A 455,348-nucleotide genomic window follows, 5' to 3' on the forward strand; every position below is an offset into this window, starting at 1 on the left:
TCGCGCTGATCCTCCTGCTCCTGATGACGTACGACCGCCAGGACGACGCCGGCCGGCAGCGGGCCGCCGGCGCCCCTGGGGCGAGCGGCGACCCCGAGGCGCTGCCCGGACCGGTCGCGCCGCCGCAGGGGGCCGATGAGCGCAAGACCCTGTCCGCGCCGGCCGCAACTCCGGAAGAAGGCGGGCCGCACGGCCGTACGGGTGAGCGGGGCGAGGGGGCCGAGGGGGACGTGGAGCGCGGCGGGCCGCACGACACCGTCCCCGCGCAGGTCACTCTGCCGGTGCCCACAACTCGGTGATGCCGACACCCAGTTCGGCCAGCAGCCGGCGGACCAGGGGCAGGCTGATGCCGATCACGTTGCCGTGGTCGCCGTCGATGCCCTCGATGAACGGCGCCGAGCGGCCGTCCAGGGTGAAGGCCCCGGCCACGTAGAGGGGTTCGCCCGAGGCGACGTAGGCCGCGATCTCCTCGTCCGAGGGGTGCCCGAAACGCACCAGCGTGGAGGCGGTCGCGGACACGTACCGCTTGGCCGTCGTGTCCCAGACGCAGTGCCCCGTCTGCAGGATGCCGGCCCGCCCGCGCATCGCCTTCCAGCGGGCGGTGGCCTCCTCGGCGTCGGCGGGCTTGCCCAGCGCCTGCCCGTCCAGCTCCAGGACCGAGTCGCAGCCGATCACCAGGGCGCCCTGCACCTCCGGCCGCGCCGCCACCACCGAGGCCTTGGCCTCGGCCAGGGCGAGGGCCAGCTCGGCCGGGGTGGGCGCGGTGACGGCGTCCTCGTCGACCCCGCTCACGATCACCTCGGGCGCGAGACCCGCCTGCCGCAGCAGGCCGAGCCGGGCGGGGGACTGGGAGGCGAGGACGAGGCGACGGCGGGGCTGGTCAGTCATGCGGCCAGCGTATCGCCGACGGCGGGCTCACCTCAGACCGATCGCGATCAGGATCACGATCATGGCCAGAGCCAGGAAGAGGCCGAGCCGCCGCAGCTTCGCCTCCATGTCGCGGAGTTCTTTCGACGGCTCGTCCTCGGGGTCTGACCACAGCATGCTCCCAGCGTGGGGCCTGGACCGCGGAGGGCGCCTGAGTAGAGGTACTCAGATCGGCGCCCGGTGCCGCCGTACCGCTGTGCTCGGCTCCCCACGCTCCTGGAACGTGCTGTCAGCTCGGCCAGTAGGTGCGCGTCCACGAGGCCGGGCCCGGGGCCGGGACGCGGTGGGCCGCGATCCGGGACGGGTCCGACCAGGCGTCCCTCGGGGCTCCCGCGCCGGACGGCGTCGCCGACGCCGCCGCGGCGCGGAAGCGGACCACCGCCAGAGCGGCGGCCAGCTCCTCGGGGGTGGGATTGCCTCGTACGACCTTGATGTTCATGACCGCTCCCGGGGTCCGCGTGGCGACAGGGCCTAGAGGGGGATGTTGCCGTGCTTCTTCGGAGGCAGGGATTCCCGCTTGGTGCGCAGTTGACGCAGACCCCGGACGATGTGGGCGCGGGTGTCGGACGGCATGACCACCGCGTCGACGTAACCGCGCTCGGCCGCGATGTACGGGTTGAGCAGGGCGTCCTCGTACTCCCGGATCAGCCGCGCCCGGACGGCCTCGGCGTTCTCGGGGCTCTCGCCGTTCGCCTCCGCCTCCGCGATGGTGCGGCGGTGCAGGATGTTGACCGCGCCCTGGGCGCCCATGACGGCGATCTGCGCGGTCGGCCAGGCGAGGTTGAGGTCGGCACCCAGGTGCTTGGAGCCCATGACGTCGTAGGCGCCGCCGAAGGCCTTCCGCGTGATCACCGTGATCAGCGGGACGGTGGCCTCCGCGTACGCGAAGATGAGCTTGGCGCCGCGCCGGATGATGCCCTCGTGCTCCTGGCCGACGCCGGGCAGGAAGCCGGGGACGTCGACGAAGGTCAGCACGGGCACGTTGAAGGCGTCGCAGGTGCGCACGAAGCGTGCCGCCTTCTCGCTGGCGGCGATGTCCAGGCAGCCGGCGAACTGCATCGGCTGGTTGGCGACGATGCCGACCGGGTGGCCCTCGACGCGCCCGAAGCCGGTGAGGATGTTCGGCGCGAACAGGGCCTGGGTCTCGAAGAACTCCGCGTCGTCCAGGATGTGTTCGATCACCGTGTGCATGTCGTACGGCTGGTTCGCGCTGTCCGGGACGAGCGTGTCCAGCTCGCGGTCCTCGTCGGAGACCGCGAGATCGGCCTCCTCGGGGAAGACCGGGGCCTCGGCGAGGTTGTTGGACGGCAGGTACGACAGCAGCTGCTTGACGTACTCGATCGCGTCCTTCTCGTCCCCGGCCATGTGATGCGCCACGCCCGAGGCGGTGTTGTGGGTGCGGGCGCCGCCCAGCTCCTCCATGCCGACGTCCTCGCCGGTGACCGTCTTGATGACGTCGGGGCCGGTGATGAACATGTGCGAGGTCTGGTCGACCATGACCGTGAAGTCGGTGATGGCGGGGGAGTAGACCGCGCCGCCCGCGCACGGGCCGACCACCAGGGAGATCTGCGGAATCACGCCGGAGGCATGGGTGTTGCGGCGGAAGATCTCGCCGTACGCGCCGAGGGAGGCCACACCCTCCTGGATGCGGGCGCCGCCGGAGTCGTTGATGCCGATGACCGGGCAGCCGGTCTTCAGGGCGAAGTCCATGACCTTGACGATCTTCTGCCCGTAGACCTCGCCGAGGGCGCCGCCGAAGACGGTGAAGTCCTGCGAGAAGACGGCGACGGGGCGGCCGTCGACGGTTCCGTAGCCCGTGACGACACCGTCGCCGTACGGACGGTTCGACTCCAGACCGAAGTTGGTGGAACGGTGCCGGGCGAACTCGTCCAACTCGACGAAGGAGTCCTCGTCGAGCAGCAGCTCGATCCGTTCACGGGCCGTCAACTTGCCCTTGGCGTGCTGCTTCTCGACGGCGCGCTCCGAGCCGGCGTGCGTCGCCTCGTGGATGCGCCGCTGGAGATCCGCGAGCTTCCCCGCGGTTGTGTGCATGTCGGACTCGTGACGCTCTTCCGGCTCGGACATCGGGATGCGGCTCCCTGCCTGCTCAAAAGGGGGGACGATTACTCACCCGTAGCGTAGTGGCGGGCCTACCGGTCAGCAGTGCGGCGTTTCCCACACCTAGGGTGGCTTGCATGACGCCGCAGAATCCCTCAGACGACAGCCGTTGGTCCGACCTGGAGCGCCCTCCGCTGAACGCGGCCGCCCTGCGCCGGGCGCTGACCCGTGACGACAGCCTGTGGTGCGACGTCGAGGTGGTGCAGCGCACCGGGTCCACCAACTCCGACCTCGTCGCCCTGGCCGCCGCGGGCGACGCGGACGAAGGTGCCGTCCTCGTCGCCGAGGAGCAGGACGCCGGGCGGGGCCGCCTGGACCGCACCTGGACGGCTCCCGCCCGCTCCGGTCTCTTCTTCTCCGTCCTGCTGAAGCCCGCCGGTGTCCCCGTCGAGCGCTGGGGCTGGCTGCCGCTGCTGACCGGCGTCGCCGTCGCGACGGCGATCGCGCGCGCCGCCGGCGTCGACACCGCCCTCAAGTGGCCCAACGACCTGCTGGTCACGGTCGACGGGAAGGAGCGCAAGGCCGGCGGCATCCTCGCCGAGCGCGCGGGCACGGACGCGGTCGTGGTCGGCATCGGCATCAACGTCACCCTGCGCGAGGACGAACTCCCCGTCCCCCAGGCGGGATCGCTCGCGCTGGCCGGAGCGATCAGCACGGACCGCGATCCGCTGCTGCGGGCGGTCCTGCGCTCCCTGGAGGAGTGGTACGGGCGTTGGCGGGACGCCGGGGGCGATCCGGCCGCGAGCGGCCTGCAGGAGGCGTACGCGGCGGCCTGCTCGACGCTGGGGCGCACGGTGCGGGCGGAGCTGCCCGGCGACCGGGCGCTGGTGGGGGAGGCGGTGGCCCTCGACGGGGACGGGCGGCTGGTCATCGCGACGGAGGAGGGCGTGCAGGAGCCGGTGGGGGCGGGCGACATCGTCCACTTGCGGCCCGCGTGAGTACGAGTGGTGTCGCGCGGGGTGCTTGCCGGGCGCCCTGCGCCGCGGCCGGCCGGGGGTGGGGGATCCGGGATCCCGTCGCCCCTGGCGGTACGACTGTCCGTGACCGGCGGGCAGCTATCAACGGCCGGATTCACTGCGGCCCGCGGATGCGCACCGGCGCCCAAGCGGCGAAAATCAGGCCGTCCGGCATTTCGGAAACCAGGCCGTCCGGACCGGGGCGAGGGTCCGGGGGACGGCGAACCCCAGGGCGGCCGACCGCAGTACAGGGTGCCCCACCAGCGAAGCTGCACTGCTCGGTCGGCCCAGCCCGACGGAGTGAGCTGGCGCACACCTGCCGTAGAGTTGAGGCCGGTCGATACCTGACCGTGGCAGATCGGAAGGGCAGCAGGCGTGACCGTCGACGACACCGGCTCCGGCGCGGGCGCGGACGGCAGGGTTGACCCCGACGCCGCCGAACCCGGCGAGGACCCCCTCGCCCTGCGCCTGGAACAGCTCATCCTGGGCGCCGAGCGTCGCTACACCCCTTTCCAGGCCGCCCGCAGCGCCGGTGTCTCCATGGAGCTGGCGTCACGGTTCTGGCGCGCCATGGGCTTCGCGGACATAGGGCAGGCCAAGGCCCTCACCGAGGCCGACGTACTGGCCCTGCGCCGCCTCGCCGGCCTGGTCGAGGCGGGACTGCTCAGCGAGGCCATGGCGGTACAGGTGGCCCGGTCCACCGGGCAGACCACCGCCCGGCTGGCCGAGTGGCAGATCGACTCCTTCCTGGAGGGCCTGACCGAGCCCCCCGAGCCGGGTATGACCCGCACCGAGGTGACGTACCCGATCATCGAGCTGCTCCTGCCCGAACTGGAGGAGTTCCTCGTCTACGTCTGGCGCCGCCAGCTCGCGGCCTCGGCCGGCCGGGTCATCCAGGCCGCCGACGACGAGGAGATGGTCGACCGGCGGCTCGCGGTCGGATTCGCCGACCTCGTCGGGTTCACGCGGCTGACCCGCCGTATGGAGGAGGAGGAGCTCGGCGAGCTGGTCGAGGCGTTCGAGACGACCGCCGCCGACCTGGTGGCCGCCCGTGGCGGCCGGCTCATCAAGACCCTCGGCGACGAGGTGCTCTACGTCGCCGACGACGCGGGTACGGCCGCGGACATCGCCCTGCGGCTGGTCGAGACGATGGCGAACGACGAGACGATGCCCGAGCTGCGCGTCGGCATGGCCTTCGGCACGGTGACGACCCGGATGGGCGACGTCTTCGGCACGACCGTGAACCTCGCCTCCCGGCTGACCTCGATAGCGCCCCGCGACGCCGTGCTGGTGGACAGCGCCTTCGCCGAGGAGCTGATCCGCACCGGTGAGGCGCCCGCCTCGGAGGCGGCGGCGGCCGAGGCCGTCGCCACGGCGGAGAAGGAGGGCGAGGAGCCGCCGACGTACCCCTTCGCGCTCCAGCCGATGTGGCAGCGCCCGGTCCGCGGCCTCGGCGTGGTCGAACCCTGGCTGCTCGCCCACCGCCCGTCCCGGCCCTGACCCGGTCTTGACCGTGCCCGGGACCTTGTCCGGGACGTTGACCAGAACCTAGTCCTTCGGCCCGTCCAGCAGATCCACGCACAGCCCGATCACCGGCACGCACACCCCGCCCGGCGGGGGTGCGGGCGCGGTCGTGCCGTGGCTGGGGGCGGGAGTGGGTGCCGGGGCGGTCGCCGAGGCCGGTGGTGGCTGTGGCCGCGTCGTCGTCGGCGGGTGCGGTGCGGTGGTCGCCGGCGGGGGCGCCGGCTTCGGGGCGCTCGTCGAAATGGTGGTCGGAATGGTGGTCGGGACATCCGTACCGTCCGCGGCCGTCCCGGGCGTGGCCCGGGTGTCCGGTCCGGCCGCGGCTGTGCCGGTCGGCGCGGGACTCACCCCGCCCATGGCAGAGGCGGCCGACGGCAGCGCGGCGGGGGACGCCGCGATCGTGGCCGACACGCCTGTGGACCGCTCGGTGGCGTCCCCACCCGTACCGGCCCGCGGCTCGGCCTCGGCGCTGCCGGGCGTGCCGATCCCGGACTCCGGCGCCACACGCACCAGGCTGAGCACTCCCGCGGCCAGCACGAGACTCCCGGCGGCGAGCAGCCCCTTACGGTGGCGCGGCTTGCGATGCCGCCCCCGCCGACCGCCTCCGGCGCCGACCCGCGCGGACACGCCTTCCGCACCGGCTCTCGGCGCGGACACGCCTTCCGTACCGCGCCCCCGCGCCGACACGCCACCTTCGACGCCCGCATCAGCCTCGTCCGGCCCGGGAGCGGGTACGGGCTCCGCGCGTTCGGGGTCTGCGACAGGGCTGGGCGGTGTGGTCGACGTGGGCGGCGTGGCGGCCTCGGCCGGCGCTGTCGAGCCGGCCGGTTCGCAGGGGTCTGCCGACGCGGAAGGTGTGGCGGGACGGGGCGGTGTGGCCGAGGGGGCCGGCCCGGTGATCGCGACCGGCTGACGGAACGCGGCGGGCCTGCGGGGTGTCCGCGACCGGGACGGCCCTGCCGGCTTCGATGCCTCCCTGCGCGCGGTCGGCTCGGCGGTGCCGGGTGGGCCGGGCGGATCGACCAGGGTGGACGGGGTCGACGGGCCGTACGGAGCGGGCGGTGCGGGGGGCTCTGACGTGGCTGCTGCGGGAGCCCCCGCAGGTATCGGTGTCTTCGGTGTCATGAGATCCCTCCCCGCCGCACGCCGAGGACGCGCTGTGGCGGTGCAGCACGCTATGCGCTCCCGTGGGTGATGTGGGGCGAGTCGGTCGGGATGTCACTCGAACGGGCGTAGGACAGCGGGCCGGGGCGGCTCTTTCCCGGGGTGGGGTACGGCTGCGATGATCGGGCCGACAGTGAGTTAACCCGCGTTAACCGGAGGGTGTCATGGCTGAGGAGCGGTTCGGGGAGTTCGTGCTGGTGCGGCGGCACGGGCATGTGGCGGAGCTGGTGCTGGACCGGCCCAAGGCCATGAACGCCGTCTCGACGGAGATGGCCCGCTCCCTCGCGGCGGCGTGCGCGGCGCTCGCCGCCGACCAGGATGCGCGGGTGGTCGTCCTGACGTCGTCGCACGAGCGGGCGTTCTGTGTCGGGGCGGACCTGAAGGAGCGGAACTCCTTCAGTGACGCGGACCTGGTGCGGCAGCGGCCGGTGGCGCGGGGGGCGTACACCGGGGTGCTGGAACTGCCGATGCCGACGATCGCGGCGGTGCACGGGTTCGCGCTGGGCGGCGGGTTCGAGCTGGCGCTGTCCTGCGACCTGATCGTCGCCGACCGTACGGCGGTGGTGGGGCTGCCCGAGGTGTCCGTGGGGGTGATTCCCGGCGGCGGCGGCACGCAGTTGCTGCCGCGGCGGGTCGGGGCGGCGCGCGCCGCCGAGCTGATCTTCTCCGCGCGGCGGGTGGAGGCGGCGGAGGCCGCCGAGCTGGGCCTGGTCGACCAGCTGGTGGAGGAGGGGCGGGACCGCGAGGAGGCGCTGGCGCTGGCGGCGCGGATCGCCGGGAACTCGCCGGTGGGCCTGCGGTCGGCCAAACGGGCGCTGCGGCTGGGGCACGGGCTGGATCTCCGGGCCGGCCTGGAGGTCGAGGACGCGGCCTGGCGCGCCACGGCGTTCTCGGGGGACCGGGCGGAGGGCGTCGCGGCCTTCAACGAGAAGCGCAGGCCGGAGTGGCCGGGAGAGTGATCCCCGCCCCCGCGGGCACCCTCCGTCACCGCCCGGCCGCCCGCCACGCACCGGCTCGCGGCGACCCGGATTCGTCCACCTGATCGCACGACAAATGCACCAATCATTCCCATTCCTCCCTAACCTGGGGTGATGGGTGAGGACAACCGGCTGGCCGCCGTGGTGGCGCTGGCGCAGGGGATGGCAGCGGCGCACACCCCGCGGGAGTCGTGGCTGGCCGCCGCGCTCGGCGCGTGCCGGGCGCTGGACGGGAACTTCGCGGCGCTGTCGGTGTGGGAACGGGAGCTGGGGCGGCTGCGGGTCCTGGTGAACGCGGGGGAGCGCGCCCCGGACGAGGAGGAGTTCCCGGAGGCCGAGGCCTACCCGGTGCATCAGTTCCCGGAGATCGCCGAGTTCCTGCACGAGAAGTGGGCCGGGGGAGGCGGCGTCAACGCGTGGGTCGAGACCGCGCAGGGCCCCGCCGCCGGCACCCCCGGCTACTTCCACCAGCGGGTCGCCGCCCTGCGCCGCAGACGCCGCGGCTGCTGTGTCGTGGCCCCCGTCGTGCTGCACGGCAGGGCCTGGGGCGAGCTGTATGTCGCCCGCGCGGTCGGCGCCCCGGTCTTCGGGCGCCCCGACGCCGACTTCGCCACCGTGCTGGCCGCGGTCGTCGCCGCCGGCATCGCGCAGACCGAGCGGCTGGAGGAGGCCGAGCGGCTCGCGTTCACGGACGCGCTCACCGGCCTCGCCAACCGCCGCGCCGTGGACGTACGCCTGGAGGAGGCCATCGAGCGGCACCGCGCGGACGGGGTGGTCGTCAGCCTCGTCGTCTGCGACCTCAACGGCCTCAAGCGGGTGAACGACACCCACGGGCACGCGGTCGGCGACCGGCTCCTGGAGCGGTTCGGCTCGGTGCTGTCGCTGTGCGGGGCGATGGTGCCGGGCGCGCTCGCGGCGCGGCTCGGCGGGGACGAGTTCTGTCTGCTCGCGGTGGGGCCGCCCGCGGGCGACGTCGTCAAGGCGGCGGAGGAGCTGTGCCGCAGGGCGGCCGAGCTGGAACTGGGGGAGGGGGTGGCGTGCGGGGTCGCCTCGACCGAGGAGCCGATCGGGCCGGTGCGCGACGCCCGGCGGCTGTTCCGGCTGGCCGACGCCGCGCAGTACCGCGCCAAGGCCCTGCGCGCCGACCGCCCCGTGGTGGCCGGCCGCGAGGGCCCCGACGACCCGGTCGTACGACTGGCCGACGAGTCTTCGCGCCCGCCCGCCCGCGCCGAACGCCGCCGCTTCCGCGGGCGCAGGCCGTGAGCCCCGGCCGCGGTGGCCGTACGCTGCCCGGGGCAGGAGAGGTAAGGGTCACTCCCGCCGCCCACTAGTGACACCACTGCATTCAATGCGTACGCTCCTGAATATGGATATGCACACTGTGGTGGTGGGGACGTCCGGGGTCACCGCGTCCGACGTTCTGGCCGTGGCGCGCGGCGGCGCGCGCGTCGAGCTGTCGGCCGAGGCGGTGGCGGCCCTCGCGGCGGCACGGGAGATCGTGGACGCGCTCGCGGCCAAGCCGGACCCGGTCTACGGCGTCTCCACGGGCTTCGGAGCCCTGGCGACCCGGCACATCAGCCAGGAGCTGCGCGGCCGCCTGCAGCGCAACATCGTCCGCTCGCACGCCGCCGGCATGGGCCCGCGGGTCGAGCGGGAGGTCGTACGGGCCCTGATGTTCCTGCGGCTGAAGACCGTCTGCTCCGGACACACCGGCGTGCGGCCCGAGGTCGCGCAGACCATGGCCGACGTGCTGAACGCCGGCATCACCCCGGTCGTGCACGAGTACGGCTCCCTCGGCTGCTCCGGCGACCTCGCCCCGCTCTCCCACTGCGCCCTCGCGCTCATGGGCGAGGGGGACGCGGAGGGCCCCGACGGCGTCGTACGGCCCGCCGGCGAGCTGCTCGCCGAGCACGGCATCCGGCCGGTCGAGCTGCGCGAGAAGGAGGGCCTCGCCCTGCTCAACGGCACCGACGGCATGCTCGGCATGCTGGTCATGGCCCTCGCCGACCTCGACACCCTCTACAAGTCCGCCGACGTCACCGCCGCCCTCAGCCTGGAGGCGCTCCTCGGCACGGACAAGGTGCTCGCCCCCGAGCTGCACGCCATCCGCCCGCACCCGGGCCAGGGCGCGGCCGCCGCCAACATGCTCGCCGTGCTCAAGGGCTCCCAGCTCACCGGGCACCACCAGGACGACGCGCCCCGCGTCCAGGACGCCTACTCGGTGCGCTGCGCCCCGCAGGTCGCCGGCGCGGGCCGCGACACCATGGCGCACGCCCGCCTGGTCGCCGAGCGCGAGCTGGCCGCCGCCGTCGACAACCCCGTGGTCCTGCCCGACGGACGCGTGGAGTCCAACGGCAACTTCCACGGCGCCCCGGTCGCCTACGTCCTGGACTTCCTGGCCATCGCCGCCGCCGACCTCGGCTCCATCGCCGAGCGCCGCACCGACCGGCTGCTGGACAAGAACCGCAGCCACGGCCTGCCGCCGTTCCTCGCGGACGACGCCGGCGTCGACTCGGGCCTGATGATCGCCCAGTACACGCAGGCCGCCCTGGTCAGCGAGATGAAGCGGCTCGCCGTGCCGGCCTCCGCCGACTCCATCCCGTCCTCCGCCATGCAGGAGGACCACGTCTCCATGGGCTGGTCGGCCGCGCGCAAGCTGCGCACCGCCGTCGACAACCTCACCCGGATCATCGCCATCGAGCTGTACGCGGCCACCCGCGCCATCGAGCTGCGCGAGGGTCTGGCGCCGGCGCCCGCCTCCCGGGCCGTGATCGACGCCGTGCGCGCCGCGGGTGTCGAGGGGCCCGGTCCGGACCGGTTCCTGGCCCCCGACCTGGCCGCCGCCGACGCCTTCGTGCGCGCGGGCCACCTCGTCACCGCGACGGAGACGGTCACCGGGCCGCTGCGATAGGCACACACGACGAGAACGGGGGCCCTGTCGCCGGACAGGGCCCCCGTTCCCGTCGGGTCACTTGAGCTTGGCCGCCTGTGCCTTGACCACCGGGGCCGGAACCCCGTACGCCTTGCCGGCCATCATCGCGCCGATGTTGCGCGTGGTGTACGAGGCCAGGGTGTTCCCGTGCCGCTCCACCACGACGTGCTCCGCGCCGGTGTCCCCGTCGCCCAGGTCGCTGGTCACGGCGAAGGCCACCGACGCGTCACCCGCGTCCGGGCCCTTCTCCTCGGCGACCTTGGTGATCGACGCCTTGTCCCCCGCCTGGTCGCCCTTGAAGCCGCCCGCGCAGGCCTTGACCGCGTCGGAGACCGTCCGCAGGGTCTTCTCCGCGCCGTCGCCGTCGTACGAGGACAGGGTGACCACGGTGACGTCGAGGTTCATCGACTCCTTGATCGCGGCCTCGAACTTCCCGCTGGCCATGTCGCCCATGGACGTCGCGTCGTCCGTGGGGTCCTTCTTGTCCTGCTGGACCATGATGTTGGTCTCCGCCGGAGCGTCGCCCGGCGCGATGCCCGTCATGATCTGGAGCAGCGGGCCGCACTGGGCGTCGGCCGCCTTGACCGCGCTCTTCGGGGGAGTGCCGCCCGTGACGGGCTTGATCTTGTAACCGCTCACGTCGCCCTTGGCGACGATCAGCTTCTTCAGCTCGGCCGCGCTCAGCGCCTTCACGGCCGGCTTGTCGGCGTTGTTGACCTTGTCGGCCCCGAGGCCGCCGGAGCCCTCTGAGGCCCCCTCGGAACAGCCGGTGACGAGGACGAGTGACAGCGCGCTCACGGCGACGGTGGCGCACAGCCGCACGCCCGATGATCTCTTCATGGACGGACTATGCGTTCCCGGTCAAAGAAGCGTCAAGCGGGATTAAAAACCGAGGCGTTCGCGACGCACCGAGTACGCCACGAATCCGGCACCGAGGACGAGGAACAGGGTGCCGCCGACGACGTACGGCGTGGTGTCGATGCTGCCGGTGTCGGCGAGTCCGGTCGCGTCCGCGGCTTCCCCCGCGGTCTCGGCCGTCGACGCGGACACCGCTCTGGCCTGCTGGGTCACCTGCGCGGTGGCGGGCGTGGAGGCGGTCTGCGCCCCTGTCGCCACCGGGATGTTCTGCGACGCGTTGGCGGACGGGACGAACCACAGGGCGCAGAGCAGAGTGCCCGCGGCGGTGGCGGTCAGCAGCGGACGGCGAGCGGATGACACGGAATATCGATCCCCCTTGTGGCGCTGGCGAATTGGCCGTGTGGAGCGATGTTAGTGAAAATCGCGGGTCACGGGAAAGTCACGGGAGGTTTCGGCTCTACGCTCGCGTTATGAGCGTTGAAGAGACATCACGTTTTGTACGGCTTCGGGTGGAGCTGGTGCTCGAAGTGCACGACGAGGACGAGCTGACGAAGGCCGCGCTGCGCCGGCTGACCGCCGATCCGGAGGTTCCGGAGGCCGAGAGGGGCCATGCCGAGGCCGCTGTGACGGAAGACACCGCGGAGGCGGTGGCCTATCTCGTGGATCCGTTCGACCTGGTCAGCGAGGTGCCGGGGGTGGAGCTCCAGCAGGCCTCCTGGTCCAGCGAACGTGTCGACTACGACCCGGATTCGCCCGACTGGGACCCGGACGAGGATGATGGGGACGACGACGGAGAAGAGGACGGCATCGGCTGAGCGTTCCGGGGTAGCAGTGCCCCGGGCGGCAACCGCCGTCCGGGGTTTCGTCGTCTCGACGAACGCACGGAGCACCGGCGCGCCCTCCGCCCTCGGCGGACGTGGTGTGTCCCACACATGCGCGGCATGGGGAACGGGACGGTGTGTCCGTAGCGTTGAAGGTTCTCAGCGGGGACTTCTCGGGGTTTTCACGGATACGGCAACGATGGAGAAGCGTGTGATGACGGACAGTAAGCGGCGCAAGGGCCTGACGGTCGCGTCCGCACTGCTCGGCGGTGTGCTCGTGCTCACCGGCTGTTCCAGCGGCGGTGACGCCAGTGCGGCCGACAACGGTGAGAGCTCACAGGCGAAGGCCGACGCCGCGGCGGCGAAGAAGTCGTCCGAGGCGCAGATCACGATCACGCCCAAGGACGGCTCCAACAACGCCTCCATCAACAACTCGGCGGCGGTCACCGTCGCCAAGGGCTCGCTCACCGGCGTGACGATGGCCACCGAGGACGGCAAGACCGTCGCGGGTGCGCTGTCCGCCGACAAGACGAGCTGGAAGCCCACCGGGCAGCTGGAGCGCTCGACCACCTACAAGGTCTCCGCGGAGGCCAAGGACTCGCAGGGCCGTGTCGCCCACGAGAACGCCTCCTTCACCACGGTCTCCCCGGCCAACAGCTTCATAGGCAGCTTCACGCCGGAGCAGGGTTCCACCGTCGGTGTGGGCATGCCCGTGTCGATCACCTTCGACAAGGCGATCACCAACAAGGTCGCCGTGCAGAAGGGCATCACGGTCTCCTCCAGCAGCGGCCAGGAGGTCGTCGGGCACTGGTTCAACGCCAACCGCATCGACTTCCGCCCGGAGCAGTACTGGCAGGAGAACTCCACCGTCACGCTGAAGCTGGCGCTGGACGGCGTGGAGGGCGCGAGCGGCGTCTACGGCGTGCAGCAGAAGACGGTCACCTTCCACATCGGCCGCAACCAGGTCTCGTACGTCGACGCGCAGACCAAGCAGATGAAGATCACGCACGACGGCCAGGTCATCAAGACCATCCCGATCTCGGCCGGTTCGCCGGAGCACAAGACGTACGCGGGCATCATGGTGATGTCCCAGAAGTTCCAGCAGACCCGCATGAACGGCGCGACCGTGGGCTTCACGGATGACGACGGCAAGGGCGAGTACGACATCAAGGACGTGCCGCACGCCATCCGCCTGACCAACTCCGGCACCTTCCTGCACGGCAACTACTGGGGCGCGACGTCCGTCTTCGGCAGCGTCAACACCAGCCACGGCTGCGTGGGTCTGCACGACGTCAAGGGCGCCAAGGACCCGAACACGCCGGCCGCCTGGGTGTACAACCACTCCCTCATCGGTGATGTCGTGGTCCTCCAGCACACCGGTGACAAGACCGTCGCCCCGGACAACGGCCTCAACGGCTGGAACCTGGGCTGGGCGCAGTGGAAGGCGGGTTCGGCGATCTGACCGGCTCCCCACCGCCCCGCGCTCTCCCCGAGTGATCCGATGCCGCCCCCACCGGGCGGCATCGGTGTTTTCCGGGCCTTCTCATCCCCCTCTCAGCGCCGCCTCAGGGTGCCATCAGGGTCCGCGCCTACGTTGCGGCCCATGTTCTTCACCTACCTGAGGCGCGAACTGCGCCGCCGCAGAAAGGCGGCACTCGTCGTCGCCTCCGGTCTCGCCCTGGGCATCGCCCTCGTCATCGTGGTCAACTCCGTGTCCAACGGCATGGGGAAGGCCCAGGACGAGGTCCTGCAGTCGCTGTACGGCCTGGGCACGGACATGACCGTCACCAAGGCGTCGGCGCCGGACGCGAGCGGCGCCCAGCGGCCCCGCTTCAAGTTCGGCGCCCGCGCCGACGGTGACAGCGCCTCGCAGAGCAGCGACCGGGTCATGGTCCAGGGCTTCACCACCCTCGCCTCCTCGACGGTCACCAAGGTCGCGGACCAGCAGGGTGTCGCGTCCGCCGTCGGCGGTCTGAACCTCACCGTGTTCAAGGTCGACGGCCAGTTCACGCGCGGGCAGTTCCAGCAGTCCGGCGGCGCGGGCGGCTACCGGCGCGGCGGCGGCAGCGGTGCCCCGCAGGGCGAGGTCCGGGGCGGCGGCGCCGACTTCGGCATCAACCAGTACACGGTCGTCGGCACCGACGTGACGAAGACGGCGCTCGGTCCGCTGTCCTCCTCCAAGATCAGCAGTGGCCGTACCTTCAAGGCCACCGAGACCGACGCCAAGGTCGCCGTCGTCGACTCGGCCTACGCCAAGCAGAAGAAGTACAAAACCGGCTCCACCGTCACCGTCAAGGGCACCAAGTACACGGTGATCGGCATCGCCACTGCCGACAGCGGCGACGCGGCGGCCAACCTCTACATCCCCCTGAAGCAGGCCCAGACCCTGGCCGGCGAGAAGGACAAGGTCACCACGGTCTACGTCAAGGCGACCGACTCCCAGCGCATCGACTCCGTCAAGAGCGCCATCCGGAAGAACGTCTCCGGTACGACGGTGACCACCTCCTCCGACCTGGCCAAGACCGTCTCCGGCTCGCTGTCCACCGCCTCCTCCCTCGCCACCAAGGTCGGCACGTGGCTGTCCATAGCCGTGCTGGTGGCCGCCTTCCTCGTCGCCGGGCTGCTCACCTCCTCCGCGGTCTCCCGCCGGGTGCGTGAGTTCGGCACCCTGAAGGCCCTCGGCTGGAAGTCGTCCCGGGTGACCCGCCAGGTGGTCGGCGAGGCCATGGTCAACGGCCTGGTGGGCGGTGCCCTCGGCATCGCGCTGGGCCTCGCGGGCGCCTACGCGGTCACGGCCGTCAGCCCGACGCTCCAGGCCCAACTGGGCGGCGGCGCAGGCGGCTTCGGCGGCGGGGGCTTCGGTGGGGGCGCAGGCGGCTTCGGCGGGGGCGGCCTCGGCGGTCCCGGGCGTCGTACGGCGAAGACCCTCGAAGTGGCCCTCACGGCCCCGGTGAACGTGACGACGATCGTCCTGGCGGTCGCCCTCGCGGTGGCCGGCGGCCTGATCGCGGGCGCCTTCGGCGGCTGGCGGGCGTCGCGGCTGCGCCCGGCGGACGCGCTGCGGCGCGTGGAGTAGCGGCCGCCCGACCCGCAGCCGAACCCGATCCGCACCTCCAGGAGTCCCCATGTACGAACTGAGAAACCTCACCAAGACCTACACCCGGGGCAAGGACACCATCCGCGCCCTCGACGCAGTGGACCTCACCATCCCCCAGGGGGACCGCCTGCTCATCCAGGGCCCCACGGGCGGCGGCAAGTCCACCCTCCTGCAGATGCTGGGCGCCCTGGACCGCCCCACCTCCGGCGAACTCCTCCTCGACGGCACCGATCTGGCCAAGCTCTCCGAGGCCCGTCTGACAAGGCTCCGCAGCGAGAACATCGGCTTCGTCTTCCAGTCCTTCAACCTCATCCCGACCCTCACCGCCCAGGAGAACGTGGAGACCGCCCTCGTCCCCCTCGGCGTCAAGACGAAGGAGCGGCGCGAACTGGCCGCCGAGGCGCTGGAGTCCGTTGGTCTCGGCGAACGCCGGGCCCATCTGCCCGCCGAGATGTCCGGCGGCCAGCAGCAACGCGTCGCCATCGCCCGCGCGTTGGTCAAGCGGCCCAAGGTGCTGCTCGCCGACGAGCCGACCGGCAACCTCGACGAGAGCATGCGCGACGAGATCATGGACGTACTCGAACGCCAGTGGAAGGAGCACGGGTTGACCTTCATCATGGTCACCCACGACTCCGCGATCGCGAAGAAGGCCCCGCGCGTGGCCACCATCCGCAAGGGCAGGCTCACCGTGCGGGAGAACGCGGGCGCGTGAGGGCCCATAACACCGTTGCCACGCGGGGCACTCGGCGATTGGGTAACAGTGTCCCGCCCGAGGCGTAACGGTGTTCCTCCCGAGGCGTAACAGTTCTCGTGAGGCTCTTTCATCCTCCTCTCATCTCTTGAGCCGTCTGATCGTGCCCCGGCATACTCCCTGATCCGGGGGTTGACGTTCAGATGTACGACTCTTCCCCCGACCGGGTGAACGGGGATTCGCCCGGTACTTCATCTCCAGGGGGAGAGTCTTGCGCAGACACACGCACAGAGCGGCGGTGGCCACGGTGGCCACCGCCGCCGCAGTCGCTCTCGCAGCGGGCATGACCAGCCCCGCGTCGGCGAAGCCCGGGCAGCGGCCCTCGGCCACCGCCTCGTCGCTCACCGCGAAGCACCACGTCACCCTCATCACCGGCGACCGCGTGGACCTCGACGCCAAGGGCCGCGTCGTGGGCCTCGAACGGGCCGAGGGACGGGAGCACATACCGTTCCAGGTCCGCAGGGTCGCGGGGCACACGCTGGTCGTTCCCGCCGACGCGGCCCGCCTGGTCGCCTCCGGCACGCTGGACCAGCGCCTGTTCGACGTCACCGAGCTGAACAAGGCCGCCACCCGCAGTTCCCAGAAGAACGGCCTGAAGGTCATCGTCGGCTACCGCGGCACGGCCACCGGCGCCAAGGCCGGCGTCCGGGCGGCGGGCACGCTGCGCCGCAGCCTCAAGGCCCTCGACGCGGACGCCGTGCAGACCCCGGTCGAGGACACCGCCGCCCTGTGGCACGCGGTCACCGGCGCGAACGGGTCCGCCTCCGGCATCGCGCACGTCTGGCTCGACGGCGTCCGCAAGGCGAGCCTCGACAAGTCCGTGCCGCAGATCGGCGCCCCGACCGCGTGGGCCGCCGGCTACACCGGCAAGGGCGTCAAGGTCGCCGTCCTGGACACCGGCGTGGACACCACCCACCCGGACCTCAAGGACCAGGTGACCGAGTCCAGGAACTTCACCTCCGCCGCCGACGCCACCGACCACTTCGGCCACGGCACGCACGTCGCCTCCATCGTGGCGGGCACCGGCGCCAAGTCCGGCGGCACGTACAAGGGCGTCGCTCCCGACGCGAAGATCCTCAACGGCAAGGTCCTCGACGACACCGGCTCCGGTGACGACTCCGGCATCCTCGCCGGCATGGAGTGGGCGGCCGCGCAGGGCGCCGACGTCGTCAACCTCAGCCTCGGCGGCTACGACAGCCCGGGGATCGACCCGCTCGAAGCGGAGGTGAACAAGCTCTCCGCCGAGAAGGGCGTGCTGTTCGCGATCGCCGCGGGCAACGAGGGCCCCCAGTCGATCGGTTCGCCGGGCAGCGCGGACGCCGCGCTCACCGTCGGCGCCGTCGACGGCAAGGACAAGCTCGCGGACTTCTCCTCCACCGGACCGCGCAACGGCGACGGCGCCATCAAGCCGGACCTCACCGCGCCCGGCGTGGACATCACCGCCGCCGCGGCCAAGGGCAGCGTCATCGACCAGGAGGTCGGCGAGAAGCCCGAGGGCTACCTGACCATCTCCGGCACCTCGATGGCCACCCCGCACGTCGCGGGCGCCGCCGCGATCCTCAAGCAGGAGCACCCCGACTGGGGTTACGCGGAGCTGAAGGGCGCGCTGACCGGCTCGGCCAAGGGCGGCGCCTACACGCCGTTCCAGCAGGGCTCGGGCCGCGTGCAGGTGGACAAGGCGATCGGCCAGTCCGTGGTCGCGGACCCCGTCTCGGTCAGCTTCCCCACCCAGGTGTGGCCGCACACCGACGACAAGCCGGTCGGCAAGGAGGTGACGTACCGCAACCTCGGTGACACGGACGTCACGCTCTCCCTGAGCACCACCGCCACCGACCCCAAGGGCAAGGCCGCCCCGGCGGACTTCTTCCGGCTCGGCGCGGACCGGGTGACCGTACCGGCGCACGGCAACGCGTCCGTCGCCCTCACCGTCGACACCCGCCTCGGCGGCACCGTGGACGGCGTCTACTCCGCGTACGTGACCGCGACCGGCGACGGCCAGACGGTCCGCACCGCCGCCGCGGTGGAGCGCGAGGTGGAGTCGTACGACGTCACGCTCAAGTTCATCGGCCGCGACGGCAAGCCGACGCCGAACTACGACGCGAACCTCACCGGGGTCGCCGGAGGCGCTAGCGGCAAGGACCTGTACCCGTACGACAAGTCCGGCACGGTGAAGGTGCACGTGCCCAAGGGCACGTACATCCTCAACACCTCCGTCTTCGTCGATCCGCAGAACAGCGCCAAGGGCATCGACTGGCTCGTCCAGCCGAAGCTGGCCGTCACCAAGAACCAGACGGTCACCGTCGACGCGCGAAAGGCCAAGCCGGTGGACATCACCGTGCCCGCCTCGGGCGCCAAGTCCCAGTTCGCCGCACCGGCGTTCGACGTCCAGATCGGTAACGACGACTACGGATACGGCTGGTTCCTCGAGACCTACCGCGGCTTCCGCAGCGCCCACCTGGGCCCGGATCTCCCCGCCGGCACGCTGAACCAGTACTGGGACGGCCACTGGACCAAGGGCGACACCGAGCAGTACGACACCACCACCGGCGGCCCGGTCAGCCGGCTCGCCACGGGCTACACCAAGCACTACAAGGCGTCCGACCTGGCCACGCTCAAGGTGGGCATGGGCGCGTCCGCCGACCGCAAGACCGGCACCCTGGACGCCGTCGGCTGGCTGCCCAACGCCACCGGGGCCACCTCCGTCAGCTTCCCGCAGAAGCTGCCCGGCACCCGCACGCTCCACCTGTCCGCCAAGGGCGGCGTGAAGTGGGAGCTGGAGTTCCAGCAGAACGGCGGCACCGACGAGGACGGCTTCCCGATCACCGAAGCCGCCTACGAGCTCGGCGCCAAGGGATACGAGGGGGGCAGGACCTACACGAAGACCTTCAACACCGCGGTCTTCGCCCCGCACCTGAACGCCGACTACGGTCTGCGCCGGAACGGCAACCAGATCTACGGCGTACTGCCACTGTTCGCCGATGGCGCGAGGCACGTCGGTGCGTCGGCGTTCGGCTCGGTGACCACGAGCCTGTACCGCAACGGCACCAAGGTCGGCACCAACGACGACCCGCTGTTCGGCGAGAAGGTCTTCAAGGTCCCGTCCGGTGACGCCGCCTACAAGCTGACCACCTCGGTCAAGCGCTCGGCCAAGGTCGCGCAGGCGTCCTCGCGGATCGACGCGACCTGGACCTTCCGCTCCAAGAAGCCGTCGGGCGGCCTCGCCGTGCTCCCCGCCTCGGACCTGCACTTCGGTGCCGCGACCGGCCTGGACAGCCGCGTCAAGGCCGGGAAGACGGTCACCTTCCCGGTCACCGTCGAGGGCTCGGCCGCGGGCGGCAACCTGAAGTCCCTGTCGGTGTACGTCTCGTACGACGGCAAGACCTTCAAGAAGACCACCGTGCACGGCGGCAGGATCACCGTGAAGAACCCGGCGAAGAACAAGTCCGTCTCGTTCCGCGCCAAGATCACCGACAAGAAGGGCAACACCTCGGAGATCACGGTCCACGACGCGTACTACGGCAAGTAGACCGCGGCGAGAGCCACTTCGGCCGAGGGGCACCCGGAGAACGTCTCCGGGTGCCCCTCGGCCGTTCGCCCCGTCCGGCGTAGAGTCCCCGCGTGACCGCTGCCATCACCGCGATGATCAACGCCGTAGTCGGAGTCCTGGGTACCCTCCTCGCCCCCGCGCTCGGCCAGCGCCACGCCGACCGGCGGCGCGCCGAGGAGGAGCGGCAGGCCGGGCGGAGACGGCTGCTGGAGGAGCGGCGGGCGTCGTACGTCGCGATGAACCGCGCCTCGCGGCAGTTCCACACCCTCCTGAAGGACGCCCTGCACCGGATACGCGACGGCGTCTACGCCGAGCAGGACCGGGAGCAGCTGGAGGAGAGCCGGCGCGAGTACCGCGACCGGTACGCCGAGGCGCAGATGGTCGTACCCGAACGGATCCTGGACGCCTCGCGCACCCTCAACCGCGTGCTGGCCGGCACCGACGCCGTCGCCAAGCGCCTCGACCGCGGACTGGCGGGAGACGGCGAGAGCGCCGAGCGGGCCCTGCTCGACCTCAAGGAGGCCGAGCCGCTCCTGACCGCCATGCGCCGGCTGATGCGGGCCGACCTGGGCGTCGAGGACTAGCCGAACTTGGCGTCGAGGGCCGGGGGACGAGGCGGGCCCCGCTAGGGGGTGTCGTTTGGATCAGCTCGGGTCCGCGGCGCCCGGCGCGGCACCTCGCCGCGTTGTCGGATCAGCCGAGTACGTCCGGTACGCGGCAGATCCTCCGCCTTGCGAGGCACCGCACCGGACGCCGCGGCCTGATCCGACCTGATCCAAACGACACCCCCTAGGCGGACGGCACCGTGCGGGTCGCGTCCGTGCCCCAGCTCGCCAGGAGGCGCAGGGACTGCGCGGAGGGGGAGCCCGGTTCGGCGTGATAGGTGACCAGGGACAGATCCGCGTCACCGGCGAGACGGAACCCCTCGTAGTTCAGGGAGAGTTCGCCGACCAGCGGATGCCGCAGACGCTTGACGCCGTGGCTCTTCTCCTTGACGTCGTGCGTGGCCCACAGCAGACGGAACTCCTCGCTCTTGACGGAGAGTTCACCGACCAGGGCGGACAGCCGCGCGTCGTCCGGGTAACAGCCGGCGTCCATGCGCAGGGCGCACACGATGTCGATCGCCTTCTGCTCCCAGTCCACGAACAGCTCGCGGTACGCGGGGTGCAGGAACACCAGCCGGGCCCAGTTGCGCTCCGCCGCGGGCAGCTCCGACCAGTCACCGAAGAGCGCGGCCGCCGGCCGGTTCCAGGCGAGGATGTCCGAGCGCCGCCCGACGACGTACGCCGGCACCGCCTCCATCGCGTCCAGCAGGTGCAGCAGCGCCAGACGGGTCTGCGGCTGCCGTGCCGTGGGCTTCTTCTTGTGCGCCTTCGGCTTCGCCAGATGGGTCAGGTGCGCGTGCTCGGCGTCCGTCAGGCGCAGCGCGCGGGCGATGGAGTCCAGGACCTCCGCCGAGACGTTGCGGCCGTTGCCCTGTTCCAGGCGCGTGTAGTACGCCACCGACACCCCGGCCAGCTGCGCCAGCTCCTCGCGGCGCAGCCCCGGCACCCTGCGGTGCCGCCCGAAGTCGGGCAGACCCACGTCCTGCGGCTTCAGCCGGGCCCGCCTGCTGCGCAGGAACTCGCTCAGCTCGGCCCGGCGGTCCAGCGGCCGCCCCGCGGCTGCTCGCGCCTGTTCGTCCATACCACCAGTATCCGTCGCCTCCCGTGGTCGTACGCAGGGCAGCCTGACCCCGCCAGTGGTAGGCACGGCAGACGTACGAAAAGGCGTGGACAGGCTGGCGGACCCGACTTGCGGCAGGCTGGAAGGCGTACCCGGCGCAAAGGTATCCGGGTACGCGGACCCCGCTAGGAGAATCCCGGCATGACCACTGTTGCTGCTTACGCCGCGCCCGCCGCCAAGGCCCCGCTGGAGCGGACCACCATCGAGCGGCGCGCGGTCGGCGACCACGACGTCCTGCTCGACATCAAGTTCTCCGGTATCTGCCACTCCGACATCCACCAGGCCCAGGACGGCTGGAACCCCGGCATCTTCCCGATGGTGCCCGGCCACGAGATCGCGGGCGTCGTCACCGAGGTCGGCCCCGGCGTGACGAAGTTCGCCGTCGGCGACCACGTGGGCGTCGGCTGCATGGTCGACTCCTGCCGCGAGTGCGACAACTGCAAGGCCGGCCTGGAGCAGTACTGCACCGGGGGCGGTCCCGTGTGGACGTACAACTCCGTCGGCAAGGACGGCGAGCCCACCTACGGCGGCTACTCGGAGAACATCGTCGTCGACCAGGACTTCGTTGTCCGTATCCCCAAGGGCCTCCCCCTCGACGCCGCCGCGCCCCTGCTCTGCGCCGGCATCACCACGTACTCCCCGCTCAAGCACTGGAACGCCGGCCCCGGCAAGAAGGTCGCCGTCGTCGGCCTCGGCGGCCTCGGCCACATGGGCGTCAAGATCGCGCACGCGCTCGGCGCCGAGGTCACCGTCCTGTCGCAGTCCCTGCGCAAGAAGGACGACGGCCTGCGGCTCGGTGCCGATCACTACTACGCCACCAGCGACCCGAAGACCTTCGAGGAGCTGGCGGGCACGTTCGACATCATCCTCAACACCGTCTCCGCCCCGCTCGACTTCGCCGCGCTGCTCTCCCTGCTCCGCACGGACGGCACGCTGGTCAACGTCGGCATCCCGGAGGAGGAGGTCAACATCTCCCTGCAGTCCCTGTTCGGCAACCGCCGCAGCGTGAGCAGCTCCGGCATCGGCGGCATCGCCGAGACCCAGGAGATGCTCGACTTCTGTGCGGAGCACGGCCTCGGCGCCGAGATCGAACTGATCTCCGCCGAGGAGATCAACGAGGCGTACGACCGCGTCCAGGCCAGCGACGTCCGCTACCGCTTCGTGATCGACGCGGCGACGATCTGAACGACACGGATCCGATCCACACGGCGATGATCCGAGCGACACGGATCTGATCCACACGGCGATGATCCGATCCACAGCGGTGGCCGGCGCCTCGGGGTGCGGGCCACCGCCCGGGTGATATCGCCGTGTCGCTGCGGTCGCCCGCTCGCCCCTTGCGACAGCTTGGTCGGGACATGTTCACGACTGAGAAAGGGGCTGCCGTGAGAAGGTTCGGCATCTACGCGACCCTGTCCTGCGCAGCTGTCATCGCAATGTCCGGTGCCACAGCCGGCCAGGCCCTCGCGGTGACCCGCACCGCACCCGAGCCTCCCCTCATCAACATCCAGTTCGACAACACCAAGGGCGGCACGCAGATCGGCGGCAAGAACAACACCCAGGGCGGCACGCAGGGCGCCGGCGCGGGCAACGTCCAGGGCGGCACGCAGGGCGCGGGCTCGGGCAACACCCAGGGCGGAACCCAGGGCGGCACGAACAACGTCCAGGGCGGCACCCAGGGCGCCACGAACCCCCTCGGCACCCGCGCGGCCGTAGAACCCCTGACGGGGGTCCTGAGCCTCCTCCACCTCCCCGGCCTGCTCTCCGGAGGGCTCCTTCAGCAGGGCACTTGAGGGATGAGCGGGGGCTCGGCGGGCATCCCGCCGGGCCCCCCCTCCAAGCTCACCTGCCGAGCCCCTCCAAGCTCAGCGGGGACGATCCGTACAAGCGGCGCATCGGGCATGGCGGTTTCCTCACTCGTCACGGGTCGCATCAGACACCGACCGCCCACGCCTGTCCAGGCTCGCCGACGGGCACGGAATCGCCGGGAACCCTCGTGCGTTGAGGTCAGTGGGCATGGCATGCCGGCGGTATGAGAGCCGGACAGCCCGAATGATCTGGACCGACTGACATTGGAGGGGCCGAAATGGCTGCGCAGACTCAGAGGGCCGTGCTGGCCGGCGGATGCTTCTGGGGGATGGAGGAGCTGATCCGTCGGCTTCCTGGCGTGACCGCGACCCGGGTCGGATACACCGGGGGTGACGTGCCGAACGCGACGTACCGCAACCACGGCACGCACGCGGAGGCCATCGAGATCCTCTTCGACCCCGAGAAGACCGACTACCGCGCGCTCCTGGAGTTCTTCTTCCAGATCCACGACCCGAGCACCAAGGACCGTCAGGGCAACGACCTCGGCCTCAGCTACCGCTCGGCGATCTACTACGTCGACGACGAGCAGAAGCGGATCGCCGAGGACACGATCGCGGACGTGGACGCCTCCGGACTGTGGCCCGGCAAGGTCGTCACCGAGGTGGAGCCGGTCGGCCCCTTCTGGGAGGCCGAGCCCGAGCACCAGGACTACCTGCAGCGTTACCCGGAGGGCTACACCTGCCACTTCCCGCGTCCGGGATGGCGGCTGCCCGCCCGCGCGGAGGGCTGACCGCGCGGAGGGCTGACCGCGCGGTGGGCTGACCGCGGGGAGGCGCGGGGTGAGGGGAAGGCCGGCCGGCCGAGGCCTTGCCGGCAGTCCGCTCAGACCTGCTCCGTCACCGCCTGTGCCACCGCCTGTGCCACCGTGTTGCGGACCTGGCAGTAGTAGGCCGCCACGTTGCCGCGGTAGCGCCAGGGGAGCGCGTTCACGTGGCCGTCGACCAGCTTGAACTGCTCCAGCGCGGCCTCGGGCCGGTTCTGCAGGTGGAGATAGAACGCCAGCAGGTGGCGCAGTTCCGGCAGTCGCGGGTGGGCGGGGTCGGCGGCGGCCGCGTCGGCCAGGGCCGCCTCGACCCGGGCCAGCATCGCGGGCGTGTTGTCGGCCTCCGTGTCCTCCGACTCGTCGTGCTCGAAGTGCGCGATGAGCGGGAGCGCCGTCAGCAGGCTGCCCCGCGGCGCCTCGGCGGCGGCCCGCTCGGCGAACTCGAACGCGAGCCGCTCCGACCCCCGCCACTTCGCGCACCAGTACTGCAGCGCCGAGAAGTGCGCCTCGTAGTGGTGCGGGGCGCGGGTGGTGATCTCCGCCCACAGCTTGTCCATCTCGGCGTTGGGGTACCCGAGGCCGAGCGCCACCCAGATCTCCGCGACGTACGGCGTCGGGTCGTCGGGGTTCAGGGCGGCGGCCCGCCGGACCTCCTCGCGGGCGCTGCGCAGCGTCCGGTGGAAGCCCTCGAACTGCTCCTGCGTCGTGTACTCGGCCCGCTTCCCGCCCCGTATGTCCCAGGCGAGGTGCACCGTGCTGCGTGCCCGGACCACGGCCGCGTCCGGGTCCTCGGGGCGTGCGGCCTCCCACTCCAGCAGCCACGCGTCGTCCTCGGCGGCGGGCTCGGCGAGCAGGTACGCCACCGCCGACCGGCGCTCCCAGTCCCGGCCGAGCGAGCGCAGCAGCTCGGCGGCGGGCTGCCAGTCGCCGGCGCGCACCGCGGCCAGCGCGGCCGCCCAGTCCGCGGGCAGCTCGGCGGCGTACTCGGTGTCCTGCCGCTCGACGGGCAGCAGCCCGAGCTTCTCGGCGGCTTCGGCGGCGGCGGTCGCCTCGGCGGCGTCGGCGTCGGCGTCCGGGCTCGGGGAGAAGAACTCCTTCAGGAACACCCCGGCCAGCCACACCACGAAGATCAGCGTGGGGACGGCCAGGGCGGCAAGTATCCAGAGAAGGACGGTCATGGGAGCTGCGGTCCCTTCGTCGAGGGGGCGGGGTGGTCGAGGGGGTGGGGCGGGAGGGCGGAGGCCCGCTGTCCGGGAGGGCGCCGGCCGGTGACGGGTACCGGCCGGTCACGAGTACCGGCCGGTCACGCCTGCTGTGTCGTCCGTGCCGTCGCCGGAGACAGCAGCGCGCGGAGCGGGGCGGAGTCGGGGTGGTCGGCCAGCGCCGCGGCCAGCGCGGTGCGCAGCTCGGCCTCGGGGTCGCTGTCCGGCGCGGCCTCCGCGGCCTGGCCGGGCAGGCGGACGGCGGCCGGGCGGGACCAGGAGAACTCCCAGTGCAGCAGCGAACGGGCGCTGAGATCGGCCAGCACCATGGTCCGCAGCCAGCCGGTCAGCTTCGGCCGTACGAACTCGCGGAAGGCGCGCCCCTTCGCGGCGGACGCCTCCTCGGACAGGGACAGCCGCTCGGTCATCCGCCACAGCCGGCCGTCGTCGATCAGGTCCAGCAGCGCGGCGAGCGTCGCCGGCTGCCCGGTGTACTCGGCCAGGGCCTGGTGCAGGGGGGTGTTCGCGGACGACAGGTTCTCGGACATCGTCGTGTTCAGCAGCTCCGGCCACTCGGCGGCGCGGCGGCAGTTCAGGATCTCCGGCCGCAGGACCGCGTCCTCCAGCGCGGCCTGGGTGCGCCGCGGGTCGGCGAGCAGGGCCAGGGACGTACCCCCGCCCTCCGCGTCGCGCCCGTCGGCGGGCAGCGCCTCGATACGGCGTACGCGTTCGGCGATCGGCGGGTGGGAGTCGTACGGCGAGACGGGCTCGGACGGCAGGTCCTGGCGCATCTGCAGCAGTTCCTGTTCGCGAGCGGTCAGCAGCCGGCCGAAGCCGCCGAAGAACTCGCCGCGCGGCGGCAGCGCACGCGCCGACAGGCCCAGCGTGGCGTAGGAGTCGAGGTAGAAGTCGTGGGAGGCGGCGACGACCGGGATCTCGCGCAGCGCCGACGCGATCGCGTCGCGCCCGGCTATGCGGGCCGCCGTCAGGTCGGCCGCGAACTCCTGCGCGCGGGCGGTGGACAGCGAGGCGCGCATGTAGAGGTTGCCGTACAGGGTGTAGATCGCCGCCATCATGCGGTACGTCCACCCGGACCCGGTGGTGTCGACCTTCCGGGCCTTCTTGCCCTTCGCGAGCCGCTTGGCGGCGGCCTTCTCCTGACGGGCGCGCTCGGACTCCTCCTTGCTGTCCGCGCTGGCGTGGAAGTTCTCGACGACCCGGCCGATCTGCGTGCGGCCGCGCACCACGAGCGCGGAGAGCCGGGTGTCACCGCCGGTGAAGTGGCCGTATTCGTGGGCGAGTACGGCCCGCAGCTGCGCTTCGCTCAGACCGGTGAGCAGCGGTACGCCGAGGCAGAGGGTGCGGGTGCCGGGGAGCAGACCGAGCAGGCGGGAGTGCTCGGCCACGGCCGCGTTGACGTCGGCGGTGAGCACGATCCGGTCGGGGGCGCGGGTGCCGGCCGCCGACGCGAGGTCGCGTACCAGCGCCCACAGCCGGGGTTCGTCGGCCTCGGTGACCGCGATGCCGGCCGGGTCCTCGGCCTTGGGCGTGCGCAGCATGAACATGCCGCGTACGACGGGGACGGCGAGCAGCACCGTGACGACGAGCAGCTTGCCGCCGGTCACGCCGTGCACCTTGGTGAGCAGGACGGCGTCGATGCCGATCAGTGCCGCGAGCAGCACGATGCTCAGCAGGTAGAAGCCGGAGAGCAGGACAAGGGCGCGCAGCGCGCGCAGAGTTGCGCCCATTGGGCAGATCCCCCCACAGGATCCAGAGAGACAAGGGACATACGGTCATGGCCGACGCCGCGGGACGGTGCCGCCGATGAGTGTGGGGGGAGTTCGGAGCGAGCCGCCGAGCAAAGCGAGAGCAAAGTCCGGATCAAGCGGAGTATGCCCTACCGCAGGTCAGCGCGGCAATCCTTCAGCGGTTCGGCCGGCAGTTCAGCCGGGCAGGGGCGCGGGGCTGCCTCCGGCGGCCTCGTAGCCGGCCACCGCCACCGCGCGGTAGAGGGCGAACTCGGCGGCCGGGTCGGCCGTCAGGGTCCACGGCAGCGCGCCGACGTGGCCGTCGACGTGGGTCAGCTGGTCCATGGCCTCGGCCCAGCGCTCGGCCCGTACCAGGAAGAAGACCAGCAGGTGGCGGACGTGGGCCGCCATCGGGTCGTCGGGGCGGGCGTGGTGCACCGCGTGCAGCGCGCCGTGCATCGCCTTGGTGACGACCTCGCTCCGGTAGAAGCTCGCGACCAGGTTCACCTCGGGCAGGTGCTCGAAGACCGCGAACAGCGGCAGCGCGGCCGTCAGCGAACCCTCGGGGGCGCGGGCCGCCGCGGCCTCGGCGAAGGCGTACGCCCGCTCGCGCGAGCCGTGCCACTTCTCGCACCAGTAGTGCAGCGCGGCCAGATGCGCGCCCATGTGGTGGGGCGCGAGGTCGACGATCTTCAGCCACAGCCGCTCGAACTCCGGCGCCGGATACGCCAGGCCCCGGGCGACGGACAGCTCCACGATGTACGGGACCGGATCGCCGGGGGCCGCCTGCGCCGCCTCCCGGCAGGCTTCCCGGGCCTCCTTCATGATGATCGGGAAGTCCTCGGTGCCCGGCCTCGACGTCCGCCACGCCTGCTGCACCAGGAACTCCGCGTACACCGCCGTGGCGCCCGCGTCCTCGGCCCGCTCGGCCCGCCACACCCTGAGCCACTGTCCGCCGGGCGTCTCGTGGACCCCTCCGGGCCGCTGCTGCAGCTCCAGCGACGCCGCACCGGCGAAGGCCTGCACCCGCTGCCACCGCGCCTCGGCCGCCGTCCCGGTGCCCGCCAGCAACTGCTCGGCCGCCCGGTAGTCCTGGGTGCGCCGCACCACGTCCAGCACGTCCAGCAGGTCCTGGTCCGCCCCGGGCATCCGTACGTCCAGCTCCTCCTGGCGCGCGAAGCCGTACTTCGCCGGGTCGGCCGGGCCCGCGTGCCCCGGGGAGACCCGACCGGTCCCGCCGCGCCGCCGCCGCAGGAACGGCACCAGCACGAAGCCCAGCGTGAGCAGCGCCATGAGCAGCCAGAGAATCGCCATGTCCCAAGCGAACCAGACGCCCACGACAATTGGCCAACCCCTCCGCCGCGCCTGTGGAAAACCCGGGTCCGGGCCGGAGCCCGACGGGGAAACCGGCGCCTCGCCGCGCGCGCGGCGGTCTGTGTGTCCGGCAGCACTCCCGCGAGCGCATTACGCTCGGTGCACATGAGCGACAGCCACATCAGCCAGCACTTCGAGACCCTCGCGATCCACGCGGGCAACACCGCGGACCCCCTCACGGGCGCGGTCGTCCCGCCCATCTACCAGGTCTCGACCTACAAGCAGGACGGCGTCGGCGGCCTGCGCGGCGGCTACGAGTACAGCCGTAGCGCCAACCCGACCAGGACCGCCCTGGAGGAGAACCTCGCCGCGCTGGACGGCGGACGCCGCGCCTTCGCGTTCGCCTCCGGCCTCGCCGCCGAGGACACCCTGCTGCGCACGCTGCTCAGCCCGGGTGACCACGTGGTGATCCCGAACGACGCCTACGGCGGCACGTTCCGCCTGTTCGCGAAGGTCGCCACGCGCTGGGGCGTGGAGTGGTCCGTCGCCGACACCAGCGACCCGGCCGCCGTGCGCGCCGCGATGACGCCGAAGACCAAGGCCGTCTGGGTGGAGACCCCCTCCAACCCGCTGCTCGGCATCACCGACATCGCCGCCGTCGCCCAGGTCGCCCACCACGCGGGCGCGCGGCTCGTCGTCGACAACACCTTCGCCACGCCCTACCTCCAGCAGCCGCTGTCGCTCGGCGCGGACGTCGTCGTGTACTCCCTGACGAAGTACATGGGCGGCCACTCCGACGTCGTCGGCGGTGCGCTGGTCGTCTCCGACCAGGAGCTGGCCGACGAGCTGGGCTACCACCAGAACGCGATGGGCGCCGTCGCCGGCCCCTTCGACTCCTGGCTGGTGCTGCGCGGCACCAAGACCCTCGCCGTGCGCATGGACCGCCACAGCGAGAACGCCACGAAGATCGCCGACATGCTGACCCGGCACCCGCGCGTGACCAGCGTGCTCTACCCGGGCCTGCCCGACCACCCGAACCACGAGGTGGCCGCCAAGCAGATGAAGGCCTTCGGCGGCATGGTGTCCTTCCGGGTCGAGGGCGGCGAGGAGGCGGCCGTCGAGGTGTGCAACCGCGCCAAGGTGTTCACCCTCGGCGAGTCCCTCGGCGGTGTCGAGTCGCTCATCGAGCACCCGGGCCGCATGACCCACGCCTCCGCCGCCGGCTCCGCCCTGGAGGTCCCGGCCGACCTGGTGCGTCTGTCCGTGGGCATCGAGAACGTCGATGACCTGCTGGCCGACCTGGAGCAGGCCCTGGGCAAGTAGTCCCGGTCACCAGCCGGTGAGGGGTGGGGTCGTCCGCGAGGGCGGCTCCACCCACGGCTGTGTCCTGGCCGCCCAGACGGTGAACGCCACCACCGCGGCGCACAGCACCAGCCACAGCAGCCACCGCGCCAGCCGTCTGCGCCGCAGCACCCGCGTGCCGCGACGGACGACCTCGTCGTACAGCTCCGGCGGCACGGGCTTCGCGGCCTGCTCCATGAGCCGCCGCACGGCGGCCTCCCGCTCACGCCGGTTCACCGGCATCCCTCCTCGCGCCGAGCACCGCGCCCGCGCCTCATGGCGGTGCCGACGTCGCGCCCGCGCCTCATGACGGTGCCGGCGTCGTGCCCGCGCCTCGTGACGGCGGCGACGTCGTGCCCGCGCCTCATCGCGGCGCCGTCCGCACGCCCGCCGGGCGCGGAGCGGTGCGCACCGGGTGCAGTACGGCGGCCGTCGCGCGGTCGCACAGGGTGTGCACGCGTTCGGCGGGCACCCCGAGCAGGGCCGCGGTCTGCTGTTCGGCGACCCCTTCGTACAGCCGCAGCACCAGGATCAGCCGTTCCTGCGGGGTGAGGGCGGCGAGCGGGTTGCGCGGGTGGGGCCGGGCGCCGCGGAAGGCGCCGTAGTGGTGCCATGTCCCGCGCGCGAAGCGGGTGGCGAGGTACTGGCGGGCGCAGTCGTAGGGGTCCTCGCCGCGCAGTCCGTCCCAGCGGGCGTAGGTGTGGGCGAGCGACAGGGTCAGCAGGCGACGCGCGCGCGGGTTGGCGTCCGGGGCCTCCGCGGTGAGCAGGGTGGCGGCGTGCAGCAGCCGTCCGCCCGCGCCCGCGACGAACGCCTCGAACTCCCGGGCCCGTCGGGCATCGCGCGGAGCCTGCCGATCACGCACCGTGCCTCCCCCCTGAGGGGGCCCTGTCCGGTACGGAACCGGTCGACCGTGCGCGCACGGGACCGGTCCGACCGTGTACGACGCAGGACCCGGTCTCATATGAGGCCAGCGGCGGCCCGGGGTCAAGAGTCCGGACGACGTCACTGGCGCGGCATCGCCGGCCCGGGGCTCAGGAGGCGGCCGGCGGCTGCGTCGCCGGTACTCCCGGGACCGTCATGCGGGTGGACAGGGCGGTGTTGAAGCGGGTGAGCAGCGCACAGAACTGCTCACGCTCCTCCGGCGCCCAGTCCTGGGTCAGCTCGGCCATCAACTGGCGCCGGGACACGCGCACTTCCTCCAGCCGGGCGGCGCCGCGCGGGGACAGCTGCAGGACGACGGCCCGCCCGTCCTCCGGGTGCGAGGTGCGCTTGACCAGCCCCGTGTCGACCAGGGGGGCCACCTGCCGGGTCACCGTCGAGGAGTCGATCCCCATGCTCGAGGCGAGCGCCTTGACGCCCATGGGGCCTTCCTTGTCCAGGCGGTTGAGCAGCAGGTACGCAGCGCGGTCCATGGAGTTGCGCACCTGTCCGACGCCACCGAGCCGGGTCTGTTCGGCGCGGCGGGCGAAGAGGGCCACCTCGTGCTGGAGGATGTCGAGAAGACCGGGGTCACCGACAGTCGTCATGTCCATCGACATTTCAGGTGTTGTGGGCATGGCCGAAGGCTCGCTTCATGAGTGGGCGCTGGGTTGGGGGACAGGGTACGCGGCCCGGGGGCGGGCCGTACCGGCGCTGCGCAAACCCGTTCCGGAGCTGGTCCTTCCCGTCGTGCACGACCATGAGCTGCGAGACTTGAGCCATGAGCTACGGCATGACCGGCCCCTCGCGTTCCGTGATCCTGGACGATGTGCGCGGGGCGCAGAAGATGCTCTCGGGCGTGGCACGGGTGACCGCGATGGAGAGCAGCCGGCACCTGTCCCAGCTGGTCGGCGCGCCGGTGCACCTGAAGTGCGAGAACCTGCAGCGGACCGGCTCGTTCAAGCTGCGCGGCGCCTACGTGCGCATCGCCGGGCTGCTCCCCGAGGAGCGCGCCGCGGGGGTGGTGGCCGCGAGCGCCGGGAACCACGCGCAGGGCGTGGCGCTGGCCTCCTCGCTGCTGGGCGTGCACGCCACCGTCTTCATGCCGCTGGGCGCCCCGCTGCCGAAGATCAGCGCCACCCGGGAGTACGGCGCCGAGGTGCGCATGTACGGCCAGGTCGTCGACGAGACGCTGGCCGCCGCCCAGGAGTACGCGGCCGAGACGGGCGCGGTGTTCATCCACCCCTTCGACCACCCGGACATCATCGCCGGGCAGGGCACGATCGGCCTGGAGATCCTGGAGCAGTGCCCGGAGGTGGGCACGATCGTAGTCGGCATCGGGGGCGGCGGCCTCGCGGCCGGTATCGCGGTCGCCGTGAAGTCGCTGCGGCCGGACGTCAGGATCGTGGGGGTGCAGGCGGAGGGCGCCGCGGCCTACCCGCCCTCGCTGGCCGCGGGGCGCCCGGTGTCGGTGCGCAACCCGGCGACGATGGCCGACGGCATCAAGGTGGGCCGGCCCGGAGACGTGCCCTTCGAGATCATCAGGGACCTGGTCGACGAGGTGCGCACGGTCGGCGAGGACCAGCTGTCGGCGGCGCTGCTGCTGTGTCTGGAGCGGGCCAAGCTGGTCGTGGAACCGGCCGGGGCGAGCCCGGTGGCCGCTCTGCTCGCGGAGCCCGGCGCCTTCCCCGGCCCGGTGGTGGCCGTGCTGTCCGGCGGCAACGTCGATCCGGTGCTGATGCAGCGGGTACTGCGGCACGGCATGGCCGCGCAGGGCCGCTATCTGGCGGTCCGGCTGCGGCTGACGGACCGCCCGGGCGCCCTCGCCACGCTCCTCGGAGTGCTGTCGGCGGCCGACGCCAACGTGCTCGACGTGAGCCACATCCGCACCGACCCGCGGATCGGGCTCACCGAGGCCGAGGTGGAGCTGCACCTGGAGACGATGGGGCCGGAGCACTGCGCCGAGGTCGGGCACGCCCTGCGCGAGGCGGGCTACACGATCCTCGACTGACGCCCGGCACGACGCGGTGACACGCACGCACGACGAAGCCCCGGCGTCCGAGGGGACGCCGGGGCTCCGGCCGGGTACGGGGAACCGGGATCAGCCCGAGTACGGCTCGGCCTTCAGGATCCGCACCGAGGACTTCTTGCCGTTGGGCAGCTCGTACTGCGCGTCCTCGCCGACCTTGTGGCCGATCACGCCGGAGCCCAGCGGGGACTGCGGGGAGTACGTCTCGATGTCGGAGCTCGCGTACTCGCGGGAGGCGAGCAGGAACGTCATCGTGTCGTCCTCGTCGCCGTCGAAGGCGATCGTGACGACCATGCCCGGCGCGACGGCGCCGTCGGCGGAGACCGGGGCCTCGCCGACCTGGGCGCTCTCCAGCAGCTGGGTCAGCTGGCGCACACGCAGCTCCTGCTTGCCCTGCTCCTCCTTGGCCGCGTGGTACCCGCCGTTCTCGCGCAGGTCGCCCTCCTCGCGCGCCGCCGCGATCTTGCCGGCGATCTCGGTGCGCGCAGGACCAGTAAGGTACTCAAGCTCGTCCTTGAGCTTGTTGTACGCCTCCTGGGTCAGCCAGGTGACGTTCTCGCTGGTCTGGGTCACAGGGTGCTCCTCGTCGGTACTGGGAATACAAAAGCTCGCCCTACCCAGAAGCATGTTCCTTCTTGGATGGGCGAAACCACGAGCCTAACAATTCAAGGGCGAAAGGGGGAGGACATAAGCCATCAGAATTGCATCAACGCAGGTCAGGGCGTACGCATTCCGAGTGGTGGCTCAGCCGGCGTGGCACCCCAGCAGCTCGGCCGTCGTACCCCTGGCCGTCGTACGGAGCGTGACGACCTTGTCGATGCGCGTGTCCCGGCCGGTGAAGCGGAAGTCCGCCCGGCCCACCTCCGCGCCGTCGGCCGACTGGGAACGCAGGGTGCAGTAACCGGCGACGCCCGCGTCCTTGTGGACCTCCAGGTGCACCTGGACCGCGTCGGCGGCGGTCTGGAAGGTGATCACCTGGGCGTTGATCTCGTTGCGCGCGACGTAGTGGTAGGCGAAGTATCCGACCAGCGCGAGCAGGGCCGCGCCCAGCACGGCCCCGGCGATCCTGAGCCTGTGGTCGGTGCGCTCGTCGGAGGAACGGCCGTAGCGACCCTCGGGCAGCCGCGCACTCGCCGTACCCATGATCGTCCTCTCCGCGGAATTATTCGCCCCCCGATTCGGTCACTATAGAAGCTGCGACACGCACCCCAAGACACGGGGCGCCGACCTACCGAGGATTGAGTCTTGACTGACCAGCTGCGACTGATGGCCGTTCACGCGCATCCCGACGACGAGTCGAGCAAGGGTGCGGCCACGATGGCGAAGTACGTGTCCGAAGGGGTGGACGTGCTGGTGGTGACCTGCACGGGCGGAGAGCGCGGCTCCATCCTCAACCCCAAGCTCCAGGGCGACGCGTACATCGAGGAGCACATCCACGAGGTGCGCAAGAAGGAGATGGACGAGGCCCGGGAGATCCTCGGCGTCAAGCAGGAGTGGCTCGGCTTCGTCGACTCCGGCCTGCCCGAGGGCGACCCGCTGCCGCCGCTGCCCGAGGGCTGCTTCGCCCTGGAGGACGTCGACAAGGCGGCCGGCGAGCTGGTCCGCAAGATCCGCGCCTTCCGTCCGCAGGTGATCACCACCTACGACGAGAACGGCGGCTACCCGCACCCCGACCACATCATGACCCACAAGATCTCCATGGTGGCGTTCGAGGGCGCGGCGGACACCGAGAAGTACCCCGAGAGCGAGTTCGGCCCCGCCTTCCAGCCGCGGAAGCTCTACTACAACCAGGGCTTCAACCGCCCCCGCACCGAGGCGCTGCACCACGCGATGCTCGACCGCGGCCTGGAGTCGCCGTACGGGGAGTGGCTCAAGCGCTGGGACGAGTTCCAGCGCGCCGAGCGCACGCTGACCACGCACGTCCCGTGCGCCGACTTCTTCGAGATCCGCGACAAGGCGCTCATCGCGCACGCCACGCAGATCGACCCCGACGGCGGCTGGTTCAAGGTGCCCATGGAGATCCAGAAGGACGTCTGGCCGACGGAGGAGTACGAGCTCGCGAAGTCGCTCGTGGACACCTCCCTCCCCGAGTCCGACCTCTTCGCGGGCATCCGGGACAATGCCTGACATGAGCGCAAGCGTGAGCCTGGCAGTGACGCACCTCGTCCCCCTCGCCAAGGAGATCGACGAGAACAAGGTCACCCCCGGCGTCCTCGGCTTCATCGTGTTCGCGGTGATGGCCCTGGCCGTGTGGGGCCTGATGAAGTCGATGAGCAAGCACATGCGGAAGGTCGACTTCAAGGAGGCCCCGGAGACCGGGACCGAGAAGAAGACCGGCTCCGCGGCGCAGCGGGGCTGACCCGCGGGTCAACTCCGCGCCGGTACCGTCACCCCCATCACCTCACGGGCGTGACGGTCCGGCGTCATGCGCAGACGCCAGGCCTGCCAGCCCGCGTCGAGATCCACGCCGTGCTCCAGCAGCACGGCGTACGCCGGCAGCCACTCGCCCAGCTTCTCGTCCCGCAGCGGATGCGCGGCACGGGCCAGCCGGTCCAGCTCCTCCCGGGCCACCGCCGTGCCCACCTCCACCCCGCCCGGCGCCGCGTACGGCAGCAGGGTGCAGCGCAGGAAGCGCGCCCAGTCCTCACCGCGCCGGTCGCCGTAGGACGTGAACAGCACCAGCGCCTGGTCGCACAGGTCCAGCGCCGCCTGCGTACGCGCGTTGCCCGCGTCCACCACCGCCAGCTCCAGGCAGGTCCAGGCCTCGCCGTGGGGGACCCCGATGCGGTGGAAGTCGCTGCGGGCGTCCATGAGCAGCTGGCGGGCGAAGCCCGAGTTGCGCAGCGAGCCGGTCTGCGCCGCCCGCTGGTCCCGGGTGACCCGGGCCGAGTGATGCCGGGCGCAGGCCAGGCCGTAGACGTCCCGCATCCGGGAGAACATCGAGCGCGAGCGCTCCAGGTCGCGGACCGCGTGATCCAGGTCGCCGGTCTCCTCCAGCGCCTGACCGAGGTGGTACAGCGTCCAGGCCTCCCCGCGGGCGTCCTCGTTCTCCCGGTGCCGGGCGGCGGCCCGGCGCAGGCCCTCGACGGCGGGGGCGGCGTCCCCGGCGACCAGCCGTGCCCGGGCCAGCTGGGTCAGCGCCCACGCCTGCCCGCGCGCGTCGTGCGTTCGGCCGTACTGCTCCAGGGCGACGCGCAGCTCCCGCTCCGCGCCCGGTACGTCGCCCCTGCGCAGGGTCAGCTGGCCGAGCTGGTAGTGCGCCCAGGCCTCGCCGTGCAGGGAGCTGCCCGCACGGTGCAGGGCCAGGGAGCGGGTGAGCAGGTCCTGGGACTGCGACAGCCGGGCGCGGTCCCGCTCGACCGCCGCCAGCGCGTGCATCGTCCAGGCGCGGTCCGTCGCCAGACCCGCGGCCTCCTGCAGGTCCAGGGCCTCCTGGAGCTTGACGGCCGCCTCGGCGAGGTTGCCCTGGTGGTGCAGGGTGATCCCGAGGGAGCACAGCGCACGGGCCGCGCCCGCGTCGTGATGGGCCTCCCGGTACAGGTCCACCACCGAGGCCAGCGTGGTGCGCGCCTTGTCCAGCTCGCCCAGCTGCCGGGCCGCGATACCGGTACGCCACTGCACCGAGCGCATCAGCAGGCCCTCGTCCACCGTCTGCGCCAGCTCGCCGATCTCGCCGAGCCGGTAGAGGTCCCCGCGCAGCAGGCAGTAGTCGCACAGCGCGCCGAGCAGGTTCAGCACCGCCGCCCGGTCGACTCCCTCCGCGTGCCGCAGCGCCGCCGTGATGAAGCTGGACTCGTCGTCCAGCCAGCGCAGCGCCTCGTCCATGGAGGTGAAGCCGTGCGAACCGAACCGGTCCGAACGCGTCGACATGTTGCCGTCGACCAGACGCAGCACCGACTCGGCCAGCTCCGCGTAGTCCACGATCAGCCGCTCCTGCGCCGCCGCCCGCTCGGCGGGTTCCTCCTCGTCCACCAGACGGGCCTGCGCGAAGGCGCGCACCAGGTCGTGCAGCCGGTAGCGGCTGCCGCGCACCTGGTCGAGCAGACCGGCCCGCGCGAGTTCGAGCAGATGCCGCTCGGCCTCCCGCTCGTCCGCACCCAGCAGCGCGGCGGCCGCCGCGACACCGAGCGAGGCCCGGCCGGCCAGCGCGAGCCTGCGCAGCAGCCGGCGCCCGGCCTCCGGCTGATCGGTGTAGCGCAGCCACAGCGCACGCTCCACCGGGCCCACCGTGCCGTACGCCCCCAGGTCGGCGGCGAGCTGCCGGGGTGAGCGCGGGCCCAGCGCGGAACCCGCGACGCGCAGCGCCAGCGGCAGCCCTCCGCACCACTGCCGGATCCGGTCCGAGGCCTCGGCGTCGTACGGCCCCGATGCCTCCTGCGCGGCCGCGCCGAGCAGCTCCTCGGCGCCCGCCGCGTCCAGCGCCTCCACCGGCAGCCGGTGCACCCGGGCCGGAAGGTCGGCGGGCAGCTTCAGCGGTGTGCGGGCGGTGACCAGGACCAGGCTGTCGGAACGCTCGGGCACCAGCGCCCGCACCTGCTCCGGGTCGGAGACGTCGTCCAGCACGATGGTCACCGGTAGCCCGGTCAGATGCCGGTGGTACAGCTCGGCGAGGCGCTTGACCTGCTGGTCCGGGGTGGAGCGTTCGCGGAACAGCAGCTGCTCGCGGGGCGCGCCGAGCCGGTTGAGCAGATGCAGCAGGGCGTCCCGCGTGGACAGCGGCGGCTCGTCCCGGCTGCCGCCGCGCAGGTCCACGACGACCGCGCCGCGGAAGTGGTCGCGCAGGTCGTGCGCCGCGCGTACCGCGAGTGTCGTACGGCCCGAGCCGGGTTCGCCGTGCAGGACCACCACGGTCGGCCGGGTCTCCGTGGCCGCCCGCGACGCCTGCGCCCACTGCCTGATCCGCGCCAGCTCCTCCCGTCGACCGGCGAACGGTCCCTCCGGTGAACGGAGTTGGGAGAAGGACTGCTCCAGCACCGTACGCCTGCGGGCCGCCGCGCTCTTGTCCGTCCCGCGCAGTGCCGGACCCCCCGGCTTCTGCGGGCCGGTGGGAGCGCTGAGCACTCGCTGCTGCTCGAGGAACGGACGGATGCCGCGCACCTCCAGAGCGGTCAGCCACTGCAGCCGAAGCTGCTCCGGGCCGCCGGGCTGACCTGCCGCGCCCGCGCGATGGTGCGCGGCGGGCAGATGGGTCCCGGCCACCTTCACCACCGTGGCGGCCGCGCCCACCACCCCCACGGCGACGCCCGCGCCGACGGCCGTGCCGGTACCGGTGCCGAGCGAGAGGTCGGCGACCGTGGCGGCGACCGCGGCGACACCCGCCACCAGCAAGGCCGTTGCGGCGCCGTCGCGCGCGTACCGCTCGCCGAACGTGAGCCGGCCGGCCTCGCCCGCGTCCAGCGCCCGCGTGTAGGCCTCGTACTCCTCGTCCGCCGACCGCGCCATCGCGTCGAGTGCCCCACGCGCCCGCGACAGCAGCACCTGTCCGTCGGTCTTCCCGCCCGAGCGGCGCACCTCCTCCTGAACGGCCCGCTCCAGCGTCCGCTCGGCCTCCGCCCGATGACCGTCCCTCATGTCCCGTCCCCCTCCGGCGGCAACTCCGTTGCCTACGAGTGTCCTTCGGGGAGGACGGGTGCGCGAGGGGGCGTCGATCACGGGGCGCTCGGCGTCGCCCGTCACGCCGCAGCGATCGCCGGCCCGGCGTCCAGGGCCAGGCGTCCGGGCCGCGGTGCCCGGAGTTCGGAGTTCGAGGTCAGGCGCCCGGCGTCGTACCCGAGGGACTGTCAGTCCGACGTCGCCCCCGAGTGACTGCCGGTCCGGTGTCACCGCCGGAGTCGGCCGCGTATCCGCCCCTTTCCCTCGGACAGCGCCAGCACCAGGCAGGCCCCCGCCAGCGTCCCCTCCGCTACCGCGCAGGCCAGGGCCTCGGCGAGCGGTGCGCCCGCCGGTGACGTCGTTATGTCGAACCAGGCGTCCAGGACGGCGACGGCCGCTGTCGCCGAGGCGGTGAGGCGGAAGCGGGAGTCGGCCCGGAGGCCGAGCAGGGCGGTGGCGGCGCAGCCCGCCGCCATGAGGGCGTCCAGGCCGGCCCAGGCCAGAGACCAGTGCCGTACCTCCGTGCTGGCCGGGAGGGTCAGGGCGAGCACCACCGTCCAGGGAACGAGCAGGACGGCACCCGCCCCGAGCAGGGCCAGCGTCCACCACTTCCCGCTCCCCGGCCTCCCGCTCCCCGGCCTCCCGCTCCCCGGCCTCCCGCCCCTCGACTTTCCACGCCCCTGCGCCCCACTCTCCGGCCCCCCACTTTCAGGCGCCCCACCCTCCGACCCCCCGCTCTCCGGCCCCCCACTCCCCGGCCTCTCGCTCCTCGACTCCACCCTCATCCCCGGCCCCCTGTCGGCATCGCCCGGTACCCGATTCCGCGTGCTCCGCCCGCGTACCCGTGTCCCCGCGCCCTCGTCGCTCGTCCCGTTCGGCCTCCACGTTAGACCGCAGAGAAAGTTCTGCAAAGAAAATTCGGCAGACATCGGGGACACCTCAGGGACGTCTCAGGGTTCTCAGGGTTACCGTGACGCCATGACCGACGGCATGCCCGAGATGACCAGCCTGGAGCGCACCGCTCTCTACAAGTCCCTCGGCAACCCCCTGCGCCGCCGGATCCTCGACCACCTCGGGCGCCACGGCGAGGCGAACTCCACCGGCCTCGCCCGGGAACTCGGCGAGAGCTCCGGCACCACCAGCTACCACTTGCGCAAACTCGCCGAGCAGGGACTCGTCGAGGAGATCCCCGAGAAGTCCGGCGGGCGTGAGCGCTGGTGGCGGTTGCTGCCGTTCAGGCACACCACCCCCGACCCGGCCGCGATGTCCCCCGAGGAGTACGCGGCCGCGGCCCGACTCGCCCAGCTCAAGATCGAGGTGGACACCGCCCTCTTCCGCCGCGCCCACCAGGAGTACCGCGGCCCGGAGGGCTGGGCCCAGGTCCAGCGCCACGGCACCTGGCTGACCAGGGAGGAGCTGCTCGCGTTCATGGGCGAGTACCACGCCCTGCTGGAGCGCTACGGACACTCCCGCGAGGAGGCTCCCGAAGGGGCGCGCCCGGTGTCGATGCGTTTCTACGCCCTGGCGGAGCCCGTGGGAGAGTGGAACGGTGAACCGACTGGCCCATGAGACGTCCCCGTACCTGCTCCAGCACGCCGACAACCCCGTCGACTGGTGGCCGTGGTCGGCCGATGCCTTCGACGAGGCCCGCAGGTCGAACAAGCCCGTCCTGCTGAGCGTCGGGTACGCGAGCTGCCACTGGTGCCATGTCCTTGCGGAGGAGAGCTTCGAGGACGACGTCACCGCGGCCTACATGAACGAGAACTTCGTCAACATCAAGGTCGACCGCGAGGAACGCCCCGACATCGACGCCGTCTACATGGAGGCCGTCCAGGCCGCGACCGGGCAGGGCGGCTGGCCCATGACCGTGTTCCTCACCCCGGACGCCGAGCCCTTCTACTTCGGCACCTACTTCCCGCCCGAGCCCCGGCACGGCATGCCCTCCTTCCGGCAGGTACTGGAAGGCGTCCGGCAGGCCTGGGACGACCGGCGCGAGGAGGTCACCGAGGTCGCCGGGAAGATCGTGCGGGACCTCGCCGAGCGGGACATCTCCCACCAGGGCGACCAGCCGCCCGGCGAGCAGGAACTGGCACAGGCGCTGCTCGGCCTCACCCGCGAGTACGACGCGCAGCGCGGCGGGTTCGGCGGCGCCCCGAAGTTCCCGCCGTCCATGGTCCTGGAGTTCCTGCTGCGCCATCACGCCCGCACCGGTTCCGAGGGTGCCCTGCAGATGGCCCGGGACACCTGCGAGCGGATGGCCCGCGGCGGAATCTACGACCAGCTCGGCGGCGGGTTCTCCCGCTACTCGGTCGACCGTGACTGGGTCGTCCCGCACTTCGAGAAGATGCTGTACGACAACGCCCTGCTGTGCCGGGTGTACGCCCACCTGTGGCGGGCCACCGGATCGGACCTCGCCCGCCGGATCGCGCTGGAGACCGCCGACTTCCTGATCCGCGAACTGCGCACCGGCGAGGGCGGGTTCGCCTCGGCGCTGGACGCCGACAGCGACGACGGCAACGGCCGGCACGTCGAGGGCGCGTACTACGTGTGGACCCCCGAACAGCTGCGTGAGGTGCTGGGGGACGAGGACGCCGAACTCGCCTCCCAGTACTTCAAGGTGACCCGGGAGGGCACCTTCGAGGACGGTCAGTCCGTCCTGCAACTCCCGCAGACCGAGGGCGTTTTCGACGCGGAGCGGATCGCGTCCGTCAAGGAACGGCTGCTGGCGGCACGGGCGCGGCGTCCGGAGCCCGGCCGGGACGACAAGGTCGTCGCCGCCTGGAACGGCCTGGCGGTCGCCGCACTCGCCGAGACCGGCGCCTACTTCGGCCGCCCCGACCTGGTCGAGGCCGCTCTCGCAGCCGCCGACCTCCTCGTCCGCGTGCACCTGGACGAGCACGGCCATCTCGCCCGGACCAGCAAGGACGGCCGGGCCGGTGTCAACGCCGGTGTGCTGGAGGACTACGCCGACGTCGCCGAGGGCTTCCTGGCGCTCGCCTCCGTGACGGGCGAAGGGGTCTGGCTGGACTTCGCCGGACTGCTCCTGGACCATGTGGTCGCGCGCTTCACCGACCCGGACAGCGGCGCCCTGTACGACACCGCGTCCGACGCGGAGAAGCTCATCCGCCGCCCGCAGGACCCCACCGACAACGCCACCCCCTCAGGCTGGACGGCCGCCGCGGGCGCCCTGCTGGGCTATGCCGCGCACACCGGTTCCGAGGTCCACCGGGCCGCCGCTGAACGGGCGTTGGGTGTCGTCAAGACGCTCGGGCCGCGCGTGCCCCGGTTCATCGGATGGGGCCTCGCCGTCGCCGAGGCGCTGCTCGACGGCCCCCGGGAGGTCGCGGTGGTCGGACCCTCGCTGCGCGAGGCGGGGACCGCCGCACTGCACCGCGCGGCGCTTCTCGGTACGGCCCCGGGCGTGGTCGTCGCCGCCGGGACCGTGGACAGTGACGAGTTTCCGCTGCTCGCCGGTCGCCCCCTGGTGGACGGCGAGGCCGCGGCGTACGTCTGCCGTCACTTCACCTGCGACGCGCCGACGACGGATCCGGCACGGCTGCGCGCGGTGCTGGGCGGCAGCTGAGCGACACGGGCACACGGCGGGGCGGCAGCGGCGAACTGTCCGTATGCGAGCAGGCGTTCGGACGGTTCCCGCTCCCCGCGGCCGCGCGGCGCGTCCGTCCGAACAGGGGCGTCAGGCGTAGCTGAGGATCAGGGCGCACAGCGTCAGCTGCGCGCCCCACTGCGCCAGTACGGCCCCGAGCCTGACGCCGGCCCGCGAGGCCGGGGGCCACAGCAGCGCCAGCAGACCGCCCAGGACCGCGATCCAGAAGCTTGCGTAGAGGAGTCCGTCGGGCACCGAGGCGCACTCCTCGCCGTACATGAGGCACCTGGTGGCGCGTGGCGAGGAGATGGCCACGAAGATGCTGAACCCGGTCATCGGCAGAAGCAGTCCCAGCCCCCACCCGGCCCAGAGCCGGAGAGCGTGGGCGCTGTCGCTGTCGCCGGTCTGTCGCGGGGCGCCGGCCGCCTGTGTGATGTCCATGGCTCCAGCCAACCGCGCGGGGGGTGCCCCGGGGACCGGCGCGCGTACTCAACCTTCCTGGGTACACATGCTCAACGCCTGCTCCACGACCGCCTCCAGCTGGTCGTGGTGGGCGCCCTTCCAGTAGGCGCGGCCGCAGGCCGTGCACTGGGCGAAGACGTCGTACGACCGCTGGGTGCCGCTCTTGAGCTGGTCGGCGACCTGTTCCTTGGTGGCCTCCCGCAGCAGGCCGTTGCAGGCGGTGCAGCGGGTCCAGGGGCGCAGTTCGGGGGCGAAGCGGGCGAGGACGTCCTGGAGCTGGTCCTCGGGGCGGGTGCTGTAGACGTACGCGCCCGCCCACAGCTCGCGGCGGCGCAGCAGGCCGCGGTCGCGGCTGAGCATGACCCGCTTCTCGGCCGCCGAGCGGGCGGCGAGCGCGGGGTCGCCGATGTCGGTCGACTCGTAGGCCGTGTCGACGCCGAGCAGGCGCAGCCGGCGGGCGAGGGTGCCGAGGTGGACGTCGAGGAGGAAGCGCAGGGGTGCGCCGGGGACCCGCTGCGGGTGCGGGACGGGGCGGACGCTGACCGACTCGCCGGCCGCCGGGATGTGGGAGCGAGACACCTCGCGGCCGTCCACGACCAGCGCGCCGACCTCGGTCAGCGGGACGCCGAGGGACTCGATGACGTGCCCGAGGGTCGAGACCCCGTCGGTGCCGAGCGCGGTGGCGGCGGCACGCCGGGCGTGCGGCACGAACACATGGAGCTCGGAGGCGACTTCGACGTGGATCTCGGGTCCGTTCACCCTGTCAGCATGGCACGGGGAGCGGTCCGTGCCTCAGTGCTTTTTTCCGGGCAGGCCGCGTTCCAGGGCGGTGACGGCGCGCTCCAGGAGGGCGCGGAGGTCGTCCTCGTGGCCGTGCTCGGCCCAGTACACGGTGACCTCCGTCAGCACTCCCACCAGGGACGTGGCGTGGACCCGCGCCTCCAGGCCGTCCGGGGGCAGGCCGGTGCGTTCCGCGATGGCCCGGCGGAGCAGCCGGCCGGTGTCGGACATGTTCCGCGTCATCCGGGCGCGGACCGCGGGCACGTCGAGGGCCAGCCGCGCCCGCAGCCGGGCCGCCCGTGGGTCCTCGGCCTCGCCCACGGCCACGACCGCGCCGATCGCGTGGCGCAGGGAGTCCGCCCACGACTCGTCCGACGGCCGGGCGCGCAGCTCCGTCAGGAGGATCTCGTCGTACCCGTCGGTGAGCACGATGTCCTCCTTCGTGGGGAAGTAGCGGAAGATCGTGGACGGCGACACCTCGGCCCGCTCGGCGATCCGGTCGACCGTCGTCGCGTCGTATCCCCACTCCTCGACCAGGGCGTACGTCGCCGAGCGGATCGCCTCCCGCGTCTTGGTCTTCTTGCGCTCGCGCAGGCCGGGGCGGGGCCGGTCGGTGGGGGAGTCGGTGCGTGCGGGCGTCATGGGGCTCATGGTAGCCCCGAAGTGAAAGTGACTCCTGAAAGATGGAGACGGTCAATAGGGAGTGACTCTTGGGTGTGGAGAAGGGCATGAAAAGACGGTCACGGCTCGTGAGCCGTGACCGTCGGACGGTGAGGGGGAGGGGTGGTCACCCGTGCTGGTAGGCCACCAGTGAGATGCCGACGTAGTGGACGACGAAGGCGGCCAGCGTGAAGGAGTGGAAGACCTCGTGGAAGCCGAACCAGCGGGGTGAGGGGTTCGGGCGCTTTATGCCGTAGATGACGCCGCCCGCGCTGTAGAGCAGCCCTCCGACGATCACCAGGACCAGGACGGCGATGCCGCCGGCGTGCATGAAGTCGGGCAGGAAGAAGACGGCCGCCCAGCCCATGGCGATGTAGCAGGGGGTGTAGAGCCAGCGGGGGGCGCCGACCCAGAAGACACGGAACGCGATGCCCGCGGCGGCCGCGCCCCAGATGCCCCACAGCAGCCACTGCCCCTTCGCGCCGGGCAGGAGCAGCATGGTGAGCGGGGTGTAGGTGCCCGCGATGATCAGGAAGATGTTGGCGTGGTCGAGGCGGCGCAGGAGGCCGCCCATGCGCGGCCCCCACTCGCCCCGGTGGTACAGCGCGCTCACGCCGAAGAGCAGGCAGGCCGTCAGGGCGTAGATCCCGCAGGCGACGCGTCCTCTGGTGGAGTCGGCCAGCGCGGTGAGCGCCAGCCCCGCGACGAGGACGGCCGGGAACATGCCGAGATGCAGCCAGCCGCGGAGCCTTGGCTTGGCCGGGTGTGGCAGGGAGGGCGCGGCGGGACCGGGGCCTGCGGCCGGCGTGTCCGTGGGCGCGTCGGGGACGGGCGCAGTCATGGTCCGCATCGTACCTACGGGGCCGTAAATTGCGGATCAGTGAGGGTGCTTGACGGCCCGCGTCCGGACATCGTCTCACGGTGGGGTTCCGGGCGCGCGCGCAAAGAATCCTTCAGGTGAACTCAACGTGCGCGTAAAGGGACATGGGGGTACCCAGGGAAGACGCGAAAACCGTGGCCTTCCTCACGCCGCTCACCTGTGAAGCCCTCTGGACATATGCGCAGTAGAGTCGGATGATCAAATGAGTGCGGTCGACACCGGATGAGCAGCAGCCCCGTCGGGGTGGCTCTGCGGCATCCGGGTCGCAGCCCCCACGGGGCCAAGGAACACATCCCTGACAAGGGCATACACCCTCACCTAGGAGCGATCGTGGCGCGCGACATCGCGGCTCCCACCGTCCCCACCCAGCACCAGGAACTGATCTCGTGGGTCAACGAGATCGCCGAACTGACGCAGCCGGACCGCGTGGTCTGGTGTGACGGATCCGAGTCCGAGTACGAGCGCCTGTGCGAGGAGCTCGTCGGCAAGGGCACCTTCAAGAAGCTCGACCCGATCAAGCGCCCGCACTCCTACTACGCGGCCTCGGACCCGACCGACGTGGCCCGCGTCGAGGACCGAACCTTCATCTGCTCCGAGAAGGAGGAGGACGCCGGCCCGACGAACCACTGGAAGGCCCCCGGCGAGATGCGGGAGATCTTCCAGGGCGCCGGCGGCGAAGGCGGCCTGTTCCGCGGCTCGATGCGCGGCCGCACGATGTACGTCGTGCCGTTCTGCATGGGCCCGCTCGGCTCCCCGCTGTCCGCACCGGGTGTGGAGATCACGGACTCCGCGTACGTCGCCGTCTCCATGCGCACGATGACGCGCATGGGCCAGGCCGTCCTCGACGAGCTGGGCGACGACGGCTTCTTCGTCAAGGCCGTGCACACCCTCGGCGCCCCGCTGGAGGAGGGCCAGGAGGACGTCGCGTGGCCCTGCAACTCCACCAAGTACATCTCGCACTTCCCCGAGGACCGCGAGATCTGGTCCTACGGCTCCGGCTACGGCGGCAACGCGCTGCTCGGCAAGAAGTGCTACGCCCTGCGCATCGCCTCCGTCATGGCCCGCGACGAGGGCTGGCTGGCCGAGCACATGCTGATCCTCAAGCTCACGCCCCCGCAGGGTGAGTCCAAGTACGTGGCCGCCGCCTTCCCTTCGGCCTGCGGCAAGACCAACCTCGCCATGCTGGAGCCCACGATCTCCGGCTGGACCGTGGAGACCATCGGCGACGACATCGCCTGGATGCGCTTCGGCGAGGACGGCCGCCTGTACGCGATCAACCCCGAGGCCGGCTTCTTCGGCGTCGCGCCCGGCACCGGTGAGCACACCAACGCCAACGCGATGAAGGCGCTGTGGGGCAACGCGGTCTTCACCAACGTCGCGCTCACCGACGACGGTGACATCTGGTGGGAGGGCATGACGGAGGAGACTCCGGCCCACCTGACGGACTGGAAGGGCAACGACTGGACGCCCGCGTCCGAGACCCCGGCCGCGCACCCCAACGCCCGCTTCACCGTGCCCGCTTCGCAGTGCCCGATCATCGCGCCGGAGTGGGAGGACCCCAAGGGCGTGCCGATCTCGGCGATCCTCTTCGGCGGCCGCCGCGCCACCGCCGTGCCGCTGGTGACGGAGTCCTTCGACTGGGACCACGGCGTGTTCCTCGGCGCCAACGTGGCCTCCGAGAAGACCGCCGCCGCCGAGGGCAAGGTCGGCGAACTGCGCCGCGACCCCTTCGCGATGCTGCCCTTCTGCGGCTACAACATGGGCGACTACATGGCCCACTGGATCGACGTGGCCAAGGACAAGGACCAGTCCAAGCTGCCGAAGATCTACTACGTCAACTGGTTCCGCAAGAACGACGAGGGCAAGTTCGTCTGGCCCGGCTTCGGTGAGAACAGCCGCGTCCTGAAGTGGATCGTGGAGCGCCTGGACGGCAAGGCCGAGGGCGTCGAGACCCCGATCGGCGTGCTGCCCACGCGCGATGCGCTGGACACCGACGGCCTCGAACTGTCCGACTCCGACCTGGACTTCCTCCTCAAGGTCGACCCGGAGGTCTGGCGCGAGGAGGCGGCCCTCGTCCCCGAGCACCTCAACACCTTCGGCGACCACACCCCGAAGGAGCTGTGGGACCAGTACCGCGCGCTGGTGGAGCGCCTGGGCTGAGCCCGCTCCGCAAGACTCCACGGCCGGTCACGGATGCCCTGACCAGCGATCGTCACGGCCGGCCGTGGTGACACCACCGAGAGCCCCGCACAACGGCGTGCGGGGCTCTCGTCCATGTCGAGCGGTCCTCCGGAACCGGGTGCGTACGAAGGTGTCGACGGCCTCGAAGAGGTTCCGGCACGCAACCGGAGAGGGTGCCTCCGGCGGCTCGGCGGCTCGGTGGTTCGGCACCGGGGCCGCGGCCCGCCCGGGGTGCGGTGTGGTGCGTGGCGCCCGGTCCGCGCGTCGCTGCGGGTGCGCGCGGACCGGGGCCGTTCGGGGGACCCCGGGGGTGGGGTCAGACGGCCGTGCTGAGTTCCCTCGGCTCGGCCGCCGCGGCGGCGTGCGCGTCCATCCGCTCGGCCGCGAGGATGGCCGCCGCGGTGTCCGCCCGGGAAGCGGCGACGACGAGGGCGCGGCCCGCGAGGGCGTGCGCCCGGCGGTGGAGGGGCACCGGTGCGGTGGACGCCGCCGGGGTGGCGCGTACCGGTGCGTGCCCGCCCCGGAGCCGGGCCACCTGTCCGGCGAGCCGCTCGGCGGCCGCGTCCAGGTCGGTGCACGGGGTCAGCGCGCGCAGTTCGTCGGTGACGGCGAGCAGCGCGGCGAGGTGTCCGGCGAGCTGGATGTCCAGCTCCTCCTCGCGCGAGCGGTGGGGAAAGTCCGAGGTGGTGCCGGCCATCGTGCTGTGGACCGACTTGCTGCGGATCGGTTCGTACATGGGGATGGCCTCCTGTGCTGACAGGAAACCATCCTAGCTTGGATTTCGTCTAAAGTTGAGTCGAGTCACGGACTGCGGTCCGGTGGCTACGGCGGGCGGCAGCGGCGGCCCGCCGTGGTCGGCCCGCCATGGCCGGCCGTGTCCGCTCGGCGGCGGCCCGCTACGGCTGGCTGTATCCGTCGAGGAAGGTCCCGATCCGGGTCACCGCGTCCTTGAGGTCGCCGACGTTCGGCAGGGTCACCACGCGGAAGTGGTCGGGTTCGGGCCAGTTGAAGCCGGTGCCCTGGACCACCATGATCTTCTCCTGGCGCAGCAGGTCCAGGACCATCCGCCGGTCGTCCTCGATCTTGAAGACCTGCGGGTCGAGGCGCGGGAAGAGGTACAGCGCGCCCTTGGGCCGTACGCAGCTCACGCCCGGGATCTGGGTCAGCAGCTCGTAGGCGGTGTCCATCTGTTCCTTCAGGCGGCCGCCCGGCAGGACGAGGTCGTTGATCGTCTGGCGTCCGCCGAGCGCGGCGACGACGCCGTGCTGCCCCGGCATGTTGGCGCACAGGCGCATGTTCGCCAGGATCGTCAGACCCTCGATGTAGGAGTCGGCGTGGGCGCGCGGGCCGGAGACGGCCATCCAGCCGACGCGGTATCCGGCCACCCGGTACGCCTTCGACATGCCGTTGAAGGTGAGCGTGAGCAGGTCGGGGGCGACCTTGGCGGTCGGGGTGTGCGTGGCGCCGTCGTAGAGGATCTTGTCGTAGATCTCGTCGGAGCAGACCAGCAGGTTGTGCCGGCGGGCGATGTCGGTCAGGCCCTTGAGCATCGCCTCGTCGTAGACCGCGCCCGTGGGGTTGTTCGGGTTGATGACGACGATGGCCTTGGTGCGGTCGGTGACCTTGCGCTCGATGTCGGCGAGGTCGGGCATCCAGTCGGCCTGCTCGTCGCACCGGTAGTGCACGGCGGTGCCCCCGGAGAGGGAGACGGCGGCGGTCCACAGCGGGTAGTCGGGCGCCGGGACGAGGACCTCGTCGCCGTCGTCGAGCAGCGCCTGCATGGCCATCACGATCAGCTCGGAGACGCCGTTGCCGATGAAGACGTGCTCGACGTCGGTCTCGATGCCGATGGTCTGGTTGTGCATGACGACCGCGCGGCGGGCGGCCAGCAGGCCCTTGGCGTCGCCGTAGCCGTGCGCCGAGGAGACGTTGCGGAGGATGTCCTCGAGGATCTCCGGGGGGCACTCGAAGCCGAAGGCCGCGGGGTTGCCGGTGTTGAGCTTCAGGATGCGGTGACCAGCCGCCTCCAGCCGCATCGCCTCCTCGAGCACCGGGCCCCGGATCTCGTAACAGACGTTGGCGAGCTTGGTCGACTGGATCACCTGCATGCCGGTGAGCTTACGGCCAGGTAGTGCCGTTCGGGCCGTGTTTTCCACCACGTGGGACACGGAGGATTTGCATCGTTATCGCCCGCCGCTGTCTCAGGAGTCATATGCATCCCTAGAATTCGCTGACATGTCCACCGAACACGAGTACGGGGCGGGGGCGTACGACGCGCACGGCACGGGTGGCGAGTCGCAGATCCGGCCCCACGTGTACCTCCCCCAGGCATCCCCGGCCCCCTCCTATGACGAGTACGCCGATCCCGCCGCGGCCCATGGCTGGCAGAACGCCTACGACGAGACCCGCGAGCTGCCCGTCTACCCCACGGACCCGGAACCGACCGGACCGGCCGGACCGAGCGAGCCGACCGGGCTGAATGGGCCGGCCGAGTCGGCCGAGTCGGCCGAGCCGGCCGGGTCGATCGGGCGGACCGCTCCGGCCGAGTCCGGCGGGTCCGCCGGGCCGGGCGAGGCCGACGAGGCGGGCGGTCGTGCCGGGCGCCGGCGCAAGCGCGAGCGCGAGCAGGGTGGTCGCCGCAGGGTGGCGATCGTCGCCGGGGTCGCCGGTGCGGTCGGGGCGGTCGCCCTGGCCGCAGGTCTCCTGGAGTCGGGTTCCCCCGCTGGGCACACGGGTCCGGCGAGCGGCGGCCGTGTCGCTCCCAGTGCCGCGACCGGCGGCCCGGGCAGCGGCGCTCCGGCCGCGACGGTCACGGCCGACACCCTGTCCGGCGACGCGTCGTCGTCCCTCGCCCCCACGCATGTCGCCGTCCCGCCCGCGGCGGCCACGTCCTCGGCCGCGAGCGCGTCGGCCGGGGCGTCCGCGAGCGAGGCCGCCTCGCCGACCGCCCCGACGGCCACCGCCCCCGCGTCGACGGCCGCGAGTTCGCCGACGCCGACCGCGACCTCCTCACACCACTACGGCGGGAGGCACGGCCGGCGCGGCGGCGGGGGATTCGGCTGACGGACCGGCGCCCGCCCCGGCTCGCGCGCTGAACCGGTTGTTCACGCGCCTTGTTCACGCCCCTTGGACTCACGTGCCGAACCGGCCACTTGAGCCCCTTCGGCGGAACCGCTCGCAGACGCCTCCTTGCCCACCCGCGTCCCCCTCGTGAGAATGCCCATGACAAGACAGGCGGCCGGAAGATCTCCGGTCGCCCACGTCTGCAGAGGGGACCCCCACATGAACAAGCCTCTCCTGGCCGCACTGTCCGCCCTCCTCCTCGCCGGAGTCGGTGCGGCCCCCGCGGCCGCCGCGCCGCACTCCGAGCCGGCCGGCACGGCCAGGGCGGCCGACGCGGGCAAGGCGGCCGACGTGAGCGCGACGGCCAAGTCGGCCGCCGCGGCCAAGGCGGTGACCGTCAACTACGCCGGTACCGTGTCGCTCAGCAACTGCTCCGGCTCGGTCATCCGCTTCCCGAACTCCGCCGACAGCGACCCCGCGCTCGTGCTGTCCAACGGCCACTGCCTGGAGACCGGCTTCCCGAACCCGGGCCAGGTCATCACCGGCCAGTCCTCCAGCCGTACCTTCGGACTGCTGAACTCCGCGGGCACCAAGGTCGCCACGCTCCGTGCCAACCAGGTCGTCTACTCGACCATGACGGACACGGACGTCACGATCTACCGGCTGACCACCACCTACGCGGCGATCAGGAGCAGCTACGGCATCAGCGCGCTGACCGTGAACGACACCCACCCCGTCGCCGGTACCGCCATCAAGGTCGTCTCCGGCTACTGGAAGCGGATCTACAGCTGCAACGCCGACGGGTTCGTGTACCGGCTGAAGGAGGGCGACTGGACCTGGAAGGACTCGCTGCGCTACACCTCCGCCTGCAACACCATCGGCGGCACCTCCGGATCCCCGGTGATCGACACGGCCACCGGCAAGGTCGTCGCGGTCAACAACACGGGCAACGAGGACGGTGAGACCTGCACCGTGAACAACCCGTGCGAGGTCGACGAGAACGGCAACGTCACCGTCCACCAGGGCATCAACTACGCCGAGGAGACCTACCAGATACCGGCCTGCTTCACGACCGGCAACCAGCTGAACCTGAACGCGGCCGGCTGCGTCCTGCCCAAGCCGTAGGCACTCTCCCCGGACCCGGTCACACGGGCGTGCGGCGGACCGACCGGCCCGCCAGCACGTCCGTGCGCCGGCCGTCCTCGACGGCGAACCGGCCGTCGACCAGGACGTACGGGATCCCCTCCGGCAGCCGCCGGGGCTCGGCGAACGTGGCGCCGGCGGCGACCGTGGCCGGGTCGAACAGGACCAGGTCGGCCCGGTGGCCCTCGCGCACCAGGCCGCGGTCCGGCAGCCGCAGCCGGGCCGCGGGCCGCGCGGTGAGCCGGGCGACGCACTCCTCCAGGCTCAGCACGCCCAACTCCCTTACGTAGTGGCCGAGATAGCGCGGGAAGGTGCCATACGCCCGCGGGTGCGGCTTGGTGCCCTGGAGGATGCCGTCGGAGCCGCCGGTGTGCGCGCGGTGGCGCATGATGGCGCGGACGTTCTCCTCGTGGCCGACGTGCTGGAGGATCGTCGTGCCGAGGCGGTCCTCCAGCAGCAGTCTGCGGGCCGTGACCCAGGGGTCCTCGCCGCGTGCCCGCGCCGACTCCCGGACGGTACGGCCCACGAACGCGCCGAGCGCGGGGTCGCTCACGCCCGAGATCTCGATCGTCTCCCAGTCCACCGGCACGCCGTGGCAGCCGTCCGCGCCGGTCACCTCCAGGTCGAACCGGATGCGCTCGGCCGTCGCCGGGTCGGTGAGCCGGGCCAGGATCCGCTCCGGGCCGCCCGCGCTCGCCCAGCTCGGCAGCAGCGCGGCCAGGGTGGTGGAGCCGGGGGTGTAGGGGTAGGTGTCCAGCGTGATGTCCGCGCCCGCGCCCAGCGCCTCGTCGAGCAGCGCGAGCAGTTCGGGTGCCCGCCCCTCGTTCACGCCGAAGTTCATGGTGGCGTGCGCCAGGTGCAGCGGGCAGCCCGCCTCCCGGGTCAGGGCCACCATCTCGGCGTAGGCCTCCAGGGCTCCGGCGCCGTAGGAGCGGTGGTGCGGACAGTAGTAACCGCCGTACGACGCCACCACCCGGCACAGCTCGGTCAGTTCGGCGTCCTCGGCGTACATGCCGGGCGTGTAGGTGAGCCCGGAGGACAGGCCGACCGCGCCCTGTTCCAGCCCCTCCGCGACCAGCCGCCGCATCCGGTCCAGCTCGGCCGGGGCCGCCGGGCGGTCCTCCCAGCCGACGGCGAGCGCGCGGACCGTGCCCTGCGGGACGAGGTAGGCGGCGTTCACGGCGATCCCCTGGCCGTCGAAGCCGTGGTCCAGCCGGTCCAGGTACTCCCCGACCGACCGCCAGTCGAGGTCCAGGTCGTCGCCGTACCCGTTCCAGCCGGTGATCGCCCGCCGGACCTCCTCCAGCGTGCGGTCGTCCACGGGCGCGTACGACAGCCCGTCCTGCCCGAGGACCTCCAGCGTGACCCCCTGTGCCACCTTCGCGCTGTGGTCCGGGTCGCGCAGCAGGGCCAGGTCGGAGTGGGCGTGCATGTCGATGAAGCCGGGGGAGAGGACCAGCCCCTCGGCGTCCAGCTCCCTTGTGGCGCGCGGGCGTTGGCAGCCCGCGGCGGCGGCCTCCCGCACGATGGAGACGATCCGGCCGCCGTCGACGACCACATCGGCGCGGTACGACGGCTCCCCGCTGCCGTCGACCACGTCCGCGTCCCGGATGACGAGCTGCTCCACGACCACCACCGACCTCTCTGGCGACCGCCGCCGCCGGTGCGTCTAGAAGAACGTGCGGATGTAGTCGACGACCGTGCCGTCCGCCTCGGCCACCGGGATCAGCTGCCACTTGTCGAAGGCCGTGCACGGGTGGGAGAGCCCGAAGGCGACCCAGTCGCCGACCTCGACGTCCGCCTCCGGTGCGGTGCTCAGCCACAGGTGCTGGTCGGACAGGGCGGTCACCTCGACGCCGTCCGCCGGCCGCTCGGCGCCGTCCCGGCGTACCGCGTGGGCCACGGGGTGGTCGAGGTCGTAGGCCGCGTCCCGCTTGCCCGCGTTGACGAAGGCCTGTTCGGGGGAGGGCCGGGAGACGACCTGCGCCCACAGCCGGAACGCGGGTTCCAGGGCGCCCTCTTCGGGGACCCGGTTGAACGGCGTGAGCTCGTTGTAGTGCACGTCGTCGTGCGAGACGTAGGCGCCGGAACGCAGCAACTTCAGTACGGGCAGCGAGAGTTCGGGGATGCCGGTGAAGACGTCCGCGACCGCGTCGAACCACTCGCTGCCGCCCGCGCTCACCACGATCCCGTCCGCCCCCGCGAACCGCCCCGCCTTGTCGAACTCCACGGCCAGCGCGACCAGTCGGTTCAGCCACTCCCGCACCGACTCCGGCGAGGCGCCCGGCACCTGGGCCTCGTACCCCGCAACGCCGACCAGGCGCAGCGACGGCGCGTCCGCCACCGCGTCGGCGATCGCCGCGGCGTCCGCCTCCGTGCGGGCACCGGTCCGGGCGCCCTCGCCGGCGCCCAGTTCCACCACCACGTCCACCGGGCGCGCCGCCCCGCTCAGCGCCGCCTCCATCAGCTCGACCCCGCGCACGGAGTCGACGTAGCAGACGAAGCGGAACTCCGGGTCGGCGGCCAGTTCGGCGGCGATCCAGCGCAGGGCCGGGGCGTCCACCAGCTCGTTGGCGAGGAAGATCCGCGCGACGCCGAACGCCCTTGCCACCCGCACCTGGTGCGGCACCGCGAGGGTGATCCCCCACGCCCCGTGCTCGATCTGGCGGTGGAACAGCTGCGGCGCCATGGAGGTCTTGCCGTGCGGGGCGAAGGTCAGCCCGTGCCGGACCGTGTACGACTCCATGAGCGCGAGGTTGTGCTCCAGCCGCTCGGCGGACAGGGCGAGGACGGGAGTGGTGAAGCCGTCGGTGAACAGGTTGCGGCGCTGGCCGGCCAGCTCGGCGACGGTCAGGCCCGTGGCGCTCGGCGGAAGCCCCTTGAAGCGGTGGTCCACACGCTCCTCGGCGAGGTGGGCGAGCGCTTCGATGCTGCCGGTGTCATGGGCCATGCGAGCCTCCTGATCTGCCACGTTGCACTATGTGCAACGGCCATTGCGTATGTCGCGCACTGCTGTCTAACATCTCGGCCGACACGGGGTCAACGGATCGGCCGCCCCGGGACACGGACGAGGAGCCCGCACCATCGTGACCTCCCACGGATGCCGCGACACCACCCCGGAGCCGGTGGATCCCGCCCCGGGACCGGTCGGCACCGCCCTGGGATCGGTGGGCACTGCCCCGGGACCGGTCGGCACCGTACATGCGGGGCACCCCGCGAACACGGTGGACGTCGCCGCGCTCGGCGAGTCCATGGTCACCTTCCTCCCCACCCGTCCCGGCCGCCTCGCCGACGCCCCCGCCTTCGAACGGACCATCGGCGGAGCCGAGTCCAACGTGGCGTGCGCGCTGGCGGCCGCCGGACACTCCGTGCGCTGGGTGAGCAGGGTGGGAGCTGACGGGTTCGGGGACCATCTGGTCGAGGCGATCGGGTCGTACGGCGTCGACGTCACGCGCGTGGCGCGGGACCCGGAGCGCCCGACGGGCGTCTACTTCCGCACGGCGGCCGACCGGGCCACGGCGGCGCACGAGGTGGCGTACTACCGGGCCGGTTCGGCTGCCTCCGCGATGAACGCGGACAACGTGGACCTGACGGCGGTACGCGCCGCCCGGGTGCTGCACCTGTCGGGCATCACGGCGGCCCTGTCCGAGGACTGCCTGGAGCTGATGCGCGAACTGACCGCGCCGCGCCCGGGCCGCCCGCTGGTCTCCTTCGACGTCAACTACCGGCCCGCGCTGTGGCGGGACGCCGAGGGCCCGCGGGTGCTGCTGGAACTGGCGCGGCGCGCCGACATCGTCTTCGTCGGCGACGACGAGGCACGCGAGGCATGGGGGCTGCGCGGCGGCCGCGCCGTCCGGGAGGCGCTGCCCGAACCGGAACTCGTGGTCGTCAAGCAGGGCCCGGGCGGAGCGGTCGTGTTCGACCGGAGCGCGGGCGGCGCCGACCGGAACACCGAAGGCTGCGACCGGAACACTGGCGCCTTCGGCCGGAGCGCCTGCGGCACGGAGGACTTCGGCGGCACCGAGGGCGCCGACGGCACCGTGACCCACGCCCCGGCCCCTCGCGTGGACGTCGTCGCCCACGTCGGCGCCGGTGACGCCTTCGCCGCGGGCTTCCTCTCCGCCACCCTGCGCGGCCTGCCCGTCCGGGACCGGCTGCGGCACGGCCACCTGATGGCGGCGGCCACCCTCACCGCCCCCGGCGATCTCGCCGCCCCGCCCGCCCGGAGCCACGCCGACCGCCTGACGGCCCTGGACGACACCGCATGGGAGAAACTTCGACTCGGCCCCGGCTGGACGCAAGCCGATCAGGCCCCGGAGGAGGCAAGCACCCCATGAGCCAGACCGTCGACCGAGCCCTCGGCATCCTGCCGCTGCTCGCCGAGGGCCCCGCCGACCTCGGCCAGGTCGCCGACCGCCTCGGCGTGCACAAGTCCACGGCGCTGCGGCTCCTGCGCACCCTGCGCGAGCACGGCCTGGTCTACCGCCAGTCCGACCAGCGCTACCGGCTCGGCGCCCGGCTCTTCGCCCTCGCCCAGGAGGCGATGGAGAACCTCGACATCCGCGAGATCGCCCACCCCCACCTCGTACGCCTCAACGAGGCCTGCGGGCACACCGTGCACCTCGCCGTCCACGAGGAGGACGAGGTGCTCTACATCGACAAGGTGGACAGCCGCTACCCGGTACGCATGTACTCGCGCGTCGGCAAGCCCGTCGCCATCACCGTCGCGGCCGTGGCGAAACTGCTCCTCGCCGACCTGCCCGAACCCGAGCGTCGCGCCCTCGCGGAGACGCTCGACTACCCCCTCTACACGTCCCGTTCCACCCCCAACGCCGCAGCCTTCCTGCGGGAGTTGGAGAAGGTGCGCGAACAGGGCTGGGCCTCCGACCTGGGTGGCCACGAGGAATCCATCAACTGCGTCGCGGCCCCCATCCGCGGCGCCGACGGCCGGGTGGTCGCCGCGATGTCGGTGTCCGCGCCGAACGTCGTCGTCACCGCCGACGAACTCCTCTCCCTGCTGCCGCAGGTGCGCCGCAGCGCGGACGCGATCAGCGGCGAGTACTCCGGAAGAACCCCACAGAAGGACCCCACAGCATGACCGAGAAGACCGCCCTCACCCCCAAGACCCACACCACCCCGCCCGCGAAGTTCTCGCACGGCGTGAAGAAGGGCAACATCCTCCAGGTGGCCGGCCAGGTCGGCTTCCTCCCGGCCGAGGAGGGCAAGCCCCCGACGCCGGCCGGCCCCACCCTGCGCGAGCAGACCCTCCAGACCCTCGCCAACGTCAAGGCGATCCTGGAGGAGGGCGGCGCTAGCTGGGACGACGCGATGATGATCCGCGTCTACCTCACCGACGTGGACCACTTCGCCGAGATGAACGACATCTACAACACCTACTTCGAGGAGCAGGGCCTCACCCAGCCGCCCGCCGCCCGCACGACGGTCTACGTCGGCCTGCCGGCCGGACTCCTCGTCGAGATCGACGCGCTGGCCGTACTCGGCTGAGCCCGTCCGCCGGGTCCGACGATCACCCGACTTCCGCACCACGTACACGGCACGGCACCTTCCGCGGGTGCCGTGCCGCGCTCCACCCTGCACGAAAGCACCATGCACGCACCGTACTCACGGCACTCCCGCCGCACCCGGCACTCCAGCCGAACCCGGCGCCACCGGCACCCACGAAGAGGACCCCCGTATGTCCTTCCCGCTCGCCGCACCAGCCCCCGCTCCCGCCGCACCACCCCACACCGGAGGCCTGCTCCTCCTCCTCGACGGCACCGCAGGACTCCTCACCGTCGCAGCCATCGGCATAGCCCTGCTGCTGTTCCTCATCATCAAGGTGCGCGTCCAGCCGTTCGTGGCCCTGCTCACCGTCTCCATAACCGTCGGCCTGCTCGCCGGCCTCTCGGTCACCGAACTCTTCGGCACCGTCCAGCGCTCCGACGCCGTCTCCACCATCGAGTCCGGCATGGGCGGCATCCTCGGCCACGTCGCCGTCATCATCGGCCTCGGCACCATGCTCGGCGCGATCCTGGAGGTCAGCGGCGGAGCGGAGGTGCTGGCCGCCCGCCTGCTCGGGCTGTTCGGCGAGCGCCGGGCCCCGCTCGCCATGGGCCTGACCGGCCTGATCTTCGGTATCCCGGTCTTCTTCGACGTCGGTATCTTCGTCCTCGCGCCGATCGTCTACGCGGCCGCCAAGCGGGGTGGCAAGTCGATCCTGCTCTACTGCCTCCCGCTCCTCGCGGGCCTGTCGATGACCCACGCCTTCCTGCCCCCGCACCCCGGCCCGGTGGCCGCCGCCGGCCTGCTGCACGTCCAGCTCGGCTGGGTCGTCCTCATGGGCGTCGTCTGCGGCCTCCCGGCCGTGCTGGCCGCCTGGGCGTTCTCGGCGTGGGTCGGGCGGCGCATCTTCGTCGCCGTACCGCAGGACATGGTGGAGGCGGCGCAGGAGGCCAAGCGGGCCGTCCTCGACGAGCAGCGCGCCTCGGGTGTGGAGCCGCAGGAGAAGCCCGTGCCCCTGGCCACGGTCCTCGGCATCATCGGCACGCCGCTGGTGCTGATCCTCGCCGCCACCTTCTCCTCCGTCGCGCTCGACCCCTCCACGGGCCGCTCGGTCATCGAGTTCTTCGGACACCCCTTCGTCGCCCTCACCCTCGCCCTGTTCCTCGCCTACTACCTGCTGGGCATCCGGCGCGGCTGGTCCCGCAAGTCCCTGGAGACGGTGTCCACTTCGTCCCTCAAGCCGATCGGCAACATCCTGCTGGTGGTCGGCGCGGGCGGTGTCTTCGGCGCGGTCCTCAAGGCCAGCGGCGTCGCCCAGGCCCTCTCCGACACCTTCCACGACGTGGGCCTGCCGGTGATCGTCCTGTCGTACCTGATCTCGCTCGTGCTGCGGGTCGCCCAGGGCTCGGCCACGGTCGCGATCGTGACGACGGCGGGCATCGTGGCCCCGCTCCTGACCGAGGGCCACCATTCCCAGGCCTTCGCCGCGCTGGTCATCATGGCCATCTCCGCGGGCTCCATCTTCGCCTCGCACGTCAACGACGGCGGCTTCTGGATGGTCGCCAAGTACTTCGGCATCACCGAACGCGACACCCTGAAGACCTGGACGGTCCTGGAGTCGGTGCTGTCGGTGGCGGGGTTCGCGGTGGCCGGCGCGGTGAGCGTGTTCGTGTCGTAGTCGGTGCCCAAGTGACCGGTGTGTACCGGGGGATCGGTGGGCTGACTGGTTCCGGCACAGGGAAGTCGTCCATACTGCGGCCGTGGACCAGCGCATAGGATCGAGCAGCCAGCCCGTGAAGGGCGAGCCCGTCAAGGGCGCCGGATTCGACCCGGCCTTCATCCCCGGGATCACCCCGCCGGCGAGGCCGGCGGCGCCCGAACCGGAGGACGCGAAGCCGACCGAGTCCGCGGAACCCGCCGACTCGGACTCGGTGGAGCCGACGTCCGCCGAGGAGCCGCAGGCCGAGGCGGCGGACGCGGCGGACGCGGCGGACGTGACCGAAGAGGCCGAAGAGGCGGAGGCCCCCGAAGGCCCGGTCTTCGAGGCCTCCGACCGTCGGGCCAGGATCGTCGCCGACCACCGCGGCGTCCGCCTGAGCCTCGACGAGGAGGCCTGCGAGTTCCGCTGGAACGAGATAGCGGCCGTCGAGACCGAGTCGCCCCGCTTCGGCAAGCGCTTCACCATCACCGTGCACACCCCCGGCAGCCGCTGGTACCCGATCGAGATCGAGGCCACGGCGAGGTCCCGCTTCAAGGAGTGGGAGTCGGAACTGGACGCGGTGCTGGACGCGTACTTCGAAGAGGCCTGACCGGCCGACAAGGGCCCGACGGTGCCTCGTGCCCGGGCCGCGGCACGCGAAAGCTCCTGGTGGGCACCGGCATCTCGGTGAAGATGCCGTGTCCGCCAGGAGCGTTCGCGCTCTGCGCGACCCGCGTGCGCCGGCCCGGCCTCACCGGCCCACGACGGCCGTGATGACGGAGCCCCGCTCCAACAGCGCGACGGCCTCGCCCGTCACGCGAACCTTCGCGCTGTGAGGCGGATCCACGAAGTCGACCGGCCGTATCCTGACGATCCCCTCAAGGGTCACCAGCGGCGCGTCGTCCCTCGTCCCCCCGTCCGGCCCCACGCCGAACCGCTGACCGACCCGTACGACGCCGCTCACGCATCGCACGACGCATGTCGCGCTCGACGTGCCCCTCTCCGCCACGGAGTGGATCTGCAACCGCGCGTCCGCCCGCGTCAGGAAGAGCCGCTCCTCGTGGTCCAGGACGATGACCCGCTCGTCGCCGTCGATGATCACCAGGTCGTCCCGGCCCGGGTACCAGAGGTCGTCGAGCCGCTCGAACACGGCGCGACAGGCGACCCGCGCCGCCCTGCGCTCGGCCGGCCACGCCACCCACACATCCTGTCCCGCGTCGTCGACCAGGGCGCGCAAGGCGTCTCTCAGTGCGTGCGCGTCGAAGCCGGACACGTCCACAACGACCTCGGCCCGCCGGACCGAAGCGGCGAGCCTGGCCAGTGATCCGCCCAATGCGCCGACGAACGCGTCGAACGCGCCCGGAGCTTCGTGCGCCGTCGGGGCGCGCAACGGATCTGCGAGCGACAGGGCGTCCCCGGCCTGGCCGACCGCGCCTACCAGGGCCGTCGGACCCCGGGTCACCACCGGCCTCGAACGACCACACGGCGGCGAACTCACCCCGACCCAGCGCACCGTCAACCACGCACTGCCCCACGCCCTGAAGTCCTGGCAGATCTTCCGCAGAGCGCGCATCAGCCCCGACCGCATGACCGTCATCGTCAAGGCCGTCCTCACCCTGGAGAGTCAACACTGAAAAGGCTCCGCGAACGTATCAGTCACTCGATGATGGAGACCTGCTGAATCTTCTGGATGATGAGCTCCAGGTCCGACAGTGAATTCCGACAGAAGTCCGGATCGCTGACATTGATGGAGTGAACGACATTCGAAAAAGAAGGGTCGGCGAGCCCATGGGCCTCGCGAAGAAGCCTGGTGGGCACCAGGAGCCAATTCCTCCTTGTCCGGTCAAGCGTCCATTCGACTTGTGTGGGTAGCTTCCTGAGGATGTCGTCGATGAGTTGTGCGACTTCTTCTCGAGGGGACGTGTACCGCCACCCCATGTATGACACTTGAGGGTAGTCGTAGAAGGGGTTGTATTCCGCAGGCAGTTTGAACCAGGAAACGTTCCCGAACCTGCTGAGCGCTTGGATTGCCTGCGTGCTTTGAATCGACATGGTGATCCTGTCGTGTGTCACCAAAGAGGTCCGGAGTGTCCCCTGCTCATGGTCTCCGAGTGGCATCGAAGTTGAGCTCATTGCCGGGTCATGTGCATATCGACCGTCGGTGTAGACATCGTGATGGCGGTGCCGTTCCAGTGGTTGGCCGGATTTCTCCGGAATGAAGATTTCGATATCGCCTGTCCGGCTTCAGAGTTCGGCGGTCCAGACTCCGGCCGGGTGCTCGTCCGGTGGTAGCCACAGCTGGGGCTGAGACTCGTGGTGTTCCTGTGTCGCGTGCTTTTCCCAGTGGAAGTGGCCCTCCGTGTCGGGCCATGCGACCTGTAGGACGGGCAGGGGAGGGCGTCGGTAGAACCCGATGGCCCGCCCGAAGTAGGTCCGGTACCAGCGCCGGTCGACGTCTCTGAGGGTGACCGGGTGACCGTCCACGACGCCTTGACGTACTTGGCCGTCCTTCAGCACGGCACCGGAGGCGGCCATGTCGCCGAGCGTGTTGAGCATGCGGTGCATGGCGCGGACGTCGAGCCCGAACATGGCGAGTTCAGGCGTGCCATGGGTGTGCGCCAGGCCGATGGTGTAGGCGAATCCCGGGCCGATCTCGTCCTCGGGAACCATGACCACGTGCCAGCCGTGCTGCCACACGTTCGCGGTGATCGTCAGATCCATCCGGTCGCTCTCTTCACGATCACCGTAGTCGTGACAGAGAACGCAGCGGCATTCGAACGGATCACCAGTCATACGTGGAGGCTACGAGGAAGGCCTCGGGCCGAGCGACCGAGGGCCGTGGGCGCGTGGATGCGTGGGCGCGTGTGGTGTTCGTGCGGTGTCGGGGGCACGCGAAAGCCCGTCCGGGCACGGGGCGTCCTGTTGCGGGACGCGGTGTCCGGACGGGCTTGTGCGGTCTGCCGTCAGAGGGCGGTGGTGGCCGCCTGCTGGACGCCGGCCACCGTGCCCAGCACGTCCGACTGGACGGAGCCGACCTGGGACAGCAGGTCGTCGGCGTCGACGGCCACACCGGCGGCGGTGCCGGCCTGGACGGCCAGGCCGCCGGCCACGGCGTCGAGGTCGGCGTCGGAGATCTCGGCGGTCTGGATCTGGGGAGCGGAGTTCATCACGAACTTCCCTTCGCTTCGATGTACTGCTGGGGGGAGCGGCCCACCGGGGACAGGTAACGGGCCACGGCCGCAGGCCCGCGGCGTCCCCCTTCGGGGACACACATGCGACCGGCGACGCAAGGATCACATCACGCCGAACCCCCGCTTTCCGTCGACCACCCGTTATCCCCACGGGAGTTGAACAGGTCGTCCTCGTCACCCCAGGGGATGGTCACGAACCGCCGCCCGCATCTTTACAACCGTGCTCGCTCCTACAGCTCGGCGTTCTCCAGGGCGTCGAGGAAGGGAGCGAACGACCGGGCCGGGACGGCGAGGCTCGCGCAGTCCGTCAGTTCACAGCTTGCCGAAGACCACTCCGCGCCAGGTCCAGCCCGACTCCAGGACCGCGCTCCGCAGGGTCCTGCGCAGCTCCGAGCCGTCGTAGCGGAAGGACTCCGTCGCCTGCAGGCGGCCGTTCTCTCCGCGCTGGAGGGAGTAGTCACGGGTGACGGTCCGGTCCGGGCCGCGCGTGTACGTCGTCGAGAGCTTGATGCGCGGCGGGTTCCCGACCCAGGAAACCTCGCGCTGTTCCTCGAGGGCGCGCACCTCGTGGCCCTCCAGGTCCAGCCGCATCCGGATCCGCACCGCGCGGGTCAGCTGGGACTTGAGGAAGAAGGTCTGCCAGACGGGTTCCGCCACCCGCAGCTCGGCCACCAGGTCGGCACCCACCGCGGCACCGTTGTGGACGACCCAGGCGGCATCGTCCCGATTGAGCCCGAGCAGCGCCGCCCGCACCTCCTCGGCCGGGACCGGAGCGACATCGTCCGCGGGGTGCCGGGTTCCGGTGAGTTTGTCGAAGAGTCCCATGGAGTCAACCTATGGGGGCCCGGAGCGGCGGTACAAAATCCGGCACAGAACGCGTACGGAGCCCCGTATGGAGCCCCGCATGGGGCCCCGAACAGAACCCCGTACGGAACCGTCCTCGTCCTAGGACGCCGTGTCGTCGGTGCTCGGGCGAACCGTGCGTACGAAGTCCCTGAAGTCGTCCAGCACGTCCCGGTACTGGGACGCGGTGGCGGTGAGGACCAGGCGGATCACCGCCCGCTTGTGCGGATCGGTGACGTCCAGGACGGCCATGTACACCTGGGACTGGACGAGGTCACGGCTCTCCCCGCCGACCACGGCCGGGAACGTCAGTGTCTGGGTGAGACCCGGCGCGTCCGCCGAGCCGACCTCGCGGCGCTCGGCGACCGTGACCTGTGCGACGGCCCCGCGCAGGTGCTCCACCGACTCCTCGGCGATCTCGGGCAGCGTCGCCGCGTCCGGGCGGAATTCGCCGTCGATCGTGATGTTCGCGGTGAATCCGGCGTCCGCCGGCAGATGCACGGCGACGAACGCGGCGCCGGGCGCGCCGACTTCGTCCGGGGGCGCGGCGCGCCAGCCTTCCGGCAGGTCGAATTCGATCGGGATCGGCAGGCTCGTGGTCATCGCGAGCTCTCCTTTCTACGGCAGGGGGCCGAGGAGGTGTGGATCAGAAAAGGTCACCGATGGCATGGCCGATGCCGCTCACCCCGTCCCCGACGGCGTCAGCCAGATCGCCGGCGGTATGAGCGACCTTCTCCGGATCGACGGTGAATTCGAAGCCCACCTCACCCCCGAGAATGGGGGAGACACCCACCGTCGGTTTGAAGCGCCACACGCCGTTCTCGTCCTTTCCGAGGTCCAGGCTCGCCTCCGCGCCGGGGCCGGCCCAGCCTTCCGCCGAGGCACCTACCCCGATTCCGCCGATGTCCGCGCCACCGGTGATGCCGGCCTTTCCGCCCGCGAACGCGGAGCCGCCCACGCCGATGCCCTCGGTGTTGGCCTGCGCGTGCGCGTTCGCCTCGCCGCCGGCCATGGTCTCGGCCCGCGCGTAGACGCCGACCGGGCCGTAGTCGATGCGGCCCTTGGCGGACGCCTCGCCGCCCGCCATGCCGCCGCCCTCGCTCTCGAGCCCCTCCTTGGAGGCGCTGGCGCCCGCGGAGACCTTCCCGCCCGCGTAGGCCTCTGCCTCACCGGAGAGCTTCCAGTGCCCCTTCTTGAGCGAGCCCTCGGCCTTCGCGCGGCCGAGGTCGGCGTGCGCCTCGGCCTCGCCCAGCTTGCCGGATCCGGTGTCGGGGCCGCTCGAGTCGGTCCCGACGCCGGGACCGGAGGTCTCGGTCTCGCCGTCGGAGACCCAGCCGTCCGTCTTCGTCCGGGTCTCCTTGGCCTGGTACGCCTTGACGTCGCCCTTGGCCTGGCCGTTGAAGCCCGCGATGGTGCCGTCGCCGGCGTCACCGTCGACCACCACCGTCTTGAGGGCGGTCTCGACGTCGGTGTCGGCGTCGCCGGTGTCCTTGACGACCTTGTTGATGTGCGCCTGCCAGGAGGCGACAGCCGTGCGCACGGACTGCTGGTAGTCCGGGTCGTGGTGCAGGGCGTTCCGCTCGCCGGCTTCGAGCCGCGCGGTGTCGTACGAGACCAGGCCCCCCTCGGAGACCGCCATGCCGGCCTTCACGGCGTCGGCCCGGGCCGACGCCAGCTTCTTGCGCAGCTCCACGAACCGCGTGTGCGCTTCGCGCAGCAGGGAGGCCACCGCCTTGGCCTCGACCTGGGCGTCCTGGAACTCCCTGAGGGTGACGTCGAAGCGTCCGCTCGCGGCCGAGGCGCTGATCCCCGTCCAGGCCGGCCCCATGGCTGTGCCGTGCACATCCCGCTTGTAGGCGACCTCCTGCTTGTGGAGCTCCTTCGCCATCCCGTCCCAGCGGTCCGCCGCCGTGCTGAGCTTGGACAGGTCGGTCGTCATGATGTCGTGATACGTCGGCATGGGGTCCCGTTGTCTTTGCCAGGTCAGCGCGGGGCTGGGCAGGAGGAAGGGGGAGGGGGAGAGGGGGGAACGAAAGGGGGAGAGGAGCGCGCCAGGGTTGTGCGGGGACGGATGCCTCGCGGCCCGCCGCTCAGTACTCGTTGAGCACGGACACCGAGCGCGCGTTCGCCCCGGTCTGCAGATCCGTGTTCTGCAGGAGGGTGTTGGTGCCCTGGAGAGCGGCCTTCTCCGACGAGAGCCGGTGCATCAGGCTCCGGACCTGATCGGCCCATGCCTCGTGCGCCTTCTTCAGCGCCCCCGAGGTGTGCCACCCGTCGCGGAACTCCGTGACGGCGGAGTTCGTCTCCGTGTCCGCCCAGTCGCCGGCCTTGCGGGTGTCGGGCTCGATGTGCTCCGCGATGGCCTTCGCCGCGGCCTTCTTCTCAGCCGGTGAGGACCTCAGATCAGGCTGCCCCCCGGCCGGCCCCGGGTAGGCGGGGGGCCCGTACCCGCCGGCGTCCGCGGGCACGTGGTTCAGCCGCGTCCCGACGGACCCCGCCGGTACGCCGTTCCCCGCCCGCGTCGGTTCCGTTCCTGCCATGACCCTGTTCTCTCCCCCGTGTGCCGCGATGCCGTGCGGGCATGCGCGGCGAGATCGTCTCCGTCGCCCCTCGCGGGCCGGCCCGGTCAGTTCTTGGGCGGGGTCGCGTGGTCGTCGGCCTCGATGGCGAAGTTGATCCGCTCGCCGTCGACGGAGGTCACCTTGACCGAGATGCCCAGGGTGCTGCCGTCCTTGGCGGTGAGCTTGCACCGGGTGGTGGTGCCGACCTTGCCCTTGAGGTCCTCGGGGCAGGTGATGTCCGGCTCCGGCAGACCCTTTGCTGCCGCGAGCTTCTTGGAGACCGTGCCGGCCAGCTTGTCCGCGGACAGCTTGGGCGTGGGCTTGCCGACCGAGACCGAGGCCGAGCAACCGACGAGCACGGCGCCGGCGGCCGCGGTCGAGAGGATCGAAAGCGCTGCGGACGGTCGGGTTCTGGGCACGGTGGACTCCGGTCTGGGCGATCAGATCATAGGAATGCGGGAAGCATACGGGGCGGCTGTTTTCCGGGAATATGAGGGGGAGCCGTGATGCGGACCGGAGCGGGGTGTACGGCGCAGGCGAGGAACCGCATGTCCGTGCAGCCGTGCCGGGTGAAGGAGTTGTGCGCGGCGGGTCTTTTCCGTGCGTCGATGTGAATCCGGCGGCCGGTGATTTTCCATTCGATCTCCGCTCGATCTGCGGACAATCTCCACGGGGCGACGGACCCGCGCTCGGACGTGCCCCTTCCTTTCGGTCGCAGGGCGGCCCAATGGCAACGACGTGGCGTCGGCGTGGCGGACGCGTGGGCGCGACGACGCCAGGACGCCCGGACCTCGGCAAGGTCCGGGCGTCCTGGCGCGGGGAAGCGCGCGCTACGGCAGCGCGTGCACGTGCGCCCCCACCGAGTTGGACCAGGCGTTGCCCGCCGACGCGTCCCAGTTGGTGGACCAGGTCATCGCGCCCCGCAGGCCGGGGTAGGTCGCTGACGGCTTGAAGGTGCCGCAGTTCGTGCCCTTGGTGAGGCAGTCGAGGGCGTTGTTCACGACGGTCGGGGAGACGTAGCCGCTGCCCGCCGCGCTGGTCGAGGCCGGGAGGCCGAGGCCCACCTGGGACGGGGAGAGGCCGCCCTGGAGCTGGATGCAGGCGAGGGCAGTGAGGAAGTCGACCGAGCCCTGGCTGTAGACCTTGCCGTCGCAGCCGAGCATGGAACCGCTGTTGTAGTACTGCATGTTGACGACCGTGAGGATGTCCTTGATGTTCAGGGCCGTCTGGAAGTAGGAGCCCGAGGTCGACTGCATGTCGATCGTCTGGGGAGCCATGGTGATGACGAGGGAGGCGCCCGCCCTGGCGGACAGGGAGCGCAGCGCCTGCGTCATGTAGGTGGCGTTGAGCCCGTTCTCCAGGTCGATGTCGACGCCGTCGAAGCCGTACGTCTGCATCAGCGAGTAGACGGAGTTCGCGAAGTTCGCCGCCGACGTCGAGTCGCTGATCGACACCGTGCCGTTCTGGCCGCCGACCGAGATGATCACCTTCTTGCCGGCCGCGTGCTTGGCGGCGATGTCCGCCTTGAACTGGTCGACGGTGTAGCCGCCCAGGCCGGCCGAGTCGAGGGTGAAGCTCACCGCGCCCGGTGTCGTCGTCGCGTCGGCGAAGGCCACCGCGATGATGTCGTAGGAGGACGGGACGGCGGACAGTTTCTGGACCGTCGCGCCGTTGTTGAAGTTCTGCCAGTAGCCGGTCACGGCGTGCTTGGGCAGCGTGCCCCCGCCTCCGCCGCCGGTCCCGGAGGACGTCGTCCCCGTCACCGCGCCCGACTTCGCCGACTCACCGGCCGAGTTCGTCGCCGTGACCTGGAAGGAGTACGACGTCGACGCCGACAGCCCGGTCACGGTCGCGGAGGTGCCCGTCACCGCCGTCACCTTCGTGCCGCCGCGGTAGACGTTGTAGCCCATGGCGCCCGACACCGTGTTCCATGTCAGGGAGACCGAGGACGACGTCGTGCCGGCGACCGCCAGGCCCGCCGGGGTGGCGGGGACCGTGGGGGCCGGGTCGCCGCCACCGCCGCCGTCGGGACCGAAGACCGAGATGTCGTCGGCGTAGTAGGCGGCCTGGCCGTACCAGCCGTGGGTGTAGACCGTGACGGAGGTGGTCGAGGCGCCCGTGGTGAACGTCGTCGACAGCTGCGACCAGCCCGCGGTGTCGGGGGTCCAGGTCGAGGTGTCCGTCGTTCCCGTGCCCGTGACGCCGAGGAAGGAGTAGCCGCCCTGGACCCACGCGCTGAGCGTGTACGTCGAGTTGGGCTTCACCGCGACCGGCTGGGTGCACTGGGCGTTGTCCTGGCCGGCCGGGGTCGCCTTCAGTGCGGAGGCGCCGCCGTGCACCGGGGAGGAGACGGTCGTGCCGCTGGCGGCCGTGCAGGTCCAGTTGGCGAGGCCCGACTCGAAGCCGGCGTTCTTGGCGTTGTTGACGTCCGCCGCGGAGGCGGGGGCCGCGGCGAGGCCCGCGAGCCCGAGCGCGAGGGCGAGCGTGGCGGTGGCCGCCCCTGCGCGCAGGCGGATACGGCGTCTGCGTCTGGGCATGCCTGGTACGCGGTCCACTGGGGCCTCCGGTGGGGGAGAGAGGGGTGAGGGACGGTGGCCACCGCTCGCTCCAAGTTGGTCCAGACCAATGCGGCTGTCAAGGGGTGCGGAGTGGGGTCACCTTCGGTTGAGTGCTCAACCTGTCCTGTTTTGCCGGGAGTTGTGCCAAGAGAGTTCCACGCGAGCTACACAAACGCTGTTCTCCGGCCATTGGGGCGTGGATACAGTGCCTAGGTAGTCACGCAATGAAGTCGTCCTGGCGCATTGGAGTCACACCGGTGGGCCGGAGGGTGTGAAGAGCGGGGAGCTGCGCGTGCCAACTGCCGTTGCCGTGACGAGTGCCGACCTGGCGTTGCCGGCGCAGGATGAGCGGACCATGCCCGCCGTCGTCCTGCGCGACCTCGACCAGCGCCCACTGGAGCACGTCCTCACCGAAGTCGGCGCGCTGGTCGACCAGTTCGGGTATCTGGTCGTCGTGTGCTCGCGCGCGACCCCGGAACCCGTCGTGCGACGGCTGCACACCCTGCGGTCGCTGCTGGAGAGCGACCGCATCGCGCTCTTCCGGCCGGAACTGCCCCCGCTCGGGACCGCCGTCCTCGCCCGGCAGCTGCGCCAGCTCGCCTCCTGCGAACTGAGCCCGGGGGTCCTCGCCTCCGCCGGACGGCTGCTCACCCACTACATCCACGCCGGCGCCGTCCTCGGCTCGGTCGCCCGGCTGGACCGGGTGCCGGTCGGACTCAAGGCGCACGCCAAGTCCTGGGTGCCCGGCAGCCAGTTCGCCGTTCTCGCCCACCCCGAGCCGCAGCTCGTGAAGATCACCCCGGACGCCACGCTCAAGGGCCCCGAGTTCGGCACCTGGATGCTCGTCGCCAGGGGGCAGTTGCAGACCGACTGGGTCGCCGGACTCGCGAAGGCGTGGAAGGTGCAGGGGCTGCACGAGGCGCCGCTGCCCGCCGAGTCGCCCGTGTGGTGGGGGACCGGCCGCGTGGTCGAGTTCTGCAGCTATCTCGCCGACCTCTCCGTCCTCTACCAACTGGTCACCTCCGTACGGCAGTCCAGCTGCCACTGGTGCGGCTTCGACGTCATCGGCGACCGCTGCGTCTTCTGCTCCGCCACCCCGCCCGCCTACGAGCACCCGGCCCCGCGCGCCCTGGGGCGCAGGAACGCCGGACGGCAGGCGGGTACGGGGCGGGGGAGCGGCGGGACGCGCGGGAGCGCCGGGCCGGAGGGGAGCGCAGGGGTGCAGGGAGGTCCAGGGCCCCAGGCGATCGCGGGGCCGCAGGGAGGTCCGGGGCCGCAGGGAGGCGCAGGGGAACGACGGAACGCCCTGGAGCCGGCGCGGCGACTCGGAGCCCTCGACTCGCGAAGCGCCCCCGACCCGCGAAGAGCCCTCGAACCACGGACGCCCGCCTGACCGGCCGCAGTTGACACCGGCCGTCGCTCACATCCCGCTCGACCGATTCCCCCAATGAGGTTGCACGGTTCATGAACTCCCGTCAGCGCCGCGGCGTGATACTCCTGATCCTGTCGGTCCTGTGCGCTCTCGGCGCGTTCGCCGGCGTGCTCTCCGTCATCCACGACGTGCAGTCCAAGGTCGGCCCCGAGGTCACCGCCTACCGGGTCAGATCCGAGGTGAAGCCGTACACCGAGCTGGACACCGGACAGTTCGAGAAGATCCGGATGCCCCGCCGCTGGCTGTCCGGGAACGCCGTCACCGACCTCCGGCAGATCCACGACAAGATCGCCGTGACCACCCTGCACCCCGGCTCCCTGCTCCAGACCGACATGGTCGTCGACCGGCCCGCCCTGCAGCCCGGCCAGCAGGAGGTCGCCATCATGATCGACGCGGCGACGGGCGTCGCCGGCAAGATCACGCCCGGCTCGCGCGTCAACGTCTACGCCACCTTCGAGGGCCGCAAGGACAGCGACCCCGACCAGTCGAAGATCATCGTCACCAACGCCCGGGTCCTCGACGTCGGCCACATCACCGCCCTGGACCCCGACCACAACAAGGACCAGCAGCCCACCGAGGCCGTCCCCATCACCTTCGCGCTGTCCGCCCTCGACGCCCAGCGCGTCACCTACGCCGAGTCGTTCGCCCAGCGGGTCCGCCTCGCGCTGGTCGCCCCGGGCGGCGAGACCAGCGTCCCCGACCAGGACCGCACCTACGAACTCGCTACGGACAAGTGAGAGGCGGCCCATGCCCACCAGGATCCTCCCGGCCGGCGCGGACCCGGACGCCGTCCGCTCCCTCGTCACCCTGCTCAGCCAGCTCCCCGACGCCGAACCGGTCCCCCCGGTGACCGACTCCACCCAGCTCGTCGACACCCTCGGCCGCCTCGCCGCCGAGTCGGTCGACGAACTGCCCGAGGTCGTCGTCGTCCACGAACGCATCGGACCCGTGCCCGCCCTGGAGCTGATCCGCGAGGTCGCCCTGCGCTTCCCGGCCGTCGGCGTCATCCTCGTCACCACCGACGCCGGCCCCGCTCTGCTCGCCGCAGCCATGGACTCCGGCGCCCGCGGCCTGGTCGCGCTGCCGCTGTCGTACGAGGAACTCGCCCACCGCGTGCAGGCCGTCGCCCAGTGGTCCACCGGCGTCCGCCGCCACCTCGGGCACGGCTCCCCCGACGTCCTCACCGGAGCCGGCGGCAGGGTCGTGACGGTCAGTGGCGCCAAGGGCGGCGTCGGCGCCACCACGGTCGCCATCCAGCTCGCCCTCGCCGCCCAGGCCTCCGGCCGCGCCACCGCCCTGGTCGACCTCGACCTCCAGACCGGCGACATCGCCTCCTTCCTGGACGTCCAGTTCCGCCGCTCGGTGGTCGACCTGGCCGCCATCAGCGACATCTCCCCGCGCGTCCTCGCCGACGCCGTCTTCCGTCACGACACCGGTGTCGCCCTGCTCCTCGCACCCGGCGAGGGCGAACGCGGCGAGGAGGTCACCGACCGCGCCGCCCGCCAGATCGTCAGCGCCCTGCGCTCACGCTACGAGGTCGTCGTCCTCGACTGCGGCGCCCAGCTCAGCGGCGCCGGCGCGGCGGCCGTCGAGATGGCCGACACCGCGCTGCTGGTGACGACCCCGGACGTGGTCGCCGTACGCGCCGCCAAGCGGACCGTACGCATGTGGGACCGGCTCCAGATCCGCAAGGCGGAGGAGACGACCGGCGTCGTCAACCGCCTCACGCGCGCCACGGAGATCCAGCCCGCGCTCGTGCAGCGCATCACCGGCACCGCGCTCGCCCGTACCGCCGTCCCCGCCAACTTCAAGGAGCTGCAGGGGGTCGTGGACGCCGGACGCGTCCACGAACTCGACAGCCGCAGCACCGTGAAGCAGGCGCTGTGGGCCCTCGCCGGGGAACTGGGGCTGGCGAAGGCGCCCGAGGTGTCCCATCGCGGAGGTGGCCGGCCGCGCGGCGACCGTGGGTCGGTGAGCCTGCGGCGGCGGAAGGAGTGAGGGGCCGATGAGACGCCTGTCAGGGGAAGACCGGGGGCAGCGGCGACGCATCCGCTTCTTCGGGGCGGGAGGACGGGGGCCGTGGGGCACCTCGTTCTCCGGAGCGGGCGGGCATGGGCCGTGGGGCAGCCCGTTGTCCGGAGTGGGTGGGCATGGGCCGTGGGGCAGCCCGTTGTCCGGAGTGGGTGGACCGGAGCCGCGGCGCACCCCGTCCTTCAGGGGCGGCGACCGGGGGCAGGTCAGCATCGAGTTCCTCGGGATGACCCCGCTGATCGTGCTGACCCTGGTGCTCGTGTGGCAGGCCGTACTCGTGGGGTACACCTTCACGCTCGCCGGGAACGCCGCGGACGAGGCGGTGCGCGCGGGCACCGCCGCGGCTCCGGGCGGCGCACGCCAGGCCGCGTGCGAGGCGGCTGCACTGAAGGACCTCTCGGATGCGTGGCGCGACGGCGCGTCGGTGACCTGCAGCGCGTCCGGCTACGTCACGGCCGACGTCTCCCTCAGGGTCCCCGTCCTCTTCCCGGGCGTGGTCCCCTTCCCCGTCACGGTGACGGGCCACGCGGGCACCGTCGAGGAGGTGAAGCACTGAGATGCCGTACGAGCGTGACAGGCGCCGCGAGCGGGGCCAAGTGGCCATCGAATACCTGGGGTTCATTCCGATCCTGCTGATCGTCGCCCTGGCCGGCATCCAGATCGGGGCCGTCGCCTACGCGGCGGAACAGGCCGGTACGGCGGCCCGGGCGGGGGCGCGGGCCGCCTCGCTGCGGCAGTCCTACGCACAGGCGTGCGCGGACGCTGTCAGCGGCGGGATCACGGTGACCTGCTCGGCCGAAGAGGGGGACGACACCGTCACCGTCACCGCCGAGGTGCACATCCCCAAGGTCGTCTGGGACCTCGGCGACACCCGGAAGACCGCCACCATGCCCCTCGACCACTGACCGAGGAGAAGGGGAACCCATGAGCCTGCGGGCCCGCATCAGCACCCCCGAGGAGCACGGCAGCCGGGGTGAGGACGGCCACATGGTCGCCTCCTACCGCGCCAAACTGCTGGAGGAGATCGACCTCGCGGAGATGAGCGCGCTGGCCGCCGCCGAACGCAGGGCGCGGCTGGAGCGGGTGCTCGGGCACATCATCAGCCGCGAGGGACCGGTCCTGTCGACCGCCGAACGCGCCCAGCTGATCCGCCGGGTGGTGGACGAGGCGCTGGGCCTCGGCATCCTGGAACCGCTGCTCGAAGACGCCTCCGTCACCGAGATCATGGTCAACGGCCCCGACGCGATCTTCGTCGAACGCGGCGGCCGCGTCGAGCAGTTGCCGCTCCGCTTCGCCTCCGCCGACCAGCTGATGCAGACCATCGAGCGGATCGTGTCGACGGTCAACCGCCGCGTCGACGAGTCGAATCCGATGGTCGACGCCCGCCTCCCCTCCGGCGAGCGCGTCAACGTCATCATCCCGCCGCTGTCCCTGACCGGACCCATCCTCACCATCCGCCGCTTCCCGCGCTCCTACACCCTCCAGGAGCTGATCGGCTTCGGCTCGCTCGACGAACAGATGGTGTTCCTGCTGGCCGGCCTGGTGCAGGCGAAGTTCAACGTCATCGTCTCCGGCGCGACCGGCACCGGGAAGACCACCCTGCTCAACGCCCTGTCCGGACTGATCCCGGCCCACGAGCGGATCATCACCATCGAGGACTCCGCCGAACTCCAGCTCCAGCAGACCCACGTGGTCCGCCTGGAGTCCCGGCCGCCGAACGTCGAGGGCAAGGGCCAGATCACCATCCGCGACCTGGTGCGCAACTCGCTGCGCATGCGTCCCGACCGGATCGTGGTCGGCGAGGTCCGCGGCGGCGAGTCCCTCGACATGCTCCAGGCCATGTCCACCGGCCACGACGGCTCCCTGGCCACCGTGCACGCCAACAGCGCCGAGGACGCCCTCACCCGCCTGCAGACCCTCGCCTCGATGTCCGACGTCGAGGTGCCCTTCGCCGCCCTGCGCGACCAGATCAACAGCGCCGTCGACGTCCTCGTCCAGCTCACCCGGTTCGCCGACGGGGCCCGCCGCATCACCGAGATCGCCCTGCTCGACAGCCACGGCGGCGAGCCGTACCGGCTGGCGACCGCCGCCCGCTTCCACGCCCAGCCCATGACCGCCGACGGCCGGGTGTACGGCACCTTCGAGTACTTCCCGCTGCCCCGCCGCACCGCCGACCGCCTCTACATGGCGAGCCAGCCCGTCCCGCAGGCCTTCGGAGTCGCCCACTCCACGGCCCAGCTCGCCACCCGAGAAGCCAGGTAGGACCATGAGACTCCACACCCTCGCCCAGCTCACCACCGGCGTCGCCCTGCTGACCTGCGTCCTGGCCGTCGTCGGCACGCACACCTACGCCTCGGGCCGGGCCCAGCGCGCCGCGCTCATCGACCGCCTCGCGCACAGCGGGCAGCCCCTGCCACCCGGACGCAGACGCCGCTTCCGCACCCTGGACCGCCGGCTGCGCCGTACGGCACCGGGCCGGAGACTGGAGCTGAGACTCGCGGCCACCGGCCTGGACGTCACCCCGGGCGAGTTCTTCGCGTACATGCTCGCCACGGTCGCCGCCCTCTGGCTCGTCGGGCAGGCCGCCCTGGCCCCCTTCTTCGGGCCGCTCGCCGGCCTCCTCGGCATCGGGGCCGCCGTCCAGTTCCTCAACTGGCAGCGCCAGAAACGCATCGAGCGGTTCATCGGCCAACTCCCCGAACTGGCCCGCATCCTGGCCAACGCCACCCAGGCCGGACTCGCCCTGCGCACCGCCATCGGCATGGCGGCGGAGGAGTTGGAGGCCCCGGCCGGGGAGGAACTCGCCAAGGTCGCCGACCAGTTGGCCATCGGCCAGTCGATGGACGAGGCGCTCGGCGAACTCGCCGAACGGCTCCCCTCCCGCGAACTCGTCGTCCTCGTCACCACCCTGGTCCTCTCCAGCCGCGCCGGCGGCCAGGTGGTGTCCGCGCTGCGCAACCTGACCGACACCCTGGAGGAGCGCAAGGAGACCCGCCGCGAGATCCGCACCCAGCTCTCCCAGGTGACCATGACGTCGTACGCCGTCCCGGTCCTCGGCGTCGGCGCCCTCTTCCTCATGAACGGCGTCAAGGACGGCGCCCTGGAGCGCATGACCGGCTCACCCGTCGGCCAGGGCTGCGTGATCGTCGCGTTCGCGATGTACGCCGTGGGCTTCGTCCTCATCCGCCGCATGAGCCGGATCGACGTGTGAGGGGGATGTCCTGATGACCGCTGTGCTGCTCGCCCTGCTGATGGGCCTCGGCGTCTGGGGCGCCTTCGCCGGTATCCGCATGTACCGCGCGGACGCGAAACTCCCCGGCGACCTGGCCATCGCCCTGGAGGTCGGAGCCACCCGCACCGGCGCCGTCGGCTCCGTGATCGACCGCATGGGCATGCGCTACGCCCCCGCGGTCCTGCGCCTCATGGGACCCCGCCTCGTCACCAAGTACCGCCGCAGGATCGACCTGGCGGGCAACCCCGGCGGCCTCACCATCGACCGCTACGCCGCCCGCCGCGCGGTCTACGGCGCCCTGGGCGGCGTCGGCTTCCTGGTCTTCCTGCTCCGCGGCCAGTGGTTCGTGGCCCTGCTCCTGCTGCTGTTCGGGGCGTTCTGGACGGAGGTCGGCATCTGGTCGGCCATCCGGCTCCGCAAGGACGTGATCGAACGGACCCTGCCGGACTTCCTCGACGTCCTCGCGGTCGTGGTCAGCGCCGGCCTCGGCTTCCGCCAGGCCCTCGACCGGGTGGCCTCCAGGTACGAGGGCCCCTGGGCCGACGAACTCCGCATCACCCTGCGCCAGATGGACCTCGGCATGAGCCGCCGCGAGGCCTTCGCCGAGCTGCGCCGCCGCAACGACTCCGAGCAGGTCGCCATGTTCGTCACGGCCCTGCAGCAGGGAGAGGAGCTGGGCGCGCCCATCGTGGACACCCTGGTCGCCCTCGCCAAGGACATGCGCCGCACGGACGCCCAGAACGCCCGCCGCAAGGCCGCCCGCGCGGTCCCCAAGGCCACGCTGATGATCACCACGTTCATGGTCCCGGCGACCATGCTGCTGCTCGGCGCCGGCCTGCTGCTGGGGTCCGGGGTGGACTTCGGGTCGCTCACGGGGGAGTGAGCGGGGGCATGACGGTGTGGGTGACAGAGCGAGGCAGACGCCTGGGGCGCCGGGCGGTCGGGCGCCGGCCGGCCGGGAGCCGGTCCGTCATGCGCTGGTCCGTCGTGCGCCGGTCCGTCGGACGACTGCTCTTCGGGAGACTGCCCCTGCGGGGTCGAGCGGGGGGTCGAGCGGGGGGCCGAGCTGGGGGCCGGGCGGAGGGCAGGGCGAGCCGGGAGGTGCCCGGGGAACCGGTGCCGCTTCCCGAACCGACCGAGAAGATCCAGATCCGGGCCCTGCAGGCGATGTGCCGGCAGGTGTTCGGCTTCCGGCTGGCGATGATCGTCCTGGCAGCCCCGGCCGCCCTGCTCAACGCCGCCCCCGGCCTGGGCGCGCGCCTGGTCGGCGCGGCCGTCGTCGTCACCTTCATGGTGTCCTACGTCCTCTTCCGCGACTGGGAACGCTTCGGCCCGCTCCTCCTGCGCCACCCCAGCCTCCTCGCCGCCGACACCCTCTTCGGCTCCCTCCTCCTCGTCTCGGCCGGTCCGGACACCACACTTGCCTACGTCAGCGTCTGCACGCCGCTGCTGGCCGGACTGGTCTACGGCTGGCGGGGAGCGGCCTGTTTCGCCTCCCTGCAGTCGCTCATCCTGCTCCTCGTCCACGCCACCCTGGAGGCCGACCGCCACGCGGCCGTGGCCGAGTCCCTCCTCCTGCCCGGCCTGTGCGTCATCGCCGGGGCCATGGGCTCCACCCTGCGCAACCTGATGCTCCGCTTCGGCGCCGCCACCCAGGCCCTGACGACGGTCCAGGCCCGCCTGGCGGCGACGGAGGCGGTCCACGCGGAACGGGCCCGCTTGGCCCGGGAGATGCACGACTCGGTGGCCAAGACGCTGCACGGCGTGGCCCTCGCGGCCGACGCCCTCGCGACGACGACCGCGGCTCCCGATCCCGACCCGGCCCGCATCCGGCAACAGGCGGAACTGGTGTCCCGCTCGGCACGGAGGGCGGCGGCGGAGTCCCGCGAACTCCTGACGGACCTGCGCGGGGAGCAAGGGGAACGGGAGGGAGCGTCTGCGGGGGACCTCTGGCCGGCACTGCGCGCGCGGACGGCGGACGCGGCGAGCCGGTCGGGCCTCCCCACCGTCTGCAGGCGCACCGGAGAGGCCGCTCTTCCGCCCGTCCCCCCACCCCTGGCCCGCCACCTGCTGGCCATCACCGCAGAGGCCCTGGAGAACGTGCACCGGCACGCGGACGCGGCACGCGTGGAAGTGACGGCGGGCGTCGAGGGCAACCAGCTCCGCCTCACGGTCTACGACGACGGCAGGGGCCTGCCCGCCGGCACGACCCTCGAACACCTCCGCGACCACGGCCACTTCGGCCTCCTCGGCATGGTCGAACGGGCCGCCGAGGCGGGGGCCCGGATCCGTATCGGCCGGGGTGAGCACGAACGCGGCACCGAGGTCAGGGTGGAACTGCCGTTGCGCGCCCTCGCCCCGGACGCCCCGGCGCAGGACACCTGACGGCCCGATGTTCCCCATCTCCGGGAGGAGGCACCCGATGCGGCACCAGAACCCCCGGCAGGGCTTCCCGTCCAGCCCCGCCACGCCCCAGCTCCGCCTCGTGATCGCCGACGACAACCCCGTCGTCCGCGCGGGCCTCACCGCCCTCCTCGCCGACCGCGAGGACACCACGGTGGTGGCGGCGGTGGCGGACGGCCGGGAGGCCTACGAGGCGACGCTGCGGCACCGCCCCGACGTCGTCCTCCTCGACGTCCGCATGCCCGGCGTCGACGGAATCTCCGCATTGCCGCACCTGGTCCGGCTGGCCCCCGTCATGATGCTGACCTACAGCCACGAGGCGGAGACCGTGCGGGAGGCGCTGCGACTGGGTGCGGGGGGCTATCTGGTGCACGGCGAGTTCACCGCCGAGCAGTTGGTACGGGCGGTACGGGACGTCCGGGAGGGCCGGCCCCATGTGACACCGGGGGCGGCGAAGGCGTTGCTGGGCGCCCTGATGTCGAGTGCGACTGCACACTCCGGGGCGGAAAACCCCGTTCCCGTAGGTAAATCTTCGACTCAATCGCTTTCACAGTTGCAATCCCCTGTGGGACAGTCGTTCCGGTCGCAGTTCCAACTGAGCATCAGGGAGGCGGAGATCATGGACCTCATCGCGTCCGGCCTGACCAACCAGCAGATCGCCGCCGCCTGTTTCATCAGCGAGAAGACCGTCAAGAACCACATCAACCGCATCTTCGCCAAGCTCCACACCACGAACAGGTCCCAGGCGGCGGCGAAGTGGCTGGGGGTGGCCTGAGATGCGCGGGGAGAAATGGGTCCAGGGGTGGGCCCTGGGGCCCTGTGGGGGCCGGGATGTTCCGCCGTACGTTGTGCGGATCGAAGGCGAAGCTGGAGGGGAACACCGTGAGCGATCGAATGCTGAAACTGGTGGTCGCCGTGCAGCGACGCGGCAACGACAAGGGGCAGACCGCCGTCGAGTATTTGGGGATCATCGCGGTGGTGGTGGCGATCGTGCTGGCGATCACGGGTACGGATATCGGTCATGCCGTCCTCGACAAGATCAAGGCCAAGATCGCCGAGATCACCTGATTCATCCGAGCGCTTTCGGCGACCGAGGGCAGGCCTTCCCCATCTACATCACGGTGGTGGCAGGCCTGCTCTTCCTTGCGTTGGCCTACTTGGCGGTGGGGCAGGCCTCCGTGAATCGCAGCGGCGCCCAGAGCGCAGCGGATGCGGCGGCGCTGGCGGCGGCCCAGAACCGCCGAAACCAGATCACGGGGAAGTGGCTGGAGAGCCTGACGGACCCGACCAAGTGGCAGGACATCTTGGACGGCAAGGCGGACTTCGCTCCCTCGTGCTGGCGGGCCGAGCAACTCGCGGCGGAGAACGACGCGGAAGTGCTTGCCTGTGACAATCCCGAGCCGTTGAAGTTCGTGGTCCAGGTCAGGACGAACAAGCCGTTGGGAGACTCCGTCGTCCCTGGGGTGAGTGACATCAAGTCGACCGAGTCCGCCACGGCTGTGATCCAACAGCTCTGCGACTTCGACCCTCCCGCCGAGGCCGCCGACACCTCACCGTTGCCCAGTCTCACGTGCGACGACGGCAGGGTCTGGAAACTGGATCCGAAGGATGAAGCCGGCCTTCCGTCGCCCGAGGACCTGTTCGATGTCCATCTGGCTGACTGACAAGCGAACGACAAGTGTGAAGGGAAGCAGGGGCGATGAGTAATCGGTCCGTTGCGAGGGCTCGCAGGGGAATGGTCGCGGTCTGCATCGCGATCGGCCTGACGTGTGGTGTGGCCGGTTGCGGTGGAGGGGGCGGTGACGACAAGAAGCCGGAGGCCTCCGCGACGACTTCCAAGAGCGGCGGATCCGGACCGAGCCCGCAGGAGGGTCAGTCCGCAGATCCGCTGGCCGAACTGCACGGACCGAATGGCCTGCTCCTTCAGATCATGTCCGCCGATCGCGACGCGGGCGGCTTCGTCACCGTGAATGGCAATCTGAAGAACGACAGCGGGAAGACAGCGGTGATCCCCTCCGACCTCAGTGGCAATGAGACCGAGATCAGCAAAAACGGTAGCTCGCTCGGTGGTGCCACGCTCGTCGACTCCAAGAGCAAGAAGCGCTACTACGTCCTGCGCGACACGGATGGTCGGCCGCTCACCACGACGGGTATGCCGACTTTGGCGGCCGGCCAGTCATTGTCGGTGTTCATGCAGTTCCCCTCTCCTCCGACCACCACTTCAGAGGTCGATTTCCAGCTGCCCACCTTCCCCACCGCCCCCATCAAAATCTCCGGTTGAGGCCGAAGTGACCACCACACCCCGCCTCACCCTCACCCTCACCCTCCCCCTCACCGCCGCAGCCCTCCTCGCGGCAGCCAACCTCACGCTGGCCCACGCTGACGACACCGACCCCAGCGAGCCCCCGGGCACGGCGCCCACCGCGGCCGCGCCGGTGAAAGTGGACCCCACCGACCCCGACCTCAAGCTCCCGGAAGGCGCCACCCTCGCGGAGCCGAAGGTGCTGGACATCAAGTCGGTCGTGGAGGACCAGAGCGGGGACGAGCGCAGGGAGGACACGAACGCGGACGTCACCTTCGCCCTTCAGGCCGAGGTCCTCTTCGGCAAGGACAGCGCGAAGCTCGGCGGAGAGGCCAAGGCCCGCATCGCGACGATCGTCGAGGAGATCAAGAAGCAGCACGCGACCCAGGTCCGCGTCTTCGGCTTCACGGACGACCTGGGCTCCTCGGCCCACGGCGACGTCCTGTCCAAGCAGCGCGCCAACGCCGTACAGGCCGTCCTGGACCAGGACCTCAACGACCCCGGCATCACCTTCGAGGTACGCGGCTACGGCGAGCAGTACCCGATCGCGGACAACTCCTCGGAGGCGGGCCGGAAGAAGAACCGCAGGGTGGAGGTCTCCTTCCCGCGTTCGGGAGGCTGAGGGGGACGCATACGGTGTGAGGCATGCGATTCACCGACGGGCTCGACGTCGTCACTCCGAGCGGGATCCGGGAAGTCCTGGACGAGGCCTCCCGGCGCGGGTTCGCGCTGTACGTCCTCGACACGGACGGCAGGGCGGACCGCGAGTCCTTCTTCCACGCGGTCCGGGAGACGCTGCCGCTCGATCCGCCGCTGACGAGTTCCCGCAGCTGGGACGCGCTGGCCGACTCCCTGTGGGAGGGGCTGCGTACGGAGACCTCGGGCTCTTCGCGGGTGGTCGTCGTGTGGCGGGACGTCGTGACACCGGACGGCGCGGCGGAGGAGGACTTCCGGACCGCTCTGGAAGTCCTCGGCGACGTCGCCGGATCACTGGCCGACCCCGGCATCACCGGCGGCGCGCCGAAGCACGTGCCCGTCCGTGTCGCCGTCGGCCCGCGACACGGATCCACGGCCACGGCCACGGCCACGGCCGAGGACACCGGCGACCGCGTCTACCCCCGGCCCGCCTGAAGGGACTCGACGGCCAGCCGCACCCCCGCTGTCACTCCCCACCGCTCCATGGCCCCCGCCTCCGCCTCCAGCACGTGCCGGGAGCGCGGCCGGGGCAGGCCCAGGCGACCCGGCACCATCGTGCGCACCGCAATGACGGTGAGGCGGCGGTCGAGGTACGCCACGTCGATGGGGAAGCGCATCCGGAACGTGTGCACGCTGCCGGCCGGGGAGAGCAGCATCGCCCCCTCGATCGCGTCACGCCCCAGCAGCCCTCTGGTACGGGCGCGGTAGGAGGCCGCGATCTCCAGCGCAACGGTGACCACAGCCCCGTCACCGCCCCGCGGGATCACCAAGTTCCCCCGCCCGTCCCGCCATTGTCCGGTCACGGCCCCACCTCCGCACCGACCGTACCCACCCGCGCGGCGGAGTCGGCCGCATCGTCGTCGCCGGGGCGTTGTCAGTGGCGGGTGCCACACTGCGAAGCATGACCGACCGACGTGTGACGGACGAGCCGGACGGATACGGCGAGCGAGGCGGATACGACGCGCACGGCCATGTGCGCCTGCGGGAGGTGGCCGACGACGACCTTCTTCTCTTCCTCGCCTACGAGCACGACCCCGAAGCCCTGCGGCGTTCCGGATTCACGCCCCGGCCGCGCGAGGCCTTCCTCACGCACTGGCGGCAGCGGGTGCTCGGCGATCCCGACAGCCTGGTGCGGACGGTCACCGTCGGCGGGGAGACGGCCGGGAACGTCGTGTCCTGGACACAGGACGGGCGCCGCTTCGTCGGGTACTGGCTCGGGCGGCCGTACTGGGGCCGGGGCATCGGCACCCGGGCCCTCGCCCTCTTCCTGGACCTGGAGTCCGTACGGCCCCTGTACGCCGACCCCCGCTCCGCGAACACCGCCTCCGTCCGCCTGCTGGAGAGACACGGCTTCGCACGGGTCGGCACCGATGGGCACGGGGAGGACGAACACGTCCTCCTCGCGCTCGGACGGCCCCCCGAGAGCTGACCGTCCGCCTCCCGACCGACGTGGTGTCCGGGTGGCTCAGTCGGTGGACGCGGACGTGGACGTAGGCGCGGGGTGGACGCCGGTCTCGCCGTCGAGGAGTTCGCGCACGATGTCCATGTGACCGGCGTGCCGGGCCGTTTCCGTGAGCATGTGGACCACGGTCCAGCGCAGGGAGACGGAGTGGTCCCGCCACGCCGGGCGGCCCACCGCGTCCAGGGGCAGTTCGGTGATGGTGCGGTCGGCGGCGGCGCGGGCGCGGCCGTAGAAGGCGAGGATCTGTTCCGTCGTCTCGTCGGGGGCGACGGTCATGTCCTCGCTCTTGTACGGGTCGAACCAGAGCGGTTCCGCCTCCCGGCCGAACGTCTCCACCAGCCAGCCGTACTCCACCGAGGCCAGGTGCTTCACGAGGCCGAGCAGGCTGGTCCCGGTCGGGGTCATCGGGCGCCGCAGTTGTTCGTCGTCCAGTCCGTCCAGCTTCCACAGCACGGCGTCTCGGTGGCGGTTCATGCTCGCGAGGAGGGTTTTCTTCTCGTCGGCGCCGTAGCGGGCGTCAGGAGTCGTCATGGGCACGGAAATTAGCAGGACGGTCTGACAACGCCCTGGGACCATGACGCGTATGGCGGATGATCGTTCTTTCGAGGATCTCGTGGCCGAGGGTGCGGCGGTACCCACCGAGGGATGGGACTTCTCCTGGTTCGAGGGGCGGGCCAGCGAGGCGCGGCCCTCGTGGGGGTACGCGCGGTCGGCGGGGGAGCGGCTGGCCCGGGCCGAGGGCGCGCTCGACATCCAGACCGGTGGCGGGGAGGTGTTCGACGTCTCCCTGGCCGCGGCCGCCCCGGAGCGCCCGAGGCTCATCGCCGCCACGGAGGGCTGGCCGCCGAACGCGGCGAAGGCCACCCGGCTGCTGCGCCCGCGCGGTGTGGTGGTCGTCGAGGCACGGGACGACGCCCCGCTGCCCTTCGCCGACGAGGCGTTCGACCTGGTGCTCAGCCGGCACCCGGTGAGCCCGCGGTGGGCGGAGATCGCCCGGGTGCTGCGGCCGGGCGGCACGTACTTCGCCCAGCACGTCGGGCCGAGCAGCGTGTTCGAACTGGTCGAGTACTTCCTCGGCCCCCTGCCGGAGGACGTGCGGGCCGGCCGGCACCCCGACCGCGAGCGGGCCGGGGCGGAGGCGGCCGGCCTGGAGGTCGTGGACCTGCGGGCGGAGCGGCTGCGGATGGAGTTCCACGACATCGCCGCCGTCGTCCACTTCCTGCGCAAGGTGGTCTGGATGGTCCCCGGCTTCACCGTCGAGGCGTACGAGTCCCGGCTCCGTGCGCTGCACGGGCGGATCGAGAAGGAGGGCCCGTTCGTGGCGCACAGCGCCCGGCAACTCTTCGACGTCCGGAAGCCGACCCCCTGACGAATGGGGCGGACGGGGCCGAATCGAAGCCGGGTTCACCCGCGGTTTCCCTTTCGGTTCTCGCTTTGTCGTCCACCGCGGCTCACTTCTGCCCCACGCGCCGCACAAGTTCGGACCGGCGTAATTCGCGTGGGCAAAGAAACAGGGGTGGTGTCGCGCGGTGCGGGGGGCCGCGCGCTGCCGTGACGTCCGGGAATCCGGGAGCGGAACCGTCAAGTCACCGTTCGCCGGCGGGGTCGCCCGTCGGAGGGACGCCGGACGACTCGCCGATGGGTCACCAGGACGGCTCAAATCCTCTTGATCGCCTCGCATCTGGCCGAATCTCCTGGGATTCCGCTGTGAACCGGCCATGAAGCACCCCGGAATCCTGCGCTCCAGCCCACCGGGGCGTCGTCGGGCGACTCCGCAGAGTAGTTGTGGCGCGCCGATGCACGCACCATCCCTCACGAAGGGTTATGGTGGAAACCCCCCCTCGGGCCGGTCCGTCTCCCCCCCACGGACCGGCCCGTTTTTTTCTCCGGGAGGTCCCCGCACGTTTCCGCGGCATCGCCGGGAACCGGAAGGGGACCGGCGGGCGTCCCCACTCAGGGGCCCGAGGCCGTGCCGCCGTACGGCCGAGGCCCCCGGGCGCGACCGGGTCCGCGCCGGACCCGCACGGGTGCCGCGCCGGTCCGTGCCGGTCCCGCGCCGGACGTCCGCGCCCCCTGTCCGTACTGATCAAGCACCCAAACCCCCCGCCACGAGCGAGCCGGCTCCACCGGTAGGCTCGGCCACCGCGGGGACCGCAACCGCGGCCACATGGAGGGGCTCTCACGTGAACCTGCGCGACAAGCTGCGCGGCCTGCTCGTCAGGCTCTACGCGCGCCGGGTGGAAGGTCACCTGGACCACGCTCAGGTGCCCAAGCACATCGGCGTCATCATGGACGGCAACCGCCGCTGGGCGAAGGCCGCCGGCTCCAGCACGGTCCACGGCCACCGGGTCGGCGCCGAGAAGATCGAGGAGTTCCTCGGCTGGTGCACCGAGACCGACGTCGAGGTCGTCACCCTGTGGCTGCTGTCCACGGACAACTTCGACCGCCCGCAGGACGAGCTGGGCCCGCTCCTCGGCATCATCGAGGACGTCGTCCGCAGCCTCGCCGCCGACGGCCGCTGGCGCGTGCACCACGTCGGCACCCGCGACCTGCTGCCGTCCGGGATGCAGCACACCCTCAAGGAGGCCGAGGAGGCCACCGCCGACGTCGGCGGGATAGTGGTCAACGTGGCCATCGGCTACGGCGGCCGCCAGGAGATCGCCGACGCCGTGCGCTCCATGCTGTACGACGCCCGGGACAGGGGCGTGCCGATGGCGGACCTCGCCGAGGCCGTCGACATCGACATGATCGGCCGCCACCTCTACACCGGCGCCCAGCCCGACCCCGACCTGGTGATCCGCACCAGCGGCGAGCAGCGGCTGTCCGGCTTCATGCTCTGGCAGACGGCCCACTCCGAGTACTACTTCTGCGACGTCTTCTGGCCCGCCTTCCGCAAGGTCGACTTCCTGCGCGCCCTGCGCGACTACGCCGCCCGGCACCGCCGCTTCGGCGGCTGAAGACCGCCGCACCCGCACGACGCACACCGAGCGCCCCGCCGGCCACCACCGCGGCGGGGCGCTCCGTATACCCAGTCCGGGACGGAAGTAACAAGGAGTTCACCAGTGCGTCCGTGGCCGCTTTTGCATGGCCGCGCGTGTTCGAGGGCATAAGCCAAGCAGGTCGACACCCGAACCACGGGTGTCGGATCTCAGCGGGCGGCAGGGGCCGTCCGCCCGGGAGGCCCTTTGCACCAGCCCGACCGTGCGGTCACTGCACGGAAGCAGCCGCGGAGGGCCGGTTCCAGGCCCGCCGCATGCGGGGGCCAGGACCGGTCCAGTTCCACTTCGTCGCTCCCCGACCTCATCCGAGGGGGTACGTCCTTCCGTGGTGACCAGCACAAAGCGCCACAAGCCCGACCGGCGCACCTATGTTCTCGACACCAGCGTCCTGCTGTCCGACCCGAACGCCCTGACCCGCTTCGACGAGCACGAGGTCGTGCTCCCCATCGTGGTGGTCACGGAGCTGGAGGCCAAGCGGCACCATCCCGAACTCGGCTACTTCGCCCGCCAGGCCCTGCGCCTGCTGGACGACTACCGGGTGAAGCACGGTCGCCTCGACGCCCCCATCCCCATCGGTGAACTGGGCGGGACCGTCCGCGTCGAGCTCAACCACTCGGACCCCAGCGTGTTGCCCACCGGCTACCGCCTGGGGGACAACGACTCGCGCATCCTCGCGGTGGCCCGCAACCTGCAGGCCGAGGGGTTCGACGTCACCGTCGTCTCGAAGGATCTGCCGCTCCGCATCAAGGCGTCCTCCGTCGGCCTGCTGGCCGAGGAGTACCGTGCCGAACTGGCCATCACGGACTCGTCCGGCTGGACCGGAATGTCCGAACTCACCTTGTCGGGTGAGCAGGTGGACATCCTCTTCGAGGACGGGCACACCTTTGTCCCGGAGGCCTCCGACCTCCCCGTGCACACGGGGCTGACCATCCAGTCCGAGCGCGGCAAGGCGCTCGGCCGGGTCACCGCCGACGGCAACGTCCGTCTGGTGCGCGGAGACCGGGAGGCGTTCGGCATCAAGGGCCGCAGCGCCGAGCAGCGCATCGCCCTCGATCTGCTGCTCGACCCGGACGTCGGCATCGTCTCGATGGGCGGCCGGGCCGGCACCGGCAAGTCGGCGCTCGCGCTGTGCGCGGGCCTGGAGGCGGTCCTCGAGCGCCGCCAGCACCAGAAGGTGATGGTCTTCCGGCCGCTGTACGCGGTGGGCGGGCAGGAACTGGGCTATCTGCCGGGCAGTGAGGCGGAGAAGATGAGCCCCTGGGCGCAGGCCGTCTTCGACACCCTCTCCGCGGTCACCAGCCGCGACGTCATCGAGGAGGTCACCGCGCGCGGGATGCTGGAGGTCCTGCCGCTCACCCACATCCGCGGCCGCTCGCTGCACGACGCGTTCGTGATCGTGGACGAGGCGCAGTCACTCGAACGGAACGTCCTGCTGACCGTTCTCTCCCGTATCGGCGCGAACTCACGGGTCGTTCTCACCCACGACGTGGCACAGCGGGACAATCTGCGCGTGGGTCGCTACGACGGCGTGGTCGCCGTGGTGGAGAAGCTCAAGGGGCACCCCCTCTTCGCCCACGTCACACTGACGCGGTCCGAGAGGTCCCAGATTGCCGCCCTTGTGACCGAAATGCTGGAGGACGGTCACATCTGACGCGGAATCGGCATTCATAGGCGCCGTCCGGCAAAGCCGAAGAGCTTAGCCGGGCGGCGCTTTGACGTGTGCAGGTTTCCTGAAATCCCAAGGGCCAAACGAGATGTGACGTTTCACACCCAACACAGAATTGCCTCCCGGCGTCCGGTTGCGGCAGAGTCTCACTCCTGTCAGGCCCCGCATACGACACATCTGTACCCCTAGGGGTACCTCCCACGTCCTTGAGGCGATGGGGGACGTACGGCACCACGTAGACAGCACCAACTCCATACTGCTTGTCGTATGCCGCCCGAGCTTCACGCGGCGCTCCCCGTGCGGGAGTTGCCCACCGGGCCCGTGCCTCCCGTGACCCCGCAGTTGGGAGGCCTGTGTTCAGGGGCACGATTGCGTCCGCCAGGGTCACCGAAGCGGGCGATGCTGGAAGGAAACCGTGTGAGCCGGATTTCGGTCCGGGGATTCGCAGTGGCCTCCGCCACCGCGGTCACCGCCGTCGGAAGCGTCGTCGGAGTTGCCTCGGGCAGCGTCGCGCAGCCCCACAACGACGCCGAGGCGACGGCTGCCGACACCACGCTCCTCGCGGACATACCCGTGGGTGAGCAGGCCCAGGTACAGACCGCGTCCCTGACGCAGCAGGCCGACGCACAGGCCATCGCCGCGGACACGAGCGCCAAGAAGGACGCCGAAGCGGCGGCCCGCAAGGCAGCAGCCGAGACCGCGATCGCGAAGAAGGAGGCCGCCGAGAAGGCGGCCAAGCTGGAGAAGGAGCGCATCGAGGCGAAGGCCGCGGCCAGCCGCGACGACGTCCGTGACGCCTCCAGCTTCCCCACCCAGAGCAGCTACACCGTCGCCCAGATCCAGGCGATGGCGAGGCAGATCGTCGGCGGCGGTCAGTTCCAGTGCTTCAGCAACATCGTGAACCACGAGTCCAGCTGGAACTACCACGCGGTCAACGCCTCCACCGGCGCGTACGGTCTCGGTCAGGCGCTGCCCGGCACCAAGATGGCCTCCGCCGGCGCCGACTGGCAGACCAACCCGGCCACCCAGATCAAGTGGACCCTGAGCTACATGAACGGCCGGTACGGCAGCCCCTGTCAGGCCTGGACGTACTGGCAGGCCAACAGCTGGTACTGAGCCTCTCCCCAGCTCTCGCTCAACCCCGCGCAGCCCCTCCCCGTCCTAAGGGGAGGGGCTTTCGCCCTGTACGGTCGTACGCGAACGTCTCCAGGGGAGCGTTGGCGAGCGCCCGAGACGCGGGAGAAGGGGACCGGACATGTCGCGAGTGCCAGGGTGGCTCCGCCGCCTCGGAGCAGGCCTGACCGAGATGAGCGAGCGTCTGGACGAGCGGCGAGTCGAGGTCGAGAACGAGACCTCCCTGCCCGATCCGCCCACCCCCGATCCACCCCTGCGCGAACCGGCCGCTGTCCCTGAGCCCGCCGCCGTCCGCGGACCGTCCGTCCCTGAGTCGTCCGTCACCGAACCGGCGGTCCCCGAACCGGCAGTTCGCGATTCGTCCGTCCGTGAACGGTCCGCTCCCGTCCACGACGCCGACACCACCAACGCGGCCGCCGCCACCGACACCGCCGACGCCCCCGCCGATGCCGTCGTCCCCGTCGTGCCGGCCCCCGCGTCCGGCGAGGCGCCGCCCGTATCCGCCTCGCCCCCCAAGTCCCCCGCCCCGGTGGCCCCCGCGCACGCCGCGTCCCGCCCCGACCCCGCGCAGGCCGTCCCCTGGAGTGTGCGGGTCGCGGCCGAGGCGGGCTGGCGGCTGCTGGTCCTCGCCGGCACCGTGTGGGTGCTGATGCGGATCATCAGCGCCGTCCAACTGGTGGTGTTCGCCTTCGTCATCGCCCTGCTCATCACGGCGCTGCTCCAGCCGACGGTCGCCCGGCTGCGGAACTACGGCGTGCCGCGCGGCCTGGCCACCTCGCTCACCGCCATCTCCGGCTTCGCCGTCATCGGCCTGATGTGCTGGTTCGTGACCTGGCAGGTCATGGAGAACATCGACATCCTCTCCAACCAGATCCAGAGCGGCATCGACGACCTGCGCAACTGGCTGCTGAAGAGCCCCTTCCACGTCACCGACAAGCAGATCAACCAGATCGCCAAGAACCTCCGCGAGGCCATCGGAGCCAACACCGACCAGATAACGTCGGCGGGCCTGGAGGGAGTTCAGGTCGTCGTCGAGGCCCTGACCGGCATCCTGCTGGTGTTCTTCTCGACGCTGTTCCTGCTCTACGACGGCAAGCGCATCTGGCAGTGGTCCCTGAAGCTGGTGCCCGCCGCCGCCCGTCCGGGCGTGGCCGGGGCCGGCCCGCGCGCCTGGCGCACCCTGACGGCCTACGTCCGGGGCACGGTCCTGGTCGCCCTGATCGACGCCATCTTCATCGGACTCGGGATCTACTTCCTGAACGTTCCGATGGCCGTCCCGCTGGCCGTCTTCATCTTCCTGTTCTCCTTCATCCCCCTCGTCGGCGCGGTCGCCTCCGGCGCGCTCGCGGTGGTGGTCGCCCTGGTGACCCAGGGCGTCTTCGCCGCGGTCATGACCCTGGCGGTCGTCCTCGCCGTCCAGCAGATCGAGGGACACGTCCTGCAGCCGTTCATCCTGGGCCGCGCGGTCCGTGTCCACCCGCTGGCCGTGGTCCTCACGGTGGCCACCGGCGGCATGGTGGCCGGCATCGGTGGCGCCGTGGTCGCCGTGCCGCTGGTGGCGGTCACGAACACGGTGGTGGGGTACCTGCGGCAGTACTCGATGGGACAGGTCGTGCCGCAGCAGCAGAACACCGAGGGCCCCGTCCACAAGGAGTGAACGAGGCCCTCGGGTCGGGACCGGGCCGGTTACTCGGCCAGAACGGCCTCGGCGTCCAGCGTGACGCCGACGGCCTGAACCACGGAGGCGATCTTGAACGCCTCCTGGATCACGTCGCGTTCGACGCCGGCCTTGCGCAGCACCTGCTCGTGCGAGTCCAGGCACATGCCGCAGCCGTTGATCGCGGAGACCGCGAACGACCACAGCTCGAAGTCGACCTTGTCCACGCCCGGGTTGCCGATGACGTTCATCCGCAGGCCCGCGCGCAGGGTGCCGTACTCGTGGTCGGACAGCAGGTGGCGGGTCCGGTAGAAGACGTTGTTCATCGCCATGATGGCGGCCGCGGACTTGGCCGCGGTGTACGCCTCCGGCGTGAGGTTCGCCTTCGCCTCCGGCTCCAGCTCACGCAGCACGATCGGGGAGCGCGAGGCGATGGCGGTCGCCAGCACGGTGCCCCACAGCTGCTGCGCCGGGAGGTCGGAGTTGCCGATGACCGAGCCCAGGTTGAGCTTCAGGTCCTTGGCGTAGTCCGGAACACGGGACTTCAGCGAGTCGAGCGACATGGGTCACTCACCAGCCAGCAGCGCGACCGGGTCCAGGGTGTCGTCGCCCTTGCTCCAGTTGCAGGGGCACAGCTCGTCGGTCTGCAGGGCGTCCAGGACCCGCAGGACCTCCTTGGGGTTACGGCCGACGGAGCCGGCGGTCACCATGGAGAACTGGATCTCGTTGTTCTGGTCGACGATGAAGACGGCGCGCTTGGCGTAGCCGTCCTCGCCCTCGATGCCGAGGTCACGCATGAGCTCGTGCTTGGGGTCGGCCATCATCGGGAACGGCAGGTCCGTCAGGTCCGGGTGGTCCTTGCGCCAGGCGTGGTGCACGAACTCGGAGTCACCGGAGAAGCCGAGGACCTGGGCGTCACGGTCGGCGAACTCCTCGTTCAGCTTGCCGAACGCGGCGATCTCGGTGGGGCACACGAAGGTGAAGTCCTTGGGCCACGCGAAGACCACCTTCCAACCCTCGTAGGTCTTGTGGGTGATCGTCTCGAACTCCTTGCCCTTCTCCAGCGAGACGCAGGCAGCGAGTTCGAACTCGGGGAACTTGTCACCGACAGTGAGCACGTGCTCTCCTTGCAGCGAGGAAGCTTCCCTCGTGGGGAGGCTTCCCTTGGGTTGGACGCCGTCGATGCTTGCACAGGGTGCATTGATTAGGGAAATAGCTACACTAGGTCATGTTGATCGGAGGTGGCTATCAGTGACCGTCAGTAGCGGCAAGCGCCGCCAGCCCAGCCTCGCGCAGCTGCGGGCCTTCGCCGCCGTCGCCGAGCACCTGCACTTCCGGGACGCCGCGGCGGCCATCGGGATGAGCCAGCCCGCCCTGTCCGGCGCGGTCTCGGCGCTGGAGGAGATCCTGGGGGTGACCCTCCTCGAGCGTACGACCCGCAAGGTGCTGCTCTCGCCCGCCGGTGAGCGTCTCGCCGTGCGGGCCAAGGCGGTGCTGGACGAGGTCTCGGCGCTGCTGGAGGAGGCCGAGGCGGTCCGGGCGCCGTTCACCGGGGCCCTGCGGCTCGGGGTCATCCCGACCGTCGCGCCGTATCTGCTGCCCACCGTGCTGCGGCTGGTGCACGAGCGGTATCCGCACCTCGACCTCCAGGTGCACGAGGAGCAGACCGCCAGCCTCGTCGACGGCCTGCACTCCGGCCGGCTCGACCTGCTGCTGCTCGCGGTGCCCCTCGGCGTGCCCGGGGTCACCGAACTCCCGCTCTTCGACGAGGACTTCGTGCTCGTCACCCCGCTGGACCATGAGCTCGGCGGCCGCGAGGGCATCCCCCGCGAGGCGCTCAGGGAGCTGAACCTGCTGCTCCTGGACGAGGGCCACTGCCTGCGCGACCAGGCGCTGGAGATCTGCCGGGAGGCCGGGCGGCAGTTCAAGGGGGCGGGGCGAGGCCCCTCGGCCGAGGGTGGTGGCGGGCGACGGGTGGGCGCCCCGGTCACCACCACGGCCGCCGGCCTGTCCACACTGGTCCAGCTCGTGGCCGGCGGCCTCGGCTGCACGCTGCTGCCGCGCACCGCGGTGAAGGTCGAGACGACCCGCAGCAGCGAACTGCGCACCGGCTCCTTCGCCGATCCCGCACCGAGCCGCCGCATCGCCCTGGCCATGCGGGCGGGCGCCGCCCGCGGCGCCGAGTACCGGGAACTGGCCGCCGCCCTGCGCGAGTCCATGCGCCCGCTGCCCGTGCGGGTACTCGACGACGCGTCGTGACGGGAACGCGAGAGGGCCCCTCCCCGATGCCGGGGAGGGGCCCTGACGCCCGCCTGCTCCGCTACTCCGTCCGCAGCCCCTCCGGCCGCATCAGCCGCAGCAGCGGCGGAAGGCTGAGCAGGGTCACCGCGAGGACCACCGCCGCGCCGACGCCCGTCATGGACAGCACGCTCGGCCAGTCCACGGTCACCGGGGTCGCCGTCATCCTCAGCAGGACCGCGCCGAGCACGAGGCCCACCACCGAGGCCAGCAGCAGTCCGAGTGCGATGGGCAGCGCCGTCTGCCACAGCACCGACAGGCCCAGCGTGCGGCGCCGGGTGCCGAAGGCGACCAGCGCCGACAGCAGCCTGCGCCGCTCGCGCAGCTGCTCCAGCTGGGAGACCAGCAGGCTCGCGCCGATCAGCGCCAGCACGCAGGCCGCGCCGACGAACAGGCCGGTGCGCAGGGACGTGTACCGCCCGGACTGCTCGGTCGCCGTCCAGTGCCAGGCGCTGGAGAGGGGGTCCACCCGCGCGGCCGTGTTGCGCACGTACTCCTCCGCGTCCGGCACCGACAGGTCGAGGCGGACGTAGACCTGGCCGTACCCCCCGGCCACGGCCCGTGCGGGGAGCACGGACGGGGTGACGAGCAGGCCGTCGACGCCCTGCTGGAGCGAGTCCGCGCGGACGGTCGCCGTGCGCACGCCGGCCGGCACCGTCCAGGGGATTTCGCGGCCGGGGAGGGGCTTTGTGAAGGTGGGGTCGAGGAAGTCGTGGCTGCCCGGCCGCAGGAAGGACCGCCGGGCCTGGTCGGTGCCGGGGCGGTCCACGACGAACGCGTCGCCGTCCCGGCAGGAGGGCAGCCGGGCCAGCTCGCGCAGCGCGGCACAGTCGCCGACGGTGACGCTCGCAAAGTGGCCGGGGTCGCGGCGCCTGTCGCCGATGCTCACCGTGGACAGCGCCGCCGAGGCCCGCACCCCCTTGGTCCGCGCGAACGCGGGGCCCAAGGCCGCCGAGGGGGTCCGGTCGGACAGGTCGATCTCCATCTGCGCCCGCTCCGGATCCCGGCCGGTGTCCTTGGTGTACTGGCTCTCCACGCCCGCGAACAGCATCTGCAGGGCGATCGCCCCGGCCACCGCGACGGCGATGCCGTTGACCATGCGGGCCGCCGTACCGCTGCTCAACTGAAGCCGCCGCACAGCCAGTTGCCAGGAGAGCGCGCCCGCCCCGAGCCGGGCCACGACCGCCTCCACGATCCACGGCAGCAGCGCGGTGACGCCGACCAGGAGCAGCAGGACGCCGGCCACCACCAGGTACTGGTTGAAGTCGCCGTGGGAGCGCCCCTTGCCGATCATCGGGTAGAGCAGGGCGAGGCCCGCGACCGGCACCAGCAGCCGCCACCACAGGCGCCGGCGGGCCGGCCTGGCCGTACGCACCACGCCGAGCGGTTCGACGACCACCCGGCGCATGGCGAACAGCGTGACCAGCACGGCGCACACCGGGACCGCCACCGCGACCACCGCCACGAGCACCGGGGAGGGGTCCAGATAACTGGGGAAGAGGCTCTCGCCCATCACCTCGACGGACCCCGCCGCCTGCCGTCCGGCCATGAAGAACACGGCCCCGACGACGAGTCCGAGCAGGGCGCCGACCAGCGCCTCGCCCGCGGCGATCCGCCGGGTCATCCGGCTGTCGGAGCCCACCAGACGCAGCGCGGCCAGCCTGCGGTCACGCCGCTCGCCGCCGAACCGTACGGCCGTGGCGACGAACACGGCGACCGGCATCAGCAGCGTCACGAACATGACGAGCGTCAGCAGGATCAGCACCGGGTCGGTCCGCTCGGGCCGCTGATCCGGGTCCCCGAACGCGTGCAGCCGCTGCACGCGCATGTTGGCCGGCTTCGGCACCAGGTCGTCCGCGCCCGCGTAGTAGGCCAGTTCGTGCGATCCGATCAGCCCGCTCTCCCCGATGGTCCCGGCGATCCGGTACGGGATCCGCTGCCGCAGCAGCTTCGCCCCGTCCGAGGCGAGCAGGTCCCGCAGCGAGGGGGAGACCACCATCTCGCCCTTGCCCGGGAAGCGGCCGACGCCGGGCGGCAACGGCGCCCGCGGGCCCTCGGGTTCCAGCAGGCGGCCGCGGACGTCCTTGGCGTGCCACCGGGTGTCGGTCGACGTGATCAGCACGGTGTCGTCGGCCTTCGGCGGCAGGACCATGGAGAACATGTGGCCCTCCTGCCGGTCCTGCTCACGCTGGTGCCGCTGGGTCAGCACGCTCGGCAGCGCGGTCGTCAGCAGCAGCAGTGCCACCCCCAGCCCGACGCCGACCGCCGTCAGCGTCAGCCGTACCCACCCCTCGCGTCCGCCGGTGAAGGCGAACCGTGCCCCCATGGCCAGGTCCCTGGACCTGTGCCAGGCCCTCGGCTCCGTCCGGGCCGGGAGCCGCCCCCCTCGCAGGTTCATGCAGTGCGCTCCATGTCCCGGGACCTGCCGTCCCGTACGACGATCTCCCGGTCGGACCAGGCGGCCACCCGCGCCTCGTGGGTGACCAGCACCACGGCCGCGTCGGTGGAGCGGGCGGCGTCGGTCAGCAGCTCCATCACGCGCTCGCCGTTGAGGGAGTCCAGCGCGCCGGTCGGCTCGTCGGCGAACAGCACCCGGGGGCCGGTGACCAGCGCCCGCGCCACCGCGACCCGCTGGCCCTGGCCGCCCGAGACCTCGCCGGGCCGCTTGCGTCCGAGGTCGTCGACCTCGAGGCGTTCCATCCAGCCGAGCGCCGCCTTCTCGGCCTCCTTGCGGGAGGTGCCGCTCAGCCGCAGCGGCAGCGCCACGTTCTCCACGCACGTCAGTTCCGGGACGAGCTGTCCGAACTGGAAGACGAAGCCGAACTCGCCGCGCCGCAGCGCGCTGCGCTGGGCGTCGGTCATGGTGGACAGCTCGCGGCCGTCGTAGCGGATCGAACCCGAGTCGGGCGGCACGATGCCCGCGAGGCAGTGCAGCAGCGTCGACTTGCCGGAACCGGAGGGCCCCATCACGGCGACGACCTCGCCGGGGTGGATGGAGAAGTCGGCGCCGTCGAGGGCGAGCGTCGGACCGTAGGCCTTGCGCAGGTTCTCGGCGGTGAGCAGGGAGCCGGGAGGAGGAGTCACTTCGCCACCTCCGTGCGGAGCCGCTCCAGCCGCGCGGCCGTCAGCTCCAGCCAGCGCAGGTCCGCCTCCAGGTGGAACAGGGCGTGGTCGCAGACCAGCTGGTCCGCGAGGTCGCCCTTGCGCTTGCGGTCGGTCAGGATCCGCATGCTGCGCAGGTGCTCGGAGCGCTGGGTGTCGAGGACGTCGGTGGCGTCGCGGTGGGTGAGCAGCGCGAGGACGACCTTGGTGTACAGGGTCGACTGGAGGTACTCCTCCGGCTTCTCCGGGGTGGCGAGCCAGCGCTCGACGTCGGTGACGCCGGCGTCCGTGATGGCGTACCGCTTGCGCTCGGGGCCGCCGCCCGCCTCGATGCCGTCGACTTCCACGAGCCCGTGCTTCAGCAGCCGGGACATCGTCGAGTAGACCTGGCCGTAGTGCAGCGGCCGGTCGTGGCCGAACTTCTCGTCGAAGGCCCGCTTCAGGTCGTAGCCGTGCCGGGGGCCGGACTCCAGGAGTCCTAGAAGGGTGTGACCGATGGACATGCGGAGCACTCTACACACGGTGTATACGCGCGGTGTATACGCACCGGTGATGCCCCATGACCAGCGGTGAGGGTGTGCAGGTGACGGGTGAATGTCACAGTTCCGAACGGCGCGCCCGCTGCCCCGGCGTCGTCCGGCAGGCGGAGAACCGGTATCGGATCGCGCCGGGAGGCAACCTGGGGGCGCTGTTGTTCGTCGGTTCCCATGGGGCAGGTGCTCATTCTCACGTCCGTAAAAGGGCGGATCAGACGCCCTTTGTCATATAGGGGGGTGTTAGCTTTCGGAGCTGACCCCGAGACGGAAGCGGAGCGAAGGGACCCATGGGACGAGCGGAAGAGAGACGAGCGCGTCAGCGTGGTGGCCGCCGCGCGGCGCCCAGCCACCACTCGCAGTCCCCGGCGACCGCGTCACCCGCCGCCGGCAGCGGCCGGGCGGCCGGCGGCAGGGCGGGCAAGCCCGCCAAGGGCCGAATACGCCGGCTCTTCACCTGGAAGACGATGCTCGGCACGTTCTTCGGACTGTGCCTGCTCGCCATCGGCGGTTTCACCGCGTTGTACATGTCGGTCGACGTCCCCGAGGGCAACGAACTGGCCAAGCTCCAGAGCAACGTCTACAAGTACAACGACGGTACGGTCCTGGCCCGCGCCGGCAAGGTGAACCGGGAGAACGTCGACCTGTCGAAGGTCCCCCGGAAGGTCCAGCTGGCCTTCGTCGCGGCCGAGAACAAGTCCTTCTACACCGACCCCGGCGTCGACATCAAGGGCACCACCCGAGCCCTGCTCAACACGCTGGCCGGCAAGGGCAAGCAGGGTGGTTCGACGATCACCCAGCAGTACGTCAAGAACTACTACCTCGACCAGCAGCAGACCGCCTCGCGCAAGCTGAAGGAACTGGTCATCTCGCTCAAGGTGGAGCGCGAGAAGTCCAAGGACGACATCCTCGCCGGCTACATCAACAGCAACTTCTACGCCCGTAACGCCTACGGCATCCAGGCCGCGGCGCAGGCCTACTACCGCGTGGACGCCGAGGACCTCACGGTCGAGCAGGGCGCCTACCTGGCCGCGCTGCTCCAGGCGCCCAGCCAGTACGACTGGTCGACCGCGACCCCCACCAGCAGGCGGCTGGTCAAGAACCGCTGGAACTACGTCCTGGACAACATGGTCGAGGAGCACTGGCTCGACAAGTCCAAGCGTGAGGCCATGAAGTTCCCCGTGCCCAAGGAGCCGAAGGGCGCCCCGGGCATGGAGGGGCAGACGGGCTACCTGGTCTCCCTCGCCAACGCCGAGGTGGCGGACCAGCTGATGAAGGAAGAGGGGCTGTCCAGGGCCGAGGCCTCCGCCAAGGTCGAGGGACAGGGCTGGACCATCACCCTGAACGTCAACCGCAAGAAGCAGGCCGCGCTGGAGAAGGCGGTCAAGACGCAGCTGAACGACCACCTCGACCCCAAGAAGCGCAAGGTCGACGCCGACGTCCAGGCCGGCGCGGTCTCGGTCGACCCCAAGACCGGCAAGATCGTCGCCCTGTACGGCGGCCAGGACTACTTCTCGCACTGGACCGACAACGCCACGCGCCGGGACTACCAGCCCGCCTCGACGTTCAAGCCGATCATCCTCGCCGCCGCGCTGGAGCAGAACGCCACCACGCAGGACGGCAAGCCCATCGACGCCAACACGGTCTACGACGGCACCAGCGGCCGCCAGGCCGTCAGCCACGGCGTCAACGTCGGCTTCGGCCCGCCCAACGAGGACGACGCCGACTACGGCAACATCCCCGTCCAGGAGGCCATGGACAAGTCCGTCAACTCCGTCTTCGCGCAGATGGGCGTGGACGTGGGCATGGACCAGGTCATGGCCACCGCCAAGCAGCTCGGCATGGACACCGAGGGCATGCAGGCCGTGCCCGCGCAGACGCTGGGCTCGATGGGCGCCAGCCCGCTGGAGATGGCCGGCATCTACGCCACCCTCGACAACCACGGCGAGAAGGTCACCCCCAGCATCGTCAAGACGGCCGAGCAGACGGATCGTTCGGTCAAGATGCCGAACCCGATCGGCGGCTCGGTGATCAGCCGGACGGCCGCCGACACGGTGACCTCCGTGCTCACCGGCGTGGTCGACGACGGTACGGCCCGCCAGTCGGTGGCGAACAACCCGCTGCGCAACGGCCAGCAGGTGGCCGGCAAGACCGGTACGTCCGACTGCAACCGCTCCGCCTGGTTCACCGGCTACACGCCGGACCTGGTCACCTCCGTCGGACTGTTCGGCGAGGCGGCCAAGGCCGGCGGCACGGGCTGCGACGACGAGCCGATCAAGCAGTACGCGCACGTCTCCCTGAAGGGCGCGATGGGCGGCGGCCGCGTCAACGGCGGCGGTCCGCCCGCGCAGATCTGGGCCGCGTACACCTTCGGTGTCACGGACAAGGCCACGTTCGACCTGAACACCACCCAGGGCGCCGCGGTCGCGACCCAGACGCCGACCGTCAGCGAGACTCCGTCCGAGACCCCCTCCGAGACGGCGACCAGCGAACCGCCGACGTCCGCGCCGCCGACCGAGACGACGAGCGCGCCGCCCACGAGCGCGCCGCCGACCCAGACGCCGACCACGCCGACCACGCCGCCGGCCACGACGACCGGGCCGCCGACCGGGGGCCCCACGATCAGGAACCCGTTCGACCCGAAGGCCCAGAAGGCACAGTAACCGCGCACACGAAGGGCGCCCGGCAGCACGCCGGGCGCCCTTCGCGTGTCCGCCACCGGAGAACCGGGGCTCAGCTCCGGTTCAGCTCGAACCAGACCACCTTGCCGGTGCTCAGCCGGGTCGCGCCCCAGCGCCGGGCCATCTTGTTGACCAGGTACAGGCCCCGCCCGCCCTCGTCCGTGGCCCGCGCCTGCCGCAGCCGCGGCAGCTGCGGCACGTCGTCGCCGACCTCGCAGCGCAGCACGTCCGTGCGCAGCAGACGCAGGGTCACCGGGCGCGAGGCATAACGCACCGCGTTCGTGACCACCTCGCTGACCAGCAGCTCCACCGAGTCCGTCAGGTCCTCCATGCCCCACCGCGACAGCGCGCGCCGGGCCAGCCGGCGGGCCCGGCCGGGGGCCGCGTCCTCCGGATCCAGCGACCAGTACGCCACATCGCTCGGCGCGATCCCGTCGAAGCGGGCCGCGAGCAGCGCGATGTCGTCGTCCCGGTCGCCCGGGCCGAGCATGTCCAGCACCTCGTCGCAGAGGGCCTCCAGCGGCGGCGGATGGTCCGGGCCGGTCAGCTGCGCGGTCGCGGCGAGCTTCTCGCGCAGCTGCTCTATCCCGGTCCACACGTCCCGCAGCCGGGACTCCACCAGACCGTCCGTGTACAGCAGCAGCGTGGCCCCGGCCGGCGCGTCCAGCTCGACCGCCTCGAAGTCGACGCCGCCCACGCCGATGGGCGCGCCCGGCGGCACCCGCAGCACCTCGGCCCGCCCGCCCAGGTGCAGCAGCACCGGCGGCGGATGGCCCGCGTTGGCGATGGTGATGCGGTGCGTGACCGGGTCGTAGACGGCGTACAGACAGGTCGCCATGCGGTCCGTGCCGAGGCGCTGCGCCTGCTCGTCGAGGTGGTGCAGCACCTCCTGCGGGGGCAGGTCGAGCCCGGCCAGGGTCTGGGCCGTCGTCCGCAGCTGGCCCATGATCGCCGCCGAGGTCATGGAGTGCCCCATGACGTCACCGACCACCAGCGCCACCCTGCTGCCCGGCAGCGGGATCGCGTCGTACCAGTCGCCGCCCACCCGCGCCGTCTCCGCGGCCGGCAGATAGCGCGAGGCCAGCCGCACCCCCGTCGGATGCGGCAGCGTCTCCGGCAGCATGGTGCGCTGCAGCTCGTCGGCGATGTACGCCTCACGGCCGTACAGCACCGCCTTGTCGATGCCGAGGGCGCTGTGCGTGGCGAGCTGCGCCGCCACCAGCAGATCGTCCACCTCGAACGGCGCGCGCTCCGGCCGGCGCAGGAACACCGCCGCGCCGATCACCCGCCGCCGGCCGCGCAGCGGCGCGAGGATCGCGTGCTGGCCCTCCGGTACGACCGCCTCGCCGCCCTCGCCGAGCAGCTCGGGCAGCGCGGCACGGGCGGCGGGGGTGTCCGCGAACACCGGCCGCACCCCGCGCAGCACCTCGTTCAGCGCGCCTCCGGGCCGCACCTCGCACAGCTCGGCGGTCAGCGCCGCGGGACCCGACAATCCCGAGAACACGGCCAGACCCGACGGGTCCGGTTCCGGCTCCGGGAAGGGCGGGGGCAGCAGGCCCTCGGTGCCGCGCTCGTCGGGTATCCGGTCGGAGCGGCGCAGCCGCAGCACGACCGGCCCGGTGGGCCGCTCGTCGCCGACCGGCAGCGGGTCGCGCAGATAGACCAGGATCGCGTCCGAGAACGTCGGCACGGTGGCCCGGCACAGGCCCATCACGATCTCGTCCAGGTCGAGACCGCGGGCGATCCGCCGCGTCGCGGCGCCCACGAACCTCAGCCGGTCGCCGTCACGCCGCATCGGCATCGGCCGCCCGGGCGGCAGGCCCCGCCCGGTACGGCGTTCCTGGCCGCTCGGCGTGCGCTCCTGCTCGGCGCCGGGCTGCGGCGGAATGCCCTCCGGCGCGGGACGCGGACGGTGGTCTCCCACGCTCGACTGCGCACGCGCGGGAGATGACCCCGCCGGCTCGTCGGTGGCCGGCTGGGAGTGCTCGGGGCCGTTGACTGGGGGCTCCTTCTCCTTGTTGCCCTTGCCGTGGGGCACGGTCGTGCCCGGGCCGGACGGTGTTCCGTCGGCCCGTGCCTGTGCGGGTAAGCCCGAGGCGCCGAGCGGGTTCGGGGTACGCAGGAGCGCCCCGCGGCTCTCCGCGGGGTCGGCGCCCGGCTGCGGGCGTCCGTAGGACGTGGGCTGCTCCGTCACGCGTGTCGAATCCATCCGTCCGGGGCTGCGCGCCGGGCGCGCAGATGGTCCCGCCGAAATCCCGATACCCGGAATACGTGCCCCAGGAACGGAATTCCCGCGTGGTCACAGGTTGTTCCCGCGCCGCCGGCGAACCCGGCAGGGCCCGCGGTGGTGTTGCCCTCGTACCCCTCGATCACGTCCTGCCGCCCCTCGGTGACATAAGGTCAAGCCCGGCACATGCTCCGGGAGTTACAACTCGGCGCCTTGCGGAGGACGATCCTACGGTTGTGGTCCGGGGGCGCATCAAGGGTCTCATGAGGACATGCGCGCGGGTGTGCGGTCCCAGTCCCCCGGTAGCGACGGTACCGCCCAGGACGGGTCCGGGCGCCAGTGCTGCCAGCCGTCCGCGAACGGCCGCCCCCAGGCACGGATCGTCTCCACCGCGGCCAGCCCGGCCGCCCGCACCCGCCCGGCGGTCTCCTCGTCCATCAACCCGTCCCGCTGCGCCTGCGCGAACTCGTCCTCGTCCCGCCAGTCCCAACTGCGGTCCGGGTTCACGGTGATGTCCAGGAAGTGGTCCTCGGAGTCCACACCGCCCGCCCAACGGGCCAGCGGCTGCTCAAGGTTGACGTACCAGTTCTTGAACTGCCAGCCCTGGTCCCAGAACAGCCACACCGACCAGGGCTCGCCGGGCCGCGCCAGCTTCAGCACACCCGTGCCGAACCAGCGGTCCCGCTGCACCGTGCGCGGCTTGGTGTAACGGGACTCCAGCGGCTCCAGGTGCAGGGGTTTGCCGTCGGCCAGCACGGGCTTCACGCACTCGGTGCCGGGCGCCATCCAGACCGCGAGCACGTCCGCGTCGTCCCGTACGACGGTGACCGGCCGCACGATGTGAAAGCGCTCACCGGCGTTCTCCCGGTACCGCCACAGGATCGGCGTCCCGGGCGCCCAGTACGTGGCAGGGACCGCTTCCACTCGTCTCACCGCTCCGTCGTCCGTCATGGACAGATATTAGGTGCCTCCGGCACACGACGCTGCGGTACCCCTCGTGGTTCCCGGCGGCGGGCCGGAAAGGTTCGCCCGGTGTCACGGGCGCGTCATCCGCAGGACATCCAGCGCCTCGTCGAGCTGCTCCAGGGTGAGGTCACCACGCTCCACGTAGCCGCTCTCCAGGACGACCTCCCGGATGGTCCTGCGTTCCGCGAGGGACTTCTTGACGACCTTCGCGGCCTCCTCGTACCCGATGTACTTGTTCAGCGGGGTCACCACGGAGGGCGAGGACTCGGCGTACTCGCGGGCCCGTTCGCGGTCGGCGGTGATGCCGTCGACCGTCCGGTCGGCCAGCAGCCGGGAGACGTTGGCCAGCAGCCGGACCGACTCCAGCACGTTCCTGGCGATGACGGGCAGCATCACGTTCAGCTCGAAGTTCCCCGAGGCGCCGGCGGTGGCGATCGTCGCGTCGTTGCCGATCACCTGGGCCGCGACCATCAGCACGGCCTCCGGGACGACCGGGTTGACCTTGCCCGGCATGATCGAGGAGCCGGGCTGGAGGTCGGGCAGCCGGATCTCGGCGAGTCCGGTGCGCGGCCCCGACGCCATCCAGCGCAGATCGTTGGCGATCTTCGTCAGCCCGACCGCGATCGTCCGCAGCTGCCCACTGGTCTCCACGATCCCGTCCCGGGCGCCCTGCGCCTCGAAGTGGTCGCGGGCCTCGGTCAGCGGCAGCCCGGTGGCCCGCGCGACCTCCTCGATCACCGCCGCGGAGAACCCCGGCGGTGTGTTGATCCCGGTCCCCACCGCGGTCCCGCCCAGCGGCAGCTCGGCCAGCCTCGGCAGCGAGGAGCGCAGCCGCTCGACGCCGTAGCGCACCTGGGCGGCATAGCCGCCGAACTCCTGCCCCAGCGTCACCGGCGTCGCGTCCATCAGGTGCGTGCGCCCCGACTTCACCACGTCCGCGAACTCCACGGACTTGCGGGTGAGCGCGGCGGCGAGGTGCTCCAGCGCCGGGATCAGGTCCCGGGTGACCGCGGCGGTGGCGGCGATGTGGACCGACGAGGGGAACACGTCGTTGGACGACTGCGAGGCGTTGACGTGGTCGTTGGGGTGCACCTGGCGGCCGAGCCGCTCGCTCGCCAGCGTGGCGACGACCTCGTTGGCGTTCATGTTGGACGACGTCCCGGACCCGGTCTGGAACACGTCCACCGGGAAGTGCTCGTCCCACTTCCCCTCGGCGACCTCCCCGGCCGCCTCCTCGATCGCCGCCGCGACGTCCTCGTCCAGGACCCCCAGACGGGCGTTCACCTTCGCCGCGGCCCCCTTGATCCGGGCCAGCGCCTCGATGTGCGCGCGCTCCAGCCGCTGCCCGGACACGGGGAAGTTCTCGACGGCACGCTGCGTCTGCGCCCGCCACTTGGCGTGGGCGGGCACCCGGACCTCGCCCATGGAGTCGTGCTCGGTGCGGTAGTCCTGTCCGCCGTCCGCTGCACCCGTCGTCGTCATCGTCGTCGTACCTCCTGGAACGGGAGCACGGGGGAAACGGGCACTATTCCCGTGCTCCCGTTCCAGGATCGGACGCGCGGCCGCCGCTGTCGCGGCGACCCGGCCCCGGTTCCCGGCGGGCCCCGCTCAGCAGCTGCTGACGAGGGACATGCGCGCGATGTCGTCGTACCAGCCGGGGTCGAAGGTGCCCTTGGCCGTCCACACGTACCGCTGGGTGTGAAGGACTTCCAGGCCGGCGCTGTGGAAGGACGGACACCTGGACCGGGTGGAGGTACGGCCGCTGTCCCCACCCCAGACCGCCGCCGTACTCGAAGCGGTCCTTGGCGGCCCCGTGGACCGCACCGCCGTCGCCCGGCTGTGGAGACTGACCCGCGGCAACGCCCTGATCCTGCGGCACGTGGTCGAGACCGAGCTGGGAGTGCGCCACCTGCGCCGCGTGCGCGGGATCTGGCGGGGGTCCGGGCCGCCGGCCGTCTCGCCGGTGCTCGCGGACCTCGTCGCGGCGCGCATGGGCGAACTCTCCGGCCCCGTACGGGACGTGGTGGATCTGCTCGCGCTCGGCGAGCCGTTCGACGTGGCGTTCCTCGCCCGGCTCGCGGACCCGGCCGCGATCGAGGAGGCCGAGGCGCGCGGGCTGGTGACGGTGGAACAGGCGGGCGACACCCTGTGGGCCGCGCTCGCCCACCCCCTGTACGGCGAGGCGCGCCGCGCGGCCCTCAGCACCCTGCGCGCCCGCCGCCCACGCCGCCGCGCCGAGTGCCCGGGACGGCGAGGGGCTGCGCGCCGCCTCGGCCCAATGGGAGGCGACGGGTGACCTGTTGGCGGCCGCGGACGCCGCCGCCCAGTGCGCGAGCGCCTGTCTGCGCCACGGGGAGCGGGCCCTGGCCCATGCCGCGGCCGCCCGCGCCCACCGGCTCGCCCAGGCCTGCCAGGGGGCTCGCACCCCCGCACTGCTGGAGGCGGCCCGTCCCGTGCCGCTGACGAGGCGGGAACGCGAGATAGCGGTCCTCGCGGCCCGCGGGCTGACCAACCAGCAGATCGCCGACCGGCTGACCGTCTCCGTACGCACGGTGGAGGGCCACCTCTACCGCATAGGCGGCAAACTCGGCATCACCAACAGAAGGGAACTGGCCGCACTCCTTCTGGACGAGTGAACGCCCGGCCTCCGCTCACACCGGCCCGTACCGGACCGGCACCGGCCGGCCGAGGCCCGTTTCGCTGCCGTCCCGGGCTGAGCGGTGGAAGTGGTTCCGCGAAAGGAACGGGCGCCAATCGCCTCTTTTGAGGAGAATTCCAATACCGCCACTCAGGTGGGGCGAGTGGGCACAATTATCACCGTTGACCTTGATCAGGGTGGCCGGTAGTGTGCGCTTTCGCAAGCGGAGAATATGCGCAGACAACGGAGATATTCGTGAAGTCAAAGCGGTTTGTTGTCGCCGGTGCCGCAATTCTGGCGACTCTCATGGGAATGGCGCAGGGGACTGCGTCCGCCGACACCCGCAACATCACGGACCACACGGGGAGCACCGGCCGGTGCGCCTCCAGCCACGTGTGCCTGTACTACAACTCGGGTGAGAGCGGCGCCAAGTTCAGCGTCTACTACGACAACAACAACGTCAACGTGACGGCGGCCATACCGGACCTCGCCGGTTACCACTTCGACTCCTCCGGCAGCGGTTCGGGACAGTCGGTGAAGAACAACGCCGCCTCGGCCGAGGTCCCCGACATCTGCTCCATGTGGATCTACTACAACAGCAACTACGGCGGCAACGTCGACTACCTGGGCGGCGGTTATGGCCAGCTCTGGTACACGTACAACGAGAACGCCTCGCTGAAGGCGGGCTGCCCGTAATTCACGCCCCGGCCCCGACCGATTTCCGCGGTCGGGGCCGCAAGGCTTTACGCGCTTTGTGTGCAGCCCACGGATCGCCATAAACCGTCGGGCGACCGAAGAATCGATGGAGCATGCGACACGTCAGGAACACCCTCACCGCGATATGCGCCGCAGGCGCTCTGCTGGCTCTCTCCGCCTGCGCCGGCTCCGCGGACCGTACCGGCCGTTCCTCCGGGGGAGCGCCGTCCGCGGGGCAGGCGCAGCGGCCGTCATCCGACGGGCACGCGCGGCCGCCCGTCGAGGGCGATGCCAATCCGCTCCCGCTGCCGGTGCAGAAATACCTCGTCGCACCGAACAAGACGCGGGGGGTCAGGACCGCGACCTTCATCCTGGTCGACGAATGCCTGCGGCAGCGGAACATCCCGGCCATCGCGGTTCCCGCGGACGGGACGGACCGGCAGGGCTACCCCGACCCCTATCAGGTCGGGCGGCGCTACGGGCCGATCGTCAAGGCCGACATGACGACCTACGGCTATCACCTCTCGCCCGCCGAGTTCGGCGGCGGCGCGAGTGCGGCGGCTCCGAGGATCTCGGACCGGCAGCAAGCCGCCATGAGCGGACCGTCGGGATGCCTCGCGGCGGCCCAGCGCAAGCTCATGGGCAAAGAAGCGCTGGACTCCCCGGTCGCCCGGGAGATCAGCAGCCGGAGCTTCGTGGAGTCCATGAAGGACTCCGGGGTCAAGGCGGTCGTCGCGAAGTGGTCGGCCTGCATGGCCAAGAAGGGCTATTCCTTCGCCGGCCCCCTGCAGGCGCTCACCGCGGCCGACCTGAAGCCGCCGAAGCCGAGCGCCGCGGAACTGCGCACCGCGGCCGCCGACTACGCCTGCAAGGAATCCACCGGGCTGGTCTCCACGTGGCAGAAGGCCGAGAGCGAGATCCAGGACAGGGAAATAGCGAAGCACCGGCCGGCCCTGGAGAAGGCGAACGCGCGCCTGGCCGGGATCGTGGCGAAAGCGGCCGGGATCATCGACCGCAACGGCTGAGTCCGTCGCCCGACCGGTTCGCGCGACGGCACCGTTCAGCCCGTCCGGCGTCTGAGGGCGAGGCCCGTTCAGGGCCGACGGGGGTCAAGGGGCGGAGCCCCTGGGGGCGGGACGGGCAGGGGCGGCGGGGGCGAGAGCACCCCACGCCGCCCCGACGGCACTACGCGAGCCCAGGCCCCCGCACCGGAATCGACGTGAACGTCGGCGCCGGCGCCGGATCCTGGAAGAAGTCGTTCCCCTTGTCGTCCACGACGATGAACGCCGGGAAGTCCTCGACCTCGATCTTCCAGACCGCCTCCATGCCCAGCTCCTCGTACTCGAGAACCTCGACCTTCTTGATGCAGTCCTGCGCGAGCCGCGCGGCCGGCCCGCCGATGGACCCGAGGTAGAAGCCGCCGTGCGCGTCGCACGCGTCGGTGACCTGCTTGCTGCGGTTGCCCTTGGCGAGCATCACCTTGGAGCCGCCCGCCGCCTGGAACTGCTCCACGTAGGAGTCCATGCGGCCGGCCGTCGTCGGACCGAAGGAACCGGAGGCGTACCCCTCGGGGGTCTTGGCCGGACCGGCGTAGTACACCGGGTGGTCCTTCAGGTACTGCGGCATCTCCTCGCCCGCGTCCAGCCGCTCCTTGATCTTGGCGTGCGCGATGTCGCGGGCCACGACCAGGGGACCGGTCAGCGACAGCCGCGTCTTCACCGGGTACCTGGTCAGCTCGGCGAGGATCGTGTCCATCGGCTGGTTGAGGTCGATCTCGACGACGTCGCCGCCGGAGGAGTCCAGGTGCTCGTCCGTCGTCTCCGGCAGGAACCGCGCCGGGTCCGTCTCCAGCTGCTCCAGGAAGACACCCTCGGCGGTGATCTTCGCGACGGCCTGGCGGTCGGCCGAGCAGGACACGGCGATGGCGACCGGGAGGGACGCCCCGTGCCGGGGCAGCCGCACCACACGCACGTCGTGGCAGAAGTACTTGCCGCCGAACTGCGCGCCGATGCCGATCTTCTGCGTCAGCTCGAAGACCTTCTCCTCCAGCTCCTTGTCCCGGAAGCCGTGACCGAGCGCGGAGCCCTCGGCCGGCAGCTCGTCCAGGTAGTGCGCGGAGGCGTACTTGGCGGTCTTCAGCGCGAACTCGGCGCTGGTTCCGCCGACGACGATCGCCAGGTGGTACGGCGGGCAGGCGGCCGTGCCCAGCGAACGGATCTTCTCCTCCAGGAACTTCATCATGGAGGCCTCGTTCAGGACGGCCTTCGTCTCCTGGTAGAGGAAGGACTTGTTGGCGGAGCCGCCGCCCTTCGCCATGAACAGGAACTTGTAGGCGCCGCCGTCGGTGGCGTACAGCTCGATCTGCGCCGGCAGGTTGGAGCCGGTGTTCTTCTCCTCCCACATGGTGAGCGGAGCCATCTGCGAGTAGCGCAGGTTGAGCCTGGTGTAGGCGTCGTAGATGCCGTGCGAGAGGTGCTTCTCGTCCGTGCCCTCGGTCAGCACGTTCTGGCCACGCTTGCCCATGACGATCGCCGTGCCGGTGTCCTGGCACATGGGCAGCACGCCCGCCGCCGCGATGTTCGCGTTCTTCAGCAGGTCCAGCGCGACGAACTTGTCGTTGGCCGACGCCTCGGGGTCGTCGATGATGCGGCGCAGCTGGGCGAGGTGGGCCGGGCGCAGGTAGTGCTGGATGTCGTGGACGGCCTCCTCGGCCAGTGTGCGCAGCGCCTCCGGCTCCACCTTGAGGAACGTGCGCCCGTCCGGACCCTCGACGGTGGACACACCCTCCGAGGTCACCAGCCGGTACGGGGTGGTGTCCTCGCCCTGGGGGAGCAGATCGGTGTACGCGAACTCAGGCATCTCAGCCCATTCCTCACTCTACGGACGGCGGCCCGCCGACGCTGGCGAGCCTCACCAGCGTAGAACCTGCCACCGGGACGGATCCTGTGAGGTAAGGCTCAGTAGTCGACACGCGGTCGCCGTCGCCCCCTAGTCGCGATCTATCGCGTTTCGGTACGCTGCTGCCGTGGACCTTCAGAAGCACGCTCAGCCCGCTCAGCCCGAGGACAGCGCGCCGCGCGTGTCCGACCTGCGCGACCTGCGCGCCTCGGACGCCGACCGTGACCGCGTCGCCGACATCCTCCGCGAGGCCCTGGCCGAGGGCCGGCTGACCGCCGAGGAGCACGCCGAGCGCGTGGAGGGGGTGCTGCACACCAAGACGGTCGGCGAACTGGACACCTACATCCGCGACCTGCCGGGCGCCCACCAGCAGCGGACCACCCCGGCCTACGGGGCCGCGCCCGCCCGCCCCGAGCCCGGAGCGGTCCCGGCGGAGGCCGACGCCAGCGTGGTGGCCGTCTTCAGCAGCGCCATGCGCCGGGGCCGCTGGCGCGCCGGGCGCCGCCTGCACGCGTACGCGGTCTTCGGCAGCGTCGAGATCGACCTCAGCGAGGCGATCTTCGAGTACCAGCAGGTCGTGATCAAGGCGGTCTCGGTCTTCGGCGACGTCCAGATCCGCGTCCCGGAGAACGTGTCACTGCGCGGCACCGGCGGTGGTGTCCTCGGCAACTTCGAGGTCGACACCCTGGACTCGGTCGAGACCGGCGCGCCTGTGGTCTACGTCGACGGGTGGGCCGTACTCGGCAACGTCGAGGCCCGCCCCAAGCGCGGCAAACTCGTGTCGGACATCCTGGAACGGGTCCACGAGCGCGTCCAGGAACGCGTCCAGGCCAAGCTCGACCGGAAGCTGCGCAAACACCTGGACCGTTGACGGTCGCGAATCCGGTGACGGCCGCGGAACGATCCGGTCCGCCCCGGGGAAGGCTTCGAAGGGGCGTGAACAAGCCGTCGCGCGCCTGCGGTCGGGAACGCTGTGCATAGGCGCGCGCACAGCGGGTAGGGCTGCTGCATCGTCTCTCGCTCGCGAAGCCGTCGTCAGGAGTAGACCGTGCCGCAACCGCCGCATTCGTCTCTACAGGTAGCTGCCGTTCCGGCCCAGCGGGTGCCGACGCGAGACAGGGACAAGGGCAGGGACAGGGACCAGGACGCGCCCTGGCACACCGAGGCGGTGTGCCGGCGCGACGAGGCCGGCCTGTTCTTCGCCCCGTCGAAGGAGCCGACCGCCGCCCGGCTGTCCCGGGAGGAGGCGGCCAAGCGCGTGTGCGCCCGCTGTCCGGTCATGGTCGAGTGCCGCGAACACGCCCTCCTCCAGCCCGAGCCCTACGGCGTCTGGGGCGGCCTGACCGCTGCGGAGCGCCGTGTGGTCCTGGCGAGGCGCCGCAGGCGCGAGATGGAGCTGAAGACGGCGACGAGGGCGACGGCGAACCGCATAGCCGGCTGAGCACGGACGGGCGGCGCCCCCTCCGCACAGGGGGTGCCGCCCGTCCATTCGTCCGCCTGCCGTGGCGCGAGGCCGTGTTCGCCGCGCGCCGCCTGGCTCGCGTGGGGCGCGCCGGGTCGCGAGGGCCCGTACGCGCCGCGAGCGTCTCGACGTACGCGCTGTGAGTACGACATGCGCGCCGCGAGTACGACGTACGCGCCGTGAGCGACCCGTACGCGGCGGCGATCCGCACTCGCCGCCGCGGAGGTGCTACTTCGCCCGGTCGAAGTCGATCGCGCTGTAGGCCCGCAGCTTGCTCAGCCGGTGCTCGGAGTCGATCCGCCGCACAGTGCCGGACTTCGACCGCATCACGATGGAGTCGGTGGTCGCGGTCTCCGACCGGTACCGCACGCCGCGCATCAGCTCGCCGTCGGTGATACCGGTGGCGACGAAGAACACGTTCTCGCCCCGCACCAGGTCCTCGGTGGTCAGCACCCGGTCGAGGTCGTGACCGGCGTCGATGGCCCGGGCCCGCTCCTCGTCGTCCTTCGGCCACAGCTTGCCCTGGATGGTGCCGCCCAGGCACTTCACGGCGCAGGCCGAGATGATGCCCTCGGGGGTGCCGCCGATGCCGAGCAGCAGGTCGATGCCGGTGCCCTCGCGCAGCGCCAGGATCGAGCCGGCGACGTCGCCGTCGGAGATCAGCTTGATGCGCGCGCCGGCCTCCCGGACCTCCTTGATGATGCCTTCGTGCCGGGGCCGGTCCAGGATGACGACGGTGACGTCCTCCGGCGCGGACCGCTTGGCCTTGGCGATCCGCCGGATGTTCACGGCCACGGGCGCGTCGATGTCGACGAAGTCCGCGGCTTCGGGGCCGGTGACCAGCTTGTCCATGTAGAACACGGCGGAGGGGTCGAACATGGCGCCGCGTTCGGCGGCGGCCAGGACGGCGATCGCGTTCGGCATGCCCTTGGCCGTCAGCGTGGTGCCGTCGATGGGGTCGACGGCGATGTCGACCTCCGGGCCGGTTCCGTCGCCGACGCGCTCCCCGTTGAACAGCATCGGGGCTTCGTCCTTCTCGCCCTCGCCGATGACGACGACGCCGTTCATCGACACGGTGGAGACGAGGGTTCGCATGGCGCGCACGGCGGCGCCGTCGGCGCCGTTCTTGTCACCGCGGCCGACCCAGCGGCCCGCGGCCATGGCGGCGGCCTCCGTCACCCGGACGAGCTCCAGGGCGAGGTTGCGGTCTGGCGCCTCGGAGGGGACATCGAGTTCGGACGGCAGGTGATGATGTTCGGTCATCGGAGCGCACCTTTCTGATACGACGACGGCCGGATGAGGGTGTTCCCCGACTCTATCGTTAGGCTGACAAAATGAGCAGGGGGCCCCACGGATGAGCGCACTGGACACCTGCGACGATAGAGGGCGTGGCAGGTTCGAACGGTAAGCAGAAGACGGCCCGGGACATGATCCTCTCCCTGGCCCTGATCGGTATCGCGGCGGCGGTGGTCTACCTCTTCGTCCCGCACGACGACCACGCTCCCGACATCAAGCGGGTCGACTACCGCGTCGAGCTGCTCACGGCACGCCGTGCGGCGAGCTATCCGGTGGAGGCCCCCGCGGGACTGCCGGATGCCTGGAAGGCGACCTCCGTGCGCTTCCAGGGCGAGAACTCCGACCGCTGGCACCTCGGCTTCCAGGCGCCGGGCGGCCAGTACGTGCAGGTCGAGCAGTCCGCCGGCAAGCGCTCCGACGTCATCGACCAGGCCAGCCAGGGTGCCTCGGCGACCAAGCGGACGCAGGAGATCGACGGCCGCACCTGGACCCGCTACAGCGGCGGTCGCTACGACGCCCTCGTCCTGGAGGACACCCCCGGCTCCACCACGGTGGTGGCCGGCACCGCGTCCTTCGACCAGCTGACGACGGTGGCCGCGGCGCTGAAGTCGAAGTGAGCGCGGCGCACCGAAGGTGAAGCGCGCACGAGACAGGCCCCCGGTTCGCGACCGGGGGCCTGTCTCGTGTCTCACGTGTGCGAAGCGGCTCAGACGGTCGTGACGACGTCGTCGTAGGCCAGGCGCGGCGAGCGCGGGTACCAGGCGTCGGCGCCGGGCTTGCCGATGTTGACGACCATCAGCGGGGTGTGGTCGCCGTCCAGGAACTCCTTGCGCAGGCCCTCGAAGTCGACGCCGGTCATCGGGCCGGCGGCCAGGCCGGCGGCGCGGACGCCGATGATGAAGTAGGCGGCCTGCAGGGCGGCGTTCATCGCGGCGGAGCCCTCGCGGGCCGGGCGCTCGGCGAAGAAGACGTCCTTGGCCTGCGGGAAGGCCGGGAACAGGGCCGGCAGCTCCTCGTGGAACTCGTTGTCCGCGGAGAGGATCGCGACCAGCGGGGCGACGGCCGTCTTGGCCCGGTTGCCCTCGGCCATGTGCTTCAGCAGACGCTCGCGGCCCTCGGCGGAGCGGACCAGGGTGATGCGCAGCGGGGTCTGGTTGAAGGCCGTCGGGCCGTACTTGACCAGGTCGTAGATCGCCTGGACCTGCTCGTCGGTCACCGGCTCGTCGGTGAAGGTGTTCGCGGTGCGGGCCTCGCGGAACAGCAGGTCCTGGGCGGCGGGGTCGAGTACGAGAGACATCCGTGACTTCCTCGAGTGCGCGTCCGGCCCGGGGCTGCCGGACCGGCTGACGGGCAGGATCTTACGCACGGTATGTTCAACTTTCAACAAAAGTCGGGGTGCGGTGACCCGTTTCACACCCCTAGCGCCACTCCGGGACGCGCTACTCGCCCGCCGCCCCGGCCCCTCCGGCCTCCTCCGCGGCCTCCTCGGCCAGCGCCGCGTCCAGCCGGGCCCGAGCGCCTTCCAGCCAGCGCCGGCAGACCTTGGCCAGCTCCTCACCGCGCTCCCACAGCGCCAGGGACTCCTCCAGCGTCGTACCGCCCGTCTCCAGGCGCCGTACGACCTCGATCAACTCGTCCCGCGCCTGCTCGTACGAGAGCGCCTCATCCGTCTTGCCGGTCATTCATCCACCCTAGACATCGCTTGAACTGACATCGCTTGAACTGACATCGCCCGAACTGGCATCGCACGAACCGGCGTCGCCCGAGCCGACACCGTTCGAACCCGTACCGGCCGAACCGGCACCGGCCGAACCGGCACCGGCCGAACCGACACCGGCCGAATCCACACCGCCCGAACCGGCCCCGCCCGTACCGACACCGCTTGAGGCGGCATCGCCCTATTCCTGACCCTCGACCTCAACCTCGACCCGCACCATGAACTCGCCCTCGGCGACCCGCGCCCGCAGCGCGTCGTCCGGGGCGACCTCGTCCGGATCGCGCACCACGTGCCCGTCCGCCCGCTGCAGCACCGCGTACCCGCGCTTGAGCGTGGCCGCGGGGGAGAGGGCGACCACGCGCGCGTGCGTGTGCGTCAGCTCCGAGTCGGCGCGGTCCAGGAGGTGGCCGAGCGTGCGCCGGCCACGGCCCAGCAGGGCGTCGACCTGGTCGGCGCGCTCGTCGACCATCCGGTGCGGACGCTCCATCGCCGGCCGCGCCAGAGCGTGCGCCAGCCCCCGCCCCTCCCGCTCCACGAGCGCGGTCACGCACCGCCGGGCCCGGTCCCGCAGCATCCGCACCCGCTCGGCCTCCTCGCCCACGTCCGGTACGACCTTCTTGGCCGCGTCGGTCGGAGTGGAGGCGCGCAGGTCGGCGACGAGGTCCAGCAGCGGGTTGTCCGGCTCGTGCCCGATGGCCGAGACGACGGGCGTACGGCACTGCGACACCGCCCGCACCAGCTGCTCGTCGGAGAACGGCAGCAGGTCCTCCACGCTGCCGCCGCCCCGGGCCACGACGATGACGTCCACCTCGTCCATCGCGTCCAGCTCCTTGACGGCCTGCACCACCTGCGGCACCGCGTGGACACCCTGCACGGGCACGTTGCGCACCTCGAAGCGGACGGCGGGCCAGCGGTGCCGGGCGTTCTCCAGGACGTCCCGCTCCGCCGCGGAGGCGCGGCCGCAGACCAGCCCGATCAGCTGCGGCAGGAACGGCAGCGGCTTCTTGCGCTCCGGCGCGAACAGCCCCTCGGCCGCGAGTGTCTTCTTCAGCTGCTCCAGCCGGGCCAGCAGCTCGCCCACGCCCACGGGCCGTATCTCCGCGGCCCGCAGCGAGAGCTGTCCGCGTGGGGCGTACCACTCCGGCTTGGCGAGCACCACGACCCGGGCGCCCTCGCCGACCACGTCGGCCACCGCGTCGAACACCTGCCGGTAGCAGGTGACGCCGACCGAGATGTCGTGCGACGGGTCACGCAGCGTCAGGAAGACGACCCCGGCACCCGGCCGCCGCGACAGCTGCGTGATCTGCCCCTCGACCCACACCGCGCCGAGCCGGTCGATCCAGCTCCCGATGAGCCGGGAGACCTCACCGACCGGGAGCGGGGCTTCGGGAGACGTGTTCACAGCCATGCCGCGAGAGTAACGGCCGGTACCGACAAAGGCGGTGTCCCCAGACACTCCTGAGGGGGATCTCCCGGCCGCCGTACCCGGCCTTACGATGGGTCCCATGACCGCTTCGCCTGGCCGCCGTGTCCTGCTCGCCGCCCCCCGGGGCTACTGCGCCGGTGTGGACCGCGCCGTGATCGCCGTCGAGAAGGCCCTCGAACAGTACGGTGCCCCGATCTACGTCCGGCACGAGATCGTCCACAACAAGTACGTCGTCCAGACCCTGGAGAAGAAGGGCGCAGTCTTCGTCGAGCAGACGGAGGAGGTGCCGCCGGGCAACATCGTGATGTTCTCCGCCCACGGCGTCGCCCCGACCGTGCACGAGGAGGCGAAGCGCGGACAGCTGGCCACCATCGACGCGACCTGCCCGCTGGTGACCAAGGTCCACAAGGAAGCCGTCCGCTTCGCCGACGAGGACTACGACATCCTCCTGATCGGGCACGAGGGCCACGAGGAGGTCATCGGCACCTCCGGCGAGGCCCCCGACCACATCCAGCTCGTCGACGGCCCCGAGGACGTCGCCAAGGTCGAGGTCCGCGACCCGTCGAAGATCGTCTGGCTGTCCCAGACCACCCTCTCCGTGGACGAGACCATGGAGACCGTCGACGCCCTGAAGGCGAAGTTCCCCGGACTCGTCTCCCCGCCCAGCGACGACATCTGCTACGCCACCCAGAACCGCCAGCTCGCCGTGAAGCAGATGGGCGCCGAGGCCGAGCTGGTCATCGTGGTCGGCTCGCGCAACTCCTCCAACTCCGTGCGGCTCGTCGAGGTCGCCAAGCTCGCCGGCTCCCGCGAGGCCTACCTGGTGGACTTCGCCTCCGAGATCGACGAGGCCTGGCTGGAGGGCGTCACCACGGTCGGCGTCACCTCCGGCGCCTCCGTCCCGGAGGTCCTGGTCGAGCAGGTCCTGGACTTCCTCGCCGAGCGCGGCTACGGCGACGTCGAACTGGTCAAGGCGGCCGAGGAGTCCATCACCTTCTCGCTGCCCAAGGAGCTCCGCCGCGACCTGCGCGACGAGGCGGCGGCCCTGGTCGCCGAGCGCGGCGGGTCCGGTACGTCGGACGCGTGACCGATCCTGCGCCCCGTGGCGTGACCGTCAGTGGCCCGTCGTAACGTGGAGCCATGCAGATCTTCGGCGTGGACATCGGCGGATCCGGGATCAAGGGCGCTCCCGTGGACCTGGACAAGGGCGACCTGGCCCAGGAGCGCTGCAAGGTGCTCACCCCGCACCCGGCGACGCCCGACGGGGTGGCCGACGGTGTGAAGCAGGTGATCGACCACTTCGGCTGGACCGGCCCCGTGGGCCTGACCTTCCCCGGAGTGGTCACCGGCGGCGCCGTCGTGCGTACGGCGGCGAACGTCGACCCCAGCTGGATCGACATGGACGCGCGCGCCCTGTTCAGCGAGCGGCTGGGCGGCCTTCCGGTGACGGTGGTCAACGACGCGGACGCGGCGGGCGTCGCCGAGATGCAGTTCGGCGCCGGCCGGGGCCACGGGGGCACGGTCATCCTGCTCACCTTCGGCACCGGCATCGGCAGCGCCGTCTTCACCGACGGCGTCCTCGCCCCCAACACCGAGCTGGGCCACCTGGAGCTGAACGGCCACGAGGCCGAGAAGCGCGCGTCCAGCAAGGCCAAGGAGGACGAGGACCTCAGCTGGGAGCACTGGGCGCGCCGGGTGCAGAAGTACCTGGCCCACGTCGAGATGCTCTTCTCGCCCGACCTGTTCATCATCGGCGGCGGGGTCAGCCGCAAGGCCGACAAGTTCCTGCCCCACATCAAGGGCATCAAGGCCGAGATCGTGCCGGCCCAGCTCCAGAACAACGCGGGGATCGTGGGGGCGGCCATGCGCGCGGCCCAGACGGAGACGGCCGCGCAGGGCACCCCGGGGGAGCGGCTGACCCAGGAGGGGTAGCGACTCGACCGCGCGGCACCGGGCGGGGAGACTCGCGGCGGTCGGTAGGTAGCCGGGCCGTAGCCAGCAGCCCGCCCGGCGGTGCGCCGGTCAGTCCCGGCGCCGCCTGCTCCGTACCCACCGCACCCGGCGGACGAGCACGATCACCGCGGCGATCAGGGTCCCCCCGTACAGCCAGCCCGCCTGCGTGGCGAGCCCGGTGACCAGGCCCATCAGCCGGCCGAGCAGCCCGGCTCGGCCGTCGGCCACCGGGAAGAGGCCCACGGCGAAGGCGATGGGCAGGGACACGGGGGCGGTCAGCAGGTCGTTGCCGCGCACCCACAGGGCGGTCAGTACGCAGACCGGCAGGAACAGCACGCCGTACACGGTCAGGGACGCGCCGAACAGCAGGTCGTCCAGGAAGCCGGACAGGGCCATGGCCGCCGCGCAGAACAGGCCCGCTCCGAGCCCGGTGAGCCGGGGGCCCGGCAGTCGGGGGCCGGGCGGCACGGGCGGTGCCGGCGGCCGGCCGTCCCGGACCCGCCGGGCGGCCTGTTCCGCCTCCGGCACGGGCCTGTGTACGTCGGCCGGGCCGCGCCGCGCCTGGGGCGGCAGGTGCGCGGACCGCGGCCCGCCGCGTCGCGGTCCGTCGTTCGGGGGTCGCGTCCTGGGTTGCTCCACTGGACCAACTTAGGTCGGTTTATGTGTCGAATCATCGACCAGACACGCCGATGAGCAGAGCTTGGCCGGGCGTGCGGGGGCGCTCGGCGCTCCCGCGAGCCCGTCGTCGCGGACGCCGTAGACTGGTGGATCGGCCAGTGTCTGCAGTGTCTCCTGGCCCCTGAGCCCCTGGCCCTCTCATCTACGGGAAGTCGCAACGTGTCGCTCACGATCGGAATCGTCGGCCTGCCGAATGTCGGCAAGTCGACCCTGTTCAACGCCCTGACCAAGAACGACGTGCTGGCGGCCAACTACCCGTTCGCCACGATCGAGCCGAACGTCGGCGTCGTCGGTGTTCCCGACGGCCGCCTGGCCAAGCTGGCCTCGATCTTCAGCTCCGAGCGCATCCTTCCGGCCACGGTCGACTTCGTCGACATCGCCGGCATCGTGCGCGGCGCCTCGGAGGGCGAGGGCCTGGGCAACAAGTTCCTCGCGAACATCCGCGAGTCCGACGCGATCTGCCAGGTCATCCGCGCCTTCAAGGACGAGAACGTCGTTCACGTCGACGGCAAGGTCTCGCCGAAGGATGACATCGAGACGATCAACACCGAGCTGATCCTCGCGGACCTCCAGACCATCGAGAAGGTCCTTCCCCGCCTCCAGAAGGAGTCGCGGATCAAGAAGGACGTCGCGCCGAAGGTGAAGGCCGTCGAGGAGGCGAAGGAGATCCTGGAGCGGGGCGACACCCTCTTCTCCCAGGGCATCCTCCAGGGCACCGAGCGCGCGGAGCTGCTGCACGACCTGCACCTGCTCACCACCAAGCCGTTCCTCTACGTCTTCAACGTCGACGAGGACGAGCTGACGGACGAGGGCTTCAAGAACGAGCAGCGCGCCCTGGTCGCCCCGGCCGAGGCGATCTTCCTCAACGCCAAGCTGGAGCAGGACCTCGCCGAGCTGGACGAGGAGGACGCCATGGAGCTGCTGGAGTCCGTCGGCGCCCAGGAGCCCGGCCTCGCCACCCTCGCCCGCGTCGGCTTCAACACCCTCGGCCTGCAGACCTACCTGACGGCCGGCCCCAAGGAATCCCGCGCCTGGACCATCAAGAAGGGCGCCACCGCCCCCGAGGCCGCCGGTGTCATCCACACCGACTTCCAGAAGGGCTTCATCAAGGCCGAGGTCATCTCCTTCGAGGACCTGGTCGAGACGGGCTCCGTCGCCGACGCCCGCGCCAAGGGCAAGGCGCGCATGGAGGGCAAGGAGTATGTGATGCAGGACGGGGACGTGGTGGAGTTCCGCTTCAACGTTTAATTGAAAGCTAAACCACTTTCTGAGGTTTTTGGAAAGTGCAGGTCAGAAGGGGTCCACCTTTTAGGGTGGGCCCTTTTCTGATGGTCTGGGTTAACTGGAGATGGGCTCGAGCCGCCAGTGCTGAGTTGAGGGTGTGACCGTGGCCATCTGTGGGCACCTGTCGGCATCCCTGAGATTCCGTACCGTGCTGACTTTCGGGCTGTATTGCGAGCCGCGGTCATGTCGTTCTGGGGTATGGGACTTCGGGGCAGTGCAGAGCTGCTCCAACTTGCTGACGAAGATGAACTGGAACCCGGCTAGGTTCGCCGAACGACTACCGGTCACCGCGCGTCCACGACGGTCGGCTCCGAACGGAATCGCTGGGCTAGTTCACCCCTTTACCTGAGCGAGGTCAGTGCCTACGGCGTTCCGTTTACGAGGTCACACGCTGGCTCGGCCATCACTCGGTCAAGATCCCGATCGACATTTACAGATTCTCGGGAATTATGGCTGTTGCCACAGTGGGCTGCGCCCGCTGCCGGGAGGTCTTGACGCTGCCTGTCCACCTTTACGCGATCAGGTGGCCGTGCCTATCTCCACACCTGCGACAGCTGGGACCGCAGGGGCTCGTCATTGGAGGTCATCGATGGTCAGACGGTGCGGATGACAGGGGCGGGTTTGATGTCCTGGGCGTCGATGAGGGTGCGGATGTCGTTCGGGTCCGAGGTCCAGATGATGGCGCCGAGGCTGGCTGCGATGGTCACGACGGTGGCGTCGACGATGTCGGAGGTGCCGGCCTTGCCGCAGAGGATGCCTGCGGCTTTGGCGGTTTCGAGGCCGACGGGTACGACGTGGCACCCGGCGAGGAACTTGCCGAGTCTGACCTGGCGGCGGGAGTCCCGCCATGCCTGGCTGACGACGACGGATGGGACGTGGATGTCCCGGCCGTCTTCGAGGGCCAGGCTGTGGCGGGCCCACATGCGTCGGTCGTCGTTGTTGATGGCGATGAGTACCCCGGCGTCGTACAGATAGGGGATGTTCACGCGGCCGAGGCTCCCGAGCTGCTGAGGTACTCGGCGTCGGCGGCGGCCAGGTCCGCTCGGGCGGCGGCGAGCTCTTCGGGAGTGAAGGCGCCGTGTTCTGCCTGCCACTCCTGGATGACGGCCCGGCCGGCACGCAGGCGCAGCTCGCGTTCGGCTGCTCCGGCGACGAGGCGGGAGAGTGGGATGCCTTCTTCTTCGGCGGCTCCGGCCAGGGCTTCGACCAGGGATTCGTCGAGAGTGATAGTCACCTTCTTGGTAGCCATACATCAACCATAGCGTGGTATGGCCTTCGGGTGTTGATGCAGGGATCGCGTGGCGGTGAGCGCGGAGGGCGTGAGTGCATCCAGCGAGGAGGGCCTCGCCGATTCGATAGACCGCGAGGCCGCGGGGCTGCGGGGGAGGCTGGGACCACATTCGCCGGAAAGAGTTGATTGGTGATGAATGTCTTGCTCGGCTGCGAGGCGGCGGTGCACGGTTTCGAGCACGGGCCAGGCGAAGGATCGGGGCTTGGGTGGCGAGCGTTTTTCAGAGGTGCAAGAGGGATGTCCGGGACCGGAACTTTCCCTGTGATCGTCCGCGGTGTCGGCATGGGTGGACGGTCCGGTACCGGGAACCGGGCGGTAGGCGCGGGCGCCAGCGAGAGAGGTCGTTTCCTCGTCGGGTGGGCTCGGATGGTGCGGACGCTTTCGCCGACAAGGTCGAGAACGACCTGAAGGCCGGCATTCGCTTCGATCCTGCGCGAGGGCTTGTGCCGTTGCGGGCCTGGGCTCAGGAGTGGCTGGAGCGACGGGTCATCGGTGAGTCGACGCGCCGCAACTACGAAGGGTTCATCCGTAACCATCTCGTGCCGCGCCTGGGCCGGAAGATGCTGGCCGGGCTGGCGCGGCGCGACTTCGAGGAGTTCGCCAAGAACGTGCACGCCTCTGGTGCAGGGCTGGCGGTCTCCACAGTCAATGACCGGATGGTGATGGTGGCCGCCATGCTGGGGGCAGCCGTCGTTGACAAACGCATCCCGGACAATCCCGCGCGCGGCGTCCGGATATCCCGGGCGGACCCCTGCGTAGTGGACGAGGACGAGATTCCCACGCTGGGCGAGGTCGATCTGATCGCGGAGCACATCGCCCCGCAGTACCGGCTCGCGGTCTACCTTCAGTCGGGTACCGGCCAGCGCCCCAGCGAGGCCCTGGCCTTCTCCACCGAGTGCCGACGCTCTGGTTTCGTCAGGATCCGTAAGCCCGTAAGGCTCTCTTTCCGCTGATCAAGAAGGTCAACGACGATCACGAGGCCATCGAGATCGTCTCCAAGCACGGCAACGCCGTTCTCGTCTCGGCCGAGGACTACGCGGCCCTGCGCGAGGGCTCCTACCTGCTGCGCTCGCCCGTGAACGCACGACGACTCCTCAAGGCGTACGAGAACGCCCTCAGCAACATCAACGTGTCGGAGCGCGAGCTGATCGATCCGGATGCGGCGGACGCTGGTGCGGGTGCCGAGTGAGGCTTGTCTTCGAGGGTCAGGGCTGGGAGGACTACACGTCCTGGCTCAAGAACGACCGTAAGACGCTCGCTCGGATCAACAGGCTCATCGAGGACGTCAAGCGTGACCCCTTCACGGGGATCGGCAAGCCTGAACCGCTCAATTACCACTTGCCCGGGGCGTGGTCGAGGCGGATCGACGATGAGCACCGCCTTGTCTACCTGGTCATGGACAAGGAGATCGTCGTCCTCGCGGCGCGCTATCGCTACTGACCGCCGGGCTGTCCGTGCCGGGGTGCCATGAGCCGGGTGTCTCGTCCAGGGCGCGCTCGGGGACCCTACGGCGCAACCCGCCTGAACATCGGGTCGAATTCGGAGTCCTCCTCGTCGACGAGGTGCGGGAGGAAGCCGTCGGGGGTGGTGCGCGGGGCGGTGGTGAGGAGGCGGGTCAGGACGTCCTGGTCGGTGGCCGGGGGGAGGCGGAGGGCGGCGAGCAGGCGGTCGCGGACGGCGGGGTGGTCCGGGTGGTCCTGGAGGTAGTCGGAGTTCAGGGCCGGCGGGCGGAAGCCGGCCAGGGCGTCGTGCCAGGACGGAAGGACGATCGCGAGGGTCAGCGCTTCGGCGAGGGACTCGGCGATCAGGGAGGCCCGGCCCTCGGAGTCGGTATAGAGGACGGGGCGGGGGACGCCGGGGACGGCCGGACCGCAGAGGTAGTGCGTGCCGCCCGCGTTGCAGCCGGCGACCGGCTCCACCGGAAGGCCGTTGGGCAGGGCGATCGGCTCGATCGGGTCGGTGCGGGCGATGTCGAACTCACCGTCGCCGGCCAGGTAGGCGGCGACCTCGGGATGCGCGGCGATCCTGTGGAGCAGGACGCTCTCCGAGAGGATGTTCGGGTTGAGGGCCGTGACGACCGCGGGGGTGAGGGCGTGCCCGGCCAGGACGTGACGCACGGCGTCGAGGGGGACCGGGCGCTCGTAGTCCTCCTCGAAGTGGTCCTGCACCGCCTCCGCGGAACGGTCGGTGAGGAGGCCGAAGAGGAAGTCGGAGCCGTCCGGGTCCGCATTGTCCGAGGGGAAGTCGATGGCCGAGCCGGTGCGCCAGGCGGTGTCGCCGGTCTCCCGCCACAGGCACGCGGTGACGCGGGTGAGGCCGAGGCCCTCGTCACGGAAGGCGGGCTGCTCCAGGAGCGGGCGCAGCACGGCGGGCACTTCGTCGACGACGCCCGGCCAGGTCTGTCCGTCGTCCGTACCGTAGGGGCTCATCCGTGACTCGTGGTCGAAACCGCGTATGAGCACGCCGGCCGGGGAGAAGAGGACCGAGAACTCGTCCCCCGAGCCGTTCTCCATCAGGGCCGCCTCCACGCCGGGACCCCAGGCGGGGTCGAACGTGTAGGAGGCGGAGCGCGGATCGCCGCAGATCGTGCCCTCCAGGACGGCCAGCGCGCGCAGATGGGCGCGGAGTTCGGCGGGTTCGGGGAGGAGGGCGGCGATCTCGTGCACAGTGGTCATGGCTGTATGGAAGCAGTCCGCACTGACAGTCCCCCCCGGGAGGTCCACGTGGTCCGGACCGGACGGCGGGACGCTGCCGGCAACGGATTGCGGCGGCTTGCGACAGACCGCGCGTTTCCGCCGGGCCTGCTCAGCCGCCGCGTGTCCCCGATTCCCCGCTCACCGCAGGGACTTCAGCGCGCTCTCCGCGGCTGCCGTGACCGTGCGTCTCTGGTGTTCCACCTGATCGCGCACGGGTACCCAGCGCACCCGCAGAGCCTTCTCGAAATCCGTGCACCCCGCGGTGAAGAGTTCGTCCAGCTCGCGGTGGAGCGCGGGGGCGGCGGGGTCGTCCGCCGACTTCAGCAGGCGGAGCAGGAGGCCCGCCGCGCGGAGCGGCTGCCGGCGGGCCACGATGTCCAGGGCCGCTACCTGGGCGGTCGTCAACCGGCGCGGATCACCGGCGTGTGACGCGGCGGCCGCCTGCCGGGCGAGTGGTTCCCAGGAAGCGGCGACGATGTCGTAGAGGCCGTCGGCCATCCACTCCACCACGCGTCTGAGCGGGTCGTCCTGGGCCGGCGGCAGGAATCCGCGCGCCTTGTCGAGGACGGCGGTCACCTGCCGTCCGCCGTCCAGCACCAGCCCGGCCAGGTCGCGCAGCGCGTGGTCGGCCCGCGGGTGCGGGGACAGGTCCTCGGCCATGTCGGTGGCCCACATGGGCACTTCGACGATCGCCGTGACGCCGCCGTACCGCAGAGGCGCGCACCAGGTGGACAGCCCTATGTTCTCCGACCCGGCCGCCAGGCGGTCGGTGCTGTCCGGCGGAGGCAGGACGTGGACCGCGGGGCTGGGGTTCTCCCAGCCCAGGGCGTCGTACGTGCCGTGCTGGAGAGGAATTCCGAGCTCGGCCGCCGACGCGCGGAAGGGGGCGCCCAGTTCGGGGAGGTCGCGGGTCAACTGCACCCAGCTGCCGCCCACATCGGTGCTGTGCAGGGAGCACTGGAGGACCGGCCGCGATTCGTCGATCACCTCGAACAGCGTCCGCGTCTCCGGGAGCGGCCGCGCGGCGATCGGCGCCCACTCCGGCTGTTCCGCGGCGATCGGGCGGTAGGCGGTGCGGTAGTAGTGGCTCAGGGTGGGGGCGGCCGTCGGTTCGTCGGCCGTGGGGGGCGTTCCTTCGGCGGTGGCCAAGCTGGGTGCGTCGCCCAGGCTGGGTGCCGTGCCCTCGCTCGGCGCCGTGCCCTCACTGAGTGCGCCGCACTCGCTCAGCGCCGCGCCGTCCGGGTCGAGGCACAGGATGATGTCCCAGGTGACAGCGGCGGGGTCGGTCGCCGGGGACCGCCGGTCGCCGCGTGCCACCCGCTCCGCCAGCGCCAGCGCGGTCGCGCCGCCGACCGGCTCGTCGGGGTGCGGTCCGGCGACCACCAGGATGTGGCGCGGCCCGTGCCCCACGGACAGCATCAGGATCGGACGTCCCGCGCGGGACGTCCCGACCCGGCGCAGCCGGCCGGTTCCGGGGAACCGGGAGACCAGCCGCCGCGCCGACTCGGTGACCTCCGCGACCGTGGGGTAGCGGTCCATCGGGCGGGTCAGGTCAGGAACCGCCGTTGCCACCGCTGTCGCCGGTGGTCTCCTTCTTGTCCAGCGGACGGATCTCGATCTTGTTCGGCATGTCGTGTCCCTTCCGGTGGTGGCCGTGCCGTGCCGTGCAGGAGATTGATGTGCTCTTGCCAGGCTTCGCGTCGGGGGTGACTGTTGTCAACGACCGGTGCCGCCGGAGGAGCCGGTGCTGACGAGATTGGCGTGAAGATGACGCTGCGAGCGATGCGACGGCCTCGGATCAAGCCCGAGCACCGGGCCTACCGGACGGTGGACGGCCACGTAAGGATCGGGAGCGTCGTCCACGGCATCGGGTCCGAGGTCAAGGACCCCGACGGCTGGGTGTGGACGCTGGTCGAGGTCATGGACGGCACGCGGGACGCCGAGGACATCGTCGCCGAGGTGTCCCGTCGCCATCCGGGACTGCGGTTACCGGCCCCGGACATCGTCCGGGCGATGACGGACCTGACCACGGCCGGGTTCGTGGAGGACGCCGGTGCCGCGCCGCCGGCGGAGCTGTCCGAGCGGGAACGGGAGCGGTACGGCCGGGGCATGACGCTGCTGCGCTGGATGGATCTGCGGCCGCGGGAGAGTGCCTGGGAGCCGCAGGTGCGGCTGCGCCGGGCCCGGGTCCTGCTGGTCGGTGTCGGCGGTACCGGCGGAGCGGCCGCCCGGGACCTGGTGGCCTCCGGGGTGGGGCGGCTGCACTGCGTCGACCCGGACGTCGTCGAGCTGTCCAACCTCAACCGGCAGACGCTCTTCCGTGAGGACGACCTCGGTACGGCCAAGGTCGACGCGGCGCTGACGGCGTTGCGCGCGCTGAACTCGGACACGGAGGTCACGGGTGAGCGCCGGGAGGTACGCGGACCGGCGGACCTCGAAGCCCTGCTGACCGGTGCCCCCGGCGGTTCCGGCGACCCCCGCGGCTCCCGTGCCCTCGGCGGCAGACCGGCGTGCAGCAGACCGGCGTACGACGTGCTGCTGCTGGCCGCCGACCGCCCCGCCGTCATCCGCAGATGGGCCAACCAGGTCTGTCTGGCATCCGGCACCCCGTGGGCCGAAGCCGGTTACCGCGGCCCGCTGGTGAGTGTCGGGGTCTTCACGCCCGGCCGGGGCGCGTGCTGGGAGTGCCTGCGCATCGCCGAGGCCGAGCGGCGCGATCTGCGGCTCGCGCCCGGACAGGACGAGGACGTCGCCTCGCCCCGGATGCCGTGGAACCCGGCCAACGCCGTGACCGCGGGTCTGTCCGGCGGTCTGCTGGCCCATGCCGCCATCGCGCTGCTGTGCGGCATCCCGCGGATCGACCCCGGATACCGCTCCGGCCTCAACCTCATGCTGCCCGGCGACGCGATCATGCAGCGCTCGGACCGCCGCCCCGACTGCCCCGCCTGCGGAACGGAACCGTCCGGGGACGGGGAGGCCCCGGGAGACCACCCGTGACCGGCACCGCGGCGGAGGACCGTCCCCGCATCGAGCCGTCGACCCGCGTCCTGCTGCACGATCTGGCGGTGCGGCGCGACCGGGACGAGTGGATCGTTGGCCGCATGGCCACCCGCACCTTCGTCGCCATGCCGGCGGCCGGGGCACGGGCGGTGGAACTCCTGGGCCAGGAACTGAGCGTGTCCCGTACGGCGCGGATGCTGCGTGACGAGACCGGTGAGGAGTTCGAGATCACGGACTTCGTCAGGGATCTGACCGCTCTGGGGTTCGTGGCGCGGATCGGGGACACGCCGGTCCCGGACGGCGAAGCGCCACGCGCGTCACTGCCGTGGCTGCGTCCCCGCCATGTGCGGTTCGCCCTGCATCCGGTGCTCCCCGTGTTCGCCGGTGCGCTGCTGGCGGCCGCCGTCGCCGTCCTGATCCGCCGTCCCGCACTGCTGCCGGGCTATCGCGACCTGCTGTGGAGTCGGCACGGCAGCCTGGTCCTGCTCTCCGGGGCGGCGGCCGGGTGGGCGCTGGTGCTGGCCCACGAGCTGGCGCACCTGGTCACCGCCCGCGCCGCGGGCGTGCCGGGGAGGATACGGCTGGGCACCCGGCTGCAGTTCCTCGTCATGCAGACCGACATCAGCGGCATCGAGCTCGCGCCCCGCCGCCACCGGCTGACGGCCTACCTGGCCGGCATCGCCCTCAACGTGTCCGTCGCGTCGTCCATGATCCTGGTCCTCGCCCTGACGGGCACCGGGACGACGGCCCACCGGCTGCTGTCCGCCGCCCTGCTGCTGGCCCTGCTGCCGCTGCCCTTCCAGCTCATGGTGTTCACCCGTACGGACCTGTACTTCGTCCTCCAGGACCTCACCGGCTGCCGGAACCTGTACGGCGACGGTCTCGCCTACGCCCACTACGTCTTCCGGCGGGCGCTGCGGTCACCGCGCTCACCACGCTCCGGCGGGACCGGCGAACCCACCCGGGCCGGTGACCCGAGCACCCGGCTGCCCGCGCACGAGCGCCGGGCCGTCCGCCTCTACAGCGTCGTCCTCGTCGTCGGCACGGTGGTCTGCCTGACGTTCATGGCCGCTGTCACCCTGCCCGCCGACATCACCTTGCTGGTCCGCGCGGCGCGGGCACTCGGGCCGGAGCACGGCCTCGCGGCCAACGCCGACGGGGCGGCGGTGCTGGTCACACTGGGCGGGGTCAACGTCCTCTGGGCGGTCACCCGGTGGCGCGAGCGCCGCTCACGCGCGTCCGCGAAAGCGGCCTGAACGCGCCCGAACGCGGCCCTTCCGGGACGCCCGCGGACACCCACGGACGCCCGCGGACGCCCGCGGACACCCACGGACGCCCGCGGACGCCCGCGGACACCCACGGACGCCCACGGACGCCCACGGACGCGCACCGGACCGGTCCGGGCCGCCGGGCCCGGCCGCCGAAGCGTCCGGGCGGGGTACGAGGAGACCGGGGACCAGAACGAAAAGGCGTCCCGACCTGCGAAGACGCGGATCGTGCGGTGTACTGGCCGCGACGGTCCGCCGGCCGGCCGCGGTACTCCCGGGCCGGCGCGGAAGGGCCGTCCCGGGACGGCGGGACTCAGGTCCGGGACAGGGTGCCACCGCGGTGTATGCGCCTGTCACGGGCAGGTCTAATGTCGGATCTGACAGGGCCAGAACGATGGGAGGCAGTCGGCGATGGCACAGGACGAGGCCGTGATCGGCTGTACGGGGGAGCTGCTCATCGCCACACGTGGATCCGCCGGTCCCGGCGAGATCCTGGTGCGGGTCAGAGGCGGCTCCGAGACCTTCCTCGCCTGGTCGCAGGAGCCCCTGCCGCTCGGAGCGACCGTGCTCGTGGTCGATTCCCGAGGGTGCCGTGAGGTCGACGTCATCAAATGGGGCGATCCGTTGGACACGTTGGGCGGCCTGGCCGCCGACGTCGACTGAGGAGACGAAGCAGTATGTTCGGTTACCGCGTTCCCGCTCCCGACGAGGCGATGCTGATCTCGGGTGGGCGGCGGGGACTGGGGGGCGCGCCGTTCCGGGTGGTGACGGGGCACGGCAAGTTCGTGCTTCCGGTCTTCCGCAAGGTCCGCTTCCTCACGCTGTCGATGTGCGAGGCCGAGGTCACCGAGACCTGTGTCACCAAGCAGGGCATCGCGTTGCACGTCCGTGCCGTCATCGCCTTCAAGGTCGGCAACGACAGCGAGAGCATCATCAACGCAGGACAGCGGTTCCTCTCCGACCAGGAGCAGATGTCGGTCCTGACCGGCCGGATCTTCGCCGGCCACCTGCGCGCCATCATCGGCTCCATGACGGTCGAGGAGATCGTCACGGAGCGGCAGAAGCTCGCCGCGGAGGTGCTGGACACCTCCAAGACGGAGATGGCGAAGATCGGCCTGATCGTGGACTCGCTGCAGATCCAGTCGATCGACGACGGCGACACCGGCTACATCGACGCGATGTCCGCGCCGCACAAGGCGGCCATCCAGCGGCAGGCCCAGATCGCTCAGGCCCAGGCCAACCAGGCCGCCGCCGAGGCGGAGCAGGACGCGGCCCGCAAGCAGGCCGAGTACGCCCGGCAGACCGCGGTGGTCCGGGCGGAGTACTCGGCCCAGGTGGACCGCGCTCAGGCGGAGGCCGCCCAGGCCGGACCGCTGGCGCAGGCGCACGCACAGCAGGAGGTGCTGGCCGCTCAGACCGAACTGGCCCAGCGCCAGGCCAAGTTGCGCCAGCAGCAGCTGGTCGCGGAGGTCGTGAAGCCCGCGGAGGCCGAGGCGGAGCGGGTCAGGATTCTTGCCGCGGCCGAGGCGCAGCGGATGAGGATCCAGGCCGAGGCGGCGGCCTCGCACGACCGCGTCGCCCTCGACCGGATGCTGATCGACCAGCTCCCGCTGATCGTGAAGGAGGCCGCGGGAGGTCTGGCCGGCGCCAACGTCAACGTCCTGAACGGCGCGGACGGACTCGGCGAGATCGCGGCCGGCCTGGTCGCCCAGGGCCTGACGATCCTGGACTCGGTCCGGCAGAACCTCAACGGCCAGAACAGCCAGGGCGGTCAGAAGACGGCCGACCGCCCCGAGCAGGTCAACGGCAGGCTGGAGCTGCAGGGCCCGCGCGCGGACGAGCGGGAGACCGGCGGGGAGAAGTAGCGGACGTCAGGCGCCGCACCGTACCGCGCGGCGCCATCCCGTACCGCGCGGCGCCGTGCCGCAACGGTCCCGCCCCGCACCGCTCCTTGCCGCGCCGCAAGGCGATTCGCGCCGCGTCACCGTGCGCCGCCCCGCTGGAGACTTCTGATCCAGAACGGCACCGCCCCCAGGGGTGGTGCCGTTCGCCGCTCCGGCCGCGTTGTCAGTGCCGCCTGCCATCATCCCGGCCATGTTCTACGACGCTCAGGTGCACGCATCCCGCAGACATGAACCGTTCGTCCAGGCGGAGTTCGCCGGTGCGGGGCACCGGTGAATCCGGCCCAGCGGCTCCAGCGCGCGATGACCGACCCGTCCGCCCGGACCGAGGACATCGGCGCCGACCTGGCGCGGATCTCCGACGAGGAACTCGGCACCCTGCTCCCGGATGCCCACACCCCCGATCCCGCTGACACGCGTGCGATGTCGACGACCCGTGCCGCGGTACGCCGGACCGGCGGTGAGCGGCAGCCGCGCTACACCCCCGAGGCGTGCCGCCGGTTGTTCGAGGCGCTCCTCGCATACGCGCGTCTGCGCGGTGGCTCGGCCGACCTCGCCATGGCCGCCGGATCGGTGCTGCGGTGCACGGGCCCGTGGCCGGACCTCTCCGAACCGGCCCGTGAGCTGGTCGAGTTCGCCCTGGCCAAGCGCGATGTGCCAGAGCCGTACGCGCTGCTCGCCGTGGCGGGACTCGCGGGCGCCGCAACGCTGCGCGGGGCCGCGGAACGCCTGGCCGCCGAAGCGGGCCCCATCGGGGCGGACGAGATCGCGACCTTCGTCGAACTCGCCCCGGCCGATTGGGTATTGCTGGCCGAGGTCGGCCGGGTCCTGCACTACGGCTCTCTGCCGCTCCTCCCGGACGCGTGGCGGAGCCTGGCCGGTCTCCCGGCCTACGTCGCCTACGCCCGCCGGGCGTTGGAGGCGGCGGCCGACCGTGCGGACGCGATCCACGCGGGGGAGATCCCCTACCGGTCGGACAAGGCGTTCGCGCCCCGCGAGGTCTCCGCGCTCGGGCGTGCCGCCCGGGTGGCGCTGCTGCGCGACGAACCGTGGCTGCCCGGACTGGCCGACCGGCTGCTGCCCGGGATCGCGCTGGCCCCGACCGCCGCCAGGACCGTGCCGTCCCAGGCGCTGCTGTACGAACTGGCCCGCGCGGTACAGGACTTCCCGACACCCGAGCTGGTGTCGGGGCTGCGCGCCCTGCGCGGGACCGTCCGGCACGCCGGGGTGCCCAAGCAACTCGGCAAGATGCTCAGGGTGACGGACGCGGCACTCGCCGCGCGGACCGACGTCGCGCTGCGGCTGCCGAGGCTCGGTTTCGACGAGGACGGCGTGCTGCGCAGGGAGACCGGCGACGGGTACGCGGCCGTCGTGACGGTCACCGGGACCACCGCGGGGAACGCTGCCGGAGCTGCCGCGGGGGACTCTGCCAGGACCGCCGCGGGGAACGCTGCCGGAATTGCCGCGGGGACCGCTGCCGGGACTGCCGCCGGCGTCGTCACCGTGAGCTGGGAGAAGGACGGCCGTCCCCAACGTTCCGTCCCCGCGCCGGTCCGCCGCGACCACCCCGGCCTGGTCAGGGAGGTCCGTGACCTGGCGAAGCGGGTCGACGTCCATCTGGCCACGCTGGCCCGGGCGTTGGAGGGCGGCTACGCCTCCGACGCCGTGCACCCCTACGGCTGGTGGCGTGCCGAGCTGGCCGGGCATCCGCTCGCCCGGGCCCTCGTACACCGCCTCGTCTGGGAGGTCGAGACAGGTCCCGGCGAGTGGCGGGCCGTCCTGCCCGGGACCGGCGCGGACCTCCCCGACGCGCCCGACGACGCCCCCGTACGCCTCTGGCATCCCCTGCGCTCCACGCCCGCCGCCGTGCGGGCCTGGCGGGACCTGCTCACCGAGCGGCGGATCCGGCAGCCGTTCAAGCAGGCGTTCCGCGAGATCTACCTGCTCACCCCCGCCGAGCAGGAGAGCCGCACCCACTCGAACCGGTTCGCCGCGCACCTCGTCCACTACCGCAGGATGTTCGCGCTGTTCCGCGCCCGGGGGTGGACGAGCCGGCTGCTCGGCGGCTGGGACGACGGCGACGGGGACGAGGCCGTGCGGACCCTGGGGGAGTGGCGGATCCACTTCCTGCACACCTGGGCGAGCCTGGCCGGCGACCACGAGCTGGCCGCGACCGACCGGGTCCGTTTCACCCGCCGGGTGGAGGGCGGGTGGCGGGACGCGCCGCTCGCCGACGTGCCCCCGCTGCTGTTCAGCGAGGCGATGCGGGACGTGGACCTCTTCGTGGGTGTGACCTCCATAGCCGCCGACCCCGACTGGACCGACGAGGGCCCCGCGCGCGTGTACTGGGAGCAGGCCGGGTTCGGAGAGCTGACCGCGGGTGCCGAGTCCCGTCGCGACGCGCTGGCACACATCCTGCCCAGGCTCAGGATCGCCGGCCGATGTGCGCTCGACGGCCGCTTCCTGGTGGTGCGGGGCGACCTGAACACGTACCGGATCCACCTGGGTTCGGGGAACATCCTGATGGAACCCGGCAACGCCTACCTGTGCGTCGTTCCCGCACGGGGCAGGACCGACGGCCGGCTGTTCCTGCCCTTCGAGGACGAACGGCTCTCCCTCATCCTCAGCAAGGCGTTCCTGCTCGCCGCGGACGACGACATCAAGGACCCGTCGATCCGTACCCAGGTCGAGCGAGGTGTCCGATGGCCGGCGTGACCTTCCGGGACGAGACCGCGACCGGCAGGGCTGTCGCCGCGTGGGAGGTCGGCGGTCTCCCGGACCGGATGACCGTGCGCGAGCTGATCAGGCTGCGCGTCCGTGAGGAGGTCACCCGGTACAACTCCCGCCCGGCGAACCGGTTCGCAGGCCTGGTCCGCCCCGAGGGCGCCACGACCGAGCCGGGCGGCTACCGCCTGGCCGTGCCCCGCCCGCTCGACTGGGAGCGCCAGGCCGTCGCCGCGGAGCGGGCCTTCCGCTCCAACGGTTTCTTCGTACTGGCAGGTGACCGCCAGGTCGAGGACCTCGACGAGGAGGTGGACCTCACCGCCTGCCCGGGGCTGGTCTTCATCAAGCTCATTCCCCTAGTGGGCGGCTGAGGGGGGAGCGTGCCACCGCACGCCCGGTTCCGCCCCCGGCGCGCGCCCCGCTTAGCATGCGCGCAGTCGTACGTCAGTCCGCCGCCGGTCCCGCCGTCGGTCTCGCGCTGTCGCCGCCCGAACCAGGAGCACGGTAACCGGTGTCCATACCTCCGCCCTTCGGTCCCCAGCCGCCGCAGGGGCCGTACCAGCCGCCCCAGCCTGCGCAGCCGCATCAGCAGGGGGCGTACGGGCCGCCGTCGTACCCGCAGTACCCGCAGTACCCGCAGAACCCGCAGAACCCCTACGGGACGCCGGGGGTACCGGGGGTACCCGGCGCGCCCGGGTACCAGCCGTGGGGGCAGGGGTACAGCCCCTACAACCGGCCGGCCCCCGTAAGCGGCCTCGCCATCGCCTCGCTCGTGACGGGTGTGCTGTGCTGCCTGCCCGGTGTCGGTCTGGTGCTCGGGCTGATCGCGCTGCGGCGGCTCCGCGAGCGGGGCGAGCGCGGCAGGGGGATGGCGATCGGAGGCTCGGTGCTGTCCGGGATCGGACTGGTGCTGGGGATGGTGCTGGTCGTGACGGGCAGCGACACCTACATCTGGAACGGCTTCCAGGAGGGCGCGCGCGCCGGCGCGGGGTACGCGCCGGCCAGGGGCGAATGCTTCGACGAGCCGGGCGGCAGGCTCACCGGCGACACGGACGGCGTCGACAAGGTGCCCTGCTCCGGCGCGCACGACGGTGAGGTGTTCGCCACCTTCGACCTGAAGGACGGTTCCTACCCCGGCGACGACTCACTGGCCGCCGCCGCGGACAAGCGCTGCTACGGCCTCCAGTACACCTACGCGATGGACAGCTGGGCCGTCCCGGACGACGTCGACGTCTACTACCTCACCCCCACCGGCGACAGCTGGTCGGCAGGCGACCGCGAGGTCACCTGCGTGTTCGGCAACACCACCGAGGGCAAGGACCTCACCGGATCGCTGCGCAACGACGCGTCCGCCCTCGACCCCGACCAGGTCGCCTATCTGAAGGCCGCTCACGTCTTCAACGCGGCCATGGACACCGCGCCGGACGCCGAGTATGTCGAGGACGACCTGCCGGGGCACAAGGCGTGGGCCGGGCGCGTGTCGGCGGCTCTGGCGGAGCAGGCCCGGATGCTGCGCGGCCACCCCTGGCCCGCCGACGCCCGGGCTCCGGTCGCCGCGCTGGCCGCGGGCCTCGACGACGCGCGCGCGGAGTGGGCGAAGGCGGCGGAGGCGGACGACGCCGACGGCTTCTACCGGCACTACGACGCCGGTATGCGGCTCCTCGACGCGCGGCGGTCCGTCCCCCCGCGCAAGGCCCTGGGCCTGGAGACCACTCCGCCCGCGGTCGACGAGGGCGGCAACGGGGACGACGGCGACGGCGGCGGCGGGGACAACCGTGGCGACAACGGCGGTGACGGCTCGGGAAGCACCGGCATGCAGGTGTGATCGTCGCGGAAGCGGGGAGCTATACGGGGGTCCATGCCGGGGTCCACGCCGGGGTCCGCACGCGGGCCCACTCGGTGATCTATAGCGGGGCGAAAGCGCCTGGGTAAAGCCCTCCCCGGGCATAAGTCATCACATCGAGTGATTCTCTGGCCTTTGCTTGCATGGCACAACCCACGGTTGCCAGGCTGTTGCTGTCTGTACAACCTGATGGGAGCGGCCAGTGACTTTCGGTGAACAGCCGGCGTATCTGCGTGTCGCGGGTGATCTCCGCAAGAAGATCGTCGACGGTTCGCTGCCGCCTCATACCCGGCTCCCGTCGCAGGCCCGCATCCGCGAGGAGTACGGCGTCTCGGACACCGTCGCGCTGGAGGCCCGCAAGGTGCTGATGGCCGAGGGGCTGGTCGAGGGCCGCTCCGGATCGGGAACGTACGTGCGCGAGCGCCCCGTGCCGAGAAGCGTGGCCCGCTCCGGGTACCGGCCCTCCGGCGGGGCCACCCCGTTCCGGCAGGAACAGGCCGACGCCGCCGCGCGCGGCACCTGGGAGTCCCGCAGCGAGCAGGCCGAGGCCGGGGCCGCGATCGCCGAGCGGCTCGCCGTCCAGACCGGCGACCGGGTCATGCGCACCGCCTATCTGTTCCGCGAGGCGGGGGAGCCGATGATGCTCTCCACCTCCTGGGAGCCCCTCGCCGTCACCGGCCGCACCCCGGTGATGCTTCCCGAGGAGGGCCCCCTCGGAGGCATGGGCGTCGTCGAGCGTATGCGTGCCATCGACGTGATCGTGGACAACGTCACCGAGGAGGTCGGCGCCCGCCCCGGCCTGGCCGAGGAGCTCCACCTCCTCGGCGGTGTCCCCGGACACGTGGTCCTCGTCATCCAGCGCACCTACTACGCCTCCGGCCGCCCGGTGGAGACCGCCGACGTCGTCATCCCGGCCGACCGCTACCGGGTCGCCTACCACCTGCCCGTCAAATAGCGCCCACGCACGACCGTTCGCCGCCCGTACCCTGTCCGCCGCACCCCTCGTCACGGTCGCGAGCCGCCCTGCCGCACCCCCTGCACGGCCGTGCCTCCCCGACACGGCCGGCCGTGCCCCTCGGTCGCGGCGGCGCCCCCGGCGCCCCGCCTCGCCCCGCCTCGCCCCGCCCCGCCCCGCCTCGCGCGCGCCGAGGCCGTCCGGCCGCCGGCGCACACCGTCGCCCTTCGCCATTCACTCCCGGTCCCAGTGAAGTAGCCCACACCGCGCGCCCCGTAGCGCGCGCCACGGCACGCCCCCGGGCCCGCGCCCGCGTCGTCCGGTGCTCGCCCGGACTCTCCACGGCCGCTGTGATCCGGTCGTTCTCCCAGGTGATCCCGGGTGGCCCCGGGGGTGCCCGATATGCCCCCCGGCTCCGCGGAACCGAGCCGCGAGGCGGCGCATTCGCTGTCGTGCGCCCCCTGTGTTCTGGCTGGTTGCGTACCTCTTTGTGAAAAGCCGTATTCGGTGCGTGAAGGTTGGGCGTACGCTCGGGCATATGCGGATTGCGGTTTCCTTAGGCGGGGCGCGGCGGGAGCCCGGGACGGGGACGGAGTCCCTCCGCGCGAGGGCGGTCCAACGTGGGGGAGGGCTGGGCGGTGCGAGGAAGAGCGGTGGGGGCGATGAGTGAGGGAGCGGTCTCTCTGCCCTGGATCGTGATACGGCAGGACGACAACGGCAATCGCTACCGCGTGGGCCGGTACGCGACCCGGGCGGAGGCCCAGAAGATCGCGGACAGTCTCGACGACCGCGGCCACCAGCAGCTGTACTGGGTCGAGCGGATCAGTCAGACCGGGGACGGCGCTCGCAACTGACCCCGAGCGCGCTGCCGTAGGCTCCGCCCCATGACCGAACGGATCGTGGTGGTCGGTGCCGCCCTGCTCGACGCGGGCCGGCTGCTCGCCGCGCGCCGCAGTGCGCCCCCCGAGCTGGCCGGGCGCTGGGAGCTGCCCGGCGGCAAGGTCGAGCCCGGCGAGCGGCCCGAGGACGCCCTGGTGCGCGAACTGCGCGAGGAGCTGGGCGTCGACGCCGAGGCCGTCGAGCGGGTGCCGGGGGAGTGGCCGCTGAAATCCCCGTACGCCCTGTGGGTGTGGACCGCCCGCCTGCGGCCGGGCTCGGCCGCGCCCCAGCCCCTCCAGGACCACGACGAGCTGCGCTGGCTCACCCCCGACCGGCTCTGGGAGGTGCCCTGGCTGGACCAGGACGTGCCCGCGGTCCGCGAGATCGCCGCCCGGCTCGGCGCCGGAACGCACTGACCTATTCCCCGTGCGGCGAGGCCGGGGCACTCCGCCGTACGGCCGGTACGTAGCCGGTACGTAGCCGGGATGTGCCATGCGCCTCGTACGCCGTTCGTGCCACTGTGCACCCGGCCGCACGGTACTGCCCCCCGGAACCGGGTATGTGCCTATTAACCCCACGAAACCGGACATGGGTGGGCTCGCTGGCCTGGGAAGTGATCGGGCGTGATCGACACTGAAGGCGATTGTGCCGAGTGGACCTTTCCCGCGGAACCTGGCGCCGTGCGTACCGCTCGTGCCGCCGTCCGTGGCCAGTTGCTCGGCTGGCATCTAGGCAGCCTCGCCGACCTCACGGCGCTGCTGGTCAGTGAGCTGGTGACCAACTCGCTGCGGCATGCCACCGGTCCCATCGGCGTACGGCTGGTGCGGCCGGCCGACGTCGACGGCGCGTTGCTGGTGGAGGTCTCCGACCCGCTGCCGGATCCGCCGCGGGAACGGGTCGCCCGCCCCGAGGACGAGGGCGGAAGAGGCCTGCAGTTGGTCGCCGGCTCCTCGCGCCGCTGGGGCACCCGGCCCGGCGACGTCGGCAAGACCGTGTGGTTCGAGCTGGCGGTGCCCGGCTGAGTCGGGGGTGTGACGGGGGCTCAGGTTTCGGGCGATCGTCGCGCTCCGTCCCGTTCGCGGCCTGAAGGGGTCTGGCGGCCTGACGGGGTCTGGCGGTGCGTCAGCCGCTTGCGGTTCCTGGCCGATCCGACCGATCCGGCCCGGCAAGGGTCGGATCGGTCAGGCGTGGCCATGTTGGTGCGCCCCATGGGGGGTTGCCGGTCAGACGCTGCGGGCGGTGATGTCGCCGTAGGAGGTGGTCGCGCGGATGTCCAGACCGGCGGCACCCTCGGTGTTCTGGAGCGAGTTGAGGATGCGGCCGTAGGTGGTGCCGGCGTCCAGGGAGGCGGAGACCCCGCGGGCGGCGCCGATCGCGATGTCGCCGTGCTCGGTGCGCAGGGTGACGGTGCCGCGTACGGCCTCGGTGACGCGGAGGTCGCCCTTCTGGGTGCTGATCTCGCCGTCCCCGCCCAGGCGGCCGATCGAAACGTCGCCGGCCTGGAGGGTCACGCGGGCGCCTTCGGTCTCGTCGAGCTGGACCGTGGCCTGCGCGCCCTCGAAGGTGACGTCGCCGAGCCGTCCCACGCCCCGGAGTTCGGCGCTGGCCGCCTTGGCCTCGATCCGGGAGCCGGCGGGCAGTTGGACCGTCACCTCGACGGATCCGGAGGAGCCGAGGACCCGGTTCTTCGCCGGCGCGGCCTCGACCCGCAGGACGCCGTCGCCGTACGCGACGGTGATCCGCTCGGCCGCCTTCACGTCGCGGCTCTCGGAAGCGTCGGCCGGCCGGACCTCGACCGTGGTGTCGGACCGGTCGGCGGCGATGAACTGGATGCGTCCCGCCGGAATGTCGAGGACGGTCGAGACCGGGGCGGGGGTGTCGAACTTCTGCATGATGCTCTCCTCTTGACTCTTGCGCTTGCCGTTTCTGATGTCGTGAACGCTACGTAGCGTTCAGTTTTTGCGCAATGAGTTTGTTGCATGTGATTGGCATTAGCGCAGCTCAGAGTGCCAATTTCGTTGCGATGGTTCTGCATGTAATGCAACGAAGAGCTTCGTGCGTTGCATTGAATTGAGAGTGAACGCTATGCCGGTCCCGTCGCCCGGCCCGTAACCCGGCCCGCCGCGCCACCAGTCGCGTCATCTGCCGCGCCACCTGCCGCGTCACCGGACGCCGCGCTCGGTCTCGGCGCCGGTCACGCCTTCGTTCATCCTCCGGGCCGGTGTACACGCGCCCGTGTGCCGTCCATCGCCGCCGGCCTGTGGGCGGACCGTTGCCGAGTACGTGATTCGAGGGCGTGTTCCCTGGTTAGAAGACTGGAAGTGTTGTCGCGGCCCGGTCCGGAAAATGCCTGGACCGAGCTGTGATCGTGAACACCGTGCCGTGCGGCGCCGTAGTGCTGGATACTGCGGGCAGCCGTACCCGGTGACCGGTGCCGGACGCGGTGAGCTGGAGGGGACGGTTCGCGTGAGCGAGATACCAGCGAAGGCCACGGAGTCCGAGGACCCGTCGGACGGCGCGAGGGGCCAGACCGCGGAAGCCGCCGCGGCGTCCCCCGATGCCATGTGGCAGAGCAGTCCGCCCGGCTCGATGTACGACTACATAAAGGTCGCCTCCTTCTCCATCGGCCCCGGCGGACTGGTCGACCAGTGGAGCCTGCGCGCCGAGCAGCTCTTCGGCATCCCCGCCGAACGCGTCGTCGGCATGGACCCCATCGAGGCCTTCATCGACCCCGACCTGCGCGAGCGCGGCCAGCGCAAGATGGCCGAGATCCTCGACGGGCGGGAGTGGACCGGAGTGGTCCCCTTCCGGGTGCCCGACCCGGAGGACGGCGCGCGCGCCGAGCGGGGGCTGGCCGAGGTCTACGTGATGCCCACCCGGACCGCCGAGGGCGACAAGGCCGCCGTCTGCATCGTCGTGGACGTCCGCACCCTGCGCAGCATCGAGACCGACCTCGCCGCCTCGCAGGCGATTTTCGGGCAATCCCCGTTCGGGTTCCTGTTCATCGACCCCGATCTGCGGGTGCGCCGGGCCAACACGCGGTTCGCCTCCATCTTCGGCGGCACCCCGGACGACCACTGCGGCAAGGGAGTTCACGACTACCTGCCACGCGGCGAGGCCGAGCGGGTCTCGGCCACCCTGCGCCGGGTGCTGGAGACCGGCGACTCCATCACCGACATGCATGTGACGGGCTTCGTCCCGGGCTCCGAGGAGCGCCGGCACTGGTCCGTCAACCTCTACCGGGTGCACAGCGGCAGCGGCCTGAGCATCGGCATCGCCTGGCTCGGCACCGACATCACCGCCCGGCGCGAGGCCGCCCGCGAGGCGGCGGCGGCCCGGCGCAACCTCGCCCTGCTCAACGAGGCCGGCGCCCGCATCGGCAACTCCCTCGACCTGGAGACCACCGCACGCGAACTCCTCGACGTCGTCGTCCCCGGCTTCTGCGACGTCGCCACCGTCGACCTCTACCAGGGCCTGCTCGCCGGCGACGACGCCCCGCCCGGCCTCGCCGACGGCAGCGCGGAACTGCGCCGCGTCGCCTTCGCCAGCGCCGTGTCCGACGAACCCTTCGACGGCTCAGGTGAGTCCGTCGCGGTCGGCGCGGTGCACCGCTTCCCCTTCAACTCGCCATGCGCCGACGCCCTGCGCACCGCCCGCCCGCAGCGGGTGCCCGCCGAGGACGGCAGCCTCGTGCAGTCCACGCTGGCCGTGCCGATGGTCGCCCACGACACCGTCGTCGGCCTCGCCCAGTTCGCACGCACGAAGGGCAGCGAGCCGTTCGGCGAACGCGACCGGGACCTCGCCGTCGAACTCGCCGCGCGCGCCGCCGTCTGCATCGACAACGCCCGCCTGTACCGCCGCGAGCACGAACGGGCCCTGATACTGCAACGGTCCCTGCTCCCGCCGGGCGACCCCGAGGCCTCCGGCCTGGACATCGCCTGCCGCTACCTGCCCGGCAACGCGGCCACCGAGGTGGGCGGCGACTGGTTCGACGTCATCGAACTGCCCGGCCACCGCACCGCGTTGGTGGTCGGCGACGTCATGGGTCGCGGCCTGCGCGCGGCCGTCGCCATGGGCGAACTGCGTACGGCGGTGCGCACCTTGGCCCTGCTGGATCTCGAACCGGCGGAAGTCCTCTCGGCGCTGGACGAGATCGCCCGTGGACTCGGCACGCCCGGAGGCGTCCAGCAGGCCACCCGCACCGCCCGGCAGCCCCGCGACGCCGACCTTTCCGAGGTGTACCTCGCCACCTGCGTGTACGCCGTCTACGACTCCGTCACCAGGCGATGCACCTTCGCCAACGCCGGACACCTGCCACCGGTGCTGGTCGAGCCCGGCGAGGCGGCGCTGATGCTCGACGTGCCTCCGGGGATGCCGCTGGGAGTGGGCGGCGAGCCGTTCGAGGAGGTGGAGGTCGAGCTGCCCGAGGGCGCGCTGCTCGCCCTCTACACGGACGGCCTGGTCGAATCCCGCGACCACCCGCTGGACGAGGGACTACGGGCCTTCGTCGGAGCGCTGACGGACCCCTCCCGCCCCCTGGAGGACGTCTGCGACCACGTCCTCAACACCCTCGACACCCACCACGGCGAGGACGACATCGCGCTGCTGATGGCCCGCGTCCAGGGACTGCCCGCCGAGTCCGTCGGCGACTGGACGCTGCCGCGCGAGCCGCGCAGCGTCGGCCGGGCCCGCGAGTACGCCCGCACCCAGCTGGCCGCCTGGGACCTGGAGCCGCTGATCGACACCACGGAACTCCTGGTCAGCGAACTCGTCACGAACGCCCTGCGCTACGGCGAGGGCGAGATACGGCTACGGCTGCTGCTGGATCGCACCCTGGTCTGCGAGGTCTGGGACTCCGGACTGGTCCAGCCCCGCCGCCGGCGCGCCCGCGACACCGACGAGGGCGGCCGCGGCCTGCAACTGGTCGGACTGCTCAGCGCGGCCTGGGGCTCCCGACGCACCCCACGCGGCAAGACGGTCTGGTTCGAACTCCCACTCCCCGGCGGAGAGAACGTCCTCACGGACCCGGCGGAGGCCCTGCTGAGCCTGTTCTGACCGACCCGAGTTTTGCTCGCGCTTGACGCCGATCAACTGGTAACTGGCAACTGCAACGTGTGATCCTGTTTGAGTTTGATCACTGGATGGGGTTGCCGGACTACCCCGTGACGGGGACTTGATGACGGACGAGCCAACAGAAGGCGCCGAACTGGCCATACCCCGGTCGAAGCTGACGGACATCGCCGACGGGACGGTCGTGCGGTCGGCGCGCGCCGAGCCGGGTGCCGTGCCCTGCTCCAGCGCACCGGAGCTGTCGAGTCCAAGTCGCAGTGCAGACACCCCAAGTGATGGCGAACGGTCCGACAGCCCTGCGAACGTCATCAAGGGTGGCCCTTCGGGCGCCGGCGCGGAGCGCGTCACGGGCGACACCGCGAGTGCCGCTCCATCGCTGGACGCACAGGCGCAAGCCCGCCGTCTCCGGTTCCTGGCCGAGCTGGGCGAGTTCCGGCGGTCGCGGGTGCTGGTGCCGGTGGGTGCACTGCCGGCCGGTGGCGGTACCGAGGCGCCTTTGACGGTGGACGAGGGCGGCGTGCGCTGGATCCTCGCCTTTACCGGCGAGGAGGCGCTGGCCCGGTTCGCGCTGCTGCGCGGGCAGGGCGCGCGGCCGTGGCCGTACCTCGCCGTGTGGGGCGCCGCCCTACTGGATGCCGCCGTACCCGAGGTGGCCCGGACCGGGGTGCCGTGCGGCGTGGTTGTGGACGCGGCGGACGGTGAGCGGGCTCTGGTGCTGCCGCCCGTGGTGGGCGTGGTGCCGGAAGAGGCGGCGGTGGACGGATCGGAGTTCCCCGGCGTGCGGTCGGGCGACGCCGACGGGCCGGACCGCGAGGGTGATGCGGGCGCGGTGGCGCACGGCATTGCCGTACCCGGCCGCTCGGGGTACGGCTATGAGGAGGGTCGGTAATGCAGGTCGCTGACGGTGCGGGTGGCGGGCAGGGCGGGGACGGCGACCTCCAGGTCGTCGGACTGGCCATGATCTCCCAGGGGATCAACCAGGCCCTCACCGAGATGGGGAAGCTGGGACTCGTCGCCGACGCGGGCTGGACGGGCGCGGGGCGGGGCTTCGACAAGCTGGAGATGGACGCCCTGACGATCGGCAGTGACAGCGTCGGGGCCGTTTTCCACTCCTTCTGCGAGCGCTGGCAGTGGGGGGTGAGGGCTCTGATCGAGGAGGGGAACGGCTTCGCGGTTGCGGTCGGGCTCTCCGCCGGCACGCTCTACCAGACGGACCAGACCGTGAAGGATTCGTTCAAGGTGGGCCTGAACTCCCTGACCGGCAACCCGTATGCCACCGAGCAGCAGGTGACGAGCCAGAGCTGGGATCAACTGGCCCACCCCGCGGCGCTAGACGCGGACTACAGCCTGAAGTCCTTCAAGGACGCCGAGAACGTCTCGCGCGACACGTTCAAAGGCATGATCCGTGATGGAGTCACCTCCGAGACGATCCCCGGTGTCGAGACGATGCCGGTCGCGCTCGGCATGGACCAGGACAAGTACGACGACCTGGTGAACCTCTCGCTTGGCCTGCAGCAGCCGCAGCAGCCGCAGCAGCCGCAGGAGGGCGGGCGCTGATGACGGACTGGGGCAAGTACGGCGGCGAACTGCTGAGCGGCGGCAAGAAGCTTCTCGACGGCGCCAAGCGCGAGACGGGTGAGCTGGTCGAGGGAGGCGCGGACCTCACCGGCGACCTCCTGGACAAGGCCGGCGCGCACGGCGTGGCCCGCCGGGTGCGCGACGGGGGAGCACAGGTTGCCTCGTACCTTGGCGCGTACGTTCCCGAGGATCAGCTGGGGCCGGACGCCGAGCCGAGCAGCCTGGTCCATGGCAAGCCGGCGAAGATCCGCGAGAACGCCGGCCATCTCCTCGCGCTGGCCGTCGCCTTCGAGGAAGTCGGCATGGGGATGAAGGCCGTCGACTCGGCCGGGTGGAAGGGCGTCGCGGCGGACACCTTCCGCGAGAAGTTCGCGCTGCATCCCACCAAGTGGATACAGGCGGCCGCCGCGTGCCAGGACGCGGCTGCGGCGCTGAGCGGTTTCGCCGACACCGTTGAATGGGCGCAGGGACAGGCGAAGGAGGCCATCCGGCAGTACGAGGAGGGCAAGTCCGCCTCCGACGCGCACGAGAAGCGGGTCGTCGCGTACAACGACAAGGTCGAGGCGGGCAGCGACGACCCCGGCCCGCGGCCCGACGAGAACGACCCAGGCGAGCCCGCGATGTGCGAGGCACAGCAGGTCCTCGACGCGGCGCGGCGGCAGCGAAACAAGATCGCTGCCGAGACGGAGACCAAGCTGAGAGCTGCGCTCCAGCACGCGCCCAGGGAGCCGTCGGTCACCCAGCAGTTGAAGCTGGACGGCATGGACACGGTGATGGCGAACTCCGTCAACTCGGCCCATGTGCTGGGCGGTTTCGTCAAGGGCACCGCCGGCATCGTGAACTTCGTCCGCAGCATCAACGTGATGGACCCGTACAACCTCACGCATCCCGCCGCCTTCCTGCAGAACAAGGTCCAACTTCTCGGCGGAGTGGTCTCGATGGCCACGCATCCGGACCGCGCGCTGCAGTCGGCATGGCAGTCGTTCAAGTCGGACCCCGCCAACTTCGAGGGCGAATTGCTTCCCCAGGCCTTGCTGGCCGTGGCGACGGACGGCGCGGGAGCCGCCGCTGAAGCGGGCGAAGGGGGGATGCTCGCCGCCAACAGCGCGAAGGCCGCCTCCGAAGCGGCCGAGACGGCCCCGGGGGCCGTCGAGGGGCAGCTCGAGAAAAACCTGGAGTCCGCGGGTACGGACCCGATCAATCTGGCCACCGGCAGGATGTACCTGTCCCAGACGGACGTGACGCTGCCCGGCGCGCTGCCGTTCGCGTTCAAGCGCCGGGTCGAGTCCGGCTACACACACGGGCGTTGGTTCGGACCCTCGTGGGCGAGCTCGATCGATCAGCGGCTGGACGTCACCTCCGCCGGCGTCACCTTCTTCCACGAGGAGGGGATGCGCCTGTTCTACCCCCATCCCGCACCCGGTCTGCCCGTCCTGCCCACACACGGCCCGCGCTGGCCCCTGAGTCGGGAGGCGGACGGGTATACCGTCACCGACCCACAGACGCAGCGGACCTGGCGTTTCGCGGACTGTGACGGCGATCGGGCCGATCTGGTCCAGATCGACGACCGCAACGGCAACTGGACCGGCTTCGAATACGACGCGGCGGGAGTTCCCTCGGCGATCGCCCTCAGCAGCGGGCAGCGTCTGCGGCTGGAGAGCGCCGACGGCCGGATCACCGGACTCCACCTGGTTGGGGGAGGTGAGGACGGAGCCGATCTCCGGCTGATCCGCTACGAATACGCGCGGGGCGACCTCGCCGAGGTCGTCAACTCTTCTGGCCGGGCACTGGGCTTCACCTACGACGACGCCCGCAGGATCACGTCCTGGACAGACACCAACGGTCACACCTTCCGCTACGAGTACGACGACCGGAACCGGTGTGTCCAACAGGGCGGCGCCGAAGGCCATATGAGCCTGCTGCTGTCCTACACCGAACCGGACCCGGAGACCGGGCTGCGCACCACAACGGTCGTCAATGGCGACGGCGCGGTGCGCCGGTACCTTGTCAACGACCGCTACCAGGTGGTCGCCATCGTCGACCCCGCCGGGAACACGAGGCACTTCACCCGCGACCGCTTCGACCGGCTGCTGTCGGAGACCGACGCCGTCGGACGCACGACGTCCTATAGCTACGACGACGTGGGCAATCTGACGGAGATCACCCGTCCGGACGGCCGGCGGGCGACGTTCTCCTACGATGGACGCGGCCTGCTTACCCGGCACGTACGCCCGGACGGGAGCACGGTCCGCCAAGAGTGGGACGATCGCGGCAACCGTACGTCGGTGGCCGACTCGGCGGGCAGCACGACCCGCTACACCTACGACGGCTCCGGGAACATCTCCGGGGTGCGCGACCAGCAGGGCCGGCTGACCGAGATCGTCTGCGACGCGACCGGACTGCCAGTGGAGGTGCGCGATCACACCGGCGGCGTCATGCGCTACGAGCGCGACGTCCTCGGCCGTGTCATATCCATCACCGACCCCCTCGGCGCCACCGGCCGGATGGAGTGGTCCGTCGAGGGGAAGATCACCCGTCGGATCGATCCGGACGGCACCGAGGAATCGTGGACGTACGACGGTGAGGGGAACTGTCTCACCCACACGGACACGATCGGCGGCCGGACCTCATTCGAGTACTCCGAGTTCGACCTGATGACGGCCCGCGTCGAGCCCGATGGTTCGCGCTACGGGTTCCGGTACGACAAGGAACTCCGCCTCACCGAGGTGACCAATCCCCTAGGAGAGACCTGGACCTACGAGTACGACCTCGTCGGCCGGCTGGTCCGGGAGACCGACTTCGGCGGCCGGGTCACCCGCTACTCCTACAGCGCGGCGGGTGATCTGGTCTCCCGCACGAACGCACTCGGGCAGGTCGTCACCTTCGAGCACAACGCGCTCGGTCAGGTCGTCCGCAAGACCGCCGACGGGGAGGTGATGACGTACACCTACGACTTCACCGATCAGATCGCCCGCGCGGTCAACGCCGACACGGACCTGACCCTCCTGCGCGACCGGCATGGGCGCCTGGTCACCGAGCGCATCGACGACCAGGAAGTGTCATACCGCTACGACGAGTTCGGCCGACTCGCGGGACGTACCACACCGGCGGGCGCCGAGAGCGTCTGGGAGTTCGACAAGACGGGCCAGTCCTGCCGGCTCACGGCGGACGGTCGCGCCATCACGATGGAGTACGACCTGGCCGGTCGCGAGACCACGCGCCGTTTCGGTGACTCCCTGAGTATGTCGCGGTCGTTCGACGCGATGAACCGGCTGATCTCCCATTCGGTCGACCACGCGCGCGGACGCATCCAGGCCAGGGCCTATGCGTACCGCGCGGACGGCAGTCTCACCAGGGTCGAGGACCAGCTCGATGGCGTCCGGCAGTACGAACTCGACCTGGCGGGTCGCACCACCCGGGTCAGCGGGGAGGCGTGGGCCGAGGCCTACTCCTACGACGTGGTCGGCAACCAGACGGCGGCTAACTGGCCCGGACCGCACTTCGGAGACGACGGCTGCGGCGAACGCGCCTACCAGGGCGCCGACCTTGTCCGCGCCGGCCGGGTCCGCTACGAGCACGACGCGGCCGGACGCGTAGTGCTCCGCCAGCGGACCCGGCTCTCCCGCAAGCCGGACACCTGGCGTTACAGCTGGGACGCGGAGGACCGGCTCACCCAGGTCGTCACACCCGATGGCACGGTGTGGCAGTACCGGTACGACGCCCTCGGCCGACGCGTCGCCAAGCAGCGTATGGCGGAGAACGGCGTCGACGTGCTTGAGCGGGTGAAGTTCGCCTGGGATGGCGTCACGTTGTGCGAGCAGACCACGAGTTGGGGCGAGTCGAGCGACTCGGTGACCCTGACCTGGCACCGCAACGGCGCTGAGCTGGTCGCCCAGAGCGAGCGCCGGAGTATGGCCGCCGCCCCGCAGGAGGAGGTCGACGCACGTTTCTTCGCGATCGTGTCCGATCTCTCGGGCGCCCCCTGCGAACTGGTTGACGAGGCAGGCGAGATCGCCTGGCGATCTCGGGCCACCAACTGGGGCAAGACGACATGGTCGGTGCGCAGCGACGCCTACACGCCGCTGCGTTTCCCGGGGCAATACTTCGACGCCGAGACAGGGCTGAACTACAACTACCTCAGGTACTACGACCCCGAAGTGGGACGGTACGTCAGCCTGGACCCCCTCGGCCTCGCTCCGGCGGCCAACCCCGTCGCGTACGTGGACCGGCCCTCGGTCACCTGTGATCCCCTGGGCCTCGCTCCGGCGAAGTCCCCCTATCCGGCCAAGCCGTACGAGACCCCCAACAACGTGGAACTGGCGAAACAGTTCAATCCCGAGGGCGGCAACACCAACTGCACCTATGTCGGAGAGGCCTTCGAACGCTATATGCGCGGCGAGGGGATAAAGCCCGTGCCCGGATACATGGGCGGCGTGCAGAGCCTCGACCGGCTGGAGAGCGTGTTCGGGAGCAGTTTCCAGGACAAGGGATTCTGGGAGATGGTCGACGACGTACGCAATGCCGGTGACGGAGCGCGCGGTATAGTCGCGGGCGATTCGCCCGTTCTCGGTCAGCCCGGTCACGTGTTCAACATCGTGAACCATCAGGGTCGCGTGCTCTTCGTCGATGTCCAGACGGGATTCGTCGACCCCACGTATTTCAAGTCGTTCAAGCTGATGAGGGTGAACTGATGTACACGATGGAACAGGCGGAACAGCTCGCCAAGGAGTTCCTTCAGCAGGAGTCCGCCTGCTGGGACAACGAGGTCGCCCTGTTCGACGAGGACGAGGTGAAGGCGAGGAAAGGCGAGTTCTACTACTTCGCCTTCCAGTCCGCGAAGTACGTCGACACCAGGGACAGCCGGTACTTCCTCTACGGGCCGTGCCAGATCTCGGTGGACGCCGAGAGCGGGGAGTGCCGGCTGCTCAGCGTGCAGGAATCGTTCGAGGTGGACCCCTTCGGTCACCACGCGCGCTGAGCCCGCGCTCAAGGCTCAGCGCGCGTGGGGCCGTGAGGACCGGTCCGGCCGTCGCGCAGATGGGCTTACGGAGGTCAGAAGTCTGGTCCGGCGTGACGCGTCCGGGTTGCGGGGCCGCCGAAGCTCGGTGGGGTGCCGGGGTGGAGGGGGCCGGGGAGCAGGATTCCGCCCAGGACGGCTCCGGTCGTTCCGGGGGTGCGGGTGTCCGCTTCCAGGTAGGGGTTTCCATGGGTTCTGACGTCGCGCTCGGCGAGGTCTCGGGCCTGGCGGGCGAGGGCGTCCGCCTCGGCGTCGCGGCCGTCCGACGGGTGCAGGGACAGTTCCGTCGAGGCCGGGAGAGCGGTGGTCCCGTCCAGTACGCGGGTCGCCTCCGCCAGTAGCGCCCTCGCCTCGGCGCCCACCGCGCCCCGGTGCACCGAGACGAAGTCCTCCGCCTCGCCGACGGAGCTGCGGGCCACGAGCAGCGCGGCGGCCTCCAGTACGCCGGACCGGTCCACCTCCAGCCGCTCGACCGCCCGCGCGATGCGGCGCAGGGCGTCCAGCGGGTCGTACGGCCCTGTGGTCAACTCCTCGCGTACGGCGGCCAGGACGCCGTCGACGTGCGCGAGGCGGGCGTTCAGTTCGCCCGCCGTCATGGAGGGCGGGGCGTTCCCCTTCCGTGCCGTCGCGATCTCCGCCTCCGCGCCGGTCAGCGCTGCCGGCACCAGGTCGGCCGCCTCCCGCAGCTGCGCCGCGAGCCGCTCCACGCCGCGCACGAGGACGCCGGCCTGGGCTATGGCGCCCTCGGCGGAGCGCAGTTGGCGGAACGCTGCCCTTTGGGCGCCTGAATCCATGTCCCTACGTGCTCCGTTGAGCTGCCAGGTGGCGAACATGAGGCGGTCCCTGGCCTGTTCGGCGTACCCGGTGACGGGGTCCGCGGCCGAGGGGCCGTACCGGTCGTGCAGCGAGACCGCGGTGCCCTGGGCTGCCGCCGTCCGACGGGTCAGGTCACGGAAGCGGCGCTCGGCGACCGCCAGCGCCGCGACCACTCCCTCCCTGTCCTCCCCGTCCTCTCCGAGCCCCCGCAGCCGGTCGAGCCGCTCGGCCTCGGCGTCCAGCCGCCGTCCCGCCTCCGCGCACCGCCCGACCACCGTGGCCAGTGTCTGCCGCCGGGCGCCCTCGTTCCGTGGGAGGCCCTCCTCGTACCGCCGCCATATCGCGAACGCGGCCGACAGCTCGGTCTTCGCGGCCCGTACGGCGTGCCGGAACGGTTCGATCTCCGTCTCTCCGAACAGGTCGGCCACGTAAGGCAGTTCCTCCTCGCTGCCCCGCACGCAGTCGTCGGCCAGCACCAGCGCGGCGCGCGCCTGCCGTTCGGACTCGGCAGGCGTGGGCACGGGCGGCGCCCCCGACACCAGTCCCGGAGTCGTCCGGCTCCTGGCCCGCCGGGTGCGGCGCAGGTACCCGTAGCCGGCCAGCGCGCCGGCCGCGCCGACCACGACCAGGGGCAGCACGAGATCGATGGCGGACGTCCCGCCCTTCTGCGCCGTGCCCGCGGTCGTGACCGGGTCACCCGAGATGGCCGGGTCGTCCGAGATGGCCGGGGCGTCCGAGACGGCCGCGGCACCCGAGACGGCTGCGGCACCCGAGACGGCCGGGGCTGCGGGAACCGTGTCCCCCGCGCCCGTCGTCATCATCGGCAAGATCAGCCATCCAGCCCCGACCGTCACACCTATCGCGGCATGGGCCACCCGCACCCGTATGCGCGCCTTGGAGTGCCGGGGCCGGCCCCGGATCAGGGAGGACGTCACCTTTCGGAGCGTATGGGCAGCCGGACGCCTCCGCGAGTGGGGCGGATACGGCTGGGGGACGAGACGAGTAGGGGGACGAGATGGACACGCCGGATCGCCGGCACGACCAGCCCGGCCGGAACACGCTGCCGCCCGCCGATCCGGCAACCCCCGACCCCTCGGACGAGCGACCCCCCACCGAAGCCCCAGCCCCCACCGAAGCCCCAGCCCCCACCGAAGCCCCCACCGAAGCCCCAGCCCCTGATCCCGCCCCCGCCGACGGCGAGCACCCCCCACCAGAGCCCCCCGCCCCCGCCTCCAAGGCCCACCCTCACCCCCACTCCCACCCCCACCCCCGCCGCCGCACCGTCCGCCGCGCCCTCCTCGCAGTCCTCCTGGCCGTACTCCTCCCCCTCCTCGCCGCCGAGGCCGCCCTGCGCGTGAACTACACCGGCGACCCGGCCCCCGGCACCCGTACCCGCGACCGGGACGCCCTGTGGCTGGGGCACGCGTGGGTGGACGGACGTAAGACGGACAAGGACGTCACCTCCCTCGCCCACCGCCTCAAGAGCACCGGCATCCGCGACCTGTACGTCCACGCGGGCCCCCTGGAGCACGACGGCACACTGCCGAAGTCGGACTACCCGAAGGCCCGTTGGCTGATCTCGGCGATCCATCGCGAGGCGCCCGGCGTCCGCGTCCAGGCCTGGCTGGGCGACAAGCTGGCCAGTGAGAGCCCCGACGGCCTGCGCCTGGAGCGTGCCGCCACCCGTGCCGCGGTCGTCGCCTCGGCCGGCGAGATCCTGGCCGCCGGCTTCGAGGGCACCCACTTCGACCTGGAGCCGCTGCACTCGGGCGACCGCGACTACCTCGCCCTGCTCGACGACCTCCGCGCCCTCACCCGCGCCCACCACGCGCTGCTCTCGGTCGCCGCCCACCAGATCGACCCGCTGCCGGCCTTCCACTCCTTCTGGGGCACGACCACCGGCCACCCCAAGTGGTGGTCGCAGGCCTACTTCGGGCAGGTGGCCCGCCGCGTGGACCAGATCGCCGTGATGTCGTACGACACCATGCAGCCGCTGGGCAGCCTGTACGGCGGGTACGTCGCCCAGCAGACGAGCCTCGCCCTGGAGGTCACCCCCGACTCCACCGACCTCCTCATGGGCCTGCCCTTCTACCACGAGAACCGCTTCGGCCACTGGGCGCACGCCGAGACCGTCCCGGCCGCCGTGCGCGGCGTCCGGCTGGGGCTGTCCCGCACCGACGCCCGCCGGGACCGCTTCGGCGTCGCCCTGTACGTCGACTTCGCCGCGACGGAAGCGGACTGGGCGGCCTACCGGGAAGACTGGGCCGGGTGAACCCGACACGCCCCCGGCGCACCGTGGCCGACCTCGCCCCCCTCGCCCGTGCCGCTCTCGGCCCCCACCGTGCCCTCACGGCCGTCACCCGGCTGCGCGGCGGCTCCAAGAAGGGCGTCTACCGCCTTGCCCTGGACGACTCCACGACGGCGGTCGCCTACCTCTGGTCCCCGGACGAGGACTACTGGGGCGAGCCGGAGGACGACCCCCGCGACCCGTTCTCGCACGCCTCCGGCCTCGACCTGTTCACGGCGTCCCACGACCGCCTCGCGGCCGCTGGGGTCCGCACGCCCCGACTGCTGCACGTGGACCGTGCCGCCGGGGCCGCCGTCGTGGAGGACCTGCGCGACGGCAGCCTGGAGGAGGCCCTGCGCCGCGACCCGGCCGCGGCCCGCACGGCGCTGGAGGGGCTCGGTGAGGCCCTGAGGGAACTGCGCGGCTGCCGGGCGGACGGATACGGCAAGGTGTCCCTGATCGACAACGGCGGTTCCTCGTACGGCACTTCGTGCGCGCGGACCGTCGCCGACCGGGCCCTCGCGGACATCGCCGAGACGGCCGGCCGCGACCCGCGCGTCGCCGCCGCCCGCGAGCGGCTGGAGGCGGCCGTACGGTCACTGACCGCCGCGGTGAAGCCGCGCGCCTCGCACTCCCTCGTCCATGGCGAACTGGGCCCGGACCACGTCCTGCTGGACGCCGACGGCAGGGCGGCCCTGATCGACATCGAGGGGCTGATGTACTTCGACGCCGAGTGGGAGCACGTCTTCCTGCGGCTGCGCTTCGGCGCCCACTACGACGCCCTGCGCGCCCCCGGCCTCGACGAGGACCGGCTGCGGCTGTACCGCCTGGCCATGCACCTCGACCTGGTCGCCGGTCCGCTCCGACTGCTCGACGGCGACTTCCCGTTGACGGAATCCATACGCGGTATCGCCGAGCACAACCTGGCGGAGGCGCTGTCCCTGGTGGAATCATGATCGACATGCACATATTGCTGGTGGTGGGCGCCGCGCTGATCCTGGCGGTGTACGTGGCGGTCGGTGTCGCCGCCGTCGTGTCGGAGTGGGTGCCGCCCTTGGCCCGGCGCCGGGTCCTGTGGTCGCGGATGTGGGGGTACGGCGCGCTGTTGAGCGCGCTCGGGCTGGGCCTGTTCCTGTTCCTGGGCCCGCTCGGCCGGAAGGGCTTCAGTCTCCCTCCCCTGCTCGGGTGGGCCGTGTGGATGGTCGGGATGCTGGTCCAGTACCTCGCCCGGCGCCCGCACCGGATGCCTGAGAAGACCACCTCCTGATCTTCGATCCCAGCCACACCAGCGGGTCGTACTTGCGGTCGACCGCGCGCTCCTTCAAGGGGATCAGCGCGTTGTCCGTGATCTTGATGCCCTCGGGGCACACCTCCGTGCAGCACTTGGTGATGTTGCAGTAGCCGAGGCCGTGGTCGTCCTGGGCCGTGCGACCCCGGTCCAGGCCCGTCCCGGCGGCCGCATCCAGCGGGTGCATGTCCAGCTCGGCCACCCGCATCAGGAAGCGCGGTCCGGCGAACGCCGCCTTGTTCTCCTCGTGGTCGCGCACCACATGGCAGGTGTCCTGGCACAGGAAGCACTCGATGCACTTGCGGAACTCCTGCGAGCGTTCCACGTCCTCCTGCGCCATCCGGTACTCACCGGGGCCCAGGCCGGGCGGCGGGACGAACGCCGGGATCTCCCTGGCCTTCAGGTAGTTGAAGCCGACGTCCGTCACCAGGTCCCGGACCACCGGGAAGGCGCGCAGCGGCGTCACCGTGATCGTCTCGTCCCGGCCGAACACCGACATGCGCGTCATGCACAGCAGGCGTGGGCGGCCGTTGACCTCCGCGGAGCACGAACCGCACTTGCCTGCCTTGCAGTTCCAGCGGACGGCCAGGTCGGGAGCCTGGGTGGCCTGGAGCCGGTGGATGATGTCCAGCACCACCTCGCCGTCGTTGACCTCGACCTTGAAGTCCTCCAGGTCACCGCCGCCCTCGTCACCCCGCCACACCTTGAAGTGGGCCTCGTAGCCGCTCATTCGTACAGCTCCTCTTCGGCGAGGTACTTGACCAGCTCCTCCTTGTCGAAGAGGGCGAGCAGGTCGGGGCGGATGGGGTCGGTGCTCTCGCGGGTGAGGCGGATCTGGCCGCGGGCCGGATCGGTGGCCGCCAGGCCCCCGGTGGGGTCGGCGAGCGCGCACAGCAGGTTCACGTTGCGCCAGGCGCGGTCCATCGTGGGGTGGTCCTCGCGGGTGTGCCCGCCACGCGACTCGGTGCGCTCCAGCGCGGCCCGCGCCACGCACTCGCTGACGAGCAGCATGTTGCGGAGGTCGAGGGCGAGGTGCCAGCCCGGGTTGAACTGCCGGTGCCCCTCGACCCCGGCCCGGCGCGCCCGCACGCGCAGCTCGGCCAGCTTCTGCAGCGCCTGCTCCATCTCGCCCTCGCGGCGGATGATGCCGACCAGGTCGTTCATGGTCTGCTGGAGTTCCTGGTGCAGGGTGTACGGGTTCTCCGGCGGGCCGGCCTCACCCGTCGTCTCGGCCGAGAAGGGGCGCAGGGCCTCCGCCGCCGCGCTGTCGACCTGGACGTCGGTGACGTGCGGGCGCCCGGTCGCGTCCGCCGCGTACCCGGCCGCGTGCCGGCCCGCCCGGCGCCCGAACACCAGCAGGTCGGAGAGCGAGTTGCCGCCGAGCCGGTTGGAGCCGTGCATGCCGCCCGCGACCTCGCCGGCCGCGAACAGACCCGGCACCCCGCGGGCCGCCGCCGTGTCGGAGTCGACCGCGACACCGCCCATCACGTAGTGGCAGGTCGGGCCCACCTCCATCGCCTCCGCCGTGATGTCGACGTCCGCCAGCTCCTTGAACTGGTGGTACATCGAGGGCAGCCGGCGCCGGATGACCTCGGCGGGCATCCGGGTGGAGACGTCGAGGAAGACGCCGCCGTGCGGGGAGCCGCGGCCCGCCTTCACCTCGGAGTTGATGGCGCGGGCGACCTCGTCGCGGGGGAGCAGTTCCGGGGGGCGCCGGTTGTTGTCCGGGTCGTCGTACCAGCGGTCGGCCTCTTCCTCCGACTCGGCGTACTTCTCCTTGAAGACGTCCGGGATGTAGTCGAACATGAACCGCTTGCCCTCGGAGTTCCTGAGGACCCCGCCGTCACCGCGCACCGACTCCGTGACCAGGATGCCCTTGACCGACGGCGGCCAGACCATGCCCGTCGGGTGGAACTGCACGAACTCCATGTTCAGCAGCGGGGCCCCGGCCAGCAGCGCGAGGGCGTGGCCGTCGCCGGTGTACTCCCACGAGTTCGAGGTGACCTTGAAGGACTTGCCGATCCCGCCGGTGGCGAGCACCACCGCGGGGGCCTCCAGGACGAAGAAGCGGCCGGACTCGCGGTCGTAGGCGAAGACCCCGGAGACGCGATCCCCCGCGGCGGAGCCGCTGTCGGACCCAGTCTTCAGGATCCGGGTGACCGTGCACTCCTGGAAGACCTTCAGCCGTGACTCGTAGTCGCCGGTCTCCTTGAAGTCCTCCTGCTGGAGCGCCACGATCTTCTGCTGGAGCGTGCGGATCAGCTCCAGGCCCGTACGGTCGCCGACGTGCGCGAGGCGTGGGTACTCGTGGCCGCCGAAGTTGCGCTGGGAGATCCGGCCGTCCTTCGTACGGTCGAACAGCGCGCCCCAGGTCTCCAGCTCCCACACCCGGTCCGGGGCCTCCTGGGCGTGCAGCTCGGCCATCCGCCACTGGTTGAGGAACTTCCCGCCGCGCAGGGTGTCGCGGAAGTGGACCTGCCAGTTGTCGTGCTCGTTGGCGTTGGCCATGGCCGCCGCGATGCCGCCCTCGGCCATCACGGTGTGCGCCTTGCCGAACAGGGACTTGCAGATCACCGCCGTACGGGCGCCCCGCTCACGCGCCTCGATCGCCGCCCGCAGCCCGGCGCCGCCGGCACCGACCACGACGACGTCCCACTCCTGCCGGTCGACCACGGACATCAGTCAGTTCCTCACTGGAGCACTAGAAGGCTGGGGGTACTGGAAGGCTGGAGCACTGGAAGGCTGGGGCACTGCAAGGCGGGCGCTAGAAGAAGCGCGGGTCGGCGAAGACGCCGGACGCGACGAGGTAGACGTAGAAGTCGGCGAGCGCCACGCTCAGCAGCGACGCCCACGCCAGCTGCATGTGGCGGGCGTTGAGCCTGCCGACGAACTGCCACGCCCGGTAGCGCACGGGATGCCTGGAGAAGTGTCTGAGCTTGCCGCCGACGATGTGCCGGCAGGAGTGGCAGGACAGGGTGTACGCCCAGATCAGCACGATGTTGACCAGGAACACCAGGGTGCCCAGGCCCATGTGGCCCCATCGGTAGTGGGTGTCCCGGAAGGACAGCACGGTGTCGTAGGTCAGCACGCCCGCGACCAGGAGCGCGGCGTAGAAGAAGTACCGGTGGACGTTCTGCAGGATCAGCGGGAAGCGGCTCTCCCCGGTGTACGTCCGGTGCGGCTCGGCGACCGCGCACGCGGGCGGGGACAGCCAGAAGCTGCGGTAGTACGCCTTGCGGTAGTAGTAGCAGGTCAGCCGGAAGCCGAGCGGGAAGATCAGGATGATGATCGCCGGGGAGATCGCCCACCAGGTGCCGAACAGATCCGCGTTCGGGCCGGCGCGCATGGTCCGGCAGTTCTCCGCCAGGCACGGCGAGTAGAACGGCGACACGTACGGCGCCGCGTAGTAGTCCGCGTTGGCGAAGGCCCGCCAGGTCGAGTACACGACGAACGCGAACAGACCGGCCGCGGTGACGGCGGGCGCCAGCCACCAGCGGTCGGTCCGCAGATGCGGTGCGGTGATCGCGGCGCGCGTACCGCCGCGTACGCCGCCGCCGTTCGGCTTGGGTTCCGTACCAGTGGCCAAAGCGGGACTCCGGTCGGTTCGGGGGGTCAGGGCGCGTGCCGGTCGCGGGCTCCCAGCCCCTCGTCGTCCGCGTCCGTCCACAGGCTGATGTCGTACGGCGTGTCGGAGATGGTGACGAGTTCGGGCACGCTGACGGTGGCCGGCTGGGTCACCGCCTGCCGCAGCAGCGCCACGCTCTCGCGCAGATGGTCGGCGTCCGTCCGGACGCGGCGCATCTCCAGGCCGCCGCTGCCGAGCTGCTTCTCCAGGCGCCCCATCGACCGCTGGAGGTCGTCGAGACTGCGCTGGACCGATGTCAGGTCGTCGTGCACGGACATGGCTTGCCCTCACTTCCCGGGCCCTGCGGCCCTGGGCGGCAACGTTCATGCGCCTTGGAGTGTCGCGCGTCACACACGTCCCTGTGAAGAGACGTGCATCGATTGGCGGAGGCGCGTCGGTGCATCCGCGCGGGCGTGCGGTCAGGCGCGCGACTGCCGGTGTGTTGCGCCGCACGGGTGGGCTTGCCGGGCGTCGCCGCCGTGTCGCCCGCGGTGGGCGGATCCCTTCCTCTTCAGTGGATGCATAGATCTGATCAGCTCCATATACCGCCAAAAGTGATCATAACGCCCGCGGCTTCCCGGAGGTAGCAGAGATGTCCCACGACGTCGTCGGCCCCAGGCCCTCTCGTCCGTCTCCGGCCTGCCGCGCGGTGACGCGCTCGGTCGCCTTCCTCGCTGCCGGTGCCCTCGTGGTGCCGTTCCTCGCCGGGTGCGGCTCCGACGAGAAGGCGGGCCGGCCCCTGGCCGGGCAGGACATCGCCCTCGTCGCCCGTGACAAGGTCACCGAGGGCGGCACCCTGAGGTGGGCCGTGGACGCCGTGCCGGAGACCCTGAACGCCTACCAGGCCGACGCCGACGCGGGCACCACCCGTATCGCGCAGGCCGTGCTGCCGTCGATGTTCCGGCTCGACGTGAACGGCCGCCCGGTGGCCGACCCCGCGTACCTGGAGAAGGCCGAGGTCATCGAGACCGAGCCGCGCCAGGTGGTGCAGTACAAGCTGAACCAGCAGGCCGTCTGGAGCGACGGCCGCGAGATCGGCGCCGCCGACTTCGTCGCCCAGTGGCGGGCCCTGTCCGGCAAGGACACCGCCTTCTGGACCGCCCGCAACGCCGGCTACGACCGCATCGAGAAGATCGAGCGCGGCGCCAGCGACCTCCAGGTCCGCGTCACCTTCAGCCGGCCCTACGCCGACTGGAAGTCGCTGTTCTCCCCGCTGTACCCGAAGGACGTCATGGGCACCCCGGACGCCTTCAACGACGGCGCCCGCCGCAAGCTGGACGTGACGGCCGGACCCTTCCGGCTGGACCGGGTCGACACGGCCGTGAAGGACATCGTCCTCACCCGCAACCCGCGCTGGTGGGGCCGGCCCGCCAAGCTGGACGAGATCGTGCTGCACGCCGTACCCCGTGACCAGCGGGCCACCGCGCTGGCCGACGGGACGGTGGACCTCGCCGACATCGACCCCTCCGAGGCCGAGCGGATCGGCGTCGCCACCAGCGCCGACGGCGCCGGCAGCCCGCTGGTGGGCGCCGGGAAGACCTCCGCCAAGAAGCTCCGCTCCTGGGCGCTCGCGCACGGCTTCGACTCCGACGAGGTGCGGACCGGCCAGAAGAAGCTGCGCAAGGCCATCACCCGGTACCTGGAGCAGCAGGACGCGCTGCGCTCCTTCGACGTCCGCAAGTCGCTGGAGCCCGCCTACACCCAGCTCGCCCTCAACGGCTCCGGCGGCCCCCTCGCCGACGAGCGGGTCCGCCGGGCCGTGGCGCACGCCCTGGACCGCGAGGAGCTGGCCAAGGTCGTGCTGACCCCGCTCGGCCTTCCCGCCGTCCCGGTCGGCAGCCACCTCGCGCTGTCCGGGCAGGCGGCCTACGCCGACAGCAGCAACGCCCTGGGCGGCCAGGACACCGAGCAGGCCGAGGCCCTGCTCGCGGACGCCGGCTGGGTGGCCGGGGGACCCGTCAAGAAGCCGAAGAAGGGCGAGAAGGCGGCCGGCCCCGAGGCCGGGAAGGGCGACGAGCCCGACGGCGGCAAGGAAGGCGAGTACATCGTCGACTCGGACGGCAAGAACGACGGCAAGAACGACGACGAGGACAAGGACGGCCGCGGGCCGGGGGACGAGAAGGGCCGGCACGGCGAGGGCGGCGGCAAGCACCTCGCGCAGGACGGCAAGCAGTACTCCGGCCAGGGCGGCGCCCCGGGCGCGTACGCGCCGAAGGGCACGGCGGCCCCCGCGGGCGCGGTGAACGGGCCGCTCGCCAAGGACGGCCAGGCGCTCAACCTGCGCTTCGTCCTCCCCTCCGGCCCCGGCTCGGAGACCTTGAACACAGTCGCCGGACGGATCTCGCGGATGCTGGAGAAGGTGGGCATCCTCACGACGATCACCAAGGTCTCGGACGAGAGCTACTTCAAGGACCACATCGCCTCCGGCGACTACGACCTCGCCCTGTACTCCTGGCCGGCCTCCGCCTTCCCCGCCACCGACGCCCGGCCCGTCTACGCCAAGCCGGTACCGGCCGCCGACGGCTCGGTGAACGTCGAGCAGAACTACACGCGGGTCGGCACCGACCAGGTCGACCAGCTGTTCGACGAGGCCGCGGGGACACTGGACGACGAGGAGGCGCGGGACCTGATCCGCAAGGCCGACTCCCGGATCTGGGCCGCCGCCGGGTCCATCCCGCTCTACCAGCGCCCCCAGCTGGTGGGCGCCCGCAAGAACCTGGTCAACGCCGGGGCGTTCGGCTTCCAGACACCCGTCTACGAGGACATGGGCTTCCTGAAGAAGGGCGTGAAGATCTCGCCCAGCCCGTCCGGGCACTGACCCGGAACCGACCCGGCACAGAGGCCCCCGTGGCCCTGCGGAGGCCGCCTCCGTCAGGGCCACGTACCATGGGGTAAGGCCGTGGCGTGTTCCGCCCGGCAGGCCCCGCGCCGCGGAGGTCGTCACCACACTCCAGGAGAAGCGCCTCTTATGGCCACGCGCCACGACATCCGCAACGTCGCCATCGTCGCCCACGTCGACCACGGCAAGACGACCATCGTCGACGCCATGCTCAAGCAGGCCGGTGCCTTCGCCGCGCACGCCGCCGAGTCGCTCGACGACCGCATGATGGACTCGAACGACCTGGAGCGTGAGAAGGGCATCACGATCCTGGCGAAGAACACCGCGGTGAAGTACCACCCGAAGGATGGCGGCGACGCCATCACGATCAACATCATCGACACCCCGGGCCACGCCGACTTCGGTGGCGAGGTCGAGCGCGGTCTGTCGATGGTCGACGCGGTCGTGCTGCTCGTCGACGCCTCCGAGGGCCCGCTCCCGCAGACCCGCTTCGTGCTGCGCAAGGCCCTCCAGCAGCGACTGCCCGTCATCCTGTGCATCAACAAGACGGACCGTCCGGACTCGCGCATCGACGAGGTCGTCAACGAGACCTACGACCTCTTCCTCGACCTGGACGCGGACGAGGACCAGATCGAGTTCCCGATCGTCTACGCGTGCGGCCGTGACGGCGTCGCCTCGCTGACCAAGCCGGAGGACGGGACCGTTCCCGCCGACTCCACCAACCTGGAGCCGTTCTTCTCCACGATCCTGGAGCACGTCCCGGCCCCGGTCTACGACGAGGCCGCCCCGCTCCAGGCCCACGTCACCAACCTGGACGCCGACAACTTCCTCGGCCGCATCGCGCTGCTCCGCGTCGAGCAGGGCGAGCTGCGCAAGGGCCAGACGGTCGCGTGGATCAAGCGCGACGGCACGGTGCAGAACGTCCGCATCACCGAGCTGATGATGACCGAGGCGCTCACCCGCAAGCCCGCCGAGGTCGCCGGCCCCGGTGACATCTGCGCCGTCGCCGGTATCCCGGAGATCATGATCGGTGAGACCCTCGCCGACCCCGAGAACCCGATCGCGCTGCCGCTGATCACGGTCGACGAGCCGGCGATCTCCATGACCATCGGCACGAACACCTCGCCGCTGGTCGGCCGCGGTGGCACGGGCAAGGGTGCGGACGCCAAGTCCGCGGTCAAGGACCGCAAGGTCACCGCCCGCCAGGTCAAGGACCGCCTCGACCGCGAGCTGATCGGTAACGTCTCCCTCCGCGTGCTCGACACCGAGCGCCCGGACGCCTGGGAGGTCCAGGGCCGTGGTGAGCTCGCGCTCGCCATCCTGGTCGAGCAGATGCGCCGCGAGGGCTTCGAGCTGACCATCGGCAAGCCGCAGGTCGTCACCCAGCAGATCGACGGCAAGACCTACGAGCCCGTCGAGCGCATGACGATCGACGTGCCCGAGGAGCACATGGGCGCGGTCACGCAGCTCATGGGCGTCCGCAAGGGCCGGATGGACAACATGTCCAACCACGGCTCCGGCTGGGTCCGCCTGGAGTTCGTCGTCCCGTCCCGCGGCCTCATCGGCTTCCGTACGGAGTTCCTGACCGGTACGCGCGGCACGGGCATCGCCCACTCCATCCACGAGGGCCACGAGCCGTGGTTCGGCACCCTGACGACCCGTAACAACGGCTCGCTCGTCGCCGACCGCGCCGGCTCCGTCACCGCGTTCGCGATGACGAACCTCCAGGAGCGCGGCGTGCTGTTCACCGACCCCGGCACCGAGGTGTACGAGGGCATGATCGTCGGCGAGAACTCTCGCTCCGACGACATGGACGTGAACATCACCAAGGAGAAGAAGCTCACGAACATGCGGTCCGCGTCGGCCGACTCGTTCGAGGCGATCGTCCCGCCGCGCAAGCTGTCGCTGGAGCAGTCGCTGGAGTTCTGCCGCGACGACGAGTGCGTCGAGGTGACCCCGGAGGCCGTTCGCATCCGCAAGGTCGTCCTCGACCAGAAGGAGCGCGGTCGCACCGCGAGCCGCGCCAAGAACGGCTGATAGCACACCGAAGAAGGTCTGCTCACCAGGCAGTTGAGCCCGGGTGTCCCCAGCATGGGGGCACCCGGGCTTTTTGCAACCCGTTTTCGGGCCTCCGACGTCCGAAATGCGGAGATCGTCTTCCGATACCCATGTAACACGTCCGTTTCGCGCCCTTCAGTGGGGGAACGGTTTGTCCGGTTTTTATGAGTTCCGCAGGCGAGCTGTGACTGAATTGAGATTTAAAGACGGTGGTCGCCACCTGGCTCATGGCAGATAGTTAGCCGCGTAGCGCTCGGGTCAATGGGTCTCGCGCCGTGGGGACGGCGCCGACTCGCGAGCACCAGGGGGTGTCTGACCCTCCGTCAGGGGTGTCGGAGGGAAGACGGAAACCCTCTCCTGTTGGTGAACACGTGATGTCATGAGGAGGAACCCCCATGCGCGGTCCCACATGCACCAGGCGGGTCAGGTCGTCGCTTTCAGTGGTGTGATCCGGCCGTAGAACTACGCGCGTCCGACTGCGGTTTCGCGCACTTTCCAGCTACCCGGGCACCTCCCACACCCATACCTGCGAAACGGACGAACCGTGACAAGTCCTATCGACATCGAGGGCGGCGGGACTTCGGTGGTCGTCGACGGCGAACCAGGGCCGAAGGCGAAGACCGAGACCGCCGGGCTCGAAGGCCGGTCTCCCGGCCGGCTGATGTGGATGCGCTTCAAGCGCGACCGAACCGGAGTCATATCGGCCTACGTCGTGGCCTTCTTCTTCCTCGTCGGGCTGCTCGCGCCCCTGATCTCCAAGCTGTACGGCAAGGATCCGTACACGATCTACGCCGACGAGCGCCCCGAACTCTTCGACAGCGCGGGCGTGCCGGTGCAGCCCAACGGCGGTATCAGCGGCGAGTTCTGGTTCGGACTCGAACCCGGCAACGGGTACGACGTCTTCACCAAGCTCGTCTACGGCATCCGCACCTCGCTGATGATCTCGCTCGCCGTCACCGTCACGGTCGTCCTCACCGGAATCCTGCTCGGCGTCGCGGCCGGCTACCTCGGTGGCAAGGCCGACTTCATCATCGGCCGGATCATCGACTTCCTGCTGGCCTTCCCCGCCCAGCTGTTCTTCATCGCGAGCATGCCGGTCGTCGTCTCCCTGTTCGTCAGCCCGCGTGACGAGACACCGACCTATGTGCGCGTCCTCGCCCTCATCCTCGTCCAGTGGTTCCTGGGCTGGATGAGCCTGGCGCGCATCCTGCGCGGCACCTCCCTGGCCCTGCGAGAACGGGAGTTCATCGAGGCGGCCCGGGTCAGCGGCGCGTCCTCGTGGCGGATCATCCGCAAGGAGGTCCTGCCGAACGTCGTCACCCCGCTGCTCGTGCAGTCGACGTATCTGCTGCCGTCCTTCGTGACCGCCGAGGCGGGCCTGTCCTTCCTGGGTGTGGGCATCGTGGAACCGACCCCGGACTGGGGGCAGATGTTCTCCAAGGCGTCCACCGAACTGGTGATGCAGAACGACATCACCTACATGTTCTTCCCGGGCATCTCGATGATCATCTTCATCGTCGCGTTCAACCTGCTCGGGGACTCGGTCAGGGACGCCTTCGATCCCAAGACAGCTCGCTGACCCAGTACTCAACGGCACGTCAGCACCCGGGGCGCGTCGGCACGTCGGCACATCGGTATGTCAGCACATCAGCACGTCAGCACGTCAGGCACCTCAAGCACATCAGCACTTCACGCACTTCTTCGCACTGGTGATACAAGAACGCACTGGTGACACACAGATGGGTGGGAACCTCGTGATGAGTAGGGGCGGACGCCACGTATACGGCGCACTCTCCGTGCTCGCGGCCGGAGCTCTTGTGCTCACCGGTTGCAGCAAGGGCGGCAGCGACGGCGGCGGCAACGACAAGAAGGACCAGGAGAACGCCAAGCGCCAGCAGGCCTCCATCAAGTTCGGCGACGCGTCGGAATCCACCGGCCCCGCGGCCGACGTGCCCGGCGCCAAGCCCGGCGGGACCATGGAGGTCCTCCAGCGCGACAGCTACGCGCACCTCGACCCGGCGCAGATCTACGTCTCCGACGAGGGCTCCCTCGCCACTCTGCTCCACCGAGGCCTCACCGGCTACAAGGCCACGAGTGACGACGGCAGCCAGCACGAGGTGGTCGGCGACCTCGCCACCGACTCCGGCACCACCACCGACGGCGGCAAGACCTGGAAGTACACGCTCAAGGACGGCATCAAGTTCCAGGACGGTTCCCCGATCACGGCCAAGGACGTCCGGCACTCCGTCGAGCGGCTCTTCGCGCCGTTCATCAACCAGGGCCCCACCTACCTCCAGCAGTGGCTGGCCGACACCCCGGGCGCCAAGTACCGCGACCTCCTCAAGGGCGGCCCGTACAAGGGCAAGCACCTGCCGGCCTCCGTCCTGGAGACCCCGGACGACAAGACGATCGTCTTCCACTTCAAGACGGCGCACCCCGACCTGCCCTACGCGCTGGCCATGGCGGGCTACGGGATCGTCTCCCAGAAGGGTGACACCAAGGAGCGGTACGACAAGGCGCCGCTGGCGGCCGGCCCGTACAAGGTCCAGTCGTTCAAGTCCGGCAAGTCGATGGTGCTCGTGAAGAACACCAACTGGGACGCGAAGACGGACCCGATCCGTCACCAGTACATCGACCAGTTCAACTTCACGTTCAACCAGCAGTACGAGACGTCCACCAAGGCCCTGCTCGCCGACAGCGGCGCGGACCAGACCGGCATCAGCTTCAACAACCAGGTCGACGCGGGCAACCTGTCCAAGGTGCTCAAGGACCCGAAGATGAAGCCCCGCACGGTCTCCGGCTACCAGCCGTACGTGGGCCAGATGAACATCAACATGCACCACCCGGCCATGCAGGACAAGACGATCCGCCAGGCCATCGCCTACGCCCTGCCCGTCACGCCGTTCGTCCGCGCCTACGGCGGCAACGACGCGATGGAGGTCGCCGGCGGCCTGATCTCCCCGACCGTCTCCGGCTACGACGCCACCTTCGACCCGTGGGGCAAGAAGAAGGCCAACGGCGCCGGTGACGCGGCCAAGGCCAAGGCGCTGCTGAAGAAGGCCGGCAAGCTCAACATGAAGCTGACCTTCGGCTACATCAACACCCCCGAGGGCCAGCAGTACTCCACCGCCATGGCGGCGGGCCTGCAGAAGGCCGGCTTCGACGTCCAGCGCCAGGAGATCCCGGCCGAGACCTACTACGACCAGGTCTCCAAGCTGGACAACAACTACGACATCTTCCACACCGCGTGGGGTGCCGACTGGCCGTCCGCCTCGACCGTGATCCCGCCGCTGTACGACGGCCGCGTGATCGCCGACGGCGCGCAGAACTACTCGCAGATCAACGACCCGAAGGTCAACAGCGAGATCGACCGGATCAACCAGATCACCGACCCGGTCAAGTCCGCGGCCGAGTGGGAGAAGCTCGACCAGTACATCGTCAAGGACCTCGTCAACGTGGTCCCGACGGGTGACTACAAGCAGACGCAGATCGCCGGTTCCAAGGTCGGCGGCCTGGTCTACGACGACGTGATCGGTGGCGTCGACCCGCGCCGCCTCTTCATCAAGTAACCCCGTCCCCGCCCGGTACCCGGCGCGCCGCCCAGATCACCGCGCGCGCCGGGTGCCCCGGACCGCCGACGTCAGAGAGCTGCCCCTGTCATGCTGCGCTTCCTCGTCCGCCGGAGTCTCGGTGCCGTCGTCATTCTCTTCCTGCTGAGCATCGTCACGTTCGTGCTGTTCTTCGGAGTGCCCCGGGACCCGGCGCTGCTGATGTGCAGCAAGACCTGCAACCCGGACGCGATCGCCAACATCCACCATGTGCTCGGTCTCGACAAGCCCATCACCGAGCAGTACTGGATCTTCCTGCACAACATCGTCATGGGCAGCAACGACTTCGTCCAAGGTCCCTGCCCCGCACCGTGCTTCGGGTACTCGTACCACTCCAACGACCAGGTCTGGGCCACCCTGGTCGACCGCCTGCCCACCACCGTCTCGCTGACCATCGGCAGCGCCGTCTGCTTCCTGCTCCTCGGTCTCGGTACGGGCCTGCTCGCGGCCTGGCGGCGCGGCACGATGATCGACAAGACGGCGACCGCCGTGTCCATGGTCATCGGCTCGATGCAGATCTACTTCCTGGGCCCGCTGGCCCTGGCGCTCCTCGTCTACCAGACCCACTGGCTCGGCAAGCCGACCTACAACGACTTCACCGCCGATCCCTTCGCCTGGTTCACCGGCCTGATCCTCCCGTGGGTGATCCTCTCCACGATCTTCGCCGCGCAGTACACCCGTATGGCCCGCTCGGCGATGATCGAACAGCTCCAGGAGGAGCACGTCCGCACCGCCCGCGCCAAGGGCATGTCCCGGCGCTACGTCTTCTTCCGCTACGCCTGGCGCGGCTCGCTGATCCCCATCGTCACCATCTTCGGCATCGACCTCGGGTCCCTGCTCGGCGGCGCCATCATCACCGAGGTCACCTTCGGCCTGCCGGGCCTCGGTCAACTGGCCGTCCAGTCCGTCTTCTTCAGCGACCTGCCGCTGCTGCTCGGCGTGATGCTCTTCGCCGCCACCATGATCCTGATGTTCAACATCATCGTCGACGCCGCGTACGCCTTCATCGACCCGCGCGTGCGGCTGTCCTAGGAGCACTGTCGTGACCACTTTGACCAAGGAAGCCGGTGCTCCGGTCCCGGCGGGTTCGGGCCCGCTGCTCTCGGTCCGGGACCTGCACGTCAGCTTCAAGACCGAGGACGGCGTCGTCAAGGCCGTCGACGGTCTCTCCTTCGACCTCGCGCGCGGCAAGACGCTGGGCATCGTGGGCGAGTCGGGCTCCGGAAAGTCGGTCACCAACCTGACCGTCCTCGGACTGCACAACCCCATGTTCACCACCGTCGAGGGCGAGATCCTGCTGGACGGGCAGGAGTTGATCTCGGCCCGCGAGTCCGAACTGGAGAAGCTGCGCGGCAACAAGGTCGCCATGATCTTCCAGGACCCGCTGACCGCGCTCTCCCCGTACTACACCGTCGGCCGGCAGATCGCCGAGCCGTACATGAAGCACACCGGCGCCTCCAAGCGGGAGGCCTGGGACCGCGCGGTGGAGATGCTCACCAAGGTCGGCATCCCCAACCCCAAGGAGCGGGCGAAGGACTACCCGCACCAGTTCTCCGGCGGTATGCGCCAGCGCGCGATGATCGCCATGGCCCTGGTGTGCGACCCCGACCTGCTGATCGCCGACGAGCCGACGACCGCGCTGGACGTGACGGTGCAGGCGCAGATCCTCGACCTGCTCAAGGACCTCCAGCAGGAGGTCGGATCCGGCATCGTCTTCATCACCCACGACCTCGGGGTGATCGCCGACATGGCCGACGACATCATGGTGATGTACGCGGGCAACGCGGTGGAGCGGGGCACGGTCGACCAGGTGCTGCGCGAGCCGGAACACCCCTACACCTGGGGTCTGCTGAACTCGATGCCGCGCCTCGACTCCGACCCGAACGCGCCGCTGGCCCCCATCCCGGGAGCCCCGCCGTCGCTGCTCAACCCGCCGTCGGGCTGTCGCTTCCATCCCCGCTGCACCTTCCAGGACCGGGTCGAGTACGCCGGGGCCTGTGTCACCGAGCGTCCGCGGCTCGGCCCCGACCGGGCCTCCGCCTGCCACCTCGGCGCGGAACAGAAGCGGACCATCTTCATCGAAGAGATCAAGCCCCGGCTCGGCTAGGGCAGAGGAGGACACGTCATGACAGAGGATCTGGTCCTCCCGGCCCCACGGGAGAAGAGCGGCGGCGCGGACGGCGAACCGCTGCTGGAGGTCTCGGGGCTGACCAAGCACTTCCCGGTGAAGGGCGGTTTCCCGATCCGGCGGACCGTCGGCGCGGTGCAGGCGGTCGACGGCATCGACCTGACCGTGCACGTGGGCGAGAGCTTCGGCCTGGTCGGCGAGTCCGGCTGCGGCAAGTCGACCACCGGCCGGCTGATCACGCGGCTCATGGAGCCGACGTCCGGCAGCATCAAGTACCGCGGCCAGGACATCAGCCGCGCGAGCCGCAAGCAGCTGGCGCCCATCCGGTCCGAGATCCAGATGATCTTCCAGGACCCGTATTCGTCACTGAATCCGCGGCAGACCGTCGGCAAGATCATCTCGGGTCCGATGGAGATCAACGACATCAGCCCGGAGGGCGGCCGCGAGAAGCGGGTCCGTGAACTCCTGGACATCGTCGGCCTGAACCCGGAGCACTACAACCGGTTCCCGCACGAGTTCTCCGGCGGTCAGCGCCAGCGCATCGGTGTCGCACGGGCCCTGGCCCTGGAACCGAAGCTGATCGTGGCCGACGAGCCGGTCTCCGCGCTGGACGTCTCCATCCAGGCCCAGGTCGTCAACCTGCTCCAGAAGGTGCAGAACGAGCTCGGCATCGCGTTCCTGTTCATCGCCCACGACCTGGCCGTCGTGCGGCACTTCTCGCAGCGCGTGGCCGTGATGTACCTCGGAAAGATCATCGAGGTGGGCGACCGCCAGTCGATCTACACCCGCCCGCGTCACCCCTACACCCACGCCCTGCTCTCCGCGGTCCCCGAGGTGAGCCTCTCGGGCGACGGCGCTCCGGCGCGTGAGCGCATCCGCCTCGCAGGCGACGTGCCGTCCCCGATCAACCCCCCGTCCGGCTGCCGCTTCCGCACCCGCTGCTGGAAGGCCCAGGACAAGTGCGCGACCGAGGAACCGCCGCTGGTCCAGATCTCCGGCAACACCGGCGGCCACCTGACGGCCTGCCACTTCCCGGAGGACCCGACGATCGAGGCCCGCGACGAGGACATCGTGCTGGACCCGGCGCTGGCGGCGCTGGAGGAGTCCGCGGGCGACTGACGCCGACCGCTGTGCCGTGGACGGAAGAAGGCCCGCGTCTTGGGGAGACGCGGGCCTTCGGTTCCCCTGGAACCGGACATTCGTGGGCTCGGGTCAATGGGCCGTGAAAGTCCGTTCCACAAGGGGCGGCTGACGGGAAAGGGGTGTTGTCAGCCCGCCGCCTCGGGGTCCTTGGACAGGAGGCCGGCCGAAACCGTCTCCGCCGTCTCAGGGTAGTGGCACGCGGTGAGGTGGCCGGGCTTGTTGCCCTCCGCCTGGACCAGCGGCGGAGCCTCCGTCGCGCACTTCTCCGTCGCCTTCCAGCAGCGGGTGCGGAAGCGGCAGCCGGAGGGCGGGTTGATGGGCGAGGGCACGTCGCCGGCGAGGCGGATGCGCTCGCGCGCGGTGCCGTCCACCGTGGCCTCGGGGACCGCGGAGAGCAGCGCCCGGGTGTAGGGGTGGCGCGGGTTGCCGTACAGGTCCTCGCGGTCGGCGATCTCGACGATCTTGCCGAGGTACATGACCGCGACGCGCTGCGAGAAGTGCCGCACGATCGCGAGGTCGTGGGCGATGAAGACGAACGCGATGCCGAGTTCCCGCTGCACCTTCTGGAGCAGGTTGACGACCTGGGCCTGGATGGAGACGTCCAGCGCGGAGACCGGCTCGTCCGCCACGATCAGCTTCGGGTTCAGGGCGAGCGCGCGGGCGACGCCGATGCGCTGGCGCTGGCCGCCGGAGAACTCGTGCGGGAACCGGTTGTAGTGCTCGGGGTTCAGGCCGACGATGTCCAGGAGCTCGCGGACGCGCTTCTCGCGGCCGCCCTCCGGGTTGATGTCGTTGATCTCCATCGGGCCGGAGATGATCTTGCCGACCGTGTGCCGCGGGTTCAGCGAGGCGTACGGGTCCTGGAAGATCATCTGGATCTCGGACCGGATCGGCGCGAGATCCTTGCGGCCGGCGTGCGTGATGTCCTGGCCGCGGTACTTGACGGAACCGGCGGTGGGCTCCAGCAGGCGGGTGATGAGCCGGCCGGTGGTCGACTTGCCGCAGCCGGACTCGCCGACCAGGCCCAGGCTCTCGCCCTCGGCCACCTGGAAGTCGAGGCCGTCCACGGCCTGGACCGCGCCGACGGTCCGCCGGATCGGGAAGCCGCCCTTGATGGGGAAGTGCTTGGTCAGCCCGGAGACGTCCAGGAGGGGGGTGGTGTTGCTCATGGTGGTGAAATCCCGTCTCGTGTACGTCTCAGAGGGCCTTGCCGGCGACCGCGTCCGTCAGGAACTCGCGGCGCTGCTCTTCGGTCAGGTGGCAGGCACTGCCGCGGCCGTCCGCGATCTCCAGCACCGGGCGCTCCTTGGAGCACTTTCCGTCGTCGACCTTGTCGGCGAAGGCGCAGCGAGGGTGGAAGCGGCAGCCGGACGGCGGGTTCAGCAGCGAGGGCGGCGAACCCGGGATCGGCGTGAGCGGCACGTCGACCGGGCCGTCCAGGGACGGCATGGAGCCCATCAGGCCGTAGGTGTACGGGTGCTGCGGGGTGCGCAGCACCTCCTCCTTCGGACCGCGCTCCACACACCGGCCGCCGTACATCACCAGGACGTCGTCGGCGATGTCGGCGATCACGCCCAGGTCGTGTGTGATGAAGATGATCGAGGTGCCGAACTCGCGCTGGAGGTCCTTGAGCAGGTCCATGATCTGGGCCTGCACGGTCACGTCGAGCGCGGTGGTCGGCTCGTCGGCGATCAGCAGCTTCGGGTCGCACACCAGCGCCATGGCGATCATCGCGCGCTGGCGCATACCGCCGGAGAACTCGTGCGGGTAGTTGTCCACCCGGCTGTCCGGCTGCGGGATGCCGACCCGCCGCAGCATCTCGATCGCCCGCTCCCGGGCCTCCTTCTTGGAGGCGCCGGTGTGCTTGCGGTACACCTCGCCGATCTGGGTGCCGATGGTGTGGTACGGCGACAGCGAGGCCAGGGCGTCCTGGAAGATCATCGCCATCTTGTTGCCGCGGAGCTTCTCCAGCGTCCGCTCGGAGGCGCCGTTCAGCTCCTCGCCGTCCAGCTCGATGGAGCCCTCGATCGTGGTGTGGTCGGGGTTGTGCAGGCCGAGGATGGTCAGGTTGGTGACCGACTTGCCGGACCCCGACTCACCCACGATGCCGAGCGTCTTGCCGCGCGCGAGGTCGAAGGAGAGACCGTCGACGGCCTTGACGACGCCGTCCTCGGTCGAGAAGTGCACCTTCAGGTCCTTGACGGACAGGAAGGGCTGCGGATCGATGCTCGTCACGGGGACGCTCCAGAGGGGGGTGATGCGGGGTAGCTGGTGGGGGCGGGCGGGGTCAGGCGAGCCGGATCCGCGGGTCGATCATGGCGTAGACCGCGTCGACGATGATGTTGGCGAACACCACGAAGGCGGCGGTGATGATCATGACGCCGAGCAGCATGGGCAGGTCGTTCGTGATCACGGACTTCACCGCGAGCATGCCGAGACCCTGGAGGCTGAAGGTCTTCTCGGTGATCATCGCGCCGCCGAGCAGAACGCCCATGTCGATGCCGAAGATGGTGACGATCGGACCCATCGCGCCGCGCCAGGCGAAGCGGAAGAAGACGTTGCGCCGGGACATGCCCTTGGCGCGGGCCGTGCGGACGTAGTCCTCGCTCAGCGTCTCGACCAGCTGGGAGCGGGTCATACGCGTGTAGTTGGCGGTCCAGATCAGGGCCAGGACCAGCCAGGGCACGATCAGACCGTTGGCCCAGGCCGCGGGGTTGTCCGTGAACGGCGTGTACGTCGGCTGGTCGAGCACGTGCGTGGTGTACACGAGCAGGTACAGGGCGACCGGGCCGACGAAGTAGATCTGCATCGACGAGGCGACCAGCGAGGCGGAGCTGGCGATCTTGTCGGCGGCCTTGCCCTGCCGCACGGCGGCGAACATGCCGGCGCCGATGCCGAAGACGAGGAAGACGACGGAGGAGCCGACAGCCAGGGACACCGTGGTCGGGAAGCGGTCCAGGATCGTGCCGAGGACGGACTCGCGGTTGACGAACGAGTAGCCGAGGCACGGCGCGTTGCAGTGGCCGAAGCCCGAGTAGTCGCGGCCCATGAAGATGGCGGAGAGCCAGTGCCAGTACTGGACCGGCATCGGGTCCGAGATTCCCATGTTGTGCCGGATCAGGTTGAGCGTCTCCGGCGTGCAGACCTTGCCGCAGGCGATCCGGGCGGGGTCGCGCGGCACCGCGTAGAAGAGCATGAACGTGATCGCGCTGATGATCAGCAGCGTGATCGCGGCGCCGATGACTCGGCGGACGAGGAAGCGAAGCATGGGGGTTGGCTTTCCTGGGAGGGCCGTCGTACGGATCGGGCCGGGCCGGGTCGACCGGGGGCCCGGTGGACGAGCCGAGGGTGGGGCGGTCGGCAGCCGCCCCACCTCTCAGGTGTGGATCAGGCCTTGACGTACATCTTGTAGAGCATGCAACCGTCGAAGTTCGGGTCCATCTTCACGTTGGCGAGCTTGGAACCGTGCAGGTACAGGCGCTTCATGTAGACGTCGGGGATGAAGGCGCCCAGCTCGGTCACCTGCTTGTCCAGCGCGGCCCACATCTCGTTGGCCTTGTTCTGGTCCGTCTCCAGCGTGGCGGCCTTGATGGCGGCGTCCACGTCGGCGTTCTTCAGGTGGCAGTAGTTGGTGCCCTCGTCGCGGACCTGGTCACCCTGGAACAGCGGCTGGAAGACCGAGAAACCGGTCGGCCAGTCGGCGGACCAGCCACCCCAGTAGATGTCGAACTGGTTGTCGATCTTGCCGATCTGGTCGTACCAGGTGGTGGAGTCGATGGCCTTGGAGACGACATCGAAGCCCGCCGCCTTCAGGGCGTTCTCGACGACGACCTTGACCTTGGCGTTGATCGGGTCGTTCTGGTAGGCGTAGACGACCTTGGTGCCGAGCTTGCCGGCCTTCTTCAGGACGGCCTTGGCGGCGGCCGGGTCACCGGCCGGCTTGGCCAGCTTGCCCCACACGTCCTGCGACTTGTAGCCGGCGACGAGCGGGCTCATGACGCCGGTCGCGTAGTCACCGCGGTGCTCGCCACCCTGGAGCTGGCGGATGCCGGCGGTCGGCCACGCCTTGATGATGGCCTCGCGGACCTTGATGTCGGTGACGCGGGTCTGGTTGATCCAGTAGAGGCTGGTGCCGCTGCTCAGGTCCTCGAAGAGGCGGTCCTTCGCCTTGGCGGTGGCCTGCTGCTGACGCGACTGCGGAACCGTGCGCCACGAGACGGCGTACTGGTCGGCGCCGGCGTCCGCGATGAGGCGGTCGGCGGCGGTCTCCGCCTCGATGCCGAAGGTGAAGTCGAACTCGTCCGGGTAGGCGTTGCGGATCGGGTCCGTGTTCGGGTCCCAGTGCTCGTTGCGGACCAGCACCATCGACTTGTCCGTGACGTGCGACTTGATGCGGTACGGGCCGTTGGAGAACGGCTTCTTGTCGTAGTTCTGCTTCGTGTCGTGCTTCGCCTGGGTCGGGGCGTAGGAGTGCATCGCCAGGACGTAGTTGAAGTCGGGGCGGGCCTCGGCGAGGTGGAAGGTGATGGTCTTCCCGCTCGTCTCGATCGACTTCAGGTGCTTGCCCTTGAAGGGGCCGGAGTAGGACTTGCGGAAGTCCTGCGAGCCCGTGAGCCAGCCCTGGACGTAGGTGGCGCCCTCGGTGATGAAGGTGGCGAAGGCGCGCTCGAAGCCGTGGCGGACGTCATCGACGTTGACGTCGGAGCCGTCCTCCCACTTGACGCCGTCCTTCAGCGTGAAGGACCAGGTCTTGCCGCCGTCCTTCATGGTGCCCGTGTCGGTGGCGAGGTCGCCGACCAGGGTCTGCGTGCCGTCGTCGCCGACCTTGTAGCCGGTCAGGGTGCGGGAGAGGACGATCGCGGCCAGCGAGTTCCAGGCGTAGTAGACGCGCTGCGGGTCGAGGTGCGAGAAGTCGTCGTCGTTCAGCAGGGAGACCTTGCCGCCCTTCTTGGCGCCGGTCACCTCCGGCGCCGGGCCCTTGGAGTCCTCCGCCGTGCCGATCTTGACCGAGGACGTGTGGGCCTTGGCCGCTTCCTGCTTGCCCGTCTTGCCGGCGCTGCTGCTGTTGCCGCTGCTGCACGCGGTCAGCACCGAGCTGGAGGCTGCGGCAACACCAGTGGCTATCAGGAAGTTTCTACGCGAGAAGGACATCGCATCCTGCCTTGAAGTGGGTTGATGAGAGAAAACCGGCACTGCGGCGGGAGTGCCGTGGTCCTGCGAACGCCGAGTCAGCGCTTGGTCTTCGGGTCGAGCGCGTCGCGCACCGAGTCACCGAGGAGGTTGAACGCCAGTACGAAGACCACCATCGTGATTCCGGGGAAGCACAGGAAGGTGATGTCGTCCTGGTAGAAGTTGGCGGCGTACCCGATCATGACGCCCCAGTCGGGGGTGGGGTCCTGGATGCCGACACCGAGGTAGGCGAGACCTGCCTCCGTGGTGACCATCGCAGGCAGCAGGAGGGTCCCCTGGATCAGGATCGGCGTCCACAGGTTGGGCAGCAGTTCCTTGAAGATGATGCGGGCCGGCGAGGCGCCCGTGACCTTGGCGGCCTCGACGAACTCCCTCTCGCGCAGGGCCAGTACCTGGCCTCGCAGCAGTCGGGCGATGGAGGCCCAGCCGAAGACGACGAGCAGTGAGATCAGGCAGACCACGGTCAGCCAGACCGGCGTGTCCTCGTTGGGTGCCACGAAGATCGAGATGACGACCGGCACGAAGGCGACGAAGAACAGCTGCTGCGGGAAGGCCAGCAGGATGTCGATGACCCGGCCGAGGAACCAGTCCGTCTTGCCGCCGAGGTAGCCGGCGCTCACGCCGATCGCGACGCCGACGACCATGGTGAGGATGGTGATGCCGGTGGAGATCAGCAGCGAGTTGCGGATCGCGTACAGCAGGAACGTGAAGACGTCCCGGCCCAGCTGCGGGTCGATGCCGAACCAGTAGTCGGCGTCGATGCCGCCGTTCGGTCCGGCCGGCAGGCCGTTGTCGCCCAGCAGGCCCGGCGTGTTGATGCCGTACGTCGTGTACGGGTCCTTGCCGTACAGCTTGGCTATGAGCGGTGCGGCCAGGCTGATCACGAAGAAGAGGATCACGATGATCGCCGAGATGACGCCCGTGCGATCCCGCTTGAAGCGAAGCCAAGCCAGCTGCCCGGGGGACCTGCTCTCGCTGCCCTTCGAGCTGTCGGAAACGCTCGGCTTCTCGACGGTCTCGTCGGTCACCTCAAGCGAGGCAGCCGCGGATGGAGTTGGGGGGGTCATGGTGCTCCTGGCCCAAGCGAGGGTCTGAGTGACTCCGCAGGGCACTCCCCTACGGGCTACGCCGGACTTTTTCAACGCAATTCATTCAAGGTCAATAAATTCTCGGTCGGCTTGGCGCTGTCTTTACATTCTTTACCTCACCTTGACTCTCCTGTAGCTACGCGGGTAGCACAGCCGTAACCAATCCGTGCTTCCAATCGGACCAATTGCGCAATTCGGTCAATGGGTTCGATATGCGGACGGTGCTGTACCGAAATGCGGTCGCGGAGGTGCACAAACCAACGTTTCGGCAACGTTACGCGGAGATCTGTTGCGCGAGGTTCACAAGATCATCAAAGTGCACCCCTGCACGAAGCACCCTGAAGGATGAGTGCATTCGGATCAAAGGCGTACCCCCGAATATGCCTGCATTCGGATGACGTGTCGCCCAAAAAGCCGTTCAATCAGACGTTGAGCGCGCGGGATGTGTCATACAAGCCGATATTGGCCGGTTATCGCCGGGGTGATCACGGAGGAGGCACGCCATGCGGGGAATCACGCACGCCCGATGGGCGGCTGGCGCGGTGGCGGTCGCGCTCGCCGCCACCGGCTGCGGGGGCGGGGCCGCCGGCAGCGACGGCGGGATCGGCACCGCGGTGCTCAGCTCCTCCTGGGGTGACCCGCAGAACCCGCTGGAGCCGGCCAACACGAACGAGGTGCAGGGCGGCAAGGTGCTCGACATGGTCTTCCGGGGCCTGAAGATGTACGACCCGAGGACCGGCAAGGCCGACGACATGCTCGCCGAGAGCATCACCACCACGGACTCGCGGAACTTCACCGTCAAGGTCAAGGGCGGCTGGACCTTCTCCAACGGCGAGAAGGTCACCGCCCGGTCCTTCGTGGACGCCTGGAACTACGGGGCGAGCCTCAGGAACAACCAGAAGAACGCCTACTTCTTCGGGTACATCGAGGGCTACGACAAGGTCCACCCCACCCGCGGCAGCCAGAGCGCCGACCGGCTGTCCGGCCTGAAGGTCGTCGACGACCACACCTTCACGGTCAAGCTCGACCAGAAGTTCTCCAGCTTCCCCGACACCCTCGGCTACGCCGCCTTCGCCCCGCTGCCCCGGGCGTTCTTCACCGACCACGCCGGCTGGCTGAAGAAGCCGGTCGGCAACGGGCCGTACCGCATCGAGTCCTACCAGCGCGGCGCGCAGATGAACCTCAGGACCTGGGACCGCTACCCCGGGCCCGACAAGGCGGTCAACGGCGGGGTGACCCTCAAGGTCTACACGGACAGCAACACCGCCTACACCGACCTGATGGCCGGCAACCTCGACCTCGTCGACGACATCCCCGCCGCGCAGCTCAGGAACGTCAGGAGCGACCTCGGCGACCGGTACATCAACACCCCGGCCGGCATCATCCAGACGCTCGAGTTCCCCTTCTACGACAAGCGGTGGAACCGGCCGGGCTCGGAGAAGGTGCGCACCGGGCTGTCCATGGCGATCAACCGCAAGCAGATCACCGACACCCTCTTCCGGCAGACCCGCACCCCCGCCAGTGACTGGACCTCCCCGGTGCTCGGCGTGCAGGGCGGCTTCAAGGAAGGGCTGTGCGGCAAGGCCTGCGCATACGACCCCGCCGGGGCCAAGAAGCTCGTCAAGGAGGGCGGCGGCATCCCCGGCGGCCAGGTCAAGATCACGTACAACGCGGACGCGGGCTCGCACCGGCAGTGGATCGACGCCGTGTGCAACTCCATCAACAACGCCCTCGGCGACAACAAGGCCTGCGTCGGCAACCCGGTCGGCACCTTCGCCGACTTCCGCAACCAGATCGGGCAGCACCGGATGAGCGGCCCGTTCCGCGCCGGCTGGCAGATGGACTACCCGCTCATCCAGAACTTCCTCCAGCCGATGTACTACACCGACGCCTCCTCCAACGACGGCAAGTGGTCCAACGGGGAGTTCGACAAGCTCGTCGACCAGGCCAACGCCGAGAGCGACCCCATCAGATCGGTCGCCACCTTCCAGAAGGCCGAGGAGGTCGTGCGCGACCACATGGCCGCCATCCCGCTCTGGTACCAGAACGGCAGCGCCGGCTACTCCGACCGCCTGTCCGACGTGGCGCTCAACCCCTTCAGCGTCCCCGTCTACAACGAGATCAAGGTCAGCTGACCCGGCATGGGGCGCTACGTCGTCCGGCGACTGCTCCAGATGATCCCGGTGTTCGTCGGGTCCACCCTGCTGATCTTCCTCATGGTCAACGTGATGGGCGACCCCGTCGCCGGACTGTGCGGCGAGCGCAGCTGCGACCCGGCGACGGCCGCCCAGCTCAAGCGCGAGTTCGGCTTGGACAAGCCTCTGTGGCAGCAGTACCTCACCTACATGGGGAACGTCTTCACCGGAGACTTCGGCACGGCGTTCAACGGCCAGAAGGTCACCGAGCTGATGGCGACGTCGTTCCCCGTCACCATCCGGCTGACCGTCGTGGCGATCGTCTTCGAGGTCGTCGTCGGCATCACCCTCGGCGTCGTCACGGGCCTCAGGCGCGGCCGGCCCGTCGACACCGCCGTGCTGCTGCTCACCCTGGTCGTCATCTCCGTGCCGACCTTCGTGACCGGTCTGCTGCTCCAGCTCCTGCTCGGCGTGGAGTGGGGCTGGATCAGACCGTCCGTCCCGCCCGAGGCGGCGTTCGACGAGCTGATCGTGCCCGGCCTGGTCCTCGCCTCCGTCTCGCTCGCCTACGTCACCCGGCTCACCCGTACCTCCATCGCGGAGAACAAGCGGTCCGACTACGTCCGCACGGCCATCGCCAAGGGGCTGCCCCGCCGCCGGGTCGTCGTGCGGCACCTGCTGCGCAACTCGCTGATCCCGGTGGTCACCTTCATCGGCACCGACATCGGCGCACTGATGGGCGGCGCGATCGTCACCGAGCGGATCTTCAACATCCACGGCGTCGGCTACCAGCTCTACCAGGGCATCCTGCGGCAGAACACCCAGACGGTCGTCGGCTTCGTGACCGTCCTCGTGCTGGTCTTCCTCGCCGCCAACCTGCTCGTGGACCTGCTGTACGCCGTACTCGACCCGAGGATCCGCTATGCCTGAGCAGCAGTCGTACGAGGCCGACGGCGCGATCGCCGGCACCGGCGCGGGCGGCGCGATGGACCTGGCGGCCAGTGAGGCGGCCGGCCTGGAGCGGGGGCCGGGCGGCCCCGCCGGCACCGGACCGCGGGGCAGGCCGCGCTCACTGTGGTCCGACGCCTGGCGCGACCTCAGACGCAACCCGGTCTTCCTGGTCTCCGCCGCCGTGATCCTCTTCCTGGTCTTCATCTCCCTGTGGCCCTCGGCCATCACCTCCGGCAGCCCCCTCACCTGCGACCTGGCCAAGTCGCAGGAAGGCCCCGCGCCCGGCCACCCCTTCGGGTACGACGGCCAGGGCTGCGACGTCTACACGCGGACCGTGTACGGGGCCCGTACGTCCGTCACGGTCGGTGTCCTCGCCACCCTGGGGGTCGCCGTCCTGGGCTCGGTGCTCGGCGGACTCGCGGGCTACTTCGGCGGGCTCGGGGACTCGGTCCTGTCCCGGATCACCGACATCTTCTTCGCCATCCCGGTCGTCCTCGGCGGCCTAGTCCTGCTGTCCGTGGTCACCAGCAACACGGTCTGGCCGGTCATCGGCTTCATGGTGCTGCTCGGCTGGCCGCAGATCTCCCGCATCGCCCGCGGCTCCGTCATCACCGCCAAGCAGAACGACTACGTGCAGGCAGCCCGCGCCCTCGGCGCCTCCGACTCCCGCATCCTGCTGCGCCACATCGCGCCCAACGCCGTGGCGCCGGTGATCGTCGTGGCGACCATCGCGCTCGGCACCTACATCGCGCTGGAGGCCACCCTGTCCTACCTCGGTGTCGGCCTGAAGCCGCCCAGCGTCTCCTGGGGCATCGACATCTCCGCCGCCTCCCCCTACATCCGCAACGCCCCGCACGCCCTGCTCTGGCCCTCCGGAGCGCTGGCGGTCACCGTCCTGGCCTTCATCATGCTCGGCGACGCGGTGCGCGACGCCCTCGACCCGAAGCTGAGGTGACGGCGCGCCATGCTGCTCGAAGTACGCGATCTGCACGTGGAGTTCAGTACCCGGGACGGGATCGCCAAGGCCGTCAACGGGGTGTCGTACGGCGTCGACGCGGGAGAGACGCTGGCCGTGCTCGGGGAGTCCGGGTCCGGCAAGTCGGTCACCGCGCAGGCCGTGATGGGCATCCTCGACATGCCGCCCGGGCGGATCACCGCGGGGGAGATCCTCTTCCAGGGCCGGGACCTGCTCACCATGAAGGAGGAGGAGCGGCGCGGGATCAGGGGCGCCAAGATGGCGATGATCTTCCAGGACGCGCTGTCGTCCCTCAACCCCGTGATGACCGTCGGCGACCAGCTCGGCGAGATGTTCACCGTGCACCGGGGGATGTCGCGCAAGGACGCGCGGGCCAAGGCGATCGAGCTGATGGAGCAGGTGCGCATCCCCGGTGCCGCCCAGCGGGTGCGCGACTACCCGCACCAGTTCTCCGGAGGCATGCGCCAGCGCATCATGATCGCCATGGCGATTGCGCTGGAGCCGGCGCTCATCATCGCGGACGAGCCCACCACGGCCCTGGACGTCACGGTCCAGGCCCAGGTCATGGACCTGCTCGCGGAGTTGCGGCGCGAGTACCGCATGGGGCTCATCCTCATCACCCACGACCTCGGCGTCGTCGCGGACGTCGCCGACCGGATCGTGGTGATGTACGCGGGCCGGATCGTGGAGTCGGCGCCCGTGCGCGACATCTACAAGTCGCCCGCCCACCCCTACACGCGCGGCCTGCTGGACTCCATCCCGCGCCTGGACCAGAAGGGGCAGGAGCTGTACGCCATCAGGGGCCTGCCGCCGAACCTGACCCACATCCCGCCCGGCTGCGCCTTCCACCCGCGCTGCCCGATGGCCAGGGACGTCTGCCACACGGACGTGCCCCCGCTGTACGAGGTCTCCGAACAGCGCGCCAGCGCCTGCCACTTCTGGAGGGAGTGCCTGAATGGCTGAGCCGATCCTGGAGGTCAGCGGCCTCGTCAAGCACTACCCGCTCACCCGGGGCGTCCTGTTCAAGAAGCAGATCGGCGCGGTCCGGGCGGTCGACGGCGTCGACTTCACGCTGGGCAGGGGCGAGACCCTCGGCATCGTCGGCGAGTCCGGGTGCGGCAAGTCCACGGTGGCCAGGCTGCTGTGCAACCTCGAACGCCCGACGGCGGGTTCCATCAGGTTCAAGGGCGAGGACATCACCAGGCTGTCGGGCCGCGCGCTGAAGGCCGTGCGCCGCAACATCCAGATGGTCTTCCAGGACCCGTACACCTCGCTCAACCCCCGGATGACCGTGGGCGACATCATCGGGGAGCCGTACGACATCCACCCCGAGGTGGCGCCGAAGGGCGACCGGCGGCGCAGGGTCCAGGAGTTGCTGGACGTGGTCGGGCTCGACCCGGAGTACGTCAACCGCTACCCCCACCAGTTCTCCGGCGGCCAGCGCCAGCGCATCGGCATCGCACGGGGGCTGGCGCTGCGGCCCGAGGTGATCGTCGCCGACGAACCGGTGTCCGCGCTGGACGTCTCGGTCCAGGCCCAGGTGATCAACCTCCTCGACCGGCTCCAGGCGGAGTTCGACCTCTCCTACGTCTTCATCGCGCACGACCTGTCGATCGTCCGGCACATCTCGGACCGGGTCGCGGTCATGTACCTGGGGCGGATCGTGGAGACCGGCACGGACGCGGAGATCTACGAGCACGCCACGCACCCCTACACCCAGGCGCTGTTGTCGGCGGTCCCGGTCCCCGACCCCGGCGCCCGCGACCGGCGCCGGCGGATCATCCTCACGGGCGACGTCCCCTCGCCGACCGCCATCCCCTCCGGCTGCCGCTTCCGCACCAGGTGCTGGAAGGCGCGAGAGCGCTGTGCCGCGGAGGTTCCGGCGCTGGCGGTGCCGGAGGAGTTCCGGCACACCTCGGGCCCGGTGGCCCACGCCTCGGCGTGCCTCTTCGCGGCGACACTGCCGGCCGCGCAGGAGATCCCGGACGCGCAGGAGGCCCCGGCCGCGGAGGAGATGCAGGCCGCGGAGGAGACCCCGGCCGAGGAGGAGACCCCGGCCGAGGCGGAGGCCATGGAGAAGAACGGCAACGGGCCGGGGTGACATGGTGCACCCCGGCCCGCTCACGGCACCCGCACGGCCGTACGCGGTTCAGCCTCGCGGGTCCTTATATCCGCACCGCTTCCGTGAAGTTGCCCTCGTGTTAAGGCGGTTCCCGGTGGTTCGGGCGATCAGGCGAGCGCTCGCCTGAGGAAGTCCCGCTGGAGCAGCAGCAGGTTCTCGGCGACCTCCTCCTGCGGGGTCATGTGGGTCACGCCGGACAGCGGCAGCACCTCGTGCGGGCGGCCGGCGGCCAGCAGGGCCGAGGACAGGCGCAGGGAGTGGGCGACCACCACGTTGTCGTCCGCGAGCCCATGGATGATCATCATCGGGCGGTGCGGCTCGGCGGCGTTCACAAGGCCCGCGTCGTCGATGACCGAGTTGCGCCGGTAGACATCGGGCTGCCGGTTCGGGTCGCCGAGGTAGCGCTCCTGGTAGTGGGTGTCGTACAGCCGCAGATCGGTGACCGGGGCGCCGACCACCGCCGCGTGGAAGACGTCCGGGCGGCGCAGCACCGCGAGCGCCGCCAGGTAGCCGCCGAAGGACCAGCCGCGGATGCCGACCCGGCCGAGGTCCAGCGGGAAGTCGGCGGCGAGCGCCTGCAGCGCGTCCACCTGGTCCTGGAGGACCACCTCCGCCAGGTCGTCCTTGACCGCCTTCTCCCAGGCGGGGGAGTGGCCCGGGGTGCCCCGCCCGTCGGCGACCACCACGGCGAAGCCCTGGTCGGCGAACCACTGCGAGGTGAGGTGCGGGTTGTGCGCGGCGGTCACCCGCTGGCCGTGCGGGCCTCCGTAGGGATCCATGAGGACCGGAAGGGGAGTGTCACCGTCGTAGTCACGTGGCAAAAGCACGGCGCACGGAATTCGGCGTGCGCCCCCCTGTGTGAGCGTGATGCGCGGGGACATACCGGGATCCTCGGCGTACGACCGGACAGTCGCCGCCAGTTTCCCGTCACGCAGCACCTGGGCGCGCGCCCCCGGGTTGTCGGGCGTCGCCGACACCAGGACCGTCACGCCCCCGGCGCGCACGGCCGAGTGCACGCCGGGCTCCTGCGACACGCGCTCCACGCCGAGCTCGTTGACCCGGTAGACATGGACCTCGCCGGTTTCCGGCACCTCGGCCGCCTCGCCCGCGGAGGCCGAGACCAGTACGTCGTCGTCGCTCACGTCCAGCACCGAGCGGATGTGCAACTGCGGCCCGGTGAGCGGACGTTCGCCCACGGCAAGCACCCGGGCGCCGCCCTCGTCGGCGATCCGGACGAGCTGTCCGGACGGGCTCCAGGACGGCACTCCGGCGAACAGTTCCAGCCAACTTGGATCTTCGTCTGCGTGCACCATCCGGGTCGCCCCGGTGTCCGGGTCCACCGCCAGGAACAGCTGGCCGCGCTGGTCCCGCGCCTGCACGAGCAGCAGCGGCGCACCCGCCGCTGACCAGTGCACACGGGCCAGATACGGATAGCGCGCACGGTCCCAGACGACCTCCGTGCGCTCCCCGTCGAGGCCGATCACGAACAGCCGCACGTCCGCGTTGTCGGTCCCCGCCGCCGGGTAGGCGACGTGGTGTGGCTCACGATCCGGGTGGGCCGGGTCGGAGATCCACCAGCGCTGTACCGGCGTGTCGTCCACCCGCGCCACGAGCAGCCGGTCGGACTCCGGGGACCACCAGAAGCCCCGCGAGCGCCCCATCTCCTCGGCCGCGATGAACTCCGCGAGCCCGTAGGTGACCTGCTCCGACTCCGGCTCCGCCAGTGCCCTGTCCCCCTCGCCCTCGGTCCCCACGACGCGCAGCGCGCCTTCGGCGACGTACGCGATGTGCCGTCCGTCGGGGGACGGACGCGGGTCGATCACCGGTCCGGGGGTGGGGAGTTCACGGGCCGTCCCGGCCCGCAGCTCGGCCGCGAAAAGCCGCCCTGACAAGGCGAAAGACGCCAACTCCACAGTGGCGTCGGTCGCGTAGCCGACGATGCCCGCACCCCCCTCCCGGCTGCGCTCCCGGCGCGCCCGCTCCTCGGGCGACAGCTCCTCGGAAGCGCCTTGGAGGAGGACGCGCGGGTCGGCTGCCACGCGCTCCGTGCCGTCCCGCGGGTCCAGTACCCACAGGGAGTTGGCCCGGTCCGTACCGGAGGCCGAACGCAGGAAAACGACCCGCGAACCGTCGGGGGCCACGCTGAAAGCGCGCGGCGCGCCGAGCGTGAACCGCTGGGTCCGAGCGTGCCGGCGGGGGAAGGAGTCAACCTCGGATGTCATACCCCGACCATATTGGCCATGCGCCCCCTTGTGCGGCCGTGCGCCGAGCGATGCGCGAGTACGGATAGTTATGATCACTACCGCTGAGTGGGTATGAACCCGCTGGCATGCGCAAGGAATTGCTCCACCGACGTACCGCTACCCCCCGCGTCCCTGGGATCTTTGGAGGTGAGCCGCCGTGGCACTCTCGATTTCGGCGGTGGTGCTGCTGGCGATCATCGTCTTCTTGTTGATCAAGAAGTCAGGACTGAAGGGCGGTCATGCGGCGATCTGCATGCTGCTCGGCTTCTATCTCGCCTCCTCGACGGTGGCGCCCACGATCAGCGAGCTGACGACCAACGTCGCCAGCATGATCGGCAGCATCAAGTTCTGAGGACACCGGCCACGAAGCCCGCCCAGGCCTCCGGCGCGAGCGCCAGCCGGGGGCCCTCGGCGTGCTTGGAGTCGCGCACGTGGACCGTGCTGGGGGTGGGGGCGATCTCCACGCAGGAGTTGCCGTCAGTGCCACTGCTGTAGCTGCTCTTGAACCACGCCAGTTCGGGGGCGGGTTCGGCAGAAGCCTCGCGGATCATGTCTCTCCCAGCAGTTGCTCGATGAAGGACAGCGACTCCCTCGGCGCGAGAGCCTGAGCCCGGATGGTGCCATACCGCAGCTCAAGAACGCGGAGTTGCCTCGGGTCGGAGACCGGTCGGCCGTTGAACGCCCCGTCGGATCGCCCCGTCGCGGTGCCGTCGGCGAACTTGAGCAGTTCGATCCTGCCGTCCAGGCCGGGATGAGCCTCGCTGTTCGTCGGCATCACCTGAAGCGTGACATTGCGCAGACGTCCCACCTCCAGCAGGCGTTCGAGCTGCCGCCGCCACACCATTGTGCCCCCGACCCCTCGCCTCAGCGGTGCCTCTTCCAGCACGAAACTGATCGATGGGGCCGGGGCCCGTTCGAAGACGGACTGCCGGGCCATACGAGCGGCCACCATGCGTTCCACGTCGTCCGGTGAGTAGGGCGGCTGGGCGGCCTCGAACAGGGAACGCGCGTGCTGGGGTGTCTGCAACAGCCCGCTGACGCTGTTGCACTCGTACACCCCGACCTCGACGGCCGTCGCCTCCAGGCGTGCCAGATCCCGCACCTTCTTCGGGTACCTGACCCGCCGCACGTCCTCCTTCATCGCCGAGAGCAGCCCCCCGGCCCCCAGCACCTCGTCCGCCCTGTCCAGATACTCGGGGCGGGGGATCCGCTTGCCCGCCTCGATCTTGTAGACCAGGTCCTCCCCGTACCCGACCGCCGTCCCGAACTCCCCGGCGCGCAGGCCCGCCGCCTCCCGCCGCAGCTTCAACTGGCGTCCCACCGTGGCCACCACGGCCACGCCCCAGTCGTCGTCCGGGTCCACCTCCCAACCCGGCTCGTCCGCCTCGCTCCTGAGCCGTACCGCCTCGCCGTCCACCGACATCCGCGCCCCTCCGTCGTACCGTCCCGCACGCCCGGGCCCTACCCGTACGGGTGCCGCCGACAGCCCGGACAGCACCGGACAAGCTCTGGACAGTCACCGTACGCAGCGGCCCGATCACTCCTCACGGTAGATCCGGACGGCCACGCTGAGTGACGTGAATCAGGAAATCGCCGCGACCGCGGCTTCCGCCGGCAACGGTGTCCACGACTTCAGCGTGCTGCTGTCCTCCACCCCGCGCGGCGCCCGGTTGGCCCGGCTGCTCGCGACCGACCAGCTCCGCGCCTGGGGACTCCCCTGCGAGGCGGCGGCGCAGGTCGTCGCGGAGCTGGCGGCCAACGCCGCCGCCCACGGCCGGCTGCCCGGGCGCAGCTTCCGCCTGACGCTCTACGTGATCGGCCGCACCCTGCGCATCGAGGTCGCGGACACGCGCGGTGACCGTCGTCCCGAGCTCCGCGAGCCCGACCCGTACGCCGAGTCCGGCCGCGGACTGGTCCTCGTGGACGCGCTCGCCGACCGCTGGGGAGTCGCCGACGGCCGCTTCCCGCGCAAGACCGTCTGGGCCGAGCTGGGGTTCGCGGCGCCGGTCCCCGCGCCCACGGGGTCGGGCGGCGAGGGCCCGGATCCGGGCTCGTGTCCCGGGAGGGTGGTCCGGGACTCGTAGGGTGGTCCCATGACGGATTTGCCAGCCCGGCGTCTGCTGCTGGTGCACGCGCACCCGGACGACGAGTCGATCAACAACGGCGCGACCATGGCCAAGTACGTGGCCGAGGGTGCCCACGTGACCCTGGTGACCTGCACGCTCGGTGAGCGGGGCGAGGTCATCCCGCCGGAACTGCGGCATCTGACCGGTGCCGCGCTGGGCGCGTACCGGCGCGGAGAGCTGAGCGCCGCGCTCGGCGAGCTGGGCGTGAGCGACGTACGGCTGCTCGGCGGCGCGGGGCGCTACGGGGACTCCGGAATGATGGGGCTGTCCGACAACGACGACCCCACCTCCTTCTGGCAGGCCGGCCTCGACAACGCCGCCGGAGCGCTCGTCGAGGTGATCCTGGAGGTCAGGCCCCAGGTGCTCGTCACCTACGACGACAACGGCGGGTACGGCCACCCGGACCACATCCAGGCCCACCGCGTCGCCATGCGCGCCGTCGAGCTGGCGGCCGAGCGGGGTCACCGGATCGACAAGGTCTACTGGAACCGCGTCCCGCGCCCGGTCGCCGAGGACGCCTTCGCCCGCCTCCAGGACGAGCTTCCCTCGTTGCCGTTCGAGAAGAGTGCCGTGATCGGCGATCTGCCGGGCGTGGTCGACGCCGAGCGGATCACCACGGCGATCGACGGCGGCGCCCACGCGTCCGCCAAGGCCGCCGCGATGCGCGCCCACGCCACGCAGATCACGGTGGCCGAGCCGTACTTCGCGCTCTCCAACGACCTGGCCCAGCCGCTGTTCACCACCGAGTACTACGAGCTGGTGCGCGGCGAGGCGGAGCCCGGCGAGACCGACCTGTTTGCTGGTGTTCACGCGGAGGTGGCGTCGTGAACGCGGACGGACCCGGCTCCCTGCTCGCCCAGCCGCTGCGCCGGCCCTCCGCCGGACGGTCCGCCGCCTACCTCGGGCTGTTCCTGCTCGGCGCGGTCGTCGGGCTCGCCGGAACCCTCGTACAGGCCGCATGGTTCCCAGGCGGGCTGCTGCTCGCCCTGGCCGGCGCGGCCGGGCTGTTCCTCGGCGGCGCGTACGCGCTCGGCGGTCGCGGCGGCGCGGTCGCCCCCGTGATCGGCTGGATCGTCACCGTCCTCGTGCTGATCTCCACCCGGCCGGAAGGCGACTACCTGTTCGGTTCCGGAGGAAGTTCCTACCTCTTCCTCCTCGGCGGCATCTTCCTCGCTGTGATCTGCGCCACTCTCGGTTTCGGTGGACGTCCCCACGGGCACGCGGGCGGCCGTCCCGGCGGCCACCCGGCGGGTGGGTCCGCCCGACTTGGCAAGTGACGTACCAGTTCGCCATGCCGGGCACGTGGGAGTCCGGTGTGGGTTTCCTCGGCGGTCATGGGATACGCGCCAGATGCGGCCAGTATGGTGGTGCGCGCCGCCGAGGTGCCCGCTGAGGTCGTAACGGGCGGCGGAGCCAACCGGGAGAACCTGCCTTGAGCCGTGAAACTGACACTCCGTCCTCCGGGCCCAACGGGCGCGGCGGAGCCGCATACCCCTCCGGCACGCCGCCGTACGGGACCCCCATGGCTTCCGACGACCGTACGGAAGCGGGTCGTTCGGCCACGCAGCCTGAGGACCGCAAGACCGAGACCACGCTGACCACCCGGATCCGGGTCAACATCCCCGGATCGCGGCCCGCCCCGCCGATCGTCGTGCGCAAGCCCGTCGCCGACGCCGAGAGCGGCTCCGGCAACGGCTCCCGCGGCGACTCCGGCGCCGATGCGCGGCCGTCCGCCGCCGCGGCACCCGCCGAGGTCGCCGAGGCCCCCGCCGAGCCCGCGCCGCAGGCCGACGAGAAGGCGAGCGACTGGTTCGCGCCCCGCAAGTCCGGTGCCCCCAAGGGCGCTACGGGCGGCGGCGGGACGAACGGGGCCGGGATTCCCGGCGGTTCGGCCGCCGCGCCGGGCAACCCCGCCCTGCCGAAGCGGGCGGGCGGCGCGTCGGGCACTCCGGGTGCTTCCGGTACTCCGGGTGCCTCCGGAGCGGCCGGTACCACCGGCGCGCGCTCCGGGGGCCGCCCCGGGGGTGTCGTCGGCTCCATGACCGCGCCGGGCGGCTCCTCCCGTCCCGGCGGCACGAACGGCTCCGGCATGTCCGGCGCCACCGGCGGCCCGGTGGCCCCCGGCCACGGCGGCGGCACCGGCTCCTTCGACGTCACCGAGGCGCTGGCCTCGGGCCCGCTGGGCGGTTCCCGTCCCGGCGGCAACGGCGCCGGTGAGCCCAGCCGTGACGACCTGCCGTACTTCGCGGAGAACGGCGACCGCCAGGGCTTCGCCGGCGGCAACGGCGGCCCGGGCGGCTCGACCGGACGCGGCGGCCCCGGTGGTCCCAGCGGTCCCAGCGGTCCCAGCGGCTTCAACGGTCCCAGCGGCCCGGGTGCCCCCGGCCCGAAGGGCCCCGCGGGCCCCACGAGCGGCCCGGCCACCGGCAACGGCCCGTTCGTCCCGTCGGCCGGCCCCGGCGGCGGCCCCGGCGAGCCCTTCACCGGACCGGCGGTCGCCTTCCCCGGCCCCGGCGCCCGCAACGGCCAGGGCGGCCAGCTCGCCCCCGGCGGCGGACTCAGCGACGACACCGCGATCCTCACCCCGCAGAAGCCGGCTCCCGAACCGGGCACGCCCGGCTACCGCGCCCCGGACAACGTCTCCGGGCACACCGTCACCAGCGGCATCCCGGTGGTCCCGGGCGCCGGTAACGTGCCGTTCGGCTCCGGCGTCCCGGCCGCGCCCGCCCCGGCCCCGCAGCCCAAGGCCGCGGCCAAGCCGAAGAAGAAGGGCCGCAGCAAGCTCGTGCTGCTCGCCGTCGGCGTGGTCGTCGTCGCGGGCGGCGTCTACGGCGCCGGGCTGCTGATGAACCACACCGACGTGCCCAAGGGCACCACCGTGCTCGGCCTGGACATCGGCGGCGGCACCCGCGACGACGCCGTCCGCAAGCTCGACGACACCTTCGGCACCCGTGTCGACAAGCCGCTCAAGCTGGCCGTGGACGGCAAGACGGTCTCCATCACCCCGGACAACGCAGGCCTGCAGTTCGACTTCCAGGCCACGGTGAGCGACGCCGCGAAGAGCGACTACAACCCGGTCTCCGTCGTCGGCTCCCTCTTCGGGCAGAAGCGGGAGATCGCGCCGGTCATGCCGATCGACGAGGAGAAGCTCCAGGCCGCGCTCCAGCAGGCCGGCGGCGGTGCCGGTTCGGTCACCGAGGGCGGCATCACCTTCGGGCCCGGCAAGGCGACCCCGGTCTACGGCAAGGCGGGCAAGGGCATCAACGCCGCGCAGGCGTCCCAGGCGGTCGAGCAGGCGTACCGCACGGCGGTGGAGACCGGAACCGCGACCCCGGTGCCCGTCCCGACGGCCACCAGTCAGCCGACGGTCTCGAACGCCGAGGTCGACCGCGAGATGAAGGAGTTCGCGGGGCCGGCGATGTCGGGCAAGGTCGTGGTCCAGACGGACGCCGCGCACTCCGTCCCGCTGAGCCCGCAGAACTCGCTGTGGAAGTTCCTCAGGGTGACGGCCGTCGACGGCAAGCTGGTCGACAAGCCCGACCTGAAGGCCCTGCAGGAGCTCTACGGCCACCAGTTCGACGGCGTGCTGATCACCCGGGGCACCGGCAAGAAGACGGCCGTGACCCCGCAGGACGTCTACGTCGCCCTGCGCCAGGCGCTGCTGAGCAAGACCAACCGGGTCGGGGTCATCCCCACGAACCCGAGCTAGTACGGCCTGGTACGGCCTGGTACGGCCATGACGGCGGGGGCGTCCACCGGGCGCCCCCGTCGTCGTGTCACCGCACCGGCCGCCGCCCGTGTCACCCGATCCGTATGACATCTGTCATCCGGCACTCAGGACCACCGGCACTGCCGGGCCCCGGGGCCGTCCGGCCACCATGGACGCCATGACAACGACAGCGGCACCTCCCACCACCGCCCCGGTGGTCGGATTCGACCAGGTGACCAAGACGTACGGCAGCGTGCGGGCCGTCGACGGACTCTCGCTCGAACTGCACCCCGGCGAGACCGTCGCCCTCCTCGGTCCGAACGGCGCCGGCAAGTCCACCACCCTCGACCTGCTCCTCGGCCTCAAGCAGCCCGACAACGGCACGGTGAAGGTGTTCGGCACCAGCCCGCGCGAGGCGATCGTCGCCGGGCGGGTCGGGGCCATGCTGCAGAGCGGCGGGCTGATGGACGAGGTCACGGTCGCCGAACTGGTGAAGCTGGCGTGCTCGCTGCACCCCAGGCCGTACAAGGCCGCCGACGTCCTCGCCCGCGCGGGCGTCACGCAGATCGCCGACCGCAAGGTCAACAAGCTCTCCGGCGGGCAGGCCCAGCGCGTCCGCTTCGCCCTGGCCACCGCCGGCGACAGCGACCTGATCGTCCTGGACGAGCCGACCACCGGCATGGACGTCTCCGCCCGCCAGGCCTTCTGGGCCACCATGCGCGAACAGGCCGACCAGGGCCGTGCCGTCCTCTTCGCCACCCACTACCTCGAAGAGGCCGACGCCATCGCCGACCGGGTGCTCGTGCTGCACCGCGGCCGGCTCCTCGCCGACGGCACCGCCGCCGAGATCAAGGCCAAGGCGGGCGCCCGCAGGGTCTCCTTCGACCTGGAGGGCGACATCGACGAGAGCGCCCTCGGCGCGCTGCCCTTCCTCACCTCCGTCACCGTGTCCAACAGCGGCTCCGCCGCGGGGTCCGTGCAGACCGTCCGCATCCAGTCGTCCGACGCCGACGCGACCGTCCACGCCCTGTACGGCCTCGGCGTCTACCCCCGCAACCTCGAAGTCGCCGGGCTCGGACTGGAGCAGGCCTTCGTCGCCATCACGGAGGCCGAGGAGGCCAAGCAGTCATGAACTCCCTGATCAAACTGGAACTGACCCGCGCCCTGCGCAACCGCAAGTTCCTGTTCTTCTCGGTGATCTACCCCTCGGCCCTGTTCCTGCTCATCGCGGGCAACGCCGACTCCAAGACGAAGATCGACGGCAGCGGTCTCACCCTGCCGACGTACATGATGGTCTCCATGGCCTCCTTCGGCGCCCTGACCGCCGTGCTCATGGGCAACAGCGAGCGCATCGCCAAGGAACGCGAGAGCGGCTGGGTACGGCAGCTGCGGCTGACCACCCTGCCGGGGCGCGGCTACGTGCTCGCCAAGACCGCGAGCGCCGCGGTGGTGAGCCTGCCGTCCATCGTCATCGTCTTCGTCGTCGCCGCCGTCGTGAAGGACGTCCGCCTGGACGCCTGGCAGTGGCTCGCCCTCACCGGCGCCATCTGGGCCGGCAGCCTGGTCTTCGCCGCGCTCGGCGTCGCCATCGGCTACCTCGCGAGCGGGGACGCGGTCCGCCCGATCACGATGATCACCTACTTCGGCCTGTCCATGCTCGGCGGCCTGTGGATGCCCACCACGACCTTCCCGGACTGGCTCCAGGACATCGCCAAGTGGCTGCCGACGCACGCGTACGCTGCCATGGGGCGGGCGATCGAGCAGAGCCAGGCCCCGCAGGCCCAGGACATCGCCATCCTCGCCGTCTTCTTCGTCCTCTTCGCGGGCGGCGCGGCCTGGCTGTACCGGAAGGACACGCTGAAGGCGTGAGCACCATGACGGAAGACCCGCGGACCGGCGAGCCGGGGCCGACGCACCAGGTGCGAATGGGCCAGCCGCCCCGCACCCGGCGCGAGCTGCTGGTCAAGGTGCTGTGGATCGGCGTCTGGCTGGTGTTCCTCAGCTCGCCGATCGACGACCTGACCAGCGGCCGCCACACCACGGGCGGCACCGTCGCCGGGGCGCTCGGGCTGACCGCCTTCGTGGTGGTCTACCTGTCCCTGGTCTTCCGGAACATGGGCCGGGCGTTCTCGGGCCGGCTCGTCATCGTCCCGCTGGTGCTGCTCGGCGTCCTCGCCCCGGTGCTGGCCTACACCCTCGGCAGCCCCTGGCTCGGCCTCTTCGTCTACCTCTCGGTGGCCTGCGGGGCGACCCTGCCCGCGCGCGCCGCCGGGTGGGCGATCCCGGCCACGGGCGCCGTGATGTATTTCGTCGGCCTCCACTCCAGCGAGCAGGAGGCCCGCGGTCTGCTGGCCCTGGTGGTGCTCATCGGGTTCGCCATGGTCGGCGTCGGCCAGCTCATCCGCACCACCATCGAGCTGCGCAAGGCCCGGGCCACCGTCGCCCAGCTCGCCGCCAACGAGGAACGCCTGCGGCTCGCCCGCGACCTGCACGACCTGCTCGGCCACTCGCTCTCCCTGATCACGCTCAAGAGCGAGCTCGCCGGCCGGATGCTGCCGGACCACCCCGAGAAGGCGGCCCAGCAGGTCGCCGACATCGAACAGGTCAGCCGTCAGGCCCTGGTCGACGTCCGCGAGGCCGTCACCGGCTACCGCCGCCCCCGCCTCGCCGACGAACTCGCCGGCACCCAGGTCGCGCTCACCGCGGCCGGGGTCGCGGCCGAGGTACCCGCCGAACCGGACCTCACCGGCACCCCCGAGGAGGCCGAGGCCGCGCTCGCCTGGGCGCTGCGCGAGGCGGTCACCAACGTGGTCCGGCACAGCGGCGCCGACCGGTGCACGGTGGAGCTGCTGCGCCGCCAGACGCTCGACGGCCCGGTCCTCGAACTCGCCGTCGAGGACAACGGTTCCGGCGGCTCCGGGACCGGCCCGGGCAACGGCCTGACCGGTCTGACCGAGCGCCTGGAGAAGGCCGGCGGCAGCCTGGAGGCGGGCCGGGCGAAGCATGGGTTCCGGCTGGTCGCCCGGGTCCCCGTCACCCCGTCGGCGGACATAGGATCCGGGGCATGACGAGCCCGATCAAGGTCCTCCTCGCCGAGGACCAGTCCATGGTCCGCGAGGCACTGGCCGCCCTGCTCGGCCTGGAGGACGACATCGAGGTCGTCGCCCAGGTCGCGCGCGGCGACGAGGTGGTGGCGGCCGTCGGCGAGCACGGTGTGGACGTGGCGCTGCTCGACATCGAGATGCCCGGCTGCACCGGCATCGAGGCGGCGGCCCGGGTGCACCGCGAGCACCCCGGCGTGAAGCTCGTCATCCTCACCACCTTCGGCCGCCCCGGCTATCTGCGCAGTGCCATGGAGGCGGGCGCCGACGCCTTCCTCGTCAAGGACGCCCCGGCCGCCCAGCTCGCCGCCGCGGTCCGCAAGGTGCTCTCCGGCGAGCGCGTCATCGATCCCACCCTGGCCGCGGCGGCCCTGGCCGAGGGCGCCAACCCGCTCACCGACCGCGAACGCGAGGTGCTCCGCGCGGCGGCCGACGGCTCTACCAACGCGGAGCTGGCCCGCGCCCTGCACCTCTCCCAGGGCACGGTCCGCAACTACCTCTCCACCGCCATCCAGAAACTGGCCGTACGCAACCGCGCGGAGGCCGTGCGCATCGCCCGGGAAAAGGGCTGGCTGTGACCTAGGGGGTGTCGTTTGGATCAGCTCGGGTCCGCGAGGCCCGGCACGGCACCTCGCCGCACGGCCGAATCGCCCACGTACGCCCAGTACGAGGACGATCCGGCCGCACGCCGAGGCACCGCACCGGACGCCGCGGCCTGATCCACGAAGATCGAAGAGACACCCCCTGGACGCCGGGGGATATGATCACCGGCAAGGCGGGGTCGTAGCACAGAGGTAGCGCGCCGTGAGGCCATCCCGGAGGACGCCGGTTCGAATCCGGCCGCCCCGCCCCTCACACGGCTCAGTTGAGCAGGGAGCGCGCGGCCCGCGCCTCCGCCCGGGCGCGCTCCTCGGTCTCGGGGTCGACCACCCCCACCAGCTCGGCGTAGGCCTCCAACTCCGCCGCGCCTTCCGTGTACGCGCCCCGCCGCACCAGGAGCTGCGCCCGCTCGTAACGCAGCCGCGCCGGATGCGAGGGCAGCAGCAGGGCCAGCTCCACCGCCCACAGCGCGACGTCCGACCGCTCGGGCCGGGCGGCGGCCCACGCCCGCACGTTGTTCAGGATCCGCTGCACCACCTGCAGCGGCGTCGTGGGCACCAGCATGGAGGGGTGCAGCGGCGCTCCCGTGGACCCCACCACGAGCAGCTCGGCGTCCGTGCCGGTCAGCACCCGGCCCCCGTCGAACGGATCGGCCAGGACCCGCTCCTCGGCCGGCCCGAACCCGACCACGAAGTGCCCCGGAAGCGCGACCCCGTACACCGGGGCCCCCGCCCGCCGGGCCACCTCCAGCCACACCACCGACAGCAGGATCGGCAGCCCGCGCCGCCGCCGCAGCACCTCGTGCAGCAGCGAGGACTCCAGCCGGTCGTAGTCGCCCGCCGACCCGGAGAACCCGTACCGCTCACCCAGCAGCCGGCACAGCGCCTCCGCCCACGCGCGCGGCCCGCCCGGCCGGTACGGCACCTGCCCGGCGAGGCGGTCCAGCTCCATCTCCGCCGCGTCGATCCCGGCCTCGTCCAGCGAGCCGTCCGCCTCCGCCCCGAGCAGCAGGCACAGCGCCGACAGGTCCGGCCGCTCGGAGCGCGCCTCCTCGGCGAACCGGCGCCGCACCTCGGCGGACCGGCCGGGCGACGGCGGATACGGCGGCGGAAGGTACGGAGGACGCCTCGGGGGCTCATACGCGTTCACGGCGGTACCTACGACCGTCCCGCGGGCGGGCCGGCCGGAGCTTCCGGCGCCCGGTAATGGTGGTACGCGTGGTGCGGGGTGAAACCCAGCCCGGTGTACAGCGCGCGGGCGGCCTCGTTCTCCTCCTCCACCTGGAGCCACGCCGCCGAAGCACCTTCCTCCAGAGCGCGGTGGGCCAGCGCCGACATCACCCGGGTGGCCAGGCCCTCGCGGCGCCTGCCGGGGTCCACCTCGACGGCGGCGAAGCCGGCCCAGCGGCCGTCCACGACGCAGCGTCCGATCGCCGCCGGAGGCTCACCGGCCGCGCCGGGCACCGTCGCGAACCACACCGACGGGCCGTCCCCGCTCCCGGTCTCGTCCGATCGGGCGGACCCCGACCCGAGCACCCGCAGGGCCACCTCGCTCACTCCCTTGCGCTGGTACCGCGCGAGCCACGCCTCGTCCGCCTCCCGGGAGAGCACCACCCCGGTGCCCTCGGCCCGGTCCGCGACCGGCGCCAGGGCCCCGGTCCACACTCCGGCGGTGACCTCACGGGTCCAGCCGCGCCGCTCCAGCTCCGCGCACAGCAGCTCCTGCGTGCCCTCGGCGCCGGTGGCGGTCTGGATGTAGGCGGGCAGTCCGCGCTCGTCGTACCAGCGTCGTACGGCGGCCAGGGCCGCGTCGAGCGGAAGACCCGGATCGCCCAGCGGCAGCACGCTGTTGGCTCGCCGGGTGAAACCCTCCCGCCGCCCGGCCGGCGCCCCGGCCGCAGGCGCTTGGCGCGGCCCCGCCTCGACCGCCGCGCGCAGCTCCCACTCGCCGAGCCGCTCGCTCTCCACCGGCCGCCACGCGCGCGCGGCGATCCGCGCCAGCTCCGCGAAGCCCGCCGAGGGACCCCGCCGGCGGGCCGGGGCGGCGGGCACGACTTTGCCCGCGACCAACGCCGACTCGGCGATTCGTACGCTTCGTCCGTCGCGTCGTGTGATCATGAGCACGCCGTCGTCCCATGATGTGAGAACACCAACCGTGTCGGTGAACTTCTCACGCGCCGTCCCCGTGTCCGTCAACTGCCGTACGGATACCCGTTTGCCCACGTCATCGGGGGTGATTCGGACCTCGAGCCGTCCTGCTGCCGAGATTTCCACTGGTCAGTTCACCCCTCATGTTCGGATCATGCTCCGGAACGGAGATACTAGGGGCGGGCATCGACGACGCCGCGCTCCCGCGCGCCAGGCGGCGGAAGCCTGAGGAGGCCCGCCAGCGCCCTATCGAGGAGGAACGACAGCGTGACCTACGTCATCGCAGAGCCTTGTGTCGACGTCAAGGACAAGGCGTGCATCGAGGAGTGCCCGGTCGACTGCATCTACGAGGGCCAGCGGTCCTTGTACATCCACCCGGACGAATGCGTCGACTGTGGTGCCTGTGAGCCGGTCTGCCCGGTGGAGGCGATCTTCTACGAGGACGACACTCCGGCGGAGTGGAAGGACTACTACAAGGCGAACGTCGAGTTCTTCGACGAGCTGGGTTCTCCCGGCGGCGCCAGCAAGCTGGGGCTGATCGAGCGCGACCACCCCGTCATCGCCGCGCTGCCGCCGCAGGGCGAGTGACCGTTTGAGCGGCCCAAGCGGCCCGCAGTAGCGCCGCCTCGGTCCCGTACGGCCCCGATCGCCCTGATCGCGGCTGTACGGGACCGAGGCGTTTGCCGTACCGACGAAAGCGAGCAAGTCCCGTGTCCGCAGTCTCCGAACGTCTCCCCGCCTTCCCCTGGGACAAGCTGGAGCCGTACAAGAAGACGGCCGCCGCGCACCCCGGCGGAATCGTCGACCTCTCCGTCGGCACTCCGGTCGACCCGGTTCCCGAGCTGATCCAGAAGGCCCTGGTCGACGCGGCCGACTCGCCGGGCTACCCGACGGTCTGGGGCACCCCGGCGCTGCGCGACGCGATCACCGGCTGGCTGGAGCGCCGTCTGGGCGCCCGCGACGTCACCCACCGCCACGTCCTGCCCATCGTCGGCTCCAAGGAGCTCGTCGCCTGGCTGCCGACCCAGCTCGGTCTCGGCCCCGGCGACCGGGTGGCCTTCCCGCGCCTGGCCTACCCGACCTACGAGGTCGGCGCCCGCCTCGCCCGCGCCGAGTACGAGGTCTACGACGATCCGCGCGACCTGGACCCGGCGAACCTGAAGCTGCTGTGGCTGAACTCGCCGTCCAACCCCACCGGCAAGGTCCTCTCCAAGGAGGAGCTGACCGGCATCGTCGCCTGGGCCCGCGAGCACGGCGTGCTGCTGGTCTCCGACGAGTGCTACCTCGAACTGGGCTGGGAGGCCGACCCCGTCTCGGTCCTGCACCCGGACGTCAACGGGGGCTCCTACGACGGCATCCTGGCCGTCCACTCCCTCTCCAAGCGGTCCAACCTGGCCGGCTACCGCGCCGCCTTCGTGGCCGGCGACCCGGCCGTCCTCGGCCCGCTGCTGGAGATCCGCAAGCACGGCGGCATGATGACCTCGGCGCCGACGCAGGCGGCGGTCGTGGCGGCGCTCGGCGACGACGAGCACGTCCACGTCCAGCGCGAGCGCTACGCCGCCCGCCGCGCCGCCCTGCGCGAGGCGCTGCTGCGGCACGGCTTCCGCATCGAACACAGCGAGGCCAGCCTCTACCTGTGGGCCACCCGGGACGAGTCCTGCTGGGCCACCGTCGCCCACCTCGCCGAGCTGGGCATCCTGGTCGCCCCCGGCGACTTCTACGGCGAGGCGGGCGAGAAGTTCGTCCGCGTGGCCCTGACGGCGACGGACGAGCGGATCCAGGCGGCGGTGGAGCGGCTGACCGCGTAGCGGCCTGCGTAGCGGCCTGCGGCGCGGCCGCGGACGGCGCGACGGGGCCCGGGGAACTCCCCGGGCCCCGTCGCCGTGCACGGGTCTCAGCCGCCGAGCGGCAGGCCCCCCAGCGGCAGTCCGCCCTTGGTCAGGGCGTCCGTCGGCAGGCCGCCCTTCGTCGCGCCGGCGGCGGTGTCCCCGAGGACGCCTCCCGCGGCCCCGGCGGCGGTCCCCGCGGCCTTCTGCGCCGCGGGCGCCGTCTTCTTCACGGCGCCGCCCCCGGTCCTGCCCGCGGCGGGCACCGTCTTCTTGACCGCCTTGCTGCCCGCGTTGCCCGCGAGGTCGCTGACGTGACGCGTCGTGTCGTCGACGGTGTTGCCGACGTGTGCCCCGTCCAGGGCGGTCAGGCCGCCCAGGTTCGGGGTGGCCGCCGGCAGGCCGGTGGTGGCCGCGCCGGCCGAGCCGGCCGCACCGACCCCGGCGGCCGCTCCCGCCGCGACGAGCAGCGCGGCACGGGCGATACGGCGGGTCAGAGGGAGGGACATGGTGCTCCATTCGACGGGGGAGAACGGCGAGGCGTCCTGACTCGGACGCCGTGACTACCGCTCGAAGCCGACGAAGGTTGCGGACGCCAAAGGTAAAGAATGGATAACGCGTCGCATTATCAGGTGTGGATAAAAACGGGCAAACATCGTTCGCGCGGATGCCTGAAGAATCCTTACGCCTCTTGACCCGCAAGGCCCGTCGGCGACGCCGCGCGGGCCGCCCGCACGGTGGCCCCGGCCCCGGCCGCACAACCCCGCGGGGTGAACCGCCGCACTACTGTCCGGTGACGATCCGGACCGCCCCCACGGACAGCTCCGCGCCCGCGGCCCCCTCGGTGTGAACCGCGTGCCACCGGCTGTCCGTGGCCCCGCCGGTCCCGCCGTTCCCGCCGGTCCACTCCTGGCCCGCGTACGACACCCGCTGGATGCGCAGCGCCGAGGAGTTGGCCACCGCCCAGTGCGCCAGCTGCCAGCCCCGCTCCTGCTCGGTGCGCCCGGTCGTGTCGATCCGCTTCCCCTGCGGCACCGGGACGGTCACCGTGCGGCCGTGCGCGGTCGCGGTCACGCTCGGGGACGGCGTCAGCGACGGAACGGGCACCCCGCCCACCTCCGCGCCCGTCTCCCGCAGCGCGTCCCGCCCGAAGTCCCGTACCAGCGCGGACCGTACGGCGTCCGGACCCCTCACGGCCGCCGACGCCGACGCCGTGGCCGGCGCCGTCGTGACCGCGGCCGGGTCCGCGCTCTGCGTGCGCCCGTCGCAGGTCAGCGTCGCCGGCGAGTACCCGGTGAGCGCCGACGCCAGCAGCGTGGCGTCCGGCTCGTGCTTGGCGTACGCCTCCGGGTAGCCGCTGCGCTGCACCTTCTGGGCCGCCACCGTCAGCGGCAGGTCGGCGTAGTCCGGCACCCGCGCCAGATGCGCGTAGAAGATCCCCGCCGAGTACGCCGGGTCCATGATCTGCCGCTCGGTGCCCCAGCCCTGCGAGGGCCGCTGCTGGAACAGGCCCAGCGAATCCCGGTCGCCGTGCCGGATGTTGCGCAGCCCCGACTCCTGCAGAGCGGTGGCGAGCGCGATGGTCACCGCCCGCTCGGGCATGCCGCGGCCGGTGCCCACGGCGGCGATCGTCGCCGCGTTCCCCGCCTGCTCGGGCGTGAACTCGTACGACGCCCCGTCGTGCGCGGCCGAGATCACCGTGCAGCCGCGCGCGCCTCCGCCTCCGGTGACGTACTGCATGACCAGGTAGGCGGCGACGGCGGACAGGACCAGCAGCGCCGCGCCGAAGCGGAAGATACGGCCGCGGCGCTTGGGGCGAGGGGGGGACGGCTCTGACACGCGTACAAGGTACTGGAGTCCGAAATCGCGCTCGATCCGGGTCCGTCGACCGCAGTTGAACCGGTCGGCGCGGACGGCGCGTTAGGGTCGCAAGCATGGCCGACACCTCACTTGACCTCACGCTGGACGCCGCGGAGCTCACCGCGCGGCTCGTGGACTTCCCCTCCGAGAGCGGCACGGAGAAGCCCCTCGCGGACGCGATCGAGGCCGCCCTGCGCGCCCTGCCGCACCTGACGGTGGAGCGCTACGGCAACAACGTGATCGCTCGGACCGGCCTCGGCCGCGCCGAGCGCGTGATCCTGGCCGGCCACATCGACACCGTCCCGATCGCCGGCAACGTCCCCTCCCGTCTCGACGAGGACGGCGTGCTGTGGGGCTGCGGCACCTGCGACATGAAGTCCGGCGTGGCCGTGCAGCTGCGTATCGCGGCGACGGTCCCGGCCCCCAACCGGGACCTGACCTTCGTCTTCTACGACCAGGAGGAGGTGGCCGCCGACCTCAACGGCCTCAAGCACGTGGCCGAGGCCCACCCGGACTGGCTGGCAGGCGACTTCGCGGTCCTGCTGGAGCCCTCCGACGGCGAGGTCGAGGGCGGCTGCCAGGGCACCCTGCGGGTGCTGCTGAAGACCAAGGGCGAGCGCGCCCACTCGGCACGCGGCTGGATGGGCTCCAACGCCGTCCACGCCGCCGCCCCCATCCTGGCCCGCCTGGCCGCCTACAAGCCCCGGTGGCCTGTCATCGACGGCCTGGAGTACCGCGAGGGCCTGAACGCGGTGGGCATCAGCGGGGGAGTGGCCGGCAACGTCATCCCCGACGAGTGCGTGGTCACGGTCAACTTCCGCTACGCCCCCGACCGCACCGAGGAGGAGGCCGTCGCGCACGTCCGCGAGGTCTTCGCCGACTGCGGGGTGGAGGAGTTCGTGATCGACGACCACAGCGCCGGCGCGCTGCCCGGCCTGTCCCACCCGGCCGCGGCGGCCTTCATCGAGGCGGTCGGCGGCACCCCGAAGCCCAAGTACGGCTGGACCGACGTCTCGCGCTTCTCCGCGCTCGGCATCCCCGCCGTCAACTACGGCCCCGGCAACCCGCACCTGGCCCACAAGCGGGACGAGCGCGTGGAGACCGCGAAGATCCTGGCCGGCGAGGAGCGGCTGCGGAACTGGCTCACGGCGTAGTCCGGTGCGTGGCGCCGCGCCCCGGACATGCGTACTTCCCCCCTCTGTAACCCTCGCGGATCTAGTCTGAGATCGAACTACCGGCAAGCGGAGGGAGCGCACATGGCTACCGGAAACCCCGAGGGGAAGAAGCAGCCGCCGGACGAGCAGCGGCTCGGACCGGTCCTCCGGCGGCGCGGCCAGGTCACGTCCAGTACGACCGACCAGCGGCTGCTGGACGAGCGCGCCCCCTCGGACTGGGTGCACACCGACCCCTGGCGGGTCCTGCGCATCCAGTCGGAGTTCATCGAGGGCTTCGGCACGCTCGCCGAACTGCCACCCGCGATCAGTGTGTTCGGCTCGGCGCGTACGCCGGTGGGCTCACCGGAGTACGACGTGGGGGTGCGGCTGGGCCGGGCGCTGGTCGAGGCCGGCTGGGCGGTGATCACCGGCGGCGGTCCGGGCGCCATGGAGGCGGCCAACAAGGGCGCGCTGGAGGCGGGCGGCATCTCGGTCGGCCTCGGCATCGAGCTGCCCTTCGAGCAGGGGCTCAACCCGTACGTCGACATCGGGCTGAACTTCCGCTACTTCTTCGTCCGCAAGATGATGTTCGTGAAGTACGCGCAGGGGTTCGTCGTGCTGCCCGGCGGGCTCGGCACCCTGGACGAGCTCTTCGAGGCCCTCACCCTGGTCCAGACCCAGAAGGTCACCCGCTTCCCGATCGTCCTCTTCGGCAGCGAGTACTGGGGCGGCCTGGTGGACTGGCTCAGGAACACCCTGATCGCCCAGGGCAAGGCCTCCGAGAAGGACCTGCTGCTGTTCCACCTCACGGACGACGTGGACGAGGCGGTGGCCCTGGTCTCCAAGGAGACGGCCCGCTGAAGCCGGGACTCCCGCTTCTCGGCCGACCGAGACGGCCGGGTCCGGGTGGGCGAACGGGGGGCCAGGGGGCGGAGCCCCCTGGCGGGCCCACTCAGGCCAGGCCGCGCCTGGCGACCGCGGGGGCCCGGTGCCCGGCGATGGCGGCCACCATGTCGAGAACCTGCCGCGTCTCGGCCACCTCGTGGACCCGGTACACCTGAGCCCCCAGCCACGCGGACACGGCCGTCGTCGCCAACGTCCCGACCAGCCGCTCCTTGACCGGCCGGTCCAACGTCTCGCCCACGAAGTCCTTGTTGGACAGGGACACCAGCACCGGCCACCCCGTGGCGACCATCTCGTCCAGCCGACGCGTCGCCTCGAGACTGTGCCGCGTGTTCTTCCCGAAGTCGTGACCGGGATCGATCAGCACCGACTCGCGCGGCACCCCGAGCGACACCGCGCGCTCGGCCAGCCCCACGGTCACCTCCAGGATGTCGGTCATGACGTCGCCGTACACCGTCCGGTGCGGCCGGGTCCGCGGCTCGACACCGCCCGCGTGGGTGCACACCAGCCCCACCCCGTACCGCGCGGCGACTTCCGCGAGGCCCGGGTCGACCCCGCCCCAGGCGTCGTTCAGCAGATCGGCGCCCGCCTCGCACACGGCCTCGCCGACCTCGGCCCGCCAGGTGTCCACGCTGATGATCACATCGGGGAACCGCCGCCGTACCTCCGCGACGAACCCGACCGTCCGCCGCGCCTCCTCCTCGGCGGTGACCTCTTCGCCGGGACCGGCCTTGACTCCGCCGATGTCGATGATCGCGGCACCCTCGGCCACCGCCTGCTCCACGCGCGCGAGGGCGGGCTCGTCACGGAACGTCGCCCCCTGGTCGTAGAAGGAGTCCGGGGTCCGGTTCACGATCGCCATGATCACCGGCTCGTGCGGCCCGAATTCCCGCTTGCCCAGCCTGAGCATCCGCTGTGACCTCTCCTCGTTCGTCCGGCAGTACGGCCGCCTGTGACCCTAACCGTCAGACTCGCATGGCACGATCGGACCCAGACACATTGGGCGCCCGGCGCAAGGTCCGGGCACATCGAGCGTGGGGACCTCTCGCGATGGTGATGTTCTTGTTCCTTGTCGTCGCACTGGCCGTCGTGGTCGCCGCGGTGACGCTCGCCGTGGTGGGCGGCGGGGAGAGCGCCCCGCTCCCGGAGGCCGCACCGCAGCGGCTTCGAGACCCGCTGCCCGCGGACCGCCCGGTGCACAGCGCCGACGTGGAGACACTGCGCTTCCCGCTCGCCCCGCGCGGCTACCGCATGTCCGACGTCGACGACGCGCTCGGCCGCCTCGCCGCCGAACTGGCCGAGCGCGACGCCCGTATCGCCGATCTCGAGTCCGCGCTGGCCGGCGCCCGGGACACCACGCGCACCCGCCTGGACAAGCCCGAGCGGGAGGACCGGCCGTGACCTCCGCGATCGCCCTCGCCGGGCCCGACGGCCTGCCGCGCTGCCCGTGGGCCCTGTCCACCGAGGACTACGTGGCCTACCACGACGAGGAGTGGGGCCGTCCCGTCCACGGCGACGACGCCCTCTTCGAGCGCCTGAGCCTCGAGGCCTTCCAGTCCGGCCTGTCCTGGATCACCATCCTGCGCCGTCGGCCGGGCTTCCGCGACGCCTTCGCCGGCTTCCGGATCGAGAAGGTCGCCGCGTTCACCGAGGAGGACCGCGAGCGCCTCCTGGAGGACGCGGGCATCATCCGCAACCGCGCCAAGATCGACGCGACCCTCGCCAACGCGCGCGTGCTCGCCGACTGGTCCGAGGGCGACCTGGACGCGCTGATCTGGTCCCACGCCCCCGATTCCGCCGCCCGTCCCGCCCCCAGGACGCTCGCCGACGTTCCCGCCGTCACGCCCGAGTCCACGGCCCTGTCGAAGGCCCTGAAGAAGAGCGGTCTGCGATTCGTCGGCCCGACGACGGCGTACGCCCTGATGCAGGCCTGCGGACTGGTCAACGACCACCTGGAGACCTGCGTGAGCCGGAACGGCCACACGGGGGCCTGAGGCGGCCGTGGCGGGGCCCTGCAAGGGGGCGCCGGCAACGGGGGGCCGGTGAGGTCCGTCGCCGCCCCCTGCCGACCCGCGTCCTGCCCCGCCCTGGGCCCTCCTCGGGCCCGCCCGCGCCCTCCCGCACCTCTTCTGGCCTAGCGGCCCAGATACTTCGGCTTCTCCTTGTTCACGAACGCCTGCACCGCGATCGCGTGGTCCTCGGACTGCCCCGCGCGAGCCTGGAGTTCGTCCTCCTTCTCCAGGGTCTCGGTGAAGGAGTGCGTCAGGCCGTAGGCCACCGACTCCTTGATCGCCGCGTACGACACCGTCGGGCCCTCGGCCAGCTTCCGCGCCAGCTTCTCCGCCTCGGCGCGCAGCTCGGCGGCCGGCACCACCCGGTTGGCGATGCCCAGCTCCAGCGCCTCCTGGGCGCTGATGCTGCGCGGGAAGAGGAGCAGGTCGGTGGCGCGGCTCGGGCCGACCACGCGCGGCAGCGTCCAGGAGATGCCCGAGTCGGCGGTCAGCGCGACCCCCGCGAAGGAGGTGTTGAAGGACGCCGTGTCGGCCACGATCCGGTAGTCGGCGGTGAGAGCGAAACCGAAGCCCGCCCCGGCCGCGACCCCGTTCACCGCCGCGACCACCGGCTTCGGCGCCCCCGCCAGCGCCGTGGCGATGGGGTTGTAGTGCTCCTTGACCGTGCTCATCGTGTTCCCGGAGCCGGTCTCCCGGTCGGCGGCGAGCAGCCCGATGTGCTCCTTGAGGTCCTGCCCCACGCAGAACGCGCGGTCTCCGGCGGCGGTCAGCAGGATCGCCCGTACGGCCTCGTCCGAGGCCGCGGACAGAACCGCCTCCCGGAGGGCGACCTTCGTCTCGACGTTCAGGGCGTTCATCGCCTCGGGGCGGTTCAGCGTGATCGTCGCGAGCCCGTCGCTCACCTCGTAGAGCACGGTGTCGGCCATGGAAACCCCTCCGGTGTCGTCACACTGGCGACGTACCGTCCGGTACGCCGCTGTCCGGGGAACAGCATGGCGGAGATCCCCGCGCGAGGGCCCGACGTGTGACCTGCGTCAAAGAAATCAGGAGCGAAGTCGGTCGGCAGGCCTCCGTGTGGCGGTGCAGTATCGCAGTCACATCCCCGAATTGGGTGGTTTTGCTCGCGCGCGTTGCCCAAGCGATGCCGACTGATGTTGGTCATCGGGTGCCGGGATGCGGGATAATGGCTTGGAAGCAATGTGTTCGATGCCGGTGTCGCGTGCCTTTTCCATGGACCGCGGGTGCCCTCCAAGGGGCAGTCGGCTGACGATGAGCCTGGTTTCAGGAAGGGGTACGAGCATGGCGGCCATGAAGCCGCGGACGGGCGATGGCCCGCTCGAGGTGACCAAGGAGGGGCGGGGCATCGTCATGCGCGTTCCGCTCGAAGGCGGCGGTCGACTCGTCGTCGAGCTGACCCCCGATGAGGCCGAGGCGCTCGGCGACGCCCTCAAGAAGGTTGTCGGCTGACGCGCCAGCAATCCTTTCCTTCCGGCTGCCCCGGCATCGTCAACGGTGCCGGGGCAGCCGCGTTCCCGGGCCCCGGACCGTGCCCCGGGTTCCCGTGCGGTCCCGGCCGGGGCGAACGCGTCAGCGCTTGACGGCGCACAGCAGGCCGTCGCCCACCGGCAGCAGCGACGTCAGCAGTTCCTCGCTCTCGCGCACCGTGCGCAGCAGCTCCCGCAGCCGCACCACCTCGGTGGGCTGCGGTCCCGAGTCGACCGTGCGGCCGTTCGCGAAGACGCCCTCGAAGGCCACCAGGCCACCCGGACGCAGCAGGCGCAACGATTCGGCGAGATAGTCCGAGTACTCCAGCCGGTCCCCGTCGCAGAAGACGAGGTCGTAGCCGGCGTCCGCGAGCCGGGGCAGCACGTCCAGGGCGCGGCCCGGGATGAAACGGGCCCGGTTGCTGGCGAAGCCGCTGGCGCGCAGGGCCTGCCGGGCGAACTGCTGGTGCTCCGGCTCCGGGTCGACCGTGGTCAGCACCCCGTCCGGGCGCATGCCGTGCAGCAGGTGGATCCCGGACACCCCGCACCCGGTGCCGATCTCCGCGACCGCCTTCGCGTCCACGGAGGCGGCGAGCAGGCGGAGGGCGGCGCCCGTGCTGGGCGCCACCGAGCGCAGCCCCGCCTCGCGGGCCCGGTCGCGTGCCCACAGCAGTGCCTCGTCCTCGGCGACAAAGGCGTCGGCGAACGCCCAGCTTGTCTGCCGGTTGCCGGTAATGACCCTCTCCTGTCCCCGTGATTGCCTCGGCGTGACTGTATCCGTTGGCACCGGGAACCCGCAGATGGGACCGCGCGTTTAGAGAGATGAACCGGTGGGCCGGGACGTGACGGGGGGCAAGAGGTGGATCAGGGCGCCGAGCGCACGCTGACGCGGCCGGATGAGCCGTATCAGCCTGTATCAAATTCTCGTAAAACCGCTTATCCGGAGCTAACGGGCGAGGTGGCTATGGTAGGGGCTCCACTGGACACCACCAGAGCCGACAGGGGAGGTGCGGCTGCGCCCGGGGATCGGGGAGGAGTGCTGCGGCGCTTTCTCGGGTCGGCGGGCAAGCCGAAATCCGTGACCAACACCGCTGCTGACCGCCACTCCGCCGGCTTCGCCGCCGGCGCCTCGACCGCGACCGCGACGTTCGCCACCGACGCGGACGGGCAGGCATGGACTCCGCCCTCGTGGGAGGAGATCGTCAGCACGCACAGCGCCCGGGTCTACCGGCTCGCCTACCGCCTCACGGGCAACCAGCACGACGCCGAGGACCTCACGCAAGAGGTGTTCGTCCGCGTCTTCCGCTCCTTGTCCACGTATTCGCCGGGCACCTTCGAGGGCTGGCTGCACCGCATCACCACCAACCTCTTCCTGGACATGGTCCGGCGCAAGCAGCGCATCCGCTTCGACGCCCTCGGCGACGACGCGGCCGAGCGCCTGCCCAGCCGCGAGCCCACCCCGCAGCAGGCCTTCAACGACGCCCACTTCGACGCGGACGTCCAGCAGGCCCTGGACACCCTCGCGCCCGAGTTCCGCGCCGCCGTCGTCCTGTGCGACATCGAGGGACTGTCGTACGAGGAGATCGCCGCGACCCTCGGCGTGAAGCTCGGCACCGTCCGCTCCCGTATCCACCGTGGCCGCTCCCAGCTCCGCAAGGCCCTCGCCCACCGTTCGCCCCAGGCGCGGCAGGCCGAGCGGCGTTCCTTCGTGGCCCGTGTCCCCGCTCTGGGGGGAGGGGGCGCGACCGCGTGAGTGGATCTCGGCCGAACCCTGCGGAGACGCACTTCGCAGAGCAGCACCTGGGAGACCGGCTCTCCGCCCTGGTGGACGGAGAACTCGGTCATGAGTCGCGCGAGCGCGTCCTGGCCCACCTGGTCACCTGTAACCGGTGCAAGGCGGAGGCGGACGCCCAGCGGCGGCTGAAGAACGTGTTCGCGGAGGCGGCCCCGCCCCCGCCCTCCGAGAGCTTCCTGGCCCGTCTCCAGGGCCTTCCCGGGGGAGGTGACCTCGACGGCGGCGGCACGCCCACGCCCGGGGGAGGCTTCCTCGGGCGCGGCGCCGAGGACGGACTCTTCGGCGTGAGCCACGACGAGCGCTTCGCGTTCGGCTACGTACCGGCCGCCGCCGTGCACGCGGTCGCCCCCGGGGAGCGCGGATTCCGCATCCATCCCGTCGGCCGCCCCGAAGCCGACCGCTCCGCCTCGCGCGGAATGCGCTTCGCGTTCGCCGCCGCCGGAGCGGTGTCGCTTGCCGCCGTCGCCCTCGGCGGCGTGACCACCGCCCTCCCCGGCGACCTCGGCGCGGAGGCCCGCGGCGGCTCCGGCACCGGCAGCAACGTGAGCCCCACCCGCTCCTCCGGCACCGGCACCGGCACGGCGGCTCCCGACGCCCAGCGGCGCCGTTCGGCGGGTCCGCTCCCGCAGGGCAGCAGCCTGCTCGGCCCGACGCCGGTGGCACCGACCTCCATGTCTGCGCCGCTGCTGCCCGGCATGCCGACCCCGATCTCCGGGCCGGTCCAGGACACCGCGCGCGACCTGACCGGGCCGGTGATGGCCGGTGCGGCCGTGGTCTCCCCGCTGATACGACCGATGGACGACGTCGCCCCGCTCACGCTGACCACCCGGTCCGCGGTTCCCCAGACGTCCACCCCCAGCCCGTCGGCGTACCCCCCTCCCGGCTCTGCCTCCGCCTCCGGCCCTTCCGCCACCGCATCACGCCGGGCACCCTGACCGGCCTCTGCGCCGCGCCTCCCGGACCTGGTTGAATCCTGCGTGTCCGTGCCCGTGGCGCTGAACCGGGTACGGGATCGACGTTCCGCGGCCGCGGCGCCACGCGCGCGGCCGCGGCCAGCCGTGGGGAGAGCATGAACGAGGGGAACCCGACGCACGTCCCGGCACGGGAGCAGGGGGAACGTGGGGAGCAGCGGGAGCACCGGGAGCATGAGGAGCGCCGGGAGCACCCGGAGTACCCGGAGCAAGGCCCGCTGGGCGGGAACGGCGAGCAGAGGCAGTCGGCGCCGACGAGGGACGCGCTGGTGAGCCCGGCGGGTCACGACGACGCGCCACGCGACGGCGACACGTCCGGCGGCAACGGCCCGGCAGGCGACCACGACGCTCCGGGCGACGGGGACTTCGAACTCGCCAAGCCGGCGCCGGTGGGTGCGGGACCGGTCGGCGCGGACTTCCCCGAGGCGGCCGAGGCGGCCCAGGACGGGTCCGAGGGTGCCGCGGAGCAGTTCCCCGAGCGGCTCAAGCCCCTGCACGACCCCGACCCCTACAGCACCCCGCCCTACGGCGAACCGGGCCCCTGGGCGCCCGCACCGCCGGTCCAGCACCCGTCGGCGACCCCGGCCCGGGGGACGGTCGTACCCGCACCCATGCCCGCCGCCCCGGCGGCCCCGGAACCGGCCCAGCCGCACGCGCACGCCCCGGCTCCCGCTCCCGCTCCCTCCGCCCCGCAGGCGCACGCCCCGGACCCCGCTCCCTCCGCCCCGCCGATGGCGCCTCTGCCCCCGTCCCCGTCCCCGCCCCCGTCCGACGAGCCCTGGCGGCAGCGGTACGACCCCTGGGCCGGTACCTCCGCCGCGCAGCAGGCCGGTGCCCAGGCGCCGTTGCAGCAGACCGGTGCCGCCGTGCTCACCGACCGGCAGCGCAAGCGCCGGGCGTGGCGGCTCCTGCTCGGCGGCTCCCTGGCGATCGCCCTCGTCGCGGGCGGCATCGGCGGTGTCGCCGGCGCCTGGCTGGAGCGCGAGGGCGTCGGGGACATCCACCTGCCGCAGGCCGCGGGGGTGCCCGCCGGGCGGGCACCCGACAGCGTGGCCGGGATCGCCGCGCGGGCCCTGCCCAGCGTCGTCACGCTGCACGTCAGCGGGAAGGACGAGGCGGGCACCGGCACCGGCTTCGTCCTCGACACGCGCGGGCACATCCTCACCAACAACCACGTCGTCGCGCCCGCCTCGTCCGGCGGCGAGATATCCGTGACGTTCAGCAGCGGCGACACCGCCAAGGCGAAGGTCGTCGGCCGGGACAGCGGGTACGACCTCGCCGTCGTCCAGGTCAGCGGCGTCAGCGGGCTCACCCCCATGCCGCTCGGCAACTCCGACGACGTGCGGGTCGGCGACCCCGTGGTCGCCATCGGCGCCCCCTTCGACCTGGCCAACACCGTCACCTCCGGCATCATCAGCGCCAAGGAACGGCCCATCACGGCCGGCGGCGAGAAGGGCGACGGCAGCGATGTCAGCTATGTCGACGCGCTGCAGACCGACGCCCCCATCAACCCGGGCAACTCAGGCGGCCCGCTCCTCGACACGCGTGGCCGGGTCATCGGCATCAACTCGGCCATACGCTCGGCCGACGGCGGCTCGGACTCCGGCGAGGGCCAGGCCGGCTCCATCGGCCTCGGCTTCGCCATCCCGGTCAACCAGGCCAGGCGCGTCGCCGAGGAACTGATCAACGAGGGGCGCGCGACCCACCCCGTGATCGGCGTGACCCTCGACATGGGCTACACCGGCGACGGCGCCCGCATCGGCACCAAGGGCGGCAACGGCGGCCCCGCCGTCGCCCGGGGCGGCCCCGGTGCCCGTGCCGGACTCGCGGCGGGCGACGTCATCACCGAGGTCGACGGCGAGCACGTCCACTCGGGCGAGGAACTGATCATCAAGATCCGCGCCCACCGGCCCGGCGACCGGCTGCGGCTGACCGTCGAACACGGCGGTGTCGAACGTGACGTCCCGCTCGCGCTGGGAGCGTCGGAGCAGAACTGACAGAAGTCTCACCTCGGGACGGTACCGGTCGGACAGGTACGCCGGGTACCGTTGACCGACCGAGGACATCGCAAGGAGCTTTCAGGTGTTCAATGACATAGGGCCGCTCGAGCTGGTGACGCTCATCGTCCTCGCCGTGCTCGTCTTCGGTCCGGACAAGCTCCCGAAGGTCATCCAGGACGTCACGCGCACGATCCGGAAGATCCGCGAGTTCTCGGAGAGCGCCAAGCAGGACATCCGCGACGAGCTGGGTCCCGAGTTCAAGGACTTCGAGTTCGAGGACCTCAACCCCAAGACCTACCTGCGCAAGCAGCTCGACGGCGACGCGCTGGGGCTCGGCGAGATCCGCAACGGCTTCGACCTGAAGAAGGAGATCGCCGAGGTCACCGACGCGGTCAACGGCCGCGCCGGCGCTGATTCCTCCGACTCCTCCGCCGCCTCTTCGGCCGTCGGCCGTGTCGACATGACCAAGCGGCCCGAAGTGCCCGCCAAGGACGACCGCCCGCTCTTCGACGCCGACGCCACCTGACGCTCCGACCGCGCGGCCGACCGCGCGGGCCCCGGCCGGTCCCGAAACACCGCGACACACCGGGACACACCCGGGCACTCGGAAACACGCGGAGACTCACCCGGACTCGCCGGGACACGCGGGGAACACCTCGTACGTGACGCGTTTCATAGCCCGCACCTGCCGTACGAGCCTCTGACGGGCCGTCCGGACGACCCACGCGCCGATCGGTTTCCCTGCTGCTCTCAGCAGTGTGGATATGCTGCCGAGTTGTTGTGCGGACCGGCGGAGTACGCCCGAGGGGGGCGGGCAGCCCCGGTCCGACGAGAGCGAGGAGGCGTCCGGGCAGATGGAGACGACGAGTCGGGTGGGCGCGAACGCGCCGGCCGCGTCGGGCGGACAGCAGTTCCCCGTCGCACGGCGCACGGTCGACGGCTACCTGCAGGCGCCCTTCCCGTGGTACGGCCTCGACGAGGCGTTCACGGGGCCGCGTTGGCTGATGCAGGTCGGCATGGCGGCTGATGGCGCGGTTGAACACGGATCGATGGGGCACGGGGACGAGCCCTCCGTCCGTAACGAGCATGTGGCCGCGTCCACGGACGAGCCGAGGGAGAAGTTCGCGGTCGTGGTGACCGTGCCCGCGAACCCGTCCCGGCGCAGCGCCGACGGCACGGGGCTGCTGGAGGCGACATCGGTGTCCTCGGCGGCCTGGCTGGCCGGTGTGGGGCTGCTGTCGTTCACCTGGCCGGGGCAGATGGACCACAGCCTGCGGGACGACTGGCTGGACCAGCAGACGGAGACCGCCTGGGCCCTGGCCGACGACCTCGAGGGACCGGAGTGGTCCAGGCTCTCCCTGCCGGTGGACGGGGTGGCCACGTCGTTCTACTACCGGGAGTCGGAGTTCGGCTGGGTGCTGGCCGGCGCCACCGAGGCCGGGGTGCATGTCGGGGCCTACGGCCGGGGCATGAGCGCGTACGGGCTCGGGTTCGCCGTCGTGAAGGACCTCGCCGCGTACGCCTAGCCGGCGAGGTCCTTCACGACGGCCGGCCGGGGGAATCCCCGGCCCGCCGCTTCGGCGGCGGACCCGTCGACGAGCGCAGGATCCGACTACGCGCGTTGGGCCCGCCGACGAGCGCAGGGCCCAACGGCGAAGGGGCGCCCACGATGTGGCGCCCCTTCGCTGTGAGCAGTGCTCAGAACTTGTTCTTCCGGTAAAATACCAGGTCAAGCCTCTTTCCCGGTATCCGGGGCCGTGCTCGGGCCGTCAGAGCGGGAAGACCCCCCGAAGAGAGCATCCACAGCGGACCTCGTTCGGCTGTCACTGCTGGGCATGAGGTGCGTGTACGTGCGCAGCGTGAAGGCCGGATCAGCGTGACCGAGGTACTCGCTGAGAGCCTTGATGCTCTCCCCGGCGTCGAGCAGCACCGATGCGTAGAAGTGCCTCAGCGCATGCATGCCGTTGCCCGGCCCAGGAGTGATTCCGCCGGCTAGAAGCGCCGGTCGCCAAAACTGCTTGTTGAACGGGTTTCGGTCGATTGCCATCCCCCCTGGAGACCGACAGATCACCGGCACAGAGACAGCCGAGCCGTCCAGCGTCCGCCAAGGCAGCTCGACCTCCGCAGGAGGGTTGCTGAGTCAGGTGTGCCGCCAACGAGGCAGCCACGGAATCCGGCAGCGGCACGTCCCTCACCTTGCCGCCCTTAGGTAGGGCGAAGACCCGACGTCCATGCAAGAGCTTCACCTGTCGCACGACGTGCAGAGTGCCGCTCCGGAAATCGACGTCATCTGCACCGAGCCCGAAGGCTTCCCCCTGACGAAGCCCACAACCGGCCGCGAGGTCCACAAGGACCCGGTAGCGGGCATCGAGCGCGCCCCGCACGGCACACACTTGCTCGAACGACCAGGGCACGACCTTTCTGGGATCAAGCCGCGGGGCCTTCACCGAGCGCGACCGGCAGGGGTTCTCGTGGATGATCCGGTCCTCCACAGCGGCGGTGAACACGGTCGAGACATGAGCGAAGATGGCACGGCGATAAGCGGAGGCCAGACCGTTCCCTTCCAGAGTCCGGAGCCAGGACCGCACATGTGACGGCGTGAACGACGCCATGGGCCGTCCGCCGATGTGCGGGAGGGGGCGCCGTTGCCGCCCGCGGGTCCGTAGTGGCGTGCGCGGGGTGCTCCCATCCCGTACACCATCGACCCAGGCAGAGCCGAGCAGACGCGGCCCATGGCGTCCAGGTCGTTCGTACAGTGGCGCGCTCCACCTGGACGCCATGAACCACGCCCGCTCCACGGTGTGTGGGTCGACGGCGTACGGGATGGGAGCTGGGGTGAGCGGTGGGTATGGGGAGGTGGTTAGCCACGCTGCTAAGCCGAAAGGACCTTCACATTCCTCTACTTGCCGCTGTGGTTCCCCTCTTGGGTACTTTTGCCGTACGGTGGATGTAAGCGCTGACCCGTAGCTCATGCTTCGGCTAGGCACTTTCCGCCCCCTGGTGTATCCAGGGGGCCTTAACTTTTTCGCACTACGATCCTCGGTGCAGGCCCGCCAGACATCCTGTTGGTCTCGCGTCTCATGGCATCACCGAGCTCAAGCCACATGTCTGCCGGGCAAACGGAAGAGACCGCGCGCGAAGGTGGCACGTAAGCTCTGAACGCCGCGTGGGCGGCGAGGTCGGCAAACTGGATGAAATAGGAATGATCCGAGCGTCGAGGAACCGGGTCATCGAGCAGCATCCACGCCGGAACGTTGATTGATCCAGTGCCATAGGCGCTGCCAGCAGTCATGTGCCGCCGAGACTTTCGTACGAGGCGCCGAACGTGGTCGTCTTCGCCTTCGTCATGAAAGATCATGATTGGAGTCTTTGCGGCGTGACTGGCCCGCTCCAAGCGTTGCATGAGCGTGGTCCAAGCCAGCTCAAAGCATGCACCATCGCTGAGTCCAACCGCCCGCTTGTCGATGATGATGGCAAATGCCTTGGCTTTCAGGTCCACCAAGGCCCGCATGTGGGCGCGGTAGATGATCTGTCGGCCGCGCGGCCCGATGCCGAGGTGTCGGATGCTCCCGCTGTTGCGCAGTAGGAAGTTCGCCTTGAGTTCGGAGCGCATGAGCACCCCGAACTTATCTCGGAGGCGCCGGCGGAAGGCAACGGCCTCATCGAACGAGGTGGCCCAGTTGTGATCTTCGATCAGGACACACCCGAGGGTGTACGTAAGGGTGCCGCCCTGCTCCACGGCACCAGTGTTGCCAGACTCATCGATATAGGCCATTAGCACCACAACATCATGCAGCACTCACCCGAACGAAGACCATCCTGTCACTCAATCTGAATTGATCTACGGTCAGTTGCGATCCGACGTTGTACCCCTTCCGGCGAAGCGTGTTGACCTGGGATTAGACGCTCATCGCCACCTTGCGCCACCCGCCGCCACCGGTCCGCTACGCAAGAACTCCAGCTCTAGACGCAGGATTTAACTGGTAGTCAGGTGAGGTTCTTGCGTAGTAGTGTCCTCTTCCGCGACTGGCGCTCACTTGGTCTGCTGTAGGCCTGCGTCAACGCGCGGAGGGGGAGCGGGATGCCTAAGATCCACATTCCTGTCATCGGCTACAAGCAGGGCGGTCGACAGATGATGACCACCGCCATGTCTGCCGTCGACCTCGTGTCGATGGTGGCCAAGCCGGAGGCGTGGGATCCGGTCAAGACCACCGCCCATGGCAATCGGCCGCGCGACAACAACCACATGGCCGGCATCGTCAGCTACTTGGAGACCGAGGAGAAGTTCGTCCTCGGCGCCGCGGTGCTGTACCTCACGTCGAAGGAGGCTGAGTTCAAGCCCATCCCCGTTCCCGGCGTCACGACGGAAATCGATGCCGCGCAGGTGGGCACCCTCGCCATCGACATTGGGGCAAAGTTCGACATCGGTGACGGACAGCACCGCATCGGCGCTTACGAGAAGATCGTCCAGAGTCGCGACGAAGACGATCCGCTCATTGAGCGCTTGCGCACCGCCGGCCAGCCTCTGATCATCGTTATCGAGGACGACCCCAAGCACCGCGCGCAGGACTTCGCCGATCTTCAGCGCAACGTCAAGGCCCCGACGGCCTCTATGGGTCAGTCCATGGATCGCCGTCAACCCATCAACCGCGAGCTCTCCGACCTCTTCGACGACGTCCCGCTCCTCCAGGACAAGGTCGAGTACTTCAAGGACAACCCGGGCAAGCTCTCGGCGAAGGCGTTCAGCTTCAAGACCGTCCGTTACGTCTCTGGGCTGCTTCTGGTCGGCAATGGCTACCGCTCGCCGGCCACCATGGACAAGGCTGTCAACGGCCGCTTCGAGGGCGAAAAGAGTGATCCTGAGAAGGCTCGCTCCACCCTGAAGGAGTTCTGGACTGGGCTGGGAGAGCTGGTTCGCTTCGCTGACGTCGTGGACGGCAACGTCACCGTTCCTGAGCTGCGTGAGGCTACCTACCTCACCTCTGCCGGCGTTCTGTACGCCATCGCTTTTGCGGTCCACGCGATCACCCTCGACGGCAAGACCAGCGTCGCGGATGCGGTCCGCGCCTTGGATGGGGTGGACTTCGACCGCACCACCAAGACGGCCGACATTAAGATCGAAGACACGATCTTCGCCGGCAACCTGATCGACCCCGAAACGGGCAAGCTCGTGGCTGGTCGAACGGCCTGGGAGGCCGCGGGCGCCCTGCTCTTCGCAGAGATCGCCACGGTTCTCCATGGCAGCGGCACCGTCCCCGCTCAGACGTCTGCAGATGAGACGGCCAGCGTCTGATCGATGCCGTTCCGACACTGATCGGTCGCCGTTCCTTGACATCCGCGGAACGGCGACCGATGTGCATACGGCTTAGGAGGGCAGCATGCGCAGCGAAGAGCAATGCTCGGAACCTGTGGATCGGTGCCGGGAGGAACGCGGAGGGCGTACCTTCCCGATGATCCCTTGAAGGTCTCCGAGTAGGCCCGCGTTCGCAGCGCGGGTCGGGAAGGCACGCCCGTGCTGAGCGTAGTGAACGCGGACGGCAGTATCGCGTCCGGCTCCCTGATCGACGAGATCGTCCGCGAGGGCGCCCGCCGGATGCTGGCCGCCGCGCTGGAGGCGGAAGTCAACCAGTACATAGCCGAGTTGGCTGCCGAGACCGACGAGCGCGGACGGCGCCTGGTCGTACGCAACGGCCACCACCGGCCCAGGACAGTCGTCACCGCGGCCGGGCCGGTCGAGGTCACCGCGCCGCGCGTCAACGACCGCCGCGTCGACGAGGCCACCGGCGAGCGCAAGCGGTTCTCCTCCAAGATCCTTGCGCCGTGGTGCCGCAAGTCACCGAAGATCTCGGAGGTGCTGCCGCTGCTCTACCTGCACGGACTGTCGTCCGGAGACTTCGTGCCCGCGCTGGAGCAGTTCCTCGGCGGCACGGCCGGACTGTCGGCCGCGACGGTGACCCGGCTGACGAAGCAGTGGAGCGACGACCACGCCGCCTTCCAGGACCGGGACCTGTCCGACCGTGATTTCGTCTACGTATGGGCCGACGGGGTCCACCCGAAGGTGCGGCTCGGCCAGGCGCACTCGTGCGTGCTGGTCATCCTCGGCGTCCGCCTGGACGGCACCAAGGAGCTGATCGCGCTGGCCGAGGGACTGCGGGAGTCCACCGAGTCGTGGGCCGACCTGCTGCGCGACTGCCGCCGCCGCGGAATGCGCGACCCCGAACTCGTCATCGGCGACGGCGCGATGGGCCTGTGGAAAGCCCTGATCGAGGTGTTCCCGACGGCTCGGCACCAGCGCTGCTGGGTCCATAAAGCCCGTAACGTGACGAACTGTCTTCCGAAGTCCGCACAGCCGGGCGCAACGAAGGCAATGCAGGAGATCTACAACGCAGAGGACAGGGCCCACGCCGAGAAGGCGATCGAGGCGTTCTCCCGCACTTACGGCACGAAGTGGCCCAAGGCCGTCGCGAAGATCACCGACGACCGGGACGAACTGCTCGCGTTCTACGACTTCCCGGCCGAGCACTGGGTCCACCTGCGGACCACGAATCCCATCGAGTCGACCTTCTCCACCGTCAAGCTCCGGACCAAGGTCACCCGAGGCGCCGGCAGCCCGGCCGCGGCCCTGGCCATGGTGTTCAAGCTCGTCGAATCCGCCCAGGCCCGCTGGCGGGCGATCACCGGAGCCCACCTGGTCCCACTCGTCCGGGCCGGGGCCCGGTTCGAGAACGGTCTGCTGGTCGAACGCACCGAAAGCCACGCGGCCTGAGGAGAATGCCCAGATGACCGTCTCCGACACCTACGGCACGAACTCCTACACAGCCAAGGAGTTGGCCAGCCTGCTCGCCGACCGACTCGACGTGACCTTCACCGAACGCGAGAGCGACTACCTCGGCGTCTACTTCCTGGCCACCCTCGCCGACACGACCCGCCTCCAGATCCAGCCGAACGCCATTCCCGGAGACGACGAGGAAGACGATCTCTACGACGACGAGCACCCCGACGTGTCGGTACTCCTGCTCATCACCTCGCCGGCCGCCGCCGAGCCTCTCAGCAACGAGCTCTCGGCGGTCGGAGAACTCACCAGGCTCCGATCAACTCGAAGCTGAGCAACTGCCGATCCACAAGTCTTGACTATTGCTCCGCAGCGAACCCAGCTCTGCGGTACAGCAGTGAAGTACAGCAACCGCAGCAACCGGCCTCACCCAGCACCGGCCCCGCAAGACCGTAGCTCGACCGGTATGACCGTTCGCGACCGATCCACATAGAGCTACGGATCAGAAGGTGCCCGTGCCCCATCCGTGCCCGATGCCGCGGGAACCTGCGGGGAACACCGGGCAGGCACGGTGATCGAGCACGAGAACGGCCCCCGACCAGATGCCCAGGTCAGGGGCCATTCTCACTGCTCATCAAGCGGAGGTGGTGGGATTTGAACCCACGGTGACATCGCTGCCACGACGGTTTTCAAGACCGTATGCCGCAGCCCGAGGCGGGCGGGCGATCAGTTACCAGTGAAGACGGGGACGATCACTGCTGCGATCGCAGAGAGTAGGCCGGCTACGGCCAAGAAGGCGTTGAACTTCTCCTTCGGGGTCGGGAAAACGGCACGACTCACGTCCCCGACCTTGCTCCGCAGCACGATCATCTTGAGCTTCTGCCAACGATGTTGGCGGTTTCGGCACCCCATCAGTACGCCATAAGCGTTGTTCCGGCAGTAGGTCCGACCGTCCCGATTGACCGCTCCACACCAGACCGGCACCTGGAAAGAAGCGTAGGCGAAGACCGCAACGGACAAAGCGGCGGTGATCGGGAGGGCCCATCGCTGGGTCCACGCGACGACGAGTGCCCCAACCGCGATATATCCCCAGTACAGGCGCATGGCTTTCCCCATGAGAGCGCAGCGTAATGGCATATGCGCAGGTCAAGCAGCAGCGCGAATCAGACAGAATCGCCGCTATGGCGTATACGTCCCTCTTGACTGCCGGTGCCTTTGGCGAAGCGGTCCGGTCCGGGCCGTCTCCGGGCCGTCCGGCGGTGCTCGGCGATGACCGGCGATGACAAACGTCGACGGCTCCGCCGCTGGTCAGAGAGTTGACCGGTGACGGAGCCGCAGATCGCAGGGGGGCGACTTCAGAACTTGTTCTTCGGGGTGAGACCCAGTGACAGGCCCGACAGGCCGCGCTGCCGGCCGCCCAGCTTGCCCGCGATGGCACGCAGGGCGGAGCCGGCCGGGGAGTCCGGGTCGGTGAGGACGATCGGCTTGCCCTCGTCGCCGCCCTCGCGGAGGCGGACGTCGATGGGGATGCTGCCGAGGACCGGAACCGTCGTGCCCGTGGTGCGGGTCAGGCCCTCGGCGACCATCTGGCCGCCGCCCGTGCCGAAGACGTCGACCATGTCGCCGCAGTGCGGGCACGGCAGGCCGGACATGTTCTCGACCACGCCGACGATCTTCTGGTGGGTCTGTACCGCGATCGAGCCGGCGCGCTCGGCGACCTCGGCCGCGGCCTGCTGCGGCGTCGTGACGACCAGGATCTCGGCGTTCGGGACCAGCTGCGCGACCGAGATGGCGATGTCACCGGTGCCGGGCGGCAGGTCCAGGAGCAGGACGTCCAGGTCGCCCCAGTACACGTCCGCCAGGAACTGCTGGAGGGCGCGGTGGAGCATCGGGCCGCGCCAGACGACCGGGGCGTTGCCCGGGGTGAACATGCCGATGGAGATGACCTTCACGCCGTTCGACTGCGGCGGCATGATCATGTTCTCGACCTGGGTCGGGCGGCCGTCCACGGCCAGCATGCGCGGCACGCTGTGGCCGTAGATGTCGGCGTCCACGACACCGACCTTCAGACCGTCGGCGGCCATCGCGGCCGCCAGGTTCACCGTCACCGAGGACTTGCCGACGCCGCCCTTGCCGGAGGCGACCGCGTAGACGCGGGTGAGGCTGCCCGGCTTGGCGAAGGGGACCTCGCGCTCCGCCTGGCCGCCGCGCAGCGCGTTGGCCAGCTCCTTGCGCTGCTCGTCGCTCATCACGTCCAGCGTGACGCCGACACGGGTGACGCCTTCGACCCGGGACACCGCATCGGTCACACGCTGGGTGATCGTCTCGCGCATCGGGCAGCCGGAGACCGTCAGGTAGACGGTGACCGCGACCGCTCCGTCCGCTCCGATCTCCACCGATTTGACCATGCCGAGTTCGGTGATGGGGCGGTTGATCTCGGGGTCGTTCACCGTCGCGAGCGCTGCGTGCACGGCGTCACTCGTCGGGGTGGAATCCGGCCTATCGGCAGCCATCGGTCTTCCTTCGCAGCTAGTCTCCTGCTCGAGCCATAAGGCGCCGGGCAGGGCTTGTCCGTCGTGAGGGCGCGGACGCGTTCAAATGAGAAGCCGCTCCCTCCGGGAGAGGCGGAGTCACAAGGACGATGTTACGGCGCTCAGAGCCGCCGTCGAGAACCGTCTCTCTGTACCACCGAAGTCCGGTGCTCCTCGATCTCCCGCAGGAGATCTTGGAGCTCGGCTCGCATCCAGTCGCGGGTGGCCACCTCGCCCAGGCCCATGCGCAGCGCGGCGATCTCGCGGGTCAGGTACTCGGTGTCGGCGATGGACCGCTCGTTCTGCTTGCGGTCCTGCTCCAGGTTGACGCGGTCGCGGTCGTCCTGCCTGTTCTGCGCGAGCAGGATCAGCGGGGCCGCGTAGGAGGCCTGCAGGGACAGCATCAGGGTCAGGAAGATGAACGGGTACTGGTCGAAGCGGACCGCCGTCGGCGCGGCGATGTTCCACACCACCCACAGGATGATGACGACCGTCATCCACACGATGAAGCGGCCGGTGCCGAGGAACCGGGCGATCTTCTCCGACAGGCGGCCGAAGGCCTCCGGGTCCCACTCGGGCACGATCCGGCGGCGGGGCGGGCGCGGCTGGTCCAGCCGGGCGCGCGGCCGGCCGGCCGCCGTGGCGCCCGTCGGGGTGCGCTCGCGGCCGCTCTCGCGGATGCCGTCGCGCTCAGGAGCCATGGCCGTCAGCCTTCCGGTCCGCCACGAGGCCGGTTCCGTCGTCCTCGTCCAGGTGGAACTCCGTCTCCCGCCAGTCGTCGGGCAGCATGTGGTCCAGTACGTCGTCCACGGTGACCGCGCCCAGCAGCGAGCCGGACTCGTCCACCACGGGGGCGGCGACCATGTCGTACGTGGCGAAGAACCCGGCGATGACGGGCAGGGCGTCGTCGGGGTCGAGGGCCTGGAGGTCGTCGTCGAGGAGGGCGCTGACCAGGGTGTACGGGGGGTCGCGCAGCAGCCGCTGGAAGTGGACGGTGCCCAGGTACTTGCCGGTCGGGGTCTCGTCCGGCGGCCGGCAGACGTAGACCTGGGCGGCGAGCGCCGGGGTGAGGTCCTGGTTGCGGACCCGGGCGAGCGCGTCGGCGACGGTGGCGTCCGGGCGCAGCACGATCGGCTCGGTGGTCATCAGACCGCCCGCGGTGTGCTCCTCGTACGACATCAGGCGCCGCATCTCCGCCGCGTCGTCGGGCTGCATCAGGCTCAGCAGCCGCTCCTTGTCCTCCTCCGGCAGTTCGGAGAGCAGGTCGGCCGCGTCGTCCGGGTCCATGGCCTCCAGGACGTCCGCCGCGCGCTCCTCCTTCAGCTTGCCGAGGATCTCGATCTGGTCGTCCTCGGGCAGTTCCTCCAGGACGTCGGCGAGGCGGTCGTCGTCCAGGGCGGCGGCGACCTCGGCGCGGCGCTTGGCGGACAGATGGTGCAGGACGTTGGCCAGGTCGGCGGGGCGCAGCTGCTCGAAGGTGGCCAGCAGGCTTTCGGCGCCCTGCCCGTGCTCCTCCAGGGAGAACCCGGTGACGGCCGACCACTCCACGGTCAGCGTCTCGCCCTTGGCTCGCCGGAAGGCCCCGGCCTTCTTCCCCTTGCGCACGAACACGCGGTCGACCTCCCAGTCCCGGCGGGCGGGCAGCTGCTGGACGGACAGGTCCAGGACGGTGACCTCCTCGCCGGTGTCCACCAGCTGCACGCGCCGGTCCAGCAGCTCCCCGAAGACCAGCCGCTCGGTGGGCCGCTGCTCGAAGCGGCGCACGTTGAGCACGCCGGTGGAGATGACCTGGCCGGAGTCGATGCCGGTGACCCGGGTCATGGGCAGGAAGATGCGGCGCCGGTTCGACAGCTCGACGACCAGCCCGAGGACGCGCGGGGGCTTGCGCCCGACGCGCAGCATGACGACCACGTCGCGTACGCGGCCCACCTGGTCGCCGGTCGGATCGAAGACGGGGACCCCGGCGAGGTGCGAGACGAAGATCCGGGGGGCGCCGGCTGCCATGACGGTGCTTCCTTTGCGTGGGGATCGTGGGAACTGCTCGGATTTGCCCTCTCGCGTGCGCTTCAGGCTAGCCCGTACTGATCGGAGGCGCCCTGGTGGGCGGTCCGGACGGACTGGCTCGGCCGGGCGTGCGGCGCCCTTGTACGCTGCCGTACGCCGCTTTCGGAACCCTCAGAGAGGCAGCCCCGCCTGTGATCGCGATTGACCACGGCCGTACTCGCCGGACCACGCTGGTGGCCACGATCTGCGCGCTGGCCGTGGCGGGGGCGGCGCTGCTGACGGGGTGCGGCGGTGACGATCCGGACGCGGGGACGAACGGGGTGGGCAAGCTGCCCCCCGACAGGATCCAGGCGAAGACGCGGGCCGCCGCGGATACCGCGCGCGCGGTACGGCTGTCCGGGACCGTCGTCACCAGCGGGCTCACCTACACGCTGGACATGCGGCTGAAGAGCGGCGGGGGCACCGGCTCGGTCACCTCCAAGGGAGGGACCTTCCGGCTGCTGCGCGTCGGCAAGCAGCTCTACCTGAAGGCCGACGCCGACTTCTGGCACCACAGCGGGGACACGTCGGCGGCCGGCAAGCTGGACGACAAGTACGTGAAGGTGCCGCAGGGCGACCCCGCGTACAGGAAGTTCAGCGGTTTCACGGACAAGGACGTCCTCCTCGGCGGGCTGCTCACCCTGCACGGCAAGCTGGCCGCCGCCGGCCACCACGACCAGGCGGGCACCCGCACGATCCGCATCACCGGCGACAACGGCTCCGGCGGCACCCTCGACGTCTCCCTCGACGGCACCCCCTACCCCCTCCGCCTCGTCCGCGCGGGCAGCGCCGGCACGCTCACCTTCTCCGACTGGGGCAAGGACTTCCCGGCCGCCGAGCCGGCGAAGTCGGAAACGGTGGACTACGGCCGGCAGCTGCCGGGGTCCTGAACCCGCGGACGCCCGCCGATCAGGCCGTACCTTTCCCGGCCCCGACCCGGCGCCGCGTCGGTGCCGCTTCGGCTCCTGCCCCTGTTTCGGCTCCTGCCCCTGCCCCCGCTTCTGCCGCTTCCGCTACTTCGGCTGCTTCCGCTTCCGACGCTTCGTCAGGAGGCGCGGCAGGGCCGCCGGTACCGGCTCGCGGGTGGTCGCCGGAGTCGGCAGCGGGCGTTCGGCCAGGCTGCCCGTGGGCGGCGGTGCCACGGAACCCGTCGGGGTCAGGCGGAGCACCCTGCACTCGCGGGCCCAGCGGGCCGGCATCTCCTCGCTGTCGGGGGCGTTCAGCCGCTTGCCCTTCAGCTCGGCCACCGCCGCCTCCCACTCCGGGGAGCCGGGGGCCGGTTCGGACACGGTCGCCTGCCAGGTCACCAGCCGGCCGCCCTTGTCCTTGCCGCGCACGGTCACCTCGGCCGAGCCGCCGTCGGTGAGGCCGGGCAGCGGCTGCTCGCCGGGCCCGTCGCCGACCAGGCAGACCGCGCCCTCGTGCCACACGTGCCACAGCGGGCGCGCCGCGGGAGCCGAGGCCCCCCGGACCCAGACGAGGCCGGACTTCTTGGAGGCCTCCTCGATGAGCGCCCCGTCGAAAAGGGCCTGTCCGAGCAGCTCGCTAGTCATGCACCCAGCCTATCGAGCCCGCTCACAGCCAGCCGTTGCGCTTCAGCGTGCGGTGGATGCCGAGACACAGCACGGCCGTGACGCCCATGATCACCGGGTAGCCGTACTTCCAGTGCAGCTCCGGCATGTACTTGAAGTTCATGCCGTACACGCCGCACACCATCGTCGGTACGGCGATGATCGCGGCCCACGCGGTGATCTTCCGCATGTCCTCGTTCTGGGCGACGGACGCCTGGGCGAGGTTGGCCTGGAGGATGGAGTTGAGGAGTTCGTCGAAGCCCACGACCTGCTCCTGCACTCGGGCGAGGTGGTCGGCGACGTCGCGGAAGTACTTCTGGATGTCCGGGTCGATCAGCCGCATCGGCCGCTCGCTGAGCAGCTGCATCGGCCGCAGCAGCGGGGCCACCGCGCGCTTGAACTCCAGTACCTCTCGCTTGAGCTGGTAGATCCGCGCCGAGTCCACACCGCGCGAGACGCCGCCCTTGCGGCCGGGGGAGAAGACCTCGATCTCCACCTCGTCGATGTCGTCCTGCACGGCGTCGGCCACCGCGATGTAGCCGTCCACGACATGGTCGGCGATGGCGTGCAGCACCGCCGAGGGGCCTTTGTCGAGCAGCTCGGGGTCGGCCTCCAGCCGGTGGCGCAGCGCCCGCAGCGAACCCTGGCCGCCGTGCCTGACGGTGATGAAGAAGTCCCGGCCGGTGAAGCACATGACCTCACCCGTCTCGACGACCTCGCTGGTGGCGGTGAGCCGGTCGTGCTCGACGTAGTGGATGGTCTTGAAGACGGTGAAGAGCGAGTCGTCGTACCGCTCCAGCTTCGGCCGCTGGTGGGCCTGCACCGCGTCCTCGACGGCCAGCGGGTGCAGTCCGAACTCGCCCGCGATGTCGGCGAATTCCTCCTCCGTCGGCTCGTGCAGCCCCATCCACACGAACCCGCCGTCGCGGCGCACCAGACGCATCGCCTCCTGCGGGGTCAGCGGCTTGCCGGTCTCCAGGCGCGTGCCGTCGCGGTAGACGGCGCAGTCGACGACGGCGGAGGGCGTCGCGGGGTCGCGCGTGGTGTCGTACGGCTGCGGAGTGCTCGTCTCCTTGCGCAGGGACGGGCGGGACGACGGGCGGACCACGGCGCGCAGGTCGCGGATCATCGACATGGGCAGGCTCCTTCGCGGGCGGGCAGCGAAGTGACGCGGCGACGGTTGGAACTACCCGGAATGGGGACGTCCTGACCACAGATGTTTGGCACGTCCACAAAGCGGGGAGCACCGCACCGTCGCGGTGGCGACTTCGCTGCTGATGCAGAACTGATTCAGATCAGACAGATCAGGCAAAGCGAAAAGAAGTGCTCTTCCGAACGACGACGCGAAGGTGAAGGCGGCAGCCGGCCAGGAACCAGATTCAGCAACCGGAAGAGCGAGTGGTACTGCACGGTCGACTTCGATCCATGACAGCCCCACCTCCTCCGGCCGGTCCCTCGTAAGGGAGTCTCATCGGCGTCGGGACTCGATAGCATCGCTTCGGCGTGCTGCCCCGAACCACCGGCTCAGCGTAGCAGCAGCCCGAAGTGTCAAGGTGCCGCTTTGCCTGTCACTGACGAGTTCTATGCTCGCCGCATGGTTGATGTTCTCCCTCTGGTCGAGGCACGGTTGAACACCGCGCTGGGCGAGCCGGACGCGCGCGCCGCGGTCACCTTCCTCGGCACGGACCGCATCGAGGTGCTCCGCTTCCAGGGCAGCGACCCGGAGGGAGCCGTGGTCCGTTACGCCACGCTCGGGATGTCCGCGCAGCCCATGGCGGACCCCACGGCGATGCTCGCCGACCCCGTCGAAGGCCCCCGCGCCGAGCTGGTCCTCTCCGTCCGCGCCGGCCGTGCCGACACCGACAAGGTGCTCCGCCCGCTCGCGGTGCTCGCCGCGTCCCCGCAGGTGGAGGGTGTGGTGGTGGCGCCCGGCGCTTCCCTGGACGTGGGTGAGCCGCTGTGGCCCGGCGCCCCCTTCACCTCGGTCCTGGTGGGCGAGCCCGGCGGACTCGTCGAGGACCTGGAACTCGACGACCCGATGGACCCCGTGCGGTTCCTGCCGCTGCTGCCGATGACCCCGAACGAGGCCGCCTGGAAGCGGGTGCACGGTGCGCAGGCCCTCCAGGAGCGCTGGCTCGCGAACGGCACGGACCTGAGGGACCCCGCCCGTGGGTCCGTCCCGCTGGACACCGCCCCCGAGTGATCAAGTTCACCAAGGACCGCTTGTAGGTGGCCAGTTGGCGGAGGTGGTGACGCCGTCCTCGTCGGCGTGCGCCGGTGCCGCCGTCGACGAGCGCGCCGGACAGGGTCGTGCGGGCGATCGCCGCGGCGTGGCCGCCGTGCCCGGGCGCCAGCGCGTCGGCCGCGAGCAGGCACTGATTGATGCAAGGTGCATCTGGTTTCTGGCGGTGCGGGACGGGTGTCCGTTCCGTCCGGACGGGTGATCGTCCTTGACGTGGCGCGGCAGGGGTAGGACCGTGGAGCCCTATGAGGGGCGAACCCAGTTGCCCGAAGTGTGGTGGCCGGGTCCGGGCTCCCGGCCTTTTCGCCGATTCGTGGCAGTGTGATGCGCACGGGGCGGTGTATCCGCTGCAGCCCGTGATCCCGCCCAGCGTCGAGGCCCTGACCGTCGTCGTGCAGCGCACCCAGGTCCCGGTGTGGATGCCGTGGCCGCTGCCGGTCGGATGGCTGTTCACGGGCGTGACCTACGCCGGGGACGACCGGGGCGGAGGCCGTGCGACCGCCGTCGCCTGCTCCGGCCCCGGCCCGCTCGGCGGTCCTGGCGAGCTGATCCTGGTCGCCGAGGAGCTGGGCGTCGGCCTCGGTGCGCGGTACGCGGGCATCGACGGCCCGGACCCGGGGCCGTACCTGAACGTCGAGAAACCACCCCAGGCCAAGGTTCTGGCCGCCGGCCGGCCGACCCCGCTGTGGCACGTCTCCGGAACCTCGGGCGACCGCGCGGTCTTCGCCGGTGAGGCGCTCGGGATGTGGCTGTGGGCGGTGACGTGGCCCGAACAGTCGGGGCTGCTGATGTACGACGAGCTGGTGCTGACGGATCTGCGGGACGCGGGGGCGGAGATCGATCTGGTGCCGTGCGGGGCGTTGTCGCCGCGCTTGCTTCAGCCGTAGGGCGGGGGTGTGGGGCGTCGGCCGGTTGCCGGGTGCGGGTTGGTGGGGGCTGGGCGCGCAGTTCCCCGCGCCCCTTGGGTGGGTGGGGTCGAGGGTGTCTTGGAGGTGCGGGTTGGCTGGGGCTGGGCGCGCAGTTCCCCGCGCCCCTTGGGTGGGTGGGGTCGAGGGTGTCTTGGAGGTGCGGGTTGGCTGGGGCTGGGCGCGCAGTTCCTCGCGCCCCTGGGTGGGTGGGGGTGAGGGTGCTTTGGGGGTGTGGGTTGTAGGGGGTGCTTTGGGCGTTCGGGTGTGACAGGTCAGGCTTCTCTGCCGTTATGCTGGAGCGTCCACCCCTCTCCCGTCACCGCCTGGAGTACGCGTCGTGCGCATCGACCTGCACTGCCACTCCACGGCCTCCGACGGTACGGACACCCCCGCCGAGCTGGTGCGCAACGCCGCCGCTGCCGGACTGGACGTCGTCGCGCTGACCGATCACGACACCACCCGGGGTCATGCCGAGGCGATCGCCGCGCTGCCCGAGGGGCTCACGCTGGTGCCCGGGGCCGAACTGTCCTGTCGGGTCGACGGCGTGTCCATGCACCTGCTGGCCTACCTCTTCGACCCCGAGGAACCCGCGCTGCTCGCGGAGCGTGAGCTGGTCCGGGACGACCGGGTGCCGCGCGCGCGAGCCATGGTCGGCAAGCTGAACGCGCTGGGCGTGCCCGTCACCTGGGAACAGGTCGAGCGGATCGCCGCCGGCGGGTCCGTGGGGCGGCCGCACGTCGCCTCCGCGCTGGTCGAGCTGGGTGTCGTACCGACGGTGAGTGACGCCTTTACGAAGGAGTGGCTGGCCGACGGCGGCCGGGCCTTCGTGGAGAAGCACGAGACCGACCCCTTCGAGGCGATCCGGCTGGTCAAGAACGCGGGCGGGGTGGCCGTCTTCGCGCACCCGGCCGCCACCAAGCGCGGGCGCACCGTCCCGGAGTCCACGATCGCCGAGCTGGCCGCGGCCGGCCTGGACGGCATCGAGGTCGACCACCTGGACCACGACGCCGACGCCCGGGCCCGACTGCGCGCTCTCGCGAAGGAGCTGGGGCTGCTGGTCACGGGGTCCTCGGACTACCACGGCAGCCGCAAGACCGTCTCGCTCGGCGAATGCACGACCGACCCCGACGTCTACGGGGAGATCATCCGACGGGCCACCGGCGCGTTCCCGGTCCCCGGCACCGGCGGAATCTGAGGCTCGGGCCGGCCGCCGCGACGGGTTCGCCCGTCCGGTCCCCTCCCGCTGCTCCCCTCCCGCTGTTCTTCTCTCGTCTCGCTCGTCTCTGTTTCTCTCATCCGCACTGTCCGCCGTGCCCGTGCTCAGGCCCGTGTCCGCGGCGGTGGCTCCATCATGCAAGGCTCACCATGTTCGACGTCGCCGTCTTCGGCTCCCTGTTCCTGACCCTTTTCGTCATCATGGATCCCCCTGGGATCACCCCGATCTTCCTCGCCCTGACCGCCGGACGGCCGGCGAAGGTGCAGAAGCGGATGGCCTTCCAGGCCGTCTGCGTCGCGGGCGGCGTGATCGCCGTCTTCGGCCTCCTCGGCCACCAGATCCTCGACTACCTGCACGTGTCCATCCCCGCGCTGATGATCTCGGGTGGACTGCTGCTCCTGCTGATCGCGCTCGACCTGCTCACCGGCAAGACGGACGAGCCGAAGCAGACCAAGGACGTGAACGTCGCCCTCGTGCCCCTGGGCATGCCGCTGCTGGCGGGCCCCGGTGCCATCGTGTCCGTCATCCTGGCCGTGCAGAAGGCCGACAGTGTCGCCACGCAGGTGTCGGTGTGGTCCGCGATCGTCGCGGTCCACATCGTGCTGTGGGTGACCATGCGCTACTCGCTGCTGATCATCCGGGTCATCAAGGACGGCGGCGTGGTCCTCGTGACGCGGCTCGCGGGCATGATGCTGTCCGCCATCGCGGTGCAGCAGATCATCAGCGGTGTCGTGCAGGTGGTCAAGGCTTCCTGAACCGCTCGTACGGCAGCCCCCGTACGCGCAGAGCCCCTGTACGGCAGCTGCCGTACAGGGGCTCTGAAGCTTCTGCGGTGATCCGCGCGTGTTACGAAGCCGTGGTCCCGGCCGGGCGGATCCACAAGCGCTGCCCGATGGCGGCGGCCTGCTGAACGATCCGATTGACGGAGGCGGCGTCTACGACGGTGCTGTCCACGGTGGAGCCGTCGACCTCGTCGAGTCGCATGATTTCGAAGCGCATGGGCTTCTCCCTTCGTCTGGTCATCCTCCTGCGGAGAACTACTGGTGTGAGACGTGGTGTCTCGTACCTGTTCAACGGCTTGCATGTGTCAAACATTCCCTACGCTAAGGAAATTTTTCGAAGGACTAATTACTGACTGGTAAGCGGCGTCCGCTGGACGGACCGGGACCAGTTGTGTTCGCAGCGTGACCGCCGGGACAATGGAGACGATGAACGACGACCTGGCGGCCTTGGGCGCCCGCATCGACCACACCAACGAGCTGCTCCTGCGCATGCTCGCCGAAGTGGCGAAGACCCCCTCCACCCACGCGATCTTCGTCGACGCGGGATACCTGTACGCGGCCGCCGGCCGGCTCGTCGCCGGGACGGAGGACCGCCGCGCCTTCGACCTCGACGCCGAGGGCCTGATCGACGCGCTCATCGACAAGGCCCGCTCGATCTTCGCGGACAGCCGTCTGCTGCGCGTCTACTGGTACGACGGCGCCCGCCGCCGTATCCACACCGCCGAGCAGCAGACGATCGCCGAGCTGCCGGACGTCAAGGTGCGGCTCGGCAACCTCAACGCCAACAACCAGCAGAAGGGCGTCGACTCCCTCATCCGCACGGATCTGGAGTCCCTTGCCCGCCACCGCGCCATCAGCGACGCGGCGCTCCTCGGCGGCGACGAGGACCTGGTGTCGGCGGTCGAGGCGGCCCAGGGCTACGGCGCCCGTGTCCACCTGTGGGGCATCGAGGCGCCCGAGGGCCGCAACCAGGCCGAGCCGCTGCTCTGGGAGGTCGACAGCCAGCGCACCTTCGACCTGGAGTTCTTCAAGCCGTACGTCTCCCGGCGCACCGCCGCCACCTACGACGCGACCGCGGGCAACCGGCCCACCCGCGAGGCCGTCCGCTTCGTCGGCGCCCAGATCGCGGCGAAGTGGCTGGCCGCCCGGGGCCGCGACTCACTGAGCGAGCTCCTCCCCGGCCACCCGTACCTTCCCGGATCCGTCGACCAGGACCTCCTCGTCGAGGCCGAGGGGCTGCTCCAGTACTCCCTGCGCGGCCAGGCCGATCTGCGTCGCGCCCTGCGGGACGGGTTCTGGGAGCATCTGCAGACGCAGTACTGACGAGGCCGGAGCGCGCCGGTTCCGGGCGGGGTCAGTCCTCGGCCGTCTCGTCCCAGAAGTCCGCGAGCGCGCGGGCCGTCTCGGCGGGGCGGTCGGTGTTGGGGGAGTGTTCGGCACCCTCGACGACCGTCCGGCGGGCCCGCAGCCGTGCGGCCATCTCGTCGAGCAGGGGCAGCGGCCAGGTGTCGTCCAGCGCGCCCGACAGGACATGGAACGGCAGCGGTACGGCGGCCAGTTCGGCGACGCGGTCCGGTTCGGCACACAACTGCCGTCCGGTGGAGATGAGTTGGGCGGGCTTGGTGCCCAGCCAGCGGCGGCGCAGGTCCTCCCGGTTGTCGAGGCCGTCGCCCAGTTCCACGGCGGCCGCCTCCTCGGGCGCGTCCATCGCCCGCATCGCCTCCCACACTTCCGCCATCGTCATCACGGCGAGCGCGTCCCGCAGCAGCTTCACGCGCTCCTGCTGGGAGGGCGCGATGTGGGCGGGTCCGGACGCCATCAACGTCAGCGAGCGGAAGGGCGTGTGGTCCAGGAGTGCGGCCGCGCGCGCGATCTGCCCGCCGAGCGAGTGCCCCAGCAGATGCACGGGCTCACCGAGCGCCGCCACCTGGGCCAGGACGTCCCGCGCCAACTCCTGCTGGGCGTAAGCCGATTCGTCCTCGGCCGGACCGTCGGACTCGTACTGCCCGCGTCCGTCCACGGCCACGGTCCGGTACCCGCGCTCGGCCAACGGCACGTGCAGCGGATTGAAGTCCTCCTTGCTCCCCGTGAACCCCGGCACCAGCAGCGCGACACCCCGGGGCACCACCCCGTCGGCCACGGGTGCGTCGACGACGGCGAACTCCCCGCGTGCCGTCCGCAAGGAGTAGGCGCGGGCACCGGGCGGCGGGGTGAAGGTGGCAGGGCTGCTCATGGGGAGAGGTTAGCGGGCGGCGTACGGGCCGGCGCGGGCCGCCGGACCTGGCCCGTACTGAGCCGGACCTGCCCACACTGCGCTGCCGCCCCGTGCGCGCTGCCGCCCCGTGCTGCGCCGTCCCCGTACTACGCCGTCCCTGTACTACGCCGACGGCCCGGCCCCCGTCAGGGGACCGGGCCGTCGGCCGGGCGATGCGCGGCCGCCCGCTGTCGCGGGCAGGCGCGGATCAGGCCTCGGTGGCCTCGGCGGCAGCCGCCGCCTTGCGCGTGCGCCGGGCCTTGGGCTTGGCCTCGGCCTCGGGGGCCTCGGTCGTGGCGGCCGCGGCCTTGCGGGTACGGCGCGGCTTGACCTCAGGCTCCGCGGTCGCCTGCGCCGGAATCTCCGGAGCGGCGGCCGTGGCAACGGCCTTGCGGGTCCGTCGTGCCTTCGGCGCGGCAGCCTCCGCCCCGTCGACCGTCTCCACCGTGGTGGTGGCGGCCTTGCGGGTACGGCGCGGCTTGACCTCGGTCTCGGCCTCAGGGGCCTCCACCGTGGTGGCGGCGGCCTTGCGGGTGCGGCGCGGCTTGGCTTCCGTGCCCTCGGCGGTGTCGACGGCGGCTTCGGCGGTGACAGCGGCCTTCCGCGTGCGGCGCGGCTTGACCTCGGCCTCGGCCTCGGGGGCCTCCACCGTGGTGGCGGCCGTCTTCCGCGTGCGGCGCGGCTTGACCTCGGCCTCGGCCTCGGGGGCCTCCACCGTGGTGGCGGCCGTCTTGCGGGTGCGGCGCGGCTTGGCCTCGGTCTCCGTCTCGACCGTCTCCACCGTGGTGGCGGCGGCCTTGCGGGTGCGGCGCGGCTTGGCTTCCGTGCCCTCGGCGGTGTCGACGGCGGCTTCGGCGGCGACAGCGGCCTTCCGCGTGCGACGCGGCTTGACCTCGGCCTCGGCCACGGGGGCCTCGGTCGTGGCGGCGGCGGCCGTCTTGCGGGTGCGGCGCGGCTTGGTCTCCGTGCCCTCGACCGTGTCCACGGCGGCCTCGGCGGTGGCAGCGGCCTTCCGCGTGCGACGCGGCTTGACCTCGGTCTCCGTCTCGACCGTCTCGGCCGTCTCGGCCGTCTCCACCGTGGTGGCGGCGGCCTTGCGGGTGCGGCGCGGCTTGGTCGCCGGGGCGACCTCCTGCGCGGTCTCGACCGGCGCGACTGCCGCTTCGGCGGCCGGCGCGGCCGGCTCGACCGTGTTGCGGGTGCGGCGCGACTTGGCCTCGGCAGCCTCACTGGCCTTCGTGGCCTCCGCGGCCTTCGTGGCCTCGGCGGCCGCGAGTGCGGCGGCGGCGGCCTCGGCCGCGGCGCGCTCCGGGGTCTGGAACCTCGGCGCGGTGAACACCGGGGCCCGGAACGTCTGCGCCGGCCTGGCCTCGGCGGACTGCGCCGCCTTGCGGGCGCGACGACGGCGCGGCTGCTCCGGGGTCTCCACGGCGGCCGGCCGCTGCGCCTTGGCCACGGCGGCCTCGGGGGCCGAGGCCGTGGTCGCGGCGGCGGTGTTCACCGTCTCCGAGGCTCCGGCGCGCATGCGGCGACGGCGGCGCGGGGTGCGGGTCGCCCGGGACTCGTCGACGGTGCCGGTCTCGGCGGCCGGCGCCGAGACGGTCGTAGCAGTCGTAGCAGTCGTGGCGGTCGTGGCGGTCGCGGCGGCGGAGGTCTCGACGGGGGAACCCTCCTCCGTGCTGCCGTTACGGGTGCGGCGGCGACGGCGCGGGGTGCGGTCCGGACGCTCGCGCTCGGCCGGCGCGGCCTCCGCGGGGCCACCGCGGCCGTTGCGACCGCCGCGCGCACCGCGGCCACCGGTCTCGCCCAGGTCCTCCAGCGCCTCGGCCTCGAGCCCGGCGCGGGTCCGCTCCGAGCGCGGCAGTATGCCCTTGGTGCCCGCGGGGATCGACAGGTCGGAGAACAGGTGCGGGGAGCTCGAGTACGTCTCCACCGGCTCGGCGAAGCCCAGCTCCAGCGCCTTGTTGATGAGCTGCCAGCGCGGGATGTCGTCCCAGTCGACGAACGTGATCGCCGTACCCTTGGCGCCCGCGCGGCCCGTACGGCCGACGCGGTGCAGGAACGTCTTCTCGTCCTCGGGGGTCTGGTAGTTGATGACGTGGGTGACGCCCTCGACATCGATGCCGCGCGCGGCGACGTCGGTGCAGACGAGGACGTCGACCTTGCCGTTGCGGAAGGCGCGCAGCGCCTGCTCGCGGGCGCCCTGGCCGAGGTCGCCGTGGACCGCGCCGGAGGCGAAGCCGCGGCGCTGGAGCTGCTCGGCGATGTCGGCGGCCGTGCGCTTGGTGCGGCAGAAGACCATCGCCAGCCCGCGGCCGTCGGCCTGCAGGATGCGGGCGACCATCTCCGGCTTGTCCATGTTGTGCGCGCGGTAGACGAACTGCTTGGTGTTGGCGACCGTCGCGCCCGAGTCGTCCGGCGACGTGGCGCGGATGTGCGTGGGCCGGTTCATGTAGCGGCGCGCGAGGCCGATGACCGCGCCCGGCATGGTGGCCGAGAACAGCATGGTCTGGCGCTTGGCCGGCAGCATGCCGATGATCTTCTCGACGTCGGGCAGGAAGCCCAGGTCGAGCATCTCGTCGGCCTCGTCGAGGACCAGGCACTTGACGTGGCTGAGGTCCAGCTTCTTCTGGCCCGCGAGGTCCAGCAGGCGGCCCGGGGTGCCGACGATCACGTCGACGCCCTTGTTGAGCATCTCGACCTGGGGCTCGTAGGCGCGGCCGCCGTAGATCGCCGCCACGCGCACGTTACGGACCTTGCCGGCCGTCAGCAGGTCGTTCGTGACCTGCTGGCACAGCTCGCGCGTGGGTACGACGACGAGCGCCTGCGGGGCGCTGGTGAGAGCCTCGGGGGCGGCGCGCCCGGCCTCCACGTCGGCGGCGACGGTGACGCGCTCCAGGATCGGCAGGCCGAAGCCCAGCGTCTTGCCCGTGCCGGTCTTGGCCTGGCCGATGACGTCCGAGCCCGAAAGGGCGACGGGGAGTGTCATCTCCTGGATGGGGAAGGGGTTGATGATGCCGACGGCCTCCAGGGCCTCGGCGGTCTCGGGAAGGATTCCGAGTTCACGAAACGTCGTAGTCAGGGTCATGCCTCTTCTGTGTGCGCGGCGCGAGGCGAGCGCGGGGGCCATGTCTGACCATGCCGGGGACGTCGGCCGTCGTACGGCCGGACCACTCGGGCAAGCCGTATGACACGGGACCTCTGCTCACGCTCTAGCGCTCGTACCGCTGAGGGTGTCCCTCCGGTCGTCGTACGTGCGGTGCAGTACGGCCACGGAGAGCTGTCGGGTCGGAGCCGATCGGGCCACCGACCGGGCATCCTCATGCGTGCGGCCTGGAGGAAAGCGTCAAACGTCAAACACCGTCGACGCACCCAGCAGGCGCATTACCACCATACCCCGGATTCACGCACACGTGATGGCCGAATTGGTCACGTAGTCGTCGTCACAGTCGCTTCCGTCGCCGCCACAGTGCTCCACCAGGAGCTTCCGGGGTGCGGCGAGCGGGCTATTGTGCGCCTCATGACTAGCTCTGACAAGCCTGAGAACGCGTCCGCCGCCTCCGCCGAACCCACCGGTGTCGCCGCCCAGGACTGGGCTACCGCCGCCGCGGACCCGCAGTACCGTGCCGCGGTCGTGGACCTGCTCGGCGCGCTCGCGTACGGCGAGATGGCGGCGTTCGAGCGGCTCGCGGAGGACGCGAAGCTGGCGCCGACCCTCGCGGACAAGGCGGAGCTGGCGAAGATGGCCTCGGCGGAGTTCCACCACTTCGAGCGGCTGCGGGACCGGCTGACCGAGATCGGCGCGGAGCCGACGGCGGCGATGGAGCCGTTCGTCGCCGCCCTGGACGGCTTCCACAAGCAGACCGCGCCCTCGGACTGGCTGGAGGGCCTGGTCAAGGCCTACGTCGGCGACTCGATCGCGAGCGACTTCTACCGGGAGGTCGCGGCCCGCCTCGACTCCGACACGCGTGAACTCGTCCTCGCGGTCCTCGACGACACCGGGCACGCCGGCTTCGCGGTGGAGAAGGTGCGCGCCGCGATCGACGCCGACCCGCGCGTGGGCGGCCGGCTGGCGCTGTGGGCGCGGCGGCTGATGGGGGAGGCGCTGTCGCAGTCCCAGCGGGTGGTCGCCGAGCGCGACGCGCTCTCGACGATGCTGGTGGGAGGCCTGGCCGACGGGTTCGACCTCGCCGAGGTCGGCAGGATGTTCTCGCGGATCACCGAGGCGCACACCAAGCGGATGGCCGCGCTGGGCCTGGCCGCGTAGCGCTTCGCGAGGGAGTCGCGGGGCGGCCCCGCCCTGCCCCGCCTCCGCTCTCCGCTGCCTACGCCGGGGCTGATCGTCGCAGGCGGCGGGTCGTGGGGCGCAGGAGCAGCGAGAGTGAGGCCGCCGAGACGATCGCGGCGCCCAGGAGACTCGGCAGGGTGCTGCCCGGGCCCAGGGCGGTGTGGGTGACGAAGTCACCGAAGAGTGCTCCGGCGACGCCCGTCGAGAGAACCAGCGGGCGGGCAGGCAGGCGGTGCGAAAGGCGGTGTGCCGCCGCCCAGGCAAGGATCAGGCCGAGCAAGGCGGATCCGAGCGCTTCCAGGATCATGTCGGGGGGTCCCTCCCACGGCGTCCCGTGCTTCACGGTCGTAGCCCGTCATACCCGTGACCTGCGGATTCCAATCCTCCCCTGTGGGCGAGTTGTGCACCTTCTGTGTACACACGTGCGAACGCTCCCCTTCTGTGCACATGCGTACGGGCGCCGGTACGCGGAAGGGCCCGGCGGCACAGTGCCACCGGGCCCTTCCGTCGGTTGCGGCTCAGAGCGTGCCGAAGCCCACCTTGCGGACGGTCGGCTCGCCGATCTCCACGTACGCCAGACGGTCAGCCGGGACCAGGACCTTGCGGCCGCGCTCGTCCTCCAGGCTCAGCAGAGCCGACTTACCGGCCAGCGCCTCGGCCACCACGCGCTCGATGTCCTCGACGCTCTGACCGCTCTCCAGAACGATCTCGCGGGGCGCGTGCTGCACGCCGATCTTGACCTCCACGGCTATGTCCCTCCGACGGCCAGTGATGTGCGCGATCTTCCGCGCCGTACGCTGCACACATTAGCCCGGTGAGGGGACGTACACGCTGTGGGCCGGAACGCCAACAGCGAACACCCCGCGGGAACAGATGTCCCGCGGGGTGTGAGGGGGCGTCAGCGGTGGCCGCCGGGCGCGCTCGCGACCGGTCGCCGTCAGTGGTGTTCGTTGCCGTGCAGCGGGAACCCGGCGATGCCCCGCCAGGCGAGCGAGGTCAGCAGCTGCACCGCCTGGTCGCGCGGCACGCTGCGGTCGCTGTGCAGCCAGGAACGCGCCACCACCTGGGCGAGACCACCGAGGCCGGAGGCGAGCAGGATCGACTCCGCGCGCGAGAGGCCGGTGTCCTCGGCGATGACCTCGCAGATCGCCGCCGCGCACTCGTTGGTGACCTTGTCGACGCGTTCGCGCACTGCGGGCTCGTTCGTCAGGTCCGACTCGAAGACCAGCCGGAAGGCGCCGCCGTCGTCCTCGACGTACGCGAAGTAGGCGTCCATGGTCGCCCGGACGCGCTGCTTGTTGTCGGTCGTCGAGGCGAGCGCGGCGCGCACGGACTGGATCAGCGACTCGCAGTGCTGGTCCAGCAGGGCGAGATACAGGTCGAGTTTTCCGGGGAAGTGCTGGTAGAGCACCGGCTTGCTGACGCCGGCCCGCTCGGCGATGTCGTCCATCGCGGCCGCGTGGTAGCCCTGTGCGACGAAGACCTCCTGGGCGGCGCCCAGGAGCTGGTTCCGTCGGGCTCGGCGCGGCAGACGTGTGCCGCGCGGGCGTGCTGCCTCAGTTTGCTCGATGGCTGTCACGCCGCCTCCCAATGTCGTCCACATGCGGTGTCGGCCGCGCGGCCATCGTACTTTTCGGTAACCCAGGTGTGCGCGGTGCGAGCGCAGAATTTCACGTCCCGGGCGGTGACGAAAGCCGTGCGGCGTGCCGCGCCGTGGCGGCGGGTGCCACAAGGTCATGCCTGGTCAGCGGTAGTCGTCCTCATCGTGTGAGACGACGCGCGCCTGTTCGATGAGATCGGCTTCGCTTCCGCTGCCCGGATCGACTCCGGTCAGAGGGTCGTCGCGCTCCGACGTGACCTCGGCGTGCTGTTCGACGGCGTCGCCCTCGGGGGCCTCGACGTCGATCTCCGTGAGATCGGCCTCCAGGTCCTCGATGGCGTCGGGCTCGATGGGGTCATAGGCCATGGCGGGCTCCCTTCCTACGAACGTCCCCGAAAGCAGCAGGGGGCCACATACGGGTGCCCTGTGTATGAGCCTAGGAGACACCTGATCCCGACGCCATGCCATCGGCGCGCGTCCGCTGTACGGTGTGGCCGCGCTGTCCCCGCGCGGCCGGTTTCAAACCCTGTCGCGCCTGTTGTGACCGCCGCCACATGAACCACGGTGTGATCGTCTCGTAACATTGCCGCATGTCTTCGACCGAGTCGCCGTCCGTGCCGGCCGCCAGCGTGCTCCCGAGGGTGGCACCCGTCAGGGTGGGCGAAGGTGAGCGACTGCGGTCGGTGGGACTGCCCGGCGTCACCCTGTCGGTCCGTTCCCGCCGGCACACGCGCGCGGGACTCCCGTCCGCTCTGTACGTGCACGGGCTCGGCGGCTCCTCGCAGAACTGGTCGGCGCTGATGGCCGAGCTGGACGGGGTCGTCGACAGCGAGGCGGTCGACCTGCCGGGTTTCGGTGACTCCCCGCCGCCGGACGACGGGGACTACTCCGTCACCGGACACGCGCGCGCGGTCATCCGTTACCTCGACGCCTCCGGCCGCGGCCCGGTCCACCTTTTCGGCAACTCGCTCGGCGGCGCCGTCGCCACGCGCGTGGCCGCCGTACGCCCCGACCTCGTCCGCACCCTCGCGCTGGTCTCGCCCGCGCTGCCGGAGCTGCGGATCCAGCGGAGCGCGGCGCCGACCGGCCTGCTGGGCGTGCCCGGTGTGGCCCTGCTCTTCAACCGCCTCACCAGGGAGTGGACGGCCGAGCAGCGGGTGCACGGCGTTCTGGGGCTCTGCTACGGCGACCCCGGGCGCGTCACGCCCGAGGCGTTCCGGTACGCCGTGGAGGAGCTGGAGCGGCGGCTGCAACTGCCGTACTTCTGGGACGCGATGGCGCGCTCCGCGCGCGGGATCGTCAACGCCTACACCCTGGGCGGCCAGCAGGGGCTGTGGCGCCAGGCCGAGCGCGTCCTCGCCCCGACGCTGCTCGTCTACGGCGGCCGCGACCAGCTGGTCGGCTTCCGCATGGCCGCCAAGGCCGCCCGCTCCTTCCGCGACTCCCGTCTGCTGTCCCTGCCGGACGCCGGGCACGTCGCGATGATGGAGTACCCGGAGGTGGTGGCCACGGCGTTCCGCGAACTCCTCGCGGAACGGGGCCGGCCGGCCCCCGAGGGCACGGACTTCCGCGCGCCGGGCTCCGGTGCGGACATGACTGCCGGGGACGACGTTCCCGTCACGGGCGCGGGGAGCTGACGACACAGGTGGGACGCCACAGCCGCCGGGGACGGGCCCCCAAGGGCGAGACCGCGGACATCGCGGACATAGCGAGCACGAATCCGGCCGCCCGGCCGGACACACGGAACGCCGGCGGCTTCCCCTCGCCCGCGACCCCGCCGGACTCCGGGACGGCCGGCCGGCGGCAGGTGCCGCAGGCGACGGGCGGCGGAGCGGGAGCGGGCCGCGGGGTCGGCGCGCAGCGCGCCGCGCAGGGGGTGCCCCCGCGCGCGGACGGCACGCCCGCGGGTGGTGTGCCGCGGCTGCCCGACGGCACCCCCGCGCACGGTTTCCCGCGGGTCGGGGACGGCGCCGCTCGTGGCGGGCATCCCGAACAGCGTGAACGAGGCGGCGGCTGGGGCCGGTTCACCGGCGCGGGCGGCGCCACGGGAACCGACGCCGCTCCGGGCCGGGCGTCCGGTGCGGGCGGCGCGTTTCCGCGGCAGCGGCAGGCCGGATCCGAGGGGGCGGCGGCCGGCGGAGCCGGACCCCGGCAGGAGTACCTCGACGCCTTCCAGGCCGACGACGGCCTCTCCGGGGGCCGTCCGGGTGCCGGTCAGGGCGGCCGTCGTGGCGCCGCCGAGGTGTGGGAGCCGTACGACAACGGTGTCCGCCCGGCGGACGCGACGGCCCCTGGCCGCGGCGACGGCGGCGTGTCCCCGGCCGAGGTGCCCGCACAGCGCAACGGCGGCAAGGGGCGGGCCTTCGCGGGTATCGCGGCGGCCGCGGTGACGACCGTGCTCGCGGTCGTGGCCGTGGGGCACGTCGCGGGGCGGGACACGGGCGGCGACGGGAGTACGCAGTCCGCGGCCGACGGTCAGGCGCGGGGCGCGCGGACCGCCGGGCAGGCGGCCCCGTCCGCCGCGCCGAGCGCGGTCACGCTGACCTACGACCAGAAGATGGGCATCAAGTACCCGCTCGGCGCCACGTTGAAGGGCTCGGGGAAGTTCGACGCCGTTCCCGGCTTCGACAAGGCGCCCGGCAAGGGCCGGAAGTACACCTACCGCGTGGACGTCGAGCGGGGACTCGGCCTGGACGGCGCCCTGTTCGCCGAGGCCGTGCAGAAGACGCTCAACGACGAGCGCAGTTGGGCCCATGGAGACGCCCGCAGCTTCGAGCGTGTCTCCTCCGGCAAGCCCGACTTCGTGATCACGCTCGCCAGTCCCGGCACCACCGCCGAGTGGTGCGCCAAGTCCGGCCTGGACACCACGGAGGACAACGTCTCCTGCGACTCCGCGGCCACGGAGCGCGTGATGATCAACGCCTACCGGTGGGCACAGGGCAGCAAGACATACGGGGACAAAATCCACCCTTACCGGCAGATGCTCATCAATCACGAGGTCGGTCACCGCCTCGGTCACGGCCATGTGACGTGCCAGAAGGACGGCGAACTCGCGCCGGTCATGCAGCAGCAGACCAAGTTCCTCGACCACGACGGAATCCACTGCCTGCCCAACCCCTGGCCCTATCCGGCCAGTTGACGGGTGCCACTCATGTCACATTGACATGAGTCGAAGGTTCGTTCATATTTTTGCGCATGTGGTCCCGTCACGCCCTCTCTCGCAGCGCCGCCATCGAGCTGGCGCTGATCGGCGTGACCGCGCTCTGCGTGGCCGACATCCACTGTCGCTGACGCCGCCTCCTGGCGTTCGCGTCGCGACTTGTTTCCTTCTGCTGCGTCCGTGACCCGGTCGCGGATACTTCGACGACCCGACGCCGGGACCGACGTCTGTTCACAGCCGTCTCATTCCTCGTTCACTTGTCTCAGTACTTGAGAGGTCGTCATTCCGATGCGTCAATCGTCCGTCATAGCGCGCCGCGTGGCAGCGGCATCCGTCAGCCTGGTTGTGGCGGCGGGCGCCGCCGCCTGCGGCCCGAAGGACAACGATGCCAAGGGCTCCGGTGGCGACTCCACGCCGCACAAGGGCGGCACGCTCGCGGTGCTGAACGCGCAGCCGCAGCAGGACTTCGACCCCGCCCGCCTCTACACCTCCGGCGGCGGCAACGTCCCCTCGCTCGTCTTCCGCACCCTCACCACGCGCAACCGCGAGAACGGTGCCGCCGGCGCCAAGGTGGTCCCGGACCTCGCCACCGACACCGGACGTCCCAACAAGGACGCGACCGTGTGGACGTACACCCTGAAGCAGGGCCTCAAGTACGAGGACGGCACGCCGATCACCTCGGCCGACATCAAGTACGGCATCGAGCGCTCCTTCGCCCCCGAACTCTCCGGCGGCGCCCCCTACCTGCGCGACTGGCTGGTCGGCGCGGCCGACTACCAGGGCCCCTACAAGGACAAGAAGGGCCTTGCGGCGATCGAGACGCCGGACGCGCGGACCATCGTCTTCCATCTGGACAAGCCCGAGGGCGAGTTCCCGTTCCTCGCCACCCAGACGCAGTTCACCCCGGTGCCCAAGGCCAAGGACAAGGGCACCAAGTACGAGGACCACCCGGTCTCCTCCGGCCCCTACAAGGTCGTCAGGAACGAGAACGACGGCGAGCACATCGTCCTCGCGCGCAACACGTTCTGGTCCGGCGACGACGAGCGCAAGGCCTACCCGGACACCATCGACGTCCGCTCCGGCCTCGACTCCTCCGTGATCAACCAGCGGCTGTCCGCGTCCCAGGGAGCGGACGCCGCCGCGGTCACCACGGACACCAACCTCGGCCCGGCCGAACTCGCCAGGGTCACCGGCGACAAGGATCTCGCCGCGCGCGTGGACACCGGCCACTTCGGCTACACGAACTACATCGGCTTCAACCCCAAGGTGAAGCCGTTCGACGACCCCAAGGTGCGGCAGGCGATCTCGTACGCGATCGACCGCTCCTCGGTCGTCAACGCGGCCGGCGGTTCGGCGCTCGCCGAGCCCGCCACCACCTTCCTGCCCGACCAGAAGTCCTTCGGCTACACGCCGTACGACCTCTTCCCCGCGGGCAAGGGCGGCAACGCGGCCAAGGCCAAGGAGCTGCTGAAGGAGGCGGGTCACAAGAACGGGCTCACCGTGACCCTCACCCACTCCAACAGCAAGGACTTCGAGACCAGCCCGGAGATCGCCACCGCGCTCCAGGACGCGCTCAAGAAGGCCGGCATCACGGTCAAGCTCCAGGGCCTGGAGGACAACGACTACCGGGACAAGATCCACAGTGTGAAGACCGAGCCCGGCTTCTTCCTCGCCCACTGGGGTGCCGACTGGCCCTCCGGCGGCCCCTTCCTCGCCCCGATCTTCGACGGCCGCCAGATCGTCAAGGACGGCGCGAACTTCAACACGGGCCTGCTGGACGACAAGTCGGTCAACGACGAGATCGACGCGATCAACAAGTTGACCGACCTCGACGCCGCCGCGAAGCGGTGGGGCGCGCTGGACAAGAAGATCGGCGAGCAGGCCCTCGTCGTGCCGCTGTTCCACCCCGTCTACAAGCGCCTGTACGGCAAGGACGTCAAGAACATCGTCATCAGCGACTGGACCGGCGTCCTGGACATCTCCCAGGTCGCGGTGAAGTAGCACCGTGAGCGAGGCACTTGCCGCCGTCGAGGCCGCCGGGGCGGAGACTTCCGCCCCGGCGGCCTCGGGGGCCCGTCAGTTCTGGCGGCGGCTGCGCACGCACCGCGCCGCCCTGGTCGCCGCAGCCGTCGTCGCGCTGCTCGTCCTGGCCGCACTCGCCGCGCCGCTGCTCACGGCGATCGAGGGCCAGGACCCGACCACGTACCACCCCTCCCTGATCGACTCCGCGCGCGGAGGCGTGCCCATGGGCTCCTTCGGAGGCATGAGCGCCGACCACTGGCTGGGCGTCGAACCGCAGACCGGCCGCGACCTGTTCGCGCGCCTGCTCTACGGGGCGCGGGTGTCGCTGGGCGTGGCCCTGGCGGCCACCCTGATCCAGATCGCCATCGGTCTCGTGGTCGGCATGGCCTCCGCCCTCGGCAACCGATGGGTTGATCAACTGTTGAGCCGGGCCACGGACATCATCGTCGCCCTGCCCCTGATGATCATGTCGCTGGCGCTGCTGGCGATCGTCCCGTCCAGCTTCCCCCGGCCCGTCCTGGTCACCCTCGTCATCGGCCTGATCGCCTGGGGCAACATCGCGAAGATCGTGCGCGCGCAGACCCTCGCCCTCAAGGGGCTGGACTACGTCTCCGCCGCCCGGCTCAGCGGCTGGGGCACCTGGCGCATCGCCCGCCGCGAACTGCTGCCCGGACTCGCCGCGCCCGTCATCACCTACGCCGCGCTGCTGGTGCCCGTCAACATCTCCACCGAGGCGGCCCTGTCCTTCCTCGGCGTCGGCGTGAAGCCGCCGACGCCCTCCTGGGGACAGATGCTCACCGCGGCCGACGTCTGGTACCAGGCGGCCCCGCAGTACCTGCTGCTGCCCGCCGGCGCCCTGTTCGTCACCGTCCTCGCCCTCACCGTCCTCGGCGACGGCGTGCGCACCGCCCTCGACCCGCGCGCTGCCTCCCGCCTGCGCGTCGGCACCGGCCGCAAGAACGAGGCGGACCACGCCGGTGCCGGGAAGGAGGAGACCTCATGAGCGGCTTCGGCGGCTTCCTGCTGCGCCGCACCCTGGGCGCGCTGGTCACCCTGCTCGCCATCTCGGTGCTCGTCTACGTCGTCTTCTACGCCACCCCCGGCAACGTCGCCCAGATCACCTGCGGTCCGCGCTGCTCCCCGGAACAGGTGCACCAGGTCGCCCAGCAGCTCAAGCTCGGCGACCCGCTCTACCTGCGCTACTGGCACTTCCTGGAGGGCATCCTCGCCGGCCAGGACTACTCCACGGGCACCTCGGTCGCGCACTGCCCGGCCCCGTGCCTCGGGCTGTCGTACCAGAGCGACCAGCAGGTCATGGACATCATCCTGACCAAGCTGCCGGTCAGCCTCTCGCTGGTCCTCGGCGCCATGGTGCTGTGGCTCGTCCTCGGCGTCGGCACCGGCGTGCTGTCCGCGTGGCGGCGCGGCCGCCTCTCCGAGCGCGTGCTGACCGTCGTCACGCTCGCCGGCTGGGCCACGCCCGTCTTCGTGCTCGGACTGGTCCTCATGATCGTCGTCTGCGGCGAACTCCAGCTGCTGCCCTTCCCCGAGTACGTGGACTTCGGCGACGACCCCGAACAGTGGGCGTGGAACCTGCTGCTGCCCTGGCTGTCGCTCGCCCTCATCGAGGCCGCCGCGTTCGCCCGGCTCACCCGCTCGGCGATGCTGGAGACGCTCGCCGAGGACCACATCCGCACCTTCCGCGCCTACGGCGTCTCCGAGCGCCGAATCGTCGGCCGGCACGCCCTGCGCGGCGCGCTCGCGCCCGTCATCGCGCTCAACGCCAACAACGTCGGCTCGGCCGTCGGCGGCGCGGTCCTCACCGAGACCCTGTTCGGCCTGCCCGGCATCGGCCAGGAGCTGGTGCACGCGGTGAAGGTCGTCGACCTGCCCGTCGTCGTCGGCATGGTGCTGGTCGTCGGCTTCTTCGTGGTCATCGCCAACGCCGTCGCGGACGTCCTGTACGCCGTGGCCGACCGACGGGTGGTACTCGCATGAGCCTGGTCGAAGTCAAGGACCTCACCGTCGAGTTCGGCTCCCTGCGGGCCGTGGACGGTCTCTCCTTCCGCCTGGAGGAGGGCGCGGCCCTCGCCCTCGTCGGCGAGTCCGGCTCCGGCAAGTCCACGGTCGCGGGCGCCCTGCTGGGCCTGCACCGGGGCACCGGGGCACGGGTCGGCGGCTCCGTCCGGGTCGCCGGCACCGATGTACGGCAGGCCCCGGACGAGGAGCTGCGGCGGCTGCGCGGCGCCAAGGCGGCCATGGTCTTCCAGGACCCGCTGTCCTCGCTCGACCCGTACTACGCGATCGGCGACCAGATCGCCGAGGTGTACCGCGTCCACACGCGCGCGTCGCGGCGCGCGGCACGCGCGCGTGCCGTGGACGTCCTGGAGCGCGTCGGCATCCCGGACGCGGTACGGCGCTCCCGTTCCCGCCCGCACGAGTTCAGCGGCGGCATGCGCCAGCGCGCCCTCATCGCCATGGCCCTCGCCTGCGAGCCGGAGCTGCTGATCGCCGACGAGCCGACCACCGCCCTCGACGTCACCGTGCAGGCCCAGATCCTCGACCTGCTGCACACGCTGCGCGAGGAGACCGGCATGGGCCTGCTGCTCGTCACCCACGACGTCGGCGTCGCCGCCGAGAGCGTCGACGACGTGCTGGTCATGCGGCACGGCCGCGCGGTCGAACACGGGCCCGTGGGCGACGTCCTGGGGGCACCCCGCGAGGAGTACACCCGCGCGCTCCTGGCCGCCGTACCGCGCGTCGACGCGGTACGGCCCGCGCCGGCGGGGACGTCCGGTGCGGGTTCTGCCGAGGTGTCGTCCGGTGAGACGTCCGGTGTGTCGTCTGGCGAGGCCCTCGCCGAGCGGTCCGACGAGTCGTCGGGCAGGGCGTCCGGCGAGGTGTCCGGCGAGGTCGTCCTGGAGGCGACCGGGCTGCGGCGCGAGTTCGGGCGTGGCAGACGGGCCTTCACGGCCGTGGACGACATCTCCCTGGCCATCCACCGGGGCGAGACCCTGGGGATCGTGGGGGAGAGCGGCAGCGGCAAGACGACGCTGGGCCGCATGCTCGTCGGGCTGCTGGAGCCGACCGCCGGCGCCATCCGCTACGAGGGGCGCCCGCACGACGGCGTGAACCCGGCCGTGCAGATGGTCTTCCAGGACCCCGCCTCCTCTCTCAACCCCCGCCGCAGCGTGGGCGAGTCCATCGCCGACCCGCTCCGCGCGCGCGGGGACCGCGACGAGGGGCGCGTCCGCGCGCGCGTGACGGAACTGCTGGAGCGCGTGGGACTCGAAGCGGCCCACTACGACCGCTACCCGCACGAGTTCAGCGGCGGCCAGCGTCAGCGTGTGGGCATCGCGCGGGCGCTCGCCGCCGACCCGCGCGTCATCGTCTGCGACGAGCCGGTCTCCGCGCTCGACGTCACCACGCAGGCGCAGGTCGTCGCCCTGCTCGGCGAACTGCGGCGGGAACTCGGCCTCGCGCTCGTGTTCATCGCGCACGACCTCGCCGTGGTCCGCCAGGTCAGCGACCGGGTCGTGGTCATGCGCCACGGCCGGGTCGTCGAGTCCGGTCCCGCCGACGAGGTGTACGACGCCCCGCGCGACCCCTACACCCGTCAACTCCTGGCCGCCGTACCGGCCCTGGACCCGGAGCTGGCCGCCGCGCGGCGCGCGGCACGGCGCGAGCCGGTCACCGTGTGAGGTGACGTAACGTTTCGCATGCACGCGATCACCGTGTGATCTCTTAGCGCGACGGAACGCGACCCGCACGCGAAAGTTACGACCGTTCACCCCTTTTGGTGGTGCGGCGGACAACCGTCCGCCGCACCACCGCCTTGTCCGCATACGTTCGTCCCGCTGCGAGCCGCCGGGACGGAGGCGGCTCCCACTCATGGGAGATCGGGGGTGCACGCGTGCGCATCGGACTGCTTACGGAGGGTGGCTATCCGTATGTGAACGGTGACGCCGGACCCTGGTGCGACCGGCTCGTGCGCGGGCTCGGGCAGCACGAGTTCGACGTCTACGCGCTCAGCCGCGGACGGCAGCAGGAGGACGGCGGTCGGGTTCCGCTCCCGCCGCAGGTCAGCCGCGTGCGTACGGCTCCGCTGTGGACGGCGCGGGACGACGGGGTCACCTACGGACGGCGCGCGCGCCGGCGCTTCGGCGAGGCTTACGGGGAACTGCTGGCCACGGTGTGCGCGGGGGCCGGTGCGGGCTCGGGTTCGGGCGCAGGGGTTGGCGCCGGGTCCGGTGCGGGGGCCGATGTCCTGGCCGGGTCCGGGGCGGATTCCGATGTCGATTCCGGTACCGGTGTCGGCTCCGTCGATCTGGCGGACCGTTTCGGCAACGCTCTGTACGGGCTTGCCGAACTCGCCCGTGACAAAGGCGGACTGGTCGGCGCGCTCCGCTCCGACACCGCCGTACGCATCCTGGAGCGGGCCTGCCGCGCCCCCGGCGCGCTGCACACGGCGCGCGAGGCGCGCGTACCCGACCTGCTGACCTTCACCGCACACCTCGAACGCGCCCTGCGCCCCCTCTCGCTGGACTGGTACGGCGACGACGCCCTCGGCGCGGCCGACCTCTGCCACGCCGCCTCCGGCGGCCTCGCGGCACTGCCCGGACTGCTCGCCCGGCACCTGAACGGCGTGCCCCTGCTGGTCACCGAGTACGGCGTGCAGCTGCGCTCCCACTACCTGACCCTCGGCCCCGACGCGGCCGCCCCCGCCGTACGGGCGCTGCTCGCCGCCTTCCACGGCCGGCTGGCCACCGAGATCTACCGCCGTTCCGAGATCCTCACCCCGGGCAACGCGCACGCCCGTCGCTGGCAGGAACACTGCGGCGCCGAGCGCGCCCGGATCCGTACCGTCCCCCCGGGCATGGAGGCGTCCCGCTTCGCCGAGGTCGGCGAGTCCCCCGACCGCGCCGACCCGGACACGCTCGTCTGGGTCGGGCGCGTCGAACCCGGCAAGGACCTGGTCTCGCTGCTGCACGCGTTCGCCGAGGTCCGCAAGGAGGAGCCCGGGGCCCGCCTGCGCATCGTCGGCGTACCCGTGGACGCCGAGGGCGAGTCGTACCTGGGGCACTGCCGGGCGCTCGCCGCCCAGCTCTTCCCGGACGAGGCCGAGGGCGTGCACGCGGTCGGCTGCAATCCCGTCTCCTTCGAGGAGGTCGGCGGCCCCGAGGCGCCGACCCTTGCCGACGCGTACGCCGCCGGTGCCGTCGTCGCCCTCTCCAGCGTCGTCGAGGGCTTCCCGGTCAGCCTGGTCGAGGCCATGTTCTGCGGCCGCGCCACCGTCTCCACGGACGTCGGAGCGGTGGTCGAGGTCATCGGCGGGACGGGTCTCGTCGTACCCCCGCGCAATCCGCGGGCGCTCGCCGAGGCGTGCGTGTCGCTGTTGCGCGACCCCGAGCGCCGCGAGCGGCTCGGCGCCGCCGCACGCGCCCGCGCACTCGAACTGTTCACCGTCGAGCAGAACATCAAGGCATTTCACGGCATTTACCTGGAGATCGTCTCACGCTGCCCGGTCCGCCGCGTCGCCCTCGACGCGGCCGGCGACCCGCGCCCGTTCGCCGCTCCGGCCGAGACCCACGTCCCGGGCCGCTGGCACGGCCTCACGGCCCGCGTACTGCCCCCTGGCATCGCGCCGAGCTGGGCGGCGGGCGGTCCGGTCCGCGCGACATCCGCGACCGTCGCAGTGACGGCTCCAGTGACGGCTCCGGCGGCGCCGGAGGGGGCGCTGTGAGCGGGGACACGGAGAACGGTTCCTTCAGAGGCGAGGGGGGCGTCGTGAGCGGCGGGGACGGCCGGGACGGCGAGTCCGGCGAGGCCGGAAGGGACGGCGGGGGCGTCGTGAGCGGGTTGAGCGAACTGGACTGGACGTTCGCCGGGTTGGGCGGCGAGGGGGTCTCGCCCGCAGAGCCGTCCGACGGTGCCGCTCGCCCGGCGGTGTCCTCGGTGTCCTCGGTGTCCTCGGTGTCCGTGTCTTCGACCCCGTCGGCCCCGCCGACCTTGCCGGAACCTTCGACACCTCTGGCACCTTCGGCCCCCTCGGCACCTGGGCGCGCCGGAGGAGACGCCGGGCCGGACAGGGGCCGTAGGACCGCCCCCCGGCGCGGTGCCGCCGACCCCGTGAAGACCCTGCTGCACCGGCACCGTGAACTGTGCGAGCGGGCGGTGGACCCGCTGGAGATCGCCGCGGGGCTGGAGGCGCACGGGGTCACCGACCGGACCGCCGCCCGCTTCCGCCACCGCGACGTCTTCTCACTGGCCGAGGAGTTGTACGCGCGCGTGCCCCGCGACGGGGAACCGCACGCCCAGGACGAGCCCGCGCGCGGACCCCGCGTCCGTACCGACTGGGTCCTGCTCACCCTCCTGCCCGGCGCGCTCGGCGTGGCCGCGGTGACCGGGCTGCGCCTCACCCACGGCCAGGCCCGGCCGCTGGTGGCCCTCGCCGGACTCCTCGCGGTCGGGCTCGCCGTCCGCGCGGCCCTGCGCCACGGCCCCCTCGCCACCCGGCCCGGCCCGGTACCGGGGCAGACCACGTCCGGCACGCGCGCGTGGACCCTCTGGCTGCTCTCCTACGCGCTCCTGGGTGACGGACTCCTGGACGCCGTCGTGTCGGGCGGCCCCGACGCCCTGCCCACCGGTGCCCCGGACGGCGCCTGGCCCGTGGCCACAGCGCCCGCCCTGGCCCTCGCCCTGGCCTGCGCCCCGGCCGCCTGGTGCGCCCATCTCCTCACCGCCGGCGCCCGCCGCAGGCTCGCCGGGAGCCGCGGCCTGGAGGACTTCACGTCAGCCGTGCGCCCGTTGCTCCTCGCCGTCGTCGCCCTGTACCTCTGCGCGCTCACCGGCCTGCTCGCCCTGTGCGCCGCCGCGCTGGACGAGGACCCCGCCTACCCGCAGACCCTCACCCTCGGCACCCTGCTCCTGCTCGCCCGTCTCCTCACCGTGCACCACCACCGCCACGCCCCCGCCCTCGTGCTCGGCGCGGCGGGCGCCGCCCTGGTGGCGTGTCCCGCGCTGGTCCTGGCCGGCCGACTGCCCGGCTGCGCCTTCCTCGCGCTTCCCGCGCAGCCGCTGGTGGACACCTGGGGCGCGGCCGCTGCCCCGGCGCTCGCCTGCGGCACCGCGGCCCTGACCCTGCTGGTCCACGCGTTGCGCACCCTCACGCGGGCCTCGGCCCACGCGTCCACGGGAGCACCCGAGTGAACCTTCCGCCACCGGCCCCGCCCGTGCCCGCCGGCCACCGCCCCGTGCGTGTGACGGCACGCGGCGGTGGCCACCCGCCTCCGGCGCACGCCGGAGGCGACCGCACCATCCCTTTGAAGGAGAAGATCCAGATGACCACCTCCCGACACGGAGCCTCCAGCGCTCCCGGAGCGCCCAGAGTGGCCGGCGCGCACGGTGCGCCCGGCGCGTCCGCAGTGCGCGGAGCGTCCGGTGCGTGCGCAGTGGCCGGTGCGCGCGGAGTGTCCGGCGCGCGCGGCGCGTGCGGAGCCCCGGGAGCCGGCGGAGCCGCCGGAGCGCACACCCCGGGAGCGGCACGATGAGAGTCCTGCTGATCGGAGCCAACGGATACATCGGCCGCTTCGTGGCCGACCGCCTGCTCGCCGACCCCGCCGTCCAGCTCACCGCGCTCGGCCGCGGCGACGACGCCGACGTCCGCTTCGACCTCGCCACCGGCAGCCCCGGCGCGCTCACGCGGTTCCTCGACGCGGTCCATCCCGGAGTCGTCGTCAACTGCGCGGGCGCCACCCGGGGCGGTGCCCGCGAACTCACCCGGCACAACACCGTCGCCGTCGCCACCGTCTGCGAGGCCCTGCGCCGCAGCGGCTGCGGCGCCCGGCTGGTGCAGGTCGGCTGCAGTTCCGAGTACGGCCCCAGCCAGCCCGGTTCCTCCACGGCCGAGGACGCCGTACCGCGCCCCGGCGGCCCGTACGGCGTCAGCAAGCTCGCCGCCACCGAACTGGTCCTCGGCTCGGGCCTCGACGCCGTCGTGCTCCGCGTCTTCTCGCCCGCCGGACCCGGCACCCCGGCCGGCTCCCCGCTCGGCCGGCTCGCCGAGGCCATGCGCCGCGCCATGCAGTCCGGCGACGGCGAACTCAAACTCGGCGGCCTCGGCGTCCAGCGCGACTTCATCGACGTACGCGACGTCGCCCGCGCGGTGCACGCGGCCTCGCTCTCCGCCGCCCAGGGCGTCATCAACATCGGTTCCGGCCGCGCCGTACGCCTGCGTGACGCCGCCGGCGTCCTCGCCCGGGTCGCCGGATACGGCGGCGCCCTCCACGAGCTCGACAACCCGCAGGGTCCGCTGCGCGGCGCCATCGCGCACCCCCGGTCCGACTCCGAGCACGTGGCGCCGGTCGCGTACCCGTACCCGGACGGCTGCGGCAGCTGGCAGCAGGCCGACGTGCGCACCGCCCGTGACCGGCTCGGCTGGCGCCCCCGCATCAACCTCGAAGAGTCCCTCGCCGACATCTGGATGGAGGCGGCATGCCGCATCTGACCAGCGCCGCGGCAGGCCCGACCAGCACCGGCGTACGCACCGGCCTCGGCGTCCCGGGCTACGCACACCCCCTGCTCGCCCCGGCCGAGTGGGCCGAACTCACGCGCCCGGGCACCCCGCTGGACTGGGTCGTGCTGAACGTCTCCGGCGGCGGGCCCGGTATTCGCCCCGACCCGCACTGCCTCCAGGCCGCGGGACGGCTGCGCAACGCGGGCGTCCGCGTCCTCGGTCACCTGGACCTCGCCCACGGCGCCCGCGCCGCCGCCGGCCTGTTCGCCGACGCGCACCGCTACGCCGACTGGTACCGGGTCGACGGGTTCCTGCTGGACCGCTGTCCCACCGACCGCGCCGCGCTCCCCGAGGTCCGCCGCGTGGTCACCACCCTGCGGACGGCCGACGCCGGCACCCACATCGTCCTCGGCCACGGCGGCCACCCGCATCCGGCGTACGCGGAGAACGCCGACCAGCTGGTGACCTTCTCCGGCCCCTGGTCCGCGTACCGCTGGTCGCAGGTCGCCGAGTGGACCGCGGACTATCCCCCCGACCGCTTCTGCCACTTCGTGCACAGCGTGCCCCTCGGCCACCTGGAGGAGGCCCTGCGCATCGCCCGCTGGCAGGGCGCGGCGACGATCTACTTCACCGACCGCACCGACCGCACCGACCGCACCGACCGCACCGACCGCACCGACCGCACCGACCGCACCGACCGCACCGATCGCGGCGGCCGGGCCGACCGCACCGACCCCTGGGAGACCATGCCCGGCTACTGGGACGAGATCGTCTCGCGCATCGGAACGGGTGTCTCGGAATGAAGAAGGCCGTGGCAGTGTTACGAGGAGAACATCTGTAGTGATCGACCGATCAACGGAGTCCCCGTGTCGCTGCCACCCCTGGTCGAGCCAGCCGCTGAGCTCACCGTAGACGAGGTCCGCCGGTACTCCCGCCACCTGATCATCCCGGACGTCGGGATGGACGGGCAGAAGCGGTTGAAGAACGCCAAGGTGCTCTGTGTGGGTGCGGGCGGCCTGGGCTCGCCGGCGCTGATGTACCTGGCCGCCGCGGGCGTCGGCACCCTCGGCATCGTGGAGTTCGACGAGGTCGACGAGTCGAACCTGCAGCGTCAGATCATCCACAGCCAGGCCGACATCGGCCGCTCCAAGGCCGAGTCCGCGCGCGACTCCGTCCTCGGCATCAACCCGTACGTGAACGTGATCCTTCACGAGGAACGGCTCGAGGCCGAGAACGTGATGGACATCTTCGGCCAGTACGACCTGATCGTCGACGGCACGGACAACTTCGCGACCCGTTACCTGGTCAACGACGCGTGCGTGCTGCTGAACAAGCCGTACGTCTGGGGCTCGATCTACCGCTTCGACGGCCAGGCCTCGGTCTTCTGGTCCGAGCACGGTCCCTGCTACCGCTGCCTCTACCCGGAGCCCCCGCCGCCGGGCATGGTCCCCTCCTGCGCCGAGGGCGGCGTCCTGGGCGTGCTGTGCGCGTCCATCGGCTCCATCCAGGTCACCGAGGCGATCAAGGTCCTTACCGGCATCGGCGACCCGCTGGTCGGCCGCCTGATGATCTACGACGCCCTGGAGATGCAGTACCGCCAGGTCAAGGTCCGCAAGGACCCCGACTGCGCGGTCTGCGGCGAGAACGCCACCGTCACCGAGCTCATCGACTACGAGGCCTTCTGCGGCGTCGTCTCCGAGGAGGCGCAGGCGGCGGTCGCCGGCTCCACGATCACTCCCAAGCAGCTCAAGGAGTGGATCGACGACGGCGAGAACATCGAGATCATCGACGTCCGCGAGCCGAACGAGTACGAGATCGTCTCCATCCCCGGCGCCAAGCTGATCCCGAAGAACGAGTTCCTCATGGGCAACGCCCTGCAGGACCTGCCCCAGGACAGGAAGATCGTCCTGCACTGCAAGACGGGCGTCCGCAGCGCGGAGGTCCTCGCCGTCCTGAAGTCCGCGGGCTTCGCGGACGCCGTCCACGTCGGCGGCGGAGTCATCGGCTGGGTCAACCAGATCGAACCCGACAAGCCGGTCTACTGAGCAGCCGTCTCGCCCACGGAGGCGGCCCTGGCCTTCCGCCAGGGCCGCCTCCGTGTCGACGTCGGTGTCAGGCCGTCCGGCCGTCGCCGGCCTCTCTGTGCATTCCCATGCACAGCGCCCAGATGATGAAGATGTTGATGGCGATCAGCACCAGAGCCCACAAGGGGTAGTACGGCAGCCACAGGAAGTTGGCGAACGCCCCCAGCCCTGCCATGGATACGCCGAAGAAGCGCGCCCACAGCGCTCCGGTGAGCACGGCGCACCCCGCAAGGACGAGGACGAAGCCCAGGAACAGATGGACCCAGCCCCAGCCCGTCAGGCTGAACTGGAACACGTAGCGACGTGTCGCGAGGAACAGGCCGTCCCCGGCGATGGCCGAGATTCCCTCGAAGATCGCCATCGCTCCACCGAAGATCATCAGCGCTGCCGCCAACACGGTGGTACCGGACGTGGGCGCGTGCCACGGGCTCGGTTTGACGCCGGCCGATGTGGGTCGGGTCGCGTCACTGGACATGTCAGCCTCCTCGGGAGGGACCATCCGGTCGGCCGAGCCTCCCGGACCGGCTCGATGCCTCATCCCAGCCTGGCATGACGGCACTGCCTCGGCATTTCCGGAGCCGTGGCGACGGCGGCCGGCGGGCGGACACATGTCCGGAGCCGCGGCGACGGCAGCCGGCGGGCGGACACCGAGACACCGATACACCGAGACACCGAAACGGTCATGAGCAGACCGTGTCGGCCTCCGGCACCTTTCCGTCCAGCAGATAGCCGTTCACCGCGTCCTGCACGCACTTGTTCTTGCTGTCGTACGCTCCGTGGCCCTGACCCTTGTACGTCAGCTCGACGGCGACGCCCTTGCCGAGTGCCTCCACCATCTTCCTGGCGCCCTCGTACGGCGTGGCCGGATCGCCGGTGTTGCCGACGACGAGGATCGGCGCCGACCCCGGCGCGCTGACGTCGGGGTGGTCGGCGGCGCCCGGCACGGCCCAGTCGTGGCAGGACAGCATGCCCCAGGCGAGGAAGTCCCCGAACAGCGGGGAGGCGGCACGGAACTCGGGCAGCTTGCTCTCGACGTAGTCGGTCGTGTACCGGGGCTTCTCGTCGGAGCAGTTGATGGCGACGTTGGCCGAGGCGATGTTGCTGTACTCGCCGTTCTCGCTGCGCCCGTTCATCGAGTCGGACAGCAGCATCAGGATCTTGCCGTCGCCGTCGTACGCCTGCTCCAGGCCCTCGGTGAGGTACTCCCAGAAGTCCTTGGAGTAGAGGGACTGCGCGATGCCGTTGGTCGCCGCGGTCTGGGTCAGCTCACGCGGGAAGATGCCCGGGATCGGCTTCTTCTCCAGGTCCCTCAGCAGCGTGGCGATGCGGTCCTTGACGTCCTGCGGGGTGTCGCCGATGGGGCAGTCGGTCTCCTTCGACGTGCAGTCCTCGGCGAAGTTGTCCAGCGCGAGCTGGAAGCCCTTGGCCTGGCCGAGCGCGCCCTGCTCCGGGTCCTGGGTGGGATCGACGACCGCGTCGAGCACGGCCCGGCCGACGTGCCCGGGGAACAGGTGGGCGTAGACGCCGCCGAGTTCGGTGCCGTAGGAGATGCCGAAGTAGTGCAGCTTGGCGTCGCCGAGGAGGTGGCGCATCAGGTCCATGTCGCGGGCGGCGTCGGTGGTGCGCACCTGCGGCAGGATCTTCGGCGAGTGCTTCTCGCAGTTGTCGTTGAACTGCCTGGTGCGGTCCAGCAGCTGGGCCTGTTCGGCCCGGGTGTCGGGCGTCGCGTCCTGCTGGAAGTACTCGTCGAGCTGGGTGTCGCTCTCGCACTCCACCGGCGCGCTGCGGCCGACCCCGCGCGGGTCGAAGCTCACCAGGTCGTAGCGGGTGCGCAGGGCGGCGTAGTCCTCGCCGAACGCGGGCAGCGCGGTGACACCGCTGCCGCCGGGGCCGCCGAAGTTGAACACGAGCGAGCCGATCCGCCGGTCCGCCGGACCGCTGGCCTTGGCGCGGATCAGCGCGATGCCGATGGTGGCGCCCTTGGGCTTGTCCCAGTCCAGGGGTGCTCGCATGGTGGCGCACTGCCACCTGGCGCCGTTCGGCAGCGGGGACGGGGCGCTGCCGCCGCCCTCGGCCTCGGACGGTGCGGGACAGTCCTTCCAGTCCAGCTTCTGCGTCATCACGTCCCCGTCCCAGGAGCCGTTGCCGCATCCGGCCAGCAGGGCGGCCAGCAGCACGGCGCTGGTGGTCAGTGCGGCGGCACGCGGCCGGGAGGGGTTCACCATGATCCCATCCTGCGTGCGCGCGCGCCGGGCCGCGCGGGGCACGGGCCGTACGAGGTACGCGTCCCACCGGCCCTGGCCGGACGCCGTTTTCCGCCCGGCCTGCGTGCGGCCGGCGCCCCCTAGAGGGCGCCCTTGCGGGTGAGGTGGTTGAAGGCCAGCCACCCCGGCAGCACCGGCAGCCACAGGGTCAGCAGCCGGTACAGCAGGACGGCCGGCGCGGCGACCTCCTTGGGCAGGCCCACGGCGAGCAGACCGACCGTGAGGGTCGCCTCGACCGCGCCGACACCGCCCGGGGTGGGCGCCGCGGAGCCGAGCGCGTTTCCGGCGAGGAAGACGACGGCGACGCTGGCGATGCTGAGCGAGGTCGACTCGTCGCCGAACGCCCTGATGGAGGCGTCCAGGCACATGACGAAGCAGCCCGTCAGCAGGAGCATGCCGCCGATGCCGGTGATGAGCTTCTGGGGCCGCTGCAGGACGTCGAGCATGCGCGGTACGACGCCGGCGAACAGCGACCTCACGCGCGTGGAGACGAATTTCCGCAGCAACGGCACCGAGGTCACCACGAGCACCAGCACCGCCACGGTCAGCAGACCGGCGATGACCGTCCGGGACGGCGACAGCGACGGCGTCTTCTCGGTACCGGTCAGGTAGCCGAAGGACAGCAGCATCAGGATGTGGCAGCCGAGCCCGAACAGCTGCGAGGCGCCGACACTGGCCACCGCGAGCCCCGGGCGCACGCCCTGGCGCTGCAGGAACCGCGTGTTCAGGGCGACGCCGCCGACGGCCGCCGGCGCCACGATCTTCACGAAGGAGCCGGCCACCTGGGCCGCCACCGTCCGCGGGAAGGACACCCGCTCCGGTACGAACCCCAGCAGCGCCATGGCGGCGGCCACGTAGCTGAGCGCGGAGAACAGCACCGCGGCGATCAGCCAGCCCCACTGGGCCCGCGCGAACACCGTGCCGAACTCGGTGTGGGTGAGCTGCGTCAGCAGGTAGTAGCCGCCGATCGCACCGGCGATGAAGCTGATCAGGGTGCGCGGCCGTACCCGCTCCAGCCGTACCGGCTCCACCGGGGCCTGGGGCCTGATCCGCAGCACCTCGTGCCGGATCTGGGTGAGCAGGTCCTCTTCGCGCGCCTCTTCGACGGCCTCGTCGATGGCGCGCTTCTCGGCCCGCTGCTCGGCGCGGACCGCCTTCTTGCCCGGTCTCTCGGGAGCGGCCCCGGCCGTCTCGGCGGCGTGCTCCAGGCGGGCCTGCTTGGCCAGCCGGGAGGACTCCAGCACCGCCTCGCGCTCCCGCTCGGCCCGCTCCCGGCCCAGCCGGCGCAGCGTCGCGCGCGTGGAGCGCGTCAGCGCGATGGGCTGGAGCATCGGCAGGCAGTCCGCGACCGCGTCCGGTCCCAGCACGCGGACCGCGGAGGCCACGGCGCGCTCGGCGCCCACCCGCAGGGCGAGCGTGGTGACCAGCTGGGCCACGTCCATGCGCAGCAGCAGCTCGCCGGCCGCGATCTCACCGGCGGCCAGCTCGGTGAGGATCACATTGCCGGAACGATCCACCAGAATCGCGTCGCCCGACAGCCTGCGGTGCGCGATGCGCCGCGACTGCAGCGTCTGCGCCTGGTGCCAGGCCTTGCGCAGCAGCTCGTCGGTGATCTCGTCGTCGGCCAGCGAGTCCAGCGTCCGGGCACCGGTGTGCTCGTAGACGAGCATCACCGCGTCCGGACCGAGTTCGGAGGTGGCGATCAGCCTGGGCGTGTCGGCGCCCGCCGCGGCCGCCGCGTACGACAGCAGCGCCTCCTGCTCCAGCGCCTGCCGCAGTGACTGCAGGCTGGAGCGGGTGGCGAAGCCGCGCAGGGTCAGGTTCCGCCACACGCGGTAGAAGAATCCCTGCGCCTGCTGCTCACGGTCGAGGACCGTGACGTCCAGCGGAGGGCCGTCCTGAAGGGTGACGAAGTAGCGCCGCCCGCGGTCGCCGTTCTCCGCGTCCGGGACCTCCACGCGGGCCGCGCTCACGGGGTGGAAGCCGACGTGCCTGAGGCCGGCCATCAGGGTCCGCCCGGTGGGCCGGACGTTGGGCGAGCCGACCGCGTACAGCGTGCCGTAGGCGACGGTCCAGCCGATCAGCACGGTCAGGACGATCGAGAACGGGGTCGTGTAGCCGGTGACCAGCATGGAGAAGGCGTCGAGCAGCAGCACGATCCACAGCACCGCGCGCCAGCGGGGTCTGCGGGACATGCCGACGGCCGTCATGTACGCGATGACGGGCGCGAGGTAGCCGTGCACCGGATCGGTCAGGGCGTGGATGTCGCCCGGTGACGGCTGGGTGAGCGCTTCCTGGATGGAGCCGGGGGCCGCCCGGGCGACCCACAGGTCGGTGGCGAGGGTCACGCCGTGCGCGAGGACGGCCGCCAGGACGCCGTCGGCGATCCGCAGCCCGTCCCGTTTGATCAGCCGTTCGATCGCGAAAGCGACCGGCACCAGGAGGATCGCGATGCTCGACGCGAGCCCCGCGAGCTTGATCAGCAGGTCGGGGGCCTGGCCGGTGCCCTTGTTGATGTCCTGTTCCAGGCCCGAGGTGGTGCCGTGGGCGAACGCCGCGATGGCGAGCAGGACGGCGATGGCGAGCACGCCCACCAGCAGCCGCATGAGGTCGGAGGGACGGTGCACGCGTGCGGGGAGCAGCGGCTCGTCACCCTCGACCTCCTCCGCACCGGGATCGTCGCCCCCGGCGCCCGACCCCTTGCCGGGGCGCGCCCCGCCGGGGACGTGCGCCCCTTCGCCGGTGCCGGACGCGTCCTCACGCGCGTGTGTGTCCGCGCCGGGCGCGTCCCCACGCGCGCGCGTGTCAGGCTCGCGCGAGCCCTTGTCCGGGCCCGGCGCACCGGTGTCGCCCGTGCCCGCGTGGGCGGCGTCGGGACGTGCGGACACGCCAGGGGTACCCTCCGCGTCCTCGGGATGCACGCCCTGCTGCTTCATGGTCTCTTCTTGATCTCGTATCACCAGTCACCGCCCGCACGATGGTGGCATGCCCCACCGACACACGCGGGCATCAGGGTGCAGATGCGGGAGCGGACAGTCTGCCGGAAGGGCCGCCCGGGGGCGAGAGGCCCGGCCCCGCCGACCGCGCCGCGTTGTCGGCGGCGTGCGGCAGGATGGGACGAATGAGCGAACGGATCCCCGCCGGGCACGTGGAGCACGCGAAGCGCGTCGAGTACGCGGAGCACACGGAGCGCGCGGACTCGCTTCCGGAGTACGCCGAGCGGGTGCTGGACGTCGCCGAGCGCATCCCGCCCGGCCGGGTCATGACGTACGGGGACGTCGCCGAGTGGCTGGAGGAGGGCGGGCCGCGTCAGGTGGGCCGGGTGATGTCCCTCTACGGCGGCGCGGTGCCGTGGTGGCGCGTGGTGCGCGCCGACGGGGCGCTGCTGCCCGGCCACGAGCTGGAGGCGCTCGGCCACTACCGCGCGGAGGGCACGCCGCTGAAGACGGCGGGCAGGAACAGCGAGAGCCATCTGCCGCGGCTCGACATGAGGCGGGCGCGATGGGACGGCGAGGCGGGCGCAGAGGGTCACACCTGACAGCTTCCGCCATCGGAGGCCACCGGGGGGAACCTGTGGCCCGTACGAGCGACACGGGGGACGTCCGTGGCATGCCGTACGTTCGTGGGACGAGGGTCCCGCGTGGCGCGAGTGCCGCGAGGGAAGAATCGGAAGCCCTGCTTCCGCCCGATGCGGCGGCGTAGCGTCGACTGCGCGCGTCCCCCTCACCCCGCGGCCACCGCCTCGTACGCACGGCCGCCTGCCCACCAGCACAACCACCAGGACCGGCGAACCACGTGAGCTCCTCTTCCTCCACCAGGCCGCTGCCGCACCCCCAGGCGCGGCAGGGGAGCCGTGGCGCCTACCGACTGGTCCGTACGACCCCGGCCGAGTCCGACCCCCCTCGTCTGGACGCCGCGCAGCGCGCCGTGGTTGACCACCGGGCCGGACCGCTGCTCGTCCTCGCGGGTCCCGGCACCGGCAAGACCACCACCCTGGTGGAGTCCGTGGGCGCGCGCATCGCACACGGCACGGATCCGGAACGGATCCTGGTGCTGACGTTCAGCCGCAAGGCCGCCGTCGACCTGCGCGACCGCATGGCCCGGCGCATCGGCGCGGCCCGCGCGCCCCGCGCGACCACCTTCCACTCGTACTGCTACGCCCTGGTCCGCGCCCACCAGGACAGCGGCCTGTACGCCGAGCCGCTGCGCCTGCTCTCCGGCCCCGAGCAGGACGTCACCGTCCGCGAGCTGCTGGCCGGCCAGCCCGAGCTGGAGCGGCTCGGGCTCAAGCACGTGCGCTGGCCGGACGAACTGCGCGCCTGCCTGACCACGCGCGGCTTCGCCGACGAGGTCCGCGCCGTCCTCGCCCGCAGCCGCGAGCTGGGTCTCGGCCCCGACGCCCTGGACGCCTTCGCCCGCCGCATCGGCCGCCCCGACTGGCGGGCGGCCGCCGCGTTCCTCGCCGACTACCTCGACGTCATCGACCTTCAGGGCGTCATCGACTACGCCGAGCTCGTCCACCGCGCGGTGCTGCTCGCGAACCGTCCCGAGGTCGCGGCCCGGCTCGCCGCCCAGTACGACGCCGTCTACGTCGACGAGTACCAGGACACCGACCCCTCCCAGGTACGGCTCCTGCACGCCCTGGCCGGCGGCGGCCGTACCCTGGTCGCCTTCGGCGACCCCGACCAGTCGATCTACACGTTCCGGGGCGCCGACGTGAACGGCATCCTCGACTTCCCCGAGGTCTTCCCGCGCGTCGGCGGCCGCCCCGCCCCCGTCGAGGTGCTGCGCACCTCCCGCCGCTCCGGCGCCGACCTGCTCGCCGCGACCCGCCTGATCACCCAGCGCATGCCGCTGACCCGGCTGCCGTCCGACAAGGTGCGCGCGCACCGCACACCCGCGGCGGTACGGGACGGCGGCCGGGCCGAGGTCTACACCTACCCGACCACCGGCACGGAACAGGACAACATCGCCGACATCCTCCGCCGCGCGCACCTGGAGGACGGCCTTCCCTGGAGCGACATGGCCGTCCTGGTCCGCGCCGGCTCGCACACCATCCCCGCCCTCCGCCGCGCCCTGACCGCCGCAGGCGTCCCCCTGGACATCGACGGCGACGACCTGCCCCTGCGCCACGAGCCGTCGGTCGCCCCGCTGCTGACCGCGCTGAGGGTGGTGGCCACGGCCGAGGCGGCACGGTGGCCCGAAGCGGAGGCGCGCGCGGACGCGGGGGAGCGTGTGTCCGCCGGACCGGGAGAGCCCCCGGCCGCCGACTCCCTGGCGCCGGGTGCCGCCGAAGGCCTGTCCGTATCGGCCGGGGGCGAGGAGCCGGTCGCCGACGAGGATCTTTCCGTGTCCGCCGGTTCGGAGGGGCCTGGTGTCGTCGACGGTCTTTCCGTGTCCGCTGGGCCGGAGGGGCCGGGTGCCGCCGAGGGTGGTCTCTCTGTGTCGGCCGGGGGCGAGGAGCCGGTCGCCGACGAGGATCTCTCCGTGTCCGCCGGGCCGGAGGGCCTGGTTGCCGTCGACGGTGGCTTGCCCGTGTCCGCCTCGGCCGGCGAGCCGGTCGCCGAGACCGTTGCCGCCGACGGCGGTCTCCCCGCGTCCGACCTGGCCGACGAGCCGGCCGCCGCCCCCGGCGTGCACTGGCTCGACGCCGAGACCGCGCTCACTCTGCTCGCCTCCCCCCTCGCCGGCATGGACACCGCCGACCTGCGCCGGCTCGGGCGTGCCCTGCGCGAGGAGGAGCGGGCCGCCGGGAATCCGCTGCCGCCGCCCTCCGACGAGCTGCTCGCGCGGGCGCTCGCCGAGCCCGAGCGGCTGGTCACGCACGACCCCGCGTACGCGCGCGGCGCCCAGCGCCTCGGCGCGCTGCTCCGCAAGGCACGGGAGCGCCTCGCCGGCGGCGGTACGGCCGAGGAGGCGCTGTGGGACCTGTGGGACGGCACGCCCTGGCCGAAGCGACTGGAGCGGGCGGCCCGGCGCGGCGGCGCGGCCGGCCGTAACGCCGACCGTGACCTGGACGCCGTCTGCGCGCTGTTCGCCACGGCCGCGCGCGCGGAGGAGCGCACCGGCGGCCGTGGTGCCCTGAACTTCCTGGAGGAGATCGGGGCCGAGGACATCGCCGCCGACACCCTCACCCGCCGCGCGGTACGGCCCGACGCCGTACGCCTGATGACCGCGCACCGCTCCAAGGGCCTGGAGTGGCCGCTGGTCGTCGTCGCCGGCGTCCAGGAGGGCCTGTGGCCCGACCTGCGCCGCCGCGGGTCCCTGCTGGAGGCCGACCGCATCGGCCGCGACGGACTTGCCGAACCCCTCACCCCCGGCGCCCTGCTCGCCGAGGAGCGCCGGCTGTTCTACGTGGCCGCCACGCGCGCGCGTGAGCGTCTCGTCGTCACCGCCGTGAAGGCACCGGCGGACGACGGCGACCAGCCCTCGCGCTTCCTGACCGAGCTGGGCGTCGAACCCCGCGACGTCACCGGCCGGCCGCGCCGCCCGCTGTCCGTGGCCGCGCTCGTCGCCGAGCTGCGCGCCACCACCGTCGACCCGCGCGTCTCCGCCACGCTGCGGGAGGCCGCCGCGCGCCGTCTGGCCAGGCTCGCCGCCCTCGCGGACGAGGACGGCCGCCCGCTGGTGCCGTCCGCGCACCCCTACCGCTGGTGGGGCATGTTCGGACCGACCGAGAGCAAGGTGCCGCTGCGCGACCGCGACCAGCCCGTCGTGCTGTCCGGCAGCGCCCTCGACCAGCTCGCCAACACGTGCGCCCTGCAGTGGTTCCTGGGCCGCGAGGTGAAGGCCGACGCGCCGGCCACCGCGGCCCAGGGCTTCGGCAACGTCGTCCACGTCCTGGCCGACGAGGTCGCCTCCGGCCGTACCCCCGCCGACCTCGACGTGCTGATGGAACGCCTGGACTCGGTGTGGAACGCGCTCGCCTTCGACGCGCCCTGGAAGTCGGCCCAGGAGAAGGACAACGCGCGCGCGGCGCTCGAACGCTTCCTGAACTGGCATGTGCTGGACCGCGCCGGACGCACCACCGTGGCCAGCGAGCAGGACTTCGACGTCACCCTCGAAGCGGGCAGCTACGAGGTCCGCATCCGCGGTCAGATGGACCGCGTGGAGGAGGACAGCGAGGGCCGGGCCTACGTCGTGGACTTCAAGACCGGCAAGCAGGCGCCCAGCGCCGCCGACGTGGCCCGCCATCCCCAGCTCGCCGTCTACCAGCTCGCCGTGGCCGAGGGCGCCGTAGACACCGCCTTCGGGGACCGGCGCCCCGAACCCGGCGGCGCCGAGCTGGTGCATCTGCGGCAGGGCGCGGCGAAACGGGACGGCGGCGAGACCGTGCCCAAGGTGCAGGCTCAGGAGCCGCCGACGGGGGAGTGGGTCGGAGAGCTGCTCGCCAACGCCGCAGGGAAGGTCCTCGACGAGCGGTTCACGCCGACCACCGGCCAGCACTGCACGCACTGCGCGTTCCGCGCCTCGTGCAGCGCGCGGCCCGAGGGACGGCACATCGTCGAGTGACGCGCCGCGTGCGCCGCGTGCGCCGCGTGCGCCGCGTGCCACGCCGGACCGGCAGCACCGGCAGCACCGGCAGCACCAGCACGCACCGGCAAGCCCCGGCCGCGCGCCCGCGGCGAAGCGGAGCCGGAGTGACGTACGGCACCACCGGCGGCGCTGACCTGCGCTTCTTCCTCTCCGGGCGGCCGATCCGTCCGCGAATGTCAGTGCCCGCCGCTAGCCTCTGACGACATGTCCGCACGCATCACCGACCCCGAGCAGCTCAAGGAGCTCCTCGGCATCCCGTTCACCCCGGAGCAGACGGCCTGCATCATCGCGCCGCCCGCCCCGCAGGTGATCGTGGCCGGAGCCGGGTCGGGCAAGACCACCGTGATGGCGGCCCGCGTGGTCTGGCTGGTCGGCACCGGACAGGTCGCCCCCGAGCAGGTCCTCGGCCTGACCTTCACCAACAAGGCCGCGGGCGAACTCGCCGAACGCGTCCGCAAGGCACTGATCAAGGCAGGCGTCACCGACCCGGACGCCATCGACCCGGACAATCCGCCGGGCGAGCCGGTCATCTCGACGTACCACTCCTTCGCCGGCCGGCTGCTCACCGACCACGGCCTGCGCATCGGCCTCGAACCCAGCTCCCGGCTGCTGGCCGACGCCACCCGCTACCAGCTCGCCGCGCGTGTGCTGCGCGAGGCTCCCGGCCCCTACCCGGCGCTCACCCGTTCCTTCGCCGACCTCGTCAGCGACCTGCTCGCCCTCGACTCCGAACTCGCCGAACACCTCGTGGACCCCGAGGAACTGCGCGCCTGGGACGCGGACCTGCTGCACACCCTCGAGGGCGCGAAGCTCTCCAACGCCGATCTGCGCAAGGTCCCCGAGACCGCCGCCGCCCGCCGCGAACTGGCGCGACTCGTCCAGCGCTACCGGACCGCCAAGCGCGAGCGCGACCTGCTCGACTTCGGCGACCAGATCGCCCTGTCCGCCCGCCTCGCCCGGGTTCCCGAGGTGGGCCGCCTGCTGCGCGAGGAGTTCCGCGTGGTCCTCCTGGACGAGTACCAGGACACCTCCGTGGCCCAGCGTGTCCTGCTGGCGGGACTGTTCGGCACCGGCACCGGCCACCCCGTCACCGCGGTCGGCGACCCCTGCCAGGCCATCTACGGCTGGCGCGGCGCCTCCGTCGCCAACCTCGACGACTTCCCCGAGCACTTCGCGCGCGCCGACGGCCGCCCCGCCACCCGCCAGGCGCTGAGCGAGAACCGGCGCAGCGGCGGCCGCCTCCTCGACCTCGCCAACGGCCTCGCCGAGCCCCTGCGCGCCATGCACGCGGGCGTGGAGGCCCTGCGCCCGGCCCCCGGCGCCGAACGCGACGGCACGGTCCGCTGCGCCCTGCTGCCCACCCACGCCGAGGAGATCGGCTGGATCGCCGACTCGATCGCCCACCTGGTGCGCACCGGCACGGCACCCGCGGAGATCGCCGTCCTGTGCCGTACGGCCACCGACTTCGCCGAGATCCAGGGCGCCCTCGTCGCCCGGGAGGTCCCCGTGGAGGTCGTCGGCCTCTCCGGACTGCTGCACCTGCCCGAGATCGCCGACCTCGTCGCCGTCTGCGAGGTCCTGCAGGACCCCGGGGCCAACGCCTCCCTGGTCCGCCTGCTGACCGGGCCGCGCTGGCGGATCGGCCCCCGCGACCTCGCCCTCCTGGGCCGTCGCGCCCGCCTGCTCGTCGCCCACGCGCGCGTGGAAGCGACCGACGACCCCGACCGCAGGCTCGCCGAGGCCGTCGAGGGCGTCGACCCGTCCGAGGTGATATCGCTCGCGGACGCCCTGGACACCTTCCTGGACGCGCCCCTGGCGGAGAGCGGCCAGTCCGACGGACTGCCGTTCTCCGCGGACGCGCGCGTCCGCTTCGCCCGCCTCGCCGCCGAACTGCGTGATCTGCGCCGCTCCCTGTCCGACCCGCTCATGGACGTCCTGCACCGCGTCCTCGCGGTCACCGGCCTGGAGGTGGAGCTGTCGGCGTCCCCGCACGCCCTGGCCGCCCGCCGCCGCGAGACCCTGTCCAACTTCCTGGACGTCGCCGCCTCCTTCGCGGCCGGCGACGGCGAGGCCACCCTGCTCGCCTTCCTCGGCTTCCTGCGCACCGCGGCCCAGTACGAGAAGGGCCTCGACAACGCGCTGCCCGGCGGCGAGAACACCGTGAAGGTCCTCACCGCGCACAGGTCCAAGGGGCTGGAATGGGACGTCGTGGCCGTGCCCGGGCTGGTCAACGGCACCTTCCCCAGCGCCCAGGGCCGCGAGAAGTGGACCGCGCAGGCCAAGGTGCTCCCGCACGCCCTGCGCGGCGACACCGACACGCTGCCCGACGCCGGTTCCTGGGACTCCCGGGGGATGAAGGCCTTCCACGAGGCCATGAAGGAGCACCAGCACACCGAGGAGCTGCGCCTCGGCTACGTCACCTTCACCCGCCCCCGCTCCCTCCTGCTCGGTTCCGGCCACTGGTGGGGCCCCAGCCAGAAGAAGCCGCGCGGCCCCTCCGACTTCCTCCGGGCCCTGTACGACCACTGCGCCGCGGGGTACGGCGAGATCGAGGCCTGGGCGGACGAGCCCGCCGAGGACGAGGAGAACCCGGCCCTGCACACGGCCACCGCCGACCAGGTGTGGCCGCTGCCCCTGGACGAGGCGGCCCTGACCCGTCGCCGTACGGCCGCCGACACCGTCCTCGCCCACCTGGCCGCGCTGTCCGCCCGGCAGGACGGCCCCCCGCCGGCCGGCCACGACCCCGACACGTTCGACGACCCCGACTGGCCCACACCCCAGCCCCCGCCCACGGACGACGGGCCGTACGACGACCCCTACGGCTCCGACCCGTACGCCGACGATCCGTACGACGGGGCTCCCCACGACGAGGACCCGCTCGGCGGCGAGGACCCGTTCGGTGACGTGGACCCGTTCGGCGACACGGACCCGCTCTCCGGCGAGGACCCGCTCGGCGAGGAGTTCCCCCGGGACGCCGGCCTGCCCACCGTCCCCCACCAGGCGACGGCCCCCGGCACGGCCGCCGGCGGCCCCACGCGCCCGGCCGGACCGCGGCGCCCCGCGCCCGGCGCCTCCCTCACGCCCGAGGAGGCCCGCACCGTCGCCTCCTGGGACCGCGACCTCGACGCCCTCGCCGGAGAGCTGATGCGCGCCCGGCGGAGGGTCACGGACGTCCCCCTGCCCGTGACCCTCACCGCGACCCAGGTGATGCGGCTCGCCGAGGACCCGGACGGGCTCGCGCAGGAACTCGCGCGCCCCATGCCGCGCCCCCCACAACCCGCCGCACGCCGAGGCACCCGGTTCCACGCATGGGTGGAGGCCCGCTTCGAGGAACTGACCCTTCCGATGCTCGAACCGGACGAGCTGCCCGGCAGCGACGCCGAGATCGCCGACGAACGCGACCTCGACGCCCTCAAGGAGGCCTTCGAGCGCACCGAGTACGCCCACCGGACCCCGCACCGCGTCGAGGCGCCCTTCCAGCTCTCCCTCGCCGGCCGGGTCGTACGCGGCCGGATCGACGCCGTCTACAAGAACGGCGACGGTGACGAGGCCACGTACGAGATCGTCGACTGGAAGACCAGCCGCACCCGGACGGCCGACCCGCTCCAGCTCGCCATCTACCGGCTGGCCTGGGCGGAACAGCAGGGCATCTCGCCCGAGTCGGTCGCGACCGCCTTCCTGTACGTGCGCACCGGAGACGTCGTACGGCCCCGGGACCTGCCCGACCGGGCCGCCCTGGAGGGGTTGCTCAAAGGTGAATGAAACGGCCGAAACCATGCGCCGGGGTGTGACGAACCGCCCGCCGAGGACGTCGCCGCGGGCCGATAGGCTCGTGAGCATGAGCCAGACCCCGGACAGTGCCGTCCGTACGTACATCGAGCACCACCGCGCCGCCTTCCTGGACGACCTCGCCGCGTGGCTGCGCATCCCCTCCGTGTCGGCCCAGCCCGAGCACGCCCCCGATGTAAGGCGCAGCGCCGACTGGCTCGCCGCCAAGCTCAAGGAGACCGGCTTCCCGACCACCGAGGTCTGGCAGACCCCGGGCGCCCCGGCCGTCTTCGCCGAATGGCCCTCGGACGACCCCGAGGCGCCCACCGTCCTCGTCTACGGCCACCACGACGTCCAGCCCGCCGCCCGCGAGGACGGCTGGGACAGCGACCCCTTCGAGCCCGTCGTCCGCGAGAACCGCCTCTACGCGCGCGGTGCCGCCGACGACAAGGGCCAGGTGTTCTTCCACACCCTCGGCGTCCGCTCCCACCTCGCCGCCACCGGCCGCGCCACCCCCGCCGTCAACCTCAAGCTGATCGTCGAGGGTGAGGAGGAGTCCGGCTCCCCGCACTTCCGCGCCCTCGTCGAGGAGCGCGCCGACCGGCTCGCCGCCGACGCCGTGATCGTCTCCGACACCGGCATGTGGGCCGAGGACACCCCCACCGTCTGCACCGGCATGCGCGGCCTCGCCGAGTGCGAGATCCGCTTCCACGGCCCCGACCAGGACATCCACTCCGGCTCCTTCGGCGGCGCCGTGCCCAACCCGGCCACCGCGGCCGCCCGCCTGGTGGCCGCCCTGCACGACGAGCACGCGCGCGTGGCCGTCCCCGGCTTCTACGACGGCATCGTCGAGCTGACCGACCGCGAGCGCGAGCTCTTCGCCGAGCTGCCCTTCGACGAGGAGCGGTGGCTGCGCACCGCCAGGTCGCACGCCACCCACGGTGAGGCCGGTCACACCACGCTGGAGCGCGTCTGGGCCCGGCCGACCGCCGAGGTCAACGGCATCGGCGGCGGCTACCAGGGCGCCGGCAGCAAGACGATCATCCCCTCCTCGGCCCTGGTGAAGCTGTCCTTCCGGCTCGTCGCGGGCCAGGACCCGGACCACGTCGAGAAGGCCGTCCGCGCCTGGGCCGCCCAGCAGGTGCCCGCCGGCATCCGCCTCGAGATCGACTTCGGTGCCGCCACGCGCCCGTGCCTGACGCCGCTGGACCATCCCGCGCTCCGGTCCGTGGCCCGCGCCATGGGCCGGGCCTTCCAGGGACCGGTCAGGTTCACCCGCGAGGGCGGCTCGGGACCCGCCGCCGACCTCCAGGAGGTCCTCGGCGCCCCCGTCCTCTTTCTGGGCATATCCGTCCCCTCCGACGGCTGGCACGCCCCGAACGAGAAGGTCGAGCTGGACCTCCTCCTCAAGGGTGTCGAGACCAGCGCCTACCTGTGGAGCGACCTCGCCGAGAACTGGCGTCCCGCCCTCTGACCGGCAGCGCCGTACGGAACCGCGTCGCACACGGGGCACACTGGAAGAACCGCCCTGTACGCCGCGAGCGCGCCCGAACCGGTGCCCCCGCCCTGTGCCCTGCCTCACCGTCCGCCGAAACGAACCGTTCCACTGGGGGAGTTGGAAGCACCCGTGACCACCTGGACCGACCACACCGCAGACCGACCCATCTCGCTGACCGCCCCGAGCGGCATCGACCGCGCCGCCCACCACCGGCTCGACGAGGCCTGGCTCGCGGCGGCGTGGAGCCACCCCACGACCCGCTGTTTCGTGGTCTCCGGCGGCCAGGTACTCATCGACGAGACGCCCGACGGCCGGACCGAGCTCGTCATGATCCCGTCCTTCGAGGCGCCGCTCACCGAGGCGCACCGCTACTTCCTCGGCAACGACGAGGACGGTGTCAGCTACTTCGCGCTCCAGAAGGACGCCCTCCCGGGCCGCATGGACCAGTCCGCCCGCCCCGCGGGGCTGCGGGAGGCGGGACTGCTGCTCTCCCCGCGTGACGCCGGTCTCATGGTGCACGCGGTCGGCCTGGAGAACTGGCAGCGCACCCACCGCTTCTGCTCCCGCTGCGGCGAGCGCACGGTCATCGCCGCCGCCGGCCACATCCGCCGCTGCCCCGCCTGCGGCGCCGAGCACTACCCGCGCACCGACCCCGCGGTGATCATGGCGGTCACCGACGACGAGGACCGCATCCTGCTCGGCCGCCAGGTCCACTGGCCCGAGGGCCGCTTCTCCACGCTCGCCGGGTTCGTCGAGCCGGGCGAGTCCATCGAGCAGTCGGTGCGCCGCGAGGTCTTCGAGGAGGCGGGCATCACCGTCGGCCCTGTCGAGTACGTGGCCAGCCAGCCCTGGCCCTTCCCGTCCAGCCTCATGCTGGGCTTCATGGCCCGCGCCACCTCCACCGACATCGACGTCGACGGCGACGAGATCCACGAGGCCCGCTGGTTCTCCCGCGAGGATCTCCACGCCGCCTTCGAGTCCGGCGAGGTCATGCCGCCCTACGGCATCTCCATCGCCGCCCGTCTGATCGAGATGTGGTACGGCAAGCCGCTGCCGACGCGGAGCTTCGTCTAGCGCGCCGGACGCCCGCACACCCGGGCGGGACGAGAAACGAAAAGGGCGGCTCCCGAGGCTGTGAATGCCTCGGGAGCCGCCCTTTTCGTGCGCCCGGAACCCGGAACGGGACCGGCCACACAGGGACCTGCGCGGACCTACGCGGCGAGCTTCTGCTTCACCTGGGCCAGCGACGGGTTCGTCAGCGTGGAGCCGTCCGCGAAGAGCACGGTCGGGACCGTCTGGTTTCCGCCATTCGCCTTCTCCACGAAAGCGGCGGAATCCGGGTCCTGCTCGATGTTGATCTCGGTGTAGGCGATCCCCTCGCGTTCCATCTGGCTCTTCAGCCGACGGCAGTAGCCGCACCAAGTCGTGCTGTACATCGTCACAGTGCCCTGCATGTCTCTCGCGCTCCTCAGGCAGCCCGGTGAAAGTCGTGCAAAGGGCAAACGTAAGGGATGGGACCGGCATTCCCGCCCGGGGTATCCGAACCCGGCGGCCGCACCGCCTCCGACCGCCCCCGGTGTGTGACGCCCGCCGCACGCGCCGCTGTGACACCTGCCGCATTAGTACGACCGCGACCGCCCGCCTGTGGACAACCGACGCGGCAGCCCCGTACGACCTGGCAGCATGGCAATGTGACAGCAGCAACGCACTCCTCCCTCTTCCCGCAGGCACCGGACACGGCCGACGCGGTGCTCGAAGGGCTCGACCCCGAGCAGCGCGAGGTGGCCACCGCCCTGCACGGGCCGGTGTGCGTGCTCGCCGGAGCCGGCACCGGCAAGACCCGCGCCATCACCCACCGCATCGCCTACGGGGTGCGCGCGGGCATCCTCCCGCCGTCCAGCGTGCTCGCCGTCACCTTCACCGCCCGCGCCGCCGGCGAGATGCGCGGCCGGCTCCGCCAGCTCGGCGCCCAGGGCGTGCAGGCCCGCACCTTCCACTCCGCGGCGCTGCGCCAGCTCCAGTACTTCTGGCCGAAAGCCATCGGTGGCGGTATGCCCCGCCTCGTCGACCGCAAGATCCAGCTCGTCGCCGACGCCGCCGTGGCCTGCAAGCTCCGCCTCGACCGGGGCGAGCTGCGGGACGTCACCGCCGAGATCGAATGGTCCAAGGTCACCCAGACGATCCCCGCCGACTACCCGTACGCGGCCGTCAAGGCCGGTCGGGAGACCCCGCGCGACCCGGCCGAGATCGCCCACGTCTACGCCGCCTACGAAGACCTCAAGCGCGACCGCGCGGTCATCGACTTCGAGGACGTCCTGCTGCTGACCGTCGCCGTCCTCCAGGACCGGCACGACATCGCCGAGCAGGTCCGCGCCCAGTACCAGCACTTCGTCGTCGACGAGTACCAGGACGTCAGCCCCCTCCAGCAGCGGCTGCTGGAGCTGTGGCTCGGCGAACGCGACACCCTGTGCGTCGTCGGTGACGCCAGCCAGACCATCTACTCCTTCACGGGCGCGACCCCCGATCACCTCCTCGACTTCCGCGCCCGCCATCCCGGCGCCACCGTCGTCAAACTCGTCCGCGACTACCGCTCCACCCCCCAGGTCGTCCGCCTCGCCAACGGCCTGCTCGCCCAGGCCACCGGCCGCGCCGCCGACCACCGCCTGGAACTGGTCTCGCAGCGCGCCGCGGGCCCCGAACCCCGCTACACCGAGTACACCGACGAGCCCGCCGAGGCCGAGGGCGCCGCCCGCCGCATCCGCGAGCTGATCGACGCCGGCACCCCGGCCGCCGAGATCGCCGTCCTGTTCCGCACGAACTCCCAGTCCGAGACCTACGAGCAGGCCCTCGCCGACGCCGGGGTCCCCTACCAGCTGCGCGGCGCCGAGCGCTTCTTCGACCGGCCCGAGGTGCGCAAGGCGGGCGTCGCCCTGCGCGGCGCGGCCCGCTTCGGCGGCAACGACTCCCTGCTGGACGACGTCGTCGATCTGCCCTCGCAGGTCCGTGCCGTCCTGTCCGGAGAGGGCTGGACCAGCGAGCCGCCCGCCGGCTCCGGAGCCGTCCGCGAGCGCTGGGAGTCGCTGGCCGCCCTGGTCAACCTCGCCCACGACCTGGCGGCGGCCCGCCCCCAGGCCACCCTCGGCGACTTCGTCGCGGAACTCGACGAGCGGGCCGGTGCCCAGCACGCCCCGACCGTCCAGGGCGTCACCCTCGCCTCCCTGCACGCCGCCAAGGGCCTGGAGTGGGACGTCGTCTTCCTGGTCGGCATCGCGGAAGGCATGGTGCCGATCACGTACGCCAAGACGGACGAGCAGATCGAGGAGGAACGCCGCCTGCTCTACGTCGGCGTCACCCGCGCCAGAGAACGGCTGCACCTGTCCTGGTCGCTGTCCCGCTCGCCCGGCGGCCGGGCCAACCGCAGGCCCAGCCGCTTCCTCGACGGGCTCCGCCCCGGCTCGACCGCCACCGTCGGCCGCGCCGGAGCCGGTACCGGCGGGGGCGTCGAGCGCGGCGTCCCGGGTGACGTCCGGTCAGTGCCGCGGCGCACTCAGCGCGCCCCCGCCCGCTGCCGGGTGTGCGGTCGCACCCTCACCGACGCGGGCGAGATGAAGCTGATGCGCTGCGAGGGCTGCCCCTCCGACATGGACGAGGGCATCTACGAACGGCTGCGGGAGTGGCGGGCCGTCCAGGCCGGGCAGAGCGGGCAGCCCGACTTCTGCGTCTTCACCGACCGGACCCTCATGGCCATCGCCGAGACCCGGCCGGACAACGCGGCCGAACTGTCCCGCATCCCCGGCGTCCTCGCCCGTAAGCTGCAGCGTTATGGAGCCGACGTTCTGGCCATCTGCGCAGGTCAGGAAGTTCAGGGAGGGGACGGGCAAGACTGATGCGAACTCGTCGAAAAAATAGTTTGCGCATGCCCCGGCAATCCCCATAGGTTCTAGGCACGGGAACGGCGGCCTTCTCCAAGGCCCTGCTTCCGTGTTGTACTTGCATATCCGAACGGACTGGTTCACCCCAGTCCCCCAAGACGCCGAGAGGAGGCGAGTCCAGTGATCAGCATCAACATCTGCACCACCAGCACGGCCAAACTGACCGATCGCTCGACCGTCTCCCTGTGCATGCTCGGCGCCTCCCTGCAGGGCACCGGTCTGTCCGGCATTCGTGCCGACCGTCCGGCCTCCGCCCTGTCCCTCGCGGATCTTCCCGTCCGTGAGCGCAATGAGCGACCGACCAAGGCACTGGAAGCGGTAGAGGCACAGGCACACGCCTATGCCTTTGCGGCGGCCGGTGCCGGATTCCGGAAGCAGACGACGCAGCACCACCAGATGTGGGCCTTCCGTGGGCCAGACCCTGGAGTCATCCAGCCTGACAGTTGATCAGGCCAGGCGCCTTCAGGGCCGCGGAACCCCATCCGGGATCCGCGGCCCTTTTGTTTGTCCGCCACACGTGGACGACAGGACGAAGGGGCCTCGGGGCAAGGGAAGAACCCGGTACCAGCCGACACCCGGTCCACCGGCCGGAACGACCAGACGAGGAAAACACCCCGTGCAACTCGAAGCGCACGCCCCGTCCGTACCGCCTTCGCAAACGATCCCCCCGCCCGGTCTCACGGAGGACCCCACCTTGACTCCCCTCACCGCGCTCACCGCGCTCGACGACGCCATCGAGAACCTCGGCGTACCCGTCCCCTGCCGTTCCTACGACCCGGAGGTCTTCTTCGCCGAGTCGCCGGCGGACGTCGAGTACGCCAAGGCCCTCTGCCGTACCTGCCCGCTGGTCGAGGCCTGCCTCGCCGGCGCCAAGGAGCGGCGTGAGCCCTGGGGCGTCTGGGGTGGCGAGCTGTTCGTCCAGGGTGTCGTCGTCGCCCGGAAGCGGCCGCGTGGCCGCCCGCGCAAGAACCCGGTCACGGCATGAACACCTCAGGAACGATCGACCGCCCCCTCACGCACGACCCCAAGAAGCAGGCCCCGATGAAGCCGTCCACCAGCGAGCCCGCCGGCTCCGCGACTCAAGACATCAGCACCAGCGGCGCGACCGGTTCGCGTCAGAAGAACAGGACCCGAGAGATGCAACTCATCCCAGAAGCCCTGGCCCGTGCGCATATGCACGAGCGCCTGCATGACGCCGAGCGGGAGCGCCGGGCCGTGCGCCTGGCCACCGCCCGGCGGATGCAGCGCCGTGCGGAGCGCGCCTCGCTGCGCGCCCGCCGTGCGCTCGCCATGGCCGTCATGCAGTAACCGCTCACACCCGAAGCGGTGGCCTCCCCGAGCCGGGGAGGCGAATCCTTCCCCGCGGGGGCCGGTCCGGCCGAACGGACCGGCCCCCGCGGTGCGTTGTACGGGGCGATCGGCCGGCCGCGGAGTTGCCGGCGCGGGGCGACGAGTCCTCCCGGAGGAAGTGACCAGGGCGGCCCCGGCACGGAGGCCCCCCCGGGCGCGCGGGCGAGATGGCACCCGTTCCTCCAGGGGCCAGGGCGCCCGGCCGCCTCATGCCTCCGCCGCGGGAACCTCCTCCACCAGTTCCTCTTCGAGGACGAAGCCCGGCAGCCACTCCTCCAGTTCATCCCGCAGCCTGACCGTGGCGCCCAGCTGGCACAGCACCCCGATCGTGCTCAGGGTCACGCGGTGTATCAACAGGTAGGCGGGCGGCAGGTTGAGCCGCTTGCCGAGCTGGTAGGCGGGGGAGCGGGGGTCGGCGACGCGAGCGGCCTGGTTGCGCATCCACGAGCGGGTGAAGGTGAACGTGTCGACCCGGGCCGGCTCGATGATCGGCAGCAGATAGTCCAGGACCGCGTCGGGGTCCAGCTCGATGGACTCCTTCACGAACCCTTCCGCGCACAGGAGTTCGTAGACCGTCTGGGCGTCGCCGTCCAGCGTCACGCGCAGCGATACGCCGATCGGCTCGGGCAGCCCACCGGAGAGCCGGTCGACGGTGCCGAAGTCCAGGACGCCCAGGCGCCAGTCCCGCTCGTCGTCCGGGGTGCCGGGGAGCAGCCGGAAGTTGCCCGGATGAGGGTCGGCGTGCAGCAGACCGGTGCGGGCGGGACCGGAGAAGAGGAAGCGGGCCAGGAGCTGACCGGCCCGGTCACGCTGCTCCGGGGTGCCGTCCGAGATGACCTCCGACAGGGGGATCCCGTCGATCCACTCGGTCACCAGGATCTGGTCGCGCTGGTGCACCACCGCCGGCACCACCACGTCCGGGTCGCCCGAGAACTCCGCCGCGTGCGCGGCCTGGGCCTGGGCCTCCAGCGCGTAGTCCAGCTCCTCGGAGACCCGGTCCTTGAGCTCGTTGATCAGCGGCTTGATGTCCATGCCGGGGATCAGTGGGCCCAACAGCCTCGCGAACCTGCTGAGTTGGGTCAGGTCGGACAGCAGTGCCTCGCCCGCGCCCGGGTACTGGACCTTGACCGCCACCTCGCGGCCGTCGTGCCACACCGCCCGGTGCACCTGCCCGATCGAGGCCGCCGCCGCCGGCTTGTCCTCGAACTCCAGGAACAGCTCCCGCCAGTCCGGCCCCAGCCGCTCCGCCAGCACCGTGTGCACCGTGCGGGTCGGCATCGGCGGGGCCGCCTCCTGGAGCTTGGTCAGCGCCGCGCGGTAGGGCCCGGCGACCTCCTCGGGCAGGGCGGACTCGAAGACGGACAGGGCTTGCCCGAACTTCATCGCCCCGCCCTTCAGTTCGCCGAGGACTTTGAACAGCTGCTCGGCGGTGCGCTGTTGCAGCTCCCGGCCGACGATCTCCGCGGACTCGCCCACGATCCGCTTGCCCAGCCCCCACGTCGCCCGGCCTGCGATGCCGAGCGGAAGCGCGGCGAGCTTGGCGGTACGGGTGACCGCCTTCCGGGGAAGATCAGACATGCGCCCTCCAGGTCCCAGTCGGCCGCGCCGCGCCTGCCTTACGTCGTAGCGCCGTCGACGGCCGTTGCACCGCCATTGTCGCGCGCGAGGCCCCATTGGTTGAGGAGTGCTCCCCCTTTCCTTTGTCCGTCGCACCGCAGCCGCATGCCGGGTGCGGTGCGATGGGACGGGAACGCCAGCTCAGAGCGGGTAGGGACGCCTCCCAGCGGGTTCCCGCGCCGGACGGCGACGCCCCGTCGAGGAAGGCGAGGGCGTGGGCGGCGGCCAGGCCGGCGACCGCCGTGGCCAGCGTGAGATCACATGAGCCCACCCGGCGGGCCCGGCCCGAACGCCACTGGGCGACCAGCCGGGGCCACGCCGGATCCCGGTCCGTGCGGTGTTCGTGCAGGCAGCGCGCGCAGCTCGTCTCCCCGGGCAGGACCAGCGGGCCGACACAGCCCGTCCCCTCCACGACCCCGGCGTAGAGGTGAGGCGTGCCGGAGGCCATCAGCGGCTCGGCGGTGAACGGGTCCGGCGCGTGCACGGCGACGTCGTCGCGCGGGGCCAGGATCACCAGGGACAGGCCGGGATCGGCCGTGCCGCCGGACGCCACCGAAGCGGCATCGGGCCCGGTCGGCCGGGAGGCGGGCCCCCGCCGCGGCGGACGGTCCGGGGCCGCGCGGCGGACGACCGCCCGTGCCGCCTCGTCCCGGCGCTCACCGACCGACTCCGCGGGCAGGCCGCCGGGCGCGACGTCCCACGGCTCCACGCGGCCCACGTCCCGCACGTCGACCTCTCCCACCCCCGCGCCGGACAGCACCGCGGCCAGCAGGACGCCGACCCGGCCGGCACCCCGTACCCGGACCCGCAGCGAGCGCCGGGCCGCCAGCCGGCCGAGCGCGCCGCCCGGCTCGGGCGTGGTGAGCGACAGGGAGGCGAGGTCGGGGCGCAGCCGCTCCAGCACACCCTTCTTCTCCCGCAGCGCGTCCGCGGCCGGTCCGCCGCCCCGCGTGTCGTCGAGCAGTCCCGCGTCGCTCAGCCGCTGGACGAGCGCGTCGACATCGCCGTCCCGGAGATCCATACGGCGGCCCTCCTCGCGCAGCAGCGACAGCCCGCGGGCGCCGTCGAGCAGCTCCAGGAAGCTGCCGGTCGCCGTGTCGACCGGTCCGAGCGTCATCGCGTGCGCCGGAGTCATTCCGAACTGCACGGTGTTGAGGTCGCGCCAGCCGCGCCGCAGCGCCGGCTTCACCATCGGATGCATGACAGGCCCCTTGTCCGTCGTAGGCGTCCAGCCGCAGATGTTCAGTCGCAGGTGTCGAATCGCAGGTGTCGAGTCGCAAATGTCGAGTCGTGGAGGTCCGGATGCACAGGTCCCGATGCGCAGGTCCGGACGCACAGGCCCGTTGGAGCCGGTCGTGCTCCTCCGGCGGATGCCAGGATGCCCGGACGAGGACGACACGTGCCGAGCGTTGTCCACAGGCACGGGATGATCGTCGTACGAATCGGCCCGACCGACCGGCTCGACCGGCCCGACCGGCCCGACGGGCCCGACCGGCCCGACGGGCCTGACCAGACAGCCCAGTCCGACCAGCCCGGACGTACCAGTCGGGCATATCGGTCGTACGAATCCCGCGCACGGTGGGGCATCGGCAGAGAACCGTCCCGGAGCCGGGACTTCGGCCCCGCGCAGCGGGTAACGTCGGGGCCGTGCCCGCCGATCCACCGCACAGCGCCGGAATGTCACAGCGCAGCACGACGAGTCCGCCGCCGAGCGGCTCGGGGGCGAGCGCGATCGAGGTTCGCAGGAGTGCCCGGCGCCGCCGGACGGTCTCCGCGTACCGCGAGGGCGATCGCACCATCGTGCTGATCCCCGCCCGGATGTCCGCGGCGGAGGAGCAGCGCTGGGTGACCGTCATGCTCGACAAGCTCGCCGCCCAGGAGAGCAAGGGGGTGCTGGGCGACCGCGAGCTGACCGAGCGTGCCGAACGGCTGTCGGCGCAGCACTTCGGCGGCCGGGCCCGCCCCGCCTCCGTACGCTGGGTCACCAACCAGAACACCCGCTGGGGTTCGTGCACCCCGGCCGAGGGCAGCATCCGGCTCTCGCACCGGCTGCAGGGGATGCCGGAGTACGTCATCGACTACGTGCTCTGCCATGAGCTGGCCCACCTGCTGGTGCCGGGACACGGCCCCGACTTCTGGCGGCTGCTGGAGTCCTACCCCCGCACCGAACGGGCCCGCGGCTACCTGGAGGGGGTGGTGGCCGCCGAGCGGCTGCCGCACCTGCCGGGCGCGCGCGGGGAGTGAACCACCGGCGCCGCGGCCCCGGGTGAGCGTGCGCGGCCCCGGGCGAGGTTGTGTACCGGGTCTGTACCGACTACGCCCGTTGTCAGTATTTGCCGTTAGCCTGGCGCGACGCACTCACATTCGGGATGGGGGACGGTCGTAGCGCATGGCCAGGGAATTCCAACGAGGCCACAAGGCCAGGATCAGTGACCTGACGGCGGGCACGGATCTGTACGTGGGTGTGCAGATCTCCGCTCCCGGACTGTCCTTCGACATCAGCTGCTTCGGTCTGGACGGCGACGAGCGTCTCTCCGACGACCGCTACTTCGTCTTCTTCAACCAGCCGAAGTCGCCGGAGGAGTCCGTCCAACTGCTGGGCGCCCAGGCGGGCGACACGGAGTCGTTCCGGGTCACGCTGGACCGGATCCCGGCACACATCCGCAAGTTGTCCTTCACGGCGACCATCGACGGCACCGGGCAGATGTCCCAGGCCGATCCCGGATACGTGCGCATCGTGGCCGGTGGTGAGGAGGTCGCGCGGTACTCCTTCGACGGCTCGGGGTTCTCCACCGAACGGGCCGTGATGCTCGCCGACTTCTACCTCAAGGACGAGTGGCGGTTCGCCGCCGTGGGTCAGGGTTTCGACGGCGGACTCGAGGCACTGCTGAGGAACTTCGGCGGTGAGGTGCAGGAGGAGGAGGCGCCCGCTGCCCCGCAGCAGCCGCAGACCGGCGCCGCCCCGGGCTTCGCCCCGCCCGCGTTCGGCGTCCCGGCCGCCCCCGCGCCGGCCCAGGTGCCCGCTCCGCAGGGCTTCGCCCCGCCCGGTGTCACCCAGCCCCAGGCTCCGGCGCCCGCGCCGGACGTGCACGCGGCGCAGACGGTCGTCGCCCCCATGACCCCGCCGGGCGCCGGAGCGGTCCCGCCGCCCGCCCCGGCGCCCGCGCCCTACGGGCAGCCGCAGCAGCCGTCGTACGGCGGTCAGTCGCCGGCACCGAGCGCGCCGATGCCCCCGGGGTACGGGCAGCAGTCCGCACCGGGCGGTCAGCCGGGCGCGCCGATGCCGCCCGGCTACGGCCAGCAGCCGCCCTACGGTCAGGTCCCCGGCCAGCAGACCGCCCCCTACGGTGTGCCGCAGGGCGCCCCGCAGGGCGGTGCCGGGGTGACGGCCGCGTTCCAGGTGTTCAAGGAGACCCCGACCGGGCAGCGCTGGACGCAGCAGAACCAGAAGCTCATCCGCGTCGACCTCGGCATCGGCGGGCAGCCCGTGCTGGCCAGGCAGGGCAGCATGGTGCTCTACCAGGGCAAGGTCGACTTCGCCTACAAGGGCGCCGGGTTCGCCGGACGCATCGCGGGCAACGCCACCGGCCAGGAGATGCAGCTGATGCGCTGCACCGGCCAGGGCCAGGTGTTCCTCGCCGAGAACGCCACACATCTGCACCCCGTCGAACTCCAGGGCGACGCGATCTGCGTCTCCGCCGAGAACGTCCTCGCCTTCGACGAGAGCCTCCAGTACGAGGTCCGCCGGATCGAGGGCCACGGCATCCCCGGCGGTGCGCTGTTCACCATGCAGTTCCAGGGCACCGGCACGATCGTCGTCAAGACGCACGGCACGCCCGTCGTGCTGCCCGTGACGCCGACCACCTTCGCCGACTGCAACGCGGTGGTCGCCTGGTCGGCCGCCTCCCAGGTGATCGTCTCCAGCCAGGTCCGGATGCGCCGCAACGCCTACCCGGGAGACACGGGGGAGAGCGTCAACCTCCAGTTCCGGGGCGCTCCCGGCAACTTCATCGTCGTCCAGCCCTACGAGGTCTGAGGGAGCCCGTCATGAACCAGCCACTCGCGGGCTTCGCCCCCGCACCCGTCACCGCCCGCATGGAGAACCACGGCAACCACATGCTGAAGGTCGCCATGCAGACCGGCAACGACCTCCTCGCGCGCGTGGGGTCGATGGTCGCCTACGAAGGCTTCATCCAGTACGAGCCGAATCCGCCGGCCGTCCGCCAGGTCGCCCGCGACTGGATCACCGGCGAGGGCGCCCCGCTGATGAAGTGCTCCGGCGACGGACTGCTCTACCTCGCCGACTACGGCGCCGACGTCGTGGTGATCAACCTCAACGGTGACGGCATCTCCGTCAACGCCACCAACCTGCTCGCCTTCGACGCCCAGCTGACGTGGGGCGTCGAGCGGGTGAAGGGGCTGGCGAAGTTCGCCGGACAGGGGCTGTGGAACACCAGGATCTCCGGGCATGGCTGGGTCGCGCTGACCTCCCGGGGCAAGCCGATCGTCGTCGACTGCGGCGGCGGCGAGGACGAGACGTACGTCGACCCCGACGCGCTCGTCGCCTGGTCCCCGAACCTGAAGGTGAAGGGCAAGCGCAGCTTCAAGGCACAGTCACTGATCGGCCGGGGCAGCGGCGAGGCCTACCAGATGGCCTTCTCCGGCCAGGGCATCGTCGTCGTCCAGCCCAGCGAGGACAGCACCGACCGCCTCAGGGTCCGGGGCTGAGGGGGAGCCGGAAACACCATGCAGAGTCCGCTTTTCGCACACAACGACCTCCAGACACAGGAGCGCTGGAGCCTGCAGAACAAGCAGATGCTCCGCGTCACCCTGGAGGGCCACGACGACATCCTCGCCCGCAAGGGCACCATGGTCGCCTACCAGGGCCTGGTCGAGTTCGACGCCGAGTACCGAAGCCACGGCCAGGCACGCGCGCGTGCGCGCACCGGCGAGGGTCTGGACCTGATGCGCTGCCACGGGCAGGGCACCGTCTACTTCGCCAACCTCGGCCAGCACGTGCACGTCATGGACGTGGAACAGGACGGCCTGACGGTCGACAGCAGCTACGTCCTCGCCATGGACTCCTCGCTGCACCACGAGGTCATCGCCGTCGACAGCCTCTACGGCATCTCCGGCTCGGGGAAGTACCAGCTCAACATCACCGGACGCGGCAAGGTCGCCCTGACGACCTCGGGCGCGCCACTGCTGATGCGGGTCACGCCGGACCGGTACGTCAACTGCGACGCCGACGCCATCGTCGCCTGGTCCACCGGGCTGCGGGTGCAGATGCAGGCCCAGACCCACTCCTCCGGGGTGTGGCGCCGGCGCGGCAGCACCGGAGAGGGCTGGGAGCTGAGCTTCATGGGCTCGGGATTCGCGCTCGTCCAGCCCAGTGAGCTGCTGCCGCCGCAGAACGCGGTGATCGGCCAGGGCGTCGCCGCCCAGTTCGGCATGGGGCAGCAGGGGGCGCGCGGACAGAACCAGGGCAACGTCTGGGGCTGATCGTCCGGAGGACACCGGCACACCGGAACACCGGGGCTGACCGTCCGGAGAACACCGGGAAAGCAGACGCGAGGGGCGACCTCCGCAGTGGTCGCCCCTCGCACGTTCGTCCGTCGCCTCACCCGCCCGCCGCGGGCGTGCCGGGCGCGCCGGGCGTGCCGCGCCCGTTCAGAGCCGGGCGCGGGTCGCTTCCAGCAGTCGTACGACCGACTCGTCGGCCACGTCCGGCACCTCGTCGTAGGGGAACCAGCGCAGGTCCAGCGACTCGTCGCTGATCGCGTGCTCGGCGCCGCGCGGGGCCAGGACCGCGTACTGGACGTCGTAGTGCCAGTTGCACGGGGCGGGGATCGGGTGCCGGTCCAGACGCACCGGTCCGCCGGGCAGCAGGGTCAGACCGGTGATCCCGGACTCCTCGGCCGCCTCCCGCAGGGCCGCCGCCGCCAGGGTCGTGTCGCCCGGCTCGCAGTGGCCGCCCATCTGCAGCCACATCCGCAGCTTCTTGTGCAGCGTGAGCAGCACCCGGCCGTGCTCGGGGTCGATCACCAGCGCGCTCGCCGTCACATGGCCGGCCTCGCAGGCCTTCCACATGCCGTCCTGGTGGGCCGCCAGATGGTCGAGGTAGGCCTGGCGCAGCTCGTCCTGGCCCCGGCCCTCGTACGTCTTCAGCACGAGGACCGCGTCGTCGTAAAGGTTCACTCGGTTTCCTCGTCCTTGCCCCGGCCGGTCTCGCCGTCGGTCTTCTTGTGCAGGTCGGGCTTGTCGGCGGCCTCGCCGAGCATCTTGTCGAGCTCGGAGAAGTCCATGTGCTCGCGGTGCACGAAGCCGTCCGGGTCGTCCAGGTCGGTGGCCGTCGGCAGCATGTCCGGGTGGGCCCACAGGCCGTCCCGGCCGTCGACACCGCGCGCGTCCGTGAGCGACGCCCACAGACGGGAGGCGTCGCGCAGCCGGCGCGGGCGCAGCTCGAGGCCGATCAGCGTGGCGAACGTCTGCTCGGCCGGGCCGCCGGACGCACGGCGCCGGCGCAGCGTCTCACGCAGGGCGTCTGCGGACGTCAGACGCGGCTTCGCGGCCGCGTGGACCACCGCGTCCACCCAGCCCTCGACGAGCGCCAGAGCCGTCTCCAGACGGGCCAGAGCGGCCTTCTGCTGCGGCGTGTCCTCCGGCTGGAACATGCCCTGCTGGAGCGCGTCCTGCAGCTGCTCGGGGTTCTGCGGGTCGAACTGGCCGACCACGTCCTCCAGCTTGGCCGTGTCGACCTTGATCCCGCGCGCGTAGCCGTCGACCGCGCCGAACAGGTGCGAGCGCAGCCACGGCACGTGCGCGAAGAGACGCTGGTGGGCGGCCTCGCGCAGGGCCAGGTAGAGCCGCACCTCCTCCTTCGGCACGCCGAGGTCCTTGCCGAAGGCCTCCACGTTGGCCGGCAGCAGCGCGGCCTTCCCGGCCGGACCCAGCGGCAGGCCGATGTCGGTGGAGCCGACGACCTCGCCCGCGAGCACGCCGACGGCCTGCCCGATCTGGGTGCCGAACATGGCACCGCCCATCGAGCGCATCATGCCGATCAGCGGGCCCGCCATGGCCTGCATCTCCTCCGGCAGGACGTCGCCCATGGCGGCGCCGACCCGCTCGGCCACCGGGTCGACCAGTTCCTTCCACGCGGGCAGGGTCGCCTCGACCCACTCCGCGCGGGACCATGCGAGGGCGGAGCCGGAGCCCGAGGGCAGGGAGGTGGCGTCGTCCAGCCACAGGTCGGCGAGGCGGACGGCCTCCTCGACCGCCGAGCGCTCGGCGGGGCCGACGCTCGCGTCCTTGACGCCGTCAGGGGTGCCCTGGGCGACCGTCTGGCGGGCGATCTGCTTGGCCATGTCCCAGTTCACCGGGCCGCCCTCGAAGGAGAGCATCTGGCCCAGCTGCTGGAACGCGGCGCCCAGGTCGGTGGGGTTCAGGGACCCGAACATGGCTGCGAGCGGATTGTCGGCGCCGCCGGCGCCGAAGCCTCCGGCGCCGGGCAGGCCACCGAAACCGAACGGATTGGCCGGTCCCTGCCCACCACCGCTCTGCTGGTCCTTCTGCTTGCCCTCGTCGCCGTCGTCCGGCTCCTCCGGCGGAAGGCCGAATCCGAATGGGGTGTCACTCACGGGATTCCTCGGCTGGTAAGGCCACCGGCTTCTCTCCGGCGGCGCGGCTGCCCGATTTCACCCCCCAGCGTAGACACCCTGACCCGATCGGGCCTCGGTGCTTCGCCCACGGAAGGCCTGCGGCAGGATGGATGCACCTGGTACGTACGCGTCACGCGCGCCCGTACTGAAGACAACCGCTGGAGACGCCCGGTGAGTTCCCCAGATCCACAGGTTCGCGCAGCGCGAAACCCCTCAACCGCCTCCGCAGTGCGCGGGCCCGTCGTCGCGGTGACCGGTGCGGCCACCGGGATCGGGGCGCTGCTCACCGAGCGGCTCGCCGCCTGCGAGGAGATCAAGCGGGTCGTCGCGATCGACGAGCGACGCGGGGAGTGCGCGAGCGCGCAGTGGCACATCCTCGACGTGCGGGACCCCGCGATCGCGGAGCGGCTGCGGGGCGCGGACGTCGTCGTCCACCTCGCGCTCGACCTGGATCTCGGCAGTGAGGCGGCGGCCCGGACCGCTTACAACGTCCGGGGGACCCAGACCGTGCTGACCGCCGCCGCGGCGGCCGGGGTGCACCGGGTCGTGCTGTGCACGTCCGCGATGGTGTACGGCGCGCTGCCGGACAACGAGCTGCCGCTGTCGGAGGACGCCGAGCTGCGGGCGACGGCCGAGGCGACCGGGGTCGGGGACCTGCTGGAGATCGAGCGGCTGGCCCGGCGGGCGCCGCGGGCGCATCCCGGGCTGAACGTCACCGTCGTACGGCCCGCCGTACTGGTGGGAGGCACGGACACGGCGCTGACCCGGTACTTCGAGTCGCCCCGGCTGCTGGTGGTCGCCGGATCGCGGCCCGCGTGGCAGTTCTGCCATGTCGAGGACCTGTGCGCTGCCCTGGAGTACGCCGTTCTGGAGAAGGTCGACGGGGAGCTGGCCGTCGGCTGTGACGGGTGGCTGGAGCAGGAGGAGGTCGAGGAGCTGAGCGGCATCCGGCGGATGGAGCTGCCGTCCGCGGTCGCGCTCGGCGCGGCGGCCCGGCTGCACCGGATCGGGCTCACCCCGTCCCCGGCCGGGGACCTGGCGTACACGATGTACCCGTGGGTGGTCAGCGGGAGCCGGCTGCATGACGCCGGGTGGCGGCCCCGGTGGACCAACGAGGAGGTGCTGGCGGAGCTGCTGGAGGAGGTGTCCGGGCGGCACACGGTCGCCGGGCGGCGGCTGGGCCGGAAGGACGCGACGGCGGCGGGGGCCGCGGGGGCGACGGTGGCTCTGCTGGGTGCCGCCGCCGTGGTGCGGCGGGCCCGCAAGGCGCGGCGGATGCTGTAGGAACACGATCACCACTCGGCCCGGCCGGCCGAGGAGCCTCTCCGCCCCCGGCTCCGGCGGTCGGGAAGCGGGGCCGGGCATGCGGCACCATGGGGGTATGGCACCCACGAACGATCACCCCGGCGAGCAGGCGGCGCAGCATCCCATCAAGCTGATCGGCGTCCGGGACACGCCGCTCTCCCTGGACGAGGTGTTCCGTGCCGTCGGGGACGACGCCGCCGGCGGTGTCGCGCTGTTCGTGGGGACCGTGCGGAACCACGACGGGGGCGCCGACGTCGACCGGCTCGGGTACTCCTGCCACCCCAGCGCCGAGGCGGAGATGCGGCGGATCGCCGAGAAGGTCGTCGCCGGCCATCCGGTGCGGGCGCTGGCGGCCGTGCACCGGGTGGGGGAGCTGGCGGTCGGGGATCTCGCGATCGTCGTCGGCGTGTCCTGTCCCCACCGGGCCGACGCCTTCGACGCGTGCCGGAAGCTGGTCGACGACATCAAGCACGAGGTGCCCATCTGGAAGCACCAGCAGTTCTCCGACGGCACGGAGGAGTGGGTCGGCGCCTGCTGACCACGTTCGGCTCATCCGGTACTCCGGTTGCGTAACCGACCCCCTCGCGTGAGCGTTGTCAGTGCGGATGGTTAATCTGCTGATCAGTCCGTTGCGGACGCTCATGGGGTTGGGAGGTCGGCATGGCGGCGCTCGCCTGGTTGCTGATTCCGCTTGTTGCCGCCGTCGCGGCCGGGCTCTGGGGAAGCTGGGTCAACCGGACCCGCAGTGTGCGCGGGGACGGTCCCGAACTGGACGGATACGCGCGATTCCGCGAGGCGATGGAGAAGTCCCCGCCGGATGCGCGCGGCGCCTGACGGGGGTGCCCTGACGGTCCTCCGACAGTGGCGTCCCGTACTGTCGAGGCATGCCACGCCGCACCGCGACGATGCTCGCCTCCACCCTGATGCTGATCGCGCTCCTGTGTGCGGGAGTCCTCATCCGCGTGCCGTACGCGGAGATGTCCCCGGGTCCGACGGTGAACACGCTCGCGGACCACGACGGCGAGCCGGTGCTGCAGATCTCGGGACACCGCACCTATCCGGCGGACGGCCACCTGAACATGACCACCGTCCGGGTCACCAGCGCCGACTTCCGGATGAACCTGGTGGAGGCCGTCTACGGCTGGCTGGCGCGCGACAGCAAGGTCGTGCCGCACGACACCCTCTACCCGGACGGCAAGACGGAGGAGCAGTCCACCCAGGAGAACGCCGAGGAGTTCAGCCAGTCCCAGGAGAGCGCCAAGGTCGCCGCCCTGAAGGAACTGGGCATCCCGGTGAAGTCCTGGGTGATCGTCTCCACCGTCGTCAAGAGCTCCCCGGCCGAGGGCAGGCTGCACGCCGGTGACGTGATCAAGACCGTGGACGGCACCGCGGTCAAGCAGCCCTCGGACGTGGCCAAGCTGGTGACCAGGCACAAGCCCGGTCAGGCCGTCGTCTTCACGGTCGTCCCGGCCAAGGACCAGGCCGCCGCCGAGAAGGAGCACAAGACGGCGACCACGACGCGGAAGGTCGCGATCACCACCCGCGCCTCCGACGACAGCGGGGCCAAGCGGGCCATCGTCGGGATCTCCGCCGGGACCGACCACACCTTCCCGTTCGGCATCGACATCAAGCTCGCCGACGTGGGCGGACCCAGCGCCGGTCTGATGTTCTCGCTCGGCATCTACGACAAGCTCACCCCGGGCGACCTCACCGGCGGCAAGTTCGTCGCCGGCACCGGCACCATCGACGACGACGGCACCGTCGGCCCGATCGGCGGCATCGACATGAAGACCGTCGGCGCGCGGGACAAGGGCGCCCAGTACTTCCTGACGCCCGCCGAGAACTGCGCGGCCGCCGCCAAGGACACGCCGGGCGGGCTCACCCTGGTCAAGGTCAAGACCATCGGCGACGCGCTCGACGCCCTCAAGGACATCCGTACCGGCCACACGGCCGACCTGCCGAGGTGCACGTCCAAGAGCTGACGCTTCCGGTACGGCGACGGGGGCGGCCTCTTTGAGCGAGGGGCCGCCCCCGTCGCCGTACCCGTACGCCGGCGCGGCCGGCCGGCCGCGCGGGCCGGCCGGTACCCGAGGGGCGGACGGGCCGGCCGTCAGTCCTCGAACGTCGTGGCCAGGGCCTCCGCCAGACCCGGCACCAGGTCCGGGCCGGTCAGGACCTCCGTCGAGGAGTCCTTCTCGCGCAGCCGGAGAGCGGCCTCGCGCTTGCCGTCGCGCAGCACCGCGACCGTCATGCGGACCTCCTGGCGCTCGGGGTGGCTCGCCACCCACTTGGCCAGCTTGGCGCCGCTCAGGCCCTGCGGGACCTGCGCCTCGACCGACGGGGGCAGCATCAGACGCTCCACCGTCAGAGCGCAGCCGACCACCGCGTCCGGCCAGGCGATGGTGCCGAGGAAATCGTCGAGCGCCTTGTCCGAGGGGATCTCGTCCTGCTCGATGGGGGTGAGACCGGTGGTCTCGGGCTCGTCCGTCAGGCCGAGCTGCGCGGCGAGCGAGGGTTCCTGGGTCCGCAGCCGTGCGGTGTCTACGAGGGCGAAGAGGCGAGCGGGCTGGTCCCAGCCGAGGCCGGAGGCGTACTCGTCGATCTCGAGTACGGCCCGGGTGAGCGGGTTCGCTGCCATGGGAGTGTTGGACATGGTCACAATCCTGCCTCGTTCCCGGCCGGAATCGGGAACCGAGCAAACCGTGAGTAAGTTGCATAGGTGTGGGCCTGCGATCACGGGGGGCCACCAGGGGCCCGCGAACACGGGGTCCTGACGGATCGACAGCGAACTTCGAGGTGCGCACCTTGGCTTTCCAGATGCCGGACCGCGGCGGAGGCCCGACGGGGCCACGGACCAGAGCGGGCCGCCCGTCCCGGCGTGCCCGGACCCTGATCGTGACCCTGGGCGTCCTCGCCGTGCTGGGCATGGCCTTCACCATGTTCGCCGGGTTCTGGACGGACTGGCTGTGGTACCGGTCGGTGCACTACTCCTCCGTGTTCACCACCACACTGTCGACCAAGATCGGGCTGTTCTTCGTCTTCGGCCTGCTGATGGCCCTCGCGGTGGGCGTCAACGTCTGGCTCGCGCACCGGCTGCGGCCCCCGCTGAGCGCCATGTCCATGGAGCAGCAGAGCCTGGACCGCTACCGGATGGCGATAGCGCCGTACAAGAGGTGGCTGCTGCTCTCGGGCACCTCCCTCGTCGGCCTGATCGCCGGAGCCTCGGCGGCGGGCCAGTGGCGGACCTGGCTGATGTGGGTCAACGGCGTGCCCTTCGGCCAGAAGGACCCGCAGTTCCACCTCGACGTCTCCTTCTACGCCTTCGACCTGCCCTGGTACCGGTTCCTGCTCGGCTTCGGCTTCGCCACCACGATCCTGTGCCTGATCGCCGCCGCGCTCACCCACTACCTGTACGGCGGACTGCGCGTCACCAGCCCCGGCGCGCGCGCCACCGCCGCCGCGACCGGGCACCTGTCGGTGCTCCTCGGCGTCTTCGTGACCCTGAAGGCGGTCGCCTACTGGCTCGACCGTTACGGCCTGGCCGTCAAGTCCAGCGACTTCAAGACCACCGGCAACTGGACGGGCCTGCGCTACGTCGACGCCAACGCCTATCTGCCGGCCAAGACCATCCTGTTCTGCATCGCCGTCATCTGCGCGCTGCTGTTCTTCGCCACCCTGTGGCGGCGCACCTGGCAGCTGCCCGTCATCGGCTTCGGGCTCATGGTCCTGTCCGCGATCCTGATCGGCGGGCTGTACCCGGCCATCGTGCAGAAGTTCCAGGTACAGCCCAACGAACAGGCCAAGGAAGCCCCGTACGTCCAGAAGAACCTCACGGCGACCCGCGAGGCGTACGGCATCGACGACACCCAGGTCAGCAGGTACCCCGGCAAGTCCACCGCCAAGGACACCGGCAAGCTGCGCGACCGGGTCGACGAGACGGCGAGCATCCGCATCATGGACCCGAACGTCGTCTCGCCGACGTTCCGGCTGCAGCAGCAGATCAAGGGCTACTACGGGTTCCCGGCCAACCTCGACGTCGACCGCTACGCCACCAAGGGCGGCCAGGAACAGGACACCGTCATCGGTCTGCGCGAGCTGGACCTGGGCGGCATCCCGAAGAACAACTGGATCAACGACCACTTCCGCTACACGCACGGCTACGGCGCCGTAGCCGCCAAGGGCACCGCGGTCGCCGCCGAGGGCCTGCCGATGTTCACCGAGAAGAACCTGCCGTCCACGGGCGACCTGGGCGAGTACCGGCAGCAGGTCTACTACGGCGAGAAGACCACCACGTACTCGATCGTCGGCGGCCCCCAGAAGGAGGTCGACTACTCCGACAACGCGGGCGAGAAGAACACCAGCTACCAGGGCAGGAGCGGGGTCGACCTCGACAGCACGCTCAACCGGGCGGCCTACGCGGTGGCGTTCAACGAGCCGCAGATCCTCTACTCCGGAGCGATCGGCAAGGGCTCGCGGATCCTGTACAACCGCACACCCAAGGACCGCGTCGAGGCGGTCGCCCCGTGGCTGACCATCGACGGCGACGCCTACCCGGCCGTGGTGAACCACCGCATCCAGTGGATCGTGGACGCGTACACGACGACGAACGGATACCCGTACGCCTCGCGTACGACCCTCGGCGACACGACGGCCGACTCGCAGACCGCCGCCAACAACTCGCGTGCGGTGGTGGCCCAGCAGAACCAGGTCAACTACATCCGCAACTCGGTGAAGGCGACCGTCGACGCATACACCGGCGACGTGAAGCTGTACCAGTGGGACACCAAGGACCCGGTGCTGAAGACGTGGATGAAGGCTTTCCCCGGCACGGTGAAGCCCCGCGCGGACATCTCCACGGATCTGATGGCCCATCTGCGCTATCCGCAGGACCTGTTCAAGGTCCAGCGTGAGCTGCTCACCCGCTACCACGTGACGAACGCGCAGACCTTCCTCAGCGGCAGCGAGGTGTGGACGGTTCCGGTCGACCCGACCAACGACTCCGGCAGTGCGGTGCCGCCGTACTACCTGAGCATGCGCATGCCGGACCAGAGTGCCCAGGCGTTCTCGCTGACCACGACGTTCACGCCCAATGGCCAGGCCAACCTCAGCGCGTTCATGGCCGTGGACTCCGACCCGCGCACCAGCGACTACGGCAAGATCAGAATCCTGAAGCTGCCGACGAGCACGACGGTCGACGGACCCAAGCAGGTCCAGAGCCAGTTCAACTCCGAGTCGGACATCGCCGAGACGATCAGTCTGCTGAGCAGAGGCCACTCCAAGGTCGAGTACGGCAATCTGCTGACCGTGCCGCTGGACGGCGGACTGCTGTACGCGGAGCCCGTCTACGTCCGCGGCGGCTCGCTGCAGTACCCGCTGCTGCGCAAGGTTCTGGTCACCTACGGCGGCAGGACCGCCTTCGAGGACACCCTGGACGAGGCGCTCGACAAGGTCTTCGGAGTGCAGGGCTCGGCCCCACCGACCGGCAACGGCACCGGCAAGCCGGCCGGTCCGACCGACCCGACGGTCCAGCGGGCGCTGGAAGACGCGCAGAAGGCCTTCGACGCCGGCCAGCTCGCCATGAAGGAGAAGGACGGGCCGGACTGGGGTGCGTACGCCAAGGCGCAGCGCGACCTCCAGGAGGCGCTGAAGAGCGCCCAGGACGCGCAAACCAAGGCCGACAAAAACGACAAGACAGACAATAAAAGCGACAAGACGGACAATAAGGCGAAGGATTGATCAAGCCCCTCCGCGCCGTGTTATGGTTGCAAAGCAAACGGCGCGGGGTGGAGCAGCTCGGTAGCTCGCTGGGCTCATAACCCAGAGGTCGCAGGTTCAAATCCTGTCCCCGCTACTCAATCGAAGGCCCGGATCCTTAAGGGATCCGGGCCTTCGTGGTGTGCGAACTCATGTGCAGGGAGGAGTGACGGCCGCGCCGCCGTGGGGAGTTGGGGGAACTGTGTTTGACTTGTCTCTCTGTGGGCATGTCGACAAAACGCTGTAGTGACCTCACGGGCTGCGGTACACCGGGTGTACCCAGGTTGCAGGTGGTGCGACGATGGACGTTATGGGGGACAAGGCAACTCTGTTCGAGACGGGGCGATTTGAGCAGCCTGCCGGCGAGGACCCGTCCCGCGACGAGACGGGGGAAGCCGCCGAGGACGTACGACTGCGGTTCGCGGCCGAGACCGGCGACGCGGGGGCGTCGAGCGTCCTCGGCGCCAGACTGCTGCGCCGCGGCGACCTCGACGGTGCCGAACCCCTCCTGAGAGCCGCCACCGCGGCCGGTGACCGGGCCGCCGCCAACAATCTGGGCGTCCTGCTGCACCAGCGCGGCTATCCCGAGGAGGCCGCCGGCTGGTGGCGGATCGCCGCCGTCGCCGGCTCCGCCGCCGCGGCACACGCGCTCGGCCGCCACCACCGCGAGCGCGGCGACGAACCCGCCGCCGAGTACTGGCTGCGCCAGTCCGCCGAACAGGGACACGTCCTCGGCGCCTACGCCCTCGCCGACCTGCTGGAGCACCGCGGGGACGCCGCCGGCGAGCACTGGATGCGAGCCGCCGCCGAACGCGGGCACCGCGAGGCCTCCTACCGGCTGGCCCGCGCGCTCGACCGCAAGGGCACGCACGAGGACGGGAGCGGGCCCGACAACGCTGTCGAGGAAGCCGAGCAGTGGTACCGGCAGGCCGCCGCGCGGGGCCACCAGCGGGCCGCGCTGCACCTCGGCGCGATCCTGGAGAAGCGCGGCGAGCTGAAGGAGGCCGGACGCTGGTACCTGATCTCCGCCAAGGACGGCGAACCGCGGGCCGCCTGCGCCCTCGGCTTCCTGCTGCGCGACGCCGGTGACACCGAGAGCGCCGCCGTGTGGTGGCTGCGTGCCGCCCAGGACGGCGACGGCAACGCCGCCAACGCGCTCGGCGCGCTGCACGCCGAGCGCGGCGAGACGCAGACCGCGGAGCGCTGGTACCGGGCGGCGCTGGACGCCGGCGACGACAACGGGGCGTACAACCTCGGGCTGCTCTGCGCCGAGCAGGGCAGGACCGCGCAGGCCGAGCAGTGGTACCGGCGCGCCGCGTACGCCGGGCACCGGGAGGCGGCGAACGCGCTGGCCATCCTGCTGCTCCAGGGCGGCGACACGAGCGGTGCCGAGCCGTGGTTCTCCAAGGCCGCCGAGGCCGGCAGCGTGGACGCCGCGTTCAACCTCGGCATCCTGCACGCCGGCAAGGGCACCCTGGCGGACACCCGGATCGGTCTGCGCTGGTACGAGCGCGCGGCCGCCGCCGGGCACACCGAGGCGGCGCTCCAGGTCGGCATCGCCCGGCTGCGCGAGGGCGACGAGCAGGAGGCCGAGCGGCATCTGCGCTGCGCGGCGGGCGGCGGCAGCTCGGAGGCGGCGTACCGGCTGGCCACCGTGCTGGACGCGCGCAGGCCGCCGGAGCCCGCGCACGAGCTGGGCGAGAGCGTGCACGAGAAGACCGAGTGCGAGGAGTGGTACGAGCGCGCCGCCACCCAGGGGCACCGGCGCGCCCAGGTGCGGGTGGGCATGCTCGCGGCGGCCCGGGGTGACGTGGTCGAGGCCGCGCGGTGGTACCGCACGGCGGCGGAGGCCGGCTCGCGCAACGGGGCGTTCAACCTGGGGCTGCTGCTGGCCCGCGAGGGGAGCGAGCCCGAGGCGGCGGTGTGGTGGACGCGGGCCGCCGACGCGGGGCACGGGCGGGCGGCGCTCCGGCTGGCCCTCGTCTACGCGCGTCGCGGCGAGCTGACCGAAGGGCAGAAGTGGGCCGCCCGGGCGGTCGGGCTCGGACCCGCGGAGGTCGCCGAACGGGCCGGAAGGCTGCGCGACGCGCTGCGCGAGGAGCTCTCGGCGTGACCGCGCTCACGTGGGCCCCAGGCGATTTGCTTTCGCCGGATTCCCTCACGTAGAGTCGTGTTTACCGACGCGGGGTGGAGCAGCTCGGTAGCTCGCTGGGCTCATAACCCAGAGGTCGCAGGTTCAAATCCTGTCCCCGCTACTGAAGGCCGAGGGCCGGAATCCAGAAATGGGTTCCGGCCCTCAGCCGTTTCCGGGAACAGCCGCTTCCGGGAGGTGGCTGGTTCCGGGAGGCGCTTCCGGCGGCGGCCGCTTCCGGGGCGGTGGAGGGGCGGGCAAAGCAAAAGAGGGGGCTCAGGGCCCCCTCTGTCACGCTCCGATGCGCGCTGCGCGATGCGCGCTGCGCGATGCCCCGCTACGCGCCCGCGCAGTCCGGGCACAGGCCGCGGTAGGTCACCTCGACGTCCGAGACCGTGAAGCCGAAGCGCTCCGCGTCGGGCAGGTCGGCGAGCGGGTTGCCGGTCGGGTGCACGTCACGGATCGCGCCGCACCGGGCGCAGACCAGGTGGTGGTGCGGCCGGTGCGCGTTCGGGTCGTACCGCTTGGCGCGCCTGTCCGTGCTGACCTCGAGCACCTCGCCGAGCGAGACCAGCTCGCCCAGCGTGTTGTAGACGGTCGCCCGGGAGATCTCCGGCAGCTTCACCACCGCGCGCGAGTGCACCTCGTCGGCCGTCAGGTGGACGTGCTCACCGTCGAGAACCTCGGCCACGACGCGTCGCTGCGCGGTCATCCGCCATCCGCGTCCACGCAGCCGTTCCAAAAGGTCGCTCATAGCTACCAGCGTAACAGCAGGAGGGCCAGGTTCCGAACGAGTGTGACTTTGGATGGCAAGTTGACTTGGATTGAGTCCAATGTAGGATCGGATTCGGCTTTGGCCAAGGATCAGGACTAGCGGGGCTAGTCGGCAATGACGCAGGAGGCGCACGTGACGCAGGGACCGCTCACCACGGAGGCCGGTGCTCCGGTGGCCGACAACCAGAACAGCGAGACCGCGGGCGTGGGCGGCCCGGTGCTCGTGCAGGACCAGCTGCTGCTGGAGAAGCTGGCCCGCTTCAACCGCGAGCGCATCCCCGAGCGCGTGGTGCACGCCCGCGGCGCCGGCGCCTACGGCACCTTCACGGTGACCGCCGACGTGACGCCGTACACCAGGGCGGCCTTCCTCTCCGAGGTCGGCAAGCAGACGGAGACGTTCCTGCGGTTCTCGACCGTGGCGGGCAACCTGGGCTCGGCGGACGCGGTGCGCGACCCGCGCGGCTGGGCGCTGAAGTTCTACACCGAGGAGGGCAACTACGACCTCGTCGGCAACAACACCCCCGTGTTCTTCATCAAGGACGCCATCAAGTTCCCCGACTTCATCCACACCCAGAAGCGCGACCCGTACACGGGCAGCCAGGAGGCGGACAACGTCTGGGACTTCTGGGGCCTGTCTCCCGAGTCCACCCACCAGGTGACCTGGCTCTTCGGCGACCGGGGCATCCCCGCCTCCTACCGCCACATGAACGGGTACGGCTCGCACACGTACCAGTGGAACAACGAGGCCGGCGAGGTCTTCTGGGTCAAGTACCACTTCAAGACCGACCAGGGGATCAGGAACCTCACCCAGGCCGAGGCCGACCGGATCGCCGGTGAGGACCCCGACTCCCACCAGCGCGACCTGCGCCAGGCCATCGAGCGCGGCGAGTTCCCGAGCTGGACCGTGCAGGTGCAGATCATGCCCGCGGCGGACGCGGCGGCGTACCGCTTCAACCCGTTCGACCTCACCAAGGTGTGGCCGCACGCGGACTACCCGCCGATCGAGATCGGCAGGCTGGAGCTCAACCGCAACCCGGAGAACGTCTTCGCCGAGGTCGAGCAGTCGGCCTTCAGTCCCGCCCACTTCGTGCCGGGCATCGGCCCGTCGCCGGACAAGATGCTCCAGGGGCGCCTGTTCGCGTACGGCGACGCCCACCGCTACCGCGTCGGCGTCAACGCCGACCAGCTGTACGTGAACCGTCCGCACGCCACCGAGGCGCGCACCCACTCCCGTGACGGCTTCCTGTACGACGGCCGGCACAAGGGCGCGAAGAACTACGAGCCGAACAGCTTCGGCGGCCCGCACCAGACGGGCAGGCCGCTGTGGCAGCCGGCCCCCGACCTCACCGGCGGCACGGGAGGCCACCCGGCCCCGGTCCACGCCGAGGACGACGACTTCACGCAGGCCGGCGACCTCTACCGCCTGATGTCCGAGGACGAGCGGAGCCGTCTGATCGACAACCTGGCGGGCTTCATCGCCAAGGTGTCGCGCGACGACATCGCCGAGCGCGCGATCGGCAACTTCCGTGCCGCGGACGCCGGTTTCGGCAAGCGGCTGGAGGAGGCCGTACGGGCGCTGCGCGGCTGAGCCGCACCACCGGGCCGCGGGCCGGGGCCCCTCCGAGCGGCAGGGGTCCCGGCCCGCTTCCGTGCACCGCGTACCGCGTCGGGCGTTCCGGGTGTTCCGTCTGTTCCGTGTGCTCAGAGTGCCGCCGCCGGCTCCCGGGCCGGCACCCAGCAGCGGATGATGTCGCGGACCGAGACGATGCCGGCGGGTTCGCCGCGGTCGAGGACGACCAGGTGACGGAAGCCGCCGTGGGTCATGGCGTGGGCCGCCTCCTCCAGGGTCCAGGTCGGGGCGGCGAAGACGACGTCGGTGGTGGTGTGGCCGTGCGTGGTCTCCGTGTCCGGGTTCTGGCCGAGGCCCACGGAGTTGAGGATGTCGCGTTCGGTGAGGATGCCGATGCCGCCGGCGTCCGGGTCCAGGACCACTGCGGCGCCGACGCGACGGGCGGACATCAGGGCGGCTGCCTGGCGGAGGGTGTGGGCGGGGCCGACGGTGAGGATCACCGTGCTCATGGCGTCACGGACGAGCATGGAAGGGGGCCACCTCCTCGGGAATGCGTGAACGTGCGCGTCCGGTGCCGTCCTGCCGGGCGGCAGGGCACCTGTGGACACCGCACAAGTTCACAAGCGGGGGTAGGCCTCAGAGTGACAGGTAAAGGGAGAGTCAACAAGAGGGCGCGCGACGCCAGTTGAGGGCGCGCGCGGTGCCTCCGGCGACTCAGTCGCGCTGGTTGAGATACCCCAGCAACTCGTCGTGCAGCAGGCCGTTGGACGCGGCCGCGTTGCCGCTGTGGGGGCCCGGCCGGCCGTCGAGGCCGGTGAAGGTGCCGCCCGCCTCGGTGACGACGACCGCGGTCGCCGCCATGTCCCACAGCGACAGCTCCGGCTCCGCGCAGATGTCCACGGCGCCCTCGGCGACCAGCATGTAGGGCCAGAAGTCGCCGTACGCGCGCGTGCGCCACACCTCACGGGTCAGGTCCAGGAAACCGTTCAGACGGCCCTGCTCCTCCCAGCCGGAGAGCGAGGAGTACGCGAAGGAGGCGTCCGCGAGCCTGCCGACACCGGAGACGTGCATACGGGACGCGGAGGTCAGGCTGCGGCCGGTGAAGGCGCCGTGGCCCTTCGCGGCCCACCAGCGGCGGCCGAGCGCGGGCGCGGAGACGAGACCGACGACGGGCTGGAAGCCGCCCTCGCCCGCCTCCGTCAGGGCGATCAGGGTCGCCCAGACGGGGACGCCGCGGACGTAGTTCTTGGTGCCGTCGATCGGGTCGATCACCCAGCGGCGCGGGCCGGTGCCCTCGACGCCGTACTCCTCGCCCAGGACAGCGTCGCGCGGGCGGGCGCGCTGGAGCTGGCCGCGGATCAGTTCCTCCGCCGCCTTGTCCGCCTCACTCACCGGCGTCATGTCCGGCTTCGTCTCGACCTCGAGGTCGAGGGCCTTGAAACGGGCCATGGTCGCGGCGTCGGCCGCGTCCGCGAGGACGTGGGCGAGGCGGAGGTCGTCAAGGTAGTCCGGCATGTAAGGAACCGTATCTGCCGGGGCCGGTACGGGGCCACAAGGGGCCCGGGCGTCGGAGGACCCCAAAGGGGGGTGTTCGTGCGCGGACCCTTGACACCGCATGTGTGCGCGTCAAATCTGGGCGAAGTGTCGCTCACCCCAGGGAGGCGATGATGCCCCCAGCCCGGGAATCGCTACTGGACGCCGCCCGTACGGCACTCGCGCGCCTGCCGTGGTCCGCGGTGCGGATGGTGGACGTGGCCGCGGCGGCCGGGGTGTCCCGGCAGACGCTGTACAACGAGTTCGGCAGCAAGGACGGGCTGGCGCGGGCGCTGGTGCGGCGGGAGGCCGACGGGTATCTCGCCGGGGTGGAGCGGGCCCTGGCCGCGCACACCGAAGCGCGCGACCGGCTCACCGCCACTGCCGAGTGGATGGCCTCGGCCGCCCGCGACAACGCGCTGGTACGGGCCATGGTCACCGGCTGCTGGAGCGAGCGCCTGCCCGCGCCCGCCCTCTCCGGAGTGCCGTCCTCCTCCGCCGTGGTCCCGGCGCAGCGGCGGGCGGACGGGCCACTGCCGTCACCCGGCGACTTCGTGCGGATCGCGCGGGACCGGGCCGTCGTCGCGCTGACCGGCCCCGGCGCCGCCCCCGGTGACGCCGCCGGACTGGCCGTCTCCTGCGAGCTGGTCGTCCGCCTCGCCGTCTCCTGCGTCGCGGCGCCACCGGGGGAGGGCGGCATGGCGGCCCTGGTGCGCGACGCACTCCAACACCAACGGATATGACCGCCCGCCCTCCGGGCGGACGCCGCTACTTTGCGGACACGACCTAGTGGGACGAGCCCGAGAGCTGGAGGCCGATGACTCCGACGATGACCAGGGTGATGGAGACGATCTTCAGGGTGGACACCAGGTCGTCGAGGAAGACCATGCCGTAGATCGCGGTGCCCGCCGCGCCGATGCCCGTCCACACGGCGTAGGCCGGGCCCACGTCGAGCTTCTTCAGGGCCAGCGTCAGCAGGCCGAAGCTGCCCAGCGCGAAGCAGGCGAACGCGATGGTCGGCCACAGCCGGGTGAATCCGTGGGAGAGCTTCAGGCACACGGCGAAGCCGGTCTCCAGAACCCCGGCCACGATGACCAGCAGCCACGCCATGCGCTGTCCTCCCGTAGGTCCGGAATCCCGGCTCGGTGCGAGTATGCCCTTACCTGACTCGCACCCCGGCAAACCACGCGACGGTCAGTCGCCTTCCCGGCGCTCCCGGGTGGCCAGCAGCCGACGCAGGGAATACAGCCGGGCCGGGTCGGCGTGGCCCGCCTCGACCCACGCGTCCAGCGCGCAGTCCTGCTCGTCGTGGCTGCACGCGCGCGGACAGCCCTCGGTGCCCGGAACCAGGTCCGGGAAGGCGTTGATCACGCGGGAGGGGTCGATGTGCGCGAGCCCGAAGGAACGGACGCCCGGGGTGTCGATGACCCAGCCATCCCCCTCCCCGTCGCCCAGCGGCAGCGCGAGCGCCGAGGTGGTGGTGTGCCGGCCGCGGCCCGTCACCGCGTTCACGTGTCCCGTCGTACGCCGCCGGTCCTCCGGTACGAGCGCGTTGACCAGGGTCGTCTTGCCGACACCCGAGTGCCCCACGAACGCGGTGACCTTGCCGCGCAGATGCTCCAGCACCCGGTCCGCCGCGCCCCCGTTCTCCAGCTCCTCGCGGCTGGTCACCACGTACGGGATGTCCAGGTGGCCGTACAGCTCCAGCAGTTTGTCCGGTGAGGCCAGATCGGACTTGGTCATCACCAGCAACGGCTCCAGGCCGGCGTCGAAGGCCGCGACCAGGCAGCGGTCGATCAGCCGCGGGCGCGGCTCGGGGTCGGCGAGGGCGGTGACGATCGCGAGCTGGTCGGCGTTGGCCACGACGACCCGCTCGTAGGGGTCGTCGTCGTCGGCCGTGCGACGCAGTACCGAGGCCCGCTCCTCGATCCGCACGATCCGCGCGAGCGTGTCCTTCTTGCCCGAGAGGTCGCCGACGAGCGCCACCCGGTCACCGACCACGGCGGCCTTGCGGCCCAGCTCGCGGGCCTTCATCGCCAGCACCGTGCGGTCGTCGACCAGGCAGGTCAGCCGGCCCCGGTCGACGGTGAGGACCAGGCCCTCGGCCGCGTCCTCGTGCTTGGGCCGGATATGGGTCCGCGGCCGGTTGCCCTTGCGGTTGGGACGGGACCGGATGTCGTCCTCGTCGGTGTGCTTGCCGTAGCGGCGCATGGTTCCAGTCCGCCCGTCAGTTCCCGAGCATTCCGGCCCACAACTCGGGGAAGTCGGGCAGGGTCTTCGCCGTGGTCCCCACGTTCTCGATCTGCACGCCCTTGACCGCGAGGCCGATGACCGCGCCGGCCGTCGCCATGCGGTGGTCCTCGTAGGTGTGGAAGACGCCGCCGTGCAGCGCGCGCGGGCGGATGTGCAGGCCGTCGGCCGTCTCGGTGACGTCGCCGCCCAGCTCGTTGATCTCCTTGGTGAGCGCGGCCAGCCGGTCCGTCTCGTGCAGCCGCAGATGGGCCACGCCCCGCAGGGTCGAGGGGGAGTCGGCGAGCGCGGCGACCGCCGCGATGCCGGGGGTCAGCTCGCCGACGTCGCTCAGATCCACGTCGATGCCGTGGATCGCGCCCGAGCCGGTGAACACCAGCCCGAACTCGGTCAGTTCGCAGGAACCGCCCATCTCGGTGAAGATCTCCCGCAGCCGGTCACCCGGCTGGGTGGTCCGCTCCGGCCAGTCCGGGATCAGCACCTTGCCACCGGTGACCAGGGCGGCCGCCAGGAACGGCTGCGCGTTGGACAGGTCCGGCTCGATGGTGAGGTCGCGGCCGAGCAGCGCGCCCGGCGTCACCCGCCACACGTTCGGCTCGCCGCCCGACTCCGGGGTGTCCACCTGGGCGCCGACCGCGCGCAGCATGTCCACCGTCATGCGGATGTGCGGCATGGAGGGCAGGGTCGCGCCCGTGTGCCGGACCTCGACGCCCTGGTTGAAGCGCGGGGCGGACAGCAGCAGCGCCGAGACGAACTGCGAGGACGAGGAGGCGTCGATCGACACCGTTCCGCCGTCCAGGGCCCCGCTGCCGTGCACGGTCAGCGGCAGCGCGCCGCGGCCGTCGTCGTCGATCCGGGCGCCGAGCACGCGCAGCGCGTCGATCACACCGTGCAGGGGACGTTCGTACGACCGCGGGTCGCCGTCGAACCGGATCGGACCGTCGGCCAGCGCGGCCACCGGCGGCAGGAAGCGCATCACGGTGCCGGCGTTGCCGACGTCGACCGTGGCCGGACCGCGCAGGCCCGTCGGCAGCACCCGCCAGGCCTCGCCGGCGCCCTCGGGGCCGCCCGCGACGGAGGAGCTGGACGACACGGTCTCCTCGATCTCCACACCCATCGCGCGCAGCGCGCCCGCCATCAGCAGCGTGTCGCGGGAGCGCAGCGGGCGGCGCAGCCAGCCGGGCTCGGAGGCGAGGGCGGCCAGCACGAGAGCACGGTTGGTGACCGACTTGGAGCCGGGCACGTGGACCGTCGCGTCGACGGCCGCGGTCGCGTACGGGGCGGGCCAGAGGGCGGGGGATTCGGGCATGGCCCCACTCTATAAGGAGGGGCCGGTACGGGGCCTTCCGCACGTGCGGGCAGAGGGCCGCTCGGCGGCGTCGGAGCCGTGGGGCCGCAGCCGCGCACCGGCACGGCACGCACAGCACGCCCGGCACGCACAGTGACCACAGCGAGCCCGGCTGCCACAGCCCGGACGAGCCCGCCCGGCAGCCGAGGCCCGCGCCGCGCCGCCCGCCCGGCACGCTCGGTCCGCGCCGCCCGCCCGGCGGGCACGGCCCGCCCGCTCACGACTCCAGCAGCCAGCGCCCCCCGCCGATCAGCGAGCACAGCGACACCGCGTGGAACAGGAACAGCCACAGCCCCGCCGGTACGTGCGTCAGACGGGACAACTGGTCCGCGTCCGAGTCGCCCGCGTTTCCCCGGGACCGCTTGGCCTGGAGCTCGAAGGGCGGGCGCACCCCGCCGACGAGCAGGAACCACACCACCGCGTAGGCGAACGCCGCCTGCACCTGGGGGCCCGCCAGCCAGGAAACGAGCAGGAAGGCGCCGCCCGCCAGCACCACGGTCAGGACGCCGTAGGCGTTGCGGATCATCACCAGCATCGCCGCCAGCAGGGCCGTGGCCGCCCACAGCAGCACGGTGATGCGGCCGGCGGCCAGCAGCGCGGCGCCGCCGAGGCCCAGCAGCGAGGGGGCGGTGTAGCCCGCGGCCGCGGTGAGGATCATGCCCAGGCCGTACGGCTTGCCCCGGCTGACGGTGAGGCCGCTGGTGTCGGAGTGCAGGCGGATGCCGGTGAGCCGCCGTCCGGTGAGCAGGGCCACCAGACCGTGGCCGCCCTCGTGCGCGATCGTCACGGCGTTGCGGGATATGCGCCACACCGTGGGCGGTGCCACCACGGCGAGCGCGGCGCCCAGCGTGGCCAGGACCACCCACAGGTCGGGGTCGGGCTGGAGGCCGGTGAGCCGGTCCCACAGATCGGCGGCGGTGCTGCTGTCCATCTCGGTCGTCGGCTCCCTCAGGTGGTTCGGAATCTGGCACTGTGGCACATATGTGCGGACGGTATGCATCCAGTCGTAGGCCCGAGGATCTCGCAGGAGTCTTTGAAGTCGAGATGAGGGATCCCGAGGAGACCCTCGCGCCGGACTACAACGTGGCGCCGACCAAGGAGGTCTACGCCGTTCTGGACCGTCCCCTGAAGGACGCGGAAGACCGTCGTCCGGTTCGGCAGCTGCGCAAGCTGAAGTGGGGTCTGGTGCCTTCCTGGGCCAAGACGCCCGAGGGCGCCGCCCGGATGATCAACGCCCGCGCCGAGACCGTGCACGAGAAGCCCTCCTACCGCCGCGCCTTCGCCGCCCGGCGCTGCGTCATCCCCGCCGACGGCTACTACGAGTGGGTCACCGGCACGCAGGAGCGGGAGCTGGAGGTCGAGGGGAAGAAGAAGCGGCCGCGCAAGCAGCCGTACTTCGTGCTCCCGGCCGACGGCTCGGTCTTCGCGATGGCCGGGCTGTACGAGTTCTGGCGCGACCGGACCCTGCCCGAGGACCACCCGGGGGCCTGGTGGGCGACCTGCTCGGTGATCACCACCGAGGCGGAGCGGACCCCGCTGGCCGTGGCCCCCGCCGAGGGCCCGCACTCCCTCGCCGAGATCCACCCCCGCATGCCGCTGATGCTCACCCCGGACCGCTGGGACGCCTGGCTCGACCCCGCCCGCACGGACCCGGACGACCTGCGCGGGCTGCTGGTCCCGCCGCCCGAGGGCCTGATGCGCGCCTACCCGGTCTCCACGGCCGTCAGCAACGTCCGCAACAACGGCCCGGAGCTGCTGAAGGAGCTGGAGGCTCCGGAGGAGAGCACACTCTTCTGACGCCCTCCTGCGGGCGGTCCGGCCTCCGCACCCGATCCGGATCTACCCTTCTGCCGTGATCGAGACCATCGAGACCGACGCCGGGACCGCCCGCGTCACCTGGCACGAGGCGGACCGGGCGCGACGGGTGCTGGCCCTGAGCCACGGCGCGGGCGGTGGCATCGAGGCGCGCGACCTCCAGGCCCTCGCCCGCGTCCTGCCCGCCCACGGCGTGAGCGTCGCCCTGGTGGAGCAGCCCTGGCGCGTCGCGGGCAAGAAGGTCGCGCCCGCGCCCAGGACCCTGGACACCGGCTGGCGCGGGATCTGGCCGGCGCTGGCCGCGCCCGGGCTGCCGGTGATCTCCGGGGGGCGCAGCGCCGGCGCCCGCGTCGCCTGCCGTACCGCCGCCGAGCTGGGCGCCCGTGCCGTGCTCGCGCTGAGCTTCCCGCTGCACCCCCCGGGCCGGCCGGAGAAGTCCCGGGCGGCGGAACTGCTCGGAACCGGGGTGCCCACCCTGGTCGTGCAGGGCGGCAACGATCCCTTCGGCAGGCCGGAGGAGTTCCCCGAGGGGCCGTACGACCTGGTCGAGGTGGCGTACGGCGATCACGGCTTCGCCGTGCCCAAGCGGGCCCCGATCACCCAGGAACAGGCGCTGGAGATCCTCACCGACGGTGTCGCGCGGTGGGTCGCCTCACTCGGCTGACCCGGGGAATGTTGCGCGACGGGCCACTGTTGTGGCGGACAGGAGTGCTGGAGCGCCGGCACCGCGCCGTCGTAGGAGAGGAAGTCCGCCGCATGGGTTCGACCGCTTGCCCGAGCCGCAGCTGCCGCACTGACCTGGACTGGACGGTGCTGCGCGCACCCAAGGCCGCGCCTATTCGAGCGGCGGCGGGTACGGGTCGTGTTCTATCCTCCGAAACGAGTGGGATCGGTATCGGTTCCACCCGGGATCTTGAGGAGGTGGGTCCGGTCACCGGTACCGACGCAGGGACCGACAACGGTCAGGCGGAGCAGCCCGAGGGCCGGGGCACGGGCACGGAGTCGTCCGCCGAGCGCAGCGCGCGCTTCGAGCGGGACGCGCTCGAGTACCTCGACCAGATGTACTCGGCGGGCCTGCGCATGACGCGCAACCCGGCCGACGCCGAGGACCTGGTGCAGGAGACCTACGCCAAGGCGTACGCGTCCTTCCACCAGTTCCGCGAGGGCACCAACCTCAAGGCATGGCTGTACCGCATCCTCACCAACACGTTCATCAACTCGTACCGCAAGAAGCAGCGCGAACCCCAGCGCAGCGCGGCCGAGGAGATCGAGGACTGGCAGCTGGCCCGCGCCGAGTCGCACATGTCGACCGGTCTGCGCTCCGCCGAGTCGCAGGCGCTCGACCACCTGCCCGACTCGGACGTGAAGGCCGCGCTGCAGGCGATCCCCGAGGAGTTCCGCATCGCCGTCTATCTCGCGGACGTAGAGGGCTTTGCGTACAAGGAGATCGCGGACATCATGGGGACACCCATCGGTACGGTGATGTCCCGGCTGCACCGGGGCCGCCGCCAGCTGCGCGGAATGCTGGAGGACTACGCCCGTGAGCGGGGCCTGGTCCCGGCCGGCGCCGGGGAGTCGAACGAAGCGAAAGGCTCGGGCTCATGAGCTGCGGAGAGCCGCACGAGACGGACTGCAGTGAGGTCCTCGACCACCTGTACGAGTTCCTTGACAGTGAGATGCCGGACGTCGACCGCGACAAGTTCCAGCACCACTTCGAGGAATGCTCGCCGTGCCTGGAGAAGTACGGTCTGGAGCAGGCCGTGAAGAAGCTGGTCAAGCGGTGCTGCGGCCATGACGACGTGCCCGCCGACCTCCGTGCCAAGGTCATGGGGCGGATCGACCTGATCCGGTCCGGACAGACCGTCCCCGAGCACGACGTGACCGCCGCCGCCCAGGAGAGCTGAGCACCAGCACGTGACCGCCTCCGCCCACGAGGGCTGAGCACCAGCCGTCACCCGAACGTGCTAATCCTCGGGTCATAAGCTCCCCCGCCCCCGATCGCCGCCCTAGGCTCCGTGCCTGGACGGGGATGGTCGGGGGAGGGGTGTGATGGAGGCCGTTCCGGCGAGGGCACGGGGTTATGTGGCCGCGGTCGCCCTGCTCGCCGCGCTCTGCGTCCTGCGCCTGCCGGCCACGCACACCCCGTGGTGGGTCGTGGCCCTCCTGGCCGCGCTCTACGCCGTCTGCGAGTACGTCGTACGGCGCCGTTTCGGCGCCGGCTTCTATCCCGTCCTGCTCGCCGGGGCGTTCCTGCTGCCCCCGCCCGCCGCCGCGCTCGTCCCGCTGCCCGCGGCCCTGCTCACTTTCGTCGAGCACCCGCCCGTGCTGCTCCGGCGGCTCTGGCGGGTGGCGCAGCCCTCCCTCGCCGCGTGGGGCGCCGCCCAGGTGCACTGGGCGCTCGGCGGCCGCGACGCCATCGTCACCGCCGACTTCCCCCGCGTCCTGGTGCCCGCCGGAGCGGGCGTGCTGGCGTTCTGCCTGGTGCTCACGCTCCTCGACGGCGGCATCCTCGCCACGGCAGTGGGGGTGCCGGCGCGGCGGGCCTGGCGCGGCCTGTTCTGCCGCTCCCTCGCGCCCGTCGCCGTCCACGGACTCGCCGGGCTGATGATGGCCGTGCTGTGGCGCAGCCCGTACGGTCCCGTCGCAGCCCTGCTCGTCCTGCTGCCGATGGGCGTCTCCGGCTGGGTGTTCGCGCAGTACCACCGTGAGCGCGCCGCCCACCAGGCCACCATCCGCGCGCTGGTGCAGGCCGTCGACATCAAGGACGGCTACACCCGCGGCCACAGCGAGCGGGTCGGACGGGCCTCCGTGCTGATCGCCCGCGAACTCGGCATGGACGACGAACGCGTCGAGGTGCTGCGCTTCGCCGGCATCCTGCACGACGTCGGCAAACTCGGCGTCCCCACCCGGCTGCTGCGCAAGGACGGCCCCCTCACCCCCGAGGAACGGCGGATCATCGAGCTGCACCCCGAGTACGGCCACGAGATGGTCCGCGGGATCTCCTTCCTCGGCGAGGCCCGCGCCGCGATCCTGCACCACCACGAACGGCTCGACGGCAGCGGCTACCCCTACGGCCTGGCCGGCGACCGGATTCCCGAGTCCGCGCGCGTGGTCGCCGTCGCCGACGCCTTCGACGCGATGACCTCCACCCGCTCCTACAGCAGGGGCCGCCCCGTCGAGGTGGCCCTCACCGAGCTGGAGCGGTGCGCCGGCGCCCAGTTCGACCCCCGCATGGTCACGGCACTCGTCCGGGCCCTGCGCCGCTGCGGCTGGCACCCGGCGGTCACCGCCGACGAGCCGGCGCCCGGCGTGCCCGCCCCGGCACCCGCCGCCGGCCGGACGGAGGCCCGCCGGTGAGCGTGCGGGGACGGGCCGTCCACCGGCGCCCCGGTCCGCCGATGACCGCCCAGCGGCTCATCCACGGCTCCGCGGCGCTCGCCGCGGCCGGCTCGCTCGCCGTCACCCTGTGGACCGGACTCGACGACCGGGGCGTGGCGCTCGCCTTCGGCGTGCTCATCGCCGTCGGCGAGCTGGGCCGCTGGAGCGAGGCCCGGGTACGGCAGGCCGCACCGCTCGGCACCGCCGGCGCGCTGTCGTACGCGCTGCTCGGCGCTGACGCGGGCCGGCCCACCCACCACGACGCCGCCCAGGTCGTCACCGTCGTGCTCGCCGCCTCGCTGCTCGGCGGCGTCCCGCACATCTGGAGCGGCCGCACCCCGACCCTCGACCACCTGGCCCGGCGCGTCCTCGCCGTCGGATTCGCCGCCGTCTGCTTCCAACCCCTCTACAACCGGGGCGTCTTCACCCCCTGGGACGGTTCCGCGTACGCCCTGCTGCTCCTGGCCCTGCTCGTCCTCACCGCCCTGTGCGACGCCGTACTCGCCGCCGCCCTCGCCCACTCCCGCACCCGCTGGCCCTTCGGCCCGCTCCTGCGCGACGAACTGCGCGGACTGCTCGGCATCGGCTCCGCCGTGTGCGCGACCGGCGCGGTGATGGCGCTCGCGGTCGCCGTCGCCGGGATGTGGGCGCTGCCGGTGTTCTGCCTGCCCCTGCTCCTCACCCAGCTGTCCCTGCGCCGTTACGCGGCGGTCCGCGCCACCTACCGGCAGACCATCGCCTCCCTCGCCCGGGCCACCGAGATCGCCGGCTGCACCCCCTCCGGGCACGCCCACCGCGTGGCCGCCCTCAGCAAGGCCGTCGGCCGGGACCTGGGCCTGTCCGGGCCCGAGCTGACCGTCCTGGAGTACGCCGCCCTGATGCACGACATCGGCCAGCTCAGCCTGGTCGATCCGGTACCGGCCGGGGCCACCGCCGGCCTGCCCGCGGCGGACCAGCGGCGCATCGCGCTGCTCGGCGGGGCCGTCGTACGGCAGACCGGTGTGGACGGGACGGTCGCCGTGGTCGTGGAGCGGCTGGCGGACCCCTACCGGGAGCAGCCGGTCGCCGCCAGGATCGTCCGGGCCGTGAACGCGTACGAGGAGAAGACCCGCGACGCCGGCCCCGAAGGACCGCTGCGGGCACTGGAGGAACTGCGCCTCGCCACCGCCGCGGACTACGCGCCCGAGGTCGTGGAGGCACTCGCCCGGGTACTGAACCGGGACTGCCTTACCCTGCCCATGGCTGGGTAACCCATGGGTAATGAGCGGCCCTCCCGGCGTACGTGGTTGGATGCGAGGGAGAGAGTGTCCGGGGGCATCGGCCAGCCCACTGAGCGGAACTGGAACTGGCAGGCGGGAATCGTGAGGATCTTCGGCAAGGGACGGCACCGGCCCTCCGCCTCCTGGCGGCAGGCCACGGACCGCGCGTTCACGCTCATCGGCGACGGACGCTACGAGGACGCGGGCGAGCTGCTGACGCGGGCCGCCGATCTGGAACCCTGGCTGTCGGAGTCCTGGTTCAACCTCGCCCTGCTGCACAAGTTCCGGCACGACTGGGAACAGGCCCGCGCCGCCGGACTGCGCGCGGTGGCCCTGCTCGACCGGGAGACCGGCGCGCCCGACTGGTGGAACGTCGGCATCGCCGCCACCGCCCTCCAGGACTGGCCGCTGGCCCGCCGCGCCTGGCAGGCCTACGGGCTGCGGGTGCCGGGCGGCACCACCGTCGCCGAGGAGCCGCGCGGCATGGAGCTGGGCAGCGCGGCCGTACGGCTCTCCCCGGAGGGCGAGGCCGAGGTGGTGTGGGGGCGCCGCCTGGACCCGGCCCGCATCGAGGTGCTGTCCATCCCGCTTCCCTCGTCCGGGCGGCGCTGGGGCGAGGTCGTCCTGCACGACGGTGTCCCGCACGGCGAGCGCACCACCTCCGCCGGGCACTCCTACCCGGTCTTCGACGAGATCGAGCTGTGGGCGCCCTCGCCCGTCCCCACCTGGGTGGTCCTGCTGGAGGCGGCCACCGAGGCGGACCGGGACGCCCTGGAGCAGCTGGCCGCGGACGCCGGCTTCGCCGCGGAGGACTGGTCCTCCTCGGTACGGCTGCTGTGCCGGATGTGCTCGGAGTCACGGATGCCGTCCGACGAGGGCGAGGGGGTACACCTCGATCCACATGATCACAGTGAGCCCGGACACCCGGGGCCGCTGGGACACCGGACGGACGGGCAGCTGTGGGTGCCGGAGCGGGAGTGCGGGGTGGCGGCGCCGGCTGCGCTGGTGAGGGGGTTGCTGGACGGGTGGGTCGCCGACAGTCCGGACTCGCGGGACTGGCGGGACCTCGAAGAGGTCTGCTGAGGCATTCGGCGGGGCGTCTTTGGCTGGGGTGGGCTGAGGCCGAGGGGCGGTGCGGGTCGGCCGTGACTGGGTGGGCCGAGGCCGTCGGTCGGGTGCGGGTCGTGTGTGGCTGGTCGCGCAGTTCCCCGCGCCCCTGAATGGCTGCGCTTGTTTTCCCGCGCCCCTGGACGGTCGCCCTCGCTTTCCCGCGACCCTGAGGGGTCGCCCTCGCTTTCCCGCGACCCTGAGGGGTCGCTCCACGTACCCTGTATCAGCATTCACTCCGAGTTTCAGTGCAGGAAGGCGTACGTCGGTCATGGCTCAGCAGGACACCGATCAGCAGCACACGGGCGTGCTCCCCGTCGACGACGAGGGCTATGTCGTCGACACGCAGGACTGCGAGGAGCGCGAGAACGCCTGGCGTGAGCGCGGGACCTCGCGGCCGATCACGGTCGTCGGCAACCCGGTCCTGCACAAGGAGTGCCAGGACGTCACCGAGTTCGGCGAGGAGCTGGACCAGCTGGTGGCGGACATGTTCGCCAGCCAGCGCACCGCCGAGGGCGTGGGCCTGGCCGCCAACCAGATCGGTGTGGACCGGAAGGTCTTCGTCTACGACTGCATGGACGACGAGGGCGTCCGGCACGTCGGTGTGGTCTGCAACCCCAAGCTCGTCGACCTGCCCGCCGAGCGGCGCAGCCTGGACGACAGCAACGAGGGCTGCCTCTCCGTACCGACGGCGTACGCCACGCTCGCGCGTCCAGACTACGCCGAGGTCACCGGCCAGGACGAGAAGGGCAACCCGGTCAAGGTCCGCGGCACCGGCTACTTCGCACGGTGTTTGCAGCACGAGACGGACCACCTGTACGGCTACCTGTACATCGACCGGCTGTCCAAGCGCGACCGCAAGGACGCGCTGCGGCAGATGGCCGAGAACGAGCCGCGCTACCCCGTGGTCGCCAACGACTGAGACGGCCGCCGGCACCCCCGGCGACCGCACGAGAGCAGCCACGACGCCCGGCCGGGATCCTTCCCCGGCCGGGCGTCGTTCGTTTGTTCGCCACACGATTTCCGGCATCTTGGGGTGGTGAATGAAGCAAATCCGTTCCCACAACGGTCAGTTGTGGTGCTGAATGGGCAGTGCGGGGATACGCAACGGCGCACGCCCGGTACGGCACGGAGGGGTGTGCGCTCCTGGCGGCTGAGAGGGGACTGCTCGTGCACGCTTTCGCACACGGCACCACATCGTCGACAACGGTGGCAGTACCGCCGTCTCTCGCCCTCCCTGTGATCGAGGACGTGTTTCCCCGGCAACTCCACCCGTATTGGCCCAAGCTCCAGGAGAACACCCGCCGGTGGCTGCTGGAAAAACGGCTCATGCCTGCGGACAAGGTGCACGAATACGCCGATGACCTGCGCTACACGGACCTCATGGCGGGGTACTACGTCGGCGCCCCCGACGACGTCCTGCAGGCCATCGCGGACTACAGCGCGTGGTTCTTCGTCTGGGACGACCGCCACGACCGTGACATCGTCCACGGCCGGACCGAGGACTGGGCGCGCCTGCGGCGCCACCTGCACACGGCTCTCGACTCACCCGGGCAGCACCTGCACCACCCGGACCCCCTGGTAGCAGGGTTCGCCGACAGCGTGCTGCGGCTGTACGCGTTCCTTCCGCCCACCTGGAACCACCGGTTTGCCCGGCACTTCCACACGGTGATCGACGCCTACGACCGCGAGTTCCGCAACCGCACCGAGGGACGGGTGCCCGGCGTCGAGGAGTACCTGGCCCTCAGGCGGCTCACCTTCGCCCACTGGATCTGGACGGACCTGCTGGAGCCGAGCGCCGGCCTCGAACTCCCGGACGACGTGAGGAAAAACCCCGCCTATCGCCGTCCGGCCCTGCTGAGCCAGGAATTCGCCGCCTGGTACAACGACCTGTGCTCATTGCCCAAGGAAATAGCGGGCGACGAGGTCCACAATCTCGGCATCAGCCTCATCACACATGAGCGGATGACGCTCGAAGAAGCGGTGGAAGAACTGAGGCGACGCATCGAGGAATGCGTCAGCGAATTCCTCGAAGCCGAGCGGGAGGCCCTGCGGTTCGCCGACCGACTCGCCGACGGAACCGTCTCCGGAAAGGAACTCGGAGCGGCCGTGCGTGCCTGCGTCGGCAATATGCGGAACTGGTTCAGCACCGTCTACTGGTTCCACCACGAGTCCGGCAGGTACATGGTCGACAGCTGGGACGACCGCTCCACACCCCCGTACGTCAACAACGAAGCGGCAGGTGAGAAATGACCGTCGACTCCGTGCGGCCCGAGACGCGTGAGGCGTCCGAGCTGCGTGAACCGCCCCTCGCCGGGGGCGCCGTCCCGGGCCTCGGGCACGGCCTCAAACTCGTGCGCGACCCGCTCGCGTTCATGTCCCAGCTGCGCGACCACGGCGACGTCGTACGCCTCAAACTGGGCCCCAAGACGGTGTACGCCGTCACCACGCCGGAGCTCACCGGCGCACTCGCGCTCAGCCCGGACTACCACATCGCGGGGCCGCTGTGGGAGTCCCTCGAAGGCCTGCTCGGCAAGGAGGGCGTAGCGACGGCCAACGGCCCCCTGCACCGCCGCCAGCGGCGCACCATCCAGCCCGCTTTCCGTCTGGACGCCATTCCGGACTACGGCCCCGTCATGGAGGAGGAGGCGCACGCGCTCACGACGCGGTGGCGGCCCGGCGAGACCGTCGACTGCACCTCCGAGTCGTTCCGGACCGCCGTGCGCATCGCCGCCCGCTGTCTGCTGCGCGGCCAATACATGGACGAGCGGGCGGAACGGCTGAGCATGGATCTCACCACCGTCTTCCGCGGCATGTACCGGCGTATGGTGATCCCGCTCGGGCCGCTGTACCGGCTGCCGTTTCCGGCCAACCGTGAATTCAACCGGGCCCTGGCCGATTTGCATCTGCTGGTCGACGAGATCGTCACCGAGCGGAGGGCGTCCGGTCAAAAGCCGGACGATTTGCTGACGGCCTTGCTGGAGGCAAAGGACGACAATGGCGACCCCATCGGAGAACAGGAGATCCACGATCAGGTCGTCGCGATACTGACCCCCGGCAGCGAAACCATCGCCTCCACGATCATGTGGCTGCTCCAGCTCCTCGCGGACCATCCCGAACACGCCGAGAAGGTGCGCGCCGAGGTCGAATCCGTCACCGGCGGCCGCCCGGTCGCATTCGAGCACGTCCGCCGGCTCACCCACACCAACAACGTCGTCGTCGAGGCCATGCGCCTCAGGCCCGCCGTCTGGATACTGACGCGGCGCGCGATGGCCGACAGCGAGCTGGGCGGCTATCGCATCCCGGCCGGGGCGGACATCATCTACAGCCCCTACGCCATCCAGCGCGACGCCCGCTCCCACGACCGCCACCTCGACTTCGACCCCGACCGGTGGCTGCCGGAGCGGGCCAAGGAGGTGCCCAAGTACGCGATGAACCCGTTCAGCGTCGGCAACCGCAAGTGCCCCAGCGACCACTTCTCCATGGCCCAGCTGAGCCTGATCGTCGCCGCGGTCTCGGCGAAGTACCGCTTCGAGCAGGTCGGCGGGTCCGACGCCACCACCCGCGTGGGCATCACCCTGCGCCCGCACCGGCTGCTGGTGAAGCCCGTGGAGTGGTGAGGAACCCCTCCTGAACACCTCCTGATACCGGCGCGCGCTCAGGTGGCCCGAGGGCCCCGGAACGCGCGCCGGTAGGCGTTCGGCCGACCGGCCGCCTCCCGCGTGGAACCGTCCGAGGGCTGTGTACCCTCTCCTCTCACATCACAGAGGGAGGGACAGATGAGAGGCACAACTGGCCGAAGAGCCTGGGTCCTTGCGGGTGGGGCCGCCGCTCTGACACTGCTGGCGGCGACCGGGGCCCACGCGGAGGGGCGGGGCGACATCCGGGTCACCAAGACCGTGGTCGACAACGGGACCGACGTCGTCGTCGGCACGACGAAGACCGTGACGTTCCCGATCGCCATCACCGTCAAGGACAACTCGGGCGTGAAGGGCCTGACGCACGTCAGCGCCTTCAACTCGTCCAACGGGTACGGCTTCTTCGACTGGACCGGGTCGTCGTGCGCCAAGAAGTCGTCCACCACGTCGGTGTGCACGGCCACGATGAAGGTCGACCCGGCCTGGATCCCGGACAGCGACGACATCGACAGCAACAAGATCGCCGGTGTCTGGCAGGTCAACGCCACCGTCAAGGCGAACGACGGCGACTACTGGATCTCCGACCGCATCGCCCAGTTCAAGGTGAAGCGCGCCGCGAAGCTCACGACCGACGCGACTCCCGAGCCGGTCGCCAAGGGAGCCCGGCTCACCGTCACGGGCAAGCTGTCCCGGGCGAACTGGGAGGACCTGAAGTACCACGGGTTCACCGGGCAGCAGGTCAGGCTCCAGTACAGAGCGGCCGGCGCCGCCCACTACCAGACGGTCAAGACCGTGACGACGGGCGACGACGGAAAGCTGAGCACCAAGGTGACCGCCACGTCGGCGGGCAGCTGGCGCTGGTACTTCCCTGGCACGACGACGACCTCGCGGATCGTGTCGGCCGGGGACGCGGTGAAGCTGAAGTAGCCCTAGGGGGTGTCGTTTGGATCAGCTCGGGTCGCGACGCCCGGCACGGCACCTCGCCGCGTTGTCGGATCAGCCGAGTACGTCCGGTACGCGGCAGATCCTCCGCCTTGCGAGGCACCGCACCGGACGCCGCGGCCTGATCCGGCCTGATCCAAACGACACCCCCTGGCTCAGAAGTCCTCGTCCAGGTCGACCGTGCCCTCCACGGCGACCTGGTACGCCGACGCGCGGCGCTCGAAGAAGTTCGTCAGCTCCTGGACACCCTGCAGCTCCATGAAGGAGAACGGGTTCTCCGAGCCGTACACCGGGGCGAAGCCCAGGCGCGTCAGACGCTGGTCGGCGACGCACTCCAGGTACTGCCGCATGGACTCCGTGTTCATGCCCGGCAGGCCCTCACCGCACAGGTCACGGGCGAACTGCAGCTCGGCCTCGACGGCCTCCGCCAGCATGTCGGTGACCTCCTGCTGGAGCTGGTCGTCGAACAGCTCCGGCTCCTCCTTGCGGACGGTGTCGACCACGTCGAAGGCGAAGGACATGTGCATCGTCTCGTCACGGAACACCCAGTTGGTGCCCGTGGCGAGGCCGTGCAGCAGACCACGGCTGCGGAACCAGTAGACGTACGCGAAGGCGCCGTAGAAGAACAGGCCCTCGATGCACGCGGCGAAGCAGATCAGGTTCAGCAGGAAGCGGCGGCGGTCCGCCTTGGACTCCAGACGGTCCAGCTTCTCGACCTCGTTGATCCACTTGAAGCAGAAACCGGCCTTCTCGCGGATGGAGGGGATGTTCTCCACCGCGTCGAAGGCGGCCGCCCTGTCCGCCGGATCGGGGAGGTAGGTGTCCAGGAGCGTCAGGTAGAACTGGACGTGCACGGCCTCCTCGAACAGCTGACGGCTCAGGTAGAGCCGCGCCTCGGGGGAGTTGATGTGCTTGTACAGCGTCAGCACCAGGTTGTTCGCGACGATCGAGTCGCCCGTCGCGAAGAAGGCCACCAGACGGCCGATCAGGTGCTGCTCCTCAGGGGACAGCTTCGCGAGGTCGGCCACGTCCGAGTGGAGGTCGACCTCCTCCACGGTCCAGGTGTTCTTGATGGCGTCCCGGTAGCGCTCGTAGAAGTCCGGGTAGCGCATGGGACGCAGGGTCAGCTCGAAGCCCGGGTCGAGAAGGTTGGTGTTACGGCTGGACATTACTGGCAGGCCTCGCAGGACTCGGGGTTCTCAAGGGAGCAGGCGACGGCGTCGGGGTCGGCGGCCTGCTGGACGGGAATGGTGGCCTGCGCCTTGGCGGCGCGGGCGATGCGGGTCGCCGGGCGCGAGCGCAGGTAGTACGTCGTCTTCAGGCCCTGCTTCCAGGCGTACGAGTACATCGAGGAGAGCTTGCCGATGGTCGGCGTCTCCAGGAACAGGTTCAGCGACTGCGCCTGGTCCAGGAACGGGGTACGGGCCGCCGCCATGTCGATCAGGCCGCGCTGCGGGATCTCCCACGCCGTGCGGTACAGCCGCCGTACGTCCTCGGGGATCCAGACGAAGTCCTGCACCGAGCCGCTGGCGTCGCGCAGCGCCTCACGGGTGCGCGCGTCCCACACGCCCAGCTCCTTGAGCTCGCGCACCAGGTACGAGTTGACCTGGAGGAACTCGCCGGACAGCGTCTCGCGCTTGAACAGGTTGGACACCTGCGGCTCGATGCACTCGTACACGCCCGCGATGGACGCGATGGTGGCCGTCGGCGCGATGGCGAGCAGCAGGGAGTTGCGCATGCCGACCGAGGCGATCCGCTCCCGCAGGGCCGCCCAGCGCTCGGGCCAGTTCAGCTCGACGTCGAAGTGGTCGGGGTGCAGCACACCCCGGGCCGTACGGGTCTTCTCCCAGGCCGGCAGCGGGCCGCTGCGCTCGGCCAGGTCGGCGGAGGCCTCGTACGCGGCGAGCATGATGCGCTCGGCGATGCGCGAGGACAGGGCCTTCGCCTCGGCGGAGTCGAAGGGCAGACGCAGCTTGAAGAAGACGTCCTGCAGACCCATGGCACCCAGGCCCACCGGACGCCACTTGGCGTTGGAGCGGCCCGCCTGCTCGGTCGGGTAGAAGTTGATGTCCACGACGCGGTCGAGGAAGGTCACCGCGGTGCGGACCGTCTCGTCCAGCCGCTTCCAGTCGATGTCCCCGTCGACGACGAAGGCGCCCAGGTTCACCGAACCGAGGTTGCAGACCGCCGTCTCGCCGTCGTCCGTGACCTCCAGGATCTCCGTGCAGAGGTTGGAGGAGTGGACGACGTTGCCCGGCTCGGCCGTCTGGTTGGCGGTGCGGTTGGCGGCGTCCTTGAAGGTCATCCAGCCGTTGCCGGTCTGCGCGAGGGTGCGCATCATGCGGCCGTACAGCTCACGGGCCGGCATGGCCTTCTTCGCGAGCCCCGCGGCCTCGGCCTTGCGGTAGGCGGCGTCGAACTCCGCGCCCCACAGGTCGACCAGCTCGGGCACGTCCGCCGGGGAGAACAGCGACCACTGCTCGTCGGCGTTGACCCGGCGCATGAACTCGTCCGGGATCCAGTGCGCGAGGTTCAGGTTGTGCGTACGGCGCGCGTCCTCACCGGTGTTGTCGCGCAGCTCCAGGAACTCCTCGATGTCGGAGTGCCAGGTCTCCAGGTACACCGCGGCCGCGCCCTTGCGCCGGCCGCCCTGGTTCACCGCGGCGACCGAGGCGTCGAGGGTCTTCAGGAACGGCACGATGCCGTTGGAGTGCCCGTTGGTGCCGCGGATCAGCGAACCGCGGCTGCGGATACGGGAGTACGACAGACCGATGCCGCCGGCGTGCTTGGAGAGGCGGGCCACCTGGTGGTAGCGGTCGTAGATGGAGTCCAGCTCGTCCAGCGGGGAGTCGAGCAGGTAGCAGGACGACATCTGGGGATGCCGCGTGCCGGAGTTGAAGAGCGTGGGGGAGGACGGGAGGTAGTCCAGGCGGCTCATCAGGCCGTAGAGCGCGGTGACCTCGTCCACGGAGCGGGCGCTGTCGTCCTCGGCCAGACCGCACGCGACGCGCAGCATGAAGTGCTGGGGGGTCTCGATCACGTGCCGGGTGATCGGGTGGCGCAGCAGGTAGCGGCTGTGCAGCGTGCGCAGGCCGAAGTAGCCGAAGCGGTCGTCGGCGCCCGTGTCGATCAGCGCGTCCAGCCGCTCGGCGTGCAGCCGCACGAACTCGGCGGTGCGGTCGGCGACGAGCCCTTCCCGGTGCCCGACCACGACGGACTCCGTGAAGGAGGTCACCCCCTGCGAGGCGGCCTCGGCGCGGATGGAGAGGGTCAACAGGCGGGCGGCCAGGCGCGAGTACGCGGGGTCCTCGGAGATCAGGCCGGCGGCCGCCTCCGTGGCCAGTTCGCGCAGCTCCGCCTCGTCGGCCCGGGCCGAGCGGCCGCGCAGCGCGGCGGCGGCGACCCGGCCGGGGTCGGCGTCGGGGAGGTCGGCGGTCAGCTCGGTCAGGGTCCGCAGCAGCGCGGCACCCGGACCGTCGGTCTCCACCGGGGCCTCGGTCGCCAAGGTGGCTGAAGCCGGATCGGCAGGCGCGATGGTCACGTGGGGGCTCTCCCTCGCTCGGCACGGGGGCCTGGCGGAGGGCATTGGCAGCACGAGCGCACACGGCGTCGCGTCCACCGGCCCACTCCACGAGGCCCGGACGTCTTGGGGCACCCGGACCGGACGGCCGGGCGCGGCTGTCGACAGGTCCTCGGACTGACCGAGCACACGCCGCCTCAGGGACGGACACGTACAAGTACACCGTTGCGGGACAGTTCCGGATTCGCACCGGATTCCCCTGCGGCGACAGCGATGACGAGCATACATCTAGTGCTGGGCTGCCGTGGCACCACCAGATGTTGTGTCTGCTGTGTGTCGTGCTGGATTCAGAGCGTCAACACGCACGGCAGCGGGCCGCCGTGGGACATGCTCCACGACGGCCCGCTGCGGGGTCATCACGACCGGGTGCGCGGCTCCTGCGAGCCCCTTGTGGGACTAGTGAGCACTCCCCGCAGTGGCCGGGGGAAGCTCCGCCCGGACGCCCGGGTCGCCCGCGTCCGCGGTGTAGTCCTCCGGCCTGGTCTCGTCGACGCCCTCGGGGGCCTTCAGCGCCTTCAGGGCGAAGGTGAGGACCACGGTGACGACCACGTTCAGGACGAACGCCGTGAGGCCGATGTAGCCGATCTCACCGATGCCCGGGATCTCCTTGGCCGAGCCGCCGAAGTGCGCCTGCGTCGGGGAGGCGACCCCGTAGGCGGCGGCCGTGCCGTAGATCATGCCGACCGCCCAGCCGGCCAGCAGCGCCCAGCGGTGGAACCAGCGGGTGAACAGGCCGCCGACCAGGGCCGGGAAGGTCTGCAGGATCCAGATGCCGCCGAGCAGCTGGAAGTTGATGGCGACCGTCTTGTCCATGGTCAGGACGAAGACCAGCGCGCCCACCTTCACCAGCAGGGAGACCAGCTTGGAGACCTTGGTCTCCTGCTCGGGCGTGGCGTCCGGCTTGATGAAGTCCTTGTAGATGTTGCGGGTGAACAGGTTCGCCGCCGCGATCGACATGATCGCCGCCGGCACCAGCGCGCCGATGCCGATCGCCGCGAAGGCCACGCCCGCGAACCAGGACGGGAACATGTCCTCGAACAGCTGCGGGATCGCCAGCTGCCCGTTGGTGACCTTCACCCCGGCCGCGATCGCCATGAAGCCCAGCAGGGCCAGCAGGCCGAGCATGAGGGAGTACAGCGGCAGGATCGTGGTGTTGCGGCGGATCACGTCACGGCTCCTGGACGACAGGGTCGCGGTGATCGAGTGCGGGTACATGAAGAGCGCGAGGGCCGAGCCGAGCGCCAGGGTGGCGTACGTCCACTGGCCCGCCTCCGCCGGCACGAGAGCGCCGCGCGGCTTGCCGGTCGCCGGATTGACCTGGGAGAACGCCTTGTCGGCCTGGGCGAAGATGTCGTGGAACCCGCCGAGCTTGATCGGGATGTAGATGATCGCCACCACGATGACGAGGTAGATCAGGCCGTCCTTGACGAACGCGATCAGCGCGGGCGCGCGCAGTCCCGAGGAGTAGGTGTACGCCGCCAGCACGCCGAAGGCGATGAGCAGCGGCAGGTCCTTCACGAACCAGTTGGTGTTCTCCCCGCCGCCGACGCCCATCACGTCCAGCACCGCCTGGATGCCGACGAGCTGGAGTGCGATGTACGGCATGGTCGCGAGGATGCCGGTGACCGCCACGGCCAGCGACAGGCTCTTGGACCCGAAGCGGCCGCGCACGAAGTCCGAGGTCGTCACGTATCCGTGCTTGTGCGAGACCGACCACAGCCGGGGCAGGAAGGTGAAGATCAGCGGGTAGACCAGGATCGTGTACGGCACCGCGAAGAAGCCCGCCGCGCCCGCCGCGTAGATCGCCGCCGGCACCGCGACGAAGGTGTACGCCGTGTACAGGTCGCCGCCGAGCAGGAACCAGGTGACCCAGGTGCCGAACGACCGGCCGCCCAGGCCCCATTCGTCCAGCGACTGCTCGTTGTCGGACTTGCGCCAGCGCGCAGCCAGGAAGCCCATGACCGTGACGGCCAGGAAGAAGAAGACGAAGACGCCGAGCGCGACGCCGTTGACACCGTCCTTCACTGCGCCGCACCCCCCTTCGCGGCACCGCGGGCGCGCTGGTCACGCTGCCACAGCTGGTACGCGAGCATGGTGAGCGCGGTCGAGATCAGCACCCACAGCATCTGGTACCAGTAGAAGAACGGGATCCCGATGAACGCCGGGTCCGTCTTGGCGAACGAGCCGACCCACAGCATCGCCACGAACGGCGCGACGAGACACAGGGCGATGACGACGCGCACCGGTGTCACCACCGGTGGTGACACCGGTGGTCTGGCTTCTTCGGGTGCTTCGGACATGCGGTGGCTCCGTCCCCTCGCTGATCACACGCGTAATGGGGACGAAATCTAGGTGACGGTGTCGCCGCAGCGGAAGACCTCGTCCGGATATCGGTATGTCGATTTCGCGGGCGCGATGTGGAGACTCCGCGCCGACACCGGATCTGAGGCGGCGTCAGCCGTACTGTGCCGCGCCGGTCGTGCCGTGCCACGCCGGTGCAGCGCGCCGCGCCGGCCTCACCGCGCGGACGTTCTCGGCGCGGACGTTCTCAGTCCAGCGGACGCTTCAGCCGCGCCACGAACTTGTAGCGGTCGCCCCGGTAGACGGACCGCACCCACTCCACCGGCCTGCCCTCGCGGTCCACGGAGTGTCGGGACAGCATCAGCATCGGCAGACCGACGTCGGTGCCGAGCAGGCCCGCCTCGCGCGGGGTGGCCAGGGAGGTCTCGATGGTCTCCTCGGCCTCGGCGAGATGGACGTCGTAGACCTCGGCGAGCGCGGTGTAGAGGGACGTGTACTTGACGAGCGAGCGGCGCAGCGCGGGGAAGCGTTTCGCCGAGAGGTGGGTGGTCTCGATGGCCATCGGCTCGCCGTTGGCCATGCGCAGCCGCTCGATGCGCAGCACGCGTCCGCCGGCGGTGATGTCGAGCAGCTCGGCGAGGCGGTCGTCGGCGGTGACGTAGCCGATGTCGAGCAGCTGCGAGGTCGGCTCCAGGCCCTGGGCGCGCATGTCCTCGGTGTAGGAGGTCAGCTGCAGCGTCTGGGAGACCTTGGGCTTGGCGACGAAGGTGCCCTTGCCCTGGATGCGTTCGAGCCGGCCCTCGACGACGAGTTCCTGCAGGGCCTGGCGGACGGTGGTGCGGGAGGTGTCGAACTCGGCCGCCAGCGTGCGCTCGGGCGGCACCGGTGTGCCCGGCGCCTGCGTCTCCGTCATCTCGAGCAGATGCTTCTTCAGACGGTAGTACTTGGGGACGCGAGCCGTACGGACGGTCACGCCGGCCTCGTTCTCCCCGCTGCTGACGTCGGTGCTCATGCTCTGCCTTCCCGGCTCCGGATGCCGAAAGCGACCGACGTCCCGTCGGTCACGGCTCACATCGTGGCACGGCCGCGTGTGCGGGGGTCCACCCGCACGTTCCGTGATCTCCCCCTGTATACCTCCGCACCCTCAGTTGGTCTAGTCCATCGTCGGACGGGGTGGGAGTGGTCCACCGGAACTGGGCAGTCCGATCTGTCGCTTGCGTTATGAAAGATCCCTGCATATCTCGGTCGCATCACGGACGCCGCGCACCTGCTTGAACACCCTTGACAGGCCTATTGGTCTGGGCCAAGCTCCCCGTGCTGGTCTACACCATTGGTCCAGGTCCCGGCCCCATGGGCGGTACGTGCCACGACGGTCGCCGCGGGGAGCCAGGGGGGTTCGAGGGCATCCCTGAGGAGGGTGGCGTGAAGCGCAGGCTGATAGCCGCGATCGGTATCGCGGGCATGGTCGTCTCCGTCGCGGCGTGCGGCAGTGACAGCAAGGACGGCAAGGCTCAGGGGGCGGACGCCAAGGAGCTGACCGTCTGGCTCACCGTCGACGCCCAGAACAACTGGCCCGACCTGGTGAAGGCCGCCGACGCCGCCGTGCAGAAGAAGCACCCCGGCATCGACATCAAGCACGAGTACTACGGCTGGCCGGACAAGAACACCAAGCTGGACGCCGTCCTCGCCACCGACAAGGCCCCCGACGTCGTCGAGATGGGCAACTCCGAGATGCTGGGCTACATGGTCAAGGGCGCCTTCGCCCCCGTCGACCCGGCACGGTTCACCAACTCCGCCGCCTGGCTGGACGGCCTCAAGACCTCGGTGACGTACGACGGCAAGACCTACGGCGTGCCGTACTACGCCGGCGGCCGCGTCGCCAACTGGCGCAAGGACATCGCCGCTTCGGTCGGCGTCCGCACGCCCCCGAAGACCTACGCCGAGCTGACCGCCGACCTGGACAGGATCCAGAAGAAGGAGGGCGGGAAGTTCAGCGCCTGGTACCAGCCCACCCGTGACTGGTACGCGGGCATGTCCTTCGTCTACGACGCCGGCGGCTCCATCGCCAAGGAGGAGGGCGGCCAGTGGAAGGCCACCCTCTCCTCGCCCGAGTCGGTCAAGGGCCTGACGGAGTTCAAGAACGTCGTCGGCAAGTACATGCACGGCGACAGGACCAAGGACGAGTCCGACCGCTACATCGTCTACGGCCAGGGCAAGTCCGCCATGATCTTCGCCGCCGCCTGGGAGGGCGCCACCGCGGCCGACCCGAAGAACGACAAGACGGGCAAGCTCAAGGACAACCTCGAGAACTTCGTGATGCCCGGGCCGTCCGGCAAGAACATGCCCGTCTTCCTCGGCGGCTCCGACCTCGCCATTCCGGTCAAGTCCAAGGCCCAGGGCGTCGCCGCCGAGTGGATCGACGCCTTCACCGGCACCTCCGGCCAGAAGGGCCTGATGGCCAAGGGCAACCTGCCCAACAACAAGACCGACCTCGCCACCCTCAAGAACGACCCGGCGACCGCCGTGCCCGCCACCGCGGCCGAGTCCAGCTGGTTCGTCCCGATGGCCCCCGGCTGGGGCCAGGTCGAGAAGGCCCAGGTCCTGCAGACCATGCTGCAGAGCATCGGCACCGGAAGGAAGTCGGTCGAGGCCGCCGCGAAGGACGCGGACGCCGCGATCGACAAGGTCATCAACAACAAGTGACCCGGAGCGGGGCCCCGTCCGCCGACGGGGTCCCGCTTCTCGTACGACTCCAGGGACCGCTGAGGAGCGCGCGATGAGTGCCGCAGACACGACCACCCCCGCCAAGGCGCCGCCACCGCGGCAGGCACCACCCCCGCCGGCCGGTTCCCGGCCCCGCGGGAAGCGGCAGCCGGGCCTGACGGCCGCCCCCTGGCTGCTGCTCACCCCGTGTCTGCTGATCCTCGCCCTGGTCATGGGCTATCCCCTGGTCCGCCTGGTCACCCTGTCGTTCCAGACGTTCGGACAGTCCCAGCTCTGGGGCTTCCAGCCGGCCGAGTGGGCCGGGTTCGGCAACTTCTCCAAGGTGCTGGACGACACCGAGTTCTGGCAGGTCGTGCTGCGCACGCTCGTCTTCACGGCGGGCTCGGTGATCCTCACCATGGTCCTCGGCATGCTGATCGCCCTGCTGCTCCAGCGCGTCTCGGGGTGGGTACGGACCCTCGTCAACATCGCGCTGGTGGCCGGCTGGGGCATGCCGGTCATCGTCTCCACCACCGTCTTCAAATGGCTCTTCGACTCCGACTACGGCATCCTCAACGCCCTGGCGAGCAAGCTGCCCGGCGTCGACCTGATCGGCCACAACTGGTTCGCGAGCGGCCCCCAGGGGCTGGCCGTGATCATGCTGCTCGTGATCTGGGGAGCGGTCCCGTTCGTCGTGATCACGCTCAGCGCCGGCCTCACCCAGGTGCCCAAGGAGATGGAGGAGGCCGCCCGCCTCGACGGCGCGGGCGCCTGGGGCGTCTTCCGCTACGTCACGCTGCCCGTCCTCAAGCCGGTCGTCGTGATGCTCACGACCCTGTCGGTCATCTGGGACATGGGCGTCTTCCCCCAGGTCTTCGTCATGCGGGGCGGCCACCCCGAACCCGAGTTCCAACTCCTGACCACCTGGTCATACGACCGCGCCTTCGTGGTCAACGACTACGCGCAGGGCTCGGCGATCGCCCTCGTCACGGTCGTCCTGCTGCTCGGCGTGGTCGCCGTCTACATGCGTCAGATGCTGAAGATCGGAGAGGTCGAGTGACCGGCATCAGCTTGTCCGCACCCCGAAGGCGCCGCGGCTCCCGGCTCGGCTGGAACCTGCTCGGGCTGCTCGTCTTCGCCGTCGCCGGCTTCCCCGTCTACTGGATGGTCGACACGGCGATCAAGCCGGCCAAGGACGCCATCGACCCGGACCCGAGCCTGCTGCCGACCGGTCTCACCCTCTCCAACTTCCGCCGCGCGCTGGACATCGCCGACTTCTGGGGCCCGGTCGGCCGCAGCCTGACCGTGTCCCTGTCCGTCGTCGCGATCGGCGTCGTCGTGGGCATGCTGGCCGCGCTGGCCATCTCCCGGTTCGCCTTCCGCGGCCGCAAGGTCGTGATCATCGGCATCCTCGCGGTGCAGATGATCCCGGTGGTCGCCATGATCATCCCGATCTTCCTGCTGCTGAACGACCTGGATCAGTACGACAAACTCTCCGGTCTGATCATCACCTACCTCACCTTCATCCTCCCGTTCACGGTGTGGACCCTGCGCGGCTTCATCGTCAGCATCCCCCGGGAACTGGAGGAGGCCGCGATGGTCGACGGCTGCTCCCGCACCGGCGCCTTCCTGCGCGTCGTCTTCCCGCTGCTCGCCCCCGGCATGGTCGCCACCTCGGTCTACGGCTTCATCCAGGCCTGGAACGAGTACCTCTACGCCCTGATGCTGCTCAGCCAGGAGCACCAGACGGCGACCGTGTGGCTCGGCAACTTCACCACCAAGCACGGCACCGAATACGCACCGATGATGGCCGGCGCCACCATGATGGCCGTTCCGATCGTCGCCCTCTTCCTCCTCATCCAGCGCAAGATGGCCGCGGGCCTGACCGCCGGCGCCGTGAAGGGATAAGGCCCTCCGATGACGACATTCGCCCGCGGCACCGACACCCTGACCCGCGACGCGCTGACCGTCCTCCAGCCCGGCTTCACCGGCACCACGGCCCCCGACTGGCTGCTCCGCCGGCTCGGCGAGGGCCTGGCCTCCGTCGGCCTGTTCGGCCGTAACATCGCCTCGCCGGAACAACTGGGCGCTCTCACCGCCCAGCTGCGCGCGGAGCGCGAGGACGTCCTGGTCGCGATCGACGAGGAGGGCGGGGACGTCACCCGCCTCGAAGTGCGCTCCGGCTCGTCGTTCCCCGGCAACCACGCGCTCGGCGCGGTGGACGACGTGGAGCTGACCCGCCAGGTGGCCCGCGAACTCGGCCGCCGCCTCGCGGCCTGCGGGGTGAACCTCAACTGGGCCCCGTCGGCCGACGTGAACTCCAACCCCGCCAACCCGGTCATCGGTGTCCGCTCCTTCGGCGCCGACACCGGCCTGGTCGCCCGGCACACCGCCGCCTACGTCACCGGCCTGCAGTCGGCCGGGGTCGCCGCCTGCACCAAGCACTTCCCCGGGCACGGCGACACCGCCGTCGACTCCCACCACGCCCTGCCCCGCATCGACGCGCCCGCCGACGTCCTGGACGCCCGCGACCTGGCCCCCTTCCGCGCCGCCGTCGCCGCCGGCACCCTAGCCGTGATGAGCGCCCACATCCTGGTGCCGGCCCTGGACCCGGACCACCCGGCGACCCTCTCCCGGCGCGTCCTCACCGGCCTGCTCCGCGGGGAACTCGGCTACGAGGGCCTGATCGTCACCGACGGCATGGAGATGCGCGCGATCGCCGGCACCTACGGCATCGAACACGGCAGCGTCCTCGCCATCGCCGCCGGCGCCGACGCCATCTGCGTGGGCGGCGGACTCGCGGACGACGAGACCGTACGACGCCTGCGCGACGCCCTGGTCGGCGCGGTCCGCTCCGGCGAACTCCCCGAGGAACGGCTCGCCGACGCGGCGGAACGGGTACGGGCGCTGGGCCGCTGGACGGCGGAGGCGGCGGGCGCGAAGGGAGCGGACGTCAGGCAGGCGGACGCGGAGCAAGCGTGCGCGGACGGGGACCGGGACGGCGACGGGTGCACGGGCACGGGTGAGGTCAGGCTCGGAGTCACGCTCTCCCCGGCGGCCCGCCGCGACCCCTCGGCCGTCTCCGACGGCAGCGAGGACGGCGAGGGCGGCGACGGCGCGCGCGGGACCGGCATCGGGCTGGTCGCCGCCCGGCGCGCGCTCGCCGTGACGCACGCGGAGTCGTACGAGCCGCTGACCTCGCCCCCTTATGTCGCCGCCCTCACCCCGGTCGCCAACATCGCCGTCGGCGCCGAGACACCCTGGGGCGTCGGTGCCGAGCTGGCCCGGCTGCTGCCCGGCACCGAGACGGGCACCTTCTCGGGGGAGAGCGCCGGCCGGGACGCCCTGGCGGCCGCGGGGGAGCGCCGGATCGTCGCCGTGGTCCGGGACGAGCACCGCCACCCCTGGATGGCGGCCGCCCTGGACGCCCTGCTGTCCGCCCGCCCCGACACGATCGTCGTCGAGATGGGCGTCCCCCAGTCCCCGCCCCGGGGCACCCCGCACATCGCGACCCACGGCGCGGCCCGCGTCTGCGGCCGGGCGGCGGCGGAGGTCATCGCGGGAGTCTGACGACAGGACCTAGAGTCCCTGCCACTCCGGCTTGTTGGCGTAGGTGTGCCTGAAGTAGTCGGCCAGCTTCAGCTTGGAGGCGGCGGATTCGTCGGCGACCACCGTGGCGTGCGGGTGGAGCTGGAGCGCGGAGGCGGGGCAGACGGCCGCGACGGGACCCTCGACGGTCGCGGCCACCGCGTCCGCCTTGCCCTCGCCGGTCGCGAGCAGCACCAGGTGCCTGGCTTCCAGGATGGTGCCGATGCCCTGGGTGATGACGTGGTGCGGCACCTGCTCGATGTCGCCGCCGAAGAAGCGCGCGTTGTCGATCCGGGTCTGCTCCGTCAGCGTCTTGATCCGGGTCCGCGAGGCGAGCGACGAGCACGGCTCGTTGAACCCGATGTGTCCGTCCGTCCCGATCCCGAGCAGTTGCAGATCCACGCCGCCGGCCTCGGCGAGCGCGCGGTCGTACGTCTCACAGGCCGCCTGGACGTCCTCGGCCGTGCCGTCGGGCCCGGTGAACGCGTCCATCCCGATGCCGAGCGGCTCCAGCACCTCCCGGCGCAGCACCGAGCGGTAGGACTCGGGATGCTCGGCGGGCAGCCCCACGTACTCGTCGAGCTGGGCGATCCGCGCCCGCGAGACGTCCACCGCGCCGGAGCGCACCTTGGCGGCCAGTGCCTGGTAGACGGGCAGCGGGGTGGAGCCGGTGGCCACGCCGAGCAGGGCGTCGGGCTTGCGCCGCAGCAGCCGGGCCATGGACTCCGCGATCAGTTCGCCGCCCGCCGAGGCGTCCGGAACGATGACAACTTCCACGCTGGGCCTGCCGTTCTGAAGAGGGCCGGAAGGGGGACGGAAAGGGGCCGCGAGAGGGTCTGGAGAGAGCCTGGAGGGAGCCTGGAGGGGGGCCTGGAGGGGGGCCTGGAGGTCGGGAGGGGCTCGGTGGGAATCAGCATGTGGTTTAGACCAATCTAGCAGAACGGGGGTTCCGCAGGACCCCGCGTGACGACCTGTCCGGCCCCCCGCCGGCGCAAGCTCACGGCAGTCCCGAGGCGTTCGCGGAAATTGCCCCGGCCATCGGCCCCCGCAGCCGACCCGGGCGGACTAGGCTGCGTGATGTCGCCCGCCGACGCCCCTCGACGCACGTCCTCATATGCATGGACACGCCATCGTGGTCCAGTCCACAATTGCGGAGGGGGAAACCGCAGGGCGACAAGCTGAAAAGCCTCCGTCTTCCCCGCACAGGAAGGCGGATCGAGGAACCGCAAGCTCTCTGCCCTGACTGCTTCGGATCCTCACCTTCGGCCGGTTGGGACCGCACACCCCGCGGCCGATGATGCTCCGGGCTGCGGTGCCGGGTGGGCTGAGGGTCCCGCTCAGGCGCCGCGGCCCGCGGGTGTTTTCCGGCCGGCCGGAGCCCCGGGTACGCTCGCACATGTGCCCTCCATGAACGAACTGGTACGCCAGCACACCGACCTCGACGCGTCCGACCTCGAGTGGCTCCACCTGCTGGTCTCGGAGTGGCAGCTGCTCTCCGATCTGTCCTTCGCCGACCTGGTCCTGTGGATCCCCACCAGCGACGGCACGAGGTACGTCTCGGTCGCCCAGATGCGCCCCAACACCGGTCCGACCTCCTACCAGGACGACATGGTGGGCCATCTCGTCCCGCGCGGCCGCCGGCCCATGCTGGACGCGTGCCTCGACGAGGGCCGGATCGTGCGCGAGGGAGATCCGGAGTGGCGCGAAGAGGTCCCCGTGCGGGTGGAGTCCATCCCCGTACGGCGTGAGGGCCGCGTCCTCGGCGTCATCGCCCGCAACACCAACCTGCTGACCGTGCGCACGCCGAGCCGGCTGGAACTGACCTATCTGCAGAGCGCCTCGGACCTCGCGCAGATGATCGCGGCCGGTACTTTCCCCTTCCCCGGCCAGCAGGTCGACATGGACGTCTCGCCGCGTGCCGGCGACGGCCTGATCCGGCTGGACGCCGACGGCATCGTCCAGTACGCCTCGCCGAACGCCCTGTCGGCCTACCACCGGCTCGGCCTGGCCGCCGACCTGGTCGGCCAGGACCTGGGGCAGACCACCGCCGAACTCGCTCCGACCCGGGGTCCGGTGGACGAGGCGCTGGCCAAGGTGGCCAGCGGATGGGCGCCCAGGGAGTTCGAGATCGAGGCCCATGACGGGGTGATCCAGTTCCGGGCCATTCCGCTCAAGCCCAAGGGCGTCCGCATCGGTTCCCTGGTGCTGTGCCGGGACGTCACCGAACTGCGCCGCCGAGAGCGCGAGTTGATCACCAAGGACGCGACCATCCGGGAGATCCACCACCGGGTGAAGAACAACCTCCAGACCGTCGCGGCCCTGTTGCGCCTCCAGGCCCGCCGCATCGACTCCGAGCGCGGCCGGGAGGCCCTGGAGGAGGCCGTGCGACGCGTCGGCTCGATCGCCATCGTGCATGAGACGTTGTCTCAGAACCTGGACGAGCGGGTGGAGTTCGACGACATCGCCGACCGCGTGCTCGCGATGGTCGCGGAGATCTCCCCGGGCAAGGTCGCCGGCCGGCGCACGGGACGGTTCGGGATACTCGACGCCGAGGTCGCCACCCCGCTGTCGATGGTCCTGACCGAGATCCTGCAGAACGCCCTGGAGCACGGCTTCCGCGACGGGGACACCGGCACGGTCGAGGTCTCCGCGGTCCGCGGCGGCACCACCAGGGACGCGCGTCTCCTCGTCACCGTCCAGGACGACGGTGTCGGCCTGCCCGAGGGCTTCGACCCGCACACCGCGGGCAACCTCGGTCTGCAGATCGTGCGGACGCTGGTGGAGGGCGAGCTGGGCGGCACCTTCGACATGGTCCGGGTGCCGGAGGGCGGGACCCGGGTGCTTCTCGACATCCCGGTGCGCGTGCAGAAGTAACTGTGCGTACACGGGAGTGACCGACGCGCGCGGAAGTGACCGGTGCGTGCGGAAGTGACGGGGGAGGCGCGAAAGCGACGAGGGCGCGGCGGGGGAGCGGCGGGGGAGCGGCCAGGAGGACGCCGGGGCAAGCAAAAAGCCCCGGACCGCCATTGGTCCGAGGCTCGTGCTCGTTGCTGTGGTGCCCTCATGGTGAAGGGCAAGCATCGTGGGGGTACTGCGCGCTGCGACTCGGGGGCGGGAGATGCGTACGTGTTGTGCGCGCCGCCAAGCTCAGGCTGTCAGCAGGGGTGGGAATGTCAGGCGGAAGCCTGACGAGCCCGGTTGCGGGCGGCGCGGCGCTTCATTGCGCGGCGCTCGTCCTCGCTGAGACCACCCCAGACGCCGGAGTCCTGGCCGGACTCGAGCGCCCACTGCAGGCACTGCTCCATGACGGGGCAGCGACGGCAGACGGCCTTGGCTTCCTCGATCTGCAGCAGCGCAGGACCGGTGTTGCCGATGGGGAAGAACAGCTCGGGGTCTTCCTCGCGACAAACGGCGTTGTGACGCCAGTCCATGGCTGCTACCTCTCAGATTGCTTGTGAATGTGAACGCTTTCACGAATCCCCCAACAAGTGAAGGGCCGAACGCCAAGTTGTGACCGGCGTGGTCCTGAGTTGGAGAGGGGTTCTGGCGATCACCGAGGCCGGTGTTGCGGGCCGTCTCGATCGCCACGTAGAGACTCGCAAACCTCGGCGACGGATACAACCCCTTCCGGAAGATTTTTTTTGATTCCTCGGTGTCGACTAGGTCACAGCCGTACTTCCATGGGGTGGATCCTGGCCTAAACGTTCGAGTGAAAGGACTTTCGCCCGTTCCGCTCACACAATCACACGCAGTGCACGGCGTACGCCTGTGAACGTCACGCTGGTTCGCAGTCCGAGGTGGTCGCCGTCCATCTGGAGGGGCAGAGGGACCTTCGAATGCAAGGTGAAGCGGTCCAGATCGTGCAGGGAGACGGCGTGCTTGCCATGGGGTCCACGCTCGGGGGACGAAGTGAGCAACTGGGTGCCATACCGGGCAACCGCGGCCGTCGACAGGCGGCTGAGACCGAGCACGTCGATGCCGGTATCGAACGACGCCTTAGGCGACGTGTACATCGGGCGATTGCCGAGATACGTCCAAGGGGACGTGTTCGAGACTATGGCGACAACAAGATCGTCGACCGGATCGGCGCCCGGCCGTTCGAGCGTGATCGTGCCGTGCCGGCGGTGCTGCTCGCCGAAGAACTGCCGGACGACCTGACGGACGTACAACGCGTGTGTCGACTTCTTGCCGCGCTCGCGCTGCTGTTCGACCCGCCCGACCACGCCCGCGTCGAAACCGAGCCCGGAGTTGAAGGTGAACCAGCGCTGCGGCACCGACTCGTCCTCGGTGCCGGGTGTGCCCGAGGTCAGCCCCAGGCCGACGACCCGCTCGCTTCCGGTGCGCAGGGCGTCCAGCAGGGCGCCGGTCGCCTCGACGGGGTCGTTGGGCAGGCCCAGGGCGCGGGCGAAGACGTTGGTGGAGCCGCCGGGGACCACCGCGAGACCGGGCAGCCGCTCCAGGTCGGGGCCGGCGTGCAGCAGGCCGTTGACCACCTCGTTGACGGTGCCGTCGCCGCCCAGGGCCACGACCATGTCGATGTCGTCGCTCTCCGCCGCCTGCCGGCCGAGGTCGCGCGCGTGGCCGCGGTACTCGGTGGTGACCGCCTCCAGTTTCATCTCACTGGCCAGCGCGTGGATCAGGACATCACGCCTGCGTGCGCTCGTAGTGGTTGCCGCCGGATTGACCACGAGAAGTGCACGCATGCATCGCAGCGTACCTACTGGGGGGTATCGGGCCCAGACCGAGTTAGGGATCCGGTAAGAGAAGACGACGTGAGCCTGAACACGCGTGACCGCGCGCACCGTGTCCAGGTCGCGTACGACCGCCCCCGCGCGCGGGGGGACGGAGGCCGGGACGCGGCGGCCGCGTCCCGTGCCCGCAGGGCTACCCTTCTGGGGTGAGCAGCGAGCAGAACCCCGCCCCGGACACCGCCGACGCCGGAGCCGACGTCGTCGCGGACGGACCGCGCCCGAGCCGGCTGACCTGGGCGGCCGCCCTGGCCGCGCTGGAGGGGGCCGCCCTCGTGGCCGCGGGCGTCTGGGTCCTCGTACTCGGGCTCACCGGCGACCCGGACAACCGGCAGCAGGCCGTGACCGGCGGGATCACACTGCTCGTGCTCGCGCTGCTGCCGCTGCTCGCCGCGCGCGGACTGCTGCTCAGGCGCGGCTGGAGCCGGGGCCCCGCCGTCATCACGCAGATCATGGCCCTCCCGGTGGCCTACAACCTGCTCAAGGTCGACAGCATGGCCGTCGGCGCCGGCATCGCGCTCGCCGCGGTGGCCGTCGCGTCGCTGGTCCTGCTGGTGAACCGGTCCACGACCCAGGCCCTCGGGATCAAGGGACCGGGCCGGGCCGAGTAGGACGCCAGGAGCATCCAGGGGCACCTGGGAGCACCCGGGGGAGTACCCAGGAGCACTCGGGAGAGTGCCCAGGAGTACCGCCGCTGTGCTCCTGCCGCTCCTACTCCTCCACCAGGAGCTTCTCCCGCAGCTGGGCCAGGGTCCGGGCCAGCAGCCGGGAGACGTGCATCTGGGAGATGCCGACCTCCTGCGCGATCTGCGACTGGGTCATGTTCCCGAAGAACCGCAGCAGCAGGATTCTCTTCTCGCGCGGCGGCAGGTCCTCCAGCAGCGGCTTGAGGGACTCGCGGTACTCCACGCCCTCCAGTGCCTCGTCCTCGGCGCCGAGGGTGTCGGCGACCGCCGGGGACTCGTCGTCGGTGTCGGGGACGTCCAGGGACAGCGTGGAGTAGGCGTTCGCAGACTCCAGGCCCTCCAGGACCTCCTCCTCGGAGATGGCGAGCTTCTCCGCCAGCTCGTGCACCGTCGGGGAGCGGCCGTGCTGCTGCGACAGCTCGGCCGTCGCGGTCGTCAGCGCGAGGCGCAGCTCCTGGAGCCGGCGCGGTACGCGGACCGCCCAGCCCTTGTCGCGGAAGTGCCGCTTGATCTCGCCGACGACGGTCGGGGTGGCGTACGTGGAGAACTCCACACCGCGCTCCGGGTCGAACCGGTCCACGGACTTGATCAGGCCGATCGTGGCGACCTGGGTGAGGTCGTCCAGCGGCTCACCGCGGTTGCGGAAGCGGCGCGCGAGGTGCTCGACGAGCGGCAGGTGTATCCGGACCAGCCGGTTGCGCAGCTCCGCGTACTGCGGGCTGCCCTCCTGCAGCTTGCGCAGCTCGACGAACATCGCACGCGCCCCACTGCGGTCGTGGGGGTCGTGCTGTGCGGCCCGCACGGCCCGCGTGCCCGGCGCGTCGTCCTCGGCGTATCGCTCGTGCTCGCTCATCGTCCCGCCCGTCACCCTTCTCCGAGCCCTCGCCTCCGGCGGGGCGACGGAACCGGGTCCGCCGCGCTCCTCCGCAGGCGCGCTCTGCACGGCACCGTCCCTGCCGACCTGCGCGGAGTCGTCCTCCGGGTGTGGTCTGGCCTGCTCGGGGATGCCGTCGATGCCGTCGGTCATGCGTCGGGATCCGGTCGCCGGGCCGACGGCCTCCGACGACAGCTCCCGTGTGCCACGCTCTTCGTCCCGCACCGGACCGTCCCCGTTCCTCACGCCGGCCCGGGACCCGCGCCGCGCTGTTTGTAGAGGCTGATCGACACGGTCTTGTCCTCGTCGACGGCGGACGAGACCTTGCCCGCGAGGGCCGAGAGCACGGTCCACGCGAAAGTGTCACGCGAAGGGGCGTGACCGTCCGTGGTCGGCGCCGACACCGTGACCTCCAGCGAGTCGTCGACGAGCCGGAAGACACAACTGAGCACGGAGCCGGGCACAGCCTGCTGAAGCAGGATCGCGCAGGCCTCGTCCACGGCGATGCGCAGATCCTCGATCTCGTCCAGGGTGAAGTCCAAGCGGGCCGCCAGACCGGCCGTGGCCGTCCGCAGCACCGACAGGTAGGCACCCGCAGCCGGCAGACGGACTTCCACGAAGTCCTGGTTCGCCGTGGGTTCGCCTGCGATCTGGGACACCCTCACCTCCATGGTGGTACAAGCTTTACGGGGCCGAGGGTCGCCCCCCGGGGTAACGCGTACATGGTTCCGCGGTGACGCTATCGCGCTCGGAACGATCCTGTCCCCGGGACCCCGACCCCCTGGCGTCACTCACAGTAAAGCTGTGGATACGCTCCGTGTCTAGAGGGTTCGCGGGCCCAAATGGGAAGAGCGCGCGCCGGGTTGACGTACCCAGACGTCAGACGCTCGAACCGTCCCCGAGAGCGGTGGCGGCCGCGTGCCGTCTCCCGTGCAGTGTCACACGAGAACGTGGTCGACGAAGCACCACCGCCAGTCCTCGCCGGGTTCGAAGGTCCGCATCACCGGGTGACCGGACTCCGTGTGGTGCGCCGTCGCGTGCTGCTTCGGCGAGGAGTCGCAGCAGCCGACGTGGCCACAGGTCAGGCAGAGCCGCAGCTGCACCGGGTGTGTCCCGTCCGCGAGACACTCCAGACAGGTTTCGCTGAGCGGCTCGGGGTCCGGGTGCGGCAGCGCGTCGGCGTGCGTGCACTGTTTCATGATTGCCAGATTACGACGGTCATGCCGGTGGCCGCGCGGAAAAACGAGGGCGGGCGAGGATCATGGACGTGATGCCGCTGCTGTTGCTGGTGGCGGGCAGCGCCGCGGTCGCCGGAGCGGCCCGCCGTAGTCCGGTGCCGGCCCCCCTGCTGCTGGTCGCGGCGGGACTCGCGGTCTCCTACGTCCCCGGCGTGCCGGACTACACCCTCCAGCCCGACGTCATCCTGCCGCTGCTGCTGCCCCCGCTGCTGTACACCTCGGCGAGCGACAGCTCCTACCTGGACCTGCGGGCCCAGAGCAGGCCGGTGGCGCTGCTGTCGGTCGGCTACGTGCTCTTCGCGACCGTCGTCGTCGGCTGGGCCGCCTACCGGCTGATCCCCGGCCTGCCGCTGACCGCCGCGCTGGTGCTCGGCGCGGTGGTGGCACCGCCGGACGCGGTGGCCGCCACCGCGGTCGCGCGGCGTGTCGGGCTGCCGTCCCGGATCACGACGATCCTCCAGGGCGAGTCCCTGCTGAACGACGCCACCGCGATCACCGCCTACAAGGTCGCCCTGGCCGCCGCCATCGGCGAGGGCGCGACCTGGTCGGGCGGCGTCACCGAGTTCCTGGTCGCCGCCGTCGGCGGTGTCGTCGTCGGCCTCGTCCTCATGGCGCCCCTGCACTGGCTCCGTACCCACCTGCGCGAACCCCTCCTGCAGAACACGCTGTCCCTGCTGATCCCGTTCGTCGCGTACAGCCTCGCCGAGCAGTTCCACGCCTCCGGAGTGCTCGCCGTCGTGGTCGTCGCCCTCTATATCGGCCACCGCGCGTGGGAGGTCGACTTCGCCACCCGGCTCCAGGAGGAGGCGGTGTGGAAGATGGTCGCCTTCATCCTGGAGTCGGCGGTCTTCGCCCTGATCGGCCTCCAGCTCCCGGTCGTCCTCAGGGGACTCGGCGCGTACGAGGGCGCCAAGGCCGCCGGGTACGCCGTCGTCCTCTTCCTCGTCGTCGTCCTGGCCCGGTTCGTCTGGGTCTACCCCGCGACCTTCGTGCCCCGCGCCCTGTCGGCGCGCATCAGGGAGCGCGAGGAGAACCTCACCTGGAAGGGCGCGCTGGTCACCAGCTGGGCCGGCATGCGCGGCGTGGTCTCCCTCGCCGTCGCCTTCTCCATCCCGGCCACCGTGCACGGCGGCCACCCCTTCCCGCAGCGCAACCTCATCCTCTTCCTGACCTTCACCACCGTCATCGGCACCCTGGTCGTCCAGGGCCTGAGCCTGCCCCCGCTGATCCACCTGCTGAAGTTTCCCGGCCGCGACCGGCAGGCCGAGACCCTCGCCGAGGCCAACGCCCAGGCGCAGGCCTCCCGCGCCGCCGAGATCCGCCTCGACGAACTCCTCGCCGACGAGCGCAACGCCCTGCCCCCGCCACTCGCCGACCGCCTGCGCAGCGTCCTGGAGCGCCGCCGCAACGCCGTCTGGGAACGGCTCGGCCAGGTCAACCCGGTCACCGGCGAATCCGTCGACGACACCTACCGCCGGCTGTCCCGCGACATGATCAGCGTCGAACGCCAGGTCTTCGTCACGCTCCGTGACCACCGCTACATCGACGACGAGATGCTGCGCGCGCTGCTGCGGCGCCTCGACCTGGAGGAGGCGGCGGCTTACCGGGAGGCGGGGTGAGCGGGGGCCGGCCGCCGGGTCCACCGGTCTGTCCGGTCGGGCCGGCCAGGCCGCCGGGCCCACCGGGTCACCCCCTAGGTCGCCGGGAACGGCCGTCCGGTGATCACCGCTGCGACCGTCGTCCCGGGCGCGAAGGCGCCCTCCCCGGCCAGGGTGACAAGTCCGTACAGCAACTTGGCGACATAGAGACGCTCGACGGGCAGCCCGTGCCGCCGCTCGAAATCCCCGGCGAAGGCGTCGAGCTCGGGTGTCGTGCGGGCGTAGCCGCCGAAATGGAAGCGGTCGTCGAGGGACCAGGTGCCGGTGCGGGCGCCGAATGCGCGCTCCTGGAGGGCCTGTATGTCCGCCTCCAGGAAGCCGCCCTTGAGGACCGGGACGCCGAGGGCACGCTGTTCCGTGTCCAGTCCGGCGGCGAGTCCGGCGAGGGTGCCGCCGGTGCCGCAGGCCACCGCCACGACATCGGCCCGGCCGCGCAGCTCCGCGCCGAGCGCCCGGCAGCCCCGTACCGCCTCCGCGTTGCTGCCGCCCTCGGGGACGGCGTACGCGTCCTCGGCGCCGGCCGCGCGCAGGATCGCCGCCAGCGTCTCCGGCTCGCTCTTGCGCCGGTACGTCGATCTGTCGACGAAGTGCAGCCGCATGCCGTCGGCCGAGCAGCGGGCGAGGGACGGGTTGAGCGGCCGGTCGGCCAGTTCCTGACCGCGGACCACGCCGACCGTCGGCAGCCCGAGGAGGCGTCCCGCGGCGGCCGTGGCCCGCAGGTGGTTGGAGTAGGCACCGCCGAAGGTGACGAGCGCCCGCCCCCGCGCGGCCTCGATGTTCGGCACCAGCTTGCGCCACTTGTTGCCGATCAGCTCCGGGTGGACCAGGTCGTCCCGCTTGAGCAGCAGGCGCACCCCCCGGGCGGAGAAACGATCGTCCCGGACCTCCTGGAGGGGCGAGGGGAGCGCGGGTGCGAGCGGGTCTGGGCTGGTCACGCGCCCATTGTCACCCGAGGTGGCCACGCGGTCGGGCGGCCAAGTGGTCGGGCGGTTGGGCTGCCAGGCAGCGGGGTGGCCGGGCGGGGCCTCAGTCCTTCAGGCGCTCCTCGATCCGGTCCCGCAGCCACGCCATCGTGAAGCCCCGCGGATCCACCTTGCCCGGCTGCCACTCCTTGTGGCCGATGACCGACCGCTGCGTCCAGCCGTGGTGGCGGCAGACGGCCGCGGCGACGCGGACGATCGCCTCCAGCTGCGCCTCGGGCCAGGGGTCCTCGCCGTCGCCGAGGTTCTCGCACTCGAAGCCGTAGAAGTGCCGGTTGCCGTCGGTGTTCGCCTCGTTGTCCGGCGGCAGCCGCTTCTCGGCGATCACCGCGCGCAGGACCTCGTCGTCGCCGAAGCCGGCGTGATTGGTGCGGCCGTAGCCCACCAGGTGGACCGTGCCGTCCTTGGTGATCACACCGTGGCACAGCGGGCCCGGCAGATCCGCGTGGCCGTCCCTGCAGAGCTCCACGGTGTGCGCGCTTCCCCGCGTCACCGTGTGATGGATCATGACACCGTGGACGGGCCCCCAGGGGCCCTTGTGGCTACGGTTGTGATGCCGCCAGTCGCCGACCTCGACGACCGTGACGGCTTCCGCCCTGAGCGCTTTCAGAAACCCGCTCGCGGACATGGGCAGAGCCATGACCGCCTCCTTCGTGCTGTGCCGGTGGCCGCTGGGCGCGGCCATCTCCTTGCCGGTGCTGTTCTCATCGACGCTTCTACCGAGAACCTGACGGCACCGACCACTCCGTTCGGACACCGTGCGAGCGAATCCGGACATGTCGCGGGTCGCGGGACCCCTGTGCAAGGTCCCTCTTTCTGCCCAGTAGTCGGATGATCCATTCCCGCTCTTTCGGGTAATAGTCCGGGCACGCTCCGTGATGGAAAGCTCGTCCCTGAGACCGGTGCCCGGGGAGATCCGGTACCGGGCGCCCGGTGCCGGACGTACGGCATACCGGGCGACGGCATACATGGGAGGGCATTTCGTTATGTCGGTAGGCGAAGAGGTCCGCACGGATCAGGGCAAGCCGCAGCAGTCCCTCGGTACGGCGGCGGCGCGGAACCTGGCCACCACGACCAAGTCCGTGCCCCAGATGCAGGAGATCAGCTCCCGCTGGCTGCTGCGCACTCTGCCCTGGGTCGACGTGCACGGCGGCACGTACCGGGTGAACCGGCGGCTGACCTACGCCGTCGGAGACGGCCGCATCACCTTCGTGAAGACCGGGGACCAGGTCGAGGTCATCCCGGCGGAACTCGGCGAACTGCCCGCGCTGCGGTCGTACGAGGACGACGAGGTGCTCACCGAGCTGGCCCGGCGCTGCCGGCAGCGCGACTTCGCGCCCGGCGAGGTCATCGCCTCCTTCGGCAGCCAGGCCGACGAGGTGTACCTGCTGGCACACGGCAGGGTCGAGACGGTCGGCACGGGACCGTACGGCGACGACGCGGTCCTCGGAGTCCTCGCGGACGGCGCCTACTTCGGCGATCAGTCGCTGCTGGACCCGGACGCCATCTGGGAGTACACCGCCCGCGCCGACACCGCCTGCACGGTGCTGATCCTCAGCCGTCAGGACTTCGAGCAGGTCGCCGAGCGCGCCGACTCGCTGCGCGGCCACCTCCAGGAGCTGCGTGCGATCCCCGAACAGCAGACCAACAAGTACGGCGAGAAGGCGGTCGAGCTGGCGGCCGGCCACTCCGGCGAGCCGGACATCCCGAACACCTTCGTCGACTACGACGCCCGGCCGCGCGAGTACGAACTGAGCATCGCCCAGACCGTGCTGCGCATCCACTCGCGCGTGGCCGACCTGTACAACCAGCCGATGAACCAGACCGAGCAGCAGCTGCGGCTCACGGTCGAGGCGCTGAAGGAGCGCCAGGAGCACGAACTGGTCAACAACCGGGAGTTCGGGCTGCTGCACAACTGCGAGTACGACCAGCGGATCCAGCCGCACGACGGCGTGCCCGGCCCGGACGACATGGACGAGCTGCTCAGCCGGCGCCGCAGCACCAAGATGTTCCTCGCCCACCCGCGCGCGATCGCCGCGTTCGGGCGCGAGCTGAACAAGCGCGGGCTGGTCCCGGAGAGCATCGACGTCGGCGGCAACCGCATCCCCACCTGGCGGGGCGTGCCGATCTACCCGTGCAACAAGATCCCGGTCAGCGCGGCCCGCACGACCTCGATCATCGCCCTGCGGACCGGTGAGGCCGACCAGGGCGTCATCGGCCTGCGCCAGTCCGGCATCCCGGACGAGATCGAACCGAGCCTGTCGGTCCGCTTCATGGGCATCAACGAACAGGCCATCATCAAGTACCTGGTGACGGCCTACTACTCGGCCGCCGTCCTGGTACCCGACGCGCTCGGCGTGCTGGAGAACGTCGAGATCGGCCGGTGGAGGTGACGTCTGCGCACTTCGCGGTCGTGTCCCCGCCCTCCGGGGCGGGTACACCCTCGGGGTATGCGTCCAGCCGGAGCGGACGCGCCTTCGTCCGCGGACTCCGCGAGGGGGAGCGATGGCCGAGTTCATGACGGGGACCAGACGGCGTGCGTCCGGGGCGAAGCGGTCCGACGACGCCGCGGGGGAGGAGCCCGCGCCACCGGGACCGCACGAGCGGCCGGAGCCGGGCGGTGACGCCGGCGCCGGCCCGCTCGACGGGCAGGAGGCGGCGGCCCTGCTGGAGCGGACCCGGGCCCTCGTCGACCCGGAGCTGCGCGCGGCCGTCGAGTCGCTGCCCGGATCCATGCGCCGGGTCGCGCTGTACCACTTCGGCTGGGAGCAGGCGGACGGCACTCCGGCCGCCGGCAACGCCGGCAAGGCGATCAGGCCGGCGCTCGTGCTCGCCGCGGCCGCCGCGCTGGGCGGACACGAGGCGAGGGTGGCGGCCGTGCGGGCCGCCGCCGCGGTCGAACTGGTCCACAACTTCACGCTGTTGCACGACGACGTGATGGACCGGGACACCACGCGCCGGCACCGGCCCACGGCATGGACCGTGTTCGGTGTACCCGACGCGATCCTCGCCGGGGACGCCCTCCAGGCGCTGGCCGTACGCCTGCTCGCGGAGGACCCGCACCCGGCGTCCACACCGGCCGCCGCCCGGATCGCGGACTGTGTGATGGAGCTGTGCGCCGGACAGCACACGGACACGGCCATGGAGCGGCGCACACCCGACACGGTCACCCTCGACGAGGTGCTCGTCATGGCCGAGGCGAAGACCGGCGCCCTGCTGGGCTGCGCCTGCGCCCTCGGCGCGCTGTACGCGGGCGCCGGGGACGAGGACGTGGCCGCGCTGGACGGCTTCGGCCGCCAGGCCGGCCTCGCCTTCCAGCTGATCGACGACGTGATCGGCATATGGGGCGATCCGCGGCACACCGGCAAGCCGGCCGGCGCGGATCTCGCGGTGCGCAAGAAGTCCCTGCCGGTGGCGGCGGCGCTCGCCTCCGGCACCCCGGCGGCGGCCGAACTGGCCACGCTGTACGGGAAACCGCACATCGAGGGGGACGGTGACGACATCGCGCGGACGACGCTGGCCGTGGAACAGGCGGGCGGCCGGGACTGGGCGCAGGCCGAGGCGGCCGACCGGATGGCCCTCGCGATGCAGGAGCTGGCCCGCGCGGTACCGGCCCCCGAGACGGCGGGCGGTCTGCTGGCGCTGGCGGAGTTCGTGACCAGGCGCAGCAGCTGAGGCCGCCCGCCCGGCACCCCGCCGAGACCCCGGAGCCTTCGGACCCGTGCGGTTCCTGACCCCGCACGGCCCCCGGAGGCTCCGGCCCGTCGGGCCCCGCACATCCCCACAGTGTGCGGGTCCCGACGCTCTGCGCACTCTGGCTCCCTGGCAGGCAGGCGGAGCGCGAGGCCCCGTCGGACGGCCGCCCCGTGCCAGACCGGCAGGGGGAGCGCCGGCACCCGGGCCGTCCTACCCTGGGGACATGGACAGGGAGGCCCACGTCTGTCCCGTCTGCGGACAGCCCGTCGACACGGTCGTGGGGCGGCACAAGACACTGGGTGCCTGGGTGCCCGTGTGGAAAGCCGGCCCGTGCCGCAACCCCGGCTGCGAGTCCTACGGCGAGACCTCCGCTCCAGCCGCACCGACGGCCGAGGAAGCGGAGCCGGAACCGGATCCGGACGGTCCCGTCGCCAAGCGGTCCTGAGCGCGGAGGCGGGAGTCCCGGTGCGGCCGAGGCCGTAGCGTGAGCCCATGCACAAGCCGCCGTACATCCTGCACATCACCGAGCGCTCCCTGTGGGAGACGGCCCGTGAGCGGGGCACCTACGAGGTGTCCACGCGCGGTCGCACCCTCCAGGAGGTGGGGTTCATCCACTTCTCCACCCGCGAGCAACTGCCCCGCGTCGCGGCCTTCTTGTACGGCGACCACGAAGGACCGGACGAACTGGTGGTGCTGGTCGTGGATCCGGCACGGCTGGAAGTGCCGGTGAGATACGAGGCCATGCCGCCGAAGGGCGAGGAGTTCCCGCACGTGTACGGCCCCGTGCCCGTGGACGCCGTGGTGGACGTGGAGCCCTGGGACTGACCACGCAGGCGCCGCCCGCGGGCGACGCGGCTGCCCCGAGTGGTCGGCAGAGCTGAGCGGGATTGGCCGCGCCCGGTACGGCAGCAGGGCCCGGACCGCGCGTCGCGGTCCGGGCCCTGCCCCGTGCGGTGCCGCCCTGCGGCGGCGGTGCGTCAGCTCTGTGCGGGTTCGTCGCCCGCCTGCCCGGTGCTCTCGGCTGCGTCTGTCTTCTCGCGCATCTTGCGTACCAGCTCCGCCTTCTTGTCCGCTGCGTTCTTGCGGTCGAGGTTGCGGTGCGGACCGTGGTTCTGCCGTTCGGCGCGGGACAGCTTCTTGCGCTGGCCGCCGCCCTGGCCCACGGGGTTGTTGATGTTCTTGCTGTCGGTCACGGGTTCTCCCGGTAATGATGTGAAGTGATCTACGGATCCACGGTGGGGGACGGGAGGCGACGTCGAAGGACGTCAGCAGAGGCCCGTCACGTTCTCACTCGTGAATCGGTGGCTGGAAGAACATGACAACGACGTTACCCGGTTCCGTCGGCCCCGCACGCCAGCCTTCCGTTGCCCTTCGACGCGACCATCGACCGTGCCCGCGCCCTCGTCGCCGACTGCATCGCCCGCCACGGCGCGTACGAGATCACCTGCCTCGGCGGGATCCTCGTCTGCCGTCGGTGAGTTCGGTCCAGCGGCGGCCAACTCGCGGCGGGCGGACCCGGTCGGCGAGGTCGGACACGCGCCCGACGCCATCGCGCTGCGGATCTACGCGCACCTGGGCCGGGAAAAAGAAGACCGCACCCGCTCCGTCAGGGACGCCGTGCTCGGCGTACTGCGGACCGGGTGCGGACAGCCAGGCGATGCGACCCGCGAAGCCGCAGGTCAGACAGCCTAGGTAAAGATCAAGCCTTCTTGGTCTCCCAGAAGATCTTGTCGATCTGGGCGATGTAGTCCAGCGCCTTCTGGCCCGTCGCCGGGTCGGTGGACGCCTTGGCCGCCGACAGGGACTTCACAGCCTCGTTGAGCAGGGTGTGCAGCTCGGGGTAGCTGTCGAAGTGCGGGGGCTTGAAGTAGTCGCTCCACAGCACGTCCAGGTGGTGCTTGGCGAGCTCGGCGCGCTGCTCCTTGATCACCGTGGCACGGATCTGGAAGTGCGGGTCGTCGTTGGCGGCCATCTTGTCCTGGATGGCCTTCACCGACTCCGCCTCGATGCGGGCCTGAGCCGGGTCGTACACACCGCAGGGCAGGTCGCAGTGTGCGCTGACCTTGACCTTGGGGGCAAACAGGCGGGAAAGCATGGAGCATTCCTTCCTCGTGATCGTCTTCTCAGGTGGGACATTACTCCCTGCGGGAGGGGTTTTCCCGAGTGCCCCCCAGGGCTTAGGACAAAAGTCCAGGGTGAGACTGAGACTGTGGAGGAACGGACCGGGGAGGTGCCGGGGATGCCGGAGCTGTCGCAGGAGACCGAGCGGGGGAGGGCGGTGGCGCCCTTCGGACTGGCTGAGGTGACGGGGCCGTCCATGGTGCCCACACTGCATCACGGGGACCGGCTGCTGCTGCAGTACGGGGCTCCGGTCAGGGCGGGCGACATCGTGGTGCTGCGCCATCCGTTCCAGCAGGACCTGCTGGTCGTCAAGCGGGCCGTGGAGCGGCGCGAGGGCGGCTGGTGGGTGCTCGGGGACAACCCGTACGCGGGCGGGGACAGCACCGACTACGGCGTCGTACCCGAGGAGCTGATCCTGGGGAAGGCGCGGTTGCGCTACCGGCCGCTCAGGAGCGATCAGCGTTCGCCGCTGGCGCTGGCGCGCTGGGCGTTCTCGGCCGCCAGGCCGCTGTTCTCCGGCCGGTCGGCCTCCAGGCGCTTGCGGGCCCGGTAGGCGGCCACGTTGGCGCGGGTCGCGCAGCGGTCGGAGCAGTAGCGCCGGGAGCGGTTCGTGGAGGTGTCCAGGTAGGCGTTGCGGCAGGGGGCCGCCTGGCACAGGCCGAGGCGGTCGACGCCGTACTCGGTCAGGTGGAAGGCCAGCCCCATCGCGGCGATGGCCGCGTAGCCGGCGGTCGCGTTGGACGGGTGGTCGGCCAGGTGCATGTGCCACAGGGGGCGGCCGTCGTCGTCGCGGTGGTCGTGGCCGGAGATCTGCGGGCTGACCGGGAACTCCAGCAGCAGGGAGTTCAGCAGGTCCACGGCCAGGGTCTCGTCGCCCTGGTCGGCCGCCTCGAAGACCGCGCGCAGCCGGCCGCGGACCGAGCGGAACCGGGTGACGTCGGCGTCGGTGACGCGGCGGCCCGCCGACGCGTTGCCGCCGAAGAGGTCACGGACGGCCTCGACCGAGGTCAGCGCGTCCTTGCCCCGGGCCGGCTCCTCGCTGTTGACGAGGCGAACCGCGTAATCCGAGTAATAGGCCAGTTCCACTTGTAGTCCTTACGGGGGCGCTCTATGGTCATGTCTGCGGTCGGGTAACAGTCGGTCGTGCTTCCAGGGTATTACGCGTGCGTGAGGGGACGGGATCTCTGTGACCATCAGTACCGGCACCACCGGCACCGACTGGGCCGCCTGGCAGGAGAGCTGGGACCGGCAGCAGGAGTGGTACATGCCGGACCGCGAGGAGCGGTTCCGGATCATGCTCGACATGGTCGAGGCGCTCGTCGGCACGGCACCGCGCGTGCTCGACCTCGCGTGCGGCACCGGCACCATCACGTCCCGGCTGCTGAGCCGCTTCCCGGAGGCCACCAGCACCGGCGTCGACCTCGACCCGGCACTCCTCGCCATCGCGCGGGGCACCTTCGAGGGCGACGGCCGCGTCTCCTTCGTCACCGCCGACCTCAAGGACCCCGACTGGACGACGGGACTGCCGTACGACTCCTACGACGCCGTCCTCACCGCCACGGCCCTGCACTGGCTGCACAGCGAACCCCTCGCGGCCCTCTACGGTCGGGTCGCGGGGCTGGTCCGCGACGGCGGTGTGTTCATGAACGCGGACCACATGATCGACGAGAGCACGCCCCGGATCAACGCCGCCGAGCGCGCGCAGCGGCACGCCGGCATGGAACGGGCCAGGCGGGACGGCGCCCTGGACTGGGCCGAGTGGTGGCAGCTGGCGGCGAAGGACCCGGTCCTCGCCGAACCGACCGCCCGCCGCTTCGAGATCTACGGCGAGCACGCCGACGGCGACATGCCGTCCGCGGCCTGGCACGCGCGGGTTCTTCGGGAGAAGGGGTTCGGGGAGGCCCGGGCGGTGTGGTGCTCGCCCTCGGACACGCTGCTCCTGGCACTCAGGTAGCCCCGGTCAGGCAGGGCGGAGGCGGTACGGAGAATTCGTACCGCCTCTGCTGCGTCCCCGGACGCTCCTCACCGCACTGGTACGGGTGAGACGGTCCGTACCCGGTGGACCGGCGGGAAGGGGGAGGGATGACGCGGGGCGCGGACGCGACTCTGCATGCCTTCGTCGAGGGCAGGCGCACGGCGCTGTTCCGCAGCGCCTACCTGTTGTGCGGCAACCGCGACGAGGCGGAAGACCTCGTCCAGACGACGCTGGTGAAGGTCGTCCTCGGTGCGCGCAGGCACGGCCGGCTGGAGAACCTCGAGGCCTACGCGCGCAGGACGCTGGTCAACACGTTCATCTCGGCCCGCCGCCGGTTCTGGCGGCGCGAGCAGGCGTACGGCGAACTGCCCGAGGTGCCGGGACGGCCGGTGGACAACGACACCGGCCTGATGGTGCGGGCCGCTCTCGCAGGGCTCGCGCCCAAACAGCGGGCGGTACTGGTGCTGCGCTACTGGGACGACCTCAGCGTGGCCGCCACCGCCGAACTGCTCGGGATGCGGGAGAGCACGGTCAAGAGCCACACGGCAAGGGGACTGGCGGCTTTGAGGGCCGCGGTGCTGGAGGAAAACGTATGAGTGACAACGACATGGCGGTACGGGAGTTGCTGGGGAGGGCCGTCGACGACGTGACGGTGCCGGCCGGCCGGGGCAGTGAGGCCGTCTTCGCACGGGTCTCGCGGCTGCGCCGGCGCCGGCGCGTGGCGGTGACAGGGGCGGTGGCCACGGCGGTCGCGACGGGGGTCGTCCTCGGGTCCGGCGGCCTGCCCGGAGCGGGGGGCCAGACCGTGGCCGCCTCGCCGACGGCCGGCGAGTTCGGCGGCGGCGCCGCCGGGTTCAGGAAGCTGCTGCCGTCCGGCGTCGGGAAGATCCGGGAGGTGTCCCTGATGAGGCTGATCAAGCAGGTGCCCAACGCGCCGCTGCCGAAGGACGTGGGGCCGTACGACGGCGACTACGCGGTGACCCGGGACGGGGGCACCGGATACATCGCCGTGCACGTCGTCAACAAGCCGAAGTCCGTCGACCCCGACCCCTGCCACGTCGGCAACGTGACACCGCCGGTGCTCAAGTGCACCACCGAGAAGGTGCCCGGCGGTCTGCTGACCATCTCGCTGGAACCCGCCCAGAAGGAAGCCCAGCCGTCGTACTCCGGCGAGACGCTGAAGGCGCGGCTGCTGCTGAAGGACGGCCGCGTGCTGTACATCCGGGACTGGAAGGGCTTCCTCGGCAAGGGCTCCCAGGGCCCGCTGCTCAAGACGTTCCCGCTGACCCGGTCGCAGCTGCGTGAGCTGGCGATGAAGCCGCAGCTGCTGCCGTAGGGACACACGCGAAAGGGGCGGTACGAGGATCCCGTACCGCCCCTTTCCGCACGCCCGTGCGCCCGGAGTGGCTACAGCACCTTGGACAGGAAGGACTGCGTCCGCTCGTGCTGAGGGTTGGTCAGCACCTCGCGGGGGTGGCCGGACTCGACCACCACGCCGCCGTCCATGAACACCAGGCTGTCGCCCACCTCGCGGGCGAAGCCCATCTCGTGGGTGACGACGACCATCGTCATGCCGGACTCGGCGAGGTCGCGCATGACGTCGAGGACGTCACCGACCAGCTCCGGGTCGAGAGCCGACGTCGGCTCGTCGAACAGCATCAGCTTCGGGTCCATGGCGAGGGCCCGGGCGATCGCCACACGCTGCTGCTGGCCGCCGGAGAGCTGGGAGGGGTAGTTCCCCGCCTTGTCCGCGAGGCCCACGCGCTCCAGGAGCTGCATCGCGCGCTCGCGGGCCTGGCTCCGGGCGACGCCCTTGACCTGGACCGGTGCCTCGATGACGTTCTCGGCCGCCGTCATGTGCGGGAACAGGTTGAAGCGCTGGAAGACCATGCCGATGTCCCGGCGCTTCATCGCGACCTCGCGGTCACGCAGCTCGTACAGCTTGTCCCCGTGCTGGCGGTAGCCGACCAGCTCGCCGTCGACGTACAGCCGGCCGGCGTTGACCTTCTCCAGGTGGTTGATGCACCGCAGGAAGGTCGACTTGCCCGAACCGGAGGGGCCGATGAGGCAGAACACCTCGCCCGGCTTCACCTCCAGGTCGATGCCCTTGAGGACCTCGACCTGACCGAAGGACTTGTGAACGTCCTCGGCCTTGACCATCGGGGTGGCGGACTTCGCCGGCACGGCGTCCGACTTGCTCAGCTTGTCGCTCACGCGCTCACCGCTCCCCTCGGACGGCCCAGGGACAGCAGGTTGGCCTTCACCTTCTGCCACGGGGTGGGCGGCAGCTGGCGGCTGGAGCCGCGCGCGTAGTACCGCTCGATGTAGTACTGGCCCACGCTCAGCACCGAGGTCATGATCAGGTACCAGGCCGCGGCGAGGAAGTACATCTCCACCGGGGCACCGGAGTTCTGGCCGATGTCCTGGGCGTAGCGGAACAGCTCGGGATACTGGACGGCCGCCACGAGCGAGGTCGTCTTCAGCATGTTGATGACCTCGTTGCCCGTCGGCGGCACGATCACGCGCATCGCCTGCGGGATGACGATCCGCCGCAGCGTCCTGCTGTGGCTCATGCCCAGGGCGTGGGAGGCCTCGGTCTGGCCCTCGTCCACCGCGAGCAGACCGGCCCGGCAGATCTCGGCCATGTACGCGGCCTCGTTCAGGCCCAGGCCGAGCAGCGCCGTCAGCAGCGGCGTCATGAAGTCGGACCAGTAGTTCTTGTAGATCGGACCGAGGTTGATGTACTCGAAGACCAGGCCCAGGTTGAACCACAGGAACAGCTGCACCAGCACCGGGGTGCCGCGGAAGAACCAGATGTAGAACCAGGCGATCGACGACGTCACGGGGTTCTTCGACAGCCGCATCACCGCGAGGACGATGCCGCCGACGATGCCGATCACCATCGACAGGACCGTCAGCAGGAGGGTCTTGCCGACACCGGTCAGGATCCGGTCGTCGAAGAAGTAGTCCGGTACCGCGTTCCAGTTGATCCTGCCCTGGCTGAACGCGTAGACGATCGCTCCGAGGAGCGCGATGGCGACGAGGGCGGAAACGTATCGCCCGTAGTGCCGGACCGGGATGGCCTTGATGGCCTCCTGGCCGGCCGGGGGAGTGTCCCGCTCCCCGGCCGTCTTCTCTGTGTCAGTCACGGGTATTGCCTCTCAGTGGCCGCTCGCGTTCCGCGGATCACTTGCCGCCGTTGACGACGGACTCCTTGACGGCGCCGTCCTGCGCGCCCCACTTCTGGAGGATCTTCGCGTACTCACCGTTCTTGATGATCGCGTTCATCGCGGCCTGGAGGGCGTCCCGCAGCTGGGTGTCGTTCTTGGCCACGGCGATGCCGTACGGGGCCGCCTCGACCTGGTCGCCGACGAGCTCGAAGTCCTTGCCGCCGCCGGAGGTCTTCACCGCGTAGGCGGCGACGGGGAAGTCGGAGGACGCCGCGTCCACGCCGCCCGAACGCAGCCGGGTCTGCGACTGCTGGTCGTCGTCGAAGGGCTCGATGGTGAGCTTCTTGCCCTTCGGACAGTTCTTGGCCTCCTGCTTGGCCAGGTCCTCGGAGACGGTGCCGCGCTCGACGGCGATCTTCTTGCCGCACAGGTCGGTCCAGGACGTGATGCCCTTGGTGTCGCCCTTGCGCGTGTAGATGGAGACGCCGGCGGTCAGGTAGTCGACGAAGTCGACGCCCTCGCCGACCTTCTTGCCGGTGTCCCCGTCGACGCCCTCCTGACGGTTCTTGTTGTCCGTCATGGCCGACATCGCGATGTCGTAGCGGCCCGAGCGCAGACCGGTGAGCAGGCCGTCGAACGTGCCGTTGTCGAACGTCAGCTTCACGCCGAGCTGCTTGCCCATGGCGGCCGCAAGCTCCGGGTCGAGGCCGGTGACGTTGCCGCTGGAGTCCTTGAACTCCACCGGGGCGTACGCGATGTCCGAGCCGACCTTGATCTCGCCCTTGTCGCGGATGGACTGGGGGAGCTTGTCGGCCAGCGGGGCGTTGTCCGTGGACGCGCTGCCGGAGTTTTCGTTCTTGCCCTTGGTCTGGTCACCGCAGCCGGTGAGCAGCAGGGCGCCTGCGACCGCGATCGCACCGACCGCAGCTAGCCGGGAGTGCGCGGCGGTCGTACGACGGGTGGAGCTGGCGGTCATCGTGGGTTCCTCCGGCGTATGGGAAGAGGTGCCGATGGGTCGACGAGAACACACACCATCGGGTGTCGCGACCTCGTGGGTTTACGGCATCTTGCCATTCGGACTACGCCATTCAGGGGTATCGCTATGTCAAAATCGGATAACGGGCGATCCCCGAACCGCAACAGGTCGGTACTCCTTGGTTCATCTCCGACCAACCGTGAATAGGAATCCAGCCCTCCGGCCGGAGAATCTCCGGCCATCTCAGGATGCGGACGGATGGACCGGCGCATTTGCGTCATTCGGGCCTCTGTGCACCGCGTTCCGGGACCGGTGTCACCCGGTGCCGTGAACCGGCCACCCGCCCGCCGGTGGCCGCGCCACCTGCCTGTGGCTTTGTGGTCCGTAGATGTGACCTTGGACCTAATGGACTCGTCGGCGGAGCCGTCCGTCCGGTAAGAAGGTTCTTTACACCCCTCATCCGGGGCTCAGGGCGCGTGTGCGGCGCGCCCGTCGCGTATGTGCTCGTGCGTAACGGCAATCGGGACATGCGCGGTGCCCGCCCACTCCTCACAAGGAGTGGTCGACCCTCAAACCATGCATACCTAAGGGGTAAAACAAAGTGGCAGCGGAGATCGTCAATCCTCGCAGCGACAGCGGTACGGATCAGGACCGCGGGGCCGAGCCCCTCGATTCCTTCGACCCGGTGTTCGCGCTGCACCGTGGCGGCAAGATGGCTGTGCAGGCCACCGTGCCGGTCCGCGACAAGGACGACCTTTCCCTCGCGTACACGCCCGGTGTGGCGCGCGTGTGCACCGCGATCGCGGAACAGCCCGAACTGGTCAACGACTACACCTGGAAGTCCAGTGTGGTCGCCGTCGTGACCGACGGTACGGCCGTGCTCGGGCTCGGGGACATCGGTCCCCAGGCCTCCCTCCCCGTGATGGAGGGCAAGGCCATCCTCTTCAAGCAGTTCGGCGGAGTCGACGCGGTGCCGATCGCGCTCGACTGCACGGACGTCGACGACATCGTCGAGACCGTCGTCCGGCTCGCTCCCTCGTTCGGCGGAGTGAACCTGGAGGACATCTCGGCCCCCCGGTGCTTCGAGATCGAGCGCCGGCTCCAGGAGCGTCTGGACATCCCGGTCTTCCACGACGACCAGCACGGCACGGCCGTCGTGACGCTCGCCGCGCTGCGCAACGCTGCGCGGCTGAGCCGGCGCGAGATCGGGCAGCTGCGGGCCGTCATCTCGGGCGCCGGCGCGGCCGGTGTCGCCATCGCCAGGATGCTGGTCGAGGCCGGCATCGGGGACGTCGCGGTCGCGGACCGCAAGGGTGTCGTCTCGGCGGACCGCGAGGACCTCACGCCGGTCAAGCGGGAGCTGGCCTCCTTCACCAACAAGGCCGGCCTCACCGGTTCGCTGGAGGACGCGCTCGCGGGCGCGGACGTCTTCATCGGCGTCTCCGGCGGTACGGTCCCGGAGCAGGCGGTCGCCTCCATGGCCGAGGGTGCCTTCGTGTTCGCGATGGCCAACCCGAACCCGGAGGTGCACCCGGAGGTGGCGCACAAGTACGCGGCGGTCGTCGCGACCGGGCGCTCGGACTTCCCCAACCAGATCAACAACGTGCTGGCCTTCCCCGGGATCTTCGCGGGCGCGCTGCAGGTGCGGGCCACGCGGATCACCGAGGGGATGAAGATCGCCGCCGCGGAGGCGCTGGCCGCCGTCGTGGGCGACGACCTCGCGGCCGACTACGTCATCCCGTCGCCGTTCGACGAGCGGGTCGCTCCCGCCGTGACCGCCGCGGTGGCCGCGGCCGCTCGGGCCGAGGGCGTCGCCCGGCGCTGATGCCGAGGTGAACTGAGGCGAACTGAAGTGGTCCCGTCCGGCTGGGCGGGACCACTTCTTTGCCTGGTTGCCCGGTTGCCCGGTTGCCCGGTTGCGTGGCCGGCCGGCCGGATGGTCGGCCGGCAGCCGCCCGCCCGCTCCTCCGGCGCGCGTGCTGCCGGGTCCTCCCCGACTGGCTTCGCGGTTCGCGCTTCGTGCTTCGCGCAAGAGGGCGTGTGTCACAGGCCGTTGCGGTTCCGTCGGCCGCGTGGCGCGCCTATGGTCGTGCCCATGTTCGCCGTCTATGCCGCCCGAATCGACCGCGACCAGCCGCTCTCCGGCCTTGAGTCGGGGGAGCGACCGGCCCCGGAGGCCCGCTCCGGCTGGAGCACTGTCGATGTCCGCGCCGCCTCCCTCAACCATCACGATCTCTGGTCTCTGCGGGGAGTGGGACTCCCCGAGGGACGGCTGCCGATGATCCTCGGGTGCGATGCCGCCGGGATCGACGAGGACGGCAACGAGGTCGTCCTGCACTCCGTCATCGGCCAGACCGGTCACGGGGTCGGCCCCGGCGAGCCCCGCTCCATCCTGACCGAGCGTTACCAGGGAACCTTCGCCGAGCAGGTCGCCGTACCCACCTGGAACATCCTGCCCAAGCCGAAGGAGCTGTCCTTCGAGGAGGCCGCCTGTCTGCCGACGGCCTGGCTGACGGCGTACCGGATGCTGTTCACCAACGCCGGGGTACGGCCCGGTGACTCGGTCCTCGTGCAGGGCGCGGGCGGGGGTGTCGCCACAGCCGCCATCGTGCTGGGCAAGGCGGCCGGCCTGCGTGTCTTCGCCACCAGCCGGGACGAGGCGAAGCGGAAGCGGGCCCTGGAGCTGGGCGCCGTGGAGGCCGTGGAGCCGGGCGCCCGGCTGCCGCAGCGGGTCGACGCCGTCATCGAGACCGTGGGCGCCGCCACCTGGTCCCACTCCGTGAAGTCCCTGCGGCCCGGCGGCACGATCGTCATCTCGGGTGCGACCAGCGGCGACCGGCCCTCGCACGCCGAGCTGACCCGGATCTTCTTCCTCGAACTGAAGGTCGTCGGCTCCACCATGGGCACCAAGGAGGAACTGGAGGACCTGCTCTCCTTCTGTGCCGCGACCGGCGTACGGCCCGTCATCGACGAGGTGCTGCCCATGGACCGGGCCCGCGAGGGCTTCGAACGGATGGCCTCCGGCGAGCAGTTCGGGAAGATCGTGCTCACCAACCCCTGACCCTTGCCAGGCGTCGGAGAAGCGGCTTCACGACCGCCTCTCCGGCAACTCCCGTCCCTTCCGCCGCACCGGCCGCGCCCGCCGCACCCGCCGGGGCTCAGACCTTCGGGTGGCGCAGTATCGCCCCGATCTGGGCCGCCGCCGTCGACAGACGGCCACGGGCGTCGCGGAGCTGGTCGTCGGTGACGCCGTGGTCGCGTGCCGCGTCGCGGATGTCGTCACGGAAGCGGTCCAGCAGACGGTCCAGGTCCCGGGCCGGGTCGCCCGTGGGGTGCTCGTGCGTCCAGGATGGCTCGTACTCCGCCGGGAAGTCCTCCGCTGTGGCGGAGTACTCCGGGGCGGCGGAGTGTGCCGGTGCCGGTCCGGTGCCGGGTCCGGGGGCGGGGGCGGACTTGCGGAAGTCCGTGACGGGCTCCTCCGCAGTGCGTCCGGCGTCCCGGCCCTTGCCGAACTCCTTGCCGAACTCGCCGAACTCCTTCGCCAGTTCGGTCAGCCCTTCGCGCACGCCGGTCGGCCAGTCGCCGCGGGTGAAGTGGTCCTGCACGCGCTCCTGGACCTGGCGGGCGATGCGCTGCACCTCCTCCTGCGCCTGGGCCCGCGCCCGCGTCTGGGCCTCCTGGGCGTGGCGGCGCGCCCGCTGGGCCTCCTCGCGCGCCCGGCGGCTCTCGTCCTTGGCCCGCCGGGCCTGCTCCTTCCACTCCTGCTTGACCCGGCGCATCTCCTCCTTGGCGGCCTGCCAGGCTTCGTGCTCCCCCCGGTCGCCGTACTCCCCGAAGGAGCCCGCCCGGCCGGCGCCCGCCGTGGCGCCCTTGCGGGCCTCGGAGGCGGCCGCGCGCATCTCGCGCCGCAGGTCGCCGGCCGCGCCGCGCACGTCGGCCTTGATCTCGGCGGCGAGTTCCGCGACCGACTCGCGGATCTCCAGCTCCAGGTCGGCCAGCTCACCGCTGCGGTCGGCCAGTTCGGCGCGGCCGGCGTCGGTGATCGCGTACACCTTGCGGCCGCCCTCGCTGGTGTGCGTGACCAGACCCTCGGCCTCCAGCTTGGCCAGGCGGGGGTACACCGTGCCGGCCGACGGGGCGTACAGGCCCTGGAAGCGCTCTTCGAGCAGCCGGATCACTTCGTAGCCGTGGCGCGGCGCCTCGTCCAGCAGCTTGAGCAGGTAGAGGCGGAGGCGGCCGTGAGCGAAGACGGGAGGCATGTCAGAGCACCTTCTTCTCGGTCGTGCCGTCGGCCGGAGCGCCCGTGGCGTCCGTGCTCTGGCTGGAGACGGAATTGTCCCCCGGGCCGGCCTGGGCTCCGGGCATCGGGTCGCTCGCCGGGGAGGCCGCCCGGTCGTCCGCGTGCGGCGAGGGGGCCTCGGGTGCGGGGGTGGTCGGGGGTGCGGACGGAGGCGCCGCCGGGGGCTCGGTCCCGCCGGGGGTCTCGTCCTTCCAGCGGGGCTTGTCCTTGCCGGGGGTCTCGTCCTCGTCATTCGGGCGGCGGAGCAGGGCGATCGAGCCGGAGACCGTGGTGGCCCTGAGCTTGCCGTTGCCCGGGCCGAGGCGGCCGGTGACCTTGTGGGCGCCCCACTGGCCCTGCACCCGCAGGTCCTCGAAGGCGTTGGAGATGGTGCCGCTGGCGGTGTTCGCCTCGACCTCGGCGTCCGCCGGGTGTGGCAGGCGGATGGCGATCTCGCCGGAGACGCTGGTCAGCCGGATGTCGGTGGGGCCGTCCGGGTCCAGGTCGATGATCATGGAGCCGCTGACGGAGTCGGCGCGGACGGTCGAGCCCGAGCCGTCGATCACGGTCAGGTCGCCCGAGACCGAGTTGAAGCGCAGGCCGCCGGTGACGGCCTGGGCCTCCAGGTTTCCGGACACGGTGTCCGCGCGGACCGGGCCGGAGACGCCGACGAGGGCCGTGTCGCCGGTGACCCCCTTGACCACCGAAGGGCCGCGGATGCCGGAGACGACCGCGCCGGCGCCGACCACTCCCACCTCCACACGAGTGTCGGCGGGCACCGCGAGGGAGACGACGGCGCTGCGCCGCCAGCCCTTGCGGTCGAGCCACTTGAGGAACCCCTTCCAGGGCAGGTCCTCGTAGGCCACCGTGAGCGTGCCCGCCTCCTGCGTGACGATCAGGGGCGGCCCCTCGATGTCCGAGACCTCCAGGCGCGCGGAACCTTCGTCCGTGCCCACGACGTTCACCGTTCCGTTGACGATGCGCACGTGCAGGTCGCTCACGGGGGTGTCGAAGGTGAGCTTCTGGGGTTCGGCGACGGACCACTCGGACATGGGTGCCTCCTCGGCGCGACACGGTCCCGACACGCCATATCGTGTCTTCCGTGAAACACGATATATCGTGGTCGCGGAAAGTCAAGACACTCGTTTGTGCGAGAGCTTTCGCCCCTTGCCGGGCGGTATGCCGGTGTATTGCCTAGCGTGTGATCATGCCGACGGATGCGATGCGTGGTGGGTCAGGGGCGGCAGCGGCCGCCGGGGCCCTGCTGCTGTGCCGGGCCGGACCGGAGGCCGTCGCACCCGTCGCCCCGCTCCTGCGGGAGCGGATGGTGCTCACGCGCGCGGGCCGGAAGTGGAGCGTGCTCGTGCCCGAGGGGCGGCCGTGGTGGTCGTGGCGGGCGGAGGAGAGAGCGGAGCGCGGCGGACGTGACGGGCGTGGGGGACGCGGGGGGCGTGGAGGGCCCGCGGGGCGTGGGGGAGGTGAGGGTCGTTCGAGTGGTGCCGGTGGTGCGAGCGGCGGCGATGGTGCCGGTAGTGCCGGCGGTACGGGTGGTTCCAGTGGTTCCAGTGGTACGGGTGGTGAGTCGGTCGACCGGGTGGCCGCCGGCTGGGCCGTCGCACTCGCCGTCGGTTCGTCGTGGCCCGTGCTCGCGCTGTGGTGGGCCGCCGGACGGGCCGGCTTCGTCCTCGCCTCCGGCTTCCGGCGCCCCGTCGCCTACGACTGGTCGGCCGACGGCACCCCCGCCGGGGAGGACGAGGCGATGCGGACCCTCGCGGCGCGCCTCGGCCTCGATCCCGTCTTCGACGTGCAGTCCCTGGACCGGCTGACCGCGCCGGACTCCGGCGCCGACGCTCTGGCACGGCTGCGCGGCCTGGTCGCCGTCATCACGCGCGCGGGCGTGGTCCTGCCGCCCGGGCTGACACCGGGCACGCCCGCCGGACAGCTGCTGCACGCCGCGGCCCGCGCGCCGGGCGGAACGCGCTGGATCGCGGGAGAGGGCTGGCGGGAGGCCGTACGAGCGGACTTCGGGCCGGGTGACGACGGCCACCTCGCCGGGTCCGGGGAAGGCACGCACCGCGGGGCCGGGGAGAGTGACGGTCCAGGGGTGGAGCGCGCCGGTCCAGGGGTGAAGGGCGGCGGTTCTGGAATGGAGGGTGGCGGTTCAGGTTCAGGAGTGAGGCAGGGCGGACCGCGTCGGATGTACGACGGTGGACTGCTCGCGCCCTGGGTGCCGGGCTCCGGGGATCCGCGTGCCCGGTGGCTGGGGATGGCCCAGGTGGCCGCCGGGGTGCCGGCCACCGCGTGGGGTGTGTGGCGCCGCAGCGGGGGATGGGCGGCGGCGGGCGCACTGCTCCTGGCCCACGGGGCGCTGGGTATGCGGTACGGGTCGGCGGGCCCGCCGACCGCGGTGGTGTTCCGGCCGTGGGACTGATGATCTGACGGGACCGGCCACGACTGGCCACGACCGGCCCCGACTGATTACGAGCGGCCCCGGCCGGCCACGGCCGGTCGGGGCCGTGGTGCGCGTGCGTGGTGCGGGTTACTCGTCGTCCTCGTCGTCCAGGCGGGCCAGCCAGGTGGCCAGGCGTTCCACCGGGACCTCGAAGTCCGGGTTCAGGTCGACGAACGTGCGCAGCTGCTCGGCGAGCCACTCGAAGGTGAACTCCTCCTCAGCACGCCGCTTCTCCAGTTCTTCGATGCCTCGGTCGGTGAAGTACATGGAAGCTGCTCCGTCGGTCGGTACAGGGGTAGGGCCGGGCCCGGGCGGGAAGAACCCTCATCCCGCGAGGGGAAGAGGATGCCGCGTTTCCGCCGCAGGAGCCGGGCGAGGACAGGAAAATGATAGGCAGCCGTCCGGCGTGGTGGGCAGCCGGTGCCGCGCGGTGACCACGGGGGAAGGGACGGGGGAGCGCGATGAACGAGGAGTCGACGCGGGTAGCGCGGATCCAGCTGCCGGACGGGACGCCGGTGTGGGCCCGGATATCCGGGGCCGGGGAGCTGGCCGTGCCGTCGGGGGAGCTGTCGTACACGGACACCGGGTTCGCCGAGCGGGTGGAGGCGAGCGTCGAGAGCCTGCACTCGTTGATCACCGGTGTCGCGCGGTCGCTGTCCGGTCCGCTGCGGGTGGTGCGGCCGGACGAGGTGAGCGTCGAGTTCGGCATCGAGCTGGCCGCGAAGGCCGGAAAGGTGGTGGGCCTGCTCGCGGACGGTGAGGCCAAGGCCGCCATCACGGTCACCCTCACCTGGACCGGCGACGGACCACCGGATGCGGATGCGGATGCGGATGCGGACGCGCCGTCGGCGGGAGCGGGTGCGGGGAGGGGGGCGGGGACGGCCGGGGCGAGATCGGCCGCCACGGTCCCGCCTGTGCCTACGGCACCTCCCGTACCCCCCATACCTCTCGTACCTCCTACGCCTCCCGCACCCTCTGCGACTTCCGGCCCCTCCGGCCCCTCCGGCCCCAGCGCCCCCTCCCGCCCCTCCGGTCCTTCCGCCGTTCCCCCCGTCCCCCGAGCTCCCCAAACCGGCGCGTCCACCGGCGTTCGGGGGCATGGGGGTGTCGGGGGAGGCCGGGCCGGGGGCGGGGTATGACGGAGCGGTACGACGGGGGCGCATCCGACGGATCCGGTGCTGCGCGGCTTGCGCTGCGTGAACTCGTTCTCGCGGCGACCGTGCGCATTCATCACGCGGGTGCCGGGTATGCCTGCGACGAGCCCGGCAGCTTCCTCGGCAGCGGCTTCTTCGTCGCGCCGAACTGGGTTCTGACCTGCGCACACGTGGTTCACGTCGAAGAGGGGGGCGAGGTCACCGTGGTGTACCGGACCAGCCCCTACGAGGACCCGCGCACCGTTTCCGGCCGGGTCGCGGCGACGCTGCCTGAGCACGTCGGCGGCCCTCCCGTGCCCAGCGGCTGGCCGGCTCCGGACCTCGCCCTGGTCCGGCTCGTCGAGCCCGTCGACCACGCGTGCGTGTACGTCTCCGAGCGTCCGCACCCGCACTTCGGGCAGGACCGGGTGTACTACGCGGGCTGGACCGGGGTCCGCGGCCGGCTGGAGATCCTGGACGGGTACCTCTCGGTGAAGGGGTCCATCAGCGCCTGGTCGCCCGAGGAACTGGTGCGGCTCGGGCAGAACGACCTGCCGCGCGGCGTCTCGGGCGGGCCGGTGATCGACCCCGTGCGCGGAGAGGTCGTCGGCGTCCTGAAGTCACGCGCCGGTCAGCAGGAGGGCGGCACGTCCATCGGGGTCGAGCAGTTGCGCACCCTCCACCCGGCGCGGGCAGCGAGCCTCGTCCGGCGTGGCGACGACCGGGACCGCGACAAGGACACTCACCAGGATGTTCACCAGGGCATTCACCAGGACGTTCACCAAGCCCTCGGCACCGGCCACGAACAGGCCCCCCACCCGGACCAGGTCCCCCACCCCGACCTCTACCAAGCCGTCTTCCACGCCCACGACCGCTATCACCGCGACCGGCAGCAGCCCTCCGAGTCCCCCGCCCCCACCTGGACCGACATCCAGGGCGAACTCGGCGCGCGACCCGGTCGTACGCTCAGCCCGCACGAGCGCGGGGAACTGCTCGGGCTGCTCGCCGACCTGGCGCCCCCGGTCAGCACCCGCGGCCTGCTGGAGATCCTCGGCTCGCTGCCGAACTTCCGGCTCCCGTCGCTGGTGCCCGCCCCGCGCGGCTGGCGGGACGGGCTGGGGGTGCTGTACGAGCACGCGCGTCAGGACGGGGCGCGCAGGCTCGTCCTCGACTACGTCATGCGGGTCATGGCCGTGGAACGGCCGCCGACGCCCAGCGCCCGCGCCGCCGAACTGGCCCTGTGGAACTGGGTGAAGCACGCGTCCACCGGCCTGGACAGCGGGTACCGCCGCGACCTCGCCCGGCAGCGCGCCGATCTGCTCGGCCGTGCGCCCGCCGGTCACGAACGGGTTCGCGAACGGGTGCGCGACCGAGCTCACGAACGGGCCGGGGCCGCCGACGCCGCCCGGAAACCGGAGGACCGCGCGGCACAGCATCCGCCGATCGCGCCGATCGCGCCGATGGCGCCGCCCGGGCCGTCCGTGCTGCTGGTGGTGCTGCGCCGGGGCTGGGAGCCCGACCGCTGCGACTGGTCGGTCTCGGTCGGCGGTTCCGGCGGTGGGACGACCCGGCTGCACGAGGCCGAGCGCACCCCGTTGGACGACCTCGTCTCGCACGTGGCGGCTCCCCTCGCCGAGGCCTTCCGGCACTGCGACGAACCCGGGCACCCGGCCACCTTGTACGCGGCCCTGCCGCATCTGCACCTGGGCATCCCCGTGGACGCATGGCGGCTGAGATCCGACGGCATCCCGCTGGGTGCCGAGCGGCCGGTGCTCGTGCGCTGCTCCGACCGCGACCAGTTGCCCGACGACGAGACGGCGGTCCCCGGAGCGCTGCCGGCGGCGGCCTGGGAGCCGTACGGCGGCGAGGACGAGGAGCGCCGGGACCGCTGGAGCCGGCTGCACGCCCGGGACGCGCAGGCCGAGGTGCTGGACTGCGACGACGGGGTGCGCAGACCCGTACCGGACACGGCGGCCCTGAGCGGGCTCGCGCCGCACACCGTTCCGGTGCTGTGCCGCCCAGGCGACCTGCGTTACGACAGTGACCCCGCCGCGCTCGGCCGGATCCTGCGGGCCGGCTTCGGGGTGGCGCTGTGGCGCCGCTGGCGGCGGCAACCGGAGTCCGTGTGCGGGGAGTTCCACCGCGGCGCCAAGATGGTCGTCGACGACGGGACGGGCGTGGTCCTCCTGCCCGAGGTGGTCCACGGGCTGCGCCGGCAGGTCCACGAGGGGGTCACCGAGGCCTACTGGGCCCACGAGACAGCGCTGTTGTACGACGACCCACATGCGCCCCTGCCCGGAACCGGGGATCTGCTGGAGGCGCCGTGACGCGGGCCGCGCGGTCGCCTCTGATCCCCTTACCAGGCGTCCTGAGGGTCGATACCGTGAAGCACGTTCTACGGCTGCCGTGGCGGACGAGTGACGACGAGGACCGGACATGACGGAATCCAGTGAGTGGCTCATCTACCGGGGCGCCGGCGAACCTCACGACGGGATGAGCCGGCTGCCTCCGCCGCCGCCCTGGCGGGACTTCTCAGGCCGGGACGCGGACGCGGAGGCGGGCGTGGAGGGCGACGGCTCCCGGGACCGCAGGCTCGGCGCCCACCGGCACCTGGCCGAACTGCACCGGCCCGGCGCGGAAGAGCTGGAGATGATCAACGCGGCGCTGTATCTGCGCCGCCCGCTGCTCGTCACCGGCAGCCCCGGCGCCGGCAAGACCACCCTCGCGCACTCGGTGGCGTACGAGCTGGGACTGGGTGAGGTGCTGCGCTGGTCCATCGTCAGCCGGACCGCGCTCCAGGACGGCCTGTACGACTACGACGCGATCGCCCGCCTCCAGGACGTCCAGATCGCCGCGCAGGGAGGTTTCGGCGCGGCGGCGGGCAGTCCCGGAGCCGTCGAGGCCATCGGCAGCTATATCCGCCTCGGCCCGCTCGGCACCGCCCTGCTGCCCTCGGACACCCCGCGCGTGCTGCTCATCGACGAGCTCGACAAGAGCGACATCGACCTGCCCAACGACCTGCTGAACGTGCTGGAGGAGGGCGAGTTCGAGATACCCGAGCTGCAGCGCGTCGCCGACCGGCTGCCCGGTGGCGAGGCCGAGGTGCTCACCGCCGACGGCACCAAGGTCCGCGTCCGCGACGGCCGGGTGCGCTGCCGCGCCTTCCCCTTCGTGGTCCTGACCAGCAACGGGGAGCGGGACTTCCCGGCCCCGCTGATGCGCCGCTGCATCCATCTGGAGCTGGACCGGCCCGACCACAACCGGCTCGCCACCTTCGTCCGCGCCCACCTCGGCGACGAGGCCGCGCGCGCCGGTGACGACCTCATCGCCCGCTTCCTGGAGCGCTCCCGCAGCGAACTCCTCGCCGCCGACCAGCTGTTGAACGCCATCCACCTCACCGACGCGGCCGCCCCGCCCAGCCGTGAGCGCCTCGCCGACCTGCTCATCCAGCGACTCGACCGCCCGAGGTGAGGCGCTGATGCCCGACGCGGCAGCACGTCACGGCCCGATCCCGCCGGACCCGCCCGACCCATCCGGCTCCCCTGCCTCCCCTGTTTCACCCACCTCCCCTGCTTCCCCGCCCCCTCCTCCCGCCGACGCCGACCCCCTGGCCGAACTCGTCCTGCGGCTGCGCGGGATCGGGATGGAGCCGGACGTGGAGGGGCTGCGTGACGCGCTGTGGCTGGCGCGGTGGGCCCGGTCGGGGGAGGGAGAGGGGGAGGAGGCGGACGAGCAGGCCGGGGACTCCGGTGCTGCGGGCGTGGGAGGAGACGGCGGGGCCGCCGGCCGGCGGACCGGGGGCACCGGCACCGCCGGCGCCGGGAGGTCCGCCCGGACCGGGCGTGGCGGGGAGCCGGAGGCCGAGCCGCCCGTGCGGCGCCCCGAACCGGAGCCGCTGCCGGCCACCGCCGGGCCCGACCGGAGCGTGATGCTGTACCCGTCGCCCCGGGACGGGAGCCCGCGCACCCCTGGCGCCGGGCGGATCGCCGCGCTGCCGGTCGGCGTTCCCGCGGCCCCCGCGCTGCCCACCCCACTCGAACTCCAGCGCGCTTTACGGCCGTTGCAGGCCTACCGGAGCGCGGCGCCGCCGCTGCGCAAGGAGCTGGACGAGATGGCCACGGCCGAACTGAGCGCCAGGGCGGGCGGCCTGATCCTGCCCGTCCACCGTGCCGTGACCCGGGGAGACGCCCGGTTGCAACTGGTGCTGGACGCGACGCCCTCGATGCGGGTGTGGGACCGGATGTTCGCCGAACTCCAGCAGGTGTTCGCGCAGTTGGGCGCCTTCGGGGACATCCTGGTCAGCTATCTGCACGACGGCCCGGACGGCGGTCCCGCGATCAGCCGCGGCCCGGACCCGCAGGCCGCCCCGCTGCACACCGTGGACCGGCTGAGCGACCCGACCGGCCGCCGCATCACCCTCCTGGTCAGCGACTGCGCCGGTCCGCTGTGGCGCGCCGGCCACGCCCACCGGCTGCTGCACCACCTGGCCCGGATCGCCCCCGTCGCCGTCCTCCAGCCGCTGCCGCAGCGCCTGTGGAGCCGGACCCGGCTGCCGGTGACGTACGGCGCGCTGACCCGCGGCGAGGCGCCGGGCGGCACCGTGCTGCGGGTGCGCACGCCGGACGGCGCCCCGGTCGTACCGCCGCCGGGCGTGCTGCCCGTACCGGTGCTGCCGCCCGACCCGGTGGCCCTCGGCGCGTGGGCGCGGCTGCTGTCCGGGGCCGGCGCCGGGCCGGTGGCGGGCGCGGTGGGCTGGGTGCGCGCGGACCAGCCGGCCGCGCCGGAGGCGCGCGGCACGCGCCGGGGGACGCCGGTGGAACGGGTCAGCAGGTTCCGTTCCACGGCCTCCCCGGCCGCCGGACGCCTCGCCGTCTGTCTGGCGGCCGCCCCGCTGTGTCTGCCGGTGATGCAGCTGGTGCAGCGCACCATGCTGCCCGGCTCCGGGCCCTCAGAGCTCGCCGAGGTGCTGCTCGGCGGCCTTGTCCAGCGAGCCAAGGAGGACCACGGACAGGACGCCGCCCAGTGGTACGAGATGGAACCCGAGGTGCGGGAGGCGCTGCTGTCGACGCTCGGCCGGGACGAGGCGGTCCTGGTCCTCAAGCACTGCTCCGAGTACATCGAGCAGCGCTTCGGCAAGGGCGGCGCCAACTTCCCGGCCCTGGCCCTGGCCCAGCTCGGCGGCGGCGCCCCCGACCCGGCCGAACGGGGCGGCGGCGCCACCGGCTCGGGCGCACGCCCCTACACACCAGGCACCGGCTACCCCGGTGAGCACGGTGACAACGGCCAGGCGGCGCTGGTCCCGCAGCCCTTCGCCGAGGTCGCCGCACGGGTGCTGGAGCGCTTCATGCCGCTGCCGGAACAGTTCCGGCTCTACGGCACCCGCGGCGACGGCGCCCCCTTCGGGCAGCGGCCGGCGCACCCGGCGGTGGTCCGGGCCCGCGCCCTGATCGCCCGCTTCGACACCGAGGGCATGGTGCAGGACGTGATCGACGCCGTACAGCTGCTGCGCGGCGCGACCGGGCACGAACGTCCCACCGGGGCCGATCCCGGTCTGTGGGCGGAGTACGCGTACTGCGTGCTGCGGCTGTGGGAGGTGCAGGGCGGGGCCGAGCTGCTGCGTGAGGCGGAGACGGCCGCGGAGCGGGCCGTGGCGCACCCGCACGCGCTGCGGGAACGGGCGGCGCTGGCCCGGGTACTGCGCGCGGCGGCCACCGACCGCAGGCGCCGCGGCGACCGGCACGGCGCCCTGGATCTGCTGCGCCGGGCCGACCGGGAGTACGCCGTCGCCTGTGCCGCTCCCGGGCTGGACCCGAAGGAGGCGCTGCGGCTGACGCTGGAGCGGGTGGGCGCCCTGGAGGCGCAGTGGAGGCTGGGCGGTGACAGCGCGCTGCTCCAGGGCGCGGTCGGGATGCTGGAGGCGTTCGCCGACGTCTGGCCCGACCGCCGGCACCGCCCGCCCGAACTCCCGCTCGCCCACGGCAGGCTCCTGCTGCGCCTGGCGGACGCCACCACCGATCCGGAACAGGTCCGCGGCTACGCCGAACAGGCCTCCCGGTCCCTGCGCGACGCGCTGGAGGCCGAGCCGGAGGGCGGAGGCGAGCGCGCGGACGGCGCCGACCGGGTGCGGGCGCAGGAGCGGGTCCGGGTGCACCTCGACCTGGTCGACGCTCTGCTGAAGGCGGACGGGGACCTGGACGAGGCGCAGGACCGCGTCGAAGCGGCCCTTGCGGCCACCACCAGACGAAGCCTGCGCGCCCTGCTTCATGTGCGTGCCGGACGCGTCCGGGTCGCACGATACGCCGAGACGGGCGACGCGCGTGAACTCCGCGAAGCAGTGGACTCGTTCGCGCTGGCGGCAGCGGACATGCCGAGGGACGAGGCCGGTTACTCCGATGTGCTCGCCGAGTGGGGCGAGGCGCTGCTGCACCGTGCGGGCACGGAGAGCGCGGCCCGCGCGTGGGAGCCGCTGTCCCGGGCGATCCGGGTACTGAGGGACTGCCGTACGGAAACGCCCGCGGGCAGCCGGCACACGGCCTACCGACTGCTGATGCTGGGCCGGGCGCTGATCCAGCGCTACCGGCTGCGCGGCGATCGGGTCGATCTGCGGGAGGCGGAGCACCTTTTCGGGTTGGCGGCCGCCGAGGCGGACGACCCGCTGCTGGCCGCCCGGTGTCGGCTGGATCTGGGCCAGACGCACTACGAGGCATACCGGAGCCTTGGCCGTCCGACCCGGCTGGACGACGCGGTCGACGCGTTCCGGGCGGCGGCCGAATCGGCCCGGGAGGCCGAGGCGGACGCGGAGACGGACCGCCGCCGACGCCAGGACGCGGTGGAGCTGGGTGCGCAAGCACACCACTGGCGGGGTATGTCCTATGAGGCGGCGGCCCGTCCCCGCGCGGCCCGCGAGGCGTACCGGACCGCCCGCGCCGAGTGGTCCAGGCTGCCCGACGGCAGCCTCGGTACGGGTGGTCCGACGGCGGCTGACACGGCTCGCCGACTGGCCGAGCTGGAATAGACGCGACGGGCGGGACGGAGAGAGAGGAACGGGGACATGAGCCAACGGGACGAGTCGTCCACCAGGGAGTACACCGGGCCGTTGCCGGATCTGCTGGCGCTGGACCTGGAGGAGCTGCGCACCGTCGAACATCCTGTTCTCCAGGAGGTGCTGGCAGGGCTGCGAGAACGGGCGGAGCGACCGAGCGAGATGCTCTGGGGGTTCAACAGCTCCCTCTGAATGCTGAGTTACAGACCCTTGGATCGCAATCAGTCACCTAGGGACAGAAAAAGACAACTTCGATCGATTGGAGTTTGTATCCGGCCACCGGCCGGGAATGCGCGTCCATACGGGTGGAACCGCCGTGGCGCGTTCGTGAAGCAGCCGCGCGGGGCCTACGGCATGGGGGTGCTGGAGTGTCTGGAACGCATGCCTCCCCTCGGCGGAACCAAACCGCCCGACCCTTCCGGCAGTTCATCGTCAAGGTGCACGGTCGCTGCAACCTCGCCTGCCGTTACTGCTACCTGTACGAGGGTCCCGACCACACCTGGCGCACCCGCCCGCCCGCTGCCCCGGCCGAGGTCCTGGAGCGCGCCGCCGCCCGCATCGCCCAGCACGCCCGCGCTCACGGCCTGACCACCCTCTCCCTCGTCCTGCACGGCGGCGAACCCCTGCTGGCCGGCGCGGACACCCTGGCCCGCTTCACCGACGACGTCCGCGCCCGCGTACCGGCCGGCTGCGCCGTGCAGGCCACCGTGCAGACCAACGCCACCCTGCTGACACGGGAACGCGTGGCCGTACTCGCCCGGCACGGCATCAGAATCGGCATCAGTCTCGACGGGGGCCGCGCCGCGCACAACACCTTGCGCGTCGACCACGCGGGACGGCCGTCCTGGCCCGCCGCCGCACGCGGCGCCCGCCTGGTCGCCGAGTACTTCCCGGAGTCGTACGCCGGCATTCTCACCGTGGTCGACCCCACGACGGACCCCGCCGACGTGTACGACTCCCTGCTCGCGTTGCGCCCACCCGCACTGGATCTGCTGCTGCCGCACGGCAACTGGTCCGCGCTGCCGCCGCACTGGGGGGAGGGGCGTCACGGCGAGTGGCTGTGCCGGGCCTTCGACCGCTGGTGGTCGGCGGGCCGACGGGAGACGCGAGTGCGGCTCTTCGAGGAGTGCCTTGCGCTGCTGCTCGGACTGCCTGCCGCCACCGAGTCCCTGGGGCTCACACCCTTCGACGCCGTCGTGGTCGAGACCGACGGCTCGATCGAACAGGTCGACTCCCTGAAATCGGCCTACGAGGGCGCCGCCGAGACCGGACTGGACGTTTTCCGCCACGACTTCGACGAGGCACTGCGCCACCCCGGCGTGGCCGCACGGCAGGCGGGCCTGGCGGCCCTGGCCGACACCTGCCGCGCCTGCCCGCTGGTCGCGGTGTGCGGCGGCGGTCACTACGCCCACCGGTACAGGGCCGGCGCGGGGTTCACGAACCCGTCCGTGTACTGCGCGGACCTGCAGCGGTTCATCCACCACGTGGCCGGCCGGCTTGCCGGGGAGGGCAGGGGCACCGGCCCCGAGGTATCGGGCACTCGCAAGGACGCGGCGGAACGCACGGTTCAGGCCGCTCGCGATGGGGGCATCAAGTCCGCATTCCCGGTCTCTCGTGAAAGGGATACCGACCCCCCGAAGCCGCCCGCTCTCGCAGCGGGTGCCGACCCCGTCGTCCCGGCCGCTCTCGAAGGAGGCACCCCGTGATACTTCCGGTCGTCACGGACGGCGCACTCGACGAGCTCGCGGCCACCGAAGGCAGCGCCGACACGCTGGCCCTGCTCATCCGTGACCAGGACACCAGGCGACTGCTCCTGGTACGCGCCGTGCTCGACGCCGCCGACGCGGCCGACACGGGCCTGTGTCCCGGTGCGGCGAAGCGGCGGCTGCGGGAGGACTGGGCCCTGTTGACGGCGGCCGACCGCACTGCCGGTGCCGCCGGCTCGCCCGCCCGGGCACGGCTCACCCACCCCTTGATGGGCCCCTGGGCCGGTCGGACCCTGACCGGCCTGACTCCGCGCGACGCCCGGATCACGGCCGAGCACAGGCTCGAACTCCAGCGAAATCTGTCCCACTTCAGCGCGGTCGCGGTGGCCGCCGCAGTCCGTGCGGGGCTGCCGTTCACCACTTCCCTGACCACGCGCGACGGCGTACTGACTCTCCCCTCGCTCGGCGCCCTGCGCAGCGCCGAGCGAGGAGACACGCGCATCGACGTCCACCACGTGGACGGCCGTCTGACACTGCGCCGGCCCGCGGCCGATGATGTCACCGTGCACCTGGAGAGCGGCACCGGAGCCTGGTCGGAGGCGCTCGCCTGGACGCCGGCCCATGCCCTCCCCGGCCTGCTGCCCGGCGGCGCGCCCATGCCGTTGGACGACCTCGACCCCTACCGCGTCCCACCTCGCGAGCCCGAGCATCATGCGTTGAGCGGCCCCGCCGCCCCCGACCATGCCGAACGCAAACGCTGGCTTCAGGCCTGGTCCGGTACGGCGTCCGCGCTGCGCACCGGCGGCGAGCAGCGCCTTGCGGAGACACTCGCCCTGCTGCGCTGCCTGGTCCCGCTGGAGATGCCGCCCGGCGCCGACGGCCGGGGCAGTTGCAGCGGCACCCGGCGCGAGGCGTTCGGCGCGCTGCTGAGCAGTGCCCCGGCGACCCCGGTCGCCTTCGCGGCGACGCTCGTGCACGAGCTCCAGCACACCAAACTCGCCGCGCTCAGCGAGATGGTGGAACTGCACCGGGCCGGTCCCGAGGCCCGCTACTTCGCCCCTTGGCGCCCGGACCCGAGGCCGTACGACGGACTCCTCCAGGGCACGTACTCGCACCTGGCGATGGCGGACTTCTTCCAGCGCCTCGCGCTCGCGGACCCCGCCCGCCAGGAGTCCGCGTGGGCGGAACACGCCCGCTATCACGCCCAGGTCGGCGCGGCCCTGCCCGCGCTGGTCGGCTCGTCCGATCTGACACCCATGGGCCGCCGGTTCGTCGACGGCATGGCAGCCGTGCACGAGCGGCTCGCGGCACACCCCGCGCCGCGTGGATACACGGCGCGCGCGCAGGCGTACGTCAAGGTCATGCGCACCCTCTGGACGCAACGGCGACCCCCGGGATACCCGCTCACGAATCGATGAAAACGCCGACCCCGTCGAATCGACGCATAATCCAGAGTTCGCACCTTTCGCTGCGCGAAGATCGTCGGGCCGAGGCGTTCGTTCATGAAGTCGCCGGACTCCCCAGAGCCGCGCCGAGGTTCTACGATTTCATGACTACGCGCTGGAGGCTGCTGCATGTCTGAAGCTCGTACGCCGGTCCGGTCGACCCAGAAGGGGGCCGCGAGGCAGACCGTCAAAATCAGCTTCGCCGGGTTCAACCGGGCCTGGGCGGCGTGGATCGGGGACAGACTGGAGCGGCGCGGCCTGCGGGTGGTGCACCTGCGCTGGGACGCCCCGCCGGACCAGTCCCTGACCGACTTGCTGCGTGACCTCAGTCTCGGCGAGGGCCGGACGCTGATTCTCGTCAGCGAGTGGTACTTCCAGCTCGGTCCGCGCACCCACGAGGAGTGGAACGAGGCCCTGCGCGAGGTCGTCGCACCCGATCCGTCCCGGTTCGCCGCCGTGTCGGTCACCAATGCTTCCGTGCCGTCGGCCATCGCCGTCCTGCAACCCGTCGACCTGACCAACATGGGCGCGGAAGAGGCCGAACGACGCCTGCTCGAAGGCCTGGACCTGCCGCTCGACACCCCGCCGGCCGTGGACGCGGACCGCCCGACCCCGCGCTTTCCCGCCTCCATGCCCGACGTGTGGGGCGGTGTGCCCCGGCGCAACACCCGCTTCACCGGCCGCGAGCCCCTGCTGAACGACGCCTACCACCTGCTCCAGGGCAGTGAGCCCGGCGCAGGAGTCGTCACGCTGTACGGGATGTCAGGCGTGGGCAAGACTCAGCTGGCCGCCGAGTACGTGTACCGGTTCGGCTCCGAGTACGACGTGGTCTGGTGGGTCGGCGCCGAGAAGAGGGTCACCTACCGCCGGGGCCTCGCCGAACTGGCGCCCCGGCTCGGCCTGACCACCGGATCCGAGTACGGCGAACGGCTGCGCGCCGTCGGTGACTCCCTGCGCCGCGGCAACCCCTACCGCCGGTGGCTGCTCGTCCTGGACGGCGCCGACGAACCCGACCAGATCTGGGACCTGGTGCCCACCGGACCCGGCCACGTGATCATCACCTCCCGCAACCCCGAGTGGGGCGAGCACAACAGCAGGCTGCTCGAAGTCCCCGTCTACGCCCGCGACGAGTCGGTCGCCTTCATCCGGCGCCGCGCGCCCCGCCTGACCGAGCCCGACGCGGACCAGCTGGCCGAGGCCCTGGAGGACCTGCCCCTGCTGCTCGACCAGACGGCCGGCTGGCTCAACGACTCGGACCTGTCGGTCGAGGAGTACATCGCCCTGCTGGAGCGCGGCCTCGACTCGGACATGGTCAAGGTGGCGGCGGACTTCCCCGTGGCCTTCCAGACCGCGTGGTCGATACTGCTGAACAAACTCCGCGAGACCGTCCCCGAGTCGGTCGACCTGCTGCGCCTGTGCACCTTCTTCGCGCCCGGTTTCATCCCGGTCCGCCTGCTGAAGGAGATGTCCCACGACGACCTGCCCGAGCAGATCGCCAGGCTGCTGGCCGACCCGCTGCTGTGGAACAAGGCGATCAACCAGCTCCGCCAGTACTCGGTCATTCGCCTGGAATCGCACGAGGGCACCTTGGACGAGGCGGCCTCCTCGGGCGAGGCGGTCTATCTCCACCGCATGGTCCACCAGATCGTGCACAAGGACATGCCCGAGGCGGACCGGGGGGAGTTCATCGAGGTAGTACGACAGGCCCTCGCCGAGGCCGACCCGGGCCGCCCCACCGACACCCGCAACTGGGACGGGTACGCGGAGATCGTGCCGCACCTGAAGTACGCGGACGTTCTGCTGAGCGAGGACCGCAAGGTCCAGACACTGGTGCTGAACTGCCTCCGGTACATGTGGTTCGCCGGGGAGTACACACCCGGCGTCAAGCTGGGGGCACGGGCGCTCAGGGCCTGGCGCGAACTGCTCGGCGAGACGGACCCCCGGGTGCGGGAGGTGACGTACCACTACGCCAACCTGCTGCGCTCCTCCGGCCGCTTCCAGGAGACGGAGGCGCTCGACCGGGCGGCGGTGGAGCAACTGCGGGAGGAACGTGGCGAGCACGACCTGGACCATCTGCGGATGGCCAGCGGACTCGCGGCCGATCTGTGCTACCTCGCCCGCTACGACGAGGCACTGGAGCTGTGCCAGTGGCTCTACCCCACCTACCGCGGACTCTTCGGCGAGCAGGACTCACGCACCCTCAACGCCCTGAACAACCTGGGTTTCGTCAGGCGGCTCATGGGCCGGTACGAAGAGGCGCGGGGCATCGACCAGCGGACACTGGAGGCGCGACGCCAACTACTGAAGGGCCGCCATCCGTGGACCCTCTTCTCCGAGGTGTCCTACGCGGTCGACCTGCGTCTGCTGGGCCGGTACTCCGAGGCCGAGTCCATCCAGGCGAAGAACGTGCGCGAATACCGCTTCGTCATGGGCGGCGACAACCAGGACACCCTCCGGGCCGAGCACAACCTCGCCCTCTGCCAACTGCGCCTCGGCAACCGCGAGTCGGCGGGCGACCTCCTGACGCGCGTCCTCGAAGGCTACGAGCGCAAACTCGGCGACAACCACATGCTGACCCTGGCCGCCGCCGTCAGTCAGAGCTGCTTCGCCCGCGAGCACGGCGACATCGACCAGGCCCGCGAGGCCGGCGAGTCGGTCATCGCCCGCTACGAGATGCTGCTCCCCGAAGGACACCCCTTCATCATCGGAGCCCGCGCCAACCATGCCCTGGTCCTGCGCAGCGTGGGTGAACGCGAGCACGCGCACGTCCTGGTGGAGCAGGCGCTCGCCGACATGACGATCGCCGTGGGGGAGGGGCACCCCTACACCCTCGGCTGCGCAATCAACGCTTCGGCCCTGCGTAACCTGGTCGGCGAGCCCGAGTCCGCCGCAGAGCTGACCCGGAGCACGATCGCCCGGGCCACCGAGACCCTGGGCCGCACCCACCCGCTCACCCTGTCCGCGCGCGTCGCCCACGCCGCCGACCTGCGTGCCCTGCGGGACCGGCAGCAGGCGGAGAAGGTCGAGCAGGAGGCCCTGTCCGACCTCGCCACCACGCTGGGCGCCCAGCACGTCCACACCATCTCGGCCCGCTCCCGCAACCGCCCCTACTGGGACTTCGAACCACAGGCGAGCTGAGCACAGGGCACGCGAAAGGGCCCGGCCCCGAGTCCGTGCGGACTCGGGGCCGGGCCCTTCGGCATGCGGTGCCAAAGGCCTTACGCCTCGAACACCTCACGCACCAGCTGCTCCTGCTCCGCCTGGTGGCGCTTGGCGGAGCCCACCGCCGGGGACGAGCCGTGCGAGCGCGAGATGCGCCGCAGCCGCTCGCCGGCCGGGACGTCCGCGCCGACGGCCAGGTCGAGGTGGTCGATCAGGTTGAGCGCGATGAACGGCCACGCACCCTGGTTCGCCGGCTCCTCCTGGGCCCAGATGTACTTCGCGACGTTCGGGTACTTGTTGACCTCCGCCTGGAGCTCCGCACCCGGCAGCGGGTACAGGCGCTCGACGCGGATGATCGCCGTGTCCGTGACACCGCGCTTCTGACGCTCGGCCTCCAGGTCGTAGTAGACCTTGCCGGCGCAGAAGACGACCTTGCGGACGGCGGCCGGGTCGACCGAGTCGTCGCCGATGACCGGGCGGAACTCGCCCGAGGTGAACTCCTCCGCCTTCGAGGCCGCCGCCTTCAGGCGCAGCATCGACTTCGGGGTGAAGACGATCAGCGGCTTGTGGTCCGGGTTGTGGACCTGCCACCGCAGGAGGTGGAAGTAGTTCGACGGGAGCGTGGGCATCGCGACCGTCATGTTGTTCTGCGCGCACAGCTGCAGGAAGCGCTCCGGGCGGGCGGACGAGTGGTCCGGGCCCTGGCCCTCGTAGCCGTGCGGGAGCAGCAGCGTGACGCCGGACGTCTGGTTCCACTTCTGCTCGGCCGACGAGATGAACTCGTCCACGACCGTCTGGGCGCCGTTGACGAAGTCGCCGAACTGCGCCTCCCACATCACGAGCGCGTCGGGACGGGCCAGCGAGTAGCCGTACTCGAAGCCCATGGCCGCGTACTCGGAGAGGAGGGAGTTGTAGACGTTCAGGCGCGCCTGGTCCTCGGAGAGGTACTGCAGCGGCGTGTACTCCTCGCCGGTCTCCCGGTCGATCAGCACCGCGTGGCGCTGGCCGAAGGTGCCGCGCTGGGAGTCCTGGCCCGCCAGGCGGACCGGGGTGCCCTCGAGCAGCAGGGAGCCGACGGCCAGGGTCTCGCCCATGCCCCAGTCGATCGTGCCGTCCTCGACCATCGACGCCCGGCGCTGCAGCTGCGGCAGCAGACGCGGGTGGACGGTGATGTTGTCGGGGATGTTGACCTGGGACTCGGCGATCCGCTTGACGACCTCCGCGGAGATCGCGGTCGGGACCGCCACCGGGAAGTTGTCGCTCGGCGCCTGGGACTCGCCCTGCGCCGGCTGCGCCGTGGCCTCGCGGACCTCGGTGAAGACCTTCTCCAGCTGGCCCTGGTAGTCCTGCAGCGCCTGCTCGGCCTCTTCCAGGGTGATGTCGCCGCGACCGATCAGGGACTCGGTGTAGAGCTTGCGCACCGAGCGCTTCTTGTCGATCAGGTCGTACATCAGCGGCTGGGTGAAGGCCGGGTTGTCCGACTCGTTGTGACCGCGGCGGCGGTAGCAGATGAGGTCGATCACCACGTCCTTGTTGAACGCCTGACGGAACTCGAAGGCGAGCCGCGCGACGCGGACCACGGCCTCCGGGTCGTCGCCGTTCACGTGGAAGATCGGGGCCTCGATCATGCGGGCCACGTCCGTCGCGTACATGGAGGAACGCGAGGACTCGGGGGCCGCGGTGAAGCCGACCTGGTTGTTGATGACGATGTGGACCGTGCCGCCGGTGCGGTAACCGCGCAGCTGCGACATGTTCAGGGTCTCGGCCACCACGCCCTGGCCCGCGAAGGCCGCGTCGCCGTGGATCGCCACCGGCAGGACCGTGAAGTCCGTGCCGCCCTTGTTGATGATGTCCTGCTTGGCGCGCGCGACGCCCTCCAGGACCGGGTCCACCGCCTCCAGGTGCGAGGGGTTCGCGACCAGGGAGACCTTGATCTGCTCGCCGTCGAGACCGGTGAAGGTGCCCTCGGCGCCCAGGTGGTACTTCACGTCGCCGGAGCCGTGCATCGACTTCGGGTCGAGGTTGCCCTCGAACTCGCGGAAGATCTGCGCGTACGACTTGCCGACGATGTTGGCGAGGATGTTCAGGCGGCCGCGGTGGGCCATGCCGATGATGACCTCGTCCAGGCGCGACTCGGCGGCGGAGTCGATCACCGCGTCGAGCAGCGGGATGACGGACTCGCCGCCCTCCAGCGAGAAGCGCTTCTGGCCGACGTACTTCGTCTGCAGGAAGGTCTCGAAGGCCTCCGCCGCGTTCAGGCGGCGCAGGATGCGCAGCTGCTCCTCGCGCTCCGGCTTGGAGTGCGGGCGCTCGACGCGGTCCTGGATCCACTTGCGCTGCTTGGGGTCCTGGATGTGCATGAACTCGATGCCGGTGGTGCGGCAGTACGAGTCGCGCAGCACGCCGAGGATGTCGCGCAGCTTCATCATCGACTTGCCGGCGAAGCCGCCGACGGCGAACTCGCGCTCCAGGTCCCACAGGGTGAGGCCGTGCTCGGTGATGTCCAGGTCGGGGTGCTTGCGCTGCTGGTACTCCAGCGGGTCGGTGTCGGCCATGACGTGGCCGCGGACCCGGTAGGAGTGGATCAGCTCGAAGACACGGGCGGCCTTGGTGACGTCGTCGTCGTGGCTGGCGTCGATGTCCTTGAGCCAGCGGACCGGCTCGTAGGGGATGCGCAGCGCTTCGAAGATCTCGTCGTAGAAGCCGTTCTCGCCGAGGAGAAGGTTCGCGACCTGGCGCAGGAACTCGCCGGAGGCGGCGCCCTGGATGACCCGGTGGTCGTAGGTCGACGTGAGCGTCATGACCTTCGCGACACCGAGCTTGTTCAGGGTGTCCTGGCTGGTGCCCTGGAACTCCGCCGGGTAGTCCATGGAGCCGACGCCCATGATCACCGACTGGCCGGGCATCAGGCGCGGGACCGAGTGCACGGTGCCGAGGCCACCGGGGTTGGTCAGGGAGACCGTGACACCGGTGAAGTCGTCCATCGTGAGCTTGCCCTCGCGGGCGCGGCGGACGATGTCCTCGTAGGCCTGCCAGAACTCGAAGAAGTTCAGCGTCTCGGCCTTCTTGATCGCCGCGACGACCAGCTGGCGGTCACCGTTGGGCTTGACCAGGTCGATGGCGAGACCGAGGTTGACGTGCGGCGGCTTGACGAGGGTCGGCTTGCCGTCCTTCTCGCCGAACGACCAGTTCATCGCCGGCATGGCCTTGATGGCCTGCACCATCGCGAAGCCGATCAGGTGCGTGAAGGAGATCTTCCCGCCCCGGGCGCGCTTCAGGTGGTTGTTGATGACGATGCGGTTGTCGAACAGCAGCTTCACCGGGACCGCGCGGACCGAGGTGGCGGTCGGCAGCTCCAGCGAGGCGTTCATGTTCTTGACGACCGCGGCGGCGGGGCCACGCAGCGTGACCAGCTCCGGTCCCTCGAGGGACGTGGTGGCCGCGGTGGCGGGCGCCGCGGGGGCGGCCTTCGCCTTCGGCTGGGCGGGCGCCTGCGCGGGCGTCGCCGGCCGGACCGGGGCGGCGACGGCCGGGGCCGCGGGGGCGGCCGGGGCAGGAGCCGCGACGGGCTTCGGTGCGACCGGGGCCGGCGCGGGCGCGGCCGGGGCCTGCGGAGCCGGGGTGGTGGTCTCTGCGGCCCCCGCGGCCGCAGTACCCGCCGGAGCCGACGCGGCAGGCGCGCCCGGCTTGTAGTCGGCGAAGAAGTCCCACCAGGCACGGTCTACGGAGTTCGGGTCCTGGAGGTACTGCTGATAGATCTCATCGACGAGCCACTCGTTGGCACCGAACGCGGCGGCGGGATTCTTCCCGGCTTGGTCGTCGGTAGAGATGCTCGAGTTACTGGGGGACTGTGGCGACACGGCGGCAACCGCCCTCTTCCGCTTCACAAGGTGATGGACAGCGGGAATAAAGGCTACGCCTCCAAGACCGCGAAGGTCAGGTCGGGCTGGTTCATCGTCGCGTAAGTCACATCGGGAAGCGTGTTTCGGGGCGCGATATGGCGGGAAACAAGCGTGGTTCCGCTGGTGACAGTGCGAAGAAGGGTGCGCCGACGGGGGCCCGGCGCGCGGTCGCTCGGAGCGTGGCGCGGGGCCGTCCCTGATCACACGTGTCCGGCTGCGCGAACGCTCGTGGATCTTGGTCTTCCGGTTCGAACTTTACGTCAACTTGGCGTTGAGGAAGGTCCCGGGAGGGTGACGATGATGCGGCAGCCCCGCTCGGATTCGGCCACACCGATCCGGCCGCCGTGCAGATCCACCGCCCACCGGGCGATCGCCAGGCCCAGGCCCGTACCGCCGTCGCTGCCCGGACCGTGCGGCCGGGTCACCGAACCCCGGTTGAACCGCTCGAACACCCGGTGCCACTCCGACCTGGGAATGCCCGGACCCTCGTCCAGGACCTCCAGCTCCAGCGACTCCGGCAGCGCCCCGCGCCGTGCCTTCAGCGTCACCCGGCCGTACGGCGGGCTGTGCTTGACCGCGTTGTCGATGAGGTTGGCCACGACCTGGTGGATGCGCTCGGGGTCCGCGTGCGCGGCCAGCTCCGGCGGGGAGACGTCGAGGTGCAGATGCACGTCCGTCCGCGTGTGACTGCCCGAGCCGGAGGCCATGCCCGCGCGCGCGGAGGCGACCATGTTGGCCTCCTTCAGCACGCCCGACAGGTACGGCCACACCTCGAAACGGCGCGTCTTCAGCGGTACGACGCCGTTGTCGAGCCGGGACAGGTCCAGCAGCGTCTCCACCAGCCGGCCGAGCCGCTCCGTCTGCTTCAGGGCCGTCCGCATCGTCTCGGGGTCGGCCTCGGTGACCCCGTCGACGATGTTCTCCAGCACCGCGCGCAGCCCCGCGATGGGGGTGCGCAGCTCGTGCGAGACGTTGGCCACCAGCTCCTTGCGCTGGAGGTCCTGCGCCTCCAGCTCGTCGGCCATGACGTTGATCGCCCCGGCCAGGTCGCCCAGCTCGTCGCGGCGGTTCTCGCGCACCCGGCGCGTGTAGTCGCCCTGCGCGATCGAGCGGGCCACCGCGGTCATCTCGTCCAGCGGCGCGGTGAGCGAGTGCGCCACGAACTGCGTTATCAGCAGCGTGGCGATCATCGAGAAGACCGTGATGAAGCGCAGCTCGGTCTTGGTGTGCACCGCGATCATGGACAGACCGGTGGTGATCAGCACCGAGATGACGACCAGCGCACCCAGTTTGGTCTTGATCGAGAACGGGCGTACGCCGCCCCAGGGGTCGTCCCCGGGGCTCCTCCGTGCGGCATCCCGTCCGTCGCTCATGGCGTCGGGGTCTCCAGGGCGTAACCGACGCCGTGCACCGTGCGGATCCGCTCGGCGCCGATCTTCCGGCGCAGTGCCTTGATGTGGCTGTCGACGGTGCGGGTGCCGGAGGCATCCGCCCAGTCCCACACCTCGGCCAGCAGCTGCTCCCGGGAGAGCACCGCGCGCGGGGTGTTCGCCAGGCACACCAGCAGGTCGAACTCGGTGGGCGTGAGGTGCACGTCCTCCGCCTTGACCCGCACCCGGCGCTGCGCGTGGTCGATCTCCAGCTCGCCGAGGCGCAGGATGCCCGAGCGCGGAGTGGCGGCGGCCAGCGCGGCCCGCTCCACCCGGCGCAGCAGGACGTGCACGCGCGCGGCCAGCTCCCGGATCGAGAACGGCTTGGTCATGTAGTCGTCGGCGCCGACCCCGAGCCCGACCAGCATGTCGGTCTCGTCGTCACGCGCGGTGAGCATCATCACCGGCACCGGGCGCTGGGCCTGCACGCGGCGGCAGACCTCCAGGCCGTCGAAGCCGGGCAGCATGATGTCGAGGATCAGCAGGTCAGGCTGCCAGGCCTCGGCCGTGTCGACCGCGGAGGGACCGTCGCCCGCGGTTTGCACAAGAAATCCCTCAGCGCGGAGCCGGGCCGCGATGGCGTCGACGATCGTGGGGTCGTCCTCGACGACCAGAACCCGACGCTGCGCGCCCTGGGTGGCCGTCGCCGCGCCGCTCTGGGAGGTGTGTGTCTGCTCCATCGCCCGCCCCTGTTGCTTTCCGGAATCCGTGGGGTGATCCCATGTCTGCGTTTGACGCTTGAATGATCGGCGTCACGGCAGCACATTACGGGGACTCGCCGTGCCGTCGCTATCCAGGTCGGACGGCGAGGTGCACCGCGTCCGGAACGCCCCGGGCAACGGGGACCTCTTCGGTACGCACCTGCCGGAACCCGGCATTCCGCAAGGTTCCTTCAAATTCCGGAGAGGGCTGGGCCGACCATACGGCCAGCACTCCGCCCGGCCTCAACACCCTTGCGCAGGCCGCGAGTCCGGAGGGCGCGTAGAGGCCCCCGTTGTCCTCGGTGACCGTCCATCCGGGACCGTTGTCGATGTCGAGACACAGCGCGTCGAACGTGTCCGATGTCTCATTGACGTAAGAGACCAGATCACCCTCGATGATCTCGGTCCGGGAGTCGGCGAGCGCGTCCGCGGACAGTTCGGACAGCGGTCCGGTGCGGTGCCATTCGACGACGGCGGGCTCCCGCTCCACCACCGCGATCCGCCCCCAGCGGGGGTCGGCGGCAGCGTGTGCGAGGGAGAATCCCACGCCCAGGCCGCCGATCAGCACGTCCGGCGCCGGGCGGTCGTCCAGCGCGTCCCGAGCCGCGTCGACCAGCAGCCGCTCCGAGCGGCCGTCGGAGGTGTCCATCAGGAAGCAGCCGTTCGCGATGATCTGCAGCAGCGCGCCGTGCCTGCGCAGCACCACCTCGCCGAACGGGCCGTCGCGCCGGTCCAGGACCACGGGCGCGCCGGGGGAGTCGTACACGGCAGTCATACGGCCATCCTGCTCCAACTCGGCTTCACGGTCACCGGAATTACGCAGGGTGTGCGCGTTCCCGGGCGGCCACGGCACCGGTTGCACTCGTTCGTGGGACGCGCGGAGGCGTGGGTATGCGGAGGCGTGGGCATACGGAGGTGCGGACGTGCGGGCCGCGCGGGACGGCCGGTCAGGCGAAGGTGAGCTGCTCCCCGGCCGGCGGCGGCAGCAGGGTCCTCGTCAGCCGCTCGACTCCGGCCCGCCACCGCCGGTCACCGGACTCCTCCCAGAGTTCCATCAGCTCGGACGGTCCGGTCGCGATCCGGTCCAGCGCCTCGACGGCCAGGGGGCGCAGTGCCGCGAGATCGGGAAGGGGCTCGTCGGGGCCGTAGGAGGTGTCGACGGGCTCGCCGTCCGGGCACTGCGCGGCCACCAGTGCCGCCGCGGCGCAGGCCTCCTCGCCCTCGGGCGCGTCGAGGTAGCCGTCCGTCTCCACCGCCCGCAGGAGGGCGGCCCGGACCATTGCGGCGCGCTCGTCCGGCGCGGCGTCGTCGAGGTCGTTGCACCAGTCCGCGGCGGTGTCGTTGTCGAAGGGGCCGATGTCCCAGGTGCCCACGCTTCACTCCGTCCGAGTCGGTCGTCCGTGTCGATGCGGCGCAGCCTGTCACCCGGCACTGACAACCCGTCGCCACCTCCGTCGCTACCTGTGCGGTCCCACCCGCCCGGCAGCTGATCGCCCAGAGCGAACACCGTGCGGGGAACAATCCCGGGCTCACGTGCATTGAGTCGGTATTGCTCAAGTTGACTGCCAAAGGGGAGATCATGGCTGATGAGGCCACGGCGTTCACGCTCGTCCTGCCCGTGCTGCCGCTCGACGACGAGGTCGTCCTGCCCGGCATGGTGGTTCCGCTGGACCTGAGCGATGCCGAGGTGCGGGCCGCCGTCGAGGCCGCGCAGGCCGCCGCACAGGCGGAGTCCGGCAAGCCCAGGGTGCTGCTGGTGCCGCGCGTCGACGGGACGTACGCCACGACCGGTGTGCTGGGCACCGTCGAGCAGGTCGGCCGGCTGGCCGACGGCGACCCGGGTGCCCTGATCCGCGGCCGGGCCCGGGTGCGGATCGGCGCCGGTACGACGGGACCGGGCGCCGCCCTGTGGGTCGAGGGCGCCCGCGTCGAGGAGAGCGTGCCCGAGCCCCTGCCCGGCCAGGTCACGGAACTCGTCAAGGAGTACAAGGCGCTCGCCACCACCTGGCTGAAGAAGCGCGGCGCCTGGCAGGTCGTGGACCGCGTCCAGGCCATCGAGGACGTCTCCGCCCTCGCCGACAACTCCGGCTACTCACCCTTCCTGACCATCGAGCAGAAGACCGAGCTGCTGGAGACCGCCGACCCGGTGGCCCGCCTGAAGCTCGCCGCACAGCAGCTGCGCGACCACCTCGCCGAGCAGGACGTGGCGGAGACCATCGCCAAGGACGTCCAGGAGGGCGTCGACCGGCAGCAGCGCGAGTTCCTGCTGCGCCGCCAGCTCGAAGCGGTCCGCAAGGAGCTGCGCGAGCTGAACGGGGACGGCAAGGACACGGTCGAGGAGTCCGACGACTACCGCGCCCGCGTCGAGGCCGCCGACCTGCCGGAACACGTCCGCGAGGCCGCCCTCAAGGAGGTCGACAAGCTGGAGCGCTCCAGCGACCAGTCGCCCGAGGGGTCCTGGATCCGCACCTGGCTGGACACGGTCCTGGAGATGCCGTGGAACACGCGCACCGAGGACGCCTACGACATCCAGGGCGCCAAGGCGGTCCTGGACGCCGAGCACGCGGGCCTCGAGGACGTGAAGGAACGCATCACCGAGTACCTGGCGGTGCGCAAGCGGCGCGGCGAGCGCGGCCTCGGCGTCATCGGCGGCCGGCGCGGCGGCGCGGTGCTCGCGCTCGTCGGGCCGCCCGGCGTCGGCAAGACCAGCCTCGGCGAGTCCGTCGCGCACGCGATGGGGCGCGAGTTCGTCCGCGTCGCCCTCGGCGGCGTCCGCGACGAGGCCGAGATCCGCGGTCACCGCCGTACCTACGTCGGCGCGCTGCCCGGCCGGATCGTCCGGGCGGTCAAGGAGGCCGGGTCCATGAACCCGGTGGTCCTGCTCGACGAGATCGACAAGGTCGGCTCGGACTTCCGCGGCGACCCCGCCGCGGCCCTGCTGGAGGTCCTGGACCCGGCGCAGAACCACACCTTCCGGGACCACTACCTGGAGGTCGAACTGGACCTGTCCGACGTGGTCTTCCTCGCCACCGCCAACGTCCTGGAGGCCATCCCGGAGGCGCTGGCCGACCGGATGGAGATCGTCCGCCTGGACGGCTACACCGAGGACGAGAAGGTCGTCATCGCCCGTGACCACCTGCTCCCGCGCCAGCTGGAGCGGGCCGGCCTGAACAAGGACGAGGTCACCCTCGACGAGGGCGCGCTGCGCAAGCTCGCCGGCGAGTACACCCGCGAGGCGGGCGTACGCACCCTGGAGCGGGCCGTCGCCCGGCTGCTGCGCAAGATCGCGGCCCAGCACGAACTCGGCCGGCGCGAGCTGCCGTTCACCGTCCGGGACGGGGACCTGCGCGGCCTGATCGGGCGCCCGCACCACGTGCCCGAGTCCGCGCAGGACCCGGCCGAGCGCCGGACCGCCGTCCCCGGCGTGGCCACCGGCCTCGCCGTCACCGGCGCCGGTGGTGACGTGCTCTACGTGGAGGCGTCTCTCGCGGACCCCGAGACGGGCGCGGCGGGCCTGACCCTGACCGGTCAGCTCGGCGACGTCATGAAGGAGTCGGCGCAGATCGCGCTGAGTTTCCTGCGCAGCCACGGCGCCGAACTGGAGCTCGCGGTGGGCGACCTGAAGGACCGGGGCGTGCACATCCACTTCCCGGCGGGCGCGGTGCCCAAGGACGGTCCGAGCGCGGGCGTCACGATGACCACCGCTCTCGCGTCCCTTCTCTCCGGGCGCCTGGTCCGCACGGACGTGGCGATGACCGGCGAGGTCTCGCTGACCGGCCGGGTGCTGCCCATCGGCGGCGTGAAGCAGAAGCTCCTCGCCGCGCACCGCGCCGGGGTGACCACCGTGATCATCCCCAAGCGCAACGAGCCCGACCTGGACGACGTCCCGGCCGAGGTGCTGGACACGCTCGACGTCCACGCCGTGACCGACGTCCGCCAGGTCCTGGAACTGGCACTCGCGCCCGCCGCACACGGAGCGCACGGCGCGACGCCGGAGGTCCCGGTCGCCGCGTGACGCCGGCGTCCCCTGACGGACATCGGCCGCGCCGACCGGACGAGTGAGGGCCCGGGCTCCCCGAAGGGACCCGGGCCCTCACCACGCCCTGAGCGCGCGTACCCCCGGCCGGGAGGGTGCTGAGGTCAGCCGAGGGCCAGTGCCTGCACCCGGTCCAGCGCACCGTTGCCGTGCTTGTCCGGGGGCAACCCCCGTACCCCCGGCCGGGAGGGTGCTGAGGTCAGCCGAGGGCCAGTGCCTGCACCCGGTCCAGCGCACCGTTGCCGTGCTTGTCCGGGGGCAACCCCCGTACCCCCGGCCGGGAGGGTGCTGAGGTCAGCCGAGGGCCAGTGCCTGCACCCGGTCCAGCGCACCGTTGAACTTGTCGTGGTCGCCCACGGTCGGGCCGCTGGAGGTGTACTGCCACATGGTGTAGAAGCCCCAGCCCGCAGGCAGCGTCCCCGGGTCCGCGGCGTAGCGGGCGATCCACAGCGGGTTGTTCGACGCGAAGCCGCCGTAGTTGCCGGTGCACTGGGTCCACCAGCTGGTGGCCGTGTAGATCACGGCGTCGCGGCCGGTGCGCGCCTTGTAGGTGTTGAGGAAGTCGGCGATCCAGTTGACCATCGCGCCCGTCGACAGGCCGTAGCAGGCGGCGCCGTACGGGTTCCACTCGATGTCGAGCGCGCCGGGCAGCGTCTTGCCGTCGCGGGACCAGCCGCCGCCGTGGTCGACGAAGTAGTTGGCCTGGGTCGCGCCGCTCGTGGTGTCCGGGGTGGCGAAGTGGTAGCCGCCGCGGATCATGCCGACGTTGTACGAGCCGTTGTACTGCTGGGCGAAGTACGGGTTCGTGTAGTACGTGCCCTCCGTGGCCTTGGTGTAGGCCCAGCGGACGCCGCTGTTCCACAGCGTGGCCCAGTCGACGTTGCCCTGGTGGCCCGAGACGTCGACGCCCTCGGTCTGGACGGCGGCGGTGGCGGCGGGGGAGCCGCCGCGGCCGTCGTGGGCGACGACGCCCATGCCCATGAAGGCGGAGCCGCGCGCGGGCGTGGTCGCGGCCTGGGCGGTGGTGAGGGGCAGGGCGAGGGAGAGCGCCGCGAGCAGGGCCGTGACGAGGGCGGCCAGGGCGCGGGGGCGGATGGAGCCAGGTCTGTGCACGGGCATGACGTGCCTCCGAGGAACGAGGTGGGGGGATCCTGAGGTGACCACTGGGCCCACTGGCGTGGGCATGCCATTCCTTGTCCGGTAAAGAAGCTACGCACGTAGATGGCCGCGAGGGAAGAGGGTCCGGATGCCGCCGTTGGTCTACGCCTGCGAAATACTGGCGGAGCTGCGGCAATGACGGGGTTTGACGGAAACTTTCAGGACCGCGAAACCGAGCAGGGGTGCTGACGTGCACGAGGACGGAAACAGCGAGGCGCATCGCGTCACCGACGAGGTGACGCCGAGCGGCGCGGACCAGGAGTTCCTGGCGCTGGAACGTGAGTTGACCGTGCTGCTGCGGCGCGCCCGGGCCAGCCAGGGCGAGATGGCCCGCGAGGTCCATCCCGACCTGGAGTCCGCCGCGTACGGCCTGCTCATCCGCCTCGACGAACTCGGCGGCCAGCGCGCCACCGAACTCGCCGCCTACATCGGCGTCGGCAAGGCGACCATGTCCCGCCAGCTGCGCGCCCTGGAGGAGCTGGGTCTCGTCGCCCGCGCGCCCGACCCGGCCGACGGCCGCGCCTGGCTGGTCACCCTCACCGACGAGGGCCGCAGTCGCGTCGGCAAGGTCCGCGAGGCACGCCGCGCCCGTTACGTCTGCCAGCTCTCCCACTGGGACCGCGGCGAGGTCGCCGAACTGGCCCGGCTGCTGAACCGGTTGAACGGCGGCACGGAGAAGCACAGCTGAACGGCGGGCCGGAGAAGCGCAGCTGCACGGCGGCACGGAGAGACGCGGCTGACCGGGCCGCGCGCTCACAGCTCCACGTACAGCACCGTCGCGTCGTCGTGCGCCTTGCCGCGCCGCGGGAACGTCCGCTCCTGGAGGTCCGCGGACTCCAGCTCCCGTACCCGGTCGACCAGGGAGCGGGCGCCCTCCTTGGCGACGAGGTCGAACAGGGCGGTCCAGTCGCCCTCGCGGAATTTCTCCGTCCAGCGGGTGGCGCCGTCCGTCAGCGCGGTCAGGGCGCGGACCTCGTGGCGGGGCACGGTGCCGGTGACGGCGCGGCCGGCGACCGAGGGGTCGGCGGCGGCCGTGAAGAAGCCGCCCTCCTTGTTGCGCAGGGTGGCGTCGACCAGGGCGTCGGTGGCGAGGGCGGACCGGGGCAGCCGGCCGAGGCGGTCGTCCAGGACCGGGGTGACCGTGCCGGCGGGGGAGCGCAGGAGCAGCGCGGAGTCCGACAGGACCAGGTAATCCAGGGTGTCGGCCGACCAGCGCGCCAGGACGACGGTCGCCTGCGGGGTGCGCGGGTGAGAAAGGTCACACGTGTTCGCGTGGGCCTCGGAAGTCCGGCCGATCGCCCGGGAAAGCACCTCCGGCAGCGTCAGATCTCGGCTCGAAAGGGTCAGTTCGGTCAGGGCGCCGCCCAGTCGGGAGGTGAACCAGGGGACCGTGTGCAGGCAGCCCGTGCCGTCCCGGGGCGGTGTCACTCCGTCCAGCAAGATCGCACAACCTCCCTGACCGGAGGCGGGTAGTCCGACACCGGCGAAGTCCTCGTTGGGGCGGGACGGGTCGCCGGGTTCCGTGACGAGTTCGGTGCGCATCCGGTCAGTCTGCACGAGCCCTTCACAGGCTTCCCCAAAGAGCGCCGGGCGTGGCGGAATTGATGCGACCGTGCAGGTCAGACGCCTGCTTTGGGGGTAATTGGCATACTCCGGGAACGCGTGGCGGCGAATACTGCCAAAGGCTGCCGCGCGCGTCCAACCGGCCCGCCGTGGACGGCCGTCGCACCGGCCGGCGCAACTTGCCCGTCAACTCCCGTCCGATGTTCACTCCTTCGGGTGGCCGGTCAGGTGATGCACGACCCCTGCCCACCGGCGCTGGGAGGGTCGGGAACCGTACGAACCGGGTGTTCGCACCACTTAACACCGAGACGACGGGTCACCGCCCGGGACCTTGGGTAGACGAGTTCAGGAATGCGAGCACCGGTGCAGAAGAAGCGGCCGCGGCGCACAAGCAGGCAGACGGCCCCCGAGGGGATTGCCGAACAGACCCCCGTCGGAACCGGCCGCCCCACTCATGTGCGTACCCGTCTGATCATTGCCGTGGCGGCGGTGGCCGCAGCCATCGCCGGAGCCGGGGCACCCGCGCTCCTCACCGCCTCCGGGGACGTCAGCGACTCCCAGGAACTGGTGACACTGGCCGGGCGTACCCAGGACGCGCTCGCGCTCGCCCACTCGCTCGCCGACGAACGCGACGAGGTCACCGCCTATCTCGCCGCCGGACGCCCCAAGGCGCAGGCGCCGTCGGAGCAGCGCAGCGCGCGGGTCGACCGCCAGATAGAGGACCTGCGCACCGACACCGGCACCCCGGCGCGGCTGCTGACCGACCTCGACGGCATCGCCACCGTCCGGCGCGCCGCCCTCACCGGCAAGACGGACGCGCTGCGGACCCACCAGGCGTACTCGGCGACCATCACCGAACTGCACCGGCTCGCCCAGCTGCTGGCCGAGCGGATGCCCCCGAGGGCCGGCTCCGGCACCTACTCGCTGGCCGAACTGGACACCGCCGTCCAGCAGTCCGCCGCCGCCCGCGGCCTGCTGCTGGCCGCGCTGAACATCCCGTCCTCGACCAGGACGGTGATCGACCCGGCCACCGGCCTGCCCACCACGACCAGCACCTCGACCGACGCGGACCGCGCCAAGCGGGACGCGCTCACCGCCGCCGCCCAGCAGGCCCGGCTGCGCGCCGACGCGGCCCTCGCCGACTTCCGCGCGACCGCGCCCAAGGCGTCCGTCGACTCCTACGACTCCACGGTCACCGGAGTCGAGGTCAACTCCGCCGACAAGTACCTCGCCGCCCTCACCGACCAGCCCACGCTCGCCGACAGCGAGCTGGCCACCAGCGCCCGGAAGCTGGACGCGGCCCTGTCCGCCCGGGTCGATCTGATGCGCGGCGCCGAGTCGGCCCTCTACGACCACCGCACCAAGGACCTCGCGCAGCTCCGGGACGAGGACGTCACCGCCCTGGAGATCCGCGTCGCCGTCCTCGGCGCCCTCATGCTGGTCGCCGTCGGCATCGCCACCGCCATGGCCCGCACCCTGACCCGCCCGCTGTCGGTCCTGCGCCGCGGCTCGGCGCGGCTGGCCGGCGCCGAGGACCTGGCGGTCCAGGAGCCGATCGCCTTCACCGGCCGCAACGACGAGTTCGCGCAGGTCGTCCGCTCGGTCAACGCCCTGCACGCGCACGCCGTCACCCTGCACGCCACGCTGAACGAGCGGGCCGGTGCGCTGAACGACCGCGTCGCCACCCTGGAGGCCGACCGCAAGCACCTGGTCGGCCAGCGGCAGAAGATGGCCGACGCCCGCGAGGAACTGCGCGCCGAACTCGCCGAGTCCGCAGCCCAGATGGAACGGCTGCGCACCACCATCGGCGGCACCTTCGTCAACCTGGCGCTGCGCACGCTCGGCCTGGTCGAGCGCCAGCTGTCGGTCATCGAGGGCCTGGAGGAGCGCGAGCAGGACCCCGAGCGGCTCGGCACCCTCTTCAAGCTGGACCACTTCGCCACCGTCATGCGCCGGCACAGCGAGAACCTCCTGGTCCTCTCCGGCACCGAGCACGTCCAGCAGCACCACGGCCCGGTCCCGCTGGTCGACGTGGTCCGCGCGGCCGTCAGCGAGATCGAGCGCTACGAGCGGGTCCGGATCACCACGCTGCCCCCGCACGCGCACATCGCGGGCTTCGCCGCCGACGACCTCTCCCACCTCCTCGCCGAACTCATGGAGAACGCCACCTCGTTCTCCCCGCCCGACCAGTCCGTCGAGGTCTCCGGGTGGCTGCTGGAGTCCGGCGAGATCATGCTGTCGGTCCAGGACGAGGGCATCGGCATGACGGGCGACCGCCTGGAGCGCCTCAACACCCGCCTCGCCGAGTTCGACCCCGAGTCGCCGTACGACCAGGAGGGCGCGGACGGCCTCGGCCTCGGCCTGTACGTCGTGGCCCGACTGGCCCACCGGCACGGCGCCCGCGTGCAGCTGCGCGAGCAGAAGCAGGGCGGGATCGCGGCCGTGGCCGTGCTGCCGCGCTCCCTGCTCGCCGAGGCTCCCGCCACGCCGGGCCCGGCCGGCCGCCCCGGTGTCGTCCAGACCTTCAGCCTCCCCGGCGCCGACGCCGAGGCCAACTCCAACGTCCTGCTCGCCCGCACCAAGAGCACCGATCCACTGGTGGCCCTGGCGGAGCGGTCGGTACGCGAGGCGGAGAAGGCCGAACGGCAGCAGGCACCGGCGGACGATGCGGCGGAGCCCGCCCCCGAAAGCCCCGCGAACTTCGAGAGCCCCGCAGGCGCGATCTTCGAGAGCCCCGCAGGCTCCGAGAGCCACGACAGCCCCGTAAGCCCCGAAGCCACCGAGCCGGAGGCCCCCGAGACCCACAGCAGGGCGGAGGCGACCGACCGGGCCACCGGGGAGACGCCGAGCCGCCCGAAGGAACCGGCGGAGACTTTCGCCGAGACCACCATGGAGCTGCTGCTCCCGGACCCCGCGACCGCTCCGGAGGCCCCTGGGCCGACGGCTGTCGAGGGCACCGGGACGGCCGGCTCCGCACCGATGACCCACGAGGCCCCGGGGCACGCCCGCTCCCCCGAACCCGGGGCCGCAGACGGCGAGGCCGCCCCGCAGGGGCCGTCCGCACCCGACGACGAGAACCGCTCGGGTGGTACGGACGGCCACGAAGCCGCCGAAGGCGAAGCCGAGGCGATCACCAGCAAGGGCCTTCCCAAACGCACCCCCAAGATCACCAGCCCCGCCGAGGCACCGCGCCAGCGGACCCGCTCCGTCGACGCCGAAGCCCTGCGCCGCAGGCTCGGCGGCTTCAGCCGCGGGGCCACCGCCGGCTACCGCGACGTAGAGGCGGAGATCTCCGCAACCACCGAACCAGCCACGGGGGGCACAGCCGAGGAGGCAAGCAGTTGACCGCGCCCAGTACCTACGGCCTGAGCAGCGCCGCCCGTAACCTGCAATGGCTGCTGACCAATCTGGTCGAGGAAGTACCCGGCATCCAGTCCGTCGCAGTCGTCTCCTCCGACGGCCTGCTGCTCCTGTCCTCCGACCCCAGTCACACGGAGGAGACACGCCAGGCGCGTCCGACCAAGGGCCCCCGCGGCTCCTCGGCGGACCTGGCCACCATCGTCTCCGGCATCGGCAGCCTCACCCTCGGGGCCACCAAGCTCATGGAGTACGGCGGGATCAAGCACACGATGGTCGCGATGGAGGAGGGCAGCCTCTTCGTGATGTCGATCAGCGACGGCTCGCTGCTCGGCGTCCACGGCTCCGCGGAGTGCGACATGAGCGTGGTGGCCTACCACATGGCCCTCTTCGTGGGCCGCGCCGGCCACGTGCTGACCCCCGAACTCCGCAGCGAGCTGCGCAAATCACTGGAAGCCGATTCGACGGGGAGCGGCCGATGAGCGGCACCGGCAAAAGGCACCAGCTCCCGGTGCGCGGCGGCGATCGCAAGAAACCCGCCCGGGTCCGCCCCTACTCGCTCACCGGCGGCCGTACCCGCTTCGGCCACGTCCTCCTCGTCGAGACGTTCGTCGCGGCCATCGAGGCCCCCGAGGAGCGCAAGGAGCTGACGAGTACGCCGGTGTCCGCCCGGATCATGCCGGAGATGCTGGCCATCGTCGAACTCTGCCGCCGTATGCGCACGGTGGCCGAGATCGCCGCGCTGCTGCAGATGCCGCTCGGCGTGGTCCGCGTGCTCCTGAGCGATCTCGCGGACCAGGGAAAGATCCGTGTGTACGGCACCGGGACCGGTCACGGCACCGGCCGGCCGAACCGCGCGCTGCTGGAAAGGGTGCTGAGTGGACTCCGCCGTCTCTGACGCCTCCGCCGCCGGGGGCGTCCCCCTCGTCGGTGGCTTCTCCGAGCCCGACGAGGACCTGAAGGCCTGGCAGCAGGACCGCAGCCAGGCCCCCGTCGCCACGAAGATCGTGGTGGCGGGCGGCTTCGGCGTGGGCAAGACCACGCTGGTCACGTCCGTCTCGGAGATCACGCCTCTGCAGACCGAGGCGCTGATGACCCAGGCGAGCGAGGAGACCGACGACCTCACCGCCACGCCGGACAAGCTGACCACCACGGTGGCCATGGACTTCGGCCGCCTCACGCTCGACGACGACCTGGTGCTCTACCTGTTCGGCACGCCGGGCCAGCAGCGCTTCTGGTTCATGTGGGACGACCTGGTGCGCGGCGCGATCGGTGCCGTCGTACTGGCCGACACCCGCCGCCTGAAGGACTGCTTCCCGGCGCTCGACTACTTCGAGAGCTGCGGCCTGCCGTACGTCGTCGCGGTCAACCACTTCGACAAGACAGACCGGTTCGAACCGGACGACGTCCGTGAGGCGCTGACGATACCCGCGCACGTCCCTGTAATGATCATGGACGCGCGCCGGCGGATCTCGGTGATCGAGACCCTCCTGGCCCTCGTGGGCCACGCGCTGGACGAAACCCCCGAGTAGTCCCGGACTTAGGAGCCACCACCCGCATGCGGAAGATACTCGTCGTCGGAGCCGGTCAGTCCGGACTCCAGCTCGCTCTCGGCCTGCAGTCGCACGGCTACGAGGTCACCCTGATGTCGAACCGGACCGCGGACGAGATCCGTTCCGGCCGGGTCATGTCGACGCAGTGCATGTTCGACACGGCCCTGGGTCACGAGCGCGACCTCAAGCTGAACTTCTGGGAGTCCCAGGCCCCGAAGATCGAGGGCCTCGGTGTCTCGGTCGCCGCCCCCGGCTCCTTCGACCCGGGCCCCTCGCAGCGGGTCATCGACTGGGTGGGCAAGCTGGACGGGTACGCCCAGTCCGTCGACCAGCGGGTGAAGATGGCCGGCTGGATGGAGACCTTCGCCCAGCGCGGTGGCCAGCTGGTCATCCACGGCGCCGCCGTCTCCGACCTCGACTACTTCTCCCGCACCTACGACCTCGTCCTGGTCGCGGCCGGCAAGGGCGAACTGGTGTCCATGTTCGCCCGCGACCCCGAGCGCTCCCCGTACAGCGAGCCGCAGCGCGCCCTCGCGGTCGCCTACGTGCACGGCCTGGCCCCGCGCCCGGAGCACCCGGAGTTCGACGCGGTCCGCTGCAACCTGGTCCCCGGCGTCGGCGAGCTGTTCATCATGCCGACCCTCACCACCTCCGGCCGCGCGGACATCCTCTTCTGGGAGGGCGTCCCCGGCGGCCCGCTCGACGTCTTCAACGGCGTCAAGGACCCGGCGGAGCACCTGCGCCTGACCCTGGAGCTCATGGAGAAGTTCACTCCGTGGGAGTTCGCGCGCACCACCGGCGTCGAACTGACCGACGCCGGCGCCACGCTGGCCGGCCGCTACGCGCCGACCGTGCGCAACCCGATCGGCCGGCTGCCCGGCGGCGGCCTGGTCCTGGGCGTGGCCGACGTGGTCGTCGCCAACGACCCGATCACCGGGCAGGGCTCCAACACGGCGTCCAAGTGCGCGGCCTCCTACCTCGCCTCGATCCTGGAGCGGGAGGACAAGCCGTTCGACGAGGAGTGGATGCGGGGCACGTTCGACCGGTTCTGGGACATCACGGCCCAGCACGTCACCAAGTGGACCAACGCCATGCTCGCGCCGCCGCCGGAGCACATCCTCAACCTCATCGGCGCGGCCGGTCAGCTCCAGCCGGTGGCGAACCGTTTCGCCAACGGCTTCAACGACCCGTCGGACTTCGAGAACTTCTTCTACGAGCCCGACAGGACCGGTGCCTACCTGGACTCGGTCACCGGCGCCTGACCGAACGGTCCGGCCCACCCCGGCCACTTCGGCCACTTCGGCCACCCCGGCCGGAACCCGCCCGCACGTCCCGCCCGGCGCCCTCAGAGTCCCGTACTCCGGTCGGCGTCGGGCCGGACCGCGCCCAGGATCGGGTTGCCGGCGATCGGGGAGACCCTGACGTCCTCGCCGGGCCGCGGCGCCTGGACGACCTTGCCGTCCCCCACGTACATCGCCACATGCGTGGCCTCGGGGAAGTAGACGACCAGGTCACCGGGGCGCAGCTCGCCCAGCGGGACTCTCCTGAGCCGCGCCCACTGCTCCTGGCTGGTGCGCGGGATCGGGGTGCCGGCGTGGCCCCAGGCCTGTGAGGTCAGCCCCGAGCAGTCGTAGGCCCGGGGGCCCTGCGCTCCCCACACGTACGGCTTGCCCACCTGGCTCATGGCGTAGCTGACCGCCCGCGTCCCCTCGGTGGAGGCCGGCCGGTCGTCGCCGCCGAGCGCGCCGGAGTCCGTGAGCTTGCGCTGCGCCTCGGCTGCTCCGGCGCCCTCCAGCCTGGCCATCTCGGCCAGCTGCTGCGGGGTGAGCGAGGCGAGGAGGCGTTCGACCTCGGCCAGCCTGCCCCGGACGTCGTCACGCTCCTTCTTCTGCTTCTCACCGAGGGCCAGCGCGGTGTCCAGGGCCCTGCGGGCGGAACGGGCCAGCGCGTCCCTGTTCGTCTCGGTGGCCACGAGCCGGTCCACGGTGTGCGCGCGCTCGCGGGCCAGCCGCCCGATGACATGGCCCTCGTCCAGCGCGTGCTGCGGATCGCGGGCGAGCAGCAGCCGGACGTAGGGGGAGAAGTCGCTGCTGTTCTGGTACTGCTGCCGGGCCAGCCGCCCGGCGTCGCTCCGGCTGCCCTGCAACGCGACCCGGGCGCGCGCCAGTTCGCCGTCCAGCCGGGTCACCTCGGCCCGCTGTCTCGCGAGCTTCTCGGTCGTGGCGTTGTACGTCTCGCCGGCCTGCTCGGTCCGCCGGTACAACTGCTGAAGATCCGTCAGCAGCTGGGAGACGGACCGATTCGGCTCCGGTACGGCGGCCGCGGGCACGGGCGCGAGAACCGCCTGGGCCGCCACCACGGCCGTACATGCCAGACGCGGGAGCATTCCTGACACGTCATCACCTCCGGTGCGGGGCGGCCGGGCCCTCCGCCCGCCTCCGTACCGTGAGCATCAGACGCGCGCACGCCGAGCGCGCGCGGTGCGTGCGCGATTCAGCGCAACCTTGTCACCCGTTCGCGTCGTCCGGCTTGCCGGACGGCGTGTTGTCCGGACCGGTCCCGCGCCGGGTGTCCGGCCTGGACCACGGCCACCGCGGACCGCCGGACCGGCCCCCCTCGGGGTCGTAGAGGTACTTCCAGCCGCGCACCAGCCCCAGCCGCTTGCCGTGCGCGCGCGGCACCCGGCGGTAGACGAGCACGGTGGGCGGCCCGCCGGCCGCGTCCGGGACGGGGATGCGGTACGTCTTCGGCGGGTGGCCGGTCGCGCCGAGCAGCACGGGCAGCACGCGCCCGTCCATGGGGCCGCCCTCGAAGGGGGTGTCCTGACTCTTCACTGTCTTAGTCTCGGTCATCCCCGCCGAGCGCGCCGACGACGGCCGCCGTCTGCGGGTCGCGGCCGGCGGTCACCATGAGGACCGCCATGAACTGCTCGACCAGCCAGTCGCGCAGCTCGCCGACGGCCGGCTGCTTGTCCTCGTCGAGCCAGATCAGGGAGGCCGCCTCCACCGCGGTGATCCACATCCGGACGGTCATGCGCAGCCGCGGACCGGGGTCGGTGACCCCGAGATGGCCGAAGATGTTCTCGGCCGCGGCCCGGCGCACCTCGTCCACGATGGCGCCGGTCCGGGACGTCTCCACCACGCTGCCCCCCTGGAGCAGCGCGCTGAACCCGGCGTCGTGCCCGTCCACGAACGCCAGATACCGGTCCAGCGCCCGGGACAGCCGGGGCAGTAGCGGCCCCTCGCGCGCCTCGTCGAAGCACTGCCGGAGCGCGTCGGCGGCAGAGCGGAGCGCGGCCTCGTACAGCTGCTGCTTGCCGCCCGGGAAGTACCGGTACACCAGCGGCCGGGAGACGCCGGCCGCCTCCGCCACGTCGTCCAGCGACACGTCCTCCGGCGCCCGGTGCGCGAACAGCGACAGTGCGGAGTCGAGCAGCTGACGGCGCCGCTCCTCGACACTGAGGCGACGGTAGGCGGGGGTGGCGGCCTGGGGGGTCATGCTCCGCAGGGTAATCGGTCGCGGCGCGGACCCGGCCGGGAGTGAGCGCCTTTCGCCCCTCCCTGTGCCGGGTGTCCGTACGCCGGCAGTTCCTGCGCCGGGAGTTCCTGCGCCGGTAGCCCGTACTCCGGTAGCCCGTACGCAGGCAGTCCCTACGCCAGCAGTCCCGACGACCTCCACAGTCGCCGTCCGGCTCCCCGCAGCACTCCGATCTCGTCCAGGAAGTCGGTCAGCCGCTTCGCGCCGGTCCGCATGACCTCCTGCCGGTGCGCGCTCGCCCTCGCCTGGGCCACCGCCTCCCGCTTGTCGAGGCCGGCATGGGTGTACACGTCCGGGTTGACGAACGCGACGGAGAAGACGCGGGCGAACTCCCCGGAGGTGATCCGGGTGAACTCGCGCGACCACCTCGGCGCGGTCATCATCTGGCGGCGCAGCTCCTCGCGGGCGTACCGCACGTGCCGGGCCTCCTCGACCACGTGGATGCGGGTGACCCCGCGGATCAGCGGCTGGACGCGTTCGTCCGGGAAGGTCAGCCGCTGCATCCAGTCCAGCACCTCTTCGCCGAGCAGGGTGGCGGTGAAGGAACCGGGCGTGGTGGAGACGGTCTTGAAGAGCCGGCCGAGGTTGTGGTGGACCCGGCCGACCGGGTACCAGGGGGTGCCGCCGTGCTCGATGAGCCGGGCGAACATCTTCGAGTGCCGGCACTCGTCCTCGATCTCGGTGAGCGCGTACCGCACGTGCGCGCTCGTCGCGGACTTGTCGTAGATGTGCCGGGCGAGCAGCTGCATCAGGATGATCTCGAACCAGATGCCGAGCGAGGCCAGCGCGGCCGCCTCGTGCCGGGACAGCAGGATCCGCTGCTCCTCGCTCATCCGCCGCCACAGCGGGGTGCCGTACAGCGACACCAGCTCCGGCGGCCAGAACCACTTGCCCTCCTCGAAGGGCGCGTCCCAGTCCAGCTCCTTGTCCGGGTCGAAGGAGTGCCTGGCGGAGGAGGCGAGCAGTCGCTGAGCGACCTGTTCGCGGTCCTTGAGGAGGCCGAGCGCGTCGCGCAGCCCCTCCAGCGCGTCCTCGTCCGTCAGGGTCGCCATGGCTCTCACCTCGTCACGCGGTGGTGGTGTGTCGTCCGGCTCTTATGAGACTGCCCGTCAGTAAGACCGTCAATCCCTCGCGCAGCACTTGTTGACCCCACGTCCGCGTGTGAACCTGCGAGGTATGGCGACCCACGACCTGTACGCCAAGGACCCGGGAGACCCGCTGTGGCAGGTGCCGGCGAGCGGCTCGGCCCGGTTCAGCTGGGAATACGACGACGGCCGCGACCGTCTGCTCGCCCTGTACCAGAAGGGCAAGGACAAGCAGTGGGACGGGCACAGGCGCATCGACTGGGATCTGGAGGTCGATCCGTACGACCCGCTCGGCACCCCGGACGAGGCCATGGCCCTGTACGGGACGCCGTACTGGCCGAAGTTGACGGACCGGGACAAGGGCGAGCTGCGCCTGCACTTCGCCTCCTGGCAGTTCAGCCAGTTCCTGCACGGCGAGCAGGGCGCGATGATCTGCGCCGCCCGGATCGTGGAGTCCGCGCCGGACCTGGACGCCAAGTTCTACTCGGCGACCCAGACCATGGACGAGGCCCGGCACGCCGAGATCTACGCCCGCTTCCTGCACGAGAAGACCGGCCTGGTCTACCCGATCAACGACAACCTCGGGTCGCTCCTCGCCGACACCCTCCGCGACAGCCGCTGGGACATGCCGTACCTGGGCATGCAGGTGCTGATCGAAGGGCTCGCCCTCGCCGCGTTCGGCATGATCCGGGACACCACCGACAAGCCGCTGCCCCGGCAGATCCTCGCCTACGTCATGCAGGACGAGGCCCGGCACGTGGCCTTCGGGCGCATGGCGCTGCGCGACTACTACCGGCAGCTCACCGACGCCGAACTGCGCGAGCGCGAGGAGTTCGTCATCGAGGGCTGCCACCTGATGCGCGACCGACTGCGGGGCGTCGAGGTCCTGGAGAACTTCGGCATCCCCAAGGCCGAGGCGGAACAGCTCAGCGAGCACTCCGAGTTCCTCCAGCTCTTCCGCAAGCTGCTCTTCAGCCGGATCGTCCCCTGCGTCAAGGACATCGGCCTGTGGGGCGAGCGGCTTCAGCGGGCCTACGCCGACATGGGCGTGTTCGAGCTGGGGGATTCCAACCTCGACCAACTGATGACCCAGGACGAGGAGATCGCCGACCGGCTGGACGCGGAACGCTTCGCCGCGGAGGAGCGGGAACGGGTGGCGGAGGTGGCGGAGACGATCGAGTCGGGGGCGGCCGAGTCGGGGGCGGCCGAGGCGTAGGGGCGGTGAGGTGCGCCGCTCGCCCCGGGCCCGCCGGCGCGCGTGACCCGATTCCGGCCCGGCGCCCGTGTGCAGTAGCGTGCTGGCGTGTCCATGCCTCAGCAGCCGCAGTACCCCAACGGCCCCCAGTCCCAGCAGCCTGCCCCGGGACCGTACGGCCCCCAGCCCCCGCAGGCCGCCCCGGGTCCGTACGGTCAGCAGCCGCCTCAGGCTCCCGGTCCGTACGGCCAGCAGCCGCCGCAGGCCGCCCCGGGTCCGTACGGTCAGCAGTCGCCGCAGGCTCCCGGTCCGTACGGCCAGCAGCCGCCGCAGGCCGCCCCGGGTCCGTACGGTCAGCAGTCGCCGCAGGCTCCCGGTCCGTACGGCTCCCCGTACCCCCAGCAGCAGCCGTACCCCGGGGCGCCGCAGCCGCAGCAGCCGTACCCGGCCTGGGGCGCGCCGCTCATGACGCCGCCCCCGAAGAAGCGGCGGATCGGGCTGATCCTCGGGATCGTCGGCGGTGTCGTGACCCTCGGTGTCGTCGGGCTGATGCTGCTCGGGGCGTTGGCCGAGAGCGGGTTCCCGGCGGCGAAGAACCGGCTGACGCTGCCCCACACGCTGCTCGACCAGAAGTACACACTCGCCGAGGACCTCTCCGGCACCGAGGGGAAGAAGGTCGAGGACGAGGCCGACGGCGCCTGGGACGCCAAGGACATCCACGCCGTCGTGGGCCGCTACAGCAAGGGCGGTGACAGCGGGCAGGCCATGCTGCTGGTGTCGGGCATGTACGGCCGCTTCAAGAACGAGGACAGCGTCCGGCGCGGCATGCTCAAGGGCGCCACCGAGTCCGAGAGCGTGACGCTGGCCGAGCCCGCGAAGGACGCCACCCCGCCCGGGTCCGACGTCACCGTCGCCTGCGAGGTCCTCGTCCAGAAGCAGGCCGGGATACAGCTCACCTACCCCGTCTGCTCGTGGGCGGACGGCAACACGGCCGCCCTGGTCGCCGAGATCACCCTGGCCCGGAAGAGCCCCGCCGACGTGGACCTCACCGCCGCCGCCCGCAGCGCCCTCAAGGTCCGCTCCGAGATGATCGAGCCCGTCGGCTGACCCACCCCACGCGCCCCACCGCCGGAGCGCTACCCAACCCGTCAACTGCGGTTCGCTTTACCGCCGGAGCGCTACCCAACCCGTCAACTGCGGCCCGCCTCACCGCCGGAGCACGGCCCGCATCACCTCCCGGGCGATCGGTGCCGCGTCCCCGCCGCCGCTGATCTCGCCGCGGTCCGCCGAGGCGTCCTCGACGACCACGGCGACCGCCACCTCGGGCTCCATGCCCTCGTTGCCCTGCGCCCACGAGACGAACCAGGCGTAGGGCACACCGGAGTTGCCGATGCCGTGCTGGGCGGTGCCGGTCTTGCCGCCGACCGTGGCGCCGCGGATGGCGGCGTTGGTGCCGGTGCCCTCCCGCACCACTCCGGTCATCAGCTCCTTCAGCGCCGCGGCCGTCGACGGGCGCATGACCTGGAGGACAGGACGCGGACCGCTCCCGGCGACGGTCTCACCGCCCTGCCGTACGGTCCGCTCCACCAGGTAGGGCGTGTGCAGCTGACCGTCGTCGGCGACGGCCGCCGCGACCATCGCCATCTGCAGCGGAGTGGCCCGCGTGTTGTACTGCCCGATCGAGGACAGCGCCAGCTGCGCTTTGTCCACGCTCGTGTCGAAGGTGCTGGTCGCGGCCGAGAAGGGCACCCGCATCCGGGCGTCGTTGAAGCCGAACCCCTCCGCCGTGTCCGTCATGTCGCGCACCCCCACGTCCACGCCCAGCTTGGCGAAGACCGTGTTGCAGGACCACTCGAAGGCCTGCCGCAGCGAGTTGTCACGGCAGCCGTCGCCCTCGTTGGTCAGCCGGGTGGTGGTGCCGGGAAGCCGGTAGGGGTCGGGGGAGTCGGTGAGCGCGTCCAGGTCCGTCACCACACCCGCGTCCAGCGCCGCGGCCGCGGTGACCACCTTGAACGTCGATCCCGGCGGATACGTCTGCCGCACCGCCCGGTTGAGCATCGGCTTCTCGGGGTCGCGGTTCAGCCGCGTCCACGCCGCGGCCGAGGCCGCGCTGTTGCCGGACAGCTCCGCGGGGTCGTACGACGGGCTCGACACCAGGGCCAGGATCCGCCCCGTGGCCGGCTCGATCGCGGCCACCGCGCCCTTCCGCCCGGCCAGCCCCCGGTACGCCGCCTGCTGCGCAGCCCGGTTCAGGGTGGTGAGCACGTTCCCCGCCGTACCGGGTGTGCGGGTCACGTCGTTCCACAGCGGGAACGGCGTCAGCAGCGGGTCGGTGCCGGAGAGCACCCCGTCCTCCGCGTGCTCCAGGAACGTGGTGCCGTACTGCTGCGAGGCGAAGCCGGTGACCGGCGCGTACAACGGGCCGTCCAGATAGGTGCGTTCGTAGCGCAGCTGCTCGCCGGTGTCCTTGGACCCGGTCACCGGCGAGCCGCCGACCAGGATGTCACCGCGCGGCTGCTGGTAACGGACGATCGTGGCACGGCGGTTGGCCGGGTTGTGGTCGTAGGAACCGGCCTGGACGACCTGCACCCGGGCGGCGTTGACCAGCAGGGCCAGCAGCATCAGGGCGCAGAAGCCGGACGCGTGCCGGATGTACTTCCCCATGGGCCGGGCGCCGCCGTAGTCCGTCACGGTGTCTCCCGCCGCTGGTGGTGGGCCACGGTGTCCCGCCGGTGGTGGTCCGTCACGGTGTCTCCCGTCCGTCGTACCGCGTCACGGTCTCCCGCTCGTCGTGCCGCCTCACGGTGCCTCCCGTCCGTCGTACTGGCTGCGGGCCGAATCGCTCACCCGGATCAGCAGGGCCACGATCGCCCAGTTGGTGACGACCGAGGAGCCGCCCTGGGCGAGGAACGGCATCGCCATGCCGGTCAGCGGGATCAGCCCGGTGACACCGCCCGCGATCACGAACACCTGGAGCGCCACGATGGAGGCGAGCCCGACCGCGAGCAGCCGCCCGAACGGCTCGCGCAGGGCGAGTCCCGCGCGGTAGCCGCGCTCCACGAGCAGCGCGTACAGCAGGAAGATCGCAGCCAGGCCCGCCAGGCCCAGCTCCTCCCCGGCCGTCGCCAGGATGAAGTCCGACTTGGCGGCGAAGCCGATGAGGATGGAATGGCCGAGGCCGAGGCCCGCGCCGAGGATGCCGCCCGCCGCGAAGGCGAACAGCGACTGGGAGAGCTGGTTGGGGCCCAGCCCGGCGTCGATCGTGGCGAAGGGGTGCAGCCAGTCCTCGATCCGCCCGTTGACGTGGGGTTCGAGCCGCCCGACGGCGAAGGCGCCGAGCACCGCGAGCAGCAGGCCCACCGCGAGCCAGCCGGTACGGCCCGTGGCGACGTACAGCAGGATCACGAACAGGCCGAAGAACAGCAGCGAGGTGCCCAGATCGCGCTCCAGGACCAGCACGCCGACGCTCAGCAGCCAGATCGTCACGATCGGGCCGAGCACCCGCCCGGTGGGGAACTGCAACCGCCACAGCCGTCGGCCCGTGTACGCCAGCGCGTTGCGGTTGGCGGCCAGGTAGGCGGCGAAGAACACCGCGAGCAGCACCTTCGCGAACTCGCCCGGCTGGATGGAGAACCCGCCGATCCGGATCCAGATCCGGGCGCCGTTGACCGCCGGGAAGAGGCTCGGCAGCAGGAGCAGGGCGAGGGCGGCGACCACGGAGACGTACGCGTAACGCTGGAGCACCCGGTGGTCGCGCAGCAGCAGGACGACGCCGATGAACAGGCCCACTCCGAGCGTCGACCACACCAGCTGGGCCGGGGCCTCCCGGTGTCCGGGCGTCTCCAGGTCCAGCCGGTAGATCAGCACCAGGCCGAGCCCGTTGAGCAGCACCGCGATGGGCAGCGGGAGGGGATCGGCGTACGGCGCCCGGACCCGGACCGCGAGATGGGCGCACAGGGCGAGCACCCCGAGCCCGGCACCGTAGCCGGCGGCGCCGGGCGGAACGGCCCCGGTCCTCGCCAGACCCACCGCGCAGTAGCCGTACACGGACAGCAGGACGGCCAGCATGATCAGCGCGAGCTCGATGCCACGGCGCCGGGCGAGGCGTACGGCGGGGGCGGGAGCCTGCGGCGCCGCCACGGCGGTTCCGGCGTTGGTCATGCCCGGAACCTACCTAAATGGGCCGTGTTGCGTGCCGTTTGTCTTGATGTCAGCACCAGCGTGGCGCGGGCCCGACGTTGTCGATGTAACGCGCCGCGCCCCACGCCCACGTCCCGTCCGTGAGCAGGTACCACAGGGGGTTGCCGCCCACCGTCTCGCCCCCGGCCTTGCAGTAGATCGAGACGGTCTCGCCCTTCTCCGCGAAGCGCACGCGCCGGCTGCCGCGGTCGGGGCGGTCGCGCAGCCACAGGCCGTCCCGTGCGGTGACGACGCCCTGGTAGCGCCGCGGGTCCCGGTCGCCCTTGCCCTGGGGGCCCGTGTGGCCCGTGTCCTGACCGCCGGAGGCCTGACCGTTTGAAGCCTGGGTGCCGGCGGCCTGGGTGCCGGCACCCCCGCCGTCGTCGGCCACGGCCGGGACGACCGTGACGGTGGCGACCAGAGCGCCCGTCGCGGCGGCCAGGGCGAGGCCGCGGGGGAAGGCGGAGCGCAGGGACATGGGAGTACCTCCGGAAAGACGGCGAAACCGACCAATCGCCACACTAGGAGCGGCGCCCGCCGGGTGCCCGCCGCAGTGGGCCAAAGGGGAGGGGTGAGGCGAGAGAGAGGCGGATGGATGCCGGGGGAGTCCCCGGAGGCGACGCGAGGAGCTGTGCGGTCTGCCGATGGCGGGCAGGCGGTGACAGGTGATCGGTGACAGGTGATCGAGTGATCAGCGGCCGGGGACCCCTACTCGGCCGGCTCCTCCAGCTCCTCCAGGAGCCGGGCGGTGGGCAGCCCGGCGCGCAGGTACTCCACGAACAGCGGGTTGTGCAGGGCCCACGGCGAGCGCCGCGCGCGGATCAGCTGGATCGCCTCCTCCGTCGTACGACCCCGCCGGACCAGCGCGTGGGCGACGACCAGCCCCGAACGGTTGTAGCCGTGGTGGCAGCGGACCAGGACCGAGCGGCCGGCGTCCAGCGCCTCGCCCGCCGCGCGCGCCAGCCGGATCACCCCCGCGAGCTGCGTCCCGTCCAGCGGGCCGTCCGGTATCGGCCACACATGGTGCTCGACGTCCGGCCCGGGACCGTACCCGGCCCGCCGCAGCAACGTCTGCACCACATCGAACTCCTCGCCCACGACGGCCGGTTGCAGCCGCCCGGAACGCCCCCTGAACTCGTGTCCGCCCATCCACAGTCCGGGCGCGACCTCGCTCCACGGCCGGTCCGGAACCGGTACGTCGGGCTGCACTCCGCGGGTCCGCAACGGCGCCTCCCCCACTCGCCCTGGCCGTCTCCAAGGTAACCGGGTTCTTGCCCCCGGAGCACCCCGCCTGTTCCCATGGTCGAGGGGGTGATGACACATGAGCGGACTGCGTGTGGTGCCGGCCTGGCGGCACGGCCGCGAACGGCTGTACGTCTGCGGCCGGGACGGAAACAACGTCGCCTGGTACGACCGTGAGACCGGCCGGGTCAACCTGCTCGACGAGGACAGCAGGGACGCGGTGCTCGAAGCCCTGAAGCCGTTCCTGACCGGTCCGGTGACGGTGGGCCCGCCCCCCGTGCCCACACCGGCGGAACTGGCCCGGCTGACCCTGCACCCCGACGACGACCTCGCCCCCAACCGCCCCGGCGAGGCCCTGCTCGTCGCCCTCGACCGGGACCCCGCCCCCGCCCACCGCCTCCGCCCGGACCCGCGCCGGCGCGCCCTGGCCGCGGAGCAGACCGTCGGCGCGGCCCTGGACCGGCTGGAGGGTGCCGGCGGGCACACCCTGCACTCCCTCCCGCTCCCCGGCGGCGACCGCGTCCACCACCTGCTCATCGGCCCCACCGGCCTGTTCGCCGTACACGCCCTGTACGCCCGCAAGCACCGCGTCCTGGTCGCCGACCCCATGGTCGCCGTCGGCCGCCGCGAGACCGGCCCCCTGCTGCGGCGCCTGCGCGCCGACGCCGACCGCGCCTCCTACGCCCTCACGGCCGAGGTCCACCCGGTCCTGGCCCTGGTGGACCCGGCCGACGTACGGATCACGGCGACCCCGCGCGCGGTCCGGATCGTGCGGGACACGGACCTGGGGACCCTGACCCGGCTGGACGTCGTACTGAAGCCGGGGGACGTGGAGGCGCTGCACGCGATGGCGCGGGACCGGAACGTGTGGGGGAGGGCGTAGCCGGCGCGGGGCCCTCCCCGGAGCCGGCGTGGCTCGATGCGGAGGCGTCGCGGGGCGGCGTGTGCGCAGGGGGGCGGGAAGGGGCGGGGCGGGAGCGCGGGACGGGAGCGGTAGAGGGGTGCGACGGGAGCGCGGGGCGTTCACGGCAGCGGCGCCGCTCGCTCGCGGTCCAGCAGTCCCGCCATCAGGTCACCGTGCTCCCGGACGCGTGGCGCGATGTCCTCCGCGAGGAACTCCAGCTCCGCGGGCGCCCCACAGCCCTCGACCTCCTCCCAGGTCACCGGCGCGGACACCAGCGGGGCCGCCCGCGCGCGCAGGGTGTACGGCGTGGCCGTGGTCTTGCGGGCCGCGTTCTGGCTCCAGTCGACGAACACCTTCCCCGGCCGCAGGCTCTTGGTCATCCGGTGCGTCACCAGCCCCGGCAGTGCCCGCTCGGCCTCCACCGCGAGCGCCTTCGCGTACTCGCTCGTGTCCCGCGACGAAGCCCCGCGCACGGCGGCCAGCAGATGCAGCCCCTTCGACCCGGCCGTCTTCGGGTACGCCTCGATCCCGTCCGCCGCGAGCCGCTCCCGCAGCCACAGGGCGGCCTCGCAGCACTCGACGACCGACGCGGGCTCCCCGGGATCGAGGTCGAAGATCAGCCGGTCGGCCTCGTCGGGCGTCCGCACCGGCCACTGGTGCGTGTGGAACTCGGCGACCAGGTTCGCCGCCCACACCAGGCTCGCCAGATCCCCCACCACCACCATCCGCGCCGGCCCGTCCGACCGGGGGACCTCGGCGGTCGTGACCCAGTCGGGCGTACCCGGCGGCACGTTCTTGGTGAAGAACACCTGCCCGTCCGGCCCGTCCGGATAGCGCAGGAAGGACACCGCCCGGTCGCGCAGGTGCGGCAGCATCACGTCGGCGGTGGTGGCGTAGTAGTGGACCAGTTCCCCCTTGGTGAAGCCGGTCTCCGGATACAGCACCTTGTCCAGGTTGCTGAGCGTGACCCGCCGCCCCTCCACCTCTGTGATTGGCGTCATAGGATGACAATCCCAGACAAATGGTTGACCGCCACAAGGAAGGGACGCGGCACGTGCGATCCATATGGAACGGCGCCATCTCCTTCGGCCTCGTCAGCATCCCGATCAAGCTGGTGAACGCCACCGAGAGCCACGCGATCTCCTTCCGCCAGATCCATACCGAGGACAACGGCCGCATCCGCTACCGCAAGGTCTGCGAACTGGAGGACCGCGAGGTCAGCCAGGCGGAGATCGGCAAGGGGTACGAGGACGCGGACGGCTCGATCGTCCCGATCACCGACGACGACCTCTCCCGCCTCCCGATCCCGACCGCCCGCACGATCGAGATCGTCGCCTTCGTGCCGGCCGACCGCATCGACCCGCTCCAGATGGACGCGGCCTACTACCTGGCCGCCAGCGGAGCCCCCGCCGCCAAGCCGTACACCCTCCTGCGCGAGGCCCTGAAGCGCAGCAACAAGGTCGCCATCGCCAAGTACGCGCTGCGCGGCCGGGAACGCCTCGGCATGCTGCGCGTGGTCGGCGACGCCATCGCCATGCACGGCCTGCTCTGGCCCGACGAGGTACGCGCCCCCGAGGGCGTCGCCCCCGACGTCGACGTCACCGTCCGCGACAAGGAACTCGACCTCGCGGACGCCCTGATGGACACCCTCGGCGAGGTCGACCTGGAGGACCTGCACGACGAGTACCGCGAGGCGCTGGAGGAGGTCATCGCGGCCAAGGCGGCCGGCGAGGCCCCGCCTGAGTCCCCCGCCCCCGCCCCCGGCGGCAAGGTCCTCGACCTGATGGCGGCCCTGGAGAAGAGCGTCCGCGACGCCCGCGAGTCCCGCGGCGCGGAACCCGCCGAACAGGCCGAGGTCCACCCCCTCCCGCGCCGCCGCACGACGACCCCCAAGGAGACGGGCGGCAAGAAGTCGACGTCGACGACGAGGAAGACGGCCACCGCCAAGAAGACGGCCGCCCCCCGCAAGTCCACCTCGAAGGCCACCGAGGCGACGAAGAGGACAGCGGCGGCGAAGACGACGTCCAAGTCCACGGCGAAGAAGACCCAGGCGAAGAAGGCGACGTCCCGCAAGCGCACGGCGTGAGAACGACGGCGTACCTGCCTGGGCGGGCCGCGCCCCTGCCTGGGTGGACCGCGTATCTGCCCAGGTGGACCGTGCCCCTGCCTGGGCAGACCGCGCCCCGGCCCGGCGGGGCGGCACCCTTTCCCGGGAGCACCGGAATCCTGCCCGTGAGAACCGGAATCCTGCCCGTGAGAACCGGAATCCCGTCCGGGAGCACCGGAATCCTGCCCGGGAGACAGGGATTTCCGCCCGGGAGATACGACACCTCGGGCACGATGTGCGCGTGACATACGTGGTGACCGTGACCGTGACCCTCCCCGAGGGCGCTCCGGAACTCGATGTGCTGCAACGGGAGGGCGTCATCCACCTCCTGCGCAGGGGCTTCGACTCGCTCGAGGCGATCGAGGGGCCCGACGGCATGGAGGTCGACCTGATAGAAGACGTCATCGCCGTCCACCCCGGAGGCGCCCTGCTGAAACTCTTCGTGGACGCACCGGCGCTGGAATTCGCGGAGGACGCCGCGCGTGAGGTCGTCACCGAGCTCCTCGAACAGACCGACCCGCTCGCCGACTGGCTGATAGCCCGGTGCGCGGTGGAGCTGAACTCGGAACTCCTCCAGGAGAGCCTGGACGCCGCCGACGGCCCCGACGCCCCACCCGCGGACCCCGCCGAACGCGCCCGCCGGCACGAGGCCGCCAAGCTCTCCACCACGGCGCAGGGGCATGGCCCACGCCCCTCCGAGGCCGAGGTGATGCGCGCCAGACTCCGCGAACTGGCACCTGCGCTGGCGGCCGCCCCCCTCGAGTCCTTCGGCTACACCGAGGACGCCGGGGAACGGGTCGTCGGCAAGGAGGCGGCGGAAGTCGCGGCGGGCTCCCTCGTGTACGCCATCGACCTGCTGGTCGACGAGCTCTTCACCGACCTGGCCGGTCTGGAGGAGGACGGCCCGACGGTGGCGGACAGCGACGCGGCTTTCATGATCCTGGAAGACCTGCCCCCGCACCTGGCCCACGAGTACACGGTCCTCTTCACCCGCCGCCTCGTGGTCACCGCGATCACCCTGACCGCCCGGCTGACCCAGGCCGCCCCCTTCCGCCCGTCCTGCACGGCCGAAGAACTCCTCCTCAGAGCCCTGCTCACCCAGGCCGAGGTGACGGCCGACCTCTACGGCCTCCTGGACGAGGAGGTGAGCACGGCGCTGGAACTCTTCGCGGAGGCGGTCTACGCCCCCGCCCTCGCCCCCGAGGACGAAGCCCGGGAAGCCCCGGAAGCCCCGGAAGCCTCCGACGGCCGCGCAGAGCAGGCACCGGCACCGGCATCGGCTCCGGCGGACAGCGTGGACACCTGGTTCACCCCGTTCACCCCGAGTGACAGGGTCCACCCGTACGCGGCGAACGAGGACGAGGAGGACGAGGAGGACGACGAGACGGACGGAGCCGAAGAGGCGGACGGAACCGGCGAGACCGACGAGTCCGAGGAGTCCCTGCGCCGAAAGCCCGACTGAACCCGTCACTCGACGAGCCAAGCGGTCAGCGGTCAGCGGTCAGCGGTCAGCTGTCAAGCCGTCAAGGGGCCACCCAGCCGGCGACGACCCGGTCAGCCACCAGGAACTCCGTCCCGCAGTCCGGGCAGTCGGCCCGCCCGAACAGGCGGAGCAGATCTCCGGCCACACCGTCCTGCCCGTCGGCGACCGCCCGGTCCCGCAACCGCCGCGCCAGATCCCCCAACTCACCCGGCTCGACCGGACGGAGAGGCGTCCTCTCCACCTCTCCCAGCGCGTAGTCATCGGTGCAGGAGTACCCGCCGTCGGCCCCCAACACGACGAAGGCATTGACACCGCAGTGCGGACAGTCGACCTCGTACTCCCCGAGAGACAGCCCTTCCAGGCAACGGTCCCAGACCTCGACCCCCTCGAAGGACAGCAGGGCCCCCAGCAGATCGACGTACTCGTCCGTCGCCGACGCCACGCTCAACCGCTGTTCCGTGAGGCGACGCAGCACACCGATGGGCTCCGCGTACACGTGCAGCGGCCCCTCGGCCCGGGCCGGCCCCGGAGCACAGGCGACGATCGCCCCGGCCGCCAGCAGCACACCGCCGAGATGCTCCGTCCGGCACGTCGCCGCGATGCCGGCCAGCCGAGGCAGAGCCGCATAGCTGGCCGAGTAGGCCGTATCCGCCTGCGGACACAGATGATCCATCAACTCGCTCCACACATCGCTGGGATCATCCGCGAACCGCTCCAACAGGGCGGGAACGTGTGCCGCGCCCCCACATGCGTCCTGGAGTGCCGACCAATCTGTCATGCCTGCATCCAACCAACCAGTCGGCACGTCACGCACGGACGGGCCCACCCCACCGTCCGCCCCACCGCGGCTCACGCAGCGCGAGATGCCCCGGATCAGGCCGGACGATACGATGGAATGCCCCGAAAACCCCACAAGCCCCACAGACCCCACAAAAAACAGCGTCCCCTGCATAGCTCTCAAGCTCGTCCGGACGCTCCGGAGGTCCCTGGTCTCCGTGTGGCCCCTGGTCTCCATGTGGGGTGACAGGCGTACGGCGTGACGGAGCGAGCCCTTCTTCCGCCCCCGGCGTTTCCACTGCTGCTGCCGCGGATGACGGAGCTGCCACGTCACACCGGCCGCACCATCACCGTCCGAGGCAGGTTGAACGATGAACCGGACTCGCCGTCTCGCAGCACTCACGCTCCTGGTCGCCCCGGCCCTCGCGGTGGGCCCCGCGGTCGCCGCACAGGCCGCCACCCCCGCCGCACCCCACGCCCCGTCCCGCGCGGCATGCCACGTCGAAACCGAGTCGGACGGCAAGTACCACCTGTGGGGCGTGGGATTCCACGGCGACAAGAAGGTGACCTACTCGGGTGCCACCTCGGGCACCGTCTCCACGGACAAGTCGGGCCGATTCGACATCGGCGGCCTCAGCGGCAGCAGGTTCGTCGTCAAGACGGACGACGGAAAGACCAAGCTGACCTGCACGATGATGCGCCACCGCTGAGGATTCCGCGGAGCGCGCGATCACAACCGGACAGCGTGCCCGCGCCGGCGATCCCCTCCGCCACCACCATTCGCGTGTCGGCTCTCTCCGTCATGGCCCCCCTTGCTACCGTGCGGTGCGCCTAGCTGAAATCGCCCATAAAGGACCGATTTACGTCAGCCGGCGGCCGAGAGGACACGGACGGACCATGAACGACTTTTCTCGTCGCGGACTGCTCAAGGTGACGGCGGCCGCCGGCGCCGGCACGGTGGCCGTCCCCGGCGTCGCGGCTGTGGAGGCACCGGACGCGAGTGCGGTGAACGCGAGCGTGCCGGCTGCGGAGGCCGGGAGCGCGAAGTGCCCGCCGGCGAAACTGACCGGCCGCATCGTGCGCCCCGACGACCCGGACTACGCCGAATCGAGCCTGGGCTGGGACGAGCTGTTCGTCCACTACCCGCTCGTCATCGTCTACGCCCAGCGGACCCAGGACGTGGTCAACGCCCTGACGTGGGCGAGGCAGCACGACGTCGCACTGAGGGTGCGCAGCGGCGGCCACAGCCTGGAGGGCTGGTCGAACGTCGACAACGGCATCGTGATCGATGTCAGCGAACTGAAGTCGGCGCATATCGACACGGCCGCGCGTACGGCGACGGTCGGAGCCGGGCTCAACCAGCTCGAAGCGGTGACCACGCTCGCGAAGAAGAACCTCGCGGTGACGACCGGAACGGAAGGCACCGTAGGCCTGTCCGGCGCGACGCTCGGCGGCGGCTTCGGCTTCCTCACCCGTTATCTCGGAATGGCCTGCGACAGCCTGATCGGCGCCGAGATCGTGGTGGCGGAGGGTGCCGACTGCGCGAAGATCGTCAAGGCGGACCTGAAGAACCACTCGGACCTGCTCTGGGCCCTCCGCGGGGCGGGCAACGGCAACTTCGGGATCGTCACGTCACTCACCTACAAGGTGGCGCCCCTGAAGAGCGTCACCTATCTGCAGGCGACGTGGGACGGCACCGGAGACCTGCACGGGGTCTTCGACGCGTGGCAGCGCACGGCACCGGTCGCGGACAACCGCCTCGGCACCCAGCTCGAGATCCACCGGAACCAGATCCTGCTGTTCGCGGTCCTCGCGGAGGGAACGCCGACGGAGGCGAAGAAGCTGCTGGCCCCGATCCTCTCGGTGGGCCGCCCCGAGGTCTCGGTACAGGTCGGAAACTGGGGCGACGTGTACGCGGGATTCCAGATTCCGACCGAGCTGGAACCCGCGAACTGGAAGTTCTTCTCGCAGTTCACCAACAAGCCGTTCCCGAAGGAGGCGATCAGCGTGATCGCCTCCTTCATGCGGGACGCGCCGACGGACGACAGCAACTTCTTCACCCAGGCGTTCGGCGGAGCGGTCAGGAAGAGTCCCCGCGGCGGCACGGCCTTCCCGCACCGCGACGCGCTCTTCTACTCCGAGCCGGGCGCCGGCTGGGGCACCCGGGGCGAACCGAACAGCGGCGACGAACTGACCCCCGAGGCCCAGGCCTGGATCGCCGAGTTCAGCCAGGCACTGCGCCCCTACGTGAACGGCGCGTACGTCAACGTCCCGAACATCGGCATGCAGGACTGGGAAACCGCCTACTGGGGCCCCAACTACGACCGCCTGCGCAAGATCAAGGCGAAGTACGACCCCCGCAACGTCTTCCAGTACGAACAGAGCATCCCACCCGCCTTCTGCTGACCCTGGCCCGCAGGTGGCACGCCCGTCTACCGAAGCTCTCGCCGGACACCCGGGATGCCGGGTGGCGTCTGAACGTCAGCGCTTACCTGGCCGCCCAAGGTCATCACGTTGAGGGTCGCAGAGTTCTCGTTGGCGATTGCGCTCTCCACGCGGGCAACCAAGGTTGTGAATGCATCGCTCTCCGATAGGCCTGAGTAGGGTCCCACCTTGGTTTCGAAGTAGATTCGCTCATGCCCAAGGAGCTGTTCGGTCGACCTGTAGTTCTTCCACTGTTCGCGGTAGCGGTACACGCTCTCCAAGGAGACGGAGCCGACAACGATCAAGCTCAGCGCCGTGGCAGTAAGTTTCGCGAATGACAGGTCAAGGTTGACTAACACGGGGACCAAGGCTCCCCCGACGACGGATACCGTCCTCATCCGGAGATGCATCGCCTTAGTCTTAACGGCCTTCTTGTCGTACCACTTCTGGTACTGAGACAGTCTCCCGTCCACGTAGTCCCGTGTCGCGGCCACCGGCCGGGGAACGGCGGGGTGCGCTTCGAGTGACTGACCGTCATCCGTTGCCGACATGCTCGGAAGTACATCGGTGGTGGATCGACGGAGTCAACTCGCGGTTCAGCCCTGGAGCGCCAGGCTGGAAGATCACTTACGTGAGCTGCTGAGCCGGCGATCCGTCAGTGGTAAAAGTCGCGCCCCGTGCACCAACCAGCTCCCGTCCGCCGTGGGCCGCGTCTGCTCGGCTCTGCCTGGGGCGATGGTGGACGGGGTGGGAGCACCCCGCGCCCACCCCTACGGACCCGCGGGCGAGAACGGCGCCCCCTCCATCCCGGTGCCGGCCGATCCCCCGCCGGAGACATTGCCTTGACCGGGGCCCCGCTATGCGGTGATCGCCTCATAGCCACCGGCCCTATCCACTGTGGGCGCGCGTCGGTGTAGCGGAGCCGGCTGACTGCCGGGTTGACCCGACCGAGGTGGCCGAACGCGCGGGCAACAGTGTTGAGGTGCTGCTGTCCCGCTATGCCAAGTGCCTCGACGGCTGCCAGCACGTGGCCAGCCGCCGCATCCAAAAGCCTGCTGGATGGTGACGCCGCCTGACCACCGGCCGCCCGCCCGAAGCCCTCGGACCTGTCCGGGGGCCTTCGTGTTTTCCGGGGCTGACCTGCGCGAATGATAGTTCCCGCTTGGCCGCGAATAGGCCGCAGTCTCCGACATGGACCCGCTCACGGCGGCATATGGCTGCACATACGCGAAGACCCCGGCCTCAGCGTTTCCGCTGGTGACGGGGTCTTGGGCACCTAATTCAAGGTGCCCCCGGCAGGATTCGAACCTGCGCACACGGCTCCGGAGGCCGTTGCTCTATCCCCTGAGCTACGGGGGCGTGTCGGGCGCTTGGCTTGTTGCTTGCGGCGACGGGTAGAACCCTAGCAGAGCTTTCGGGATGATCAGGAACGCGTTTCCAGAGGTGGGTCGCCTGGAGGGGTTGGAAGTGGGGAAAACCCGGACGCGGTGGCCGGGGCGGACCTACTCTCGAGTTGTGCCAGGCGCGTCGGGCCGGGTGCTTGTTGTGGACGACAACAAGGTCATCCGGCAGCTGATCAGGGTCAATCTCGAGCTGGAAGGGCTTGAGGTCGTGACCGCGGCCGATGGTGCCGAGTGTCTGGATGTGGTCCATCAGGTGCGGCCCGATGTGGTCACCCTCGACGTCGTCATGCCACGTCTCGACGGGATCCGGACCGCCGCCCGGCTTCGTGCCGACCCCCGTACGCATGATCTTCCCCTCGCCATCATCAGCGCGTGCACGCAGTACGAGGTCGAGAGTGGCCTCGACGTCGGCGTCGACGCCTTCCTCGCCAAGCCCTTCGAACCTGCCGAACTCGTCCGTCTCGTCAAGCACCTGATGGAGCGCAAGGGTGGAGGTGGAGACGGGCGTCGTGGGGGAGGACAGGGCGGGAACGGTGAGGCCGAGGGTGAGAGCGAGAGCGAGGGCGACGGGGATGTTGAGGGGGACGGGGACAGTGGTGGGGTGGCTGGGATCACCGGGGTGGCCGCGGGGCTGGGGTGACCTGGGGGATCGGGGTGGCTGCGGTTGGTTCGCCGGTGCCGGTGGTGCCGGTTGGGGTTGTGAGAGGCTTTGAATTCGGGGGGCTTCCCCTGGTTTTTCGTCGGGGACGGTGTTGGTTGCCGCGGTCCGGTTCGGGTCGGGCGCCTCGCCCTGGTGTAAACCTCCTCGCCTGCCCGCTCCCTTCCTCCCCTACGCTTGTCCCGTGACACCCGTTGAGCTCTCCCGCACCGTGCTGCACGCAGTGCAGCGTGCCGTGGACGAGGGGGAGCTGAGCGTGACGGTTCCTGAGCGGGTTGTCGTCACCGAGCCGGGGCCCGGGGGCTGTGGGGACTTCGCCACCAATGTCGCGCTCCAGCTGGCCCGGCCGGCCAAGCAGCCGCCGCTGCGGGTCGCCGAGATTCTGCGGGCGCGTCTCCTTTGCGACGAAGGCATCCAGGACGTCGTGGTCACCGGTCCGGGCTTCCTCAACGTCGTTCTCGCGCAGCAGGCCGACCTCGCCGCCGCGCTCGTCCGGGAGATCCACGAGCTCGGGCCCGCCTACGGGCACACCGACACCCTCGCCGGACAGGTTGTCGTACTGAGAGTGCCGTACGACGTGCGGGCCGAGGTCGTCGCCGACGCCGTCGTGCGGATCGTGGCGACCCAGGGCGGGCGCGGCGAGGTCGAACACGGGGAGCCCGTCAATCTGCGGCCCGTGCCGGCAGCCGAGGACCCCGCGCCGCTCGGTGCCGACGCCGCCCAGTGGGCCCTGCTGCACCCCGCCCCGCACGACCGGCCCCGGATCACCGCCGACCACCTCGTGCAGCGGGAGAGCAATCCGCTGTTCCGGGTGCGGTACGCCCACGCCCGCGTCCGGGCCGTCAGCCGCAACGCCGCCCGCCTCGGCTTCACCGCCGAACCCGGCGACCTCCACCTCGACACCGACACCGACACCGACACCGACATCGACAACGGCAGTACTGCCGACATCGGCATCGCTGCCGACATGGACGGCCGGGGCGACGGCGGTACCGATCTCGACCCCCTCACCGGTGTCGACTTCGGCATCAGTACCGGCATCAGCACCGGCATCCATACCGACCGCACCACCCCCACCCGCCCCCTCCTCACCACCCTCGCCGCCCACCCCCGCATCCTCACCGCAGCCGCCACGCACCGTGCCCCGGACCGGCTGGCGCGGCATCTCGTGGCCGTCGCCGATGCCGTGCTGCCGTTTCTGCCGGCCGTGCTGCCGAGCGGTGAGGAGAAACCCTCGGCCGCCCACCGGGCCCGGCTGGCTCTTGCCGAAGCCGCCGGGACGGTGCTGGCCGGCGGCCTGTCCCTGCTCGGTATCGACGCACCCGAACACCTCTGAGGCCCGAAGGACGAAGGACATGGGCCCCGGAGTGAGACAGAGAGTCTGAGAGCCAACGTCATGAGCCGTTCCGCGCACCCCGCCGGGCCCCGTCACGCCGATGTCCTCCCCGAGGGGCACTACTCGGCGCCGCCCACGGACCTCAACGCCCTCGACCCCAAGGTGTGGGCGCAGACCGTCGACCGGGACGCCGACGGCGTCCTGACCGTCGGCGGGATTCCGGCGACGCGGCTGGCCGAGGAGTTCGGCACCCCCGCCTACATCCTCGACGAGGCCGACTTCCGCGCCCGGGCCCGCGCCTGGCGCCACGCCTTCGGCGCCGACGCCGACGTCTTCTACGCCGGCAAGGCCTTCCTGTCCCGTGCCGTCGTGCGCTGGCTGCACGAGGAGGGGCTCAACCTCGACGTGTGCTCCGGCGGGGAGCTGGCGACGGCCCTGTCCGCCGGCATGCCCGCCGAGCGGATCGCCTTCCACGGCAACAACAAGTCCGTCGCCGAGATCACCCGGGCCGTCGAGGCCGGCGTCGGGCGCATCGTGCTCGACTCCTTCCAGGAGATCGTGCGGGTCGCGCACATCGCGCAGTCCCTCGGCAAGCGGCAGAAGGTGCAGATCCGGATCACCGTCGGCGTCGAGGCGCACACCCACGAGTTCATCGCCACCGCCCACGAGGACCAGAAGTTCGGGATCCCGCTCGCCGGTGGTCAGGCCGCGGAGGCCGTGCGGCGGGCTCTGCGGCTGGACGGGCTCGAACTGATCGGCATCCACTCCCACATCGGCTCGCAGATCTTCGACATGTCCGGGTTCGAGGTCGCCGCCCACCGCGTCGTCAAGCTGCTCAAGGACATCCGCGACGAGCACGGCGTCGAGCTGCCCGAGATCGACCTCGGCGGCGGACTCGGCATCGCGTACACCAGTGACGACGACCCCCGCGAGCCGCACGAGATCGCCAAGGCGCTCACCGAGATCGTCACCCGCGAGTGCGAGGTGGCCCGGCTGCGGACGCCGCGGATCTCGGTCGAGCCCGGGCGCGCCATCGTCGGGCCCACCGCGTTCACCCTGTACGAGGTCGGCACGGTCAAGCCGCTCGACGGGCTGCGGACGTACGTCTCCGTCGACGGCGGCATGTCCGACAACATCCGCACCGCGCTGTACGACGCCGAGTACAGCGTCGCCCTCGTCTCGCGCACGAGCGACGCAGCGCCGATGCTCGCCCGCGTCGTCGGCAAGCACTGCGAGAGCGGGGACATCGTGGTCAAGGACGCGTTCCTGCCCGCCGACCTGGCGCCGGGCGACCTGATCGCCGTACCCGCCACCGGCGCCTACTGCCGCTCCATGGCCAGCAACTACAACCACGTGCTCCGGCCGCCCGTCGTCGCGGTGCAGGACGGCGAGGCCCGGGTGATCGTCCGGCGCGAGACGGAGGAGGACCTGCTGCGCCTCGACGTCGGCTGACCCGGCCGACAGGTCTCGGCTGAGGGGCCCGGCTGAGAAGCCTGGCCGAGAGGCGAGGCCCGGCCGAGAGAGCCGGAAGAGCGCCGGAAGAGAGTCGAAGAAGTCCCTGGCCGGGCATGCCGCGGACCGTGTGGCGGACCGCCCCGTTGACCGCCCCGTTGATGGGGTGGCGGACCGCGTGACGGGGCGCGGCACGCCCGGCCGGATACCGGGCCGGAATTCCTTCGTCGTTCCGTCCCGGACAAATGAAATAGACGTCTCACGATCCGGACCAAGGGGAGAAACTCCCGTCCGGTGAGTGAGACTGTTCCCACCGTGATCGGTATGAGGAAACGAGGTCGGATGATGCGTACGCGTCCGCTGAAGGTGGCGCTGCTGGGCTGTGGTGTTGTCGGCTCAGAGGTGGCTCGCATCATGACGACGCACGCCGACGACCTCGCCGCCAGGATCGGCGCCCCGGTGGAACTCGCGGGCGTCGCCGTCCGACGGCCCTCCAGGGTCCGCGAAGGCATCGACCCGGCCCTCGTCACCACCGACGCCACCGCCCTCGTCAAGAGCGGGGACATCGACGTGGTGATCGAGGTCATCGGGGGCATCGAGCCCGCCCGCACCCTCATCACCACCGCCTTCGAGCACGGCGCCTCCGTCGTCTCCGCCAACAAGGCCCTGCTCGCCCAGGACGGAGCCGCCCTGCACGCCGCGGCCGAGGAGCACGGCGCGGACCTGTACTACGAGGCCGCCGTCGCCGGTGCGATCCCGCTGATCCGGCCGCTGCGCGAGTCCCTCGCCGGCGACAAGATCAACCGGGTGATGGGCATCGTCAACGGGACGACCAACTTCATCCTCGACAAGATGGACTCCACGGGGGCCGGTTACCAAGAGGCCCTCGACGAGGCCACCGCGCTCGGGTACGCCGAGGCCGACCCCACCGCCGACGTCGAGGCCTTCGACGCCGCCGCCAAGGCCGCCATCCTCGCCGGGATCGCCTTCCACACGCGCGTGCGCCTCGACGACGTCTACCGCGAGGGCATGACCGAGGTCACCGCCTCCGACTTCCGCTCGGCGAAGGAGATGGGCTGCACCATCAAGCTGCTCGCCATCTGCGAGCGGACCGCGGACGGCGGATCGGTGACCGCGCGCGTGCATCCCGCCATGATCCCGCTGACCCATCCGCTCGCCTCGGTGCGCGGCGCCTACAACGCCGTCTTCGTCGAGTCCGACGCGGCCGGGCAGCTGATGTTCTACGGCCCCGGCGCCGGCGGCGCGCCCACCGCCTCCGCCGTGCTCGGCGACCTCGTCGCCGTCTGCCGCAACCGGATCGGCGGGTCCACCGGGCCCGGCGAGTCCGCGTACGCCGCCCTGCCGGTCTCGCCCATGGGCGATGTCGTCACCCGCTACCACATCAGCCTCGACGTCGCCGACAAACCGGGTGTTCTCGCCCAGGTCGCGACGGTGTTCGCCGAGCACGGGGTGTCGATCGATACGGTTCGCCAGCAAGGGCGACAGGACAGTGTCGGCGAGGCCTCCCTCGTCGTCGTCACCCACCGGGCCCTCGACGCCTCCCTCTCCGGGACCGTCGAGGCGCTGCGCAAGCTCGACACCGTGCGGGGTGTCGCCAGCATCATGCGGGTTGAAGGGGAGTAAGCAGCAATGACCCACCAGTGGCGCGGAATCATCGAGGAGTACCGGGACCGGCTGCCGGTATCCGGCACCACGCCGGTCGTGACGCTCCGCGAGGGCGGTACGCCCCTCGTGCCCGCGCAGGTGCTCTCCGAGCGCACGGGCTGTGAGGTCCACCTGAAGGTGGAGGGTGCCAACCCCACCGGGTCCTTCAAGGACCGCGGCATGACCATGGCCATCTCCAAGGCCAAGGAGGAGGGCGCCAAGGCGGTCATCTGTGCCTCCACCGGGAACACCTCCGCCTCCGCCGCCGCCTACGCGGTGCGGGCCGGCATGGTCTGCGCCGTGCTCGTCCCGCAGGGCAAGATCGCCCTCGGCAAGATGGGCCAGGCCCTCGTGCACGGCGCGAAGATCCTCCAGGTCGAGGGCAACTTCGACGACTGCCTCGCGCTCGCGCGCAGCCTGAGCGAGAACTACCCGGTGGCGCTGGTCAATTCGGTCAACCCGGTGCGGATCGAGGGCCAGAAGACGGCCGCCTTCGAGATCGTGGACATGCTCGGCGACGCGCCCGACATCCACGTGCTGCCGGTCGGCAACGCGGGCAACATCACCGCCTACTGGAAGGGGTACCGGGAGTACGCGGCCGACGGCATCGCCGCCCGGACCCCCCGGATGTGGGGCTTCCAGGCCTCCGGCAGCGCCCCGATCGTGCGCGGCGAGGTCGTCAAGGACCCGCAGACCATCGCCACCGCCATCCGCATCGGCAACCCCGCCTCGTGGGAGTACGCCCTCGCCGCGCGCGACGAGTCCGGCGGCGCCATCGACGAGGTGACGGACCGTGAGATCCTGCGCGCCTACCGGCTGTTGGCCGCACAGGAGGGTGTCTTCGTGGAGCCGGCCTCCGCCGCCTCCGTGGCCGGTCTGCTCAAGGCCGCGGAACAGGGCAAGGTCGACCCTGGCCAGCGCATCGTGTGCACCGTCACCGGCAACGGTCTGAAGGATCCCGGGTGGGCCGTCGACGGTGCCCCGCAGCCGATCGTCGTCCCGGTCGACGCGGATGCCGCGGCCGAGCGCCTGGGCCTGGCCTGAGCCACGGCCCGGGCGGCCGCCCAGTGGCGGCCCGGGCAACAGCTGCGGCAACGGCTTCGGCAGCGGTCGCGGCAATCGCGACGGCAATGGCAACAGCCCCCGCGACGGCTCCGGCGACGGCCGTCGCGGAGGTCCGGGCCGCGGTCCATACGGTGGCCCGCGGCAGGGAAACCCCTGATGGGATGCACAAGGGGCTTACGACACGCATCGTGCGCCTCCTGTGCGCCCTATGTCGCCGCAGAACCTTCCTTCGATAGGCTGTACTGAACCCGCCTGCCGCATATGCCCGAGCGTGTGGCACGGGTCCGCGTCCGCCGCGGTGCGGCCCGACGGGTTCTCGTACGTCATCGAATGTCCACATCGAATGTCCGCCGAATGCCCGCCGAATGTCCCTCGAGAGTTCTCGAATGCCATTCGGCCGTCATTGGGCAGTCCCGCAGCTCAAGGAGAGTCTTCGAGCGATGGCCGGTCCAGCGTTCCGCGCCGCCGCCGTCCGGGTGCGCGTTCCCGCCACCAGTGCCAATCTCGGCCCGGGCTTCGACGCCCTGGGTCTCGCGCTGGGGCTCTACGACGACGTCGTCGTCCGGGTGGCCGACTCCGGGCTGCACATCGACATCGCGGGTGAGGGGAGCGAGACCCTTCCGCGGGACGAGAGGCATCTCCTCGTCCGTTCCCTGCGCACCGCCTTCGACCTGCTGGGCGGACAGCCCCGCGGTCTGGAGATCGTGTGCGCCAACCGCATTCCGCACGGCCGGGGCCTCGGTTCCTCCTCCGCCGCCATCTGCGCCGGCCTCGTGGCCGCCCGCGCGGTGACGATAGGCGGCGAGTCCCGCCTCGACGACGCCGCGCTGCTGGAGCTGGCCACCGAGATCGAGGGTCACCCCGACAACGTCGCGGCCTGTCTGCTCGGCGGTTTCACCCTTTCCTGGATGGAGAGCGGCGCCGCGCGGGCGATCAGGATGGAGCCCGACGATTCCATCGTTCCGGTGGTTTTCGTCCCCGGAAAGCCGGTCCTCACCGAAACCGCGCGAGGTCTCCTCCCGCGTACCGTGCCGCACGTCGACGCCGCCGCCAACGCGGGCCGCGCCGCACTGCTCGTCGAGGCACTCACCCGACGCCCCGGGCTGCTGCTGCCCGCCACCGAGGACCGTCTGCACCAGGAGTACCGCGCCCCCGCCATGCCGGAGAGCGCCGCGCTGGTGGAGCGGCTGCGCGCCGACGGCATTCCGGCCGTCATCTCGGGCGCCGGCCCCACCGTGATGGCCCTTGCCGACGCGGGTACCGCGGACAAGGTGGAAGCCCTTGCCGGGAACGGCTGGGCGGCCAATCGACTGAGCCTTGATGTAAGGGGAGCGAGCGTGTTGCCGCTTGCGTCCTGACACACGCTTTCCGGATTTGGAGAGGGGGAATGTTTGTTGGATCCGGTAGTGTTAACCTCAAGTCTGCACCCGACCCCACCATGGCGAGGTGCTTCGTGTCCCCGTCAGGGACAGACATTCTTCCGGGAGCCTCCCAAGCCACTTCGTGTTCCGTGCGCCGTACCTGGGCAGTACGTCGTACGCGGGCACTGAGCGGGTTGCCGGGCACGCTCCGGAACAGGCGCTTTCACGCCACGTGACACCGGGTGTCGCGGCTCGCGGAAGCGCCATCACCAGAAATTCCTCTTTCCGCCGCTTTGGCGGACCACCGCCCCGGCTTGGTTCACAAGAGACAGAACCGATGTCGGACAGCACAACCGGTCGCCGAGCCAGACAGGCCGACGTCCGCTCCAGGGAAGGACCCTTCGTGAGCGACACCACCGATCTGATGGGCGCACGTGTCGAGGAGACCGCTGCCGCGCCCGCCACGGACGCCTCCGCGCCTGCCAGCGGTGCCGGCTCCCGGCGGCGCCGCGGTACCGGCCTCGAGGGCATGGTGCTGGCCGAGCTGCAGCAGGTCGCATCCGGCCTCGGTATCAAGGGCACCGCGCGCATGCGCAAGAGCCAGCTGATCGAGGTCATCAAGGAGGCGCAGGCCGGGGGCGCCTCCCAGGCTCCCGCCGCCAAGGCCGAGGCCGCCGCCGAGACCAAGCCCAAGCGCCGGGCGACCTCCAAGGCCCGCACGGGCGAGGACGCCGAGAAGAAGGCGGAGAAGTCTCCCGCCGAGAAGTCCCCCGCCGAGAAGGCCCAGCAGCAGATCGAGATTCCCGGCCAGCCCGCCGGCGGCCCCTCCCGCGTGAGCGAGACCGAGCGCGGTGGGGACGAAGCCCCGAACGAGCGCCGTCGTCGCCGCGCCACCGCCGAGGCCGGCAGCCCGACCGCGAGCGGCGCCGAGACCGTCACCGCCGAGGCGAAGGGCGAGGCCCGGGGCGACGCGTCCGGCGACGCCGGCGACGCCGAGGGCCGTGGCCGCCGCGACCGTCGTGAGCGTGACCGTGACCGCGGTCGCGACCGTGACCGCCGCGAGCGCAAGGGCGACGAGCAGCAGGGCGGCCGTCAGGACCGCCAGGACCGGCAGGACCGTCAGCAGCAGGGCGGCGGCCGTCAGGACCGCCAGCAGCAGAGCAGCGGACCGCAGGACGACGACGACTTCGAGGGCGGCCGTCGTGGCCGTCGCGGCCGCTACCGCGACCGCCGTGGCCGCCGTGGCCGTGACGACATCGCCGAGCCGCAGGTGGCCGACGACGACGTGCTGATCCCCGTCGCGGGCATCCTGGACATCCTCGACAACTACGCGTTCATCCGTACGTCGGGCTACCTGCCGGGCCCCAACGACGTGTACGTCTCCCTCGCCCAGGTCCGCAAGAACGGCCTGCGCAAGGGTGACCACGTCACCGGTGCCGTCCGCCAGCCGAAGGACGGCGAGCGCCGCGAGAAGTTCAACGCGCTCGTGCGCCTCGACTCCGTGAACGGCATGGCGCCCGAACACGGCCGCGGCCGCCCGGAGTTCAACAAGCTGACGCCGCTGTACCCGCAGGACCGTCTGCGCCTCGAGTCCGAGTCGGGCGTGCTGACCACCCGCATCATCGACCTCGTGTCGCCGATCGGTAAGGGCCAGCGCGGTCTGATCGTGGCCCCGCCGAAGACCGGCAAGACCATGATCATGCAGGCGATCGCCAACGCGATCACGCACAACAACCCCGAGTGCCACCTGATGGTCGTCCTGGTCGACGAGCGTCCGGAAGAGGTCACCGACATGCAGCGGTCGGTCAAGGGCGAGGTCATCTCCTCGACCTTCGACCGTCCGGCCGAGGACCACACCACGGTCGCCGAGCTCGCCATCGAGCGCGCCAAGCGCCTGGTGGAGCTGGGCCACGACGTCGTCGTGCTGCTCGACTCGATCACGCGTCTGGGCCGTGCGTACAACCTCGCCGCGCCCGCCTCCGGCCGCATCCTGTCCGGTGGTGTCGACTCGACCGCGCTGTACCCGCCGAAGCGCTTCTTCGGCGCCGCGCGCAACATCGAGGACGGCGGCTCGCTGACCATCCTGGCGACCGCGCTCGTCGACACCGGCTCCCGCATGGACGAGGTGATCTTCGAGGAGTTCAAGGGCACCGGCAACATGGAGCTCAAGCTCGACCGGAAGCTCGCCGACAAGCGCATCTTCCCGGCGGTGGACGTCGACGCGTCCGGTACCCGTAAGGAAGAGATCCTGCTCGCCAGCGACGAGCTGGCCATCACCTGGAAGCTGCGTCGCGTGCTGCACGCGCTCGACCAGCAGCAGGCGATCGAGCTGCTGCTCGACAAGATGAAGCAGACGAAGTCGAACGCCGAGTTCCTGATGCAGATTCAGAAGACGACGCCGACTCCGGGCAACGGCGACTAGTCGCCGCGAGGTTCCCGCGCCCCTGGTGCGTTAAGGCCGCCCCCTGTCACTCAGTGACAGGGGGCGGCCTTTTGGCGCTGAGAGGGATGGGTGCGTATCTCGCGCCCCATCCCGCTCATCGCTCCCTCGGGGGGAACACCCTTGTCCACGTCCCAGCCGGGTCGGCACAGACGTCGAATACGTCTGGCCCTGCCCCTCGCCGCGGCCGGTGTCGCCGCGGCCGTCGCTGGCGCCGTGCTCACGGCGTCCGCCGGTGCGGCCACCGCACTGCCGAAGCCCGCCACCACGCCGAGCGTCGGCCAGCCGTCCCAGGCCACGCTCGTGCAGCGCATCGCGGGCGCCGCCGCCGACAAGCAGGCCGCCGACAAGCAGGCCGCGGTCCAGCAGGCCACCGGCACGCCGACGGCCACCGGCAGCGGCGCTCCCGTCGCCCCGGCGATCATCGGCGGCGGCACGACCACCATCTCGTCGGCGCCCTGGATGGCCCAGCTCTGGTACGACGACGAGAAGGGCACCGGCTTCTTCTGCGGCGGCACGGTCGTCTCGCCGACGAAGGTCCTCACCGCCGCACACTGCGTGCGGGACGGGAACAACAAGGCCTACGACTGGAAGAGCTACGGCGCGGTCGTCACCGGCACCGCCCAGCTGCCCACCACCGACACCTCCGGGCAGACGGACCTGCACGGCGGCCAGGCCACCGGCGTGCTGCGCCAGTGGAACAACCCGTCGTACAACCCGGCGAAGACCGACAACGACATCGCCGTGCTCACCCTGGCCGTCCCGGTCAAGGCCACGCCGATCCGCATGGTCACCTCCGGCGACACCGCGTCGTACACCAGCACCGGCGCCAAGCTCTACGGGTGGGGCCGTACCAGCTCCACCAGCAACGACATCTCCCAGACGCTGAAGACGGCCACGCTGCCGATCCAGTCGGACACCACCTGCGCCAAGTACTACCCCGTGGACTTCATCAAGGGGCACATGGTCTGCGCGGGCAAGCCCGCCTCCGGCGGCGACGCCGGTACGACCTCCGCCTGCAACGGCGACTCCGGCGGCCCGCTCGTGGTGAACGGGCGTATCGCCGGCGTGGTCTCCTGGGGCGTCAAGGACTGTGTGGAGAAGGGCGCCTACAGCGTCTTCAGCAAGGTCTCCACGTACACCGGCGCGGTCTACGCGCAGATCGCCGACGGCAACCTGAGCTACGGCGACGGCAAGGCCGACCTCTTCGTGCGCGCCTCGTCCTCGAAGACCGGCTACGAGAAGGACTCCAAGGGCACCTCGCTCGCCACCCGGATCTCCCTCGGCGACTGGAGCGGCGTCAACCTGGTACTGACGACCGATCTGAACCGCGACGGCTACCAGGACTTCGTCTACCGGGTCAGCTCCAGCGGTGACGTGTACTGGGACCACTTCGTGCTCAACAGCGCCCGCACCAGTGGCTCCTGGGCCTCGACGAAGCTCTTCTCGGCCTGGAAGACCCGCACCCGGATCATCACCCCCGGAGACGTCACCGGCGACTACCTGCCCGACGTGCTCTCGGTCGACTCCGGCGGCACGCTGTGGATCTACCCGGGCAAGGGCAACGGCACCTTCGGCACGCGCGTTTCGGTCGGCACCGGCTGGAACCAGTACAACATGGTGCGCGGCCACGGCGACTTCAACGGTGACGGCAAGGCCGACCTGCTCGCCCGCAAGTCGAGCAACGGCGACCTCTACCTCTACAAGGGCACCGGGAAGTCCGGCACCGGCGCCTTCTCCGCCCGCGTCAAGGTGCGCAGCGCCTGGACCGGGTACAACGCCTTCGACGCGGTCGGCGACCTGAGCGGCGACGGCAAGGCCGACTTCCTGGCCCGCACCCCCGGCGGCACCCTTTATCTGTACAAGGGCACCGGTAAGGCGACCAGCGAGATCTTTGCCACACGTGTCTCACTCGGTACCGGCTACGACCAGTACGACCTGTTCGGCTGAAAACGCAGGTGAGCGGGGATCGTCCCGTTCCGTCGGTAACGCAGAGTGCCCACCGCCGCACGCGGTGGGCACTCTGCGTTGTGCAACGCTTTCCGAGTTCCTCCGTCAGGCCAGGTGGAGCGACGATGGGGTGGTGAGGACCGCACCCGACCCCGAACCCAGGGGGTAACCGACCGGACGAGACCTAGGAGCCACGTGTCCGCCGAGAGCACGCCGCAGCCCGGCATACCGGAGCCGGCCACCACCGCCCCCGGACGCCGCGGCAAGGGCCGCCGCCGCAAGCCCCGCAGCAAGGGCCGCAAGGTCCTGCGCGTCGTGGCCTGGACCGCCGCGGGCGTCGTCGTGCTGGGCGGCAGCGGAGTCGGCTACCTGTACTTCAAGCTCAACGGCAACCTCAGAAGCGTCGACATCAACCAGGCTCTCGGCGCCGACCGGCCCGTGAAGATCGACAACGGCTCCGAGAACATCCTCGTCCTCGGCTCCGACTCCCGCGCCGGCACCAACAAGAAGCTCGGCGGCGGCACGGACGACGGCGTCGCCCGCTCCGACACGGCGATGATCGTCCACGTCTACAAGGGCCACAAGCGGGCGAGCGTGGTCTCCGTCCCCCGCGACACCCTCATCGACCGCCCGGCGTGCACCGGCGCCAAGGGCGCCACCTACCCGGCCGCGTCCGACGTGATGTTCAACTCGGCGTACGCCACCGGTGGCGCCACCTGCGCGGTCAAGACGGTCGAGTCCCTCACCGGCATCCGCATGGACCACTACCTGGAGGTCGACTTCGCCGGCTTCCAGAGGCTCGTCGACGACCTCGGCGGGGTCCCGGTCACCACCACCGAGAAGATCGACGACCCGCAGAGCCACCTCCGCCTCCCGGCCGGCACCCACACCCTCGACGGCCGCCAGGCCCTCGGCCTGGTCCGCACCCGGCACGGCGTGGGCGACGGCTCCGACCTGGGCCGCATCCAGCTCCAGCAGGCATTCGTGAAGGCGCTGCTCCTCCAGGTCAAGCACGTCGGCGTCTTCAGCAACCCCAAGAAGCTGTACGACCTCGCCGACACCGCCACCAAGACCGTCACCGCCGACTCCGACCTCGGCACGGTCAACTCCCTCGCCGACTTCGCCGGCGGCCTCAAGGGCATCAGCTCGTCCCACATGAAGATGGTCACGATGCCGGTCCGGTACGACCCGGCCAACCCCAACCGGGTCCTGCTGGAGAAGACGAAGGCCCAGCTGATCTGGGACGCCCTGCGGCACGACCGCCCGATCCCCCGGACGGCCACCACCGGAACCGTCACCGGCGGGGCCAAGGGCGTGGTGGCGTCCTGACGGACGCCGCGACACCGTCCGCCGGTGCTCCCCGACACCCGGGGAATACCGGACGCCGCTCCCCGGTTTTGGGGGAATGGCGCCAGTCCTGGCAGACTGGTACGTCGGCTCCGGTTCACGCCCCCGCATCCCGCGGCAGGCGACCCGGCGCCCTCCCGATACCTAGGAGACACCTTGAAGCGCGAGATTCACCCCGAGTACGTCGAGACGCAGGTCAGCTGCACCTGTGGCGCCTCGTTCACCACCCGTAGCACCATCGACTCCGGCACCATCCGTGCCGAGGTCTGCTCCGAGTGCCACCCGTTCTACACGGGCAAGCAGAAGATCCTCGACACCGGTGGCCGTGTGGCCCGCTTCGAGGCCCGCTTCGGCAAGGCTGCCGGCTCCAAGAAGTAGCGAGCCCCATTTCGCCGGTCCACGGCCACGCCCCCGCCTCGCGCATTCGCCCGCACCCCCGCAGGCGAATCGTAAGGAAGGCGGTGTGCCCGGGACCGGCGTTTTTGGTCGCCCGCCAGCCCTCACCCGCAGTACAGGAGCCGAAAGATGTTCGAGGCCGTCGAGGAACTCGTCGCCGAGCACGCCGACCTGGAGACGAAGCTCGCCGATCCGTCGGTTCACGCCGACCAGGCGAACGCGCGCAAGCTGAACAAGCGCTACGCCGAGCTGACCCCCATCGTCGCCACGTTCCGCTCCTGGAAGCAGACGGGTGACGACATCGAGACCGCGCGCGAGCTGGCGGCCGACGACCCGGACTTCGCCGCCGAGGTCAAGGTGCTGGACAAGCAGCGCGAGCAACTCACCGAGAAGCTTCGCCTGCTGCTCGTCCCGCGCGACCCGAGCGACGACAAGGACGTCATCCTGGAGATCAAGGCGGGCGCCGGCGGCGACGAGTCCGCCCTGTTCGCCGGTGACCTCCTGCGCATGTACCTGCGCTACGCCGAGCGCGTCGGCTGGAAGACCGAGATCATCGACGCCACCGAGTCCGAGCTGGGCGGCTACAAGGACGTCCAGGTCGCCGTGAAGACCAAGGGCGGCCAGGGCGCCACCGAGCCCGGCCAGGGCGTGTGGGCCCGGCTGAAGTACGAGGGCGGTGTGCACCGCGTGCAGCGCGTGCCCTCGACCGAGTCGCAGGGCCGCATCCACACCTCCGCGGCCGGTGTGCTCGTCACGCCCGAGGCCGAGGAGGTCGACGTCGAGATCCACGCGAACGACCTGCGTATCGACGTGTACCGCTCCTCGGGCCCCGGCGGCCAGTCCGTCAACACCACCGACTCCGCCGTGCGCATCACGCACCTGCCCACCGGTGTCGTGGCCTCCTGCCAGAACGAGAAGAGCCAGCTCCAGAACAAGGAGCAGGCCATGCGTATCCTGCGCTCCCGGCTGCTCGCCGCGGCGCAGGAGAAGGCCGAGGCCGAGGCCGCCGACGCCCGCCGCAGCCAGGTCCGCACGGTCGACCGATCCGAGAAGATCCGGACGTACAACTTCCCGGAGAACCGCCTCTCGGACCATCGTGTCGGTTTCAAGGCGTACAACCTCGACCAGGTTCTGGACGGCGACCTCGACGCGGTGATCCAGGCCTGCGTCGACGCCGACTCGGCCGCGAAGCTCGCGGCCGCGTAGGACACCGGGCCCCCTGCCGTCCAGGGCAGGGGGCCTTACGCAGGGCGGCGCGTGAGCGCAAGGCATGTACGACGAAGCACGAGGACCGGAGGACGAGCGTGCAGCAAGACTTCGGGGGGCGACCCCCAAGCCCCCGCAGCGTGCTGCTCGCGGAGGTGGCCCAGGCCACCCAGCGGCTGGCCGACGCCGGCGTGCCCTCGCCGCGCAACGACGCGGAGGAGCTCGCCGCGTTCGTGCACGGCGTGAAGCGCGGCCAGCTGCACGCGGTGAAGGACGCCGACTTCGACGCCCGGTACTGGGAGGTCATCGCCCGCCGCGAGCAGCGTGAGCCGCTCCAGCACATCACCGGGCGCGCGTACTTCCGCTACCTGGAGCTCCAGGTCGGCCCGGGTGTCTTCGTGCCCCGGCCGGAGACCGAGTCGGTGGTCGGCTGGGCCATAGACGCCGTACGGGCCATGGACGTGGTCGAGCCCTGCATCGTCGACCTGTGCACCGGCTCCGGCGCCATCGCCCTCGCCCTCGCCCAGGAGGTGCCGCGCTCCCGCGTGCACGCCGTGGAGCTGTCCGAGGACGCCCTGGTGTGGACCCGCAAGAACGTGGCGGGGTCCAGGGTCGACCTGCGTCAGGGCAATGCCCTGGAGGCCTTCCCCGACCTCGACGGCCAGGTCGACCTGGTCGTCTCCAATCCGCCGTACATCCCGCTCACCGAGTGGGAGTACGTCGCCCCGGAGGCCCGCGACTACGACCCGGAGCTGGCGCTGTTCTCCGGCGAGGACGGCCTGGACCTCATCCGGGGCATCGAGCGCACCGCGCACCGGCTGCTGCGCCCCGGCGGTGTCGTCGTCATCGAGCACGCCGACACCCAGGGCGGACAGGTGCCGTGGATCTTCACCGAGGAGCGGGGCTGGGCCGACGCGGCCGATCACCCCGACCTCAACAACCGTCCGCGCTTCGCGACCGCCCGCAAGGCGATGCCGTGAGCACCCCCACTACTTCCACCCCGCAGTACGTGTACGAGGAGGCCCGCTAGACATGGCACGGCGATACGACACCAACGACGCGACCGACCGTGTGACGGGTCTGCGCGAGGCCGCGTCGGCCGTCCGCCGGGGCGAGCTCGTGGTGCTGCCGACCGACACGGTCTACGGCATCGGTGCCGACGCGTTCTCCTCGGAGGCCGTCGCCGACCTGCTCGGTGCCAAGGGCCGGGGCCGCAACATGCCCACCCCTGTCCTCATCGGCTCCCCGAACACGCTGCACGGCCTCGTCACGGACTTCTCCGAGATGGCCTGGGAACTGGTCGACGCGTTCTGGCCCGGCGCCCTCACGCTCGTCGCGCGGCAGCAGCCGTCCCTCCAGTGGGACCTCGGCGACACCCGCGGCACGGTCGCCGTGCGCATGCCGCTGCACCCTGTCGCCATCGAGCTGCTCACCGAGGTCGGCCCCATGGCCGTCTCCTCCGCGAACCTCACCGGTCACCCCGCGCCGGAGACCTGCGACGACGCCCAGAACATGCTCGGCGACTCCGTCTCCGTCTACCTCGACGGCGGCCGGACCCCCGGCAACGTGCCGTCGTCCATCGTGGACGTCACCGGTGAGGTGCCCGTACTGCTGCGTGAGGGGGCGCTCTCCCCGGACGAGCTGCGGAAGGTCGTACCCGACCTCGAGGTGGCGAATTGACGGCCCGTGAATCCCCCAGGCTCTCGGCTCTGTTCGAGCAGGGGGGACCCCCATGCGTGGCATAGGCAATGAGGAACGCGCGGCGGAGATCACGACGACCTTCGGTTTCCCGCGCGACACCTTCCGCATCCTCCACGTCAGCACGGGCAACGTGTGCCGCTCGCCGATCACCGAGCGTCTGACCCGCCATTTCGTGGCGGAGCGGCTCGGCGTACTCGGCGGCGGGCTGATCGTGGAGAGCGCGGGCACCTGGGGCCACGAAGGCGCGCCGATGGAGGAGAACGCGGAGACCGTGCTCGCCGACTTCGGCGCGGACGCCTCCGGCTTCACCGGCCGGGAACTGCTGGACGAGCACGTCATCATGGCCGACCTCGTCCTGACCGCCACCCGCGACCACCGTGCCCAGGTCATCTCCATGGGCCACTCGGCGGGCCTGCGCACCTTCACACTGAAGGAGTTCACCCGCCTGGTCCGGGCGATAGACCCGGCCACCCTGCCGCCCCTGGAGGACGGTGTGGTCATGCGGGCCCGTGCGCTGGTGCGTGCGGCGGCGGCGCTGCGCGGGTGGCTGCTGGCACCGACGGCGGAGGCGGACGAGGTGTACGACCCGTACGGGGCGCCCCTGCCGTTCTTCCGGTCGATCGGCGACGAGATACACGAGGCGCTGGACCCGGTCGTCACGGCGCTGACGGGTGTGCCCGCCCGCACGTGAGGTGCGCGTGAGGTGAGCCGGCGGACGGAGTTCGCCGCAGCGCCGCGAAGCCGGGGAGGCCCGCTGGGGCCGAGCGGTGCGAGAAGCGCGTCGAGGAGTGGACCCGGTCGTCACGGCGCTGACGGGTGTGCCCGCCCGCACGTGAGGTGCGCGCGTCGAGGAGCGGTCCCCGTGGCCACGGCGCTGACGGGTGCACCGGCGCGGGCGTAGGTCCGTGGTGCCCTTCGGGGGCGCGGGGGATCGTGCGACCAGCGACGACGAGTGCGCGGCCGAGGTCCCGCGGAGGCTGCCGGGCCCCGGTGCGGCTTTCGACGCCGGGCGTTCCCCATGACCCCGGCCTACATTGGACCTACGTCCCCCGCCGACGCCCGGGAGCCCACCATGGCGGTCACCCCTACCCTCGAGACCGACGTCTTGCGGCGACAGGACCCCGAACTCGCCGAGATCCTGCTCGCAGAGCTCACGCGGCAGTCGACGACGCTCCAGCTGATCGCCGCCGAGAACTTCGCCTCGCCTGCCGTGCTGGCCGCCCTCGGCTCCCCGCTCGCCAACAAGTACGCCGAGGGCTATCCCGGCGCCCGGCACCACGGCGGCTGCGAGCTGGCCGACGTCGCCGAACGCGTCGCCGTCGACCGCGCCACGGCGCTCTTCGGCGCCGCGCACGCCAACGTGCAGTCCCACTCCGGCTCCTCGGCCGTCCTGGCCGCCTACGCCGCCCTGCTGCGGCCCGGAGACACCGTCCTGGCCCTCGGGCTGCCGTACGGCGGCCACCTCACGCACGGCTCGCCCGCGAACTTCTCCGGCCGCTGGTTCGACTTCGTCGGGTACGGCGTCGACGCCGAGACCGGGCTCATCGACCACGACCAGGTGCGCCACCTGGCCCGCGACCACCGGCCCAAGGCCATCGTGTGCGGCTCGATCGCCTACCCGCGCCACATCGACTACGCCTTCTTCCACGAGGTCGCCGACGAGGTGGGCGCGTATCTGATCGTGGCCGCCGGACATCCCATCGGCCTGGTCGCGGGGGGAGTGGCGCCGAGCCCGGTGCCGTACGCCGACGTCGTGTGTGCCACGACACACAAGGTGCTGCGCGGGCCGCGCGGCGGGATGATCCTGTGCGGGAGCGAGCTGGCCGAGCGGATCGACCGGTCCGTCTTCCCCTTCACCCAGGGCGGCGCGCAGATGAACTCCATCGCCGCCAAGGCCGTGGCGTTCGGCGAGGCGGCGACGCCGGCGTTCGGCGCGTACGCCCGTCAGGTGGTCGCCAACGCGCGCGTGCTGGCCGGTCACCTGGCCGCCGAGGGGTTCGGTGTCGTCACCGGCGGCACGGACACCCACCTGATCGTCGTCGACCCGGCCCCGCTCGGCGTGGACGGCCGCAGCGCGCGCGGCCGGCTCGCCGCCGCCGGGATCGTCCTGGACTGCTGCGCGCTGCCGCACGGGGAAGGCCGCGGTCTGCGCCTGGGGACGGCCGCGGTGACCACGCAGGGCATGGGCGAGACGGAGATGGTCCTGATCGCCGCGTTGCTCGCCGGGGTGCTGCGGGGTGATCATGATCCGGCCGGGGTGCGTGCCGAGGTGCGCGAGCTGACCGGTAGATTTCCGCCGTATCCCGGCTGAGCGTGGGGGAGGCGGTTACCCGTTCACCCTGGTGAGACGTGGTGCACAGCCATACGTGCAACCATCGTCGCCAACCGGAAGTCCTCATCCGTACGCGTCCGTCGCTAGGGTGTGGGGCTGTGATGGCCAGCGAGACCTGTGGGGAAGCCCGTGCGTGAATACCTGCTGACGCTCTGCATCACGGCCGCGGTGACGTATCTGCTGACAGGGCCGGTACGTAAATTCGCGATCGTTGCGGGAGCCATGCCGGAGATCCGGGCACGTGACGTGCACCGGGAACCCACTCCGCGCCTCGGCGGGATCGCCATGTTCTTCGGCCTGTGCGCCGGACTGCTGGTCGCGGACCACCTCACGAACCTCAACGAGGTCTTCGTGAAGTCCAACGAGCCGCGCGCCCTGCTCTCCGGGGCGGCCCTGATCTGGCTGATCGGCGTCCTGGACGACAAGTTCGAGATCGACGCGCTGATCAAGCTGGGTGGCCAGATGATCGCCGCGGGCGTCATGGTCATGCAGGGTCTGACGATCCTGTGGCTGCCCGTTCCGTTCGTCGGCAACGTGGCGCTGACCCAGTGGCAGGGCACCCTGCTGACCGTGGCGCTCGTCGTCGTCACGATCAACGCGGTGAACTTCGTGGACGGCCTGGACGGCCTCGCCGCCGGCATGGTGTGCATCGCGGCGACGGCGTTCTTCCTGTACGCCTACCGCATCTGGACCTCGTACGGCATCGAGGCGGCCGCTCCGGCGACCCTCTTCGCGGCGATCCTGATGGGCATGTGCCTGGGCTTCCTGCCGCACAACATGCATCCGGCGCGGATCTTCATGGGTGACTCGGGCTCGATGCTCATCGGCCTGGTCCTGGCGGCCGGCGCGATCTCCATCACCGGCCAGGTGGACCCGGACGCCCTCTCCCTGTTCACGGGTTCCGAGAAGGCGGCGGTCCACCAGACGGTGCCCGTCTACATCCCGCTGTTGCTGCCGCTGACGATCATCGCCGTACCGGCCGCCGACCTGGTCCTCGCGATCGTCCGCCGCACCTGGCGCGGCCAGTCCCCGTTCGCCGCGGACCGCGGCCACCTGCACCACCGGCTCCTGGAGATCGGCCACTCGCACAGCCGGGCCGTGCTGATCATGTACTTCTGGGCGGCGCTGATCTCCTTCGGCGCGCTCGCCTACTCGGTCAACTCGGCGTCGATGTGGATCGTGCTCGGCGTGGTCTTCTTCAGCGCGATCGGTCTGATCCTGCTGCTCCTGCCGCGCTTCACGCCCCGTGCGCCGATGTGGGCCCAGCGGATCGTGCCGCCGCGCTACCGCAGGCGCCGCAGGACCGTCGAGGAGCCGGTGGGGGAGTCCGCCGCGCAGTCCGCCGGGGAGTGCGTCCCGGAGCCCGCCGGCGCGGCCGGTGCGGCCGCCGGGCCGGCCCGGGCGGAGGAGGCCGCGCGCACCCCCGTCACGGCCGCCGTCCCGGGCGTCAACGGAGCGACCGCGATCGGCCCCCGTTCGCGTATGCGCTGAAGGCCCCCGGGGCTTCAAGGTAAGAATCTGACTAGAGCATTGCCATCTCGTGGGGGAGCAAAGACCCCCAATATCAGACAAGTGGGTGAGGTTTTTGCACAGACGCGCAGCTTCACTCTCATGTGTGACACCGAGCACACCAAGCAGGTAAAGACCTCATCAAATAGTTTGTGATACGGTTCACGAGAACCCCGGAGAGAGCCGAAAGGCCGTAGTGCGACGGTCTCTTGGTGTGAGATCTCGATCACTCAGCCCGGGGCTACGCTCGTCCATGACGACACCCTGCCCCCTGTGAAAGCGGAGTTGCCGCCATGCCGTCCAATGACGTCCGGATCCTGACCCAGGCCGCCGTGCCCACGGTTGTCGTCGGTGCTGTTGCCACCGCCGTCAGTGGTGGTGTCGCCGGCGCCAAGGGTGCGATCGGGGCCGTCATCGCGACGCTGGTCGTGGTCGTTCTCATGGGGCTCGGTCTCTATGTGCTCCAGCGCACTGCCAAGTCTTTTCCGCAGCTGTTCCAGATGATGGGCCTGATGCTCTACGCGGCTCAGCTGCTGCTGATGGTCATCTTCATCGCCGTGTTCAAGAACACGACGCTGTTCAATCCCCGGGCCTTCGCCATCGTGATCGTGGTCGCCACGCTCACGTGGATCGCCGCGCAGACGCGTGCGCACATGAAGGCCAAGATCCTCTACGTCGATCCCGATGCCTCGTCGAAGGGCGACAAGCCCGAAAAGACAGGGCACTCGTCGTGAGAGGTAGGGCCGGGATAAAGGCGCACGAGAGATCCTGCTATCGTCCGGTGCCAACTGCGGCATCGCGGGCGCGGGCATCCGAACTGACGCCTGTTCTATCGCGAGGCGAGATGCCCCCCAGCCGCCCCCACATCCGTTACACCAGTCCCGTGCCGAACCGCGGCCGCACGCCGCGCCGACACAACGAGGTTGCCGTACCTATGCGCCACGCTGAAGGAGCCCGCGGTGAGTGCTGATCCGACGCAGACGCTCGCTTTCGACACGAGCTGTCACCTGTTCGACGGGTGTGGTTTCGACACCGTCGCTCCGGGCCTGCACTCGTTCCTGTTCAAGCCCCTCTGGGGCAACGCGGACAGCAACCTGTACTTCAACAAGACGATGCTGCTGGCGCTGCTCGGTTCCATCATCGTCGTGGGCTTCTTCTGGGCCGCCTTCGCCAAGCCGAAGGTCGTCCCGGGCAAGCTCCAGATGATCGCCGAGGCCGGCTACGACTTCGTCCGGCGCGGCGTCGTCTACGAGACCATCGGCAAGAAGGAAGGCGAGAAGTACGTACCTCTGGTCGTCTCGCTCTTCTTCTTCATCTGGATGATGAACCTGTGGTCGATCATCCCGGTCGCCCAGTTCCCGGTCACCGCGATCATCTCGTACCCCGTCGGCCTGGCCGCGATCGTCTACATCCTGTGGGTCTCGCTGACCTTCAAGCGGCACGGTTTCGTCGGCGCCTTCAAGAACTTCACCGGCTACGACAAGTCGCTCGGCCCGGTGCTCCCGCTGTCGATGACGATCGAGCTCTTCTCGAACCTGCTCGTCCGGCCCTTCACGCACGCCGTGCGACTGTTCGCGAACATGTTCGCCGGTCACACCCTGCTGCTGCTGTTCACGGTCGCCAGCTGGTACATGCTGAACGGCATCGGCATCGCCTACTCCGGTGTCTCGTTCGTGATGGTCATCATCATGACCGCCTTCGAGCTCTTCATCCAGGCTGTCCAGGCGTACGTCTTCGTCCTCCTGACCTGCAGCTTCATCCAGGGCGCGCTCGCCGAGCACCACTGAGCGACCCGACCACCCACCCAGACATCCGGTGGCCAACCCCCATCGGACTTTGAAAGAGAAGGAAGAACCGGCATGTCCGCTCTCGAAACCCTTGCCGCCGGCGTCCAGATCAAGGGCAACCTCGGCTCCATCGGTTACGGCCTCGCCGCCATCGGCCCGGGCGTCGGCGTCGGCATCATCTTCGGTAACGGCACGCAGGCCCTCGCCCGTCAGCCCGAGGCTGCCGGCCTGATCCGCGCCAACCAGATCCTCGGCTTCGCCTTCTGTGAGGCGCTCGCCCTGATCGGTCTGGTCATGCCGTTCGTCTACCCGGCCTCCTGACCCGACCGCCGCGCACCATTAGACGAAAGGCACTGATATGAGCCCCCTGGTAATGCTGGCGGAGGGGCCGGAGAACCCCCTCATCCCGCCGATCCCAGAGCTCGTCATCGGCCTCATCGCCTTCGTCATCGTCTTCGGCTTCCTCGCCAAGAAGCTCCTCCCGAACATCAACAAGGTTCTGGAAGAGCGCCGCGAGGCCATTGAGGGCGGTATCGAGAAGGCCGAGGCCGCGCAGACCGAGGCCCAGAGCGTCCTTGAGCAGTACAAGGCGCAGCTCGCCGAGGCTCGGCACGAGGCCGCGCGCCTGCGCCAGGAGGCTCAGGAGCAGGGTGCCGAACTCATCACCGAGATGCGGGCCGAGGGCCAGCGTCAGCGTGAGGAGATCGTCGCCGCCGGTCACGCCCAGATCGAGGCCGACCGCAAGGCCGCCTCGTCGGCTCTGCGTCAGGACGTCGGTACGCTCGCCACCGAACTGGCCGGCAAGCTCGTCGGTGAGTCCCTCGAGGACCACGCCCGTCAGAGCCGTGTGATCGACCGCTTCCTCGACGAGCTCGAGGAGAAGGCCGAGGCCACGCGATGAACGGAGCGAGCCGCGAGGCTCTGGCAGCCGCACGCGAGCGCCTCGACGCGCTGACGGACTCCACGTCCGTCGACGCCTCGAAGCTCGCCGACGAGCTGGCCGCCGTCACCGCGCTGCTCGACCGCGAGGCCGGCCTGCGCCGGGTCCTCACCGACCCGGCGCAGCCCGCGGAGGCCAAGGCCGAGCTGGTTCAGCGGCTGATCGGTGGCCAGGTGAGCGGCGCGACCGCCGACCTGGTGGCCGGTGTGGTCCGCTCCCGCTGGTCGCAGCCCCGCGACCTGGTGGACGCGCTGGAGGAGCTGGCGGACATCGCCGACCTCGCCGCCGCGGAGAAGGCGGGCACGCTCGACGACGTCGAGGACGAGCTGTTCCGGTTCGGCCGGATCGTCGCCTCGAACACCGAGCTGCGCGCCGCGCTGACCGACCGGTCCGCGAGCACCTCGGCCAAGGTCGAGCTGCTGCACCGGCTGCTCGGCGGCCGGGCCAAGCCCACCACCGAGCGTCTGGTCACCCGCCTGGTCACCGAGCCGCGTGGACGTAGCCTGGAATCGGGACTGGAGTCCCTGTCCAAGCTTGCCGCGCAGCGCCGGAACCGCCTGGTCGCGACCGTCACCTCGGCGGTGCCGCTGACCGGCCCGCAGAAGCAGCGCCTGGGCGACGCCCTGGCGAAGCTCTACGGACACCGGATGCACCTGAACCTGGACGTGGACCCCGACGTGGTCGGCGGTGTCCGGGTGCAGGTCGGTGACGAGGTCATCAACGGCTCCCTCGCGGACCGGCTGGACGACGTCGCCCGCCGCATGGCGAGCTAGTAACTCAACAAGCAGTACGTACGCAATTACGGCCCTGGTTGGGCCGTGCAGAGGATTCACCTCTTTCAGGGGGGAGTCCCCATCCCCCCAAAGTGAAACTTCGGGCCCAACAAGGAGAGCAGGGAACCCAGATGGCGGAGCTCACGATCCGGCCGGAGGAGATCCGGGACGCGCTGGAGAACTTCGTCCAGTCGTACAAGCCGGACGCGGCCTCGCGCGAGGAGGTCGGTACGGTCACCCTTGCCGGCGACGGCATCGCGAAGGTCGAGGGTCTTCCCTCGGCCATGGCCAACGAACTGCTGAAGTTCGAGGACGGCACCCTCGGCCTCGCGCTCAACCTGGAAGAGCGCGAGATCGGCGCCATCGTCCTCGGTGAGTTCAGCGGCATCGAGGAGGGTCAGCCGGTGCAGCGCACCGGTGAGGTCCTCTCGGTCGCGGTCGGCGACGGCTACCTCGGTCGCGTTGTCGACCCGCTCGGCAAGCCGATCGACGGCCTCGGCGAGGTCGAGACCGACGGCCGCCGCGCCCTCGAGCTGCAGGCCCCCACGGTCATGGAGCGCCAGTCGGTCCACGAGCCGATGGAGACGGGCTACATGGCCGTCGACGCGATGACCCCGGTCGGCCGTGGTCAGCGTCAGCTGATCATCGGTGACCGCCAGACCGGCAAGACCGCCCTGGCCGTCGACACGATCATCAACCAGCGCGACAACTGGCGCTCGGGCGACCCGAAGAAGCAGGTCCGCTGCATCTACGTCGCCATCGGCCAGAAGGGCTCCACCATCGCCGGCGTGCGCCGCGCGCTGGAGGAGAACGGTGCGCTGGAGTACACGACCATCGTCGCCGCCCCGGCGTCCGACCCGGCCGGCTTCAAGTACCTGGCGCCGTACACCGGTTCGGCCATCGGTCAGCACTGGATGTACCAGGGCAAGCACGTCCTGATCGTCTTCGACGACCTGTCGAAGCAGGCCGACGCCTACCGCGCCGTGTCCCTGCTGCTGCGCCGCCCGCCGGGCCGTGAGGCCTACCCGGGTGACGTCTTCTACCTGCACTCCCGTCTGCTGGAGCGCTGCGCCAAGCTCTCCGACGACATGGGCGCCGGCTCGATGACCGGTCTGCCGATCGTCGAGACCAAGGCCAACGACGTCTCGGCGTTCATCCCGACCAACGTCATCTCCATCACCGACGGCCAGTGCTTCCTGGAGTCGGACCTGTTCAACGCCGGTCAGCGCCCCGCGCTGAACGTCGGTATCTCCGTCTCCCGAGTCGGTGGTTCCGCGCAGCACAAGGCGATGAAGCAGGTCTCCGGTCGTCTGCGCGTGGACCTCGCCCAGTACCGCGAGCTGGAGGCGTTCGCCGCCTTCGGTTCCGACCTGGACGCCGCGTCGAAGAACCAGCTCGAGCGCGGTACCCGCATGACCGAGCTGCTCAAGCAGAACCAGTACCAGCCGATGTCCACCGAGGACCAGGTCGTCTCGATCTGGGCCGGTGGTACGGGTCGCATGGACGACGTCCCGGTCTCCGACGTCCGCCGCTTCGACAAGGAGCTCCTGGAGTTCCTGCACCGCAAGCACCAGGGTCTGATGACGTCGATCCGCGAGGGCGGCAAGATGTCGGACGACACCCTGCAGGCCATCGGTGACGCGATCGCGGAGTTCAAGAAGCAGTTCGAGACCTCCGACGGCAAGCTGCTCGGCGAGGACGCCCCGGCCGCAGCCGCCAAGTGACGTAAGGAAGGGACCTGACTCATGGGAGCCCAGCTCCGGGTCTACAAGCGTCGCATCCGATCCGTCACCGCGACCAAGAAGATCACCAAGGCGATGGAGATGATCGCCGCCTCGCGTGTCGTCAAGGCGCAGCGCAAGGTGGCGGCCTCCACGCCGTACGCGACCGAGCTCACGCGCGCGGTCATGGCGGTGGCGAACGGGTCGAACGTCAAGCACCCGCTCACCACGGAGGCGGAGAACCCGACCCGCGCCGCGGTCCTGCTCCTCACGAGCGACCGCGGTCTGGCCGGCGCCTTCAACTCCAACGCCATCAAGGCGGCGGAGCAGCTGACCGCGCGCCTCGAGCGCGAGGGCAAGCAGGTCGTCACGTACATCGTCGGCCGTCGTGGCATCGCGCACTACAAGTTCCGTGAGCGCGAGGTCGTGGAGTCCTTCACGGGATTCACCGACGAGCCGACGTACGCGGACGCCAAGAAGGTCGCGGCGCCCCTGATCAAGGCGATCGAGACGCCCGACTCGGAAGGCGGTGTGGACGAGCTCTACATGGTCTACACCGAGTTCGTCTCGATGATGACGCAGACGGCGGTCGAGACCCGACTGCTGCCGCTGAATGTCGAAGAGGTCGCGGAAGAGGCCGCCCCCAAGGGCGAGATCCTCCCGCTGTACGACTTCGAGCCTTCGGCGGAGGACGTCCTCGACGCCCTGCTGCCGCGCTACGTGGAGAGCCGCATCTACAACGCGATGCTCCAGTCGGCCGCTTCGAAGCACGCTGCCACGCGGCGAGCGATGAAGTCGGCCACCGACAACGCGGGCGAGCTGATCAACACGCTCTCCCGTCTTGCCAACGCGGCCCGCCAGGCCGAAATCACCCAGGAAATCAGCGAGATCGTCGGTGGAGCCAGCGCCCTGGCCGACGCGACCGCGGGGAGTGACCGATAATGACCACCACTGTTGAGACCGCGACGGCCACGGGCCGCGTCGCCCGGGTCATCGGCCCGGTCGTCGACGTGGAGTTCCCCGTCGACGCGATGCCGGAGATGTACAACGCGCTGCACGTCGAGGTCGCCGACCCGGCGAACGACGGCGAGAAGAAGACGCTGACCCTCGAGGTCGCCCAGCACCTGGGTGACGGCATGGTCCGCGCGATCTCGATGCAGCCCACCGACGGTCTGGTCCGCCAGTCCCCGGTGACCGACACCGGCGACGGCATCACCGTCCCGGTCGGTGACTTCACCAAGGGCAAGGTGTTCAACACCCTCGGTGAGGTGCTGAACTCCGAGGAGGAGCACACCGGCGAGCGCTGGTCGATCCACCGCAAGGCCCCGAACTTCGACGAGCTCGAGTCGAAGACCGAGATGTTCGAGACCGGCGTCAAGGTCATCGACCTGCTGACCCCGTACGTCAAGGGCGGCAAGATCGGTCTGTTCGGCGGCGCCGGCGTCGGCAAGACGGTGCTCATCCAGGAGATGATCTACCGCGTCGCCAACAACCACGACGGTGTCTCCGTGTTCGCCGGTGTCGGTGAGCGCACGCGTGAGGGCAACGACCTCATCGCGGAGATGACCGACTCGGGCGTCATCGACAAGACCGCCCTGGTCTTCGGTCAGATGGACGAGCCCCCGGGCACCCGTCTGCGCGTCGCGCTGGCCGGCCTCACCATGGCCGAGTACTTCCGTGACGTCCAGAAGCAGGACGTGCTGTTCTTCATCGACAACATCTTCCGCTTCACGCAGGCCGGTTCCGAGGTCTCCACGCTGCTCGGCCGTATGCCGTCCGCGGTGGGTTACCAGCCGAACCTGGCCGACGAGATGGGTCTCCTCCAGGAGCGCATCACGTCGACCCGCGGTCACTCGATCACCTCGATGCAGGCGATCTACGTCCCCGCGGACGACCTGACCGACCCGGCCCCGGCCACCACGTTCGCCCACCTCGACGCGACGACGGTTCTGTCCCGTCCGATCTCCGAGAAGGGCATCTACCCGGCCGTGGACCCGCTGGACTCCACGTCCCGGATCCTGGACCCGCGCTACATCGCGCAGGACCACTACGACTGTGCGATGCGCGTCAAGAACATCCTGCAGAAGTACAAGGACCTCCAGGACATCATCGCGATCCTCGGTATCGACGAGCTGGGCGAAGAGGACAAGCTCGTCGTCCACCGTGCCCGTCGTGTGGAGCGCTTCCTGTCCCAGAACACCCACGTCGCCAAGCAGTTCACCGGCGTGGACGGTTCGGACGTTCCGGTGGAGGAGACGATCCGCGCGTTCAACATGATCTGCGACGGCGACTTCGACCACTTCCCGGAGCAGGCCTTCTTCATGTGCGGTGGTATCGAGGACCTGAAGAAGAACGCGAAGGAGCTGGGCGTCTCCTGAGCCTCGCGCTCTTGAGGAGGGGGCGGGTGCGTCCCGCCCCCTCACTCACGCCCATTAGAATTGACCCCAACACCCGGCATTACCGCCGGGTGGTGACCCGAGGAGCCAACCTTGGCTGCTGAGCTGCACGTCGAGCTGGTCGCCGCCGACCGCCAGGTCTGGTCCGGCGAGGCCACCCTGGTCGTCGCGCGTACCACCTCCGGCGACATCGGCGTCATGCCCGGTCACCAGCCGCTGCTCGGTGTGCTGGAGTCGGGCCCGGTGACCATCCGTACGAGTGATGGTGCGACGGTCGTCGCCGCGGTGCACGGCGGTTTCATCTCGTTCGCCGACAACAAGCTGTCGCTGCTGGCCGAGATCGCCGAGCTTTCGGAGGAGATCGACGTCCAGCGCGTGGAGCGCGAGCTCGAGCGCGCGAAGGCGGAGGACGACGCGGAGGCGGCACTGCGCGCCGACGTCCGTCTGCGGGCGGCGTCGGCACGCTGACCGGGCGCACCTCCCAGGCCTTCGGGCGCTGGGGGAGCGCCAGGTGATGACGTCACTCAGCCGCGGCCGGCCCGGAGTAATCCGGTGCCGGTCGCGGCTGAGGCAGATGTAGGCGTTTTTCCGGTTTCATTACCTAGTACGGCATGAAGTTCCACTACCAGGGAGACGAGGAGGTCGGTGCCGATGGTCCTCGCTCTGACTGTGTGTGGAATCGTGGTCGCGCTCGTGCTGGTGGGACTGTTCCTGTTCGGCCTGCGGCGCAGGCTGATCCAGCGTTCCGGCGGCACCTTCGACTGTTCCCTGCGCTGGGACGTGACCGATCATCCGGACCCCAGCGGCAAGGGCTGGAGCTACGGCGTCGCCCGCTACAACGGTGACCGCATCGAGTGGTACCGGGTCTTCTCCTACGCCCTGCGCCCGCGCCGCACGCTGGAGCGCTCGGCCATCGAGGTGGCCGGCCGCCGGCTGCCCGAGGGCGAGGAGGAGCTGGCGCTGCTGTCCGACGCCGTGATCCTCGCCTGCACCGTCCGGGGCATGCGCCTGGAACTCGCGATGAGCGAGGACGCGCTGACCGGATTCCTCGCCTGGCTGGAGGCGGCCCCGCCCGGCCAGCGGGTGAACGTGGCGTAGCCGCGTCCACCCTCCCCCGGAAGGAGTCCGCAGGAGGGTCAACGCGGCCCGGGTCGTCAGACCCTTCGCACCTTCTTACGACAGCCCGCCGCTGATGGCGCTCACCAGCTCACCGTTGCCGGTGTCGCCGCTGAACTCCCAGAAGAACGCGCCGCCCAGGCCCTGGCTCTTGGCCCAGCTCATCTTGCCGGCGATGGTGGACGGGGTGTCGTACGACCACCAGTTGCTGCCGCAGTGGGCGTACGCCGTGCCCGCGATCGTGCCGGTGACCGGGCAGGACGTCTTGAGGACCTTGTAGTCCTCGATGCCCTGCTCGTAGGTGCCCGGTGCGGGTCCGGTCGCGGTGCCGCCGGGGGCGTCCTGAGTGACACCGGTCCAGCCGCGGCCGTACAGCCCGATGCCGATCAGCAGCTTGTTCGCGGGGACGCCCTTGGCCTTGTACTTGGCGATCGCGTCGGCGGTGGTGAAGCCGGGCGTCGGGATGCCGCTGTACGAGGTGAGCGGGGAGTGCGGGGCGGTCGGACCCTGGGCGCTGAAGGCGCCGAAGAAGTCGTACGTCATCACGTTGTACCAGTTGACGTACTGGGCCGCGCCCGCGTAGTCCGCGGCGTCGATCTTGCCGCCGTTGGTGCCGTCGGCCGTGGTGGCCGCGGTGACCAGGGCGGAGGAGCCGAACTTGGAGCGCAGCGCTGACAGCACGTTCTTCAGGGCCGCGGCTCCGCTGGTGTCACAGGACAGGCCGCAGGCGTTGGGGTACTCCCAGTCGATGTCGATGCCGTCGAACACGTCGGCCCAGCGCGGGTCCTTCACCAGGTTGTAGCAGGAGTTCGCGAAGGCGGTCGGGTTCTGCGCGGCCTGGCCGAAGCCGCCGGACCAGGTCCAGCCGCCGAAGGACCACAGGATCTTGATGTTCGGGTACTTGGCCTTCAGCTCGCGCAGCTGGTTGAAGTTGCCGCGCAGCGGCTGGTCCCAGGTGTCGGCGACGCCGCTGACGGACTGGTCGGCGGTGAACGCCTTGTCGTAGTCGGCGTAGGAGTCGCCGATCGCGCACTGGCCGTTCGTGACGTTGCCGAAGGCGTAGTTGATGTGCGTGATCTTCGCCGCCGAGCCCGACGTCACCAGGTTCTTGACGTTGTAGTTGCGGCCGTAGATGCCCCACTCGGTGAAGTAGCCGAGCTTGACCTTGTCGCCGGTGGGCGGGGGATTGGTGCCGCCGCCGGTGGTGTGCACGGCGGCCGAGCCGCTGACCGGGCCGGTCTGGTCGGCGGTGTCGCGGGCCTGCACGGTGTAGGAGTAGTCGGTGCCGGCGGTCAGGCCCGTGTCCGTGTACGAGGTCGTCGTCACGGTGGCGACCTTGGCGCCGTCGCGCAGCACGTCGTAGTTCTTGACGCCCTTGTCGTCGGTGGCGGCCGACCAGGACAGCTTCACCGAGGTGTCGGTGACGCCCGACGCGGTCGGGGTGCCGGGCGCGGAGGGCGCGGCGTCGCCGGGGACCGTGGTGCCGTCACAACTGTCGCCGTTCAGCTTGCAGTTGGAGGGGGAGCCGGTCCCGGCGCCGTTGAAGCCGAAGGAGACGGAGGCGCCCGGGGCGAGGGAGCCGTTGTAGGACTTGTTCCTGGCCGTCCAGTGGGTGCCGGAGGAGGTGACGTCCGCGTCCCAGGCGGAGGTGACCGACGTGCCGGAGGGGAAGTCCCACTCGATCGTCCACGAACTGATGGCCGTGGTACCGGTGTTCTTGACGGTCCACTTGCCCTCGAAGCCGGTGCCCCAGTCCTGGGTCTTGGCGTAGGTGGCGGTCGCTCCCCCACTCTCGGCTGCGCTCGAGCGGGGGGACCCCCATCCGGCCGGCTGGGCCGGACTCGCGAGACCGACCAGACCGGCGAGGGGGAGCAACAGGGTCGCGAACCCTGCCGCGGCTCTGTGTCTGAAGCGCATGCTGCGCCTCCCTAAGTGTGGGGATGTCACGGGCATGACTGAGCCTTCACGCCCACGGTGCGGCGAGAATAGGAAGGTCTGGACCAGCGGTCAATAGGTCTGGACCAGTTGGCCGAAGTTCGGCTGGAATTCCAACTCCCCTGCCGGTAATGGGCGTTGGAGCCGCTCCGGGCTCCTGCGGCCCGCGCCGGACCAGGGGGCCGTACCCTGACCGGGCGATGAGGAGGGTGCATGGATGACACGGCACGCCCCGGGACGGTCCTGGTCGTCGACGACGACGCGGCGATCCGCCGGTCCCTGGAGCGCGGCCTCAGGCTGAACGGCTTCACGGTGCGGACCGCCGCCGACGGGCCCGAGGCGCTCACCGCGATCGGGCAGGCGCCCCCGGACGTCCTGGTGCTCGACGTGTCGATGCCCGGCCTGAGCGGCATCCAGGTGTGCGCCCGGCTCCGCGACGAGGGCCGGGACCTGCCCGTGCTCATGCTCTCCGCGCTCGACGAGACCGCCGACCGCATCGCCGGGCTCCAGGCGGGCGGCGACGACTACCTGGTCAAGCCCTTCGCCCTCCAGGAACTGGTGCTGCGGCTGCGCGCCCTGCTGCGCCGCCGGCCCCCGGCCGCTCCCGAGGTGCTCCGGGTGGCGGGCCTGGTGATCGACCCGGCCGCCCGCACCGCCGAGCGCGACGGCAGCCCGCTGGAGCTGACCCGGCGCGAGTTCGCGCTCCTGGAGGTGCTCGCCCGCAACGCGGGACTCGTCCTGACCCGCGACCAGCTCCTGGAACGGGTGTGGGGCTACGACTTCGACGTCCGCAGCGACGCCGTCGACACCTTCGTCAGCTACCTGCGCCGCAAACTGGAGGCCGGCGGACGCGCCCGGCTCGTCCACACCGTGCGCGGCGTGGGCTTCGTGCTGAGGGAGGCGCGGGATGCGCGGGATGCGGGGTGAGGCCGGTGAGACCCGAGAGCGCGGGGAGTCCGGGGGGTCCGGTGAGTTCTGAGAGTTCAGTGAGACCCATGAGTCACGCGAGCCCCACGCCCCCTATGGGTCCCGCACAGCCCAGGAGATCCGTGCGGTCCATGCGGTCCATGAGGCTGTCCACCCGTATCGCCCTCGCCGTCGGATGTACCGTCCCGCTGCTGGTCCTGGCCTCCGGCTGGCTGCTGCTGCACCTGGTCGCCCGGGACGTGCGCGGCGCCGGTGACCAGCATCTGCGGCAGCGGGCCGCGGCCGTCGCCCCGGACGCCCGGTCCCTGCTGCGCGCCTCGGCGAACGACCGTCCCAGGGCCGCCGACACCAGGGAGCGCCGGCTGTTCGACGCCGCGCTCGACGTCGGCGTACGCGTCGTCGGACCGGACGCGACCTTCAGCGGCGGCCCCCAGCCCGGTCCCGCGGTCCGCCTGCCCGCCCCCGGATCCGCCGCCTTCGGACCGGTGACCGTCCACGACGGCGCCCGCGCCTGGCGTGCCCTGGCCCGGCCGGTCCGGGGCCGCGCCGTGACCGGCACCCTGTGGGTCTTCGTACCCGACACCGCGGGCCGCACCCAGCTCACCCTCGTCCGCCGCCGGGTGTTCCTCACGGCGCTGCTCGCGGCCCCGCTGTCCGGCCTGCTGGCCTGGGCCATGGCCACCGGCGCGAGCGCACCCCTGCGCCGCCTCACCCGCCGCGCCGCCGGCCTCGACCCGCGCACCAGCAGCGCCCGTCTCGACGGCGCGCCGACCGGGGTCACCGAGGTCGACGAACTGGCCGCCACCCTGCGGACCGTCCTCGCCCGCTACGACGAACAGGCCGCCCGCACCGCCGAGGCCCTCGACACCGCCCGCTCCTTCTCCTCCGCCGCCGCGCACGAACTGCGCACCCCGCTGATGAGCATGGGCACGAACCTCGACATCCTCGCCGCCCACCCCGACCTGCCCGAACCCGACCGCGGCGAGGTCCTGGACGACCTGCGGAGCGAACACGCCAGGCTGCTGGGCCTGCTGGTGATGCTGCGCGAACTGGGGCGCGGCGACCTGGTGGAGGCGGAGACCTTCGGCCGCGTCGACCTCTCGGAGCTGGCCGACGCGGCCGTCGCCGAGGTTCGCCGCCGCGCCCGGGACGCCGACATCACCCTGGACGCGGCACCCGGGCTCACCGTGCACGGCTGGGAGCCCGGCCTCAGGCTGCTGCTCGACAACCTGCTCGGCAACGCGCTGGCCCACGGCCGCGACACGCGAGGCCGGGCCCGGGTGCGGGTGGGCGTCCACGGCGCCGCCGACCGCGTGCTCGTCACCGTGGACGACGGCGGCCCCGGAATACCGCCCGCCGCCCGGCAGCGGATCTTCGAGCGGTTCCAGCGGGGCCCGGACAGCACCGGTTCCGGCCTCGGCCTCACCCTCGTCGCCCAGCAGGCGGCCCTGCACCGGGGGACCGTCACCGTCACCGGCGGACCGGACGGCACCGGGGCGCGCTTCGAGGTACGGCTGCCCCCGGAGCGCGGCGGGCCGCCCGGCCGGCGGGACTGGCTGATCGGCACAGCCGGGGCGAACCGGTCACAGGGTTTCCCCAAAGAAAGTCCCTAGCCTCCGACGCGACAGCCGGACGGACGGGCGACGTGCCCGTCCGCGAAGCGAACGGAGAGTCAGAGATGCAGGTACGACGACCGACGCGCACGCTCCTCGCGGCGCTCGCCGCGACCGCCGCCCTCGTGGGCACCGCGGGCGCGGCCGCCGCGGCCGACAGCACGCCGACCGCGGCCTCCTCGGCGAAGCCCGCCGCGAAGCCGAAGGGCGACGGGGCGCGGGCGCTGTGCAAGCGGGTACCGAGGATCGACCGGCGGATCGACCGGGCCCTGCGGCGGCTCGACGCGGGAGCCGGCAGGCGTGGCTCCGTGGCCCGGATCCAGCAGCGCGTCGACAACGCGAAGAAGGCGGGTCACGACGAGATCGCCACCTTCCTCCAGGACCGCCTGGACTTCCGTGTCTCGCTGCAGAAGAACCTGGAGCAGCGCCAGAAGGACCTGACCGGCGTCAAGACGTGGTGCCAGGCCAACGACGGCGGCAAGGCGGCGGGCTGATGCGGGTCCGTGGACGACGGGCGGCGCTCGCTACCGCCGCGGTGACCGCGCTCGTGGCCCTCACCACGGGCTGCGGCCACGACGGCGGCGCGGCGTCCGGCGGCGCGACCCCGTCCACCGTCGTTCCCACCGGCACCCCCTCGGGGTACGCGGAGATGGAGAAGAAGGTCGACGCGGCCGAGTCCGCGGCGGCAGCCGCCGACCGAGACGCGACGAGCGACGCGGACCGCTGACACCGACCGCTCACGCCGGCCCACTCTCGGCACACCGGCCCCGGCCCGCGAGGCCGTAGGGGTCGGGGTGGGGTGTGGCAGGCGTCGGCCGGCGTTCCTGGGCGGGACGCGTCAGCGTTCGCCGCCCGGGACCCACAGCACGTCGCCGGTCTCCTTGTTCGCGATGCGGGCCAGGATGAACAGCAGGTCCGACAGGCGGTTGAGGTAGGTCGCGGTGAGCGGGTTCATCGTCTCGCCGTGCGCCTCCAGGGCCGCCCAGGTGGAGCGTTCGGCCCGCCGGACCACCGTGCACGCCTGGTGCAGCAGGGCCGCGCCGGGCGTGCCGCCGGGCAGGATGAACGAGCGCAGCTTCTCCAGCCGCTCGTTGAAGCGGTCGCAGTCCGCCTCCAGCCTGTCGACGTAGAACTGCTCGACCCTGAGCGGCGGGTACTTGGGGTCCTCCACGACCGGCGTCGACAGGTCCGCGCCGACGTCGAACAGGTCGTTCTGGACACGGGTGAGGACCGCGGCGACCTCCTCCTCCAGCCCGCCCAGCGCGAGCGCGGTGCCGATCACCGCGTTGGCCTCGTTGGCGTCGGCGTACGCGGAGATCCGCAGATCGGTCTTGGCGACCCGGCTCATGTCGCCGAGGGCGGTGGTGCCCTTGTCGCCGGTCCTGGTGTAGATGCGCGTCAGATTGACCATGCGGCCAGCCTAGTTACGCCCCGGCCGTCCCGACCACGTCCGCGCCCTCCCGCCCTGCTCCGGGCCCCCAACTACGCGCCCCCGGAACCGAACTGACCGTCCACGACCGACGTGACGGGTGTCTCACCCCCTGAGACCGTGACACGCATTACTTACCGTCCTCAACCGGTCGGCAGAGCGCTAAGGTCCGCCGGAGGAGCAACTTAAACAGCGTGTAAGGGGAGTCGGAGTGGCACGGAAGCTCGCCGTCATCGGGGCCGGTCTCATGGGTTCCGGCATCGCTCAGGTCGCCGCGCAGGCGGGCTGGGACGTCGTTCTGCGTGACGTCACCGACGAGGCGCTCAAGCGCGGTACCGACGGCATCAAGGCGTCGTACGACAAGTTCGTCGCCAAGGGCAGGCTCGAGGCGCACGACGCCGACGCCGCCCTCGGCCGGATCACCGCGACCACCGACCTGGAGGCCGCCGCCGACGCCGACATCGTCGTCGAGGCCGTCTTCGAGAAGCTGGAGGTCAAGCACGAGATCTTCCGCGCGCTCGACAAGCTCGTGCGCCCGGACGCCGTGCTCGCCTCCAACACCTCCGCCATCCCGATCACCAAGATCGCGGCCGCCACCGAGCACCCCGAGCGGGTCGTCGGTGTGCACTTCTTCTCGCCGGTGCCGATGATGCAGCTCGTCGAGCTGGTCCGCGGCTACAAGACCAGCGACGAAACCCTCGCCACCGCGCGGGAGTTCGCCGAGTCCGTCGGCAAGACCTGCATCGTCGTCAACCGGGACGTGGCGGGGTTCGTGACCACCCGCCTCATCTCCGCCCTCGTCGTCGAGGCGACCAAGCTGTACGAGTCCGGCGTCGCCACGGCCGAGGACATCGACCTCGCCTGCAAGCTGGGCTTCGGGCACGCCATGGGACCGCTGGCCACCACGGACCTGACCGGCGTGGACATCCTGCTGCACGCCACCAGCAACATCTACACCGAGTCCCAGGACGAGAAGTTCGCGCCGCCGGAGCTGATGCGCCGGATGGTGGACGCCGGTGACATCGGCCGCAAGAGCGGGCAGGGCTTCTACACGTACTGATCCGTACACGTCCGGACAGAACCCCCCGGGGGCATCACCCCCGGGGGTGAATTCGGTATCGGTTCGCTTACAAACAGCAACCGCTCTGCCACTCACACAGTCAGACGTTGCACAGCACCGTCACGGAGAACGCCACTCGCAGGCAACGGGGAGCGCATATGCACATCAGGGGCGACCACGCCGAGCTGGTCGTCGGGGGCCGCCTCGACGTCCGCAGCGCGGCGGACGCCCGTACGGCCCTGCACGCGGCACTCGACCGCGGCGTCGACGACCTCGTGCTCGACCTGTCCGAGCTGGACTCCTGGGACGCCACCGGGCTCGGCGTGATCATGGGTGCCCACCGGCGGGCCGGCCGCTGCGGACGCCGCCTCGTGCTGCGCTGTGTCCCGCCCCAGATGCAGCGCCTGCTGGTCGCCACCCGGCTGCACCGCATCCTCGCCATCGAGGGCGGCATCGGGGTCGAGTCACTGCCGAGGGTGTGACCACCCGGGCGTAGGGGGTGTCGTTTGGATCAGGTCGGGTCCGCGACGCCCGGCACGGCACCTCGCCGCGTTGTCGGATCGGCCGAGTACGTCCGGTACGCGGCAGATCCTCCGCCTTGCGAGGCACCGCACCGGACGCCGCGGCCTGATCCGACCTGATCCAAACGACACCCCCCAGGCCCCGCCGGCCCACGCGGAGCGCGCGTGCGGCAAAGCGGCCACCGGGGGCGAACCGGGCCTCGCGGGAACAGTGGGACCAGGACGCAGCCGTCGAATCGCGCGGCGGGGGCAATCCTCACCGGACCGTGACGTCTCGGACCGCGTGGCACCCCGCCCTGTCATGGATACTGTGCGAAGGTTTAGGGTTCGGTCGCCCGCTGCCTCGCAACCCTCGAGCGGGCCCGGACCAGAAGCGACAGCGCACGTGTGCAGCAGGCCGGGAGGGGCCGATACAGGGCACACGACGCTTTTGGGGGGCTTTGAACCTATGGACCCGATCATGCCGGGACCCGAGGAGCACGACCAGGCGCCGAGCCGCCGCCCGCCCCGGGAATCCCTCACCTCCGACTTCGGCCAGAGCATTCCGGCGCCCGTTCGCACGGCCCGGCTCGTCTCCGGCGACCTCCTGCTGACGGTCAACCCCGTCGACGGCAGCGAGATCGAACTCTGCCCGCCGGCCGCACGGCCCGGTTCGCCGCGCAGGCGCACCGCCGACGAGCGCGCCGAGATCGAACGGGCCGCCCGGCCCGCCGCACCGGCCGGTCCGGCCGAGCCCGCGCTTCCCCTCCTGGAACGCCAGGACGATCGCGAGCGCCTGGTCCGGCTGCTGGCCCGCGGCCGTTCCGTACGCCTCACCGGCCCCGGCGGCTCCGGCCGCACCTCCCTGCTCGACCTCGTCGCCGACGACTGCCTGGACCTCGCCCCCGACGGTGTGGTCCGCCTCACCGGCTTCCGCCGCACGGCCGCCGACCTCCTGCGCGACCTCTTCCACGCCGTCTACGACGCCCCGGACTTCCGGCCGGAGCAGGAGCAGCTGCTCGAACTCGTCCGGACGGTCGGCGCGGTCGTCGTCGTGGACGACATCGAGCTCGGCGGCGCCGCCCTCGACGAACTGCTCGACGCCACCCCCGAGTGCGCGTTCCTGCTCGGCGCCACCCCTGACGTGCCCGCCCTCGCCGCCGGCTCCGAGGTCGAGGAGGTCTTCCTCGGCGGCCTGGACCGCGCGGCCGGCGTGGAGATCCTGGAGCGGGCCATCGGCCGCGTCCTCACCGAGGAGGAGTCCAACTGGGCCGGCGACCTGTGGTTCGAGTCCGAGGGCCTGCCACTGCGGTTCGTCCAGGCGGGCGCCCTGCTCCGGCAGCGCGACCAACTGCGCGTCAGCGCGGGGGCGGTCGACGAGTACGGCGTCTTCGAGGACGTACGGCCCGCGGCCGACCCGGCGTTCGACGCGGCTTTCGAGTCGCCCTTCGACGCCGACGAGCGCGAGGAGGTTCCGCTGCCCTCCCTCGGTGAGGCCGCCGGACCCGCCCCGCTGCTCGCCGCCCGGCTCAGCTCCTCCGCGCGCGACACGCTGCGGTTCGCCGTCGCGCTCGGCGGCGAGGTGCCGCACCAGGCGCACCTGCCCGCGCTGGTCGGCGACACCCACGCGGACGCGGCGCTCGGCGAACTCGCGAACTGCGGACTGGTCTCCCCGGTCGGCGCCCGCTACCGTCTCGCGGCCGGCGTGCCGGCCCAGCTGGAGGCCGCCGGGTACGACAGCGACCGCGCCGAGCGGGCCCTCGCCGCCGCCCAGCACTACACCTGGTGGGCCGGTCATCCCTCCGTCACCCCGGAACGGGTGTGCGCCGAGGCCGACGCCGTACTGGCCGCGCTCGCGGTGGTGGTGCCGGACACGACGCCGCCCGCCGAGGACGAGGAGGCCCCCGCCGTACAGCTCGCCCGCACGGCGGCGCCCGCTTTCGCCGCGGGGCTGCAGTGGGGTGCCTGGGAGCGTGCGCTGAGGTCCGGCGCGGAGGCCTCCCGGCTCTCCGGCGAGGTGTCGGAACAGGCCTACTTCCACCACGAGTTGGGCATCCTCGCGCTCTGCGGCGGACAGCTCGACCGGGCCCGTGCCGAACTGGAGACCTCAGGCGGGCTGCGGGGCGCGCTCGCCGACAAGCGGGGTACCGTCGCCGGCCGGCGCGCGCTGGCCCTGGTCGCGGACCGCTCGGGCGACGTGCCCGGGGCGGTGGCGATGGCGGCGCTGGCCGCCCTGGCCGCCGAGGAGGTGCCGGAGGTGCGGCACGAGGAGTCGGCGTCGCCGCCGCGCGGCGTCCCGGCCTCCTACGGACCGATGTACGGTGTCGCCGACGTCACCCTGGTCTCGCCCCAGCCCCCGGCCGCCACGGCGCGCGGCGGCATCGGGCGCGTGGCCCGCCGCAACCTCGTCGCGGTCGGCTCCGGGGCCCTCCTCGCCGCCGTGCTCGGCACGGTCGTCACGCTCGGCATGACGTCCAACGAGAACGCCGACAAGAACCCCGCGGGCAACGTCGAGGTCGACCCGTCCGCGACCCAGGGGCTCGGCGACGGCAGCCTGGGCGCCGCTCCCAAGCGGGACGACGGCCGCTCCGGCGACACCGGCAAGGCCACCAGCCGCCCGACCAACCCCGGCCCGGACGGCACCTACGGCACGGCGGACGACCCGACGCCGTCCGACAGCTCCGAGCCGTCTGAGACCGGCACGGCGTCCGACCCCGGCAAGCCCTCGGACTCGGCGTCCAAGTCCACCAAGCCCACCAAGCCGTCCGGTTCGTCCAGCTCCACGGGCGGCGGTACGACCGGCGGGACCACCGGTGGCACCACGGGCGGCACCACCAGTGGCACGACGGGCGGTACGACGACCGGCGGAGCGGGTGGCACGACCACCGGCGGCACGGGCGGCCCCACCGGAGGCACGACCGACGGCGGCGCGGGCAGCACGACCGGCGACCCGACGGGCGGTACGACGGACGGCGGCACGGGCACGACGACCGACGGAGGCACGACGACCACCGGGACCGACGGCGGTACCTCCTCGCCGAGCTCCAGCAACTCCGCGACGGCCTCGCAGACCCCGGCGAGCGCGTCACCGAGCGACACCGGTGGGGTGATCTAGGGTCCGCCTCCCGGACCCCTCCCGGATCAGGCCGGCTTCGGTCTGCCGAGCTTTCCGGCTGGCGCGAGCGGGGTCCGGTGCGCGCGGCCGCATGGCGGGAGGGCGCCCGCACGGGCCGGGTGTACGCGGGTGAGCCCGAGAGCACGGCCGGGGGTAGCCCTGGCTCGCGGAGCCAGGGCGAGTACGTGCCAGCCGGGCGGGACGGGACTTCACGGACGCGGCTTCAGGGGCGCCGGGGCGGTGTTCCGGCGGCGGCGCGGTGATCCGGCCGACCGCCGGGCGCGGCGGCCGGGCCGGGCGGCCGGGGCGCGGCTCGCGGTGGTGCGGGGCCGGGGGCCGGGGGACGGGCGGACTTCGACTTGCCGCCGCCATGGTGTTCTGTCATGGCGTTCCGCCACGGCGTTGTCCGGCGGTGGCCGTCCGGCCTCGACGGGCTCAAGCCCGCCGGTTCCTGCCGCGGCCGCCGGGCGCCTTCGTGGCGGACGAGGGAGCCGGTGGCGGAGGGGCGGAGCCCGGCGCGGCAGCGGCGCCCACGGCCGGGGTGTGGCGCACCGGACTCCGGCCATGGGTGTGGGCCACCGGAACCCGGCCGGGGTGCGGTTCACCCCGGGCCGGGACGGCGGGACCCGGTCAGAACAGGCGGAGCTTGTCGTCCTCGATGCCGCGCAGGGCGTTGTAGTCGAGGATCTGGCAGTTGATGCCGCGGTCGGTGGCGAGGACCCGGGCCTGGGGCTTGATCTCCTGGGCGGCGAAGATGCCGCGGACCGGGGCGAGGTGGGGGTCGCGGTTCAGCAGTTCGAGGTAGCGGGTGAGCTGCTCGACGCCGTCGATCTCACCGCGCCGCTTGATCTCGATCGCGACGGTCCGGCCCTCGGCGTCCCGGCAGAGGATGTCGACGGGGCCGATCGCGGTCATGTACTCGCGACGGATCAGGGTGTAGCCCTCGCCGACGGTCTCGATGCGGTCGGCGAGCAGCTCCTGGAGGTGTGCTTCCACGCCGTCCTTGATCAGGCCGGGGTCCACGCCGAGTTCGTGCGAGGAATCGTGGAGGATCTCCTCCATCGTGATGATCAGTTTTTCGCCCGCCTTGTTGATGACGGTCCAGACCCCCGCCTCGTCGCCGGCACCCTCCTTCAGTGTGCAGGGCGGCGACATCCAGTTCAGGGGCTTGTAGGCCCGGTCGTCCGCGTGGATGGAGACGCTGCCGTCCGCCTTGACCAGGATCAGGCGGGGCGCCGAGGGCAGGTGGGCGGTGAGCCGGCCGGCGTAGTCGACCGAGCATCGGGCAATGACGAGACGCATGGTCGGCAACGCTACTCGACGCACACTGGTGCACGCGATTCGCCCGCCCTTCTCCGCCCCTCACCCGGCACCGGAGCACAGTGGGCCACCCCATTTATCCCTGGAAACTCTTGTTCATCCCTGGCCGATTGTGGGCGCAATGGGACCGTTCCATATACGCATTCTGCTGGTGTGGTCACCGACGGTTGCCTACCGTAGAGAACGGGAGGTCGCCGCAGGTGTACTGAGCGTGTTCGATACCGCGAACTCCCCCATCTGTCCGGCAACCCCTGCTCTTCGGGGGTGCGAGAGGAGAACCCATGTCGCTCGACGTCTCACCGGCCCTACTCGAACAGGCCGAGCGAGGCGAGGTCGACGAAGCAGAATTCGTCGACTGCGTCCGGACCTCCCTGCCTTACGCGTGGGAGATGATCAGCTCCCTGGTGGCCCAGCTGAAGGTGGACGGCGGCCCCTTCGCCGACAACCAGACGCCCCCGCCGGACGAGCAGGCACGCGGCCAGCTGCTGCGCGCGCTCGCCAGTGACGCCATACGCGGCGCGCTGCAGCGCCACTTCGGTGTGCGGCTGGCCTTCCAGAACTGCCACCGGGTGGCCGTGTTCCCGCTGGACACCGCGGTGGACGAGAAACTGGCCCGCTTCACCTCGGTGCGCAGCCAGGTGCTGAACCAGTCGCCGGAGTTCCGGGACTGCTGACCGCGCCCCGGAAAGGCTGACCCGGTGAGCCACCGGCTTGCCGCTCCACTCGCGGGAGGTGCATTCAGTACTGGGGCGGCAAGCCCCCCGGCAGCGTTGCCGGCGCCGGCACGGCCGGCGGCCGGTCAGCGCAGCTGGGGCAGTACCTCGGCGCCCAGGCGCCGCAGGTTCTCCTCCGTCGCGGCGAGGTCGCCCGAGCCCTCGGTCAGCAGGGCGAAGCGGGTGATGCCGGTGCGCTCCGAGGTGGCCGCGAGCCGGTCGGCGGCGATCCGCGCGGTGCCCACCGGGTGCAGCCCGCAGAGCAGCTCGGTGTAGGCGAGCGGATCACGCATCGAGCGGACCCGGCCGTCGACCGTCACATGGGCCTCGAGGCCCTGTTTCAGCCAGCCCGGCATCGCCTTCAGCAGGGTCTCCGCCGCGTCGGTGCGCCGGTCCGCGAGCTGGCACACGCCGGCCGAGACGTGCGCCGCGTCCGCGATCTCCTCGTCCGGCCGGCCCGCGGCCCGGGCGCAGCGCCGCCACAGGGCGACCATGTCGGCCTTCTCCTCGTCCCCGACGTGCATGCCGAGCAGCATCGGCAGCCCGCGCTCGGCGGCCAGCCGGACGCTCCCCGGCGAGGTGCAGGCGACGACGACCTCCGGCCCCGGCGTCTCGCCCAGCGCCTCCGAGGGACGCGGTACGACGGGCACCTCGCGGAACCGGTACCGCTCGCCCGAGGCCGCTACGGACGGCTCCCGCAGCCAGCGGACCAGCAGATCGAGTGATTCCGGGAAGCCGCGCTCGTAGGCCTGGAGCCCGGCGCCGAACACCTCCAGGTCCACCCACGGGCCACCGCGCCCCACGCCGAGCGTGAACCGTCCGCCGCTCGTCACATGCAGCAGCGCGGCCTGCTCGCCGAGGGCGACCGGGTGGGCGGTGGGCAGTACGCTGACCGCAGTGCCGACCCGGACGCGGCGCGTGCGGCCGAGCACCAGGGCGGCCAGGGTGATCGCGGACGGGCATGTGCCGTACGGCACGAAGTGGTGCTCGGCCAGCCAGACCGCGTCCAGCCCGGCCTCCTCGGCGACCTCGGCGGAACGGACCGCCCGGTGCAGGGCCTCCCCGGGTCCCTGGCCCGGGAACTGGGCCGCCAGCACAAAACTGCCTACGTGCATTGCTTTTCCTGCTTCCTCGGCTCCGACCGGAGCTCCCCCACCGGGCATAACCCTCCGACATGTGCTCAGGACACGGCCTGGCGGGGAGATTTGCCGATTGTCTGAGAACCGGTCGCCCTGGAAGGGGACTTGTACGGGTTGATGACCTACGCGTACCCCCGAGCGCGGCGCGTAGGCTGGATGCGGTCCGTGCTTCCTGTATAGCCCCGAGAGGTGTCCCGTGTCCCCGCGTCGAAACCGACCGAAGGCAGCCGACTCGTCAGGCCGGAGTGCCGAGGAGGACCGGACCGGACGGTACGGCGGCTGGCAGTCCACGGAGGACTGGCAGGGCGACGAGTGGAGCGTGCGCCATGTCGCCGGGGCGAGCGCGCAGGGCAAGACCTACCGCTGCCCGGGATGCAACCAGATGATCCCCTCCGGGGTCCCGCACGTGGTGGCGTGGCCGGAGCACGCGGGCGTGGACGACCGCCGGCACTGGCACAAGGCGTGCTGGAACGCGCGGGACCGCCGCACCACGCGGGTGCAGCGGTCCCGTAACGCGCCGAGGTTCTGAGCGGCCGACGCGGCCCGCGTGGCCGTACGGCCGGCACGGTCTCCCGGCCGGCCGAGGTCTACGGTCAGACGTCCCTGTTGCGCAGCAGCGCGTAGGCGCCGCCGTACACCGCGGCCGTCACGCCCAGGATGATCCACAGCGGGTCCCAGCCGGTCGGGCCGGAGTCGCTCAGCGAACTGTCGTAGAAGACGCTCATCTGGCTCGGGATCGAGTACTCGAGCAGCGCCGTCTGGACGTCGTGCAGCGACGTCGCGTTCATGAACAGCGCGAGCACCAGTGGGGCGAGCACCGCGCCGATCATGATGGTGATGGCGCCCGCCGAGTGCCGGATGATCGAGCCGAGCAGCAGCGAGAGCAGTCCCAGCAGCGCGATGTAGAGGCTGATGCCGACCGTGGACTTCAGCCATTCCCCGCCGGACGGCGCGAGCGCCTGGTCCCCCAGCATGGACGTCTGCAGCAGCGCCACGAAGGACACGGTGGCCAGCGTCACCACGAAGGCGAGCGAGAAGAACACGATCGCCTTGGCCGCCAGCACGCGGCCCCGGCTCGGGCAGGCGGTCATCGTCGTACGGATCATGCCGGTGCCGTACTCGGACGCCGTGGTCAGCACGCCGAGCGTGATGACGCACATCATGCCGATCAGCAGGCCGAAGAGGCCGAGGGCGAGTGTGTTCCCGCCGCTCATCTCACCGCCCTGGCTCCTGACCAGGGCGGCGGCCATCAGGCCGATGCCGACCACGAGCACGACGAACACGCCGAGCGTCCACATCGTCGAACGCACCGACCTGATCTTCGTCCACTCGGACGCCAGCGCGTGCCCGAGGTGGGTGCGCACGACCGGGATCGGCGAGTTGTAACCGGGGTACGACCCGCTTGGCGCCGTCTGCCAGTCGGGCGCGGACGCGGAGGCCTGCGGCATCGGGGGCTGATGGGTGCTCATCGGGCGTCCTCGGGCTGGGTCGGGGTGGGGGTGCCTCCCTGCTCGAGCGGAGCCGAGAGCTTGGGGGAAGGGGCGGCGGCGGGCATCGCGGCGGGCGGGGCCGGTGCGGCCACCGGAGGCTGCGCGGGAGCCGCGGGAGCGGTCACCGGAGGCCGGGCGGGAGCCGCGGGCGCGGCCTGCGGGGCCTGTGCGACGGGCACCGCGTACGGGTTCGGGGCGGGGGCGCCCGGAGCGGCGTACGGGTTCGGGGCCCCCGCGCCGGGAGCACCGTAGCCACCGCCCGCCGGCGCGCCGCCGTACGGGTTCTGGCCCTGCGGCGCGAACGGCTGTCCGCCGTGCTGGGGCGGCGGCGGGGCGTACCAGCCCGGCTGGCCCTGGCCGGGGACCGGCATGGGCGGCTGGGCGCCGGGCGGCAGCGGCTGCTGGAGCCCGGCCTTCTGGTCGATGGTCGAGCGGTAGTCGACGGCGCCCTGCGTCATCCGCATGTACGCCTCCTCCAGCGAGGCCTGGTGCGGCGACAGCTCCCACAGCCGTACGTCCGACTCGTGCGCGAGGTCGCTGATGCGGGGCAGCGCCAGCCCGGTCACGCGCAGCGCGCCGTCCTGCTCCGGCAGGACGTGGCCGCCCGCCTCGGTGAGCGCGGAGGTCAGCTTCTCGCGCAGCTGCGGCTCGGTGTCGGGGGTGCGCACGCGCGCGAAGTCGGCGGAGTTGGCGGAGATGAAGTCCTTCACGCTCATGTCGGCGAGCAGCTGTCCGCGCCCGATGACGATGAGGTGGTCGGCGGTCAGCGCCATCTCGCTCATCAGGTGCGAGGAGACGAAGACCGTACGGCCCTCGGCGGCCAGGGCCTTCATCAGGTTGCGGACCCAGAGGATGCCCTCGGGGTCGAGGCCGTTGACCGGCTCGTCGAAGAGCAGTACCTGAGGGTCGCCGAGCAGTGCCGCGGCGATGCCGAGGCGCTGGCCCATGCCGAGGGAGAAGCCCTTGGAGCGCTTTCCCGCCACTTCCTGGAGGCCGACGACCCCGAGCACCTCGTCCACGCGCCGGGCCGGGATGCCCGAGAGCTGGGCGAGGCTGAGCAGATGGCTGCGGGCGGACCGGCCGCCGTGCACGGCCTTGGCATCGAGCAGCGCGCCGACCTGGCGGGGGGCGTTGGGCAGCTTGCGGTACGGGTATCCGCCGATGGTCACCGTGCCGGCGGTGGGGTTGTCGAGCCCGAGGATCATCCGCATGGTGGTCGACTTGCCGGAGCCGTTGGGTCCGAGGAATCCGGTCACGGCACCGGGTCGCACCTGGAAGGAAAGGTCGTACACGGCGGTCTTGTCGCCGTACCGCTTGGTCAGGCCTGCAGCCTCGATCATGCTCCGCACCCATCGAAAGGTTCAGGACAGCGGGGCACACGCCCCCGTAAGGGTTAGGAGGATATCGGGGCGCTGACGGTTCCGCCCAAGAGAATGTAAAGCCAGGGGTTCACCGAACGTGGTGGACGGGGCGGGGTGTGTCCCGGCGACGGGGGCATGCCGCACCCCTGCCACGGCACCGTTGCGAGCGGTTGAGCTCCAGCCCTCTTGATCGGCGGGGCGGCGCCGGGGGGTGCCGCGGCGCACAACGGGGGTGGGGACACGGTGGTCGAGGACGCGAGACCGGGCACGGTGGGGGAGAGCGGGAGCACGCGCACCGGGCCGGGGCTGCGGTGGCCGGGGCTCGCGATCCTGGCGGCGGGGGCCGCGTGCGGGCTGTGGACCCTGGACACCACCGACGGCTCCCGCATCGGCGAGGACGACGGAGTCTCGGTGCGCACGGACCGGTTCGCCCAGGCCGTCCAACTGCTGCGCGCCGACGGCACCTGGGTCGTCGTGAGCGCCGACGGAACCGACGCACCGCCCCTGCCCGGGCTGCGCCGAGCCCCCGCGGGCGGCGCCGGACGCGCCCGGGACGGCACGCACGCGAAAGGGGCGGCGGGATCACCTCCCACCGCCCCTTTCGGCGTTACCTCGCCGGTGCGGGTGTCACCGGGTCTGCTGCGCCGGAACGCCCCGGGAGATCGGCTCGTCCTCGACCGGCGCGCCGGCGGCGGCCACCGCGGCACCCGTGAGCGTGGCGAGCATCTCGCGGACGTTCGTCAGCTGAGCGTTGATGCTGTCGCGACGGTTGGTCAGGGCGGCCAGCTCGCGCTCGGATTCCGAACGGATACGGTCGGCCTTGGCGTTCGCGTCGGCCACGATGTCCTCGGCCTGACGCTGAGCCGTCTCCACCGTCTGACGGGCACGGCGCTCGGCGTCGGTGCGCAGCTTCTCCGCCTCCAGGCGGAGCTGCTCGGCGCGGTGCTCGATCTCGGCCAGGCGCTTCTCGGCCTTCTGCTGACGGGAGGCCAGGTCGCGCTCGGACTGGTCGCGGCGCTTGGCCAGGTTCGTCTCGAAGTCCGCGGCGGCCTGAGCGGCCTTGGCGCGGGTCTCCTCGAAGAGGGCGTCCGCCTCCTCACGCTTGGACTGGGCGTCCTTCTGGGCCTCGGAACGCAGCTGAGAGGCGTCGCTCTTCGCCTTCTCGACGATCCGGACGCCCTCGTCCTCGGCCTTGGCCTTGCGCTCCGAGGCGAAGGACTCGGCGTCGTTACGGACCTGCTGAGCCGCGGACTCGGCGAGCTCGCGGTGCTGCTCGGCCGCGCGCCGCGCCTCCTCACGCAGGTCCTTCGCCTCTTCCTCGGCGAGGCGCAGGATCTTCTCGACCCGCGCACCGAGACCGGCGTACGACGGTTCCGCGTCGGTGACCTGGGCCTGGGCGTTCTGCGTCTCGAGGTGGAGCTCTTCGATGCGCTTTTCCAGAGCGGTGATGCGGGCGAGAGCGCTGTCACGGTCGGAGACGAGCTTCGAGATCCGTTCGTCCACCTGAGCGCGGTCGTACCCACGCCGCACAAGCTCGAAGCCGTAGGGGGAAGTGTCGCTCATGGGGTTCCTGTCGAATGAGACCGGTGAGGTGATAGGTGGAATCCTAGGGGCCGGAGCGGTGTGTCATCGAGTGGATACGTGTTTGATCTGGAGAATGACACCACTTTTGGGTGGCTGACTCCCGGACAGCTTGCCAAATACTTGGTCAAAGCCCCCCAGGAGACATCGAAACCGCCTTACCGCGCTAGCCGTCCGAGGACTTCCCACCCGATCGAGGGGCACCCACGCTCGCGCCGGCCTTGACCCCGCCGTCCTTGCCGCCCGCCGGAGCCTCGAAGGACTCCAGTGCTTCCAGGACGTCCTGAACCCGGGAGATCTCGGAGTTGATGTCCTCGCGCCTGCGCACCAGGACCTCCAGCTCCCGCTTGCCCTCCTCGACCGTGGCCCGGGCCTCGCGGATCGCCTCGGCCTTCAGGTCCTCGGCCTCCTTGACCAGCTTGGCCTTCTTCTGCTCGGCCTCCTTCAACAGGCCCTCGGCCTTCTTCACCGCGGCGATGCGCACCTTGCCGGCCTCGGAATTGGCGTCCGACACCAGCTCCTTGGCCTTCGCCTCGGCCTTGGCGAGCTGCTCCTCGGCGGCCTTGATGAGCGCGTCGCAGCGGTCGCCGGTGGACTTCATCGTCTCGGAGGCCTCGCGGCGGGCCCGCTCGTGCAGCTCCTCGATCTCGGTGGTGATCCGGTCGCGCAGCTCCTCCGCGCGCTCCCGGATCGCGGTCGCGTCCCGGCGCGCGCCGACCAGCAGGCCGTCCGCGTCCGTACGGGACTTCTCCACCCGCGAGTTGCCCTCGACGGTCGCCTCGGAGACGATCCGCTCGGCCTCGCTGCGGGCCGCGCCCACCATCGTGTCGGCCTGCGCCTCCGCCTCGGCGGTGGTCTTCAGGGCCTGCTGTTGGGCCTCGGTGAGCAGCTTGTCGGCCTCGGCCGCGGTCTCCGTGATGAGCGTGTCGACCTGCTCGGCCGCCTCCGAACGCCGCTTGTTGGCGTCCCTGCGGGCCTCGTCGAGGGTCCGCTCGGACTCCTCGCGCGCGGAGTTGACGAGCCGTTCGCTCTCCGTCTCCGCGTTCGCCCGGAGCCGCTGGGCCTCGCCGCGCAGCCGCTCCGCGTGCTGCTGGGCCGAGCCGACCGTGTCGGCTGCCTCGGCACGCAGCCGCTCGGCGTCGCCGGTGGCGTCCGAGATGAGCTGCTCGGCGTTCGCGACGGCCTCCACGCGCACCCGGTCCGCCTCGGCGAGCGCCTCCGCGCGCACCCGGTCGGCCTCGGTGACGGTCTCCGTCTGGAGCCGGTCGGCCTCGGTCAGCGCCTCGGTGCGCACCCGGTCGGCCTCGGCGATCGTCTCGTTCTGGAGCCGCTCCGCCTCGTTGCGGGCCTCGGTGATGAGGGTGTCCACCTGCGTCGCCGCGTCCGAACGGATGCGGTTGGCGTCCTCCCGGGCGTCCGCCCGGGTGCGCGACGCCGCCTGGTCCGCCTCGGCGAGGGCGTCCGACGCCTCCGTACGCACCCGCTGCGCGTACTCCGACGCCTCCGAGCGCAGCCGCTCGGACTCCGCGGCCGCCTCCGTGACCGTGTGCTCCGCGAGCGCCTTGGCGGCCTCCGTCTCCTCGCTCGACTCGCGACGCAGACGCGAGGCGTCCTCGCTCGCCCGCTCCCGCTCGGCGTAGGCGTCGGAGCGGACCCGGTCCGCCTCCTCCTCGGCCTCCCTGCGGGTGCGGTCCGCCGCGTGCTCGGCGGCCGAACGCAGTCCGGTGATCTCCTCCTGCGCCTGCTCGTGCAGCCCGGCGACGGAGTCCCGTACCTGCTGGGCGTGCTGCTCGGCGGCGGACACCATCTCCGTGGCGCGCCGGTCGGCCTCCTCGACCAGCCGGGTCGCCTCGGTCTGCGCCTCCTCCACGCGCTTGCGCGCCGAGGCCAGCAGTTCCTCGCTCTGCTCGCGGGCCCGCCGGCGCTCCTGGTCGGCCTCCTCGCGGGCGCCCCCGAGCAGTTCCTCCGCCTCGCGGCGGCGCCGGGCGGCCTCCTCCTGGGCGGCGGCCAGCGTCTCGGACGCTTCCGCGCCGAGCCGCTCGGCGGCGGCCTGCGCCTCCGCGCGGACCCGGTCGGCGCTCTCCTGCGCCTCCGTCTTCAGCCGCTCCGCCTCGGCGGCGGCCTCCGACCGCAGACGTACGGCGACGCTCTCGCCCTCGGCGCGCGAGGCGGCCGCGTCGGCCGCGGCCTCGTCCCGCAGCCGTTCGGCCTCGGCCTCGGCCTGCTGCCGCAGCGTACGGCTGCGTTCGGCGGCCTCCGAGCGCAGCCGCTCGGACTCCTCGCCGGCCTCGCGCCGGATGCCGGCCGCCTCCTCACGGGCGTCCGTGAGAGCCTGCTCGGCCGTCTCCAGCCGCTCCTGGGTCTCCGTCTGGAGCCGCGTCAGCTCGCCGGCGGCCTCCTCGCGGCGGGCCTCGACCGCACGCTCGGCCTCCTCGCGCAGCTCGCGCGCGGCCTGCTCGGCGTCGGACCTGACCGACTCGGCCCGCTCGCCGGCCTCCTCGCGGAGCTTGTCGGCCTCCTCGCGGGTGCGCTCCAGGGTCTCCTCGGCCTGCCGGCGCAGCGCGGTCGCGCGCTCGATGGCCTCGGTGCGGACCTTCTCGCTGTCCGTCGTCGCGCTCTTGCGCAGCTCGTCGGCGTCGGCCTTGGCCTTGGCCAGCAGCTCCTCGGCGGACTTGGCCGCCTCCTCGATCTGCGTCACCGCCTCGCGGCGGGCCTCGGCACGGATCGACTCGCCCTCGGCGACGGCGTCGGCGCGCAGCTGCTCGGCCTCGCCGCGCAGGCGCCGGGCCTCCTCCTGCAGCTCGACCGTCTTGGCGCGGTACTCCTTGGTGTCGTCCTTCGCCGCGCCCTTGAGCTCCTCGGCGATGTCGTGCGCCTGGGCACGCAGCCGGTCCGCCTCGGACTCGGCCTCGCCGCGGATCCGCTCGGCCTCCTCGGCCGCCGCCCTGGTGGTCCGCTGGGCTTCCTCCGAGGCCTTGTTGAGGACCTCCTCGGCCGTCCTGGCCGCCTTCGACAGCTGGCTGGCCGTCTCCTCGGCGGTGAGGCTGCGGGCCTTCTCGCCCGCCTCCGCGAGGATCTTCTCGGCCTCGGCGCGCGCGTCGGTGACCACCTGCTCGGCATCGGCCCGGGTGGTCTCGGCCTCCTTGGTGGCCTCACCGACGAGGCGGGCGACCTGTTCCTTCGCCGTACGCGTACGCGTCTCGTTGGCGGCCTCGGCGCTCGACAGCGCCTTGGCGGCAGCCTCCTTGGCCTCGGTCAGCATCTTCTCGGCCTCGGACTGCGCCTTGCGCAGCGCTTCCTCGGCCTGCGCCATCCGCTCCTCGGCGGCACGGCTCAGCTCGCCGGCCTGACGGCGGGCGGCGTCCGACTCGCTGGCGGTGGAACTGCGCAGCCGCTCGGCGTGCTCGGTGGCCTCCTGGGCCTGCGTGGAGGCGGCGTTCAGCAGTCGCTCGGCGTCCGTGCGGGCACGGCGCAGGATCTGCTCGGCCTCGCTGCGGGCGGACTCGGCCTCGCCGGCCACCCGCTCGCGGGCCTCCCGGGTCAGCCGTTCGGTCTCGGCCCGGGCCGCCGCCATCGCCTGGTCGGCCTCCGCGCGGGACTCGTCCAGCAGCCGGCGCGCCTGCGACTCCGTGCGGGCGCGCAACTGCTCGGCCCAGGCCACGTTCTCGTTGACGTGCGACTCGACGGTCTGCCGGCGCTCGGACAGCTCCTGGTCCAGCTGCTGGCGGCGGGTCACCGCCTCCTGGTGCAGCTCCGTCTGGAGCCGGGCCGCCTGCTCGGCGTGCTCCTGGAGCAGCCGCTGGGTCTGCGCTCTTACCTGGCTCAGTTCCCGCTCGGCGTCCTGACGCAGCTGGTCGGCCTGCATCTGGGCATTGCGAAGCAACTGTTCGGCCTGATACCCGATGTCACCGCCGTCATAGGCGGGCCGGGTCATCAGCGTGCGGCGCGCCTCGTGAAGCTTGGCGCGCAGCACCTCGACCTGGTAGCCGAGGTCCTCGGCGTGCTGGATCGCCTTTTCCCGCTCGGTCTTCAGCCGCTTCATCTCGGCCTCGAACCGAGAGAGGTGGTCGACGTCAGCCGCCGGCTCTCGCTCCTGGCTCTCGTAGCCCCGCACTGCGCGGTCCCATCCGTCCCCTGGTCAGCTTCTGCAACGAGCCCCGTCCATCCGCCGAACGGGGCCCCCGGGGAATGGTGTCAGATCAACGACGGAGCATGGGCTGCTGCCCCGACGCTCGTCCCCCGAAATCCGGACCCCGGCATACGGTCGTCCCCCGACTGCGGAGACGACCGCCCCCAACCCTACCGGCCCTTATGTACGCCGGTCAGTGCTCAGGTGACTCAACTGAGGCCGAAGTGACCAGTTCTGTCAGGACTCCGTGGCAATCCTTCGGGTGCAGGAAGGTGATCCGGGAGCCCATGGAACCGCGTCGTGGCTCTTCGTACAGCACGCGTACGCCCTTCTCGCGGATGTCCGCGGCGTCCTGGTCCACGTCCGCGGTGCCGAAGGCGATGTGATGTACGCCCTCTCCGTTCTTCGCCAGCCACTTGCCGACCGCGGAGTCCTCGCGGGTCGGTTCCAGGAGCTGGAGGTAGGAGGCGCCGCCGTCCGAGGTCCCGTTGATCCTGAGCATGGCCTCCCGCACACCCTGCTCTTCGTTGACCTCGGTGTGGAACACCTCGAAGCCGTAGGTCGCGCGGTAGAACTCGACGGTGGTGTCGAGGTCGTGACAGGCGATCCCGATGTGGTCGATTCGCGTCAGCATGGATTCAGTGCAGCGCTCCGGAGGTGGTTACGCAACGTGCGCGCGATCACACCGTAAGGACGATGACGGCCTCAGGTGCCGGTCAGTACATTCGAAGTAAACCCTCGTTCACTCCTCGGCTGTGCAGGCCGGTAAGGGGATCGCAGCTCATGTCTTCTGGAACCTCCGGTACGACCAGCTCAGTGATCGTCGCGGGCGCGCGCACGCCCATGGGACGGCTGCTGGGCTCGCTGAAGTCCTTCTCCGGGGCCGACCTCGGCGGCTTCGCGATCAAGGCGGCCCTCGACCGCGCCGGCATCGGCGGCGACCAGGTGCAGTACGTGATCATGGGGCAGGTGCTCCAGGCCGGGGCGGGCCAGATCCCGGCCCGCCAGGCGGCCGTCAAGGCGGGCATCCCGATGAACGTCCCGGCGCTCACCATCAACAAGGTGTGTCTGTCCGGCCTGGACGCCATCGCGCTCGCCGACCAGCTGATCCGCGCGGGCGAGTTCGACATCGTCGTCGCCGGCGGTCAGGAGTCCATGACCAACGCCCCGCACCTGCTGCCCAAGTCCCGCGACGGCTACAAGTACGGCGCGGTGGAGATGGTCGACGCCATGGCGTACGACGGTCTGACCGACTCCTTCGAGGGCATCGCCATGGGCGAGTCGACGGAGAAGCACAACACCCGCCTCGGCATCAAGCGCTCCGAGCAGGACGAGATCGCCGTCCTGTCCCACCAGCGGGCCGCCGCCGCGCAGAAGAACGGCCTGTTCGAGGCCGAGATCACCCCCGTGGAGATCCCGCAGCGCAAGGGCGACCCGGTGCTGTTCAGCAAGGACGAGGGCATCCGCGCCGAGACCTCCCTGGAGTCCCTCGGCAAGCTGCGCCCGGCCTTCACCAGGGACGGCACCATCACCGCCGGCACCGCCTCGCAGATCTCCGACGGCGCGGCCGCCGTGGTCGTGATGAGCAAGGCCAAGGCCGAGGAGCTGGGCCTTCAGTGGCTTGCCGAGATCGGCGCCCACGGCAACGTGGCCGGCCCGGACAACTCCCTGCAGTCGCAGCCGTCCAACGCCATCCAGCACGCCCTGAAGAAGGAGGGCCTGGACGTCGCGGACCTCGACCTCATCGAGATCAACGAGGCCTTCGCCGCCGTCGCCGTGCAGTCAATGAAGGACCTCGGCGTTTCCACGGAAAAGGTGAACGTCAACGGCGGCGCGATCGCCCTGGGTCACCCGATCGGCATGTCCGGCGCCCGTCTCGTGCTCCACTTGGCGCTGGAGCTCAAGCGCCGGGGCGGCGGGGTGGGCGCGGCCGCGCTGTGCGGTGGCGGCGGCCAGGGTGACGCGCTCATCGTGCGGGTACCGAAGGCCTGAGAGTCCCCTTGTGCGTCGTTACGTCGGTGAAGTGAACGGAGCTGTGTGATGCAGGACGTCTCCTCTCTGGTGGCCCAGGCCAGGGAAGGCCGGCCGCGGGCCGTGGCCCGGCTCATCTCCCTGGTGGAGGGGGCGTCCCCGCAGCTCAGGGAGGTCATGGCGGCGCTGGCCCCGCTGACCGGCAACGCCTATGTGGTCGGTCTGACCGGTTCCCCGGGCGTCGGCAAGTCGACCTCCACCTCCGCCCTCGTCACCGCGTACCGCAAGCAGGGCAAGCGGGTCGGCGTCCTGGCCGTCGACCCGTCCTCCCCCTTCTCCGGCGGCGCCCTGCTCGGCGACCGCGTCCGCATGTCGGACCACGCCTCCGACCCCGGCGTCTACATCCGCTCCATGGCCACGCGCGGCCACCTCGGCGGCCTGGCCTGGGCGGCCCCGCAGGCGATCCGTGTCCTGGACGCGGCCGGCTGCGACGTGATCCTGGTGGAGACGGTCGGCGTCGGCCAGTCGGAGGTGGAGATCGCCTCCCAGGCCGACACCTCCGTCGTCCTCCTCGCCCCCGGCATGGGCGACGGCATCCAGGCGGCCAAGGCGGGAATCCTGGAGATCGGCGACGTCTACGTCGTCAACAAGGCGGACCGCGACGGCGCCGACGCCACGGCCCGCGAGCTGAACCACATGCTCGGCCTCGGCGAGGCCCGCGGCCCCGGCGACTGGCGTCCGCCCATCGTCAAGACGGTCGCGGCCCGCGCCCAGGGCATCGACGAGGTCGTGGAGGCCCTGGAGAAGCACCGGGCCTGGATGGAGGAGCACGGCGTCCTCGCCGAACGCCGCCGCGCCCGCGCGGCCCGCGAGGTCGAGACGATCGCCGTCACGGCCCTGCGGACACGCATCGGCGACCTCCACGGCGACCGCCGCCTCAGCACCCTCGCCGAGCGCATCGTCGCCGGCGAACTGGACCCGTACCGCGCGGCCGACGAACTGGTGGCGGGCCTGACGGAGGGCTGAGTCCGGCCCTGTTCGCCATCACCCGCACGTCCAGCCCCGCTGCGGAGCGGCCCGGCGACCTCACTGTCCGCCAGACCGCTGACGGCCTCGGCACCGACCTTCCGGCCGGGGCTGGGTCGTGTCACAGGTCAGCGACGGGACTTCCTCCCGGTCGTCGCGGAAGCCACACTGGGCCCGCACTGTTTCACCGGTTGGGGGGATCATGGGATTCATCAACAACGCCAAGGCCGGCCTGGCTACCGATGAGGCGCGCAAGGCCTACGAGGCGGGGCGTACCGTCCTCACCTACAAGATCATCGAGGCCAATGCCGGCAGCAGGACCACCTCACCGATGACCGGCGTCGGCGAGCAGATCGAAGCCATTGAGGCCCAGGGCTGGACGCTCTCCAACATGGCGGCCGCCGAGAGCAAGACCCTCGGCGGCGAACGCGTCGCCCTCATCTGCCTGTTCCGGCGACGCTGACACCTTCCTCGCTCAGGTCCCGGCACGGGCGTTCAGGGCAGGGCAGGAGCCTCCGCAGCCTGGGCAACTCCCCGCAGGCGCTGCTAACTTGACCCGTATGTTCCTCTCCATGGCATAGAGCGCGCACCCCGCGCCCGCGTAGGCGGCCGACACCCGGCCGGCGCGGCGCACCGGTGTCCCCTCGTCATGTCACACGTGAGGAACTCACGCATGTCCGCGCCCGCTTCACCGCGCGCCGTCCTGCCCGCGCGCCCCTCGTACGCCGCCGTGCTGCGCGTCCCGCACGCACGCCGGACCTTCGCCGCCGTCCTGAGCGCCCGTCTGTCCTACGGCACCGCACCCCTCGCGGTGCTGCTGTCCGTCACCCGGGCGACCGGGTCCCTCGCCGTCGCCGGTGCCGTGATGAGCCTGTTCGGCGGCGCCGTGGTGTTCCTGATGCCGCTGCGCGCGTCGCTGATCGACCGCTACGGCCCGCGCCGCGCGCTGCCCCCCATGGCCGCCTGCTACGGCACCCTGCTGTGCGCCCTGGCGGCCCTCACCTGGCGGCCCGGGGTCCCGGCACCGTTCATCGCCGCGGCCGCCGCTCTCGCGGGCGCCTGCGCACCCCCGCTGGGTCCCACCATGCGCGCGCTGTGGGCCGAACTCGTCCACGACCGGCACCTGCTGCGGCGCGCCTACAGCCTGGACGGGGTCGCCGAGGAGCTGCTCTTCGTGTCCGGCCCGGCCCTGGTGGGCCTTCTCGTGCGCTTCGCGCCCCCGGCGTCCGGCATCCCGCTCAGCGCGCTGCTGGTCGTCGCCGGAACCTGCGCCTTCGTCACGTCTCCCGCGCTGGCCGGCTTCCGTCCCGCGCCCCGCCGGGAGAGGCGCGGCGCCCCGCGCGGACTGCTGCCTCCGGTCGTCGTGGCCGCGGGCGTCGGGCTGGCCCTCAGTGGCGTGGAGCTGCTGGTGATGGCGTTCGCCACCGAGCACGGGTACGACACCGCCCTGGTGCCGTGGGTGCTGGGCGCGCTCTCGGCGGGCAGCGCGGTGGGCGGCCTCGTCAACGGTGCGGTCGACTGGCGGGGGCCGGCTCGGGTGCGGCTGGGCGGGTTCGCGGCCGGCCTCGGTCTGGTGATCGCCGCGGCGGGCCTCGCGCCCGGCCTGTGGACGCTCATGGCCGCCATGGCCTGCGCGGGCGCGTTCATCGCCCCGGCCCTGACGACGGCGTACCTGCTGGCCGACGAGACGGCGGGGGAGGGCTCCCGTACACAGGCCGGGGCCTGGGTGAACATGGCCGTGAACGCGGGGAGTTCGGGGGGAGCCGTGGTGGCGGGGGTGCTGATCGGCGCCCTGCCGCTCGGGGTGTGCTTCCTGCTGGCGGGAGGTGTGGCCCTCGCGGCGGCGCTGGCCGCGGGGCCCCGGTGGCGCCGGGTCGCGTGACAGGAGGCCTGCCGGCGTGCGACGGGGAGGGCCGCCCAGGGGGTGGGGCCGGGGCCGGGCGGCAGCCTCCAGGGCTCGGGTCGTCCCGGTGTCCTGGGGGCTGCCGCCGGGCTCAGGGGCGACCCCGCTGGCCCCGCAGATGCTCTGCGATCGGCTTGAGGGACTTGTCCAGTTCTATGAGCGCCTCGGGCGTCAGCAGGTCGATGAAGTGCCGTCGCACGGATGCCACGTGGTGCGGCGCGACCTTCTTCATCGTCTCCATGCCGTGCTCGGTCAGCACGGCGTACAGGCCCCGGCGGTCGGACTCACAGTTCTCGCGCCGCACGAAGTCGGCGTTCTCCATCCGGGTGATCTGATGGGAGAGCCGGCTCTTGGACTGCATGGTGGCGGAGGCCAGGTCGCTCATCCGCATCCGCACGTCTTCCGACTCGGACAGATTGACGAGGATCTCGTAGTCGTTCAT

Annotated in this window: 401 protein-coding genes, 4 tRNA genes, 10 pseudogenes and 1 riboswitch (2 of these 416 cut by a window edge); of the genes and pseudogenes, 254 read left to right on the forward strand and 161 right to left on the reverse strand. The window is 71.3% G+C overall.

All coding sequences use genetic code 11. From position 1 onward, the window contains the following. Positions 1–122: pseudogene (locus OIB37_RS23005) on the forward strand (hypothetical protein); its annotated part reaches 349 nt to the left of the window's first position; the annotation flags it as partial. 148 nt (positions 123–270) lie between these two features. On the opposite strand, the gene OIB37_RS23010 reads toward OIB37_RS23005, so the two are convergent. The 4 genes from OIB37_RS23010 to OIB37_RS23025 all read right to left on the reverse strand — a co-directional run bounded on the left by OIB37_RS23010 (position 271) and on the right by OIB37_RS23025 (position 3,012). Further along, entirely contained in the window at positions 271–888 is a 618-nt protein-coding gene (locus OIB37_RS23010) for a Maf family protein (protein WP_330459486.1), read from the reverse strand. A gap of 27 nt (positions 889–915) precedes the next feature. Beyond that, the gene (mmpB, locus tag OIB37_RS23015) at positions 916–1,044 is read right to left on the reverse strand and encodes a morphogenic membrane protein MmpB (RefSeq protein WP_330459487.1); all 129 of its coding nucleotides are present in this window, start codon (positions 1,042–1,044) and stop codon (positions 916–918) included. 112 nt (positions 1,045–1,156) lie between these two features. Then, positions 1,157–1,366, reverse strand: a complete 210-nt coding sequence (locus tag OIB37_RS23020) for an acyl-CoA carboxylase subunit epsilon (RefSeq protein WP_330459488.1) — start codon at positions 1,364–1,366, stop codon at positions 1,157–1,159. A 32-nt stretch (positions 1,367–1,398) separates the two neighbouring features. After that, positions 1,399–3,012 carry an acyl-CoA carboxylase subunit beta gene (locus OIB37_RS23025; protein ID WP_330459489.1) on the reverse strand — a complete coding sequence of 538 codons (1,614 nt, stop codon included), beginning with the start codon at positions 3,010–3,012 and terminating at the stop codon, positions 1,399–1,401. 110 nt (positions 3,013–3,122) lie between these two features. Between OIB37_RS23025 and OIB37_RS23030 the strand changes: the two genes are divergently transcribed. After that, positions 3,123–3,983, forward strand: a complete 861-nt coding sequence (locus OIB37_RS23030) for a biotin--[acetyl-CoA-carboxylase] ligase (protein ID WP_330459490.1) — start codon at positions 3,123–3,125, stop codon at positions 3,981–3,983. Positions 3,984–4,376: 393 nt separating this feature from the next. Then, complete coding sequence (locus tag OIB37_RS23035) at positions 4,377–5,501, forward strand: adenylate/guanylate cyclase domain-containing protein (RefSeq protein ID WP_330459491.1); 1,125 nt, start codon at positions 4,377–4,379, stop codon at positions 5,499–5,501. A gap of 48 nt (positions 5,502–5,549) precedes the next feature. On the opposite strand, the gene OIB37_RS23040 is transcribed toward OIB37_RS23035, so the two are convergent. Then, the gene (locus OIB37_RS23040; RefSeq protein ID WP_330459492.1) at positions 5,550–6,182 is read right to left on the reverse strand and encodes a hypothetical protein; all 633 of its coding nucleotides are present in this window, start codon (positions 6,180–6,182) and stop codon (positions 5,550–5,552) included. Between the two features lie 671 nt (positions 6,183–6,853). Between OIB37_RS23040 and OIB37_RS23045 the strand changes: the two genes are divergently transcribed. From OIB37_RS23045 to hutH, 3 genes are all read left to right on the forward strand, one after another. Next, complete coding sequence (locus OIB37_RS23045) at positions 6,854–7,648, forward strand: enoyl-CoA hydratase/isomerase family protein (RefSeq protein WP_330459493.1); 795 nt, start codon at positions 6,854–6,856, stop codon at positions 7,646–7,648. Positions 7,649–7,780: 132 nt separating this feature from the next. After that, entirely contained in the window at positions 7,781–8,929 is a 1,149-nt protein-coding gene (locus OIB37_RS23050; protein ID WP_330459494.1) for a GGDEF domain-containing protein, read from the forward strand. A 109-nt stretch (positions 8,930–9,038) separates the two neighbouring features. Then, complete coding sequence (gene hutH / locus OIB37_RS23055; protein WP_330461941.1) at positions 9,039–10,577, forward strand: histidine ammonia-lyase; 1,539 nt, start codon at positions 9,039–9,041, stop codon at positions 10,575–10,577. A gap of 57 nt (positions 10,578–10,634) precedes the next feature. Here the strand turns inward: hutH and OIB37_RS23060 are convergent, their stop codons facing one another. After that, positions 10,635–11,438, reverse strand: a complete 804-nt coding sequence (locus OIB37_RS23060) for a hypothetical protein (protein ID WP_330459495.1) — start codon at positions 11,436–11,438, stop codon at positions 10,635–10,637. Between the two features lie 42 nt (positions 11,439–11,480). Next, on the reverse strand, positions 11,481–11,816 hold the full coding sequence (locus tag OIB37_RS23065) for a hypothetical protein (RefSeq protein WP_330459496.1): 336 nt from the start codon (positions 11,814–11,816) through the stop codon (positions 11,481–11,483). Positions 11,817–11,926: 110 nt separating this feature from the next. On the opposite strand from OIB37_RS23065, the gene OIB37_RS23070 reads away from it, so the two are divergent. The 6 genes from OIB37_RS23070 (at position 11,927) to OIB37_RS23095 (ending at position 20,256) form a co-directional block, all read left to right on the forward strand. After that, the gene (locus OIB37_RS23070) at positions 11,927–12,271 is read left to right on the forward strand and encodes a hypothetical protein (RefSeq protein WP_330459497.1); all 345 of its coding nucleotides are present in this window, start codon (positions 11,927–11,929) and stop codon (positions 12,269–12,271) included. 220 nt (positions 12,272–12,491) lie between these two features. Next, on the forward strand, positions 12,492–13,739 hold the full coding sequence (locus tag OIB37_RS23075) for a L,D-transpeptidase (protein ID WP_330459498.1): 1,248 nt from the start codon (positions 12,492–12,494) through the stop codon (positions 13,737–13,739). Between the two features lie 141 nt (positions 13,740–13,880). Further along, positions 13,881–15,353, forward strand: a complete 1,473-nt coding sequence (locus OIB37_RS23080; RefSeq protein ID WP_330459499.1) for an ABC transporter permease — start codon at positions 13,881–13,883, stop codon at positions 15,351–15,353. Between the two features lie 49 nt (positions 15,354–15,402). Further along, positions 15,403–16,086, forward strand: coding sequence for an ABC transporter ATP-binding protein (locus tag OIB37_RS23085; RefSeq protein ID WP_330459500.1), 684 nt, complete (start codon positions 15,403–15,405; stop codon positions 16,084–16,086). A gap of 322 nt (positions 16,087–16,408) precedes the next feature. After that, a complete protein-coding gene (locus OIB37_RS23090) occupies positions 16,409–19,651 on the forward strand; it encodes a S8 family peptidase (RefSeq protein WP_330461942.1) in 3,243 nt (1,080 codons plus the stop codon). A gap of 92 nt (positions 19,652–19,743) precedes the next feature. Further along, positions 19,744–20,256: a hypothetical protein gene (locus OIB37_RS23095; RefSeq protein WP_330459501.1), complete on the forward strand. Its 513-nt coding sequence runs from the start codon at positions 19,744–19,746 to the stop codon at positions 20,254–20,256. A 205-nt stretch (positions 20,257–20,461) separates the two neighbouring features. On the opposite strand, the gene OIB37_RS23100 is transcribed toward OIB37_RS23095, so the two are convergent. Continuing rightward, positions 20,462–21,358 carry a helix-turn-helix domain-containing protein gene (locus OIB37_RS23100; RefSeq protein ID WP_330459502.1) on the reverse strand — a complete coding sequence of 299 codons (897 nt, stop codon included), beginning with the start codon at positions 21,356–21,358 and terminating at the stop codon, positions 20,462–20,464. A gap of 180 nt (positions 21,359–21,538) precedes the next feature. On the opposite strand from OIB37_RS23100, the gene OIB37_RS23105 reads away from it, so the two are divergent. The 3 genes from OIB37_RS23105 to msrA all read left to right on the forward strand — a co-directional run bounded on the left by OIB37_RS23105 (position 21,539) and on the right by msrA (position 23,996). Then, entirely contained in the window at positions 21,539–22,582 is a 1,044-nt protein-coding gene (locus OIB37_RS23105; protein ID WP_330459503.1) for an NAD(P)-dependent alcohol dehydrogenase, read from the forward strand. 200 nt (positions 22,583–22,782) lie between these two features. Next, positions 22,783–23,190, forward strand: a complete 408-nt coding sequence (locus OIB37_RS23110; RefSeq protein ID WP_330459504.1) for a hypothetical protein — start codon at positions 22,783–22,785, stop codon at positions 23,188–23,190. A gap of 293 nt (positions 23,191–23,483) precedes the next feature. After that, a complete protein-coding gene (gene msrA / locus OIB37_RS23115; protein ID WP_330459505.1) occupies positions 23,484–23,996 on the forward strand; it encodes a peptide-methionine (S)-S-oxide reductase MsrA in 513 nt (170 codons plus the stop codon). A gap of 92 nt (positions 23,997–24,088) precedes the next feature. Here msrA and OIB37_RS23120 read toward each other — a convergent pair whose 3' ends face one another. The 3 genes from OIB37_RS23120 to OIB37_RS23130 form a co-directional block, all read right to left on the reverse strand. Then, the gene (locus tag OIB37_RS23120) at positions 24,089–25,207 is read right to left on the reverse strand and encodes a hypothetical protein (protein ID WP_330459506.1); all 1,119 of its coding nucleotides are present in this window, start codon (positions 25,205–25,207) and stop codon (positions 24,089–24,091) included. Between the two features lie 125 nt (positions 25,208–25,332). Beyond that, positions 25,333–26,979, reverse strand: coding sequence for a M48 family metalloprotease (locus tag OIB37_RS23125; protein ID WP_330459507.1), 1,647 nt, complete (start codon positions 26,977–26,979; stop codon positions 25,333–25,335). 195 nt (positions 26,980–27,174) lie between these two features. Continuing rightward, complete coding sequence (locus OIB37_RS23130; RefSeq protein WP_330459508.1) at positions 27,175–28,293, reverse strand: hypothetical protein; 1,119 nt, start codon at positions 28,291–28,293, stop codon at positions 27,175–27,177. A gap of 165 nt (positions 28,294–28,458) precedes the next feature. Here OIB37_RS23130 and OIB37_RS23135 point away from each other — a divergent pair, with 165 nt between their 5' ends. Next, the gene (locus OIB37_RS23135; RefSeq protein ID WP_330459509.1) at positions 28,459–29,616 is read left to right on the forward strand and encodes a cystathionine gamma-synthase; all 1,158 of its coding nucleotides are present in this window, start codon (positions 28,459–28,461) and stop codon (positions 29,614–29,616) included. 6 nt (positions 29,617–29,622) lie between these two features. Here OIB37_RS23135 and OIB37_RS23140 read toward each other — a convergent pair whose 3' ends face one another. From OIB37_RS23140 to OIB37_RS23150, 3 genes are all read right to left on the reverse strand, one after another. Next, the gene (locus OIB37_RS23140) at positions 29,623–29,871 is read right to left on the reverse strand and encodes a hypothetical protein (protein ID WP_330459510.1); all 249 of its coding nucleotides are present in this window, start codon (positions 29,869–29,871) and stop codon (positions 29,623–29,625) included. Positions 29,872–29,998: 127 nt separating this feature from the next. Continuing rightward, positions 29,999–30,499: a sigma factor-like helix-turn-helix DNA-binding protein gene (locus OIB37_RS23145; RefSeq protein ID WP_330459511.1), complete on the reverse strand. Its 501-nt coding sequence runs from the start codon at positions 30,497–30,499 to the stop codon at positions 29,999–30,001. A 169-nt stretch (positions 30,500–30,668) separates the two neighbouring features. Continuing rightward, complete coding sequence (locus OIB37_RS23150) at positions 30,669–31,175, reverse strand: MarR family winged helix-turn-helix transcriptional regulator (RefSeq protein WP_330461943.1); 507 nt, start codon at positions 31,173–31,175, stop codon at positions 30,669–30,671. Between the two features lie 161 nt (positions 31,176–31,336). On the opposite strand from OIB37_RS23150, the gene ilvA reads away from it, so the two are divergent. Continuing rightward, entirely contained in the window at positions 31,337–32,566 is a 1,230-nt protein-coding gene (gene ilvA, locus OIB37_RS23155) for a threonine ammonia-lyase (RefSeq protein ID WP_330459512.1), read from the forward strand. Between the two features lie 90 nt (positions 32,567–32,656). On the opposite strand, the gene greA is transcribed toward ilvA, so the two are convergent. Then, complete coding sequence (greA, locus tag OIB37_RS23160) at positions 32,657–33,157, reverse strand: transcription elongation factor GreA (protein ID WP_330459513.1); 501 nt, start codon at positions 33,155–33,157, stop codon at positions 32,657–32,659. Between the two features lie 171 nt (positions 33,158–33,328). Further along, positions 33,329–33,727 carry a DUF4307 domain-containing protein gene (locus OIB37_RS23165; protein ID WP_330459514.1) on the reverse strand — a complete coding sequence of 133 codons (399 nt, stop codon included), beginning with the start codon at positions 33,725–33,727 and terminating at the stop codon, positions 33,329–33,331. 102 nt (positions 33,728–33,829) lie between these two features. Here OIB37_RS23165 and mca point away from each other — a divergent pair, with 102 nt between their 5' ends. Together mca and OIB37_RS23175 are read left to right on the forward strand one after the other, a co-directional pair. Then, positions 33,830–34,711 carry a mycothiol conjugate amidase Mca gene (mca, locus tag OIB37_RS23170; protein WP_330459515.1) on the forward strand — a complete coding sequence of 294 codons (882 nt, stop codon included), beginning with the start codon at positions 33,830–33,832 and terminating at the stop codon, positions 34,709–34,711. Next, positions 34,704–34,943 (forward strand): hypothetical protein, encoded by a 240-nt coding sequence (locus OIB37_RS23175; RefSeq protein WP_330459516.1) that lies wholly within the window; start codon positions 34,704–34,706, stop codon positions 34,941–34,943. Before mca ends, OIB37_RS23175 begins: the two co-directional genes overlap by 8 nt. An 8-nt stretch (positions 34,944–34,951) precedes the next feature. Here the strand turns inward: OIB37_RS23175 and OIB37_RS23180 are convergent, their stop codons facing one another. Beyond that, on the reverse strand, positions 34,952–38,155 hold the full coding sequence (locus OIB37_RS23180; RefSeq protein ID WP_330459517.1) for a tetratricopeptide repeat protein: 3,204 nt from the start codon (positions 38,153–38,155) through the stop codon (positions 34,952–34,954). A gap of 248 nt (positions 38,156–38,403) precedes the next feature. Further along, positions 38,404–38,727: a hypothetical protein gene (locus tag OIB37_RS23185; protein WP_330459518.1), complete on the reverse strand. Its 324-nt coding sequence runs from the start codon at positions 38,725–38,727 to the stop codon at positions 38,404–38,406. A 427-nt stretch (positions 38,728–39,154) separates the two neighbouring features. Here OIB37_RS23185 and OIB37_RS23190 point away from each other — a divergent pair, with 427 nt between their 5' ends. Continuing rightward, the gene (locus OIB37_RS23190; protein ID WP_330459519.1) at positions 39,155–39,745 is read left to right on the forward strand and encodes an ArsR/SmtB family transcription factor; all 591 of its coding nucleotides are present in this window, start codon (positions 39,155–39,157) and stop codon (positions 39,743–39,745) included. Next, positions 39,726–41,759 carry a thioredoxin domain-containing protein gene (locus tag OIB37_RS23195; protein ID WP_330459520.1) on the forward strand — a complete coding sequence of 678 codons (2,034 nt, stop codon included), beginning with the start codon at positions 39,726–39,728 and terminating at the stop codon, positions 41,757–41,759. Before OIB37_RS23190 ends, OIB37_RS23195 begins: the two co-directional genes overlap by 20 nt. A gap of 111 nt (positions 41,760–41,870) precedes the next feature. Here the strand turns inward: OIB37_RS23195 and OIB37_RS23200 are convergent, their stop codons facing one another. The 4 genes from OIB37_RS23200 to trhA all read right to left on the reverse strand — a co-directional run bounded on the left by OIB37_RS23200 (position 41,871) and on the right by trhA (position 44,523). Next, positions 41,871–42,221 carry a hypothetical protein gene (locus tag OIB37_RS23200; RefSeq protein WP_330459521.1) on the reverse strand — a complete coding sequence of 117 codons (351 nt, stop codon included), beginning with the start codon at positions 42,219–42,221 and terminating at the stop codon, positions 41,871–41,873. Between the two features lie 48 nt (positions 42,222–42,269). Next, positions 42,270–43,001 (reverse strand): Mut7-C RNAse domain-containing protein, encoded by a 732-nt coding sequence (locus OIB37_RS23205; protein ID WP_330459522.1) that lies wholly within the window; start codon positions 42,999–43,001, stop codon positions 42,270–42,272. Positions 43,002–43,034: 33 nt separating this feature from the next. Then, the gene (locus OIB37_RS23210) at positions 43,035–43,664 is read right to left on the reverse strand and encodes a TetR/AcrR family transcriptional regulator (RefSeq protein WP_330459523.1); all 630 of its coding nucleotides are present in this window, start codon (positions 43,662–43,664) and stop codon (positions 43,035–43,037) included. 145 nt (positions 43,665–43,809) lie between these two features. Beyond that, complete coding sequence (gene trhA, locus OIB37_RS23215) at positions 43,810–44,523, reverse strand: PAQR family membrane homeostasis protein TrhA (RefSeq protein WP_330459524.1); 714 nt, start codon at positions 44,521–44,523, stop codon at positions 43,810–43,812. Between the two features lie 369 nt (positions 44,524–44,892). Between trhA and OIB37_RS23220 the strand changes: the two genes are divergently transcribed. Then, on the forward strand, positions 44,893–46,722 hold the full coding sequence (locus OIB37_RS23220) for a phosphoenolpyruvate carboxykinase (GTP) (protein ID WP_330459525.1): 1,830 nt from the start codon (positions 44,893–44,895) through the stop codon (positions 46,720–46,722). 337 nt (positions 46,723–47,059) lie between these two features. Here OIB37_RS23220 and OIB37_RS23225 read toward each other — a convergent pair whose 3' ends face one another. Beyond that, positions 47,060–47,479 carry an SCO4983 family protein gene (locus OIB37_RS23225; RefSeq protein ID WP_330459526.1) on the reverse strand — a complete coding sequence of 140 codons (420 nt, stop codon included), beginning with the start codon at positions 47,477–47,479 and terminating at the stop codon, positions 47,060–47,062. A 160-nt stretch (positions 47,480–47,639) separates the two neighbouring features. Further along, a complete protein-coding gene (locus tag OIB37_RS23230; RefSeq protein WP_330459527.1) occupies positions 47,640–48,851 on the reverse strand; it encodes a pyridoxal phosphate-dependent aminotransferase in 1,212 nt (403 codons plus the stop codon). A 127-nt stretch (positions 48,852–48,978) separates the two neighbouring features. Here OIB37_RS23230 and OIB37_RS23235 point away from each other — a divergent pair, with 127 nt between their 5' ends. Further along, positions 48,979–49,806 carry a hypothetical protein gene (locus OIB37_RS23235; RefSeq protein WP_330459528.1) on the forward strand — a complete coding sequence of 276 codons (828 nt, stop codon included), beginning with the start codon at positions 48,979–48,981 and terminating at the stop codon, positions 49,804–49,806. A 219-nt stretch (positions 49,807–50,025) separates the two neighbouring features. Beyond that, positions 50,026–50,931, forward strand: a complete 906-nt coding sequence (locus OIB37_RS23240) for a trypsin-like serine peptidase (protein ID WP_330459529.1) — start codon at positions 50,026–50,028, stop codon at positions 50,929–50,931. A 19-nt stretch (positions 50,932–50,950) separates the two neighbouring features. Here the strand turns inward: OIB37_RS23240 and OIB37_RS23245 are convergent, their stop codons facing one another. Then, on the reverse strand, positions 50,951–52,576 hold the full coding sequence (locus tag OIB37_RS23245) for an N-acyl-D-amino-acid deacylase family protein (protein WP_330459530.1): 1,626 nt from the start codon (positions 52,574–52,576) through the stop codon (positions 50,951–50,953). Between the two features lie 42 nt (positions 52,577–52,618). Then, complete coding sequence (locus tag OIB37_RS23250; protein WP_330459531.1) at positions 52,619–53,899, reverse strand: alanine racemase; 1,281 nt, start codon at positions 53,897–53,899, stop codon at positions 52,619–52,621. Between the two features lie 301 nt (positions 53,900–54,200). Here OIB37_RS23250 and OIB37_RS23255 point away from each other — a divergent pair, with 301 nt between their 5' ends. The 5 genes from OIB37_RS23255 (at position 54,201) to OIB37_RS23275 (ending at position 58,760) form a co-directional block, all read left to right on the forward strand. Beyond that, positions 54,201–55,286: a sugar kinase gene (locus tag OIB37_RS23255; RefSeq protein ID WP_443058281.1), complete on the forward strand. Its 1,086-nt coding sequence runs from the start codon at positions 54,201–54,203 to the stop codon at positions 55,284–55,286. After that, the gene (locus OIB37_RS23260) at positions 55,283–56,047 is read left to right on the forward strand and encodes an IclR family transcriptional regulator (protein ID WP_330459532.1); all 765 of its coding nucleotides are present in this window, start codon (positions 55,283–55,285) and stop codon (positions 56,045–56,047) included. Before OIB37_RS23255 ends, OIB37_RS23260 begins: the two co-directional genes overlap by 4 nt. Next, positions 56,044–56,454, forward strand: a complete 411-nt coding sequence (locus tag OIB37_RS23265) for a RidA family protein (RefSeq protein ID WP_330459533.1) — start codon at positions 56,044–56,046, stop codon at positions 56,452–56,454. The genes OIB37_RS23260 and OIB37_RS23265 overlap by 4 nt, the downstream gene beginning before the upstream one ends. Before the next feature lie 190 nt (positions 56,455–56,644). Further along, positions 56,645–58,129, forward strand: a complete 1,485-nt coding sequence (locus OIB37_RS23270; protein ID WP_330459534.1) for a GntP family permease — start codon at positions 56,645–56,647, stop codon at positions 58,127–58,129. 82 nt (positions 58,130–58,211) lie between these two features. Beyond that, positions 58,212–58,760, forward strand: coding sequence for a hypothetical protein (locus OIB37_RS23275; protein ID WP_330459535.1), 549 nt, complete (start codon positions 58,212–58,214; stop codon positions 58,758–58,760). Between the two features lie 141 nt (positions 58,761–58,901). Here the strand turns inward: OIB37_RS23275 and OIB37_RS23280 are convergent, their stop codons facing one another. Continuing rightward, positions 58,902–59,423 (reverse strand): hypothetical protein, encoded by a 522-nt coding sequence (locus tag OIB37_RS23280; RefSeq protein WP_330459536.1) that lies wholly within the window; start codon positions 59,421–59,423, stop codon positions 58,902–58,904. Positions 59,424–59,540: 117 nt separating this feature from the next. Here OIB37_RS23280 and OIB37_RS23285 point away from each other — a divergent pair. Continuing rightward, positions 59,541–59,784, forward strand: a pseudogene (locus OIB37_RS23285) (IS5/IS1182 family transposase); the annotation flags it as partial. 22 nt (positions 59,785–59,806) lie between these two features. Here OIB37_RS23285 and OIB37_RS23290 read toward each other — a convergent pair. The 9 genes from OIB37_RS23290 to OIB37_RS23330 form a co-directional block, all read right to left on the reverse strand. Continuing rightward, positions 59,807–60,202, reverse strand: a complete 396-nt coding sequence (locus OIB37_RS23290) for a hypothetical protein (RefSeq protein WP_330459537.1) — start codon at positions 60,200–60,202, stop codon at positions 59,807–59,809. Positions 60,203–60,394: 192 nt separating this feature from the next. Then, entirely contained in the window at positions 60,395–60,871 is a 477-nt protein-coding gene (locus OIB37_RS23295; protein ID WP_330459538.1) for a DUF4262 domain-containing protein, read from the reverse strand. A 242-nt stretch (positions 60,872–61,113) separates the two neighbouring features. Beyond that, positions 61,114–61,317, reverse strand: a complete 204-nt coding sequence (locus OIB37_RS23300) for a hypothetical protein (RefSeq protein WP_330459539.1) — start codon at positions 61,315–61,317, stop codon at positions 61,114–61,116. 336 nt (positions 61,318–61,653) lie between these two features. Beyond that, positions 61,654–62,166, reverse strand: a complete 513-nt coding sequence (locus tag OIB37_RS23305) for a hypothetical protein (protein WP_330459540.1) — start codon at positions 62,164–62,166, stop codon at positions 61,654–61,656. Positions 62,167–62,286: 120 nt separating this feature from the next. Further along, positions 62,287–62,787, reverse strand: coding sequence for a hypothetical protein (locus tag OIB37_RS23310; RefSeq protein ID WP_330459541.1), 501 nt, complete (start codon positions 62,785–62,787; stop codon positions 62,287–62,289). 43 nt (positions 62,788–62,830) lie between these two features. Further along, positions 62,831–64,123: a hypothetical protein gene (locus OIB37_RS23315; protein WP_330459542.1), complete on the reverse strand. Its 1,293-nt coding sequence runs from the start codon at positions 64,121–64,123 to the stop codon at positions 62,831–62,833. Between the two features lie 151 nt (positions 64,124–64,274). Then, positions 64,275–64,724, reverse strand: a complete 450-nt coding sequence (locus OIB37_RS23320) for a hypothetical protein (RefSeq protein ID WP_330459543.1) — start codon at positions 64,722–64,724, stop codon at positions 64,275–64,277. An 86-nt stretch (positions 64,725–64,810) separates the two neighbouring features. After that, on the reverse strand, positions 64,811–65,164 hold the full coding sequence (locus OIB37_RS23325) for a DUF4333 domain-containing protein (protein ID WP_330459544.1): 354 nt from the start codon (positions 65,162–65,164) through the stop codon (positions 64,811–64,813). Between the two features lie 411 nt (positions 65,165–65,575). Next, on the reverse strand, positions 65,576–67,282 hold the full coding sequence (locus tag OIB37_RS23330; RefSeq protein ID WP_330459545.1) for a chitinase: 1,707 nt from the start codon (positions 67,280–67,282) through the stop codon (positions 65,576–65,578). A 292-nt stretch (positions 67,283–67,574) separates the two neighbouring features. Here OIB37_RS23330 and OIB37_RS23335 point away from each other — a divergent pair. The 15 genes and pseudogenes from OIB37_RS23335 to OIB37_RS23405 form a co-directional block, all read left to right on the forward strand. After that, positions 67,575–68,447, forward strand: a pseudogene (locus OIB37_RS23335) (hypothetical protein); the annotation flags it as partial. Positions 68,448–68,767: 320 nt separating this feature from the next. Further along, a complete protein-coding gene (gene cpaB / locus OIB37_RS23340) occupies positions 68,768–69,472 on the forward strand; it encodes a Flp pilus assembly protein CpaB (protein WP_330459546.1) in 705 nt (234 codons plus the stop codon). Positions 69,473–69,482: 10 nt separating this feature from the next. After that, the gene (locus OIB37_RS23345) at positions 69,483–70,733 is read left to right on the forward strand and encodes an AAA family ATPase (RefSeq protein WP_330459547.1); all 1,251 of its coding nucleotides are present in this window, start codon (positions 69,483–69,485) and stop codon (positions 70,731–70,733) included. Between the two features lie 259 nt (positions 70,734–70,992). Continuing rightward, positions 70,993–71,322 (forward strand): pilus assembly protein, encoded by a 330-nt coding sequence (locus tag OIB37_RS23350; RefSeq protein WP_330461945.1) that lies wholly within the window; start codon positions 70,993–70,995, stop codon positions 71,320–71,322. A 1-nt stretch (position 71,323) separates the two neighbouring features. After that, a complete protein-coding gene (locus OIB37_RS23355) occupies positions 71,324–71,671 on the forward strand; it encodes a TadE/TadG family type IV pilus assembly protein (RefSeq protein ID WP_330459548.1) in 348 nt (115 codons plus the stop codon). Between the two features lie 19 nt (positions 71,672–71,690). Then, positions 71,691–73,028, forward strand: coding sequence for a CpaF family protein (locus OIB37_RS23360; RefSeq protein WP_330459549.1), 1,338 nt, complete (start codon positions 71,691–71,693; stop codon positions 73,026–73,028). 4 nt (positions 73,029–73,032) lie between these two features. Continuing rightward, positions 73,033–73,977: a type II secretion system F family protein gene (locus tag OIB37_RS23365; RefSeq protein WP_330459550.1), complete on the forward strand. Its 945-nt coding sequence runs from the start codon at positions 73,033–73,035 to the stop codon at positions 73,975–73,977. 13 nt (positions 73,978–73,990) lie between these two features. Beyond that, the gene (locus tag OIB37_RS23370; RefSeq protein ID WP_330459551.1) at positions 73,991–74,881 is read left to right on the forward strand and encodes a DUF5936 domain-containing protein; all 891 of its coding nucleotides are present in this window, start codon (positions 73,991–73,993) and stop codon (positions 74,879–74,881) included. Between the two features lie 89 nt (positions 74,882–74,970). Continuing rightward, positions 74,971–76,383: a sensor histidine kinase gene (locus OIB37_RS23375; RefSeq protein WP_443058192.1), complete on the forward strand. Its 1,413-nt coding sequence runs from the start codon at positions 74,971–74,973 to the stop codon at positions 76,381–76,383. Positions 76,384–76,420: 37 nt separating this feature from the next. Continuing rightward, positions 76,421–77,176, forward strand: coding sequence for a response regulator transcription factor (locus tag OIB37_RS23380; RefSeq protein WP_330459552.1), 756 nt, complete (start codon positions 76,421–76,423; stop codon positions 77,174–77,176). A gap of 107 nt (positions 77,177–77,283) precedes the next feature. After that, entirely contained in the window at positions 77,284–77,469 is a 186-nt protein-coding gene (locus OIB37_RS23385) for a hypothetical protein (protein WP_330462099.1), read from the forward strand. Further along, positions 77,466–78,065, forward strand: coding sequence for a pilus assembly protein TadG-related protein (locus tag OIB37_RS23390; protein ID WP_443058282.1), 600 nt, complete (start codon positions 77,466–77,468; stop codon positions 78,063–78,065). Before OIB37_RS23385 ends, OIB37_RS23390 begins: the two co-directional genes overlap by 4 nt. A 35-nt stretch (positions 78,066–78,100) precedes the next feature. After that, positions 78,101–78,682, forward strand: coding sequence for a hypothetical protein (locus OIB37_RS23395; RefSeq protein WP_330459553.1), 582 nt, complete (start codon positions 78,101–78,103; stop codon positions 78,680–78,682). 7 nt (positions 78,683–78,689) lie between these two features. Next, positions 78,690–79,325 (forward strand): OmpA family protein, encoded by a 636-nt coding sequence (locus OIB37_RS23400; protein WP_330459554.1) that lies wholly within the window; start codon positions 78,690–78,692, stop codon positions 79,323–79,325. 23 nt (positions 79,326–79,348) lie between these two features. Continuing rightward, positions 79,349–79,834, forward strand: coding sequence for a barstar family protein (locus OIB37_RS23405; protein ID WP_330459555.1), 486 nt, complete (start codon positions 79,349–79,351; stop codon positions 79,832–79,834). On the opposite strand, the gene OIB37_RS23410 is transcribed toward OIB37_RS23405, so the two are convergent. Continuing rightward, on the reverse strand, positions 79,816–80,202 hold the full coding sequence (locus OIB37_RS23410; protein ID WP_330459556.1) for a DUF192 domain-containing protein: 387 nt from the start codon (positions 80,200–80,202) through the stop codon (positions 79,816–79,818). The genes OIB37_RS23405 and OIB37_RS23410 overlap by 19 nt on opposite strands. A gap of 98 nt (positions 80,203–80,300) precedes the next feature. On the opposite strand from OIB37_RS23410, the gene OIB37_RS23415 reads away from it, so the two are divergent. After that, a complete protein-coding gene (locus OIB37_RS23415; RefSeq protein WP_330459557.1) occupies positions 80,301–80,828 on the forward strand; it encodes a GNAT family N-acetyltransferase in 528 nt (175 codons plus the stop codon). A gap of 36 nt (positions 80,829–80,864) precedes the next feature. On the opposite strand, the gene OIB37_RS23420 is transcribed toward OIB37_RS23415, so the two are convergent. Then, positions 80,865–81,392, reverse strand: a complete 528-nt coding sequence (locus OIB37_RS23420; protein ID WP_330459558.1) for a DinB family protein — start codon at positions 81,390–81,392, stop codon at positions 80,865–80,867. A gap of 52 nt (positions 81,393–81,444) precedes the next feature. Here OIB37_RS23420 and OIB37_RS23425 point away from each other — a divergent pair, with 52 nt between their 5' ends. The 5 genes from OIB37_RS23425 (at position 81,445) to OIB37_RS23445 (ending at position 88,317) form a co-directional block, all read left to right on the forward strand. After that, on the forward strand, positions 81,445–82,230 hold the full coding sequence (locus OIB37_RS23425; RefSeq protein WP_330459559.1) for a class I SAM-dependent methyltransferase: 786 nt from the start codon (positions 81,445–81,447) through the stop codon (positions 82,228–82,230). Between the two features lie 814 nt (positions 82,231–83,044). After that, the gene (locus OIB37_RS23430) at positions 83,045–83,818 is read left to right on the forward strand and encodes an isoprenyl transferase (RefSeq protein WP_330459560.1); all 774 of its coding nucleotides are present in this window, start codon (positions 83,045–83,047) and stop codon (positions 83,816–83,818) included. Between the two features lie 367 nt (positions 83,819–84,185). After that, a complete protein-coding gene (locus OIB37_RS23435; protein WP_330459561.1) occupies positions 84,186–85,511 on the forward strand; it encodes a PhoH family protein in 1,326 nt (441 codons plus the stop codon). Between the two features lie 414 nt (positions 85,512–85,925). Beyond that, positions 85,926–86,642, forward strand: a complete 717-nt coding sequence (locus tag OIB37_RS23440) for a transglycosylase SLT domain-containing protein (protein ID WP_330459562.1) — start codon at positions 85,926–85,928, stop codon at positions 86,640–86,642. Between the two features lie 139 nt (positions 86,643–86,781). Then, positions 86,782–88,317 (forward strand): AI-2E family transporter, encoded by a 1,536-nt coding sequence (locus OIB37_RS23445; RefSeq protein WP_330459563.1) that lies wholly within the window; start codon positions 86,782–86,784, stop codon positions 88,315–88,317. Between the two features lie 29 nt (positions 88,318–88,346). Here OIB37_RS23445 and OIB37_RS23450 read toward each other — a convergent pair whose 3' ends face one another. Together OIB37_RS23450 and OIB37_RS23455 are read right to left on the reverse strand one after the other, a co-directional pair. Continuing rightward, positions 88,347–88,880, reverse strand: a complete 534-nt coding sequence (locus OIB37_RS23450; protein WP_330459564.1) for an alkyl hydroperoxide reductase — start codon at positions 88,878–88,880, stop codon at positions 88,347–88,349. A 3-nt stretch (positions 88,881–88,883) separates the two neighbouring features. Beyond that, positions 88,884–89,435, reverse strand: coding sequence for a peroxiredoxin (locus OIB37_RS23455; RefSeq protein ID WP_330459565.1), 552 nt, complete (start codon positions 89,433–89,435; stop codon positions 88,884–88,886). 133 nt (positions 89,436–89,568) lie between these two features. Here OIB37_RS23455 and OIB37_RS23460 point away from each other — a divergent pair, with 133 nt between their 5' ends. Then, positions 89,569–90,576 carry a LysR substrate-binding domain-containing protein gene (locus tag OIB37_RS23460; protein ID WP_330459566.1) on the forward strand — a complete coding sequence of 336 codons (1,008 nt, stop codon included), beginning with the start codon at positions 89,569–89,571 and terminating at the stop codon, positions 90,574–90,576. Between the two features lie 61 nt (positions 90,577–90,637). Here OIB37_RS23460 and OIB37_RS23465 read toward each other — a convergent pair whose 3' ends face one another. From OIB37_RS23465 to OIB37_RS23475, 3 genes are all read right to left on the reverse strand, one after another. After that, positions 90,638–92,941 (reverse strand): ABC transporter permease, encoded by a 2,304-nt coding sequence (locus OIB37_RS23465; RefSeq protein ID WP_330459567.1) that lies wholly within the window; start codon positions 92,939–92,941, stop codon positions 90,638–90,640. Positions 92,942–93,009: 68 nt separating this feature from the next. Then, the gene (locus tag OIB37_RS23470) at positions 93,010–93,699 is read right to left on the reverse strand and encodes an ABC transporter ATP-binding protein (protein ID WP_330459568.1); all 690 of its coding nucleotides are present in this window, start codon (positions 93,697–93,699) and stop codon (positions 93,010–93,012) included. Then, entirely contained in the window at positions 93,696–94,220 is a 525-nt protein-coding gene (locus OIB37_RS23475) for a PadR family transcriptional regulator (protein ID WP_330459569.1), read from the reverse strand. Before OIB37_RS23475 ends, OIB37_RS23470 begins: the two co-directional genes overlap by 4 nt. Positions 94,221–94,540: 320 nt before the next feature. Between OIB37_RS23475 and OIB37_RS23480 the strand changes: the two genes are divergently transcribed. Further along, complete coding sequence (locus tag OIB37_RS23480; RefSeq protein WP_330459570.1) at positions 94,541–96,913, forward strand: transglycosylase domain-containing protein; 2,373 nt, start codon at positions 94,541–94,543, stop codon at positions 96,911–96,913. Between the two features lie 70 nt (positions 96,914–96,983). On the opposite strand, the gene OIB37_RS23485 is transcribed toward OIB37_RS23480, so the two are convergent. The 3 genes from OIB37_RS23485 to OIB37_RS23495 form a co-directional block, all read right to left on the reverse strand. Then, positions 96,984–99,125 carry a SpoIIE family protein phosphatase gene (locus tag OIB37_RS23485; RefSeq protein ID WP_330459571.1) on the reverse strand — a complete coding sequence of 714 codons (2,142 nt, stop codon included), beginning with the start codon at positions 99,123–99,125 and terminating at the stop codon, positions 96,984–96,986. Positions 99,126–99,419: 294 nt separating this feature from the next. After that, the gene (gene fomD / locus OIB37_RS23490; protein WP_330459572.1) at positions 99,420–100,109 is read right to left on the reverse strand and encodes a cytidylyl-2-hydroxypropylphosphonate hydrolase; all 690 of its coding nucleotides are present in this window, start codon (positions 100,107–100,109) and stop codon (positions 99,420–99,422) included. Between the two features lie 84 nt (positions 100,110–100,193). After that, positions 100,194–101,606, reverse strand: coding sequence for a class II fumarate hydratase (locus OIB37_RS23495; RefSeq protein ID WP_330459573.1), 1,413 nt, complete (start codon positions 101,604–101,606; stop codon positions 100,194–100,196). 265 nt (positions 101,607–101,871) lie between these two features. Here OIB37_RS23495 and OIB37_RS23500 point away from each other — a divergent pair, with 265 nt between their 5' ends. The 4 genes from OIB37_RS23500 to OIB37_RS23515 all read left to right on the forward strand — a co-directional run bounded on the left by OIB37_RS23500 (position 101,872) and on the right by OIB37_RS23515 (position 104,483). Further along, the gene (locus tag OIB37_RS23500; protein WP_330459574.1) at positions 101,872–102,420 is read left to right on the forward strand and encodes a hypothetical protein; all 549 of its coding nucleotides are present in this window, start codon (positions 101,872–101,874) and stop codon (positions 102,418–102,420) included. Between the two features lie 4 nt (positions 102,421–102,424). Beyond that, positions 102,425–102,760 (forward strand): helix-turn-helix domain-containing protein, encoded by a 336-nt coding sequence (locus OIB37_RS23505; protein ID WP_330459575.1) that lies wholly within the window; start codon positions 102,425–102,427, stop codon positions 102,758–102,760. Between the two features lie 314 nt (positions 102,761–103,074). Beyond that, positions 103,075–103,458: a peptidase inhibitor family I36 protein gene (locus OIB37_RS23510; protein WP_330459576.1), complete on the forward strand. Its 384-nt coding sequence runs from the start codon at positions 103,075–103,077 to the stop codon at positions 103,456–103,458. Positions 103,459–103,571: 113 nt separating this feature from the next. After that, the gene (locus tag OIB37_RS23515; protein ID WP_330459577.1) at positions 103,572–104,483 is read left to right on the forward strand and encodes a hypothetical protein; all 912 of its coding nucleotides are present in this window, start codon (positions 103,572–103,574) and stop codon (positions 104,481–104,483) included. A gap of 160 nt (positions 104,484–104,643) precedes the next feature. On the opposite strand, the gene OIB37_RS23520 is transcribed toward OIB37_RS23515, so the two are convergent. Then, positions 104,644–106,317, reverse strand: coding sequence for a fumarate hydratase (locus OIB37_RS23520; RefSeq protein ID WP_330459578.1), 1,674 nt, complete (start codon positions 106,315–106,317; stop codon positions 104,644–104,646). A gap of 166 nt (positions 106,318–106,483) precedes the next feature. On the opposite strand from OIB37_RS23520, the gene OIB37_RS23525 reads away from it, so the two are divergent. Together OIB37_RS23525 and OIB37_RS23530 are read left to right on the forward strand one after the other, a co-directional pair. Beyond that, the gene (locus OIB37_RS23525) at positions 106,484–107,227 is read left to right on the forward strand and encodes a DUF1707 SHOCT-like domain-containing protein (RefSeq protein ID WP_443058193.1); all 744 of its coding nucleotides are present in this window, start codon (positions 106,484–106,486) and stop codon (positions 107,225–107,227) included. Between the two features lie 177 nt (positions 107,228–107,404). Continuing rightward, positions 107,405–107,797, forward strand: coding sequence for a WhiB family transcriptional regulator (locus tag OIB37_RS23530; protein ID WP_330459579.1), 393 nt, complete (start codon positions 107,405–107,407; stop codon positions 107,795–107,797). Between the two features lie 249 nt (positions 107,798–108,046). Here the strand turns inward: OIB37_RS23530 and glpX are convergent, their stop codons facing one another. After that, complete coding sequence (gene glpX / locus OIB37_RS23535) at positions 108,047–109,081, reverse strand: class II fructose-bisphosphatase (RefSeq protein ID WP_330459580.1); 1,035 nt, start codon at positions 109,079–109,081, stop codon at positions 108,047–108,049. 125 nt (positions 109,082–109,206) lie between these two features. Between glpX and OIB37_RS23540 the strand changes: the two genes are divergently transcribed. After that, complete coding sequence (locus OIB37_RS23540) at positions 109,207–109,731, forward strand: DUF4245 domain-containing protein (protein ID WP_330459581.1); 525 nt, start codon at positions 109,207–109,209, stop codon at positions 109,729–109,731. Between the two features lie 89 nt (positions 109,732–109,820). Here OIB37_RS23540 and OIB37_RS23545 read toward each other — a convergent pair whose 3' ends face one another. From OIB37_RS23545 to xseA, 3 genes are all read right to left on the reverse strand, one after another. Further along, positions 109,821–110,411, reverse strand: coding sequence for a malonic semialdehyde reductase (locus OIB37_RS23545; RefSeq protein ID WP_330459582.1), 591 nt, complete (start codon positions 110,409–110,411; stop codon positions 109,821–109,823). 142 nt (positions 110,412–110,553) lie between these two features. Beyond that, the gene (locus OIB37_RS23550) at positions 110,554–110,796 is read right to left on the reverse strand and encodes an exodeoxyribonuclease VII small subunit (protein ID WP_330459583.1); all 243 of its coding nucleotides are present in this window, start codon (positions 110,794–110,796) and stop codon (positions 110,554–110,556) included. Between the two features lie 216 nt (positions 110,797–111,012). Continuing rightward, positions 111,013–112,239 (reverse strand): exodeoxyribonuclease VII large subunit, encoded by a 1,227-nt coding sequence (xseA, locus tag OIB37_RS23555; RefSeq protein ID WP_330459584.1) that lies wholly within the window; start codon positions 112,237–112,239, stop codon positions 111,013–111,015. A gap of 88 nt (positions 112,240–112,327) precedes the next feature. Here xseA and OIB37_RS23560 point away from each other — a divergent pair, with 88 nt between their 5' ends. Beyond that, on the forward strand, positions 112,328–113,344 hold the full coding sequence (locus tag OIB37_RS23560) for a 4-hydroxy-3-methylbut-2-enyl diphosphate reductase (protein WP_330459585.1): 1,017 nt from the start codon (positions 112,328–112,330) through the stop codon (positions 113,342–113,344). A gap of 53 nt (positions 113,345–113,397) precedes the next feature. Further along, positions 113,398–114,189 (forward strand): polyphosphate--glucose phosphotransferase, encoded by a 792-nt coding sequence (gene ppgK, locus OIB37_RS23565; protein WP_330459586.1) that lies wholly within the window; start codon positions 113,398–113,400, stop codon positions 114,187–114,189. Between the two features lie 90 nt (positions 114,190–114,279). Here the strand turns inward: ppgK and OIB37_RS23570 are convergent, their stop codons facing one another. Further along, positions 114,280–114,849, reverse strand: coding sequence for a DUF6542 domain-containing protein (locus OIB37_RS23570; protein ID WP_330459587.1), 570 nt, complete (start codon positions 114,847–114,849; stop codon positions 114,280–114,282). A gap of 198 nt (positions 114,850–115,047) precedes the next feature. Between OIB37_RS23570 and ychF the strand changes: the two genes are divergently transcribed. Continuing rightward, on the forward strand, positions 115,048–116,136 hold the full coding sequence (ychF, locus tag OIB37_RS23575; RefSeq protein WP_330459588.1) for a redox-regulated ATPase YchF: 1,089 nt from the start codon (positions 115,048–115,050) through the stop codon (positions 116,134–116,136). 629 nt (positions 116,137–116,765) lie between these two features. Here the strand turns inward: ychF and OIB37_RS23580 are convergent. Together OIB37_RS23580 and OIB37_RS23585 are read right to left on the reverse strand one after the other, a co-directional pair. After that, positions 116,766–117,158, reverse strand: coding sequence for a PIN domain-containing protein (locus tag OIB37_RS23580; RefSeq protein ID WP_330459589.1), 393 nt, complete (start codon positions 117,156–117,158; stop codon positions 116,766–116,768). Then, entirely contained in the window at positions 117,155–117,421 is a 267-nt protein-coding gene (locus OIB37_RS23585; protein WP_093779986.1) for a hypothetical protein, read from the reverse strand. Before OIB37_RS23585 ends, OIB37_RS23580 begins: the two co-directional genes overlap by 4 nt. A 398-nt stretch (positions 117,422–117,819) precedes the next feature. On the opposite strand from OIB37_RS23585, the gene OIB37_RS23590 reads away from it, so the two are divergent. Genes OIB37_RS23590 through OIB37_RS23600 form a run of 3 tightly spaced genes read left to right on the forward strand, consistent with a single transcriptional unit; the run spans position 117,820 to position 118,903 of the window. Next, positions 117,820–118,416, forward strand: a complete 597-nt coding sequence (locus OIB37_RS23590; protein ID WP_330459590.1) for a hypothetical protein — start codon at positions 117,820–117,822, stop codon at positions 118,414–118,416. Next, the gene (locus OIB37_RS23595; protein ID WP_330461949.1) at positions 118,413–118,652 is read left to right on the forward strand and encodes a type II toxin-antitoxin system Phd/YefM family antitoxin; all 240 of its coding nucleotides are present in this window, start codon (positions 118,413–118,415) and stop codon (positions 118,650–118,652) included. Before OIB37_RS23590 ends, OIB37_RS23595 begins: the two co-directional genes overlap by 4 nt. After that, the gene (locus tag OIB37_RS23600) at positions 118,649–118,903 is read left to right on the forward strand and encodes a Txe/YoeB family addiction module toxin (RefSeq protein WP_330459591.1); all 255 of its coding nucleotides are present in this window, start codon (positions 118,649–118,651) and stop codon (positions 118,901–118,903) included. The genes OIB37_RS23595 and OIB37_RS23600 overlap by 4 nt, the downstream gene beginning before the upstream one ends. A gap of 65 nt (positions 118,904–118,968) precedes the next feature. Here the strand turns inward: OIB37_RS23600 and OIB37_RS23605 are convergent, their stop codons facing one another. The 3 genes from OIB37_RS23605 to OIB37_RS23615 all read right to left on the reverse strand — a co-directional run bounded on the left by OIB37_RS23605 (position 118,969) and on the right by OIB37_RS23615 (position 121,879). Continuing rightward, the gene (locus OIB37_RS23605; protein ID WP_330459592.1) at positions 118,969–120,138 is read right to left on the reverse strand and encodes a hypothetical protein; all 1,170 of its coding nucleotides are present in this window, start codon (positions 120,136–120,138) and stop codon (positions 118,969–118,971) included. Positions 120,139–120,297: 159 nt separating this feature from the next. Then, on the reverse strand, positions 120,298–121,698 hold the full coding sequence (locus tag OIB37_RS23610; RefSeq protein ID WP_330459593.1) for a M14 family zinc carboxypeptidase: 1,401 nt from the start codon (positions 121,696–121,698) through the stop codon (positions 120,298–120,300). 13 nt (positions 121,699–121,711) lie between these two features. Then, on the reverse strand, positions 121,712–121,879 hold the full coding sequence (locus OIB37_RS23615) for a hypothetical protein (protein ID WP_330459594.1): 168 nt from the start codon (positions 121,877–121,879) through the stop codon (positions 121,712–121,714). A 47-nt stretch (positions 121,880–121,926) separates the two neighbouring features. On the opposite strand from OIB37_RS23615, the gene OIB37_RS23620 reads away from it, so the two are divergent. The 11 genes and pseudogenes from OIB37_RS23620 to OIB37_RS23670 all read left to right on the forward strand — a co-directional run bounded on the left by OIB37_RS23620 (position 121,927) and on the right by OIB37_RS23670 (position 133,751). Beyond that, positions 121,927–123,156 (forward strand): ThiF family adenylyltransferase, encoded by a 1,230-nt coding sequence (locus tag OIB37_RS23620; protein WP_330459595.1) that lies wholly within the window; start codon positions 121,927–121,929, stop codon positions 123,154–123,156. Then, on the forward strand, positions 123,153–124,415 hold the full coding sequence (locus OIB37_RS23625; protein WP_330459596.1) for a hypothetical protein: 1,263 nt from the start codon (positions 123,153–123,155) through the stop codon (positions 124,413–124,415). Before OIB37_RS23620 ends, OIB37_RS23625 begins: the two co-directional genes overlap by 4 nt. Positions 124,416–124,838: 423 nt before the next feature. Beyond that, a complete protein-coding gene (locus OIB37_RS23630) occupies positions 124,839–125,090 on the forward strand; it encodes a hypothetical protein (protein WP_330459597.1) in 252 nt (83 codons plus the stop codon). A 14-nt stretch (positions 125,091–125,104) separates the two neighbouring features. Continuing rightward, positions 125,105–126,292 carry an SPFH domain-containing protein gene (locus tag OIB37_RS23635; protein ID WP_330459598.1) on the forward strand — a complete coding sequence of 396 codons (1,188 nt, stop codon included), beginning with the start codon at positions 125,105–125,107 and terminating at the stop codon, positions 126,290–126,292. 309 nt (positions 126,293–126,601) lie between these two features. Continuing rightward, entirely contained in the window at positions 126,602–129,043 is a 2,442-nt protein-coding gene (locus OIB37_RS23640; RefSeq protein ID WP_330459599.1) for a DUF4132 domain-containing protein, read from the forward strand. Continuing rightward, positions 129,031–129,423, forward strand: coding sequence for a hypothetical protein (locus OIB37_RS23645; protein WP_330459600.1), 393 nt, complete (start codon positions 129,031–129,033; stop codon positions 129,421–129,423). The genes OIB37_RS23640 and OIB37_RS23645 overlap by 13 nt, the downstream gene beginning before the upstream one ends. Positions 129,424–129,563: 140 nt before the next feature. After that, complete coding sequence (locus tag OIB37_RS23650) at positions 129,564–130,877, forward strand: DUF4190 domain-containing protein (protein WP_330459601.1); 1,314 nt, start codon at positions 129,564–129,566, stop codon at positions 130,875–130,877. 220 nt (positions 130,878–131,097) lie between these two features. Beyond that, positions 131,098–131,850 (forward strand): GntR family transcriptional regulator, encoded by a 753-nt coding sequence (locus OIB37_RS23655; protein WP_330459602.1) that lies wholly within the window; start codon positions 131,098–131,100, stop codon positions 131,848–131,850. A gap of 662 nt (positions 131,851–132,512) precedes the next feature. Next, positions 132,513–132,704 carry an SPOR domain-containing protein gene (locus tag OIB37_RS23660; RefSeq protein WP_330459603.1) on the forward strand — a complete coding sequence of 64 codons (192 nt, stop codon included), beginning with the start codon at positions 132,513–132,515 and terminating at the stop codon, positions 132,702–132,704. A 30-nt stretch (positions 132,705–132,734) separates the two neighbouring features. Next, complete coding sequence (locus tag OIB37_RS23665) at positions 132,735–133,145, forward strand: (deoxy)nucleoside triphosphate pyrophosphohydrolase (protein WP_330459604.1); 411 nt, start codon at positions 132,735–132,737, stop codon at positions 133,143–133,145. A 176-nt stretch (positions 133,146–133,321) separates the two neighbouring features. Beyond that, a pseudogene (locus OIB37_RS23670) lies at positions 133,322–133,751 on the forward strand (ATP-binding protein). Between the two features lie 201 nt (positions 133,752–133,952). Here the strand turns inward: OIB37_RS23670 and OIB37_RS23675 are convergent. Further along, a complete protein-coding gene (locus OIB37_RS23675; RefSeq protein WP_330459605.1) occupies positions 133,953–134,621 on the reverse strand; it encodes a DUF4097 family beta strand repeat-containing protein in 669 nt (222 codons plus the stop codon). A 574-nt stretch (positions 134,622–135,195) separates the two neighbouring features. Here OIB37_RS23675 and OIB37_RS23680 point away from each other — a divergent pair. The 5 genes from OIB37_RS23680 (at position 135,196) to OIB37_RS23700 (ending at position 144,355) form a co-directional block, all read left to right on the forward strand. Further along, the gene (locus tag OIB37_RS23680; protein ID WP_330459606.1) at positions 135,196–137,784 is read left to right on the forward strand and encodes a SpoIIE family protein phosphatase; all 2,589 of its coding nucleotides are present in this window, start codon (positions 135,196–135,198) and stop codon (positions 137,782–137,784) included. A 121-nt stretch (positions 137,785–137,905) separates the two neighbouring features. Then, complete coding sequence (locus tag OIB37_RS23685) at positions 137,906–138,688, forward strand: SseB family protein (RefSeq protein WP_330459607.1); 783 nt, start codon at positions 137,906–137,908, stop codon at positions 138,686–138,688. Next, the gene (locus OIB37_RS23690; RefSeq protein ID WP_330459608.1) at positions 138,688–139,356 is read left to right on the forward strand and encodes a hypothetical protein; all 669 of its coding nucleotides are present in this window, start codon (positions 138,688–138,690) and stop codon (positions 139,354–139,356) included. The genes OIB37_RS23685 and OIB37_RS23690 overlap by 1 nt, the downstream gene beginning before the upstream one ends. Further along, positions 139,356–144,068 carry a putative T7SS-secreted protein gene (locus OIB37_RS23695; RefSeq protein WP_330459609.1) on the forward strand — a complete coding sequence of 1,571 codons (4,713 nt, stop codon included), beginning with the start codon at positions 139,356–139,358 and terminating at the stop codon, positions 144,066–144,068. The genes OIB37_RS23690 and OIB37_RS23695 overlap by 1 nt, the downstream gene beginning before the upstream one ends. Further along, complete coding sequence (locus tag OIB37_RS23700) at positions 144,068–144,355, forward strand: hypothetical protein (protein WP_330459610.1); 288 nt, start codon at positions 144,068–144,070, stop codon at positions 144,353–144,355. The genes OIB37_RS23695 and OIB37_RS23700 overlap by 1 nt, the downstream gene beginning before the upstream one ends. A 74-nt stretch (positions 144,356–144,429) precedes the next feature. On the opposite strand, the gene OIB37_RS23705 is transcribed toward OIB37_RS23700, so the two are convergent. After that, positions 144,430–146,145, reverse strand: coding sequence for a hypothetical protein (locus tag OIB37_RS23705; protein ID WP_330459611.1), 1,716 nt, complete (start codon positions 146,143–146,145; stop codon positions 144,430–144,432). A gap of 80 nt (positions 146,146–146,225) precedes the next feature. Here OIB37_RS23705 and OIB37_RS23710 point away from each other — a divergent pair, with 80 nt between their 5' ends. Genes OIB37_RS23710 through OIB37_RS23720 form a run of 3 tightly spaced genes read left to right on the forward strand, consistent with a single transcriptional unit; the run spans position 146,226 to position 148,764 of the window. After that, entirely contained in the window at positions 146,226–147,482 is a 1,257-nt protein-coding gene (locus OIB37_RS23710; RefSeq protein ID WP_330459612.1) for a hypothetical protein, read from the forward strand. Further along, complete coding sequence (locus OIB37_RS23715; protein WP_330459613.1) at positions 147,479–148,453, forward strand: phosphotransferase; 975 nt, start codon at positions 147,479–147,481, stop codon at positions 148,451–148,453. The genes OIB37_RS23710 and OIB37_RS23715 overlap by 4 nt, the downstream gene beginning before the upstream one ends. Before the next feature lie 5 nt (positions 148,454–148,458). Then, on the forward strand, positions 148,459–148,764 hold the full coding sequence (locus tag OIB37_RS23720) for a hypothetical protein (RefSeq protein WP_330459614.1): 306 nt from the start codon (positions 148,459–148,461) through the stop codon (positions 148,762–148,764). Here the strand turns inward: OIB37_RS23720 and OIB37_RS23725 are convergent. The 4 genes and pseudogenes from OIB37_RS23725 to OIB37_RS23740 form a co-directional block, all read right to left on the reverse strand. Continuing rightward, positions 148,748–149,515, reverse strand: a pseudogene (locus OIB37_RS23725) (succinate dehydrogenase/fumarate reductase iron-sulfur subunit); the annotation flags it as partial. The gene OIB37_RS23720 and the pseudogene OIB37_RS23725 overlap by 17 nt on opposite strands. After that, positions 149,512–151,464: a fumarate reductase/succinate dehydrogenase flavoprotein subunit gene (locus OIB37_RS23730; protein ID WP_330459616.1), complete on the reverse strand. Its 1,953-nt coding sequence runs from the start codon at positions 151,462–151,464 to the stop codon at positions 149,512–149,514. The gene OIB37_RS23730 and the pseudogene OIB37_RS23725, both read right to left, overlap by 4 nt. A gap of 85 nt (positions 151,465–151,549) precedes the next feature. Continuing rightward, positions 151,550–152,371, reverse strand: coding sequence for a hypothetical protein (locus tag OIB37_RS23735; RefSeq protein ID WP_330459617.1), 822 nt, complete (start codon positions 152,369–152,371; stop codon positions 151,550–151,552). A 26-nt stretch (positions 152,372–152,397) separates the two neighbouring features. Further along, positions 152,398–152,688: a hypothetical protein gene (locus OIB37_RS23740; RefSeq protein WP_330459618.1), complete on the reverse strand. Its 291-nt coding sequence runs from the start codon at positions 152,686–152,688 to the stop codon at positions 152,398–152,400. A 314-nt stretch (positions 152,689–153,002) separates the two neighbouring features. Here OIB37_RS23740 and OIB37_RS23745 point away from each other — a divergent pair, with 314 nt between their 5' ends. From OIB37_RS23745 to OIB37_RS23775, 7 genes are all read left to right on the forward strand, one after another. After that, positions 153,003–155,228 carry an ABC transporter family substrate-binding protein gene (locus tag OIB37_RS23745; protein ID WP_330459619.1) on the forward strand — a complete coding sequence of 742 codons (2,226 nt, stop codon included), beginning with the start codon at positions 153,003–153,005 and terminating at the stop codon, positions 155,226–155,228. Positions 155,229–155,378: 150 nt separating this feature from the next. Then, positions 155,379–157,286, forward strand: a complete 1,908-nt coding sequence (gene typA, locus OIB37_RS23750) for a translational GTPase TypA (protein ID WP_330459620.1) — start codon at positions 155,379–155,381, stop codon at positions 157,284–157,286. 565 nt (positions 157,287–157,851) lie between these two features. Further along, positions 157,852–158,886 carry an ABC transporter permease gene (locus OIB37_RS23755; RefSeq protein WP_330459621.1) on the forward strand — a complete coding sequence of 345 codons (1,035 nt, stop codon included), beginning with the start codon at positions 157,852–157,854 and terminating at the stop codon, positions 158,884–158,886. Between the two features lie 178 nt (positions 158,887–159,064). Continuing rightward, positions 159,065–160,876 carry an ABC transporter substrate-binding protein gene (locus tag OIB37_RS23760; RefSeq protein WP_330459622.1) on the forward strand — a complete coding sequence of 604 codons (1,812 nt, stop codon included), beginning with the start codon at positions 159,065–159,067 and terminating at the stop codon, positions 160,874–160,876. Between the two features lie 90 nt (positions 160,877–160,966). Further along, a complete protein-coding gene (locus OIB37_RS23765; protein WP_330459623.1) occupies positions 160,967–161,947 on the forward strand; it encodes an ABC transporter permease in 981 nt (326 codons plus the stop codon). Positions 161,948–161,957: 10 nt separating this feature from the next. Beyond that, positions 161,958–163,022: an ABC transporter ATP-binding protein gene (locus OIB37_RS23770; protein WP_330459624.1), complete on the forward strand. Its 1,065-nt coding sequence runs from the start codon at positions 161,958–161,960 to the stop codon at positions 163,020–163,022. An 18-nt stretch (positions 163,023–163,040) separates the two neighbouring features. Next, the gene (locus OIB37_RS23775) at positions 163,041–164,162 is read left to right on the forward strand and encodes an ABC transporter ATP-binding protein (protein WP_330459625.1); all 1,122 of its coding nucleotides are present in this window, start codon (positions 163,041–163,043) and stop codon (positions 164,160–164,162) included. Positions 164,163–164,311: 149 nt separating this feature from the next. Here OIB37_RS23775 and OIB37_RS23780 read toward each other — a convergent pair whose 3' ends face one another. The 5 genes from OIB37_RS23780 to OIB37_RS23800 form a co-directional block, all read right to left on the reverse strand. Then, complete coding sequence (locus OIB37_RS23780) at positions 164,312–165,355, reverse strand: ABC transporter ATP-binding protein (protein WP_330459626.1); 1,044 nt, start codon at positions 165,353–165,355, stop codon at positions 164,312–164,314. Positions 165,356–165,383: 28 nt separating this feature from the next. Further along, positions 165,384–166,421 (reverse strand): ABC transporter ATP-binding protein, encoded by a 1,038-nt coding sequence (locus OIB37_RS23785; protein WP_330459627.1) that lies wholly within the window; start codon positions 166,419–166,421, stop codon positions 165,384–165,386. A gap of 52 nt (positions 166,422–166,473) precedes the next feature. Next, positions 166,474–167,454 (reverse strand): ABC transporter permease, encoded by a 981-nt coding sequence (locus OIB37_RS23790; RefSeq protein WP_330459628.1) that lies wholly within the window; start codon positions 167,452–167,454, stop codon positions 166,474–166,476. Between the two features lie 119 nt (positions 167,455–167,573). Continuing rightward, on the reverse strand, positions 167,574–169,337 hold the full coding sequence (locus OIB37_RS23795) for an ABC transporter substrate-binding protein (protein WP_330459629.1): 1,764 nt from the start codon (positions 169,335–169,337) through the stop codon (positions 167,574–167,576). Positions 169,338–169,414: 77 nt separating this feature from the next. After that, a complete protein-coding gene (locus OIB37_RS23800) occupies positions 169,415–170,443 on the reverse strand; it encodes an ABC transporter permease (RefSeq protein WP_330459630.1) in 1,029 nt (342 codons plus the stop codon). Positions 170,444–170,967: 524 nt separating this feature from the next. Between OIB37_RS23800 and OIB37_RS23805 the strand changes: the two genes are divergently transcribed. The 5 genes from OIB37_RS23805 to OIB37_RS23825 are packed head-to-tail and all read left to right on the forward strand — an operon-like array spanning position 170,968 to position 176,627. Then, complete coding sequence (locus tag OIB37_RS23805; protein ID WP_330459631.1) at positions 170,968–172,599, forward strand: peptide ABC transporter substrate-binding protein; 1,632 nt, start codon at positions 170,968–170,970, stop codon at positions 172,597–172,599. Positions 172,600–172,605: 6 nt separating this feature from the next. Next, positions 172,606–173,529: an ABC transporter permease gene (locus tag OIB37_RS23810; protein WP_330459632.1), complete on the forward strand. Its 924-nt coding sequence runs from the start codon at positions 172,606–172,608 to the stop codon at positions 173,527–173,529. Continuing rightward, complete coding sequence (locus OIB37_RS23815) at positions 173,522–174,505, forward strand: ABC transporter permease (protein WP_330459633.1); 984 nt, start codon at positions 173,522–173,524, stop codon at positions 174,503–174,505. The genes OIB37_RS23810 and OIB37_RS23815 overlap by 8 nt, the downstream gene beginning before the upstream one ends. Before the next feature lie 9 nt (positions 174,506–174,514). After that, positions 174,515–175,489 (forward strand): ABC transporter ATP-binding protein, encoded by a 975-nt coding sequence (locus tag OIB37_RS23820; protein ID WP_330459634.1) that lies wholly within the window; start codon positions 174,515–174,517, stop codon positions 175,487–175,489. Next, on the forward strand, positions 175,482–176,627 hold the full coding sequence (locus OIB37_RS23825) for an ABC transporter ATP-binding protein (RefSeq protein ID WP_330459635.1): 1,146 nt from the start codon (positions 175,482–175,484) through the stop codon (positions 176,625–176,627). Before OIB37_RS23820 ends, OIB37_RS23825 begins: the two co-directional genes overlap by 8 nt. Before the next feature lie 128 nt (positions 176,628–176,755). On the opposite strand, the gene OIB37_RS23830 is transcribed toward OIB37_RS23825, so the two are convergent. Further along, positions 176,756–178,870 (reverse strand): S9 family peptidase, encoded by a 2,115-nt coding sequence (locus tag OIB37_RS23830; protein ID WP_330459636.1) that lies wholly within the window; start codon positions 178,868–178,870, stop codon positions 176,756–176,758. Between the two features lie 178 nt (positions 178,871–179,048). On the opposite strand from OIB37_RS23830, the gene OIB37_RS23835 reads away from it, so the two are divergent. Beyond that, entirely contained in the window at positions 179,049–179,243 is a 195-nt protein-coding gene (locus OIB37_RS23835) for a hypothetical protein (protein ID WP_330459637.1), read from the forward strand. Here OIB37_RS23835 and OIB37_RS23840 read toward each other — a convergent pair. Together OIB37_RS23840 and OIB37_RS23845 are read right to left on the reverse strand one after the other, a co-directional pair. After that, complete coding sequence (locus OIB37_RS23840; RefSeq protein WP_330459638.1) at positions 179,233–179,442, reverse strand: DUF397 domain-containing protein; 210 nt, start codon at positions 179,440–179,442, stop codon at positions 179,233–179,235. The two genes, OIB37_RS23835 and OIB37_RS23840, sit on opposite strands and share 11 nt — an antisense overlap. After that, positions 179,439–180,314 carry a helix-turn-helix domain-containing protein gene (locus OIB37_RS23845; protein ID WP_330459639.1) on the reverse strand — a complete coding sequence of 292 codons (876 nt, stop codon included), beginning with the start codon at positions 180,312–180,314 and terminating at the stop codon, positions 179,439–179,441. The genes OIB37_RS23840 and OIB37_RS23845 overlap by 4 nt, the downstream gene beginning before the upstream one ends. A gap of 154 nt (positions 180,315–180,468) precedes the next feature. Between OIB37_RS23845 and OIB37_RS23850 the strand changes: the two genes are divergently transcribed. From OIB37_RS23850 to OIB37_RS23890, 9 genes are all read left to right on the forward strand, one after another. Beyond that, a complete protein-coding gene (locus OIB37_RS23850; protein WP_330459640.1) occupies positions 180,469–180,975 on the forward strand; it encodes an ATP-binding protein in 507 nt (168 codons plus the stop codon). Between the two features lie 9 nt (positions 180,976–180,984). After that, the gene (gene mshB / locus OIB37_RS23855) at positions 180,985–181,845 is read left to right on the forward strand and encodes an N-acetyl-1-D-myo-inositol-2-amino-2-deoxy-alpha-D-glucopyranoside deacetylase (RefSeq protein WP_330459641.1); all 861 of its coding nucleotides are present in this window, start codon (positions 180,985–180,987) and stop codon (positions 181,843–181,845) included. After that, positions 181,842–182,294: a DUF6113 family protein gene (locus tag OIB37_RS23860; protein ID WP_330459642.1), complete on the forward strand. Its 453-nt coding sequence runs from the start codon at positions 181,842–181,844 to the stop codon at positions 182,292–182,294. Before mshB ends, OIB37_RS23860 begins: the two co-directional genes overlap by 4 nt. A 155-nt stretch (positions 182,295–182,449) precedes the next feature. Continuing rightward, complete coding sequence (locus OIB37_RS23865) at positions 182,450–184,726, forward strand: hypothetical protein (protein WP_330459643.1); 2,277 nt, start codon at positions 182,450–182,452, stop codon at positions 184,724–184,726. A gap of 178 nt (positions 184,727–184,904) precedes the next feature. Beyond that, positions 184,905–185,858, forward strand: coding sequence for an ABC transporter ATP-binding protein (locus OIB37_RS23870; RefSeq protein WP_330459644.1), 954 nt, complete (start codon positions 184,905–184,907; stop codon positions 185,856–185,858). Beyond that, entirely contained in the window at positions 185,855–186,595 is a 741-nt protein-coding gene (locus tag OIB37_RS23875; protein WP_330459645.1) for an ABC transporter permease, read from the forward strand. Before OIB37_RS23870 ends, OIB37_RS23875 begins: the two co-directional genes overlap by 4 nt. A gap of 5 nt (positions 186,596–186,600) precedes the next feature. Next, positions 186,601–187,794, forward strand: coding sequence for a sensor histidine kinase (locus OIB37_RS23880; protein WP_330461950.1), 1,194 nt, complete (start codon positions 186,601–186,603; stop codon positions 187,792–187,794). After that, entirely contained in the window at positions 187,791–188,405 is a 615-nt protein-coding gene (locus tag OIB37_RS23885; RefSeq protein ID WP_330459646.1) for a response regulator transcription factor, read from the forward strand. The genes OIB37_RS23880 and OIB37_RS23885 overlap by 4 nt, the downstream gene beginning before the upstream one ends. 197 nt (positions 188,406–188,602) lie before the next feature. Then, a tRNA-Gly gene (locus OIB37_RS23890) sits at positions 188,603–188,677 on the forward strand. Positions 188,678–188,688: 11 nt separating this feature from the next. On the opposite strand, the gene OIB37_RS23895 is transcribed toward OIB37_RS23890, so the two are convergent. Together OIB37_RS23895 and OIB37_RS23900 are read right to left on the reverse strand one after the other, a co-directional pair. After that, entirely contained in the window at positions 188,689–189,576 is an 888-nt protein-coding gene (locus tag OIB37_RS23895; RefSeq protein WP_330459647.1) for a SirB1 family protein, read from the reverse strand. An 8-nt stretch (positions 189,577–189,584) separates the two neighbouring features. Next, positions 189,585–190,700 (reverse strand): GNAT family N-acetyltransferase, encoded by a 1,116-nt coding sequence (locus OIB37_RS23900; RefSeq protein WP_330459648.1) that lies wholly within the window; start codon positions 190,698–190,700, stop codon positions 189,585–189,587. A 141-nt stretch (positions 190,701–190,841) separates the two neighbouring features. On the opposite strand from OIB37_RS23900, the gene fdxA reads away from it, so the two are divergent. Next, on the forward strand, positions 190,842–191,162 hold the full coding sequence (fdxA, locus tag OIB37_RS23905; protein WP_330459649.1) for a ferredoxin: 321 nt from the start codon (positions 190,842–190,844) through the stop codon (positions 191,160–191,162). A 122-nt stretch (positions 191,163–191,284) separates the two neighbouring features. Further along, positions 191,285–192,382: a bifunctional succinyldiaminopimelate transaminase/glutamate-prephenate aminotransferase gene (locus OIB37_RS23910; RefSeq protein ID WP_330459650.1), complete on the forward strand. Its 1,098-nt coding sequence runs from the start codon at positions 191,285–191,287 to the stop codon at positions 192,380–192,382. A gap of 86 nt (positions 192,383–192,468) precedes the next feature. Here the strand turns inward: OIB37_RS23910 and OIB37_RS23915 are convergent, their stop codons facing one another. Continuing rightward, the gene (locus tag OIB37_RS23915; protein WP_330459651.1) at positions 192,469–192,909 is read right to left on the reverse strand and encodes an ATP-binding protein; all 441 of its coding nucleotides are present in this window, start codon (positions 192,907–192,909) and stop codon (positions 192,469–192,471) included. A 274-nt stretch (positions 192,910–193,183) separates the two neighbouring features. Further along, complete coding sequence (locus OIB37_RS23920; RefSeq protein WP_330459652.1) at positions 193,184–194,239, reverse strand: heavy metal transporter; 1,056 nt, start codon at positions 194,237–194,239, stop codon at positions 193,184–193,186. 95 nt (positions 194,240–194,334) lie between these two features. Here OIB37_RS23920 and dapE point away from each other — a divergent pair, with 95 nt between their 5' ends. Beyond that, the gene (gene dapE / locus OIB37_RS23925; RefSeq protein ID WP_330459653.1) at positions 194,335–195,414 is read left to right on the forward strand and encodes a succinyl-diaminopimelate desuccinylase; all 1,080 of its coding nucleotides are present in this window, start codon (positions 194,335–194,337) and stop codon (positions 195,412–195,414) included. A 102-nt stretch (positions 195,415–195,516) separates the two neighbouring features. Next, positions 195,517–196,275, forward strand: a complete 759-nt coding sequence (locus OIB37_RS23930) for a TIGR00730 family Rossman fold protein (protein WP_330459654.1) — start codon at positions 195,517–195,519, stop codon at positions 196,273–196,275. A gap of 91 nt (positions 196,276–196,366) precedes the next feature. Here the strand turns inward: OIB37_RS23930 and folP are convergent, their stop codons facing one another. Beyond that, the gene (gene folP, locus OIB37_RS23935) at positions 196,367–197,227 is read right to left on the reverse strand and encodes a dihydropteroate synthase (RefSeq protein ID WP_330459655.1); all 861 of its coding nucleotides are present in this window, start codon (positions 197,225–197,227) and stop codon (positions 196,367–196,369) included. Between the two features lie 140 nt (positions 197,228–197,367). On the opposite strand from folP, the gene OIB37_RS23940 reads away from it, so the two are divergent. Together OIB37_RS23940 and OIB37_RS23945 are read left to right on the forward strand one after the other, a co-directional pair. Next, on the forward strand, positions 197,368–197,718 hold the full coding sequence (locus OIB37_RS23940) for a DivIVA domain-containing protein (protein ID WP_330459656.1): 351 nt from the start codon (positions 197,368–197,370) through the stop codon (positions 197,716–197,718). Further along, positions 197,715–198,311 carry a DNA-3-methyladenine glycosylase I gene (locus tag OIB37_RS23945; protein ID WP_330459657.1) on the forward strand — a complete coding sequence of 199 codons (597 nt, stop codon included), beginning with the start codon at positions 197,715–197,717 and terminating at the stop codon, positions 198,309–198,311. Before OIB37_RS23940 ends, OIB37_RS23945 begins: the two co-directional genes overlap by 4 nt. Before the next feature lie 140 nt (positions 198,312–198,451). Here the strand turns inward: OIB37_RS23945 and OIB37_RS23950 are convergent, their stop codons facing one another. Next, complete coding sequence (locus tag OIB37_RS23950) at positions 198,452–199,255, reverse strand: enoyl-CoA hydratase/isomerase family protein (protein WP_330459658.1); 804 nt, start codon at positions 199,253–199,255, stop codon at positions 198,452–198,454. A gap of 373 nt (positions 199,256–199,628) precedes the next feature. On the opposite strand from OIB37_RS23950, the gene OIB37_RS23955 reads away from it, so the two are divergent. Continuing rightward, on the forward strand, positions 199,629–199,796 hold the full coding sequence (locus tag OIB37_RS23955) for a DUF3117 domain-containing protein (protein WP_009997451.1): 168 nt from the start codon (positions 199,629–199,631) through the stop codon (positions 199,794–199,796). A gap of 120 nt (positions 199,797–199,916) precedes the next feature. Here OIB37_RS23955 and OIB37_RS23960 read toward each other — a convergent pair whose 3' ends face one another. Further along, a complete protein-coding gene (locus OIB37_RS23960; RefSeq protein ID WP_330459659.1) occupies positions 199,917–200,600 on the reverse strand; it encodes an O-methyltransferase in 684 nt (227 codons plus the stop codon). A gap of 249 nt (positions 200,601–200,849) precedes the next feature. Between OIB37_RS23960 and sigE the strand changes: the two genes are divergently transcribed. From sigE to OIB37_RS23985, 5 genes are all read left to right on the forward strand, one after another. Continuing rightward, a complete protein-coding gene (gene sigE, locus OIB37_RS23965) occupies positions 200,850–201,566 on the forward strand; it encodes an RNA polymerase sigma factor SigE (protein WP_330459660.1) in 717 nt (238 codons plus the stop codon). After that, complete coding sequence (locus tag OIB37_RS23970) at positions 201,563–202,543, forward strand: anti-sigma factor family protein (RefSeq protein ID WP_330459661.1); 981 nt, start codon at positions 201,563–201,565, stop codon at positions 202,541–202,543. The genes sigE and OIB37_RS23970 overlap by 4 nt, the downstream gene beginning before the upstream one ends. A gap of 134 nt (positions 202,544–202,677) precedes the next feature. Next, entirely contained in the window at positions 202,678–204,576 is a 1,899-nt protein-coding gene (locus OIB37_RS23975) for a S1C family serine protease (RefSeq protein ID WP_330459662.1), read from the forward strand. 85 nt (positions 204,577–204,661) lie between these two features. Continuing rightward, the gene (locus tag OIB37_RS23980) at positions 204,662–205,105 is read left to right on the forward strand and encodes a sec-independent translocase (RefSeq protein WP_330459663.1); all 444 of its coding nucleotides are present in this window, start codon (positions 204,662–204,664) and stop codon (positions 205,103–205,105) included. Between the two features lie 328 nt (positions 205,106–205,433). Then, positions 205,434–206,105 (forward strand): hypothetical protein, encoded by a 672-nt coding sequence (locus OIB37_RS23985; RefSeq protein WP_330459664.1) that lies wholly within the window; start codon positions 205,434–205,436, stop codon positions 206,103–206,105. Between the two features lie 203 nt (positions 206,106–206,308). Here the strand turns inward: OIB37_RS23985 and OIB37_RS23990 are convergent, their stop codons facing one another. The 3 genes from OIB37_RS23990 to OIB37_RS24000 are packed head-to-tail and all read right to left on the reverse strand — an operon-like array spanning position 206,309 to position 208,378. Next, positions 206,309–206,539 carry a tyrosine-type recombinase/integrase gene (locus OIB37_RS23990; RefSeq protein WP_330459665.1) on the reverse strand — a complete coding sequence of 77 codons (231 nt, stop codon included), beginning with the start codon at positions 206,537–206,539 and terminating at the stop codon, positions 206,309–206,311. Further along, positions 206,451–207,551 (reverse strand): tyrosine-type recombinase/integrase, encoded by a 1,101-nt coding sequence (locus OIB37_RS23995; protein WP_330459666.1) that lies wholly within the window; start codon positions 207,549–207,551, stop codon positions 206,451–206,453. Before OIB37_RS23995 ends, OIB37_RS23990 begins: the two co-directional genes overlap by 89 nt. A 44-nt stretch (positions 207,552–207,595) precedes the next feature. Next, positions 207,596–208,378 carry a DUF3800 domain-containing protein gene (locus tag OIB37_RS24000; protein WP_330459667.1) on the reverse strand — a complete coding sequence of 261 codons (783 nt, stop codon included), beginning with the start codon at positions 208,376–208,378 and terminating at the stop codon, positions 207,596–207,598. A 282-nt stretch (positions 208,379–208,660) separates the two neighbouring features. Between OIB37_RS24000 and OIB37_RS24005 the strand changes: the two genes are divergently transcribed. From OIB37_RS24005 to OIB37_RS24015, 3 genes and pseudogenes are all read left to right on the forward strand, one after another. Next, positions 208,661–209,872 carry a DNA sulfur modification protein DndB gene (locus tag OIB37_RS24005; RefSeq protein WP_330459668.1) on the forward strand — a complete coding sequence of 404 codons (1,212 nt, stop codon included), beginning with the start codon at positions 208,661–208,663 and terminating at the stop codon, positions 209,870–209,872. A 219-nt stretch (positions 209,873–210,091) separates the two neighbouring features. Continuing rightward, a pseudogene (locus OIB37_RS24010) lies at positions 210,092–211,324 on the forward strand (IS256 family transposase); the annotation flags it as partial. A 34-nt stretch (positions 211,325–211,358) separates the two neighbouring features. Next, positions 211,359–211,685, forward strand: a complete 327-nt coding sequence (locus tag OIB37_RS24015) for a hypothetical protein (RefSeq protein ID WP_330459670.1) — start codon at positions 211,359–211,361, stop codon at positions 211,683–211,685. Between the two features lie 392 nt (positions 211,686–212,077). Here the strand turns inward: OIB37_RS24015 and OIB37_RS24020 are convergent, their stop codons facing one another. The 4 genes from OIB37_RS24020 to OIB37_RS24035 form a co-directional block, all read right to left on the reverse strand. Further along, positions 212,078–212,467 carry a hypothetical protein gene (locus OIB37_RS24020; protein ID WP_330459671.1) on the reverse strand — a complete coding sequence of 130 codons (390 nt, stop codon included), beginning with the start codon at positions 212,465–212,467 and terminating at the stop codon, positions 212,078–212,080. A gap of 239 nt (positions 212,468–212,706) precedes the next feature. Beyond that, complete coding sequence (locus OIB37_RS24025; protein WP_330459672.1) at positions 212,707–213,864, reverse strand: Mrp/NBP35 family ATP-binding protein; 1,158 nt, start codon at positions 213,862–213,864, stop codon at positions 212,707–212,709. 140 nt (positions 213,865–214,004) lie between these two features. Further along, the gene (locus tag OIB37_RS24030) at positions 214,005–214,583 is read right to left on the reverse strand and encodes a DUF1003 domain-containing protein (protein WP_330459673.1); all 579 of its coding nucleotides are present in this window, start codon (positions 214,581–214,583) and stop codon (positions 214,005–214,007) included. Beyond that, complete coding sequence (locus OIB37_RS24035) at positions 214,573–215,886, reverse strand: magnesium transporter MgtE N-terminal domain-containing protein (protein WP_330459674.1); 1,314 nt, start codon at positions 215,884–215,886, stop codon at positions 214,573–214,575. The genes OIB37_RS24030 and OIB37_RS24035 overlap by 11 nt, the downstream gene beginning before the upstream one ends. 191 nt (positions 215,887–216,077) lie before the next feature. Here OIB37_RS24035 and OIB37_RS24040 point away from each other — a divergent pair, with 191 nt between their 5' ends. Beyond that, entirely contained in the window at positions 216,078–216,815 is a 738-nt protein-coding gene (locus tag OIB37_RS24040) for a hypothetical protein (RefSeq protein ID WP_330459675.1), read from the forward strand. 123 nt (positions 216,816–216,938) lie between these two features. Here OIB37_RS24040 and OIB37_RS24045 read toward each other — a convergent pair whose 3' ends face one another. Next, entirely contained in the window at positions 216,939–217,478 is a 540-nt protein-coding gene (locus tag OIB37_RS24045; RefSeq protein ID WP_330459676.1) for a hypothetical protein, read from the reverse strand. A 22-nt stretch (positions 217,479–217,500) separates the two neighbouring features. Continuing rightward, positions 217,501–218,631 carry a magnesium and cobalt transport protein CorA gene (locus OIB37_RS24050; RefSeq protein ID WP_330459677.1) on the reverse strand — a complete coding sequence of 377 codons (1,131 nt, stop codon included), beginning with the start codon at positions 218,629–218,631 and terminating at the stop codon, positions 217,501–217,503. Between the two features lie 459 nt (positions 218,632–219,090). Between OIB37_RS24050 and OIB37_RS24055 the strand changes: the two genes are divergently transcribed. The 4 genes from OIB37_RS24055 to OIB37_RS24070 all read left to right on the forward strand — a co-directional run bounded on the left by OIB37_RS24055 (position 219,091) and on the right by OIB37_RS24070 (position 222,617). Next, positions 219,091–219,699, forward strand: a complete 609-nt coding sequence (locus OIB37_RS24055) for a suppressor of fused domain protein (protein ID WP_330459678.1) — start codon at positions 219,091–219,093, stop codon at positions 219,697–219,699. A 284-nt stretch (positions 219,700–219,983) separates the two neighbouring features. Beyond that, a complete protein-coding gene (locus OIB37_RS24060) occupies positions 219,984–220,625 on the forward strand; it encodes a DUF6758 family protein (protein WP_330459679.1) in 642 nt (213 codons plus the stop codon). Positions 220,626–220,983: 358 nt separating this feature from the next. Next, entirely contained in the window at positions 220,984–221,841 is an 858-nt protein-coding gene (locus OIB37_RS24065; RefSeq protein ID WP_330459680.1) for a PHP domain-containing protein, read from the forward strand. A gap of 170 nt (positions 221,842–222,011) precedes the next feature. Next, on the forward strand, positions 222,012–222,617 hold the full coding sequence (locus OIB37_RS24070) for a MarC family protein (protein ID WP_330459681.1): 606 nt from the start codon (positions 222,012–222,014) through the stop codon (positions 222,615–222,617). A 91-nt stretch (positions 222,618–222,708) separates the two neighbouring features. Here OIB37_RS24070 and OIB37_RS24075 read toward each other — a convergent pair whose 3' ends face one another. Next, positions 222,709–222,861 (reverse strand): hypothetical protein, encoded by a 153-nt coding sequence (locus tag OIB37_RS24075; protein ID WP_330459682.1) that lies wholly within the window; start codon positions 222,859–222,861, stop codon positions 222,709–222,711. A gap of 200 nt (positions 222,862–223,061) precedes the next feature. Between OIB37_RS24075 and OIB37_RS24080 the strand changes: the two genes are divergently transcribed. Continuing rightward, complete coding sequence (locus tag OIB37_RS24080; protein WP_330461951.1) at positions 223,062–223,967, forward strand: NYN domain-containing protein; 906 nt, start codon at positions 223,062–223,064, stop codon at positions 223,965–223,967. A gap of 31 nt (positions 223,968–223,998) precedes the next feature. Here OIB37_RS24080 and OIB37_RS24085 read toward each other — a convergent pair whose 3' ends face one another. Together OIB37_RS24085 and OIB37_RS24090 are read right to left on the reverse strand one after the other, a co-directional pair. Next, a complete protein-coding gene (locus OIB37_RS24085) occupies positions 223,999–224,877 on the reverse strand; it encodes an alpha/beta fold hydrolase (RefSeq protein WP_330459683.1) in 879 nt (292 codons plus the stop codon). Positions 224,878–225,106: 229 nt separating this feature from the next. Continuing rightward, on the reverse strand, positions 225,107–227,887 hold the full coding sequence (locus OIB37_RS24090; RefSeq protein WP_330461952.1) for a DEAD/DEAH box helicase: 2,781 nt from the start codon (positions 227,885–227,887) through the stop codon (positions 225,107–225,109). Positions 227,888–228,418: 531 nt separating this feature from the next. Here OIB37_RS24090 and OIB37_RS24095 point away from each other — a divergent pair. Beyond that, a complete protein-coding gene (locus OIB37_RS24095) occupies positions 228,419–229,165 on the forward strand; it encodes a ferritin-like fold-containing protein (RefSeq protein WP_330459684.1) in 747 nt (248 codons plus the stop codon). A 58-nt stretch (positions 229,166–229,223) separates the two neighbouring features. Here OIB37_RS24095 and OIB37_RS24100 read toward each other — a convergent pair whose 3' ends face one another. From OIB37_RS24100 to OIB37_RS24115, 4 genes are all read right to left on the reverse strand, one after another. Beyond that, a complete protein-coding gene (locus OIB37_RS24100; RefSeq protein WP_330459685.1) occupies positions 229,224–229,493 on the reverse strand; it encodes a hypothetical protein in 270 nt (89 codons plus the stop codon). 211 nt (positions 229,494–229,704) lie between these two features. Beyond that, a complete protein-coding gene (locus tag OIB37_RS24105) occupies positions 229,705–229,932 on the reverse strand; it encodes a DUF3107 domain-containing protein (RefSeq protein ID WP_330459686.1) in 228 nt (75 codons plus the stop codon). A gap of 191 nt (positions 229,933–230,123) precedes the next feature. Further along, a complete protein-coding gene (locus OIB37_RS24110) occupies positions 230,124–230,765 on the reverse strand; it encodes a TetR/AcrR family transcriptional regulator (protein ID WP_330459687.1) in 642 nt (213 codons plus the stop codon). A 165-nt stretch (positions 230,766–230,930) separates the two neighbouring features. Beyond that, complete coding sequence (locus tag OIB37_RS24115) at positions 230,931–231,152, reverse strand: hypothetical protein (protein ID WP_330459688.1); 222 nt, start codon at positions 231,150–231,152, stop codon at positions 230,931–230,933. Positions 231,153–231,376: 224 nt separating this feature from the next. Here OIB37_RS24115 and OIB37_RS24120 point away from each other — a divergent pair, with 224 nt between their 5' ends. From OIB37_RS24120 to moeZ, 12 genes are all read left to right on the forward strand, one after another. Then, the gene (locus OIB37_RS24120; protein ID WP_330459689.1) at positions 231,377–232,423 is read left to right on the forward strand and encodes an alpha/beta fold hydrolase; all 1,047 of its coding nucleotides are present in this window, start codon (positions 231,377–231,379) and stop codon (positions 232,421–232,423) included. An 8-nt stretch (positions 232,424–232,431) separates the two neighbouring features. Then, entirely contained in the window at positions 232,432–233,925 is a 1,494-nt protein-coding gene (locus tag OIB37_RS24125; protein WP_330459690.1) for a DUF3152 domain-containing protein, read from the forward strand. A gap of 56 nt (positions 233,926–233,981) precedes the next feature. Continuing rightward, the gene (locus OIB37_RS24130; protein ID WP_330459691.1) at positions 233,982–234,077 is read left to right on the forward strand and encodes an Ms4533A family Cys-rich leader peptide; all 96 of its coding nucleotides are present in this window, start codon (positions 233,982–233,984) and stop codon (positions 234,075–234,077) included. A 157-nt stretch (positions 234,078–234,234) separates the two neighbouring features. Next, positions 234,235–235,947 carry an ABC transporter substrate-binding protein gene (locus OIB37_RS24135; protein WP_330459692.1) on the forward strand — a complete coding sequence of 571 codons (1,713 nt, stop codon included), beginning with the start codon at positions 234,235–234,237 and terminating at the stop codon, positions 235,945–235,947. Between the two features lie 4 nt (positions 235,948–235,951). After that, positions 235,952–236,971: an ABC transporter permease gene (locus tag OIB37_RS24140; protein WP_330459693.1), complete on the forward strand. Its 1,020-nt coding sequence runs from the start codon at positions 235,952–235,954 to the stop codon at positions 236,969–236,971. After that, complete coding sequence (locus tag OIB37_RS24145; RefSeq protein WP_330459694.1) at positions 236,968–237,966, forward strand: ABC transporter permease; 999 nt, start codon at positions 236,968–236,970, stop codon at positions 237,964–237,966. The genes OIB37_RS24140 and OIB37_RS24145 overlap by 4 nt, the downstream gene beginning before the upstream one ends. Further along, the gene (locus OIB37_RS24150; RefSeq protein WP_330459695.1) at positions 237,963–239,669 is read left to right on the forward strand and encodes an ABC transporter ATP-binding protein; all 1,707 of its coding nucleotides are present in this window, start codon (positions 237,963–237,965) and stop codon (positions 239,667–239,669) included. The genes OIB37_RS24145 and OIB37_RS24150 overlap by 4 nt, the downstream gene beginning before the upstream one ends. Before the next feature lie 212 nt (positions 239,670–239,881). Continuing rightward, positions 239,882–241,711, forward strand: coding sequence for a DUF3492 domain-containing protein (locus OIB37_RS24155; protein WP_330459696.1), 1,830 nt, complete (start codon positions 239,882–239,884; stop codon positions 241,709–241,711). 386 nt (positions 241,712–242,097) lie between these two features. Continuing rightward, on the forward strand, positions 242,098–243,177 hold the full coding sequence (locus tag OIB37_RS24160; protein WP_443058194.1) for a hypothetical protein: 1,080 nt from the start codon (positions 242,098–242,100) through the stop codon (positions 243,175–243,177). 337 nt (positions 243,178–243,514) lie between these two features. Beyond that, the gene (locus OIB37_RS24165; protein ID WP_330459698.1) at positions 243,515–244,474 is read left to right on the forward strand and encodes an NAD-dependent epimerase/dehydratase family protein; all 960 of its coding nucleotides are present in this window, start codon (positions 243,515–243,517) and stop codon (positions 244,472–244,474) included. Next, positions 244,462–245,286, forward strand: coding sequence for a spherulation-specific family 4 protein (locus OIB37_RS24170; RefSeq protein WP_330459699.1), 825 nt, complete (start codon positions 244,462–244,464; stop codon positions 245,284–245,286). The genes OIB37_RS24165 and OIB37_RS24170 overlap by 13 nt, the downstream gene beginning before the upstream one ends. Positions 245,287–245,349: 63 nt before the next feature. Then, complete coding sequence (gene moeZ / locus OIB37_RS24175; protein WP_330459700.1) at positions 245,350–246,528, forward strand: adenylyltransferase/sulfurtransferase MoeZ; 1,179 nt, start codon at positions 245,350–245,352, stop codon at positions 246,526–246,528. A gap of 67 nt (positions 246,529–246,595) precedes the next feature. Here moeZ and OIB37_RS24180 read toward each other — a convergent pair whose 3' ends face one another. From OIB37_RS24180 to OIB37_RS24190, 3 genes are all read right to left on the reverse strand, one after another. After that, entirely contained in the window at positions 246,596–247,042 is a 447-nt protein-coding gene (locus OIB37_RS24180; RefSeq protein WP_443058195.1) for a DUF7144 family membrane protein, read from the reverse strand. A 205-nt stretch (positions 247,043–247,247) separates the two neighbouring features. Next, on the reverse strand, positions 247,248–248,792 hold the full coding sequence (locus OIB37_RS24185; RefSeq protein WP_330459701.1) for an alpha/beta hydrolase: 1,545 nt from the start codon (positions 248,790–248,792) through the stop codon (positions 247,248–247,250). Positions 248,793–248,911: 119 nt separating this feature from the next. Next, positions 248,912–251,767, reverse strand: coding sequence for a lysylphosphatidylglycerol synthase transmembrane domain-containing protein (locus OIB37_RS24190; protein WP_330459702.1), 2,856 nt, complete (start codon positions 251,765–251,767; stop codon positions 248,912–248,914). A 176-nt stretch (positions 251,768–251,943) separates the two neighbouring features. On the opposite strand from OIB37_RS24190, the gene OIB37_RS24195 reads away from it, so the two are divergent. The 5 genes and pseudogenes from OIB37_RS24195 (at position 251,944) to nudC (ending at position 262,707) form a co-directional block, all read left to right on the forward strand. Further along, complete coding sequence (locus OIB37_RS24195; protein WP_330459703.1) at positions 251,944–252,369, forward strand: MGMT family protein; 426 nt, start codon at positions 251,944–251,946, stop codon at positions 252,367–252,369. A 257-nt stretch (positions 252,370–252,626) separates the two neighbouring features. Then, a complete protein-coding gene (locus tag OIB37_RS24200) occupies positions 252,627–256,343 on the forward strand; it encodes a UvrD-helicase domain-containing protein (protein ID WP_330459704.1) in 3,717 nt (1,238 codons plus the stop codon). 228 nt (positions 256,344–256,571) lie between these two features. Next, positions 256,572–260,126 (forward strand): annotated as a pseudogene (locus OIB37_RS24205) (UvrD-helicase domain-containing protein); the annotation flags it as partial. 79 nt (positions 260,127–260,205) lie between these two features. Beyond that, positions 260,206–261,609, forward strand: a complete 1,404-nt coding sequence (locus OIB37_RS24210; RefSeq protein WP_330459705.1) for a dipeptidase — start codon at positions 260,206–260,208, stop codon at positions 261,607–261,609. A gap of 153 nt (positions 261,610–261,762) precedes the next feature. Continuing rightward, complete coding sequence (gene nudC, locus OIB37_RS24215) at positions 261,763–262,707, forward strand: NAD(+) diphosphatase (protein WP_330459706.1); 945 nt, start codon at positions 261,763–261,765, stop codon at positions 262,705–262,707. A gap of 137 nt (positions 262,708–262,844) precedes the next feature. Here nudC and OIB37_RS24220 read toward each other — a convergent pair whose 3' ends face one another. Then, positions 262,845–263,087, reverse strand: coding sequence for a mycoredoxin (locus OIB37_RS24220; RefSeq protein ID WP_250403424.1), 243 nt, complete (start codon positions 263,085–263,087; stop codon positions 262,845–262,847). Positions 263,088–263,324: 237 nt separating this feature from the next. Between OIB37_RS24220 and OIB37_RS24225 the strand changes: the two genes are divergently transcribed. The 4 genes and pseudogenes from OIB37_RS24225 (at position 263,325) to OIB37_RS24240 (ending at position 266,873) form a co-directional block, all read left to right on the forward strand. Further along, entirely contained in the window at positions 263,325–265,520 is a 2,196-nt protein-coding gene (locus OIB37_RS24225; protein WP_330459707.1) for an ATP-dependent DNA helicase UvrD2, read from the forward strand. Positions 265,521–265,685: 165 nt separating this feature from the next. Continuing rightward, positions 265,686–266,005, forward strand: a pseudogene (locus OIB37_RS24230) (hypothetical protein). Positions 266,006–266,181: 176 nt separating this feature from the next. After that, positions 266,182–266,550 (forward strand): WhiB family transcriptional regulator, encoded by a 369-nt coding sequence (locus OIB37_RS24235; RefSeq protein WP_330459708.1) that lies wholly within the window; start codon positions 266,182–266,184, stop codon positions 266,548–266,550. Continuing rightward, complete coding sequence (locus tag OIB37_RS24240; RefSeq protein WP_330459709.1) at positions 266,547–266,873, forward strand: hypothetical protein; 327 nt, start codon at positions 266,547–266,549, stop codon at positions 266,871–266,873. The genes OIB37_RS24235 and OIB37_RS24240 overlap by 4 nt, the downstream gene beginning before the upstream one ends. 249 nt (positions 266,874–267,122) lie before the next feature. Here the strand turns inward: OIB37_RS24240 and OIB37_RS24245 are convergent, their stop codons facing one another. Together OIB37_RS24245 and OIB37_RS24250 are read right to left on the reverse strand one after the other, a co-directional pair. After that, positions 267,123–268,493 carry an ABC1 kinase family protein gene (locus OIB37_RS24245; protein WP_330459710.1) on the reverse strand — a complete coding sequence of 457 codons (1,371 nt, stop codon included), beginning with the start codon at positions 268,491–268,493 and terminating at the stop codon, positions 267,123–267,125. After that, positions 268,486–269,733 (reverse strand): ThiF family adenylyltransferase, encoded by a 1,248-nt coding sequence (locus OIB37_RS24250; protein ID WP_330459711.1) that lies wholly within the window; start codon positions 269,731–269,733, stop codon positions 268,486–268,488. The genes OIB37_RS24245 and OIB37_RS24250 overlap by 8 nt, the downstream gene beginning before the upstream one ends. A 446-nt stretch (positions 269,734–270,179) precedes the next feature. Between OIB37_RS24250 and OIB37_RS24255 the strand changes: the two genes are divergently transcribed. The 4 genes from OIB37_RS24255 to OIB37_RS24270 all read left to right on the forward strand — a co-directional run bounded on the left by OIB37_RS24255 (position 270,180) and on the right by OIB37_RS24270 (position 274,034). Then, complete coding sequence (locus OIB37_RS24255) at positions 270,180–270,776, forward strand: M48 metallopeptidase family protein (protein WP_330459712.1); 597 nt, start codon at positions 270,180–270,182, stop codon at positions 270,774–270,776. A gap of 145 nt (positions 270,777–270,921) precedes the next feature. Next, positions 270,922–272,568: a TerD family protein gene (locus OIB37_RS24260; RefSeq protein ID WP_330459713.1), complete on the forward strand. Its 1,647-nt coding sequence runs from the start codon at positions 270,922–270,924 to the stop codon at positions 272,566–272,568. 11 nt (positions 272,569–272,579) lie between these two features. Further along, complete coding sequence (locus OIB37_RS24265) at positions 272,580–273,260, forward strand: AIM24 family protein (protein ID WP_330459714.1); 681 nt, start codon at positions 272,580–272,582, stop codon at positions 273,258–273,260. Between the two features lie 18 nt (positions 273,261–273,278). Further along, positions 273,279–274,034: an AIM24 family protein gene (locus OIB37_RS24270; protein WP_330459715.1), complete on the forward strand. Its 756-nt coding sequence runs from the start codon at positions 273,279–273,281 to the stop codon at positions 274,032–274,034. A gap of 168 nt (positions 274,035–274,202) precedes the next feature. Here OIB37_RS24270 and OIB37_RS24275 read toward each other — a convergent pair whose 3' ends face one another. Further along, positions 274,203–274,730, reverse strand: coding sequence for an NUDIX hydrolase (locus OIB37_RS24275; RefSeq protein WP_330459716.1), 528 nt, complete (start codon positions 274,728–274,730; stop codon positions 274,203–274,205). Next, a complete protein-coding gene (locus OIB37_RS24280) occupies positions 274,727–276,169 on the reverse strand; it encodes a zinc-dependent metalloprotease (RefSeq protein ID WP_330459717.1) in 1,443 nt (480 codons plus the stop codon). The genes OIB37_RS24275 and OIB37_RS24280 overlap by 4 nt, the downstream gene beginning before the upstream one ends. Positions 276,170–276,361: 192 nt before the next feature. Here OIB37_RS24280 and OIB37_RS24285 point away from each other — a divergent pair, with 192 nt between their 5' ends. The 4 genes from OIB37_RS24285 to OIB37_RS24300 all read left to right on the forward strand — a co-directional run bounded on the left by OIB37_RS24285 (position 276,362) and on the right by OIB37_RS24300 (position 279,477). After that, the gene (locus tag OIB37_RS24285) at positions 276,362–277,474 is read left to right on the forward strand and encodes an SDR family oxidoreductase (RefSeq protein ID WP_330459718.1); all 1,113 of its coding nucleotides are present in this window, start codon (positions 276,362–276,364) and stop codon (positions 277,472–277,474) included. 97 nt (positions 277,475–277,571) lie between these two features. Then, a complete protein-coding gene (locus OIB37_RS24290; RefSeq protein ID WP_330459719.1) occupies positions 277,572–278,033 on the forward strand; it encodes a molybdenum cofactor biosynthesis protein MoaE in 462 nt (153 codons plus the stop codon). Between the two features lie 122 nt (positions 278,034–278,155). Beyond that, the gene (locus tag OIB37_RS24295) at positions 278,156–278,329 is read left to right on the forward strand and encodes a hypothetical protein (RefSeq protein WP_330459720.1); all 174 of its coding nucleotides are present in this window, start codon (positions 278,156–278,158) and stop codon (positions 278,327–278,329) included. A gap of 50 nt (positions 278,330–278,379) precedes the next feature. Further along, positions 278,380–279,477 carry a YlbL family protein gene (locus OIB37_RS24300; protein WP_330459721.1) on the forward strand — a complete coding sequence of 366 codons (1,098 nt, stop codon included), beginning with the start codon at positions 278,380–278,382 and terminating at the stop codon, positions 279,475–279,477. A 128-nt stretch (positions 279,478–279,605) separates the two neighbouring features. On the opposite strand, the gene OIB37_RS24305 is transcribed toward OIB37_RS24300, so the two are convergent. After that, complete coding sequence (locus OIB37_RS24305; RefSeq protein WP_330459722.1) at positions 279,606–280,148, reverse strand: PPA1309 family protein; 543 nt, start codon at positions 280,146–280,148, stop codon at positions 279,606–279,608. A gap of 164 nt (positions 280,149–280,312) precedes the next feature. Here OIB37_RS24305 and OIB37_RS24310 point away from each other — a divergent pair, with 164 nt between their 5' ends. The 4 genes from OIB37_RS24310 (at position 280,313) to OIB37_RS24325 (ending at position 285,504) form a co-directional block, all read left to right on the forward strand. After that, the gene (locus OIB37_RS24310) at positions 280,313–283,231 is read left to right on the forward strand and encodes a UPF0182 family membrane protein (RefSeq protein ID WP_330461954.1); all 2,919 of its coding nucleotides are present in this window, start codon (positions 280,313–280,315) and stop codon (positions 283,229–283,231) included. 41 nt (positions 283,232–283,272) lie between these two features. After that, positions 283,273–283,346: transfer RNA gene (locus tag OIB37_RS24315), tRNA-Met, on the forward strand. A 204-nt stretch (positions 283,347–283,550) separates the two neighbouring features. Beyond that, positions 283,551–285,362 (forward strand): tetratricopeptide repeat protein, encoded by a 1,812-nt coding sequence (locus OIB37_RS24320; protein ID WP_330459723.1) that lies wholly within the window; start codon positions 283,551–283,553, stop codon positions 285,360–285,362. Between the two features lie 68 nt (positions 285,363–285,430). Continuing rightward, positions 285,431–285,504 (forward strand) — tRNA-Met (locus OIB37_RS24325). A 213-nt stretch (positions 285,505–285,717) separates the two neighbouring features. On the opposite strand, the gene OIB37_RS24330 is transcribed toward OIB37_RS24325, so the two are convergent. Beyond that, positions 285,718–286,134, reverse strand: coding sequence for a Fur family transcriptional regulator (locus OIB37_RS24330; RefSeq protein WP_330459724.1), 417 nt, complete (start codon positions 286,132–286,134; stop codon positions 285,718–285,720). Between the two features lie 135 nt (positions 286,135–286,269). Between OIB37_RS24330 and OIB37_RS24335 the strand changes: the two genes are divergently transcribed. Next, entirely contained in the window at positions 286,270–287,742 is a 1,473-nt protein-coding gene (locus OIB37_RS24335; RefSeq protein ID WP_330459725.1) for a catalase, read from the forward strand. 113 nt (positions 287,743–287,855) lie between these two features. On the opposite strand, the gene OIB37_RS24340 is transcribed toward OIB37_RS24335, so the two are convergent. Both OIB37_RS24340 and hisN read right to left on the reverse strand, forming a co-directional pair. Next, entirely contained in the window at positions 287,856–288,251 is a 396-nt protein-coding gene (locus OIB37_RS24340; RefSeq protein WP_330459726.1) for a CBS domain-containing protein, read from the reverse strand. A gap of 187 nt (positions 288,252–288,438) precedes the next feature. Continuing rightward, positions 288,439–289,239, reverse strand: a complete 801-nt coding sequence (hisN, locus tag OIB37_RS24345) for a histidinol-phosphatase (protein ID WP_330459727.1) — start codon at positions 289,237–289,239, stop codon at positions 288,439–288,441. 152 nt (positions 289,240–289,391) lie between these two features. Between hisN and OIB37_RS24350 the strand changes: the two genes are divergently transcribed. After that, positions 289,392–290,000, forward strand: coding sequence for a TetR/AcrR family transcriptional regulator (locus OIB37_RS24350; protein WP_443058196.1), 609 nt, complete (start codon positions 289,392–289,394; stop codon positions 289,998–290,000). A 43-nt stretch (positions 290,001–290,043) separates the two neighbouring features. On the opposite strand, the gene OIB37_RS24355 is transcribed toward OIB37_RS24350, so the two are convergent. The 4 genes from OIB37_RS24355 to OIB37_RS24370 form a co-directional block, all read right to left on the reverse strand. After that, a complete protein-coding gene (locus tag OIB37_RS24355; RefSeq protein WP_330459729.1) occupies positions 290,044–290,367 on the reverse strand; it encodes a DMT family transporter in 324 nt (107 codons plus the stop codon). Between the two features lie 84 nt (positions 290,368–290,451). Then, positions 290,452–291,468 carry a ribosome small subunit-dependent GTPase A gene (rsgA, locus tag OIB37_RS24360; RefSeq protein ID WP_330459730.1) on the reverse strand — a complete coding sequence of 339 codons (1,017 nt, stop codon included), beginning with the start codon at positions 291,466–291,468 and terminating at the stop codon, positions 290,452–290,454. 16 nt (positions 291,469–291,484) lie between these two features. Continuing rightward, complete coding sequence (gene aroA / locus OIB37_RS24365; RefSeq protein ID WP_330459731.1) at positions 291,485–292,816, reverse strand: 3-phosphoshikimate 1-carboxyvinyltransferase; 1,332 nt, start codon at positions 292,814–292,816, stop codon at positions 291,485–291,487. 256 nt (positions 292,817–293,072) lie between these two features. Beyond that, positions 293,073–293,786: a M50 family metallopeptidase gene (locus tag OIB37_RS24370; protein WP_330459732.1), complete on the reverse strand. Its 714-nt coding sequence runs from the start codon at positions 293,784–293,786 to the stop codon at positions 293,073–293,075. Positions 293,787–293,836: 50 nt separating this feature from the next. Here OIB37_RS24370 and OIB37_RS24375 point away from each other — a divergent pair, with 50 nt between their 5' ends. The 11 genes from OIB37_RS24375 (at position 293,837) to OIB37_RS24425 (ending at position 304,979) form a co-directional block, all read left to right on the forward strand. Then, positions 293,837–294,652 (forward strand): SOS response-associated peptidase, encoded by an 816-nt coding sequence (locus OIB37_RS24375; protein ID WP_330459733.1) that lies wholly within the window; start codon positions 293,837–293,839, stop codon positions 294,650–294,652. 55 nt (positions 294,653–294,707) lie between these two features. Then, complete coding sequence (locus OIB37_RS24380) at positions 294,708–295,334, forward strand: alpha/beta hydrolase family protein (RefSeq protein ID WP_330459734.1); 627 nt, start codon at positions 294,708–294,710, stop codon at positions 295,332–295,334. Positions 295,335–295,591: 257 nt separating this feature from the next. Further along, positions 295,592–296,275 carry an RNA polymerase sigma factor SigR gene (gene sigR / locus OIB37_RS24385; RefSeq protein ID WP_330459735.1) on the forward strand — a complete coding sequence of 228 codons (684 nt, stop codon included), beginning with the start codon at positions 295,592–295,594 and terminating at the stop codon, positions 296,273–296,275. After that, entirely contained in the window at positions 296,272–296,574 is a 303-nt protein-coding gene (gene rsrA / locus OIB37_RS24390; RefSeq protein WP_330459736.1) for a mycothiol system anti-sigma-R factor, read from the forward strand. Before sigR ends, rsrA begins: the two co-directional genes overlap by 4 nt. A gap of 145 nt (positions 296,575–296,719) precedes the next feature. Then, the gene (locus tag OIB37_RS24395) at positions 296,720–298,027 is read left to right on the forward strand and encodes an HD-GYP domain-containing protein (protein ID WP_330459737.1); all 1,308 of its coding nucleotides are present in this window, start codon (positions 296,720–296,722) and stop codon (positions 298,025–298,027) included. Between the two features lie 41 nt (positions 298,028–298,068). After that, positions 298,069–299,298, forward strand: a complete 1,230-nt coding sequence (locus OIB37_RS24400) for an HD-GYP domain-containing protein (RefSeq protein WP_330461955.1) — start codon at positions 298,069–298,071, stop codon at positions 299,296–299,298. Between the two features lie 111 nt (positions 299,299–299,409). After that, positions 299,410–300,390 (forward strand): hypothetical protein, encoded by a 981-nt coding sequence (locus tag OIB37_RS24405; protein ID WP_330461956.1) that lies wholly within the window; start codon positions 299,410–299,412, stop codon positions 300,388–300,390. 295 nt (positions 300,391–300,685) lie between these two features. Further along, complete coding sequence (def, locus tag OIB37_RS24410) at positions 300,686–301,336, forward strand: peptide deformylase (RefSeq protein ID WP_330459738.1); 651 nt, start codon at positions 300,686–300,688, stop codon at positions 301,334–301,336. Between the two features lie 248 nt (positions 301,337–301,584). Continuing rightward, the gene (cyc1, locus tag OIB37_RS24415) at positions 301,585–302,667 is read left to right on the forward strand and encodes an epi-isozizaene synthase (protein WP_330459739.1); all 1,083 of its coding nucleotides are present in this window, start codon (positions 301,585–301,587) and stop codon (positions 302,665–302,667) included. Next, complete coding sequence (locus OIB37_RS24420; RefSeq protein ID WP_330459740.1) at positions 302,664–304,034, forward strand: bifunctional albaflavenone monooxygenase/terpene synthase; 1,371 nt, start codon at positions 302,664–302,666, stop codon at positions 304,032–304,034. The genes cyc1 and OIB37_RS24420 overlap by 4 nt, the downstream gene beginning before the upstream one ends. Positions 304,035–304,193: 159 nt before the next feature. Further along, entirely contained in the window at positions 304,194–304,979 is a 786-nt protein-coding gene (locus tag OIB37_RS24425; RefSeq protein WP_330459741.1) for a hypothetical protein, read from the forward strand. A gap of 170 nt (positions 304,980–305,149) precedes the next feature. Here OIB37_RS24425 and OIB37_RS24430 read toward each other — a convergent pair whose 3' ends face one another. The 5 genes from OIB37_RS24430 to OIB37_RS24450 all read right to left on the reverse strand — a co-directional run bounded on the left by OIB37_RS24430 (position 305,150) and on the right by OIB37_RS24450 (position 311,887). Continuing rightward, entirely contained in the window at positions 305,150–306,163 is a 1,014-nt protein-coding gene (locus tag OIB37_RS24430) for a ribonucleotide-diphosphate reductase subunit beta (RefSeq protein WP_330459742.1), read from the reverse strand. Further along, positions 306,163–308,535 (reverse strand): ribonucleoside-diphosphate reductase subunit alpha, encoded by a 2,373-nt coding sequence (locus OIB37_RS24435; protein WP_330459743.1) that lies wholly within the window; start codon positions 308,533–308,535, stop codon positions 306,163–306,165. Before OIB37_RS24435 ends, OIB37_RS24430 begins: the two co-directional genes overlap by 1 nt. A 125-nt stretch (positions 308,536–308,660) precedes the next feature. Next, positions 308,661–308,798, reverse strand: a riboswitch (cobalamin riboswitch). A 172-nt stretch (positions 308,799–308,970) separates the two neighbouring features. Beyond that, entirely contained in the window at positions 308,971–310,599 is a 1,629-nt protein-coding gene (gene mctP / locus OIB37_RS24440; protein ID WP_330459744.1) for a monocarboxylate uptake permease MctP, read from the reverse strand. Further along, positions 310,596–310,874 carry a DUF3311 domain-containing protein gene (locus tag OIB37_RS24445; RefSeq protein WP_330459745.1) on the reverse strand — a complete coding sequence of 93 codons (279 nt, stop codon included), beginning with the start codon at positions 310,872–310,874 and terminating at the stop codon, positions 310,596–310,598. The genes mctP and OIB37_RS24445 overlap by 4 nt, the downstream gene beginning before the upstream one ends. Positions 310,875–311,122: 248 nt before the next feature. Then, a complete protein-coding gene (locus OIB37_RS24450) occupies positions 311,123–311,887 on the reverse strand; it encodes a GntR family transcriptional regulator (protein ID WP_330459746.1) in 765 nt (254 codons plus the stop codon). Positions 311,888–312,297: 410 nt separating this feature from the next. On the opposite strand from OIB37_RS24450, the gene OIB37_RS24455 reads away from it, so the two are divergent. The 4 genes from OIB37_RS24455 to OIB37_RS24470 all read left to right on the forward strand — a co-directional run bounded on the left by OIB37_RS24455 (position 312,298) and on the right by OIB37_RS24470 (position 317,148). Then, the gene (locus tag OIB37_RS24455; RefSeq protein ID WP_330459747.1) at positions 312,298–313,578 is read left to right on the forward strand and encodes an extracellular solute-binding protein; all 1,281 of its coding nucleotides are present in this window, start codon (positions 312,298–312,300) and stop codon (positions 313,576–313,578) included. 73 nt (positions 313,579–313,651) lie between these two features. Beyond that, a complete protein-coding gene (locus tag OIB37_RS24460) occupies positions 313,652–314,638 on the forward strand; it encodes a carbohydrate ABC transporter permease (RefSeq protein WP_330459748.1) in 987 nt (328 codons plus the stop codon). Beyond that, positions 314,635–315,486 (forward strand): carbohydrate ABC transporter permease, encoded by an 852-nt coding sequence (locus tag OIB37_RS24465; RefSeq protein WP_330459749.1) that lies wholly within the window; start codon positions 314,635–314,637, stop codon positions 315,484–315,486. Before OIB37_RS24460 ends, OIB37_RS24465 begins: the two co-directional genes overlap by 4 nt. A 9-nt stretch (positions 315,487–315,495) precedes the next feature. Next, entirely contained in the window at positions 315,496–317,148 is a 1,653-nt protein-coding gene (locus tag OIB37_RS24470) for a glycoside hydrolase family 3 protein (protein ID WP_330459750.1), read from the forward strand. A 9-nt stretch (positions 317,149–317,157) separates the two neighbouring features. Here the strand turns inward: OIB37_RS24470 and nagB are convergent, their stop codons facing one another. Continuing rightward, entirely contained in the window at positions 317,158–317,943 is a 786-nt protein-coding gene (gene nagB / locus OIB37_RS24475) for a glucosamine-6-phosphate deaminase (RefSeq protein ID WP_330459751.1), read from the reverse strand. Positions 317,944–318,573: 630 nt separating this feature from the next. Here nagB and OIB37_RS24480 point away from each other — a divergent pair. Continuing rightward, positions 318,574–320,040: a sensor histidine kinase gene (locus OIB37_RS24480; RefSeq protein WP_330461957.1), complete on the forward strand. Its 1,467-nt coding sequence runs from the start codon at positions 318,574–318,576 to the stop codon at positions 320,038–320,040. A gap of 299 nt (positions 320,041–320,339) precedes the next feature. Here OIB37_RS24480 and OIB37_RS24485 read toward each other — a convergent pair whose 3' ends face one another. Together OIB37_RS24485 and OIB37_RS24490 are read right to left on the reverse strand one after the other, a co-directional pair. Further along, positions 320,340–320,597: a WhiB family transcriptional regulator gene (locus tag OIB37_RS24485; protein ID WP_016639615.1), complete on the reverse strand. Its 258-nt coding sequence runs from the start codon at positions 320,595–320,597 to the stop codon at positions 320,340–320,342. 303 nt (positions 320,598–320,900) lie between these two features. Next, the gene (locus OIB37_RS24490) at positions 320,901–321,869 is read right to left on the reverse strand and encodes a diacylglycerol/lipid kinase family protein (protein ID WP_330459752.1); all 969 of its coding nucleotides are present in this window, start codon (positions 321,867–321,869) and stop codon (positions 320,901–320,903) included. Positions 321,870–322,063: 194 nt separating this feature from the next. Between OIB37_RS24490 and OIB37_RS24495 the strand changes: the two genes are divergently transcribed. Next, the gene (locus tag OIB37_RS24495; protein WP_330459753.1) at positions 322,064–322,525 is read left to right on the forward strand and encodes a hypothetical protein; all 462 of its coding nucleotides are present in this window, start codon (positions 322,064–322,066) and stop codon (positions 322,523–322,525) included. A gap of 100 nt (positions 322,526–322,625) precedes the next feature. Here the strand turns inward: OIB37_RS24495 and OIB37_RS24500 are convergent, their stop codons facing one another. The 3 genes from OIB37_RS24500 to OIB37_RS24510 form a co-directional block, all read right to left on the reverse strand. Beyond that, entirely contained in the window at positions 322,626–323,720 is a 1,095-nt protein-coding gene (locus tag OIB37_RS24500; protein ID WP_330459754.1) for an RNA polymerase sigma factor SigF, read from the reverse strand. Then, a complete protein-coding gene (locus OIB37_RS24505; protein ID WP_030741206.1) occupies positions 323,717–324,133 on the reverse strand; it encodes an anti-sigma regulatory factor in 417 nt (138 codons plus the stop codon). Before OIB37_RS24505 ends, OIB37_RS24500 begins: the two co-directional genes overlap by 4 nt. Positions 324,134–324,412: 279 nt before the next feature. Next, positions 324,413–324,673 (reverse strand): UBP-type zinc finger domain-containing protein, encoded by a 261-nt coding sequence (locus OIB37_RS24510; protein WP_330459755.1) that lies wholly within the window; start codon positions 324,671–324,673, stop codon positions 324,413–324,415. A gap of 62 nt (positions 324,674–324,735) precedes the next feature. On the opposite strand from OIB37_RS24510, the gene OIB37_RS24515 reads away from it, so the two are divergent. After that, complete coding sequence (locus tag OIB37_RS24515) at positions 324,736–326,331, forward strand: Na+/H+ antiporter (protein ID WP_330459756.1); 1,596 nt, start codon at positions 324,736–324,738, stop codon at positions 326,329–326,331. Positions 326,332–326,405: 74 nt separating this feature from the next. Here the strand turns inward: OIB37_RS24515 and OIB37_RS24520 are convergent, their stop codons facing one another. Together OIB37_RS24520 and OIB37_RS24525 are read right to left on the reverse strand one after the other, a co-directional pair. Continuing rightward, positions 326,406–327,305: a 1-aminocyclopropane-1-carboxylate deaminase/D-cysteine desulfhydrase gene (locus tag OIB37_RS24520; RefSeq protein ID WP_330459757.1), complete on the reverse strand. Its 900-nt coding sequence runs from the start codon at positions 327,303–327,305 to the stop codon at positions 326,406–326,408. 91 nt (positions 327,306–327,396) lie between these two features. After that, positions 327,397–327,990, reverse strand: a complete 594-nt coding sequence (locus OIB37_RS24525; protein ID WP_330459758.1) for an N-acetylmuramoyl-L-alanine amidase — start codon at positions 327,988–327,990, stop codon at positions 327,397–327,399. 346 nt (positions 327,991–328,336) lie between these two features. Between OIB37_RS24525 and OIB37_RS24530 the strand changes: the two genes are divergently transcribed. From OIB37_RS24530 to OIB37_RS24545, 4 genes are all read left to right on the forward strand, one after another. Continuing rightward, entirely contained in the window at positions 328,337–329,743 is a 1,407-nt protein-coding gene (locus OIB37_RS24530) for a family 2B encapsulin nanocompartment shell protein (RefSeq protein WP_330459759.1), read from the forward strand. 112 nt (positions 329,744–329,855) lie between these two features. Next, the gene (locus tag OIB37_RS24535; RefSeq protein WP_330459760.1) at positions 329,856–331,025 is read left to right on the forward strand and encodes a family 2 encapsulin nanocompartment cargo protein polyprenyl transferase; all 1,170 of its coding nucleotides are present in this window, start codon (positions 329,856–329,858) and stop codon (positions 331,023–331,025) included. Positions 331,026–331,269: 244 nt separating this feature from the next. After that, complete coding sequence (locus OIB37_RS24540) at positions 331,270–331,491, forward strand: hypothetical protein (protein ID WP_330459761.1); 222 nt, start codon at positions 331,270–331,272, stop codon at positions 331,489–331,491. A 47-nt stretch (positions 331,492–331,538) separates the two neighbouring features. Continuing rightward, positions 331,539–331,871: a DUF952 domain-containing protein gene (locus OIB37_RS24545; protein ID WP_330459762.1), complete on the forward strand. Its 333-nt coding sequence runs from the start codon at positions 331,539–331,541 to the stop codon at positions 331,869–331,871. Between the two features lie 152 nt (positions 331,872–332,023). On the opposite strand, the gene OIB37_RS24550 is transcribed toward OIB37_RS24545, so the two are convergent. Together OIB37_RS24550 and sodN are read right to left on the reverse strand one after the other, a co-directional pair. Beyond that, positions 332,024–332,239 (reverse strand): DUF6243 family protein, encoded by a 216-nt coding sequence (locus OIB37_RS24550; protein ID WP_330459763.1) that lies wholly within the window; start codon positions 332,237–332,239, stop codon positions 332,024–332,026. A gap of 506 nt (positions 332,240–332,745) precedes the next feature. Beyond that, positions 332,746–333,141: a superoxide dismutase, Ni gene (sodN, locus tag OIB37_RS24555; RefSeq protein WP_330459764.1), complete on the reverse strand. Its 396-nt coding sequence runs from the start codon at positions 333,139–333,141 to the stop codon at positions 332,746–332,748. Between the two features lie 144 nt (positions 333,142–333,285). Between sodN and sodX the strand changes: the two genes are divergently transcribed. Then, on the forward strand, positions 333,286–333,720 hold the full coding sequence (sodX, locus tag OIB37_RS24560; protein ID WP_330461958.1) for a nickel-type superoxide dismutase maturation protease: 435 nt from the start codon (positions 333,286–333,288) through the stop codon (positions 333,718–333,720). On the opposite strand, the gene OIB37_RS24565 is transcribed toward sodX, so the two are convergent. After that, the gene (locus tag OIB37_RS24565) at positions 333,624–334,253 is read right to left on the reverse strand and encodes a CGNR zinc finger domain-containing protein (RefSeq protein WP_330459765.1); all 630 of its coding nucleotides are present in this window, start codon (positions 334,251–334,253) and stop codon (positions 333,624–333,626) included. The two genes, sodX and OIB37_RS24565, sit on opposite strands and share 97 nt — an antisense overlap. 100 nt (positions 334,254–334,353) lie before the next feature. Between OIB37_RS24565 and OIB37_RS24570 the strand changes: the two genes are divergently transcribed. The 3 genes from OIB37_RS24570 (at position 334,354) to OIB37_RS24580 (ending at position 336,478) form a co-directional block, all read left to right on the forward strand. Further along, a complete protein-coding gene (locus OIB37_RS24570; RefSeq protein ID WP_443058197.1) occupies positions 334,354–335,121 on the forward strand; it encodes a class I SAM-dependent methyltransferase in 768 nt (255 codons plus the stop codon). Positions 335,122–335,249: 128 nt separating this feature from the next. Further along, positions 335,250–335,738: a SigE family RNA polymerase sigma factor gene (locus tag OIB37_RS24575; RefSeq protein WP_330459766.1), complete on the forward strand. Its 489-nt coding sequence runs from the start codon at positions 335,250–335,252 to the stop codon at positions 335,736–335,738. After that, positions 335,735–336,478 carry a hypothetical protein gene (locus OIB37_RS24580; RefSeq protein WP_330459767.1) on the forward strand — a complete coding sequence of 248 codons (744 nt, stop codon included), beginning with the start codon at positions 335,735–335,737 and terminating at the stop codon, positions 336,476–336,478. Before OIB37_RS24575 ends, OIB37_RS24580 begins: the two co-directional genes overlap by 4 nt. Positions 336,479–336,549: 71 nt before the next feature. Here the strand turns inward: OIB37_RS24580 and OIB37_RS24585 are convergent, their stop codons facing one another. Genes OIB37_RS24585 through OIB37_RS24595 form a run of 3 tightly spaced genes read right to left on the reverse strand, consistent with a single transcriptional unit; the run spans position 336,550 to position 339,288 of the window. Further along, the gene (locus tag OIB37_RS24585) at positions 336,550–337,302 is read right to left on the reverse strand and encodes an amino acid ABC transporter ATP-binding protein (RefSeq protein ID WP_330461960.1); all 753 of its coding nucleotides are present in this window, start codon (positions 337,300–337,302) and stop codon (positions 336,550–336,552) included. A 50-nt stretch (positions 337,303–337,352) separates the two neighbouring features. Then, complete coding sequence (locus OIB37_RS24590) at positions 337,353–338,291, reverse strand: amino acid ABC transporter permease (RefSeq protein ID WP_330459768.1); 939 nt, start codon at positions 338,289–338,291, stop codon at positions 337,353–337,355. A 37-nt stretch (positions 338,292–338,328) separates the two neighbouring features. Then, positions 338,329–339,288, reverse strand: a complete 960-nt coding sequence (locus tag OIB37_RS24595) for an ABC transporter substrate-binding protein (protein WP_330459769.1) — start codon at positions 339,286–339,288, stop codon at positions 338,329–338,331. Positions 339,289–339,889: 601 nt separating this feature from the next. Here OIB37_RS24595 and OIB37_RS24600 point away from each other — a divergent pair. Then, positions 339,890–341,113 carry an NAD(P)-dependent malic enzyme gene (locus tag OIB37_RS24600; RefSeq protein ID WP_330459770.1) on the forward strand — a complete coding sequence of 408 codons (1,224 nt, stop codon included), beginning with the start codon at positions 339,890–339,892 and terminating at the stop codon, positions 341,111–341,113. 270 nt (positions 341,114–341,383) lie between these two features. Beyond that, positions 341,384–342,349, forward strand: a complete 966-nt coding sequence (locus OIB37_RS24605) for a zinc-binding dehydrogenase (protein ID WP_330459771.1) — start codon at positions 341,384–341,386, stop codon at positions 342,347–342,349. Between the two features lie 97 nt (positions 342,350–342,446). Here the strand turns inward: OIB37_RS24605 and OIB37_RS24610 are convergent, their stop codons facing one another. After that, positions 342,447–343,547: a PadR family transcriptional regulator gene (locus OIB37_RS24610; protein ID WP_330459772.1), complete on the reverse strand. Its 1,101-nt coding sequence runs from the start codon at positions 343,545–343,547 to the stop codon at positions 342,447–342,449. A 1-nt stretch (position 343,548) separates the two neighbouring features. Then, the gene (locus OIB37_RS24615; protein WP_330459773.1) at positions 343,549–344,619 is read right to left on the reverse strand and encodes a DUF4097 family beta strand repeat-containing protein; all 1,071 of its coding nucleotides are present in this window, start codon (positions 344,617–344,619) and stop codon (positions 343,549–343,551) included. Between the two features lie 170 nt (positions 344,620–344,789). Between OIB37_RS24615 and OIB37_RS36335 the strand changes: the two are divergent. Further along, positions 344,790–345,596, forward strand: a pseudogene (locus tag OIB37_RS36335) (hypothetical protein); the annotation flags it as partial. A gap of 510 nt (positions 345,597–346,106) precedes the next feature. Here OIB37_RS36335 and OIB37_RS24625 read toward each other — a convergent pair. Then, complete coding sequence (locus tag OIB37_RS24625) at positions 346,107–346,286, reverse strand: DUF6104 family protein (RefSeq protein WP_330459774.1); 180 nt, start codon at positions 346,284–346,286, stop codon at positions 346,107–346,109. 194 nt (positions 346,287–346,480) lie between these two features. On the opposite strand from OIB37_RS24625, the gene OIB37_RS36340 reads away from it, so the two are divergent. The 8 genes and pseudogenes from OIB37_RS36340 to fxsT all read left to right on the forward strand — a co-directional run bounded on the left by OIB37_RS36340 (position 346,481) and on the right by fxsT (position 360,483). Then, positions 346,481–347,158, forward strand: coding sequence for a CU044_2847 family protein (locus OIB37_RS36340; RefSeq protein ID WP_443058198.1), 678 nt, complete (start codon positions 346,481–346,483; stop codon positions 347,156–347,158). Further along, positions 347,155–349,479, forward strand: coding sequence for a VMAP-C domain-containing protein (locus tag OIB37_RS24635; RefSeq protein WP_330459775.1), 2,325 nt, complete (start codon positions 347,155–347,157; stop codon positions 349,477–349,479). Before OIB37_RS36340 ends, OIB37_RS24635 begins: the two co-directional genes overlap by 4 nt. 109 nt (positions 349,480–349,588) lie before the next feature. After that, complete coding sequence (locus tag OIB37_RS24640) at positions 349,589–350,623, forward strand: AAA family ATPase (RefSeq protein WP_330459776.1); 1,035 nt, start codon at positions 349,589–349,591, stop codon at positions 350,621–350,623. Positions 350,624–350,630: 7 nt separating this feature from the next. After that, a complete protein-coding gene (locus tag OIB37_RS24645; protein WP_330459777.1) occupies positions 350,631–354,167 on the forward strand; it encodes an SAV_2336 N-terminal domain-related protein in 3,537 nt (1,178 codons plus the stop codon). A gap of 36 nt (positions 354,168–354,203) precedes the next feature. Then, positions 354,204–354,386 carry an FxSxx-COOH cyclophane-containing RiPP peptide gene (gene fxsA, locus OIB37_RS24650; protein WP_330459778.1) on the forward strand — a complete coding sequence of 61 codons (183 nt, stop codon included), beginning with the start codon at positions 354,204–354,206 and terminating at the stop codon, positions 354,384–354,386. Between the two features lie 176 nt (positions 354,387–354,562). Beyond that, positions 354,563–355,720, forward strand: a pseudogene (locus tag OIB37_RS24655) (FxsB family cyclophane-forming radical SAM/SPASM peptide maturase); the annotation flags it as partial. Between the two features lie 179 nt (positions 355,721–355,899). Then, positions 355,900–357,318 (forward strand): aKG-HExxH-type peptide beta-hydroxylase, encoded by a 1,419-nt coding sequence (locus tag OIB37_RS24660; protein WP_330461961.1) that lies wholly within the window; start codon positions 355,900–355,902, stop codon positions 357,316–357,318. Positions 357,319–357,474: 156 nt separating this feature from the next. Next, entirely contained in the window at positions 357,475–360,483 is a 3,009-nt protein-coding gene (fxsT, locus tag OIB37_RS24665) for an FxSxx-COOH system tetratricopeptide repeat protein (protein WP_330459779.1), read from the forward strand. A gap of 80 nt (positions 360,484–360,563) precedes the next feature. Here fxsT and OIB37_RS24670 read toward each other — a convergent pair whose 3' ends face one another. From OIB37_RS24670 to OIB37_RS24690, 5 genes are all read right to left on the reverse strand, one after another. After that, positions 360,564–364,367 carry a multifunctional oxoglutarate decarboxylase/oxoglutarate dehydrogenase thiamine pyrophosphate-binding subunit/dihydrolipoyllysine-residue succinyltransferase subunit gene (locus OIB37_RS24670; protein WP_330459780.1) on the reverse strand — a complete coding sequence of 1,268 codons (3,804 nt, stop codon included), beginning with the start codon at positions 364,365–364,367 and terminating at the stop codon, positions 360,564–360,566. 302 nt (positions 364,368–364,669) lie between these two features. Then, a complete protein-coding gene (locus OIB37_RS24675; protein WP_330459781.1) occupies positions 364,670–365,782 on the reverse strand; it encodes a sensor histidine kinase in 1,113 nt (370 codons plus the stop codon). Beyond that, positions 365,779–366,519 (reverse strand): response regulator transcription factor, encoded by a 741-nt coding sequence (locus tag OIB37_RS24680; RefSeq protein WP_330459782.1) that lies wholly within the window; start codon positions 366,517–366,519, stop codon positions 365,779–365,781. Before OIB37_RS24680 ends, OIB37_RS24675 begins: the two co-directional genes overlap by 4 nt. Positions 366,520–366,628: 109 nt before the next feature. Next, positions 366,629–367,315: a spermidine synthase gene (locus OIB37_RS24685; protein WP_330459783.1), complete on the reverse strand. Its 687-nt coding sequence runs from the start codon at positions 367,313–367,315 to the stop codon at positions 366,629–366,631. A gap of 172 nt (positions 367,316–367,487) precedes the next feature. Beyond that, positions 367,488–367,913 (reverse strand): DUF4259 domain-containing protein, encoded by a 426-nt coding sequence (locus OIB37_RS24690; protein WP_330459784.1) that lies wholly within the window; start codon positions 367,911–367,913, stop codon positions 367,488–367,490. A gap of 206 nt (positions 367,914–368,119) precedes the next feature. Here OIB37_RS24690 and lon point away from each other — a divergent pair, with 206 nt between their 5' ends. Further along, positions 368,120–370,555 (forward strand): endopeptidase La, encoded by a 2,436-nt coding sequence (lon, locus tag OIB37_RS24695; protein ID WP_330459785.1) that lies wholly within the window; start codon positions 368,120–368,122, stop codon positions 370,553–370,555. Between the two features lie 315 nt (positions 370,556–370,870). Here lon and OIB37_RS24700 read toward each other — a convergent pair whose 3' ends face one another. Further along, positions 370,871–371,695, reverse strand: a complete 825-nt coding sequence (locus tag OIB37_RS24700) for a lysozyme (RefSeq protein ID WP_330459786.1) — start codon at positions 371,693–371,695, stop codon at positions 370,871–370,873. A gap of 229 nt (positions 371,696–371,924) precedes the next feature. Between OIB37_RS24700 and OIB37_RS24705 the strand changes: the two genes are divergently transcribed. Then, positions 371,925–372,422, forward strand: coding sequence for a MarR family winged helix-turn-helix transcriptional regulator (locus OIB37_RS24705; RefSeq protein WP_330459787.1), 498 nt, complete (start codon positions 371,925–371,927; stop codon positions 372,420–372,422). Positions 372,423–372,487: 65 nt separating this feature from the next. Here the strand turns inward: OIB37_RS24705 and OIB37_RS24710 are convergent, their stop codons facing one another. Then, positions 372,488–373,276: a protein phosphatase 2C domain-containing protein gene (locus OIB37_RS24710; protein WP_330459788.1), complete on the reverse strand. Its 789-nt coding sequence runs from the start codon at positions 373,274–373,276 to the stop codon at positions 372,488–372,490. 372 nt (positions 373,277–373,648) lie between these two features. On the opposite strand from OIB37_RS24710, the gene OIB37_RS24715 reads away from it, so the two are divergent. Genes OIB37_RS24715 through OIB37_RS24735 form a run of 5 tightly spaced genes read left to right on the forward strand, consistent with a single transcriptional unit; the run spans position 373,649 to position 379,469 of the window. Further along, positions 373,649–376,642 carry a sensor histidine kinase gene (locus tag OIB37_RS24715; RefSeq protein WP_330459789.1) on the forward strand — a complete coding sequence of 998 codons (2,994 nt, stop codon included), beginning with the start codon at positions 373,649–373,651 and terminating at the stop codon, positions 376,640–376,642. After that, the gene (locus OIB37_RS24720; protein ID WP_330459790.1) at positions 376,639–377,136 is read left to right on the forward strand and encodes a roadblock/LC7 domain-containing protein; all 498 of its coding nucleotides are present in this window, start codon (positions 376,639–376,641) and stop codon (positions 377,134–377,136) included. The genes OIB37_RS24715 and OIB37_RS24720 overlap by 4 nt, the downstream gene beginning before the upstream one ends. After that, positions 377,133–377,552 (forward strand): DUF742 domain-containing protein, encoded by a 420-nt coding sequence (locus OIB37_RS24725; RefSeq protein ID WP_330459791.1) that lies wholly within the window; start codon positions 377,133–377,135, stop codon positions 377,550–377,552. Before OIB37_RS24720 ends, OIB37_RS24725 begins: the two co-directional genes overlap by 4 nt. Further along, entirely contained in the window at positions 377,533–378,186 is a 654-nt protein-coding gene (locus OIB37_RS24730; RefSeq protein WP_330459792.1) for a GTP-binding protein, read from the forward strand. The genes OIB37_RS24725 and OIB37_RS24730 overlap by 20 nt, the downstream gene beginning before the upstream one ends. A gap of 26 nt (positions 378,187–378,212) precedes the next feature. Then, complete coding sequence (locus OIB37_RS24735) at positions 378,213–379,469, forward strand: styrene monooxygenase/indole monooxygenase family protein (RefSeq protein WP_330459793.1); 1,257 nt, start codon at positions 378,213–378,215, stop codon at positions 379,467–379,469. Positions 379,470–379,552: 83 nt separating this feature from the next. Here the strand turns inward: OIB37_RS24735 and OIB37_RS24740 are convergent, their stop codons facing one another. The 4 genes from OIB37_RS24740 to OIB37_RS24755 form a co-directional block, all read right to left on the reverse strand. Next, positions 379,553–380,602, reverse strand: a complete 1,050-nt coding sequence (locus tag OIB37_RS24740) for a C40 family peptidase (RefSeq protein ID WP_330459794.1) — start codon at positions 380,600–380,602, stop codon at positions 379,553–379,555. Positions 380,603–380,714: 112 nt separating this feature from the next. Beyond that, positions 380,715–381,041, reverse strand: coding sequence for a hypothetical protein (locus tag OIB37_RS24745; protein WP_330459795.1), 327 nt, complete (start codon positions 381,039–381,041; stop codon positions 380,715–380,717). Positions 381,042–381,045: 4 nt separating this feature from the next. Next, positions 381,046–381,705: a TetR/AcrR family transcriptional regulator gene (locus OIB37_RS24750; RefSeq protein WP_330459796.1), complete on the reverse strand. Its 660-nt coding sequence runs from the start codon at positions 381,703–381,705 to the stop codon at positions 381,046–381,048. 152 nt (positions 381,706–381,857) lie between these two features. Next, positions 381,858–382,796, reverse strand: a complete 939-nt coding sequence (locus tag OIB37_RS24755; RefSeq protein ID WP_330459797.1) for an AurF N-oxygenase family protein — start codon at positions 382,794–382,796, stop codon at positions 381,858–381,860. Between the two features lie 124 nt (positions 382,797–382,920). Here OIB37_RS24755 and OIB37_RS24760 point away from each other — a divergent pair, with 124 nt between their 5' ends. Next, a complete protein-coding gene (locus OIB37_RS24760) occupies positions 382,921–384,045 on the forward strand; it encodes a ferritin-like domain-containing protein (protein ID WP_330459798.1) in 1,125 nt (374 codons plus the stop codon). Between the two features lie 93 nt (positions 384,046–384,138). Beyond that, on the forward strand, positions 384,139–385,131 hold the full coding sequence (locus OIB37_RS24765; RefSeq protein WP_330461962.1) for a hypothetical protein: 993 nt from the start codon (positions 384,139–384,141) through the stop codon (positions 385,129–385,131). Between the two features lie 99 nt (positions 385,132–385,230). Here the strand turns inward: OIB37_RS24765 and OIB37_RS24770 are convergent, their stop codons facing one another. From OIB37_RS24770 to OIB37_RS24785, 4 genes are all read right to left on the reverse strand, one after another. Beyond that, positions 385,231–386,688, reverse strand: coding sequence for a penicillin-binding transpeptidase domain-containing protein (locus tag OIB37_RS24770; RefSeq protein WP_330461963.1), 1,458 nt, complete (start codon positions 386,686–386,688; stop codon positions 385,231–385,233). 135 nt (positions 386,689–386,823) lie between these two features. Continuing rightward, positions 386,824–388,185 carry an FtsW/RodA/SpoVE family cell cycle protein gene (locus tag OIB37_RS24775; protein WP_330459799.1) on the reverse strand — a complete coding sequence of 454 codons (1,362 nt, stop codon included), beginning with the start codon at positions 388,183–388,185 and terminating at the stop codon, positions 386,824–386,826. A gap of 49 nt (positions 388,186–388,234) precedes the next feature. Continuing rightward, positions 388,235–388,681, reverse strand: coding sequence for an SH3 domain-containing protein (locus OIB37_RS24780; protein WP_330459800.1), 447 nt, complete (start codon positions 388,679–388,681; stop codon positions 388,235–388,237). Positions 388,682–388,911: 230 nt separating this feature from the next. Beyond that, entirely contained in the window at positions 388,912–389,427 is a 516-nt protein-coding gene (locus tag OIB37_RS24785) for a protein-tyrosine phosphatase family protein (protein ID WP_330459801.1), read from the reverse strand. Between the two features lie 97 nt (positions 389,428–389,524). On the opposite strand from OIB37_RS24785, the gene OIB37_RS24790 reads away from it, so the two are divergent. Continuing rightward, on the forward strand, positions 389,525–390,328 hold the full coding sequence (locus OIB37_RS24790) for an NERD domain-containing protein (RefSeq protein WP_330459802.1): 804 nt from the start codon (positions 389,525–389,527) through the stop codon (positions 390,326–390,328). A gap of 140 nt (positions 390,329–390,468) precedes the next feature. Here the strand turns inward: OIB37_RS24790 and ligD are convergent, their stop codons facing one another. After that, complete coding sequence (gene ligD, locus OIB37_RS24795; protein ID WP_330459803.1) at positions 390,469–391,350, reverse strand: non-homologous end-joining DNA ligase; 882 nt, start codon at positions 391,348–391,350, stop codon at positions 390,469–390,471. A 53-nt stretch (positions 391,351–391,403) separates the two neighbouring features. Here ligD and ku point away from each other — a divergent pair, with 53 nt between their 5' ends. After that, positions 391,404–392,435 carry a non-homologous end joining protein Ku gene (gene ku / locus OIB37_RS24800; RefSeq protein ID WP_330459804.1) on the forward strand — a complete coding sequence of 344 codons (1,032 nt, stop codon included), beginning with the start codon at positions 391,404–391,406 and terminating at the stop codon, positions 392,433–392,435. Between the two features lie 262 nt (positions 392,436–392,697). Further along, a complete protein-coding gene (locus tag OIB37_RS24805) occupies positions 392,698–393,918 on the forward strand; it encodes a hypothetical protein (protein ID WP_330459805.1) in 1,221 nt (406 codons plus the stop codon). Positions 393,919–393,979: 61 nt separating this feature from the next. On the opposite strand, the gene OIB37_RS24810 is transcribed toward OIB37_RS24805, so the two are convergent. Next, entirely contained in the window at positions 393,980–394,612 is a 633-nt protein-coding gene (locus OIB37_RS24810) for a hypothetical protein (protein ID WP_330459806.1), read from the reverse strand. A 475-nt stretch (positions 394,613–395,087) separates the two neighbouring features. Here OIB37_RS24810 and OIB37_RS24815 point away from each other — a divergent pair, with 475 nt between their 5' ends. Then, complete coding sequence (locus tag OIB37_RS24815) at positions 395,088–395,426, forward strand: hypothetical protein (protein WP_330459807.1); 339 nt, start codon at positions 395,088–395,090, stop codon at positions 395,424–395,426. A gap of 187 nt (positions 395,427–395,613) precedes the next feature. After that, the gene (locus OIB37_RS24820; protein WP_330459808.1) at positions 395,614–397,122 is read left to right on the forward strand and encodes an FAD-binding oxidoreductase; all 1,509 of its coding nucleotides are present in this window, start codon (positions 395,614–395,616) and stop codon (positions 397,120–397,122) included. Positions 397,123–397,148: 26 nt separating this feature from the next. Here the strand turns inward: OIB37_RS24820 and OIB37_RS24825 are convergent, their stop codons facing one another. After that, positions 397,149–397,691, reverse strand: coding sequence for a DUF4231 domain-containing protein (locus tag OIB37_RS24825; RefSeq protein WP_330459809.1), 543 nt, complete (start codon positions 397,689–397,691; stop codon positions 397,149–397,151). Positions 397,692–398,427: 736 nt separating this feature from the next. Continuing rightward, positions 398,428–398,499 (reverse strand) — tRNA-Arg (locus OIB37_RS24830). Positions 398,500–398,559: 60 nt separating this feature from the next. On the opposite strand from OIB37_RS24830, the gene OIB37_RS24835 reads away from it, so the two are divergent. From OIB37_RS24835 to OIB37_RS24960, 26 genes are all read left to right on the forward strand, one after another. Then, positions 398,560–399,183, forward strand: coding sequence for a response regulator (locus OIB37_RS24835; protein ID WP_443058199.1), 624 nt, complete (start codon positions 398,560–398,562; stop codon positions 399,181–399,183). A gap of 202 nt (positions 399,184–399,385) precedes the next feature. Then, the gene (nrtL, locus tag OIB37_RS24840; protein ID WP_330459811.1) at positions 399,386–400,537 is read left to right on the forward strand and encodes an ArgS-related anticodon-binding protein NrtL; all 1,152 of its coding nucleotides are present in this window, start codon (positions 399,386–399,388) and stop codon (positions 400,535–400,537) included. Between the two features lie 60 nt (positions 400,538–400,597). Continuing rightward, a complete protein-coding gene (gene lysA / locus OIB37_RS24845; protein ID WP_330459812.1) occupies positions 400,598–401,989 on the forward strand; it encodes a diaminopimelate decarboxylase in 1,392 nt (463 codons plus the stop codon). Positions 401,990–402,334: 345 nt separating this feature from the next. Beyond that, the gene (locus OIB37_RS24850; RefSeq protein WP_330461964.1) at positions 402,335–403,633 is read left to right on the forward strand and encodes a homoserine dehydrogenase; all 1,299 of its coding nucleotides are present in this window, start codon (positions 402,335–402,337) and stop codon (positions 403,631–403,633) included. A 6-nt stretch (positions 403,634–403,639) separates the two neighbouring features. Continuing rightward, positions 403,640–404,698: a threonine synthase gene (gene thrC / locus OIB37_RS24855; protein WP_330459813.1), complete on the forward strand. Its 1,059-nt coding sequence runs from the start codon at positions 403,640–403,642 to the stop codon at positions 404,696–404,698. A 461-nt stretch (positions 404,699–405,159) separates the two neighbouring features. Then, positions 405,160–406,077 carry a homoserine kinase gene (gene thrB, locus OIB37_RS24860; RefSeq protein WP_330459814.1) on the forward strand — a complete coding sequence of 306 codons (918 nt, stop codon included), beginning with the start codon at positions 405,160–405,162 and terminating at the stop codon, positions 406,075–406,077. A 406-nt stretch (positions 406,078–406,483) separates the two neighbouring features. Then, the gene (gene rho, locus OIB37_RS24865) at positions 406,484–408,502 is read left to right on the forward strand and encodes a transcription termination factor Rho (RefSeq protein ID WP_330459815.1); all 2,019 of its coding nucleotides are present in this window, start codon (positions 406,484–406,486) and stop codon (positions 408,500–408,502) included. Positions 408,503–408,643: 141 nt separating this feature from the next. Further along, the gene (locus OIB37_RS24870; RefSeq protein WP_443058200.1) at positions 408,644–410,470 is read left to right on the forward strand and encodes a trypsin-like serine protease; all 1,827 of its coding nucleotides are present in this window, start codon (positions 408,644–408,646) and stop codon (positions 410,468–410,470) included. A 195-nt stretch (positions 410,471–410,665) separates the two neighbouring features. Next, positions 410,666–411,799: an LCP family protein gene (locus tag OIB37_RS24875; protein ID WP_330459816.1), complete on the forward strand. Its 1,134-nt coding sequence runs from the start codon at positions 410,666–410,668 to the stop codon at positions 411,797–411,799. Between the two features lie 174 nt (positions 411,800–411,973). Continuing rightward, positions 411,974–412,195 carry a 50S ribosomal protein L31 gene (gene rpmE / locus OIB37_RS24880; RefSeq protein WP_330459817.1) on the forward strand — a complete coding sequence of 74 codons (222 nt, stop codon included), beginning with the start codon at positions 411,974–411,976 and terminating at the stop codon, positions 412,193–412,195. 147 nt (positions 412,196–412,342) lie between these two features. After that, entirely contained in the window at positions 412,343–413,419 is a 1,077-nt protein-coding gene (gene prfA, locus OIB37_RS24885; protein WP_330459818.1) for a peptide chain release factor 1, read from the forward strand. A 140-nt stretch (positions 413,420–413,559) separates the two neighbouring features. Continuing rightward, positions 413,560–414,399 (forward strand): peptide chain release factor N(5)-glutamine methyltransferase, encoded by an 840-nt coding sequence (gene prmC / locus OIB37_RS24890; RefSeq protein WP_330459819.1) that lies wholly within the window; start codon positions 413,560–413,562, stop codon positions 414,397–414,399. A 52-nt stretch (positions 414,400–414,451) separates the two neighbouring features. Next, positions 414,452–415,099, forward strand: a complete 648-nt coding sequence (locus tag OIB37_RS24895) for an L-threonylcarbamoyladenylate synthase (protein WP_330459820.1) — start codon at positions 414,452–414,454, stop codon at positions 415,097–415,099. A 52-nt stretch (positions 415,100–415,151) separates the two neighbouring features. Continuing rightward, positions 415,152–415,811: an arsenate reductase/protein-tyrosine-phosphatase family protein gene (locus tag OIB37_RS24900; RefSeq protein WP_330459821.1), complete on the forward strand. Its 660-nt coding sequence runs from the start codon at positions 415,152–415,154 to the stop codon at positions 415,809–415,811. A 381-nt stretch (positions 415,812–416,192) separates the two neighbouring features. Next, the gene (gene glyA, locus OIB37_RS24905) at positions 416,193–417,431 is read left to right on the forward strand and encodes a serine hydroxymethyltransferase (RefSeq protein ID WP_330459822.1); all 1,239 of its coding nucleotides are present in this window, start codon (positions 416,193–416,195) and stop codon (positions 417,429–417,431) included. A gap of 150 nt (positions 417,432–417,581) precedes the next feature. Beyond that, entirely contained in the window at positions 417,582–418,943 is a 1,362-nt protein-coding gene (locus OIB37_RS24910; RefSeq protein ID WP_330459823.1) for an MraY family glycosyltransferase, read from the forward strand. A 311-nt stretch (positions 418,944–419,254) separates the two neighbouring features. Then, positions 419,255–419,695 carry a hypothetical protein gene (locus tag OIB37_RS24915; protein WP_330459824.1) on the forward strand — a complete coding sequence of 147 codons (441 nt, stop codon included), beginning with the start codon at positions 419,255–419,257 and terminating at the stop codon, positions 419,693–419,695. A gap of 225 nt (positions 419,696–419,920) precedes the next feature. After that, the gene (atpB, locus tag OIB37_RS24920) at positions 419,921–420,748 is read left to right on the forward strand and encodes a F0F1 ATP synthase subunit A (protein ID WP_330459825.1); all 828 of its coding nucleotides are present in this window, start codon (positions 419,921–419,923) and stop codon (positions 420,746–420,748) included. A gap of 72 nt (positions 420,749–420,820) precedes the next feature. Next, positions 420,821–421,069, forward strand: a complete 249-nt coding sequence (locus OIB37_RS24925) for an ATP synthase subunit C (protein ID WP_018544514.1) — start codon at positions 420,821–420,823, stop codon at positions 421,067–421,069. A gap of 37 nt (positions 421,070–421,106) precedes the next feature. Further along, positions 421,107–421,649 carry a F0F1 ATP synthase subunit B gene (locus OIB37_RS24930; protein WP_330459826.1) on the forward strand — a complete coding sequence of 181 codons (543 nt, stop codon included), beginning with the start codon at positions 421,107–421,109 and terminating at the stop codon, positions 421,647–421,649. Continuing rightward, positions 421,646–422,461, forward strand: a complete 816-nt coding sequence (locus tag OIB37_RS24935; protein WP_330459827.1) for a F0F1 ATP synthase subunit delta — start codon at positions 421,646–421,648, stop codon at positions 422,459–422,461. Before OIB37_RS24930 ends, OIB37_RS24935 begins: the two co-directional genes overlap by 4 nt. A gap of 131 nt (positions 422,462–422,592) precedes the next feature. After that, positions 422,593–424,185: a F0F1 ATP synthase subunit alpha gene (atpA, locus tag OIB37_RS24940; protein ID WP_330459828.1), complete on the forward strand. Its 1,593-nt coding sequence runs from the start codon at positions 422,593–422,595 to the stop codon at positions 424,183–424,185. Between the two features lie 21 nt (positions 424,186–424,206). Next, positions 424,207–425,124: a F0F1 ATP synthase subunit gamma gene (locus OIB37_RS24945; protein WP_330459829.1), complete on the forward strand. Its 918-nt coding sequence runs from the start codon at positions 424,207–424,209 to the stop codon at positions 425,122–425,124. Then, positions 425,124–426,560, forward strand: coding sequence for a F0F1 ATP synthase subunit beta (atpD, locus tag OIB37_RS24950; RefSeq protein WP_330459830.1), 1,437 nt, complete (start codon positions 425,124–425,126; stop codon positions 426,558–426,560). The genes OIB37_RS24945 and atpD overlap by 1 nt, the downstream gene beginning before the upstream one ends. A gap of 111 nt (positions 426,561–426,671) precedes the next feature. Further along, entirely contained in the window at positions 426,672–427,046 is a 375-nt protein-coding gene (locus tag OIB37_RS24955) for a F0F1 ATP synthase subunit epsilon (RefSeq protein WP_330459831.1), read from the forward strand. 183 nt (positions 427,047–427,229) lie between these two features. After that, entirely contained in the window at positions 427,230–427,676 is a 447-nt protein-coding gene (locus OIB37_RS24960; RefSeq protein ID WP_330459832.1) for a DUF2550 domain-containing protein, read from the forward strand. A 75-nt stretch (positions 427,677–427,751) separates the two neighbouring features. Here OIB37_RS24960 and OIB37_RS24965 read toward each other — a convergent pair whose 3' ends face one another. Beyond that, positions 427,752–429,611, reverse strand: coding sequence for a glycoside hydrolase family 18 chitinase (locus OIB37_RS24965; RefSeq protein WP_330459833.1), 1,860 nt, complete (start codon positions 429,609–429,611; stop codon positions 427,752–427,754). Positions 429,612–429,842: 231 nt separating this feature from the next. On the opposite strand from OIB37_RS24965, the gene OIB37_RS24970 reads away from it, so the two are divergent. The 4 genes from OIB37_RS24970 (at position 429,843) to OIB37_RS24985 (ending at position 432,896) form a co-directional block, all read left to right on the forward strand. Continuing rightward, positions 429,843–430,556, forward strand: coding sequence for a response regulator transcription factor (locus OIB37_RS24970; protein ID WP_330459834.1), 714 nt, complete (start codon positions 429,843–429,845; stop codon positions 430,554–430,556). A gap of 140 nt (positions 430,557–430,696) precedes the next feature. Next, a complete protein-coding gene (locus OIB37_RS24975; protein ID WP_443058283.1) occupies positions 430,697–432,169 on the forward strand; it encodes a sensor histidine kinase in 1,473 nt (490 codons plus the stop codon). A 65-nt stretch (positions 432,170–432,234) separates the two neighbouring features. Beyond that, complete coding sequence (locus OIB37_RS24980) at positions 432,235–432,663, forward strand: hypothetical protein (protein WP_330459836.1); 429 nt, start codon at positions 432,235–432,237, stop codon at positions 432,661–432,663. After that, complete coding sequence (locus tag OIB37_RS24985; RefSeq protein WP_330459837.1) at positions 432,663–432,896, forward strand: hypothetical protein; 234 nt, start codon at positions 432,663–432,665, stop codon at positions 432,894–432,896. The genes OIB37_RS24980 and OIB37_RS24985 overlap by 1 nt, the downstream gene beginning before the upstream one ends. A gap of 111 nt (positions 432,897–433,007) precedes the next feature. Here the strand turns inward: OIB37_RS24985 and OIB37_RS24990 are convergent, their stop codons facing one another. After that, the gene (locus tag OIB37_RS24990; protein ID WP_330459838.1) at positions 433,008–433,580 is read right to left on the reverse strand and encodes a cob(I)yrinic acid a,c-diamide adenosyltransferase; all 573 of its coding nucleotides are present in this window, start codon (positions 433,578–433,580) and stop codon (positions 433,008–433,010) included. Between the two features lie 229 nt (positions 433,581–433,809). Between OIB37_RS24990 and OIB37_RS24995 the strand changes: the two genes are divergently transcribed. The 3 genes from OIB37_RS24995 (at position 433,810) to OIB37_RS25005 (ending at position 438,273) form a co-directional block, all read left to right on the forward strand. Next, entirely contained in the window at positions 433,810–434,658 is an 849-nt protein-coding gene (locus OIB37_RS24995; protein ID WP_330459839.1) for a 3-hydroxyacyl-CoA dehydrogenase family protein, read from the forward strand. Between the two features lie 158 nt (positions 434,659–434,816). Further along, positions 434,817–435,140, forward strand: coding sequence for an STAS domain-containing protein (locus OIB37_RS25000; protein WP_330459840.1), 324 nt, complete (start codon positions 434,817–434,819; stop codon positions 435,138–435,140). 487 nt (positions 435,141–435,627) lie between these two features. Continuing rightward, the gene (locus OIB37_RS25005; RefSeq protein ID WP_330459841.1) at positions 435,628–438,273 is read left to right on the forward strand and encodes an ATP-binding protein; all 2,646 of its coding nucleotides are present in this window, start codon (positions 435,628–435,630) and stop codon (positions 438,271–438,273) included. 630 nt (positions 438,274–438,903) lie between these two features. Here the strand turns inward: OIB37_RS25005 and nucS are convergent. Then, positions 438,904–439,575: an endonuclease NucS gene (nucS, locus tag OIB37_RS25010; RefSeq protein WP_330459842.1), complete on the reverse strand. Its 672-nt coding sequence runs from the start codon at positions 439,573–439,575 to the stop codon at positions 438,904–438,906. A gap of 299 nt (positions 439,576–439,874) precedes the next feature. Between nucS and OIB37_RS25015 the strand changes: the two genes are divergently transcribed. After that, positions 439,875–440,267, forward strand: a complete 393-nt coding sequence (locus OIB37_RS25015) for an SCO5389 family protein (RefSeq protein ID WP_330459843.1) — start codon at positions 439,875–439,877, stop codon at positions 440,265–440,267. A 125-nt stretch (positions 440,268–440,392) separates the two neighbouring features. Here the strand turns inward: OIB37_RS25015 and OIB37_RS25020 are convergent, their stop codons facing one another. After that, a complete protein-coding gene (locus tag OIB37_RS25020; protein ID WP_330459844.1) occupies positions 440,393–441,421 on the reverse strand; it encodes an LLM class flavin-dependent oxidoreductase in 1,029 nt (342 codons plus the stop codon). A gap of 220 nt (positions 441,422–441,641) precedes the next feature. On the opposite strand from OIB37_RS25020, the gene OIB37_RS25025 reads away from it, so the two are divergent. Further along, complete coding sequence (locus OIB37_RS25025) at positions 441,642–441,974, forward strand: ATP/GTP-binding protein (protein WP_330459845.1); 333 nt, start codon at positions 441,642–441,644, stop codon at positions 441,972–441,974. A gap of 64 nt (positions 441,975–442,038) precedes the next feature. On the opposite strand, the gene OIB37_RS25030 is transcribed toward OIB37_RS25025, so the two are convergent. The 5 genes from OIB37_RS25030 to mce form a co-directional block, all read right to left on the reverse strand. Further along, the gene (locus tag OIB37_RS25030; protein ID WP_330459846.1) at positions 442,039–442,914 is read right to left on the reverse strand and encodes an ABC transporter permease; all 876 of its coding nucleotides are present in this window, start codon (positions 442,912–442,914) and stop codon (positions 442,039–442,041) included. Next, positions 442,911–444,275 carry an ABC transporter ATP-binding protein gene (locus OIB37_RS25035; protein ID WP_330459847.1) on the reverse strand — a complete coding sequence of 455 codons (1,365 nt, stop codon included), beginning with the start codon at positions 444,273–444,275 and terminating at the stop codon, positions 442,911–442,913. The genes OIB37_RS25030 and OIB37_RS25035 overlap by 4 nt, the downstream gene beginning before the upstream one ends. A gap of 648 nt (positions 444,276–444,923) precedes the next feature. Then, complete coding sequence (locus OIB37_RS25040; protein WP_330459848.1) at positions 444,924–445,859, reverse strand: cellulose-binding protein; 936 nt, start codon at positions 445,857–445,859, stop codon at positions 444,924–444,926. A gap of 184 nt (positions 445,860–446,043) precedes the next feature. After that, entirely contained in the window at positions 446,044–449,991 is a 3,948-nt protein-coding gene (gene scy / locus OIB37_RS25045) for a polarized growth protein Scy (protein WP_330459849.1), read from the reverse strand. A 208-nt stretch (positions 449,992–450,199) separates the two neighbouring features. Next, positions 450,200–450,640, reverse strand: a complete 441-nt coding sequence (mce, locus tag OIB37_RS25050; RefSeq protein WP_330459850.1) for a methylmalonyl-CoA epimerase — start codon at positions 450,638–450,640, stop codon at positions 450,200–450,202. A 149-nt stretch (positions 450,641–450,789) separates the two neighbouring features. On the opposite strand from mce, the gene OIB37_RS25055 reads away from it, so the two are divergent. The 4 genes from OIB37_RS25055 to OIB37_RS25070 all read left to right on the forward strand — a co-directional run bounded on the left by OIB37_RS25055 (position 450,790) and on the right by OIB37_RS25070 (position 454,885). Next, a complete protein-coding gene (locus OIB37_RS25055; protein ID WP_330459851.1) occupies positions 450,790–451,998 on the forward strand; it encodes an acetyl-CoA C-acetyltransferase in 1,209 nt (402 codons plus the stop codon). A gap of 48 nt (positions 451,999–452,046) precedes the next feature. Then, positions 452,047–453,003: a methylmalonyl Co-A mutase-associated GTPase MeaB gene (meaB, locus tag OIB37_RS25060; RefSeq protein WP_330459852.1), complete on the forward strand. Its 957-nt coding sequence runs from the start codon at positions 452,047–452,049 to the stop codon at positions 453,001–453,003. A gap of 202 nt (positions 453,004–453,205) precedes the next feature. Next, positions 453,206–453,466 (forward strand): hypothetical protein, encoded by a 261-nt coding sequence (locus OIB37_RS25065; RefSeq protein WP_330459853.1) that lies wholly within the window; start codon positions 453,206–453,208, stop codon positions 453,464–453,466. Between the two features lie 210 nt (positions 453,467–453,676). Further along, the gene (locus tag OIB37_RS25070) at positions 453,677–454,885 is read left to right on the forward strand and encodes an MFS transporter (RefSeq protein ID WP_330459854.1); all 1,209 of its coding nucleotides are present in this window, start codon (positions 453,677–453,679) and stop codon (positions 454,883–454,885) included. Between the two features lie 112 nt (positions 454,886–454,997). Here the strand turns inward: OIB37_RS25070 and OIB37_RS25075 are convergent, their stop codons facing one another. After that, positions 454,998–455,348, reverse strand: the 3' portion of a protein-coding gene (locus tag OIB37_RS25075) for a MarR family winged helix-turn-helix transcriptional regulator (RefSeq protein ID WP_330459855.1). Its footprint extends 126 nt past the window's final position; 351 of the gene's 477 nt are visible here — the last part of the coding sequence; its start codon lies off the right edge, out of view; its stop codon occupies positions 454,998–455,000.

This window comes from Streptomyces sp. NBC_00820 (assembly GCF_036347055.1).
Classification (GTDB): domain Bacteria; phylum Actinomycetota; class Actinomycetes; order Streptomycetales; family Streptomycetaceae; genus Streptomyces.

Excerpts from the sequence above, each read along its gene's own strand:
- OIB37_RS23010 (WP_330459486.1), bottom strand. The coding sequence starts at position 888 with ATGACTGACCAGCCCCGCCGTCGCCTCGTCCTCGCCTCCCAGTCCCCC.
- mmpB (WP_330459487.1), bottom strand. The coding sequence starts at position 1,044 with ATGCTGTGGTCAGACCCCGAGGACGAGCCGTCGAAAGAACTCCGCGAC.
- OIB37_RS23020 (WP_330459488.1), bottom strand. The coding sequence starts at position 1,366 with ATGAACATCAAGGTCGTACGAGGCAATCCCACCCCCGAGGAGCTGGCC.
- OIB37_RS23025 (WP_330459489.1), bottom strand. The coding sequence starts at position 3,012 with ATGTCCGAGCCGGAAGAGCGTCACGAGTCCGACATGCACACAACCGCG.
- OIB37_RS23030 (WP_330459490.1), top strand. The coding sequence starts at position 3,123 with ATGACGCCGCAGAATCCCTCAGACGACAGCCGTTGGTCCGACCTGGAG.
- OIB37_RS23045 (WP_330459493.1), top strand. The coding sequence starts at position 6,854 with ATGGCTGAGGAGCGGTTCGGGGAGTTCGTGCTGGTGCGGCGGCACGGG.
- OIB37_RS23050 (WP_330459494.1), top strand. The coding sequence starts at position 7,781 with ATGGGTGAGGACAACCGGCTGGCCGCCGTGGTGGCGCTGGCGCAGGGG.
- hutH (WP_330461941.1), top strand. The coding sequence starts at position 9,039 with ATGCACACTGTGGTGGTGGGGACGTCCGGGGTCACCGCGTCCGACGTT.
- OIB37_RS23060 (WP_330459495.1), bottom strand. The coding sequence starts at position 11,438 with ATGAAGAGATCATCGGGCGTGCGGCTGTGCGCCACCGTCGCCGTGAGC.
- OIB37_RS23070 (WP_330459497.1), top strand. The coding sequence starts at position 11,927 with ATGAGCGTTGAAGAGACATCACGTTTTGTACGGCTTCGGGTGGAGCTG.
- OIB37_RS23075 (WP_330459498.1), top strand. The coding sequence starts at position 12,492 with ATGACGGACAGTAAGCGGCGCAAGGGCCTGACGGTCGCGTCCGCACTG.
- OIB37_RS23080 (WP_330459499.1), top strand. The coding sequence starts at position 13,881 with ATGTTCTTCACCTACCTGAGGCGCGAACTGCGCCGCCGCAGAAAGGCG.
- OIB37_RS23085 (WP_330459500.1), top strand. The coding sequence starts at position 15,403 with ATGTACGAACTGAGAAACCTCACCAAGACCTACACCCGGGGCAAGGAC.
- OIB37_RS23090 (WP_330461942.1), top strand. The coding sequence starts at position 16,409 with ATGACCAGCCCCGCGTCGGCGAAGCCCGGGCAGCGGCCCTCGGCCACC.
- OIB37_RS23100 (WP_330459502.1), bottom strand. The coding sequence starts at position 21,358 with ATGGACGAACAGGCGCGAGCAGCCGCGGGGCGGCCGCTGGACCGCCGG.
- OIB37_RS23105 (WP_330459503.1), top strand. The coding sequence starts at position 21,539 with ATGACCACTGTTGCTGCTTACGCCGCGCCCGCCGCCAAGGCCCCGCTG.
- msrA (WP_330459505.1), top strand. The coding sequence starts at position 23,484 with ATGGCTGCGCAGACTCAGAGGGCCGTGCTGGCCGGCGGATGCTTCTGG.
- OIB37_RS23120 (WP_330459506.1), bottom strand. The coding sequence starts at position 25,207 with ATGACCGTCCTTCTCTGGATACTTGCCGCCCTGGCCGTCCCCACGCTG.
- OIB37_RS23125 (WP_330459507.1), bottom strand. The coding sequence starts at position 26,979 with ATGGGCGCAACTCTGCGCGCGCTGCGCGCCCTTGTCCTGCTCTCCGGC.
- OIB37_RS23130 (WP_330459508.1), bottom strand. The coding sequence starts at position 28,293 with ATGGCGATTCTCTGGCTGCTCATGGCGCTGCTCACGCTGGGCTTCGTG.
- OIB37_RS23135 (WP_330459509.1), top strand. The coding sequence starts at position 28,459 with ATGAGCGACAGCCACATCAGCCAGCACTTCGAGACCCTCGCGATCCAC.
- OIB37_RS23150 (WP_330461943.1), bottom strand. The coding sequence starts at position 31,175 with ATGTCGATGGACATGACGACTGTCGGTGACCCCGGTCTTCTCGACATC.
- ilvA (WP_330459512.1), top strand. The coding sequence starts at position 31,337 with ATGAGCTACGGCATGACCGGCCCCTCGCGTTCCGTGATCCTGGACGAT.
- OIB37_RS23165 (WP_330459514.1), bottom strand. The coding sequence starts at position 33,727 with ATGGGTACGGCGAGTGCGCGGCTGCCCGAGGGTCGCTACGGCCGTTCC.
- OIB37_RS23175 (WP_330459516.1), top strand. The coding sequence starts at position 34,704 with ATGCCTGACATGAGCGCAAGCGTGAGCCTGGCAGTGACGCACCTCGTC.
- OIB37_RS23180 (WP_330459517.1), bottom strand. The coding sequence starts at position 38,155 with ATGAGGGACGGTCATCGGGCGGAGGCCGAGCGGACGCTGGAGCGGGCC.
- OIB37_RS23190 (WP_330459519.1), top strand. The coding sequence starts at position 39,155 with ATGACCGACGGCATGCCCGAGATGACCAGCCTGGAGCGCACCGCTCTC.
- OIB37_RS23200 (WP_330459521.1), bottom strand. The coding sequence starts at position 42,221 with ATGGACATCACACAGGCGGCCGGCGCCCCGCGACAGACCGGCGACAGC.
- OIB37_RS23210 (WP_330459523.1), bottom strand. The coding sequence starts at position 43,664 with ATGACGCCCGCACGCACCGACTCCCCCACCGACCGGCCCCGCCCCGGC.
- trhA (WP_330459524.1), bottom strand. The coding sequence starts at position 44,523 with ATGACTGCGCCCGTCCCCGACGCGCCCACGGACACGCCGGCCGCAGGC.
- OIB37_RS23225 (WP_330459526.1), bottom strand. The coding sequence starts at position 47,479 with ATGTACGAACCGATCCGCAGCAAGTCGGTCCACAGCACGATGGCCGGC.
- OIB37_RS23230 (WP_330459527.1), bottom strand. The coding sequence starts at position 48,851 with ATGCAGGTGATCCAGTCGACCAAGCTCGCCAACGTCTGTTACGAGATC.
- OIB37_RS23235 (WP_330459528.1), top strand. The coding sequence starts at position 48,979 with ATGTCCACCGAACACGAGTACGGGGCGGGGGCGTACGACGCGCACGGC.
- OIB37_RS23240 (WP_330459529.1), top strand. The coding sequence starts at position 50,026 with ATGAACAAGCCTCTCCTGGCCGCACTGTCCGCCCTCCTCCTCGCCGGA.
- OIB37_RS23250 (WP_330459531.1), bottom strand. The coding sequence starts at position 53,899 with ATGGCCCATGACACCGGCAGCATCGAAGCGCTCGCCCACCTCGCCGAG.
- OIB37_RS23255 (WP_443058281.1), top strand. The coding sequence starts at position 54,201 with ATGGTCACCTTCCTCCCCACCCGTCCCGGCCGCCTCGCCGACGCCCCC.
- OIB37_RS23260 (WP_330459532.1), top strand. The coding sequence starts at position 55,283 with ATGAGCCAGACCGTCGACCGAGCCCTCGGCATCCTGCCGCTGCTCGCC.
- OIB37_RS23265 (WP_330459533.1), top strand. The coding sequence starts at position 56,044 with ATGACCGAGAAGACCGCCCTCACCCCCAAGACCCACACCACCCCGCCC.
- OIB37_RS23270 (WP_330459534.1), top strand. The coding sequence starts at position 56,645 with ATGTCCTTCCCGCTCGCCGCACCAGCCCCCGCTCCCGCCGCACCACCC.
- OIB37_RS23290 (WP_330459537.1), bottom strand. The coding sequence starts at position 60,202 with ATGTCGATTCAAAGCACGCAGGCAATCCAAGCGCTCAGCAGGTTCGGG.
- OIB37_RS23295 (WP_330459538.1), bottom strand. The coding sequence starts at position 60,871 with ATGGATCTGACGATCACCGCGAACGTGTGGCAGCACGGCTGGCACGTG.
- OIB37_RS23300 (WP_330459539.1), bottom strand. The coding sequence starts at position 61,317 with ATGAACTCCGCTCCCCAGATCCAGACCGCCGAGATCTCCGACGCCGAC.
- OIB37_RS23305 (WP_330459540.1), bottom strand. The coding sequence starts at position 62,166 with ATGGGACTCTTCGACAAACTCACCGGAACCCGGCACCCCGCGGACGAT.
- OIB37_RS23310 (WP_330459541.1), bottom strand. The coding sequence starts at position 62,787 with ATGACCACGAGCCTGCCGATCCCGATCGAATTCGACCTGCCGGAAGGC.
- OIB37_RS23315 (WP_330459542.1), bottom strand. The coding sequence starts at position 64,123 with ATGACGACCGACCTGTCCAAGCTCAGCACGGCGGCGGACCGCTGGGAC.
- OIB37_RS23320 (WP_330459543.1), bottom strand. The coding sequence starts at position 64,724 with ATGGCAGGAACGGAACCGACGCGGGCGGGGAACGGCGTACCGGCGGGG.
- OIB37_RS23330 (WP_330459545.1), bottom strand. The coding sequence starts at position 67,282 with ATGCCCAGACGCAGACGCCGTATCCGCCTGCGCGCAGGGGCGGCCACC.
- cpaB (WP_330459546.1), top strand. The coding sequence starts at position 68,768 with ATGAACTCCCGTCAGCGCCGCGGCGTGATACTCCTGATCCTGTCGGTC.
- OIB37_RS23345 (WP_330459547.1), top strand. The coding sequence starts at position 69,483 with ATGCCCACCAGGATCCTCCCGGCCGGCGCGGACCCGGACGCCGTCCGC.
- OIB37_RS23350 (WP_330461945.1), top strand. The coding sequence starts at position 70,993 with ATGACCCCGCTGATCGTGCTGACCCTGGTGCTCGTGTGGCAGGCCGTA.
- OIB37_RS23355 (WP_330459548.1), top strand. The coding sequence starts at position 71,324 with ATGCCGTACGAGCGTGACAGGCGCCGCGAGCGGGGCCAAGTGGCCATC.
- OIB37_RS23360 (WP_330459549.1), top strand. The coding sequence starts at position 71,691 with ATGAGCCTGCGGGCCCGCATCAGCACCCCCGAGGAGCACGGCAGCCGG.
- OIB37_RS23365 (WP_330459550.1), top strand. The coding sequence starts at position 73,033 with ATGAGACTCCACACCCTCGCCCAGCTCACCACCGGCGTCGCCCTGCTG.
- OIB37_RS23370 (WP_330459551.1), top strand. The coding sequence starts at position 73,991 with ATGACCGCTGTGCTGCTCGCCCTGCTGATGGGCCTCGGCGTCTGGGGC.
- OIB37_RS23375 (WP_443058192.1), top strand. The coding sequence starts at position 74,971 with ATGCGCTGGTCCGTCGTGCGCCGGTCCGTCGGACGACTGCTCTTCGGG.
- OIB37_RS23380 (WP_330459552.1), top strand. The coding sequence starts at position 76,421 with ATGCGGCACCAGAACCCCCGGCAGGGCTTCCCGTCCAGCCCCGCCACG.
- OIB37_RS23395 (WP_330459553.1), top strand. The coding sequence starts at position 78,101 with ATGAGTAATCGGTCCGTTGCGAGGGCTCGCAGGGGAATGGTCGCGGTC.
- OIB37_RS23405 (WP_330459555.1), top strand. The coding sequence starts at position 79,349 with ATGCGATTCACCGACGGGCTCGACGTCGTCACTCCGAGCGGGATCCGG.
- OIB37_RS23415 (WP_330459557.1), top strand. The coding sequence starts at position 80,301 with ATGACCGACCGACGTGTGACGGACGAGCCGGACGGATACGGCGAGCGA.
- OIB37_RS23420 (WP_330459558.1), bottom strand. The coding sequence starts at position 81,392 with ATGACGACTCCTGACGCCCGCTACGGCGCCGACGAGAAGAAAACCCTC.
- OIB37_RS23425 (WP_330459559.1), top strand. The coding sequence starts at position 81,445 with ATGGCGGATGATCGTTCTTTCGAGGATCTCGTGGCCGAGGGTGCGGCG.
- OIB37_RS23440 (WP_330459562.1), top strand. The coding sequence starts at position 85,926 with ATGCTGGAAGGAAACCGTGTGAGCCGGATTTCGGTCCGGGGATTCGCA.
- OIB37_RS23445 (WP_330459563.1), top strand. The coding sequence starts at position 86,782 with ATGTCGCGAGTGCCAGGGTGGCTCCGCCGCCTCGGAGCAGGCCTGACC.
- OIB37_RS23450 (WP_330459564.1), bottom strand. The coding sequence starts at position 88,880 with ATGTCGCTCGACTCGCTGAAGTCCCGTGTTCCGGACTACGCCAAGGAC.
- OIB37_RS23465 (WP_330459567.1), bottom strand. The coding sequence starts at position 92,941 with ATGGGGGCACGGTTCGCCTTCACCGGCGGACGCGAGGGGTGGGTACGG.
- OIB37_RS23475 (WP_330459569.1), bottom strand. The coding sequence starts at position 94,220 with ATGTCCATCGGTCACACCCTTCTAGGACTCCTGGAGTCCGGCCCCCGG.
- OIB37_RS23480 (WP_330459570.1), top strand. The coding sequence starts at position 94,541 with ATGGGACGAGCGGAAGAGAGACGAGCGCGTCAGCGTGGTGGCCGCCGC.
- fomD (WP_330459572.1), bottom strand. The coding sequence starts at position 100,109 with ATGACGGACGACGGAGCGGTGAGACGAGTGGAAGCGGTCCCTGCCACG.
- OIB37_RS23495 (WP_330459573.1), bottom strand. The coding sequence starts at position 101,606 with ATGACGACGACGGGTGCAGCGGACGGCGGACAGGACTACCGCACCGAG.
- OIB37_RS23510 (WP_330459576.1), top strand. The coding sequence starts at position 103,075 with ATGGCGCAGGGGACTGCGTCCGCCGACACCCGCAACATCACGGACCAC.
- OIB37_RS23515 (WP_330459577.1), top strand. The coding sequence starts at position 103,572 with ATGCGACACGTCAGGAACACCCTCACCGCGATATGCGCCGCAGGCGCT.
- OIB37_RS23520 (WP_330459578.1), bottom strand. The coding sequence starts at position 106,317 with ATGCCTGAGTTCGCGTACACCGATCTGCTCCCCCAGGGCGAGGACACC.
- glpX (WP_330459580.1), bottom strand. The coding sequence starts at position 109,081 with ATGACCGAACATCATCACCTGCCGTCCGAACTCGATGTCCCCTCCGAG.
- OIB37_RS23545 (WP_330459582.1), bottom strand. The coding sequence starts at position 110,411 with ATGTCTCTCGTACTCGACCCCGCCGCCCAGGACCTGCTGTTCCGCGAG.
- OIB37_RS23550 (WP_330459583.1), bottom strand. The coding sequence starts at position 110,796 with ATGACCGGCAAGACGGATGAGGCGCTCTCGTACGAGCAGGCGCGGGAC.
- xseA (WP_330459584.1), bottom strand. The coding sequence starts at position 112,239 with ATGGCTGTGAACACGTCTCCCGAAGCCCCGCTCCCGGTCGGTGAGGTC.
- OIB37_RS23560 (WP_330459585.1), top strand. The coding sequence starts at position 112,328 with ATGGGTCCCATGACCGCTTCGCCTGGCCGCCGTGTCCTGCTCGCCGCC.
- ppgK (WP_330459586.1), top strand. The coding sequence starts at position 113,398 with ATGCAGATCTTCGGCGTGGACATCGGCGGATCCGGGATCAAGGGCGCT.
- OIB37_RS23585 (WP_093779986.1), bottom strand. The coding sequence starts at position 117,421 with ATGGCTACCAAGAAGGTGACTATCACTCTCGACGAATCCCTGGTCGAA.
- OIB37_RS23605 (WP_330459592.1), bottom strand. The coding sequence starts at position 120,138 with ATGACCACTGTGCACGAGATCGCCGCCCTCCTCCCCGAACCCGCCGAA.
- OIB37_RS23610 (WP_330459593.1), bottom strand. The coding sequence starts at position 121,698 with ATGGACCGCTACCCCACGGTCGCGGAGGTCACCGAGTCGGCGCGGCGG.
- OIB37_RS23620 (WP_330459595.1), top strand. The coding sequence starts at position 121,927 with ATGACGCTGCGAGCGATGCGACGGCCTCGGATCAAGCCCGAGCACCGG.
- OIB37_RS23630 (WP_330459597.1), top strand. The coding sequence starts at position 124,839 with ATGGCACAGGACGAGGCCGTGATCGGCTGTACGGGGGAGCTGCTCATC.
- OIB37_RS23635 (WP_330459598.1), top strand. The coding sequence starts at position 125,105 with ATGTTCGGTTACCGCGTTCCCGCTCCCGACGAGGCGATGCTGATCTCG.
- OIB37_RS23645 (WP_330459600.1), top strand. The coding sequence starts at position 129,031 with ATGGCCGGCGTGACCTTCCGGGACGAGACCGCGACCGGCAGGGCTGTC.
- OIB37_RS23660 (WP_330459603.1), top strand. The coding sequence starts at position 132,513 with ATGAGTGAGGGAGCGGTCTCTCTGCCCTGGATCGTGATACGGCAGGAC.
- OIB37_RS23665 (WP_330459604.1), top strand. The coding sequence starts at position 132,735 with ATGACCGAACGGATCGTGGTGGTCGGTGCCGCCCTGCTCGACGCGGGC.
- OIB37_RS23675 (WP_330459605.1), bottom strand. The coding sequence starts at position 134,621 with ATGCAGAAGTTCGACACCCCCGCCCCGGTCTCGACCGTCCTCGACATT.
- OIB37_RS23685 (WP_330459607.1), top strand. The coding sequence starts at position 137,906 with ATGACGGACGAGCCAACAGAAGGCGCCGAACTGGCCATACCCCGGTCG.
- OIB37_RS23690 (WP_330459608.1), top strand. The coding sequence starts at position 138,688 with ATGCAGGTCGCTGACGGTGCGGGTGGCGGGCAGGGCGGGGACGGCGAC.
- OIB37_RS23695 (WP_330459609.1), top strand. The coding sequence starts at position 139,356 with ATGACGGACTGGGGCAAGTACGGCGGCGAACTGCTGAGCGGCGGCAAG.
- OIB37_RS23700 (WP_330459610.1), top strand. The coding sequence starts at position 144,068 with ATGTACACGATGGAACAGGCGGAACAGCTCGCCAAGGAGTTCCTTCAG.
- OIB37_RS23710 (WP_330459612.1), top strand. The coding sequence starts at position 146,226 with ATGGACACGCCGGATCGCCGGCACGACCAGCCCGGCCGGAACACGCTG.
- OIB37_RS23720 (WP_330459614.1), top strand. The coding sequence starts at position 148,459 with ATGCACATATTGCTGGTGGTGGGCGCCGCGCTGATCCTGGCGGTGTAC.
- OIB37_RS23730 (WP_330459616.1), bottom strand. The coding sequence starts at position 151,464 with ATGTCCGTGGTCGACCGGCAGGAGTGGGACGTCGTCGTGGTCGGTGCC.
- OIB37_RS23740 (WP_330459618.1), bottom strand. The coding sequence starts at position 152,688 with ATGTCCGTGCACGACGACCTGACATCGGTCCAGCGCAGTCTCGACGAC.
- OIB37_RS23745 (WP_330459619.1), top strand. The coding sequence starts at position 153,003 with ATGTCCCACGACGTCGTCGGCCCCAGGCCCTCTCGTCCGTCTCCGGCC.
- typA (WP_330459620.1), top strand. The coding sequence starts at position 155,379 with ATGGCCACGCGCCACGACATCCGCAACGTCGCCATCGTCGCCCACGTC.
- OIB37_RS23760 (WP_330459622.1), top strand. The coding sequence starts at position 159,065 with ATGAGTAGGGGCGGACGCCACGTATACGGCGCACTCTCCGTGCTCGCG.
- OIB37_RS23765 (WP_330459623.1), top strand. The coding sequence starts at position 160,967 with ATGCTGCGCTTCCTCGTCCGCCGGAGTCTCGGTGCCGTCGTCATTCTC.
- OIB37_RS23775 (WP_330459625.1), top strand. The coding sequence starts at position 163,041 with ATGACAGAGGATCTGGTCCTCCCGGCCCCACGGGAGAAGAGCGGCGGC.
- OIB37_RS23780 (WP_330459626.1), bottom strand. The coding sequence starts at position 165,355 with ATGAGCAACACCACCCCCCTCCTGGACGTCTCCGGGCTGACCAAGCAC.
- OIB37_RS23790 (WP_330459628.1), bottom strand. The coding sequence starts at position 167,454 with ATGCTTCGCTTCCTCGTCCGCCGAGTCATCGGCGCCGCGATCACGCTG.
- OIB37_RS23795 (WP_330459629.1), bottom strand. The coding sequence starts at position 169,337 with ATGTCCTTCTCGCGTAGAAACTTCCTGATAGCCACTGGTGTTGCCGCA.
- OIB37_RS23800 (WP_330459630.1), bottom strand. The coding sequence starts at position 170,443 with ATGACCCCCCCAACTCCATCCGCGGCTGCCTCGCTTGAGGTGACCGAC.
- OIB37_RS23805 (WP_330459631.1), top strand. The coding sequence starts at position 170,968 with ATGCGGGGAATCACGCACGCCCGATGGGCGGCTGGCGCGGTGGCGGTC.
- OIB37_RS23810 (WP_330459632.1), top strand. The coding sequence starts at position 172,606 with ATGGGGCGCTACGTCGTCCGGCGACTGCTCCAGATGATCCCGGTGTTC.
- OIB37_RS23815 (WP_330459633.1), top strand. The coding sequence starts at position 173,522 with ATGCCTGAGCAGCAGTCGTACGAGGCCGACGGCGCGATCGCCGGCACC.
- OIB37_RS23820 (WP_330459634.1), top strand. The coding sequence starts at position 174,515 with ATGCTGCTCGAAGTACGCGATCTGCACGTGGAGTTCAGTACCCGGGAC.
- OIB37_RS23825 (WP_330459635.1), top strand. The coding sequence starts at position 175,482 with ATGGCTGAGCCGATCCTGGAGGTCAGCGGCCTCGTCAAGCACTACCCG.
- OIB37_RS23830 (WP_330459636.1), bottom strand. The coding sequence starts at position 178,870 with ATGACATCCGAGGTTGACTCCTTCCCCCGCCGGCACGCTCGGACCCAG.
- OIB37_RS23840 (WP_330459638.1), bottom strand. The coding sequence starts at position 179,442 with ATGATCCGCGAGGCTTCTGCCGAACCCGCCCCCGAACTGGCGTGGTTC.
- OIB37_RS23845 (WP_330459639.1), bottom strand. The coding sequence starts at position 180,314 with ATGTCGGTGGACGGCGAGGCGGTACGGCTCAGGAGCGAGGCGGACGAG.
- mshB (WP_330459641.1), top strand. The coding sequence starts at position 180,985 with ATGACGGATTTGCCAGCCCGGCGTCTGCTGCTGGTGCACGCGCACCCG.
- OIB37_RS23870 (WP_330459644.1), top strand. The coding sequence starts at position 184,905 with ATGACAACGACAGCGGCACCTCCCACCACCGCCCCGGTGGTCGGATTC.
- OIB37_RS23875 (WP_330459645.1), top strand. The coding sequence starts at position 185,855 with ATGAACTCCCTGATCAAACTGGAACTGACCCGCGCCCTGCGCAACCGC.
- OIB37_RS23880 (WP_330461950.1), top strand. The coding sequence starts at position 186,601 with ATGACGGAAGACCCGCGGACCGGCGAGCCGGGGCCGACGCACCAGGTG.
- OIB37_RS23885 (WP_330459646.1), top strand. The coding sequence starts at position 187,791 with ATGACGAGCCCGATCAAGGTCCTCCTCGCCGAGGACCAGTCCATGGTC.
- OIB37_RS23915 (WP_330459651.1), bottom strand. The coding sequence starts at position 192,909 with ATGTCCCTCCCTCTGACCCGCCGTATCGCCCGTGCCGCGCTGCTCGTC.
- dapE (WP_330459653.1), top strand. The coding sequence starts at position 194,335 with ATGGCCGACACCTCACTTGACCTCACGCTGGACGCCGCGGAGCTCACC.
- OIB37_RS23930 (WP_330459654.1), top strand. The coding sequence starts at position 195,517 with ATGGCTACCGGAAACCCCGAGGGGAAGAAGCAGCCGCCGGACGAGCAG.
- folP (WP_330459655.1), bottom strand. The coding sequence starts at position 197,227 with ATGCTCAGGCTGGGCAAGCGGGAATTCGGGCCGCACGAGCCGGTGATC.
- OIB37_RS23940 (WP_330459656.1), top strand. The coding sequence starts at position 197,368 with ATGGTGATGTTCTTGTTCCTTGTCGTCGCACTGGCCGTCGTGGTCGCC.
- OIB37_RS23950 (WP_330459658.1), bottom strand. The coding sequence starts at position 199,255 with ATGGCCGACACCGTGCTCTACGAGGTGAGCGACGGGCTCGCGACGATC.
- OIB37_RS23955 (WP_009997451.1), top strand. The coding sequence starts at position 199,629 with ATGGCGGCCATGAAGCCGCGGACGGGCGATGGCCCGCTCGAGGTGACC.
- OIB37_RS23975 (WP_330459662.1), top strand. The coding sequence starts at position 202,678 with ATGAACGAGGGGAACCCGACGCACGTCCCGGCACGGGAGCAGGGGGAA.
- OIB37_RS23985 (WP_330459664.1), top strand. The coding sequence starts at position 205,434 with ATGGAGACGACGAGTCGGGTGGGCGCGAACGCGCCGGCCGCGTCGGGC.
- OIB37_RS23990 (WP_330459665.1), bottom strand. The coding sequence starts at position 206,539 with ATGCATGCGCTGAGGCACTTCTACGCATCGGTGCTGCTCGACGCCGGG.
- OIB37_RS23995 (WP_330459666.1), bottom strand. The coding sequence starts at position 207,551 with ATGAGCTACGGGTCAGCGCTTACATCCACCGTACGGCAAAAGTACCCA.
- OIB37_RS24005 (WP_330459668.1), top strand. The coding sequence starts at position 208,661 with ATGCCTAAGATCCACATTCCTGTCATCGGCTACAAGCAGGGCGGTCGA.
- OIB37_RS24015 (WP_330459670.1), top strand. The coding sequence starts at position 211,359 with ATGACCGTCTCCGACACCTACGGCACGAACTCCTACACAGCCAAGGAG.
- OIB37_RS24020 (WP_330459671.1), bottom strand. The coding sequence starts at position 212,467 with ATGGGGAAAGCCATGCGCCTGTACTGGGGATATATCGCGGTTGGGGCA.
- OIB37_RS24025 (WP_330459672.1), bottom strand. The coding sequence starts at position 213,864 with ATGGCTGCCGATAGGCCGGATTCCACCCCGACGAGTGACGCCGTGCAC.
- OIB37_RS24030 (WP_330459673.1), bottom strand. The coding sequence starts at position 214,583 with ATGGCTCCTGAGCGCGACGGCATCCGCGAGAGCGGCCGCGAGCGCACC.
- OIB37_RS24035 (WP_330459674.1), bottom strand. The coding sequence starts at position 215,886 with ATGGCAGCCGGCGCCCCCCGGATCTTCGTCTCGCACCTCGCCGGGGTC.
- OIB37_RS24045 (WP_330459676.1), bottom strand. The coding sequence starts at position 217,478 with ATGACTAGCGAGCTGCTCGGACAGGCCCTTTTCGACGGGGCGCTCATC.
- OIB37_RS24050 (WP_330459677.1), bottom strand. The coding sequence starts at position 218,631 with ATGTCGATGATCCGCGACCTGCGCGCCGTGGTCCGCCCGTCGTCCCGC.
- OIB37_RS24055 (WP_330459678.1), top strand. The coding sequence starts at position 219,091 with ATGGTTGATGTTCTCCCTCTGGTCGAGGCACGGTTGAACACCGCGCTG.
- OIB37_RS24060 (WP_330459679.1), top strand. The coding sequence starts at position 219,984 with ATGAGGGGCGAACCCAGTTGCCCGAAGTGTGGTGGCCGGGTCCGGGCT.
- OIB37_RS24070 (WP_330459681.1), top strand. The coding sequence starts at position 222,012 with ATGTTCGACGTCGCCGTCTTCGGCTCCCTGTTCCTGACCCTTTTCGTC.
- OIB37_RS24075 (WP_330459682.1), bottom strand. The coding sequence starts at position 222,861 with ATGCGCTTCGAAATCATGCGACTCGACGAGGTCGACGGCTCCACCGTG.
- OIB37_RS24080 (WP_330461951.1), top strand. The coding sequence starts at position 223,062 with ATGGAGACGATGAACGACGACCTGGCGGCCTTGGGCGCCCGCATCGAC.
- OIB37_RS24085 (WP_330459683.1), bottom strand. The coding sequence starts at position 224,877 with ATGAGCAGCCCTGCCACCTTCACCCCGCCGCCCGGTGCCCGCGCCTAC.
- OIB37_RS24090 (WP_330461952.1), bottom strand. The coding sequence starts at position 227,887 with ATGACACTCCCCGTCGCCCTTTCGGGCTCGGACGTCATCGGCCAGGCC.
- OIB37_RS24095 (WP_330459684.1), top strand. The coding sequence starts at position 228,419 with ATGACTAGCTCTGACAAGCCTGAGAACGCGTCCGCCGCCTCCGCCGAA.
- OIB37_RS24100 (WP_330459685.1), bottom strand. The coding sequence starts at position 229,493 with ATGATCCTGGAAGCGCTCGGATCCGCCTTGCTCGGCCTGATCCTTGCC.
- OIB37_RS24115 (WP_330459688.1), bottom strand. The coding sequence starts at position 231,152 with ATGGCCTATGACCCCATCGAGCCCGACGCCATCGAGGACCTGGAGGCC.
- OIB37_RS24120 (WP_330459689.1), top strand. The coding sequence starts at position 231,377 with ATGTCTTCGACCGAGTCGCCGTCCGTGCCGGCCGCCAGCGTGCTCCCG.
- OIB37_RS24130 (WP_330459691.1), top strand. The coding sequence starts at position 233,982 with ATGTGGTCCCGTCACGCCCTCTCTCGCAGCGCCGCCATCGAGCTGGCG.
- OIB37_RS24135 (WP_330459692.1), top strand. The coding sequence starts at position 234,235 with ATGCGTCAATCGTCCGTCATAGCGCGCCGCGTGGCAGCGGCATCCGTC.
- OIB37_RS24145 (WP_330459694.1), top strand. The coding sequence starts at position 236,968 with ATGAGCGGCTTCGGCGGCTTCCTGCTGCGCCGCACCCTGGGCGCGCTG.
- OIB37_RS24150 (WP_330459695.1), top strand. The coding sequence starts at position 237,963 with ATGAGCCTGGTCGAAGTCAAGGACCTCACCGTCGAGTTCGGCTCCCTG.
- OIB37_RS24165 (WP_330459698.1), top strand. The coding sequence starts at position 243,515 with ATGAGAGTCCTGCTGATCGGAGCCAACGGATACATCGGCCGCTTCGTG.
- OIB37_RS24170 (WP_330459699.1), top strand. The coding sequence starts at position 244,462 with ATGCCGCATCTGACCAGCGCCGCGGCAGGCCCGACCAGCACCGGCGTA.
- OIB37_RS24180 (WP_443058195.1), bottom strand. The coding sequence starts at position 247,042 with ATGTCCAGTGACGCGACCCGACCCACATCGGCCGGCGTCAAACCGAGC.
- OIB37_RS24185 (WP_330459701.1), bottom strand. The coding sequence starts at position 248,792 with ATGGTGAACCCCTCCCGGCCGCGTGCCGCCGCACTGACCACCAGCGCC.
- OIB37_RS24190 (WP_330459702.1), bottom strand. The coding sequence starts at position 251,767 with ATGAAGCAGCAGGGCGTGCATCCCGAGGACGCGGAGGGTACCCCTGGC.
- OIB37_RS24195 (WP_330459703.1), top strand. The coding sequence starts at position 251,944 with ATGGGACGAATGAGCGAACGGATCCCCGCCGGGCACGTGGAGCACGCG.
- OIB37_RS24210 (WP_330459705.1), top strand. The coding sequence starts at position 260,206 with ATGAGCCAGACCCCGGACAGTGCCGTCCGTACGTACATCGAGCACCAC.
- OIB37_RS24220 (WP_250403424.1), bottom strand. The coding sequence starts at position 263,087 with ATGCAGGGCACTGTGACGATGTACAGCACGACTTGGTGCGGCTACTGC.
- OIB37_RS24240 (WP_330459709.1), top strand. The coding sequence starts at position 266,547 with ATGAACACCTCAGGAACGATCGACCGCCCCCTCACGCACGACCCCAAG.
- OIB37_RS24245 (WP_330459710.1), bottom strand. The coding sequence starts at position 268,493 with ATGTCTGATCTTCCCCGGAAGGCGGTCACCCGTACCGCCAAGCTCGCC.
- OIB37_RS24250 (WP_330459711.1), bottom strand. The coding sequence starts at position 269,733 with ATGCATCCGATGGTGAAGCCGGCGCTGCGGCGCGGCTGGCGCGACCTC.
- OIB37_RS24260 (WP_330459713.1), top strand. The coding sequence starts at position 270,922 with ATGGCCAGGGAATTCCAACGAGGCCACAAGGCCAGGATCAGTGACCTG.
- OIB37_RS24265 (WP_330459714.1), top strand. The coding sequence starts at position 272,580 with ATGAACCAGCCACTCGCGGGCTTCGCCCCCGCACCCGTCACCGCCCGC.
- OIB37_RS24270 (WP_330459715.1), top strand. The coding sequence starts at position 273,279 with ATGCAGAGTCCGCTTTTCGCACACAACGACCTCCAGACACAGGAGCGC.
- OIB37_RS24290 (WP_330459719.1), top strand. The coding sequence starts at position 277,572 with ATGGCACCCACGAACGATCACCCCGGCGAGCAGGCGGCGCAGCATCCC.
- OIB37_RS24295 (WP_330459720.1), top strand. The coding sequence starts at position 278,156 with ATGGCGGCGCTCGCCTGGTTGCTGATTCCGCTTGTTGCCGCCGTCGCG.
- OIB37_RS24300 (WP_330459721.1), top strand. The coding sequence starts at position 278,380 with ATGCCACGCCGCACCGCGACGATGCTCGCCTCCACCCTGATGCTGATC.
- OIB37_RS24305 (WP_330459722.1), bottom strand. The coding sequence starts at position 280,148 with ATGTCCAACACTCCCATGGCAGCGAACCCGCTCACCCGGGCCGTACTC.
- OIB37_RS24310 (WP_330461954.1), top strand. The coding sequence starts at position 280,313 with ATGCCGGACCGCGGCGGAGGCCCGACGGGGCCACGGACCAGAGCGGGC.
- OIB37_RS24320 (WP_330459723.1), top strand. The coding sequence starts at position 283,551 with ATGGACGTTATGGGGGACAAGGCAACTCTGTTCGAGACGGGGCGATTT.
- OIB37_RS24330 (WP_330459724.1), bottom strand. The coding sequence starts at position 286,134 with ATGAGCGACCTTTTGGAACGGCTGCGTGGACGCGGATGGCGGATGACC.
- OIB37_RS24335 (WP_330459725.1), top strand. The coding sequence starts at position 286,270 with ATGACGCAGGAGGCGCACGTGACGCAGGGACCGCTCACCACGGAGGCC.
- OIB37_RS24340 (WP_330459726.1), bottom strand. The coding sequence starts at position 288,251 with ATGCTCGTCCGTGACGCCATGAGCACGGTGATCCTCACCGTCGGCCCC.
- hisN (WP_330459727.1), bottom strand. The coding sequence starts at position 289,239 with ATGCCGGACTACCTTGACGACCTCCGCCTCGCCCACGTCCTCGCGGAC.
- OIB37_RS24350 (WP_443058196.1), top strand. The coding sequence starts at position 289,392 with ATGCCCCCAGCCCGGGAATCGCTACTGGACGCCGCCCGTACGGCACTC.
- OIB37_RS24355 (WP_330459729.1), bottom strand. The coding sequence starts at position 290,367 with ATGGCGTGGCTGCTGGTCATCGTGGCCGGGGTTCTGGAGACCGGCTTC.
- rsgA (WP_330459730.1), bottom strand. The coding sequence starts at position 291,468 with ATGCGCCGCTACGGCAAGCACACCGACGAGGACGACATCCGGTCCCGT.
- aroA (WP_330459731.1), bottom strand. The coding sequence starts at position 292,816 with ATGCCCGAATCCCCCGCCCTCTGGCCCGCCCCGTACGCGACCGCGGCC.
- OIB37_RS24370 (WP_330459732.1), bottom strand. The coding sequence starts at position 293,786 with ATGGACAGCAGCACCGCCGCCGATCTGTGGGACCGGCTCACCGGCCTC.
- OIB37_RS24375 (WP_330459733.1), top strand. The coding sequence starts at position 293,837 with ATGTGCGGACGGTATGCATCCAGTCGTAGGCCCGAGGATCTCGCAGGA.
- rsrA (WP_330459736.1), top strand. The coding sequence starts at position 296,272 with ATGAGCTGCGGAGAGCCGCACGAGACGGACTGCAGTGAGGTCCTCGAC.
- OIB37_RS24395 (WP_330459737.1), top strand. The coding sequence starts at position 296,720 with ATGGAGGCCGTTCCGGCGAGGGCACGGGGTTATGTGGCCGCGGTCGCC.
- OIB37_RS24400 (WP_330461955.1), top strand. The coding sequence starts at position 298,069 with ATGACCGCCCAGCGGCTCATCCACGGCTCCGCGGCGCTCGCCGCGGCC.
- def (WP_330459738.1), top strand. The coding sequence starts at position 300,686 with ATGGCTCAGCAGGACACCGATCAGCAGCACACGGGCGTGCTCCCCGTC.
- OIB37_RS24420 (WP_330459740.1), top strand. The coding sequence starts at position 302,664 with ATGACCGTCGACTCCGTGCGGCCCGAGACGCGTGAGGCGTCCGAGCTG.
- OIB37_RS24425 (WP_330459741.1), top strand. The coding sequence starts at position 304,194 with ATGAGAGGCACAACTGGCCGAAGAGCCTGGGTCCTTGCGGGTGGGGCC.
- OIB37_RS24430 (WP_330459742.1), bottom strand. The coding sequence starts at position 306,163 with ATGTCCAGCCGTAACACCAACCTTCTCGACCCGGGCTTCGAGCTGACC.
- OIB37_RS24445 (WP_330459745.1), bottom strand. The coding sequence starts at position 310,874 with ATGTCCGAAGCACCCGAAGAAGCCAGACCACCGGTGTCACCACCGGTG.
- OIB37_RS24450 (WP_330459746.1), bottom strand. The coding sequence starts at position 311,887 with ATGAGCACCGACGTCAGCAGCGGGGAGAACGAGGCCGGCGTGACCGTC.
- OIB37_RS24460 (WP_330459748.1), top strand. The coding sequence starts at position 313,652 with ATGAGTGCCGCAGACACGACCACCCCCGCCAAGGCGCCGCCACCGCGG.
- OIB37_RS24470 (WP_330459750.1), top strand. The coding sequence starts at position 315,496 with ATGACGACATTCGCCCGCGGCACCGACACCCTGACCCGCGACGCGCTG.
- OIB37_RS24480 (WP_330461957.1), top strand. The coding sequence starts at position 318,574 with ATGAACGAACTGGTACGCCAGCACACCGACCTCGACGCGTCCGACCTC.
- OIB37_RS24485 (WP_016639615.1), bottom strand. The coding sequence starts at position 320,597 with ATGGACTGGCGTCACAACGCCGTTTGTCGCGAGGAAGACCCCGAGCTG.
- OIB37_RS24490 (WP_330459752.1), bottom strand. The coding sequence starts at position 321,869 with ATGCGTGCACTTCTCGTGGTCAATCCGGCGGCAACCACTACGAGCGCA.
- OIB37_RS24510 (WP_330459755.1), bottom strand. The coding sequence starts at position 324,673 with ATGAAACAGTGCACGCACGCCGACGCGCTGCCGCACCCGGACCCCGAG.
- OIB37_RS24515 (WP_330459756.1), top strand. The coding sequence starts at position 324,736 with ATGGACGTGATGCCGCTGCTGTTGCTGGTGGCGGGCAGCGCCGCGGTC.
- OIB37_RS24525 (WP_330459758.1), bottom strand. The coding sequence starts at position 327,990 with ATGGCTCTGCCCATGTCCGCGAGCGGGTTTCTGAAAGCGCTCAGGGCG.
- OIB37_RS24530 (WP_330459759.1), top strand. The coding sequence starts at position 328,337 with ATGTCGGTAGGCGAAGAGGTCCGCACGGATCAGGGCAAGCCGCAGCAG.
- OIB37_RS24535 (WP_330459760.1), top strand. The coding sequence starts at position 329,856 with ATGGCCGAGTTCATGACGGGGACCAGACGGCGTGCGTCCGGGGCGAAG.
- OIB37_RS24540 (WP_330459761.1), top strand. The coding sequence starts at position 331,270 with ATGGACAGGGAGGCCCACGTCTGTCCCGTCTGCGGACAGCCCGTCGAC.
- OIB37_RS24545 (WP_330459762.1), top strand. The coding sequence starts at position 331,539 with ATGCACAAGCCGCCGTACATCCTGCACATCACCGAGCGCTCCCTGTGG.
- sodN (WP_330459764.1), bottom strand. The coding sequence starts at position 333,141 with ATGCTTTCCCGCCTGTTTGCCCCCAAGGTCAAGGTCAGCGCACACTGC.
- sodX (WP_330461958.1), top strand. The coding sequence starts at position 333,286 with ATGCCGGAGCTGTCGCAGGAGACCGAGCGGGGGAGGGCGGTGGCGCCC.
- OIB37_RS24575 (WP_330459766.1), top strand. The coding sequence starts at position 335,250 with ATGACGCGGGGCGCGGACGCGACTCTGCATGCCTTCGTCGAGGGCAGG.
- OIB37_RS24580 (WP_330459767.1), top strand. The coding sequence starts at position 335,735 with ATGAGTGACAACGACATGGCGGTACGGGAGTTGCTGGGGAGGGCCGTC.
- OIB37_RS24585 (WP_330461960.1), bottom strand. The coding sequence starts at position 337,302 with ATGGTCAAGGCCGAGGACGTTCACAAGTCCTTCGGTCAGGTCGAGGTC.
- OIB37_RS24595 (WP_330459769.1), bottom strand. The coding sequence starts at position 339,288 with ATGACCGCCAGCTCCACCCGTCGTACGACCGCCGCGCACTCCCGGCTA.
- OIB37_RS24605 (WP_330459771.1), top strand. The coding sequence starts at position 341,384 with ATGTTCGCCGTCTATGCCGCCCGAATCGACCGCGACCAGCCGCTCTCC.
- OIB37_RS24610 (WP_330459772.1), bottom strand. The coding sequence starts at position 343,547 with ATGCCTCCCGTCTTCGCTCACGGCCGCCTCCGCCTCTACCTGCTCAAG.
- OIB37_RS24615 (WP_330459773.1), bottom strand. The coding sequence starts at position 344,619 with ATGTCCGAGTGGTCCGTCGCCGAACCCCAGAAGCTCACCTTCGACACC.
- OIB37_RS24625 (WP_330459774.1), bottom strand. The coding sequence starts at position 346,286 with ATGTACTTCACCGACCGAGGCATCGAAGAACTGGAGAAGCGGCGTGCT.
- OIB37_RS36340 (WP_443058198.1), top strand. The coding sequence starts at position 346,481 with ATGAACGAGGAGTCGACGCGGGTAGCGCGGATCCAGCTGCCGGACGGG.
- OIB37_RS24635 (WP_330459775.1), top strand. The coding sequence starts at position 347,155 with ATGACGGAGCGGTACGACGGGGGCGCATCCGACGGATCCGGTGCTGCG.
- OIB37_RS24640 (WP_330459776.1), top strand. The coding sequence starts at position 349,589 with ATGACGGAATCCAGTGAGTGGCTCATCTACCGGGGCGCCGGCGAACCT.
- OIB37_RS24645 (WP_330459777.1), top strand. The coding sequence starts at position 350,631 with ATGCCCGACGCGGCAGCACGTCACGGCCCGATCCCGCCGGACCCGCCC.
- fxsA (WP_330459778.1), top strand. The coding sequence starts at position 354,204 with ATGAGCCAACGGGACGAGTCGTCCACCAGGGAGTACACCGGGCCGTTG.
- fxsT (WP_330459779.1), top strand. The coding sequence starts at position 357,475 with ATGTCTGAAGCTCGTACGCCGGTCCGGTCGACCCAGAAGGGGGCCGCG.
- OIB37_RS24675 (WP_330459781.1), bottom strand. The coding sequence starts at position 365,782 with ATGAGCGACGGACGGGATGCCGCACGGAGGAGCCCCGGGGACGACCCC.
- OIB37_RS24680 (WP_330459782.1), bottom strand. The coding sequence starts at position 366,519 with ATGGAGCAGACACACACCTCCCAGAGCGGCGCGGCGACGGCCACCCAG.
- OIB37_RS24685 (WP_330459783.1), bottom strand. The coding sequence starts at position 367,315 with ATGACTGCCGTGTACGACTCCCCCGGCGCGCCCGTGGTCCTGGACCGG.
- lon (WP_330459785.1), top strand. The coding sequence starts at position 368,120 with ATGGCTGATGAGGCCACGGCGTTCACGCTCGTCCTGCCCGTGCTGCCG.
- OIB37_RS24700 (WP_330459786.1), bottom strand. The coding sequence starts at position 371,695 with ATGCCCGTGCACAGACCTGGCTCCATCCGCCCCCGCGCCCTGGCCGCC.
- OIB37_RS24710 (WP_330459788.1), bottom strand. The coding sequence starts at position 373,276 with ATGCGCACCGAACTCGTCACGGAACCCGGCGACCCGTCCCGCCCCAAC.
- OIB37_RS24715 (WP_330459789.1), top strand. The coding sequence starts at position 373,649 with ATGCGAGCACCGGTGCAGAAGAAGCGGCCGCGGCGCACAAGCAGGCAG.
- OIB37_RS24725 (WP_330459791.1), top strand. The coding sequence starts at position 377,133 with ATGAGCGGCACCGGCAAAAGGCACCAGCTCCCGGTGCGCGGCGGCGAT.
- OIB37_RS24735 (WP_330459793.1), top strand. The coding sequence starts at position 378,213 with ATGCGGAAGATACTCGTCGTCGGAGCCGGTCAGTCCGGACTCCAGCTC.
- OIB37_RS24750 (WP_330459796.1), bottom strand. The coding sequence starts at position 381,705 with ATGACCCCCCAGGCCGCCACCCCCGCCTACCGTCGCCTCAGTGTCGAG.
- OIB37_RS24755 (WP_330459797.1), bottom strand. The coding sequence starts at position 382,796 with ATGGCGACCCTGACGGACGAGGACGCGCTGGAGGGGCTGCGCGACGCG.
- OIB37_RS24760 (WP_330459798.1), top strand. The coding sequence starts at position 382,921 with ATGGCGACCCACGACCTGTACGCCAAGGACCCGGGAGACCCGCTGTGG.
- OIB37_RS24765 (WP_330461962.1), top strand. The coding sequence starts at position 384,139 with ATGCCTCAGCAGCCGCAGTACCCCAACGGCCCCCAGTCCCAGCAGCCT.
- OIB37_RS24770 (WP_330461963.1), bottom strand. The coding sequence starts at position 386,688 with ATGGGGAAGTACATCCGGCACGCGTCCGGCTTCTGCGCCCTGATGCTG.
- OIB37_RS24775 (WP_330459799.1), bottom strand. The coding sequence starts at position 388,185 with ATGACCAACGCCGGAACCGCCGTGGCGGCGCCGCAGGCTCCCGCCCCC.
- OIB37_RS24780 (WP_330459800.1), bottom strand. The coding sequence starts at position 388,681 with ATGTCCCTGCGCTCCGCCTTCCCCCGCGGCCTCGCCCTGGCCGCCGCG.
- OIB37_RS24790 (WP_330459802.1), top strand. The coding sequence starts at position 389,525 with ATGAGCGGACTGCGTGTGGTGCCGGCCTGGCGGCACGGCCGCGAACGG.
- ligD (WP_330459803.1), bottom strand. The coding sequence starts at position 391,350 with ATGACGCCAATCACAGAGGTGGAGGGGCGGCGGGTCACGCTCAGCAAC.
- OIB37_RS24810 (WP_330459806.1), bottom strand. The coding sequence starts at position 394,612 with ATGGATCATCTGTGTCCGCAGGCGGATACGGCCTACTCGGCCAGCTAT.
- OIB37_RS24815 (WP_330459807.1), top strand. The coding sequence starts at position 395,088 with ATGAACCGGACTCGCCGTCTCGCAGCACTCACGCTCCTGGTCGCCCCG.
- OIB37_RS24820 (WP_330459808.1), top strand. The coding sequence starts at position 395,614 with ATGAACGACTTTTCTCGTCGCGGACTGCTCAAGGTGACGGCGGCCGCC.
- OIB37_RS24825 (WP_330459809.1), bottom strand. The coding sequence starts at position 397,691 with ATGTCGGCAACGGATGACGGTCAGTCACTCGAAGCGCACCCCGCCGTT.
- OIB37_RS24835 (WP_443058199.1), top strand. The coding sequence starts at position 398,560 with ATGATCAGGAACGCGTTTCCAGAGGTGGGTCGCCTGGAGGGGTTGGAA.
- lysA (WP_330459812.1), top strand. The coding sequence starts at position 400,598 with ATGAGCCGTTCCGCGCACCCCGCCGGGCCCCGTCACGCCGATGTCCTC.
- OIB37_RS24850 (WP_330461964.1), top strand. The coding sequence starts at position 402,335 with ATGCGTACGCGTCCGCTGAAGGTGGCGCTGCTGGGCTGTGGTGTTGTC.
- thrC (WP_330459813.1), top strand. The coding sequence starts at position 403,640 with ATGACCCACCAGTGGCGCGGAATCATCGAGGAGTACCGGGACCGGCTG.
- thrB (WP_330459814.1), top strand. The coding sequence starts at position 405,160 with ATGGCCGGTCCAGCGTTCCGCGCCGCCGCCGTCCGGGTGCGCGTTCCC.
- prfA (WP_330459818.1), top strand. The coding sequence starts at position 412,343 with ATGTTCGAGGCCGTCGAGGAACTCGTCGCCGAGCACGCCGACCTGGAG.
- OIB37_RS24895 (WP_330459820.1), top strand. The coding sequence starts at position 414,452 with ATGGCACGGCGATACGACACCAACGACGCGACCGACCGTGTGACGGGT.
- OIB37_RS24900 (WP_330459821.1), top strand. The coding sequence starts at position 415,152 with ATGCGTGGCATAGGCAATGAGGAACGCGCGGCGGAGATCACGACGACC.
- glyA (WP_330459822.1), top strand. The coding sequence starts at position 416,193 with ATGGCGGTCACCCCTACCCTCGAGACCGACGTCTTGCGGCGACAGGAC.
- OIB37_RS24915 (WP_330459824.1), top strand. The coding sequence starts at position 419,255 with ATGCCGTCCAATGACGTCCGGATCCTGACCCAGGCCGCCGTGCCCACG.
- OIB37_RS24925 (WP_018544514.1), top strand. The coding sequence starts at position 420,821 with ATGTCCGCTCTCGAAACCCTTGCCGCCGGCGTCCAGATCAAGGGCAAC.
- OIB37_RS24930 (WP_330459826.1), top strand. The coding sequence starts at position 421,107 with ATGAGCCCCCTGGTAATGCTGGCGGAGGGGCCGGAGAACCCCCTCATC.
- OIB37_RS24935 (WP_330459827.1), top strand. The coding sequence starts at position 421,646 with ATGAACGGAGCGAGCCGCGAGGCTCTGGCAGCCGCACGCGAGCGCCTC.
- atpA (WP_330459828.1), top strand. The coding sequence starts at position 422,593 with ATGGCGGAGCTCACGATCCGGCCGGAGGAGATCCGGGACGCGCTGGAG.
- OIB37_RS24945 (WP_330459829.1), top strand. The coding sequence starts at position 424,207 with ATGGGAGCCCAGCTCCGGGTCTACAAGCGTCGCATCCGATCCGTCACC.
- atpD (WP_330459830.1), top strand. The coding sequence starts at position 425,124 with ATGACCACCACTGTTGAGACCGCGACGGCCACGGGCCGCGTCGCCCGG.
- OIB37_RS24960 (WP_330459832.1), top strand. The coding sequence starts at position 427,230 with ATGGTCCTCGCTCTGACTGTGTGTGGAATCGTGGTCGCGCTCGTGCTG.
- OIB37_RS24965 (WP_330459833.1), bottom strand. The coding sequence starts at position 429,611 with ATGCGCTTCAGACACAGAGCCGCGGCAGGGTTCGCGACCCTGTTGCTC.
- OIB37_RS24970 (WP_330459834.1), top strand. The coding sequence starts at position 429,843 with ATGGATGACACGGCACGCCCCGGGACGGTCCTGGTCGTCGACGACGAC.
- OIB37_RS24975 (WP_443058283.1), top strand. The coding sequence starts at position 430,697 with ATGAGGCTGTCCACCCGTATCGCCCTCGCCGTCGGATGTACCGTCCCG.
- OIB37_RS24980 (WP_330459836.1), top strand. The coding sequence starts at position 432,235 with ATGCAGGTACGACGACCGACGCGCACGCTCCTCGCGGCGCTCGCCGCG.
- OIB37_RS24985 (WP_330459837.1), top strand. The coding sequence starts at position 432,663 with ATGCGGGTCCGTGGACGACGGGCGGCGCTCGCTACCGCCGCGGTGACC.
- OIB37_RS24990 (WP_330459838.1), bottom strand. The coding sequence starts at position 433,580 with ATGGTCAATCTGACGCGCATCTACACCAGGACCGGCGACAAGGGCACC.
- OIB37_RS25000 (WP_330459840.1), top strand. The coding sequence starts at position 434,817 with ATGCACATCAGGGGCGACCACGCCGAGCTGGTCGTCGGGGGCCGCCTC.
- OIB37_RS25005 (WP_330459841.1), top strand. The coding sequence starts at position 435,628 with ATGGACCCGATCATGCCGGGACCCGAGGAGCACGACCAGGCGCCGAGC.
- nucS (WP_330459842.1), bottom strand. The coding sequence starts at position 439,575 with ATGCGTCTCGTCATTGCCCGATGCTCGGTCGACTACGCCGGCCGGCTC.
- OIB37_RS25015 (WP_330459843.1), top strand. The coding sequence starts at position 439,875 with ATGTCGCTCGACGTCTCACCGGCCCTACTCGAACAGGCCGAGCGAGGC.
- OIB37_RS25020 (WP_330459844.1), bottom strand. The coding sequence starts at position 441,421 with ATGCACGTAGGCAGTTTTGTGCTGGCGGCCCAGTTCCCGGGCCAGGGA.
- OIB37_RS25030 (WP_330459846.1), bottom strand. The coding sequence starts at position 442,914 with ATGAGCACCCATCAGCCCCCGATGCCGCAGGCCTCCGCGTCCGCGCCC.
- OIB37_RS25035 (WP_330459847.1), bottom strand. The coding sequence starts at position 444,275 with ATGATCGAGGCTGCAGGCCTGACCAAGCGGTACGGCGACAAGACCGCC.
- OIB37_RS25040 (WP_330459848.1), bottom strand. The coding sequence starts at position 445,859 with ATGAGCGACACTTCCCCCTACGGCTTCGAGCTTGTGCGGCGTGGGTAC.
- mce (WP_330459850.1), bottom strand. The coding sequence starts at position 450,640 with ATGCTGACGCGAATCGACCACATCGGGATCGCCTGTCACGACCTCGAC.
- OIB37_RS25055 (WP_330459851.1), top strand. The coding sequence starts at position 450,790 with ATGTCTTCTGGAACCTCCGGTACGACCAGCTCAGTGATCGTCGCGGGC.
- meaB (WP_330459852.1), top strand. The coding sequence starts at position 452,047 with ATGCAGGACGTCTCCTCTCTGGTGGCCCAGGCCAGGGAAGGCCGGCCG.
- OIB37_RS25065 (WP_330459853.1), top strand. The coding sequence starts at position 453,206 with ATGGGATTCATCAACAACGCCAAGGCCGGCCTGGCTACCGATGAGGCG.
- OIB37_RS25070 (WP_330459854.1), top strand. The coding sequence starts at position 453,677 with ATGTCCGCGCCCGCTTCACCGCGCGCCGTCCTGCCCGCGCGCCCCTCG.